Below are 461,373 nucleotides of genomic sequence, written 5' to 3' on the forward strand. Positions count from 1 at the left end.
ATTATTGGCTGTTCCGTGATCGGTGCCGCCACTGGCGTTCTGCGCCACGCGTCTTCCGAATTCAGAAAAGGTCATCAGCATCACATCCTGGAAACGATTGTTCTGCTGCATGTCTTTCACAAAGGCGCTGATGGCTGCATTCATTTCGGTGAAGAGCCTGCGCTGCTGGCCATCCTGTCCTACATGGGTATCGAAGCTTCCGAGAGAGAGGTAATACACTTTCGTATTGATGTCTGAGAAGATCAGCGAAGCAATGGTCTTCAGGCTATTGCCGATATCGGTGGAAGGGTAAACAGTACTGGTAGGATGAATGCGGCTTTGTTTGAAAATATAATCCGCACTGCTCATGGTCTCTGCCATGGTTTTATAGAGATAATCAACTGTTTGTTCTCCATGTTCATCCTGGTGGTTCTTCACTACTTCCCTGAAGAATTTTTCGTTGGACGTGTTGAAGAGTCTGCGGGGATCTTTCATGGCAAGTCCTTTAATATGTTCTCCCTTCATGGCCATGCTGAGCATATCGTCCAGCTCCAGCGCCTGCGTGGGTTTGTCGCAACCCTTGCATTGCGCATCCAGGTAGCGGCCTAACCATCCCGTATATACGTATTTGTCGCTGTCGCTGGCACTATGCCAGATATCCATGCTGCGGAAATGTGAGCGGTCGGGGTTTGGATAGCCAACATTGTTGAGGATGCCGAGATGGCCATTGTCGTACAACTCTTTCATCCCGGTAAGTGCGGGGTGCAGGGCTGCATCGTCTGTGAGACGGAGTGCATTATCGGGGGCAATGCCGAGTTTTGGCCGCACTTTATAATAGATATCGTTCCTTACCGGTATTACTGTATTCAATCCGTCGTTGCCTCCGCTGAGCTGAAGGATCACCAGCACTTTGTTGCCGGGCGGCACCAGGTGCGGGGCTTCAAACGCTTTCATGAATTTGGGCAGCATCATGGATGCTGTGGCGAGACTACCGATCTGCAGGAATTCTTTTCTTTTTAAAAGCATATGATAGCGATTGAACGGATTAACAAAGTTGGTATTCTGGCGTGCTCATCAATTGGATAGTGGCCGAGCGGATATAATTCTCCCTGCTGCTGTTGTCGATGTATTTGTCCAGTGTGCTAACGGTAACGCTGTTGCTGGTTTGCAGTACGGAACTGCTGATAGCGGGGAGCAGTTTTTCCCTGGAAATCTTTTCGAACAGTTTCGTGTATGCATCCCAGTTAACAGTGGCGGCAATTACCTGTCCGCCGCCTCTTTTTTGGGCGAAGGCTTTCATTTTTTGTTTTCGGTCACCCTGGTCCTTCATACCCATCATCTGATCGTCATCGTCTTTGGGTTTGAGGGTAAGCGTATCTTCTGCATAGATCATTTGCGGGATGCGTAGGCGAAGCATGAGGGAAGAGCTATCGATCCAGTTCTTTCCTCCGGGCCAGCCAGCTACATTGGGCGGATAGAAGAGCTGCTGCCCCAGCAGTCTCTGCAGAGTGATCTGTACTTCTTCATTGGAGATCTCCATGGGAATGGCTCTTCTGATACCTGCTATCAGCAGTACAGGGGATTTGATGATGGAGCCCACATTGCGTTGATCGTAGAACCAATCGCTTGTAAAGATATCCTGGAAGAGTGCGCTGATATCGTAGCCACCTTTGTAGAAGCGGTCTGCAAGCCATTTGATCTGTTCTTCATTTTCCGTTTCATTCACGAAATAGCGATATACTTTCCGAGTGATGTATTGAGCCGTTTGCGGATGTTGAATGAGGATATCGAGAATATCATCTCCATTGAAATTTCCGGATTTGCCGAGTACTTTCTTTTTGGCGGTATCATGCTGGTTCTTTCGGAACACAAAATTGCCTGAGGCATTGGAGCCCCAGCCGGTGAAGGCGCGGGCAGCTTCCTTGATATCGTCTTCAGTATAATTGCCGCGGCCCAGGGTAAAGAGCTCCATTACTTCGCGGGCGAAATTCTCATTGGGATGATCTTTCCTGTTCTGGTTATTGTTGAGGAAATTCAGCATGGCGCCGGACTTGCTCACTTCGCGAAGCAGGTCAGGGAATTTCCCAAGGGCATTGCGACGGATCGCATCCAGCAATTGCTGCTGGTGAACGATGTTCACGGTGCGGCAGGCGAAATGGCCATGCCAGAAGAGTGATACTTTTTCGCGCAGTTGTTGCTCACTGTGCACCATCTGGTTGAGCCAGGTGAGATTGAGTGCGCGGATGCCGTCGCGGGACCTGTCGCGGACAAGTTTTCGCTGTTCTTCCGTCAATTGTCTTTTCTGCCGGTACATTTCCTCCATGCCCTGGTAGATCTCTTTAATGGCGGGATCGGCCACATCGATGTAGGCCGGTACTTTTTCGGATGCCTTGAATATTGCCTTGATTAGTTTTTTGTTGGAATCGGAGGAGAGCTCATCCACCGGCACAGTATCCGGTCCGAAGCCTGCACGCCAGAGCAGATGCTGGTTTTTGAGCTGATTGGAAATGCCCATGAGGAAAATGGTTTTGCGTTTGACGGGTTGCCAAAAGGAAAGTTTAACAGAGTCTTTTATTTTCGGATAGAACCGGAAAATGGAATAATGGAATAACTGCAACCTCAGTGCCAAACGCAAAAACAAAAGGCGTATTTTATGGATACGCCTTTTAAAAACAAAACATATATTAATTATTTCTCTAACAAAATCCTTACACCAAGCGAAAAACTAGTGTTGTTGGAGAGGCTTGTGTTTACATCGAATCCTTTTTTATTTCCAGTTGTTGAACCGCCATTCCAGCTTTTGCTGGTTGATTCAATTTTCCTGTACTGGGCAGTGATCAGGGGCATGAGCACTGTTTCCAATTGTACTTTTTTGTTCAGGGAGAAGGCGAACCCTGGTTTGAGCGTTGCATTTATATTGAGCTCTTCCGTTTTTACATTTACCAGTGAAGGCACTGTAAGCCCGGCAACTTCAGACCATCTGACGCCTGTACGCAACTCTGCAAAAACATAGAACCGGTTTCCAAGTGGCCAGTACTTCCTTAGGAAAACGCCTGCACCTTTAGCCGAATTCTCAGGGCTATTGGAAGCATCTGTATCCAGTGAAAGATATTCAAGGTCCAGACCAAATACAAGGTTATCGCGCACAGCCCAACCGAAGGCGGGTGCAATACCTACAGTTTTCAGTTTTACTTCTGCAAAACTGGAAATTTGTGATTTTTGGGAACCATAGCTGAGAGAACCTCCAAAAAGAAGTGAGCCTTTTTTTATCTGCGCCTGAGAGTTGGTTACAGCAAAGATTGCTATAATGAAAAAAAGAAAATATTTTGATTTCATATGATGTAGTGTTCGGGGTTATTTGGAAAGAAGGATCCTTACGCCGATCGTGAAAGCAGTTGCATTATCGAAACTGCTGCTGATCTTGAAGTCGCTGAATTCGCCGGTCATCTTATTGCCGATCTCGAGATCCCCGCCTTTGTATTTCTTCTTACTATATTCCACAGTGAGGAGGTTAAAGAATGTGCTTTCCAGGTGAACTTTGCGGCTAACGGCAAAGGACAGGCCAGGAGAAACAGAAGCAGCCACATTCAAACCTTTCAGGTAACTGTTGATAGAGCTTTCATAAGGTTTGAAGTCTTCCCTGGTAACAGCTACGCCTAACCGGCCTTGTCCGAAAACATAGAGTTTATTGGCTACTCCCCAATACTTTCTAACGAACAAGCCGCCGCCTCTGGAGTAATTCTTATAATCTTCCTTCTTGTTGAAAGGGGCCGGGGAATTGGGTATATCGGCATATTTCTCCTTTGAACCTTCCAGCAAAATGTCTGCACCCACAATCAGGTTGTCTTTGATGGCAATGCCAAATGAAGGAGAGAAAGAAAATGATCTGAATTTAGTTTCTCTGTTCCAGCCTGCGTCCGGAAGTTTGTCTGCCTTGTAAGCGCTGTAACCGGCAGACCCGCCGATCAGCATGGAACCTTTCTTGATCTGCGCATGGGAAATAACGCAGAAGAGCATGCCTGCTATTGCAAGCAAAATGGATTTCCTTTTCATTGTATGATTTTGATTTAGGAGTTGTGTCGATCTGCGGTGGGCTGGAAAAGCAGAGAAAACACGATTAAAAATCAGGAGCGCAAATATAATCAACCCGGGCAGTAACCGAAAAATGATAGAATAAAAAATACCACGCCAGGGATAGCTTCTGGTATCTGCGCCCGGATTAATGTACAGATAAGGCTACCCGTTATTGCAGGGCCGGAATAATAAAAGGGGGTGCGACAAACTTACTTGTCGCACCCCTTTTATTAAATATTAACGAAGGCTGTTAAATAGTTTTAAAACCGAGATACTGGTGCAGCACTTCCGGCAATTCAATTCCATTCTCTGTTTGATTGTTTTCCAGCAAACAGGCGAGGATCCTTGGTAGTGCCAGAGAGCTTCCATTGAGTGAATGCGCCAGGTGGTTCTTTCCATTGCTGTCTTTGAATCTTGCTTTCAACCGGTTGGTCTGATAAGCTTCAAAGTTAGACACAGAGCTAACTTCCAGCCATTTCTCCTGCGCGGCTGAATACACTTCGAAGTCGTAGGTTTGCGCTGATGCAAAGCCCATATCACCGCCGCAGAGATTGAGGATGCGATAGGGCAGTTTGAGCGATTGCAACAACAACTCTACATGCAGCACCATTTCTTCCAGTACTGCATAGCTGTTGTCCGGATGTACGATCTGTACGATCTCCACTTTCTCAAACTGGTGCAGGCGGTTCAGTCCGCGTACATCTTTTCCGTAGCTGCCTGCTTCGCGGCGGAAGCAGGGGGAGTATCCGGTCATTTTGATGGGAAGATCGCTTTCCTTCACCAGTTCATCGCGATATATATTGGTAAGTGGCACTTCGGATGTGGGTATCAGGTAGAACTGGTCTTCGTTCACATAATACATTTGTCCTTCCTTGTCAGGCAACTGGCCGGTGCCGAAAGCAGATGCTTCGTTCACTACAAAGGGCGGGATGATCTCTGTATAACCAGCAGCGGTATTGTAATCCAGAAAGTACTGGATCAGTGCACGCTGCAGGCGGGCGCCCTTACCGGTATACACGGGAAAGCCGCTTCCCGTGATCTTGTTGCCCAGTTCGAAATCGATCAGTTTGTATTTTTTAGCCAGGTCCCAGTGGGGCACAGCATTGTTGACCAGTGTGGGTTTGGAGCCGCCTTCGCGCACCACCACATTGTCTTCGGGTGTTTTTCCCCTGGGAACATTGACGGAAGGAAGGTTGGGAAGTTTCACGATGGTTGCTTCCAGCTGCTTCTCCACGGCTGTCAGTTGCTCCGAGATCGGCTGCAGGCTTTGTTTCAGCGAAGGAACGGATTGCTTGAGGGCTTCCGCTTCTTCTTTCTGACCTTTCGCCATTAATTGTCCGATCTCCTTGGATGCGCTGTTCACCTTTGCCTGGGTTGTATCGAATTCCAGCTGAAGTTTCCTGCGTTCATCATCCAATGCTATGATCTCGTCAACCAGCGACAGCTCCTGGAAATTTTTAACGGCCAATCGCTCTTTTACCTGTTCTGTGTGCTGTCTGATAAATGGAATCTGTAGCATTATTCAAATGATTTGCAACAAAGATAATTCCTGTACCGTAGATTATTGTTGGGTTTTCATCTTCTTGTAAATTCCGGGAACACTGATCTCCATCCATCTTTCCGGCGCCACCAGTTCATTGAAGCCGTACTGCCGGTAAAGCCCATGTGCATCCCTGGTGGCCAGCATGAAACGGCGGAGTCCCTGGAGATCAGGATGGCCCATGATCGCACTCATCAGCCATTTGCTGAGACCCTGGCCGCGATAATCTTCATCTATGAATACATCACAGAGGTAGGCAAAACTGGCCTTGTCTGTGATCATCCTGGCAAACCCGATCTGCTGCGCCCCCACATACACACCAAAACAGAGGGAGTTCTCAATTGACCGCTCCACGATGGAAAGAGGGATATCTTCAGCCCAGTAAGTAGCGGCAAGCTTACCCCGGATATAGGCTGTATCCAGTTTGCTTTTGTCTGTATCGATGGCGAATTTGTCTTTTTGCCAGTTCATGATGCTGTACTTTTTGTAAAGTTAAGTTGCTGGAAAACACCAGCCTTTGTCAGATTCATATCATAAATTATCTAATGCAATCCGTGTAAGGCCCGCTTCGGAATTCCTGCCTATCTTTGCAGCTATGAATGCACAGGACGATCTGATGACACGCTGGTGGACGCTGGAAGCGAAGCTGGTGGAAAGATTTGGGAAGAAGCCCGATATGGAAACCATCCTTTTCCTTATCGGCATCCAGGAATTGGGAGTGAAGCCGAAGTTCACGAAAGAACAGAAGCAGGACCTGATGCATATTGCCGTCTGCTCGCTGATGGCGCAAAGTGGTTATTACGAACTGGAAGGAACTGACAGGGACGGATGGCCGCATTTCAAACAACTCAAGAGCTTACCCGTGATGAATATGATGGAACAGGAGAATTTTCTCAAAGACCATATCCTGTTGTATTTCGACCGGGTTGGATTTTAAATACTGATCCCATTAACACCATGAACCGACTGCTTGCACTCGCAGCCCTGCTGCTTACGTTCGCCGCCTGTAATCCCCGTCTCTCCAACGGCCTCCGTGTACACGATCTTCAAAAAGATGTAGAACTTGTTACCAGCAAGGGGACCATCCTCATCAGGCTCTCCGATTCCACTCCCCTGCACAGGGACAATTTCATCAGGCTTGTTCAGAAAAAATATTTCGACAGCATCCTCTTTCATCGTGTGATCAATCAATTTATGGTACAGGCCGGAGACCCGGACAGTAAACGGGCGAAAGCCGGCGCAGAGCTCGGCAATGGCGGCCCCGGCTACACAGTACCGGCAGAATTCAGAGCTTCCCTCTTTCATAAAAAAGGAGTGATCGCGGCTGCACGTACAGGTGATGATGTGAATCCCATGAAAGCCAGCAGCGGCTCACAGTTCTATCTCGTTCAGGGGAAAGTGTTCACAGAAGCAGGACTGGATTCCGTGGAGAACATGCGCCTGAGGCGCAAACTGCCAGCTGCGCACCGCGAAGTGTACAAAACCCTGGGAGGTACGCCTCACCTGGACCAGAACTACACCGTGTTCGGAGAAGTGATCAGCGGGCTTAATGTAGTAGACAGCATTGCCGTGGTGCCCACCAGCGGCAGAATGGGCAGCGACAGGCCCCTGGCGGATGTCCGCATCATCAGGGCGCGCCTCGTAAAAAGAAAATAAACTCCCGCACGATATGCGACAATACCGGAATCGAATGATGGCCTGTTTGATCACAGGTGGCATCGCCTTATCCCTATGCCATAACGGTATGGCCCAATCGAAAAAAGAAGAAACCCTGCTGCAGCAAACCAGTGAAGTGAACAACCTGATGGTGCAATATCAGGCAGACAGGGGCAGTCTCACCCGTTTCTATGCCGTTCCATTCTCACCGGAGAGAAGGGAACGCCTGGTGAAATTCCAGCAGGATTATCTGCAGCAACTGGGATCGCTTTCCTTCGACCAGCTTTCCACAGGATCAAAAGTGGACTATCTCCTTTTCAAAAGGAATATCGATAACCAGATCAGGTTACTGGATGCGGAAGCAAAGGGATATGAACAGATAAAGAAGTTATTCCCCTTCGCCCCACCAATCTATGAGCTGGAAAAGCAACGCCGGCGCGGACTTTCGATGGATGGCAAAAAACTGGCAGCCGATATGTACGCATGGCAGCAACAGATCCGGCAAAGCATGCTTGCATTGCAGCAAGAACCTGAAATGGATATGCAGCAGGCGGAAATGGCTTCGGCAGTAGTTCGCGGATTGCAGCAGGCGCACAAATCTGTTTTCGATTTTTACTTCGGCTATGACCCCGGATTCAGCTGGTGGGTGGAGAAGCCGTACAGGACCACCGACAGCCTGTTGAATATGTATGCCGGACAATTGAAATCGAAAGGAAAGATCACTACCACACAGAAAGATGATGGAAGTGATATCATCGGTAAGCCCATCGGCCGCGAAGAACTGATCCGCCAGTTACAGTTTGAAATGGTCCCCTATACGCCGGAAGACCTCATCGAAATGGCCAACAGGGAATTCGCCTGGTGTGATAGGGAAATGCTGAAAGCCAGCAGGGAAATGGGTTTTGGCGATAACTGGAAACAGGCGATGGAGAAAGTGAAAAATTCGTATGTGCCTGAAGGTAAGCAACCCGAACTGATCCTGCGCTTGTACAATGAATCGATCGGTTTCCTGAAGAAAAATAACCTGATTACGATCCCGCCGGTTGCGGAAGAAACCTGGCGCATGACCATGATGAGCCCGCAGCAGCAACTGATCAGTCCATTTTTTCTGGGAGGCGAAACTATCCTGATCGCTTATCCCACCAATACGATGGAGGAAGAAGATAAGATGATGAGCATGCGCGGCAATAATCCGCATTTCTCCCGCGCTGTTGTGCATCATGAACTGATTGCCGGCCATCACCTGCAAGGCTTTATGGGCAATCGTTTCAAGGCTTACCGTGATTTTGACACACCATTCTGGACAGAAGGATGGGCGCTCTACCAGGAGTTCATCCTCTGGGATCTGAAATTCCCTCAAAGCCCTGAAGACCGCGTGGGGATGCTGTTCTGGCGCATGCATCGCTGTGCGCGGATCATCTTTTCTCTCAATTATCACCTTGGCAACTGGACGCCGCAGCAATGCATCGATTTCCTGGTAAACCGCGTGAACCATGAGCGCGCCAATGCTGCAGGAGAAGTGAGAAGAAGCTTCACCGGCGGCTATGGCCCATTGTACCAACTGGCCTATATGGTGGGCGGACAGCAGTTTTATGCTCTCAAAAAGGAATTGGTGGATTCAGGAAAGATGAGCTACAGGGAATTCCACGATGCCGTTTTGCGTGAGAACGGAATGCCGGTTGAAATGGTGAGAGCGATACTTACAAAGCAGCAGCTTAAAAAAGATTTTGTTACCGGCTGGAAATTTTATGGGAAATAGATTGCTTTTCTTAATCTTTGCAGCACTAAAACTTACGTCATGAATTTTCCTGATAATCTCCGCTATACCAAAGATCACGAATGGATTCTTCTGGAAGGAAATGTAGCTACCATTGGTATAACTGAATTCGCTCAGCGTGAACTGGGTGACATCGTGTATGTGGACGTTCCCACAGTGGGCAAAGCCCTCAGTGCTGAAGAAGTGTTTGGAACGGTAGAAGCCGTGAAAACAGTATCTGATCTTTTTCTGCCTGTTGCAGGAACTATCAATGAGCTGAATGCCGAGCTGGATGGCAGCCCTGATCTGGTAAACACCGATCCTTATGGTGATGGCTGGATGATCAAAATGACCGTAAGCAATACAGCTGATGTGGATGCCCTGATGGATGCAGCTGCATACGCAAAGCTGGTAGGCGAATAAATCCGGAATTCCATACTTAACGTATATGAAAGAGTGGTTTGCATATCCACTCTTTTTTTATTATATTGGGCCACGCTTGGGTTAAACTAACATTTGGCCACCACACAAACATATACTGAACAACAACTGGTATCCTTGTTAAAACACAGGGATAATAAGGCTTTTGGTTACCTCTATGATAATTACTCCAGTGCTTTGTACAGCATCATAGTTCAGATTCTCAGCGGAGATGTGGAATTGGCCAATGATGTTCTTCAGGAAGTTTTCATCAATATCTGGCGAAAGATTGACAGTTATGATCAAACGAAAGGCAGACTATTCACCTGGATGCTGAATATCGCCAGAAACGCTTCGATCGATACACTACGTTCCAGAACCTATCAAAACGACAGGAAAAACCAGCCGATGCCGGGCTCCGTTGATGAGCAGCTCAACGGGCAGACCGCTCAGCTCAATGTTGATAATATTGGATTCAGAAAAGTGCTGGGTCAGTTAAAGGAAGATCAGCGGGTACTGATCGACCTGGCTTACTATAAAGGTTATACGCACGAAGAAATTGCAGCAATACAAAATATGCCGTTGGGAACGGTAAAAACACGCATCAGGAATGCGTTGATTCAATTACGCGGAATTTTAAAGTGAATATACAGGACTACATATCAAGCGGTATCGTCGAAATGGTGGTACTCGGGCTGGCAGGCCAAAAGGAAAGGGAAGAGTTCGAAGAGCTCTGCACCCGCTATCCTGAGCTGGTGGCGGCCCGTGACGCATTTGAGGCAAAGCTGGAGGACATCTACATGCAACATTCCTCCACTATTGTACTTCCTGTTGGGTTAAGGCAAAGTTTGATGGAAGCAACTCTAACCACTTCTCATAATCAAACCAAACCAACAAATGTAATCACTATGGAAAATGCCAACAGACCCGTACGGCGAACCAATTGGCTGGCTGTAGCATCGGTAATTCTACTGATTGTTGCCGCCTACTTTGCTTACCAGTTTCATTCACAAAATGAATCCCTGAAACAAGCCAATGTTGAATTGCAAAAGAGAGCAGATTCAACTGACGCTATCCTCCAACAGATCATCGCAGAACAAAAGGTTTTCAAAGATTCCAACGTAACCGTTGTGAGCATGGAAGGAACAAAGATCGCTCCTCGTTCTTCCGCCAACGTTTACTGGGACTCCATCAACAGCAGCGTGTACCTGGTGGTGAAGAACATGCCTAAACTGCCAACCGATCAGCAGTACCAGCTCTGGGCACTGATCGATGGCAAACCCAAAGATCTCGGTGTGTTCGATGCCGATCAGGACAAGGTTATCCTGAAGATGACCGATACCAAAAAAGCTGAGGCATTTGCCATCACAATCGAGAAGAAGGGAGGCAATCCGTCTCCAACGCTCGAAAAGATGCAATCACTGGGTAAAACAAAAGCTCCGTTATAGCGGGCTTGCTGAAATCACCACAACGATATTCAGAAAAGATTCCTCCGGGAATCTTTTTTTTATGTTCGGGCATTCAGTAACATTGTTATCCAACCAGGGTTCTCCTGAAGATCAAATCTTTGCAAGTGAAAAGAATGTTTGAATCTGTTCTGACTCCCATCGCCTGGACGTTTACGATCCTGGTTCTGCTTTGTCTTCCCGGCTCTTCCATCCCCGATCTGGACGGGCCAGTAATCCCACATTTCGACAAGCTGGTCCATTTCCTGCTTTTTGCCGTTTTCTCCGGCTTGTGGAATATTTACCAGTCCTGTAAAAAATATTCCACAGAAAGGCTTAAGAAAGCCTTTTGGCTTGTTTTCCTTAGCGCGATATTCTACGGTGCTTTACTGGAAGTGATCCAGTATTACCTGGTGCCCGACAGGAGCTTTGATCTGGGAGATATTGCAGCCGATACAGCGGGAGCCGCCGCCGCTTACGCGTATTCCTATATTAAATTGTTGAGAATCAATTCAGGCAATTAGTACATAAAAAAAATTGGCCCCTGTAGATACAGGGGCCGTAACCAAAACTAACTGCTTATGAGAAAATTGACTGCTTTATTTTTTGAGTCTTACAAAAGAACTACAACCTGTATAACGCAAATCCAATGCCATTAGTATAACCCAACCCGTTAAAGAAGGGTTAACCCTTTTATCTTACTATCACATTCCGGATTTGCAAAGAGCGTTTTCTTTTGACATCACAAAGGAACCAAGAGTACGCCGTATTTCCTCATTTTGAATCTATTTTTTCAAAATGTTAACAATCCATTCATACTAAAAAGACCCGGCAATACAGGTTTTATGTGAACTAAATATAGCGCTACGATTAAAAAGATATTAAACCTGATAACGGTGCTGCATAGCCTGTCAGCTTGTCCCCCGAAAAAGGAAGAATTGCCATGACAGACTGCTGTTTCAGCACCAACTACTACCAGTAAACGAAGTTGAACTTTTCCTGATCTGCTTAGTTCTGTTTTGTAAGCTTTTCGGCGTTCTCTGCAAACTGAAGAGCATCAATGAATTCCTGAATACTTCCGCTTAATACATCATCGAGGTTGTAAACGGTCATGCCTATACGATGATCTGTAACACGTCCCTGCGGATAGTTGTAGGTGCGGATCTTCGCACTGCGGTCACCCGTACTTACAAGGCTTTTACGATGGCGTGCAATTTCATCTTCCTGCTTGCGTACCTGTTCTTCATACAATCTGGTGCGAAGCATTTGCATGGCTTTTTCGCGGTTGCCGAGCTGTGTACGCTCGGTCTGGCACATTACTACAGTGCCGGTGGGAAGGTGTGTGAGGATTACCTTGGTTTCAACCTTGTTAACGTTCTGTCCGCCAGCGCCGCCGCTTCGTGCAGTTTCCATTTTTACATCGCTTTCCTTTACTTCCACGTCTACTTCTTCTGCTTCAGGCATTACTGCCACTGTAGCCGCTGAAGTGTGTACGCGGCCGGAGGCTTCGGTATCAGGAACGCGCTGAACGCGGTGAACGCCGGATTCAAATTTGAGGGTGCCATAAACATCATCGCCTGTTACTTCCACCTGTACTTCCTTGTAGCCACCAACGGTGCCTTCGGTTTCGCTGAGTACGGCAGTTTTGTAACCTCTTTTTTCACAATAGCGGAGATACATGCGGAGGAGATCGCCAGCAAAAAGACTGGCTTCGTCGCCACCCGTACCGGCGCGGATCTCGAGGATCACATTCTTCTCGTCCTGCGGATCTTTCGGGATCAGCAGCTGACGGATATGCGCTTCCATTTTTTCCTTTTGTTCTTCCAGGGCGGGAAGTTCTTCCTTGGCGAGCTCGCGGAGTTCCGCATCGTCGCCATTCAGGGCGCCGCGATAGCTGTCCACGTCATTCAGCAGGCTTACATAATCCTTATGAGCCTGTACGATCTTCTCCAGGCTCCGGTATTCCTTGCTGAGCTCCATGAATTTCCGGTTGTTTCCAACGATCTCAGGATTGGTCAATGCCACTCCCAGGTCTTCAAACCGCGCAGTGATCGCTTCTAATTTGTCTAGCATGTTTACAGTATTTTTACGCCCGGAATTTCTTTCCTCCGGTTGAAAGGATGGCAAAGTTAATCGATTTCACCGTTTCTATGGCTTACAGAAAGTTCAAAGCAGACCAATTATTTACAGGGACCAGCCTGCTTTCAGGCGGCGAGGTACTGATCACCACCCAACAGGGTGTGATAGAAGCCATTGTTCCGGCCGCCGAAGCCGGCGAAGAAGTGCAGGAACTGGCTGGTATTCTCTGTCCCGGATTCGTGAATGCCCATTGCCACCTGGAGCTCAGCCATATGAAGGGCCGCATTCCGCCGGGAAGCGGCATGGTGGATTTTCTACTGGGGGTGATGCAGCAACGGAATTTTCCACAGGAAGAAGTGCAGGCGGCCATCGCGCGGGCTGAGACGGCGATGTGGGATAGCGGCATCGTGGCAGTAGGCGATATCTGCAATACTGCGGATACCATCGCAGCCAAAAGCATGGGCAGGTTGCTGTACAGGAACTTTATCGAAACCATGGGCTTTATCCCTGCCACCGCTCCGCAACGTTTCGCTTTTGCGAAAACTGTTTTCGAACAGTTTGAAGCGGCAATGCCGGGCAGGAATTCCATCGTTCCACATGCGCCCTACTCTGTTTCTCCGGAGCTTCTGCAGCTCATAGCGGATTTTCCGGGTAATCAATATCTATCAATCCACAACCAGGAAAGCATAGCCGAAACGCAGTTCCTGAAAGATGGGACCGGCGGGATGCGCAGGCTCTATGATTTTCTCGGCATCGATCTTTCCTTTTATCGGCCCTCAGGATTGAGCAGCCCTCAACTGATGCTGCCGCCTTTCAGTCAGCAGCAACAAATGGTCCTGGTGCATGATGTACATACGGAAGCGTCCGACCTGCAATGGATGCAGGAGGAAGCCCTGCCTGCATTGTTCTTTTGTCTTTGCCCCAATGCCAATCTGTATATCGGTAATGGTCTGCCTGATATTGAATTGCTGCGAATGCAGGGAGCCAACATTGTTTTAGGGACCGATAGTCTTTCCTCCAACCAACAGTTAAGTATACTCGAAGAAGTAAAAACCATTGCTTCGGAGTTTCCTGATATTCCAACAGCAGAGTTGCTTCAATGGGGCACATTCAATGGCGCCAAGGCGCTGGGTTTTGAAGCGCAGTTCGGAAGTTTTGAAAAAGGAAAACAGCCGGGGATAGTGTTGATTGACAATGCAGGCGATAGCTTTGAAAAATCTTCAGCAAAAAGAATTTTGTAATCAGCCAGGCGACTGGTACCATTAGTAATAGTATCACGACAACACTTCCTGCAATACCGGCAATGTTTTCAATATCCCGAAATCCGGCACATGCAGCGCGTAAAAAGTTTGGTATCCCTGCAATAATATCCTTCTTGTTTCCTGGTTGAGCGGGATCTCGTTAAGCTCCTGAGGTTGCATCACTTTCAGGAGTTGGGAAGTGATATAACTGTAAGGCATACCCAGAAAATGCGGGTGCACGGGATGCTCTGCTGTGAATGCGCCTTCCTGCAAATCCAGGTAGGGCGTGTTTTCCGTGTAATCGTCATTCAGCCTGAATCCGTAGATGGTGGCGAGGTGTAATGCAAAGAACAGTGGGAAGTTGGCGATGGCCTGTCCTCTGGCTTCGTCCAGGTGCAGGAAAGCATCTTCGATAAAATGATAGAGGTCCGGGTTGGATTCCGGTTGCTTCAATGTTTTCTGTAAAAGCTCCACCATGAACAAGGCTGCTGCATTCTTCACCACATCGAAAAAAATATGCTGGTAGATGAAGGCCCATCTGAATTCTTTAATGCGTTGCAGGTTCTTCAGTTCATTGTGATACACCTGCATATCGAGAATGGCTGCGGGCTGGAACATATTCGCTTTACCGCTCCCTTTCTTAGATGAACTGCGAACCCCATTCACGAGATAGGATTGAATACCGAAGAGCTCCGTGTAGATCGTTACGATCACACTGGTTTCTCCGTACTTGACCGTACGCAGCACAATTCCTTTTGTATGGTGAATGGTCATGGTTGATTATTTGATGAATACAATTTTTGCGGCTGTTTGTTCCCTTTTGTTTTCATCGGTAACCAGTACGAGATATATGCCTGAAGAAACTTTACTGCCATTATAATGCCTGCCATTCCAGATGGCTTGTCCACCCAGGGCGCGGGTCTGGTACACCAGCCTGCCGTCCGTTTCCGTGATCTTAACAATGGCGTTGTTGACCAAACCCCTGATTGCAATGGTTCCATTGTAACCAGGTGGTACAGGGTTCGGGAATACCAGCAGGTTCTGATTGGTGGAGCCTCCATCTGTTGCTGTGCTGCGGAAAGAGCAAATGCCTTTGGGGGTGGAAAAGAAGATCTCTCCGGTGAAACCGTTGGCGGCAATCTGTTGCACGTCGTTATCAACTAAAGGACTATTACCCGTATGGAACCGGTACAATGTTTTGCTGCCATCTGCGCTGATCAGCCATACGCCATTTTTTGTACCTACCCATTTGCGGTCGGCTCCATCCACGGCAATGCATTGCACCTGTTCATCGCGAAAAAGATAGCCGGCGAAATTGTCGGATTGCACCACTGGAAGAATGGCTTCGCAGCCTGTATTGCTGTTGGCGTCCTGTGGGCATTGTATAATGCCGATGCCACGGTTGGTACCGATCCAGATAAATCCGCTCTGGTCTTTGGCGATGCAGTTCACATTATTGTCGGGCAGATTGCCATTACCGGTTCCGCTGCGATACCATTTCCATTGATCATCGGATGGATTGTCGATGGAATTGCCGTAGGAGAAAACATAGAGACCATTGCCTTTGGGTGAAACCATCCATACCTGGTTGTAATCATCTGCTATGAGTTGCGCCACTGCATTTTCCGAAACAGGAAAAGGAATGGTGAAGGATTTGAAATTCCCATCAGGCTTTCTTACTACCAGTTCTCCCGGTGATCCGTAGTTGCTGATCCACAGATTGCCGCTTGCGTCGAAGTTGAGGCCGCTTACGCGATAGCTGCCGGTTGAAAAATAGGCAGGTTGAATGGGCGAGTTCTGTTTGAGTACTGACAGTGGCTTGCCTTCCTGTATATGCAGGAGGCCGTCGTCGAAAGAGCCTGCCCAGATGGATTGGTCAGTGGGATCGATAGCAACACTTACAATATCGTTTATGCTATCGGGTAAGTTAGCGGTGGCGGCATTTACATTCGTCCAGTTATCGTCCTGGAAGCGATAAAGCCCGTTGCGGTTGTTGGCAGGTTCCCAGTTGGAAGTTACACTGCCGGAAGCAACCCAGAGTGTATTGTTGAGTACCTGCATTTGTCCGCTTGCAACAGCAGCAGGGGAAGGCGGAACGAAGGGTTCGAAATTACCGGCACCATCGGTGGCGCTTAATCCTTTGCTGTCATCGGCGATCCAGTATTGTTGTTGAAACCAGATAGCCTGTCTGGGAGCAGCAGTGAATACAGGATGTTGAATGATGCTTTCAACGATGCCTGCATTGGTGAGGCTCACCACTCTCGCCTGTGATCCGTTCAGTTCAGTGAGCAGTAGTTTGTTGCCGGAAGCTCTTAATTCCCGGATCTCCCAGCCATCGTTGTAAACAGATGTCCAGTTATTGTTCTGCCAGGCAAACAACTGGTTGTTCCATTGCGCGAATAATTGGCTTCCTGATAAAACAACTGCTTTTATATTGCCGGCCGGTAATCCATCAGTTCCTGAAAGCATTTCCCAGTTGCGATAATCGGAGAGGTTATTGGCGTTTACGGGTGCACGTTTCAATCCTTCTTCAGTTGCTGCGTAATAAAATTGCGCATCAGCAACAGTGTTATATACTTCGATCTTGTTGCCATTGCTGCCGATGATCCAGGTATCACTTACTTCATATTTTTCGAGATTGAGCAGTATGATGCCCAGTCCGGTACTCAGCAGGGCGCGCTGCTGTTGTACGTAGATATGGTTGATGGTCTTGTTGCCGCTGATGGTGGAGTTTTTTATAGCGTCGATATTATGCACGGTGTTCTGGAGCAGTACATCCACGTTACTGTTGGAATAGGCAATCACCAGCTTGTTGCCATCCGGATCTGCACCGATGGCGCCAATGCCCGTTTCCGAAAGTCCGCTGATACGGCTGAAACGCTCGATGGAATTATCTGAGGGATCTACAGAAAAAATGCTGAATGGCGTGGCGCACCAGACAATCGATTGCTGTTGAGTTACAGCAATGGCCTGATGATAAGGGAGGTGGTCCCTCCACTGTCCAACCGGCTGGAGCTGGGCGGAACTAATGGCATGCAGTAGTATGAGAAGTGGGAGTAATAAGGATTTCCGGTTCGGCATAATCAAAAATACAACAGAATACAGAGAGTGCGGCCGGGAGGCGAACTCCTGGCCGCAGCTTGTTAAAAAGCAATCTTTGCCAACTTGCGCAAATTGGCTTTCTTTGCCTCGCCTACAGTTATTTGCTCATTAAAATCTTTTCTATGTGGGGAACCATTGCCAGGATTGTGCTGAAATTCCGGTGGATCTTACTCGTTCTTTTAGTATTGGCTACTGCTCTGATGGCATATCATGCTTCCAAAGTTCAATTGAGCTATGAATTCACCAGGGCCATCCCTACTGATAATCCCAAGTACCAGGAATACCAGGAATTCAGGAAACTGTTTGGAGAAGATGGTAACCTGATGGTGATCGGGATCCAGACAAAAGACCTTTTCCAGGATAAGTTCTACAACGATTATGCTGCCCTCGTTAAAAATATCCGCCAGGTAAAAGCGGTGGAAGATGTACTCAGCATTCCCGGCGCAGCCAATTTGCTGAGAGATTCCGCGTCTGAAAAACTCAATGCCGGCGCAGTGTTCCCGGATCGTGTATTGAGCCAGCATGAACTGGATAGTTGTTCTGCCATTTTTCTCAGTCTTCCTTTCTACCAGGGACTGCTGTACAATCCTGCCACCAGTACCTGGATGATGGCTATCCGCATCAACAAGGATGTACTGAACTCGAAAGCCCGCAATGAAGTGGTGGCGGATATCGTAGCTGCCGGTGAAGCTTTCGGAAAAAAGTATGGCGTTGAAATGCATTACAGCGGACTGCCGTTGATACGCACCAATATGGCCACCAAGGTGGCCAGTGAAATGCAATGGTTCCTGCTGGGGTCCATCGTGCTTTCTGCTATCATACTATTGCTGTTCTTCAGAAGCATCTCCGCTATGACGCTCTCACTGGCCGTGGTGATCATCGGCGTTGTCTGGAGCCTCGGTACACTTGAATGGTTTGGTTACAAGATCTCACTGCTTACTGCATTGATCTCGCCATTGATAGTTGTGATCGGTATTCCCAACTGTATCTACTTCCTCAATAAATACCATACAGCCTATAATGATGCAGACCCTTCATTGGGCGCCAAAGAAAGAAAGTTTGCCGCATTGCATATGATGATCGAACGGATGGGCGTGGTTACGCTCTTCTGTAATATCGCTGCAGCAATTGGATTCGCTGTATTCGGATTGACCAAGAGCGAGATCCTGAAAGAATTCGGCATTGTGGCAGGTATCAATATCATGGCATTGTTCTTCATCTCCATCATCCTGATCCCTGCAGTGCTGAGCTTTCTGCCTTCTCCCAAACCCAGGCATACGAAATACCTCGATAACAAATGGCTGCTCAATGTGCTGGATAAGCTGGAAGTATGGAGCCTGCACTATCAGAAACAGATCTATATCGTTACAGGGATCGTGCTGATCGTAGCAGTGGCTGGTATCTTCAAACTGCGCACAGAAGGCTTCATCGTGGACGATCTGCCGAAGACAGATAAGATCTATACCGACCTGAAATTCTTCGAACATCATTTCAAAGGAGTGATGCCGCTGGAGATAGTGGTTGATACAAAGAAGAAAAACGGATTGAGAATAAATCCACTCTCGCATTTCGAGAAGATCGACAGCCTCAGCCAGTTCATTGCATCGCAGTCTGAAATGGCCAGGCCATTATCGATTGTGGAAGGATTGAAGTTTGCGCGGCAGGCTTACTACAATGGCGACAGCGCCAGCTATGGCCTCCCCAACTCCTTCGATATCGCATTCCTGGCGGAATATCTTGGCAGTAAAGGAAACGACACAAGCGGCAAGCAAAACAATTTCACACGCATCGTTCGCTCATTCATGGACAGTACCAGGCAGCGCGCGCGCATCAGCGTGAATATGGCCGATGTTGGCACCAAGAGATTGCCCGAGATCATCGATTCGCTCAACCAGCGCAGCAAACAGATATTCGACACAGCCAAATACAATATTCAGTTCACCGGCACTTCTGTTACCTTCCTGGAAGGAAGCGCCTTTATCATCAACGGACTGAAAGAAAGTATTCTCTGGGCCTTCGGGTTGATCGCCCTTTGTATGCTTTATCTCTTCCGTTCTTTCCGCATCCTGATCTGTTCCCTTGTACCGAATGTGATACCCCTGATCATTACAGCCGGTGTGATGGGATGGGCAGGTGTTGCTATCAAACCTTCTACAGTACTTGTTTTCAGCGTAGCGCTCGGTATTGCAATCGATATCACCATCCGCTTTCTCGTGAACTATAAACAGGAAACAGAGCTGAGCAAAAAAGCACCACGTGAAATTGTGATCGATACGATCCATAAAACAGGCATCAGCATTATCTACACTTCACTGGTACTGATTGCTGGCTTCATCATTTTCTGTGTAAGCGATTTCGGTGGTACAAAAGCGTTAGGATGGCTGACATCACTCACACTCGTGCTGGCTACATTGACCAATCTTATTTTCTTACCTGCGTTGCTTCTGACACTGGTAAAAAAGAAAAAATAGATCTTTCTGAAAGATGAACGGGGGCCGGCTCTTATAGCCGGCCCTTTTCAATTATCAATGACTCATATATTATCAGGAATATTAACTTATCTAGTTAGTGGTAAGCGTTAGCGTTAGTTTAAATATGTAATTATTTAATTAATAATACTGATTTATACTAACTATTACTACCATTCGAAAAACTACCGTTTTGCGGCAAGTATTTCTTTATAATAATGCTGAATAATCTTATCTTGATATGACCGCTTTTGGGTATTATTCAGCGGTTAGCAAGCCGAAAATACCCAGTTGCGGATTACCAACTGTTCCAACTAAAACTGTCACAAATGAGAAAATTAGTAGCCCTGCTTCTGGCAGTTGTGCTTTGCTATGCACATGCCAGATCACAAACCCGTACAATCACGGGTAAAGTCACGGATGAAACCGGAAGTCCCATCCCCAATGTTTCGGTGATCATCAAAGGAACCAAAACAGGAACCACCACTTCAATGGACGGTACTTACTCCCTCCCGGTGCCGGCAAATGCCAAAACACTTATTTTTTCCGCCGTAGGCCAGGTGCCACAGGAAGTGTCCATCGGCGATCGTACGCTGGTGAATGCATCACTGAAGTCGACCGACAAAGAGCTTCAGGAAGTAGTGGTAGTGGGATATGGCACACAGAAAAGAAAAGATGTAACGGGCAGCATCGTTACGGTGAAAGGTGCTGCAGTTGCTGAAAAGCCTGTTCAGAGTTTCGAGGCCGCACTCGGTGGCCGCGCTGCCGGTGTGCAGATCTCTGTGCCGAACGGAGTAATGAACAATCCGCCTGTATTCAGGATCCGCGGAACAAACTCCATTTCCCTGAGCTCTTATCCGCTGATCGTTGTGGATGGGATCCCGGTGTACACAGGTGATTTCAGTGGCACCAGTTCCGGTGGTAATACGCTTGCCGCCATCAACCCCGCTGATATCGAAACCATCGATATCGCCAAAGATGCAGCGGCAGCATCCATCTACGGAAGCCGCGCTGCCAACGGTGTGGTATTCATCACTACCAAAAAAGGTAAATCAGGAAGAGCCAGAGTGAACTACAACGGATGGGTGGGCTGGACCAAAACACAGCGCCTTCCGGAACTGCTGAATGCACAGCAATACACAGACCTCAAGAATGAAGGATTGAAGAACAACAATTCTTACAACACTGATCCCAACGATGGGATCACCGATACCTACTTTGCACTCACCAATGGCCCGGATGGAAAGCCCATCGATACTCGCTGGTATGATCATGTATATCGCACAGGGATTTCGCATAACCATACTATTAATGTTTCCGGTGCAAACGACAACACCAATTATTATTTCTCTGCCAACTATACGGACCAGCAGGGCGTGATCAAAAGGAACGATTTCAAACGCCAGGGCATTCTCTTCAATATCGATCAGAAGGTAACCAAATGGTTCAATGTTGGTGGAAAGATCAATTATTCCAATGAAAAGAACCTGGCTGCCGCCAGCTCCGGCTCATTGCCTGGTGAAGCATTTGCAACAGGTGGTCTGGGCCGTGTGGTAATGGTGCTGCCGCCCAGCGTATCGCCTTACAATAATGACGGCTCATTCAACGCATCCAGTGGTACTATCGGACCGATGAACAATAAGATCGCTGGCGGTTTCAGTTACTATAACCCGGCCCTGTCGCTCAAATACAACAGGTCGAATACAGAAATGAACCACGTGATGGCCAATGCTTACGGGCAGGTAAAGCCATTCAGCTGGCTGACGCTTCGCAGTGTATTCAGCGTGGATTATATCTATGTAGACAATGAATCTTATTCGCATCAGCTCACAGGCGAAGGCGCCGCCAGCACAGGCAGTGCCACCAGTACATTCAGCAAGAATAAAAGAACAGTCTGGACCAATACTGCATCTTATGATCAGGTTTTCCTGGATAAGCACACCGTACAATTGATGCTGGGTACGGAAGAGCAAAGATCAACTGCAACAGGTTTCGGACTTAACAGGACCAATGTGTCTGATCCTTATTTCGTCAACATACAATCGGCCTGGGCTAATGTGGCCACTTCGGGTTCTTCGCTGGGTGAAAATTATCTCTATTCCCAGTTCGCCAGTGTTCGCTACAATTACGAAAACAAATATTATATCTCCGGAAACGTACGCCAGGATGAATATTCAGGCCTTGGCTACAATAACCGGAAAGGTACTTTCTACGGAGTGTCCGGCGGTTGGGAAATCGCCAATGAGAATTTCTGGACGAAAGCCGGATTCGATAAGATCTTCAACAGCTTCCGGATCAGGGGGAGCTATGGTAAAGTAGGTAATATCGGCGGCATCGGTAACAACGAATCTTATACAACCTATGCAGGAGGTACTTACGGAGGTTCGCCTACACTCAATTACAATAACCTCGGTAATCCGGCGCTGGAATGGGAAACCAGTAAGAAGTTCGATATCGGATTGGCATTCGGAGTGCTGAACGACAGGATCAGCGTTGAATTCAATTATTACAAGAACACTGTGGATGGACTGATCCTGGATGTGCCACAGATCCCTTCTGCCGGTATTCCGGGTAATGCTGTACGCATGAACGTGGGCTCATTATACAATAAAGGCATCGAACTCAGCATCAATGCAACACCGGTGAAAGCAAAAGACTTCAGCTGGAACACATCATTCAATATCGGTATCAACAAGAACGAGGTTACTGCACTGGCGCCTGGTTTGAGTTCCATCATTGTAACAACACCGGCAGGAGCGTCTACCAACGAATCGGTAAGCGCAAGCCTTCCCGGCTATTCAGTAGGTACACTTAAAGTAGTGCGTACAGGTGGCGTTGATCCTGCTACCGGAAGAAGGATCTTTTACAATGCAGCGGGACAGGCAGTGCTCTATTCCCATTACCCGCAAGCCTGGCGTTTTGCCGATGGTGCTACTTCACCAGCCATCACGCTCAACGACGGAATACCTTTGTACAATGCCATTCCGAAACAGATCGGCGGCTGGAACAATACTTTCTCCTACAAGGGATTTGAACTGGATGTATTGCTCACTTATCAGCTGGGCTTTTACATCTACTACGGAACCAATGCAGGCCTGCACGATCAGCGTTTCTGGAACAGCACTACGGATATCCTGGACCACTGGAAAAAAGCAGGTGATGTTGCACAATGGCCCAAGATCGTTTATGGCGATAACGTCAGCAACGGTTCATCCCTGCCGCTCGACATCAATGTTTTCAAAGGCGATTTTGTGAAGCTTCGTAACGTACAGGTTTCCTATAACCTGCCAAAGACCCTGGTTGGCAAAGCAGGCCTGGGCAGTATCAAATTTTATGTGAGTGGCCAGAACCTGGCTATGATCACCGATTACCCCGGCCCCGATCCGGAAGTGTCCACTAACGGTAACAACTCCGCGAATCCAAGTATCGATCGTAACCAGGTTGGTAATGCCCGCACCATCACTGTTGGCGTATCAGTCGGATTTTAATTGAACAATTAAAAAGAATAATTATGAAATATATTCTGATAACTGTTTTACTGGTTGGCATGATAACGGCTCCCTCCTGCAAAAGGGAAGAGCTGCTGAGCCCGCTTCCCCCCACCAGTATCATCGACAGCTTTGCATTCGATACACCTGAAAGGATCATCAATCAGGTGCGTGCATTGTATTCCAATCTCAAGAACGGGCAATTCTATGGTGGCCGTTATCTTATCTACAACGATATCAGGGGCGAAGAATTCCTGAACCAACTCACCAATGGTGTAACAGGATATGGCACCTGGAACTTTGCACTTACCAATACTGCACAGGAAGTGCAGGGGCTATGGTCGCAGGCTTATTATGTGATCAATACCGCCAATGTTTTCCTGGATGGATTGACCACCAAGGGTAAGGGTATTGTGAGCGATAGCCTTGCACTCGACTATGAAGCAGAAGCGAAGTTCATCCGGGCGCTGAGTTATTACAGTTTGTTGCAATTGTATGCCCGTCCCTACTGGGATGGTAATGGCAGCAAACCCGGATTGCCGCTACGTTTGAAAGGGAATAAATCGATCCAGGATTATTCGCTCGAACGCAGCACTGTAACGCAGATCTATGACCAGGTACTGACTGATCTGAATTTTGCAGAGACCAATCTGCCGCTGCAATATGGTACTGCGGCATTGAATACAACAAGGGCACACCGAAATACTGCCATTGCACTGAAAACAAGGGTTTACATGAGTATGCAGCGATATGATAAAGTGATCGAAGAGGCCGGCAAGATTGTTGGCGCCGGTCCTGTTTCATCCGCAGCAACGGGAGTAAAGCATAAACTGGAATCAGATATTACCACAGTATTTGCTTCTCCATATACTTCAGTTGAGTCCATTCTTTCCATGCCCATGTCGGCCGATGAAGTACCCGGAACACAGAACCAGCTGGCTTATTATTATAGCCCAACCAGCGCCAACGGCGGTATCGGTAATGGTGAATATGCACTCAACCCGGACGGCATCATTGCCAATACAGGATGGACAGCTGCAGATAAGCGTCGCAGCTTTATTCACACTACAGCATCCACCGGCAAGAAATGGTTGATCAAGTACAAAGTGCGCAGTCCGTTTACAGACTGGATCCCTGTGATCCGTTATTCTGAAGTGCTGCTGAACTATGCAGAAGCGCTGGTGAGGGAAACAAATAGCGTGGATACGAGAGCGTTAGAAATGCTGAATGAAGTGCGCAAGCGTTCTGATGCAGCTACCACCCTGGCGCCAGCTGATTTTGATGCCATGATAGATGCATTGCTGACTGAACGCAGGATCGAGTTCCTGGGAGAAGGAAGAAGAAGCCCCGATCTGCTCCGGCTTGGATTGACAATTCCCGGCAAAGCGGCCGTGGTGGCCGTTCCTGCTACAGACATCAAATACATCTGGCCAATTTCAGCTGCAGAGTTGTTGCTGAACAGTAAAATGATTGACAATAAATAAATCCGACTGACCCAGACTTCCAACTACAACCGGGCCGTCCGCAGGGGCGGCCCCTTTTCAAAAGATTTGCGGTGAACCGAAGGAGAGGTCGCAAATTTTTTTTTCGAAGCTGGCGATCTGTTGGTCCACTGATTTTCGATTTCATCATTTGCGCCGATGTGCCCACAATTTGAATTTGACCTGAATTTTTTATAAATAGTAATATATTTAAATATGATTTTTCCCGGGTATCCGGATTGATAAGTTTGCCTCATGGTGAATGGGTATAATAACATGATGTATAACCGAAATATTAATTTTTTGCTAAAAAAAATTTGGATTGTTAAGCAGCCAGATCAATACATTTGCTGTCCATAAAGTTGATAACTACTCTGAATAGCAGTTATTGATTTTAGTTTTACATCAAAACATAAACTCACGCACATGAGAAAAATGCTGTTGCTTTTAGCAAGCTTCTTGCTATTATCGTGGCAACTATTCGCCCAAACCCGAACTATCTCCGGGAAAGTGACTGATGACAAGTCAAACCCAATTCCCAACGCATCCATCACAGTTAAAGGAGCATCAGTAGGTACCACTACCAATGCCGATGGAAATTTCTCTCTCACAGTTCCTGATAATGCAAAAATTCTTGTGATCTCTGCTGTAGGAATGGCAGCGCAGGAACATGCGATTGGTTCAAAAACTACATTCAACGTTTCACTGAAAGCAGAAGATAAAGCTTTGGACGAAGTGGTGGTGGTTGGTTATAGCAAAACAACCAAGGAAGCATTTACCGGCTCTGCCAAGGTGGTGACACGAGAGCAGTTGAATAATAAAAATGTTTCAAACATTTCAAGTGCTTTGGCTGGTGAAGTAGCTGGTGTCAGAGCAATTACTTCAAGTGGCCAACCTGGTTCAACTGCCACCATTCGTATTCGTGGTATCGGCTCCGTGAATGGAAACCGCTCTCCATTGTATGTTGTAGATGGTGTGCCTTATACGGGTAATCTCAATGCACTGAACATGGAAGATGTTGCTTCTGCAACTGTGTTGAAAGATGCGGCAGCTACAGCTATTTATGGTTCAAGAGGTGCTAACGGTGTAATTGTAATTACCACAAGGGATGGCAGAAATAAAAAGTCCTTCATTGAAGTGGACGGAAAAATCGGTTCCAATATGAGACTGCTGCCTCGTTATTCTGTTATCACTTCTCCGGAGGAATATATCGAATTGAGCTGGCAGGCGATGCACAATCGGGGATTAGCAGAAGGATTAAGTCCTGAAGATGCAAAGGATTATGCCAGCGACAAACTTTTTTCTGCAGATGGTATAGCCCCTGTATTCAATATGTGGAGTTTGGCTGGTAACGAACTGATTGACCCGGCCACAGGCAAGATCAAGTCGAATGCAACCAGAAAATATACGCCGGAAGATTGGGAAGATTATGCTTTTCAATCCTCCAGCAGAAAAGAAGTGAATCTGAAAATGGGTGGCGGTGATAGCAAAACAAACTATTACACATCCTTTGGCTATTTAGACGATGTTGGTTATTCTATTCAGTCTGATTTCAAAAGGTTGACAGGTCGTTTGAACCTGAACCATGAAGTGAAATCCTGGTTGACAACCAACATGAATATCAACTATGCTAATACCAAAACAAACAATCAGGGTCAGATCAATGACTCCAGAAGCGTTTTTTGGTTTGTAGACAATATGCCTTCCATCTATCCGCTCTTCCTGCGTGACGCATCAGGAGAAAAGATAGAAGACCCTTACTTTGGTGGCTATCAGTTTGATTATGGCAGAAATGGTAGAAAGTTCGGCTCTTCAGCAAATGCCATTGCAGATGCTAAGTACAATACCAGAGTTTCCAATAGAAATGAATTGACAGGAAATGCCTCTATTATTCTGAAACCTATAAAGGATCTGTCTTTCGAGAACAGACTGGGTGTTAGCTATTATAACAACGTAGCTTATCTCCGCGAAAATAAATTCTATGGCGGATCAGCAGAAGGCGGCGGCTATCTCAGTCAGACAAGAACAGAACTGCTGAACCTGAACTTACTGTCAATGCTCCGCTATGCTCGCCGCTTTGGTGGTCACGATCTGGAAGTATTGGCGGCTCATGAAGCTACTGATTATAAACAATCTATTACTACAGCTTCTGCTACAGGCCTGGTTCGAAATGATGGGCTTGAATTCAATAATACAGTCGTATCTCTTCCGAATTCATCTTATGCTAATACTAATACGCTGGAAAGCTATTTTGCTCAGGCGAATTATAACTACGACCAAACATATTATTTGTCCGGTACTATACGAAGAGATGGCTCTTCCCGATTTTTGGACGGCAGAAAATGGGGAACCTTCGGTTCCGTGGGTGCAGGTTGGATTGTGAGCAATATGGGTTTCATGCAGAGCTCAAGTATTTCAAACACCCTGACTTTCCTCAAGTTAAAAGCTAGCTATGGTATTTTAGGTGATCAGTCTGGTTTGGGATATTATCCTGGTTTGGATTTTTATAATATCCTTAATCTGGGCGATCTCCCCTCTCTCCCACCGCCAACACCCGGTAATGCTGATCTGACCTGGGAAACTTCCAAAATGTTCCAGGTAGGTGTTGAGTTCAATGTAGGTTCATTTCTGACAGGTTCAATTGATTACTATCAGAAAAATACTACCAATCTGATCTTTGAAAGAAGGGTAGGGCCTTCAAATGGTTATGCCTTAATAAATGTAAACGATGGCGAATTAAGAAACACTGGTATTGAGTTTGACCTGACCGGACATATCCTGAAAAAGAAAGATTATTATCTTGATCTGAATATCAATGGAGAGCATTTCAATAATAAGATCACAAGAATGCCGCTTGACCCTACATCCGGTAATTTGCCTAAAATAATAGATGTGCAAAGTCCATTTGGATGGGCTAAAGGTCATTCCATATACGACTTCTTTATGAGAGGTTTTGCCGGAGTAGATCCTGCTGACGGCAGAAGTATGTGGACTGTTTATTATGATGATGCTAATGACAATAAACAATTTGATGACGGAGAAGAGGTTAGAGAGCTTGAAACCTTTTATTCAGATAATCCAGATAAGAAGGGTAAGTTGTTGACAGGAACTACCAAGACTTTTGCACAAGCTACCCAACACTATATAGGTAAAAGTGCCATCCCTGCCGTTAGAGGTGGCATTAATCTGCGTGCAGGATGGAGAGGCTTTAGTTTAGCAGTTCAGGTATTATACAGTTTGGGTGGTTATGCTTTTGAAGGTAATTACCAGGACCTCATGAGCAATGACGCTATAGGCGGCAATAACTGGAGCACTGATATAAGGAATGCATGGAAGCAACCTGGCGATATAACCAATGTGCCAAGGATTTCGGATAATGCTGACAAAGACGTGAATGCAACTTCTTCAAGATTTGTTACGAAGGCAAATTACCTGGCGTTGAATAATATTCGGTTAGGATATTCCATACCAGCAAGCATACTGAAAAGAGTTGGAGTTGTTGATAATTTAGATGTTTGGGTTTCTGGTGACAACCTGTGGTTGCATTCTGCCAGGAAAGGATTTAATCCTGCAGCTTCCGAAACTGGTGCCTCTGCCAGGTATACCTATTCTCCATTGTCAACAATCAGTGCGGGAGTAAGGGTTAGGTTTTAACATTAAAAAGTAAAAATTATGAGACCAAAAAAAATATTATTTCTGGCTATTGCCGTTTCTGCAATGGTTTCGGGATGCAAAAAAAGTTTCCTGGAAACGGAACCCTCAGAAAGATTATCTACTCTTCAATACCGAAACGCTGTTAAACAAGATCCCAGCTTAAACGTTGCCACACTCAGAGGGTTATACACCGCAATGTATACAGACGGCATTGGTGGTACTACAGCAGATGATGATTTCGGCCAGAAAGGAATCGATATCTACACGGATATGCTTTGCTCTGACATGGTGCTGGGCGGATTGAACTACGGTTGGTATGCTGACTTAACAGAATATACAGCAACCATAAACTTTACCACAAACGAAAACTATATACCCTGGAGATATTTTTACAGGTTGATTTACGGTGCCAATAATATCATTGACGGTATCGTTGATACAGATCCTTCTTTGGAAAATGAGTTGAACAAGGCAATTATGGGACAGGCTAAGGCCATGCGTGCTTACGCGTATTTTTATTTGTCTCAGTTGTATATTCCGGAATATGGCGACGGCTCCACCAAAGTATTGCCTATTTATTCTACGGCAAAAGGAGAAGGAAATCACCCGAAAAGTACTACCAAAGAAGTTTATGATCTGGTTATAAGTGACCTGACGGAAGCTGTCAACTTGTTGACCGGAGCGGCAGCCAGAACAGGAAAGGAACAAGTAGATGTAAATGTTGCAAAAGGATTACTGTGTTATGCACTTGGAGCAAGAGGTACGCCTGCCGACTGGGCGCAGATTGTAACGCTGACTCAAGATATCATTGATGAATATCCTGCCACTTCACCGGCAGCAACAGTGTTGTTACCGGGGCAAACCGTAGCCGCCAATCCGGCAGCAGGATTTTATGATGTTAATACACCCAGCTGGATGTGGGGCGTTGATGTAACAAAAGCCATGGGTGTAGGCCTTCTTTCATTTTGGGGGCAGGTAGATTACTTTTCCTATAGCTATGCGTCCGCAGGAGATTATAAGAATATTGATAATGGGCTATGGGCTGCCATGCGCCCAGATGATATCCGGAGGTTGCAATTCAGAGCATCAAACCCGCAAATGCCCTGGTACAAATTCTTCGACCCGGGTCGTAAAGCTCAGGGACAGGCACAGCCGTTTACAACCGATCTGTTGTATATGCGTTCGGATGAATTTTATTTGTTAAATGCAGAAGCCAAAGCCAGAACAGGACAGGATCTTGCTGCTGTAGGTGTATTAGAGAATTTCCTGGGAGGCGGCAAAAGGCTTACTGATGTTGGTTACCTCACCGGATTATCCGGCCAGCCCCTCTTGAATGAAATTTATTTTCAAACCCGTGCTGAACTTTGGGGAGAAGGTAAATCATATTTAGCCATGAAGAGAAACAAGGCTACCACCAAGAGAGGTAACAATCACTTGTCGTTTGCCGGCCAAACATTTGCCTATAATGACCCAAAGCTTACTTTCTCAATTCCACAAGCAGAAATACTTAACAATCCTAATTTAGATAAATAGGAATCAGATATTTTTTGCAAGAGCTGTTCCGGGTCTCCGGGACAGCTTTTTGTTTGCGAGGCCGGGCAAACATAAAAATGCAGTACTGTATTCACCTATCCTAAAAATTAGAGTTGATGAAATGTTTTAAGGCATTGATTTCTTTTGTTATAATATTTCTTGTTGTTGGTTGCGCTTCCTTAAGAAGAAGTGTAAAAAACAAAAAGAATACCTTCACTCAAGAAATAATAAAGTTTGATACATCCTTAATAAAAAATAAAGAGAGATCGGCCTTCGACATATTGATTGCTACTTATGCAGATTCAATCAATAATATGAATGAAGGTAAATTACCTTTTTTTCTGACTGATGTGCAATTTGACTATCACCATACAGGTATATTTTCTCCTTTTCATAGCCCTTTACCTTTGCGAAAATTGATTTTCGATAAGGTTGACAATTGTAATTCCTTAATATTAATTATTGACGCCGATGCTGAAGCTTTGAAAAGAAAACCACAAATTGAAAATGATATTTCTGTTGAATTTATCGAATATTCGTATTTCGATTTAGCGAAAAAAAGAATTGATGAACTGAAATGCCTATAAAGGAAGGGATACTTTAACCTAATTTAATTCTCAAAAACTTGAAAATAACTTTAGTTATTGTCACCAGCTTTATTGTAAGTATCTTGTTGTTTAGTGCGTTTTCCTATACTGGTATCGGCCCGGCTTTATTTAAGTGGGTAATGAGTGTTTTTGGTGATGGACCTCCTCATGAAAAGGAAGGTAAGCCGCATGCCTTTATTTTTATTTTCTGTTTTTGGATATTACTTATAGTCATATCTTTTGCAGTTCTCTATTCTTTATTCGGCAGAAAAAAGAAATAATTGTCATTTTGAAATAAATAAAAGACCGCCGGAAAAATATTCCGGCGGTTTTGTTAGTATTTATCCAATAAGAATTTCTCACTTCAACACTTCCGCCAGCTTCGCGCTCAGCGCCTCTCCTCTCAACTCTTCTGCAATCACAATCCCTTTGGGATCCACCAGTACATTATAAGGAATCCCTTCAAACTTATACAACTCAACTGCCTTGCTTTTCCAGAAAGCCAGATCGCTGATCTGTGGCCAGTTCAGGTTGTCTGCTTTAACGGCCTGTACCCAGGCGGCTTTGTCTTTATCGAGCGATACGCCCAGCACAGTAAAGTTTTTGTCTTTGAATTTGTTGAAAGCGTTCACAACATTTGGGTTCTCTGCACGGCAGGGACCGCACCAGCTTGCCCAGAAATCCACCAGCACATATTTGCCTTTGAAAGAAGAGAGGGAAACATTCTTTCCGTTTGGATCGGGCATCACAATATCCGGTGCTGGCTTTCCAATCAGTGAATTGGATTTGCGACGCTCGGCTGCTGCTTCCTGTTGCTTTTGCATTTCTGCAGCCTGCACCTTATAGGCTTCATATTTTTTCTTCAGGTCTGCGAGGTTGCCATCGTTGGGGAATTTCTGTGTGAGTTTACCCAGTTCAGCTTCAAAGTCGCTCTGCTCCAGTGTTTGTGCAGAACGTCCCAGAGCGAAAGCGGCAACAACCGGTTGGTTGATCTCGCTGAGAGATTTCTTCAGGAAGCTATTCAGGCTGGTCATTGCAGCATTCTTTTTGTTGGTAGCGAGAATGATCACAGAGTCCGGAGCGGAAAACCTTTTCAGGCTGTCCATTGCTTTCATGGAATTCTCGATAGCATTCTGATGATCGCTGTAGCCGAAGAGGAAATCGCGCAATTGCGTGGTGGCGCCTGATCCTGATACAGTGTAGAATTTCTCTTTTCCTGCAAAGTCTATATTGAGTGAAATTGGAGAAGCATCATACACGATAGGGGCCATGGGGCCATTCTTGATGATCACATTGAAAAGTCCGCCATTGGCGCCTTTGCCTTTCAGTGTAAATTCTTTCGCGGTTGCGGGAATGGTGGTGGAGTCCAGTTGTACGGGGGGCAGCTCTCCGCCGAAGGGGATTTCGTAAAGGAAGAGGGTGATCTTTCCGTCCTCGATCGCTTTGGGATAAAGTTCGCTTACCTGATCTGCGTTGGCAATGGTGCCTTTTACTTCAAGGGATTGATTGGAACCTCCGGAACAAGCCGCTGCCAATGCCATCACTGCCACTACCAGGATCCGGTTGAATTGTTTTTTCATGTAAATTTTTTTAGTTCAGTTTCTTCAATAAAATATCGTTCGTTAACCGGGGGTCTGCTTTTCCTTTGGATACTTTCTTTACTTCTCCAACAAACAATCCCATCAAACCTTTCTTTCCTTTTTTGTATTCGGCCACTTTCTCCGGCATCTTCTGCAATACTTCTTCCACCCAGGCGGCTACATTACTTTCATCGGAATCCTGCACCAGGTTGAGCGATGCGGCGATATCGAGCGGATTGCGGCCCGGCTCAGCCACTAACGCAGGCAATACCCTGGTGGAGGCGATGGAGAAGTTCAGCTTACCCTCATCAATAAGCGCTATCAGCGCCGCGATGCCGGCAGGTTGTACGGGAAACTCCGTAATGGAAGCGCTCTTATCGTTCAACCATGATTTCACAGGTCCCAGCATCCAGTTGGCTGCAGCCTTGTAATTGGACGTATGCGTGATAACAGCCTCGAAATAATCGGCCGTTTCCTTTTCATCACAGAGTACGCGGGCGTCGTATGCCGGTAGTTGCAGTTGCTGCGTGTAGCGGGCAATACGTTGTTCGGGCAGTTCAGGGATACTTTCTTTGATGGATTGCAGCATGGATTCCGTTACGCGGAAGGGAACGAGATCCGGGTCTGGAAAGTAACGATAATCGTTAGCTTCCTCTTTGCTGCGTAGCGAGAAAGTTATACCGGCCTGGGCATCGAAGCTACGGGTCTCCTGTATGATGGTCTCTTCGTTCTCCAGCATTTCTATCATACGTTTGGCTTCCAGCTCGATGGCGCGCTTAACGTTTCGGATTGAGTTGAGATTCTTTACTTCTACCCGGGTGCCGAGTTTGGTGTCTCCTTTCTTTCTTACAGAAACGTTGGCATCGCAACGCATACTGCCTTCTTCCATATTGCCGTCACAGATCCCTAGATAGCGGAGCATTTTGCGGAGCTCGGTAAGATAGGCGTAAGCTTCCTCTCCACTTCGTATAACCGGATCCGTTACGATCTCCAGCAAGGGAACGCCGGCGCGGTTGTAATCCACACAGGTATTTTCGGGATCAACATCATGCAGGCTCTTGCCGGCATCTTCTTCCATATGGATGCGGTTCAGCTCGATGGGCCTTTCCGTATCACCAATGCGGATGGTCACATAACCACCGATACAGATGGGAGTAGTATGCTGGGAGATCTGGTATCCTTTTGGAAGGTCGGGATAGAAATAGTTCTTGCGCGCGAAATAATTATTGGGGCTGATGGTGCAATTACAGGCCAGTCCCATGCGGATAGCATATTCAACAGCTTTTTTGTTGAGTTTGGGCAGGGTGCCGGGATGGCCGAGGGTAATCGGACTGATATGAGTATTTGGTTCGCCTCCAAAGGCAGCACTGTCGCCACAAAACAGCTTGCTTTCTGTGAGCAGTTGAGCGTGGACTTCCAGTCCTGCCACTAATTCGTATGCATCGTAATTGATCGCCATAAAATGTGTAATGGTCAGAGCATACAAAAATACCTTATTCCATGCGGATTGCAAGCGCGCATAAAAATGCCCGGAATATGGCGCAGATAATACTGTTCACATATTCCGGGCTTGTAAATCGGGCTGTTCCTGATGGCTATTGGCATTCGGGCCAATGCCCCTGAATGCTGATATCTTTTACAAATTGGCTGTTTTCAGTTTTTTGGGGAAGGATACTTCCACATTTACTGTTTTTCCATCGCGAAGTATTTTCACGGGGATCTTCACCTTGTTGTCTTTGGAAGCGGCGGCTGCTTCTTTGGCAAGTTCTTCCGCGCTGTTCACTTTTTTATTGTTGAATTCTGTGATGAGATCCTCTTCTTTGATACCTGCTTTTTCTGCAGCGGATTCATCATCTACATCCAGCACTTTCACGCCAACACCGTTCTCTGTGTCCTGGGCTTTGATACCGAGTCTGGGACCACGATTGGTATTGAACTGTCCATAAGGCGCACTGAATTCAAAGTTCTTCGGGAATAATTCACCCAATTCGTCGAGCTTGAAAGCATTGCCACCTTCCGGTATAGTGAAGCTGTGGGATTGTGATTCGGTTGTTTTGCCCAGTTTCGCATTGATCACTACTTCTTTGCCATCGCGCAGCACAGTGATCTTCACTTCTTCATCAGGTTTGCGGGCGCGGATGAGCCGGCTTACATCATTGGCATCCTGCACTTTTTCTCCGGCGATCTTTGTGATCACATCTTTCTCTTTCAGTCCGGCTTTTGCAGCTGGGCTGCCTTCTGAAACCTGTGTGATGCGGGCTCCGCCGGGCGCTTCCTCTGTTACAACGCCGAGGAATGTTCTGGTAGCTCCGGCTTTGTAAAAATCATTGTTGAAATTGAAAGCCTGGGCGCCGCCATGTTCGCGGAATGGCGAAACAGTGATAACCCGGCCAGCCCTGTTGCGGCGTACACTGATATTGTCATTCTCGAATTCATCCAGTGGTTTGCCATCTACAAATACATCGCCATCCCTGATCTCGATCACAACCTTGCCATCTTTGTCGCCGCTCTTGCGGATAATAAGCTCGTCGTATTGTTTGAGTTTTTCCTTAGGCTCTTTTGCCTCCTTGGGAGCTTTGGGATCTTTCGTGTCCTGGGCCATAGCGGCAGTACCGGCGAGCAAAGCGGTAGTAGCGAAAGCGAAGGCCAGGTGTGAGTATCTTTTCATGTAACGAATGGTTTATGAATTGACTACGGAATGTTTCGTAGATCAAATATAAGGAAATATTTGAAATACGAAATAGTTCGGAAATGAATAGGGGGATTTAACGGATCGTTAAGAGGGCGGGCCCCGGGACGGGTTATTGGCTATTGCGTTCCATAGCGCAGAAGATAAAGTTCTGTGTTGTGTTAAAAGGAGTTAGATGATCTTCTATTTTGCAATTGAGGGTTTTGAATTCAGGCGCAAACAAGCTGGTCAGTGCAGGTTCATCATATCTTTTGATTTCTAATCCGCTGCATTTCAAAGGACCATTAGTAGAGAATGTACCGATGGATAAATATTTTCTTACATGCTTTTTTACCAGTTGCACATAAGTATCGATCTGTTCGGGGGTGGTGAGAAAATGAAAGGCAGCCCTGTCGTGCCAGACATCGAAATCCTGTTGTGGTGCAAAGCTGGTGATATCGCATACGATCCAGTTCACTTTAGCGGACTTTTCTCCCAGTCTTGCCTGCGCGCGTTCCAACGCTTTGGCGGAGATATCCAGCACCGTGATATTGTCATAACCTTCTTCAAGAAGGAAATCCACCAGTTTGCTATCGCCACCACCGATATCGATGATGCGCGCAGATTTATCAAGACCTGACTGGTGAATGAGGTCGAGTGAAGTTTGTGGTTTGTGCTGCGTCCAGCTTACTTCCTGCGGTGTTTTTGTTTCGTACACTTTTTCCCAGTGTCCTTTGAGGTTTTGATCCATCACTACCAATTAAAAGTAAACGGGCAGCATGCTCTGGATAAGTCTGCTGCCCGGTTTGATATTATTGCAAGGGATTGTTCTTACAGCAATCCTTTTACTTTTTCGATAACGGCCTGGAGCTGGCTGGCATCCTGTCCACCTGCCGTAGCCAGGTTTTTCTGTCCGCCGCCGCCGCCTTTGATCAGCGGTGCGATATGTTCCTTGATGATCTTGCCGGCATCCAGTTGTTTGGCGGCTACTACAGTGTCTGAGATACCAACGGCAACAAATGGTTTACCGCCGATATTGGCGCAGAGCACAGCCACATAATCATGCAGGTTATTTTTCAGATCGAAGGCGAGTTTCTTCAAAGCATCGGCATTGCCTACTTCTATGATCTCACCGATATAGGTAACGCCATCGATGATCTGGTCTTTCTGCAGCAACTCGTTCCTAACGCCAACCAATATGCGGTTTTCGAGATGGTCGAGTTTCTTTTTAAGGTCGCTGTTCTCTGACTGTAACTGTTCAACGGCTTTCACCGCGTCTTTGGGATTCTTGAGCGCCAGCTTCACCTGTTTCAGTTCAGCGGATTGTTCATCGATATATTTTTCAGCAGCGTATCCGCTTACGGCTTCCACCCTTCTTACACCGGCGGCTACGGCGGTTTCCTGTTTGATGCGGAAGATGCCGATCTCCCCGGTTGAGCCAACATGCGTTCCACCGCAAAGCTCTACCGAATAATTCGGATCGATGATCACCACGCGTACAACATCGGCATATTTTTCACCGAACAGCGCCATAGCGCCGGATTGCATGGCTTCTTCCTTTGGCATTTCTTTGATCACTACAGGAATATTCTCGCGGATCTTTTGGTTCACGATGGCTTCCACTTTGCTGATCTCTTCGTCGGTCATCTTGGCGAAATGCGAGAAGTCGAAACGCAGATACTCCTCATTCACCAGCGAACCTTTTTGCGCCACATGCGTGCCGAGTACTTTACGCAGTGCAGCGTGCAGCAGGTGAGTAGCGGAGTGATGAACTGCGGTGCATTTGCGGCGTTCTGCATCCACCCTTGCATCTACAGGGGCCGTGATGTTCACGGGTAATTTATCGGTAAAGTGAATGATGAGGTCATTCTCTTTTTTGGTATCGGTAACGGGCACCATTTCGCCATCGAAGCTGAGGAAGCCGGTATCTCCCACCTGGCCACCACTTTCCGCATAGAATGGCGTGGTGTTGAGTACGAGCTGATAGGACTCCTTGCCTTTGGCTTTGATCTTGCGGTACTTCAGCACTTTGGTTTGCAGTTCCAGCATATCATAGCCTGCGAAGTTGGGGCTTTGATTCTCTTTTCCATCTTTCACCAATTGTACCCAGTCTTCCGTGTCGAGTGTGGTAGCGGCGCGGCTGCGGTCTTTCTGCTGCTGCATTTCTTTCTCGAATCCTTTTTCATCTACAGCGAGATTATTCTCACGGGCGATGAGAAGGGTGAGGTCGATAGGAAACCCATAGGTATCGTACAGTTCAAAGGCAACGCTGCCTTCGATGGTTCCGTTGGTAGCGGTTTTGATCACATCGTCGATGCGTTTGAGACCTTTATCGAGTGTACGGAGGAATGCTTCTTCTTCTTCCCTGATCACTTTTTTCACAAAATCCTGCTGTTGCTGCAGTTCGGGGAATACATCCCTGAACTGGTGAGCGATCACCGGCAACAGTTGATGAAGCAGTGGTTGTTTGTAATCGAGATAAGAATAATAGTAACGCACGGCGCGGCGGAGGATCCTGCGGATCACGTAGCCGGCGCCGGTATTGGAGGGCAGTTGTCCATCAGCGATAGTGAAGCTGATGGCGCGGATATGGTCGGCGATCACGCGGAATGCGATGGCCTGACGGCTGTCGCTGCCATCATATTTTTTATGAACGATATTACCGGTAGCTGCGATGGTTTCGCTGAAAACATCGGTATCGTAGTTGGATTGTTTGCCCTGGAGCACGCGCACCAGTCTCTCGAATCCCATACCCGTATCCACATGTTTGGCGGGCAGTGGTTCGAGGGAACCGTCTTTCAGGCGGTTGAACTGGATGAATACGTTGTTCCAGATCTCGATCACCTGGGGGTGGTCGTTGTTCACGAGGGAGGCGCCATTGGATTTGGCTCTTTCTTCATCGGAACGGCAGTCTACATGGATCTCGGTACAGGGGCCGCAGGGGCCGGTATCGCCCATCTCCCAGAAATTGTCTTTTTTCTTTCCGAGCAGGATGCGGTCTTCAGCCACCCATTTTTTCCACTCGTTCATAGCTTCTTCATCTTTAGGGAGGTTCAGTTCCGGATCTCCTTCAAAAACGGTCACGTACAGCCGATCTTTCGGGATCTGGAAAACCACATTGAGCAGTTCCCAGCTCCAGGCGATCGCTTCTGTTTTGAAATAGTCGCCGAAGCTCCAGTTCCCGAGCATTTCGAACATGGTATGGTGATAGGTGTCAACACCTACTTCTTCGAGGTCGTTATGTTTTCCGCTGACGCGAAGACATTTCTGGGTATCCGCCACGCGCTTATGGGGGGCTTGTTTATTGCCCAGGAAGTAATCTTTGAACTGGTTCATACCTGCATTGGTGAAAAGCAGGGTAGGATCATTTTTTAGAACGATGGGAGCGGAAGGAACGATGGTATGGCCCTTCGATTTGAAAAAATCCAGAAAATGCTGGCGTATGGCGGCACTTGTGATCATAAACGGAACAATCTTTGATAATGTGAAAGCCTCACTGCATACATTCATTTCAACAGATAACTACCGGAATTTTAAGAGAATGCAAAAAAATCCGCTTTTTCCTGTAGGTTTGTAGCGTTGGCTCTGAATAACGTGGTGCAAAGGTAATCCAATTCGTGCTGTTTTATAATGAAATCAAATCCTGGTGACCACGGATTCTCATGAAAAAGATTAAGTATTACTATAATACCAATACGCTTCGTTACGAGAAGCTTGAGACCCCTCTGCGGGTGAAACTCCTCCGGGTATTGGGTTTCATTTCTGCTGCCATCGTTACCGCTATTATTATTGTATCCATTGCTTATCGTTATTTCCCTTCGGCCAACGAAAAAAAGCTGATGGAAGAGAACGAAAAGCTGGAAGATCAGTTCGAAAGCCTGGAACAGGCAGCCCGCAAACTATCACAGCGACTGACTGAACTCGAGAGCCGCGACAATGATATTTACCGCACCATCTTTGAAGCCAATCCCATCCCAGACAGTATCAGGGCGCTGGAAATGGCGCAGCAGAAAGAATGGAGACTGGTCAACAGCATGACCAACTCCGAACTGGAGAACTCCATCGTACAAACGCTCAACAACCTGAACAACCGGATGTCCAACCAGGACAAATCATACGGCGAGATCACCAAGTTCATTGCCAACAAAGAAGAGCTTCTTGCCTGTACACCGGCCATTCAACCAGTCAGCAATTCCGATCTCAAACGTGTTGCTTCCGGTTTCGGGAGCCGCATCGATCCAGTATATAAAACCATCAAATTCCACGCTGGTCTTGACTTCTCTGCTCCGCAGGGAACTCCTATCTATGCCACAGCCAACGGCTCCATTCGTACAGCCGGCAATCTCGGCAACGGTTATGGCAATCACGTGATCATCAACCACGGTTACGGGTATGAAACACTTTACGGACATATGTTCAAAGTGAAAGTGAAGTCCGGCCAGAAAGTGAAACGTGGCGAGATCATCGGATGGGTAGGCAGCACCGGAAAATCCACCGGCCCGCACTGTCACTACGAAGTTCACAAGAACGGCAGGCCCATCGATCCCATTTATTTCTTCTATAATGATCTCACGCCTGAACAGTTCGACAGGATGTTGAAAATGGCGGCGAGCAGCAATCAAAGTTTTGATTAACAGGTCATAATCCTTTACGATCAGGTTGAAACCCAATGCAGGCGCGGACCACAGACAGTTTGCCAGACGTCTGACAATCAGGGTATTGCCGTGGAGGTTTGACAATTTCATGACCTGGGGGCGCAACCTTATTGGCAACTTATGCGTTGTTAGCTGTACATTTGCACCGCCGTTTATGCACCATCCGCCCGACATACTAGCAATGGCTTACAAGCAGCCGATCATGCAGGAAGAGATGAATCTGTTGCACGAGAAAGAGCAGCAGATCCCTGGTTCTGTACAGTATATGATCCACCGTTACGAAAAACATTCGCAATGGAGTATCGAGGATACGGGTATGATGGTGTATCATTTCCGCAAGAATGAGCCCAAAGAAAATTACCTGGAGCTTCGCTTCTGTTTGTCTGGTAATGTTTACTGCAAACAAAAATCCACTGAGTGCGATCAGTGCAAATTCGGCAACACCCGTTCCTGCAGTGACCGCGCTGAAACAGTGGATGTATTGAGTTTCCGTTTTGCTCCGGCCCATTTATCCCAGTTTGTCCGTTCAAATGATCCGGTAAATACTTCATCCGACGAGATCCTGCAGTTCCTGCATGCTTCTTCTTTCACCAAAATGCTCAACCTCTGCGGCAGAACACGTATGGTGCTGGAAGCTGTGTTGAATCACAACTACACCGGCAGCATGGAGAATATCTACATCAATGCACAGGTTCAGATGCTGTTGCTCTACAGCCTGGAATGCATGCTGGGTGAAGAGAAAGGCGAAAAAGGGATCGAAGCCTTCCAGTGCAAGTTCCTCGCCAATGAAGCTGACCGCGACAAGATCGTTAGAGCGCGCGAGATCCTCATCCAGCATATCGGTGAGCCAATCACCATCAAGGAGCTGAGCCGTAAAGTAGCGATCAATGAGTGCTATCTCAAGAAAGGTTTCAAAGAACTCTTCGGCACCACCGTCTTCGACTTCTACCAGAACCAGCGTATGGAGCATGCGCGTTACCTCCTTTATGAAAAAGGACTGAGTGTAACCGAAGTGTCCATGATGCTCGGCTATTCCTCCATTTCACATTTCTCTACGGCGTTCAAGCGTCATACCGGCATCAAGCCATGTGAATTGTTGTTACACTAATTTTTTTTGTTGTTGGCAAAAGGATATGAATGATCCGGGCTGATGAAACAAACCAGCGCGGGAGGATATCTTTTTGAGCTGTGGTTTGGTTTGATTGGGCTGTTGTAATCCTTTTGAACTTCTTCGCTTATGTTTCAAAGGCCGGATCATTCATATCCTTTTGCCATGGTCCCTCAGGATGTGCTGCAATTCCATTTCATGATTCAATCAAAAATGCAGCCTTCACACATAAGAAATCCTCAATGTATTTTTCTTCTCATCATTCTCCAGGAATATACCTCACTTTAAGCTTACCTATTATAATGGTATAACCACTTCACGCACCCCTTGTTACTTTTCATCTCGCTGACGCACTTTTCCCCCTCCCTCTCTCCCTGTGAACAGGGACTGGAGCGGGTGAGGGGTGAGTCAGATCCGGCCTTTGAAACATAAGCGATAAAGCCCGGCTTAGCACCACCGCCCAACCCACCCCAACAACAGCTCATCAAACATCCTCCCGCGCCGGTTTGTTTCATCAGCCGGATTGACCCACCCCTCAATCGCTCCCAAACCCCACCCAAAAAACACATATTTCTTTTCGCGTAAACACTCTTTCCCGTTCCGGTAACCTGTTCACCCCCTCCCCGCTCTACTTTTGCTTCTCCACATTATGACAGGCTGGTGCTAACCCTTCTGCCTGTAAAGATTTTCTTTTTGATTCTTATGGATTTTATTGTCTGCTACCTGCATGGATACATCTGCTTATGATGTAACAATTACTTGCGACTAAACACCTGAACATGCGTATAATAATAACAGGATCATTCTTCGGGATCTTCCTTATGATGGCAACCAATAGCAACCTTGCGGCCCAGACGGCTGCAAAGGATAGTGTGCCCTTTCGCGTTAGGTCGTTGCAGGAGGTGGTGGTAACCGGACAATATCAACCTCAGTCACTTCGCAAATCCGTATACCAGGTTCGTACTATTTCGGCTGACCGCATTTCCCGTCAGGGTGCTACCAATTTGACCGGAGTTCTTAACAATGAACTGGGAATACGATTTTCCAATGATAGAACACTCGGAACAACTGATATCGAGCTGATGGGTATGAGCGGAAGGAATGTGAAAATATTGCTGGATGGTGTGCCGATGGTTGATCGCGGTGATACGCGTGAAAGCCTTAACCAGATCGATGTACATACGATCGAGCGAATCGAGATCGTGGAAGGGCCCATGTCGGTTTCTTACGGATCAGATGCGCTGGCAGGCGTGATCAATATCATCACGAAGAAAGGAGGCAAAGGCAAACTGGCTGTTATGGCCGGCGTACAGGAAGAATCGGCCGGTAGTGAATACGATCCCGGTTTGAACAAAGGCGTGCACAATCAATACTTCAATCTCATTTGGAATAAAAAGAACTGGACAATTGCTGCTGGTGGAGCACATAACGATTTCGGCGGCTGGAAAGAAAGCAGGGATACTACACTCGCGAAACTTGAATGGCATCCGAAACAACAATGGCTTGGCAATGCGCGCATCGGTTACAGGAACGATAAGATCAATACCTGGTATCGTTTTGATGCGCTTACAGAAACTATCACCAATAACGGCCCGGTCTTTGAAACAACCAATACTACTCCCGATCAGAATTACTATACGCATCGTTACCTGCATCAGCTGCAGGCGGAATACAATATGAGCGAAAGACTGCAATGGAATGCACTGGCCGCTTATACGGATTATTCGAGAAGAACGCAGACAACTATTTTAGATCTCAATACAGGAAAAGAAACTTTGAGTACAGGAGAAGGAGAGCAGGACAGATCGAGCTTCAACAGTATAGTGGCGAGACTGACTGCTCAATATAAAATTTCAGATAAGGTCTCGCTGCAGCCTGGTCTCGATCTTAACCGGGAGAGTGCAAAAGGCGCGCGGATTCAGGGAACGCCATCCATTACAGACTTCGCTGTTTTTGCATCAGCGGAATGGAAGCCGGCGGCTGGCGTGAATATCCGTCCGGGCCTTCGTTTCATTCATAATTCGGTGTATGATGCACCTCCGGTGGTTCCATCGATCAATACAAAATTCGATCTCGGAAAAGATTTCGATCTGCGTGTGGCCTATGCCCGTGGATTCCGTTCGCCGGCATTGAGGGAATTGTATTTCTGGTTCTTCGATGCCAGTCATTCCATCAAGGGAAATACGAATCTCAAAGCAGAATATTCAAACAGTTTCAACGGATCACTCACCTGGCATCCGCAATCCGGCAAAGAATGGAAGTGGAAAACCACACTGGGCGCCTTTTACAACGATTTCAGAAACCAGATCAATTATGGAATGGATCTTTCTGTGCCAGGTGTTATGACCTATATCAATATCGATAAGTTCAAAACTACAGGCGGCACCATCAGCTCTTCAATCAACTACAAAGCATGGCAGTTGAATGTGGGATTCTCCATGATCGGCAGGTACAATAGTCTCACAGAAGATGATACTTATTCAAAAGATGATCTTCCTGATTTCATGTGGTCGCCGGAAGTGAATGCCAACCTGCTCTATGATTTCCAAAAGATCGGTACCCGGCTTAGCCTGTTCTACAAGTTCACCGGTAAGAGACCCGTATACCAGGCAGTGACAGTGAATGGTCAACCTGCTGCAGCCAGGGCGGAGACTAACAGCTTCTCCTGGGCTGATGCCACAATAAGTAAATCACTCGGCAAATTCATTACACTGAATGGCGGAGTCAAGAATATTTTCAACGTTACCACACTTGCCAGTACTGTCGGAAACACAGGTGCAGCGCACAGTACAGGAGGCGACCTGCCATTGAGCTATGGCCGCTCCTGGTTTTTGGGAATGGTTTTTCAATGGTATCAATAAATACAATTTTCACAATAATACACCCACTCATGTTGAACAGATTTACTGCACTTATGCTGATAGGAACAGCAACAATTTTCTCGGCCTGTGAGAAAGACGATCCACCACTGGCAGAGAATCAGGTACAGTTCGAAGCGTCTGAACAAGGTCTTGCTACCGATGAAACTTCAAAAGAAATTACCGTAAAGCTGTCGCGCAATACAGATGTGGATATTCCGTTGACCATCGGGTTGAAAGAAACAGGAGTTGTTTACGGAACACAATACACCACTGCTCCGGCTGCCAACTCAGGAGTAATTGCACTGACTATTCCTGCAGGCAGCAACAGTGCAAAATTTACCGTCACCAAAAAATCAGAGATACTGCTGAATGGTGATGAGAACATCGAGTTCACCATTAAAACAGCGTCAACACTGGTTGGACAAACAACCAAGATCAAATTGTCATTCTCCTCTATCGTTTCCGGAGGAATCGATATGACCCTGAACGGTGGTTCAGGCGGTGCATCTGCTGTGAATTCTGTATACGTTGATCTCAGCAATAACTCACAGATTTCAATCGATCGAAAGAGCTACGACCTGATGTTCAGTGCAGGCCCTGAATTTCGCGTATTGCTGAACAATACTGCCGGCTGGGCCGTGTTGAAAGTGAACAAGACTGATATCAAAGCTGTAACAGAGGCCGATATCACTGCCGCTCAAATGCAGGTAGGATATGGGTTCGGTAATCTGAATATGATCGATGATGTAGAAGGTGACATTACCAAAAATGCCATGGGTGAAGTTTCCGCTACAGATGCAGACAACAAAGTATTTGTGATCAACACTGCGGGCCCTTCATTCACGCCACCGGCACTCACGGGGTTTAAGAAGATCAGAGTGCTTCGTAACGCCAATGGTGGATATACACTTCAGCACGCAGATCTTAATTCAGAAACTTTTACAACTGTTGAAATTTCAAAGGACAGTAAGTTCAATTATACTTTCTTCTCACTGACCACCAACAGCGTAAAAACTGTGGAACCTCCAAAAGACCGCTGGGATTTTGTTTGGGGCTGGAGCTGGTATAAGACGCTAGACCAGGGAGTATGGATCCCCTATGCATATTCCGATCTCGTGTTCACCAATAGCCGGAATAATGTGCAGATTGCGGAAGTACTTACTACTGCTGTGAGCTATGCCGGTTTCAATGAAACGCATATCGCGGAGCAGACATTCAACAATAAGCGGGATGCCATCGGTTCAAAATGGAGGATCACGCAAACAGGACAGGGGCTTCCACCATTGGGTGTATTGAAAGACCGGTTCTATGTGATCAAAGACGCAGCCGGCAATGTTTACAAACTCAGGTGGAACAGCTTCCACTCTGGCCCTGCTGATGGCGGAACACGCGGCTATCCCACGCTGGAATTCAAACTTATTAAGAAAGCCTAACCCCCACCATACATCTTATGAAGAAGATATTCTTTGTACTGTTACCATTAACCTTACTTATCTCCAGTATGTCCGGTGCACAGCAGCGCATTGTGTCGCTCAACGGAGCGATCAGTGAAATGTTGTGCTCACTGGGGCTGGAGAGCCAGATAGCTGGCGTGGATGTAACCAGCAATTTCCCTGCCTCACTCAGGCAAAAAGCGAGTGTGGGCCACAACCGTAACATTTCTGCCGAAGGCATTCTGGCGCTTCACCCAACACTGATCCTCGGAGTGAAAGATGAACTAAAGCCTGAAGTACTGGAGCAACTCAAGTCTGCTAACGTCAAAGTACAGTTGATACCACAGGCATTCTCTGCTGAAGGAACCAGGACGATGCTCACTGAAATCGCCAAAGTCACCAACACGGTAGAAAAAGGAAAAGAACTGCTCAGCAAATTCGATAAGGAAATGGCCGCATTGAAAATTGCGCCTACCGGCAAGAAAGTGCTTTTCGTGTATGCGCGAGGTGCAGGTTCCATGACCGTTTGCGGAACGGGGCAAAGTCCTGATCATATGATCAAACTGGCCGGAGCATCCAATGCCATGACTGATTTCAAAGATTTCAAGCCTTTATCTGCGGAAGCTGTAGTGGCTGCCAATCCTGATGTGATCCTTCTTTTCGACAGCGGCCTTCAAAGTGTTGGCGGCGTGGATGGATTGCTGAAAGTGCCGGGCGTCAGCAGCACCAATGCAGGAAAGAATAAAAAGATAATATCGATGGATGGCCAGTTCCTCTCTGGTTTTGGACTGAGACTGCCACAGGCTATCCAGCAATTGAATAAAAAGATCATTGGTTAATTGTGATGAAGAAGAAGTGGGTAACGATAGGACTGATCGTATTGCTGCTGGTGATCGTGATACTGGCAGCAGGCATCGGCGCCATGAAGATATCACCGCAGCAAGTGGTAGCCATTCTGATGAACAAGGCTGGCTTCCACCTGCCTGTGGCCTATGAAGATGGAATGGCCAGTGTGCTGCTTCATATCAGGTTGCCGCGCGTGGCGATGGCCGTGCTGATCGGTGCAGGACTGGCAGTGGCCGGTGTAGCAATGCAGGGATTGTTCCGCAATCCCATGGCCGATCCCGGACTCATCGGCATCTCATTCGGAGCTTCGTTGTTTGCAGTGTTGGTGATTGTTGTGATCTCCACACTTCCTTTCCTGGCCATCGATAACCTGATGCCGAGATATTACCTGCTCAGTCTTTTCACTTTCGTGGGAGCCTGCATCACTTCTTTCCTGGTGTTCAGGATCTCGAGATCAGGAGGCAAGACGATGCTGGTAACACTATTACTCGCAGGATTGGCCATCAACGCGCTCTGCCGCGCACTCATCGATCTTATCACTTATACAGCCAACGATCAGCAACTCCGCAATGCTACCATCTGGACAATGGGAAGCCTCGGAGGCGCCAACTGGCAGATCGTACTCATGCTCTTACCATTTATCATGATACCGATACTGTTGTTGCCGCGACTGGCGAAATCACTCAACGCATTTGCATTGGGTGAGAACGAAGCCGCCTATCTCGGCATCAATGTAAAAAGATTGAAAACACTCATCATCGTACTGGCCACACTTGCTGTAGGGGCTTCCGTGGCAGTAGCAGGGATTATCGGTTTTGTTGGATTGATAGTACCGCATATGATGCGCGCCATCTCCGGCAACGACCACCGGTCCCTGCTACTCAACAGTGCGTTGGCAGGAGCATCCTTACTCACACTCGCAGATGTGTGCAGCCGCACCATCATTGCACCGGCAGAATTGCCGATCGGGATCGTTACGGCCGTTCTCGGCACTCCGGTATTTGTAATGTTACTGATCAAACAAAAAAAACAATTGCGCACTGTACCATCATGATCGTATCAGCACGCAACATATCATACTGGATAGCGCAGCGGCCAATTCTGCACAAACTATCGTTCAACATCCAACCAGGTGAGCTCACCGTAGTACTCGGACAGAACGGCGCCGGTAAATCCACTTTCCTGAAAATGCTTTCAGGAGAATCCAAACCTACGATGGGGCAGGTGCTGCTCAACAACAAAGACCTGCACAAGATCCCTGTGAAGCAACTGGCCACCATGCGTGCTGTACTCAGTCAGCATTATGCTTCAGCATTGCCGTTCAATTGCGAAGAGATCGTGATGATGGGCCGCTATCCTTATTTCGGTACAAAACCCGGCATGGATGATCATCGCATCGTGAAGGAATGCATGGACGAAATGCAGGTAGTGCATCTCACAGGAAGAAATTACCAGGCATTGAGCGGAGGGGAACAACAACGCGTACAAATGGCGCGGGTGCTGGCCCAGCTCAGGTCTGCCAAAAACAGCGATGCCCACTGGCGCAATGAAAAACAACAGGGGCTGTTGTTACTGGATGAGCCTACCAGCAGCATGGATGTACTTCATCAGCAAGTCGCGCTCAGCAAAGCAAAAGAATTATCAGTGCTCGGCTATACTGTAGTGGTGATCCTGCATGATCTCAACCTGGCCGCACAATTCGCCGATACCATCCTGTTGCTGAAGCAGGGATGTCTGGTAGCATCAGGTGGTGTGCGTAATGTGCTCACTTCAGAGAACCTCAGCAATGCCTATAATCTCGAACTGGATATCCTGGAATCGGATGAATATGATTTCCCGATACTGGTGCCGGCAAGACATAAGAACAGAACCGTATTACTTCGATCTTAAAAAAATAATAATGGATACAACAATCACTTTGCCACTGAAAGACCAATGGATTGCACTGCACAAGGAGCAACCCCGTGTGCGCATCCGCGATGGTGCAAAGCAACTAGGATCAACTGAAGCAGGTGTACTGGCTGCCTTTGCAGGAAGCCGCGTGATCAGGCTCGATGGCTCCAGGCTCCGTGATCTCTGGAAACGTATGCCGGAACTGGGTTTTGTAATGGCGCTTACACGCAATGAAAGCTGTGTGCACGAAAGAAAAGGCATCTTTGAAGAGATCACCCTGCATGGCCCCAATATGGGTGTGGTGGTTGGAGCAGATATCGATCTGCGTATGTTCTTCCAGCCCTGGACACATGGATTTGCCGTATTCGAGGATGCTGAAGCAGGCTTCAAACAATCCTTCCAGATCTTCGATGCACAGGGCACAGCCATCATCAAAGTATTCCTCACAGATCAGAGCAACCAGGAAGCATATACGAATATTGTCCGTGAGTTTGAAGCCAATATTCAATCCACGGAGTTGATCCCCTTACCTGCGCCCGTTCCTCATCAGCATGCCGATGGCGGAGTGGATGCCACTGCATTCCGCCAGGCCTGGAGCGAACTGAAAGACACCCACGACTTCTTCCCCATGCTGAAGAAATTCAATGTAAGCAGAGTGCATGCACTTCGCATTGCTGGTGATTTTGCACGAAAGCTGAGCAATGATACCGTTAAGCAATTGCTGGAGCATGCTGCTGCAACAGATCTGGAGATCATGGTTTTTGTGGGCAATCATGGCAATATCCAGATCCATACCGGACCCGTGAAGAAGATCCTGGAGATCCCCAACTGGATCAATGTGATGGATCCGCTTTTCAATTTGCATTTACGTCTCGATCATATCGATTCCGTTTGGATGGTGAAGAAGCCAACGGAAGACGGACCGGTGCATTCAGTAGAAGTATTCGATGCATCAGGTGAACTCATTGTACAATTCTTTGGAAAAAGGAAACCCGGTTCTCCTGAACTGTCCGCCTGGTCGGCTTTTGCCGCTGGCCTGCAGTAACCGGTTGCGTCCCGCTAACTTTTTTCCATAATGTGGAAAGGTGCGGCCCTGTTCCCAGGGCTGCACTAAAAACTTTTTTGGACCGGCCACAGGGGCTAATTCTCATGCCTGTGTCAAAATTCAGCACTGTAACCGTTCCGGCGGCCAAAACCTGTGAAAACAACTATTTCTGATTTATTTTCGCGAAATGACCCTCAAAAAAGTTGTTGGCAAGCTGCATTTGTGGCTCGGACTGGCGTCCGGGCTTATTGTTTTCATAATAGCCATCACAGGGTGCATCTATGCTTTCCAGGCCGAGATCAGCGATCTCACCCAGCCTTACCGTTTTGTGGAGAAAAGTGATAAGCCACAGTTGACGCCATCACAATTCAAAGCGATTGCTGATAGCGTACTTCCTGGTAAACACCCGCACAGCATCAATTACGATACCCGTGAAGGCCGTGCTGCCGCCATCATTTTTTATAGTCCCGATCCCGAATACTATTATTCAGTTTATGTAAATCAATACACCGGTGAAGTTTTGAAAGTGAAAGACATGCTCCATGGTGATTTCTTTCGTTTCATCCTCGATGGACATTTTTATCTCTGGCTGCCGGATGCGATCGGGCAATCGGTGGTGGCCTGGAGCACAGTGGTATTTGTTGTAATGATGATTTCCGGGATCTTTCTCTGGTGGCCGCGCAACAGAGCTGCCCGCAAACAAAGGTTCAAAGTGAAATTCAATGCCAGCTGGAAACGCGTGAACTACGATATCCATAATGTACTGGGCTTTTACATGAGCTGGGTGGCCATCGTTCTGGCAGTAACAGGACTGGTCTGGGGATTCCAGTGGTTTGCGAAAACATTGTACGCTGTTACCGGTGGTGAAAAGACCTACGAATTCTATGAACCTCATTCCACGGATAAAAATATCGCTACCTATACTCCAACAGCTGCAGTGGATGTGATCTACGAGAAAATGAAAGCAGAATACCCTGCTGCGGAAATGTTCGAAGTACATTATCCCGAAACAGATTCCTCTTCACTGGGGGTAGCTATCAATCCCGATGTTGATACCTACTGGAAATCCGATTACCGCTATTTCGATCAGTACACGTTGAAAGAAATAGAAGTAACCCATATCTACGGAAAATTCAAAGATGCGAATGCTGCGGATAAACTCGCGCGCATGAACTACGATCTGCATACCGGCGCCGTATGGGGATTGCCCGGAAAGATCCTCATGTTCTGTGCAAGTCTTATTGCAGCCAGCCTGCCTGTGACCGGTTTCCTTCTCTGGCGAGGAAGGCACAGGGCTAAAAAGAAACCAGTCGGCAAACCAACTTCTCCCAAAAATGTCTTGGACCTGCAGCAGGCTTAATTGATGGTTCAGCCCCGTTTACGTCTGCTTTAATACGCTTTTGACAGCATGTTGAGGGTGTATTGTGGACATTATCGTTTTTTGATCAACGTCAATGAATAGTCGATTTTTTATTATTTGCTTTTAAGTGATTGTTTTTTTCATTTCCTTTGCAGCCGCAACATTGGCCAAACTATGAAAAATCGAAACACTGCTCTGAAACCCTGCTGCCGTTACACCCACCACGATAGCTATAAGCCGGATTTATTAATTAATGCAGTAACCAGCATTACCGGATAAGACAGTTTCAATTTTTTCCATCTACAATTAAACGTTCTGAACAGGCATGAGGATGCCTGATAGGAAATTCTATTGTTCAATATTCAATTAACCTAAATTCAAAACTCAATCAAATGAAAAGATCGTTTGTGTTTTTTTGTGCCCTGATGGCCGGTGCACTGTCTTTCTCTTCTTGCAACAAAGACCTGAAGGATGACCTCAATGAATTAAAAAGAGAAATGGGTGTGGATGAACCAATCACCGCTACCACCACTTTCACTGATTTAAAGAATGCAGAGCGCAAAGTGACTGCTACCTTCAAATACAAATGGAGCAACAGCTATTCTGATGCAATGCGCAAGAATTTAAATGGTACTTACGATATTTATATTCGCAGGTATCAGGATAGGTATGACGAGAATGGTATTGAGCTGTATTTTGTTTATGATCCTACCACCAAGAAAATTATTTACAAGGACTTCGAACTCTATTGGGATGACCTGGGGCTTTCAAATGGAGAGATTGACGTTAATGAGGAAGGCGACCCAGAAACCGGCCTTACTTTCAATATCGATCTCAAAAGCATCGATCTGCAGACGGGTGCTATCAATTTGGATGTGAAGATTGAAGGGACCAAAGAGTATGCTAATAATAACCAATACAATGTCCCCAACAAGAATTCCGCATTCTCAACTGCTTTTTCATTCAATGGAAAGCTGAGTGTATATGATATGAGCGAACAACCAAACTAATTTGGTGACACATAAAAAAAGGATGGTCGTTGTAAATCAGCGACCATCCTTTTTTTGCATATCTTAAAGTATCTCTTTCAAACTTTCTTCAGTAGCCTTAATAGTAGTATCCAGGTGTTCCTGTTGCATGGCATTGTTGAGGAACCAGCTTTCAAATGCAGAAGGCGGAAGATATACGCCGCGCTTCAGCATGGCATGGAAATATTTCTTGAACAAATCATTGTTGGCCGCTGCAGCGGAAGCGAAGTTGGTAACCGGTTTATCGCTGAAATGAACGCTGATCATTGATCCCAGCTGATTGATCACGTAAGGTGTACCAGATGCTTTCAATACCTTGTCAAGACCATCTCTCAGATAAACAGTTTTTTCATTCAGCTCTTTCAGCAGTTTCGGTTGCTCATTGAGTATAGATAATAGAGTGTATCCTGCAATCATGGCGATAGGGTTACCGCTGAGCGTGCCTGCCTGGTAAACACTTCCGAGTGGCGCTACCATTTCCATGATCTTACGTTTGCCACCGAATGCGCCTACCGGTAATCCACCACCGATCACTTTACCGTAAGTGACGAGGTCTGCATCGATTTTCAATTTCTCCTGTGCTCCGCCTCGGGCAAGCCTGAAGCCAGTCATCACTTCATCAAAAATAAACACGATCCCTTCCGCATCACAGATCTTACGGATGCCTTCGAGGAAACCAGCTTGTGGAATGATGCATCCCATATTGCCGGCAACAGGCTCCACGATAATAGCAGCCACCTGTGATTTATTTTCTGCTACCAGTTGCTCAACTGCCGCCAGATCATTGTAGGCACAGGTAAGCGTGTCTGCAGCAGTAGAAGCGGTAACACCCGGCACAGCCTGGATATTCAATGTAGCCACGCCGCTTCCCGCTTTCACAAGAAATGAATCAGCATGACCATGATAACAACCTTCAAACTTGATGATCTTATTGCGGCCGGTATAACCACGGGCCACGCGAATGGCGCTCATACAGGCTTCTGTACCGCTGCTCACCATGCGGATCAGGTCTACGTTTGGCGCCATGCTCCTGATCAGTTCGGCCATTTTGATCTCGAGTTCGGTAGGTGCGCCGTATGAGGTGGAGAATACAGCCTGCTCCTGGATGGCTTTCACCAAAGGCGCATAAGCATGACCGAGGATCATCGGCCCCCAGGATGCGATATAATCGATATATCGGTTGCCGTCCACATCGTACAGATATGTGCCTTCAGCCCGCTGGATAAAGAGCGGCGTGCCGCCTACGCTTCTGAATGCACGAACAGGAGAGTTGACGCCTCCCGGAATGCTTTCCTGTGCACGATTGAACAGCTCAATGCTTTTTGTAGTATTCATAGTAAGAATATTAAGTTTAATTCCGCTGTTGCTCATCGCTCGCCGGAGGAGAGCAACTGGATGCCCTCTAATTGATCAGCCTTACTGCATCCTTTGAAAAATAAGTGGCAATCAGATCGGCGCCTGCGCGCTTGATAGCGGTGAGCGTTTCGATAATAGCTTTCTCTTCATCCAGGATGCCGGCTTTCGCAGCCATCTTGATCATGCTGTATTCGCCACTGATATTGTAGGCGCTAACAGGAACGGTTACACTATCTTTCACTTCACGGATGATATCGAGGTACGCGAGCGCAGGTTTCACCATTACGATATCTGCACCTTCTTCCACATCCATCAATGTTTCCTTGATGGCTTCTATGCGGTTGGTGTAGTTCATCTGGTAGGTTTTCTTATCGCCGAAGCCTGGTGCGGAATCCAGTGCATCGCGGAAGGGACCATAGAAGCAGGAAGCGTATTTGGCGCTATAGCTCATGATACCAGTCCGGGTGAAATTATTCTCTTCCAGGGCTTCGCGGATAGCGGCGATGCGGCCATCCATCATATCGCTGGGAGCAACAAAGTCGGCGCCCGCCTGCGCGTGGCTTACGCTCATGGCTGCCAGCACTTCCACGGTGGCATCGTTCACGATCTCCTGTCCTTCCACTATTCCATCATGACCAAAAGAAGAAAACGGATCAAGGGCCACGTCCGTCATGATCAGCATATCCGGGCAGGCATTCTTCGCGGTTTTGATGGCGCGTTGCATCAGTCCGTCGGGATTCACAGCTTCGGTTCCTTTATTATCTTTCAACTCATCAGGGACTTTCACAAAAAGCAGGATGCTTTTCAATCCGAGGCCCCACAATTCTTTCACTTCGCGTGCGAGATTATCCAGGCTCAGCCTGTAATAGCCGGGCATGGTGCTGATCTCTTCCTTTACGTCTTTACCTTCCACAACAAACAACGGCACGATGAAATCTTCCGGTCTGAGAATGGTTTCTGCCACCATCGCGCGGATAGCGGGAGATTGCCGGAGGATCCTGTTTCTTCTTTGTAAATACATGATCGTTTTATTTTAGTGAGATAACAGTTGTCAGTTTTCTATACCCATTCCTTTGGACGAAGACAGGCATCGAGCAATCTTTCTTCTTCACTTCCCGGCGCTGGCTGGTAATTGTATTCGAAACGCACAGTTGGCGGCAGGCTCATCAGGATGCTTTCGATGCGGCCATTGGTCTTTAGTCCGAAGAGTGTGCCGCGATCGTGAACGAGGTTGAACTCTGTATAACGCCCACGGCGGATCTCCTGCCAGTGTTTGTTGGCTGCATTCCATTCCATGTTTTTCCTCTTTTCCACAATGGGTACGTAGGCAGAGATGAAAGCGTTGCCACAGGACTGTCCGAAGCGGAACCAGAAATCAACATCCTTTGTTTCATTGGGACGTTGGTGATCATAGAAAATTCCGCCGATACCCCGGCGCTCATTGTTGCGGTGCGTATTCACGAAATAGTGATCGCATTCGCGTTTGAAATCGGGGTAGAAAGATGGATCGAACTGACCGCATACATTTTTATAGGTGGAATGAAAATGGATGGCATCTTCATCTATCAGATAATAAGGTGTGAGATCTGTGCCTCCGCCGAACCAGCGGTCTGTTACGTTGTGGTTTTTATCGTACAGCTCAAACATACGATAGTTGCAGTGAACAGTGGGCACGAAAGGATTCAGCGGATGGATCACCAGCGAGAGGCCGCAGGCGAACCAGTTATCTCCATCAATTTTCAATTGGCTGCGCATGGCTTCGGTAACAGGGCCGTACACTACAGATGTGTTCACGCCACCTTTCTCGAATACTTTTCCATTGGCGATCACGCGGGTTTTACCACCGCCGCCTTCCGGACGCTCCCATTTGTCCTCGAAAAAACGGGCCTGTCCGTCTGCGGCTTCCAGGGCAGCGCAGATGCGGTTCTGCAAGTCGTGGATGAACGCGATCCAATTGTCCTTGATGGGATTATTCATGTTATCCTTTTTTCGTGTATTCCTTCACGGTATTAACGAACGCTTTGGCATGGTCCACCGGTACGTTCGGCAAAATACCATGACCAAGATTTGCGATATGTTTATGACCACCGAAACCATCCAGCATTTTCTTTACAGACTTTTCGATTTCAGGAATGGGGGCTAACAGTCTGGCAGGATCGAAATTGCCTTGAAGCACCACCCGGTCGCCGGCTTGCTGTCGGGCGAACTCTGGCGTATTACACCAGTCGATGCCCAGGCCATGTGCACCTGTGGCGGCCATACGGTCCAGGCTATGCCATGCGCCTTTGGCGAAGATGATGGTGAGCACTTCGTCTTTCAATGCTTCTACGATCTGGCGGATATAGTATAGGCTGTAAGTTTCGAAATCATCCTGGCTCAGCAGTCCACCCCAGCTGTCGAAGATCTGGATCACGTCAACACCGGCCTGCACCTGTCCTTTCAGGTAAGCGATGGTGGTATCTGTGATCATTTGCAGCAGCTGGTGAGCTGTTTCAGGTTGGGTATAACAAAATGCTTTTGCTTCGTCGAATGTTTTGGAGCCCTTGCCCTGCACCATATAGCAGAGGAGCGTCCAGGGAGCGCCGGCAAAACCGATCAGGGGTACGCGGCCTGCCAGTGTTTTTTTGGTGAGGCGAAGCGCATCATACACATAACCGAGATGCTCGTTCACATCAGGAATACGGAGTTTGGCGAGATCGCTGATCTGTTTGATGGGATCGGGTAAGAGCGGGCCCTTGCTTTCGATCATCTGTACTTCCATTCCCATGGCCTCAGGCACTACCAGTATATCTGAGAAAATAATAGCTGCATCCACACCCACCTGTTCAACGGGCTGAATGGTGATCTCCGTGGCCAGTTCGGGTATGCGGCACCGTTCGAAGAAGGAATATTTTGCCTTCAGTTTCATGTAATCCGGGAGATAACGTCCGGCCTGACGCATCATCCAAACAGGAGTACGTTCAGTGGTTTCTCCTCTCAGTGTTCTTAATAACAGATCGTTTTGCAGCATCTTTATTTTTATTAATTACTTCTTTATAAAATATTCCTGCACCAGGTTCAGCATGCATTGCTGGGTAGGTGTTTGGCAGATGATCACTTTGTTGTTCGTATGAGCTGTGATGGCTTTGGCAGTTGTGTTGCCGATGGCGAAGCATACGGTGGATGCGGGCAGTTTATTGGCTGAGAAGAAACTGCTTACAGCACTTGGACTGAAGAACAGAACGCCATCGATATTTTCTTTCAGTAGTACTGGTGTTTCGATGGTTTCATAGGTGATTACTTCGTTCACTTCAATGTCATGTTCACTAAGGATATTGGGCAGTTCGTCTCTTCGCTGGTTGCTGCAGAAGAAAACCACGCGGTGTATATCGTCTGCGGCGAGGATGGTTTCGGCGAGGAGCGCGCCGGTGAAAACTTCGCCGGTGGGCTCATTGTCGAACAGTTCCAGAACTGCGTCGCGTGTGGTGCCTGCGAGTGAAAAGATCTGCCAGTGTGCGGGTGCGGCATCCAGGTCTTCATTGGCATGAAGTACGGCGGCCACTATTTCCACGGCATTGCGGCTGGTGAAAACTACAGCTGTGCCTGGCTCATAAGTAAGTGGCAGTACGGTTTCCAGGGTTTCGCCGCTGAGTACCGGCTCGATCCGGATCAGTTCTTCTTCTTTGCAGGCGATGCCCTGCTTCACTAAATTTTGAGTGAGTGAAGGGATCAATTTTTTTGTGCTAAGGATACTGTATTGTGTCATTTTCAATCAGGAAGGTCACTTTTTTTGAATACCATCGGCAATTTCCTGTCCGCCATTTGCGAGCAGTTCTGCAGCATAGATTTTTCCGATGCCGGCAGCTTCCGAGATCTGTATCGTTTTATCGATTTCCACTTTATGTTTTCCGTCAACGGAAAGGATATTGCCGCGGAAATACACCTGGTTGTCTGAAACCTGCGCCAGCGCGCTGATAGGAGTTGAACAACCGCCAAGCAGAGCGCGGAGAAAATCCCTTTCTATTTTGGTACATAGATCGGTATTGGTATCGTTGAATGTATTGCAGGTTTGCAGCAGTGATTTGTCGTTTGTTCTGCATGCTACTGTGATGGCGCCCTGAGCGGGTGCGGGCAGCATCCAGTCCAGCTCCACAGAGTTTTCTGGTCGGAGTGCGATGCGTTCCAGTCCGGCAGCGGCGAAGATCGCGCCGTTCCAGTTGCTTTCCTCCAGTTTGCGGAGCCGCGTGTTCACATTGCCACGAAGGTTTTCGATGGAGTGATGGGGATAGCGGTTCAGCCATTGCGCTTTGCGGCGGATGCTGCTGGTAGCGATGATGCAATCAGAGGCAGCGAGCTTGTCGTCGAAAATAAAATGTTCTCCTTTGTGGATCAGCAGGTCTTTCCAGGAGGCGCGTTTGAGAACGGCAGCCTGAGCAATTCCTTCGGGTAATTGTGTGGGCACATCTTTCATGGAGTGCACGGCCAGATCGATTGTATTATTGAGCAGGGCAATATCCAGGCTGCGGGTGAAGATCCCCTGCACGCCCATTTCGTAAAGCGGCGTTTTGAGATCAACATCTCCTTCGCTTTTGATATAAACCAGTTCTGCTTCAACGCCCTGATCGCTGAGCAGGCTTTTCACCTGGTTGGCCTGCCAAACGGCTAGCTGGCTCTCTCTTGTTCCTATTCTGATCATAACATTTATATACCGGTGATGATAGCGCTGTGGAGGCGCGCGGATGGCCGCAAGGTAGTTGATACCCTGTTATCATCACTCAATTGATGGCAAAGTTAATTCGAACCTGTTGTAATAAACTCGTTGATGGCCTCGATGTACTGACAGCCGCGTGTGTTTTGCTGGCGCATCTTGGAAGCCATTCCATTGATTACCCGCTGAATCTTCAGATCGGAATCAACCGGGCGGGTTGTTACTGTTCCCGGACAAAGTTGAATATATGAAGGGAAGGTTTGAATTTCTTTCAGCTTGGTTTTAACCGCTTTGAGAACAGGCACATGCTTGCGCATCTCATGCCAGTCTGTGAATTCAGCGATATGCTCTTCAATGATAGCAAGCGCCAGTGGCACTTCCGCTTCCCTTTTTTGCAGGGTGGCGTCATTGATCCTGGAGAGCTCGTCAACATTTACCAGTTGAACGTTGGGAAGCAGGCGGGAGGATTCTTCCACATTGCAGGGGATCGAAAGATCGATCACCAGCTTATTGCCCTGGTCCTGGAGATGGGAAGTCAGAATGGTGGGAGTGGCAGCATTGGTTGCTACGATGATAATGTCTGCTCTGCGGATATGATCAGAGAGCAGGTCTGCAGGTACATACTGAACACCCAGTTCAAATGCCAGTTCCGCAGCTTTTTCCTGCGTACGGTTGATCAGGGTGATATTGGTAGTGCCTAAATAATCGATGATATTTTTGCAGGTGCTTCTGCCGATCTTTCCCGTGCCGAGCAGCAGGATCTCTTTACCGGCAATGTCTGCTATATTTTCTTTGATGAACTGGATGGCGGCGAAAGAAACGGAAACCGTTCCGCCACTCAGTCCTGTATTGTTCTTGATGGCTTTGGAGGATTGCAGCACGCTGTTCACCAGTCTTTCAGAGAATGTGCCGATAAATCCTTTTTCGCGTGCAAACTTCACAGCTACTTTCAGTTGCCCTACAATCTCGTAATCCCCGAGGATCTGTGAATCAAGACCAGCACCTACAGAGAACATATGTTGAATGGCGCTCATGCCACTTTTCACATACGCGAGTTGTGAAAAAGTATCGGCATTACCTTCAGTTTGATGGCACAGTAATTGGATTAACTGGTCCGGCTGATCGGCGAAACCATAGATCTCTGTTCTGTTACAGGTGGAGAGAATGAATAATTCGTTCAGTCCATAAGAAGGCGCCAGTGAAAGAAGGGAAGCGTATTGGTCATTGCTGATAGCGAATTTTCCCCTGATGGCAGCGTCTGTCTTCTTATAGTTAATTCCGGCAATAAAAAACTTCGATATGTCTTTGCTACTCTGTCCTGGCATGAAAGTAAATTTCTAAATCACAGCGCAAAAATACCTTCGGAAGCGTCAATCACCTAATCTGTCTGTCATTCTACTGTCATTTTACTGTATGATAAAGGTCACATAAAATAGTGATCAACCTCAGTGAACTTTTCATCCAATACAAAGTTACTTTTGCAAATCATTCGAAAATATGGCAATGGTTAAAAAAGGAATTGTATTGATGAATCTCGGCAGCCCGGATTCTACAGAAGTAAAAGATGTTCGCAGGTATCTGGATGAATTTCTGATGGATAAACGGGTGATTGATACTCCCTTACTCTGGAGAGCCTTACTGGTAAAAGGTATCATTGTGCCTTTCCGCGCACCGGGTTCAGCAAAAGCGTACAAAAGTATCTGGACCAAAGAAGGATCTCCGTTGATCGTGATCAGCAAACAACAGCAGCAGGCTTTGCAGGAACAGGTGGAAGAACCTGTGGCCATCGCGATGCGATATGGAAATCCCGCACCCTGGGATGCTTTTGATGAACTGATGCAGAAAGCGCCCGGATTGGAAGAAGTGGTGCTGGTGCCGATGTATCCGCATTATGCAATGAGCAGTTATGAAACCGCTGTGGAATATGCGAAGAAGGTGCATAAGAACAGGAAATATCCTTTTAAATTGTCAATCGTTCCTCCATTCTATAAGGACCCACGTTATATCGATGCATTGTCTGAAAGCATCAGGCCTTACCTGACTGAGGACTATGATCATATTGTATTCAGTTATCATGGAATTCCGGAAAGGCATGTTGAAAAAACTGATCCTACCGGTAAACATTGTCTGAAGAATGCTGAATGTTGTAATGTTGGTAATCCGGCCCATGCTTTCTGCTACCGTCATCAAATTCTGGAAACTACAAAGCTGGTAGCTGAAAAGCTGAACATTCCGAAAGAAAAATACAGTCATTCCTTCCAAAGCCGACTGGGGCGTGACGAATGGCTGAAACCCTATACAGCAGTGCGTTTGGCCGAAATGCCGAAGGAAGGGATCAAAAAATTGCTGGTGGTTTGTCCGGCTTTTGTGGCTGATTGCCTGGAAACCCTGGAAGAGATGGCGGAGGAAGGAAAGGAAATATTTTTACATGCGGGCGGAGAATCCTTTACATTGATCCCCTGTATGAATGAGCAGCCCAAATGGATCGGAGCTTTGAAAGAATTAGTGCAGGACGCGAAATAAATCCTGACCAAACTACTGGCTATGTATCTCTATATCAAAGCGCTTCATATCATTTTTGTGGTCACCTGGTTTGCGGGGCTTTTTTACATGCCCCGGCTGATGGTATATAATGCGGAGGCTGGCGCTCAACCGGAGCCGGCCCGCGATATTTTGCGGAATCAGTATAATATCATGATGAAACGGCTATGGTTCGGGATCACCTGGCCATCGGCGGTGCTGACCCTGATCCTGGGCTTGTCTGCCTGGTACCAGCTAGGGGTTTTTCCGGATTGGTTAAAGATCAAACTATTGTTTGTGATCGGCTTGTTCTTTTATCATGGATCACTGCATGTAATTGCGAAGCAACAATGGAAGGGAAATTTCAAATACAGTGGTCAACAATTGCGCATTTGGAATGAAGTTGCAACAATATTTCTGGTAGCGATTGTGATGCTGGTGGTAGTGAAAGAAAATATGAGTGTTGTGTGGGGGCTGTTGGGATTGATATTATTTGTAGTGTTGCTGATGAGTGCGATAAAAATTTACAAACTGGTGAGGATGAAAAAATAGATTGTGGAAAAACCGGGACAATTCCACAATTGATTTCCCATATCGGGGAAGTATAACCGGAGAAAGGTATTAAAACAAAAAGAGAGTGCAGGTATTTGCACTCTCTCAGCATTTTATAGGGATAGAAAACTGTGGTATAAAAGGAGCCGACTAATTAGCTATAATCGCTTGTTTTCCTTGTGGATATTGAGTTACGGCGATTTCCATCGAGATACAATATTGCCCGGATACCGGAGATTAAAAACGGGAAATGGCGATGATGGAAATGTACTAAAAGAAAAAACCTTTCCTAGTTTTTAGAGTTTTTAAAGGAAAGGGGAGCAGGAATACTCCCCTTTTTAACCCCTAAACCCTAAACCGTAGAAAAGGTTTTTCATATAATGAGTTCAGAATGTCGATTCAAAAAACTGTTGTTGTCTTTTTCGTTTCATCATTGCTGTTTCACTGACAACATTTATACAGTTTCATAAATTGTGCCAAAGCTTTTAAATGTGGAAAAAGCTGAAGCAAAATTCAAAGAACTTGATCGTTTTAATTTTGTTTTAACGTAGCTATTCCTGATCCGAAATAATGTTACAGTATCCCGTTATCATTTGCGGAAAAGCATCAACAAAGCAAGTCAAAACGAACCTGGCCTGCAAGCCGTTTTTTCTTTACAACGATAAAATGAACTATGCTACTTAGTAATCAGATGAGTCCCGAATTAGTGTAACGGTTGTCGTTAGACGTGGTACCGTGTTTCATTGCTACGAATTGACTAATTCAAAAGGAACAGTGGAGCTTTTAACCAGGGTATATCTCAATCCGGAGGATTGAATGCCTTATTTTGGCAGCGTTTCAGAGTTACTTACGAAATGCGGTCGCATTTAGTTTTTCAAATATCAGAAATATTTTGACACGACAGCATTAAATCCTGTAATTTTTTTCTAATATATATTTCGGTATAATCGGCAACGCCTAACCGAAGTTGTAACAGCTCTGAATCGCTACATATCAACAGGCTGAAAATCTGTTTGGTAAAAGGTTTCAGCCGACCGTAAAAACACGGTTTTATCGTAAATTGACTAATGGTAAAAAATTTCAGCCCTGTTTTCGGCCTGCCTGATCCGGGTCTTTTTTGTGACTGATGCAGTGGTTTTTAACCATGGGTTACACACCCGAACATCTCAATTTTATAACAGCCGACTGCCCCTGATACCCTGAAAATTCAGTACCTTTGCACACTTTTAAACCACGGATTTTACCGGTTCCGGCCTGCCCCTCCGGGGAAAACAGTCTGGATATTAGCTCGAATCATTATATGTCAGCCAAATACCAGGAATTTTCTAGATTGAACCTGCCTGAAATTGAGCAGGAAATCCTTGCCAAATGGGATGCTTCCCAGGCTTTTGAACAAAGTATGTCGCTCCGCGAAGGCGCCCCTCATTTTGTTTTCTACGAAGGACCGCCCTCCGCCAACGGTATGCCCGGCATTCACCATGTGATCAGCCGCACCCTCAAAGACCTGGTTTGCCGTTACAAGACCATGCAGGGCTTCCAGGTAAAAAGGAAAGCCGGATGGGATACCCATGGCCTCCCTATCGAACTGGGCGTAGAGAAAGAACTGGGCATCACCAAAGAAGATATCGGTAAGAAAATCACCGTTGAAGAATACAATCTGAAATGCCGCGAAGCAGTAATGCGCTTCAAAGACAAATGGGACGATCTTACCCGCAAAATGGGCTACTGGGTTGATCTCACCGATCCCTATATCACTTTCGATAACAGCTATATCGAAACGCTCTGGTGGATCCTCCAGCAGTTCTATAAGAAAGGCCTGCTTTACGAAAGTGTGAGCATCCAGCCATATTCCCCCGCTGCAGGTACAGGCCTCAGCTCCCATGAACTGAATATGCCCGGCACTTACAAGAACGTGAAAGACACTTCTGCCGTAGTGATGTTCAAAGCCATCGAGAACGACCGTACCGCTTTCCTCTTCGAAAAGGCAAGGGCTAACGGTAATGCAGAGCTGTTTTTCATGGCATGGACCACTACTCCCTGGACGCTTCCTTCCAACCTCGGTCTCACTGTAGGCGCCAATATTGATTATGTGCTGGTGAATACCGTGAATCCTTATACGCATATCCCCGTGAATGTGGTGTTGGCGAAGGAACTGATCGGAAAATATTTCAAACCTGAAGGTGAAAACCTGACTGTTGATACCTATAAGGAAGGAGATAAAATCCTTCCCTGGACCATCCTCACTACTTTCAAAGGATCCCAGATCGAAGAAGCACGATACGAACAGCTCCTGCCTTACGAAGCTAACAGTCCTGCTGTGGCCGGCGGTGATCCATTCCGCGTTTTGCTGGGAGATTTCGTTACCACGGAAGATGGTACCGGTATCGTACACACGGCGCCTGCCTTTGGTGCGGATGACTTCAAGGTAGGTAAGAAATATGGCATCGGCATCCTGATCATGGTTGACAAGCAGGGAAAATTTGTTGATGGCCTCGGAGAATTCAGCAACCGCTATGTAAAAGATTACAAGAACGAGAAGGATTATGTAGATGTGAACGTAGACATCTGTGTGAAATTGAAGAAGGAGAACCGCGCCTTCAAGATCGAAAAATACGAACACAATTATCCGCACTGCTGGCGTACAGATAAGCCCGTGCTCTATTATCCGCTGGAAGCCTGGTTCATCAAAACCACAGCGCTCCGCGAGAAAATGGTGGAGCTGAACAAGACCATCAACTGGAAACCGAAATCAACCGGTGAAGGCCGTTTCGGTAACTGGCTGGAGAATATGGTGGACTGGAACCTCAGCCGCAGCCGCTTCTGGGGAACACCACTGCCCATCTGGAAAACGGAAGGAGAAGAGAATATCGAATTCAAATGTATCGGCTCAATTGAAGAACTGAATAACGAGATCAGGAAGGCCAATGAAGTACTGGGCGGTGATGTGAACAAGCACTATCTCCATGAAGGCATCCTCGATCTGCACAAACCTTATGTGGACGAGATCGTTCTGGTAAGTCCAACAGGCAGAGCAATGAAACGTGTTCCTGATCTGGTGGACGTTTGGTTCGATTCCGGCGCCATGCCTTATGCGCAATGGGGACTGGATTACGATAAACTGAAAGCCGGCGATCCACGTCCGTTCAAAGCTCCGTTCGGAACCAACTATCCCGCTGATTATATCGCGGAAGGTGTTGACCAGACCAGGGGTTGGTTCTATACCCTGCATGCCATTTCAAGCCTGCTCTATGAAAATGTTGCTTACAAAACATGTGTGAGCAATGGCCTTGTGCTTGATAAGGACGGCAATAAAATGAGTAAGCGCCTGGGTAATGTAGTGGACCCTTTCAAAACCATCAATGAATTCGGCGCCGATGCCACGCGCTGGTACCTTGTGACCAATGCGTCTCCCTGGGACAATATGAAATTCGACCTGGAGGGCATCAAAGAAGTTCAGCGTAAATTTTTCGGTACCTTATTTAATACATACCAGTTCTTTGCGCTTTATGCCAATGTGGACGGATTCGCTTTCAAAGAAAAATACATCCCACTGGCAGAACGCCCGGAGATCGACCGCTGGATACTGAGCTCACTGAATACGCTCATCGGCAAAGTGAAAGCGAGTCTGGATGATTATGAGCCAACACCGGCAGGACGTGCAATTGAAGAATTTGTAGGAGAACAGCTCAGCAACTGGTATGTGCGCCTTTGCCGCCGCCGCTTCTGGAAAGGAGAATACGAACACGACAAAATCTGCGCTTACCAGACATTGTACGAGTGCCTGGAAAAGATCAGTTTGCTGATGGCTCCGATCTCTCCGTTCTTCAGCGATCGGCTGTACAATGCGCTGAATGACGTCACCGGGCTCCGCAAAGAAAAATCCGTACACCATGTGCTGTTCCCTGAAGTTGACAACACTGCAGTGGACGCATCGCTGGAAGAGAGGATGCAACTGGCTCAGGATGCATCTTCGCTGATCCTCAGTCTCAGGAAAAAGGTGAACATCAAGGTTAGACAGCCCCTGCAAAAAGTACTGATCCCCGTTCTGAATCCGGATATGAAGGCGCAGATCCAAAAAGTGGAAGACCTCATCAAGAGTGAGGTGAACGTGAAGGAACTGCAATACCTGACCGAAGATGGGTTCATCAAGAAAAAGATCAAACCGAACTATATTGCGCTTGGCAAAAAGCTCGGTCCAAAAATGAAGTTAGTAGCGGCTGCGCTTGGTAGTTTTACACAGGATGATATCAATCGTTTAGAAAAAGAAGGGTCAATTTCATTGTTAATTGATAACGAACCCTTAATATTACAGGCTAATGAAGCAGACATCACCAGTGAGGATATTCCCGGCTGGATGGTGGCGAACAAAGACTCTCTGACAGTAGCGCTCGATATCACCGTAACCCCTGAACTGATCAGCGAAGGCAATGCCCGCGAACTGGTTAACAGAATCCAAAAGATCCGGAAAGACAATGGATATGAACTAACGGACAGGATCATGGTTCAGTTGACCGATCATCAGGAATTGAAAGGTTCAATCGCTCAATTTAATACCTATATTTGCGCGGAAATTTTGGCAGATAAACTGGAATTGGTCCCTGAATTGCCTGATGGCACTGAAATTGAGGTGAATGATATTCCATTAAAAGTGTTTGTCACTAAAAAAGCCTAACAGTATGGCAACCAAGAAGAAAGCAGCTAAGCCAGCAAAGAAGGCCGTCGCTCCGAAAAAAGCGGCGCCGGCCAAGAAGCCTGCTGCCAAACCTGCTGCTGTCAAGAAAACAACTAAGCCTGTTCCGAAGAAGGCAGCAAAACCAGCACCGGCAGCGAAGTCTGCGCCGGCTAAAAAAGCTGCGGCACCCGCAGCTAAGAAGCCTGCTGCAAAACCAGTGGCAAAGCCCGCTCCGGCACCAGTGAAAGCTTCCAAACCGGAACCCAAGAAAGTAGTGACTGCCCCTGTGAAGGCTGCAGAAGTGAAGAAAGTTGCAGAGCCCAAACCAGAAGTCAAGAAAACTGAAGTAAAAAAACAGGAGCCCGTTGCTCCCCCTCCAATTCCGAAGAAAACTGTACCCCCAACTCCCCCGAAACCGGTTAAAGTGGTGATTCCGGAACTGAAGACGAAGTCTGTTCGTAAGTATGAACCGGATTTTACCAAATCTGTATTAGATCAACCTGAAAACATACAAACGGGACCTACCATGAGATACAGCGACAGTGAATTACAAGAATTCAAAGACCTGATTCTGAAGAAGCTCGAACAGGCAAAGAAAGAACTTACTTACCTGCAGGGATTAATCACACGCAAGGATGAAATGGGTGGCGATGAGAATGAGAATCGCTATATGACCATGGAGGATGGAAGCGTGAGCATGGAGCGCGAGCAACTGGCACAAATGGCCAGCCGCCAGATCAATTACATTGATCACCTGGAAAAAGCGCTCATGCGAATTGAGAATAAAACCTACGGTATCTGCCGTGTCACAGGTAAGCTCATCGACAAAGCACGTCTTCGTGCTGTGCCCCATGCCACACTGAGCATCGAGGCCAAACAGATGATGAACAAATAGTAATTAACCACAAAATTTTGATAGATCCCGGTTGCGAAAGCAGCCGGGATTTTTTTTAGTCTATCTGTAGGCGTTATTGTCGGAGTACTGCAGCCGCTCGTTTCCCGGCGAGTGATCTCATAAGAAGTTCGCCTCCGGCAAAACAACCGGGTGCTACACCTGATTGGTTGCCGGAGGCGAAATAATATCAATCAAACGCCGTAAGGAGGGCGATTGGGCAGAGCCTATTTGAATTCAGCCGGAACAGGCTTGTTCAGCAGGTTCACATACCAGAACCGCGCTGCTTCATTCCTGTTATGAATGCGTTTGTTCATGCTGTTGGCGCCGATGCTGTGACGCTCACCGGGATAGATCATCAATTCAAAATGTTTTCCCAGTTCTTCCAGTTTATCAACCAGTACCATGCTGTTCTGCATGTGCACGTTATCGTCTGTAGTGCCATGTACAATGCGCAGGCCACCTTTGTACTTATTGGCGTAGGTCATCACTGAAGTGTTTTTGTAACCTTCTGCATTGTCCTGCGGCGTGTCCATGAAGCGCTCTGTGTAATGTGTATCATAAAATTGCCAGTCGGTAACCGATGCATTGGCTACACCAAATGAATATACGTCTGAGCCATAGGTGAGCGCCATACAGGTCATGTATCCACCAAAGCTGCCACCCGTCATCGCAAGTTTGGCAGGATCAGCCCAGGGCTGGCTTTGCAGCCATTTGCCTGCTGCCATGAAATCTTCAATTTCATGAACGCCAAGTTTGCGATAGATATAGTTCAGTCCATTTTTCCCGAAATGACCACTGGCGCGATTGTCTATAGCCACTTGCACCAGGCCTTCCTGAGCCCACCATTGTGTGAGGCCGCCAACGGGTCTCCAGCGATCGTACACAGTGCCGGCATCGGGGCCACCGTAGATGCTCACGAGGATGGGATATTTTTTAGAAGGGTCGAAGTTGATGGGGTAAGTGATGGTAACCGGCAGTTCGAACAGTCCATCGGCAGACTTCACGCGTACCAGCTCTGTGCGGGGGATTGCGTAGTTGTCGAATTCAGCGCCTTTGGAATCTCCAAGCATCCGCACCAGTTTCCCTTTTCCATCAACAAGCGCCATTGCAGGAGCTGTTGACAGGTTGGAGTAAGTGGTAATGAAATATTTTCCGCTGGGGGAGAGCTGGACCATGTCGTGTGAGAAATCTCCGAAACTCAGGCGGGTAAGGCCTTTGCCGTTGAGGCCAACTTTGTACAGATCGAAGCGGGCAGAGTTTTCTTTCCTGGACCTGATATAAAGCATACCTGCTTTCTCATCGAATTTAAGCAGGGAGGTGCCCCAGAAATTGCCGTTGGTGATCTGGTTGATCAGTTTGCCGGACATATCGTAATGGTAGAGATTCTGCCAGCCATCTTTATCGCTTTTCACGATAAAGCCTTTGTTGTTGGAGAGGAACTCGATACGATCATTATCGTCAAGTGTGATCCAGGTTTTTTGTTCTTCTTCATATACGATATTCTTGCTTCCGTTGGAAGTATTGATGTTATAGATCTTCAGTTGGTTCTGGTCCCTGTTCATCCATTGGATCCAGAGTTGTCCTCCGGGAGTCCAATAAGGAGCGCCAAAGTATTGATCATCTTTCGCATTGAAATCCGCCCAGGTTGTGGCGGCGGTTTCGATGTTCACCACACCCATTTTCACTTCAGGGTTTTTATCGCCTGCCTTGGGGTAGCGAGTGTTTTCGAGATAGCCATGCTGGTCCTGCAGTACATAGATGGGGAATACAGGAACCATGGATTCATCGAAGTGCATGTAGCAGATCTGTTTGCTGTCAGGGCTCCACCAGAAAGCGCAGTAGTTGCTGGCGCGGCCGAGGATCTCTTCAAAATATACCCAGCTCGCATAACCATTGAGGGTAGTAGCAGAGCCATCGTTTGTAAGTTGTTTTTCTTTTCCAGAAACCAGTTCCCTGGTGTAAAGGTTATTGTCCTTTTTTGTATATGCGATCATTTTGCCATCGGGCGAGGCGGTAATATTGCGGGCGCCTTCGATCTTAGGCTGTGGAGGATTGGTGAAATTGTTAATGGCAGGCGCAGTGTACGGACTGGCTTTTCCTGTTTTCGCATTTACGGAAACAGTAATGGATTGTCCATTTTCTCCTTTTTGCATTTCAAGATAATGATCATCATCTGCCCATCCTCTGATATTGGGCAATGGCCTGGTAATGTTGGAGGGGAGGTTGTTCTTCAGCAACTGGTCTGCTGTGAATTGTTTTTTTTGCGCTGCTGCAGGAAGACCAATGGTCACCAGCAGTAAACATGCAGCAACAGAGAGCAATCTCTTCATCATGAAAATTTTAATTAAGGGGTGAATGTACGAAAAGAGAGGCCAAAAACTTACTCCCGGGGCATAATTGGATAACCTGCGTTGCAGAAATGAAAATTTGGGATTCCCCGCAGTAAAATATCAATATCCTTCATTTCCTTTGCACTGGTTTCAATACCCTAATCAAAACTTTATTAATGAAAAAACTAATCTTACCGTTCCTCTCGCTCTCTTTGTTTATTTCCGCTTGCAGCAAAGATGATAACAAAGCTCCCAAAGAAATCATTCAGCTCCAGGAAGTGGAAATGGAAGACAGCAAACTAAGTTTTACTTACAATGAGCAGAGCCAGCCTACAAAAATTCAGTTTAGTATGAAGGTGAATGACGAAGCGTACCTGCCGATGTATTATCTCGATTTTGCTTACAATAATGGTAAGCCGTCAACTGCTGATTTTTTTATCAGGCCACAAATCAATGAAGACTACAAGCGTCAGTCCAGCGCCAAATTTGTACATGAGGGAGGAAATCTGTCTTATACGGCTTTGGTGGGTTACGATGAAAATGGCACACCTGATGAAGACAGGAGAGATACTTTCTTTTACACTTTCAACGCAGCCAAACAATTGACATCATTAAAATCCGGGAGTAATGGTGCCGCGATCTCACTCGGATGGGATGGCCGCAACAATCTTCTGGTACCTACCCATACGCAGGAGATTTCAGATGAGCGTATCACCACAAGTTTTGAACATGGTTACGACAATAACATCAATCCCTATTCATTCAACGGACTGGGCTTTTTGTTGACTACCCTTAATTTGGGTCAGGTGGAAATGCCTGATCAATTGTTGTCGGCCAATAACGTGTTGTCTTATAAACAAACCATCAAAAGAGAAACGCTCGATAATGGCCAGGTAGTGGGTGAACCTGCCTACGAGTATACGACTATTGACCGTTCTATTACGCTGGGTGAAAAAGGTTTGCCGGCAACAATTGAATTGAAGGAGAAGAGGACTAACCCTTCCGGATCCGAAGAGAACCAAACGCGAAACTACAAATTCAAGTACAGCATTATAAAACAGTAGATCAATTACAGGAATACTGTAAAATAAAACGGCTGCTCTTTCCCGAAAGAGCAGCCGTTGCAGTATCATACAATTGTAGCTTATTTCACTTCCTGCATTTTCACCAGTTTGTGGTAGAATCCTTCCAAAGCAATCAGTTGATCGTGTGTGCCGCGCTCAACGATCTGACCGCGCTGCAGTACGATGATCTCATCTGCATGCCGGATTGTACTCAGTCTGTGTGCGATCACGATGCTGGTCCTGTTGGCCATCATTTTATTGATGGCATCCTGCACCAGTCTTTCACTTTCCGTATCCAGGGATGAAGTGGCTTCGTCCAGAATAAGGATGGGCGGGTTTTTCAGCACAGCGCGTGCAATGGTAAGTCTTTGCCTTTCTCCTCCACTGAGTTTGCTTCCGCGGTCGCCGATATTGGTCTCATAGCCTTCTTCTTTTTGGGAAATGAAGTTATGGGCATTGGCGATTGTAGCTGCATTCTCGATATCGGTCAGCGAAGCATCGGGATTACTCAGCGCAATATTGCTGGCGATGGTATCATTGAAGAGGATCGGCTCCTGCGTTACGATACCGATCTGGTCTCTCAAGGATTTCAATGAATAATCTTTGATATTGACGCCATCGATGAGCAATTCACCACTGCTGACATCGTGGAAGCGTGGCACCAGGTCAGCGAGCGTTGACTTGCCTGCGCCGGATGAGCCTACCAATGCAATGGTCTTGCCTTTCTCGATGGAGAGATTGATATTATCCAGGATGGTAACATCCTCGTATTTGAAAGAAACGTTTTTGAATTCGATGCGGTTATTGAAGGACGTGAGTGTTTTGGGGTTGGGCGCTTCTTCCACAACCACCGGCGCTTTCAGGATCTCTTCCACACGGGCGATAGCGGCGCTTCCGCGCTGAGCATTGTAGAAGGCAGTACTTAAAGATTTGGCCGGGTTGATGATCTGCGTGAAGAAAACGATATAGGTGATAAAGGCTTCAGCAGTGAGGCCGCTTGCTATTCCGGTTGCTTCATTTCCCAGTACCATCTTACCTCCGATCCAGAGGATACAGCTCAGTACAAGTACTCCCATGAACTCGGATAACGGTGATGCCAGATCGCGGCGGAATGCCATCTTCACACGAAGTGTATGCAGGCGATGGCTTGTATTGAGGAAACGGTTATTGAGCAGTTTCTCCGCATTGAAGGCTTTCACAACGCGAAGACCGGAAATGGTTTCATCGAGTATCGAAAGGATCAGTCCCTGCTGTTCCTGCGCCTGATTGGATTGCTTTTTAAGTTTGCGGCTGATCCTGCCGATTATGAAACCAGTGGCAGGCAACAATACAAGCAGGAACAAACTTAAAGTGGGGCTGAGGAATACAAGGGTAAAAAGAATGATGAGGATATTGAGCGGATCGCGGATCAAACCTTCCAATGTACTCATGATGCTCCATTCGATCTCATTCATATCGTTACTCATCCGGCTCATGATATCGCCTTTGCGTTGTTCAGTGAAAAAGCCGATGGGAAGTTTGAGGATCTTATTGTACATATCATCACGAAAGGTGGTCATTACCCGGTTGCGAAGCGGGATCATGATCCTGAACGAAAGATACAGGAACAGGTTCTTCATCAGAACCGAAACGATCACTGTGATGCAGATAGCTGCCAGCGCATATGCCTTACCGTAAGTATCGATCAGCAGGGTAAGGTAATACTTTAAACAGGCTATTACATAGGCTGAACTGAAAGAAGCTTCCGGCAGTTCCCGAACAGGTGCATCCTTTCCGAAAAGGAGTTGAAGGAAGGGCGCCAGCATGGCCAGGGACAATAAGGAAAACAGGATGGATAACAGTATAAATACCACATATATCAGGATATTGCCTTTCTGGTTCCGGAGATAAAAGAGAATCGTGGAAAATCGCTTCATGGATTAAAATATAGATAAACAGCGCAAAGTAACTAATTTTACAACGATTAATCCGTTAAAGGAATGCAAGAAGGAAAAAGACAAAAACAGATAGCAGGCCTCCTGAACGAGGAATTGAATGGTATCTTCCAGCGATTGAGCCTGACCATGATAGACGGCGGTATGGTATCCATTTCCGGCGTGAAAATGACCCCGGACCTGCTGGAAGCCCGGATTTACCTGAGTTTCTTCCAGGTTAAAGACGCCGCTGCCGCCCTGAAAAAGATAGAAGACAGGGCCTGGGAAATCAAAAAAGAACTTACCTCCAGGGTGGCCAAACAGCTCAGGCGAATGCCAGAACTGAGGTTTTACACAGATGATACCCTTGACCATGTGTTTAAAATGGAGGACCTGTTCCGCCAGATCAAAAAGGATGAAGAAGGGAAAGAGGAAAAATAAACAGCTGCCCCAATCACACAATAAACCCTTTGAATGAATTTTCTCTTCGCCTGGCGCTATTTCAAAGCAAAGAAATCCACCAATGCCATCAATGTGATTGCCTGGGTGAGCATGATCGCGATCATGTGTATCACCTTCGCATTCATCGTGGTATTAAGTGTGTTCAATGGTTTTGAAGGGCTGGTGAAAAGTTTGTATTCATCTTTCTACACCGATATCCGCATCTCGCCGGCAAAGGGAAAACTGATCACACTCACGAAAGAACAACTACAACAACTCCGCAGCAATCCGCAGGTTCGTCACTATTCATTAATGGCCGAAGAAAAAACTCTGTTGCTGAACGATGATATCCAGGTGATCGCTGATCTCAAAGGGGTTGACAGTAACTACAAATTCGTGGCAGGTGTTCCTGAAAAAATGTTCCGCGGCAGTTTCCTTACAGGCAATGAGGAGTATCCCACACTGGTATTGGGCAATGGCGTGGAGAATGCACTGGGCGTGGAATCCGACAAGAATGTGTTCCCGCTCACCGTGTATCTTTTCAAGCGCGGCGCTACTGTCAATACTACAAACCCCTACGAAAGTTTTGCTGCTTCCAATATCAATACTGCCGGTACTTTCATGATACAGGCCGATATCGATAACAAATTTGCCATCACCAACCTGGCCTTTATGAAGCGCATGATGAACCTGGGGCCCGATGAATACAGCGCAGCAGAAATTGCACTGCTGGATGGCGAAAAGGCCGATGAAGTAAAAAAGCAATTGAGATCGATCTTCGGGGAGCAATACAGGATCGAAACGAAGTACGAACAAAATCAAAGCCTGTACAGCGTAATGACCATGGAAAAATGGGCTACCTACGGTATTCTTACCCTGATGCTGATTGTTGCTGCATTCACCATGATCGGCGGTCTTACCATGCTGGTGCTGGAGAAACAAAAAGATATCCAGGCGCTCAAAGCGATGGGGGCAGACAACAGGCTGGTACAGAAAATATTCCTGAGTGAAGGCATCCTGCTGGCCGGTATCGGTGCCGGAGCCGGCATTGTGCTGGCCCTGATCTTCTGCTGGGCGCAGGTTCGGTTCAAGCTGATCCCGCTGGAAGGAGGAACCTTTCTCATCGATTATTATCCGGTGAAAATATTGCCACAGGATTTTGTATTGATCCTGATCACTGTATTGTTCGTGGCTATACTGGCTTCGTGGTTCCCTTCCCGTAAGGCGGCCTTACAACCGATTGAACTGAAAACCTAGCGAGCCTCCTGACTCTCCCTGTAACCCTATTGCATATGCGCATTAAATCTTTCCTGCCCGGAACTTTTATATTTCAAACCTCCCTCAGGCCGCAAGACATTGAATTCATTGTGCTGGACAAAATGCCGGAACCGGGCTTTTCCCCTGCTTCACGATCCTATGCGGACTATTTTGGAGAAGCCGATGATACATGTTTCGTTATCCGTGGCATTTCACAATCGAACAGACCGCCAAGGCCAGTGGCCAGGGCACAGATGGAGTTGATGCCGCAGGGTGGCACCAGGGTGATTGTTCGCTTTGGGTTTGCCTGGAGAATGAAATTGTTTTGGGTATCGCCGCTTTTATGATTGCACAAATGACCTGCACGTTGATTACTCAAACCATCAACATTGCTGAATACTTATCCCATATTGGGCTCTTGATATTGACTGGCCTGGGCTTTATCGTTTACTTTCTTTACAGGTTCCGGTCGGATTGTGAAAAGATGAAAAAAATGATGCTGGATCTTTTTAATGGTCAGCCATTAAATGATTGAGCACAAAAAAATCCCGGCCGAAGCCGGGATTTTATATTAAGTTTTTGTGAACTGCGTTTAATAATCACCGAGAGTTTCCGGCAACTGGGCCAGTGCTTTGGCCAATTGTTCATCGTTGGGGGCAATACCATGCCATTCGTGTGAGCCTTCCATGAAATCAACGCCGGCGCCCATCTGGGTCTTCATCATGATGGCGATGGGTTTTCCTTTTCCTACGAATGTTTTGGCTTTTTCCAGTGCAGCAACCACTTGATCTACATCATTCCCTTCATCGAGGCGGATCACTTCCCATCCGAAAGCTTCGAATTTGGCGCCAATGTCCCCAAGTTTCATCACTTTATCAGTGGGACCGTCGATCTGTTGTCCATTCCAGTCTACAGTAGCAATGAGGTTGTCCACTTTTTTTGCGCCTGCAAACATGATGGCTTCCCAGTTCTGGCCTTCGTCCAACTCACCATCACCACTAAGTGAAAACACGAGATTGCTTTCTCCGTTGAGTTTTTTGGTGAGGGCTGCTCCGATGGCTACGCTCATACCTTGCCCGAGGGAACCTGAGGCTATACGGATACCCGGAAGGTGCTCATGTGTAGCTGGGTGGCCCTGGAGGCGGGAGTTCAGTTTACGGAAAGTGGCTAGTTCTTTTATGTCAAAATACCCGGCCCTGGCCAGGGTAGAGTAGAAAACCGGGCTAATGTGTCCGTTAGACAAAATGAAGACATCCTCATTGGTGGCATTCATATTGAACTGCGGGTTGTGCTGCATTACCTTGAAATATAATGCTGTAAAATAATCTGTACAACCAAGGGAACCACCGGGGTGGCCGCTTTGTGAGCCGTGTACCATTCTAACAATATCCCTGCGGATCTGTGTGGCGATGTCTTTTAATGCTGGCATAAACAGTCTTTAACGGTCTTTAAATGTGGTGGCAAAACTACAAGAAATTGTAGACCAAGTGATGAACTCTATTAAACTTTTCTTTATTTTTGATCTCCAATTGCCCGCCTTAAACAATAAAGTTGCCTGAATTGAAGTTCATTTATAGCGACAAGTGCTGTAGTTTTGAACCTTGGCATCTATTTTGCCCCAACCGGCCAGATTAGCAGCACGTAGATATTATAAAGACAAATATTTAGGAAACCAAAATCAGGGCTGATGTTTGATGTATTACTTTCGATAGCTATATCCTTTACTGTAACCTTCTTAGCTATCCCTGTAATTATTACAGTGGCCGAAAGAAAAAAACTCTTCGACATTCCGGACGAGCGCAAGATCCATGAAATGCCGATCCCTTCACTGGGCGGTCTTGGCATATTTGCCGGCTTCATCCTGGCCTGTCTGGTAGCCATTCAATTTCAGAAATCGAACGAGATGCAGTATTTTCTGGCTGCAGCCTTCGTGATCTTCTTCCTGGGTCTGAAAGATGATATATTGGTTATTTCCCCCATCAAGAAATTCATTGGACAGGTGCTGGCCGCCTTCCTGATCATTTATAAAGGTGGTGTACAGCTCACCAGCATGCATGGTTTCATGGGCATTCATGAATTGCCTGAATCCTTCAGCCTGCTGCTGACCTACTTCACTGTGATCGTGATCATCAACTCATTCAATCTGATCGACGGTATTGATGGCCTGGCCGGAAGCCTGGGCCTGATGACCTCCATCATTTTCGGATTCTATTTTCTGCAGAATAACATGATCGGGTATGCGATCCTGGCCTTCTCACTGGCCGGCAGTGTTGCAGCTTTCCTGATCTTCAATTTCCAGCCCGCGAAAGTATTCATGGGCGATACGGGTTCCTTATTGATAGGGCTGATTACGTCTATACTTGCCGTTAAGTTCATTGACGCAGCCAATGCTACCGATGTGGCCTATCCGCTGATAGCATCACCGGCCCTGGCCTTTACCATCCTGATGATCCCCCTGCTGGATACATTAAGGGTTTTTGGTATCCGTATCATCAACCGCCGCTCACCTTTCAGCCCCGATAGAAACCATATCCATCACCTGCTGCTAGACAGAGGCCTTTCTCACCGTACCATTACGTTGAGCCTGGTAGCTGTGAACCTGCTGTTTGTGGTGGTTGCTTACAGTATGCGCAATTTCGGTTGCACCTGGATCATCCTTGGGGTGATCGGGTTCTTCTTTACCGGTATTGCCGCCCTGTACTACACACGCCCCCAACCCCGCCTTTTTGTGGCCAGATCTGTGGAAAAAGACATCAAGGAAAAAGGTACCACCAAGATCGTTCCTCTTACCAAGGATACAATCCTCGAACACAAGAATTGAGTCCCTTCACATAAATCTCAAGGGTCTTTTACGTTCTTCTGAATTGTAAAAGACCCTGATTTATTAAATTCTCATCCGTTCTCTGTGCAATTTTTCTGATTTGACGTAGGTTTGCAACGCACTTAATTCATTCAATTATGTCAGACGAGTTAAATATTATCAAAAGCCAGGCTGAAGAAGCCATGGTGAAGGCTATTGACCACCTGGAAGCCGAGCTGATCAAAGTACGTGCAGGAAAGGCCAACCCAAACCTGGTAGACGGCCTTGTTGTTGACTACTATGGAACCCCCACACCTATCAGTCAGGTGGGAAATATAACAGTGGCCGATGCCAGAACGCTGGCCATTCAGCCCTGGGAAAAAAATATGCTGCAACCGATCGAGCGCGCTATCATTGCCGCCAATATCGGTATCACACCCCAGAATGATGGTATGATCATTCGACTCTTTATGCCGCCGCTCACAGAAGAGCGCCGTAAAGAACTGGTGAAACGCGCACAGGGCGAAGGAGAACATTCAAAAGTTGCTATCCGCAATATCCGCAGGGATGCTATCGAAAAGATCAAGAAACTGCAGAAGAACGGCCTCAGTGAAGACGTTTGTAAAGACGGAGAAAAGAATGTGCAGGACCTTACAGATAAATTCATTTCTCTGGTAGATAAACATCTTGCAGCGAAAGAAAAAGAAATCATGACTGTGTAACAACAGCCGCTATATGTTTACGAAGGCTGTCTCGGAGAGACAGCCTTCTTTTTTCAATCCTGCGCATTAAAAAGGTACATCAGCAAATCAGAAAAATGATATACCTTAAATCTTACAATAGCCGCTATGGGAAAAACATTACTATCCTCCATCAGTACCCGCGCTCCTAAAGAGTTTGACAAGCAGGAAACAAAGGCTAAGACCGAAGCCATTATGCAGAAGCTGGACGAACTGCAGAACCTGCTCTACGCAGAATCCAAACACGCCATCCTGATCGTGATCCAGGGAATGGATGCAAGCGGAAAAGATGGCGTGATCCGCAACGTATTCGGTACCCTCAACCCACAGGGCGTTACAGTGAAAAGTTTTAAAGTACCAACGGCAGAAGAATTGTCTCACGATTTCCTCTGGCGTGTACATGCTCACGCTCCTGCAAAAGGCGTGATCCAGATCTTCAACAGATCGCATTATGAAGACATACTGGTTACACGGGTACATCATCTTATAGATGATGATACTGCCAAAAAGCGCATGAAGGCCATCAACGATTTTGAACAACTGCTCACCGAACATAACAGTACGCGCATCCTTAAATTCTACCTGCATGTTTCTCCTGAAGAACAACAGGAAAGACTCAACGAGCGTATACACGACCCCGCTAAACAGTGGAAGTACAACGCGAATGATTTTGAAGAAGCAAAGAAATGGGACGACTACATGAGAGTATATGATGATGCTTTCACACATTGTAACAATGTTCCCTGGACCATTGTACCCGCAGATCAGAACTGGTACAAGGAATACCTGATCGCCAACACCCTGCTGAAAACATTGCAGGATCTCGACATGAAATACCCCGGTCTCAAAAAAGAACAATAGCCTCTTTGCCTAACCGAAATCCACATCGTGGAAATCAATATATGGCTGGCAATTATATATTATATAGTTTTGCCATGGTTGCATTCATTCAATTAAAAATCTATCTATATGGGAATGCTTAAAGACTTCAAAGACTTTGCACTGAAAGGTAATGTTGTTGATCTCGCCGTTGCGGTGATCATCGGTGGCGCTTTTGGAACCATCGTCTCTTCTCTTGTTGATGATGTGATCACGCCATTACTGCTGACTCCCGCATTGAAATTTGCCAATGCAGAGAACATCGATACGTTATCCTGGGGCGCCGTCAAATACGGAAAATTCCTTTCAGCCATCATCAAATTCATCATCATTGCCTGGATACTCTTCCTGTTGGTCCGTGGTATGAAAAAGTTGACAGCTAAGAAAGATGAAGCTCCCGCAGCACCCCCTGCACCAACTGCCACAGAGCAATTGCTCATGGAGATCAGGGATGAGCTGAAGAAAAAGTAATCTAACCATCATTATATTCTACTACTATGCGAAAAATCTTGCTCTTTTGCGCATTCAGTTTGTCATTGTATGCACTGAAGGCACAGGACCCAGGTGTAAAAGAAATCAAATCAACCGCTGAAAAAGCAGTGGCCGTTGATACTTCCCACAAACATGGATGGAGAAAAGGGGGCCTTTTTTCCCTCAACTTCGGACAAGGCAGCAGTAAGAACTGGGCTGCCGGTGCAGAAAAATTCTCTTTTTCCACTTCAGGTCAACTAAGTGTATTTGCCAATTACAGGGAAGGAAGATTCTACTGGAACAATAACCTCGATCTCGGTTATGCGATCGTGAATACCACGTCGCTGGGTAACCGAAAAACAGATGATAAGATCGATTACTTCTCCAAGCTGGGTCATGATCTTACCAAAACGCTCAGCCTCTCCGGCGTGGTGAACTTCCGTTCACAATTCACGAACGGATTCGATTATACCTATCTCGGAAAAGATACCTACAAGCGCAGGACCTCCGCATTCTTTGCACCGGCCTACCTGATCGTTGCGCCGGGTATCGACTGGCACCCTGTACCTTATTTCAGCCTGTTCATTTCTCCAATATCTGCGCGTTCTGTGATTGTGACCGATGCCTGGAGCTATTATTTCCCCGGTGGCATTATTCCGGTTGATGATGGCGGTGGCTTTGAAAAACCACTCTCTACCCTCTACGGAGTGGACCCTCATCAGAAAGTGAGAATGGAGCTCGGTGGATTCGCTTCCGCTAATTTTGCCAAGGAGATCCTCAAGAACGTTACCTACAAGAGCCGTCTCGATCTCTATTCCAACTACCTGAGCACTTACCGCTATACACCCACAGGTTCTTACCAGGTAGAAAGAGAAAAGCACTCGGCCAAGCCGCAAAATGTAGACGTATTCTGGACCAACCTCATTTCTATGAAAGTGAATAAGTTCCTGAACGTTACGTATAATTTCGACCTGATATATGATGATGATGTGCGTCAGTTCGGGCCCGATAACACTTCGGCCGGAACACAGCTCAGGTCCTTGCTCAGTGTGGGTTTTTCAGCTAAATTCTAAGCAGGATATTTCATACATTTGTCGCCTGCTGTTCCCCGCCGGGAGCTGCAGGCGGCTTTGTTTCCGGGCTATCCAGCCGGTGCGTGATCCTGAAAGACAGGCAGGTATCCCGGAGAATATTCCAAATCATCAGCATGGTAAATCAGTCTTCGTACCAGATCAGGCTTCCCCAGTTCGAGGGACCATTCGACCTTCTGCTCTTCTTCATCGAGCGGGACGAACTGGATATCTATAATATTCCCATCACCAATATCATCAAGGATTTCCTTGCATATATCCATGAGCAGGAAAAACTCAATATTGAATTATCGAGTGAATTCATCCTGTTCATCAGCACACTCATGCGCATCAAAGCAAAAATGCTGCTGCCTAGGAAGGAGCTGGATGCCCAGGGTAATGAGATCGATCCCCGTCAGGAACTGGTTGACAAGATCCTCGAATACAAACGCTACAAGGAAGCCGCCGTTCAGATGGCAGAAATGGAAGCGATGCGTATGCTGATGGTGCGCAGAGGTAATCTCGCCAAAGAACTTTCCTCCATCGGAGAAGAATCCGGCGAGGGAACCGAGATACAAACCATCACGCTCTTCAAGCTCATGAAGACTTTCGAGCGCGTGATGAAGCGGATGGAACAGCGTAACAACAAACCCGTTCATACCGTAGTGCGTTACAACTATACCATGGAAGAAAGCCGTGAGTATATGATCTACACACTGAAGAAAAACAAAACAGTTCCCTTCGAAAGGATCTTCAACAGGGCTAACGATCGCATACAAGCGATATTCCTCTTTCTTTCCATGCTGGAGCTGGTTCAGTTGAAATATCTTACCATCATGGTGGGCGAAGGAAGGAACAACTTCATCGTTGAATATAATGAGAACAGGGAGGAAGATGAATTTGGATTGGATGGCCTGCCGAACGGATTGATGTCTGGTGGAAATGAGGAAAAAAGCGGATTGTTTGGAGAAGAGTTTGCAGAGGAGTTGGAAGAGGATGATTTTGAAGAAGAGGAAGGGAATGAGGAAGAAGATGATGAGTTGAAGGATGGAGCGATAGAAAATAAATCAGAAGAAGCTGAAGAAGATGATGACTCTGATGAAGATGACGAAGAAGAAGAGGATGATGACGATGATGACGATGAAAATGATGACGAAGAGGAAAATAATGAAGTGGATAAAAAGTAAGCAAGCATTCAAAATATGTTTAAATGCCCGCCACCGGCGGGCATTTTTTTATCCAGTCTAAGTTTCCTTAAGTAAACTTAAAGAATAGTAAGTTTACTTTTTTGGCAAAAAGTAAACTTGATGAAAAATAAGTATACTTTTGTAGAATGAAAAATTCCAGGCAATCCATAGAAAAATTCAAAGCTGGTCATTTTGAAAAAGGGATGAATTACAAATATTTTGTCCCTTCAAACATTAATCATTTTTGGGTTTGGGAAGATGGAACGATCAATGCTTTGCTGGAAAAGGCGTATGTTAAGCTGGGCGAGCTCAACTCATATGCTCGCCTGGTGCCCAGTACAGATCTTTACATTCAGTTGCATGTTACCAAAGAAGCGGTGGAGTCCAGCAAAATTGAAGGCACCCGTACGCAAATAGATGAAGCTTTATTGCCGGAAGATGAGATTCAACCAGAACGAAGGTCTGACTGGATAGAAGTGAATAATTATGTCAGGGCGCTTTACGGCGCCGTCAGGCAATTGGATAAACTTCCGCTTTCTTCGAGATTACTGTGCCAGGCACATAAGATACTGATGAATGGCGTTCGTGGTAATAATAAACTACCTGGAGAATACAGGACCAGTCAGAACTGGATTGGTGGCGCTACTTTATCTGAAGCCGTTTTCATTCCACCGGCTGCTCATTATGTACATCCGCTCATTGGTGATCTGGAGAATTTTCTGCACAATGATGATGTAGAGGTTCCTGCATTGATCAGGATCGGAATTGCACATTATCAATATGAAACTATCCACCCGTTCTTAGATGGAAATGGAAGGATCGGGCGTTTGCTGATCCCTCTCTTTCTGATCTCTACTGGAATTTTAAAAAAGCCATTATTGTATTTGAGTGTGTATTTCGAGAAGAACCGATCACTTTATTACGAAAATCTCCGGCGCGTAAGTGAAAGGAATGAACTTGTAAACTGGCTGAAATTTTTTCTGACAGGAGTAATAGAAACCGCCACCAATGGAGCAAAAACATTGGATGCGGTATTGGAATTAAAGGTTGGGCTTGAAAAGGAAATCCTGACAGATATTGGCAGGCGCCAGGCCTCCGGCCAAAAATTGCTTGAACATTTATTTCATAACCCGGTAATCAACATAAAAAAAGTTGAAGAGGTTTGCCAGTTAAGTACTAAAGCTGCCAATGATCTGGTGAGGATTTTTGAGGAAAGGAAATGGCTTGTACAGGAGAATAGTTCAGTAAGATTCCGCTGGTTTGTTTTCGAGCCCTATATCAGCTTGTTTAAGTGATCTCCGCAAATTTGCGGAGATCATACCTTCTATTCTGCTCATTCGTAGATGTATAGCAAAATGGGTTTGCTGCTCTTATCAATGATCCCCGCCAGCTTTTTCAGAAAATCAGCAGAAACCGTTGGGCAGCCATCGCTCTGGCAGATTGGGTAAGGAGCTACTTCATTATTGGGTACGCATTCATGGGAATGCAGTACAACATATCTTTTGAAAGCATTGCTGTTGGTGGCGTCAAGGCCATGCAGTTTATAGGCCAGTCCGAACCTGCCATGGTAAGGATTCCCGATCTTGTATTTCCCGAGAGACGTACAGCCGCAGCCTGCTTCGTTGCCGTATTTCCTGCCTTTCAACCAGGTTTCATTGCATCGGCCATGCGTTACCAGGCTGGCATCCAGGACTGAATCTTTTTTCATATCATAAATGAAAAAACGGTTCTTACCGGATTCGATCTTCATATCGATCATAAAGCAAAGCTCAGTGTTGAAATTGTTCGCTTTGGCAAAGGTTTGAAGTATTGTGCCTTTTGATCCCAGTTTTCGCATAAGGGTTGCTGATGGGAGGGGCTTGACCGCAGGCGCTTTGCTGTTCTTCTTATAAAGATACCAGCCGCCGCTGGCCAGCAGGAACACGATCAGTAAAGAAACAATAGTGAGAATGAACCTTTTCATGGAGATGGTTTATCAGGGCAAACGATGCCTTTCCGGCAATGATGCCGAAACTACAAACCCTCCATAAACTTTAAAACAGGGAATTACAATTTAACGTTTACTTGAACTTTCTCACCCACCATTTCACGAACGGCAGCAACTATGCCGGCTGCATCGTAACCACATTCGCGATACAGTTCTTTGGGGGTGCCATGCTCCACGATCCTGTCCGGGATACCGAGCATCTTCACGTCGGCCTTGTAGTTATGTGCCGCCATGAATTCGAGAATAGCGCTGCCGAATCCTCCTACTACTGTACCGTCTTCCACCGTTACGATCTTGTTGTACTTGCTGAATACTTCGTGCAGCAGGTCTTCATCGATAGGCTTCACAAAACGGAGATCATAGTGAGCTGGATCGATGCCATCTGTTCTGAGTTCACGGATGGCAGTAGTAGCAAAATTGCCCGGGTGACCGAAAGAGAGAATAGCGATTTCCTTTCCGTCTTTGATCTTGCGGCCTTTGCCGATGGTGATCTCTTCGAGCGGTGTTCTCCATTCAGGCATCACGCCTTCTCCGCGTGGGTAGCGGATGGAGAAAGGAAAATCGTTCTTTTCCAGTTGGGCGGTATACATGAGGTTGCGCAGCTCCTGTTCATTCATGGGAGAGCTCACCACCATATTGGGGATACATCGGAAGTATGCGATATCGTAGGCTCCGTGGTGTGTGGCGCCATCTTCTCCTACGAGACCGCCTCTGTCCAGACAGAAAACAACAGGCAGGTTCTGGATGGCCACGTCATGGATCACCTGGTCGTATGCGCGTTGCATGAAAGAAGAATAGATATTGCAGAACACGCGCATGCCCTGTGTGGCCATGCCGGCGCTGAGGGTAACGGCATGTTGTTCGCAGATGCCCACATCGAATGCGCGATCAGGCATTTTCTCCATCATGAATTTGAGGGAGGAGCCGGAAGGCATGGCGGGTGTTACACCGATAATGCTTTTGTTCTGTTCGGCCAGTTCGATAATGGTATGACCGAACACATCCTGGTATTTCGGAGGCTGCGGAACTTCGAATGATTTCTTGTAGATCTCGCCGGTGATCTTATCGAACAGACCGGGCGCATGCCAGCGGGTCTGGTCTTTTTCCGCGAGTGAATAACCCTTACCCTTCACCGTTACAATGTGAAGGAGTTTGGGGCCGGGAATATTCTTCAGATCATGGAGCGTGTCTACGAGCTTGGAAATATTGTGTCCGTCGATAGGTCCGAAATAGCGGAGCTTCAGTGCTTCGAACAGATTGCTGTTCTTGTTGATGAAGCCTTTGATGCTGTGCTCGATCTTGCTGGCCATTTCGCGGGTGAAGTTCTTACCAACGGGCAGTTTGCCGAGCGCTTTCCAGATATCGTCCTTGAATTTATTGTAAGTCTGTGAGGTAGAGATATCGGTGAGATATTCCTTGAGCGCGCCCACATTGGGGTCGATGCTCATGCAATTGTCGTTGAGAATGATGAGCACATCGGAGTCTGCAACGCCTGCGTGGTTCATGCCTTCGAATGCAAGACCGGCGGTGAGTGCGCCATCACCGATCACGGCTACGGCTTTGCGGTTCTCTCCTTTGATCTTTGATGCCATTGCCATTCCCAGTGCAGCGGAGATGGAAGTGGAAGAGTGCCCCACACCGAATGTGTCATACTCGCTTTCTTTCCTGTTGGGGAAACCGCTGATACCATTGTATTTCCGGTTGGTAGGGAATGCGTCGCGGCGACCGGTAAGGATCTTATGTCCATAAGCCTGATGGCCTACATCCCAAACCAGTTGGTCATAAGGAGTATTGTAAATATAGTGCAGTGCAACAGACAGCTCTACTACCCCCAGACTTGCAGCAAAATGCCCGCCATGAACACTCACTACATCGATGATGTACTGACGCAATTCATCACAAACCTGATGCAACTGTTCCCGGCTCAATTGTTTAAGATCGGCCGGAGAATTGATCATGCTGAGTAGCGGGCCTGGGGCAATGTTCATTTCCAAATGAATTTAATGGTCAAAAATACGGCTAAATTTTAAAGTTTCAGGCCTAATCCTTCCGGGGGATTTCAGGCGGGAGCCCGTTCCGGAAACTTTAACAAATACGCTCGTTTCTTCCGACAAAAGACATACATTGACATGCCGATAAGCTAATTATACGGCCATATATCCCAAATACGGCATATGGCCTCCTCAAAAACGTAGATTTGTTGGGATCCGATCTTTCGAACATGGCTAAAAAAATATCATATTACTGGCTCTGCCAGATCCTGGGCTGGAGCGCGTTCATTCTGGTCTATATCTTCTTTTATCTGACCCTCCGTAACCGGGAAACACCCTATTTCTATGAGGTACTCTTCCTGGAAGCAGCTATCGGATTCCTGGTGACCCATGTGATGCGTAGTTTCATTCACCGGTTCAAACTGGTGGACAAGCCCATCAATGAACAGGGCTTCTACATTTTTTTCGTTTCATTTGTATTTGCCGTGATCTACGCGGCTTTGGGCACAACGCTGGAACGGGTGCTGAGTTTCGAACCGCCCAAGCAGGCCGAGCTGGCGCTGGTCAATAAGATCCTTCGAGCAGCTTTGGGCTGTTTCCTGTTTGTGCTGATCTGGAACCTGATCTATTTCGCTTATCACTATATCGTCCGCGCGAGAGACACGCAACTGGATCGTGTAAGGCTTCAGTCGCTGGTAAAAGAACTGGAACTGAAGACCATCAAAGCGCATATCAATCCTCATTTCATATTCAATGCCCTCAACAGCATCCGCGCCCTGATAGATGAAAATCCCAATCGCGCCCGCAATGCCATCACGGAGCTCAGCAATATCCTTCGCAGCAGTATGCAGGCAGAAAAGCAGGAGACCGTTCCTTTCGAGAAGGAGCTCAGTATCGTGAAAGACTACCTGGCGCTGGAATACATCCGGTTTGAGGACCGCCTCAAAGTGGAATACCAGATAGATGAAGATACCCTGGACCAGCCCGTTCCACCCATGATGCTGCAAACCCTGGTTGAAAATGCCATCAAGCACGGTATTGGCAAGCAAATCAGCGGAGGCGTGGTGAAGGTGGTGTCTGACTTCAGGAACAATTTCCACGAACTGATCGTGCAGAATACCGGTCACCTCAATGGTTATGTGAATACAGGCGATGGGTTCGGCCTCAGCAGTACCCGAAACCGCCTTCAATTATTGTTTGGCGAAAAAGCTAACTTTGAAATAAGACAGGTAGACAGCGGACTGGTAGAAGCCCGCATACTCATACCTGTTGAAAATATTTAACCAGGTATATGATCAGAGCCATCATTATTGACGACGAACGCCTCGCCCGCAATGAGCTGAAAAAACTGCTCACCGAATTCCCGGAAATCGAAGTGGTGGCAGAAGCCGCCAATGCCGGAGAGGGCATCGAGAAAATCGAAAATATAAATCCCGACCTCATTTTCCTGGATATCTCCATGCCAGGCAAAACAGGTTTCGATATGCTGTCTGAGCTGGACCGCACCCCTCACGTGATCTTCACCACCGCTTACGATGAATTTGCATTGAAAGCTTTTGAAGTGAATGCCCTGGACTATCTCCTTAAACCTGTTGAGCCCAAAAGGCTCGCTGATGCTATCCAGAAGTTACACCAGCATGAGGACCGCGACCAGCTTCCCGTGAACCCTGCTAACGTGAACCACTCCGTACTGAGTGAGAACGACCAGGTGTTTGTGAAAGATGGCGAACGCTGCTGGTTTGTGAAGCTTTCCGAAATTCGTTTGTTCGAGAGCGTTGGGAACTATGCCAAAGTCTATTTCGGGCCCAACAAGCCGCTGATCCTGAAATCTCTCAATGCGCTGGAAGAAAGACTGGATGAAAAAACATTCTTTCGCGCCAACCGCAAACATATTGTGAACCTTCGTCTGATCGACAAAATTGAGCCTTATTTCAACGGTGGCCTGCTGCTGGAACTGAAAGGAGGTGAGAAGATAGAAGTCAGCCGCCGTCAGACTGTGAAGTTCAAGGAAATGATGAGCCTTTAGCCTGTTGCTCAAAACAAAAACACTGAATACATCCCCATGCAGAAAATTCTCTCCATTGTAGCTATGCTCGCTATCGGGCAGGTTACCTACGCACAATCCATTGACCAGATCATCAATGCCACGGAAGTGGAAAGGATCGAAAAGATCCTGTCCGCCGATGATATGCAGGGCCGCCGCACCTTTACTCCCGGCATCGATAAAGCTGCCGATTTCATTGCAGCCGAATTCAAGAAAGCAGGACTGCAGCCTGTAAAAGGTGATTCCTGGTTCCAGGAATTCGCGATGATAAAACCGAAATTCCTGAATGCCAATGGCACGCTCAATGGCAATGCCATCCCTGAAAAGAATATCGTGGCGCTCAGCTCACAGAGCAATATCAAAGTGAATGATAAATCCGGCTGGACAAAAGTGAACATCGGAGAAGCAGACACGCTGTTCCCTGTGGTGATGCGTCTGCTGGATTCCAGAAAAAATTATTTCGTTACCGTGCACGAGAAACATGGCAGGATGTTCAATGGCCTCAAGCGTTTCCGCGAGCAATCATTCGAATCTCCCTCCAATATCGTACTGGTGCTTTCCAACGAAACAGCCAATACATATTCCGTTGAGTTCAACCAGGAGATCACACGAGCACCGCTGAAAAATGTGGTGGGCATTCTGCCCGGGAAGAAAAAGAAAAATGAATATGTGATCTTCTCCGGTCACTATGATCATCTTGGGATCGGTAAGCCCAATGAAGCCGGCGACTCCATCTTCAATGGCGCCAATGATGATGCTTCCGGTGTTACTGCCGTGATCTTGCTGGCGCAATACTATGCCCAACAAAAAGACAATGAGCGTACACTGGTATTTGCAGCCTTCACTGCTGAAGAAGTAGGTGGATTTGGATCGAAACATTTCTCCGAGCAGTTCGATCCTTCCAAAGTTATGGCCATGTTCAATATCGAAATGATCGGCACCGAAAGCAAATGGGGCACCAACTCCGCTTTCATCACCGGTTATGAAAAAACTGATATGGGCGCTATCCTGGAAAAAAATCTTCAGGGCTCTGCTTTCAAATTCTATCCTGACCCCTATCCCGATCAGCAACTGTTCTATCGTTCAGACAATGCAACGTTGGCCAGACAAGGAGTTCCGGCGCATACCATCTCCACGTCAAAAATGGACAGTGAAAAATTCTATCATACACAGGAAGATGAGATCGAAACGCTGGATATGAAGAACATGACGGAGATCATCAAATCCATTGCTGTGAGTGCAAAATCCATTGTTGCAGGAAAGGATACGCCTTCGAGAGTAGATACAAAGCAACTGAGATAAATAATAGAAATAATGAAGATGCCGGCTGGTTGATGTTTATTCAATTAGCCGGCATTTTTATTTGGTTGATGAAATTTGGTTCTTTTCTTAACTTCATCTCATGAATAAGGTATGACTTGCTGAAAACGTTGAGTGATCTCCAGAGTTTGCCGGGCGAAAATGAAGTTGTAGAGTCTAAGGAAGCCAAAAATTCTTTCGACTTCAAATAAACCAGGCAAGTACTTTTCTGCAATCTCAAATGAAGCTAACTTAAGTGGAAAGCGATTTGGTTGGCTGGTTTTTGGTATAGAAAACAAGAATCGAAGTATTATAGGTACTCAATTTCGTCTCAATAGAAAAGACTTAGATAGCCTTAAGTCTGAATAGCTAACAAGACTACAAACCGAATCTCATTCATAGAAATTTATGAATTGCAGACCATGCAAGGTCAGGTTATTATTATGGGAGGGATGATGAAGAGATCAATGCATTTAATGTTGATGAGTTTGAGAGGATTCGCTCACAAGCTTTAGCAGAAGATTGGAGTGCTGTTACCATACCTGATGCAAGAATTGACGATTTGGATCCTATTGCAAGGATCCGGAATCTAAAATACCGTTATTTAAAAGAAGGAACGCTTTTCCCTGAAGAGGTGGATCAGTACGAGCCTTATGCGATACGTGAAGCAATTAATAATTGCATTGCTCATCAAGACTACACAAAGTCCGGACGCATTAACCTGATTGAGTCCGATGATCAATTGATGTTTAGTAATGTTGGGAGTTTTATTCCAGGAACCGTCGAAAGGTTGTCATTGATGATTCTCCTGAGGAACGGTACCGGAATAAATTCCTGGTTACTGCTATGTTTAATCTAAAGATGGTCGATACTGTAGGCGGAGGGATCAGGAAGATATTTAATTTCCAGAGGTCCAGGTTTTTCCCATTGCCTGATTACGATCCAAGAGATGGAAAAGTAAGAGTGAAGCTTACAGGTAAGATATTAAATCAGGAATATACAAGAGGGCTTGCTACTAATACAGATCTTAGATTAGAAGAAATTATTTTGCTGGATAAGGTTCAGAAGAAAATTCCTCTTAATAACGAAGAAGAAAAGCATTTGAAAGGAAAGGGATTGATAGAAGGAAGAAAACCTAACTTTATTATCTCCCAAAATGTGGCAGAAAAAATTGGGAAGAAGGCTGAGTATTCTAAAAATAAGGGTCTGGATGATGCTTATTACTTAGACTTTGTCGAAAAATCCATCCGGGAGCACGGCTATTTAAACAGGAAAGATATTGATGAGTTGCTTTGGAAAAAATTGCAGGAATGGATGAATGATAAGCAAAAGAAGAATAAGATCAATAATCTTCTTTCTAATCTTCGCAATTTTTCTAATAATTTTTCAAGGCCCCTCTAAATAATTAGAAGAATCTGCTAATCACCTTCTCCATCTCCTTCACAATCTCTTCATTGCACAAATTCCCCAGACTACCCTCATGCGTATGATGTAACTGTTTCTTATAATCGAAGCTGAATTTACCTTCTTCAATATCATTACCCACCTGTTTGTAGGCTTCGCGGAAAGGAATGCCTTTGTTCACCAGTTCATTCACGGCTTCCACACTGAAGAGGTATTTGTATTTCTCATCGTCCAGAATTCCATCTTTCACGCTCATATTGGAGAGCATAAGATGCATCATTTCCAGGCATGCTTTCAGCTCTTCTATTGCCGGGAAAAGAATTTCCTTGGTGAGCTGAAGATCGCGATGGTAGCCGCTGGGCAGGTTGTTCACCAGCAGTGTAAGCTCATTGGGAACTGACTGGATGCGGTTGCATTTGGCGCGGATCAGTTCAAATACATCGGGGTTCTTTTTGTGTGGCATGATGCTGCTGCCGGTAGTAAGCTCGGAAGGGAAAGAAATGAATCCGAAATTCTGGTTGATATACAAACAGCAATCCATTGCCAGCCTGCTCAGGGTATTGGCGATGTTTCCGATCCCCTGTCCAACAATGCGTTCTGTTTTGCCGCGGCTCATTTGTGCGTACACAGCATTCCAGTTGAGGGTGCCGAATTGCAGCAATTCGGTTGTGCGTGTGCGGTTGAGCGGGAATGAAGATCCATAACCGGCGCCGCTTCCCAGCGGGTTCTTGTTGGCCACATAGTAAGCGGAGGCTAACACATCCAGGTCGTCCACCAGACTTTCAGCATAGGCGCCTAACCATAAGCCAAATGATGAAGGCATGGCGATTTGAAGATGTGTATAACCTGGTAAGAGAACAGCTTTATGTTTTTCGCTGAGGTTGATCAGCAGGTCGAACAGTTTTTTTGTGGCATCTTTGATTGCCAGCACCTCGGAACGCAGGTAAAGCTTGATGTCTACGGCCACCTGATCGTTCCGGCTACGGCCGCTGTGGATCATTTTACCTGCTTCGCCGATGCGCTCGGTGAGCATCAGCTCCACTTGAGAATGCACATCTTCCACATGTTCTTCAATGCGGAACCTGCCGTCTTTGATCTCCTGCAGGATATTTTCCAGTTCACGTACCGCTTTTGTGGCATCTTCCTTACTCATCAGTCCAACCTCTCCGAGCATGGTCACATGCGCGATGGAGCCCTGCACATCGAAAGGCGCAAGAAGAATATCGAATTCCTTATCACGGCCTACCGTGAAGCGTTCGATCTGTTCAGATGTGGATGTGCTTTCTTTTTGCCACAGTTTCATAATACCTGGTTTAAGAGATCAATGTATAATGCAATTCCTTTTTCTATTTCTTCGATATTGATGAATTCATCGGCAGTATGACTACGTGCTGAATCACCGGGGCCCATCTTCAATGCCTGGAAAGGCATGAGGGCTTTGTCTGAAGTAGTGGGCGAACCATAATAAGTTCTGCCGAGTTTGATGCCTGATTGCACCAGCGGATGTTCCAGTGCGATACTGGTAGAACGGAGGCGCGTACTGCGCGGCGTTACTTCGCTTTGAATATTTTCGCGGACCACGCTCAGGATCTCTTCAAAGGTGTAGAGTTCATTCACGCGAACGTCTACCACAAATCTGCATTGGGCGGGCACCACATTGTGCGCCTTGTTATCGGTTTCAATTACGGTCACAGAAGTTTTTACAGGGCCAAGCAGTTCAGAAACTTTCGGGAACCTGTAAGTACTGAACCATTCGATATCCCTCAACGCTTTGTAGATGGCGTTCTCTCCTTCTTCGCGGGCGGCATGTCCGGCTCGGCCATGAGCAATGCCATCGAGCACCATCAATCCGCGTTCTGCTACGGCCATCTGCATCAGTGTAGGTTCTCCTACAATGGCGCAATCGATGGGCGGCAATTCGGGTAATAATATTTCGATCCCTTCTTTCCCGCTGATCTCTTCTTCTGCAGAAGCGGCAAAGAGCAGGTTGTACTTCAGATCGTTTCGGTCATAAAAATGAAGGAAGGTTGCCAGCAGGCTCACCAGCGGGCCACCAGCATCATTGCTGCCGAGGCCGAAGAGCTTTCCATCCTTTGCGATGGGCGTGAAGGGATCGAGTGTATAACCTTTGTTGGGCTTTACGGTGTCGTGATGGGAATTAAGCAACAGTGTTGGCTTACCCGCATCAAAGTGTTTATTCACGGCCCACACATTGTACTTAAACTGTTTTGCTTCAATGCCGCGTTCTTCGAGGAATATTTTGAGGATACTGGCAGTATCCTGCTCTTCCTTGCTGAAAGAGGGCGTGGCGATGAGTTGCTTCAGCAATTCGATCGCACTGTGCTGCAGATCCTGTAGAGAATGATTATTCATGTACGATGCTTGTGCCGGCTGCTCCGGCTATCAGTGCTGGCAGTTCTTCCGCTTTTCCGATGATAACTTTTCCTACGCCACTGCGGATGGCTGCAAAGGCATTGTCCAGTTTAGGGATCATGCCTGCAAATATTTTTTCAGTTGATTTCAGTTCCTGGTAGTAGCTGGGGTTGATAGAGGGAATGACGGTGCTGTCGTCATTCGCATCCAGCAATACACCGCTCTTCTCGAAAGAGTAGATCAGTTGTACGTTATAATGTGTGCTGAGTCCTTTTGCAGTTTCCTGTGCAATGGTGTCTGCATTGGTGTTCAGCAGCTGTCCTTTACCGTTATGGGTGATTGGAGCCAGTACTACAGCCATGTTCAGGCTGAGGAGTGCGTGCAGCAGTTCTGCATTCACTGCATCCACATCTCCGGCAAATCCGTAGTCAATACCGGCTTTTTCGCGCTTGTGTGCGAGGATGGCGTTGCCGTCTGCGCCGGTGAGGCCGATGGCATTGCATCCGTGAGATTGCAGTGCTGCCACCACGCGTTTGTTGATATCGCCGGCATACACCATCGTAACGATCCTGAGGGTCTCTGCATCGGTAATGCGACGGCCTTCAACCATCTGTTGCGGTACGTTCATTTTCTCAGCAAGCTGTGTAGCGAGTTTGCCGCCACCGTGCACGAGTATCTTCTTCCCGGGCAATGCTGCAAAGGATTGCAGGAAGTCTGCCAGTTTCTCTGAATGGTCGATAATATTACCACCGATCTTGACTACGTACAGTGTTTCCAATATTGCTTATTTAGATTGGAGGATATTCGACAATACTGCCTGCGCTGCCCAAACGCGGTTGGACGCCTGCCGGGTAACGATGCTGTTGGGGCCGTCAAGGATCTCATCACTGAGCTCCACGTTCCTTCTCACAGGAAGACAGTGCATCACCTTTGCATTATTGGTGGTGCTCAGTTTTTCGTTGGTGAGCATCCACGCAGGATCATTGCAATAGATTTTGCCGTATTCGTTATTGAAAGTGCTCCAGTTCTTAACGTACACGAAGTCTGCGTCTTTGAGCGCTTCCTCTTGATTGTGCGTGATGGTGGCGCCATTGGTGAACTTCGTATCCAGTTCGTAATCCTCCGGATGGGTGATCACAAAGTCTGCATTGCCCCATGCATTCACCCATTGGGAGAAACTGTTGGCAACACACTGTGGAAGCGGTTTCACGTGGGGAGCCCAGGTGAGTACGATCTTTGGTTTGCGGCCTGCAGGCAAGGGATTTGCTTTCAGGGTCTCCGTGATAGTGATAATATCGGTAAGGCTCTGCAATGGGTGTAATGTAGCGCTTTCCAGGCTCACTACAGGAATGCCGGCATAGCGAATGAACTGGCGGATGAAGAGCTCGCTGTAATCGTCTTCGCGGTTCTTGAGCGAAGGGAAAGTGCGGATGGCGAGAACATCGAAATATTTTCCCATGATCGGCGCTGCATCCTTCACGTGTTCCACAGTGCTGCCGCTCATGATGGCTTCGTCTTCGAATTCCAGCGCCCATCCTTCACTACCGATATTGAAAACAATGGCTTCCATTCCGAGGTTCTGTGCCGCGATCTGCGTACTCAGCCTGGTGCGCATACTGGGATTCAGAAAGAGCAGGCCAATACGTTTGTTGGCGCCCAGTTGTTTATCCAGCAATGGTTGTTGCTTGTAAGCCAGCGCCTGGTTCACCAGTGCGGGAATGTCTTGTACGTCTTCAGCAGAGATGAATTGTTTCATTGGTGGTGTCAGTGTGCGGGTGAAGAAACCATGGATGCGATAGTGGCTTTGATGGCCATCAGGAACTGGTCTGCGTCTGCTTTGGTCAGCGCCAGTGATGGCAGGAGACGGATCACATTGCCCTTGGCTTCGCCGGTGAATATCTTGTTTTCCCAGAGTAATTTCTTGCGGAGGTCTTTCAGGTGCTCGGGTACATCGAAGCCGATCATCAGTCCTCTTCCGCGAACATTTTGCAGTTCGGGGATTTGTTTAAGTCCCTCCATTAGGTAGTTACCTGTTTCAGCGGCGTTCTCCATTAATTTCTCTTTTTCCATTACCTCCACCACAGCTAACGCTGCTGCACATGCGAGATGGTTGCCTCCGAATGTAGTGCCAAGCATGGAATGCTTTGGCTGGATCTCAGGAGCAATGAGGATACCGCCGATGGGGAAGCCGTTGCCCATACCTTTCGCCATGGAATAGATATCGGCATTCACACCTGCAAAATCATGTGAAAAGAATTTACCGCTTCTTCCGTATCCGCACTGGATGCCGTCTGCGATATACACAGCACCATATTCAGTACAGAGGCTGCGGATCTTTTTCAGGAATTCAGGACTGGCCACATTGATGCCGCCAACGCCCTGGATGCCTTCGATGATCACTGAAGAGATCTCGCTGCCCTGTTCCTTGAAGCAGGCTTCGAGTGCGGCTTCGTCGTTATAAGGTAAAAAGATGATATTCGGGTTCTGGTTAACAGGCGCTACGATAGCGGGATTGTCTGTAGCCGCCACTGCCAGCGATGTTCTTCCGTGGAAACCTTTTTTGAAGGTGATGATCTTCTTACGGCCATTCACAAACGAAGCGAGCTTGAGCGCGTTCTCGTTCGCTTCAGCGCCTGAGTTCACCAGGAAGAGCTGGTAATCTTCTTTACCGGAAAGCTTTCCGAGTTTGGCAGCCAGTTCTTCCTGCAGGGGCATACGTACGGAGTTGGAATAGAATCCTACCTTGTTCAGTTGTTCCGTCAATCGCGCCACGTAATGCGGGTGTGTGTGGCCGATAGAGATCACGGCGTGGCCGCCATACAGGTCGAGATACTGCGTTCCCTGGTCATCCCACACGTTGGAGCCTTTAGCTCTCTCGATAGTGATGTTGTTGATGGGATAAACGTCGAAAAGTTTCATTATGCTGCTTTTTCCTTTGTTCTAAAAATAGTTTGCTTTCAGCCTGAGGCCCGCACATTCATCCAGTCCGGAGATCAGGTTCATGTTCTGAACTGCTTGTCCGGATGCACCTTTCAGGAGATTGTCGATCACGGAGTGTACTACCAGTTTGCTGCCTACCTTCTCCAGCTGGATCACACACTTGTTGTTGTTAACCGCTTGTTTGAGGAAAATAGGCTCCTTGCTGAGGATGGTGAAAGGCGCGTCCTGGTAGAAATCTTCATAGAGTTTGTAGAGCTCGGTTTCGCTGAGATCACAATCAACCTGTGAGCTGATGAAGATGCCGCGGGTGAAATCACCGCGCCAGGGAATGAAGTTGAGATCACTTTCTTTCTTTCCTTTTTCATTGGCAGCTCCGAAACCGGGTTGCAGTTGATCAAGGCTTTGGGAGATCTCCTTCACATGCTGATGTGTGAGCGTTTTGTATGCCCCGATATTGTTCGCCCTCCAGCTGAAATGGCTGGTGGCCGCGAGGCTTTGTCCCGCGCCGGTGGAACCAGTTATACCAGTGGTATTGATCTGTGCCAGCAGGCCGGCTTTGGCCAGTGGTAACAATCCAAGCTGGATGGCCGTGGCAAAACAGCCTGGATTGGCGATATTGGTCGCGTTGCGGATGGCTTCCTTATTGAGTTCGGGAAGACCATATACAAATGTCCTGTTATCGATAGTATGATTGGGCAGCAGGCGGAAATCCTGTGAAAGATCGATGATCTTTACATTAGGAGCGATGGTATTCTCCTGGAGGAATTTCCTGGCTTCGCCATGACCCACGCAAAGAAAGAGTACGTCGATATCCTGGTTTAGATCTGCGGCAAATACCAGCGGTGTTTCGCCTACAAGGTCCTGGTGGATGGAGCTGACGGGTTTTCCTGCGTTACTGCGACTATGGATGAACGATATATCGGCATTAGGGTGGTTGATCAGCAACCTGATCAGTTCACCGCCGGTGTAACCGGCTCCGCCAACGATACCGATGGATATTCTTGACGCCATGATTATTGCTTGTTTTCTTCTGTTACTGCATTCCAGATAGCTGTCTGGTTACCGAAGATCTTGGAGAATCCTCTCACGTCTTCGCCGCTCCAGCCATTGTTCATTTCTCCGTACTTGCCGAATTTGCTGCTCATGAGATCGAATTTGCTTTCGATGCCGATGATCTGGAAACGGTAAGGTGCGAGATGAACATACACATCACCGGTTACATTCTGTTGTGCGTTCTCGAGGAAGGCTTCGATATCACGCATAACGGGATCGAGGATCTGACCTTCATGAAGCCAGTTGCCGTAAAACTGTGCCAGCTGGTCTTTCCAGTTGAGCTGCCATTTGGTGAGCACATGTTTTTCGAGCGCGTGGTGCGCTTTCAGAATAACCATTGGTGCTGCTGCTTCAAAACCTACGCGGCCTTTGATACCGATAATGGTATCGCCTACGTGGATATCACGGCCAACACCGTAAGCGCCGGCAATGCTTTGCAGGTACTGGATGGCTTCGGCAGGATGTGCGAATGCTTTTCCGTCAACCGCTTTCAGCTCACCTTTCTCAAAAGAAAGCTTCACTTCGCGCTCATCTTTGGCAGTAACCTGTGTGGGCCAGGCTTCTTCGGGGAGCATGCCTTTGGAGTTGAGGGTTTCTTTACCGCCAACGCTGGTGCCCCAGAGGCCTTTATTGATAGAGTACATGGCTTTGTTGAAATTCATATCAACGCCTTTACCCTTGAGGTATTCGATCTCTGCTTCGCGGCTCAGTTTGAGATCGCGGATGGGAGTGATGATCTCCACGTTGGGGATCATGATATGGAAGATCATGTCAAAACGGACCTGGTCGTTACCGGCACCGGTAGAACCGTGGGCAACTGCTTCTGCTCCGAGTTTCTGAACATGCTCAGCGATGTGAACTGCCTGTACCAGACGTTCTGCGCTTACACTTAAGGGATAAGTGTTGTTCTTGAGAACGTTTCCGTACACGAGGTATCGGATGATGCGATCATAATATGATTTAACGGCATCCACTGTTGTGTGGGTTTTCACACCAAGCTTGTAAGCGTGCGCTTCGATCTGTTTCAGTTCTTCTTCGCTGAAGCCGCCGGTGTTCACAATAATGGAATGCACTTCATAACCTTTATCTTCTCCGAGATATTTAACACAGTACGACGTGTCAAGGCCGCCGCTGAATCCGAGTACAATTTTCTTTGCCATCGCTTTCTTCCAAATGGTTTAAAAATTAAAGATCTGTTGAAACAGTTTTTTTGATTTGTTGGCAGGTTTGCCGTCTTTGTCTTTACTGTCTTTATTCAGGAAAGGTTGCAGGAATTTCCACTGTTTGAAACGGAGGAGTCTTTCCAGTACACTTTTCTTTTCTTCAAAGAATTCTTTTGTTTCCTGAGGCTGATAGTGATCTTTGGGATCGAAGAGCATTGCCGTACACATGCAGTTCTTTCTCTCTTTGCTCATGAGGATCTCATAGTTCACACAGCTTTTGCAGCCTGCCCAGAAAGCTTCGTCCTGGGTAAGCTCGGAATAGGTAACAGGTTCATAACCCAGCTCACTGTTGATCTTCATCACAGCCAGACCAGTGGTAAGGCCGAAGATCTTGGCTTCAGGATATTTCTGTCTGGAGAGATCGAAGATCTTGCGCTTGATCATCTTGGCCAGTCCGCCCTTTCTGAAGTTGGGGGAAACGATCAGTCCGGAGTTGGCAACATATTCGCCATGGCCCCAGGTTTCGATATAGCAAAAGCCGGCCCATACGCCATCCTGGTTGAAGGCGATGACGGCTTTCCCTTCGCGCATTTTCAGTTGAATATATTCAGGGGATCTTTTAGCGATGCCCGTTCCTCTTGCTTTGGCAGAGGAAGCCATTTCATCACAGATGATCTGAGCAAAGCTCAGATGGGATTCATCGGCTATAAGAACCTGGAATGTTTGTTGAGTTTCCATTTATGGCTCTACAATAAAAAGGGTGAACAATGACGAGACAATTCAGATGATGCAGTGAAGGAACGCAGGACTACCCGCCAGAGGCCGGGCTCACATAGTTCCAATAAATGATCAGGGGGATACTATGGTAATTGAGTATCAACGTCGTACATGGACGGGAACAGGCTGAAAGTAAAAAACTGTACGGAGCTGTACAGGAAAAATCCCACGCACTATAGTGCTGGCGGTGAGCGCCATCACATCAGCGAGTGTATAGTGGAGATTTTTTTGCATTTCTCTATTAGATGTACTTTGAACTCAAATTTTTTTGACAGCACAAATGTAAATACGTTTTTTGGTTTACACGGGTTTTTAAGTGTAAAATTTTCGTTTACAATTTCCTGCCCGCCCTGGGGCGGCGTGGAGGCAACAGCTTCAAAGGCAGCCTTTTATTTGCTGGTAACGGGAATGGAGTGGATTGCGGCGCTCATTTCGCGGATCAGCCCGGCGTCTTTTTCGATGGCATTGCCGATCACGATCACGTCTGCACCGGCCTTGCAATTGCGGTAGGCCTTCTCCGGATCTGTAATGCCGCCACCGATCACGAGGGGCACTTCAATCACCTTTGATACGTGTTCGATCATGCTTTCGGTGATCGGTCTCCTGGCGCCGCTGCCGGCATCCATGTAGATCAGCTTCATGCCCAGCATCTCGCCGGCCATGGCTGTACACATGGCGATTTCATTCTTGTCTGCCGGAATAGGCGTTGCATTGCTGATATAACTCACGGTAGTGGGAGCTCCACCATCGATGACCATATAACCGGTGGAGATGATCTCCAGCCCGCTCTGCTTAACCTGGGGCGCAGAGATGACGTGCTGCCCGATCAGCAGTTCCGGATTACGGCCTGAAATGAGAGAAAGGTATAAGAGTGCGTCCGCATGTCTGGACAACTGGGAGGGGGATCCCGGGAATAATACCACGGGTATATTACATTCTTTCTTTACCTGCATAACCACCTCATCGAGGTGATTGGAAACAACCAGGCTACCGCCGATCAGGAGGTAGTCTACGGATGCGTCCATTGCCAGGGTTGTTAATTCAGTGATCTTTTCTACGGTCACTTTATCCGGATCAATGAGAACGGCAAACGATTTATGTCCTTTCGCTTTCTGTAAGAGTAGTGATTGGTAAATACGATTCGTCATGCCTGTGCTATTGGATCTATGCAAAAATGCGAAAACTTTTCCGTAATAACGAGGGTGAATTTTACTCTCTGTCAGGGACATATGAATTTTTGTTTTTCTCATTTTGTTTTGGTGGCCGGTTGGGGGTGTTGGACGGGCTGACAAAACAAACCACCGCAGGTGGGGTTTTATGGGGATGGGTTGGTAGGATCGGCGGTGGTGCCGGGATGAGCTGTGGAGCTTTTGTTTTGAAGGCCCGGCCCAACATCCCCAACCCGGCCAGGGGCACTATGAGTGGGCAGAAGGGAAAACAAAAATTCAAATGCCCTGCAGAGAGTGGGTGGTGGGAGGATGGTGGTGGAGGTGCAGCAGGGTGGATAGTTTGGGGAGTTGTATTAATTGTGTGGTACTAACATGGTGGGATATGCGGTGGGGAAATGGACAGATGGTGCGGGCTGTATTAAAGCATCATTAAGTTTTGAGGTAATGGGAAAATACCCAATTGCAGTGTATGCATCCGGAGATGCCGGATGAATCCTTACTATGATGAAATTGTTGGGGTTTTATATTTCGTATATAGATAGGCGTTATGGCGGAATCTGGTATCAGATTTGAAGGGAAGAATTTTCTTCGCACAAAAAAATGATGTTGGTGAAGCTGAACAAAATTCAGGTATGGCTGTAATTCAATGGCCATTCCCTATAACCGGCACGGGTATTGAATTAGTACGATATAAATAATACAGAAATTTATAATGAAAAACAAAAAAAACTTTGCCGGTTTGCGGGCCGGTAATGCCGGTAAAATCCAGGAATGCAATGCCAGTAAGCGATAGCTATTTTCCACATCTCTTATCCACAGTTTGTGCATATTTAAGAGGCTGGATTTTGAATACCAAAAGATACTTTCGTTTTCCCTCATTCACTAATCTCTAACGTTTAATTACTAACCTTATGACTAATAAGAAGCAATCTGGCAAGGGTTTGCAGTTCAGCCGTCGCTTTACCCGGGAGGGTACCGATGTGTTTGACCTGTTCGAGTACGATTACCGTACCTCCGTGATCCGCAATCCAAGCGGGGAAGTGGTGTTTGAAATGACCAATGTAGAGGTACCGAAACAGTGGTCGCAGATTGCTACAGATATTCTCGCCCAGAAATATTTCCGCAAGGCAGGAGTGCCGCAGGCCGATGGCTCCACAGGCCGCGAGACCTCCGTAAAGCAGGTTGCTCATCGTATGGCCAACTGCTGGCGGGTATGGGGCGAACGTTATGGTTATTTCGCATCAGCCAAAGATGCACAGGTCTTCTATGAAGAACTGGTGTATTGTATCCTTAACCAGTCCTGCACACCCAACTCTCCGCAATGGTTCAATACCGGCCTCTTCGAGAGCTATGGCATCAAGGGCAAACCACAGGGCCATTATTATGTGGACCCGGTGGATGGTAAACTCAAAAAATCTACTTCTGCATATGAGCGTCCCCAGCCACACGCCTGCTTCATCCTCAGCGTAGAGGATGACCTGGTGAACGATGGCGGTATCATGGACCTCTGGATGCGTGAAGCACGCATCTTCAAATATGGAAGCGGCGTGGGCACCAATTTCTCCCATATCCGCGGAGAAGGCGAAAAGCTCAGCGGCGGCGGAACTTCCAGCGGCCTCATGAGCTTCCTGAAGATCGGCGACCGCGCAGCAGGCGCCATCAAGTCAGGCGGCACCACCAGGCGCGCAGCCAAAATGGTCTGCCTGGACCTCGATCACCCCGAAGTGCTGGACTTCATCAACTGGAAGATGGAGGAAGAAAAGAAAGTGGCTGCCCTCATCGCTGCAGGTTACCCCAGCGATTATGAAGGCGAAGCTTATCGCACGGTGAGTGGACAAAATTCCAATAACTCCGTTCGCATCCCCAACGAGTTCTTCACCAAACTGGAAAATAATGAAGACTGGGAACTGAAGGCACGCACAGATGGCCGCGTGATGAAGAAAGTGCCTGCGCGTGAAGTATGGAACCAGATCGCTTATGCCGCCTGGCGCTGCGCAGACCCCGGCACTCAATACGATACCACCATCAATGAATGGCATACATCTCCGAAAGGTGGCCGTATCAACGCTTCCAATCCCTGCAGCGAGTACATGTTCCTCGACAATACCGCCTGCAACCTTGCTTCCGCCAATCTCCGCAAATTCTACGACGAGAACACCAACACCTTCGATGTTGAAGGTTTTGAATATACCTGCCGCCTCTGGACAGTAGTTCTGGAAGTGTCTGTGCTGATGGCGCAGTTCCCTTCCAAAGAAGTAGCGCAACTCAGCTATGATTACCGAACTCTCGGTCTGGGATATGCGAACCTCGGCTCCATGCTGATGGTGATGGGTATCGCTTATGACAGTGAGGAAGCGCGCGGCATTGCGGGCGCACTCACAGCTATCATGACGGGGATTGCCTACAAAACATCCGCTGAAATGGCCGGTATCCTCGGGCCCTTCGATCGATACAAAGAGAATGCAGAAGATATGATGCGTGTAATGCGCAATCACCGTCTTGCTGCTTATGATGCAGATGAATATGAAGCGCTGAGCGTAAAACCTGTTGGCATCAAAGCGAAATATTGCCCGGATTACCTGCTCAAAGCCGCTACCAAGGCCTGGGATGAAGCTGTTCAACTGGGTGAGCAATATGGCTATCGCAATGCACAGACCACGGTGATCGCACCTACCGGCACTATCGGCCTGGTAATGGATTGCGATACTACCGGTGTTGAACCTGATTTCGCACTGGTGAAATTCAAGAAACTTTCCGGCGGCGGTTATTTCAAGATCATCAACCAGTCTGTTCCCACGGCCCTCAAGAACCTCGGCTATGCACAGAAGGAGATCGAAGCCATTGTGAAATATGCAGTAGGCGCCGGTAACTTTGCAGGCGCTCCGCATATCAACCACCAAACGCTCAGTGAAAAAGGATTCATCGCCGAAGAGATCAAAAAACTGGATGCAGCTGTTGGCTCAGCTTTCGAGATAGGTTTCGTATTCAATGTTTATACGCTTGGAGAAGAATGTCTGCAACGCCTCGGTTTCAAACCCGAGCAGTATTTCAACTTCGAATGGAGCTTGCTGGAAGCACTCGGCTTCACCGATGAACAGATCGAAGCAGCCAATGATTATGTTTGCGGCACCATGACCGTTGAAGGCGCGCCATATCTCAAAGCTGAACACCTTCCTGTTTTCGATTGCGCCAACAAATGCGGCAACAAAGGTCAGCGCTATATCCATGCGCATGGGCATATCCGTATGATGGCCAGCGCACAACCATTCCTCAGCGGCGCCATCTCCAAAACCATCAACCTTCCCAACGAAGCGAAAGTGGAAGAGATTGCCGATGCTTATATGATGAGCTGGCAGCTGGGCCTCAAAGCCTGCGCCCTCTACCGCGATGGCAGCAAACTCAGCCAGCCACTCAGCAACAAGAGCGACAAGAAAAAGAAATCAGAAGAAGATACTGCCGCAGCAGAACAACAACCCGTTGCTGAACAGCAGCAGGAATCCATGATCGTTGACATGAGCAAGCTCACGATCCAGGAACTCCTTGATGAAGTTCAAAAACGTGTACAGGCTTCTCCCGATACAAAACTCAAACGTCAGCTGGCCCGTATCGTAGAGCACAGAACGCTGCCGGCTAAACGAAGAGGCTATACGCAGAAAGCCAAGATAAACGGACAAACCATCTTCCTCCGCACCGGTGAGTATTCCGACGGAACTGTGGGTGAGATCTTCATCGATATGGCAAAAGAAGGCGCCACCATGCGCAGCATGCTGAACTGCTTTGCCATTGCGGTGTCTATCGGCCTTCAATATGGTGTGCCGCTGGAAGAATTCGTGGATAAGTTCGTGTTCACGCGTTTTGATCCTGCGGGAATGGTGGACCATCCGAATATCAAGAGCACTACTTCCATTGTCGACTTCATCTTCCGTGCACTGGCGTACGAGTACCTGAAGCGCTCAGACCTGGTGCATGTGCTGGACAGACCTGAAGTGATGAACACCGGTACAGATGATTGGGATGAAATTCCTACTTCGCTGGAGTATGATAAAACAACGCCCGAACTGAGTGATGTTCGTGTGTTGGCAGCCAAGTCCGGGTACAAAGCGCCGGAACCTGAGCCTGCCAGGAATCGCGCCGTGAAAGCGGAAACCGGAGGCCTCGATGCAATGAACGCAGCAGCCAAGAGCATGCAAAGCGATGCGCCTGCCTGCAATACCTGCGGCCACATCACCATCAGGAGCGGCACCTGCTACAAATGCCTGAACTGCGGCAATAGCATGGGCTGCAGCTAAACTGGAATGAAACCTCTGCAAATACTGACCCGTCAGGAAACTGGCGGGTTTTTTCTGCATATTGCTTACATGGCTGAGCCGATTAGTTGTATTATTCGGCTCAAAAAATGACTAAATTTGAGCCGATTATCAATTTTATTCGGCTCATGCAATACAACTGGCAATTACCCGATTGGCCCGATTTCAGGTTTGATCTTCAACAGGCAGAAGATGCGCTCCTTCAATTCGAAAGGGAAACAGGAGATGTAAGCGGCATGCTCCGGGCGATGCCAGATAATGAGGCGCAGGAGGCCATTACTCAAACATTGATTGCAGAGGCTATTAAAACATCTGCTATAGAAGGGGAATTCTTCAGCAGAAAGGATGTGGTGTCTTCTATTAAAAATCGGTTAGGCCTTAATGTTACACCGGAAAATGTTAAGGATAAGAAAGCGCAGGGAGCGGCAGAATTGGTAGTTGATGTGCGTAACAGTTATGCAGAACCACTCACTGAGGATAAATTATTCGAATGGCATAAGGCTCTCCTGAAGCAGAGCAAGCATATAAATACAGGTGCCTGGAGGAAAGATGATGAGCCGACGCAGGTGATCTCAGGAACGATTGGCCGGGAGACCATTCATTTTGAAGCCCCGCCATCGGCCCGTGTTCCTGAGGAAATGAACCGGTTTATCAATTGGTTCAATGATACAGCTCCTGGTGGAAAAAGAGAAATCAGGAATGCTCCAATACGGTCTGCGATTGCGCATCTGTATTTTGAAAGTATTCACCCCTTTGAAGATGGCAATGGACGAATTGGCAGAGCAATTGCAGAGAAAGCATTATCTCAAACTATAGGGAGACCAGTGCTGTTGAGTCTTTCCGCTACCATTGAGCGGAATAAAAAAGATTACTATGCTGCATTTGCAACTGCACAGAAAAGTAACGATATCACTGATTGGGTCATTTACTTCACCCAGGTGATACTACAAGCTCAACATGAAGCCAAAAGCATGATTGAGCTTACTTTGAGTAAAACGAAGTTTTTTGATAGATATAAAGGCAGCCTAAATGAACGTCAATTAAAAGCCATCAACAAAATGCTGGAAGCATTACCTGAAGGTTTTGAAGGTGGAATGACGGCAAAAAAATACATGAGTATCACGAGGGCCTCCAAAGCAACTGCCACCAGGGACCTGCAGGAGCTTTCTGAAAAAGGAGTATTGTTATCTCAGGGAGGAGGAAGAAGCATACACTATAACCTGAATATTTAACCGAAAACCGATCGGTCATGTCTCCACTACAGGCATTGAAGGAATTGCTGAACGATCAATTCAAATCAGAAGATGGCGAAGTATTCAAAGCTTCACCACACAAAGGACTTGGTATACCGGAGATCGATGCACTGGCGCAGCATCTGCCGGGACAAAGATTGCCGGATGAGATCGCTGAACTACTCAGGTTTGCTTCAGGATTCGATTGTGAATTCTTTGAAGAGATCAGTTTTACCAATGTTGATGGATTTGCGCTTGAACATTTCTTTCCGAATATCGTAGAGCTGACAGGTGACGGACTTGGCAATTTCTGGCTACTGGATATAGATTATCAGGGAAACTGGGGGCCTGTTTATTACACCTGCCATGATCCGGCTGTGATCATGAAGCAGGCAGAGAGTCTCACTGATTTCATTCAGCAGATCCACGGATATCTCCGGACAAATGAGGAGTCAGTATTCGGACAATTGTATGAACACAAAACTTATGAGATCTGGAAACAACCAGACGGAGGATTTATCACAGTAGAAAAAGCGAAAACATCAGGAGATAGAATCCTGAAGGAATTTGCCGATCAGCTGCCTCCGGACTACCTGATCGCCGATTTGCGGAACAAGCCTGTGGGCGCGGGTTTCGCCTGGGGGAAATATTATTCCATCATGGATAAGGAGAGCCGTTGCAAGGATCTTCCGCTCTGGGGCATCCAGCCTAAACGAAAGGGATTCTGGAGCCGGTTGTTTGGAAAATAAATGCACAAAAAAAGCCCGGAAAACCGGGCCTTCTCATTTGTATACTAAACTTTACTTTGCCGACTGTTTTGCAATGTATTCGCCAATGAATTTCTGCGTTGCCAGTTCTGCTCCCCTTTTGTTCAGGTGCCCCTTCGTTCCAAAATATTTGAAATCGTAGTTGAGGTAGTCTCCCAAATAATAGAATTCCATTCCCTCTTTTTGGCAATATGCATTGAAATCGGCGAGATGCTGTTTGGCTTCAGCAGAAGTATCTGCGCGGCCTAACGGTAATGTAAACAACACAGGAGTAATATTGTTGTCTTTACAAACCTGAATGATCTTTTTGAAGTATTTGTAACCAGATCCGGATTCTTTCAACTGGAAGTCCAGGCTCACGGTCATGGTATCTGTATTGTCGTAGTAATTGCCGTAATCGTAGCGGGATCCGCAGGTAGTATCGAAATCCGGTTTCATGTAATGCCCCCAGGTATCAGCGAAAATATGCGGGCCCCAGTAGTAATTGTATTCAGCGTATTTCCACATGGGTACATAGCGATCGAAGTACCACTTGATGCCATAGGGTTTGTAGAAACCGAAAACTTCAGGGTAGTTCATGTAGGGCATCATGCGGCCATCGGCAATATCTGCGAGCACTTCGGTATTGATAGCGCTGGGATTATCGATACAGAAGAAGAGTATTGGTGTTTTGTTCTTGTTCCTGTTGAAGAAGAGATCTGCTAATACGCTCTGTGTGCCGATGAGGCTTCCATCCAGGGAAATATTGATCCCTTTCTTTTGCAGCATACTGTCTGCAACGGCTACATCAAAGCCAACATAAGCGTGGGAAGCGCCCAGCGTCACATAATCGTAGTGCTGCTTTTGCTTCTGCATGATCCATTGGGTTTTGTACAGCATAGTGCTCTGGTATCTTTTCTCCATCCAGAAATGCAGTACAGTGGCGATCACTGCCAGTATAATCAATCCTGTGATAACATATTTGGGTCTCATGATCGCTTAGAATTGAAAGTAAATAAAGCTTTGTGCATTCTTGAAAGAACCGAAAAATACGAACAGGAGGAACATGTATCCGAACACCGCGTAGCGGAGTGTGATATTGCCCTCATATTTTTCTTTCCATTTTTCATTTCTCCAGAATTTCTCCAGGATCAGGAAATTGATCAGCACAAACACGCCTACCAGCAGTGAGTAACGGATGGCGGCGGTGAATGTGGGGAACTGGGCGATGAAATTCTCATAGTTGAAGATCCCTTTGATCACACGGAATGCGGTGGCAAAGGAATCGGCCCTGAAGAAGATCCACACAAACTGCAGGAAAAGGAAAACGAGCAATTGGCTGAGGCCATTGTTGAGCCAGAGCGGCATTTTGCTGAATGTTTTCTTTCTCCATTTCTTGGTCCAGAATTCATAGCTCATGGCGATGCCGTGCAGCAATCCCCAGATGATGAAGGGCCAGCCGGCGCCGTGCCAGAGGCCGCTGATGAAAAAGGTGAAACAGAGCCCGAATACCACGGCCCATTTGCCCCAGTCGCGGCGATTGATCACGATCGGCGTATACAGGTAATCGTTAAACCAGGTAGACAATGATATATGCCACCTGCGCCAGTAGTCGGTAATGCTTTTTGCCTGGAAGGGGTAGTTGAAGTTCTTCATCAGCGTGAAACCCATTACCCTGGCCGACCCCAATGCAATGTCCGAATAACCGGAAAAGTCGCAATAGATCTGATAGGCAAAGAAGAAGGTACCGATGAACACCCAGATGGTATTGTAACCGTAAGCGCCGCCATACATGGCATCCACCACAATGGAGAGCCTGTCTGCGATCACCACTTTCTTGAACAGTCCCCATGCCATGAGGCGAAGGCCGCTCATGACGCGGTCATAATCCCAGGTCATCTTTTGATGCATCTGGTGCAGGATATTCTGGGGCCTTTCGATAGGGCCGGCCACTAACTGCGGGTAGAACATCACGTACAGGGAATAGATACCAAAATGTCTTTCCGCTTTCTGATTGCCGCGGAATACCTCGATGGTATAGCTCATGGCCTGGAAAGTGTGGAAGCTCAAACCGATGGGCAGGATAATGGTGAGATAAGGTATCTGGTTTTCGTATCCGAAAAGATTGCAGAGACCGGTGATGTTATCGTTGATGAAGTTGTAATATTTGAAGATCGCCAGTACGCCGATATTGGCCACGAGACTGAGTACCAGGAACCGTTTCCGTAGCGCCGGCGTTTTGGCGGATTCGATCCAGATGCCTGCGTAGTAGTCGATCACGATGGTGAAGCCCAGGATCAGGATGTACTCCGGTTTAAAGAACATGTAGAATCCACAGCTCGCGATCAGCAGTAAGAGCCAGCGCCACTTATGGGACAGGCCGAAATACAGGGTAGTGACAAAAACAAAAAATATTAAAAACTCAATCGAATTGAATAACATTCATCCGGTTTAAAGGGTTTACAGATACTATGCAGCCAGTTTGCTCTTTACGGCATTGGCCATATCGCCTACATTCTTCCAGCTCTGGATCTCGGAGGCGGTGAATTTTATTTTGAAATGTTTTTCAATTGCTACTACCAGTTGGATATGATACAGACTGTCCCACTCTTCGATATCAGCCGCGGTGGTTGTTTCCGTGAGCCTGATATCCTCATTGTCCAGTACGTCCACAAAGATCTCGTTCAACTTTTCCAGAATCTGTTGCTGTTCCATATTGTGTTATTTTCTTTTGATGTATACTTTTTTATCGTTGGGGTATTGATCAACCTGGAGTGCGTAGTTATTCTCACTGGTGCTTTTGAATCCCAGTTTTGAATAATGTTCTTTCACCAGTTCATTCTTTTTGGTGGGGATGTATTCTCCGGTGATCTCTCTGAAACCTGCGTCCTGCGCCTGTTGCAGGATATTCTGCAAAGTGAATACTTCCATGCCTCTTTTCAGTACGCGGCAGCTCATGATCCAGCTATCTACAAAAAGTGTATTGTTTTCCTTTTTTTCCAGGATCACAAATGCGATCAGGCCATAATCCCCATAAATGTCTTTCAGCGAAAAGCTGAGGGTAAGATGATCCGGGGATTGCGCAATACGTCTGATATCTTCTTCAGTATATCTCACTGTACGGAGATTGAACTGGTTGCTGCGTTGCGATAACTGCGCGATGCGTGGAATAGTGAAATTATCGAAAGGTTTCACTTCACATTCCATGCCCAGGCTGGCGAGGAATTCATCTTCGTTGGCGAAGCTTTTTTGCAGGATGTTGCGATTGGCTTCTTCCTGGTATTGTTTGGTGCGTTGTTCATCCTCTTCCGTGAAACTGGCTGTTTCGAAGAGGTTGAGGGTACGCAGGTAGGGCATGTATTCTGCAGGATCTTCGGGCAGATCGGGAACAGTAATATCAGGGATATTCTGTTTTACCATTTCTCTTTCGAAAGGGTTATCGTCCAGGAAGACCATGGAATCGAAACCGATATTGAGGATGCCCTGGATATGCCGGATATTGTCAACCTTGGTTTCCCAGTTGGCAACAAAAACGGCAATGTCTTCCAGGCGTAGTTTCATATCCGGGTGACTGATGAAAGGCTCTTTGGCGATGCTTTCTGTGTTCTTGCTGCAAACGGCGATGATGATGCCACGTTTCTTGAGCTCTTTTGCCCAGAGCTGCAGATCGGTAAAAGCCTTACCCAGACCGAGGTCTCCGATCTGAATGCCTTCCATGCCGTCATCCCCGATGATGCCGCCCCAGGTGGTATTGTCGAGGTCCAGGATCAGGCATTTCTTGAAGCTGCCCGCGATGGCCTGGATCACTTTATGCAGTTGCTCAGCCAGGTCAGGGAGTATATCGATGCTGAAAACCATGTCTGCACTGATATACATTTTGGCGTCTGTGAGCTGGGCGTATCCTTTCTGCGCAACAAGTGCGGCCAGGTCTACCAGGAACAGGTTTTTGAATTCCTGTGCCAGGTCCATGAGCCCGATATTGAGCCTGCGCAACTGGTATAAGAAAGAGGAAGGTGTTTTTGTGCTGAAGTTTCCGAACACGCCATCATTGAGTTCGGGGAAAGTGTTGAAGATCACACGGGTCTTCAGCTGGCTGTTGATCTGCTGGCAGAGATTTTTCGCATAAGCAGTCTGGTTAGCGCCGAACTGTGATTTTTCTTCGCCTGAAAGGGAATAGAATTTCTTCAGCAGTTTCTCGGAACTGCGGAGGATGATCACGTAATCGGGCTTGCTTTCGTACAGTTCAGAACCCGGGTCAAAAACCTGGAGGTCTATCTGGTTGTAGTCTGCTTCAAAAATATCGTAATGGATACCTTCAGCAATGCCGTATCCTTTGAGCGCCTGGTGAATGAACTGTGAGGCGGAATCTGCCACGATAGCAACACGGATGGTCTTCAATCCATCCAGGGGCTTTTTGAGAAATTTCTTTAATGCAATAAAACTCCGGTTATCAGGTGCCATATGCTATGATTCAAATGTCGGATCACGATTATTTGTAATATCATCAACAGGAAGACCTATAGGAATTTTCTATGCTATAACTCAGGAGGATGCTGAAATATTGCAAGATTAAAGAGGTGTTGCCTGTATTAGCATTTCATGGTATAGGAGATTAATGAAAAGGCTATTCTATAGGCTATCAGCAGGCTGCGAAGATAATATATAAGATCACAAGGAACAAGGGGAGGCTTCAAATAGCAAGGTGATTGGGGTGTTTTGCCCGTATCCGGCCAGTGTTTTGCCCCAAAATGAAATTTTGGCACATTTTCTGGGTATACTGCAACTTATCTGGACAGTGTGTTTTGGTTTAACCTTTACCCTTAATAAACCCAAACCGGACGGTTATGAAAAAACTCCAATTACTGGCGCTATTAGCGCTGGTGCTATTCGCTTCCTCCTGCAATCGCTACATTACCACTTACGAAGCCGCAAATGGAAAGGCCAAATGCGGGAGGTATATTAAGTAGCTCCTTCCATACAGCAAAACCTTGGACATTAATCATTGAACCTTACTGGTACTTGTCGAATGTGGTTGACAGGTATCAATTAAAACGCGCGGCCTGAAATATGGCCACGCGTTTTTTAATGATGATCATTCACATTATTGAATGATAAAAATGCAGGGTTTATAGGTTGATGCTCCGAGGTCTTTGTAATAAAAGGAAGTAAAAAAAAGTTCAGTATTGTAAAGTTTGAAAGGTTTTGCAGGTGCTAAGTGATGATAAGGATCGCTATAGACTCCTGCAATTGTTCTTGTTAAAGTACCGTCTGGTGTAATGTTTACCACATAAGTATTGTTTCCTCGGGGCCACTTGCCTGAAACGTCAACCCATTTTCTTTTTGATTCTTCATGGGTATTGATGTTAGTTTCATTGTCATTATAAAAAATGTAAATACCTTTTGAATTGTGAAATGTGGCAATAGAGCCAGTGTAAATCTGGTAATCGTATTCTATTTGATTTACAGGAATGTGTTTTATCCAATTTATCGAATTATCTGCCGAGATACTTAAGGCATAAACGCTTTTCCCATAAGATCTGTAATAGGTGCGAAAAGAACCACTAAGCTGAGAATTTCCAGAAATCGTATAATACCTTTGCATTACGAGGTATTTAGTTCCATCCGGATTAACAATTGAATTGATTGTATTCGAAAAAGGTAATCCATTCGTTTTTAGAGCCAGCAATACAGGATCAGTAACAGTATTCCAGAAGGAAGCATTTGCCAGTTCAGTTTCTCTGATATTGGTTAGCTTTTTCTGGGTTATATTGAAATCTCCTGAAATGATGTATTTGTATTCTTCATTATTTGTTTTGGACAGAAGTCCTGTAAAGCTGATCCCTTCCTTTGTAACATTCCAGATAGTGCTTCCAATCTGACCTTCAGGAAGGTTATTGAGGTATGCGGTCTCTGCTTTCCCGGATTTTCCAGTTTATATGTAAAGGGGCGAATTGTCTTCATCTCTTTATCAAAAATCACTCCGTCAAATATTTGGTGTTTTTTTCTCGAAACAGTGTATGAAGAAATTGCGAAACCATATGCACTGTCAGCTGAATAACCTTTGTAAAAATAATCGGAGTTACTGTTTACTTTATAAACTCCAATAGGTGGTACTTTAAATTGACCTGTTTCTAAATTCAGGTCTGCAACAAATACCTGATTCTTTTTTTCAAAAAAGACCTGTGCTGAACCTGCTCCTTCAAGTATACCGAGAAAATTATTGTACTTTAATCCCTCCACTATTGCAGAATGCCGGATGTTCAGATTCTCATCATAGATGGTATATTGTGCTTTCGCAGTGTTTCTGTCTGACGAAAATACTCCATGTGGCCCAGCATAATCGAGTACAGCATAAAGGCCCGGCCCAGGCTTGATAAATTCGTGTAGATAATCCTTCCTTGTTTCTGTGAATTCTTTGAACGAAGTCAACTGTGCAGCAGAAGAGATAAAAAGGATTGTCAGAGATAATACGCTAATGATTTTCTTTTTCATATGGTTTAGGTGCTAATTTTTTCAGTTCGGCAAAATAAATAAAAAGTGCCGGCCGAAAAATTTTCAACCGGCATCTAAATACTTTCAGGCTTCTTATTTCACCTTCCTCACAAAATCCTTCAAATAGCTACAGGTGTTCACGGCTTCTTTATAAAAAGCTGTATTGCTGTATTGTTTTGCCAGCGTTGTGAAATGCGGGCTGGACATCATTTTCTTTTCCTGCGCAACTTTGGCCTTTTCGTAATCATCATAGCTGGTATTCCGCCCCCATACTGGTCCCGGGATCTGCTTTTGTTCGCACTTGGCTACCATGAAGAGGCTGCGGGCCTTGAAGTTGGGGTCCTTACTCAGCGTATATGCCTGCTGGTAATGATCCCTCGCTTTGAATACGCCATAGTATTCCTTTTCTCCGGGCTTGAGTGTGGATTGGTCTGAAGGGAAAGAAGCGCCACCGCCCCAGCCATACTGGGTGAGAATCCAGCTATTGCCCCAATAGCTCATGCCGTACATACCTTTGGCCAGTTCATAATGTAATTGCGCTTTCTTTTCAGGATCGCTGGCTTTGGCCAGGTCTCGCTCCAGTTGCATCATCTTTTGTGTGAAGCTGAGCTTGGTATATTTCTTTGTATCCTGCGGAGTAGGCGCATGTGTATCTTCTATCAGGTCTGCAAAAGGATTGGCTGTGAGATAAGTGCTATAAGGTTCCTGCGCGTAATAGGAAGCCGGGATCTTTGCGAACCATTTTTCAGCTTCGGCAAATTTGAATTCGCGGAGCAGGGCTGTGCCGGTAACATCGTTCACATCGTCTTTGTTGAAGGTATTATGGCTCACCATGAACTTTTCCAGGGTGTTTAGTTTGGAGTTGTTCATCAATGCGAACAGTTGCTGGATCTGGTCTGCAGAAAGATCATTGCGCAGCATGCTGGTAGAGCTCAGCCAAAAGCCCCATCCCTCTTTCACATAAGTTTTCTGGACCCATTCTGCTGTGCCCACGCAGAGCAGAAACTTCACCTGGTCGGCATTATTGAGCTGCTGGTAACGCGGCGCGAGGATATCGGAGAAGATCCGGCGATAGAATAACGCATAGTCATTGCTGGCAGCAGCCTTCTTTTCCAGCCATTGTAAAGAAGGGAAGATCTGATCTTCAAAATTTTTATCGATACTGGCCTGGCTGTTGATGGTCAGCAGCAGGTTGGTCATGGCCCATTGGTCCTGCAGGTGCGAAGAAAGGTTAAGCTTCTTTGCTTCATCCAGTTGCTTGCGGGCGCCTGCATAGTCTTTATTGATCAGCAGGGCATGGGCAGCGGCAACGGAGAATAATCCTTTGTTGGAAGTGCTTTTTTGTTTGGCTGCTTCCTGACAGAGAGTAACAAAGGCAGGTATTGTTGCTTTCCAGGAATTGGATGTTTTGTCTCCTTCATCACCATAATACTGACGGATGGCGAGGGGCTCTTTTTTGGCAGCTTCTGTTTCGGGGGTGAAATAATGATCTTCCAGTTTGTTCAGCTCACGGATCAGGAGAACCTCCAGCATTGGCGAGCTGGGAGCCATCTTCCGGATGGACTGAAGGGTTTTTATTTCGCTGCGGTCGCTGCCCATTGCAAAGAGGCCAAGCACATTTGCGCGCTCTTCATCGTTCTTGCAAAGGGCCAGTACTGCCTGGCGGTTCTGCTCATCGAATCTTTTCACAGACCAGTCGAAGCTCATGTAATTGGATACTCGCATCACTTCATTCCTGCTGAAGAGCTGGCTGAAGATATAAGCGCCTTCGTTTTTCTTACCGGTGCGGGAGAGTGCTCCGGCTTTGAGCGAAAGGCTCATATCCTGCAATATGCTGTTGGTAGTATTGGGTTTCACCAGTTGATCGTAGTTGAGGATGGCTTCATCATATCGGTTGGCGTAATGCGCGAGCCTTACTACCTGGTAGGCGTAGCGGAGTTTGATGAATTCATTTTTCGCAACATTGTAAAGTTGCAGCCCGTTCTTCTGGAGTTTGGCCATTTTATCCTTGTCTCTGGCAATGGGCTCCCATGCACTCCAGCTGCCTGTAACATTGGGCTCCACCTGTTTCGCATACATGATATATCCCAGAGCTTCCAGGTCTTTGCTCTTCATGAACCAGCTGGTCATTCCATTTTTTGCGATAGAGTCTGGTATCTGGAGTGGCTGGTTCTTTTCCAGATGATAATAAAGATTGGAAAGATGCTTGCGATCGTATTGCACTACAAATTCGATGGCATCTTTCTTTGAAAAGCTGTTGTTGCCATAGCCTGCCCATTCTGCAGCGGTAACATCCGAGGTGGTAACGGGTTCCTTTTCTTCATAGAGGAACTGCACATCTGTGTAGTAAAATGGCGAATATCCCTGTACGTTACTGTTGTTCCTGGAGAAGAAGCTCACATAATAATCGTAAGGATCTGAATCGCCTCCGGCGCAACCGATGATGTTGTAGGGGAAGCATAAAGCAACAGCATTAATGCAGACTAAGAAAAATAGTTTGTATTTCATGGGTTGAATAATTATCCAGCGTTATTGAATCGAGATGATAAAGTGATAAGGTCAGTTTTTCGTTCCTGATCTTTTTTTTCAGGATCCTGGCCGACCTGAGAATATCGCCAAAGTTACTATCTTCCTGTCTGATCAGGTCATCTTTGTGCAGATCATATCCCAGTAGTACCGTGTCTTTCAGCAATCGGTACGTATTTCCCTCCCTGTTAGTGAGTAGTTTATGGTCAAGGTTTTCCGTGGGCAGATTCTGAATGAGGCCAGCGTATTCATTTTTCCTGAACAGCACTTTCCAGTTGAAAATTGGAAGGGCAACATCGAGGTCAAGCGGATACTCGTGGAGATTGGTTGTATATTTTTCCATTTCTTCCGGATCCAGGATGGAGTTCTTTGTCAATGGATTTTTGAGATTGCCCATATTGTAGCACATGAGCAGTCCGCGGTCTATGGGAGGCACGCCTGTTTTGAGCTTGTATTTGCATTGGTATAGCCGGATGGTGGCTGAAAGGAGCTTTCCCTGGAAACCGGGATGTTCCTTGAGTTTTCGCAACAGCAAAAAATAGCGGTCGCGGGTGGTGGCGGTCCAGTCGCAATCGATCTGGATTTCCTTTACAGGGACCGAAGAGAGCTCTGTGGCCCTGATGGTTTCGATCAGTCCTGCAATCTGTACGGCAGTAGAGACCACGGCCACGGAGTCCAGCATCATCATAGTTTCATTGGTGATGAAAACCGTAGGCACAAGTTCTGTTTTGCCGGATGATAATAATCTGCGGGTACTGTCTCCAAATTGTACTTTGGCTGTAGGGATCGCTGTTTGTTGCGGGGCATTCCAGGCCACATCAAAAAATTTCACATAAAGTTTATCTGCTGTTTGCAGCAATATGTTCTGTTCTTTCGGATTGAGTACGGCCTGCGATTTCCAGAAATAAAATGCAGGCGTAACAATGTGATCCTGCTGTGCTCCGCTGCAACCTGCGGCCACAATGGCCAACAGCCCTGCAAGAGCGGCAATTGGCAGGTATTTACATATGGTGAAATTCATGGTTGCCCAAAAGTAAATTGTTTTTTGGGTATGATTTCCTCTCCTTACATTTACGGCCCTTAAAGTGTGCTAATGACGGTTCAATTTGGTTACGATAAAAAGCAGGTGATACAGGCATTGCGGTATCACTTCCTGATGAGGCCTGAGATCAAGATACTGCTGATCTTCATCAACGTGTTTGCCATTCTTTCCGCGATATTGTTCGCCTATAAGATCATTCAACCGGTTTCTTTTTTGATGTTCTCTGTATTGTGGTTCATCCTGATGCTGGTGATCTGGCGAGTGCTTCCCTCCAGTATCTATAAAAGGTCCAGCACGTTCAAGGACCATTTCATCATGCATTTCAACGAAAATGCGGTAACGCTGGAAACAGAGCGCGGATCTAAAGACTGGAGCTGGGAGTCTTTCAGCAAATTCATCGAGAGCCCCTATTTCTTTCATTTGTATTTCGATGCCCGTTCTTTCTTCATTATTCCCAAAGAAGCTTTTGTGGATATTGCCGATCTGCAAAAGGTAAGGCAGTGGATGAAGACCAAGATCTCCAAATAAAAAACCGGGTTAACCCGGTTTGTATTTACTCTCTTCGAATATTTTTTTGGGATCCGTTTGCAGTATTTGCTGAAGGGTAACGGATTTGTGTTTCTCCACGTATTTCCGGATGATCTGCCGGCCAACCCACATACCAATAAAGCCGGGTGATCCCTGGCCAAGCGCCTGTGTGAAAGGGCCGTCGGTTATATATTCCTTGATGAGATCAGGTTCGTTCTTGTACAGGAGTCCGTTGGTGAGGAAGAAGTTCCAGATATTCCTTCGTTTTCGATACAGCCTTTGAGTTGTTTGGCCGTGTATCCCGTGAGCAGGGAGTCTTCAGTGTAGGGTAACAGTTTTTCCAGGGCATACAATCTTTTCCCTTTTTCCACCATTTGTTCCACCAGGTTGAGGCCGCGGATCCTTTCGGGATGAATATCGTCGATGATATTCTTCATACAGTTGACAGCGATGTATTCCGGAGCGAACCGCCTGGAAACATAGGTCGGATACAATTGCTGTCCCATTTCCGAATGGTAGACCGAGAAATTGCTGCCGAGGTGGAGCTGCAGCCCCACGGCCAGACCATCCTGCGTGATCACATCTCCGTATTTGCCGAGGGAGGCTTCAAAAGCGGCGTCCATCGGGCCGATATAGGTAATGAGTTTTTCAGGAAGATGATAGGCAGGGAAATAGTATTTGACAAACTGCAGTCCTTTTTTCACTTCTTTCTCGTAGGGAGCGAAATTGCGGAACAGTTTATCTGCACTGTCTTTGATTGGTTGGTAATCTTTCAGGAAATGTTTCAATGGGAGTTCAGGACTGACCATGGCTGAATCAGCCATGGGTGCAATACCCAGGATATTCAACACATAATCGCCCAGGAATCCGCCGTACCGGGGGACGAGTTGTTGCATACTTCTTTCGATATTATTGGTATCGATAGCAAAAAAATCCTGTTCAAACCGCTGCACGGTCAGGTTCACTTTGATGTTGGAAACATCGGGCACATTCTTGTTCTTACAGGCGAAAAGCCCGGTGGCCAACAGGAGGGCGAAGGCGGTTTTCTTCATGCCAGTCAAACGTTTGTGGCAAAAATATGTTGTAAAAAGAAATCCAAAATATAAAATCCCCCGGATGGGGCTTAAATTTGAGGTATGAAGATCGCTTTAGCGCAACAGAATTATCATATCGGCAACTTTGAAGACAATACCCGGAAGATCATCGGCGCCATTCAGTACGCCAAATCCAGAGGAGCAGACCTGGTGGTATTTTCAGAATTGAGCGTTTGTGGCTATCCTCCGCGCGACCTGCTTGAGTTCAACGACTTCGTGAATGAATGCTACAAGGCAATCGATATCATCAAGGAGCATACAGACACCATCGGCGTGATCATTGGCGCTCCCCAGCGCAATCCCGAGAAAGAAGGAAAGGACCTCTTCAATGCGGCCTGGTTCCTTTATGAGAAACAGGTATTGGGTGTGGCGCAGAAAACCTGTCTGCCCACCTATGATGTATTTGATGAGAACCGTTATTTCGAGCCGGCCTACCATTGGGAAGTGGTCCGCTTCAAAGGGAAACGCATCGCACTTACCATTTGTGAAGATATCTGGAATTTGGGCGATAATCCCCTGTACCGTATCAATCCGATGGACAAACTGATTGTGCAGCATCCCGATCTCATGATCAATATTTCAGCCTCTCCTTTTGATTATGATCATGATGACGACAGGCTGGAAGTGATCCGGGCCAATGTACTCAAGTACAAATTGCCCATGTTCTATTGCAATACCATCGGCTCGCAAACCGAAGTGGTATTTGATGGAGGCAGCCTGGTGATGGATGCACAAGGCCGGGTGATCAAGGCCATGAAAGTGTTTGAGGAGGATTTCGCCATTGTGGATACAGACCAGGAGCAATCCACTGTTACTACCAAAGCTCCGGCTCCGCTGAAGCGCGCCACCACTGCCTTTGATAAGGAAATGCGCGTTTCGAAGGTGGACGATCCCGATAAGATCATAGATTATCTCACTTCTGAAAAGAATATCGGGGAGATCCACCAGGCGCTGATCCTGGGCATCCGGGATTATTTCAGGAAGATGGGATTCTCCAAAGCGATCCTCGGTTCCTCCGGTGGTATCGATAGCGCTGTGGCTTTGGCGTTAGCCTGCGAAGCGCTGGGGAAAGACAATGTCCGCGCCATCCTGATGCCCTCCGAATTTTCATCTGACCACTCTGTGTCGGATGCGGAACAACTGAGCAGGAACCTCGGCAATCCCTGCGATATCATCCCCATCAAAGATATTTACAACCAGTTCCTGACTACCCTGGAGCCGGTGTTCAAAGGATTGCCTTTTGGACTGGCTGAAGAAAATATACAGAGCCGCACGCGCGGTAACCTGCTGATGGCCATTGCCAATAAATTCGGATATATCCTGCTCAACACTTCCAATAAAAGTGAGCTGGCAACCGGTTATGGTACCCTCTACGGCGATATGGCCGGTGGTCTCAGCGTGCTGGGTGATGTATACAAAATGCAGGTGTATGCGCTGGCAGAATACATCAACCGGAACGGAGTGATCATCCCTGAAAATATCATTCACAAAGCGCCTTCGGCAGAGCTCAGGCCTGATCAGAAAGACAGCGATAGCCTTCCCGAATATCCGGTACTGGACAAAGTGCTGTATCAGTATATCGAAAGAAGACAGGGACCGAAAGAGATCATTGAAATGGGCATCGATGAAGCCCTTGTACGCAGGATCCTGAAACTGGTCAACACGGCGGAGTATAAACGAAATCAGTTCTGCCCTATCATCCGCGTCAGCAGCAAAGCTTTCGGCGTGGGAAGAAGAGTGCCTATTGTAGGAAAATATTTAAGCTAAAAAAACAGGCAGCGCTTTTGGCGCTGCCTGCGATATTTTTTCGGTTATATCAACCGGGGCTCGGTTCGTTGAATATAATATTAGCGCTTAAGGATCACCGTGTAAGTAATGGTATTGCCTCCCTCAGACATTGTCAGTGAAAGAACCAGCTGGCTCTTGGTCAGGCTGACTACTTCGAAGTCTCCGTAGATAAAGAAGGCAGAAGTTTCCAGTGTGATCTTGTTACCGTTGAGACTCCATTCTGTAGTCTCATCATTTTCACATTTTTTTCCTTCGTCAACAACTTTGAACACGTTGTTGGCCAGCAATTGATAAACATCGTCCTTCTCGCATTCTTCGAATTCAGACAATATGGACTCTTCACCAACTCCGCTAACCTTCATTTTCAGGTCAGCCAGCTTGTAGTTGCCGATCAGGTTTTCTGCATTTACAGCAAGTTTGTCGTCGTCTTTGTCTTTCTTACAGGAGGAGAATACGGATAAGGTCACGAAGGCCAGGAGAGTCAGCCTCAGCATGTGTTTTTTCATATTTGGGGTTTTAAATGACTCGGGGTTTCACTACAAACTGTAAATGCCGGTATTTATTGTGTTTCGGCTGAACTATAAATTATCTCATTCCCGGCCTCCGGCCATCAAGTTGGCAAGCATATTGCAACTGCATTTCGCGTAATTTTATATCTTGTTATCATTCATTCATGCTAAACCCGGTTTATGGTATTAACAGCCGATGATATTCGCCAGCTCAATGAGAAGATCCAGTCTCACAGTTCATTTATTGACCGTCTCCGGGACGAAACAGCCCGTGTGATCGTAGGCCAGCACCATATGCTGGACAGGCTGCTGATCGGCCTGCTCTGCAATGGGCATATCCTCCTGGAAGGGGTGCCCGGTCTGGCAAAGACCCTTACCATAAAAAGCCTTTCTCAGGCAGTACAGGCCAAATTCAGCCGGATCCAGTTCACGCCCGATCTGCTGCCGGCAGATGTGATCGGTACCATGATCTATAACCAGCAGCAGCATGAATTCATCGTGAGAAAAGGCCCCATCTTCGCCAATTTCGTTCTCGCGGATGAGATCAACCGCGCACCGGCAAAGGTTCAGAGCGCTCTCCTGGAAGCCATGCAGGAAAAACAGGTGACCATCGGCGATACCACCTACAAACTGGATGAGCCATTCCTTGTACTGGCTACCCAGAATCCACTGGAACAGGAAGGAACTTATCCGCTTCCTGAAGCGCAGCAGGACCGCTTCCTCATGAAAGTGATTGTGGAATATCCTACAAAAGAAGAAGAACAACTCATCATACGTCAGAATGTGCAGGGGCTGAAAGGACCACAGATCTCACCCGTGGTGACCATGCAGGAGATCATGCAGGCACGCGACCTGGTAAGGCAGGTGTACATGGATGAAAAAGTGGAACAATACATTTTAGACATCGTGTTTGCTACCCGTTATCCTGAACAATACAAACTTGACAAACTGAAGCCGCTGATCTCATATGGAGGATCGCCACGCGCCAGCATCAACCTGGCAATGGCAGGCAAAGCACATGCCTTCCTGAACAAACGCGGCTATGTGATACCGGAAGATATCCGTAGTATTTCGAAAGATGTATTGCGTCATCGTATCGGCCTCACGTATGAAGCAGAAGCAGAGAACGTGAACGTAGTGGATGTGGTGGATGATATTCTCCGCGCTATCCAGGTACCTTAATCCCAACTCATGCTCACAACAACCGAGATATTAAAAAAAGTAAGAGAGCTCGAGATCAAAAGCAAAAGGCTCACCCGGCATATTTTCACCGGTGAATACCACAGCGCTTTCAAGGGAAGGGGTATGCATTTCAAGGAAGTGCGCGAATACCAGGCCGGCGATGATCCGCGCTTCATAGACTGGAACGTATCCGCGCGTTTCAATCATCCTTTCAGTAAAATGTTCGAGGAAGAACGTGAGCTTACCGTAATGCTGATAGTTGATGTAAGCGCCAGTTCCCTCTTCGGCACTACACATGCACGTAAGAAAGACCTGATCACGGAAATCGGCGCCGTGCTTGCCTTTTCGGCCATCAGCAATAATGATAAGGTGGGACTGATCTTCTTCAGCGATAAAGTGGAAAAGATGATCCCGCCGAAAAAAGGAAGGGATCATGTACTCTACATGGTTCGTGAATTGCTGTCTATGCAACCCAAACAAAAAGGCACCAACCTGGGAGAAGCGCTCCGCCGCTTCACCAATTCCACCCGCCAGCAATGCATCGCCTTTTTGCTGAGCGATTTCCTGGATACCGGTTTCAACGATGCTCTCAAAGTAGCAGGCCGCAAACACGATCTTATCGGCATCAAGATATACGACAAGATGGAAATGCAATTGCCGGATGCAGGAATGATGCTGGCGGAAGATGCAGAAACCGGACAGCAGTTCTATGTTGATACCAGCGATTTCCTGGTCAGACAAAAACATCAGTCCGGATTTTTCCGTCATACAGAATATTGCAAGCAGGTATTCACTCAGGCCGGCTGCGATCTCCTGCATATACGCACGGATGAGGACTATGTGAAAGTGTTACAAAAATTCTTTATCGGCAGAAATAAATAGGATACATGAAAACAGCTTTGCTGTGGTTTATTGCACTATTCAGTACCCTGGGTTTGAATGCGCAGGTATTGGTAAAAGCTTCAGTAGATAAGGATGCCATCCTCATCGGCGAGCCGGTGAAGTTATTGCTGGATGCAAGGATGCCGCTCGGCGCCCAGATCAGCTGGTTCACGCTGGATTCCATTCCTGCTTTCGAGTTTTTGGAAAAAGGAAAAGTAGACACTATTGAAGGTGTGGATGGTAAAAAGATCCAACAGGTAGTTACCATTACCAGTTACGATAGTGGCTACCGCGTAATACCTCCGCTCACCCTCAAAGTTGGAAATACTATATATGCCACGGACTCCATCGGCATCAATGTGTCTTATACGCCTTACAATCCAGATGCAGATTACAGGGATATCAAAGAGATCATAGAAGTACCGAACCCATCTGCAGGAGCCATCCCCTGGATCATCGGTGTTGTTACCCTCTTGTCTCTGATTGCCATCGTCTGGTTACTGATGGCTAAGAAAAAGAAAGACATTCCCATTGCAGAAAAAGTACCGGAGCTAACTCCCTACGAAGAAGCGCTCAACGCGCTGGATGCCCTGAAACAAAAAGGATGGCCGGCGCCGGCAGAAAGTAAATTCTTCTATACACAATTGAACGATGTATTGCGGGTGTTCGTGATGCGCAAATTACGGATATCCTCACTCGAAAAAACCAATGACGAGCTCACCAGGGCCCTGGTTACTTTAAAGCCGGATGCTGAACAGTTCACCCAATTGGCGCAGGCCCTCCAGATCGCAGACTTTGTGAAGTTTGCAAAATACACACCCGGAGATACAGAAAATGAGCAGAACTTCAACAGCATCCGTTCTGCTATTACAACACTCAATAATCTTACCTGACCTTGCTTTATAACTGGTTCCAAAATATCACATTTGCCCATCCCTGGTTCTTTGCCTTGCTGGCAGTACTGCCGGCAATGATCTGGTGGTACCTGAAGAAGGCCGGCAAATATCAGGCAACGGTGCTGTTGTCAACAACAGACAGTTTCAAACAGGGCTCTTCATGGAAAAATCTTTTCAGGCATTCGCTCTTCATTTGCCGTTGCCTGGCAGTGGTATGCCTCATTATCGCATTGGCGAGACCGCAAACCCGTTTTGATGAAGAACTGAAAACAGGACAGGGCATCGATATCATTCTTTGTATGGATGTAAGTGGCAGCATGTTTGCGCAGGACCTCTTGCCCAACAGGCTGGAATCGGCCAAGCAGGTGGCTGCGGATTTCGTGGACAGCCGCGTTACAGACCGCGTTGGTGTGGTGATCTTCTCGGGCGAAAGCTTTACACTGGTTCCGCTTACTACAGATAAGGAAGTGCTGAAAAACGCTATCTATAATATCCAGCTTGGCGCATTGGAAGATGGTACCGCCATCGGTGATGGATTAGGCATCAGCGTAGCAAGACTGAAAGATTCCAAAACAAAATCGAAAGTGATCATTCTGCTCACAGATGGCGAAGACCAGGGCGGAAGGATCAGCCCGCTCGAAGGCAAAGACCTGGCCCGCACCTACGGCATTCGCGTATACACGATCGGTGTGGGTACTGATGGATATGCACCCGTACCTATCCCCGATGAAACCGGCAGGGTGGTTACACGCCAGCAGAAAGTGAATATCGATGAGAAGCTGCTGAGGCTGATCGCGGAGCAAACCGGGGGCCTGTATTTCCGTGCCCGCGACAATGAAAGTCTGAAGGGTATTTACAGGGAAATTGATCAGCTGGAGAAGTCGAAGATCGAAGTTACTACCTTCCGCAGGTATACTGAGCGTTTTCATCCCTTTGCGATTGCCGCCGCTGCATTACTTTTGCTGGAAATGGCATTGCGGTTTACCCTGTTCAGGAAATTTCCGTAGTGTAATACCAATATGAAAGCAACGGTCTACAAATCAACAGGAAGCTGGTACGTGGTGAAAGCGGAAGATGGCCGTTTTTACAATGCGCGTATCAAGGGAGTTTTCAAGATAGATGATATCACGTCCACCAACCCGATTGCGGTAGGTGATATTGTTGGCATCAGTCCTGAGCCCGGTACCGATAACAGCGCCATGATCGATGAGATCACTCCCCGGAAAAATTATATCAACCGTCAGTCACCTTCCCACCGGAAACAACATCATATCGTAGCAGCCAATCTGGATCAGAGCCTGCTGTTTGCCACGCTCAAAGACCCTAAGACCTCACAGGGATTCATCGACCGCTTCCTGGTCACCTGTGAAGCCTATCATGTTCCCGCTATCATTGTTTTCAATAAAGCCGATCTCTACAGAAAAAAGGAGGAAGAAAGGCTTGAGGAACTATCGGAGATGTACACGCGAATTGGATACAAGGTGGTATCGATGTCCGTTGCGCAGAACAAGGGCGTTGTAGAGGTGAAGGAATTGCTGAAAGATAAGATCACGCTCATGAGCGGGCATTCCGGCGTAGGTAAATCATCTTTCCTGAATTCCATTTTTCCTGAGCTGGGTCTGAAAACCCAGGACGTGAGCGGCTGGAGCGGAAAGGGGATGCACACTACCACATTTGCAGAAATGTTCGATCTGCCTTTTGGTGGTAGCGTGATCGATACGCCCGGTGTACGTGAGTTTGGTCTTGTTGATATTTCAAAACAAGAACTCTCCCATTATTATCCTGAGATGGCAAAGCTGATCACAGAATGTCAGTTCAATAACTGTCTGCACGTAAATGAGCCCGGCTGCGCTGTGAAAACAGCGGTGGAGGAAACGGGCGAAGTAGCGGTAGACAGGTATGTGAGCTATCTGAACATCCTGGGCTCCATCGATGAAAAGAATTACTAGGCTACATATCTTTTGAAATGATGCACCTGTAATTTTTTCTCCAGGAAGGAAGCCACTTCCACTACTGCATCATTTTCTTTCCGCTGCGCTTCACGGAATTTGAATGGATAGATGGTTACGCCCGTATAGATATTGTAATGAAGGGTGAGGGCGAATCCCTTGTAATGGAAATCCCAGTAACTGCTGTCTGGACTATCTGATTTTTGGGAGAACTGAATATCGAGATCATCTGTAAGGATGCCGGCTATTTCATAGAATCGGTTATAGCCACAATCATCATCAATAATAGCTTCGGTGCAGCCGAAGTCGGTACGAAGTGCGAGGCTCATACGGTACGGATTTAGGTGAACAGGGACCCTGTGCTTATGATTTGAACTTCTTGGCCTTTGGCAGTTTTTCTCCGCTAAGGATCCGTTCGGCGCCGGCATTCTTGCTATTGGCAGGGCAACCGTATTTGGGGCCGAACACACTATTCCAGAGCTTACAGGAGGAACTGCCTGAAACTATCAGGAAGCTGGCTGTGATCAATACGATCGAACGGATGGTTTTCATAAGCGATAACTTCTTCCGGTTAAACGATTTCAAACTAAGAATATTATTTCACCGGGTCAATAGTTCTACCCATTTTCACCGGTTACCTGGTCCCTGAACCAGGCTGCATACCGTACGTAATTGTTTGCTATTCTGTCTATTTCGCCGTGAATTTGAGATGCGTCAATATCTTTTACTTTTTTTGCGGGAACGCCTGCCCAAATGGTGCCTGAGGGTACTTCCGTGCCTTCCAGCACAACGGCTCCGGCTGCAATGATACTGTTGCTGCCGATCTTCGCATTGTCCATCACAATAGCTCCCATTCCGATCAGTACATTGTCGTCGATAGTGCAACCATGAACAATGGCATTGTGGCCGATCGAAACATTGTTACCGATGATGGTCTTTGTTTTTTTGTAAGTGCAGTGGATCACGGCACCGTCCTGTATATTCACTTTATTACCCATGCGGATGCTGTTCACATCTCCTCTCACTACGGCATTGAACCAAACACTTCCTTCATCGCCCATCACTACATCTCCTACGATGGTGGCATTGGGGGCTATAAAACAATTTTGTCCGAACTGCGGATAAACTCCGTCTACATGTAAGATTAGTGGCATGCAACAAATATCCTGAATTTTCGCCAGTTGAAGGAATTCTGTTCAAGTGCCGGAATTTGGTTTTATTTGTACTTATAAGTATATCAGTATGAATCAAAGGGAAATGTTCTTAAGGCATGTGGCGCAGACCTCCCCGGCTCCGCTGGCGCTCGAAATTGTGAAGGCTGAAGGAAGCATCCTCACCGATGCCAAAGGCAGGGAGTATATCGATCTGATAGCAGGTATCAGTGTGTGTAATATCGGTCACCGTCACCCGAAAGTGGTGAAGGCCATCAAACAACAGGCAGATGAATACCTGCACCTGCTGGTGTATGGTGAGCTGGTGGAAACTCCGCAGGTGGAATACGCAAAACTGCTCACCGATCATCTTCACAATTCCTTAAACTCAGTATACTTCACCAACTCCGGAGCGGAAGCGGTGGAAGGAGCAATGAAGCTCGCCAAGCGCGCTACCGGCAGAACACAGATCATTGCATTCAACCAGAGCTATCATGGTTCCACCCAGGGCGCGTTGAGTATTATCGGAGACGAATATTTCCGGAATGCATTCCGTCCATTATTGCCGGATGTGTTGCATATGGATTACAATGATTATGATGCTATCGAAGCCATCAGCAACCGCACAGCTTGTGTGATTGCTGAAAGTGTGCAGGCGGAGCGCGGCATTTATGCACCTACCAAAGAATGGATGAAAGCATTGGCGCAAAAATGTAAGGAAACAGGAACATTGCTGATCCTTGATGAGATACAAACCGGTTTCGGAAGAACGGGAACACTCTGGGGATACCAGCAATTCAAGGTGGTGCCGGATATTGTGTTACTGGGAAAAGCCCTTGGCGGCGGGATGCCGTTGGGAGCTTTCGTTGCCAATCGTAAGCTGATGAATCACCTTACAGCAGATCCTGTATTGGGGCATATCACTACTTTCGGCGGACACCCCGTTTGCTGTGCTGCAGGATTGGCGGCCATGAAAGTATTGCTTAAACGCGGTATCATGGAGAAAGTGCAGGAGAAGGAAATGTTATTTCATAACCTGCTCCATCACCCGAAGATCAAAGCTGTAAGAAGTTGTGGTTTGATGATGGCAGTGGAGTTCGATAGTTTCGAGACCAATAAGAAAGTAATTGATGCTTGCATCAACAGAAAGAAAGGCCAGAGACGGGTGCTGACAGATTGGTTCTTGTTTGCTCCGCAGTGTTTACGAATAGTGCCACCACTAACGATCAGCAACAAAGAGATCAGGGAAGCATGTGAGATAATACTCGAAGCCGTAGATAAAATTAAATGAGTTAGGATCCCCGGTTAAGCCGGGGATCTTTGTTTTGAGGAATGTATTAAGTGAAAGTGGAGGAGAATGATTTTGAGGATTTCAAAGAGATAATATTTATTCTCTTACATATTATGATTCAGGTTAAACTAAATTGTTCAGTCACTGACTGAACAATTTTACCTGACCTATCCTCAGATTGCCAGCAAAGTACAAGGTTATTCAAATTTGGTTGATGAAAATTTTGCAGACCGTTTGCCATCAGTTCAAATTGACGGCCTTGATTTAACTTCTCCCGATCAACTGGTTAATCGCCTCTCTTTCACCCATCTCGTTGAGCTCATCAAACAAGATCAACCACTCAAGCGCCTCTTCTATGAAACCATGTCTATCAGCAACAACTGGTCTGTACGTGAATTGCAACGCGCCATCTCCAGCATGCTTTATGAACGTACGGGACTAAGCGAAGACAAGCAAGCTGTTCTCGAAAGCCATCAAAAAGGAAGCGGCACAAGACCCGAAGATTTTCTTCGCAATCCCTACGTTCTGGAATTTCTCAACATCAAAACCAAAGCGATACTGGAAGAATCAGACCTTGAAGGAGAGATCATCAGTCAGCTCCAGAGCTTCCTGCTTGAAATGGGCAAAGGATTCTGCTTTGAAGAAAGACAAAAGCGCATCACTTTCGATAACACACATTACCGGATCGATCTGGTGTTTTATCATCGCATCCTCAAATGCCATGTCAAAAGGTTTTCGTTTCAAAATATCTCACCAGCCTTCCCAGTGAAGAACAACTACAGCAGCTCATTCGCTGCGAGCAGGAAAAAGCGCTGTAATTGCTAACTGACTTCGCCTCACCCTGCTCATATCGCTTCCGGTAAATAATTTGCTACTATTTTCTTAAATGCCTCCAGCTCCTTCTTTATCCAGTTTTCATCTTTTCCTGTCAGGTCTGCTATCAGGGCGGCCACTACAGGAGCTGCTTCCAATGCTGCCTTCGCGTCCAATAAGATTGCCCTCGTTCTCCTGCTGAGAATATCTTCAACAGTAACAGCCCATTCTTCTTTCACTCCCCACACTACCATGGCTTTTGTGTAAGGCAATGCCGGATGGATCAGTTCAGTCAGGGAAGGATCGGATTCCACCAGTTTATCGATGCCGCTGATATCTGTACCATAGTAATAGTCATCAGTGTTGAAGTTAGTGGTGGGTTGTGCACCGTGAATGTTCAGCGATGCGGTTACACATTCACGATAGGGAAGCTGTGCATTCACCGCGGCAGTGTTCACAGTATCTTCTGCCATCTTTCTATAAGTGGTCCACTTACCACCCAGAATACTTACGAGGCCCGATGCAGAAACGGTGACCTGGTGATCGCGGGAGATCTCTGCTGTTTTCTTTGCACTGCTTTTCACAAGCGGGCGTAAACCTGCAAAAACGCTTTTTATGTCCGTACGGGTTGGGTCTTTGGTCAGATAGCGCGCGGCATGATGCAGGATGAAATCAACTTCCTCCTTCAACGCTACGGGTTCCGGAGAGATATGATCAACCGGTGTATCAGTAGTACCCACGATGATCTTGTTATGCCAGGGAACAGCAAAGAGTACGCGGCCATCATCTGTATGCGGTATCATGATGGCGGCTTCGCCTGGAAGAAAAGATTTGTCGAGCACGAGGTGTATTCCCTGGCTGGGCGAAATACTGGCGGGCCTGGAAGGATCATCCATATGCTGAACAGCATCGGAGAAAACGCCGGTAGCATTGATCACTACTTTCGCCTGCACTTCATATTCTTTGCCGCTGAGTTGATCTTTTACCTGCACACCAACAATATGATCATTGGTTTTGAGAAAACCGGTAACGCTGCAATAATTGAGAATGGTAGCGCCTGCTCCTGCGGCTGTCTGCGCAAGGTTTACGGCCAGCCGCGCATCGTCGAACTGACCATCATGATAGAGCACGCCACCGCGTAATCCCTCCGTATCCAGCGTGGGCGCCAGTTTCAGCACTTCTTCGGTACTGAGCCATTCGGAAGTTCCCAGTCCGAGGCTGCCGCTCATCCAGTCGTACACTTTCAAACCGAATCCGTAGTATGGACCTTCCCACCATTTGTAATTGGGAACAATGAAGGACTGATTCTTTACCAGGTGCGGTGCATTCTGTTTGAGTAGTCCTCTTTCGCGAAGCGCATCCATTACCAGTTTGATATTTCCCTGCTGCAGGTAGCGCACACCGCCATGCACCAGTTTCGTGCTGCGGCTGCTGGTGCCCTTGGCAAAATCATACTGTTCGAAAAGAATAGTGGAATATCCTCTGGAGGCTGCATCCACAGCGGCCCCCAGCCCGGAAGCCCCGCCTCCTATGATCACTATGTCCCATACGCCATTGAATTGCTCCAGTTGTTCAAGGTGTATTGTTCTGTTCATTTGCTGATCAATTATTTTGTTTGAAAAAATGCCGTTCATAACAAATCATACAGGGCCCGGAGAATTACTCTTTTTTGGTTGTATATTCCTATACAAATAAAACCAGGATTTGTTATGCGATCTACTATTTTACGCCGTCCCGCCCACGGGGGCCTCTGGCTGGCTGTGCTGTTGACATCCGGAGCAGCACTGGGCGCCGGATTCCCCGGACAGCGGCTAACCGATACTGTTCCTAAAAAAGGTTTCGCATTCACAGAAGTGAAAACACTACCGCTAAAGCCTGAACGAAATATCTCTTTCAATACTGATGAAGGTACCTGGATGTCGGTAGATATCAGTCCAGATGGCAATACCATCGTCTTCGACCTCATGGGCGATCTCTACACCATTCCCGCTACCGGTGGTAAGGCAACCCGCATCACCCGCGGATTCGCTTTCGATACACATCCCCGTTACAGTCCCGACGGAAAAAAGATATTATTCACTTCAGACCGCAGTGGTTCAGAAAATATCTGGTACCTAGATACTGAAAAGAAAGATACCGTGCAGGTGACAAAAGACCGGGATCAGAATTTTCCCAGTGCTGCCTGGACGCCCGATGGCAATTACATCGTAGCCGCCCGTGGCCGCCTGGATGTTAAGCTCTGGCTTCTTCACAAAGATGCAGGCTCCGGCGCCCAGCTCACAGACGCTCCGGGAATCAAAACCATCGATCCGGCTGTGAGCCCGGATGGACGCTATGTCTATTTTTCCCAACGTGCAGGTTTCTGGAATTATAATGCGATGCTGCCGCAATACCAACTGAATGTATTAGACAGGGAGAATGGAAAAACGCAGGGCATCAGCACGCGATACGGGTCTGCATTTACACCGGTATTGTCGAAAGACGGACAATGGCTGGTTTATGGTACGCGATATGAAGACAAGACCGGCCTCGTGATCCGCAACCTGAAGAATGGGGATGAACGGTGGCTTGCTTATCCTGTGCAACGCGATGAACAGGAATCCATCGCAACCATGGGCGTATTGCCGGGAATGACATTCACGCCTGACAGTAAGGCCCTGATCGCTTCCTATGGTGGAAAGATCTATCGCATACCCATTGCCGGTGGTAAACCTGAATTGATTCCCTTCAATGCAGATGTTGACCTGGAACTGGGGCCACGTCTTGAATTCAAGTATCCTGTGTCAGACACGGCTTATGCCCTGGCAACGCAGATCAGGGATGCCGTGCCTTCGCCGGATGGAAAGAAACTGGCTTTCACAGTGCTTAACCGATTGTATGTAATGGATTATCCGGGCGGCACGCCAAAGCGCCTTACCAATAATGATTTTACCGAAGCTGAACCTGTATGGTCTCCCGATGGAAGCCAGATCGTTTTCACTACCTGGTCTGCAAATGGTGGCCATTTATACAAAGTAACTGTGAATGGAAAAGCCCCTGCCCGGCAACTGACAAAGGAGCCGGCGTTATACGCCAATCCAGCCTGGACCTATACCGGCGATAAGATCGCTTTTGTGCGCACAGGAAACCAGCGTTACAAGAATGCGATCAGTCCATTCGGAAATGGTGGAGAAGATGAGCTCTGCTGGATTAGCGCCAATGGAGGGGATGTCAACTATATCGATAAAGCCAATGGCAGAAGCAATCCGCATTTCATCAAAGGCGATGATCGTTTGTACCTGAACCAGGGGGGCAGCCTGATCTCTATCCGCCTGGATGGGACTGATGAAAAAACACTGGCGAAGGTAACGGGCATCACAACATATGGTATCAGCAACCTGAAAGACCACGGGCATGATCATGCGCTGGATGCTACCAACTATTGTATGCTGTCGCAAAGCATGGCGGAAGCGATGGAAGTACAAACACCCGCTTCAGCGGCAGTAGTGTTGTTGTCGCCTGATGGCGACCGTGCCCTCGCGCAGGTGAACAATGATATTTTTGTATTCACGATGGTAAAAACAGGAAAGCCTCTGAGCATCTCCGTTGCAGATGCCGGTTCCGCCATCTACCCTGCCCGCAGGCTCACTGAGCTGGGAGGCGAATTTCCCGCATGGGAAAGTGATGGAAAGAAAATTCACTGGTCCATCGGCAACTCACATATCGTGTACAACCTGGAAGCAGCGGAACAATTCGACGACAGTCTGAAACTGGCGAAGAAAGAAGAAGCAAAGAAAAAAGCCGATCCTACCACCAATAAAGCAGACAGTACCAAAAAAGCGCTGGCAGCCAAAGCACCCAAAGAAGAACCTGCCTACAAGCCTGCCGAAACACAGGTGAAACTGTATTTCGAGAAAGACTTCCCCAAAGGCTCTGTATTGTTCAGGGGCGCCCGCATCATAACGATGAAAGGAAACGAAGTGATAGAGAACGGCGATCTGCTGGTAGTGAACAATCGCATCAAAGCTGTTGGTCCATCAGGAACCCTGCAGGTTCCATCAGGAGCTAATGTGATCGAATGTAACGGCAAGACCATCATTCCAGGCTTCGTGGATACGCATTCGCATATGTGGAATCCCTGGGGTATCCAGAAAACAAATTCCTGGATCTACACTGCTAATCTCGCCTATGGTGTAACCACCACCCGTGATCCGCAAACAGCTACTACCGATGTACTCACCTACAGCGATATGGTGGACGCCGGTAAAATGCCCGGACCCCGCGTGTACTCCACCGGCCCTGGTGTTGGTTTCTGGATGTACAATATCAAAGACTCAGCACATGCCAGCAAGGTGTTGAAACAATACAGCCAGTACTACAATACCAAATACATCAAAATGTATATGCTCGGGCCGCGCCAGGTCCGTCAATGGATCATCAAGGCTGCGAAAGATCAGCAGCTGATGCCTACTACTGAAGGTGGACTGAACTACAAAATGAATATCACCAATCTGCTGGATGGTTATCCCGGTCATGAACACACATTCCCTATATTCCCGCTCTATAAAGACGTGACGGGCGCAGTAGCCGAATCCAAAATGTGTCTGACGCCTACGCTGCTCGTTTCTTATGGAGGTCCCTGGGCGGAGAATTATTATTACGAAACGGAGATGCCATATAATGATAAGAAGCTGGCCTGGTTTACTCCTTACGAAGAATTCGCTGCCAAGACCCGCAGGCGAAGCGCCTGGTTCATGCCAGAAGAGCACGTGTTCAAGAAGCATGCTAAGAGTATGAGATCGATGGTGGAAAAAGGTGCACTGGCCGGTATCGGAAGTCACGGACAGCTCCAGGGGCTGGGATATCATTGGGAACTCTGGTCTATGCAAAGCGGCGGCATGACCAATCACGATGCTTTGAAAACCGCCACCATACTGGGTGCTGAAGGACTGGGCCTGGACCAGGACCTCGGCAGCGTAGAAGCCGGCAAGCTGGCGGACCTGATCATTCTGGATAAGAATCCGCTGGAGAATATCCGTAACAGTAATTCCATTCATTCCGTAATGAAGAATGGAAGGTTGTACGATGGCAATACGATGGATGAGATCTATCCGGTAACCAGGAAGCTCAACCGAAGTGAATGGAATTATCCTGCGCCCGTTAACAATACAGGTGTAAAAGAATAGCCCTAAACGGCTACCTTTGTCCACGCTTGTAATTAATCGTTCACACTCTAAAAAATCGCTATGCGCAAATTTCAATTTGTTCCTGCACTGATGATACTGGGTATGGTAGCCTGCAATGAAGCAACTTCAGAAAAGAAAGCCGATGCTGATACCACCGCTACAGCCAGCCATGATGGTCATGATCACCATGCACCCGCAGCAGGAACTGAGATCGCACCTGTTCCGGAGATCCCCGCAGGCGCAAAAGTGTACTTCAAGAATCTGAAAGACGGGCAAACTGTAACCTCTCCTTTTAAAGTGGAAATGGGTGCAGACAATATCGCAGTGGACACTGCCCGCGATATCCTGCCAGCTTCCGGTCATCACCATATCCTTATCGGATTGGATTCACTGGCTTCCGGAACAGTTGTTCCAAAGGACTCTGTACATCTTCATTTTGGAAATGCACAGAAAGAGGCCGAGCTGAGCCTGCCTCCCGGTAAACATAAGATCTCCCTCCAGTTTGCAGATGGTATCCACCGTTCTTACGGATCCAAACTGAGCACAACCATCACAGTGAATGTGAAATAGTGCTGCGGTTCAAATCATAAAAAAATCCCGGTTGCCATAACAACCGGGATTTTTATTTATTCTTCAAACTGCATCAGCCATTCTTTCAGATCGTCATCAATATTTTCAATGGCATAACCTCTTCCCAAAAACACGCCGGTAGCGGCTGACCCGGTAACAGGAAGTGCAGAAGGCCTTACCGGGAATGGCCCTGCAATACCAAGAAAGGGCTGGGGAAATCCTTCAATATCGAATACCAGTTTATAAAGAATGAACTTTTGTTTCGATCCTTTGAAATCAGTAATTATTTCTTTGAGGAAATTGATACTTGAAAACTCTGAGCTGTGATCAGAAATATAATCGAGCAATTCACTTTCTGAAATAGCAACCTGGTTCAAATATTTTGCCGGGAACAGTGCTGGTTTCTTCAGCTTGGTTAATGTATCGTACAGTATGATCCTGGTGATGCTATCGGCTGCGATCTTCTGCAAAACAGCAGCAGGCACTGGCTGGTTATTCCGGATCAGTGCTGCAGCAGCTCCCAGTTTGATAATTGTTGAAGGTTGAGAAAGGAATTTATTCAGGGATGATATTGCTCCCGGTTCCATCATATAAGTTAACAATTTGACCATCGCCATACAATACCAGTAAGGCGTACTTTCATCAAGTTTGGCAGCAGCTATCCCGGCAGCATGTTTATAAATAAACCCTTTCCATGCGCCAAGTGCTGCAGGCTGCATGAACTTTTCCTCCAGGAGCTGCCCGCATAATTGAATTACGAATGGTCTTGCCAGTGAGTCTTTCAACAAAGGCAACAATTGTTGCGCAAAAGGAGCGGCCAGGGCAGAAGAATCCCTGAATACTTCGAACACATCATAGATCCTGTCATTGGCGGGTATTCCTTTCAAAAGCAGATCGGTCAGGATACGATGAGCCTCAGCAGTTCTCCAACCGGCGAGCGCAAACAGGATCTCCGCTTTCACCATATCGGACCCTGCATTCCTGTACATTTCTTTCAATGTATCTAAAGTAGAAGGATGATGCACCTGCACCAATGCGCCTGCATAATAATTGTTGATAAAAAGATCAGCCCTGCTCCAGTTGCGCTTCAATCCTTCATACAACCAGGGAAGATCCTCCTTTGTGTAAGTAACCAGTTCCGCTATATCGATCACTTCATTCAGCACTGTTGTGTCGGACGACTCAAAATCATTGAAGAGCTGTCCTGACTTGTTGGTGAAAATGGTTGAAGCGGCAGGAGTAGCAGCGGGGCGGTAATTTTCAAACATCTTTTTAATATTCGCGCTTTTCAATGTGCGCATATCCGCAGCGGTTACCATCGCGATCAGGGTATCTCCGTTTACCAGTAAACGGACCCTGCGGTTCATATGTGAATGAGTATAACCAATCCAGCCTTCTGCAGATCTGAAAGGCCCGTTATGCGTAAATTCAAAAGATAGCAGTCTTTCTCCCTCTCCAATGCTTTCGGCAACCCTGGCCCGGAGCAATGCCGTATCGCTGGGATACCAGAACAGCCGGGGAAAGATGAACTTACTGATGGTGAGATTGGTGGAAGTAACACTGTCGTAAGAGAAATGACTTGACTCTTCAAAGATATTGCCGATAGTATCGTTTTCTACTTTTTCAAAAGGTGCGGGAGCCCAAACCGGTAAGGAATTTTGCGGAAGCAGATGATCAGTCCATCCTGTAGTGTCAGGTTCAATAAACTGCAGGGAAGCCAGGAAGCGGTCCTCATGCTTATTTACCATTTTCCTCAACGGGCTGAACAAAGTGAAAAAATAATTCCTGTTTCCCCGGAGGATATTCATTACCGAAAAATGTAAAGCTGTTCCGCTTGAGCTATCGGAGAATTTCAGCAATTGCCCGGGATAACCCTCGAAACTCAATGGTCTGAATTGTAATCCGTTTATACCCGGATTGCCTTTTATCTTTTTCAGATAACCCTTCAGTATAACCGAATCAACCATAACATCTGAACCTTTGGCATTGTTTTCCATCAGGCAGATGTAGTGAACTTCCTGCTCCGTATCAAAAGCCTTCACATAATAGGTGGTAAGATCGTTTGCTACCCTTCTTGTGAGGAATCCGATCTTTCCGGGAATCCTGACACTGATACCCAGGTAATCGTTCGTATACACCGGCGTTTCCAGAGAATCCTGGGATAACAAGTGAAGCGGTAATTGAATTGCCAGCAGAATGATCAATATATGTTTCAAAATCGGGTTAGTCATTGCCTGAAGGTAAAAAGCCCGGTGATGATCTCACCGGGCTTTTGTATATTTTTTGACTTTTTAGAATGCCAGTTTGAAGCTGAAAAATACGCCGAATTTCTTAACGTTCTCTTTCGGCAGCGGAGTGGGAGATACTCTCCACAGGAAATCAAGCCGGAAGAGTTTGAAGATATTGTCTACACCGGTTCCGATCTCCACATAAGGTTTACCATCCAGTGATTCGAAAATATAAGGTGAGCCAACAGGCATGTTATAAGCTTTGTTCTCTTCGCTCAATCCACCCCACAATGCTTTGGCGCTCCAGAACTGACGGAACTTGAATTTGCGCGTCAGCGGAATGAAACGGAAAAGGCCGGGGCCGATATTATGCTCCACATTCACACCGGCATAGCGGTCGTGCAGGTATTCATAGCGATTCATCAGGTTGAACGCATATTTGTTGTAATAGTAGATCTCATTACCAGGCGCTACATCCAGCATCATGTATGGCAGTTTTCCGTAAGTGCGGCCCGCAAACACATTGTAGTAAAGTGTACCAAACGGAGGGATCTTGGCGTAGTCCGAAATGCTTGCATTCAGTTTGTGGTAATCGAAACGGCTGTTGAAGATACCGCTCATACCCCTGGTGTAACGGAACTCAACGATAGGGAAGTCGCTGCCCAGGCTGTAACGGTTGAAAGTGCTTTCCAGGAATTTTTCCAGATATGCGTAACGCAGGCGGATGGAGAACTCTGCCGTTTTGAGGCTGCTGTCTTTCACGCTCGCTGCAAACATGCTCTTGTACGGAAGATTGGCTACAGGGTCGAATTCCTTATGTGAACCTGACACGGCTACTGAGAGACCGATCTTGGAATCCCTGAAGAATTCCAGTTTACGTTCGTCCATCATCAGGAACTTGATGGGCACGCCGCTCTTGCGGATGGCCAGCGCAAAGATATTGTCCTGGCTGATCTCATCATAGTATTGCTGTCCGCGATCGAAGTCGTGACGCACCATCCAGCTCACATAGGTTCTAGGGGTCTTGTCGAAGAACCAGCGGCCGTCGAACTGATATTTGAATTCCTGGTCCTTGAAGCCATAGGCGAGATAACCGTGCAGGAAAAGATTCTTGTTGAAATATTTATTGGTGCCCAGGTCGAAGCGTGTTCTGAAACCTTCCTGCTGGTTATAAGTGATCCAGTTGTACCAGGGGCCGATCTCATAATTGCCTACATTCCTGTAGCCGGTCACCAGGAAATTAACGGTTTTGGCTACACGCCGAAAGGCAGGAAGGCTCAGCAACGTATCGATGGTCTTATACAGCGCTTTCTCGTGTTTGCTCAGGTCCTCATGGCGAGCTTCCACCCAGAAGCTGTCAGGTACTTTCATGGCTTCGGGAGGCATTATGGTTTCTTCCAGGATTCGGTTCTTTGCCAGTTCGTTCAGAACGCTGCTGTCGTTCACTATTACATTTTCGTAGGTGGTGCTTTTGCGACCGATGGCGGAGAGGGCCTTCTCGCCGGTGAGCGACATATCCACCACAAATTTATCACGACTAAGGAACCAGGTGGTATCGTTGATCAGTTTGAATTCCTGGATAAGACTCAGCTTGTCCACGAAATTGATATTCGCATCTTTTGTGAGGCGGAGGTTCATTTTCTGGATAGCCCAGGTGGGATCATGCACCCAGCAATCGCCCTCGAAAGTATTCTCCCCTTTTCGTTTGGGCGTAAAGGTTACGTGGATCAGACGCTGGTTGTTTACGTACTGGGTGTCCAGTACGCGGTAACGGTAGTAGTTGTCTCCATTATCACTGATCGGGCTTACAAACAGTTTGTCGAATACCGGGATGAAATTGGAATAGAAGTTGATGTTCTGGTCCATGCCCCCGAGAAGCTTGCCCACGCTCTCGTTGTTGACGCCGATGGTTTTGATGCCCTTGAATACCTCCCGGCGTTTTTTGGGCGACTTCTGATAATAGTAGTCGGAAATCGCCTCTGTAAGGTACACGGGAAGGAAGGTATTGCCTTCTTCAGTGGTATCGATATTGTTAAGCACGAATTTGAACTGCTTCACGAAGGGCAGCTTTCCGAATTTATCTTTTTTGATATTCTTGAGGTCGATCTCCAGTTTGTTGTAGAGCTCGTAGGAGAAGTTCTGAAAGCGGTAGCGGTCGTTTTTGGGTTTGTGCTTCACGATGCGTTTCCACATGAGGTAGCCGCGATCGATCTTTTGTTTCACTACCACTTCCTCGGTGTATTTGCCCCGCTCCAGCATGATGGTGAGGTCCAGCACTCCATTTTTCTCTTTGCTGACGAGTGCCGAGTCAATTACCAGGAGGAAGTCCTGGAAACCAACATAGGTAACTTTAATGGTATCTGCGGGCCATTGATCGAAGCGGAAGATGAAGGCGCCGGAAGAGTCGCTGACGCCACCATTGCCTCTTTTAAGAAATTGCATGGATGCGAACGGCACGCGTTCGTCGCTATGTGCATCTTTGATGATCCCTCTGAGGACCTTCGTTTGTGCCTGGGGTATACCCTGAAGGCACAGCAATAAAACTATCAGCAGTGTACAGCCTCTCATACTTTGTTTTTCCACGGACTTGATTTGATCTTGTTCAAAAATACGCCAATGCCTTTAATCATATCTTGTTAAATGTGCATGAATGGTGGCGTACCATCTTTTAACATATTCTAAAGAGCCGGGCTGGGGCCATTTTGAACGCTGCCGCCCGGGTTTTAGTATAACAACCGAATGCAGAATTTCCCTCATGCTGAGCGAAAAAAACTTGCAGATATGAAAAACTTATTGCTACTTTGTATTACAAAGTGCTTTTTATGACTTCTCAACACCAATCACTGGATACTTTACAGGACATTAAACGGATGATGGAACGTTCGTCCCGTTTTATTTCACTGAGTGGATGGAGTGGTGTGAGCGCCGGTATCTGCGCGCTGATCGGGGCCTGGTTCGCCAATAACACATTGGAGAATTTCCTGGGGGGCGATATTGAACAGTATTCCAAAACTCCCATCATCATTTCCAGGATCCAGGTATTCCGGGAACTTATCATCATTGCGATCTGTACCTTCGTGGCCGCATTCCTAAGCGCTTTCTTTTTTACCTGGATCCGGTCCAGGAAACAGAAAACACCCTTATGGGATCGCACAGTGCAGCGGCTCATGTGGAATACCATCCTTCCACTGGGCATTGGTGGAATAGTGGTTTGGCGTTGCCTTGAACTCGGATATTTTGAAATGATCGCTCCCGGTTGCCTTATCTTTTACGGACTGGCGCTGGTGAATGCATCCAAGTACACCCTGGGCGAGATCCGCTACCTGGGTTACGGACAGCTGATCCTGGGAGTTATCAATCTTTACAGCCTTGGCCTCGGGCTGTATCTCTGGGCCATCGGATTCGGCGTATTGCACATCGTATACGGATTGGTGATGTGGTGGAAATACGAACGAATCAGTCAATAAGCATTGCATGAAGAACCCAATTGAACATCTCAATAAAATTTTCGATAACCGCGTACGCCTCGGGGTGATGAGCACTCTCATGGTGAACGAAGAGATCAATTTCAATGATCTCAAACAACTAATGGATGTTACCGATGGAAACCTGGCCTCCCATCTTTCCACCCTCGAAGAACATGGCTATATCAAAGTGCATAAAGGATTTATCGGGCGAAAGACCAATACCACCTATTCCATCACCAAGGCGGGCGAGAAAGCTTTCAAAGAACATATCGAAGCGCTCGAAAACATGATCAGGGGCATACGGTAATTTTTTTTGCCCCTACACTTTGTAATACAAAGTACTTTTTAATATGCTTAATAACCTTTCATGAAAAAGCTACGGCAAGATTCGCTCTATCTTTTTGGGTTGATCCTCACCTGCATCGCCGCTATCGTAGGAGCCCTTCCCTTCTTCGGCACAAACTCCAATGAGCAGGGGGTGTTCATGTTCAGTTTCGGAATAACATTCATCTTTTTCCTGACCTTACTGGTCAGTGGAAGACTGAAGAAAGGCCGGAATGGCCTGGCTCCGTTTTTCCTTTTCCTGGTCATGTTCCTGATCAGCGCCTATGCGCTTAACCGTGAGATACAGATCTTCCATGTTTCCACAAACTGGCTGAATGTATTACTGGTGCTGAGCTGCGTCAACTACATCGCAATTTTCTGGTACGATGAAATGCCGTGCTGGCTGAAGCTGGCGCATGTATTCATCATAAGTGTAAGCCTTTTGTTGTTTGTGTACCTGTCTCTTTACCTGGTTCCGCAATACGCGTTCAGCGCCTTTTTCTTCTGGGTATTGTTCCTGCCCATGCACAGTTTTGTACCGCTATTGCTGGTGATCTATTCCATTAAATGGCTGGTGAAAGTATCGGAAAACAACAAGCAGGTGGCCGTCTCCATCTGGAGCGGGATCGGTCTGGTAATGGTTTTCATCATTGCTTATGTTACTGCCTGGAATATCCGGGTGAATGCTATCAACCGGCATTACAGGAATGCAGATGCCGATCCCAGCAAATCGTTGCCGGTATGGGTGCGTACTGCATCGAAGGTTCCCGCCAACTGGCTAACGGAAAGGATATTGAAAACCGATTCAAGGTTCGGTACTTCCGCAATACAGGGAAGTAACCGAAACTGGTTCTGGAATGCGCCAACCATCAGGAGAAGCAATGAATTCAGGCATGATCCGCTGATCACTATTGCCACAGCATTCAATGGTCATCTCATCATGCCGGTGGAAGAACGGCTCAGGATCCTGCTGGCGGTATTCAATGAAAGGCATCAGGCGGAAGAAAGACTATGGTCGGGAGATGATCTGTATACGGAAGAAGTGAATTCCACTATCCAGATCTGGCCGCAGTATCGCATATCCTATACCGATATGGTGATCAAAGTGCGATGTGGTTATGGGGAATCGAGATGGAGGCCTGAAGAGGAAGCCATCTATTCATTCTCACTCCCGGAAGGTTCTGCCGTAACAGCTCTCAGCTTATGGGTTGATGGCAATGAAATGCCGGGCATACTTACCACTAAACAGAAAGCGGACTCAGCCTACAGGACTATTGTTGGCCGTGAAGCACGCGACCCGTCAGTATTGCACTGGCAGGAAGGTAATCGTGTTTCTGTGCGGGTATTTCCGGTTTTCCCGGGTAAATACAGAAGGTTCAGGGTGGGCATTACCACTCCACTTCAAATCAGAAAAGGAAAACTGGAATACAGGAACATCGGTATGGAAGGTCCTTCGCATACACTTGCCCAGAAACCTGTGACGCTGCAATTGATGGGGCCTGTAAACGAACTTGAACTGCCTGGAGGTTTCGCGCCAGCGCAAAAGAATTCCTATGAACGCAAAGGCCGTTCCGGCACAGACTGGAGCATTACCATGTCTGCCAGCAGACCGGTCTCTCCGCAGGCATTCAGCTTTAAAGGACAAGCTTATAACGTAAAAGATTATGTGCATCATCGCGCACATTTTCAACCCGCCCATGTATACTTGGATCTCAACAAAGCCTGGACTTATGATGAGTACTATTGGGCTTTGCAACTCCCCGGCCACCACAAAACATTTGTATGCCGGGATGAACAATTAGAAGAAGTAACAGAAAAGAACAAGGATGTTTTGTTCAAAGAACTGCATCAGCAACAGTTCAGCCTCTTTCCCGTTCACCAGATCGCCAATGTGGATACAGCCCTGCTGATCAGTAAGAGTGCTGGAAGTTCTCCCAATCTGGCTGACCTGAAGGAAACAAAATTCCTCGATTCACTGAAAGCATTCGCTACGCCGCGGCCACGTCTCCGGTTGTTTTGTATCGATGGCGAACTATCGCCCTACCTGCGCAGCCTGAAGGAGTACCGCATCTTTCATTTTGAGCAGGGAAGTATCGATGATTGCAGCCTGCTGATGGCCAGGGAAGAGTTTTCCATGGATGCCGAGGATGAGAACCAGGTGGTGATCGATCACAGCCGTATGATGATCACCCGCAGCAAAGATTCCACTGCCTCCGTTGCGCCGGACCATCTCATGCGTTTGTTTGCCTACAATCATGTGATGCAACAGGCAGGTGCCGGCTTGCTGAATGGTGAAGCGCCCGCGGATTCATTGGTAGCGGAAGCTGCGGAAGCCCATGTGGTAACGCCTGTGAGCAGCCTGGTGGTGCTGGAATCCCAAAAAGATTATGACCGCTTCGATATAAAAGAAACGGACGGCTTGAAGAATGCTGCGAAATCTTCTACCGGCGCAGTTCCTGAGCCGCACGAATGGGCGCTGATCATTCTTGCTGTTTTCCTTTTGTTCACTTTAAAATTCGGTCCGGTATGGAAAAGAAGATGGAGCTAAGATGGCCGCAGCAGTTGCTGACTGCTTCAGGAAAATTACCGTTATGGGTATGGGCTGCTTTCATGGGTTACGCTGTCATCATGATCGTGATCCTGCATGACTATATCGGATGGAAATCAGTGAATGTAGTACTTGGACTGATGAGCCTTCCGCTGGTAACCCGCATCACTGCAAAGAACGGGAACCACTACAGGTATGGCCTGATTGCTATTGCCACCGCCGTGCTGGCCTGCTTTGTGCCCACTAATACTATGTTGTATTTCTCCATCGTGTTTGCCCTGCTGTTTGTAACGGAAGCGGGTATTGGCCGCATCAACCTGATGCCGCTGATCATGGCGATCCTGATGTCGCCGCTGGTGCAATACGCTGCCGATGTATTCAGTTTTCCGGTAAGACTCCAGCTGACGGAGCTGGTTGGAAAAGGAATGCAGCTGGCGGGTATGGAAGTGACGGTAAGGGGCAATATGATCTTATACATGAACAATGAATTTGCTGTTGATCCTGCCTGCATGGGCCTCAATATGCTGGTGACCTCCATGATCACGGGGTTGATGATGATTGCGGTTAACCAGCAACGATATAACAGAACGCTGAGCAACAAATGGCTGCTGCCGGTACTGACAGTGATGATAGTGCTGAATGTTTTTTCCAATTGCGTACGCATGATCTGCCTTGTGCTTTTCAATGTATTGCCGGATCATCCTGCGCATGGATGGATCGGGATCGCCTGTCTTTTTCTCTATGTGATGTTACCTGCCATGTGGTTATCCGGCTGGCTGATCAGAAGATATGGGAAAGATAATATTGCCAGACCGGTGATTGCGGCGAGGCTAACAGGCATGGGTATGCTCACAGCACAATTACTGCTGATCATATCCGTGGCCATTGCAGCATCGGTGATCAAAAAAGAGAAAGCCGCGCTGCAGCTGGATACATCACCTGTGCCAATAGCGGCTGGATGGAGTGTAAGCCGCGTGGATGCTTCCATTCTGAAACTCGATAACCCGCAAAGCCTTGTGTATATCAAATCGATCCCGGGTTTCTACAGCGGGGATCACCATCCGATGATCTGCTGGCGCGGAAGCGGCTTTTCCTTCCGTCAGATAGAAGAACAACGCATCGCTTCCAATACAGTGTACACGGCCATCCTGGACGATGGCGCCCAAAAACTGTACACGGCCTGGTGGTACGATAACGGCTCCAGCCGTACCATCGATCAATTCACCTGGCGATGGGATGTATTCCGCGGCGCTAATAAATATGCACTCATCAATCTTACTGCTTCTTCTGAAACTGAACTGAAAGCCATGACAGCTGAGGTGATGAAGAAGCAACCATTCAACCATATCCTAACGGGCATGTGACTACCCTGACCCACAAAAGGAAAATAAACTGCCGGTGCGGCAAGGCCGGCAGTAATTTCTAAAATTCATTGTATGCAAAATAATTCAACTGCTATCCGCTGGGTATTGGCCGGTGGTGTGCTCTTCAGCCTCGTTTTCTTTCATGAGAAACTGGCATTGAACCTTGTACTGTTCGATCTTTTTATTCTGGCAGCATTATTCCTACAATACGCCGAAGCCAGGCAAAACGCTGCGGTGAGATGGTTTGCACTTGGCCATCTCACCAGCCTGGCTATGCTGGTGCTGCACAATACGGTGCTGAGCGTGTTCGCCTGTGTGATCACACTGGCGCTTACTGTGGCGTATGGACTGTACCTGCACAGAAGTCCCTGGTATGCCGGCGCTTCAGGGATCGCCAATATTTTTGTGAGCCCTTATCTTTTTTTCAGAGACCTGTTCACTAATCAAAAAAGAGAAAAGAAGAAAAGAAAATGGACCAAACTGATCCGCTTCGCCATTCTTCCTGTTTTCCTGCTCGTATTCTTTTTCGGAATCTATTCAATCGGCAACAGTGCACTGAACCAGTTCACTGAAAAACTGATCAACGAAATTTCATGGGCACTCGAAAGATTTATCGAAACTTTCTCCTGGGGCCGCTTCCTGCTCCTGTTACTGGGGCTGATGGTCTCCTCTGCCTTATTGCTGAAAAGACATTCACGCCATCTTTCTGAAAAAGATCTGGCGCATGATGATGACCTGCAAAGAAAGCGTATCACCTGGGCTGAGAGAAGTCATAACCCTTCTACAACCTGGTGGCCACTTTCATGGGAAAACTGGCAACGGGAATGATGGCGCTGAAGAATGAGAATACTACAGGACTGATCAGCCTTTTATCACTGAACGCACTGTTATTGGTTGTAAATATCCTCGACTTGAATAATATCTGGCTCAATTATGATCCCTCCAAAGAACAGGCAATGTCACAACTGGTGCATGAAGGCACTTATGTGCTCATCTTCTCCATTGTGATGGCCATGATGGTGGTGCTGTTCTTCTTCAAAGGCAACCTGAATTTCTACAACAGGAACAAATGGTTGAAGTACGGCGCTTACTGCTGGATCATTCAAAACACTTTCCTGGTGGCTTCTGTTTTTATGCGCGACCTCTATTATATCCAGCGCCACGGGCTTGCCTATAAAAGATTGGGCGTGCTGTTCTTTCTGCTGATGGTATTGATTGGATTGATCTCGGTTGCGCTGAAAGTGAAAAACAGGAAAACGAATTATTACCTGCTCCGGGTGAATGCAACAGCCGCGATCATTGTGCTGGTAATGGCCAGTACGGTACATTGGGATGAACTGATAGCTGGTTATAACCTGAGCAGGAAAGATAAGCTGGACCTGGATGTACCCTTTCTGCTTACTTTATCTGACAAGACCATTCCACTGCTGGAAAAGAATATCGCCTTCCTGCAGCAGCTGGAAGACAAAGCGCCACCCAAAGTGGAGCGTGATTTTTATGACGCGGGATCCTGCAATGCCTGTTTTGTTGAGCAATTGAAATACAAAGAAAAACAGTTTCTGAAAAAACAATCTGCATACTCCTGGCTCAGCTGGAATTATGCAGACAACTACGTGAAACGATATTTGACTTATCTTTCAACATCACATTGAATCATTTCTTCAATTAATGTTGACTCATGAAAAAACACGTATTGCTGTTCACTTTGCTCACGGGCGGAGTATCGGGCATGATGGCACAGGATGGTTTGCAAACTGTTTTTGAATCCATCAATACCGAAGTGTTGTCCAATTCAAAAGCTTATGAAACCCTGAAGGAATCCACAATCAGTATCGGTCATCGTCTTACCGGTTCTGTCAATGGAAAGAAGGCTGAGCAGCAGGTTTTCGATCTCCTTAAATCGTACGGCTACCAGGATGTAAGATTTCAGCCCTTTGAAGTGGAGAGCTGGAGCCGGGGCATGTACATCTGGACCTGCTCAGTACTTCCGGGGAAAAGATCGAAGAGCTGAAAGCGGTTACGCTGGCGCACTCACCGGTACGTGTAAACGAATCTGCTGAAATTGTTGACATGGGCAGCGGACTGGAAGAGGATTATCTCGCCAATCCGGGAAAAGCGAAAGGCAAGATCGTGCTGGCTTCACTCTGGCTCAGCGCCGGCAGCAAGCCCGGTACTCAGAACCTGCACCGTTCTGAGAAAACAGCTCTGGCCATCAAATACGGAGCAAAGGGGATCATGTTGTTCAATGGCGTAAAGAATGGCGTTCTGCTCACCGGCACCGCTTCCGTTACAGGAAAGCTCAATCCGATCCCGGCGGTATGCATTACCAATGAAGACGGACTCCGGTTGAGAGAGATGCTGAAGGAGAAGCAGTATCATGCAAAACTCAGCATGGATAATCACAGCGGGCCTATCAAAGCGCGCAATGTGATTGCCACGTTGCCCGGAACAAAATATCCCAATGAAAAGATCATCGTCTGTGGCCACCTGGACAGCTGGGACCTGGCTACCGGCGCTACTGATAATGGCCTGGGTTCATTTGCTATTGTGGACATGGCGCGTACTTTCAAAAAGCTTAACCTGAAAACAGAGCGAACAATCGAGTTTGTGTTGTTCATGGGAGAAGAGCAGGGGCTGCTGGGATCACGGGCATATGTAGCCGATGCTATCAAAAAGAAAAGCCTCGATCAGGTGAAATACGTTTTCAATTTCGATATGTCTGCCAATGCTATTGGTTTTACGGCGGGAGGAAGAAAAGAAGCGGAAGCATTCTTCAAATCAACCGGAGAAGCGATAAAAGCGATCGATACTGTTTTCCAGAATAAGACAAGTGCAGGCGGTGCGGGATTGCACAGCGATCATCAGCCATTCATGCTGCAGGGCATTCCTACAGCTACATCGGTCACCAATATTCCTTCAGAAGTTTTCCGCTGTTATCATGCGGATTGTGATGATATAAACCTGATCAACCGGAGTTGGATGGTTGATCAGGTCAGATTCAGTACGATGTTCCTCTATGCAATTGGCAATGCGGCGGAGCTGCCTGCCAAACGTATGGATGATGCCACTACCAAACAGTTCCTGATCGATAACAAGCTCAAAGAAGCTTTGCAGATCGCGGGAGACTGGAGATGGAAGGGCGAATAGGATCTTCCTAGAAATCTACTCCCATTGCAAAATGCAGGATGGGTTTGCCTCCGAAAATGCGGCCCATTTCCCATCCTGCATCCAGGCGAAGGAAATAACCCAGCAACATACTGCGCACACCAAATCCGTAAGAACCGGCGAAAGGCCCGATACCACCGGCTTTGCTCTTCAGGTATGTGAAGTCTGGCAGGTTGGGATCGGAAGGATAGGTGAGTGATGGCCTTGCGAGTTTGTTGTACTCTCCATTCCACGCAGTACCCAGGTCAAAGAACTGGATCACCTGGAAATTACGGACGAAGGCATTGTTGATAGGTCTGTTGATCAGCGTGGAGAATACAGGGAAACGAAGCTCACTGTTGATCACAAGCGCATTGTTGCCATTGGCGATATTCTGTTTGAAGCCGCGGAGGTTTACTGCCAGCGACTGATAGGCATAGGCTGGGTCCTGTGGTTGAGGAACAGGATAGTATTTGGGGAATAACCAGCCGTCTGACCCACCGAGATAATAAAGGATCTTTTTATCTCCGAAACTCATATCACCTGCACCACGAACGGCCCAGATAAAGTTCCTGTAGATGGGGAAATAATAACGGGCATCGAAGCCGATATTGGTGGTCATCCTTCCCGTCTTCTGGGTATTGGTAGCCTTTTCTTCGGGCTTGTTCACCTGCGCATTCAGATCAGCATAGATCTTGTAACGAAGGCCATTCCAAATATTCGTTGCTTTCTGAATGGAATTGTCATATACATATTCCAGCCGGGATACAGCAAAGGTCTGGCTGGCGATCTCCGGTGAGTCCAGTGAGATCTCTGCGCCCTGGCGCCAGTCTGTGCGCAGGAACACTTTATCTGTGCGGATACCAGCGGAAAGACGGAGGCTGCGGACCCTGTCGAACGGATATTTGATCACCGCCTGATAGAGGTTGGTGAAGGATTTGGCTTCCAGGTTCAGCAGGTTGCCATTCACCAGCGGCACCTGGCCTATTTCTGTTTTCCTGTAATACAGCAGTGAGAAGTCAAGCCTTTTCTTCAGGTAATCCACACGGGCGAACCATTCGCTTCCTCCATCGAAAAGAGACTGGTTAACGGGAACATACACTCCTGCACCGCCTGTACCGATGGAAGCACCGCCACCTGAACCGATACCACCGATCAGGGGTAAACGAAATGCGCCGGTGAAGCGGATATCTTCAAACAGGTCGAAGATGGAGGCCTTGATCATGCCGTTGAAGGAAGAACCGTTCTGCATGGATACCGGCAGAGATCCGGTATAGATCTGGTAACGGCTGATCAGTACATCATTATTGAAACCTCCGGACACATTGTCTACAGAGAATTTGAGTTTGTAATCGAAGAGCTTGGCCTTTCTGAGGATAGGCTCTTTGCCAACGGGTTCTTCACCGCCGGTATCGAAGATGCTGGCGATACGTTGCGCTGCAACCGCGCTGTCCTGTGCAGTGATGGCCCTTGCCGGTTCTGTAGCAGGCGGATTGGTAGGCGGCGGTTCTTTTTCGAAGCCCGTTTCAAAGGCGTCGTTCTTTGTTGTATCGCGGTTGCCCGGCGTTTTCAATTGAATGGCATGACCTGCTGAAGCCCTGGTCACATCCTGTCCGAGAATGCGTTTACGGTATTCCGTTGGTTTGGGATTCACGTTCCTGCGCCTGAGGGCATTTTCGTCTATGCGAAGACGGTACAGGAACTTGAGATTGCCCTGCTGCCTGGTTTCGCTGATCATGCCTTTGTCGCCCGCGATCTTTGTTTCCAGCAGGTTGCTGGCATAGTTGGTGATAGGGAAAACATAGGCGGAATCATTGGTCATGGAGAAGGAGAACATGCTGTCCGGTTCGTTCTTGCCCCATGCTTTGAGGGTGGAATCCAGCACCAGGGGGTCCGGGTTGCGGAGGATCTCATCGCCCACAATGAAAACCGTGTCTGCACCCGCCCGCACCGTGTGGAAGAAACCGGCAAAGCGGTTAGCGATACCTGTTTGGTCGCTCACGAAAGTGAAGTGCGATGTATTGTATTGCATCGGGTAGCGGGCATTGCCATACTGCATATTGGTGAGCTGGCTGATCTGCCTGAATTCACTCCTGTTCCAGTTGTCGGCCAGGAAAATATTGTATCGGTTATTGGGGACCGTTGTATCGTCTGATTTCAGGTCGAAGCTGCCGCTGGGCCTGTTGGAAGAGAAGATGATACCTGTTTTGCTGGGGAAGGCCACAAATGAAGGATCGAGATCGGAGTACACATCGTCAGTGATCTGTTCGTAACTGTCTGAGTCGATCTTGTAAATGTAGATATCCGTCTGCCCATTCCTTACAGCGCTGAAGAGAAGGGTATTGTCGTCCAGGCCGTATTTGAAGTCGAGTATCTGTTCGAAAGGAGAGATCACCTGTTTGATCCTTTTGAAGCGGACCACGCCATCGTACACAAAGAGATGTGTTTTTCCTTCTTTCCAGTAGATGCAGGCGAGTTTGGTGCCTTTGCCGTTCCAGGCGAGCAGGGGATAGTTGGGGTTCACTTCGTTCTCATTGCTTTTCACACCGCTTTTCAGGAGTACTTTCCTGTCCACCATATTTTCCCAGAGCACTACCTGGTGCTGGCCTTTCACATATTCAACCACGGCGTAGGTCATGCTGCGTGGAGCGGGATTGGCGGTGAAGCGGAAATAGTCCCTGTTGTGCTTTACTTCTTCCACAACGGTAGCGGCGCCTTTGGGGGCGTCGCGTCGGCCTTTGAGATCCGCATAATATTTTTCAGTGGTCTTGTCCATGAAGTCTTTCAGAACATCTTTGAATTTCTTCTTGGCAATCCTTTGTGAGGCGGTATTGAGGTTGCGGTAAACGCGGGCGAGATAGAGGAAGTAGGTAACATTCTCTTTCTTGTATGTTTCCGCAATATAATTCCAGAAAGCGTGGCCTGCGAGCATTGGCTTTTCGAAGGCGAACTGGTAGAAATTCTTGTATTCACCGGAGAGAAGGGCGAGTTTGAGCTCATTGTCGAGATCCGTGCTCCAGGCTTCGCCGGCATATTCAACGTAACCGTCCACCAGCCATTTGGGAAGGTCAAGCAATGCCTGGTTGGCGGCAAATTCGCCGAGATCATCGCCGAAGAGTAGATTGTCTACCAGGATACGGGCAATACCCTGGCGGATCTGTTTGCGGAGATGCTCATGATTGCCGTCGAAATACAGGATCATCTTGTTGTTCACCAGCTTGGTGATGCCGCCTGTGGTCTGCCAGTCCATATTGAGGCCGATATTGGATTGCTGCAGTTCATCGAAAGTATTGTAGATGGCGATATTGGCGCGGCGCTGCAAACCATATTCAACAAATTGCTCCATGGCGGGAAGTTCTTCTTCGGCTACCTGTGCTACAAAGTTGGCAATGGTTTTACCATTGTCGTAGAAGTATGTATTGAAGTTGGTAGACTGATAATACTGCCACTTGAATTTCCTGAACTGAACGCGGTTCTTTCCAAACTCGACAGTATTGACCTGGGCGGTCAAATCAACATATAGCAGCATTGTAGCAAGGAATACGAAAAATACTTTTCTCATTGGCTTAATCTGTTGAAATTCCATAGCCTCTCATTAATCTTTTAAAGTTAAAACAATCCGTATTACCGAAAAAAAATACAATTTGCGCAAAACCGCGCCACCCATGCTTACTATAAAGAAGTTCCCATTCAATCCGCTTCAGGAAAATACCTACGTGGTGTATAATGAGCAATCCGATTGTCTGATAGTTGATCCCGGCTGCTATTTCGAAAACGAGCGCAATGAATTGAAACAATTCATTGAAAAGAATGGTCTCCGGGCTAAATATTTGTTAAATACCCATGGTCATTTCGATCATGTTTTCGGCGATCAGTTCGTGTTCACCACCTGGGGGTTGAAACCGCACCTGCATGAAACCGAAAAGCCCGTGTTCGACATGGCTTTGATGGCTGCGCAACGGTGGGACATGAGCTTTGAGCCTTATTCCGGGGACATTATCTTTTTACGCGAATACGATACCATACGGTTGGGTACAGACCAGTTAACAGTGCTCTTCACTCCCGGCCATTCACCCGGTCATATCAGCTTCTATTGCAAAGAGCAAAACTTTGTACTGAGTGGCGATGTATTGTTCCGCGACAGTATCGGCCGCACGGACCTTCCCGGCGGGGATTTCAACCAGCTGTCCGAAAGTATTAGAACACGTTTGTATGTGTTGCCCGATGAAACTATCGTCTATTCCGGCCACGGCCCTGAAACCAGGATCGGGTACGAAAAGCAGCATAATCCTTTTGTACTGGGATAGACGTTATCTGGTTGCCGGTCTGGCGAAGAATTTTCCTACAAAGGGGAGCCGCGCCAATTCCTTTCTTTCCACTTTCATGATCAGCAAAGTGAAGAGGGCGAAGAATAGCAATCCTGCTCCGTAGTAGGTAATTTTGTAATACGAACTGTGCGGATCCAGATTACGGGCAATCATTTCATGAAGGATATACATCAACGTTACGATCACCAGGTAAGTGATCAGTTTCTTCTTTGGGTAGGGGATGGGGTAATATTTCTGTCCCAGTACATAGCTGATGGCCATCATGAAGAAATAGCAACAGAAAGTGGCCCAGGCCGCTCCGGTATATTTGAATTGCGGGATCCACCAGATATTGAGCAGAATGGTGATCACCGCACCGGCGATGGTGATATAGGCGCCGGTCATATTCTTGTTGGTAAGTTTGTACCAGACGGAGAGGTTGTAATAAATGCCCAGGAAGATACTGGCCATGCTCAGCACCGGCACAATGTGCAGGCCTTCGGCATATTCAGGATGTTTGCCGGCTATCAATACTTTCCAGGCTTCCAGGAAGAGTGCAATGAACAGGAACATGAAACAGCAGGCGATCACGAAGAATTTCATCACCCTGGCGTACATGCGCTGTGCACCTTCTTGCCTGCTCTGGTTGAAGAAGAAGGGCTCCGCCGCCATCCGGAAGATCTGGATGAAGATGGTGATCAGCACTGCCAGCTTATAGTTGGCGCCAAATACACCCAGCTCAAATTCGCGTTGCGTAACAGTTGCTGTTGACACTTTCTGGTATACCAGCCTGCTCAGCATTTCATTGATCATTCCCCCGAAACCCACAATGATCAGCGGGTAACTGTATTTCATCACTTCCTTCCATAATTTCATGTCGAACTCGAAACGGAAAGAAGTGAATTCTTTATATAACAGTAACAAACATGCGGCGCTGGCAATCACATTGGAAATAATGAAATAGCCGATGCCGATCTCCGGCCTGTACAATTGTCCAAGAAAAGTATAGGGGTCCGCTTCGCGGGCAGGTTTGGCTACATAGAAGAAGAACAATACCAGCGCCACATTCAGCAATACCGAGAACATATTGATGAACGCGTACTTGCGCGGTCTTTCCTCCTGCCGCAAACGCGCCATGGGTATGGTATAGAGCGTATCGAAGAAAACGATCCAGATCATCCAGGTCACAAATTCCGGATGTCTTTGCATTCCAATGAAACTGGTCAGCGGCTTCTCGAACAAAAAGAGAAGAGCCGTGAACAGAATGGTGGTAATGATGATGGATACGTTGAGGGTGTTGTATAGTTTCTGACGGTCATGGTCCTGCGCAAACCGGAAATAACTGGTCTCCAGACCGTATGTAAACAAGATGTTAAGGAAGGGAACAACAGCGTAGATCTGCGTGAAAGCATAGGATCCGTTAGGGTCAAACAACTGGAATCCCAGCAGGCTGATGCCAAAGCTGAGGAACCTGCTGAATATCCTTGGAACGCCATACCAGAGGGTTTGGCCGGCTAATTTCTTTATGCTCAAACGCGGATTTTTTATAGATCAGCGTCAAAATTAAGGGTTCGGTTGAGAATACCGGCTGAAATCTGGCTGCGGATATTCTAAACAGTTATGTATTTTTAGCCCGTTAAACCAAGTTGATAAACGTATGAAAAGACGAACCCCCTCCATCAGCCTGTTGGCTGCATCCCTCCTTTTTAGTGCAACTGCATTCTCCCAAACCGCTAACGAAGGTAAAGTGGAACACACGAAAGGCAATAAGGCTGCAGCAGTTATTGAGCTTCCCTATCCTGAAGAGGAAGTAGCTGATATGCTCAGTGATGCCATGGCCGCCAGAGGCGTGAAAGGCGACAAGGCCAAAGGCTTCGTTGTTTACCGTAATGTTCGGCTGAACGACAATGATCAGGACCTGAACGATCTGCATTTCAAAGTGGAGCGCAAGAGCCGCAAAGAAAAAGATATCACCAATGTGTACCTGATCATCGGCAAACCCAGCGAGAACATTGGTCTTCGCTCTGCAGTTGATTATCACAAGATCGAAGAAGCGAAATCTTTCCTGAACACCATGGTGCCTAAAATGGAAGCACACCACCTGGAAGTACAGATCAAAGAACAGGAAACGCTGGTTATTAAGGCCGAGAAGAAATTCCAGTCACTGGTGGAAGATTCTGTTTCTTATGTAGAAAAGATCAGGGGACTGGAGCAGAAGCTGAACACGAACCGTACAGACAGGGCATCCCAGGATGTTGAAGTGAAAAAACAACGCCAGACACTGGAAGCCATGCGTTCCAGGAGAAAGCCAAAATAATTACACTTCGCGTTTTGCTTCCAAAGTAAAACCGATAGTGGTTCCCACATCAGGAGTACTACGCACATGGATACTTTGTCCATGTGCTTCAATGATATGTTTACAGATGGCCAGTCCCAGGCCGGTACCGCCCTTATCTCTGCTGCGTGCAGTATCTGTTCTGTAAAACCTTTCGAAGATGCGGTGCAGGTGCTCTTCTTCGATTCCGATGCCATCGTCGCCGATTTCTATCAGCACATGCGAGTCGTCGGTTTTGTAAACGCTTGCAACAATGGTGCCTCCGTTCTTACCGTATTTGCAGGCGTTTTCCACCAGGTTGGTGAGTACCTGTTTGATCTTCTCTTTATCTGCAAACACTGTTACCGGTGCTTCGCAACCTTTTTTGATGGAGGTCTTGATCTGCTTTGCCTGTGTTTTGATAGAGAGGGAATCGTAAGTCTCGCGGATCAGGTCCTGGATGATGAAATTCTGTTTGTACAGCAATTGTGCACCGCTTTCGAGGCGTGATATTTCGTCCAGGTCATTCACCAGGTTTACCAGGCGGTCTACGTTCTTGGAAGTATTCTGCAGGAATTTCGTTCTAACTTTTTCATCATCTGCTGCACCGTCCAGCAACGTTTCTACAAAGCTCTGGATTGCGAAGATGGGCGTTTTGAATTCGTGGCTCAGGTTCTGCAGGAACTCTTTGCGGAAGGCTTCATTCTGGCGGAGCGATTCAATTTCACGGTTACGCCTTTCGCCCCATTCTTCTACATCTTCCCTTACCTCATCGATACTTTTTTGAGGAAGGATATATTTGAAATACACTTCCTCTTTTTTGGTAGCCTTGGTCTGATAGATCAGTTTATAAATGAGTTTGATCTTCCGGTAGATGAATCTTTCCAGGGTAATGATGATAAGGGAATAACTACCCGCAAACACTACGCCCAGGGAGACCACACCGATCTTCCAGTTCATGGTGAGCACAGCGATACCGATAGCTATTGGGATCGACAGGATGCCAGCTGTATAAGCGGCTAGTTGCCGGGGAGACAGGTTTTTCGTGGAAAGCATACCACAATATTACAGATCAAACTTATAACCTACACCTTTTACAGTTGTGATGCAGTCCACGCCGAGTTTCTGACGGACTTTCCGGATGTGAACATCGATGGTGCGGTCGCCTACAATTACATCGTTGCCCCATACATGATTGAGGATCTCGTTCCGCAGGAACACGCGTCCGGGCCTCGATGCCAGAAGGTACAGGAGCTCGAATTCTTTTTTAGCCAGTACCACGGAGTTGCCATTCACTTTCACTTCAAATTTCACCGGGTCGATCTCCAGGTTGTCTATACGGATCACCTTGTCTTCCGGCTCATCTTTGTTCACTCTTCTGAAGAGGGCGTTTACGCGGCTGACCAGTACTTTGGGGCTGATGGGCTTGCTCACATAGTCGTCGGCGCCGGTTTCCAGGCCTTTGATCTGGGAGCTTTCATCGTTCAGGGCAGTGAGAAAAATAATAAGGGTGTCTTTGAAGGCAGGTTGGGCGCGAAGGATCTCACAAACTTCCACTCCATTCTTCTTAGGCATCATGATGTCCAGTACAATCAACTGGGGCTGGCTCGATTTAGCCTTTACCAGGGCATCGTCACCGTCTTTTGCAGTGATCACATCATACCCTTCCCGGCTCAGATTGTATTGAATGATCTCAAGGATATCCGGTTCATCATCAGCGATTAAGATCTTCTTTCCTTTAGAGTCCATGTTAACAATTAATTTACGCAAAGTTAATTTACCGCTGCAAGCCACAAGTAGTTAATCGATTATGAAATTGTTAACTGATCTAATACGGGAATAATTGATTTTCCGGGCGATACGGCCAATTGGTCGTATTTTTGCAGGGTATCAACGGAGTTATCGCACCGTATGAAACCATCAATACCAATCGTTATCTTATTGATCCTGTTCTGTGGAGACCTCCTTGGTCAGGGGCAGGAAGCGGCCAGTTATCAGATAGCCAGGGAAAGATCCCTGTGGCACGACAATATCGATAAGGCGCAGCTGAAATTACAACTGGAATTCGACCGCCTGCGGATCGATACGTCCACCAAATTGCAGGCGCTGGATGCCATCACCCGCCAGGTGAATGAGATCCAGATGGGGATCGAAACTGATTCCACCCTCAACAGCAATGATAAAGGCCGTTACCTCCGCACGCTGGAATATATGCTCCGCGGCTATGGAGATAAGGTGAACAAGCGTGATTTCGGTCCAACCATGGGGCCCGCCCTCGTGAAAGCCTTTGAAAAAGGGATCGATCTCAACCGGAAAAAAGAAAGCATCAAGCCGCTCGTGGATGAAGTGGATTATGGCATCGGAAAGATCCTCGTGGATTGTTTCGAATTCTATTTTGCCGACAATCCCGGAATGGCAGGCTCCAAAGTGACACTGCTCCGCAAATACATCAACCTTCATCCGGACCAGGCGCTTCCTGTTCTCCGCGATAATCCCAATGTTTATTTTGCCGACAGCCTCATCAGCGTAGTTGCCCAACGAGATACCCGCAGGCTATACGATTATGCCGCAGCGCGCAATAAACTTGGCGACCGTATCCGCAACCACCCCGATACCTTCGTGAATATGGTGGCAAGAATGGCCAACAGCAAGAGCGGACAATTGTATTTCCCTTTTCTCGATAACCTGCTCAAAGGCAGGATCACACTCGCTGAGATCGATAGTGTGAAAGAAGATGATTTCAAATATTTCCGACTGATGGTGAAAACGCGCATCGATTATGCCGCCCGCCTTCTTCCACCACTCCGCGATACTGCCCACGAAATGAAAGCCCTCACCGCCATGATGGCGAGCAAGGCCAAACAATATTTTGTAAGAGAGATCAATGCCCTTCACGATGTAAGCGATTCCCGCGTGCGCTTCAAAAGGCTCGAAGGACTTACGCCACAGGAACTCTACTACATCTCTGTGCTAAGTGAAGACGAGCTCTACACTTCCAGTTATGTGAGCGGCGTTTACCCGCGCATCTTCGAACGGATGGCAAATCCCCGCGGCGACAGTCTCCTGATGAGCGTTCACGGTGACTTCTTCCGCAAATTCATCAAGATGGCAGCCGGTTACAATACACTCAACAATTTCCTCGGCACCATGGGTAAGGAAAATGCTGCTACACTCATGCAGTCGTTTGTGATCGGTCTCGAAAAACCGAAGCCCGGCGATGAACTGGAAGACGCGGTGGACGTGGCCGACTCCTACAGCAGTATCATGGATAAAGACAAGGAAATGGCCGGCTTCGTTCTCAACCAGGTCCGCTGGAGTTATGAGAAGAATGTTCGTGAGAACAACAAGCGTGGTATCGTGATCTACAACCTCCTCAAGATACTTTTCCAGTCCGCAGATACAACTACCAAAACCGATCTCTCCGCACAGCTTGGTATTCCTTCCATCTATGATCAGGATTACAAGGGCCTGGTGGACGATAGCGGACGCGTGGTCCAGCAGGTTTTCTTTTATGGCGATGAAGACAAAGACGGCCAGCTCAGCTTCATCAATTTCATGAACATGTTCCGTGGAAGAGCTGAGTGGAGGATCAATGAAAAGAATCCTGAATGGGTGACCATCACTTCCACCAAAGGAAAGCCCGTTTGGATCTTCGCCAACAGGCCGCTGCTCGGTGATGATGATCCGGATGATAAAGCACAGAACAAACTCATCGCATACCTGGAAGAACGCAATCTTAAACCTTCCGTGGTGATCCATCGCGGACATAGTTACCACCTGGCGTCCACCCTCAAGAAGCTGGCGCCAACCGCTAAAATTGTCGTGCTCGGTTCCTGCGGCGGTTACAATAACCTCAATGAAGTGTTAACTATTTGTAAGGATGCGCATATCATTTCTTCCAAACAGGTGGGAACGAAAGTAGTGAATGAACCTATCCTGCAGGCCATCAACAATAACCTGGTGGCAGGCCGGAATATCGACTGGATCTCGATGTGGCGCGATCTCACCGGCAAATTCAGGAATGATGCCGCCGCCAAGGAAAAATTTGACGACTACATCCCCCCGTATAAGAACCTTGGTGCCATTTTTATCAAGGCTTATCGCAAAGCGATGGGAGAAGAGTAATTATCACACTAACAGTACCTATCTTTGCCCCCTTGTATGTCAGAAGGGAAGGAGAAAAAAATATTCAACTTTGGTTTGCTCAGAAGGGTGTTCCAGTTCGCTGCCCCTTACAAGAGAAGATTCTACATTTCGTTGGGCCTGGCGATACTACTCGCAGTATTATCACCCATCAGGCCGTATCTCATACAACTTACCATCAATGATTATGTGAAGGACGGAGCTGCTGCCGCACTGGTAGACAAGATCCGCTTCATCGATATCGTGATCTGGGTAACTGTTATCCAGATCGGGTTACTGCTGATAGAATCAGCTTTCCGTTTCTGGTTCTCTTTTCTCACAGCCTGGCTGGGACAGAGCGTGGTGAAAGACCTGCGCGTGAAAGTGTACCGGAAGATCCTCGGACTGAATCTTTCGCAGTTCGATAAAACGCCCATCGGCACTCTCACCACCCGCACCATCAACGATATCGAAGCCATCAACGATATTTTTGCAGATGGACTGATCCCCATCATTGCAGACCTGCTATCCATCATCGCCATCCTGATCTTCATGTTCGTGAGCGACTGGAAGCTGACCCTCGTGAGCCTGGCGCCATTCCCGATCCTGATAGCAGCCACTTATGTTTTCAAGGAGAGCGTGAACAAATCGTTTATCCGTGTGCGTAATGCCGTGGCTGCACTGAATGCCTTTGTACAGGAACATATCACGGGAATGCCCGTGGTACAGGCATTCGCCGCAGAAGACCGCGAGTTCAATAAATTCAAAAAGATCAACCGCGAACACCGCAACGCCAATATCAAAGCCATCTTCGCTTATTCTGTTTTCTTTCCCGTAGTGGAAATTGTACTGGCCGTAGGCACCAGTCTCCTTGTCTGGTGGGCAGCCACTCATGCCATGCAGCTCGAAGGCAAGTCAGCAGAAGACCTGATTGGTAAAATGATCTCTTTCTATCTCTGTCTCAACCTGCTCTTCCGCCCGCTCCGCGTGATCGCAGATAAGTTCAACGTATTGCAGATGGGCATGGTGGCCAGTGAGCGCGTGTTCAAGGTGCTGGACAATGATGATTATGTGAAGAAAGACGGCAACTTTGCGCCGGAACAGGTGAAGGGGAAGATCGAATTCGATCATGTGAGCTTTGCATATGTGGATGACCGTTATGTGCTGAAAGATGTGAACTTCAAGGCGCAGCCAGGTGAAACCATCGCCATTGTTGGACATACCGGCAGCGGCAAAACCACCATCATCAGTCTGATCAATCGCCTGTATCATATTCAGAAAGGCGCTATCCGCGTGGATGATGTGAATATCGAAGAATTCCAGCTGGATGCCCTCCGCAAGAATGTAGGTGTGGTGCTGCAGGATGTATTCCTGTTTTCCGGTTCCGTGCTGGACAATATCACATTGCGTAATCCTGCGATCCCACGGGAAAGAGTAGTTGAAGCAGCAATGCTGATCGGTATGCACGATTTCATCATGCAACTGCCCGGAGGTTATGATTACAACGTGATGGAAAGAGGAAGCTCATTGAGCCTGGGCCAGCGTCAGCTATTATCGTTTATCCGCGCATTATTATACAATCCATCCATTCTTATTCTTGATGAAGCCACTTCTTCAGTGGACACAGAAAGCGAATTATTAATCCAGGAAGCAATTGAAAAATTGATTGCAGGCAGAACGAGTATTGTGATTGCACACAGGTTAAGCACCATCCGCAAAGCCACACAGATCATTGTGCTGGATAAAGGAGAAGTGAAGGAATCCGGGAATCATGAGGAGTTGATGAAGCTGCAGGGCTTTTATTACAAGTTGCACCAGATGCAGTTTGAGAAGCAGGTGCAGGGGTAAGAAAAATTCGGGGATCTTCGGTAGGCGGTAAAAAATCGTCACTCTATTTTATTGAAGAAGAAACATTAAGATGATTTCAGTTATTAAGTATCATTTAATTACTGAAAAATCTGCCAAATTCCGCGGCAGTAATTTCCCCAAAAAAATTAGTAAATTGCAATCATGGAAGACTATCCGAAGACTGAACAAAACTCCAATCCACAGCAAGTCAATGAAGCTGATGTTACTTACAAAAGTGAAGCATCAGGTGAACTGGCTCGATTGAGAAAGAACATGAACATGTCCGACATGGATAAGTTACGCGCCTTTACCCGCATGCTGGTTCGTAATGCGATGTACAAGAAGGCAATTATCTCTCATCATAAATAAAGTTCTCTCATGGACATTCTCGATGAAGAATTGATCAATTTCTGGAGCACATTGAACAGGAATGGAGTACGTTATATTATGGTCGGAGGGTTTGCAACTCGCTTGCATGGGCATGATAGAAATACTGATGACTTGGATATGTGGATAGAAGATACGATTGAGAATAGGAGGAACCTTAGAAAGAGCTTTAAAGAATTAGGCCAGGGGGACCTTGTTTCTCTGGAAACAATGCAATTTTTGCCAGGTTGGACAAGCTTTTATGTTGGCGCTGGAATTGAGCTTGATATTATGACCTCAATGAAAGGCCTCGAGCAATATACTTTCTCCGAATGCCTTGAAAAAGCTTCCCATGCTAACTTTGAAGGTATCAATGTTCCATTTTTACACATTAATCATCTAATTGATAATAAGAAAGTTGTAAATAGACTTAAAGATCAGGATGATGTCAGAGAATTAGAAAAGATCAAAAAACTACGTGAGCAGGAAGGTGAGTAACAAATTGCTTTTTCTTGCATACACTACCTGATCTGCCTTTTTCCCACTCTTTTTACCCTCTTTCACTAAAATACTTTCAACACTCGTTCTTTTTCAGCTATCCCCAACGTATCTTTGCGGCAAATTTAACGACAGGTATGAAGGTTAGCAGTCTCAAATCCTTTGCAGTAGCGAGTTTCAGCCTTTTTATGATTCTTTTTTCTAATGTAACTCTTGCACAGCATGACCAGCATGGAGAACAAGGCCATGCAGCTACAGAAGAAAAGAAAGGATTCGATGCCAATAAGGTGATTTTCGACCACGTTCTGGACGGTCATGAATACCATTTCATGGACGTTACCGGCGAAGACGGTCATTTGCATCCCATCTCCCTCCCGCTGCCTGTGATGCTTTACTCTCCCCAGCGCGGTTTCACTGCTTTCCTCAGCTCTAAATTCGAGCACGGTCATGCAGACTATAACGGATACAGACTGGTAGACGGTAAAGTGATTCCCGTAAACGAAGCCGGACAGATCGATGAGTCCGTGAAAGTGTATGATATCTCCCTCACACGTAACGTAGTTCAGATGCTGGTGGCGCTTACCCTCCTGGTAGTGATCATGCTGAGCATCGCTAAAAAATACAAAAAAGGAATTGGTGTAAAACAGGCTCCTTCTGGTTTCCAGAATGCAGTTGAACCTGTGATCACTTTTGTAAGGGATGAAGTGGCAAAGCCAAACCTTGGTCAAAAGAAGTACGCGAAGTATCTTCCGCTCCTGCTGACCATCTTCTTCTTCATCCTGATCAATAACCTCTTTGGCCTGCTCCCCGGATCAGCCAATGTAACCGGTAATATCGCATTCACTGCTGTACTCGGTCTGATCTCTTTTGTAGTGATCCTGTTCAGCGGTAACAAACATTTCTGGGGGCATATCTTCAACCCGCCTGTACCTGGCTTTGTAAAGCCTATCATGGTGCTGGTTGAGTTCCTCAGTATTTTCACCAAGCCATTCGCATTGATCATCCGTCTTTTTGCGAATATGCTGGCTGGTCACATTATCATTATCTGTCTGATCTCTCTGATATTCATCTTCGGAGGTATGAGTGCAGGTATCGGTTGGGGATTCTCACCCATCTCCATCGGTTTCTCTGTATTCATCTTCCTGATTGAAGTGCTGGTAGCATTCATCCAGGCGTTCATCTTCACTAACCTTACAGCCGTGTTCATCGGCCAGGCCATTGAAGAAACACATCACCATGATGATCATGCGCACCACGATCTGCCGGATGATGCAGTGATCATTTAATCAACGTTGTCATTTTTTATCAATTCTAATAAAAACAGAAAAATGGATCTTTTAAACATTATGTTGAGCGAAGTAGCCTGGGCTAATGCCGGAGGCGCTATCGGTGCAGGTATGGCTGCTATCGGTGCTGGTATCGGTATCGGTCAGATTGGTAAAGGTGCAGTAGAAGCTATTGCCCGCCAACCGGAAGCTGCTAACGACATCCGCGCTAACATGATCCTGACTGCTGCGTTTGTTGAGGGTGTTGCCCTGTTCGCAGTTATCGCAGGTATCCTGGCTATGTTCGTTTAAACAAACATTATTACTGCATCCAACGCAAAGGGCCGAGGATGCAGTAATCTTTTCGAATTCTGTTTTTAATTCCTGTTGCTATTATTAAAGCTTATATATGATATTACTTAAATCCGGCATCGACTTACTTGTACCAGAAAATGGATTATTGATCTGGACTGCGCTGGCTTTCCTCATCGTATTCTACATCCTTTCCAAATTTGCCTGGAAGCCCATCCTGAACTCCCTGAAAGAAAGGGAAACAGGTATCGCTGACTCCCTGGCTACTGCAGAAAGAGTAAAGGCTGAAATGGCCCAGATGAAGAGCGACAATGAAAAATTGCTGGCTGAAGCACGTGAAGAAAGAGCAAAGCTGCTGAAAGATGCTGCGGAAACAAGAGACAGGATCATCAATGAAGCGAAAGAAAAAGCCAAGGTTGAAGCCAACAAGCTGATCCTGGATGCAAGATCTGCTATCGAACAGCAGAAAATGGCTGCCCTCACTGATGTGAAAAATCAGGTTGGTAACCTCGTTATCGAAGTAGCTGAAAAAGTACTGCGCCGCGAACTGGCCAATAAAGCTGAGCAGGAGAACTATATCAAATCATTGGCAAGCGAAGTGAAACTGAACTAATTTAATCTTTATTATGCCCAATCCACGTTTAGCTGGAAGATATGCAAAGAGCCTGGTAGACCTGGCGCTCGAAAGAAATGCACTGGAGGAAGTATATAAAGATATGCTCTTCCTGCAGAAGGTTTGCAAGAACAGCCGCGAGTTCGTGAGCCTGCTGAAAAGTCCTGTGGTAAAAGCCGACAAGAAGGCTGCTATCCTGGACGCCGTTACAGGCAGCGAGATCACTGAGCTCACAGCTTCTTTCAACCGCCTGCTGGTAAACAAAGGCCGCGAAGGAAACCTGCCTGAGATCATCGCAGCGTTCATAGACCAGTACAAGCAATACAAAGGAATTCAAACTGTTCGTCTCACCACTGCAGTTCCCGTTAGCGATGGCCTGAAAGACCAGATCATCGCCAAAGTACAGGAGCAGGCAGGAACAAAGAATATCGATCTCACTACAACAGTGGATGAAGCTATTCTCGGTGGTTTCAAACTGGAGATCGGAGATACACTGGTGGATGCCAGCATCTCTTATGATCTGAACAAGATCAAAGCCCAGTTCCTGAACAACGACTTTATTTATAAAATCAGGTAGTGAGTATACTCACACTCTATAAATCAACAATAAACAAGGTTATCATATGGTAGAAATTAAACCCGATGAGATCTCAGCGATATTGCGCCAGCAATTGAGCAATTTCAATGCCGCCGCTGATCTTGAAGAAGTGGGTACTGTATTACAGGTGGGTGACGGTATCGCCCGTGTATACGGATTAAGCAACGTACGCTCCGGTGAGCTCGTTGAATTTGAAAATGGCGTTAAAGCTATTGCCCTCAACCTCGAAGAAGACAACGTGGGTGTGGTATTGATGGGTGAGAGCGGAGACATCAAAGAGGGTTCAAAAGCACGCCGTACCGGTAAGATCGCTTCTATCAACGTAGGAGAAGGAATGCTGGGCCGTGTTGTAAATACCCTGGGCGATCCTATCGACGGTAAAGGTCCTATCAAAGGTGAGCGTTATGAGATGCCCCTCGAGCGTAAAGCTCCTGGCGTTATCTTCCGTGAGCCTGTAAAAGAACCGCTGCAAACCGGTATCAAAGCCATCGACGCGATGATCCCTGTTGGTCGTGGTCAGCGTGAGCTGATCATCGGTGACCGTCAGACTGGTAAAACAGCTATCGCTATCGATACTATCATCAACCAGAAAGAATTCTTCGAAGCTGGTAAACCTGTATATTGTATTTATGTAGCCATTGGTCAGAAGGCTTCTACCATCGCCGGTGTGATGAAAACCCTGGAAGATGCAGGCGCAATGCCCTACACTACCATCGTAGCGGCTTCTGCTTCTGATCCCGCTCCGCTGCAGTTCTACGCTCCATTTGCTGGTGCTGCCATCGGTGAGTTCTTCCGCGATACCGGACGTCCTGCACTCATCGTGTATGATGACCTTTCAAAACAAGCCGTAGCTTACCGTGAGGTATCCCTGCTGCTCCGCCGTCCGCCAGGCCGTGAAGCTTACCCTGGTGACGTATTCTACCTGCACAGCCGTCTGCTCGAGCGCGCCGCCAAGGTGATCAGTGACGATAACGTTGCAAAGAATATGAACGACTGCCCTGATTCTATCAAGCACCTCGTTAAAGGTGGTGGTTCTCTGACCGCTCTGCCGATCATTGAAACACAGGCCGGTGACGTATCTGCATACATCCCAACCAACGTGATCTCCATCACCGATGGTCAGATCTTCCTGGAAGGTAACCTCTTCAACGCCGGTATCCGTCCGGCCATCAACGTAGGTATCTCCGTATCCCGCGTAGGTGGTTCCGCTCAGATCAAATCCATGAAGAAAGTATCCGGTACCCTGAAACTGGACCAGGCCCTCTATCGTGAGATGGAAGCCTTCTCCAAATTCGGTGGTGACCTCGATGCCGCTACCAAAATGGTAATCGACAAAGGTGCACGTAACGTGGAGATCCTGAAACAACCTCAGTACACTCCGTTCAAAGTGGAAAAACAAGTAGCGATCATCTACCTCGGTACTCAAGGTCTGCTCCGCGAAGTTCCGGTTAAACGTGTACGTGAGTTCGAAGACCACTTCCTCCTGGAAATGGACAACAAACTCCCTGATGTACTTGCCGAATTCAAGAAAGGCATCCTTGATGATAACAGCATCAAGAAAATGGTTGATCTCGCAAAGAGCCTCATGCCTCAGTACAAATAAACTGATAAGAATATTCAGATTCATAGTGGAAGTGCTTCCGGTTTATACCCGGAAGCACTTTTTTTATGCACTGGAAATCAACGCTGCACAAGGGTTTTAGCACCTATTGCGGAAAAAACTTTGTAGAGATACTTGCACAAATGGAATTTTGTAATTTACTTTGCTTCATCAACTCAGAACATCCTCCAAATCCCCTCGAATAGCCGTACTCTTTTCTCCATCCAATTTTCATAAGTAATCCAAGTCTGCCAATTTCTACGAAAATGACCTTATAGGTTCCAAATTCCTGTGGGCTACCGCGTTCAAATTCTGTTACCCCTTTAATAGAAATATATGAAAGCGTACCCTACGGTAATCACTATTACCCATGTTTTTCGTATCACCTTTAAATCAACAGTATTAGTTCTGTTATTTATCGCGAATTCTGTTTTCGGTTACTCGCAAGAGTTAGAATTCAGTAATCCCAAACTTGAACCAGGCTCCGCCAAAGCAGGCGCTGATGGCGCTGTGTACAGGTTCCCCTCAGTTACTACGGATGTAGATGCATTGGTCACCATCATCGGCCGCTCTTCATCTGCTGTGAAACTGACTTCCATCGATCTGAATGCATCAGGATTCGACAAAGCATTCCAGCCACAGGTTAGCATGAATAACGGCACAACGCCTTCCGGTTATAACAAATGGTACATGGAATTTGAGATCTCTTTTGTGAAGAAAGGTACCAATATACCTACTCCGGTGGAAACTGTGAATGTGACTGCACTTGATGTAGACGGTAATGGCAAATCCCTTTCGGAATATGTGACTTTCTATAACCTGAGCTCTTATGTGCTGGAATCTGCAACCGAGATTGTGGCCTCCTCTGTGAATGATCAGCTCTTTGGTTATGCAGGCAATATTGCAGGAAAACAATTTACAGGCCCTTCCACCAACTATCAGAATATCGATCCGGAAGCAACCCCTGTAATGGTTACAAGCAAGTATAGCAATATCACCAGGATGCGTTTCCGCGCCGGTGCAATCAGCCAGGAAAAACAAGGTGCAGGTGACAGGATGTATTCTTTCTGGTTCAAATCTTTCACCTACACCGATCCCATAGCAGGATCACTGCCGGTAAAACTCAGCTCTTTCTACGCTACCAAAAAGAATGATACCAAAGTATCGCTCAACTGGAGTACAGCACAGGAGATCAATGCCAGCCACTTTGTTGTGGAGCGCAGCTTCGATGGAAAAGAATATGATGAGGCAGGCCTTGTGTTCGCTATCGGGAACACCAACGCAAACAGTAATTACAAGTTCACAGACGATCTGAAGAGTAAACATTCCAACATCATCTACTACCGCCTCCGGATCGTGGATATGGATGGAAAAACTGAGAAATCTGTGGTTCGCATCATCCGCAGCGCAGAAGAGAAGGAATATGCAAAGATCCTCACGTATCCCAACCCGGTAGTGAATGAATTACGTGTGCAGCTCCCTGTTAGCTGGCAGAACAATGCAGTGAATATCGAAGTATTCAACAATAGCGGACAAATAGTGAAACGCCAGATCGCCAATCGTGCAGGGCAGACTGAAGTAGTGAATGTGAATGATCTTGAAAGCGGCATCTACTTTGTTCGCGCAGGAAACGGAACCGAATCTTCCACTCAACGTATTGCGAAATTGAAATAAACTCTACACTCAACTTTTTATAAGGGTACGATCAACAAACAAGTCATCCTGTGTCTACAGGGTGTGTTTTTAAGAAAGTTCAGCCTTTACGTACCTGCTGATGCTTTCTGTGATCAACAACTCTTCAACTGGTTTTTATTTAAAGGGTACGATCAACAACAGCCGGGCTTTTCCAAGCCTGGCTCTCTTTTTTGTGGCCATGGCTCCTGGAGAGGCCTCCGGGGGTGATGTAAATCCGGCTGGGAAATGAACCGGCGCGGGAGGATTTTTTTGGGCTGTTGTTGGTTGGATTGGGCAATGGGAATGCTGATGAACTGCTTCGCTTACATTTCATAAGGCCGGATTTACATCACCCCCGGAGGCATGGGCACGCTGATGGGGTAAGAGGAATAATGCGATAAATAAAAAGAGGAGTATGCTTAACACTATCGACGCTTAGTTACTTCTTTAAGTGCAGATAGGATTGCAGGTTGTTCACGTATTTCTGAAAGGCTTGTTTGCCGAGGGAAGTGATCCGGCAGATGGTTTGAGGATAGTTGTTGCGGAATTGTTTGTGCACTTCTATGTAGCCTGCTTCACGGAGCTTGTTGATCTGAACGCTGAGGTTGCCGGCTGTGGCATTGGTCTTTTCACGGAGGAACGTGAATTCAGCCTCCGGTTGTTGCATCAACAGGCTGATCACGGCAAGGCGGAGCTGGGAGTGTAAGATCGGATCGAGGTCCTTGAATTCCATTACTGCGTTTTCAACGAATACAGTAACAAATATACAGTCAAAGCAGGGTGATCAATCAGCATGCCGATTAAAAACCCCGCTTTGAATTTTAATATTACTTGCAACCGGCGATCATCTCTTCCAGTTGTTTTTGTCCCCAGTTGGGATGCAGTGTGGATGCGGGTTTGAAGCTGCCGTATTTTTTCAGGGCTTCTTCCATGATGGGTTTGGCAGTTGCACAACCACCACCGAACTGCTCAGGCGTGTAGCGCAGATTTTGTCCCTGTATGAAATATGGACGCGGATTGTTGGGGTCCTGCGTTTTGGCATCGCTCAATGCTTTCTCGATAACAGGACCGTACTGCATATAACGTTCCATCGGATTCACAATCATGCGAACTGTTGCCGAAATGGATTTGATCACGCTGATCTCAGAATTGTCTGGTGCTAGAGCGGCAGCTTTCGCCAGCAGTGTATCGATCTTGTCTGCATACTGATCATTGTTAGGAGCGTCGTTCTTCACAAACGCATAAATGCCGTATGCATAGGCTGCGTAATAATAGGGAAGCCACTGGTTCTTTTCTGCATCGGCGATCCGCTCGAATGCCTGGGAAGAAGCCAGGAAATCATCGGCAGTTTTGTTGGCGCCCAATTCTTCGATCTTGGCGGTCATGGCGCCGGTATACTTTTCACTTTGTGCCATGGCTGTCACTGTCAAAGCGAGTGCAGCAAATACGAACAGGATTTTTCTCATTGTTGATAGATTTATAAGTTACTGTTGATGACGTCTTCTGATCTGTCGATACCAAAACTGATAAAGCATCCCACGAAAAAGAAACGGCGTGCAGTGGGAAGGATCGGATCCTTGCGGCTGCCGTTCCAGGAATAGTTATAACCAAATATCTGGTCGTTGCCCAGCACATTGTTCAGCGAGAATACCCAAACGGTGAACTTCTTCGCGTCTTTCTTCCCGATTGCCGGCAGGTAGTTCACACTCAGGCTTAGATTATTGTAGGCGATGGTTTTGCCCTGGTCTGCGATCACAAATTTACCATCGCCGGCATTGTAACGGAAATTATAATAGGGCCGGCCTGTGGCAAAGGAATAGGAGGCATTGAAACTGGTTTTGAATTTAGTGAAGAATTTCTTCACTACCAGGCTGGCGGTATGATTGGCTGCAAAGGAAGGCTGGATGGCATAGGGATAATTCAGGTAATCCCGCTTCGTATCCAGGTAGGAATAGGAAACCCAGTAGTCCACATCCTTGAATGTTTTCCGGTCGCGCCAGAAGAGCTCGATGCCCTGCGCATTGCCGGAACCGCCGTTGGCAACACTGTCTGGCAGCGTATTTCCTTTGGTGGCATAGGTTTTCACCAGCTCATCGTATTTCTTGTAAAAGGCTTCGATGCGCAGCGTATAGTTGCGGCTCACGCGCTGGTAATTGGCAATGTAGTGCGTGGCTTTGGTATACAGCAGGTCGTCAGTTTGAGCATAGTTGCGGAGAAAGAATTCCTTTTCGGGGCGCTGATAGAAAATGCCATAGGCAAGCGATACCTGCGCCTGGTTGCCCAGCTTATAAGCCAGCGATGCACGCGGCACGATATTGGCCCTGTTCAGCAGCGAAGAATGTTCTACACGCCCACCCAGTTTAGCGGCGATGTCGTTGGTGATGTACACATCGGCTTCTGCAAAGCCTGCTTTGAAATGATCTTCAGCATTTGTTTTTGCATGTTGCACATAACGGTTAGTGAAATCCGTTTTATCGGTGAAGTAGAGATACTCTCCACCGAACCGGATAGCGCTGAGGCCATACAATCTTCTTTCCAATACCATCTTGATCTGCGAAAGGTCCGAATTGTTCTTTATGTTGAATGATTTGCTGTCGTAAGGAGCCTGGGCCAGGAATTGTTCCTTATTGTCCTGGTCTTCCAATACATTCCTGATCTTATCGATATTATTACTGTACGATGCGCCCAGGTTCAGTCTCCAGTGTTTTCCGATCTTTTCCTTCCAGCTCAGATTCGTATATACGTTGAAGTTATAGAGCGTAAAAGCGTTCTTGAGTGAGGTTGAATCGATATCTGCCCTGCGCAGCCCCAATTCGCTGTAGTTGAAATAGCCATAGAATTTGAGGATGCCAGTTTTGGAGGTCTTGATCCTGAAATTGAATTCTCCGTTATGGAATTGGGGAGTGAGGAAATTATCGGGCCTTTGTTTTATGATGGCGAAATATGCTGCCAGGTTGGTATAGGCGTAATTGGCGCCCCAGCTGGATTTTTTGTCTTTGGCAAGCTGGTTGTAGCCGCCGCTCACAAAGATGGGTGAGATGCCCAGGTTGGCGGAGGTCTGATCTGGCAGGTCAGTTGATTCCAGGATCAGTGCGGAAGAGAGTGCGCCGCCATAGAGTGCGGAATAGCCGCCGGTACTGAATACAGTGCCTTTGAAGATGAATGGCGAAAAACGGCCGCGGGATGCGATGTCCGGAATGCTGCTCTGAAAATAATTGTTCACCAGTGTGCCATCGATGAAAACTTTGGCTTCTTCTGAGCTGCCACCGCGGACGAAGAGTCCTTCTTTTTCTCCCACCTGTTGAGCGCCGGGCAATGTTTTGAGAGCGCCGGTAATGTCTCCGTCAGAGCCTGCAGTTGTTACGATATCGAGAGGGCCCAACACCGTAGTGCGTTTGGTATCGCTGGCTTCAAAAGTTCCGGCAGTGATCACTACGGCGGTAAGCTCATTGGGTTCTGCTTTCAGGATGGCGTCCAGTTTTTGATCGCCGCCTTCGAGTGTGATCTTTTGTTCAAATGGTTTGTAACCGATGCAGGTGATCAGCAGGGTTTGTTCTCCTTTTTCTGATGTCCGGAACCGGTAATTGCCGAGTGAGTCGGTAGTGGCGCCGTCGTAGGAATCTTTAATGGCGATGCTGGCGCCGCCAACACCTTTTCCTTTGCCGTCTTTGATCCGTCCCTGGAGAACGGTTTGGGCGCTTCCCAGGAAACTGGTGAGCAGCAGGAGGATGAAGGGGATCACTTTCAGCATAGCGGTTAAGTTTATGAGGCAAAGTAAAGTAGTTTATACAGTAAACTTAAATTCCGGATGCCTGCATTCGGTAAAACCGGGGACAGGGTCGGTAAAACAGGGGATGTTACCGGCATTATTTTGGCCGTTACACCGGATTTTTTATTGTGTTGCTATTGCAGTTTATTTTTTGACCCTTGTAAATGAAGCCGATCCGGATCTAAATATTTTCCGTGCAACAGTACGTATTGATCTATGGTAAATCTCCTATTGCAGGTAAATAAATTATTAATTACTCTTGCAACAGGTGCTCCATAAACAATTAATCCATTTCCGAAAAACCTAGATGCATGAAAAATCTGTACTCTTCCTTCTTCTACACTATTTCCCGTATTTATCGTCATTCCTCCTGGCAGCATTGATCCTGCTAAACATGTGGCATTAATACTTTCAACTAAAGCATTATGAGAACGGGAAATAATTTGCTTTGGGTATTGCTGCTTGCTACTTCCATGCCTTCGGTTGCACAAACCAGGTATAGCAGGGTGAGCATACAAATTCCGCCGCAGGGCCTTACCTGGCTGACTGCGAAAGGCGTTTCCTTTGATCATGGCGAAGTGAACGAAGCCCACAACTCATTCATCACCTCACTCAATACCAAACAGCTTGCTGCGCTCAAAGCAACAGGCTGTTCTTATACCGTTCTGATAGAAGACGAAGAGGCTGCATTCAGACAGCAGTACCGCAAGGGTAATTTCTATCGCAATGCCGGCGCCACCATGGTGAACGGCAAACTGCAATTTCAGCAATCATGCGCTTCCGCTATCGAATCGGTGGATGTGCCGGCCGCTTTCACTGAAGGTTCTTACGGCGGCTATTATACTTTCGATGAAATGCAGGAGAAGATCAATTACATGGTAAACACTTTTCCCAACCTGGTGGATACCCTCATCCTTCCAACAAGAACCTATGGCGGCAATCCTCTCATAGTTGTTAAGATATCAGATAATGCAGATACAGATGAGAACGAACCGGAAGCACTTTATACCGGTCTCCATCATGCGCGCGAAGGCATGAGCATGATGAATCTTTTCTTCTTCATGAACTATCTGCTGGAACATTACAACACGGATACAAGGATCAAAAACCTGGTAGACAGCCGTGAACTGTATTTCCTGCCCTGCGTGAATCCGGATGGATATGTTTATAACGAAACGAATTCGCCCGGTGGCGGAGGTATGTGGAGAAAGAACCGGAGGAACAATGGCTCCGGCAATGGAAGAGGAGTAGATATCAACCGGAATTATGGTGAAGACTGGGGTGAGAACGGCGCCAATGTGTCTATCTCCACAGATCCGGATGATGAAGATTATATAGGGCCGTCTGCGTGGTCAGAGCCTGAAACCCGTGCCCTGCGTGAACTTGGACAAAGCAGGCAATTCACCATTGCGATCGATCATCATGCTTACGGAAATTATTATGTAACGCCTTTCGGCCGTCCTGCGCAGCACAGTTTCACTACGCAGGATGTGAATTTTTATAAATATGCTTCAGCCCTCATGGCCAAATACAATGGTTATTCCGTAGGAGATGGCCTGGCTACCGTAGGTTACTATGCGGTAGGCAATTCAAGGGACTGGCACCTGATTGGAGATATCGGTGCGGGAAGCAAACAGAAAACTTATGGTTATACAGTGGAGATCGGCTCAAGCTCCTATGGCTTCTGGCCGGATAATTCGCTGATCGTTCCCATTGCACGCTCCATGTTCTTTGCCAATATGCAAATGGCTTATATGTCTGGTTCGTATTTTGAATTGCAGGATCTCAATCCGATCGCATTCAATAATACCAGTGGCAATTATCATTTTTCCATTCGCCGTATCGGGCTTACCGATGCGCCGGTGACAGTGTCTCTGCAAGCCCTGGAAAATATCTCCATCACAGGCGGGCCGGTCACCATCAACAGTATGCCCAACTATTTCGACATACTGGAGAGGGATATTGCATATCAGTTGCCCAATGCCATCGCGCCGGGCGCCAGGATACGTTTTGTATGTAGAACAGTGTCTGCCGGTGTTACGCTTACCGATACCATCGTGAAGTTCTATCAGCCGGATCAGCTGTTGAATGATGATATGGAAAGCACAACCAACTGGGATTACACCGGCAACTGGGGAACCACTACTGCAGCGGCTTTCAGCGGCAGCAGATCCTTGACTGAATCCCCATCCGGCAATTATTCCATTAACGAACAAACTTACGCCACTTACAAGAACGCCATCGATCTTTCCGATGCGGAATCCGCTTATCTCGTTTTCCGCACCAGGCATCGTGCACAGAATGGATACGACAAACTGCAGGTGCAGCTATCCAATAACGGCACTTCCAATTTCCAGTCTGTTTGTGCTACAGGCACTATCCGCGAGAACGTTGGCGCTATGAACAATATACCGGGGCTCACAGGGATCCATGAAACCTGGGCACAGGAAGTGGCAGACCTGCGGGACTATCTAGGTAATAACAATGTACATCTCCGTTTCGGTTTCTTTTCCAATGCATCGAGAGTTGACGATGGCTTCAATATAGATAATGTGGAGATCGTGAAGTCCACACATATCGTACTCTCTGTACAATTCATCGATGTGCAGGCGAAGCAGCAGTCGAACGGTGTACTGATCAGCTGGGAAGCAAATACAGAGAACGACCACCATCATTTTGAAGTGCAGCGCTCACTGGATGGTGTGAACTATATTACCATCGGCGCCGTGTATGACGGCCCGCCTTATAAATTCTTGGATGCGGAACCGGGAACAGAGAATCACTACCGCATCAGGGCTGTTGATAAAAAGCAACGCAGCCAGTATAGCAAAACAGTATACCTGAATTACAAGCAAACAACTTTCATCACTGTTACGCCCAATCCCGCTTCCCATGAGCTGATGCTGCGTTTCAGCCTGGATACCGATACGCGCTATTTGCTCAGTATCCGGGACGTTACGGGCAGGCAAATGCTTCGGCAGGAACTGAAACTGGCCAGGGGAGCAGGTTACAGGCAATTCAATATCAGTAACTGGATTCCGCAGCTGTATATTGTTACGCTGAAGGATCTGGCAACCGGCAGGGAAACAGTGAACAAAATTTTAAAAAGATGATAGCACAATACATGTTGTTGAAGAGCAACAGTTGATCCTGAGTTTAAAACCATGTAAATCCAATTTTATGAAAACGGGAAAATACCTTTTGGCTGTTTTGATCACATCAGCATCCATTTTTGGTATGAGCGAGAGAACGATTGCCCAGAGTCTTGACCTAAGTAAAACAGTAACCAATGTAACCATGTCCTCACCAGGTAACCTGGCCAAGGAGGGCGATATATTGGAATACACGATCGTGGTAAGAAGTCTGGCTGCATTGAACCTCACCAACACCACAGTGATAGATCATATTCCTGCCGGTACGGCCTATGTTGCCGGTTCCACACGGCTCAATTCCGCGCCCCTGGCGGATGTGTCGGGCACTACGCCATTCACCGGCTCCGGTGCACTGGTGAATTCCGCTTTGCGGCCTGCCGGAACCATTGCCCCCGGAGGAACGGCAACGATCCAGTTCCGGGTGCGGGTAACTGCCAATGGCGGTAATATCACCAACTACGCGATGGTGGAATGCGAAAATGGCGCCAGTCATATTTACCAGAACACCAATACGGTATTCACCAATCTTACGCCCGATGCTACCTGCTCCGTGATCTACCAGTCAACGGCCAGAACAACCAGCGGCCTTCCGGGAGATGACCAGCCTTACCGCTATTTCAAAACGGTGAGTACATCAAACGGAACAGGTGGCGCTATTCTTTACAATGGAGAAACCGGGCTTTGCCGGAATGCGCTTACCAATGCGCTGCTACCTTCGGGCAGTGTGCTGAAATATGCTTCCGCCATAGCCTATGATAAAAAATCAAACCGTATCTATTTCGTCAATAACTATAGCAACGCCAAACAGGACCTTTGTTATGTAGACCTGAACCAGACCACCAAAACCGCTTACAGGTATGTGAATTATACCATGGAAACCACACTGGAAGATGGATGGAATATCAACCGTATGGCTTTTGCTTCTGACGGTTTCGGATATGCGATCACGCAGAATGGCCAGGACATTATCCGGTTCTCTGTAAATCCTGCTACAAATATTCCTACCATCACACGCCTTGGTGCATTGATCAATGATATGTCCAATGGCAGTTTCGATATCCTCAGTGAAAGCGGCGGTGATATTTTCGGCGACGGCTCCGGTAACCTTTACCTGATCGCCAACTCCAGCCGGATGTACAAGATCAATCCCAATACCAAGATTTCCACTTACCTGGGAGCCGTGAGTCCTTTCCCTGCCAGCTCTTCCAATGCAATTGCTGTGGATGCATCAGGTACGGTATATATCGGCGGTGCTTACCGCAATGTGTACACTGTTAACCTGCTCACCATGGCAGGCACCTCCATCACAGGGGGCAGCACCAGTAATGTTTGGACAACCGGTGACTATACCAGTTGCGCCTTTCCTGTACTGGCTCCGGCACTGGCTGCCAACAAGACTTACAGGAATATCAATGGAAGTCCGTTTGTTGTTGGAGGAGATACTGTAGAATACAGGATTGAAGTGATCAATACAGGTAATATCAACGCGGCAGGCGTAAAACTGCACGATGCGATCCCTAATGCCACGCTCTATATTCCCGGCACCACCAGGTTGAATGGCGTGCTGATACCGGATGATCCAGGGCCTGTTATGCCTTATGCAGTTGCCGGTGGAAGGGAGATCCATTCTCCCGGTGAATTCAATGGTATCATCAGGCCGGGAGCAGCCAACAGTGTGGTGCTCACTTTCCGTGCTAAGGTAGAACCTCTTGCCCTTATTTGTAACCAAAGCCGCATCACGCTGCTGGATGTGAATGGCAATACCATCTTCATCAACTCGAATGATCCTTCATTACCGGGCTCTGGTGGCGGTTCGCAGAATCCAACCTGCTTCTTCTCCGATGGTACACTTCCGGTAAGGAGCATCGACCTTAAAGCCAATATCCAGAACGATCGCTCGCAACTCACATTCACTGTACAGGAAGAACAGGATATAGATTACTACGAAGTACAGTATGCCGCTGATGGCGTCAACTTCAGCGCTATCGGTAAGGTAAAAGCGAAGGGGAATACACTCGGGTCACATGTATACAACTATACAGACGCAGTGAACACCACCGCGGTGAACAGGTACTACCGTATCCGTGTGGTGGGTATTGCCGGTAATGATGTAACACTTTCCAGGATTGTGCGGGTGAGCCTGCAGAACCTGCAGCAGATACAGGTACAGCCCAATCCATTCCAATCGGATATTACTGTGAAGATGGAACTGAGGGCTCCTGAACAGGTACGATTCAGATTGATCGATATTTCAGGTAAAGAAGTGATCCGTCTGAACAAACAACTGGCAAGGGGTGCACACAGTATCACTATCCCTGCGGGAGCTAAATTGTCGCCGGGTGTATATGTGATGGAAATTCTTACAGTTTCTGATAATAACGTACATCGCCAAAAGCTTGTCAAGCGTTAATTGGTTTTGAATAATAGCAAAGGGGCTGCTCAGATTGAATGAGCAGCCCCTTTTGTTTTATCCGCTATCTTCTTATTTAGTTACGGTTGAGGTTTGAGGCACGAATGTTTCAGAAACGAAACTGGTGAGCACTTTCCTGTCGAAATTATCCAGGAATGTATCTGCATTGTTCATGGCAAGCCGCTTGTTTCCGAGTGTTGGGTGCGGTGCGCCGTTCTGATCAACAAATTTCAGAACAAGGGTAACACCATTGATCTTCCATGCATCGAGCGCAAAATTGGGCGTGTAATAAATACTCAGGCGCAAGCCTTGTTGCTGCAGCGATTGTAATGTGAAATCATTGGCATTTTTCGAGTATTTCATCAAACCGATCGGCGTTGTTTTATTGGAAGGGAATTCAACTTTCGAGTTTTCGATGGGCTGATAATAGACCGCAGCATTGGTTGCCTGATTATACAACCAGATGGCCACACCTGAAGGCGCTTCCTTATTATCCGCTCCGGTATTGATCTCCAGCGATGCCTCACTGAGCGTATACGTGAGATTGTCCGGAACGCAGAGACGTTCAGTGTATTCATCTGTGGCGCTCAGTGCAGATACGGTGGCGCCGTTCATATCGCCCATTGTATAGTAAACAGGACGCGCATGTTGGAAATGACAGGTGGCCAGCATATTCCTGATCTCTTCTTCCAGTTTGTCTACGTTGAAAGTAGTGGCAGTATTGGGAGCGCCGATCACGTAGGCATTCACAGTCTTGGTGGTCTTGGAAGTCTTGCTGAGGAAATCGCCGCCCAGGTTGAAATTCATACCGCCTTTGGCGCCATACTCGGCATTGAACTTCAATACATCCTCACGTTTGTCCAGCAACAATTCAATATTGGCCAGGATCCTTGTACCATACGTGATCTCTTTTACATACAGCATATTCGGCGTGGCAGCGATATTGGCATCATTGAAAAATCCATTGGCAGGCTTTTCTGCTTTGATGGTGAACATGGGTTTAACCACATCGATGGTGAGGTAGTAGCGGTTGTTCACACTGTTATGACTGAAGCTGGTGCTGGCTGTAAAGCCACTGTAGCTTCCTCCGGCGGAAACTTTGATGGCCAGTTCTGCTTCGGAGTTGGAAGAGAAAGAACGGTATTTGATATCGGTACCGCCACCACCTTCATTGATGCTGTTCCTGATCACCGGTATTCCTGTAGCTGCATCATTCATTGCTGCGCCACTCGGATTATTGACGGTGATCACGGATGTTCCGCCTGCTTTCACAGGTTGATCTGTGTAAACCCGGATCGGGTTCCTGCCGGTTACGATCTCGTTGTAACCTCCTCCGAAGAAATCATCGAAAGTGTAAATGGCTCCGGGGTAAAGCCTGATCAGGTTGGAATTGTTCCCGTTCATGAAAGTGGTGCTTTCCGCTGTGAACTTCACCTGGTTCACTGTACAGGTCATGCTGCCTGATTTTTCAGTGGGCAGGGTTGCTTTGTTCTCCTTGTTGAAAGCCGGCTCTCCGCCGGTATTCACATTACGCATGAGCTGCACATTTACGGAATTACCATTTCCGATATTGATACGCTTGGAGATGTTGGCGCTGTAAACAGGTCCGGCGGTAATCGGGATGTTCTTTAGAACAGGGATGGTCCTGAGCTTTTCAGAAGCATCGATGGTCTTTACTTTCATATCCTGCTTTCTTGTTGGTTGCGCCATAGTAACAGAACTACAGACACAGAGTAGAGGCAAAAGGTATTTCATGATTCTTTTTTCTCAAAAGTATCATTACCGCTGACTGTTGAACTCCCCTAAAAAGGGGGTTTATTTCGAAAAGAAAATCCCCCCGATCCTGCTGAGCGCGGATGGGGGGATAATGTATTACCTCTGTGAAACCAATAAACTATTACTCTTTCAGCAATTTAACGATCATGCGCTCATTGCTGTTGATGATCACTTCCAGCAGGTACAATCCGGGGCGGAGACCGCTGGTATTGTCGAGCGTGAAAGTGTTGGTGCCTGCACCGGCCTTGGATGTTTTACGCATCACTTCAGTACCTGTGCTGGTGAGCACTTTCATCACTATCATGGAAGACTCATTCACCTGTACGTTCACCACGATATCATTCTTAACAGGGTTTGGTGTAACGCTCACCATTTTGAGGGCGGCTTTGTTGTACACACGAACGATCAGGATCTTGCTCATGAATACGCGTCCGTCTTTATCAACCTGTTTCAGTTGATAGTAGAGGTCTTTCTTCGTAGCATTTCCTGGTTTATCGTTGAACACGTAGTTCACTTTTACATTGGAATTGCCTTGCGCGGCCAGTGTGCCAACAGTCTGCCATTTCTGGCCATCGCTGCTGCGCAATACTTCAAAGCGGTCGCTATTGCTTTCGAAAGTGGTTACCCAGCTAACTTCCACATCGCCGTTCGTTTTGTAAAGGCCCCTGAAATCGATCAGGCTTACAGGCAGTGAACCGCCGGTGGGGAAAGTGATGGTTACGGTAGCTGTAGGAGAGCAGAGTTGTGCATAACCGTTATCACATACTTTGTAAGTGAAGCTGGTGCTGCTTCCGTTGAAGCCTGGTTTTGGAGTGAACTTGAAAGAACCGTCACCAAAGAGCTCAACTGTTCCGTCAGGGGAATCGTCTACCAGTTCAGCAAACAATACTTCGCCATCCGGATCGTAGTCGTTGTTGGTTACTTCGCCGGTAGCAGTGAAAGTGTTGGTGCCGGGCAGTTCATCATCTTCTGCAACAGGAGCAGCGTTACAGCCACTCTCGTATTTTTTGTTCACACTTACCCAGAATTTGTCGATGCCAAGGCTGGTAGTTGAATTGATGCCCTGGAAATTCACAAACACTTTGAAAATGCCACTACCGATCTCGGGATAGTAGAAAGTTCTGTCGTATTCGTATGTAACGTTGGGATCTGCATTGGTGATCTCAACACTGTCAAGGTAGTTACCATAGATATTGTTGTCAACATCTGTAACATACACTTTGAACCATTTGCGGGCTCCATTGGAAGGGCCGCTTACTTTGTAGGAGAACTTCACGTTCAGGTTTCCCCACATATCCAGAGCAGGCGTAAAGAAGCCTGTTTCCTGTGTAGGGGAAGTGGCGGGCCCCATTACGATGCCGCCATCGCCTTCAATGCCCGGAGTGAAGCCGCTGTTCACATCAGCGCTTTTGAAGATCCAGCATTGTCCAACGAGATAAGTTTTTACCTGATTGAGAGGATAGCCATTACGTGAGTTGAAATTTTCATAAGTCTGGGCCGAAGCGGCGAGAGACATGAATGCACATGCAATGATAAGGAGGGTAGAATTCAGTTTCATACTGTCAACAAGATTTCAGAGTTTTTGAATAAGTTTTAGGCACGGCACGGATTGCCTGTGATCGGGGGCATTCAAAGGAAGTTCGACTTGAAATTTGTTGGACAAAGGAGTTCTATGTAGCTCACATAGCTATTGGACATTTGAGGATAACCTTACTCAGGTTGGGCTGTATAGAGAAATTACTACTGCGAAAAAATTGGAGGAAATTGGTACAGGATAATTTTGAAGCCTGTATTGGACGGAATTGTCGTAGGATGATGAGAATTGAAAGCAAATATAGTCAGCCGGATCATAATATGCAAGACTTAATGTAAAAAAATAACAGATTGAACGGGATTTACGCTGTAATTGTATTGTAATTTGCACGAGATAAAACCTGCTATGCCTCCAGTAATCACGGTCAACCACCTCAGTAAGTATTACCAGGATATTAAAGCTGTTGATGATATATCCTTTACAGTAAACAAAGGAGATGTGTATGGATTCCTCGGACAGAACGGTGCAGGCAAATCCACTACCATCCGAATGCTGCTCACGCTGATCCAGCCAACAGCAGGAACCATCGAGATCTTCGGCATGGATATACGAAAACACCGCGAAGAAATTCTCCGGCAGGTAGGGGCAGTGATCGAAAGGCCAGACCTCTACAAGTACCTCAGCGCCCTCGAAAATCTCAGGCTCTTTGCAAAACTCAGTGGACTGAAACTTTCCGATACTCAGTTGATGTTGCAACTTGAAAGAGTGGACTTACACCAACGTGCACACTCCAAAGTGCATACCTTTTCCCAGGGTATGAAACAGCGCTTAGGGATCGCTGTGGCATTGGTGCATGACCCGCAGCTGGTGATCCTGGATGAGCCAACTAACGGGCTGGACCCGCAGGGTATTGCAGATATCCGCCAACTGATCGTGGAGCTGAGCAGGGAACATGGCAAGACTGTACTGGTGAGCTCGCATCTGTTGAATGAGATTGAGCTGACTGCTACCAGGATGATCATCATCAACAAGGGAAAGAAAATGGCGGAAGGCGCACTGAAGGAAATGTTCGATCCCTCAAAGATGCTCATCGAGCTGCGCGTAGCCAATCCCGATCATACCCTGCAGCAATTGCAGCAATCTGTTTGGAAATCTTTGCTGGTGCAGCAGGAAGCCAACCTGTTCACTATCCGCATGAATGAAACAGACATACCCCGGTTGATAGCAGACCTGGTGAGTATGGGTGTGGCCATCAACAGCCTTCAGCCAAGACATTCGCTGGAAGCCTATTTCCTTTCATTAACAACATCCAACCAGCATGTGGACCATCCTGCAAATTGAGCTGTTCAAAATATTCAAGCGTCCGCGAACCTATATCGCTTTTGTTGCGATTGCAGTGATCGTATTCCTGATACAACTGGCATTCTATGTGGATGGCGGGGCGTATATCAGCTTCCTGATGCAAAGCATCGAGTCGGATTTCCATGTAGAAGGAAAGATCCTGAACGGTTACTTCATCTGTTATTTCATACTGCAGACATTATTGATACATGTTCCTCTTTTGATAGCGCTGATCGGCGGTGATATGATCGCCGGTGAAGCCAATATGGGCACATTGAGGCTACTGATCAGCAAGCCAATAAGCAGGGCTTCGCTTATTACCGGCAAGTTTATTGCTACCATGGTTTACACTTTGCTGTTGCTGGTGTGGATGGCCATCCTGTCGCTCGGCCTGAGCATGCTGATATTCGGTACAGATGACCTGCTGCTTTTCAAAGGAGAAGAAGTGGTGTTGCTCCTGAGATCGGATATCCTCTGGCGTTATGTTGCGGCATTCGGATTTGCAGCCATCGCCATGACAACCGTTGCGGCCTTATCTTTCTTTTTATCGCTCTTTGCAGAGAATTCCATCGGCCCCATCGTGAGCACCATGAGCGTGGTGATCGTATTCACCATCCTCACCAGTATCGATCTTCCTTTATTCAACGCCATGAAACCTTATCTTTTTACCTCCCATATGCTGGGATGGAAAGGTTTCTTTGATGATGATATTTTTTACAACAGTATCGCAAGATCAGCTATCTTTCTGCTGGCGCATATCGGAGGACTGCTGGGATTGTCCCTGGTGATCTTCAAAAAGAAAGATGTGCTGAGCTGATCCAACAATCTAAAACTGTACTGATGGAAAGAAGAAAATTCATGCAGCAATCGCTCCTCGCCGGAGCATCCCTGGCAGCAAGCCCCACCCTGATGGCGTCTTGCTCACAGAACACAGCAGAAGCAGGCAAAACATTCACGATGGATTTTGCCTTTCATGATAATATGTTCAAGAATCATGGAGGCAATGATTTTATAGATCAGATAAAATGGGCGCATGATCAGGGATTCAGGTCCATCGAAGACAATGGCATGATGGCCCGCCCTGTGGAGATGCAGGAGAAGATCGGGAATACGCTGGCGAAACTCGGAATGCGCATGGGCGTATTCGTTATTACTACTGATAACTGGCATTGGAAAACCACACTCACCACGGGAAAGGAAGAATGGGTCAGCAAAATGGAGAAGGATTGCAGAACAGCCGTGGAAGTGGCCAAAAGATGCAATGCAAAATGGGTGACCGTTGTTCCCGGCAATTACGAAAGGAGCCTGCCAATAGAAACGCAAACTGCCAATGTGGTCAGTGCGCTGCGCAAGGCTGCTGATATACTGGAGCCTGCGGGATTGATCATGGTGCTGGAACCCCTGAGTGATAACGAAGATCTTTTTCTTCGCCTGTCAGGGCAAACCTTCAATATCTGTAAAGCGGTGAACAGTCCCAGTTGCAAGATCCTGTATGATATCTACCATATGCAGCGCAATGAAGGCAATCTCATGGCCAATATCGATAAGTACTGGGAAGAGATCAGTTATATCCAGATTGGCGACAATCCGGGAAGGAAAGAGCCGGGCACAGGAGAGATCAATTATACAAACGTATTCAAACATATTTACAACAAGGGATACAGGGGTGTGATGGGCATGGAGCATGGAAATGCGATGCCCGGAAAGGAAGGCGAGATCGCTTTGATCAAAGCCTATCGTGAAGTGGATGTAAAAGCCGGAGCCTGATATGCCGTTCTCTAAATTCAATCATTATGCGAAAGCTTCTTGATACCCGTTGGTTGTTTTTGATAGCAATATCAATGTGCAGTATGACAGCGAAGGCGCAGGATGCAGCAGCGCTGGTGAAGCGCGTAAAAGCAAAGCTGGAAACAGTGAACAATTACGAAGCGAATGGCGTAATGAAAACAAATGTGAGCTTCATCAAAGTGCCGGATTCGAAGATCACGGTGTATTACAAAAAGCCCGATAAGTTCCGCATCAAAAAAGAAAATGGCATCTCCATTATGCCGAAAGGCAGTGTGAGCCTGAATCAGGGCACATTGCTGGCCGGAGAGAATTATACAACAGTTGCAGCAGGCACAGGAAAGGTGGGAGATCAGACGGTGGCTATCGTAAAACTATTACCACTCGATGAAAAAAGTGAAGTAGTAGTTTCCACACTGTATATCGATGAAAAAGATGCTGTGATCAGGAAAGCTGTGACCACTACCAGGAACAACGGCACCTATGAGATTGAAATGAGTTATGGAAAATACGCATCATGGGGCTTGCCTGATAAAGTGGCGTTCATTTTCAATACCAGGGATTACAAATTACCGAAAGGACTTGCATTTGATTATGATACGGGGGAGAAGCCCGCTGCAACTACTGACAAAAATCAAAAAGGAAAAGTAGAAATCTCATACTCCTCTTACACTATCAACAAAGGTATTTCAGACAATATCTTCCAGTAGATTTTCGCAGTTGATTTACGTTCCTGTTTTCAACATCGCGTCGTAATTTGCCAGCTGTTATAGATTGATGTTTATCAAAATGATAGACATTTAGTTGACGGCGGTTATGAATTTATGCATCGTGTATACTATTCACATAATATACCCGTTTGCAATCCGTACCTAAACCCTTTGCGAAAACCGATGTTTCCAAATCCTAAGAAAGCGACCGGAGCTTTATGGGCCGTCATGCTCATTAGCGCCTGCAGCTTTTGTCAGACTCTATTTGTTACAACGCCAGTTGTAACTCACCATGTGACTACAGGTTCCGTGACCAGTCCCCGTCTGAAAGGATCAATCCATCTGCGTGCTACGTACCATTCTATAGTTCCACTGTCCATCCCCATTATCAGTAATGTTTCTTCACTCTTTCCTGCAGAAATTTTCTGTGGAAAACACTTCTGTTGCTTTACAGCAATAAAGTCAAAGACACCCTTAACGCCTAAACGATGTGTATGAACGATTTTTTACGAAAACAAATGATGATGTGGATGCTGGCAATGATCCTGGTTGCCGGATTTACGTTGGATGCAATGTCACAAGCTACAGTCAGCCGTCCCTTTGCTGTGGGTACGGGTAATTGTGGAACAGGAACGCAGATGATCCACTTTTACCATTACAATCCGAGCAGTAACCAGCTTACGAGCGATGTAACGTTGAAGTGTACCCCACAACTCAAAGCAGGGAACATTTCAGGTAATAACATGTTCAGCTCTTACAACTCGGGTGTGTCTTTCAATCCTGCGGATCAGAAAATTTACTACCTGCTGACTTCCACCTACCAGGGGCAGCCCCGCACCTATGTCTGGAGCTGGCCTTTAGGCACCTGTCCGGCAAACGGCAGTAGCAGGCTGGATACAATGATCGCTTTCAAGAGTTATATTCTGGCAATGGTATTCGATACCGATGGAAAAGGCTACCTGCTTGAATTCTCCACCGGCTCCGCTCCTTATCAGACATACATACGCTCCATCGATTTTACAACAGGCGTAGTAGGGGGAAGAGATAACCTGGTACTCACCGGGGGAGCTAAGATCTGGGATTCGGGAAGCGGCGATATCACGATCTCTCCGGGTGGTCAGATGTTTTTTGTGGTGGACAATAAATTATTCACGCCCGATTACCGGAATTATGAAGGTACAGGCAAGAACCTCACCACTACCTATATCGATACTGTAAAAACGTCCGGTAATCTTGTAGGACTTACTTATTCTAATGGCGAAATGATCGGGACCTGGACTACTTCCGGTTGTCCGTTCTATATCATCAACCCTCTCACAGGCGCGCGTTCCAATGTAAACAAACCTACAGGTGTATATGCTGCCAATGACCTGGCAACAGTTGTTTCGGGTGTGGGTTCTGCAAAAAGACTGGTTTCGGTTACACCTACAGGTGTGCCGGACCAATATGAAGTGGAGTATGATGTATATGTTCAGAACTATGGCAACGTCCCTATAACGAGTGTAAAGGTGATGGACAATCTTGCCAATATCAATGGAGCAGCAAACGTAACACTTAACCAGGTTTCATTCGTGAACAACCCGGCAGGTTTAACACTCAATCCCGCTTATGATGGCAAAACCAATACCACACTGGTCAATACCGGCACCATCAAAGCATGGCCAGTTGCAGAGAATCACGCTACTATCCGCATCAGGGCTACACTGAGTAATATCCAGGCAGGTGTGATCTACAATAACAGCGCATATGTAACCGCCACTGGATTCAGCAATGCTGCACTGAAAGATTCATCCACCAATGGCCCGGACCCGGATCTCAACTCCAACGACAAACCGGATGATGTGGGTGAGAACCAGCCAACGCCCCTGCTGATCTCTGTGACGGCGCAAACGCCGCCCTGTTCAGCATTACAGAAGATTTTATATACGGAGAACTTTGGTACAGGAAGTAATACAACAACATTGCCGAAATCAAGCTCTTCTACTGAATATACAGGTTCAACCACACAGCCATTACTGATAGACCGCTATATGCTGACCTCCAATGCCAACAACGGTGATAATGGAAGATGGATCAATCTTGCAGATCATACTACCGGCACTGGCAGAATGATGGTTGTGAATGCCGATGCAGATAATAAAGTGTTCTTCAAAGATGCGATAGGCGCACTCTGTCCGGGACAACAATATTCCATGTTCTTCTATGCTGCATTCCTTGGTAACAATAATTACAGCACGGTCTGTGACGCCTTCGGTGGTTTCAGGTATCCCCGTGTGATGATGACCATTCGAGATGCGGTAACGGGCATGGTGATTACACAAATTGCCACGGCAGATATCACCAACACCAGCTGGCAGCAATACGGTTTGAAATGGGTGATGCCTCCGGGTTATACCAATGGCGTTACTTTTGAATTGTCCAACGATGCGCATGGTGGTTGTGGTAACGATATCGCCATCGATGATATTCAATTCGGTTCCTGTGATCCCATGCCAACTGTATCAACGGTAGCCCCCACTGCGGGTTGTATCGGATTTGCCACCAATTTCTGGGCACAACCCAATGATCCTGCTGTGATCCCCGGACCTAAAGAATTCCAGTGGCAGGTTAGTGCAAACGGAACAACCGGATGGTCCAATATCGGTAGTGTAACCACTTCACAGATGTATACTATCAGTTCACTTTCGGCAACTGATATCAATAAATATTATCGTGTGATCATGGCAGCCCAGGGAAATATGTCTTCCACTGCCTGCCGCGATACTTCCGATGCTTTCCTGCTGACAGGTAAAGCCACTTCCTCTGCCCCCTCTTCAGCTTCAAAGAACAAGCTGAGGATCTGCCCCGGAGAATCAGTTACGCTTCGCGTCAATGGCGGGACTCTGGGCACCAATGCAGTGTACAGATGGTATGCAGGTGGCTGTGGAACCGGCACTGCTGTTGGAACAGGCGCTACGATTTCTGTTTCCCCTTCATCCAGTACCACTTATTATGTGAGGATCGAAGGCGATTGTAACGCCACTTCCTGTGTTAGTGTGGCCGTTCCCGTTATCTGCGATATCGATCGCGATGACGATGGGATCCTGGATACAGACGAAAGCGGCGGTGTGGATGTATTTGCCGATGATGATTTCGATGGCATCGAAAACTACAGGGATAACAATACAGCCGGCTTTGTTGATACCAATGGTGATGGGATCGATGACCGCTATGACCGCGACCTGGACGGAGTGATCAATGCACTCGATCTCGATAGCGATAATGATGGTATTCCGGATGTAGTGGAAGCCGGTGGTGTGGATGCCAACGGAGATGGAAGGATCGATAACTTCACCGATGCCGATGGTGATGGCCTCTCCGATAACGTAGATGCGGCAGTGGGTGTAGCAGGCTCTATTGGTCTCGGCCTCGCTGATTTTGACGGAGATGGTATCCCCAATCAATTTGATCTCGACAGTGATAATGATGGCATTACCGATATCCGTGAAGCACTCGGTACTGATGCTAATAATGATGGAAAAGTGGATAATACTGCCGACTCGGATGGCGATGGCTTTGCCAATATCGTAGACCAGGATTCGAATAACGATGGCGTTGCCGATGCAGGCCAGAAAGCATTGCTTCGCACAGGACCGGACAGCAATAACGACGGAAGACCGGATAACTATCCTTATAAGAATTTAGACAGGGACGCACGCCCCAACCCATACGACCTCGACAGTGATGGCGATGGCATCACTGATGTACGTGAAGCAGGATTCCCGGATACAGACAATAATGGTCTGTCAGATGGTCCACGCGGCGCAACCACCGGATGGAGCACTGCCATCGATGCGCTGGCTGGTCCCCTTGCCTTACGCAACAGCGATACCGATCCTGCAGGAGCCAACAATCCTGATTACCTCGACATCGATTCCGATAACGATGGTATCCCGGATAATATCGAAGCGCCACCTACAGGAAATTACCGTATGCCAATGGGCACAGACATTGATGGAGATGGTATCGATGACAGGTATGATAATATTTCCGGTTTCGGCGGTAACGGAATTACGCCCCACGATCTGGATACCGATGGCATCCCTGATTACATCGATACCGATTCAGATGGAGATGGATTGAATGATGTGGTGGAAGGAAATGATTTCAACGGCAACCTCAAAGCAGACGATGATGTTAGCCTTACCAATCAGGATACGGATGGTGATGGTCTCGATAATCGTTTCGATGCAGACAATTCATCACCCAAAGGAACTTCGCAGTTCATCGGTGCACTCGGATCTGTGAATGGCGATCCTTCGCCGGGTACTCGCTCCACTTTGCAGAGCACATATTCTACACAACCGAACCGCGACTGGCGTTATCTGGGTACTGTATTGGATGTGAGCATTCTCAGCTTTACAGGTAATCTCCGGAAGGAAACAGTGAAACTGAGCTGGCGCGTTACTTCGGACAAGCCCGTAACACATTTCATTGTTGAACGCAGTGTGGATGGCGCTAACTTCAGCAAGATCGCGGAAGTTCCTGGCAGCAATAATCTCAACGCTCCTGTAACTTTCAATTACAATGATGATATCAGCAGCCTGAACGTGAAAGCGGTGTATTACCGTGTAACGGCGGTAAGTCCTGAGAATGGTCTGAAATCAACGCAGATACTTACCATAAAACGCCAGGGCCTGACCTACGAATTAAGCATCAATCCTAACCCGGCAAGGAACAATGCAAGCATCAGCATGAGCGTGAAACGCGATGCCAGCATCGATGTGAATGTGATAGATGCTGCCGGTAAGGTTGTGCTTCGTCAGAAACAACAGGTCTATGCCGGTACCAACAGCTTCCCGATTGAAGGAATACACAGGCTCCCGGACGGAATGTACAATGTGATGGTGAAATCCGGAGATGATATTCAGTACAGGAAATTAGTCATTCAGCGATAATTGGATTTTATTCTATGAAAAATTAGGGCCTCAATTTTGAGGCCCTAATTTTTTGCATTATTACCTGTATGATGGGGCAGGTATTTGTACTTCTTCCAATGCACCTGGCTTTGCCGGCTCGAATTTCTTTTTGAACTTAAGGAATTTCAATTCGATGAAGCGGTAAGACAGGTAGGAAATCAAAATGGTAAGGCCGCCTGCAACGAGATAAATAAGCACAGTGGACCACAACGGTGTTAGTTTGGGGAGGATATTCTTCAGGAATATCATTACTACAAACAATACAATGCTATGGTACATGTAAATACCGTAAGAAATATTTCCCAGGAAGTCCAGCACTTTATTATCTGTGTTAATAATTGTTTTGGGATTGGCGGAAATATTCAGAATAAGCCAAATGAACAGGATGCTTGTAATAATTACAGACAAGGAGCTGTTAAACAAGCCGCCATATACAATGCCTACCCAGCCTGTATTCTCCAGTAGGGATCTGTGAAATACGAGGCGTGCAATAATGATTGCCAGAAGTGAGAACTGAGCGGCAATACTGAAAACCTTCGATCTCAAAACCTGTTCTTTATAATTGTAAAGAAGCCAGGCTCCCAGGCCTCCGATACTCATGGCTTCAAACTTCAATGATTTTACAAATGATAAAATAATTGAAGTGGTGGGGTTTGAGGAGTCAAAATAATCATAGCTAACGTAAAAGATCATCCGAATTGTAATAATGAACAGGAAGATAAAAAGGAGGAATCTTTTGAAATATTTTACTACCGGCGCCCAGAAAAGGTAAAATTGCTCTTCAACACCAATTGACCACAACGGAGCAAGGAACGTGGATCCCCAAAGACTAAGCTATTACCGGAAACGGAAATGAATAATCTATGTGCATGAACCTGACTGCTACCGGAATAAGTACAAGGCCAATGATCAGGATAATATAATAAAGCGGCCATATTCTGAGAACACGCCTCATGTAGAAGCTTTTGATATTGATGGTGCCGGTATCTCTGTCTTCTTCCAATAATAAATATGTAATAAGAAAGCCACTTAATACAAAGAAGAATTCTACGGCCAGATGCCCACAGTTGAAAAGACTATAATCTTTCAGATTGAAGAGACCATATTTAACGCGGATCAATTCTGCATGGAGCATCAATACCAAAAAGGCTGCAATAAAACGCAGGCCGTTCAGACCTTTGAAATAGGTCTTGGGTTGGTGAATGTTTTTCACTGGTTGGGGTTAGGGGTAAATAACTATGGCGTAAAATACAAATTTTAAATACATCTGCATATATGTCTGAAATTTGCCCGATTACCAGTTGAAATAAAGTGTAATATTTCCAACCTCGTGGCTCTTAACTCCTTTCACATAAGCAGAAAGTATCTTTTGTGTAAATGATATACCAAAGTTCCCATGGGATAGTACCAGGCCATAATCCAGCGATGCAGTGAATCTTTTTATATCGGGCGTCACCACTTTGTATTTGTCCAGCACGATGCCTCCCTGCAAAAGTGCATTGTAGGCAATGAACCTGGCAGCAGGTTTTGCAAAAGCGTATACCTGCCAGCGCCCGTTCTTGCTGGATTGGGGAGGAGTGCCGGTGTGGGCCATCAATCCTCGGAAATAAGGTTTCATTTTTCCGGTGCGCACAATGGCATAGGCTTCCACGCCATCCGTCATAGTACCTGCATACGCACGCGCCCCACCGATCAGCTCTGCGAAATTGTTCCCGATCACCTGTTTTTCCGCTGCTAACTCCAGGTTCAGGAGAATATCGTTTGGCAATTGATTTTCCCAGCCCATCGGTTGTTGGGTTCCGGTAAGCCGGTGTACGAATTCCTGGATCTCCCGTGCTCCTGAAGCCGGGCCGATCATACCGCCCATGATCCTGGCCTGGAAACTATACTTCTTTTGCTCGTTGTAAGAGTAAGAGGAGAAATGTCCCAATACAGCCCCTGCATAAGGATAATCATTGTGAATGGGCGCTTCGGCTTTGGTATTGTTGGGCGTGAACATCAGGTGCATGAGCCCGGTGCCATATATGTTGATGGCATCAGCGCCGGCTTTGGGCGCCCATCTTTCCAGGAAGAATGTGTGGGTTTTCCTGGTGTAGAAATAATCGATGAAAGTTCCCGCTGTATAGGCTTTATCGGTCCCCTGCCCGCGGATATTGATGAAGTCTTCATCCACTGAGATCCTGAGCTGACGACGGTATTCTCCTTTCGTTTGTGCATGCAGGATATTGAAGAAACCTGCGATCAGTAATACAATGGTACAATATGGCCAGAGTTTTTTCATCCTTTGTTCCGTTTTAGGAGCAATGGACTGAAAAATTATGCCAGGGGGGCGAACAAAAAATGGAATTATCCTTCGCTGTCTTCCGATAATTCGATCTTTTCATCCACTGCATTGGCGAGAAGCTGGTTGGTCATTTTCTTCAGTGGGTTCTTGTGGTTCTCCACGTATTCGCTTCTTTGCTGGATGATATCGATACACTCGTAAATAGCAGTGAGGAAAGAGGAGTGATCCGCTTTGTTCTTACCGGCAATATCGAAGGCTGTACCATGATCGGGAGATGTTCTTACAGCAGGCAGGCCGGCAGTATAGTTCACGCCTTCGCCGATGGCGAGGGATTTGAAAGGGATCAGGCCCTGGTCGTGATACATAGCCAGAACAGCATCGAATTTCTCGAACTGTCTGCGTGCGAAGAAAGCATCGGGACTGAATGGTCCGATCACCATCATATTGCGTTTGGCTTCCTTGATGGCTGGTTTGATGATCTCATCCTCTTCTTTTCCGATCAGTCCTTCATCACCTGCATGGGGATTGAGTCCCAGTACTGCAATCTTCGGTTTATCGATACCGAAATCGCGGATCAGTGAATTGTTGAGGATATTCAGTTTGGAGAGTATGTTCTCACGTGTAACATATTTGGCGGCTTCGGCCAGTGGCACATGCTCGCTGAGCAGCGCTACCCGGAAATTGCCGGAGGTCATCAGCATCAGTACATCCTGCATGCCGAAAGCATTTTTCAGGAAAGGTGTATGACCTGTATAATTGAACTCTGATGATTGTACGTTCTTCTTGTGGATAGGCGCCGTTACCAGCCCCTGGATCTTTTGTTCCTTCAAAGCCTGCACTGCAGCCATGAGGGATTTTACTGCGTATTTGCCGGCCACATCGGTGAGCTGGCCCGGCTGAATGTTCACATCTTCCTCCCAGCAGTTGAAGATATTGATCTGCTTGTGGTTGATCCGTGTGAAGTCTTTGATGTTCTGATAATTGAAATTGGTATCGGGGATGCCTTTGCGATAGAAGTTGATCACCTTGTTGGAGGTGAAGATAATGGGGGTGCACATTTCCAGTATCCGGTGGTCGGCAAAGGTCTTGATCACTAATTCCGGTCCGATGCCATTCAGGTCGCCGATGGAAATGCCGATTACTGGTTTGTGTTGTTGTGCACTCATATTGAATAATTCAGGGGCCTAAATTACGTATTTTTGCTGCTCATGTATACACTTAAAAAATCCCTGGGGCAGCATTTTCTGAAGGATGAGAGTATCTGCCAGCGTATTGTGCAGTCTTTGGAGGAATATCCTTTTGAAAAATTGCTGGAAGTGGGGCCCGGCGGGGGCGCGCTTACGAAGTACCTGGTCAGGCTGCCGGGTATCGATTTCCGCTGTGTGGAGCTGGACGATGAGAAAGTGGCCTGGCTGCTGAAAAATTACCCTGCACTGGAGGGAAAGATCATCCATAAAAGTGTCCTGGACATCGATCCGCCCTTTGAAGGCACTTTTACCGTGGTGGGCAATTTCCCCTACAATATCTCTACCGAGATCCTTTTCAAGGTACAGGAATGGCGTGCGCAGATAGGATCGATGGTAGGCATGTTCCAGAAAGAAGTGGCGCAGCGCGTGGCCGCCAGAGAGGGTAACAAGGTTTATGGAGTTACCAGCGTGCTGATGCAGGCTTACTTCAAAGTGGATTATCTTTTCGAAGTGGATGAGGAGGCTTTCAATCCTCCTCCCAAAGTGAAAAGCGCGGTGATCCGCATGACGCCGCTCAAAGAACCCGTTAACATCCGTAGCGATAAACATCTTTCCCTGTTGGTGAAAACTGCGTTCAATCAAAGACGTAAGACACTCCGGAATGCCGTGAAAGGGTTGTTCGAACCGGATAAATTGCAGGACGGAATTTTCAACAAAAGAGCAGAACAATTGTCCGTTGCTGATTTTGCAGCACTGACATTTACAATGAGATAAAATGAAGAAAGTCATTATCACCGCCAGGGTGCACCCATTCCTCATAGAACAGTTGACGGCCAGAGGATTTGAACCGGAATATCTTCCCTCCATTACTTACGAAGAGCTCAGTGAAAAGATCGGCGGTGTTACCGGGCTGATCATTACCACCCGGTTGAAGATCGACAGGCCCATGCTGGAAAAGGCAGGCCAGCTGAAATGGATCGGCCGGCTGGGCAGTGGCATGGAACTGATTGATGTGTCGTATGCAGAGAGCAAAGGCATCCTCTGTGTGAGCAGTCCTGAAGGCAATCGCAATGCTGTTGCCGAACATGTTCTCGGCATGTTGCTCAACCTCATGAATAAGATCACACTGAGCCAGCGCGAGGTACAGGAATTCAAGTGGGTACGTGATGCCAATCGTGGCACCGAGCTGAGTGGAAAAACAGTTGGGATTATCGGATACGGAAATACAGGAAGCGCTTTTGCCAGGCTGCTGGAACCATTTGGTGTTACAGTACTGGCTTACGATAAATACAACCAGGGATTTGCAAAAGGATTTGTGCACGAAGCCAACCCCGAACAGATCGCCCGCTATGCCGATGTGATCAGCATGCATTTGCCGCTGACCGACGAAACTTTCCATTATGCCAACGATGCGTTTTTCAATTCATTGAAGAACAAGCCGTATTTCCTGAATGCCAGCAGGGGCAAGGTGCATGATACGGCAGCGGTGATCACGGCCCTGAAAAATGGGGTTATTGCAGGTGCAGGGCTTGATGTGCTTGAAAATGAAAAGCTTGATCTTTATACTGAAAAAGAGAAGGAGCAATTGCAATGGCTCACTGCACAACCCAATGTGATAGTGACCCCGCACATAGCCGGATACAGCCATGAAGCCTTCTATAAAATGGCGGCCGTAACGTTGGAAAAATTGAAATTGTAGAAAGGTTTATAAGGAGAAATCCATTATATTTGCTTTGAACATAATCGTGCAACGCTTCAGCACCCACTGAGGCGTTGTTCTTTTTTTCTATTTTCGGAAGCAATAAAAAAAAACGCTTCCTGCAAAAAGAAGGAGGTTACAATGAGTGTTTTGTATGTAAGCAAAGAAACACTGGAGCAAATGAAACAAGAGCTGCACACTATGCGTACTACGGACAGACCTGCAGCTGCCAGGGCCATCGCGGAAGCACGCGAAAAAGGCGACCTGAAAGAAAATGCCGAATACGATGCTGCCAAAGAGGCCCAGGGAATCCTGGAAGCCAAGATCAAAAAATTGGAAAGCGATGTTGCCAGCGCCCGTGTGCTGGAAGCTGATAATGTGGATACCAGTAAAGTGTCTATCCTTACAAAAGTTACACTTACCAATCTCAATACCAAGAAACAGCATACCTATCATATCGTTTCTGAAAAGGAAGCCGATCTGAAGCAAGGTAAGATATCTGTTACTTCTCCTATCGGTAAAGGATTGCTGGGCAAAATTGTAGGCGATGTTGCCGAGGTGCAGGTGCCGGCAGGATTGGTCAAGTTTAAGATATTAGATATTACTGCTTAGATAACAGCCCCGGTAACGGGGCTTTTTTATTGGCGGTTCTTCCTTAGTTTTGTTACATGACAATATTTTCAAAGATCATAGCCGGGGAAATTCCCTCCTACAAAATTGCCGAGAACGACAAGTTCTATGCATTCCTGGATATCTTCCCATTAACCGAAGGTCATGTTCTGGTAGTGCCGAAGATTGAAACGGATAAATTCTTTGAAGTGCCTGATACCTATCTGGCGGAGATCCTGGTATTTGCGAAACCCATCGCAAAAGCCATTGAGCTGAGCTTTCCCTGTAACCGGGTAGGCATGGCCGTGGTAGGGCTGGAAGTGCCGCATGCCCACCTGCACCTTGTGCCCATCAACAATATAGATGATCTGAACTTTACGAAAGGAAAGATCAAAGTGAGCCCTGAACAATTGAAGATGGCTCAGGATAAGATCCTGTCTAACCTGAATATGTAATCGAAAGTTTATCTGGCCGGACGGATGCGTGAAGGATTTTTTTTGATGAAGTCTTCCCATCCTTTCAGTACTTTGCCCTGGTTGCCAAGCAAAGGTTTGTCCTGGAAATGATGACAGACCGCTACGGCCAATGCATCAGACATATCGTGCGTATGGATCCAGGCATCCTGGAGGTGGAGCATTTGTTGCAGCATTTTCCAGACCTGTTCTTTATCAGCGTTGCCATTGCCGGTGATCGATTGCTTGATCTTTTTGGGAGAGTATTCGTGAACCTCCAGCCCGGCCTGCATTGCAGCTGCTATTGCCACACCCTGAGCCCTGCCCAGTTTCAACATACTCTGTACGTTCTTGCCAAAGAAGGGTGCTTCGATGGCGCAGTACTTTGGTTTGAATTCCAGTATCAGTGAACAAACGCGCTGGTGAATGAGTTGCAGTCTTTCGTAATGTTCTTTTTTGCTGCTCAGCCTCAGTACATCCATTTCAATCACTTTTACTGATGAAGGAGACGCGGAGATAACGCTGTAACCCATGAGCAGTGTACCGGGATCGATACCAAGAATTATTTTAGAATTGTTTTGCAAGGGAGTGCCGGGGATTCAATTAATATTGTAAATCTGTTGATACCACTGAACAAAAATATCAAATTAATCCTCAACTATGTGATCGGGCCGCTGGTGTTTTGCCTGCTGGCCTGGAGCATCTACAGGCAGTTGAACAGGCAACCCAACTGGGAAGAGTCTTTCCACCAGATCAAACTGGCTTTTGAAGGGATACAGGTTTGGAAATTTGTACTGGTATGTATGCTGATGCTGATCAACTGGACCATCGAGGCGCGCAAGTGGCAGGTGGCCGTCACCAGGCTGCAGCCGATCAATCTGCTTCAGTGTCTCAAAGCCATCTTCACTGGTACCACCATGGCTTTCTTTACACCCAATCGTATTGGCGAGTACCTGGGGAGAATTCTTTATATCGAGGAAGGGAAACGCATCCAGGCCATCTCCGTCACCATCGTTTGCAGTATGGCGCAATTGCTGGTTACCCTGATGGCGGGCATTGCAGGATTGCTATACCTGCGCAATGTGATTTCGCATACTGCACCGTTAGATGATTCATTATTGTTCTGGACCAATACTGTTTTATGGATTACGATCCTGGGCTGCATCGTTTTAACGTTGCTTTTCTTCAAACTGGCATGGTTGGTGAAACTAATGGAGATGATCCCGAAGCTGGGGAAACTGGTGCAGTATATCAGGGTTTTAGATTCTTTTAACGCAACTATCCTCTGGAGGATCTTGTCTTTGAGTATAACGCGCTATTTTGTTTTCATAGCCCAGTATTACCTGCTCTTTGATGTATTTGACGTGGATCTGAGTTTTGCGGAAACATTCGCGTCCATGTCTGTTGTGTTCCTGGTGCTGGCAATAGTGCCTTCCATAGCGATGATAACCGAACTGGGGGTGAGATGGAAGGCAAGTATCGAGCTGGTACAATTTTTTAGTACCAATATGATAGGGGTGTTGGCAACTTCGTTGTCTATATGGGTTATCAATCTGGTAATACCAGCTTTGATAGGAAGTTTATTAATTTTAAGTATCCGCATATTCAGGAACAGATAGGAGATATACGAAATATTATTTATATATTTAATCAGACGAGCAATACATGAAACTCTATAGAACTGGTTTATTGGCAATACTGATCATGGCCAGCTTTCCCCTGGAGGCCGGCAATGGTTTCTGCAACCTGCGTAATTCTTCATTTGCGGCAGGCGAACAAATCACCTTCAAGGTTTTCTATACAGTAGTGGGCGCTTATTTCGGCGCCGGCGAAGCTACATTCAATACCACGCTGGAGCGGCTTAACAATAAGCCGGTCTACCATATAGTAGGCGATGGCAAAACCTATAGTTTCTACGATAAGTTCTTCAAGGTTCGGGACAAGTATGAGACCTATGTTGATACTGCCACACTGCAGCCTTATCGTTTTATCCGTAATATCGACGAAGGTGGTTACAAGAAATACGAGCATGTCACTTTCAATAAAACCACCAATACAGCTGTTACCAACAATGGCGTTTTCAAAACACCGGAATGTGTACAGGATGTATTGAGTGCGATCTTCTATGCGCGGAATATCGACTTCAATTCGCTCAAGCCTAATGATAAGATCACTTTCAGTTTGTTCCTCGATAATGAAGTGTACGAAATGTATATCCGTTACCTCGGTAAGGAAACAGTGAAAACCAAGTACGGTAAATTCCGCGCTATCAAATTCAAACCGTTACTGATCAAGGGAACCATTTTTGAAGGAGGTGAAAAGATGACGGTATGGGTGAGCGATGATGCCAATCGTATTCCTGTGCGCATTGAAAGCCCGATCTCTGTGGGTAGTGTGAAAGTGGATATGATCAGCTACAGGAATCTGAGACATAAGCTGAGCTCGCTGGTGAGTCTGTGAAGGACAGAGGGGCCGCCCGGACGGAAGTCAGATGAAGCAGTGGCTAAGGCTGATTGATTTTTGTAATTTTGTGTTTCCAATTGATTATTATGCCTGCAAAAAAGAAGACCAATAATTCACAAGCATTTTCTGCCACGGAGATGGAAACCCGGCTTCGCGCCACGTTGGAAGCCGTGCTGGAATTGCAGGCAAAAAGAAATATCCCCCTGGTCTTCAGGAATGAACTTTGTGTAAAAGACAACATGTTCATTCATAAATATCCGGATGGAAAAATGTTCCTTATAGAACAAGACCAGACGGATTCATCTGAAACTATTCTTCTTCAACTTTAATGATAAAGAAAGAAGGACTCAATCTTTTTATTATTGCTGGTCCTAACGGGGCTGGGAAAAGTGTTTTTTCATCATCGATTGTTAAAATAGATGATGAAATCTTCGATGGCGATAAGTTTGTAAGTGAGTTAAAGGAAAAGTATCCTGAAATTGGGAGTGACCTGCTGCAAGATCGCGTTGACGAATATGAGTTCAGGCAGGCAAAGGAAAATGCAATAAATGGAAAGACCAGTTTTGCTTTTGAAACCAATTTCAGTTCCTCTGATCCTACAAAGTCATTACGGGAATTCAGAAATGCAGGGTATAAAGTTAATTTGATTTTTATGGGAATGAACTCTATTGCCGAATGTATTCAACGCGTAAGGATCCGGGTGAGATCAGGTGGTCACAGAGTGTTGGAAGAGTCTATTGTTTATAACCTATGAGCATGGGTATACAAATCTTTATAAATTCTACAAAGAATTTGACACTGTTTCGCTTTTAGATAATTCCATATCCACCAAAGACTATATAGAAATTCCCAGGATCATACTGTACAGGGAAAAAGAAATTATCAAATTGTATGCAGATTGGGTAGCACCTGACCGGGTGAAAAAATTTGTTCAACTAATAAATGAAAAAGGTGCCTGATCAGGCACCTTTTCAAATTATATCTCATCCAATCTGAATATTTCTTTCTGTCGTATGCCCTTCTCCGTCATACCCAATGTGCAGCACTCATTCAAGGGGTCATGTTCAAAGAACAGGATGAATTCTTTATCCACCGCTTCCTGCAGGAAAAGTTTTTTCTCATTTAATGTAGTCAGCGGGAACATATCATACGCCATCACATAAGGCAGAGGAATATGCCCGATGCTCGGTAGCAGGTCGGCCATGAAAAGGATGGTCTTGCCTTTGTAGCTGATCTGGGGCAACATCATGGCGTCTGTATGTCCGTGTACATAACGAACAGTAATGCCTTCACCAAAAGGAACGCCATCAACTGGTTCGATGAATTTCAGTTGTCCGCTTTCCTGGATCGGCATGATATTATCTTTGAGGAAAGATGCTTTCTCGCGGTCGTTGGGTTGTGTGGCCCATTCCCAGTGACGAAGATTGCTCCAGTAGGTTGCATTTTTAAAAGCAGGTACTAATTTGTCGCCTTCGCGGATGATACTGCCGCCGCAGTGATCAAAATGCAGGTGCGATAAAAAAACATCTGTGATATCGTCTCTGTGAAAGCCGTGCTGCGCAAGGGATTTATCGAGGGTTTGATCTCCGTTCAAATGATAATGCCCGAAGAATTTGGCGTCCTGTTTGTCGCCGATGCCATTGTCTACCAGGATCAGTCTTTTTCCATCTTCGATCAGGAGGCAACGCATGGCCCAGTTGCAAAGATTGAGCTCATCTGCAGGGTTGAGTTTGTTCCAGATTGTTTTGGGAACAACGCCGAACATAGCGCCTCCGTCGAGTTTGAAATTACCGGTATGGATCGTGTAGAGTTTCATGGCAATGATTAGATTATTGAATGGCTTTATTTAATTGTTTCTGTTTCATGAGCGCGGAGATCAGCCAGATAAAGCCGATAAAGAAAAAGACGATCAAAGACAATACCGAATTCTTCATACCGCCGTGGTCTTTGGTGAGTTCTTCGATAAAACCGAAGGAGAACATACCCACCACTATCGCGATCTTTTCTGTAAGGTCATAGTAGCTGAAGTAAGAAGCTGTGTCCTTTGTTTCGGGCATCAGTTTGGAATAGGTGCTTCTGCTGAGCGACTGAATACCGCCCATCACCAGTCCTACACAAACCGCGAGGCCATAGAAAAGGAATTCAGGATCGCCGCCATTCTCTTTCACTTCAGCAGTGAAGAAGGCGCCGATACAGATCAGGATCCAGAAAGCCACAACGCCCATGAGCACCTGGATATTTCCAAGTCGTGCTGAAAGCCGTGCCATTCCCCAGGCTCCGAGGATGGCTACCAATTGAATGATCACGGCAGTGAGGATCAGTTTGGTTTGATCCAGCTGCAGCAGTTTTGCTCCGAAGAGCGTAGCGGCCAGCATCACGGTTTGGACGCCCATGCTGTAGAAGAAGAAGCCGCGGAGGAAGCGTTTGAGCACAGGCAGTTTTGTTACCTGCGCATATACTTTCTTCATTTCATGAAAGCCTTCTGTGAGGAAGCTCTTTTCATGAACCTGGTTGCTCGGTATGGATTTTGGTAATCTTTTGAAAGTGATCTGTGCAAAAGCGAACCACCAGATACCCACAAGCAGGAAGGTATAACGGGATGCCTCACCTGCATCTGCCATCAGTATGATCAGTACAAAACCGATGAGCTGGCAGATCACACTACCTACATATCCGAAAGAGAAACCTCGTGCACTGATACGGTCCATATCTTTTGGCGCTGCGATCTCGGGCAGATAGGAATTGTAGAATACCAGGCTTCCCGCCCATCCGATAGCTGCTAGCATGAAGAAGAAAACTCCAAATCCTACAGATACATTCTTGATATCGAAAAAGAAAAGTGCTGAACAGCCTGCTGCGCCTAAATAACAAAAGAATCGCATGAACTGCTTTTTGTTACCTCTTGTATCAGCAATGGAGGTAAGGATGGGATACATCAATGCGATGATCAGGTAAGCTACTGAAATGGAATAATCGTACAGAGAGGTGTTCACGTATTCCCTGCCAAGGAAGGGAACGGAATTGGCGCCATATTTATCAGCCGTTACAGCCGCAAAATAGATCGGGAAAAAAGTGGTGGTAATAACCAGGTTATACACCGAATTGGCCCAATCATACATGGCCCAGCCATTAATGACTTTTTTTGATGCAGTTGTTTGCATGAGCAGAGGTTGAACGGTTACAGGGAAAAGGGTGGCCCCGTACTAACTGTGGATCACACCTGTGTAGATCAGGATCAGCAACAGGATACCTGCAATAATGCGGTACCATCCAAACAGGCGGAAGCCATAGCGTTGCAGGAAGCCGATGAAAAATTTGATAGCGAGCATCGCTACCACAAATGCCACAATATTGCCAACGATGAACGCCGTGATATTATCAGAGGAAGCAAGGATCAACTCATACCCCTTTTGCGAAACGCCGCCTGTTTCAACATCTTTCAGGAAAAGGGTATACCCGGTTGCTGCACACATAGTAGGCACTGCCAGGAAGAAAGAGAACTCAGCCGCCAGTCTGCGCGATAATTTTTGCTGCATACCTCCGATAATGGAAGAAGCGCTGCGGCTCATTCCCGGGATCATGGCCAGGCATTGCCAGAGGCCAATGATGAACGCTCTTTTGAAAGAGATCCTTTCTTCTGTATCGATATCATTCTTTGTGAACAAACGGTCGATGAAAAGCAGCACCACACCTCCAAGCAACAAAGTGATCGCCACAGTGGTGGGACTTTCCAGCATAGCATCGATCTTATCGGAAAAAAGTTTTCCCAGCACCAGGGCGGGTATAACGGCAATGATCAGTTTAGCGTAGAACTGCCAGCGTGTGAAATCGAAGAATTTCCTCCAGTACAATGCCACAACCGCCAGGATGGCGCCGAGTTGTATGGCCACTTCAAACAGTTTGGTGAACTCCTCTTTATGGATACCCATCAGGCTGCTGGCGATGATCATATGCCCGGTGGACGAAACAGGTAAATATTCAGTAATGCCTTCTACTATGGCAATGATGATTGCCTCGAGTAAACTCATTGTACGGATTTTACATTATGCTTTCGGCTTGCGGAAGATCGCAAATACTTCAATGCCCAGGCCCAGCAGGATGAGGATAGGCGCAACAGTGATACGGGTTGTGCTATACACATCGGAATCGAGGAATACATTGGGGTCCTTGCTTTTGCCACCGGCCATCAGGATGATGCCGAGTACCATCACTGCCAGTCCGATCAGGATCCACATATAATTTTCTTTTCCGAACAGGTTGCTGCTGGTTGCGGGAGTATTGCTTTTTGCTTTAATATCAGCCATTGTACAATGATTGAGTGTGCAATATAGGGGTTTTAATACAGTTCGTCCAGTTTCATCTTCAGGTATTTTACCACGCTGCGCCAGGTGCTGAACAGGCTGATGCTGATGCCCAGGATCAACAGGAATCCGAAGAGGAGGAACAGTTTGCCGTTATCGCGGAGGTCTTTGAGGTAAGGAAGGAATGATTCGGAAAGGATCATCAGTCCATAGATCACAGCAATGGCGATCATCGCGGAAATAGTTCCATTCACAACGGCGCGTACATTCATGGGACGCGAGATGAATCCCCTGGTAGCGCCCACCATCTGCATCGTTTTGATCAGGAAGCGGTTACTGTACATCGCGAGGCGAATGGTATTATCAATCAAAACAATACTAAGAATGCAGAAGATGCCGGCCAAAATGGCAAAAACGATCAGTCCTACCCGAACGGTGGAACCCATCTTTTCCACGATGAATGCCGGGTATTTCACGCTTTCCACTACCAGGGCCTGCTTTTCCAGGTCGGCCTTGATACTGGCGATCGTGTCTTTCTGAACGTATTCTGCTTTGAGATTGAGGTCGAATGAGGCTGGAAGCGGGTTTTCGTCAAGCAATGCAGAGAAATCCTGACCTTCATCGGTCATCCATTTCTTCTTGGCGGCTTCCTTATCGATGTACTCCACGCTCTTGGTATAGGGCTGTGCAGCCAGGTAAGTCTTTAATCCTTCAATATCGGTGGGCGTTACATTGTTCCGGAGATAGATCTGTACTTTCACTCCTTCCCGCAGTTCTTCTGTATACCGTTTGGCATTCAGCAGAAGCCATCCGAAGATGCCAACTAAAAAAAGTACAATGGTTACCCCGAGGATCGCCATAAAATATGACGGCTTGGAACGCTTGGCCGAAGCCTTACCGATTTGAGCCATGAAATAAAATTTTTGATGGGTTAGTAGTGGAGCAAAAATAGCAGATTTGGGCCGTTTAAACAGGATTATCCGTATTTTTGATGCCCCTCTAACGATTGAAAAGCCGGAAAAATTCTGAGGGTAAAGGCTTTTAACGTTTCCTCAACTTTTGTATAAAACATAAAAATTTCCGTTCTGTAACGGACAAGGCATGGAATACAATTTCAGAGATATTGAAAAGAAATGGCAGGCGCAGTGGATCGCTTCCGGCGCATACAAGACCAGTAACAACAGTACAAAACCCAAAGCCTATGTGCTGGACATGTTCCCTTATCCAAGCGGAGCAGGCCTTCACGTAGGGCACCCGCTCGGTTATGTGGCCAGCGATATCTATGCCCGCTACAAAAGACTGAAAGGTTTTAATGTACTCCACCCAATGGGCTACGACGCCTTTGGTCTGCCTGCCGAACAATATGCCATCGAACGCGGCATCCATCCCGCCGTGAGCACCGGGGCCAATATCGAAACATTCCGCCGCCAGCTCGACAATATCGGGTTCGGCTACGACTGGAGCCGTGAAGTCCGCACCTGCGACCCGTCCTACTACAAGTGGACGCAGTGGATCTTCCTCCAGTTGTTCGAAAGCTTCTACAACCGCCGATCCAATAAAGCGGAAAAGCTGGAAGTACTCATCGCTTCTTTTGAAAAAGAAGGGAATGCCATCCATTCATTTCCCAATAACAAATATGAGGCCCCCAACGGCAGCAAGACCTTCACCGCTGAAGAGTGGAAGAAATGGGACGAACTGGCGCAGCGTGAGATCCTCATGCAGTACCGCCTCGCCTACCTCGCATATACGGATGTGAACTGGTGCGAAGCACTCGGTACCGTACTCGCCAACGATGAAGTGATCAATGGTGTCAGCTATCGTGGTGGCTTCCCCGTTATCAAGAAGAAAATGCGCCAGTGGAACCTGCGCATCACAGAATATGCAGAAAGATTGTTGCAGGGGCTTGAAGTGGTAGATTTCTCTGACTCCATGAAAGAGATCCAGCGCAACTGGATCGGTAAGAGCTATGGCGCTGAGATCAATTTCAAACTGAAGAGCGAAAAGAATACAGTCACCGATATGACGGTGTTCACTACAAGACCTGATACCATCTTTGGTGTGGACTTCATGGTAGTGGCTCCCGAGCATGAAATGGTGAAAGAGATCACTGCTGCAGACCGCCAGCAGGCAGTGGACGAATATCTTCAGTATGTGCAAAGCCGCTCAGAAGTGGAGCGCATGGCCGAAGTGAAAAAGATCACCGGCTGCTTCACCGGCGCTTATGCCATCAATCCTTTCAATGGCCGCGAGATCCCTGTCTGGATCTCCGAGTATGTGCTCGCCGGATACGGAACGGGAGCCATCATGGCCGTTCCCTGCGGCGACGAGCGCGATCATAAATTTGCCGTTCATTTCGATATCCCCATTACCAATATCATCGGCGATGCCTATGATGGCAAAGAAGCCAATCCTACCAAGGATGCCATTCTCGGAAATTCCGATTTCCTGAACGGAATGGTTATGCGCGATGCCATTGAAGTGGTATTGAAAAAAGTGGAAGAGCTCGGTATTGGTAAAAGCCAGGTGAATTTCAAAATGCGCGATGCCGGCTGGAGCCGTCAGCGTTACTGGGGCGAACCCTTCCCCATCGTTTTCAAGAACGACATTCCCTACGCAATGGATCCGAAGGATCTTCCCCTGGAACTCCCGCCCAGTGATGATTTCAAGCCTTCCGGAACCGGAGAGGGCCCCCTGGCCAATATCCCATCCTGGGTGAATATCTCCGATTCTGAAAAACACGATACCAACACCATGCCTACCCACGCAGGTGCGGCCTGGTATTTCCTTCGCTATACAGATCCTCACAATACTGAAGTATTTGCTGATCGCAAAGCGCTGGATTACTGGGGACAGGTAGACGTGTACGTTGGTGGCTCAGAGCACGCAGTGGCGCATTTGCTTTACTCCCGCCTCTGGGTGAAAGTGTTGCATGATCTCGGGTACCTCGGTTTTGATGAGCCATTCAAAAAGCTGATCAACCAGGGCAAGATCACGGCTGAATCCAAATTCGTTTACCGCGTTCGCAATACCAATCAATTTGTTTCTGCTGGTTTGAAAGATCAGTATGAAGCAGATCCGCTGCACGTAGATATCAATATCGTTGATGGATTGGAGTTAGATATCGAAGCATTCAAAAAATGGACGCCGGATTTTGCTGATGCCAGTTTCATTCTCGAAGATGGCAAATACATCTGTGGCGCTGCCATCGAGAAGATGAGCAAATCATACTTCAACGTAAGCAATCCCGATCAGGTAGTTGCCAAATACGGCGCCGATACATTCCGCATGTACGAAATGTTCCTCGGACCATTGGAAGCATCCAAACCCTGGGACGTAAAGGGCATTGAAGGTGTTCACCGTTTCCTCAAAAAATTCTGGCGCCTGTTCTATGATGAAACAAAAGGACAGGTTTGGACGAACGATAAAGCCACCGACGCAGAATGGAAAGTGATCCACAAAGCCATTAAGAAGATCGAAGAAGATACGGAACGCTGGAGCTTCAACACCGCAGTAAGCGCCTTCATGGTTTGCGTGAATGAGCTCAATGATCTCAAATGCACCAAAAAGGAAGCGCTGGAAAAACTGATCATTCTTCTCACTCCATATGCACCGCACGTGAGCGAAGAGCTCTGGCACCTGCTCGGCAATGCCGGCTCTGTGCTGGATGCAGCTTATCCTGTTGCTGAAGAGAAATACCTTGTTGAAACCAGCAAGGAATATCCGATCTCTATCAACGGAAAACTGAGGACCACCCTCGTGCTCAGCCTGGAAGCTTCCCAACAGGAAGTAGAGCAGGTAGTGCTCGCCAATGATATTGTTCAGAAATGGCTGGAAGGCAAGCCCCACAAGAAGATCATCTTCGTAAAAGGAAAGATGGTGAATGTGGTGATATAGCGTTATCTTTCAGTACCATGGATTCCCCTTTCAGCAATATTATCCGGAAATACCAATCCACTTTCCACCCTGTGGTGAAGATGGAACCCGGAGAAAAGCTGCTGACCCTTGACCTGAGTGAGCAAAACCGCTCACTCTCCGATGAGGTATTGGCAGATACCAACCGTTTCGCAGGCTGGATCAACCAGCAGCTGGAGCAGGCGGGTTGCCGATTTGCGATCGGAGGATACAGGGAAAACAGGAAAGTATATCAAACCCCGCTTTTTGCAGCGGAAAAGCCCGGGGATGAGCCGCGAACTGTTCACCTGGGCATCGATATCTGGGGACCAGCCGGTACTCCCGTATATGCATTCATGGGAGGAATGGTCCATAGTTACGCGTATAACAAAGCGGATGGAGATTACGGCGCCACACTCGTTCTGTTACATCAGCTGGATGGAATGGCCTTCTACACTTTATACGGCCACCTCAGTTTGAAAGATATACAGACGCTTTCAGCCGGACAATACATTATCTTTGGACAACCAATGGCTCATTTCGGCCCCCCTCTGAAAACGGAAACTGGCCACCGCACCTGCATTTTCAAGTGATCCTGGATATGGAACTTAAAGAAGGTGATTATCCCGGAGTCTGTAGATGGTCTGAGCGCGATAAATACTTTTCCAATTGTCCTGATCCAAACCTGATCCTGCAGTTATTGCCCACCTGAAGTCTCCCCCTTCATCCCAATCATTGTTTGTAAACGTGAACGTTTACTCTCTGCCTGAACTGTGGAACAGAAGTCCCATGCGTGTGCTTTATTTATTTCTATTTGATAACCTATAAACTTTCTCTTATGTCATTCAATCTTCTCGATTCGGTGAAAGGATTATTTACCAGCGACCTCATCAGTAAGATGGCATCATCTTTTGGTGAAAGCGAGGGTGGAATACAAAAGGCAGTTGGTGGCGCTATTCCCGCAGTGCTTACAGGTTTACTCAATAAGGCCAGTTCAGCCGATGGCGCAGCCAGCCTTCTGAACCTTTCCAAGGATGCATCCGGCAGCGGCATGCTGGGGAATCTCAGCGGCCTCCTGGGAGGTGGCAATCTCCTCGGTAAAGGCATGGATATGCTGAAAGGATTATTCGGCGACAAAACAAGTTCCATTACAAGTATGATCGCCAATTTCGGTGGCATACGCGAATCATCGGCATCATCACTGCTTAGTGTAGCCGCACCAGCAGCGCTGGGAGCAGTTGGAAAACAGGTTACACAAAACAATATGGGCGTCAGCGGTCTTACCGGCTGGCTGGCTGAACAGAAAGACAGTATCCTGAGCGCAGTGCCTTCAGGTCTGAATATCGCAGGTGCATTGGGACTTGGAAGTCTCAGCGACCTGGGCAATAAATTGTCCGGCCTTCTCGGAGGCGCTACCGGATCAGTGAAGCATGTGGCGGGTACCGCTTCCGCCTATACGCACGACACCGTTGAAAAAGCGAAAGGGGGCGCTAAATGGCTCTGGCCCCTGCTGCTGGCCCTGCTGGTAATACTCGCCCTGGTTTATTTCCTCCGAGGAAGGGGCAAAAAAGATGAAATGGCTGTTACTCCGCCCACCGAACAAACAACACCGGCGCCGGACACCGCTGCTTCTATCACTGCTGCGCCTGCACTTGAATCCATCAAGGTAAGGTTGCCCGATGGATCCGAACTGGATGCTTACAGAGGTGGTATTGAAGACAGACTCGTGACCTTCCTGAATGATCCCAACTCAAAAGGAGGTAAAGATGTTTGGTTCGATTTCGATAACCTCAATTTTAAAACAGGTAGTGCAGAGATCACACCGGAAAGCATGGTGCAGGTGAACAATATCTCCGCTATCCTCAAGGCATATCCGAAATTAAAGATCAAGATCGGTGGATACACTGATAAGAGTGGCGATGAAAAAGTGAACATGAAACTGTCGCAGGATCGTGCAAACGCAGTGAGCGCTGCATTGAAAGGAAAAGGTGAAGGCAAACAGATCGAAGGAGCTGAAGGATACGGATCACAATTTGCGAAGGCCGCTGCGGATGCGCCTGATGAAGAAAGGAAAAAAGACAGAAGGATTGCTGTTGGTGTAAGAGAAAAATAGTTTCCCCTTAAGTTTTGTTCTATAGTGGCGGAGCCCGGTACGCCGGGTTCCGGATTGAATTGAACGGGGCTGTCTCAGGTGAGGCGGCCCCGTTGTTTATGATGACTGTAATATCATAAACCCGGATTCCGTCTATGAAAGGCGGCTTCTATCGACTTTCCATTTTGCATTTTTTCATTTGTACCATTTTTGTGTGCCCCACTCCAAAAAAAATTTTACAAATGAAAACACTTGGTTTATCCCTGATCCTTTTGTCTGCTTTTATAGGAACCAATGCCCAGAACAGGATAATGGTGTCACTGCAAAATGATCTGAAAGGACCGTATACCGGCAGACTGTTCGTGTATACGCTGAAAGACACTTCCAAACATTTCAGCATGAACTTCGCAGAGGATGAAGCAGCTTTCTCTGCAGAAGTGTTCAATTGGAAAAATGGACAAACCATCGAGCTGCCGCAATATGCAATTGCATTGAATCAACGGCTACCGCAACTTTCTTCGGGATATTACAAGCTGATCGCAATCCTGGATACCAATACCCGCGATCGCGGAATAGCTGCACCGGGCAACCTCTTTACAAGACAGGAAGCAATACTGAAAGTATCTGAAGGAAAGGAGAATACTGTTGAGCTGATGCTCAGTCATGTATTCCCTGCGAAGACTTTTCCCGAAAATGATTCCATCCGTGAAGTCAATTTTATTTCTGACCTTCTTTCCAGGTTCAAAGGTTATCCTGTTACAATAAAAGCAGCTGTGATACTTCCGCCGGGATATGAGAGAGAAGCAAACAATACCTATCCTGTTGTGTATGTTATTCCCGGCTGGGGTGGAACACATTATCAGGCATTATCGGCCGGTGCAAGAAAAATATATGGAGTGGGTACAGGTAAGAACAAGATCTATGTTTTTCTCAACCCTGAATTACAAAACGCATATGGGCCGCATGCCTTTGTGGACTCGAGAGTGAATGGCCCATGTGGGAAGGCGCTCGTAGAAGAATTGATGCCTTATATTCAAAAGACTTTCAGAGCATCACCCGATCCCAGACTGAATTTTCTGACAGGCCAGAGTACCGGAGGTTACGGCGCTGTATGGCTTGCTCTGGGTTATCCTGAAAAGTTCGGTGGAGCCTGGGTTACAGCGCCTGATCCGCTTGACTTCAGCAGCTTTACAGGGGTTGATATTTATAATGATGAAAACTACTATACAGACAGCAAGGGCAGGGAGCGTGGCATCAATAAAGTGAATGGCGTATTTACCAGTACGCTGCGAAAGACTTTTGCTCTGGAAATTTTTGAAGCGAATGGCGGCCAGCAACAAGCATTTGACGCCGAATTCGGTCCCGCAGATATCAATGGCCGGCCGCTTAAACTCTTCGATGAGATAACCGGTAAAATTAATAAGACAGTAGCCAACTCCTGGAGATTGTACGACATGGCGTTTTATGCGGAATCATATGCAGAAACCTTAAAAAAGATAAAGTTTCCTGTGCGTATCTATGTTGGCTCGAATGATAATTTCCTGCTGAATGAATCAGCACTCTCATTCGCCAGGAAAATAAAGCATCTAAATCTGCCCATTTATGTGGAAGAGATCCCCGGTGCTGATCATTTCCAGGTCCGGAATGTAAGCGTGACCAGGAATATTCAAACGGAAATCGATCAGTTGATTTCAATGGTAAAAGAGTAAAAGCAAAAATAGAAAGAGGGAGCTCTAAGACTGGAAGCTCCCTCTTTCCAATTAGATGAATACTCGAAATCAGGAACGATTGCAGAAGATCCTGAGGGTGATTTTCACTCCGGGAAGAATATATAATGTCTCTTCTGGGTTGTTGTATTTATCCATCCCGTATTGAAGCCGGTTCAGTTCAAATTTACCATTGACAGAAATTCCTTCTGGTGTTATATTGATTTCAGCAGGAAAGCTAATGTTATTTGTTCGCCCGATCATTGTAAAGTTCCCTGTTACTTTCGCATTCAAATTGGTTCCTTCTTCCTTGTAGTCTTCAACCTTTGTTATTTTGAAAGTAGCATTGGGATGGAGGACCACATTGAAGAAATCGGAAGATTTCAAATGATCCAGCAGTTCATGTTTTCTGTTTTCCGGGAGATCGAAATTGGTGATACTGGAAATGGGGATCTTAAAATTTCCAGCTACGATCCTGTTTTTGTCGTTAATTTCCAATGTGCCGGATGCTTTGAATCCTCCTTCGTGAAAATGTGTTGATGCGATCCCTTTCCATTCTATGGCAGATTTGTTTTCATCTACACTGAATATAGTGTTGTCTGCGCCTTTTCGTGAGCAAGACGCTACAATTGCCAGTGACATTGCCATTAAATAAACTTTCATTTTCATGTGCTTACTTTTGTTTTGATTTTAAAATGGGTGCAAGGATCATCATTATCTAAAATCCAAACAAAAAGCAGCGACGAATACCAGCTTATGACGTCGTAAGAATATGATTGTCTATCAATGCAAAGCGGAGTTCAATCGAACTCCGCTTTGCATTGATAGACACAAGCTTATTTTTTGCTGATATGTAAGTTGAGAACTGTATTAAGATTCTATCAGTCTTTTCAATATCTCTTTCTGTGTGTGTACAGTTTTGTCCTTTGCATACCATGCGTGCAATTCCTGCGCAATGGCTGTATAATCCATTCCTTCGGTCCTCATCTTTTTGTATATTTCCTGTAGCGGTGCAGGCCTTGGGCCCCAGTTGAATTTTTCTTCCAGTGTTTCTGTATCCAGTACTACCAGTTTGGGGATACTGCGGCTGGTGCCGTCCGTAAGGTATTGATCAATCAGCTCCGTGTTTTCGTCGCGCAATACCAGCCTGAGTTGGATCAGCGGATTCTCGCCGGCCATGGCATTGAGTGCAGGCAATATCTGCGCAGCATCGCCGCACCAGCCTTCTGTGATCACCAGCCAGGTTTGAGGTTTGCTGATGGCGCGCAATGCCACGGAAACTTCAGGCAGGAGCTGAACAGTTTTATCGATACGCTGCATGCGTTGCACGTTCAGCTTCGTGTAATGCGCCAGGGATTCGGATTGTTGCGGTCCTGTCACTTTTCCTTCCAGCAACAGATCATCAACCAGTTTTCGGTAGCCGGGATAATCCATTGAATTGTTCAGGTATTTCCTGTCGAGTGTTTTCCTATTTGTTGTGATCATATTATCTGGATTAAAAGGTGAAAGTAATTTATTTCCTTAAGCAGGAGTGGTTGCGTTGTATACTGCCGCAAACTCCTGTGCAAAATCAGCCAGCTTCACTTTTCCAATGGGGCCATTGCCATTTTGAAAATAATCTTCAGACATCACACCGGAATCGATGGCATTGCCCATTTCAACATAGTTGTTGGAAATATCTTCGCCTAAGCCTGCCTGTTGCATGCCCTGCAATGCCTGATCATCTGTGAACTTCACCCAGGGAAGCCCGGGTTTACCAATCGCCTTACCGATGGTAGCTGCAATTTGATCTGTTCCTGCTTCATCACTCACCACATATTTCACGGAATGTCCTTTGAAATCCAGTTTCAGCAAAGCTTCCGCAGCTGCAGCAGCGATATCCGATGTATGCACCAGCGGGAACTGGCCGGCGCCTGCACTGAAATTGCTGCCAATAATATTTTGATGCCTTATCAGTTCCAGGTTAGAAAAAAGATTATAATAGAAATAGGCCGGACGGAGATAAAGGATATTTACGTTTTCCAGCTTGTTCAGTTCCTGCTCCAGCCGATGGATGCCGTCAACAGGTCCAACACCGGACGAAAGGTGCGCTCCGATACTGCTGAGCACAACTGCATATTGAACGCCTGAGGCTTTGAGGGCTGTTGAATAGTTCTTTCCTACAGATGCAATATAATCCTTGATGCTTTGTGAATTGTAATTGGGAGGAGTCATCAGGTAAACTGCATCGGCACCTTTGAAAGTCTCAGTTAAGAATGCAGCATCATCCAAAGAGCCGATGGCTGCTTTCGCGCCTTTGCCGGTCAGCTCCTGCAGGTTACCGGCAGAGCGGCCGATCACAGTCACATCATGGCCTTCACTCAATAATTGCAGTACGATAGGTTTGGAAATATGGCCTGAAGCGCCGGTAATAACGTATTTCATTTCTTCTGATTTAAGCGGTTGATAAATGATTGTGTATTAATAATTGTATATACAAATAACAAGGTAAAAAAATTTATTTGTCGAGTTGATCGGCCATTTTAGTAATGGAATCGATGAGTGTATCGCATTCTTCCTTACCCAGGATCTTGTAATAATGCTGACTGAATTCTTCAGCACAGGCGATCAGTTGAGGTTGCAATTCTTTTGCTTTAGGAGTGGGATACACATTGGTCAGCTTACCTTCTGAAGTACGCACCACCAGTTTCTTGCTTTCCAGTTTTTCCAGCAAACGCGTGATGGTAGAGGGTGTCAGGTGGAGCTGACCTGCGATGGCCCCTGGCTGCATACCTGGTTCATCCAGCACCAGCAGCAGCACATAAGCATGGCTGGGGCTCAGGTCTACCTTCTTCCAAACGTCGCTGGCCATCTTCTCAACGATGCGGGCCAGTGCGCCGGAGGCAAAGTAAAAACACTGTCTGAATTTGCTTTCTGAGGTTTTCATACCAGGTGCCAAACTAATTATTCAGATCGACTATGCAAAGATAATTCTTTTATTTGTATATGCAAATATTAAATTCTTAAAGTGGACAATGAATTGCCAGTCAATCTTAAACTTTATTTTTGTTCAAAGATTGATAATGGATAAGCGGACTCTTTGTCTTTTTATAATCAACATATTATTAATAATAATACTGGTTGCCATTAAGCGGAGGAAAAAGCTGAAGAATATCGTTTTGCTCCTTACTACAGTCGTTCTTATGCTTTCAGTTACAGAATTTGTGTATCGTATCTTCTTTAAGAAGCAGGAATATTTTGCAGGGGATCTGAATAAAGACTTCTTTAAACATGACAGTTTGCTGGGGATATACCATCAACAAAACCGGCAGCTCCTATTTTGTGAAAATGAACAGGGACGATACTTTATTTGCCAGTACATACAGTATCATATCGGATTCAACTCAATCTTACACAGATCTTGTTCATAGAGTTGGTTTTCAAAATCCTGATACCGCCAGGGAGATCGTTTTCCTGGGATGTAGTGTAACCTTTGGCGTTGGTCTGGATGATTCCGCCTCTTTGGCTTATAAGACAGGAATAACAACAAAGCTCAATACTTATAATTTAGGTGTTGAGGGTTACGGAACGCATCAGGCTTACCAATTGTTTCTTAATAAGTATGCAGGTGTATCCAACGTCAACAGGGTATTTGTTTACTCTTTTATTTACGACCATATTTTACGTGCCAACGGAATTCATATCTGGAGTCTTAGTGGTCCGTTCTTTAAAGTAAATGATGATTCGCTTGTTTATGCTGGTCCTGTACACATGAATGTTGAGAAGCACGATAGAAAATATATTCTCTATCTGTCCGGCCTCGGTACTTTTGGTTTTTTAAGGCAAATGCTTTCCAATATCGCTACCCGAAGCCGGATAAATAAGTTGAAGCATGAAGATTTTGACCGTTGTTTCCTGATGATAAAAACAATGGCGGGTATCATAGAAAAGACCGGCGGCCAGTTTGTCTTAATAGACTGGGGAGATAGCCACTGGAATGACCACTTGATCAATGATGAATTGATTGCTGCGTTTAAAAAGAAACTGGAAGCGCTTACAAACCTGCGTATTATTCAAGTATCGGCGGTCATGGACCTGAATGATGCCCGGCATTTTATTCCGGATGACGGGCATCCCTCGGCATTGGCAAATGAAAAGCTTGCTGCTGAACTGTCTTCAATAAAATTATGGCCCTCTGAGTAGATCAGAGTTTTGCAAATGCTTCCAGGAATCTGCTCAACAGCAGTTGCGTGTCAGGCACCATACTTAGTGTATTCAGAAAGATGCTGGTCTCTTCCTGGATAAAAGGTGCTTCTGTCAGTTCTGATTTTCCGTGCTGCATCATCTGTGCAACCAGTGATTCATTCACTTCCATATGGAATTGCAGTGCGGCGATCCTGGTGCCCACCAGGTAGCCCTGGTTTTTGCAGGCTTCAGTAGAGAAGAGCAGGGTTGCACCGGGAGGTAAATCGAATGTATCTCCATGCCAGTGGAACACGTTGAACTGTGAGGGGAAATTTTTCGTGAGCGGATGTTTGGTATCGATGGTTTGGAGTGGCCACCAACCGATCTCTTTCTGATCATTTTTGTACACGCGAGCGCCCAGCACATCGGCGATGAGCTGTGAGCCCAGGCAAATACCCAGCAGTTTTTTACCTGCATCGATGGCGCTGCGGGTATATCTTTTTTCTCCGGCCAGCCAGGGATATTCCGCTTCATCATGAACGCCCATCGGTCCGCCCATCACCACCAGCCAGTCGATCGAAGCAACGGGAGGGAATGGATCGTTCTCATACATTCTGCTGAAGCTGGTGTTGAAACCCTTGTCCTGCGCCCATTCCAGGATATATCCGGGAGATTCGAAAGGAACGTGTTGTATAAAGTGGATATGCATGGTATTACTGCCTTACTTTTGTGTAGATTTACAAAGTTGCATAAAGAAATGTCCAATCCAAACTTAAATACTGATAAGAATTCGCAGAGCGCTGCTGACAAGGAGTTTGAGAACAATATCCGGCCCCGGGAGATCATCGATTTTGCCGGGCAGGGCCAGATCATCGAGAACCTGAAGATCTTTATCAAGGCAGCGAAGATGCGTGATGAGGCATTGGACCATATTCTTTTTCATGGTCCTCCCGGTCTTGGTAAGACCACACTGAGCCGCATTGTGGCCAATGAGCTGGGAGTGCAGATCAAGGAAACATCCGGACCGGTGATCGAGAAACCGGGGGACCTTGCGGGATTGCTCACCAACCTGGAGCCGCACGATGTGTTGTTCATCGATGAGATCCACCGACTGAGCACAGTGGTGGAAGAATATCTCTATGCCGCAATGGAAGATTACAGGCTGGACATTATGATCGACAGTGGCCCCAATGCCCGCAGTATCCAGATCAACCTGAATCCTTTCACATTGATCGGCGCTACCACCCGCAGCGGATTGCTCACAGCGCCACTGCTGAGCAGGTTCGGTATCAAATCAAGACTTGAATATTATCATGCAGACACATTGAAGCAGATAGTGCTGCGTTCTTCTGGTATTCTCAATACAAAGATCACTTCAGACGCCGCTGCCGAAATAGCGCGGAGAAGCCGTGGCACTCCACGTATCGCCAACGGATTGCTTCGCCGCGTGCGCGACTTTGCCCAGGTGCTCGGCAATGGCGTTATAGATCTCGGCATCACGCAGCATGCGCTCAAAGCATTGAATGTGGATGAACATGGCCTGGATGAAATGGACAACCGCATCCTCAATACCATCATCGAAAAATTCAAGGGGGGACCGGTAGGCATCACAACCATTGCCACTGCAGTAGGTGAAGAAACAGGCACTTTGGAAGAAGTGTACGAGCCATTCCTCATCCAGGAAGGTTTTATCAAACGCACGCCCCGTGGTCGCGAAGCAACGCAAAAAGCGTATGAGCATCTAGGTAAGGATCTCAGAACGGGAGGTGCACAATCCTTATTTTAACTGAATTGCACAACAATAAAAAAGCCGCTCCGGGAGAGCGGCTTTTGCTTTATGCGGAATGCCGTTTATGCAACAGGCACTACCAGTCTGAATCCGTTACCGTGGATATTCACGATCTCGATGGTTTCATCTTCCTTCAGGTATTTCCTCAGTTTGGCGATGTACACGTCCATACTGCGGCCGTTGAAGTAAGTATCGCTGCCCCATATTTTTTTGAGCGCCTGTTCGCGGGGGAGCAGGTCGTTCATATGCTCTGCCAGCATTTTGAGCAACTCATTCTCCTTGGGAGAAAGGGTTTGTGTTTTGCCGGCATGGCTGAGCTCACGAAGTTTGGGATTGAAATGATAACTGGCGAGATCATATTCTTTGTTCTCCTGTTCTTTGGTCACTTCCTCGTTTCGTTTGAGGATGGCCTTTATTTTCAGGAGCAGCACTTCGCTGTCGAATGGTTTGGTGATATAATCATCCGCGCCGAGTTTGTATCCCTGGATGATATCTTCTTTCATCGTTTTGGCGCTGATGAAGAAAAGTGGAATATCGGGGTCTACATCACGGATCTCTTCTGCCAGTGTGAAGCCATCCATATGCGGCATCATGATATCCAGCAGGCAGAGATCGAACTTTTCACGCTGGAAGGCAGCCAGCCCGAGGCGCCCGTCCCTTTCAAGGGTTACATCGAAATCGTTCAGTTCAAGATAGTTCTTCAACACACTTCCCAGGTTCGTATCGTCTTCACATAACAAGATTTTCGGTTTCTTTCCTTCCATTGTTGGTAGATTTAGTTTCGTAGATGTAAATAAAATTAAATCATTTACCAGTTCCGGCAAGTGCCGTGTAATATTTTGTTAATTATTAATGTTTCTCCATTTCCTAATTTTGCCCTTTAATCAAGGGTTATGAGACTTACAACAGAGAATACGTTCAAAAAACTGATAGTGATCGGAGACCGGGTACTGATCCGCCCGGCCAAGCCGGATGAGCGCACTGCCAGTGGATTGTACCTGCCTCCGGGTGTTCAGGAAAAAGAAAAAGTGCAACAGGGTTATGTGATCAAAACAGGTCCGGGATATGCCATTCCCATGCCTGTGGAAGATGAGGCCTGGAAGGGTACGGAAGACCAGGTCCGTTATGTGCCCCTGCAGGCAAAGGAAGGTGATCTGGCCATATTTTTACTGAGTGGGGCAACCGAAGTGTTGTACGAAAATGAAAAGTACTATATCGTTCCCCAAAGCGCCATCCTGATGCTGGAAAGGGAAGAGGATCTTTAGGAAAATTGGAATAAACGAAAACAGGGCTGCTCCGAAAGAATAGCCCTGTTTGCATTTATGGGAATATTGTTGTTACTCACGGCTGATCTTGAAACTGCCGGCATCGTTGTGCTCATCGCTGCTGACCTTGAACCTGCCATTATCCATTTTTGTATTATTCTCTGTGAGTGTGGCAGTGGAAGTAACTGTTTCCAGCCCTTTCTCGAATTTGAATTCCAGTTCGTCCGAATCATCGGCCTTGCCCCAGGTGCCATGGAATGTGAACTTATCGCCAGGCGCATCCACCGGAACAAAGATCAATTCCACCTCGTGGTTCTCTTTGAACAGTACAGTCAGGGGTTTGAAATCCCTTTCATGCATCCTTGCCTCTCCACGCCATTCGGTATTGGCCAGGTTAAAAGGCTCTTTATCTTCACTGCTCTTTTTACAGCTGCCCAGGGTTATCACAAGGGCCATGATTGCCAGTAACACACGCGGTTTCATGGGAATGAGTTGATATGGTTTGTACTGTTTAAGGGCTGACTCCTCTAACGGAATAATCGCTGCATCCGTATGGAAATAAACGGGATCCATCGATGTTCCTTCATAAAGTTACAATAAACGGACCGTATCTGATTCCGCTCATTTTCAGTACCTTCCCCACTTCAAAATTTGATTATGGCTGACCAGACTGCTTTCCTTCAGTTGATAAAAGACGGTTATACTTTCAAAGGTGAATCCTTCCGTATCGGCGCTGCCATTCTGGATGGCAATGTACTCACGGGTTCGGATATCTTCCTGCCGCTCAAGACGATGAACCGCCACGGTCTCATTGCCGGGGCTACCGGTACCGGTAAAACGAAAACACTCCAGGTGCTGGCCGAAGGCCTCTCGGATGCCAGTGTACCTGTGTTGCTGATGGATATCAAGGGTGATCTCAGCGGCATTGCGCAGCCGGGCGTGGAAAACGACAAGATCAAAGAACGGATGGTGAAGATTGGTGGAACCTACACGCCATCCGGGTATCCGGTGGAGCTGATGACACTTAGTAACGAGAAAGGTGTCCGCCTCCGCGCTACCGTTACCGAATTCGGTCCCATCCTCCTCAGCAAGATCCTCGATCTCAACGATACGCAACAGGGCCTCGTGGCCATGATCTTCAAATATTGCGACGATAATAAAATGCCTTTGCTGGACCTGAAGGACTTTACTAAAGTTCTGCAGTACGTCAGCAATGAAGGCAAGGCCGATATCGAAAAGGATTATGGTAAGATCGCTACCACCAGCACAGGCACTATCCTGCGTAAAGTGATCGAGCTGCAGCAACAGGGCGCCGACGTATTCTTCGGAGAACCTTCCTTTGAAGTGGACGATCTCATGCGCATCAGCGACGATGGCCGCGGCATGATCAGCATCCTCCGTGTAACGGATATGCAGAACCGCCCAAAGCTGTTCAGCACCTTCATGCTGCAGATGCTGGCCGAACTTTATGCCACGCTCCCGGAAGCCGGTGACCTGGACAAACCCAAAATGGTGATGTTCATAGATGAGGCCCACCTGGTATTCCAGGAAGCCACAGAAGCATTGCTGCAACAGATCGAGACGGTGATCAAACTCATCCGCTCCAAGGGCGTGGGTATTTTCTTCTGTACACAAAATCCGCAGGACGTACCTGCCAGCGTGCTGAGCCAGCTCGGTCTGAAAGTACAACACGCCCTGCGCGCCTTCACCGCTGCCGATCGCAAGACCATCAGGCAGGCAGCACAGAACTATCCCGAAACAGAATTCTATAAAACGGAAGACCTGCTCACGCAGCTTGGTATCGGCGAAGCGCTGGTAACGATGTTGAACGAAAAAGGAATTCCCACTCCGTTGGTGCATGCCATGCTGGTTTCTCCCCGCAGCCGCATGGATGTGCTGAGCGATACCGAAATAGACAGTATCATTTCAAAATCCAAACTCGTAAAGAAATACGCAGAAACGGAGGATACGGAGAGCGCTTACGAGATCCTCAATGCCAAGATCGAAGAAGCTACAAAGAAATCCGAAGCAGAATCCGAAGAGAAAGCTTCAAAGAAGAAAACTGTAAAAGAGGAAAAATCTACTTTGGAAAAAATGATGGATAGCTCTGTTGGCCGCCAGGTAGGCAGAACTGTTGCCAATACATTAACAAGAACCTTGCTGGGCGCACTCGGCCTGGGAGGCAGAAGTACCAAAAAGAAAAGCAGTGGCTGGTTCTAACACCGGTCACTGATCTCCCCCTTCGCATTCACATTTATCTTTTCTTCCGACTGGAGAAAGGCGATGGCTTCACGGAGCTTATGCTTCTGGATGCCCGGCAGCGCCGCCATAAGTTGTTCCGGAGTGCTGGAACGCTGCCTGATCACTACGCGGATCTGCTGGTGGATCTGTGATAGCTCCTCTGCAGTCAGCGGTTGTTTTTGTTTATCGAGACAAATATCGCAAACACCACAAACGTCTGCTTCCCTGTCTCCGAAGTATTGAGCGATCTGCTGACTGCGGCATTGTTTTCTTTCTTCTATGTAATGGAGTAAAGTATCGAGGCGGGCTTCGAAAAGCTGTTTCCTTTTATTGAATTGTACCATATCGATGCGCAGCTCTTCCGTTCTCACGCGATTGAGGCGGAGATAGAGTTGTGGCGTATCTTTCTGTGGCATGTATTCAATGATCGCATAACCATGCAGTTTGCGTAATTGCAGTTTTACCGTTTCCACATCACTGCGCATGAGGTATGCGATGTTCTTTTCCGAGATGGGAACAGGCTGATCAAAAATGCCTTCGTATGTGCGTAACAGTGTTTTGATCAGTGGTTCCAGGTCTGCATGCATCTCCTCGAAATCATAGAGCCAGTCTTTATTGGTGATGAATCCAACCGAAGCGGGAATGAACACCTGTTCATTGTAATTCATCCATCCTTCCTGTTCCATTGCTTTCAACGCATAAGTGGCGAGCCTTGGCTCCGGATGGAATTTGGCGATGAGGTCGTTCAATTCAAAATCATAATAGGCGCCACCTCCAAGGCCGGTGGGCACCTGGATATAATTCATCACATCGGTATAGATCTTTTTGATGTCTTCCGACCTGGGAAAGCGGATGCCCGGCAGTGCGCGCAGCTCTTCCGGATCGGTATGATCATACAGCAGTACGGCATAGGATTTTTTTCCGTCGCGGCCTGCACGGCCTGCTTCCTGGTAATAATTCTCCATGCAGTCGGGAGGATCTGCGTGTACTACGAGACGTACATCGGGCTTATCGATCCCCATGCCGAAGGCATTGGTGCAAACGATAGTGCGGATATCGTTGCGGATCCAGGCTTCCTGCCGGCGGTTACGTTCTTCGCGGGTAAGGCCCGCGTGATAACAATCGGCCTGAATGCCGTATACATTTAGCTGGTCGCTGATCTGTTTGGTGCGTTTGCGGCTGCGGCAATACACGATGCTGCTGCCAGGCACTTTTTCCAGGATATCGCGGAGCTTGCTGAGTTTGCTGTCTACATTGAAAACACTGTAACTCAGGTTGGGGCGGGCAAAGGAAGTCCTGAAAATATTTCTGCCGATGAAATCGAGCCTGGCACAGATATCTTCCTGTACTTCCGGAGTAGCCGACGCCGTTAGTGCGAGTATGGGCACATCGCCCACTTCATCGCGCAGCGCAGCGATCTTCAGGTAAGATGGACGAAAATCATAACCCCATTGGGAGATACAGTGTGCTTCATCCACTGCAATGAGACAAAGATTGAGACCGGGCAGGTATTCGCGGAAGAGCGTTGTTTCCAGCCGTTCCGGCGATACGTATAAGAATTTGCAATTGCTTTCGGTGGCTACCTTCAGGATATTGATCACGTCTTTGCGCGTCATGCCTGAATCGATGGCATAAGCCGTGATCCCTTTCTTGCGAAGGTTCTCCACCTGGTCCTTCATCAATGCGATGAGGGGGCTGATCACAAGGCATAATCCATCCTGCGCGAGTGCGGGGATCTGAAAGCACAATGATTTTCCGCCGCCGGTGGGGAGGATGGCCAGTGTGTCTTCACGATCGAGCACGGCATTGATGATGTCTTCCTGCATGGGGCGGAAGGCATCGTGCTTAAAATATTCTTTCAGTAATGAATGGATATAGGCCATAATGATTACACCACCTTCTTTACGAAAAGGCGACCGGAGTTGATAGCGAGCACTACATCGCTCAATCCCATCACCAATGCTCCAAAGGTAGGGGTGAGCAGGCCAAAAGCGGCCACGGGTATCGCAACAATATTGTAAGCGAAGGCCCAGAACAGGTTCTGGCGGATAGTCATGTAGGTATGCCTTCCCAGTCCGAGTGATAGGGGCAGGTTTTTGATGCCATTGTCCATCAGCACCACGTCGGCGGTTTGCATGGCCACCTGGGATGCATCGCTGAGTGAAATACCTACTGTGGCTTTCGCGAGCGCCGGTGCATCGTTGATGCCATCGCCCACCATGGCTGTGGGCCCTTTGAGGGTGAGGTCTTCCACCACACCGAGTTTTTCCTGCGGGGTTTGTTCTGCAATCACTTCATCGATGCCGAGGAAATCCGCCAGCTGCCTGCATTTATCGTAGCGGTCGCCACTGAGCAGGATGGTACGGATATTCTTATGACGAAGGTATTGCACTACTGTCATGGCTTCCGGGCGTACTTCATCCTTCACATCGATCCATCCCACCAGTACATCGTTCTTAACGATGTACACATTGTGAGCAGCATCGCTGGTGAGGCCCTGTGCAATTTTGTAAGAACCGGCCTGCCAGGTATCACCCTCTTTGGTGCGGCCTTTCATGCCGAGACCTTTCACTTCTTCAATTTTCTCCCAGCGGATCACCTGGCTTTGTTTCCATTCCCTGGCGATACATTGTGCGATGGGGTGATTGGAATATTTTTCGAGGGAGAAGACGATCTGTTTGAACTCCTCATCGCTGATGGCATTGCTTGTTTTTTCGAACGCTGCAATCACGAAATCACCGGTGGTAAGCGTTCCTGTTTTATCGAAAACCACTTGTTGGATATTTCTGAATAGTTCCAGGCTTTTGGCATTACGGAAGAGAACGCCGCTGCGCGCCGCACGTCCGAGTCCAACTGCAATAGCGGCTGGCGTTGCCAGTCCCATAGCGCATGGGCAGGCGATCACCAGTACTGCGATACTTCGCATGAGCGAGGCCGTGAAATCCTGCAGGATGATCCAGTTGGCAATGAGCGTCACCGCTGCGATGCCGAGTACGATGGGAACGAAGATGGCGCTGATCTTATCGGCCATTTGTTGTACAGGCGGTTTCTCTCCCTGAGCACGTTTCACCAGGTCTATGATATTGGAGAGAACAGAATTTTTGGCTTCGGCGGTCACATAGGCTTTCACTGTTCCGTCTACCAGCAGGCTGCCGCCAATGAGATGCTCTTTTGGTTTTTTGACGATGGGCATGCTTTCTCCGGTGATGATGCTTTCATTCACGGTAGCATCGCCCCAGAGGATCTTGCAGTCGGCAGGCACTTGTTCTCCATTTTTGATCAGGAGGATATCGCCTACTCGGAGGGTTGTGTTCTCCACGGGGAAAACATGTTCCTGGTGCTGATCATCGTAAGCGATCATATTGGCCATCACTTTCTGTGAGCGGGCCAGTTTGTTGAGGGATTTTTGTGTGCTCTGAATGCTGGCATCTTCCATCCAGTTGCCAAGGAACACAAGTGTGATCACCGATGCGGCGGTTTCAAAGAAGAGGTATCCTTCTCCCAGTCCGAGCAATGCTCCGGCAAGACTGTACACATATGCAGCTGTAGCGCCGATGGCAATGAGTACATTCATATTGGGCATTCCATTGCGGATGCTTTTGATGGCGCTCTTTCCAAAGAAGTCCATACCCACGATGTATACGGGAGTGGCCAGTGCCATTTGGATCCAGGGATTCATCAGCCAGTGGATATGTATCCACCGGTCAAACATATGCAGCAGGAGGGGGAGTGTAAAGATGATACAGAAAAGAAAGCGTTCTTGATGGTTTTTGAGGAACCTCTTCTTATTTGTATTGAGTTGCGCATCGCCTGCGTCTACGGTGTAGCCGAGTGATTCGATGCCTTTGAGGATCTCATCTTTTTTATTTTGTCCATTGATGATGAAGCTGACATCTCCACCTGCCAGGTTCACTTTTACATCCTGTAATCCTTTTTTTTCGAGAAACTGGCGGATCGTCAATACGCAGTTCGAGCAGTCCATCCCATCTACTTTCCAATTCACTGTTTCCATTGCTTAGAGGTTTAAATTGATCAAGCGGTATGCAAATTTACCGAAGAGAGCCGGGAAGGGCCTTATATGATAACCAATAATATCGCTGCACGGTTGCAAATTCAAGGTATATTTGCGTTTTATGCAAGTATCATTTACCCTGGATACCATTCATGAAGCGGCCCGCAAACTTTGGGAAGCAGCTGGCGACCGCAAGGTTTTCGCCTTTCATGGCCCGATGGGAGCCGGGAAAACTACATTTGTTCATGCCCTGTGCGATGTGAAGGAAGTGACCAGTACGGTGGGAAGCCCTACGTTTTCCATCATCAACGAGTATGCCTACCCCGGTGGTCAGCTCTATCATATCGACCTGTACAGGCTGAAGGACGAAGAAGAGGCTATCAGGGCCGGCGTGGAAGATTGCCTTTATTCCGGCAATATCTGCCTGGTGGAGTGGCCGGAAAGGGCGGAAGGGATCTTTCCCGAAAATACCCTGTCCGTACATATTTCCGTAACTGATCCCAGTACCCGCTTCCTTCAGATAAATGAGAAATAAGTATATTTGATATAGCTGCCAATCAGAAAACAATCTTCATGTCTCAGCAACGACCGATCATCAGCACCTCTTTCAGTTACGAAACACTTGAAGAAAAGCTAGATATAAAACCCAAAGGGGCTCAATTGCATATTGGTATTCCTAAGGAGACCGCTTTCCAGGAAAACCGGATTGCACTCACCCCCGATGCGGTAGGCGTACTGATCAGTAATGGTCATGATGTAGTGATCGAGCACAATGCCGGTGAAGCGGCGCATTTCCGTGACCGTGACTATACCGAAGCCGGCGCCCGCATCGTGTACGACAAGGCGGAAGTTTTCAAAGCGCCCATCCTCGTGAAGAGTGCGCCGGTAGTGGAAGAAGATATCCCCTACCTCCAGTTCAACCAGGTGATCATCTCTCCCATCCATCTTTCCGCTATGAAAGCGGAGCTGCTTCAAAAGATGATGGACAAGCGTATCACCGCCATCTCTTTCGAGAATCTGAAAGATGATAGCGATAGTCTTCCCATTGTCCGAAGTATGAGTGAGATTGCAGGAAGTGCCGTGATGCTGATCGCCGGTCAGTACCTCAGTTCCGCCAATCACGGGAAAGGCGTTTTGCTTGGAGGCATCTCCGGTATTCCGCCCACCAAGGTGATCATCCTCGGAGCCGGTATCGTAGGCGAATTTGCCGCCCGCGCGGCCCTCGCACTCGGCGCCTCCGTGAAAGTGTTCGACAGTAGTGTATACCGTCTAAAAAGATTGCAGAACAATATCGGACAGCGTATGTGGACTTCCGTTATAGAGCCACGTATCCTGGCCAAGCAGCTCAAAACCTGCGAAGTGGCTGTAGGTGCGCTCGCTTCCACCACCGGCCGCACACCCGTTGTTGTCACCGAAGAAATGGTCAGCAATATGCGTCCGGGCAGTGTGATCATCGACGTTAGTATCGACCGTGGCGGCTGCTTCGAAACCTCCGAGATCACCAGTCATGAGCATCCCATCTTCATGAAATACGGCGTGATCCATTATTGCGTACCAAACATTCCATCCGGCTTTGCCCGTACCGCCTCACAGGCCATCAGCAATGTACTGATGCCGCTGCTCCTCGAAGCAGGAGAAGAAGGTGGCTTCGAAAATCTTGTATGGCACAAAGTGCATCTTCGTAGCGGCATCTACATCTTCAAAGGCGCACTTACCAATTTCCATCTTAGTCAACGCTTTGATCTGAAGTACACGGACCTGAATTTGCTGATCGCTTCTCAACGTTAAGTTGCTGCGAAGGTTCTGAAAAACGCGTGCTGGAAAACAAACCGGCGCGGGAGAATATTATTTGAGCTGTGGATAGGAGAGATTGGGCTGTGGTGCTAAGCCGGGCTACTTCGCTTATGTTTTCAAGGCCCTCGTTTTTAGAACCTTCGCAGCTATGTCTCCGCATGTGCAGCAGTCTGTGTTTTGCATCCGGCAATTTCAATCGCCACACACTTCTGCGTCTCATATATGAATTTTTGAGTTGCTATTGTCTGCCATTGTTTGGCTTGCTTTTCGGGGAGCTATCTTCGTGTGTGCAGCTTCGGTAGGTTAGCCTTGTTCAGTTACAGCTTTTTAATGCCACGCTCAATCATACTCTTAAGGCAAAAGCAATATCTGTTGCATTTTCTCGGGGGCTTCGAAGTTTTTCCCATTTTCCCCTTTCGCTCATCATTGTAGTTTGAATGATCCGCAATACAACATAGTGTGTGCAGTTCAGGAATTGAATTTTGGTTGCAGCACGTTCCGGTACATGGAGCAAAGGTGGTATGAAAAGTCCGGCCTTGAAAACAAAAGCTCATCGGCCCAATAGCATTACCACCGCCCAATCCATCCAACCCAAAGCCCAAAGAAATCCAACTGCGCTGGTTTGTTTTCCGGCCGGCGTTCATACCCCTTTGCGACAACAAAAAACTAAGACTTATAATCCAAAATACTGATCCTGCTCTCACAAAAGCTGTATTCCTGCGGATCATTGGAACTAACGATGATGAGCCTCCCCCCGCCGTAGGCGCTGATGAGGCGCTGGTAGAGTGCGATGCCTTCGGCATCAAGATTGGTGCAGGGTTCATCCAGCAGCAGGCAGGAAACATTGGAGAAGATGGCCTGGGCCAGTTTCACGCGTTGTTTCATGCCGGAGCTGTAGAAGCGGATCTGTTTGTGAGCGGCTTTGGTGAGACCGACAGTCTCGATGATCTGTGGAATGGTGAGTTGAGAAAGGAAAGGTTTGAATTGCTGGTGGAAATGCAGGAATTCGGTAACGCTCATTTCTTCGATGAGCTCCAGGTAAGGGGCTGCAATAGCGATCTGGCGGAAAGCGTGATCAGTTTCTACCTGATGAGATTTTTTGGTGGGATTGGTTTGTGTTGACTGAATGGCGGGGGCTTCAATGCTATAAGTAGCTTCTCCTTCGGAGAGTGCGATGGCGCCGCCAATGGCTTGCAGCAAAGTGCTTTTGCCTGAACCGTTTGGTCCGGTGATAGCATATGAGTTACCTTCAATAAACTGGTAATCTACTTTACGGAAGATCCATTCGCGGTTGAAGCGCTTGCCTGCATTAGTCAGCGATATCTTCATCAACGCTATTTTTTGACCAGCGTTTAATGATACCGCGTCCGCTCTCGCGAATAAAGGTTACGATCTCATCGCGCTCGTCGGTGGCAGGGAATTCTTCTTCCAGGAATTCGAGGGCCTGGGAAGTGTTCATGCCTTTGTTGTAGATGATGCGATAGATATCGAGCAGGTGATTGATCTTGTCAACGGTGAAGCCTCTGCGCTTGAGACCAACGGAGTTAACGCCGGAATAGCTGAGGGGTTGACGGCCTGCCTTGATGAAGGGAGGGATGTCTTTACCTACCAGTGAACCGCCGCTCACGAAGGAGTGGGCGCCGATCTTTACGAACTGGTGAACTGCGCACATGCCACCGAGGATGGCCCAATCGCCCATTTCAACGTGACCCGCAATCTGGGTGTTGTTGCTCATGATGCAGTTGTTGCCGATCATACAGTCGTGTGCAATATGGCTGTAGGCCATGATCAGGCAATTGCTGCCGACCTTGGTCTTACCTCTGTCATTAGTGCCGCGGTTGATGGTGACGAACTCGCGGATAGTGGTATTGTCGCCGATCTCAACGAGTGTATCTTCGCCGCCAAATTTCAGATCCTGGGGTATTGCCGCGATTACGGCGCCGGGGAAGATCCGGCAATTCTTTCCAATGCGGGCGCCTTCCATGATAGTTACATTACTGCCTATCCAGGTCCCTTCACCAATCTCAACGTTCTGATGGATAACAGTGAAAGGATCAACTTTCACGTTAGTGGCCAGCTTTGCATTGGGATGAATGTACGTATGCGGATGGATCATTTGATTTACGTTCTTAAGTGTAGTTACAGGAAGAGGGTTCATGGTATTGAATTCAGCCCCATCCCCATTGGGGTTTTGGTTTTGCAAACCACTAACAGGGTCTTGCTTTAAAGTTTGGCGTTTGATACTCAATTGATCAGCTAAAAGAGTTAAAGTCGGATTTCAAGCCGACCCGCAAAAATATAACTTATATACAAACGAACTTTTTTATTCTTAGTATACGTGCGGGTTATGTTTTTAACCGCGTTTTACCAATTGCGCCATCAAATCACCTTCGGTGGCGACCTTATTACCTACATATACCGTGCCTCTCATTTCACAGATGCCGCGGCGGATGGGCGACAATAGTTCCATTTTCAGGATCATTGTATCACCCGGAACCACTTTCTGCTTGAATTTCACGCTGTCGATCTTGATAAAATAAGTATCGTATTCGCCGGGAGGCATGGCATTGATAGCAAGGATACCACCGCACTGTGCAAGGGCTTCCACCTGCAATACGCCAGGCATTACCGGGTTATTGGGAAAATGTCCTTTGAAGAACCATTCGTCGAAAGTCACATTCTTCACGCCAACGATCTGCTTGTCAGACAGTTCAATGATCTTGTCCACCAGCAGGAACGGGTGGCGGTGAGGAAGTGTTTTTTCTATTTGTTGCAATGAATAAACCGGGGGTTGATTGGGATCGTACACCGGAATATTCTTCAGTTGCTTGTTCTTCTTAATGTATTGTTTGATCACCCTGGCAAAGTCCACATTGGTGCTGTGTCCCGGCCTGTTGGCAATGATATGCGCCTTGATGGGATAACCGATCAGTGCCAGGTCGCCCACAACATCCAGCAGTTTATGACGGGCAGGCTCATTCGGAAAACGGAGCTCGAGGTTGTTGAGGTAACCTTCGCTCTTCACTTCCATCTTCTTTCTGCCGAAAGCTTTTGCCAGTCTTTCCATCTCATCTTCGGTAACAGGCTTATCCACTACCACGATGGCATTGTTGATGTCGCCGCCTTTGATGAGATTATGTTCCAGCAGCATTTCCAGCTCGTGCAGGAATACGAAAGTGCGGCAGGATGATATCTCGGATTTGAATTCACTCATATGCTTCAGGCCGGCATGCTGGGTTCCCAGTACGGGGCTGTTGAAGTCGATGAGGGTGGTGATCTTATAATCTGTAGCAGGAAGAGCAGTCATTTCCACTCTCTTCTTTTCGTCGTAATGAGAGATGTTCTGGTCGATGAAATACCATTGTTTTGCGGCATCCTGTTCCAGTACACCTGCTTTTTCGATGATCTCCACAAAAGGAGCGGAGCTTCCGTCCATGATGGGGATCTCAGGACCGTTCAGTTCAATCAGGCAGTTGTCTACTCCCATACCTACAAGCGCAGCCAGGATATGCTCTACTGTGCTCACTTTGGCGCCATTGTCTTCCAGGGTGGTACCTCTTGAAGTATCGGTCACCAGGTCGCAGTCGGCTTTGATCACCGGTTGGCCGGGCATATCTACACGTTGAAACTGGAAACCGAAGCCCGGATTAGCGGGTTTCAGGGTCATGTCAACTTTAGAGCCGGTATGCAGGCCCGTGCCTGAAATACTGATCGCCGATCCGAGAGTATGCTGCTTGTCAGGATTGAAGTTCGCGTCCATTCAATTTTTTTAGATGCGCAAAGATACATATCAACGTCTTACTACCTCCCTAAGTTGCATTGATATTTTACGGGTTGGCATCAGGAAAGGGCTGATTGGTGGTGAATCCCGCTATAGCAGTGAGTTTCATACGATTAGAAAAATGTTTAAAAAGTATGAATGGAACTTCGAACGCGATTAGCGGTATGAAATAAAAACTAATATGAACACCACAGGGCAAATCTGGCCGTTTTCAACAAAAAAAGCATGGCTGAATGAACTGCCATGCTCTAAAGAATTTTATGCTAAGCCCGGAACTTTTACACTTTTTCGGCCAGTAATTGTTGTACGAGTTTTTCCAGTTCCTTGATCCTTTTCTCCAGCTCGGGGAGATTGCGGCTCACTGCCTGGGAACGTAAAGCGCTTGTATAATCAAAAGCCGGAGATCCTGTAACGGCTGCATTATTTGTTTTGATGGATTTGCTGACGCCGCTTTGCGCATTGATTCGGGCGCCATCGGCAATGGTGATATGTCCAACTATGCCGGCCTGTCCACCGATCATTACATTGTTGCCGAGCTTGGTGCTTCCACTCACGCCGGCCTGCGCGGCAATCACGGTATTGTTACCTACTTCTACATTGTGCGCGATCTGGATCAGATTGTCGAGTTTAGCGCCAGACCTGATCACAGTAGAACCTATGGTAGCGCGGTCGATAGTGGCATTGGCGCCGATCTCTACAAAATCTTCCACAATCACATTGCCGATCTGCGGCACTTTCTTGAAACTGCCATCAGGTTGCGGAGCAAAGCCGAAACCATCGCTGCCGAGAACAGTACCTGCATGGATGGTTACATTCTTTCCGATCACACAATCGTGATAGATCTTCACGCCGGGATGAACAATGCTATTGTCACCGATAGTGACTTTATTGCCAATATAAGCGTTGGGAAAAATCTTTACGTTATTACCGAGCACCACACCTTCTCCGATATAACAAAAAGCGCCGAGGAAAATATTCTCGCCGAGTTTGGCGGAAGACGCCACGTACACCGGGTCCTGGGTGCCCACCATTTGTTGCGTCATCACTTCCTGGTACTTGGTAAGTAAGGTGGCGAATGCGGTATAAGCATCTTCCACGCGGATCAGTGTACCCTTCACCGGTTCTTTCAGTTCCTGGGATGCGCTGATGATGATGATGGATGCTTCAGTAGAATACAGGAAGTCTTCATATTTAGGGTTGGCAAGAAAGGCAAGCTGACCGGCTTTGGCTTCTTCGATCTTTCCGAAAGAACCAACAGCGGCATTGGGATCGCCTTCCACTTTCCCATTGATGATCATGGCTATTTGTGCTGCGGTGAATTGCATGGTTGTTGAGCTTTTATAAGGGATTTTGCAAGGTACTGGTAATGTTGCTTTACTTCAGATAACAAATGTAATATTTTTTCACAGGGCTCGATAGTGTCTGGCTGATCAGGGCATTGTCTACCTGCGAGATATCCTTCACCGTTCCGTCTTTGAAAAGGATATTGATCTTTTCTTCAACCGGGTTATAGGTGGTATTGACGGCCTCGCCGGTGAAAAGAAGATAATGACAATCTTCTTCCTGTATGCCTTTCAACTGGCAAATCCTGTTCCGCTGTTCTGTAACCCATTGCTGATCGAAAGGTTCAGCCTGCAATTTAACTTTTAATAAACGACGATCGATCAGGCCTTCGCAAAGCGTAGACAACACCGGATCGGGATGGAACATCCAATTCTTGATACTGGCCATCACATCGAAGTCGTCCAGCAAACAAAATTCTGTCAGGTATTTATCGATCGGGGTTTCTTCTTCCTTTGATTGCAAAAACAGGTCAAGCGCTGCAGATGCACCGGGTACAGTTTCTCCTCTTAAGATAAGTTCCCGGGCGCGTTCCAGCACTTTCACCAACATCTTTTCCGCACTCAGTACGGCTTTGTGCAAATAAACCTGCCAATACATGAGCCGGCGGGCTACCAGGAATTTTTCGATGGAGAAGATGCCTTTCTCTTCCACCATCAATTCCCCTTCATGCACCGTGAGCATTTTGAGGATTCGATCATATCCGATCACTCCTTCAGATACGCCGGTAAAGAAACTGTCGCGGCTCAAATAATCCATTCTGTCAACATCCAGTTGTCCGGAAATGAGCTGGTACAGGAATGGCTTATGATATTGATTGGTGAAGATTGAAATAGCGAGATCGAGCTGTCCGTTCATCTCTTTGTTGAGGATGCGGATGATCCGGAGCGAAATGTCTTCATGCTTCACACCCTTTATCAGTACATTTTCCAGGGCATGGGAGAATGGTCCGTGACCCACATCGTGTAATAATATGGCCACTTTGGCTCCCAGTTCTTCTTCGGCACTGATTTCGATACCCTTGTTGCGGAGTTCCTGGAGGGCATTGCACATGAGGTGATAAGCTCCCAGTGAATGATGCAATCTGGTATGCACCGCCCCGGGATATACCAGGTGTGCAAATGCCATCTGGTGGATGCGCCGCAGGCGCTGATAATAAGGATGTGCTATCACCTGGAAAATTACAGGATGATCGATGGTGATGAAGCCATACACGGGATCATTGATGATCTTTCTGACTGGTTGCGCCATTCGCTGCTTGCTATTTTGTTAAAATTGCCCCATAAGACAGTCGGCAAAACTACGGATTAATGATTATCAGTGATAATATGGTATTTTGCTGGAATCAAACCATTAAATCTTTTACATGGCAATTGGAAAAATACTCTGGGTAGATGATGAAATAGAAAGTTTACAATCGCAAATCCTCTTTTTGCAAGGAAAAGGATACGAAGTAAGCGCACTCACCAACGGTTTTGATGCAGTTGACTTTGTAAAAGACAACTACGTGGATGTTGTTTTGCTGGACGAGACCATGCCCGGTATCACCGGCCTGGAAACGCTTGCCAAGATCAAGGAAGTGAATCAGCAGATCCCTGTGGTGATGATCACCAAGAATGAAACAGAAGGCCTGATGGACGATGCCATCGGCAGTCAGATCACAGATTACCTGATCAAGCCCGTGAACCCCAACCAGGTATTGCTCAGTCTGAAAAAGATCATCGACAATAAAAGACTGGTAGCAGAGAAAACAACTTTCGCTTACCAGCAACAGTTCCGCAATCTCTTCATGGCCCTCAACAGCAATCCCGATTACAACGAATGGATGGAGATCTACCGCAAACTTGTTTACTGGGAGCTGGAAATGGAAAAAAGCGATAGCCCCGAGATGCAGGAAGTATTGCAATCACAGAAGAGTGAAGCCAATACCGAGTTCTTCAAATTCGTTTCGAGGAATTATGCCAAATGGGTGAGCCCGCGCAGTGAAGAAGGACCTGTGATGAGCCATACGCTTATGAAATGGAAGGTGCTGCCACACGTGGAAAAAGGCGTACCTACTTTTTTTATCCTGCTGGATAACCTGCGCTTCGACCAGTGGAAAGCCATTCAGCCCATTTTTGCAGAGAGCTTCAGGATACTGGAGGAAGACAGTTTCTACAGTATTCTACCGACTGCCACACAATACGCACGCAACGCCATTTTCAGCGGATTGCTGCCTATCGATATAGAAAAGAATTATCCCCAGCAATGGAAGAATGATGATGATGATGGAGGAAAGAACCTGCATGAAGAAGATTTTATAAGAGGATTTCTGAAAAGGGCGAAAAGAGAAGATATCAAATTCTCTTACACCAAGATCCTGAACAATTCAGCGGGACAGGACCTCGTGAACAATATGCACAACCTGCTGGGGAACGACCTCAATATCATCGTATACAATTTCGTGGATATGCTCAGCCATGCCCGTACGGAAATGGAAGTGCTGAAAGAGCTGGCTGGTGATGAGATCAGCTATCGTTCTGTTACCAAAAGCTGGTTCGAGCATTCACCCCTGCACCAGGCATTGAAGAAGATCGCAGACAAAAAGATCAACCTGGTGCTGGCAACAGATCACGGCAGCGTACAAGTGAAAACGCCTGCCAAAGTGATCGGCGACAAACAAACTACCACCAACCTGCGCTATAAGCACGGCCGCAATCTGCATTATGAGCAAAAAGAAGTATTGGCCTTCCGGGATCCGAAAGAAGCCGGACTGCCAGTGCCTACAGTGAATTCATCGTACATTTTTGCGAAGGAAGACCTGTACCTCTGTTATCCGAACAATTATAATTATTACGTGAACTACTACCGCAATACTTTTCAGCATGGCGGGGTAAGCCTCGAGGAGATGATCGTACCTGTTATCAAAATGACCAGCAAATAAGAATCTCTCCACTGTCTGTGGATAACCTTATCCGGCTGTAATCGGCATCACCGTCACATTTGGCTACCTTTGTAGTGTTCATTTTTGTTGTACAACTATGAAATACACACAAACCTCTTTAGATAAGCTGGAAAACCTGCTGGATGAGCTGGAATACGTGGTCCGGTATGAACGTGGCACATTCCAGAGCGGTTACTGTATCCTGGAACAGAAGAAGGTGGTTGTGCTGAATAAGTTCCTTCAGATGGAAGGCCGTATCAACACCTTAATGGATATTATCCCACAATTGAACGTGAATATAGAGTTCCTTACTCCTGAATCACGGAAAGTGTATGACGATGTGATCCAACGCCAGGAAGCTGCAGACGCAGACAGTAACAGTAAATAAGCCATCCCCTTGAGTTATCCTGCACTTACAATAACATTTCTGGGAACGGGTACCAGTAGTGGTGTGCCGATGATTGCCTGTGATTGCCCGGTTTGTACCTCCAACTACAAAAAAGATAACAGGCTTCGGTCCAGTATTATGGTGCAGTCCGCAACCACTACACTGGTAGTGGATGCAGGTCCGGATTTCCGTTACCAGATGCTCCGCGCCAAAGTGAAACACCTGGATGCAATTTTACTGACGCATTCACATAAAGACCATCTCGGCGGATTGGATGATGTGCGTGCTTTCAATTTCTTTTCCCACCAGCCGATGCAGGTCTACGCTACAGAATTCACACAGGAGGCCATCGTGAGGGAAATCCCTTATGCATTTTATGAGGCCAGGTATCCAGGCCTGCCTGAAGTAAAACTGAATACTATGAATTCCGCCTTCCCCTTCATGGTAGGCGATATTCCCGTAACTCCCATACAAGTCTGGCATTTGAAAATGCCGGTGCTCGGATTCCGCTTCGGAGCTTTCACCTACATCACAGATGCCAATCGCATCGATGAGGAAGAAAAAGAAAAGATAAAAGGAAGCGATGTGCTGGTGCTGAATGCTCTTCGAAAAGAGCAGCATATTTCGCATTTCAGTTTGTCTGAAGCCATTGCCGTATCGCAGGAATTGAGTATCCCTGAAGTTTATCTCACACATCTCAGCCACCAGATGGGCAAACACGAAGATGTAAGTAAAGAACTTCCTGCAGGTGTGATGCTTTCCTATGATGGATTACAATTGCAACTCCCCGGAAAAGAAGATTGATCTAGTACTTTGTTAATGATGTTTCCTGCGCTAACGGTGTGCTTCAACCGCATTATTTCCTTTTGCTTCCGCTAGATTTGATGGCCGAATAAAAGCCCTGCCTATGAAAGAAGATTGGAAAGAATATGTAAGCTTCACCAGGAAAGAGCGCAATGGAGTGATCGTATTGCTGGTGTTGATCGTATTACTCAGTGTATTGCCGTATTTCATTCCTGCGCCTGATGTAGTAGTTGATGAAGCCACTACAAAAGAATGGCGATCGAAACTGGCTGCATGGAAAAACGGAAAGAAAGGGCAGGCAAATCAGGTAAAAGAAAGGAATGAAGAGGTGGTAGCCGCCGAAACCCGCTCTGATAGCGGATCTTATGCTGCCCGGGCAACAGAAGATCATATCGGTCTTTTCCCCTTCGATCCCAATCATCTCACTGAAAGCGGCTGGAAACGCCTGGGCATTCCCGATAAAGTGATCCGCACTATTTTCAATTACATCAATAAAGGCGGGCAATTCAGAAAACCGGAAGATATTGCGCGGATCTACGGTATGCGTACTCCGGATGTGAAAAGGTTAATGCCCTGGGTGAAGATCGCTGAGAAATCCGGATTTACCGAAAAAAGCAGAAAGATGGATCGCAATGCTACCGGTACATTTACGAGGCCAACCGTTGCAGATAGTGGAAATTTTACCCGGGTAACGCTATCGCCTGTACGAAGAAAGAAATACATCCACATCGATATCAATACAGCGGATACCAGTGCCTGGATGAATTTCCCCGGCATCGGTAGCCGCCTCGCATTCCGTATTGTTCAGTATCGTGAAAAACTCGGAGGATTCCATAGTCCCGATCAGGTGGGAGAAACCTGGGCGCTGCCTGATTCCACCTTTCAAAAAATCAGGCCCTGGCTGCAATGCAATACCGGAGTTTTCCGGAAGCTGTCAATCAACACAGCGGGCATTGAAGAATTGAAACAACATCCATATCTGCGCTGGCAACTGGCCAATGCGATTGTGCAATACCGTCAGCAACATGGCCCATTCCGGTCGGCAGCAGATTTGCAGCAGATCATACTGATCACACCGCTTCTGATCACGAGAATTGCGCCGTATATTGAGTACTGACATCCCTCTTAAATTACAAATACCCGGCAATCGCTATCTGGCAAGGGAAATGAGCTTTAGAAAAATATTGCTAACGAATGTTAGTTATATTCACCCGGATCCCATATCTTGCACTTGCCTTTAACGATTGTTGTCAATAGATTACGTATGAATTTTCAAAAAGCTGAACTGACAGAACAAGTAGCCCAGACCGCCGCAGAGTTTGCTAAGCAACACATCAAACCCCATGTAATGGAGTGGGATGAAAGCCAGGAATTTCCACTGAATACTTTCAGGGAAATGGGCAAGCTCGGACTGATGGGCGTTCTTGTACCTGAGGAATACGGAGGAGCTGGTCTCAGTTACTTTGAATATGTTGCCATTATTCAGGAGATCGCCAAAGTATGTGGTTCAGTTGGTTTGAGCCTTGCTGCTCACAATTCCCTCTGTACTGGTCATATCATGACCTTTGGAAATGCGGAGCAAAAGAAAAAGTATTTACCCAGGCTGGCCACGGCAGAGTGGCTGGGCGCCTGGGGGCTTACCGAGCCCAATACAGGCAGTGATGCCGGTAATATGCAAACCACCGCGGTGCGGGATGGGGACCACTGGGTCCTCAACGGCACCAAGTGCTGGATCACGCATGGGATCAGCGGAGATGTAGCCGTGGTGATCGCCAGGACCGGCGAACCCAGAAGCAGCGGTAACGCAACTGCGTTTATTGTTGAACGTGGTACTCCAGGATTCAGCGGTGGTAAGAAAGAGAATAAACTCGGTATGCGCGCCAGTGAAACGGCAGAGATGATCTTCGATAATTGCCGGATCCCCGATGCCAACCGATTGGGTGAAGTGGGAGATGGTTTCAGGCAATCGCTTAAGATCCTCGATGGCGGAAGGATTTCCATCGCGGCCCTCTCCCTCGGAATTGCGAAGGGTGCATATGAGGCCGCATTGAAATACTCGAAAGAGCGTTACCAGTTTGATCAGCCGATCGCTAATTTCCAGGGTATCTCTTTCAAGCTGGCTGATATGGCCACCGAGATCGCTGCTGCTGAAATGCTGACGATGCAAGCCTGTTCATTGAAAATTGCCGGGGAAAAAATGACCAAGGAATCCGCCATGGCAAAATATTATGCCAGTGAAGTTGCTGTGAAAGTGAGCAACGAAGCGGTGCAGATCTTCGGCGGTTATGGTTATACGAAAGATTTCCCTGCTGAAAAATATTATCGCGATAGCAAGCTCTGCACTATCGGCGAAGGCACTTCCGAAATTCAGAAACTGGTTATTGCCAGGGAAGTGCTGGGAAAGTAGTTTTGTCTGTCATGTCTTGTTCGGCCCCCGAATGGTTGCGGGGGCTTTTTTATTTCGGGGCGATGATACGGACAGGCATAAAAAAACCGGCATCGCTGCCGGCCTTCCATTCATTGATCAGGGCATGAAATCATCATCCTGTTTTGGGCCATACTTGGCAAACATCTTATCGATAGCGCCACCGAACATCGGGATCTTCTCCTTCGCATAATTCTTGATCACTTCAATGGCTTTGAGCGCCTGGGCTTCTGTAAGCCCTTCCGCCATCAGCTTTTCAATGAGTTCTTTCATGATACTTTTTTTTTGAAAAACAATGCCGGGTTTCCCCGGCACTGCTATATTGAATGAATTGAAATTCTGTTTATGCAACTTTCAGCATGCTCATTTTGCTCTTGTCGAATTTCTTCTGTGCGTACTCAAGTGTAAGGTTGAATACAGTTTGTTTGGAAGATGGCATTTCGAACATTGCATCAGTTAAGATGCTTTCGCAGATGCTGCGCAGACCGCGGGCGCCGAGCTTGTACTCGATGGCTTTTTCCACCATGAAGTCCAGCACATCGTTCTCCACATTGAGTTGGATGCCTTCCAGCTCGAACAATTTCTTGTATTGTTTGATGAGGGCATTCTTAGGCTCGGTAAGGATGGAGCGGAGTGTTTCTGCGTCCAGCGGATTGAGGTGTGTAACCACCGGCAGACGTCCCAGCAATTCAGGGATCAGGCCAAATGATTTCAGATCTGTTGCAGTGATGTACTGCAGCAGGTTCTTCTTCATTGTTTCCTGCAATTCTTTATTCACGTTGAATCCGATGGCATTGGTGTTCACACGGCGTGCGATCACCCTGTCGATACCATCAAATGCGCCACCGCAAATGAAGAGGATATTCTGCGTGTTGATCTTGATCAGTTTTTGCTCAGGGTGTTTGCGGCCTCCCTGTGGAGGAACCAGTACGTCGGTGCCTTCCAGCAGTTTGAGCAGCCCCTGTTGAACGCCTTCACCGCTTACATCGCGGGTGATGGAAGGATTGTCGCCTTTACGTGCGATCTTATCGATCTCATCGATATAAACAATTCCTCTTTCGGCAGCAGGCACATCGTAATTACAAACCTGGAGCAACCTGGTGAGGATGCTTTCCACGTCTTCACCCACATAACCTGCTTCCGTAAATACAGTAGCATCTACGATTGCGAAAGGAACGTTCAGTAATTTTGCGATGGTTTTAGCCAGCAGGGTTTTACCGGTTCCGGTTTCACCCACCATTACGATATTGCTTTTCTCAATATCGATCTCACTATCGCTTGTTTTTTGCTGAAGACGTTTATAGTGGTTATAAACGGCAACGGACAATACCTTTTTGGCATCATCCTGACCGATCACATATTCGTCGAGGAACTTTTTCACTTCCATCGGCTTCTTCACGTTCAGCTTGAAGGAAGAGGGAGCGGGAGTGGTTTCGCTGCGGATCATGAGCTCCTGCTCGATGATTTCCTGTGCGTGCTCCACGCAGTTTTCGCATATATGTCCTTCCTGACCGGCAATGAGGATCTTCACTTCATCGCGGCTGCGGCCACAAAAGGAACAATGCAGGGTTGTCTTTGCCATAATAATACTTACTCTCCGGTTACAAAGGTATCTAAATGAATTCCCAAATCCCAATTAAATAGGTCATAGGGTTGTTAATGCCCTGTTTTTCACGAAATTGGGATTTGGGAATCTGATTATGAGTGCCTTATAACTTGTCTGTTATTTGATCAACGATGCCGTAATCGATAGATTCCTTGGCATCCATCCAGTAATCGCGATCGAAATCTTTCATCACCTGTTCGAATTTTTTGCCGGTGTTTTCGGCCAGGATTCGGGCGCTCACTTCTTTCACACGTTTGGTTTGTTTGGCCTGGATTTCCAGATCAGCGCTTACACCCTGAATATGGCCACCGAGACTGGGCTGGTGGATCATCACTTCTCCGTGAGGATAGATGAAACGTCTGCCTTTGGCGCCACCGCTGAGGAGGATGGAACCCATGCTGGCTGCAAGGCCCATACAGATTGTGCTCACCGGGCTCTTGATCAGTTTCATGGTATCATAGATCACCATTCCACTGGTAACGATGCCACCGGGACTGTTGATAAAGAACTTGATCTCCTGACCGGGCTTGTCTGCATCCAGCAGGAGGAGTTTGGTGGTAACGTCGCGGGCGGATTTGTCGTCCACCACGCCCCAGAGATAAACGGCGCGTGTATCGAAGAAATATTTTTCCAGCTTTTTGCTGAACATCATCAGGTCAGATTTCGGCGCTTCTTCTTTTTCTTCATCCTCATCGTCCATACGATAAGGGGTCGTCAAATATTGTGAATACTTGCTCATGCTATTCAGTTAATGTTTTTAGTAAGGTTAGTCTTTCTTTTCCTTGCGTGGGTTGATCAGCAATACTTCATCCACCAGTCCGTATTCTTTGGCTTCATCAGATGTAAGCCAGTAGTCACGGTCGCTGTCTTTCTCGATCGTCTTCACCGGTTTGCCGGTATGGTAGGCAATGATATCATACAGGTTCTTCTTGATCTTGCGGATCTCGTTCACTGTGATATCGATATCGCTGGCCTGGCCTCCGATAGCTCCGCTGGGTTGGTGCATCATCACACGGCTATGCCTGAGCGCAGTACGTTTTCCGTTGGTACCTGCGCAGAGCAGTACGGCTGCCATACTTGCTGCCATACCGATACAGATGGTGCTTACATCGGGAGTGATGTATTGCATGGTATCGTACACGCCGAGGCCGGAGTAAACGGATCCGCCGGGTGAGTTGATGTACATCTGAATATCGCGGTGACGGTCTGTACTTTCCAGGAACAGCATTTGTGCTGTGACGATGTTGGCCACTTCATCGTTGATGGGATAGCCGAGGAAGATGATACGGTCCATCATTAAACGGCTGTATACGTCCATAACAGCAATATTCATTGGACGTTCTTCGATGATATTGGGAGTGAGGTTAGTGACCTGGTATTTTTGATAAGAGTCCAGGGTATTGCTCGAAATGCCCCTGTGTTTCACTGCATATTTTTCAAATTCTTTTCCAAGGTTCATAACGTATTCCTATTGATTTAGTTAGCAATATAAGTCATTTGGGAAATCAAAGACCGTGCTACTTCAAAAATCCGACATTTTGCCACAAAATCAAGGCTGGAGAGGGAAATTACAGGATTTTATTATCAAGAATTGTCAGAGGCGGGCAGGTTGGGGTGACGGAAAGGGGAATCTTGATTCCAGACAAGAAAACAAGAAAATGTTAAGACTGGAGAGACTATGTAAGCTACTATGTAATAAATTTGTATTGCTTCTTACATTTGTTTGAGGCTGCTTTTGACTACGGTTCGAAGCCACGCGGCACGGCAATTACGTTATTTGTGATTGCCGTGTTTGTTTTTTAGGTATTCTATAATTTAAGATACCTGTGGTCTTCTTGATACTTCTATTGCGGTTTGGTTGAAATGCGCCAATAATTCCCTTCTTAACATCCTGGATTGTATACTCCCGGCTACAAAGATTTATGATTACAATGGCAGCTTTTTGTTTGGCTGCACTTTCAATGAATCTACTGATAGTTGCTTTTCTGACTGGTATATTTCTTTCTGGTTTCTTGAAATCGGCAATCCACCTGCCGTTAATTCTGTCGTCAGGATCCTTACTGCCAGTTACATCCGAAAGAAATTTGAATCTTAATTTCGTGTCGTCTGGAAAAAGTACAGGTAACAATTGCACATGGAAACCATTATCAGCAAGTACAATTGCTGCTTCAATATTATCTACACTATCGTGGCCGCTTGTATACGTATGTTCATCAACACATCCCCCGCGGGAAGATGTGTAAATTCTTACGTAAAAACTATGTCCTGACCGGATGCCTGGCTTTATCAATTGACAGAGGTTTAGTTTCGGGCAGGGTGTAGGGGCTTATGAATCCACTGCATACATGTTTGTGCGCGAATATTCATCGCCGTTAATTAGGTAATTGATGATCTGAATCAAGTTTCGATAAGTTGAATTCATAAAAAGCAATCTTCTTTTTATTACAACATTTGATAAATGAATAAAAGTGAGTAATTGATTCCAGGCAAGAAATCTAATAGTCATTACCTGGTTATTCTTAACGAGACAAAAGATATATTACATTCTAATGCTTTTGACTTCGGTTCGAAGCCTACGCAGAACGGCAATCGCTTGGATGAAGTGATTGCCGTCCCTGTTTATGTTTATTCCAGACTCTTAGATCCCAATTGATTGCAAGTAAATGACTGGAATCAAGTTCGAAAATATCCCACAAAAAAAAGAGTGTGCCTTCCGACACACTCTCTCACTATTCTAAACCATCTCTACTAATGATGATGGTGTTGGTGTTTTTCCAGTTCTTTCGTGAACTCGTCAACAGAAACTGGTTTATCAGTTGCGTTCACTTGTGTTTCTGCCCATCCGAAAACTTTCTCAGTTTGCACGCGATGGTAAGCATCCTCAACAAACTTCCTGTCCTGCATCATACGGTTCACGTAGTCTGTGATCCATGGTTGCTCAGGATCTCCCATGTTCATGCCCATGTATCCGAACAGTTGTTGCTTGGCGAAGTTCTGAATGTCTTCAGGTTTCACTTCCACGCCATGCTCACGAACGATCTTGTCGATGATCACAGTCCATTTCAGTTGGTTGGCAAAAGTGGGGAACTCCTGCTCAGCCTGTTCTGCTGTTTTAGGTTGTTCGCCGCCTTGCTGGATCCAGCGTTTCAGGAATGTTTCAGGGAACTCGATCTTGGTATGGTCCAGTAACACGTGGTAAACCTCGTGTTGAAGGTGGTTGCTGGCTTGTTTATCCCAGTATGACTGGATCTCTTCTTTCACTGCATTGCGGAAACCGGCTTCGTCCTTGATCTCTTTGCCGGGGAATGCTGCGTTGAAGAATTCTTCATTCAGTTCAGCTTTCTCAACCAGTCCAACTTTGGTGATCATCATTTTGAAGAACTTGTTGGCAGCTTCTGCATCGTGCTTATCGAAACCGAGGTCTCCGAGGATCCACTCTCTTTCTTTTTCATCGAATGCTGCGCTGATCTGGAGAACAACGGAATCATCTTTCTTCTTGCCATTGAGGCCTGGGCGGAAAGATGCGTTGAAATATTTAACGAGGAGGCTATTGTCTTTCTTTACACCGCCTTCCACTTCGTTACCATTGGCGTCGGTTTCAACGAAAGAAACGTTCAACACGTTATCGTCGCCGGTTACGGATTCAGGTTCGGTCATTTTTCCGTGACGCATACGAAGACGATCTTCTTCTTCATTGATCATTTCTTCGGTTACGTTCACTTTGTAGCGGGTCATTTTTTCCTTGCCGAGGTCAGCCACTTTGAAATCGGGTTTCAGGCCAATTTCGAATGCGAAAGCGTATTCAGCAGGCTCGTTCATGTTGATCTGACGGGCATCATTCTCAGACATGGGAAGAGGCTGGGCGAAGATCTCCAGGTTCTCTTTCGTCATGTAGTCAGTCAGTTCTTTTTCCACCGTGCGGAGCACCTCATCAGTGAAAACCGACTGGCCATGCATCTTCTTGATCATGCCGGTAGGTACCATACCCTTGCGGAAACCGGGGATATTGGCGGTTTTACTATATTGTTTCAAAGCCTTTTCAAATGAAGGCAGGTAATCGTCCTTTGCTACTTTTACTGTGATCTTGTCGTTCAGCAGCCCTATATTCTCTCTGGTAACGGTTGCCATATTACAATTTTTAATTGGGGTGCAAAGGTATGGAAACTCGCGCTGAATTAGGCAAATAACCCAAAAAGATGGGCTAAGCATCAGAATTTTATGGCTTTTTTGGAGAATCCTGGGGCTTCAGAATGGGGTTGACTATTCCTTGTCGTGCAAAATCAGCAGTGGGATACTGGTTTCATAGGCCATGGCGGTGGTATGGCTTTTGGAAAATACCCGCTCGAAAAAATTATGTCTGTGCGCGATCATCGCCAGCAGTTCCGCCGGATGTTGCAATAAATATTCGCTGATCCCGCGGGTTACACTGGAGTCTTCGGTTGTTACCCAGGTCACTTGCCTGCCATTGAAAATGGCTTCGAGCGCGGTTTTGCCAGCCCCGGAATTTTCCTTGGCCTCGGAAGGGCTCTGCACATGGAGAAGCGAGAACCGGCTCTGGTAGCTTGCGGCCAGGTCGAGCAGTGGTTGAAAGAGAGCCGGACCGGAAGGGTCATTGAGGTCGTAGGCGTATGTAATATGTTGTATGGGCTGGTATGTAGCTTTGTCCGGGATCACCAGTACAGGCACTTTCACTTTGCGGATCACATTGGTAGTGGTGGAGCCGATGATTTTGTCGAGCCCGCCGGCTCCCTTCATACCCATTACTATTATATCGGAGTTCTTGTCTTTGGCCAGCTGTTTGATCTCGTCTGAAGCGATACCGATCTGCACCAGCCATTCCACTTCTATCTTATAGGTATCATGCAACTGGTCTGCTTCCTTTTTGATCAGCGCTTCATTCTCTTTCTGCATCTCGTCTGCCGTAACCATTACATAAGGTACTTCGCTCACCGGAGTGGGTAACATATAAGCATGGAACAATACCAGTTTTGCATTGAATTGTTTTGCCAGTTCAGCTGCGTAGATGGCGGCATTCCGTGAAACAGGAGAGAAGTCAACAGGAACAAGGATATTTTGCATAGTATCGAGTTTGTATAAAGTTACGCGCAACCGGCGACATATTTATTGCAAACTCTTCTAATAATGGGCCTTCTTCATTGCTTCCTGACCGGTTGCATGCTTTGTTTCATCCATTCTGCAAAATCAAAGTACCGAAGTAACTGTTGTTCATATTTATCGTTTTGCAGTAGTTCTATTTTTGACAATTGTTTTTTGAGAGCGGCTGGTATTACAAAACGTTTCCCTCTTGCTGGCATAGAAGGTAGCAGTTTGAGCAACAGCAATTCTGTTTGTAATCTGGGCGATTGCGGCCGGTGAAAGAAGCGGCTATAGCTGCGGATCTCATAATCAATATACTCTGTATCTCCCTGCTCAAAGTGAATGATGAGGTTGAGGAGCCGGGCTGCTTTGCAGATCAGCAGCGTGGGTTGTGGCTTATGAAGTTGAATTACTTCGCCAAGCCATTTGTGTGCTTTCTTCAGATCGCCACTACCGAAATGCGCAAGTGCTGCGTAGAAATGAAGCTCCCATTGCTTTTCTTCATTTACCATTGCATAGGCAGTAACCAGGTCTTTACCGCTGTCCTGCAATAATTGCCTGGCATTTTCATATTGCCCACGGGCGGTGAGTATGGCCAGCCTGGCCGCCAGCATGGATTTTCGGAGCTGGTATTTGAAGTATTCAGGATAAGGCTGCTGGAACAATTGCTCCAGCCTGGTGGAATAATAATCGATCTCATCATAATTCTTCAGCATACAGAGGCTGGTGATGATGCCATCCAGCGCAGAGAGATAATCCAGGGGAGGATGATCCAGCAATGAAAGATTGTCTTCAAACAATTTATTGAGCTCACGGTATGTCTTAAGCGCAGAAGGGAAGTCGCCCACATTGGTAAGAAAATAGGATTGGAATAACAGGTGCAGTTTTTGCGCGGCGAAATTATTCTTCATCTTGCCTGTCATCAGGATCATTTCGCTCAGCATAAGATCATTGAGCTTTTTGCGATGCTCATCGGAAAGTATCTGACCGGCGTGGAGCAGCCTGTACTTCATCAATTCAAAAAGTGAATGATGGTCCTGCACATGGTTCACATGTTTCAGCAGCTCTTTGGCCTTCATCTGCGTTTGAACCAGCTGGTTATCGCTGACGCCCGAAAAGCCGCTACCGGACAGGTGATCCAGCTCATACCTGTACGTAAGGTATTCGATAAAATATTGTTGGTGCTGGCTTGCATTTTCGCGTATGCGTTTCAGTTCCTTGTAGCCTTCTTCCGGCAATGCCCGTTCCTGCAGCACTTTTACGCGCATGATGCCCTGGAACAATTGAAAGAATCCATCTTTCTGTACGCGCGACTGAATAAGACAATCCGTGAGTATGCGTAGTAGGTACCGTGCAGTATTATCGATATTGCTTTTGGGAAAAGCAGTCTTGAAAGATTGGATGATGGTTTCCGGTTGCGGGCCATCGTTACAAATAATATCGAAGAGCTCCTGGTAATCCCGCGGACCGGATTGCTGACGGGTATTGAGCTTGAAAAATCGTTTCTCCGGACCCGATAGTGATTGTACCAGGCGGATGGCAGGCAGCAGGGACATACGTGTGTATTTTCATCTTAAAAATAAGGAATTGTAGCAAAATGGTATTCAATAATATTCTATTTTTCAAATAGTTAGAAAGTATAATAATGAAATAACAGGATTTCAGGATTCCCAATTGATCGTTTTTTTGGTGCGTTCTTCCACATAAACAACCAATACATTTGGTTCCTAACGATTCGATTTTTCTACTAATCAGCTCTATATGAAATCAGGCAAAATTGTAGTGGTAGGCAGCTCCAATATGGATATGGTGGTGAAGACAGACCATATTCCCGTACCCGGTGAAACTGTTCTTTCCGGATCCTTCTTCATGAATGCCGGTGGCAAAGGGGCCAACCAGGCAGTAGCAGTAGCCCGTCTCGGTGGCGAAGTTGTTTTTATCTCCAAACTCGGTAATGATCTTTTCGGCAAACAGTTCTCACAACTGTTCAGCAGTGAAGGCATCGATACATCCCATCTCAGGTTTGATGATGAGCGTCCGTCCGGCGTTGCATTGATCACGGTTGACAAAGCAGGCGAGAACAGTATTGTAGTGGCTTCAGGCGCCAATGCTTATCTCGGCGATGAAGATATTGTTTCCGCCCTGCGCGAAATTGAATCTGCAGGTATCGTATTGCTGCAATTGGAAATTCCGCTCACTACGGTACAGCATGTAATTGCTTATGCAGCTGAGAGGAATGTGAAAGTGATCCTCAATCCCGCACCTGCAGCGAGTCTGCCAAAAGAGATGCTGGCGCAGATCGATATCCTCACACCCAACAAAACGGAAGCAGGTATGCTGGCAGGAATGGAAGTAACCGATATCGATTCCGCAGGCCGTGCAGCAAAAGCCATCTGCAATATGGGCGTGAAGAATGTGGTGGTAACGATGGGCCCGCTCGGCGCTGTGATCTGCGACGGCACAAATATCAACCTGGTGAAGACACGCGAAGTGGAAACAGTGGATACCACCGCAGCAGGCGACGTGTTCAACGGCGCACTGGCTGTTGCGCTGGCAGAAGGTCGTGAGCTGGAAGCCGCTGTAGGCTTCGCTTGTGAAGCAGCGGCCATCTCTGTGACCAGGCTGGGTGCACAGTCATCCATTCCGCATCGCAATGAACTGGTGGCTGTGCAACTCAATTTCACCAGTCCCAATTCCGTGAACTAATCGCTCACCCTACTAATTGCTGTCATATGTTTTTTGTTGAAAGTTATCCCCTGGCCATTGTGTTCTGCGTCATCACCATGTTGTGTTGGGGCTCCTGGGCCAATACCCAAAAACTCGCTGCCGGAAAATGGCGCTATGAATTGTTTTACTGGGATTATGTGATCGGTATCTTTTTGTTTTCCCTGCTCGCAGCTCTCACTATGGGCAGTACCGGGGAGCAGGGCCGTTCCTTCCTGCCTGATCTGCAACAGGCTTCCGGCGCCAATATCGGAAGCGCCTTGCTGGGAGGAATTATTTTCAATCTCGCTAACATATTGCTGAGCTCTGCTATCGCCATTGCAGGAATGTCTGTTGCATTTCCGGTAGGTATCGGCCTGGCGTTGGTGGTGGGTGTGATCATCAATTATGCGAACCATCAGAAAGGTGATCCGTTATTACTTTTTGCCGGAGTGGCATTGGTATCGCTGGCCATCATTCTCAATGCGATCGCTTACAGGAAAAAATCGGCCACAGTTTCCAAAGCAGGAGCGAAAGGAATTGTTTTGTCGATCGTTGCCGGATTGCTGATGTCTTTCTTCTATCCATTTGTTGCGGGAAGTATGGACCTGGATAATTTCGTAAATCCTGAAGCCAGCAAAATGACGCCCTACACGGCTTCCGTGATCTTCGCCGCAGGCATCCTGCTCAGTAATTTTTTGTTCAATACTATCATGATGAAGCGCCCGCTGGAAGGAGCGTCCATCAGTTACACCGAATATTTCAAAGGCCGTTTATCCTTACACTTTATCGGCATACTGGGCGGTTCCATCTGGGCCCTCGGAAATCTTTTCAATCTGATCGCGGCAGGGAAAGCCGGTCCGGCTATTTCATACGGACTGGGACAGGGGGCAACGTTAGTGGCCGCTGTATGGGGCGTATTGATCTGGAAAGAATTTGCCGGAAGTTCCAAACAAGTGAAAAACCTGATCGCTGCCATGTTCCTCCTCTTTGTAATAGGACTGGGACTGGTGATTGCAGCAGGTCTCTGATAGTTTAAACTCCTGAATCAAATAAACGATTGCTATATGAAAAAGATAACGATTTGCCTGATCGGCGTCTTGCTGGCAGCTGTTTTCAGCTCCTGTGAAAAAGACGATGATCCCGCTCCTGTTCCCATCGCCCCGATCCTCAAGAAAGTGATCTTCCCCGGCGAGAACGATGTAATGCCCGGCCGACCTGCTACTATCAGGGGACTGGGATTCGACCCTTCCGATAAAGTGTTCATCGAAGATGAGCAAAAAATGACCGAAGTACAACTGTTAAGTGTAACCGATGAAGCCATGGTGATCATGGTGCCGGCAGATGCAGGCGGTGTGTACACGGTAACCATCGAGCGCGCCGGTAAACAAACCACACTCGACGGAGAATTGAAGGTTCCATTCGTGATCGTACTGGAAGATCTTGTAATGCCCGCCATGCCATTTGCTGCAGGCGCCACTGTAAGTATCGGAGCTGAAGGATTCGAAGCAGGCGATATGATCCAGCTCACAGCGCCTTTCTATCCCGCCAATAAAGTGATCTCCATTCCCACCTCTGTTACACCTGAAGGGATCAGCTTTCAATTACCTGCAGATGCTTATGGTGCGAATACCGTAATCGCAACCCGAGGTACACAACGCAAAACCATCCTGGGAACTATCGGAATTCAGGTGAGCGTTGGCGATGAAGTCGGCGGAGGTGTAGTGTATTATACGGACAACAATAAGCTTCACGGTTATATCGTCAACAAATCCAATACAGGAACTCCCACGCAGCAGTTCGGTCCATCTGCCGCTATCGCTTATGCAGCGGGCACCAGCAAGGACCTGGGCGCCGGGAAGACCAATACCTCCAAACTGGTTGCGAAGATGATCAGCTTCCGTCAGAATTTTTCCAACTGGAATGGAAAGAAAACAGCCGCCGAGCTCTGCGATGAACTGAGCGTAACTGTCAACGGCGATGTGTACGACGACTGGTTCCTTCCCAGCCAGCAGGAGCTGATCGAAATGTTCAGAGTGAAGAGCATGCTGGGAACCCATGGTGCATCTGTACCTGCCAACAATTACTGGAGCTCCAGTGAGGGCGATGGCGATGCCGCCGGCTGGTCTGCCTTCTATGTGAACTTCTATGAAGCCACCCAGATCGTTTCGGGCAATTCCGATAAAGAAGGCTGGCAGATCGGTATTCGCGCCATCCGCGCATTCTGATCTTTCGAGTAACTGACTTCCATTCATCTCCAACATACAGCGTATGTACAAGAAAATTTTCTTTATAGCCATTTGTTTGTGCATTACCGTTATGGTGCATGCACAGGAAAAGATCAGCGGGCTGGTCACCGATGAAAGTAACCTCCCGTTGTCCGGTGTTTCTGTAACCATCAAGAATTCCAATCGTGGCGCCAGTACCGATGCTTCGGGCAGGTACAACCTGCAGGCATCGAAAGGTGAGACCCTCGAGTTTTCCCACACGGGCATGGTCACGAAATCAATTGTGATCGGAGCAAACAATACCATCAATGTACAACTGATCCGTGCAGCCGTTGACCTCAACGATGTAGTGGTTATCGGTTATGGTTCCACGAAGAAGAGCGATCTCACCGGCTCCGTAGCTACTATCAAACCGGATGGACTCAAGAACGCAAGGGTAGGAACCGCCACCAGCGCGCTTCAGGGCCTGGCGGCAGGTGTATTTGTTACAACAGGATCAGTGAAGCCCGGCGGCGATGCTTCCGTGGTGATCCGCGGTTCCGGCTCACTCCGAGCAGGCAACGGTCCGCTCTATATCGTGGATGGGATGCCGGTAGAAGGCGGATTGCAGGATCTTTCTCCCGGAGATATCGAGTCCATCGAAGTATTGAAAGATGCGAGCTCTGCCGCCATCTACGGCTCTCGCGGATCCAATGGTGTGATCCTCGTTACCACAAGAAAAGGACTCAAAGGCCGCGGACGTGTTACCCTCAATATCAACGGTGGTACACAGCGCATGCTCAATAAACAGGACATGATGAATGCACAGCAATACTATGAGCTGGCATCGAAAGCCATCCCTGATTATAGCTGGACCTCCGAAGAACTTCGACAGCTCAGTCGCGGTGAAAGTACAGACTGGCAGGATGCTATCACCCAGAACGGCCGATTCAACAACTATAATCTTGGCATCTCCGGTGGTAACGAAAAAGTAACGCATTTCTTCGGCGCTGATTTTTATGATCAGATCGGAACCATCAAGAATTCTTCTTTCCGGAAAGTGACGCTCCGCTATAACATGGACGCACAAACCACCGACTGGCTGAAATCCGGGATCCGCTTCAACGTGATCGAATCCAAACTCAGGAATATCAATGAAGAAGATGATTCTGGCTATGGCACCATGTTCAGCGCCATCAGCTCCCAGCCTACTGCTCCTATCTATACAGCTAACGGAGAATATTTCGACGGTTTCCTCAATACAAAAGCCAATCCTGTTGCGATTGTTGACCTGATGGATAAGAACACTGCCAAAACACGCGCGGTGGGTTCTGTGTATTTTGAAATAGAGCCCATCAAAAACTTAAAGATCCGTTCAGAGAATGGCGGCGAACTGGAGTTCTTCAATGTGAATTCTTATGAAGATGGAAGGATGGGACAGCATTATCCCGATGGTGGCCACGCCGTAAAATTCAATGGCAAGAAAAGATATGTGCAAACGGAAAATACCGCTACCTACCTTTTTGATCTCGGTAAGCAGCACAGGTTCACCGTGATGGGCGGATTTGCTGCATCGAAATATGATTACGAAAGCACAACAGCCGATTCAAAGAATCTTTCTCCTATTCTCGGTTACAATAATCTCGGTGGCGCGCAGAACCACGGACCCAACGGCTCTTACGCTTCTGCCTCCACGCTCACTTCATACTTTGGCCGTGTCAACTATAATTTCGACAGTCGTTACCTGCTAACGGTGACCATGAGACGAGATGGTTCCAGCCGCTTTGCGCCGGGTATGCAATGGGGCGTATTCCCTTCTGCGGCCCTGGCCTGGAGGATCTCACAGGAGTCCTTCATGAAGGATATCGATGTGGTGAGTGAGCTGAAACTCAGGCTGAGTGCCGGTAAGCTCGGTAACCAGAATATTGGTGATTACGCATATGCAGCTACTATCAGCCAGGGCGGCGAATGGTCTGATTATGTTTTCGGTGGCAACCTCGCTACGGGATCAGTGCAGAATACCATCTCCAATCCCAACCTCACCTGGGAAAAAGCCAATCAGTTTGATATCGGTCTTGATTTCGGTTTCTTCCAGAACCGTATTGCCGGTACCATCGATGCCTATTATAAGAAAACAACGGACCTGCTCTGGCTGGTGCCACTGCCCATCGAATCAGGATTCGATAATTCACTCACCAATATCGGGCAGATCGATAACAAGGGAATTGAATTCTCCATCAGCACCGTGAACATCAACACAAAGGATTTCACCTGGACTACCGCCGGTAATATCTCTTACAACCAGAACAAGATCGCTGCGCTCTATGCAGGCAAACAGGATGTGAACAAATCACTCTTTGTAGGTCAGCCGATCAATGTGTTCTACATGCTGAAGTCCGATGGCATCTGGCAGACGAAAGATGCGGCAGAGGCAGCGAAATACAATGCACAACCCGGCGACCGGAAGATCGTTGATCTGAAGAATGATGGCGTGATCAATGGAGACGACAGAACTTTTGCCGGCGTAGCTGTTCCTAAATATTATGGCAGCTTCACCAATACCTTCAAGTACAAAGGCATCGAGTTGTCTGCCTTCTTCACCTATGCAGGCGGACATATGATCAACAATTCGCTCAACCGCTACCTGAACTCTTTCAATACCTGGGGAAATATGAGTGTTGATTATTACAATAGTTACTGGACGCCCACCCGCCCCAGCATGCGTTATCCTGCTCCCCGCGTGGGAAGCGCTTATGCCAATGGCGATGGCACCGATGCCAACCTGCAAAAAGGAGATTACCTGCGACTGCGCAATATAGAGCTGGCATATAATTTCTCAGCCGACAGTTTCCTGCGCCGCATCAAAGCCACCGGTATGCGTGTGTACGCTTCCGTTCAGAATGCTTATACCTGGACGCGCTTCACCGGTTTTGATGTGGAGTCCGGAGATAACACCAATCCATACCCGAATGCCAGAACATTCATGGCTGGCCTTTCCATCAACTTTTAATCAATTGCGATATGAAAAAGAATTATTTCATCATTATAGTTGCCTTGCTGGCACTGGGCAGTTGCAAAAAGTTCCTGACCGAAGATCCGCGCAGTATCCAGACGCCGGAGAATGCTTACAATACGCCGGAAGACTGGCAGAAGACCCTGAATGCCGCCTATGGCGCCATGCAGCGCCTGTTTGTGGGAAAGTATACCATTACGCTCGGTGAATTCGGTACCGATGAAGTGGAGCCCTACGATCTCGGCTGGGCCGCCTACTCGGAATTGAAAATGTACACTTTCAATGCAGGCCATCCTTTCTTCCAGGACCATTATCGTGTCTGCTATGAAGGGGTGAAGAGAAGCAATGCCGTGATCGATATGCCATCAGGAGTGGTGGATGCCGGTACCCGCGACCTGATGATTGCACAGGCGAAATTCCTACGCGCTGTCTATTATTTCGATCTTGTAAAAATGTACGGCGGCGTTCCCCTCTGGGTGAAATCTTCCATCGATGGCGAGATCATGAAGCCCCGTGCCACTGCCGATGAAGTGTACCAGTTGATAGTACAGGATATGAAAGATGCGGAAGCTGTTTTGCCTCCCACCTGGAGCAATGCTGCTGATAAAGGACGCGCTACAACTTATGCTGCATCTGCCTTCCTGGCTCGTATCTACCTGCAATGGGGTAAGCCGGCAGAAGCGCTCCCTTATTGCAATAAGCTCAACGGGAAATTCCATTTGTACAATAATCTGAAAGATATTTTCGATCCGAAGAACAAGAACGCAGAGTACGAGAATATATTCGAAGTGCAGTTCCGCCACTCCGGATCCTGGGGACTGGAAGGCAGCATCCAGCACAGCTACTGGGGCCACGCGGTGTGGGCGGTCCCACCAATTTCGGTGGCTGGGGCGGATTCGGTCCAACCAATTATGTATACAACAGCTATGCTGCCAATGATAAGCGTAAAGCTGCTTTCTTCCTCACTACCTATAACGGTGTTACTCAATCGCCTGCTACCAATAACAAATTCTGGGATCCTGAATTCGGAAATGTGATCGAAGATGATAACCTCAACTTCATCCTGATCCGTTATGCCGATGTATTGCTGATGAAGGCGGAAGCATTGAATGCTATCAAGGATGCGTCCTCTGCCAAATACGATGCACTCAATGAAGTGCGTCGCCGTGCAAATATCAATGAGATCACAGCTGCGGATAACCTCACTGAAGCGCAGTTTGCAGAGGTGGTTTTGCAGGAACGCCTGCATGAGCTTTGCTTCGAGCACCTGCGCCGATTTGACCTGATCCGCTTTGGTAAACTGAAGTCTTACCTGAAAGACCGGATGGATATCGAGATCCAGGACTATCATGTGCTGTATCCCATTCCACAGGCAGCGATGGATGCCAATGAAGCGATCAAAGACAATAATCCAGGTTATTAATCCCTGTCAAAAACTAAGCAATGAAATCAATTTCGATCATAAAGAATAGCCTGGCAGTGGCCTCCTTTGCTTTGCTGGCTACCGGTTGCAAGAAACCCGGGGCTGAAACATTTCCTGACGTGGAAGTGCAGCCGAAAGTGGAAGTAGCCAACGGTATCGTTACTGTGCATCCATCTGAATATACCGGCGCCATTCGCAACCCTATGAAAGGTTTCCGCGAATTCATCGGGGCCGGCATTGATCCCAAACGTGCTGATTATCCCTATCCATATGGCACCCTCATCAAAGAGTACATGCAATGGAATATGTTGGAGAACAATGCAGCTGACGGGGTGGATAAGATCATTGCGTATAGTAATCACCGTTGGGAAGGCGTGGAGGATATCAATATGAAAGTGATCCCCCGCATTTACATCGTATGGATGGAGCCCTGGCACGGAGGTGTAGCCAAGAATACTTATACCAATCACCCTGATGATCTCAATGGCTGGCACTGGCCCGCCGATATACCCGGACAAACTCGTCCGGCCGATCCCACACAACCGATCTCCGGAGGATATTACTATCCAACATTCCAGGACCGCGTAAAAGCGCTGGTGGCCAAAGCAGGCGAAGCCTGGGACAATGATCCGCGCGTGGCTTACGTGGAAATGGGCATCATCGGCGAATGGGGCGAACAACACGATCCCAATATCAGCACTTACTGGGCGCCGCATGATGAGCCCGCACATGTTGCCAACCGGACATGGGTACCTGGTATCGAAAAAACATTAGGCGATGCATTCACATCTGCTTTCAAGAATAAGAAAGTGATGGTGCGTTATGCCTATGATTTCAAAGATTATGAATTCGGCATCTATTGGGACAGCTGGAGTCAGCCCGAAGAACAGGTTCGTGGTTATGATGAAATGAAAAAACTCGGCGACCGATGGAAAACCCAACCCATCGGCGGAGAGATCACCTGGAACTGGGGTGGCCTTTCCAAATTCCATACATTCGAGGAAGTGGTGGCCGATGCCGCCACCAGAACAACTGTGATTGAGCAGATCCGCAACCTTCACAATAATCACCTTGGCGGCATTACCTGGGCGGATTTCAACAATACGCAATTCAAGGTAAATGCGGAATTGCTGCAGAAATCGATGGGTTACAATTATGTGTTATCTGATTTCGCCTATCCTGGAAAAATAGAAAAGAATAAACCGTTCAAAGTCTCTTTCAAAGTGGTGAACAACGGCTCCTCTCCTTTCTATTACAACTGGCCCGTGGAAATCTCACTGCTGAACAAGCGTACCAAAAAGAAAGTATGGAGCCAGACGCTCGATGGCGTGAACATTTCAGAATGGATGCCGGGAGACGACTGGGATAAATCCACGAACAAGTACAGGATCGCGCCGCCTGTTCATAATATCGAAAAAGAGATCACCCTGGATACCGACCTGCCGGAGCAAGAATATGTGATCGCCGTTTCCGTACTGGATCCTGCAGGCATGGAGCCTTCTTTACGTTTTGCGGTACAGAATTATTTTATCGGTGGCCGTCATCCGATGGGCTATATCGGCATCAATAAGGAATTGGAGAACTATGAAATTCCGGAAACCGATTTTCGCGATATGAAAGATGACCGTACCCTGAAATACAAAAAACAATAACAGGCATGCTATTTACAATAAAGAATATCTCTGCCGCGCTGGGCCTGTCTGTTTTGTTCCAGCAAGCCATTGCACAGCCCAATACGGCTATGCTGAATAACGGTATGGTACAAGTGCAATTGAGCGAGTACCAGCCCGCCTTCCGAAATCCCATGAAAGGATTCCGGGAGTTTTTCCAGCCTGGAGTAGATAAGATACGTGCTTCCTATCCGTACCCTTATGGAAGCATCATCAAGGAATACATGCAGTGGAATATGATCGAGAACGATGCCGATGATGGCATCGATAAAATAATTGCATACAGCAATCATCGCTGGAAAGGAATGGAGGCGATGAACATGAAAGTAATTCCGAGAGTCTATCTCGTTTGGGTAGAGCCCTGGCATGGTGGGCGCCCCAAGGATCCCAACAATCCGGATGATCTTACAGGAACTCATTGGCCAAATGGTATACCCGAAGAAAGCAGTCCGTATAAGCAGAATGTTGGGAACTGGGGCGCCCACGTTGACCCGGCCGACAAGACCAAACCCATAACCGGCGGCTATTTCGATCCTGCGTTCCCTGAACGCGTGAAGAAGCTGGTGGAGAAGATCGGCAAAGCCTGGGACAATGATCCCCGTGTGGCTTACGTGGAGATGGGCATCATCGGCGAATGGGGTGAACATCATGATCCTGATCTGTCTACCTACTGGGCTCCCCACGATGAACCTGATCATGTAGTTAACAGAACCTGGATACCTGGCATGGAAAAAGTGCTGGGCGATGCATTCACCAAAGCTTTCAAAAATAAAAAAGTGATGGTGCGCTATGCCTACGAATTCAAGAATTATGAATTCGGCATCTACTGGGACTCCTGGAGCCAGCCCGATGAGGATGTACGTGGCTATGCAGAAATGCGCAAGCTCGGCGATCGCTGGAAAACACAGCCTATTGGCGGGGAGATCACCTGGAACTGGGGAACACTCGGCAAATTCAAAAGCTTTGAACAGGTGGTACTGGACCCTGAGTTCTTCAAACTAACGATGAAGCAGATACGTAATTTGCATTGTAATCATCTGGGTGGCATCACCTGGGCCAATTTCGATGAACCAAAATTCATGGCCACTGCCGGCGTGCTTCAAAAAGCAATGGGTTATCGCTTTGTATTGAATAAAGCCCAATATTCACCAAGGGTGGATAATGGAAAAATGCTCAACCTGCGCTTCGATCTTACCAATACCGGCTCTTCACCTTTCTATTACAAATGGCCGGTGCAAGTAGTATTGCTGGAGCCGCGCACACTACAGCCCGTTTGGAGCAGTACCTTGAAAAAAGTGGACATCAGTAAATGGATGCCCGGCGATGAATGGGACGAAGCCAAACAGCAATATAGTATCGCTGCTCCTGTATATGTTATAGATCAGCAGATAAAACTGAATGGCGTATCGAAGGGGAAATATATTTTGGCACTGAGCGTGAATGATCCTGCCGGTAACAAGCCATCACTTCGCTTTGCGAATGGCGGTTATCTGGCGGGTGGTTACACTGCGCTGGGCATGATTGGTGTTGGGCAGGATGTACAGGATTTTGCTGTGCCCAATTCCAACATCAGCGATATTCAATCAGATACGAGTTTAAGTTATTAGCAAGCTGTGGCCAGTCGCTCGCCGGGAGGCGAGCGACTGGCCACACTTCGATTAAACAAAAAATGGCTTTATGAAAATATTCTCAAGTTTCGCATTTGCAGCATTCCTGTTTGTTAGTTGTAATAACAACCCCAAAGAAGAAAAGCCTGCCCCCGTATCCGTGATCTTCGATACCGATATCGGTAATGATATCGATGATGTGCTTGCCTTGCAGATGTTGTTCGATTACGAGAAAAAACAAAAAGTGAAATTGCTTGGCATCACCATCAGCAAGTCTTATCCCCGGGTGATCGACTATATCGATGGTTACTGCCGCTTGCACGGCCATGCAGATATCCCTCTCGGATACGCGTACAATGGCGTGAATCCCGAGCCGCGCCGGTATGTACCTGCCACGCTGGATACTACTATCGATGGTAAGAAATTGCTGTTCCCACAGCGAAGCATAGCCGATAGCCTGCCGGAAGGTTACAAGCTGATCCGCCAGCTGCTGGCAAAAGCTCCTGATCAATCTGTGGTACTGGTGGTGGTAGGACCTGAAACCAATATAGCGCGACTGCTGGAATCCGGCGCCGATGAGCACAGCCAGCTGAATGGGATAGACCTCGTAAAACAAAAAGTGAAACTGGTATCCGTAATGGGAGGTGTGTACACCAACGAATTCAATTTCCCTGAATGGAATATTGTACAAGACCTGGAAGCTTCGAAAGTATTATTTGCGCAATGTCCGGTACCAGTAGTGGCCAGTGGCTTCGAGATCGGGGATAAGTTCCGTTACCCGGCAAAAAGCATCGGGAACGATTTCGAAGGCGGTCATGCCAATCCCCTGGTGATGTCTTACATTACTTATGATTCAATGCCCTATGAGCGTCAGACCTGGGACCTGACATCCGTACTGTATGCTGTTGAACCTGAAAAAGCCTGGTTCGATCTTTCGCCGAAAGGAATGATCACAATCGAGGCTGATGGCAAATCCAGTTTTGCAGAAGGAAAAGGAGAGCAGCAATATCTCATATACAAGAACAATCAGCAACCCGTGCTGAACAGACTGGTGGAACTGGTAACAGGAAAGTCAACTGAAAATAAAGATCAGCATTAGATAATATAGTGCCAGCCTGGTAACACTGCAGCCATTATTTTTATCGGATAGAATCAAACAACGATTGCTCCGATGACAAAAATAATGGCTGCATTTTTTTTGCTGTTCATTTCCTGCTCTGCTGATGCACAACTCAAATGGCATAGCGCTGCTGATCCGAATCTGCATTATATTGGCCGTATCGATTTCTCCAATCCTCAGCTTCCCCGCTTCTGGGCGCCGGGTGTGTATTGCACCGGTAAATTCAAAGGCGACTCTGCCTTGCTACTGGTGAAAGATGAAATGCTCTGGGGCTCCAATCATAATTATATTACGATCGTGATGGATGATGAGCCGCCAGTCCGGTTGCAACTCAAATCAGGCTCAGATACTATTTTATTGAAAACAAAAAAGAAAAAAAGTACACACCGTTTCCTGTTTTGCAAAGCCACGGAGTCCAATATCGGTTACTGCGAAATTGCAGGCATCGCCTGTGAAGCCTTGCTGGCCCCGGACCCGCTTCCGATCCGGAAGATAGAATTCATCGGCAATTCCATTACCTGCAGTGCCGGCAGCGATGCATCTGTGATCCCCTGTGGTAAAGGTAAATGGGAAGACCAGCACAATGCCTACCTGGGTTATGCATCCATAACAGCAAGAACATTACAATCACAATGGCAACTGACTGCCGTTTCAGGTATTGGCCTCATGCACAGTTGTTGCGGAATGAAAATTACCATGCCACAGGTATTCGATAAGATCAGTCTGCACAAGGATACCATTCAATGGGATCTCAACCGATACCAACCTGATGTGGTAACTATCTGCCTGGGACAGAATGATGGTGTACAGGATTCAACGGAGTTCTGCTCACGCTACATCGAATTCCTTCAAACGTTGCGGAGACATTATCCTGCGGCTGAACTGATCTGTTTGACCAGTCCGATGGCTGATATGAAACTCAATAAAGTGCAACGCAATTATCTTCAGTCGATCACTGCTTCCATGCAAGTGCAGGGAGATCGAAAGGTTTCCCATTATTTCTTTTCGAAAATATATAATAGTGGTTGCGACTGGCATCCTGATCTGAAAGAGCACGCGCTGATTGCAGCTGAATTGACGAAGTATATCCGTAAGCGGATGAAATGGTGAGCTTATGCTAATCCCTTCAATACTTTTTTCATATCGATCCCTTTTCCGAGGACCGGTTTGAAAATATCTCCTTCCGATCTTATTCTTGCAATGGCATTGCCGATATGCCAGTCAGTGATTGTCAACCCTTTTTTCACTTCTTCCCAGAACAAAGGCATGCTAACCGGTGCGCCGGGTTTGGGTCGAAGGCTGTAAGGAGCTGCCAGCGTGGCTTTGGGGCGGTTCTGCAAATAATCGATGTACAGTTTTCCCTTCCTGTTTTTGGTGAGCCGCTCGATACTGGTAAAATCCGGAAGGATCTCATGCACCCTCGTTGCGATCAGTTTACCGAAGAGCTGGCATTCATCATAGGTATATTTTGCATTGAGCGGAATATAGATATGGATGCCGGTTGAGCCGGAGCTTTTGGGATACCCCGGTACTTTCAGTTCATCCAGAACCTGTTTGGTGACCTGCGCAGTTTGTATCACCTGCTCGAAGCTATTCTTTGAACTGGGATCCAGATCGATCAGGCACCAATCGGGATGATCAGGTTTTTGAATTGTACTGTTCCAGGGGTTCATCTCGATAGCGCCGGCATTTGCCATGAAGAGTAATGCGCGTTCATCCTCCGGCACCATGAAATTCTTATGTTCGCCTTCACTGGTGGTATAGGGAAATAGCTTCATCCATTCCGGAGCATGTGCAGTGAGGTCTTTCTGATAAAAACTTTTTCCTTTGATACCATTCGGAAAACGGTTCAGCGATTGCGGCCTGTTTTTCAGATAAGGTAAAATATAGGGAGCCACCTGATAGTAGTAATTGAGCATATCCCTTTTTGTATACCCTTCAACAGGCCAGAAAACTTTATGAAGATTATTGAAGGTAAAGGATGATCCGTTGATGATGCGCACCTGAGTGGCATCCGTTGGATTGAGCAGGGTTTTCCGGACAACTTTAGCTGTTTTATCCTTTTCTTTTTGTTTAGTTTTTTTGTACAGTTTTTCTGGTTTCACTGCGTGTTCTGTTTTGGCTTCAGAAGCTTTTTTGTCGGTCCGGAGTGCTTTGAAAGATGGATGCCTGAGTATGCCGCCGGGCGCAACAGTCTGGTAACTTACTTCTGCTACCAGGGCGGGTTTTAGCCAGGTGACCGATGCTTTGGGCGGATTGGGCCGGAAGCGGCTGGGTTTGTTGTATTCCGGAATCTCTTTGAAGGGACAGCGTTTGCTTCGAAGTGGCTTGAAAGCCAGCATCAACTCCTCCTGTGTTTTCTTATTGAAGCCGGTGCCCACCGGGCCAATATATTGCAGCTCTCCATTTTCGTATATACCCAACAGTAAGGAGCTGAATAATTTATTGCTGCCTTCATTCAGCGTATAGCCTGCAATGATAGCTTCCAGCGTTCTTTCGGTTTTGATCTTCAGCCAGTTCCTGGTGCGCTTTCCGGGCTCATAGATGCTATCTTTTTTCTTGGCCAGGATGCCTTCCAGTCCTGTTTTCTGTGCTTGCTTGAAGAAGGTGGTGCCGGTGGTGTCAAAGTCCGGGGAATAGAGAATGATCTCATCGTTCAGGGGAATGATCTCTTTCAATACTTCCCTTCTTTCAGTAAGCGGCAGTGCAGTCATATCCATGCCCTCCAACCAAAGCAGATCGAAGAGATAGTAGCGTAGTTCTCCGTCGGCTTCACTTCGCCATTCCTGCAATGCGGCAAAGTCTGCTTTCCCTTTCGCGTTGATTACGATGATCTCACCATCCAGTACAGCATTTACCTTCCATTGTTTGAAACCTTCATTGATGGGGTAGTATGTTTCATGGAAGGATTTGTTGTTGCGGGAAACAATTTCCACTTTTCCATTTTGTAAAAATGTAATAGCCCTGTAACCATCCCATTTGATTTCATACAACCAATCCGGATCGTTAAATGGTTTGGATGCAAGGGATGCCAGCATCGGACTGATACTTTCAGGGAATGGTTTTTTCTTTTGTACAGACAGATGTTGCAGCAATTCCTGAGGTGAACTGCTGAACGGCGCTTTGTTTTCGGATATACTCCGGCGTTGTCCGGTCTTCTTTTCCGGGGCGGCAGTCTTTTTTCGCGCAGTGCTTTTTTTCCTGCTTATCCACATAATTTAATCTTCTGATTCAGGAGGAGTGTTCTTACCCGATTGGTTTTTGGGATTGCCATAATCCTGCCGGCCGATCGGTCCTGCATCATCATCTTTCTTTTTGTCCTTCTCCTTTTTTGGAGGTTGAGATGTTGCACCCGGCAATTCTATTTTGCCTTTTTGATTGGGTTGGCCGGGAGCTTCCTTTTTCTTATCGGGTCCATTGTTCATGATTCTTGTATTTGGTTCCGGATTTGCGGCACAAAACCGGAACCAGGCGGGTAAGCAGGGACTTTAAACAGATCGGCCCAATGGGCGGGGAAATAATTACGCAATTTCATCAAGCGTTCCATTGAGATGGCCCTTCTGAATATCTGTATTAAAAGTGTAAAAAACACCTGTAAATCCTATCTTAGCAATCTAAACTAGTCCATATGGGTGCTTTGGCTCTACAAAGGGATATAATGCTGGCAGAAGATGATGCAGATGATGTTGAGATCTTTGATCTCGGTTTAAAAGGACTGGAATTCCCTTATTTACTCAGGCACGCTGAGAATGGGGATGTGTTGTTCATCATGCTGAAAGACAAACTACCTTATATTCTTTTCCTGGATATTCATATGCCCTGTAAGGACGGGATTGCCTGCATTGTAGAGATCCGCAAGAACCGCGAGTATGATAAGATGCCGGTGATCATGTACACGTCGGAAATTTCCAAAAAAATAATAGAGGAAGCCTATCGCAGCGGCGCCAATCTTTATCTCGCCAAAACCAATACCATCGCCGATCTCACCGATAAGTTGAGGAAGATATTTTCCATAGATTGGGACAATTACCTGCATTTCCCGCCTCATAGCCAGTTTATAGTGGATTGACGGAAACAAAATCAGTGCTTTTGCTGTATTTTGGCCCGGCAAATCATCATGTATGAAAACAATGAGAAAACTATTGCTGGCAGCGATACTGTTCTATATCCCCCTGCATTCCATGGCCTGGGGCGTACTGGGGCACAGGATTGTAGCAGAGATCGCAAATTCTTACCTGACCAATAAAGCACGCAAACAGATCCAGCGTATACTTGGCAACGAATCCATGGCCATCACCAGTAACTGGCCAGACTTCATCAAATCCGACACCAGTTTCAATTACCTCAGCCCATGGCATTATATCAATCTTCGTGAAGGGCTTACCGAAGCTGCCATCGAACTTCACCTGAAACAGGATACTACCGTAAACGCCTATACTAAGATCGGATGGCTTACCGAACAGTTAAGGGTGAAAGAATTGTCCGCAGATAAGAAACTCATGTACCTCCGCCTCCTGGTCCATCTCGTGGGTGATGTACATCAGCCCATGCATGTGGGAAGATTTGAAGACCTGGGTGGCAACCGCATCCGTGTGCAATGGTTCAATAGCCCCACCAACCTGCATGTAATATGGGATGAGAAGCTGATCGATTTTCAGCAACTCAGCTATACCGAATATGTAAAGGCCATCAATCATACAACGAGAGAACAACGCAAAGCCTGGCAGGCAGAACCCACCAGCCGCTGGATCATCGATTCCTATAATATTGCACAAAAGCTCTATGCCGGGATCACTACGCCGGATCAGAAACTTTCCTATCGCTACAATTTCGATCATGTGCAAACCCTCAATGATCAGTTGCTTAAAGGAGGCGTACACCTTGCCGGGTTGCTCAATCAGATCTTCGGTTAAGAAATAATCTATCAAATAATAGAAAAGGCCACTTCAGTTTTCTGAAGTGGCCTTTTCATAAAAAGAGAAATCTGTTTTTTACAATTTCAGTTTTTGTGCAATGCCTTTTGGTACCGCATTCTTGTGTACCATGATGGCAGTTGATTTGTACTGAACGTAGTTTTTGGTTACATAGAGGAATCCTTTGTAATCGTTAGACAAACCCCAGGAGTTCTTCACCACATAATATTCCCTGCCATTCTGATCTTTGGAAATGCCAACGATCTGCATGCCGTGATCGTCCTGTGTTTCGTAGTTGTCAAACGCTTTCTGGCGGAGCTCGGCAGTGATGGCCATCTCGTTTTTAGGGCCATTGAAGAGATCAGCCTGTTCGGCCGGCGTCATTTTTTCGAAAGGTTTTTCGGGAACAAACGCTACGCCGTTCTTCCAGCTGAAATATTTTTCGCTCACGTCTGTGGCCCAGCCTACAGAGTACCCTGCTTTCAGGGCATTGTCGATAATATCAGTGAGGTCAGTATGTGTTACATTGTACACGTAGCTGAAGCTCCAGTTATCGGGAACGGGGAGGAATGTTTGTGTATAGAAGGGAGCAGTAGTGAGAGAAGACAGCTCGATATAATCATTGGCATTGAGGCCGATCACTTCTTTGGCAAAGGATTGCGGCGTATAGTTTTTGCCTTTGTAGTTGAAAGTTTCAGGAACTTTTCCGAGATAAGTGTCAAGCACGGCAGTGAAAGCAGGGAGCCAGTTGGGCGTGAGCTGTCCATTGCTGTTCTTGATAACGCCGTCCAGCATGCCTTTCAGCAGGTCCTGCATTTCAGCGAATTTGTTTTTGTCGGTACCATAGTTCAGGCCGGTGTACAGTTCCTGTGGGAGTGCGCCATAAGTTGCATAGATATTGGTAACGTCGTGGAGCGCGCCACCATCGCCCCAGCTAACTGCGCCGTGCATGCGAACATAGTTCTTTGCTTTTTCGATATAAACGCAGCGTGCAGTATAGATCTCAGCGATGTCTACCGGTTGACGGCCGATGCGGATCATTTCAGATTCCAGGAAGGAGTTTCCAGAATAGCTCCAGCAGGTACCGCTGCTGCCCTGGTTCTTCACGTCTGTGCAGTTGAGGGAGATCACGGGAGTGAATTCAAATTTTTCTTTGGCTTTTGCACTGGCATTCGCATTGAGCGAGTTCACCAGATTGTCCTGGGCATAGGAGGCAATCGCAACAAAGCCTGTGAGAGCGATGAGAGAGGCTTTCTTCAAGTTCATGTATTTTTCATTTTTGAGGGGCCAAAGATAGGGGCAATGAAAAAAACAGGCATTACCGTACCTGTATCTTTTTTCAGATTTTAATGTGGAAAAATGAAAAATTATGCTTGATCAGAAGCGTTTGGTGGGAATGGTCACTATAAAGGAGGAGCCTTTTCCTTCTTCACCACTGGCACTTATAATGCCATTATGTCTCTCCACAATCTTCTTGCAGAGGGCCAGTCCCAGGCCTGTTCCTTCATACTGGTCCCGTGTATTGAGGCGTGTGAATGTATTGAAGATCCTGTCTGCATGTTGTTGTGAAAAACCGATACCATTGTCTGTAAGTGTGATCTCCAGTTGTGGCTTTTCAGTTTCCTGATACAGGCGGCTGCTGATGATTATTTCTGGCGAAACTTCCTTTTGGGCAAATTTCAGGGAGTTATTGATCAGGTTATAAAACAATTGATAGATCAGCACTGGCGCCCCTTCAAATCCGGGGAAGGCTGAATACCGGATGCTGGCTCCTTTCTGCTGGATCAATACTTCCAGGTCTGTTTCGATATTGAGCAGGATCTCATTCAGATTCACTTCGCTGTAGGCCTGTTCCAGATTGGTGACGGTGGAGTAATTCAGAACTCCCTCGATCATATTGTTCATCCTGTCTGTAGCTCCATAGATCTTATTAAGGTACATTGAAGCCGTTTCAGGGATTTGTTGTCCGAATTCTTTCTCCAGGCGATTGGTAAAGATCTTTACCTTTCTCACCGGTTCTTTAAGGTCGTGTGAAGCAACATGGGCGAACTGGAGCAGGTCGTCATTGGAGCGTTGGAGCTCATGGGTTCTTTCTTTCACCAGTTGTTCAAGGTTTTCTTCCACTAATTTTCTTTCTTCAATATTGGTGAGGGCGCCAACCCATTTATGAATAGTGCCGGATTCATCCTTGATGGGATTACCTACAACATAGAACCAGTTGAAGCTACCGTCTCTGGCCCTGAGCTGGAATTCTATTTTTACAGATTGCCCGGTTTGGATCGCTTCCTGCCATTTTTCAAATACAGGCTTTACATGTGAGGGATGGATGTATTTCGTCCATCCATCACCGGCAGAATCAAGAGCTGAACTGCCGGTATATTCATACCATTGGAGATTGAAAAAATCGCAGAAGCCGTCTGACCTGGCTGTCCAGATCAGTTGTGGCAAGGATTGTGTAAGGCTGCGGAACTTATCTTCACTTTGTTTCAGGGCGTCTTCGGCCAGCTTGAGATCGGAAATATCACGCGTAGTGCCGGCCACTGCTTTCACTTCGCCTTGTTCATCCAGTACTGGTGCAAAAATGTAATCATAAATCCGTCTGCCGAGTATGGCATGTGGGAAGGATACTTCTCCGCGGACAGGCCGTTTGGTTGCTTTCACCTCGTCAATTTCCCGTTCATGCATTTCTGCATGCCAGGGCTCATAACCCAGCTCTATCAGGTATTTGCCCATGGATTCTTCCCAGGTTTTGCCCCACATATCCAGCAGGGCTTTATTGGCATAGATGAAACGGTAATCGAGATCGAAAACATAGATAAGGTCTGGTGTGCTGCCGGCAATGGCTTCATGCAATCTTTTACTGGCCATGAGTTCCTCTCTTGTTAGTCTCAGTTCTTCTTCCACTTCTTTCCGGGTAGTGATGTCTGATACTGTGCCAAACCATTCGATGATCTCGCCCTGATCATTGAAAACGGGAGCGGCTCTGGTTAGAGTCCAACCCGAAGTTCCATCAGGTCTTACTATACGGTGTTCCAACTGGAAAACTTTCTTGTGGCAGATAGCATTGTCGATGGCGGATTGTATCAGATGCTGGTCTTCCGGATGAATATACCGTATGAGCCAGTCGCTGATCGGCTGGCCGCTATCGGAAAGAAAGCCTCTTCCATCCAGTTCATGCATGATGGTCCAGTCAGGGTTCATCCGGTATATTACGTCAGAAGTGGCGTTCACCAGCGCCCGAAACCTTCGTTCGCTATCTTCCATCAACTGTATGGAATTGTCCATATCCTGAACAGTCTTATTCATTCCGGGCGTTATTGGTTGGCAATTTGTGTGTGCCGATCTGTTTCAAAGGGCAAAAGAATAGCTTAAAAATTTGTGCCAGCAGGTTCAGAGGGAAAGCAGCTTACCTGCCAAAGCATGAAGCTCTTCCATTTTGTCTGGCTTCTTGAAAAAGTGGGTAGCTCCGTTCTCTTTGCAGATCTTTTCGTAATGCGTGGCGTTGGAAGTGCTCCAGATTACTTTGAGAGTATGGTTAAACCTTTCCACATTACGCAGGGCGCCAAGAACTTCCGCTCCGGTCATGTCCGGCATATTGTAATCAAGGATAATGATATCAGGGAGTGGATCTGCCGGCCTGTTCATCAGCATATCCAGCGCCTGCCGGCCTGATTGGGCCGTAATAATTTCAGGTGCAGGCTGGTAGAATGAGAAGGCCTCATCCAACAGTTCTATATCATCGGGGTCGTCATCCACCAATAGAATCAACCTTTTCCCAACAGGCATAAAGGGCAGTTATGAGCTAAAAATAGTTCATTTTACATTTTCCGTAAAATAGTTAGGAGGATAAAACTTTATGCAATGCTGCTAAAACTGCATTTACATACGTCAGTTGAACATCGGCCACTGAATCGGTTTTCTTCCGGTGATGCAGTATTTTTTCTGCCAGTACCTTTTTCCTGAATGCAATAGCGAAATAAGCAAATAGCCGGTTTCCGGATTCCGGAACAGGAGATGCATATCCGGTAATACCGATGCCCCAGTGACTACCAAATAAAGCAGAAACTCCCAGGGCCATTTGTGATGCTACTGCCCCGGAAACAGCATTGCATTTCTCCGCAGCAATGGGCTCTACGCCCAGGTGACGGAACTTCTGCGGAATATTGTAAGTAGTGATACCTCCCTGGTAGAACTGCATCGCATCTTTGATTGAGCCCATGGCTTGCTGGATCATTCCGGTGGTAACGCTTTCGGCCACGGCAATGGTCTGTTCATTTTTCAACAGCTCCTTCCCGATTTCCGACAATAATTTTTGATCGAATGGTAACATCGTACAGATGTTTGTAAATGCAGGCATAATATTTATGCCAACAGCACTATCTGAAACAGGAGCCTATGAAAAAGAAAACAGTTGTGTGGAAGGGTTGTTACAGTAACACCACGGAATATATGGAGCTGGTCCGGGGCGAAAGCATCATTGTGCGTGGACATATCACGGGTGAAGAAGAAGGAAAACCATACTATGCTTCTTATATCCTGCATCTGAACCTGCAGTGGGAGGTGCAATCCGTTTCTGTAATGATGAAGAGTGATGAATCTGTTGAACTGTTCTTTGAAAAGAAACCGGATGGCTGGTTCGATAAGGATGGAAAGGCACTGGTCACACTGAAAGATTGTACAGATATCGATATATCACTGACTCCCTTCACCAATACATTACCTGTCAGGAGGCTGGAGATGCCCAGGGGAGCAACAAGGGAAATAACAGTTCTGTATTTCAAACTCCCGGAAGGAGAATTCTACCCTATGCAACAGAGTTATACCAATATCGACGATCGTTTCTATAAATATGAAAATATAGACGGCGGGTATGCCGCTGTACTGGAGCTCGACAAAGATGGGATTGTGGTGTATTATCCCGGCAGATGGCAGCGGGTATTTCCTTAATTCTTCTTTATCTTTTTATCATATGAATCCTGCAGCTCTTTCAATGCTGCATCATAACCTTTACGGTCTTCAAAGGCAGTGGGGTTGTATGGCTGGCCAGGCTTGTGTTTGGTGTGAAGATCGAATTGACTCGCATGTGCAGCCACCCAGATATCGAAATTCAGTTGTTTCATTTTTTTAAGTGTATAGGCAAAGTCTGAAGCGATGCGCGGATAGCTGTGTATTTCACTGAACTTCCTGTCGGAAATGATGGTGGGTAAGTTTGCGATCAGTACCCGGTATGTTCTGTTTTCGTCTTTTACATCCAATAAATAACTGGCAGATCCTTTTGTATGACCGGGATGATGCAGCATTACCAGTTTGGTTTCTCCAAGGCGGATAGTGTCCCTGTCTTGCAGCACACTGTCCGGAACAACAGGAGCAAAGCTGGTTCCGAGTTTGCCCAGTTCATAATCTGAACGTCCTCCGTCAGTCATCACGCCTGAATCTTTTGCATTCACCATCAATTTTGCGCCTGTGAGTTTTTTGATGGCAGCCATGGCGCCTGTGTGATCATAGTGTGCCTGATTGGTGAGCAGTATGCGGATATCCTTCATCTTGAATCCCAGTTTTTCAACACCCGAGCTGATCAGCGGCAGTGAGGCGGCAGATCCTGTATTGATGAGGATATGTCCGTTACTGGTGGTGATCAGGTAACAGGCGAGATCATAAGTGCCCACATAGTATAGATTACCTGCGATGCGAAAGGCTGGATAAGGTTTGGTCCACTCTGTATTGGTGATGGCCGGCTCTTTCACCTGTGCAATAGCAGCAAACTGAAAAAGCAGCAATGCACTGATCAAAAAAATATTGCGGGGCATAGAATAAGTTGATTTATGATAAAGGATTACCGAAAATACAGCATGTGACACGCTGTTGAAAAGTTAAATTCCGAAATCCGACAGATTTTATCTACAAAATAAATCTTTCTTCTTCTGTGAGGCGTATATGAAGCGCAAATGTTATCAACCTACGATTGAAAGAGGCATATACATATTCCGAGCAGGAGCTCGTGGATGCACTCAAAATGCGTATTGGTAAGGCTTTTGGTTATTTATACGATCATTATTCGGCAGCGCTGAACGGCGTTATCATGGATATTTTACAGGATGAAGAAGCAGCAGGCGATGTTCTGCAGGAAGTTTTTATCAAGATCTGGAAACAGATAGAACAGTATGACGCAACCAAAGGAAGGTTGTTCACCTGGATGTTCAATATTGCCCGGAATGCTGCTATTGATGCTACAAGAAGAAAAGAATGGCAAACCAAAAAGCAGCGTTATTCCGTAAATGAATATACATTCCTGCCGGACAAGTCGCCACATCCTTCTGAAGACGCAGGTTTGCGAAGGCTGATACAATCGCTGAAAGCGGAGTACAAAGTGCTGATCGAGTTATCATATTTCCAGGGTTATACCCAGGAAGAGATTGCTGAAATATTGAAATTGCCATTGGGCACAGTCAAAACCAGGATGCGCACTGCTATCCTGTTATTAAAAAAACAGATCAGGTAAAAGAGTGGACATACATGCATACATACAAAGCGGCATCATTGAAAGCTACCTGCTAGGCATCGCTGGTGATGAAGAAAAACAGGAACTTGACCGGTTACGCCGCATTTACCCCGAAGTAGAAAATGCCATCCATCATGCAGAAGAATGGTTGCATGGTGTATCAACGCCTGCTGCAACACCCGTTCCTGCAAAAGTGAAAGAACAGATATTTGCCACTATTCAAGAAGAGCTTGGAATGAATAACGGCATATCGGGAATCATTACTGGCGGCCGGTTGTACAAATATCTGGTGGCGGCCTCATTGATCCTGCTGACTTCCAGTGTAATACTTAACATGGTCCTTTATAGGAAGTATCGGACAGAAAAGAAAAATGTACTGGTATTGCAGGAAGAGCAGCAAAGTCTGCTTGTGCAAAACAACCTGGTCCAGGCAAAGCTGATCAGCTTTGGTGATGATCTGAATAAAGCAACAAGCTCCGGCTCATCCAGAATTGTAATGGATGCTGTTGCGGGCAAAGGAAAATTTCAATCTACTTTACTGATGGATAATGCCGGCAAACAGTTGTTGCTGGTGAGTAATTCTCTCCCCGCTGCACCCGCAGGGAAACAATATCAACTCTGGGCTATCGTGAATGGAAAGCCCGTGAATGCAGGCTTGTTGAATGATTGCATGCCTTACTGCAAGTTCCCTTCCATTGCTCGTGCGCAGGCCTATGCTGTAACGCTTGAGCCTTCGGGTGGAAGCATCGATCCCACGCTTGATCAGATGTTCGTTTTTGGAAAAGTGAACAGCTGAAAAATAATTATCGAAAAATATCCTGAGACTAAAACTTTATTCTTTTACCACGCGTACCTATTTTAGTTACCAATTATTCCAATCTGCCTTCAAAGGGTTTACCACAGTTCTATTGTTAACCTGCTAAAATGTAATCATGCAAAAAGAAAAATGGCAACTGCCTGAAAATGGCAGTGAGGGGTTCATATTGCCCCAACAGGTAGGCAGAAGGAAATTCCTTACTTATATGGGTTTCGCGGCTTCTGTTGCAGGAGCTTCTGCTCTATTGACATCCTGTGATAAAGATGATGACGATAACACAGGAGTGAATCTCGGTGGTGGCGATATTGGAATTCTCAACTATGCATATGCGTTAGAGCAACTGGAAGCCGCATTCTACACTCAGGTGATTGCATCGCAGTATACCGGTATTTCAGCTTCGGAGCTGGCGCTGCTGACGGATATCCGCGATCATGAAGTGGCACACCGGGAGTTCTTCAGGGCCGCACTCGCCGGCAATGCCATCGGATCACTGCAGGTTGATTTTTCAAAAGTGGATTTTTCCAGCCGAACCAGCGTGCTGAATACAGCCAAAGCTTTTGAAGACCTTGGAGTAGCTGCCTACAATGGCGCGGGAAAGCTCATCACTACAAAAGCTTATCTCGAACTGGCCGGTAAGATCGTTTCAGTAGAAGCGCGTCATGCAGGATATATCCGGGACCTGTTGAGCAATGGCAGTTTTGCTGACAACACCGTGGTGGATGCGCAGGGCCTGGACCTTGCCAAATCTCCTGCGGAAGTTTTAAGAACTGCTTCAGCATTCCTCAAAACAAAGATCAATGCATCCAATCTACCCACCTCTTAAATTCAATACCATGAACTTCTTTGATATGATCAGAAATATAGAAAAAGTGGACCCTGAAATATATGAAAGAATGGATACCAGGAGGAAGACCATGCAACAGTTTGCCCGGACGGGCCGCGCACTGGCGCTTACAGCCCTGCCGCTGGCCCTGGGCAGTCTGTTCAAAAAAGCTTATGGTCGTGATACGGCCAGCGTTGTAGGGGTTCTTCAATTTGCACTCACGCTGGAATACCTGGAAGCCGAATTTTATACCAAAGGGGTAGCAACTGCTCCAATCCCTGCAGGTCCGCCATTAGCAGCCATCACAACCATTCGCGATCACGAAAACGCGCATGTGACATTACTGAAGACTGTGATCACACAACTGGGCTCAACACCTGTAGCCAAACCAACCTTCGACTTCTCTGCCGGCAATGGTAGTAACAACGGGCCTTTCAAAGATGTCTTCACCAATTATGCACTCTTCCTGGCAGTAGCTCAAACATTTGAAGATACCGGAGTGCGCGCATATAAAGGACAGGCAGGTGAACTAATGGAGAATAATGATATCCTCACCGCCGCTTTACAAATACATTCTGCAGAGGCGCGTCATGCTTCACATATCCGAAGTATGCGGAGGGCGCTGCTGAACAATACCACCATCAAGCCCTGGATCACAGGAAAGGATACCGGTGGTATCGGTGCAGCAGTACAGGCCAGTTACAATGGTGAAGATCTAACTACACAGGCGGGCGCCAACATTGTGAACATTGGCAATACAGGCATTTCAGTGGCTGCTGCATCTGAGGCATTCGACGAACCTCTCACAAAGGATGCAGTACTCGCCATTGTTGATCCTTTCATCGCTTAAATGATAACAAACTTTAAATACTGGAAAAATGAAAAAGTCAATTTTGATACTGGCGCTCTGCCTGCCAGTTGTGCTGATCAGCAGCAGCTATTCAAACATGCCAACCACTATCGATTCCAAAACTGATTGGATGAAATCCAAAACAGGAACCTGGCCCGGAATGAAGGATGGTAAAACTTATTGGTACAAACTGGATAAAAAAGCAGGTCTCTGGTGGAGTATCGATGGTAAGAAATGGGAAGCAGTAAGCGATGGCGCCTGGGCCGATAAAGATGGTAAATGGCTGAAGATACATGAGGGTAAACTTGTATGGAGCACAGATGGCAATACATGGAGTGAAGTACCGGAATGGAAATGGGAAGGCTCAGATGGAAAATGGTACAAGTTCGATAATAACTGGAATCTCTGGGTGAAATAAGTGGTAACCTTTGATGCAGATAAAAAGGCCTGTGGAGCAATCCACGGGCTTTTTGTTCTTAAACCAATTCTGAAAGTTTTCTTAACAAAGGAGGATCTGAAAAAATGCGGTAAACCTTTTTTTCGTGCAGAAGTCAGAATATAAAATTGATTTTATGAATAAGCAATACTTCCTCTCCGCGCTGACCGTGATAATGATATTTGTTGCAGGATGTTCCTCTTCCAAAACGGCTTCTGCAGAGCCACCGGCAAAATGGGAAGTGCTGGGTGAAAAAAGAGTGAACTACAGAATGGAACGTGATGTAATGAACATTTCAGGACGCGATGTATACAAACAGATCCGAATTGCAGTAAATGGTGGCTCACTCAATATGTACCGCGCTACCATCTACTTTGAAAATGGAGGTACGCAGGAGGTTGACCTTCGCAAGAATTTCCGTAGTGGCAGCTCTTCCAGAGTGATCGATCTTACTGGTAGCCGTCGCCGGATCGATAAGATCACATTCTGGTACGATACCAAAAATCAGTCCCGCCGGAAAGCAGTGCTGACGGTCTGGGGTAAATAATCAGCAATGATGTATCAATACTGAACAGGGATTCCATGATTGGAATCCCTGTTCCATTTTTACACTTTTCTTCCAATTCAGGGATTTTTGCAACTCTTGCTGTAATTCTTGTATGTTCGTTTATCCGGTAATAGCTCAACTTTGTGCTATCAAATCAAACAAATAATATGAGTACTCTGAATAACAAAGTGATCCTGGTAACCGGCGCATCCCGCGGAATAGGCGCATCAGTTGCAAAGGAACTGGCAAAAGGCGGAGCAAAACTGATCGTTAATTATGCCGGCGGAAAAGCAGAGGCAGAAAAGACTGTGGAAGAGATCAAAGCTGCCGGTGGCGATGCCATCGCATTGCAGGCAGACGTGAGCAAGTCTGCTGATGTAAGCAGGCTCTTCGATGAAGCGATTGCACATTATGGAAGGATCGATGTGCTGGTGAATAATGCTGGCATCATGATCACCAAACTGCTGAAAGATACTACTGATGAAGAGTTCACACAACAGTTCGATGTGAATGTTCGCGGCACTTTCAATACTCTCCGGGAAGCCGCCACCAAACTGGCCGATAAAGGCACCATCATCAATTTCTCCAGCAGTACCACCCGCCTGATGTTGCCAGGCTATGGAACTTATGTGGCTACCAAAGGAGCTGTTGAACAAATGACCCGTGTGTTTGCTAAAGAAATGGGAGCACGTGGCATTACGGTGAATGCTGTTCTGCCCGGACCAGTGAATACTGAGCTGTTCACACAAGGGAAGTCCGCAGAACTGATCAGTCGCCTCGCTTCACTCAACGCTTTCAACCGCATCGGTGAGCCGGATGATATTGCCAAAGTGGTGGTATTCCTGGCAGGTGATGAAGCAAAATGGATAAGTGGACAAACCATCGGCATCAATGGCGCCATGGCTTAGATGATACCTGAGGAAAGTGATGGCTGCCTGTACCCCGGGCAGCCATTCTTCTTTTACAGTAATTGCCTAATTTAGTCTCATGTCTTCCAATACGCTTGTAGTAAAAGATCTGAATGAATTATATGATCTCATGGGATTGAGCCATGAGCAAATCGATTCCCGTGACGGCTTCTCGATCCTTTACCTGCAGGAGATCATGAAGAACCTTCCGCTTACTTCTGTACGTTATCGTCCTGATTTCTTCAGCTTTCTTTTCATCAGGGAAGCCTTCGGAAAATATACCATCGATGATCTGCAATTCAATATGCAGCCCCGTACCGTTTACTTCACCAATCCGGGGAACCTGCGTAGTTTTGAATGGCATCAGCTCAACGATACCTGCCTGATCGTTTTCACCGAAGCATTTCTCAAAGAACAGGTACACTCTGATATATACAACGATTTCTCTTTTCTCCTTACAGAAACTGTAGAGCCGCGTGTATTGATGCCTGAACAGTTCAGGGCAATCGAAGAACTTTACCAGATCATTCACCGGGAATATTCTTCCAACTCACCTTACAGGAACAAGCTTATCGGCAGCATGCTGGTGTCTCTTCTTTTTAAGATCAGGGAATATTTCTTCCAGGATTACAATCCTATTTATGAAGGTAATCGAAGCTCACAGATCGTAAGGACTTTCAAACAGAACCTGGAACAGCATTTCAGGGATCTGGCGGGAGGAAAGACTGATACACAGTTGAGGGTGCAGGACTATGCCGATAAACAGTTCCTGCATGTGAACTACCTCAGCAGCGTTATCAGCAGCAAAACGGGAAAGACTGTCAGCGCATGGATTGCAGACAAGACCATTACAGAAGCTAAAGTGATGTTGCAAAACAAACAGGTCAGCATCAAAGAAGTTGCCAGCCGCCTCGGTTTCCTGGAAGCCTCTCATTTCAGTAATTACTTCAGGAAACACACCCATCAAAGCCCGGCGGAATATCGTAAACAATCAGTGCAATAGAAATTTGTAATTATTGCGATCATCCTTGTACGTGTTACCTCCATCTCCTGGTTCAACTTTGTGTTATCAATTCAAACAAAAAAAAGTTGTATGAACTCCTTAAAGAACAAAGTTGCTCTCATAACCGGGTCAGTACGCGGATTGGGTAAAGCCATAGCAGAGCGATATGCCGCGTTGGGCGCATCAATTGTTTTGAATTATTCCAAAGATGCTGCGGCGGCGGAAGAAGTGGAAAAGAATATCAAAGCGATGGGCGCCCGCGTAATTGCTGTGCAGGCCGATGTCAGCAAGGTGGCTGATATCAAAAGACTGTTTGATGAAGTGAAACAGGCATTTGGAAAGATCGATATCGTAGTGGCCAATGCCGGTATCGAGATGGTGGAAACACCGGTAACCACCTTCACGGAAGAGCAATTCGACAGGTTGTTTTCCATCAATACCAAAGGAGCTTATTTTACCATGCAACAAGCCGCTTTGCAGGTGGAAGACAAAGGAAGGATCATTTACATCGCCAGCAGTACTACTTCTTTTCCTGTTCCTGGTATGGCAGTGTATGGCGGCAGCAAAACCACACCGAGGTACATAGTGGATGTATTGGCGAAGGAGATCGGTCATCGTGGGGTAACGGTCAATTCCATTATTCCATTTGCAGTGGATCATTCCGGTATCTTTACAGAAGCGGACAGTTATCCTGAACTTAGAAGATCCCTGACCGATAGTTGCCCAATGGGAAGATTGGCAGAAGTGGAAGATGTGGCAAATATTGCCGAGTTCTTTGCAAGCGATCTGTCTTCATTCGTGAATGGGCAGCACTTACTGGTGAATGGAGGGGCCAATCAGTAAAAGGTTCCTTGCCGCCGGTCACCATTTTTATTTAATATTGTAGCTGATACAGGTAAACAGGTTTTCTTTCATTGACTACTGACCAGCTATACCAGGACCGGGAATTGTTCAGGCGCATTGCGCTTGGAGATGAAGATGCATTCCGCGTATTATTTCATGCCTATAACAAAATGCTACTGCCTTTCGTGGTGAAACTGGTATCCGGTTTACATGATCCGGCAGAGATCCTCCAGGAAGTATTTCTCCGACTCTGGAAACACCGCGGGAAACTGGCAGATGTAGAAAATCCCAAAGCATATATTGTAAGGATCGTTTCCAATGAAGCCACTACTTACATGCAGAAGCTGGCGAGGCAGAACCGGTTGATGGAAAAAGCCATCAGACAGCGGAGCCAGGATCCGCTGACTCCGGAGGAGCAGATCGCACTCAAGGAAACAGCACGCCTGGTCACGAATGCTGTTGAGCTGCTCAGTCCTGCATGTCGCCAGGTCTACATACTCAGCAGGGAAGAACAGCTCAGTCTTCCGCAGATCGCTGAAAAACTACAGCTCAGTGAAAGTACCGTCAAGAACCAGCTGGTAAAGGCTTTGAAAGATATCCGCCTGTATATTCGTAAGAACGGATTGTCCACTTTTCTATCCTTTCCTATTATTTTCTAAAAAAGTTCCGGGTGCTTTAGTCCTGAATTCAAAAAGCCCGGTCTTGAAATAGTAGAACCTTACCTGTCGCCCATCATCAACAAAGCTTTGCCAGAAAAAAACATCAATGGAGAATTCAAGGATTGTCTATTTAGTCACCGGCTATCTCAATGATACATTGTTGCAGCCGGAAACCGACGAGTTGCAGGAATTATTGCTGCATGAAGAAGAAAGTGAAGCGGTGGCCGCAGCTTTTAACAGGATAGTGCTGAACAGTCCTCCTGCAGCTGATTACAAACCAGAACAATGGGAGTTCCTGGCGAGCCGGGTTCTTTCCCAAACTCAGTCTGGTATTGATGTGCAGCCTGCAGTAAATAAAAAAACGGGACGTATCCGTCGCCTGCTTTGGACTGCTGCAGCTTCTGTGCTGGTACTGGCGGGAATAGGAACTTATTTCCTGTTAGGTAATAAAAAAGTGGAAAAACCGGTGGTTGTTTCGCAATCGGAAGAAGTGCTCCCCGGCAGGCAGGGTGCATTGCTTACCCTGGCAGACGGCTCGCAGGTGCTGCTGGATACCATTAAAAATGGCGTGGTGGCTTTGCAGGGAGGCGCAATGGCTAAAGTAGTGAATGGAACCCTGCTCTATGAAGGGAATGGAAAAGATGTAGTGTTCAATACCATGTCAACCCCCAGAGGAAGACAGTTCCAGTTGCGATTGCCTGACGGCACGCAGGTTTGGTTGAATGCTGCAAGCTCTATCCGCTATCCTACCAGTTTCACCGGAAAGGAAAGACGCGTGGAAGTAACCGGCGAAACCTATTTTGAAGTAGCCCGCAATTCCAAATTGCCATTCCGTGTGAGTGTGAACAATCAAACCGAAGTGGAAGTGCTGGGAACGCATTTCAATATCAATTCCTACAACAATGAGAACAGCATGAACACCACCTTGCTGGAAGGATCGATACGTGTGAGGAAAGGAGCGGAATCGGTGATCATCAAACCAGGTGAACAGGCACAGGTGAATAGCGGTATCAGGGTTGCAAAGGAAGTAGACCTGGAAAAAGTGATGGCATGGAAAAATGGTTTTTTCAATTTCGAAGGATTGAAACTGGAAGAGATCTTACGCCAGATAGAAAGATGGTATGAGATTGAAGTGATTTATGAAAAAGGCATTCCTGATATTCCTGTGACCGGAGAGATGTCCAAAGATATTCCGTTGAACAAATTGATGTTCATTTTGGAAAAGCTGGATGTCCATTATAGATTGGAAGGAAGAAAACTGATCATACTGCCTTAACCGCCATTGAACCTAAACAAGAAAACAGCAATCAACAACTAAAACAAAAATAGAAAAACGCTGGGCAGCCTGAAACGAAAAACCGGAAGTGGGCGAACACTTCCGGCGAATGTTATGGCTGATCCAAATGGTGTGAGTACCAATTCTAAACAACCAAAACTGTTCACAATTTATGCAAAAAACTGCTATGGGTGGCTGGAATGCCCGGGGCTCCGCATTCCTGCTATCGGCTCAAATGCTGAGAATTATGCGTATGGTTACTTTTTTACTCTTCGCTGCTTTCCTTTCAGTGCATGCTGAAAGTCCCGCGCAGAGTATTACAATGTCTGCAAAAAACATCCCGCTGAAACAAATCTTCACCGTTATCAAAAAACAAACCGGATTTGTAGTGCTGTACAATGAGCAGGTCATTTCTTCAGCCAGGCCGGTTTCTATCAATGCGCAGGACATGCCTTTGCAGGATTTCCTTGGCGCCATTCTGAAAAATCAACCTATTGAATATAATATCCAGGGAAAGACCATCGTGCTGTCCCGCAAGCCTGTACCAGCTTCCAAAGGATACACGCCTGTCATGATCAGTCAGGATGAAGCAATGCAGGCTCCGATAAAGATCCGCATCACTGATTCTGCCGGTAATCCATTAGCCGGCGCTACTGTTTCCGTCAGGAACAGCAAACTGTCTGGCGTTACGGATGCAGAAGGTGCGGTGAGCCTGAATGTAAAATCGGGAGATGTATTGAATATCTCTTTTATCGGTCATGATTCCAGGACGGTAATTGTAACACCTGCTCAATACGTTGCAGGCAGGATGACGATCAGCCTGTCAAGAACAGACAGTCAATTATCTGTTGTGGAAGTGTCGCTGAGCACAGGGTATCAGAAGATCCCTACCTACCAGATGACAGGTGCGGCTTCTGTGATGTCTGAGAAAGAGTATCAGCAACGCACGGCTGTAACAGGTAATTTCCTGGAAAGCCTGGAAGGTAAAGTGCCGGGCCTGGTGTATAACGGACAGACCGGTGAACTCACCATCAGGGGCGTTTCCACTTTCGATGCGGTGAAAAAACCATTGATCGTGCTGGATGGCTTTCCTACAGAAATCGATCTGCGTACTATCAATCCGCTGGATATTGTATCGGTTAGCGTGCTGCGCGATGCTGCCGCTGCCTCCATTTACGGTGTTCGTGCATCCAATGGCGTTATTGTGGTGGAAACACGCCGGGGAAAATCCGGAAAGCCGGTCTTCAATGTGCGTGCCACTCAGGCGTTTCAGCCGAAACCGGATTTCAGTTACCTGAAATATGCTCCTGCCAGTGAATTCGTCCAACTGCAAAAAGAGAATTTCAATATTGCACAAACCTCTTTCCTGCTCTACGACTGGGGCTATTACAAAATGAATCCGGTGGAAGAGATCATGTTCGGAAAAACACAACTGTCTGTTTCCAATCCACTTCTCACAGATGAGCAGGTGAATCAGAAACTGGCCGCACTCGGTTCTTATGATAATCTCAAAGATTATGAGCGACTTTACTATCAGAATCGTCAGACCACCAATCTCAACGTGGATGTAAGCGGTGGCACAGACAGGAGCACGTACATGATGGGTGTGAATTATATTGCCGAAACGCCGGTGAATCGCAGGTCTGAAAACAAACAGATCATCCTCAACCTGGCCAATACTTTCAAATTCACGGATTGGCTGAAATTCGATTTCAGGGGAACTTATCTGCATCTCAAAGATGTTAGCGGAAAAACACCGGCTTATTCCGATTTCTTCCCTTATGAACGCCTCACGGATGAAAATGGAAAAGCATTGGCAGTTTCTCTGGATCCGGGCCGCGACTATATTTCCCGCGCCATCACCAAAGACAAGAACGATGCACTGTTAGCCGCAGGCCTGTACGACCAATGGTATTATCCTTACAAGGAACTGTATGGAAATACGAACACGAACAAAGGCTCCGCAGCCCGCTTCCAGGGAAGGTTCAATGTGAAGTTCACCAACTGGTTGAATATGGACCTGGGCGGCAATTATGAGAACCAGAGCACCATCCTGGACCAACTGCAAACGGAAGACGCTTACAATACCCGCACACTGGTGTCTGCCATGGCGCAGAAAGATCCCGTGACGGGCAGGGCACTCTTCACCAATATGCCCAAAGGGAATATCCTGATGAAGACCAATCAGCGTGTAACCAATTACACAGCACGGGTGCAGCTCAACCTGAACCAGAGGTTCGGTGATCACGATATCTCCGGTATCCTTGGTCTTGAAAGGAAACAAACCCTTACGGAATCTTATAAAACTTCCTTCTTCGGTTACGATGGACAAACGCTTATCAGCAAGCCTATCAATATGTCTGCGCTGAATGCAACAACCACTTCTCCATATGAAGAACTGGGCTTTTCCATCCCCCGGTTCAGAAGTACAGATTATTTCAATGAAAAGGAAATCGACAACAGGTTTATGTCGTACTACGGACAGGGAACTTATATCTATCGCGGCAAATATGTATTGACCGGTAGTTTCCGTATCGATCAGTCGAACCTTTTTGGCGTGGATCCGAAATACAAATACAAACCTCTTTGGTCTGCCGGTGTTAACTGGCGATTGAGCGAAGAGGAATTCGCGAAAGACTGGAACTGGGCAAAGAATCTGCAGGTCCGTGCAGCTACTGGTTTCAACGGGAATGTGCCCAGCAGCAATAACGGTGCTTTCCTGATCCTCTCCACAGGTCTGAATACGGTGCTGAATACACCGCTTGCATTCAATGACGTGCTCACTCCCGAAAATCAGTCCCTCCGATGGGAAACCACACAGAACTACAATTTCGGTATCGACTATACTTTGTGGAGCAACAGGATCTCCGGCTCTGTGGATTATTACATAAAGAGAAGTACAGATGTTTTCGGTAATCTCGATGCAGATCCTACTACCGGGTTCAATCAGTACAATGCCAATACTGCGTCTATCCGTAACAGTGGTCTGGAATTCCTGATCAGCAGCCAGCTGGTTAAGAAAAGAGGATTTGAATGGCGTTTGCAGGTGACCAGCTCTTTCAATAATAACAAAGTGCTGGCCGTAAAAGCCACTGAGTACAACAACTCGCAACTGATCACCAGCGGGGCTCTATTTGTTCAGGGACTTCCCATGAACGCGCTGTACAGCTACAATTACGGTGGACTGAACTCAATGGGCCAACCATTCGTATACGATAAAAAAGGCAATCAGAAGATCCTTGCATTTTATGGAAATGCACAAGTGGACGTAACCAAGGATGACCTGATCTATAACGGTACCACCACACCGAAATATGTACTGGGCCTCAATAACCAGTTCAGCATCGGCGCTTTCGATGTTTCCTTCCTGTTCATGTATTATGGTGGTCACGTAATGAGGGTGGAGCAACCCAATCCCAACAATATCGGTTTCTACGCCAATAACCCACTGGCAGGGTCTTCCAATTTCTGGCGAAAAACAGGAGATGAGAAATTCACCAATATCCCCGGTTATGTAAGGGCCAGCAGCGCTGCTCCCGGCTATTATCAATCCTATGCTTTGTATGGTTACGAATATGCATCACAGTTTGTCCGTAAAGCGGATTATATCAGGTTGAGAGACCTCATTGTTACTTACAATGCCAGAGGAGAATTCTTTAAAAAACTGGGATTGAACAATCCGCAGGTACGTCTCCAGGCGCAGAATCTTTTCCGGTATACATTCAGCGGAAATGATATCGATCCTGATGCTATTGACCGCGTATCCGGCGCACGCACACTGGAAACCCAGCCTTTTTACAGCATTACCATTTCCACTGCCTTCTAAAATGAATTACATGAAGAACAATCTTTTCATATTTATACTTTTTATGGCGGTATCTTTTACTGCCTGCGACAAATACCTGGATGTAAAGCCCAAGGGACTGGTGATCCCGGAGAAACTGACAGACTATGAAGGAATGCTGAATTCACCCACCATGGTGCAGACCTTCCCCATCAACCTGCTCGATTTTGCAGATGATGTTTTCAATAAGATCGATGCAGTGAATCAATCTCCCACGGCTAACGGCTATTATTGGAGACCGATGCTTACTATCAATGAGAAGGCAAGTCCCGATATCTGGGGACCGATCTATCGTTGCATCTACGATGCCAATGTGATCATCAAAGGAGTTCCCTCTGCTTCAGATGGAACAAAAGAAGAAAAAGATAAAATAATTGCCGAAGCGAAAGTGATCCGTGCAAACAATTACCTGGAACTATTGACAGTGTTCGCCAAATCCTACGATCCTGCTGCTGCAGGCACAGATCCCGGTATGCCGATGGTCACAAGCATTGACGTAACGGACAATATTCCTGCACGCTCCAGCCTGAAAGCCACATTGGACGCCATCATTGCCGATGTGAAGGCAGCAATTGAAGTATTGCCCACTTCCAATGTGAACAGGTATCGTGTTACGAAATATTCCGCTGCCGGACTACTCAGTCGTATCTATCTGTATATGGGCGATTTCCCCAACGCCGCCACATACACGGATAAAGCACTGGAAGCACCTCACGCCCTGTTGGATTATAATTCTTATGCAGATGATGCACAGATGCCGGTTTATGATCTCAATCCTGAAGTTCTATGGCAGCGTGCCGCCGTTTCCGGTTCTCCCATATTCATGATCTATTCCGATGATCTCAAAAGCTATTTCAATAGCTCCGATATCCGGTATAGTTTCCTTACCGTTACCAATAATGATGGGCTTGGCCGCGCTTCCTTGCCAGGAAGGTACAGTTTCGGTATCGGTTTTCCTGAAATGTACCTGACCAAGGCAGAACTGCTGGCGAGGAACAATCATCCCAACGAAGCGATGGACATCGTGAACATGCTCAGGAAGAAGCGTATCAAAACTGCTGATTATACAGATCAGACTGCTGCTTCCGGTGAGGATGCGTTGGTCAAGGTTTTTGCGGAACGCAGGAGGGAACTGGCTTTTAGCGGTCTCAGGTGGTTCGATATGAAAAGGCTCGATCGTGAAGGGCGGATGCCTGAGGTAAAAAGGATCAATAAAGAAAATAGCCAGGTGGAAGCCACACTGGCTCCCCATAGTCCTAATTATACATTCGAGATCCCTGTGCGGGTGCAAATGTTCAACCCCACCATGGAATTGAATCATAAGTAAAAAAGTATAACATGAAACAATCACTGATCGCCCTGCTGCTCCTGGCGAATGGCAGCCTCTTTGCGCAAAAGAATCCTTATGGACTTACCAATGATCTTCTGAATAACAAGGAAGAAACGCTGGCGAAGTATATTCCCATGAATGGCAAAGAATATTTGTTTGCTGCCTATGTAATTGAACCGGATGAATTCCTGGGAAAACTGGATGCTTTTAAGAAGGATATCCAAACTGCCATCGATGCAGAACAGGATGCAGCCGTAAAAGAACTGAAAGCAAAAGACCTGGATTATTATTCCCGCAATGTGCTCAAACATTATATCCTGTATTATGGGATGGACTCAATTGGCATGGCGAATGTAGAAAAGGTGCTGGTAGCCAAAAAAGGCGCACCTGATTTCGGAAAAGCCATCGATTCTGCATTCAAAAAGGTGTACCTGAAAAAACTGTCGCCTGAAGAAAGAACAAAACTGGATGATAAAGTAATGGAAGGAGGCAACTCAAATGAGGTTGCTTTATTCAAACGTTCCGGTTCCTATCGCAAGTGGATGGAAGAGCTGATCACCAGGTTGCGTACAACCAAATACAAGGCAGATACAACCCTGGGTTATGAAGGTCAAAATCTGGTGAAGCTTCGAGTGGTTCAACAGGAGATAACAGAGCCCTTCATCAAAGAATATCTTAGCTATAATCTGACCTCTCTGGTGATGAAACTGGTGAAGAGTGAAACTGCCCGTGATGAAGCCTATCAAACTTTCATGGCTTTAGTAACCAATGGCAATGCGAAAAATGAATTGAAGCAAATCCATGAGAACAATAAGATGATGGCTTCCAATGCCACCGCCCCGGATTTCAATTATGTAAATGTAGACAACAGGAAAGTGGCACTGAAAGACCTTCGTGGTAAATACGTGTACATCGATGTTTGGGCAACCTGGTGCGGCCCCTGCAAAGCAGAGATCCCCTTCCTTCAGAAAATTGAAAAAGATTATCACGATAAAAATATCCAGTTCGTAAGTCTTTCAGTGGACAGGCAAGCTGATAAAGGAAAATGGGAAAAATATGTTCGGGAGAACAACCTGGGAGGAATTCAGGTAATCGCCGATAAAGATTTTGAATCGGAATTCATAAAGAAGTTCAATATCGCCGCTATTCCCCGTTTTATCCTGATTGATCCGAAAGGGAAAATTGTTTCCGGTAATGAATTGCGGCCTTCAGACCCTGAATTGAAGGTTCTGCTGGATAAGCTTTTGTAAGAAATTAAAAAGTGCAAAAAAAATACCTGCTCCTATTGAAGCAGGTATTTTTTTTGAGGATCTATTTCACCTGTAGGTCTTTGAGGAATTCTTTGTAACTATCGAAAGTTTCGGGGCCGGGAAAATTGAATTGCAGCACCAGGTAGTGATTGCTGATCCTTTTGACGCCAATAAAGTGCCCCATCTTATTTCCTTTCTTATCTGTAACGCCTGTGATGTATCCATCGAATATAGTGTTCCCGATCTTTACTTCGCCGGTATAGATCTCTTTGAAGCTTTCGTCTGTGCATCTTAGACAGGTATAACGCAGGAATGCATAAGTGCTGGTATCTGTTGCGGTGGTGATGCCGAATGAAAATGTTTTGTCTGCATTATAATCAAGCGGTTTCCTGATCACAATTCCCGAGTCCGGCAATTGTGAAAAAGCGAACAAAATTGCGATAGAATTATTGTGGATCCTGTTGAAATCAGCAATGGGTACACGCATTGGTTTGTTGTAGCCCATGATATGAACGAGTTTGGAACCAACTTTCACATAGGATGGAGGGTTGGTGGCTCCGTTCATGAAGTACCATCCTTTCGGGATCGGGAATTTCACACCGAGGCCTGCGCTCTTGAAAGTCCAGGAGGAGTCAACATAGCCGAAGTCTACATGTGTTTGTGTGGAAACTGTTTGTCCGTTTGTATTAGTGGAAAGAACAACCAGTAATAATAATGCCGCAAATGCTTTCATGCTACCAAATATAGCTACAATCACTGGTTAGTGTCCGTTAAAAGAAAACGGGATTTCAGTACAGAAACCCCGCTTCATTCTCCGTATGTTGTAGTGTTCAGAGCTCGATGGCAAATTCTTCTTTCGGATTCCTGACCTTTTTCATGCTCAGCAGCCAGTCGCCTTCCGTGTCCCTATGTCCTAAGGGTAGCATGAGTACACTTTTCAATCCTTTTTCTTTAAGGTTGAGTAGTTTGTCCAGTTCTTCATTGTTGAAGCCTTCCATGGGAGTGCTGTCAATCTTCAATTCCGCGGCGGCGGCAATGGCAAGGCCGAGACCGATATAAGCCTGTCTTGCAGTGTGCTCGAAGTTCTTGTCGGGTGATTGCTGCAGGTAAAGGTTTTTCAGCTTATCTGTATAAGAGTTGAACCTGCCTCTGGGCAGTCCTCTTTCATCTGTAGTGTAATCGTAAATGGTATCGATCCTTTCTGCGGTGTATTGATCCCAGGCAGCAAACACCAGCAGGTGTGAAGCGTCTGCAACAATTTGTTGTCCATATGCAATAGGAACGATCTTCTCTTTCAATTCCTGGTTGCTGATCACGATAATCCTGAACTGTTGAAGGCCGGAAGAAGTAGGCGCAAGCCTCGCTGCTTCAACGATATTGTTGATGTCAGCTTGTGCTATTTTCTTATTCGGGTCGTATTTTTTAGTAGCATAACGCCACTGGAGATTTTCAAGTAATGCCATAATGTATGCTTGTTTAAGTTGATAAACTTGTATGCGGGATAAGGCGCAGTAAGCAATGGTTTGTTGTTCCGGCCCCTTCCGGAATAGCATTTGATAGAAAGGATAATTCAGGTATAGCGCATCCTGATGCGCGTTGATCCAGGTTCTGAAGCCGGATAGAATTTTACAGGAAGGTTAGTTGCAGTTGCTGGCGGTTATTTTTCGCGGTCGCTTATTTTGTTCAGGATCTTACTGGTGATCCTTTTGAGCTGGTTCATTTCTTCTTCTGAGATACCGAGGCTGCTGATCATTTTGGCCGGTATTTTGGAAGCCTCTTTTTTAAGTGCTTTCCCTGATATGGTAAGCGCTATCTCTACTGATCTTTCGTCGTCGGCTTTTCTTTTTCGGGTGATCAGTTTCTTGGATTCCATCCTCTTAAGGAGTGGCGTGAGTGTGCCACTGTCCAACTTCAGTTTCTCACCGATCTCGTTCACGGCCTGGGCCTCGTTTTCCCAGAGCACCATCAATACGAGGTATTGAGGATAGGTCAGGTCAAGGTCATCCAGCAATGGCCTGTATATATTGGTGATTTCCCTTGATAATGCATACAGGGGAAAACATGCCTGGTGGCCGAGTGTGAGTGTGTCCTTGTTTTTCATGATTGATGATACAAAGATCGTGTAAAATTAGATTGTGCACAATTAAAATCAGGTTAATGAAAATTATGCATCAGGCAGGGTACATTCCAGTGAGTTTGCGATCGTAAGCTACCGGTATTGTCAAAAGATAACCCTGCACTAAAAAGAACAAGGGAAAAGTTGCGTTCAATAATTGAACTGTATGAGCAGAAAGTCTGGAGCCTTGGTAAAAACTGTCTCCTCAAAGCAGCTCAGTGAAAGCGAGCAGGCAGAGAGGATTGCTGAGGCTGAAAGGGTTTATTGAAAAACGTAAAAACTTGATCCGGAAAAAGCTGAAAGCCTTTGATCTGACCCAGGAAAATCTGGCACATATTCTTGGGCATAAGAGCAAAACTCATATGTTTGAACTTATGAATGGTATAAAGCCATTTACGCTTGGAGACCCGGTAGCCAGTAATTGTTTATTGGGTATAAAAATGAATGAGTTGGTGCCGGCGTTTCTGTCGTTTGAGAGGGTAATTAAGATGAAAACAGCAATATCAGAATTAAATAAAAAGCATTTATTTAAGAAACTATCGATGGCTGCTTGTATTTAGATCACTTATCCTTTTCTTTTTTCGCTTATCCAGCACGATATAAACAACGAGCAAAACAATGGATACCGCTGCAATCAAGATCAGTGCTTTTTCTATTTTCCCATTTCTTCCATAAAGCGCCAGCAACACGATAAGCGGTGTGATGCCGCCAAGTGTAGCCAGTATGTATTTCACATAGCTCATCCTCAACATACCGGTTACAAAGCTGAGAGAGTCATTGGATAAAGATGAAAGTCTTGTAATGGCGATTGCTGGTACCCCATAGTCTTTGATGAAGTTGCTGATCCGCTCCTGGGTTTTTACTCCAATGAACCGGTTGACTGTTGCCCGCCCCAGATATCTGCCGATCATATACCCGAAGGAGGATGATGCAAAAACGCCAACAAGTGAGATCACCGATCCCCAGAAAGGGCCATAACAAGTGATGGCCACCATCATTACCAGTATATTCGGGATCACGAAGAGGAACATTTGCACTACCATCATTACCACAAGCATCAATGGGCCTGAGAATCCGAACTGTTTAACCCATTCGCGTATACGCTCAGGATTCTCACTGGTCAATACTTTGTAAGCATCATGGATGGCATTTTGAAAAGGTGGAATGAGAAAATAACAACCAGAAAGGATTGCCAGTAACAGTATTGAGATAAAGAGAGGCGCTTTGCTGATCTTTTGCCTGTCTGCATCAAGGGGTAGAGATTTGTTTCCCATCGTAACCAGGTTTGCCTGTGAGCTTTCGCATTTGTTCAATAAAAATCTTATGCCAGGTTACATAAATGTAAAAGGAGCTCACAAGCTCCTTTTACTAATCTGTATGATTTTTACCAGATGCTTCGATGGCCAGTCCTGCGCTGCGGGATAACTCGCTTTCCCGTCCGGTATCGCAGTGGACCCATATATTTTCTTTTTCTCCTTTTATCTCTTTGATCCTTAATTCGCGGATAAAGATCTCGCCTTTTGGCTTGTCCTGTTTTACAGGAATGATCTCAATTGATCTTAACAGGTAGTATGGCTCCGAGTGATGTAATTCGGCAATAGCTGTCATCGGAACAACAATATCAGATCCCCTGATAGGCATTTGGAAATTGATTCTGAATTCTTTCTTTTTCATATCCTGTCTTTTTAGTTGCTGAATATTATCCCGGTCTTGATTAGTTTTATTCAAAAGCTTTGCCAATAGGAGCTGGAAATGTTAAAAAAATGTTGGAGGAGTAGTGGCAACAGCATGCTGGCGACACATATTAATGGTTATAGACCATAAAGTTGTTGAACATGAAGTATTACAAATTCAGATCGAAATTTTTGTCATCGCTTGGTCTTCTTGCGTTACTGACAAGTGGGCAGGGAGCTTTTCCCCAAAAAGTGGATTATGCCGCAAAAGTGAATACCCTGATTGGCAACAAGGGAAAAGGTGTGAGTGAAACAGAATTGCAGTTTGAGGCGGGTTTTACTGTTCCCGGTGCCACTTATCCGTTTGGCATGGTGCAGTTCACGCCTACATTCTTTGCTCCGGAGAAAGGCTTTGTGGTGAATCAACTGAGCGGAGCCGGATGTCCTAACATGGGTAATTTCCCTTCTTTGCCCCGAACCGGTGAACTCCGGCAATCGCCCAACGACATGAAAGGCTTCAAGCCAAAAATGGACAATATCAGTGCTGCAGCTGGATACTATCATGTAAAAGTAGACAATATAGATTGCCGGTTGACGGTTACCAAACGAACTGGCATGGCGCAATTCAGTTTTCCGGAAAAGGAAAACCGCGGTACCATCATCATTGGTTCAGGCATCAATGCCAATGCCATAACGGATGCCAATATCCGAATAACCAGTGCAACCACTTGTGAAGGTTATGCAGATGGAGGAACTTTCTGCGGTATATCCACTCCCTACAAAATCTATTTCGTTGCTCAGTTCGACAGACCTGTGGTCAGTTCGGGCACCTGGTCTGGCAATCAGCTGATGGCTTCATCCACTTCAGCCAGTGGCGCAAATTCCGGCGCATATTTCACTTTCAATACCGGCAAGGAAAAAAGAGTACAATACAAATTCAGTATTTCCTATGTGTCTCTCGACAATGCACGTGAGAACCTCGCAAAAGAAAATCCCGGATTCAGTTTCAAACAGGTGGCGGCGGCAACAAACAAGGCATGGAACAATTACCTGGGAAGGATCGAAGTGTCAGGAGCAGGTGAAGATCGTACCATACAGTTCTATACGCATCTCTATCATTCCCTCATCCATCCCAGCATCTTCAATGATGTGAATGGCGATTATCTGGGATCAGACAAAAAAGTGTACAAAGCGAAAGATTTTGAATATTACACCGCCTTCAGCAACTGGGACACTTACCGTACACAGGCGCAATTGCTCAGTATCATTACGCCGAAACAAATGAAGGATATCGTTACTTCTCATCTGTTGTTCGCAGAGCGCTCCGGAGGCAGCTTTCCCCGTTGGGTGATGGCTAATTTCGAGACTGGTATCATGCAGGGTGATCCCACGTCGATACTGGTGGCAAACGCCTATGCATTTGGCGTGAAAGATTTCGATACACGAAAAGCCCTGGCCATTATGCGTAAAGGTGCGGAGCAACCCGGTGCAAAAAGCCAGGACATTGAAACGAGACCGCATCTGCAACAATACCTGGAAAAGGGATACATGCATGCATCCATGCAACTGGAATATACTTCCGCAGATTTTGCCATCGGTCAGTTTGCCTTGCAGGCATTCAATGACAAGAAACTGTACCAGCGTTACATGAAGCAGGCCCAATCCTGGAAGAACCTGTACAATCCAGCCACAACCTGGCTCAATTCCCGGAATAATGACGGAAGCTGGAAGAATTTCAATGATGATTGGCGCGAAGCTACCTACAACAGTTATTTCTGGATGATCCCCTACAACCTCAAATCACTCATCGATACCATCGGAGGAAAGTACGTTGCAGAAAAACGCCTGGACTCCCTCTTTACCAAACTGAATGCAACCTATTACCAGGACTGGTTTGCCGCCGGCAATGAGCCCGACTTCCAGGCGCCATGGACGTATAACTGGACCGGACAACCGCACAAGACGCAGTGGCTCATCCGCCGCATCATTACAGAACAATACAGCAACCGGGACAATGGCCTTCCGGGTAATGACGACCTCGGCGCCATGGGCGCCTGGTATGTGTTTGCCAATATGGGCGTATTCCCGATGATTCCTGGTTACGGCGGATTTTCGCTGAACAGTCCATCTTTCTCCAATATCATTGTTCATTTAAGCGGAGGAAAAAATGGACAATTACCGGCGGCTCGGAAAAAGATCCTTTTGTACACAAACTCCTTGTGAATGGAAAAAAGTGGAATTCAACATGGGTTCCCTGGACGGACCTCTGCAAGGGCGGTACTATGCAATTCACCCTTTCCGGTAAACCGGATATTTCCTGGGGCGTATTACAGGAGCCACCTTCATTTGATAAATAATAATATTGTTTCTTCCTGTTTCCGCCGGTTTCTTTTTTTAAAGTTACCGGCGGAGACCTGTAACTTAGCTACTCACGTGGACAGACCAAACCTGTGAAAATAACTTTTGAAGGAGTCAGTAAAAAAAACCTGAAATGATCATCATATGAAAAATACCCGTCGTCAGTTCCTGAAAAATACTACTGCTGCTGCAACCGGTTTTGCAGTGATGCCTTCATTTGCCGGCTTATTGCCGGGAAAACCTTTCTTCGAGATCTCTCTGGCACAATGGTCGCTCCACAAAGAGTTCTTCAGTAAGAAATATGATGCGCTTGATTTCCCTGTACTGGCCCGAAAGAATTTCAACATCGGCATCGTTGAATATGTGAACTCATTTTTCAAAGACAAAGCAACCGATAAAACCTTTCTGGCAGCACTGCTGCAACGTTGCAGGGACAATAATGTAATGAACCACCTCATCATGATCGATGGAGAAGGTGATCTGGGCAATACCAATGACGCTGAACGTACCAAAGCCATCGAAAACCATTACAAATGGGTGGATGCTGCCAAATATCTCGGATGCAAAACCATCCGCGTAAATGCTTATGGCAAGGGAAGCCGTGATGAAGTGAAGAAAGCCGCTATCGATGGCTTGAGCAGGTTAGGTGAGTTTGCTGCCAAATCAAATATGAATGTGATAGTGGAGAACCATGGAAGTTATTCGTCAGATGGCGATTGGCTCCTCTCGGTAATGCAGGGCGTGAACAGGAAGAATGTTGGTATCCTGCCCGACTTTGGAAATTTCTGCATCCGTCATGAGAATAATCAATGTGCTGAAGAGTACGATAAATACAAGGGTACGGAAATGTGGATGCCTTATGCCAAAGGAGTAAGCGCTAAAACATTCGACTTCGATGCAGCAGGAAATTGTATTGAAACCGATTATCCGCGGATGATGAAAATCATTAAGGATTCCGGCTTCAAAGGAATAATCGGTATCGAGTATGAAGGAAATCGATTGTCTGCCGAAGATGGCATCAAAGCAACGAAAGAACTGCTGATCAAAACAGCAAAAGCGATAAAATAAATAACGTAAAAAAATCAACAGGCCGGTCTGCTCATAGCGGACCGGCCTGTTGATTTGAGAGCATCAATATCTTACTTTATAATATTTCGCTGCAAAAAGGAAAATAAAGAAATAGCAAACAATAGGAAGATAATACGCAGTAGCTACATCTTTATCTGCTATCATGCCCATGAAGTATGGCATAACGGCTCCGCCAACAACTCCCATGGAAATAAAGCTGGAAGCCTGTTGTGTGCGTTTGCCCAGGTTCTTCAGTCCAAGACTGAAAATAGTGGGGAACATGATACTGAAGAAAAAGTTGATGGAGAACAGCGCTGCATAAGACACCCATCCCCATTTCTGTGCAACCAGTATACAGGCGATAATGCTGCCCATCGTGAATGCTGCCAGTAATTTATTGGGAGCAATGAATTTCATCAGGTAGGTGCCAATGAATCTTCCCAATGCCATCATCACCATGAACACGGCGAGATAGCTGCCGGCTTTTTCATCACTATACCCCATCACATCATGACCGTAGTTGATGAAATATCCCCAGGTGCCAGCCTGTGCCGCTACATTGAAGAATTGCGCGATGGCGGCCCACACAAAATGACGGTGTTTGATCAATGGCTTATCGGGGGCCGTATCTGTATTGGCGCTTTCGCTGCCGGCTGGCGCTTCGTGCGGATTGGCGAGCGAAGGCACTTTTACCAGCAGGAATGCCACTGCTACCAGGAGGATGAAGATACCCAGGCCAACGTATAACCATTTTACCGGGTCCAGGTTTCCATCATGGTTGCTGCTGGTTGCCCTGAGCAGGAAAAAAGTGCCGATGATCGGACCAATGATGGCGCCTACTGCATTGAAGGATTGTGCAAAGTTCACGCGCCTGTCGCTGGAGCGTTGATCGCCCAGTGCCGCTGCAAAAGGGTGGGCCACTGTTTCGAGTGTGGCCATGCCGCAACCCAGGATGAAGAGCGCTATGCGAAAAAAACCGAATGAACCTGCATTGGCGGCAGGTACAAAAAGAAAGGTCCCACCTGCAAAGAGGATCAATCCCAGTAATACGCCAGGCTTATATCCGAAGCGTTTCATGAAAAGTCCTGCAGGTATGCTCATCACGAAGTAAGCACCAAATACAGACATCTGGATCAAACCCGATTCTGCTTTTGAAACATCCAGCACATTCTGGAAATGCTTGTTCAAAACATCACTGATCGAATGTGCAATGCCCCAAAGCATGAAAAGTGAGGTAACGAAAATGAAGATGACGATGTACTGTCGTTCTGTAAACCGGACCTTGTTCATAGATAAGCGCTAGTTTAGAAATTATGGCATGCGTTTGTTCGGATCGTACACGGCTACGGCAACACGACTATCTGCGCATCCGTAATATAAGAACCATTTTTTCTTAAAGAAAACCAATCCTTCCACAAAAACCGTCCCGGCGGGATATTGTCCACTTTTTTCGAAAGGCTCGGTGGGTACGAAGAAAGGTTTATCCAGGCGGCCGATCAGTTTGGACGGATCTTTCAGGTGGAACAGCGCCTGTCCGGCAGCATAGGTATTGGCCGTATAATTGGTGTCGCCGCCGGCGCCGGGAAGGTTCTTGCCATTGTACATGACAAGGATACCTTTATCTGTGATGATGGCGGGAGGACCGCATTCGGTGAGCTCACTGTCGAAATAATGAAGGCGTGGTGTGAGCACCAGTTTCAGTTCTCCTTTTTCATCCAGCGTAGGTGACCAGTTCAACAGATCGTCTGATGTGGCGATGTTCATGAATTTCTCTCCCCAGTACATCATGTATTTCCCATTCACTTTAGCAATCACCTGTTTTCCATTCACAAGCCTGGTAACGATACTGGCTGACTTGCTGAACATATCGGCAAACTTTCCATCAAAGGCTTTGCAGAAAGCCGGACCATGTTTTTTCCAGTTGATCAAATCCCTGGAAGTGGCGACGGCAAGCCTGGGCACTTTCTTATTCCACTGCGTGTACATCATTACAAAAATCCCATCTTCTGTTACTGCCACGCGCGGATCTTCACAACCTCCGGGCCATTCAAATTCCTGTTGATCATCGTTGGCGGGAAAAAGAACAGGCGCGGGACGGCGTTTCATCCGGATGCCATCGGCGCTTTCCGCCAGTCCGATCCTGGAAGTACGCTGACCAATGCCCTCACCTGATCTGTCTTCAGAACGATAGAGCACATAGATTTTATTCCCCTTCACTACTGCTGCGGGATTGAAAACATCACTCGCTTCCCAGGCAACAGGTTTGTTGCTCATGGGGTCAGGAAAGAATGTTTTTGCATCGGGAGATAAAACGGGATTCACTGTAGCCGGCCTGATGAAAGGTCCATAAGCCCATCCGGGAAATTTCGTTTGCGCGTTTGTATAAATGGAAATGCCAAGAAGCATTACCGATGAAAGAAACCTGATACTACCTGTAATCATCCTTAAAATTTTTGTTATACTCTCTGGACGTACTTCATTATGTAACGCAACCGGCAAACTACTTCTATCAGTTTGGGATTTTTAATTTTCCGGAATGGTGGTATGGCCTCCCACAGGTGACATACAATAGTAAAGACTAAAACCATTCTGCTATGCGATTGCTCTTACCTGTCCTCCTATGCGCCCTGATTTTTTCCGGTTGCAAAAAAGATGATCTGGAAAAACAGGAATTCGAAAAAGCCATCCTTTTCTTCAATGTGGAAGGTCAACTCGGAAAAACAGAGATCACGCGTACGGTGGATACCAGCCGGGTAAGACTGGCTATGCCTACGGGAACGGACATGTCTGCTATCGCTCCCAGTATCATGGTTTCCGATGGAGCCAGCATCCTGCCTGCTTCGGGAGAGATCATCAACTTCGCTGCCAACAATAACAAATACACTTACAAGGTCACTGCAAAGAATGGTACAGTCCGTAACTGGCTGGTGGAGATCAGTGTGATCGATAATATCTACGACAGTCTGGTGCTCATCCCCAATACCGGCGAATGGGGCGAGCAGTTGATGGTATTCCATGATACAGTCTACAACAAATACCTCACCCGCTATTCCGGATGGAATGGTGGCGATGGTTGCGTGTCTATTCCGCTTCCCAACGGAAATGTGGTATGGTCTTTTCAGGACAGTTTCTTTGGAGAAGTAAGACCAGACAGGGCTCGTATAGACAATGTGTTTGTGCGCAACGCAGGATTCATTCAACTGGGCCGTTCCACAGCACCCACCAGTTATGTGCAGCTCAATCCCACCGGGCCCAATGGCAAAGCGGCTACCTGGGTCACTGTTCCCGGTGCAACCAATGGAGATGAAAAGCTGTACTGGGGCGGGCCTGCACAGGTGTTGGGCAATGAAGTACAGATGGTGATGGGACAATTGCACCTGATCAATGGTGTACTGGAACATCAATCCACCGATGTTGCGGTATTCACTCTTCCAGACATGCAACAAAAAGAGATCATCCAGCAAAAATATATCGGCGCACTGCCTTTCGATGCCAGTCTGTTCAAAGCAAGTGATGGCTATACTTATATGTACACCACGCAGGCTTTCGGCATTTGCGCTTCGCATGTGTATGTAGCGAGGGCTGCCAACAATGATATCACCGGCCAATGGGAATTCTATACGAAGAATGGCTGGTCTGCATCGCAGCCGGCAACAGAAGATCTCGTAAGTCTGCTGGAGGACAATGCCACGCAGCCCAATGTATTCGAGAAAAATGGAAAATATTATCTCGTTTCGCAGACAACCTGCTATGGCCGCGATATCAAGATCTGGGAGAGCGGAAGCCCAACAGGGCCTTTCACCAACGGAAGAACATTGTACAGGATACCTGCTCAATATTCCCTGCCTGAATTCATCACTTACAATGCAGTGGTGCATCATGCCATCTCCCGGTATGGCGAGCTCGTGATCTCCTACAATATCAATCCCACTGATTTCTGGAGCAATTTCAACAATCCGGGCAGTGCAGACAGATACCGCCCTTACTTTGTGAGAGTGTTCAATTGGGAGTAATCGAAATGATGTAAATTGGGCGGTTGGTACCCGTGTTGTAAACCATTTGCAAGAATGAAGGATAAACTAACTGCCCCATATGATCCTCCCTGCACTTTCAGACAGATGCTGGCTTGCATAAGCATGCTGATCACAAGCTGTCTGATTGCCTGTATGGCAATTGCCCAGGAAGCGCCACGGCTGCAGCAGGTGCTCATCGATCTCACTGCACGCAACAGACCACTTGACAAAATATTGCAGGATATTGAAGCCCAAACGCAATTCCGTTTCGTTTATAACAGCGCTGAGCTCAGAGCTGCAGGTTCAGTTACCATCAACCGGAAACGGATCAATGTTGAGCAGGCATTGCATGAACTCCTGCCTGCAGGGTTGGAGTTCCGGCAACGGGGCTACAATATTTTGGTGCTGATAAAAGAAGAAACTGCCGGATCTGCGCCCAATAAGGATTTCCTCGTTAGCGGAAGAGTGGTGGATGCGGCCGGGCAGCCATTGAGCGGTGTAACAGTGTCTGCCGGGAATTCCCGCCGCGCCACAGTTACCAATGAACAGGGCAGTTTTGTGATCAATGCTTCAAAGAATGAAAGTCTCGAAATCACTTCTGTGGGATTTGAAGATATCACTGTTGCCGTCACTGGTCAGCCGTTACAGATAGTGCTCAGTCCAAACCGTCGCCAGGCATTGAATGATGTGATTGTGATCGGTTATGGAAATCTGCAAAGGAAAAGATTATCTACTGCCATCGCCACTGTTTCCGGAACTCAACTCAATGAGCGCGCCGCTTCAATGAACATTGTTGAAGCGATGGCCGGCAAAGTGCCCGGGGCCAGCATCATGCTCAATTCAGGAAAGCCTGGCAGCAATCCCTCTATCAAGATCAGAGGCACTGGTTCCATCAATGCATCCAACACTCCCTTGTTTGTGCTGGATGGAATTGTTGGACTCGACCCGATGATCATCGATCCCAGTATCATACAGTCTGTAGACATCCTGAAAGATGCCGCCTCTGCCGCCATCTATGGATCGAGAGGCAGCAATGGTGTAATATTGATGACATCCAAACAGGGAGTGAAGAACAAATCGAATATCATCTTCTCCAACCGCGTAAGCATCGCAACGCTCGCCCGTGAGATCGATCTGCTGGATGCAAAGGGCGCATTGGAAATGATAGAAAGGCAATATGCCTATATGCCAGGCAGGCTGGCGCCGCATAAAGATCCCTCCAATGATTTTGCACGTAAGGATGAATTGTTCTATCCGGATGGCACACCGCGTTACAATATCAACTGGCAGAAAGAAGCCACCAGGACTGCCCTCTCCACCAACAGTTCCCTGACCTTTACCGGAGGTAAAGACAATATGACCAGCCTGGTGAATCTGTCTTACAAAAAACAGGAAGGCATCATGCTGAACAGTTCTTTGCAGCAGATCAATCTTTTTGCCAATCTCGGCTGGGAAGTGAAGCCCTGGCTGCATCTCAAGACCATCCTGAACGGAGGTGGATTGCAATCCCGCAATGTAGACCTCAATTCACTTGGGTTCAATGCCATCCGCGAAATGTATGAGTACCTTCCATTCATTCCTGTAAAATACAGCGATGGCTCCTGGAGCCGCAAAGGCGATTATCCCGGTGCGGAAAATTCCGAGAATCCGATCCGCTTGCTGAATGAAGTAAGATCCGTAACCGGTCAGACCTATGTAATGGGTAATATCACAGGAACCATTCACCTGAATAAGAAAATCGATCTCGTTACCATCTTCAGCGGTCAGCTGGGTGGCGCTTACAACAATTATTACTCAGGAAAAGATGTGTTTGGTTTTTCCGACCTGGAAAATGGAATTGCACAACGGATAAATGGCAATGCAGGCGCCTGGACCAATGAAGATTATATCATGTACAACGATCGTATCGGCAAACATAAGTTCAATGCGCTGGCCGGTGCGAGCTGGTATTTCAATGTAGGTACTTCCACATTTGCAGGTGCTGAAAATTTCTTCGACGATTTTTTCAGTTACAATAATCTCGGAGCAGGTACTGTGCGTCAAACGCCGGGATCGGACAGACAGCAAAACCAGATGAATTCTTTTTTCACCCGCGTGCAATACGATTATGATAACCGTTACCTGGCTGGAGCCTCCTTCAGAGTGGATGGCTCTTCCCGCTTTGGAGCGAATAACAAATACGGTTATTTCCCTGCCCTGTGGACAAGCTGGTTGGTTTCCGCAGAACCTTTCTTTCAACGCTGGTTGCCAGCAGTGAGTTACCTGAAACTGCGCGCCAGCCTGGGCGTAACGGGAAATGCCGAGATCGGCAATTACGCAACTTTGTCGAGGCTCAATCCAACGCAGGTAATATTTGGCGGACAGCAGCAACCCGCTGTGGTATTGTCGAATCCCGGCAACAGGAATTTGAAATGGGAGCGGGGGGAACAGTTGAATATCGGTATCGATGCCAGTCTGCTGAACGATCGCATCGCCTTCACTGCAGAAGTATACCGCCGCCGCACAACCGATTTGTTGTACATCAAGCAATTGCCAGCCACCACCGGTTATGGTGGCATCTACGATAATATCGGTTCCATCCGCAACCAGGGACTGGAGCTCAGTATCCGCACCAGGAATATTTCCGGCCGGAACCTCACCTGGACCAGTGGCATCAACTTTTTCCTGAACCGTTCCAATGTACTTCACCTCAACGGAGATATCATTTATAACTGGGCCGGGCGTATCATGGAAGGGCAGCCTACCGATCAATATTTCGGATACTACCGGACCGGTACCTGGAGCACTGCTGAAGCTGCGGATGCCGCCGTGTTCGGCAGAAAACCCGGAGATGTGAAATGGCTAGACCGGAATAAGAACCAGGCAAAAGATGCAGGTGACCGGGTGCCGCTCGGCAGCAAGATGCCACGTTATCAGATCGATTTCACCAATACTTTCAGCAGCGGCCCATTTAGTGTGTTCATAGATGTTAGCAGCATGCTGGGGCATAAGCTGGCCAACTTTTCACGGTTCATCATGGAAAGCCATACTACCAGCGTGAACAGCTACTCCGCTATCCTTAATGCCTGGACGTCTGATGCACAGCATACAAGCCTGGCACAGCTCAGGCTGCAATCCGATGGTGGTGAAAATGAAATGGACAATTATTATATCGAAGATGGCTCCTTTGTGCGTGTGCGTAATATCGCTGTTCACTATGAACTGCAACCCGCCATCCTGAAAAAATTGAAAATGGAAAAATGTACCATCGGCATCAATGCGGAAAACTATTTCCTGTTCACGAAATACAAGGGATTTGATCCTGAAGCCACTTCCTTCGATGGCGATCTTAACCAGGGAGTGGACGTGTATCAATATCCAAAACCTAAAACATTATCCCTGGTGCTACAGGTTACTTTTTAACGGGAAGGATATGAAGCAACTGGTAAAAATATTGATTTGTTTGGCAGTGCTGCAGAACGCTTCCTGCAGCAAGTTCCTGGAAGAAGATCCTGCCGGCTTCATCAGTCCTGAAAAATATTACACTACGGAACTCCAGGTGCAGGCCGCCGTAAATGGAACCTATACCGGACTTGATGATATTTTCTCCACAGATATCGGTGTTGCCGTAAGTCCGTCTTTCTCGCTGGAATACCTCACCGGTTACAGTTATCGTTTGCGTCCGGCAGCTAATGCCGATAACCAGTTCCTCCGCCTGGATCCCATCGATCCGGCCAATGGCTATTTGGAAAATTGGTGGAAGGCCGTGTATTATCCAATGGAAAACTGCAATAGTGTAATCGATAATTTAGGACGAACTACCTTTCTGCCGGAATCAGATAAAAAGAAATACCTGGGCGAAGTATATTTTCTCCGCGCCTGGTATTATTTCATGGGTGTTCGACTTTTCGGTGACATCCCTTTGAAAACAACACCCACTACGGATTTTAACAATGTACATATTCCCAAAGCGAAACAGGCGGAACTGTATAACCAGATCGTGGCCGATCTGAAAATGGCCGAACAATCGGGTCTGCCCTGGACTGATGCTTCAGGTCATGTATCGCTGGGGGCCGTGAAATCCCTGCTGGCAAAAGTGTACATCACTATGGCCGGTTACCCGCTGAGGAAAGGAAATACTTATTATCAACTGGCATATGATAAAGCCCGTGAAGTGATCAGCAGCCAGCAATTTTCCCTGTTTGCCAGTTATGGCGACCTAAGGAAGAATTCCCTGAAGAATACCGGCGAACATATTTTCATGTTGCAGCGCGACCTGGCAAATGCCGGTAATATGCTGCATTTTGCACTCATGCCTTTCCCCGATCTGCCGATCACCATTCAGCCCGCTTATGGCGGGGCGCTGGCGCCCAGGCTGGAATTCTATCAATCTTTCAACGCAGCTGATCATCGGAAAGGAGAACAGGTTTTCTTTTTTACAGAATATCCCGGATTCAACAATCCCACCCATATTATCCCGTTGCCCGTGCCGCTGATCTTCAAATACTGGGATGAGCAGGCAGAGCAGATCGGGAAAACAGGACAGAATTTTCCTTACCTGCGATATGCCGATGTATTGTTGCTTTGCGCCGAAGCACGCGCCAGCCTGGATGGAGGAAGTACTACCAATACCTTCGCTATCGATGCATGGCACCAGGTGCACCGGCGCGCTTTTCCCGGCAGTGTAAAACCTGCACAGCTCCACGTGAATGATGTGCTGAAAGAAAGATTCTGGGAACTATGCTTTGAATGGCATACCTGGTACGATATGCTGCGGACGCGCAAGGCATTGAACACTACTACGGGACAAATAGTGGATCTTCTCGGTTATCAGGCGCCGAATCATGTACATCCGTTTTCAGAAAAAGACCTTCTGCTGCCTGTTCCGCTGAGCGAGGTCCAGAAAAACCCTTTGCTCAAGTAGACTGCTTCAGATACTTTTGCAGTGGAACCGATAATCATCATCCCGCATGGAACAAGAAAGATTACAGAAGTTGATAGATAAGGTACTTAGCGGCCAGGCAACCCCGTTGGAACAACAGGAGCTTGATCAATGGTATGCAGCACAGGATGAGGCGCAGGGATTGACAGAAGGAATGGATACACAGGAAAAATCTGCGGTAGGTTCACAATTGTTCCGCTCGATCGAGCAGCGGATCCAATCCGGCGAAGCGCAGGAAGCAATGGCGGCTCCCGTGTATGCAATGCCATCCCGTAATAACCGCAAATGGTGGATAGCCGCCGCTGTGGTGGCGCTGTTGGGATTTGGAGGCATTTACTTTTTCAATACCAGGCCCGCCGGATCCGCACTGGCGGCTGTTTGGCAGGAAGTAAGAACAACCACTGATGTACAGGTAGTCCGACTGCCCGATGGTTCGAAAATTTGGCTGAATGCCGGCTCCGGGATACGTTACGATACAGCTTTCTCCAATGGTAAACGCGAGATCTGGTTGCAGGGCGAAGCTTATTTCGATGTGGCGCAGCGGCCGGATAAACCATTTGAAGTACATACCGGTCATGTTACCACGCAGGTGCTGGGCACTGCTTTCAATATCGATGCTTACAACTCAACTGATAAGATCATTGTTACTGTGAACAGCGGAAAAGTAGCTTTGCGTGATGCCGGCAGGCTCATAAGCCAGGTATTGCCAAACCAACGCATCGTTTGCAAGGCCGATGGCAGCTTCAGCAAAGACAGTGCAACGGTCAACGATATGATGGCCTGGACCAGCGGTCAGCTGGTTTTCCGCAACATGAAATTCAGTGAAGTAGCCAAACGCCTGGAAAGAAAATTCCGCGCTGAACTGATCTTCCGCGATGCCAGTATCGGCAACTGTTCCATTACTGCCAGTTTCACTCCCTCCACTACACTGGAAGAGATCCTGGACATGCTCGCCCTGATCAATGGCAGTGAGATCACCTCCGGAAAAGCCTACAATCAATTTTATATCTCCGGCAAGAAGCAATGTAAATAGCAGCAACCCCTGTTGATTGCCTTCAACTGCCGTATAGCGGTGGAGCCTTTCTGATGTGACATATATTCGTATGAATAAACTATCTCACATCAGGAAGCTTTGTTATTGCTTCCTGATCAGTTGCCTTGCCAAAAGCGCCGCTGCGCAGAAAGAAGGATTGGTACAATATGTAAACACTTTACAGGGTACTGATTCAAAATTCGAGCTGAGCTGGGGCAATACCTACCCCACTACTGCATTGCCCTACGGCATGCATACCTGGGCTGCGCAGACCGGCAAGAATGGCGAAGGCTGGAAATACCAATACTCCGTAAATACCATCCGCGGTTTTCAGCAGGCGCATCAGTGCAGCCCCTGGGTAAGCGATTACGGCGTGTTCTCACTCATGCCGGAAGCCGGAGAACTGATAGTGGACCAGGACAAGCGCGCAGCTGCCTTCTCTCACGCCAATGAAACAGCGAAACCACATTACTACAAAGTGAAATTCGATAACGGTATCAGCACCGAAATGTCGCCCACGGAAAGGGGCGCACACCTGCGTTTCAGTTTCCCAAAAGGAAAGGACGCTTACATTGTTTTGGATGGTTATACCAAACAAAGCAAGATCACCATCATTCCGGGCGAGCGAAAGATCACCGGCTATGTGAACAACCAGCGTTTTGCTCCGGAATCTTTCAGGAACTATTTCGTGATCATATTCGATCAGCCCTTCGAAGCTTATGGCACATGGGAAAATAAGAACAATAGCATCCAGCCGGATGCAGCTGATGCAGAAGGGGATGGGAAAGGCGCTTATATCAGATTCAGGAAAGGAGTGAAGGTGCAGGCTCGTGTTGCCAGCTCCTATATCAGTGCGGAACAGGCACAGGTGACCTGGGAGCGGGAATTAGGTGAACACAAAACACTGGAGCAAACAAAGAGCAAAGCTGCTTCCATCTGGAACAAACTGCTTGGGCGTGTATTGGTTGAAGGCGGAACCGAAGAGCAAAAAGCAACTTTCTACAGCTGTTTATTCCGCGCCAATCTTTTCAGCCGTCAGTTTTTTGAATACGATAAAAATGGAAATCCATACTACTGGAGCCCTTACGATGCTAAAGTGCATAGCGGCTATATGTATACAGACAATGGCTTCTGGGATACATTCCGTTCACAATTCCCGCTCACCAATATTCTGCATCCGGCTATGCAGGGCCGTTATATGCAGGCTTTGCTGGACGCACAAAAGCAGTGCGGCTGGTTACCGAGCTGGTCGTTTCCCGGAGAAACCGGCGGTATGGTGGGTAATCATTCCATTTCCCTGCTCACCGATGCATGGGTGAAAGGTATCCGCAGCTTCAATCCGGATTCTGCATTGAAAGCCTATGCACATGAAGCTATGAACAAAGGACCCTGGGGCGGCGCCAACGGAAGGGCCGGATGGAAAGAATACTGGCAACTGGGTTTCGTTCCTTATCCTGAATCAGAAGGCTCCACTGCACAAACACTCGAATATGCATATGATGATTTCTGCGCCTGGCAACTGGCCCGCATGACTGGCAACAAATTCTATGAGGAAATATTCGGTCGTGTGATGTTCAACTACAGGAACGTATTTGATTCCACCATCGGTTTCATGCGTGGCCGCAGGAACGATGGAAGCTGGAAACCTGATTTCGATCCCTACGTATGGGGCGGACCTTATACTGAAGGCAATGCCTGGCATTACAACTGGTCTGTTTTCCACGACGTGCAGGGACTGATCAATCTCACGGGTGGCGACAAAAGATTTACCAGCAAGATCGATTCTGTTTTCACTGCTCCGAATACGGTGAAATACGGCACATATGGAACCATGATCCACGAGATGAAAGAAATGGTGCTGTCGGGCATGGGACAGTATGCGCACGGAAATCAGCCGATCCAGCATATGATCTATCTCTACAGCTATGCAGGGCAACCCTGGAAAACACAGTACCACGTACGGCAGGTAATGGAAAAACTGTACAACAGTTCCGAGAAAGGATTTCCGGGCGATGAGGACCAGGGCGGCATGTCTTCCTGGTATGTACTGAGCGCGCTGGGCATTTACAGTGTTTGTCCGGGTACCGATCAATATGTACTGGGCAGTCCTGTTTTTCCTAAAGCGACCATCACCATGGAAAATGGAAAACAGTTCATCATCGAAGCGGTCAACAATAACAAAGAGAATGTGTATATCCAGTCTGCTACCTTGAATGGAGTACAGCATACAAAGAATTACATCACTTACAGCGACCTGGCAAATGGCGGCCATCTCAAATTTGAAATGGACAGCCTGCCGAACCAACAGCGAGGTATAAACGAAAACGACCGGCCTTTTTCTCTTTCTGCTCCTAAACGATAAACAGAATCATGTTCAGATCAATATTCACATCGATCATTGTAGCGCTTACATCCGTAACCCTCCAGGCGCAAACCCGTCAATCCCTCAACAGCAACAAGGTGCAGTGGAAACTTACACCGCAGTCGGCCATTGGCAAAGACAGTGTACAGCTCTATGCCCCAGGTTTCAATACAGGCAACTGGGTGAATGCCGTAGTGCCGGGCGCCGTGTTCACTTCCTACGTGGAAGCCGGACTGGAAAAGGACCCCAACTTCGGCGACAATATCTACCAGGTAGACAAATCCAAATACAACCGGAATTTCTGGTACCGAACAGAACTGGATATTGCCAAACAGCCTGGTGAAACCATCTGGCTGAATTTTGAAGGTATCAATCGCAGGGGCGAAGTATTCTTCAATGGGGTGCGCCTCGGATTGCTGGATGGATTCATGCACCGCGGTAAGTTCGATATCACTGAGCTGGTGCAAACAGGAAAAAAGAATGTGCTGGCTGTACTCGTATACTGGCCAACATTACCTGTGCCCAATCTTGCCAGTCCAACCTATATTTCAAGCGATGGCTGGGACTGGATGCCATCTGTTCCCGGTTTATTGCAGGGGATCACAGATGATGTGTACCTCACCACTACAGGCCGCGTAACGCTGGTGGATCCCTGGGTGCGCACCGATCTGACCAGGGAGAAAGATGGCCTTGTGAGCCTCACCGTTGGCTTGATGAACAGCGGTGAAAAAGAATTGAAAGGCGTGATCTCCGGCACCATCCAGCCCGGTAATATCAGCTTCAGCCGTAATCTGAACATCGGCGCAGGCAAAACCATTCAGCAATCATTCGATACAGCCATCTTCAGGCAATTGCTCATCAGGGACCCGAAACTCTGGTGGCCTAACGGTTATGGTGAGCCGCATCTCTATACCATGGATCTTTCATTTTCCGTGGATGGAAAACCGTCTGACAGCAGGCAGATCAGATTCGGTATCCGTAAATACACCTACGATACGCTAGGCAGTGTGCTGCATATCAGCGTGAACGGCGAAAGGATCTTCATCAAAGGCGGCAACTGGGGGATGAGCGAATACCTCCTCCGCTGCCGCGGCGATGAATACGATCTGAAAATGCAGTTGCACCGTGAAATGAATTACAATATGGTGCGTAACTGGATCGGTTCCGTTACTGATGAGGAATTCTATGATGCATGCGATAAATATGGCATCATGGTATGGGATGATTTCTGGCTCAACTCGCATCCTAATCTTCCAACTGATGTATTTGCCTTCAATCAAAATGCTGTGGAAAAGATCAGGCGGCTGCGTAATCACGCCAGTATTGCGCTATGGTGTGGCGATAATGAAGGTTACCCGCTTCCGCCGCTCAATGGCTGGCTTCGTGAGAATGTGCGTGCTTTTGATGGTGATGATCGCTGGTATCATGCCAACTCACATTCAGATGCCCTTACCGGCAGCGGACCCTGGGTGAACTTCCATCCCAAATGGTATTTCACCAAATATCCAGGAGGCTTTGGCGGTAATCCGGGATGGGGTTTACGTACAGAGATCGGCACAGCCGTGTTCACCAACTTCGAAAGCTTTAAGAAATTCATGCCGCAGGATAAATGGTGGCCCCGCAACGAAATGTGGGATAAACATTTCTTCGGCAAATCCGCTTTCAATGCAGGTCCTGATAATTATGTGAGCACCATCAACAAAAGTTATGGAGAAGCTGCCGGCATCGAAGATTTCTGCCGCAAGGCGCAACTGGTGAACCTGGAAACCAACAAAGCCATGTACGAGGGCTGGCTGCATCATATGTGGAACGATGCTTCCGGCATCATGACCTGGATGAGCCAGAGCGCTTATCCATCGATGGTTTGGCAGACCTATGATTATTACTACGATCTCACCGGAGCTTACTTTGGTGTAAAGAAAGCCAATGAGCCCATCCATATCCAATGGAGCTATGCCGATAATTCCGTGAAGCTGATCAATACTACCCTGAACAAACTCAGTAATGTGAAAGCTAAAGCCACCGTGTATACGCTGGATGGGAAAGAAGCCACGCAATTTGGAAAAGAGATCAGCCTGGATGCTGCAGCCAATGCTGCCACTACCTGCTTCGATATCAATTTCAGTATCGACAATATCGCTTATAAAACAAAGGCCGTAGCGAGTTCTTTCTCTCCTGAAGCGGGCGACGCCAATGCTGTGTCTGATGGCAGCAGTGGCAGTAGATGGAGCAGTAACTATACAGATAACGAGTGGGTGTATATCGATCTTGGTGATAAGAAAGAGATAGCAGCCGTTACACTGAACTGGGAATCCGCCTACGCGAAAGCCTACAAGATCCAGGTATCTGATGATGCTGTGAACTGGACCGATGTTTATCAAACAGACAATGGCAAAGGCGGGGTGGATCAGATCAATTTCAAACCGGTACACACCCGTTATGTGAAAATGCAGGGCATCAAACGGGCTTCCGAATGGGGTTACTCCCTCTATGACTTTGAAGTGTATGGCCGGAACCGCAGCAGTGCATTGCAGGATATGCAATTCATCAAGCTGCAGCTCACAGACCGGCAGGGCAAACTTCTTTCCGATAATTTCTATTGGAGAAGTAATAAGTCGTCTGATTATACTGCGCTCAACAAGCTGCCGAAAGCATCATTGAAAACAAGCGCTACGCTTAAGAAGGAAGGAACCCAATCAGTGATCACTGCGAGTATCGTCAATAAAGGCAGGGGTGTTGCATTTGCCATACGTGTGCAGGTTATCAATTCCGAAACAGGCAAACAAATATTGCCGGCGATCATGAACGACAATTATTTCACATTACTGAAAGGAGAGTCCAAAACTATCCGGATCAGTTTCGATACAGCTTTGCTGCCGGATGGTAAATACAAATTACTCGCAGAGGCTTATAACAAATAGGAGAGTGTGGTCCAAAAATGCCGGGTGCCGGCAATCGCTCGCCTCCCGGCTTCTTTTTTTTACCGATGGCGGTATCGCTTCGCACAGGTGACATATAAATACGAATCATAGCTTGCTTATGACAAAATTGAAAATTACTGCCTGCGTTGCTGTGCTTGCCATGGCCGTTGCCTGCAATAAAGGTGATTTCCTTGACAAAACAGCCACTTCAGATCTAACGGAAAGATCTGTATTCTCCGACAGTGCCCGCACCATGGAGTTCCTCACGGGCATCTATGCTGATATTGCTTATAGCTTCAATCCATTCCGCTTCGGCGGCGCGGGCCTGGAATCCGCTTCCGATGAGGCTGAAGGCCCTGGCTCCAACAGTTCCAGCGCTTATATCCAGTGGGCTGCAGGCAGCATCAATTCCAATGCCTGGGTGGTGGGCGATGCCTGGAACACATCCTACGCCAATATCCGCCGTGTGAATGTATTCTTCAAATATCTTCCTGTCTCCCCCTTTGCAAATGCACTGAAGACTAACGCCAAAGCAGAAGCGCGTTTTCTCCGGGCCTGGTATTATTTCAACCTGGTGAAACATTATGGCGGTGTGCCGCTTGTTGGTGATACTATCTATACAGGGGATTCCCCTATCCGGGTTGAACGCAGGAGTTTTGAAGACTGTATCAATTATATCGTTTCTGAGTTGAACACGGCCATGCCTGATCTGTTGCCAACCCAGTTCAGCAACAATTATGGAAGGATCACTTCCGGCGCGGCACGTGCATTGAAGGCCCGCGTGTTGTTGTACGCAGCCAGTCCACTTTTCAATGGCGCACAAATCGCCACCGAAGAACCACTGCGTTCCATCACCGGTTATCCCACAGCAGACCCTGAACGCTGGAGGCTGGCTGCTGCTGCCGCCAAAGAAGTGATGGACCTGAATCTGTATAAACTCAATGAAGATAATTCCACTGCGCCCGGTTATGGCTTCTACAAACTCTTCACGCTTCGAAAGAATGATGAACATATCCTGCAGGGCATGCGCAACAAGAACCGTGAGCTGGAAGGTATGTGGCTGCCACCCAGCCGTAGTGCAGGCGATGGCGCCAATCCTACCAAAGAAATGGCCGATGCCTTCCCGATGCGCAATGGTAAAGCCATTACCGAAGCCGGTTCCGGATATGATCCCACGCATCCCTACGATAACCGTGATCCACGATTCAATTATTCCATTATTCATAATGAATCACTGGTGTGGATCAACAATGGACCCAAACAACCAGTATATACATACGTAGGAATGCCGCAGGACGCGATCTATATCGGCACCAATACCGGTTTCTACATCAATAAGATGTTGCAGGAAGATGTGGTGCCCAACAACTTCACCGAAACCGAACGATGCTTTCCGCTGATCCGATATGCAGAGATCCTGCTCAATTACGCAGAAGCACTGAATGAAGCCGATGGAGCCGTTCCGGAAGTGTATGCAGCTGTAGAAGCCATCCGCAAACGCGCAGGGCTGGATCCTTACCAGTTGCCTGCTGGGCTTACGAAAGACCAGATGCGCACAGCCATTCAGGCAGAACGCAGGATCGAACTGGCTTTTGAAGAACACAGATTCTGGGATGTGCGTCGCTGGAAGATCGCGCCGCAAACAGACAACAAAACCATGCACGGTACGGAGATCACGAAGAATGGCGGATCCTATTCTTACCAGACCATCAATGTACGCCCGCATGTTTTCCGCGATGCCATGTACCTCTGGCCGTTGCCGCAGGGAGAGCTTTCCAAATCACCTGAACTTTTACAAAACCCCGGTTGGTAAAACATCAAATCAATTTTCCCATGAAAAAATGGATAAGCATACTGATGGCAGTGATGACGGTGATAACGCTGTTGACCGTTGCCTGTCAGAAAGAAAAAGAAATGCACTTCACGGAATCCAATAAACCGCTCACCGGCGCCTGGAAGATCGTGAAAGTGATCCGCAATGGTGAAGACATGACGAACCGTTTCAACTTCACATCCTTCCGGATCAACTTCACACAGGACGCTTATACGATCGATAATCCCGTACCATTTCTGATAAATAAAAATGGCAAATGGCAATTCGACGATCCGCAGTACCCTATGGAACTTTCCTTCACACCCGATGGCGGGAATGCACTGAAGCCCGGGTTCCGCTATCCCGTTGTAAAAGGAAAACGGAACCTGGTGCTGATTTTCAGTCCCGGCTGCCAGCAAAATAAATACGAATACACTCTTGAACCACTGCAATAGCATAAACCCTGCAACATGAAACGATTGCTCCGGAAAAAGAATTTCAAGCAGCTCTTCTACCTTACGCTGGTAGTAGCCATTGTGGTGGCCAGTTGTATCGAGATCCGCGGCGTAACACATCCCAATACAGTAAAGGCAGGCGATACACTCACCATTGAGGTGAAGGCCTGGATGGATCCCTACTGGACCCAGCCGCAGAGCCGTCTCATTATCGGGTTCATGGCCCCGAAAAGCTGGAACGCGCGCGAGAACATGCGCATGTATTACACCAGCTCATTCGCCAATGGCACCATGAGCCCTGTACCCGCCAATGCAACCCCTTTAAGTTCCAGTCAGAAATGGCCGGAAGCCATCATGGAGCGTGTAGGCATCGGCGGTAATTATATCAATGATGTGGAGTGGGTGGTATTTCAATCAGACATTGCCTATGATATGAGCGATATTGCCGAGATCAATGCCACCGTTACCATCAAAGTGAAAGCCGGACCGGAGAACCTTCGCGTGAAACTCGGCTACTTTAGCGCCAGCAGCGGACAGGAACTGAGTGAACCTAAATTCTATGGAAAATGGTTCACCGATTGTCTCGAAGTAACCGATGGACTTGGCGAACTGATCGATTTCTGCAGTCCGCAGATCAGCGCTGTGCAGCCTTCTTCCGCCACCGACAATGATATCATCACACTCAAGTATGATGAAGATGCCATTGCCACTGATCTCAGCGGCGCCGACAAGGTTTTCCTCTGTGCCAAAGCATATACCACCAATAATGAAATGATTGAGGTATGCAGCCAGCAACCTGTATCCGCACTCACGCAATTGGGAGGAAAGAAATGGAGGATCGATCTGTGGCCGCGCAGTTACTTCAACCTGCGGGAAGATCAGACGCTCGATAGAATGGAATACTACTACACAGACGTAACCGGCACTATCAAAGTATTGAAGCAAGGAAATACCGGCGATCCATTTGTTTTCAGATTCAATTGCCAGTAATCCCAGAGGTCTTAACCAAACTACCATCGCTAAATCAAATAATATGTCTGCCAGGTATTGTAAAAATATCTTCACGGTTTGCTGCTTCCTGCTCCTGTTGCTGCCTGCAGCAGTGAGAGCGCAATCGGCCGCTGCTGCCATCAAAGGCAAAGTGCTGGACAATTACGGTCATCCGCTGGCAGGCGCCCGCATTACCGTGAGCCAGTCAGGCGCTTATGTATTCTCCAATTCAGAAGGTTTGTATGAGATCGATGCCCGTCCGGGTAACCTGCTCCTGGTCACGCATCCATCCTTCCTGATAGCGGAAACAATAGTAGAAGAGGGAGCTGATCAGATTGTGAGATTAACGCTCAGGCCATTGCCTTTGTCAGCTTCAGCTGCCGGTTCCATAACAGATACCCTGGTGCAGATTGGAAGAACGCCCGGCAATAGAATACGCGTGTTGTACGGTGAGAAGAACAGCATCACTGCATTGGGCGCTACAGCTACTGTATATAATGATCAGTTGACCACTACGCCTTCATCACTTTACGCATATGCATTACCGGGAAGACTGGCCGGTCTCTTCACCAAACAGGGGAATGGCTGGGGAGGATTGTCTTCTTCTCCCATTACCCAGGGTGAACTGCTCTTCAATATTCCCAATCAATCCCTGATCGGAGCTACCAGCTCAACCGATAATAATGAAATGTTCCTCTCATTGCGCGGTCAAAATCCCGTGACGGTGATCGATGGTATTCAGCGGGACATTTTTGCGCTTGACCCTGAAACCATCGAGTCCATCTCTGTTCAGAAAGATGCGCTTTCCAGCATCCTGCTCGGGCAAAAAAGTTCTCGCGGCGTATTGCTGGTTACAACAAAGAAACCCCTGCAGGGTGCGCCACATATCTCTTTCACGGCACAAACAGGCGTGCAATCGCCAATTGGCCTGCCGGAACCCTTACCCTCTTACCAGTATGCCTACCTGCTGAACGAGGCCCTTGTGAACAGTGGTCAGGCGCCCGTATATACCAAAGAAGATATCGAAGCATACCGCAATGGCAGCGATCCTTATCGCTATCCCAATGTGAAATGGCAGGATGAAATGCTGAACAAACATTCCATGCTCAGCCGCTATTCGCTCAATATCTCTGGCGGATCAAATGTAGCGCGTTATCTCGTGGGACTGAACTATACAGATCAACAGGGTATGTTCAGGGAAGGAGGCAATAACAGTTACAATACATTACTTCAATTAAAGCGCTACCTCATCAATACGAAAGTGGATGTTGATCTCAACAAGAACCTCAATGTGGCCCTGCAGATCTTTGGACGGATCCAGGATGGTAACCAGCCCGGGGCCGGCTACCAGAACATCTATCAGAACATGCTGCTCCTGCCCAACAATGCCTACCCGGTATTGAATCCCAATGGCAGTTTCGGCGGCACCACAAAATACCAGACCAATCTCTATGCACAACTGGCCAATTCCGGATATATCCTTAACAACGATAAAGAATTACTGTCAACCGTTGATGTTACCTACAAGCTCGATAACTGGGTGCCCGGTCTCTGGTTCAAGGGAAAGGCCAATGTTTCTGTGCTCACATCGTCTATGATCAACCGGAGCAAGCAAAGCCCGGTTTTCCAGATGAACGTGAACGGATCGGATACCAGCTATTCGCGTTATGGAAATATCACCAACCAGGTGAATAATTTCGATATCACTTCCAGCGGGCAGTCGTGGTTCTACCAGGCATCTCTGGGTTATTCAAAGCAGATTGGGGCGCACAATATCGAAGCGATGACCCTCTTCGATCAGTTGCAGACCACTTACAATTTCGACCTCCCTTCCAAATACACCAATATCGCAGCAAAAGTGGCCTACACCTTTGAGGAGAAATATATGGCGGAAGCAGCAGGTACTTACAGTGGGTACGACCGCTACAGGCCCGGCAACCGTTTCTTCTTTTTCTATGCTGCCGGACTGGGATGGAATATGGCGAAAGAATCTTTCATAAAAGATCATCTTCCCTGGCTCAATACTTTCAAGTGGCGCTTGAACTACGGGCTCACCGGAAATGCCAATATGGGCTACTTCACCTGGAGGCCCGCATTCCAGGACGAGTTCCAGAGCTATGGCTGGGGCACTACCAATGTGCCGCTCAATGGCGTACTGGAAAGACCATTGGTGAATGTGAATGCAGAACCGGAAAAAGCGCATAAGCTGAATCTGGGCGTAGACATTGCTGTGCTGCACAACCGACTGCAATTGTCGGCTGAGTATTACCGTGATGAGTATTTCGGTCTCATGCAGGTGCGTGGCCGCAATATTGCGCTGATCGGTAACAGTTATCCTGCAGAGAATATCGGCCGTAACCGGTTCTCCGGAACGGAGCTCACAGTAACCTGGCAGGACCATCTCCGCGACTTCAATTATTTCCTTACCGCCAATGCCAGCATTGCGCATTCAAAATCATTGTTCATGGATGAGATCGGTCGCCGCTATCCCTGGAATGTAAGAACCGGCAATATGCCGGGCGCCAATTTCGGGTATATCGCTGACGGGTTCATCCAAACCCAGGAAGAGGCAGAGAATTCGGCTACTGTTGCCGGTTATACCCTGCAGCCCGGTGATATCAAATACAGGGATCTTAATGGCGATAAGCTCATCGACCAGTTTGATGAAACCAATATCGACGGCAACAAGCCCATCGTGTTCTATGGCATCACCGGCGGCTTCCAGTACAAGGGTTTCAACTTCAGCATACTCTTCCAGGGCGTGCAAAACAGGAAGATGTACCTCAACTCCTGGGAAACCGAATTCGAGTTCGGCGCCATGAACCGTAATGGTACGCTCTACAATCACCATCTCGGCCGCTGGACGCCCGAAACAGCCAATACCGCCACCTATCCCCGCCTGACCTATGGCGCCAATGCGAATAACCATATCATGAACACTACTTTCTGGCAACATTCTGCAGATTATATCAGGCTGAAGAATATCGAGATCGGCTATACATTACCGTATCAATTGACCAGAAGGCTGAAACTGGGCGCTGTACGGGTTTTCGTGAATGCGCAGAACCTGGTCACCTGGGCAGAGTTCGAAAGGGTAGATCCCGAAGTGAGCGGTAAGGAGTATCCGATCCAGAGAGTGATCAATACAGGTATCAATATCAAATTATAAGCACACAGACTATGGTTTGTCAAGATAGAAAATATACCATCATTGCACTGGCAGCCGGCCTGCTGCTGATCACTGCCGCCAGTTGCAAAAAGACCTGGGAAGATGTTCCGCTGGAACAATTCACCGAAGAATATGTATGGGATGTGGAAGATTCACTGGGTGTGAAAGCCCGGGGATTTCTGGGAGCATTGTACAAATTCCTGCCGGAAGGATACAACAGGCTGGGCAATGATCTGCTGGACGCAGGCTCCGATGATGCCATTTCATCCGCCACCGGAGCAACCGATGTACAAAGGCTGTCCACAGGCAGTTTCAATTCCATCAACAATCCCGATGATCAGTGGAATACCTGTTACAGCAATATCCGCAAAGCCAGTTTATTCCTCAACAACTTTCATAAAGTACCGCTCAATATCAAAATGGCCGATGGCAGTTCTGCAAAAAAAGCCTGGAGGGCCGAAGCGCGTTTCATCAGGGCCTACTCATATTTTGAATTGCTGAAACGCTATGGCGGTGTACCGTTGATGGGAGATGAGGTGAGACAGGTGAACGATGACCTGGCCCTGCCCAGGAATAGTTTTGAAGAAGTAGTGAACTATATCGTGTCTGAATGTGATAAGGCGGTTGACAGTAGCTGGCAGGACCCCATCGAGGATTCACGTTACGGCTATGTAACCAAAGGCGCAGTGATGGCCCTCAAAGCCAGAACGCTGTTGTATGCTGCCAGTCCGCTTTTCAACGGGGGTAATATCGAAGCAGGCAATCCGCTCACCGGTTACACCAATTACGATGCAGAAAGATGGAAGCTGGCAGCCGAAGCCAGCAAGGACCTTATCGATTATAACAAATTCAGTTTGCAAACTGAATTCAAAAAGATCTTCATTACGCCCGGCAACCGGGAAGTGATCTTTGCCAAACTAAGCGGCAACAACAAGAATGTGGAAACCAACAATGCACCTATCGGTTATGCATCGGCGGTATCACAGGGACGCACCAGCCCCACCCAGGAACTGGTGGATGCCTTCCCTATGGGCAATGGCCTGCCCATCACCGATCCTGCCTCCGGCTATGATCCCAATTTCCCTTATGCCAACCGGGATCCCCGGCTCACCTATACGATATTCTACAACGGGGCGCAGTGGCTCAACAGGAGCGTGCAAACTTATGAAGGCGGGCTCGACAAACCGAATACCAACGTACAACAAACACGCAGTGGTTATTACATGCGCAAGTTCATGGGAGCTTATGAATCACAAACAGGTTACAGCGATATCCCGCATCCTGTGATGTTGTTCCGGTATGCAGAAGTGCTGCTGAATTTTGCGGAAGCGCAAAACGAGTATGCAGGCCCCGGCCAGGATGTGTACAATGCTGTGCAGGCGATCCGAGAACGTGCCGGCCTCAATCCCTTCCAATTGCCGGCAGGCCTCACAAAAGAAGCAATGCGCCAATTGATCCGCAATGAGCGCCGGGTGGAACTGGCTTTTGAAGAACACCGTTTCTGGGATATCCGTCGCTGGAAGATCGCTGAACAGGTAATGAACAGCCCGCTCCATGGGATGCGCATAGACGTGAGCAGCAGCGGCGCAAGAACCTATACCATCACGCAGGTACTGGCTGCAAAATTCCGTGCGCCTGCGATGTACCTCTTTCCTGTGCGCTATGATGAAGTGGCGAAGAACCCTCAAATGAAACAAAATCCCGGCTGGGAATAATCTAACCATTGCTAATTCATGTTTATGAACAAGATCTCCATAGGGCTTATATTGGGCATCCTGCTGATACCAATGCTCACGCTGGCGCAACGCACTGTTACAGGTGTTGTGAAAGACGACAATGGCCCGGTGACCAGTGCGAGCATCACTGAAAAAGGCGTTGCAGCCAATGGCGTATCCGCCAACTCCAATGGCCGGTTCAGCATCACGCTGCGCGGGAAGTCAAATACTATCATCGTCTCCAATGTTGGCTATGTGCAGCAGGAAGTGAATGTACGCGGCCTCAGCGATGTGGAAGTGGTATTGCAGGCAAGCCGGAACGCCATGGAAGATGTAATTGTGGTAGGCTTCGGAAAAAAACAACGTATCACCAACACCGGTTCAGTAAGCACCATCAAAGCAGAAGAGATCAGACTGGTACCTACAGCCAATGTACAGAATGCCCTCTCCGGAAGACTGCCCGGTTTCTTTTCACAACAAAGATCAGGACAGCCAGGCCGTGATGCCGCCGATTATTTTATCCGTGGAGTGAGCTCGCTCAATGCAGAAGGGAACAAACCACTCATCATTGTGGATGATATCGAATACACATATGTGCAGCTGGCTCAGATCAACGTGAATGAGATCGAAAGTATTTCCATCCTCAAAGATGCCAGCACAACAGCCATCTATGGTATCAAAGGCGCCAATGGTGTACTGGTGGTGACCACGCGCCGCGGACAATCAGGCAAGCCCCGTATCAACGTGCGTACAGAGGCAGGTGGGCAGGTGCCAACCGTGAAACCGGAGTTCCTCAATGCTTATCAGACAACACTGCTCGTGAATGAAGCGCGCAATAATGACGGACTGCAGCCACTCTTCACAAAGAATGATATCGAATTGTTCAAGAGCGGGGAAGATCCCTATGGTCATCCCGATGTGAACTGGTACGATGCCATCTTCAGGGATTTTTCGCTCCAGGCCAATACCAACGTGGATATTTCAGGTGGTAACAATACCGTGAAATATTTCACTTCTTTCGGCGCGCTCACACAAAACGGATCCATCAGGGATTTTTCAAAAGCAGGAGGAGAGCATTTGAATACCAACTATTTTTTCCGTCGCTTCAATTTCCGCACCAACCTCGATATCCAGGCCACAAAAACACTGAGTCTTCGACTGGATGTGACCGGTAGATTCGGCATGATCAATACGCCCAACACCAGCAATATCATGGAAGAGATCTACAATTTCGATAAGATCACTCCCTATGCCGCTCCCTTCATAAATCCCAATGGCAGTTACGCCTACGCCTACAATACCAAAGAGAGCCTGCCCACACTCAATGCAAGGCTGGCCCTTTCAGGATATACACGCACCAAACAGAACGACCTGAACATCCTGCTGGGAGGTACGCAAAAACTGGATGCAGTATTGCGTGGACTGTCTTTGACCGGCCGGGTGGCTTATGCAAGCACCTGGGATGTATGGCGCAAACTCCTGCGCGACCTGCCGCCCAGCTATCATTACGATGCTGCTACCGGGCAGTATAATATCGATCCCCGTGGCCGTTACAGCATGCCCACTTACGCAGTGAGCGCCGGCAGCGATATATCAGATAAACGCGTCAACCTCCAGGCCATCCTGAATTACGATCGCATTTTTGGTGATCACCAGGTGCGCGGTATGGTATTGTTCAATCAAAACAGTTACACATTCAAGGAAAGAGTGGCGGAAAACTTCAGGGGGTATAGTCTTTCTGCAGGCTACAACTTCCAGCGGAAATATTTGCTGGATGTGAACCTGGGATATAATGGCTCCGACCGGTTTGCAGGCAGCAAGCGTTATGGATTGTTCCCCGCAGTGTCCGCAGGCTGGAACATAGCAGCAGAGCCGTTCTTCGAGAAACTGTTCCCCGGCATTAAATTGTTCAAGGTCCGTGCCGGCTACGGTATGGTAGGATCTGATGCGGTTGATGGTAATCGTTATATCTATGAGCAGGTATATATTCCCGGAGGCAATTATTCTTTCGGTGAAACACCCGGCATCAGCAATGGCATCCGCGAAGGCATGCTCGGTAACAGCAATGTGACATGGGAGAAGAAGAAATCGCAGAACTATGCACTGGATGTGAATATGTGGAATGATAAGCTGTCGTTCACCCTGGAGTATTTCCGCGATCTCCGCATCGATCAGCTGGTTTACCGCGGCTCTGTGCCCAATGTACTTGGCATCGGTACAGCGCCAGTGAATATCGGCCGCGTCCAGAACAAGGGATGGGAGCTGATTGCCACTTACCAGGACAAGATCGGAGAAGTGCAATTCAATATCACACCCACTTTCTCATTTGCAAAGAACAAAGTATTGTACCGCGATGAAGCCGCGCAGCGTTATCCCTGGCTGGCCGCAACCGGTCATCCCATCAACCAGCCCTTTGGTTATAAATTCATCGGCTTTTATCAGAATGATGCAGATATCGAGAAAAGTGCAAAGCCCATCACCGGGGCTGTCAAACCCGGCGACCTCAAATATGCCGACCTCAATGGCGATATGCTCATCGATCAAAATGATATGACGGCCATCGGTAAGCCCAACCTGCATACCACCAACGTAGGGCTCACGCTGGGCGCCCGTTACAAGGGATTCAGCATGAATATCCTTTTCCAGGGCGCATACGATTACAGTTTCAGCATCATCGGCAGTGGCATCGAACCATTCAAAAGCCAGTTCCAGCCCATTCACTTACAGCGATGGACACCCGATAATCCAAACGATCCCCTGTTTCCGCGCCTCACTACCGATGCAGGCAGCGTGAATAGCGGCAGCAATTACATGTCAGATTTCTGGCTCATCGATGCACATTATATCCGTTTGAAAACAGTTGAGCTCAGTTACCAGTTACCTGATAAATGGTTGCCACTGCGCCTGAACAATGCGAGGTTCTACCTGAGCGGTTATAATCTTTTTACCTGGACCAACTACAAGAAATACCAACAGGATCCTGAAGTGGCCAGTGGTTCCATGGGAGATTCCTATCTTAACCAGCGTGTAGTGAACCTTGGTATCCAGATCGGATTGTAGAAAAATAATTTTTAGGCACATGAACAACATCCTTAAAAAAGCATTCGTACTTCTGGCATCGCTTGGCGGCATTGCCGCACAGGCCCAGGTGGCGCCTTTCAGGAAAGGCGACCGCGTGGTATTTGCAGGGAACAGTATTACAGATGGTGGCCATTATCATTCCTATATCTGGCTCTATTACATGACGAGATTCCCCGATCAGCGCATCGATATTTTCAATGCCGGGATCGGTGGAGATGTAGCGGCGCAGATCCTGGGCCGCTTCGATGGCGATATACTGCCTAAGAAGCCCACTGCTATTGCACTCACTTTCGGGATGAACGATACCAGGTACATGGAATACCTGCAACCAGGCGCCGATGAAATGGCCGCCAAAGCTGTTCAGACATCTTTCGAAAGCTATCAGCAGATAGAAAAGAAACTGAAGGCCTTGCCCTCCGTTCGTAAAATACTCATGAGCTCTTCTCCCTATGATGAAACCACTAAGGGGAAAGGCAATTATTATCCCGGGAAAAGCAAAGCGATGCTGAAAGTGGCGGAGTTCCAGGAAGCAGCCGCCAAAAAGAACAACTGGGCATTTGTAGATTTCAACCGCCCAATGACTGCTATCAACCAGCAGTTCCAGCAAAACGATTCCACTTTTACCATTTGTGGCGGAGACCGTGTTCATCCGGGTCAGGATGGGCATATGGTGATGGCATATATTTTCCTGAAAGCCCAGGGCTTCGCCAATAAGGAAGTGGCAGATGTTGTGGTGGATGCAAATCAGAAAAAGATCCAACGCGCCACCAATAGTGCTGTTACCAATCTTGCAGTTACCAATGGCAGGATTCAATTCGATTACCTGGCAAAAGCATTGCCTTATCCGCTGGACACAGTGCCGCGCGGCTGGGGCGCTACCACCAGGCAGTCTGAAGTAGTGAACCTCGTGGATTTCACCAAAGAGTTCAACCATGAAATGTTTACAGTAAAAGGATTGCAGGCCGATAAAAAATATTTATTGCTGATCGATAAGGATACGGTTGGAAGTTTCACCGGCGCTCAATGGGCTGAAGGTATCAACCTGGCCGGGATCAGTCGTACTCCCCAATACCAGCAGGCCACTGCCGTGATGTTGTTGAATGAAGAACGCTGGGAGCTGGAGCGCAAATTCCGTCAGCATGCCTGGGTTGAATTCAATATCCTCAAAGAGCATGGGCGCTTGAATAAAGACGATGTGAATTCGATGGCATTGCTGCAGGAGCTGGGGAAAGAGAATGGATGGATCAGGGGCAATCTCGATAACTACTCGAAGAGTCGCATGCCTGCTATCCGCGAAGCCTGGCAAAAACAGATAGAAGTATTGGTGAGCACCATCTATACCATCAATCAACCGAAGAACAGGCATTGTGAGATCAGGATGTTGAACTGATCCTTTGATCTTTAAGTAACATTAATGGGTATACGTAAAATTATTTCGGGGCTACTCCTGGCATGTTTGATCACCGGGAGTAGCCTTTCGGTGCAGGCGCAGCAATCATGGTTCATCGATGGCTATCATGGTGGCATCTGGGGTCATTACCCCAAAGGGTATACGAATTTCATTATCGGCCAGCTTCAGCAGCATCCTGCCTGGAAGATCAACCTGGAAATTGAACCCGTCACCTGGGATGCAGTGAGAGCTGATGATACAGCTGCCTACCGGAAATTGAGATCGATGATCGCAGCCGGTGATCGCATTGAATACGTGAACCCGGGATTTGGGCAAAGCTATTTGTTCATGGGTTCCGGCGAAAGCATGATCAGGCAATTCAGTTATGGCATAAAAAAACTAAGGGAACATTTTCCCGGCATCGGCTTTACTACCTACTCAACTGAAGAGCCCTGTTTTACCAGCGCCCTGCCGCAGGTGCTGAAGTCGTTCGGTTTTAAATATGCTTCACTGAAGAATCCGAACACCTGTTGGGGTGGCTATACCCGTGCACATGGCGGAGAGCTCGTAAACTGGATCGGGCCGGATGGCAGCAGCATCCTTACCGTTCCGAGATATGCCACAGAGGAACTGGTGAAAGGATCAACCTGGCAAACCACTGCCTGGAACAGTGGCAGGGATTATGTTCAATCAGCCCTGCAATATGGTGTGAAGCATCCTGTAGGAATGTGTTTGCAGGATGCAGGCTGGAAGAATGGACCCTGGATCGGCAATAAAAATGGAATTCAGTACACCACCTGGAAAGAATATTTTGAAAAGATTGCCGACCATTCGCTGGCAACCAACTGGAAGGTATCGCAGGAAGATATCCTGGTGAGCCTTGTTTGGGGATCGCAGGTATTGCAACGCATCGCGCAACAGGTGCGGAGCGCGGAAGACAAGCTGGTGGCCACTGAGAAGCTGGCAAGTATGGCGGCGGTCAGGTCAGGTTTCGCATGGCCGCAGTCAGCTTTCGATCAGGCATGGGAAAATCTCTTGTTGGCGCAGCACCACGATTGCTGGATCGTTCCTTACAATGGCGATCACGGGGATACATGGGCAGACAAAGTACGTAACTGGACAATGGTAACTGAAAATATCTGCGACAGCATCAGCACAGCAGCCAGGAAAGCGCTCACCAGCGCTGCTTCCAACAGTATCGCTGTTTTCAATACAACTGCCATCCACCGGCAGGAACTGATCAGTGTTTCTGCTGAGGAAGATTCGAAGGCCCTTGCTGTTCAGTCAGGCAAACAATTACTGCCCGTGCAATGGGCCACCAACGAAAAAAATGGAAAGAAGGAATTGCTGTTCAAAGCCTCGGTGCCTGCGGCTGGTGCACAGACCTGGCAATTCTCAAACAGAAAACCTGATCATCTAAAAGGAGCATCGGCTGAACAACGTGATGGGGTAATAGTACTGGAGACTGATCTCTATCGCCTGACCATCGATCCCAAAGCCGGAGGCGCTATCAGCAGCCTGATCAGCAAACAATGGCAGCAGAAAGAATGGATCGCTGAGGGTTCACCATCTTTCAATACCCTGCAAGGGAATTTTTATGATGATGGAGGCCAGCTCAGTACTGCATCGCGGCCAGCAACAGTGACCATCATCGAGAATGGCCCGCTGCGCGTGAAGGTAAAGATCAGTGGAACTATTGCAGGACAGGCTTTTCATCAAACCATCACTCTCATGCAGGGCGAACCACGCATCGATTGCGCCTTGAAGATCCTCTGGCAAAAAAATATTGCAATAGGCAGCAATTACAAACAGCAGGATTATAAAGCAGAAGAATACCGGAAAGCATTTTATGACGATAGTCAGAAACTATTGTTGTCATTCCCTGTGAACCTTTCCTCACAAACCATTCACAAGAATGCGCCCTTTGATGTTACAGCCAGCCGGCTCGATCATACATACTTCAACAGGTGGGACAGTATCAGGAATAATGTAATACTGCACTGGATTGATATCGCAGACGAAAAAGAGAAATATGGAATAGCGCTCTTCACGGATCATACCGGCGCTTATGTACATGGCAACAATCATCCACCCGGACTTGTGGTGCAATATTCCGGCAGGGGATTATGGGGTAGGGATTATACCGTAAACGGTCCAACTAGTATCAACTATTCATTGTTGCCGCATAAAGGTTTATGGGAGCAGGCACAGCTTGAAGCGGAAAGAGTGAAGCTGGCCGAACCATTGCTGGCAAGTGCCGGCTCTGCTGAGTTGAAACATTTTCTGCATGTAAGCAAACCCGGATGGGAGCTCAGTTCCATGACCATACACGGAAAGGACCTGTTGATGCGCTTCTACAATGCTGCAGCTTCAGATTCCACGGCAACAGTATATTTATCTGTACCTGTAAAACATGTAACATTGGAAAACCTGGATGGATCGATCCTCAAAACAATTCAAACAAAAAATGCAAAAAATGGAACCATTTTTACAGTGTCCGCTCCACGTTTTGGCATTCGCACCATAAGGTTGCATAACCTGGTTAAATAGATCAGATATGAAAAAGCATGTATTCCTCACTGCAAATATCCTGGCCATGTTCATGGCATCCGCTCAGCAACAACCCGCCGATTATGTGAATCCATTTATCGGCGCCAGCACCAGTACCGGTAAGGCTGGCACTTACCATGGACTGGGAAAAACATTTCCCGGCGCTGCCACACCATTCGGAATGGTGCAGCTCAGTCCGAATACCATCACCGGTGGCGATAACGGATCTGGTTACAGCTATGAACATACTACCATTGAAGGCTTCGCTTTCACACAAATGAGTGGTGTGGGTTGGTATGGCGACCTCGGTAATTTTTTGGTGATGCCGGCAACCGGACCGCTGGAAACAGCAGCAGGTAAAGAAGATACGCCTCATAAAGGCGGCTATCGGTCTGTCTACGATAAAGCAAGTGAAAAAGCATCCGCCGGTTATTACAGTGTACAACTCACAAAACACAATATCAAAGCTGAACTGACAGCCGCTCCGCACAGCGGCATCCTGCGTTTTACTTTTCCTGCCCACCAGCAATCCCGCATCCAGATCGATCTGGCCCGCAGAGTAGGAGGCACGTCCACTCTGCAATATGTAAAAGTAGTGGATGATCATACCATTGAAGGCTGGATGCAATGTACGCCCGATGGTGGAGGCTGGGGTAACGGTGACGGCAAAGCGAATTACACAATTCATTTCTATGCGCAGTTCAGTAAGCCATTGAAGAAAGTGGGTATATGGAGCGCCAATATTCCTGACGGGTTGCCTCGCAAACGCGAGAACATTGAAAGTGATGATTACCAGCAAAGGATTGCGAACGCTGATGTCTTCACCGGATTGAAAGAAAAAAAAGGAAAACATCTCGGCTTCTACACCGAGTTTGCCACCAGTGAAGGAGAGCAGGTGCTGATGAAGGCCGGCATTTCGCTGGTGAGTATTGCAGGTGCAAAAAAGAACCTGCAGGCAGAGATAAAAGACTGGAACTTCGATCAGGTACGAAAAGCAGCCAATGAATTATGGAATGATGCGCTTGGTAAACTAATTGTGGAAGGAGGGGATGAAGAAAAAAAGACAGTCTTCTATACTGCTCTTTATCATACCATGATCGATCCCCGCGCCATGGCCGATGTAGATGGGCAATATCCGGGCGGCGATCACCGGGCACATACTACCAAACAATTCACCAAGCGCACCGTGTTCAGCGGCTGGGATGTATTCAGGAGCCAGATGCCGTTGCAAACCATCATCAATCCCGTTGTGGTGAATGATATGGTGAACTCTTTGGTGGAGCTGGCGGATCAGACCAATAACAAATATTTCGAGCGTTGGGAATTCTTCAACGCTTACAGTGGTTGCATGCTGGGTAATCCTGCCATATCAATGATCACAGATGCTTATGCAAAGGGCATCCGGAATTTCAATGTGCCCAAAGCACTCACCTACGCCATCAACTCCTCCGAGAAATTCGGTAATGGAGAAAAAGGATATACGCCCGGCGGTTTGTCTGTTTCCCACACTTTGGAATACGCCTATACTGAATGGGCAACCGCAAAACTGGCCGGATTCCTGGGTAACAGGGAAGCTGAAAAAAAATACAGGCTGCGTAGTCAGTCTTACCGGAATATTTTCGACAGCAGCAAACAATGGTTCCGTCCAAGGAAGGAAGATGGCAGCTGGGAGCCCTGGCCGGAAGAAGGCAGGCTGAAAGAATGGTATGGCTGTATGGAAGCCAATCTTTATCAACAGGGATGGTTCGTTCCTCATGATGTCCCCGGCATGATTGCCTTGATGGGAGGGAAAGACAAAGTGCTGGCAGACCTTGATAATTTCTTTGAGAATGTGCCGGAGAATATGATGTGGAACAACTGTTACAATCATGCAAATGAACCAGTGCATCATGTACCCTTTCTCTACAACAGGCTCGGTGCGCCATGGCTCACACAAAAATGGACACGTGCGATCTGTAGCAGGGCCTATAAGAATTCTGTGGAAGGATTGGTGGGTAATGAAGATGTGGGACAGATGTCTGCCTGGTACGTGCTGGCCGCCAGTGGCCTGCATCCCGTTTGTCCGGGCGATACCAGGTATGAGATCACCAGTCCTGTTTTCAATACCATTCGTTTCAAACTCGATCCCCGATATGCCAGTGGTAAAACCTTTACCATCATCGCTAAAAACAATTCACCGGAGAACCTGTACATCCAGCGTGCCAGCCTTAACGGAAATCCCTATACGAAATCTTATATCGATCATAAGGATCTTACCGCCGGAGGCACGCTTCAGTTGGAAATGGGGCCTGCTCCCAATCCCGCATGGGGCAAATAGTTATACGGTATGCGGGTAAGGGAATAGCGGCTTCAACAGGTAGAAGTGACATTAAGGATATGAACAATTCACTCATGGCCGGTGTGGACATCGGAGGATCGCATATCACGGCGGCCCTGTTGGATACGGCAACCGGCGCTATCGTTCCTGAAACCTGGCAAAGGAACTCCGTACCTGCTGCCGGCACTGTTGAAGAGATCATCGATGCCTGGAGCGCTGTGATCAGGGCAAGCTATGCAAGGCAATCAACTCCTGTCCGCATAGGTATTGCAATGCCCGGTCCTTTCGATTATGAAGAAGGTATTTGTTATATCCGCGGCCAGCAGAAGTACGAAGCGCTCTATGGTCTCAACATCAAAGAATTGCTGGCAGAACGTTTAGGTTGTTCAAAAGATAAGATCCGGCTAACCAATGATGCTGCTTGTTTTTTGCAGGGCGAAGTTTTTGCCGGCGCAGCAAAGGGCCATGCAGCAGTGATTGGGCTTACGCTGGGCACAGGACTTGGCTCAGCTACTTTCTTTCAACATCATGTTGAGGATGCTGCCTGGTGGAATGCTCCATTCAAAGAGAGTATTGCAGAAGATTATTTATCGTCCCGCTGGTTCGTACACCGATATCAGCTACTCACTTCGCATTCCGTTCCGAATGTACAGCAGTTGCTGAACACTGGCGATGAAAAGAATATCCGGTATGTTTTTGATGAATTTGGTGTTAACCTGGGTACATTTCTTCAGCAAAGGTTGCGGGAGCAGCCGGCTGAACTGATCATAATCGGTGGCAATATTGCCCAGGCATTTTCGCTGTTTGAGAAAACCCTGCATGATACTTTACGGATCTCTGGTATTCAAACGCCCGTAAAGCAGGCGATACTCGGAGAACAGGCAGCGCTCATTGGCGCGGCTACTGCCGGCCTGGAAGGAAAGTTCAACCCACATGAAAAATATCACTATTAAAGATATCGCCCTCAAAGCCGGTGTAGCTCCTTCCACCGTTTCTGCTGTGCTCAACGGGAAGACCCGGGAGAGCCGCATCAGTGAGCAACTGGCCAGCAGGGTGCGCGGCATCGCGGCCGATATGGGCTATCAACCCAATCAAACCGCGGTTGCCCTTCGTACAGGTAAGACACGTGTGCTGGGATTGATCGTGGAAGATATTTCGAATGTGTTCTTTGCATCACTCGCCAAGATCATAGAAGAGGAAGCTGATTCCATCGGATACAAAGTGCTTTATTGCAGTACTGAGAATAATGAAGAAAAAGCCCGCGAACGAATACGCATGCTCAGCCAGCGACAGGTAGACGGATTTCTCATTACACCAACGCCAGGCATGCGTGCTGAGATTGATAGACTCGCCAGCCAGCATAAACCACTCGTGCTGATGGACCGCTACTTTCCCGGTCTGTCTGTTCCGCATGTGGTAGTAGACAATTACGACGGTACGCAAATGGCCATGCAACACCTGCTGGAAAAAAGATATCGCCGCATCGCTTTCGTTACTATACTGCTGGACCAGGTGCAGATGCACCAACGCAGACAGGCGTATGAGGATAGTCTCCGCGTGGCAGGGATTCCTGTGGAAGAAAACCTTGTGCTGCAACTTCCCTATCACTGCAAACCCGAAGAATCCGTTCAGCAGATCCGTGAATTCATCAGCGAGAATCAGGGGCTGGACGCAATTTTTTTTGCCACCAACTATGTAGGCGTGTATGGGCTGGAAGCCATCAAAGACCTGGGACTTTCCATTCCAGGTCAACTGGCTGTTATCTGTTTCGACGATCACGATATTTTCCGCCTTTATTCACCCGCCATTACCATTGTGAAACAACCGGTGGCCCTGATTGCACAAACCGCTATGCAGTTACTGATCAGGCAGTTTGAGAAAGGCGCCGGAACGCCCCGGTCTTCGGGCAGCTTCCAGGTTTTGCAGCCTGCTCAACTGGTGATCAGGGCATCGACATAAAAAAAGAAAAAATATTTTTCACAGGGATAGCGGTGGCCGCCGTTCCAGGTGACATTAAACATAATGAGCTATTATGGAAGCGAAAACGCTAAGTCAGGTAACTGATGTTACACAGCCAGATTGGCTCACAGGCGAGGAATACCTGTTGTTTGAAGAGTGGTACCATGGGTGCGAAAGCAATTCCGGATTGTTACAGCAATTGAGCGGAGCTGAGTTGCTGGCCATGAAGCAACAACAGTTTCAGTTTATCACAGAAAGACTGAATCCGAAGAAAAATAAACTTGTCCTGGTCGTTGTTTGATATTAATTTAGTTCATACCTATAATACGATTTGCATGTCTTGCTTGCCCCAGCACTATGCTAACCTTGATGACTCCCAGCTATTCAGGCTGGTGAAACAGGATGATATTAAAGCGTTCGAAGCGCTTTATAGTCGTTACTGGAGTGATCTGATCGATGCAGCTTACCGCCGGCTGCAATCCCGCGAGAAAGCTGAAGACATCATACAGGATATTTTCGTTAGCCTCTATCAGAAGAGACATACACTCGACATAACCGTTTCCCTCGAAGGATACCTCTACCAGTCCCTCCGATACAAAGTCCTGAACATGATCAGGGACGAATTGACCCGCACCGCCTGCAAGAAGAAGATTTTTTTTAAGGAGCAATGCAAAAACGATTCGGCTGAATATTGCGATGCAAAAGAATTGAACAACAGGATAGGGCGTGTGCTGAGCTCATTGCCCGATAAATGCCGTGAAGCATTCCTGCTGAGCAGGGAACAGAACCTCTCCAATAAAGACATCTCCCTTGGGATGAATATCTCCGTTAGCACCGTGGAAAAACATATCGGCAAAGCCTTGCGTATCCTGCGGAATAACCTGCGGGATTATTCATTTAATGTTTAATGGAAGTAAGGAAGACCGATTTGTCTTTCAGATAAACAGCAATCCACAATAGAGTAAATAGCGCTGCTACTACCGGAAAACGTCCCCACACTACTAAAGCCCATAATTTTATACCTGATAGGGTATAAAATTACTTAATTCCCTGTTTTTATACCCCATCAGGTATAAAATTTAAAATTTCTAATATTTTATACCTAATTAGGTATAAATAACTTCAAATTCGCTATCTTTATACCTAAATAGGTATAAAATGACAGCGCTTGCAAAACTGATCAAGGAAAAACGCAAGGCACTTCACCTCACACAATTTGACCTGTCTCAAAAATCAGGTTTAGGCCTGCGTCTGATCAGGGAAATAGAGCAAGGGAAAACTTCTATGCGTATGGATAAGGTAAACCAGTTACTGGATTTGTTTGGCATGGAATTGATCGCTGCTCCTAAACAAAGAGTGTATGAGTAAAACAGCTCAAATATTTTATCAGGAAAAATTAGCGGGCTTATTGACGGAATCTGACAGTGGATACGAGTTCGCTTATGACAGGGAATATCTCGCAGACGCTGCTGCCAGGCCGGTAAGCCTGACATTGCCATTGAGAACTGCTCCTTATCGAAGCAATACTTTATTTGCTTTTTTTGACGGACTTATTCCTGAAGGATGGTTGCTCGATATTGCCAAAGATCATTGGAAGGTGAACCGCAATGATCGCTTTGAATTATTACTACTCACATGCCGGGATGCTATTGGTGCAGTAAGCGTCATTCCCGTTGAAGAAAACGTTGTATAATGCCAAACTGTTTGATTTGTTACCAGGATGCAGCCGGCGATCATTTCCACGACAAATGCGCCAAAAAACTCTTTGGTACCACGGCAATGCCTACCCTGGAACTCGATAAACAATTATTGAAAGAGTTGGCGGAACAGACCATCAACCAGCGTATTGCAGTAACGGGCGTACAACCCAAGTTATCGGTTACCCTGGAAAAACATCAGGGCAATGGCCGGTTGACGATTGTTGGATTATGGGGTGAATTCATTCTTAAGCCGCAGCACGAAACATTACACTCGATGCCGGAGACGGAAGACCTGACTATGCATCTGGCAGGTATTTTTGATATAGAGGTTTGTGAGCATGCCCTAATGAGAGCCACTGACGGCTCACTTGTGTACCTGGCTAAACGATTCGACAGGGAAAAAGGACGAAAAATACATATCGAAGATTTCTGCCAACTGTCTGAGTTCCTGACAGAGAATAAATACAAAGGATCTTACGATAAAGCAGGGAAGCTCATTCTTACCTGGTGCACCAATACGGGTTTCGATAAGCTCCGCTATTTTGAATTATTGTTATTTAGTTACCTGAGCGGTAACAATGATATGCACCTGAAAAACTTTTCACTGATTCACCGGGATGGGAATATAGCGCTCAGTCCTGCTTATGACCTGTTGAATGTAAACCTCATTTTCCCCAAAGACCAGGAGGAGATGGCCTTACTGTTGAACGGAAGAAAGAAAAAAATTCAGCTAAGGGATTTTGAAGCGTTGGGAATTGTGTTGGGCATCCCTGATAAAGTAAGAGTCAACAGCTATAAAAAATTCAGTGGTAAGAACAAGGAGGTAGAGCAGATGATCAGAGCTTCGTTTCTACCTCCGGACCTGCAGGAACAGTATTGGCTGATCTGGAGCAAAAAGCAACAGATTTTTTCATAACCTGGAAAAGCAGGAAGCTCCTGGCCCGCAGATAACAGCGTCTGCGGGCCAGGCCATTTTTACCCAGCCATTACGTTTATTTCAAATGTGTTTCGGGCTAATTCAGGCGTTCATTGAACTGTCAAACTCTCCGGAACTTTTATTCACAGCCTGTTGATTTCTTTATCCTCCGTCAATTAAATTTATTGTGAACTTTATTCAACTGCATTACGCAATATTTCCTTTTATATAGGGTCATACGTTAGGGATCAAATCAGACAAAATGTTTGGTCCCAGGGGATTGTATCACGATTAAAGAAATTGATTTATGGGATTATTTGACAAGAGGGTTCAGTACAAACCATTTGAATATCCGGAGGTACTCCAGTACACATCGGCCATCAACAAATCCTTCTGGGTTCACTCGGAAGTTGACTTTACGGCCGATATCCAGGATTTTCATGCACACCTGACCCCTGCGGAACAGAATGCTGTGAAGAACAGCCTGCTTTCCATTGCCCAGGTGGAAGTGGCAGTAAAATCTTTCTGGGGCAACCTTTACCATCATTTTCCCAAGCCCGAGATCAATGGGCTGGGTTCTACCTTCGCCGAGTGCGAATTCCGTCACTCCGAAGCGTATTCACGCCTGCTGGAAGTGCTTGGTTACAACAATGAATTCGAAAACCTCCTGAAAGTTCCGGTGATCCAGGAGCGTATCAACTATCTGTCAGCCGCGCTGGCCAATACCAAATCCACCGACAAAAAAGAATATACTGTTTCGCTCATCCTCTTCAGTCTCCTGATCGAGAACGTGAGCCTCTTCAGTCAGTTTGCCATCATCCTGGCCTTTACCAGGTTCAAAGGACTGATGAAGAACGTGAGCAATATCATCGCCTGGACTTCAGTGGACGAGCAGATCCACGCCAATGCCGGTATTTTCCTCATCAATAAACTGAAGGAAGAATATCCGGAGATTTTCACGCCTGATACCATCAGCCATGTGCATGATATCGTTAAGCAATCCATCGAAACGGAAAGCCGTATGCTGGACTGGATCTTCAATGCAGGTAATATCGAGATCGTGAACAAACAAGATCTCACCAACTTCATGAAGAGAAGGGCTGATGACAGCCTGCAACAGATCGGAATGCCAGCCATCTTCAACGTTACTGCCAAAGAAGCCGGGGCCATGTTGTGGTTTGAAGAGGAAGTATTCTCCAATAGTCTGGACGACTTCTTTGCCAAGAGGCCCGTTGAATATACCAAGTTCGACAAGAGCATTTCTGCTCACGATTTGTTTTAATTGATTGAGATTAGTGTTTATCCAAACCCATTAAATCTTTTGTGTATGACAACATTATTTGAAACTGCCGCACCAGCTGCGGACCAATTACCAGATATAGCCGGCAAATATGAGCAGGAAAAATTGTGGTGGAAGAATGAAGAAAGTGAACAGATCCTGAACAGGGGCTATCTGCTGAAAGGGGAGACTGTTGAAGGTGCTATCGAACGTATCTGCAGCGCTGCAGCGCAACGTTTGTACAAGCCGGAGCTGAAAGATGCTTTCAAAGAAATGGTGGAAAGAGGATGGATGAGCCTCAGCTCTCCCATCTGGGCCAATATGGGTACGGAAAGAGGATTGCCTATCTCCTGCTTCAACGTACACGTTCCCGATCATATCGAAGGCATCACCCACAAACTGGGTGAAGTGATCATGCAAACCAAGCTCGGCGGCGGAACCTCCGCTTACTTCGGCGCCCTCCGCGAACGCGGAAGCGCAGTGACCGACAATGGTAAGAGCAGTGGAGCCGTTAGTTTCATGCGCCTTTTCGATACAGCCATGGACACCATCTCACAAGGTGGCGTTAGACGCGGCGCCTTTGCTGCCTACATGGATATCGATCACGGTGATATCGAAGAATTCCTCTCTATCAAAGATATCGGTCACCCCATCCAGAATCTTTTCTACGGTGTTTGTGTGCCCGACTATTGGATGCAGGATATGATCGATGGAGATATGAAGAAAAGGGAGATCTGGGCCAAAGTGCTTGAAAGCCGCCAGCAGAAAGGACTTCCATATATCTTCTTCTCCGATAACGTGAACAGGAACAAACCACAGGTATACAAAGACCAGAACCTGACCATTCACGCCAGCAATCTCTGTTCCGAGATCATGCTGCCCTCTTCCATCGACGAGTCATTCATCTGCTGCCTCTCCTCCATGAACCTGGAGCTGTACGATGAATGGAAAGATACCAATGCAGTGAAGCTGGCAGTATTCTTCCTCGATGCAGTATTGCAGGAATTCATCGCCAAAACTGAAGGCAATCACTATCTCGAAGCAGCCAACAAGTTTGCCAAAAGACACCGCGCGCTCGGATTAGGCGTACTGGGATGGCATTCTTACCTGCAAAAGAATATGATACCGTTTGAAGGACTGCGCGCCAAGCAACTGACCGCCGCCATTTTCAAAGACATCCAGGAGAAAGCCAACAAGGCCAGCAAAGACCTGGCATGGATCTATGGCGAACCCGATCTGTTGAAAGGATACGGCAAGAGGAACACCACTTTGCTGGCCATCGCTCCAACAACTTCTTCCAGCGCGATCCTCGGACAAACATCACCCGGCATCGAGCCATTCAGCAGCAACTATTACAAAGCAGGTCTTTCCAAAGGCAACTTCATGCGCAAGAACAAATACCTGAAAGAACTGCTGGTGAAGAAAGGCATCGATAATGAAGATACATGGCGCGGCATTATGCTGAACCATGGTAGCGTACAGCACCTGAAAGAGCTGACACAGGATGAAAAAGATGTGTTCAAAACATTCAAGGAGATCAGTCAGCTGGAAATCATCCAACAGGCTTCCATCCGTCAGCAATATGTTGACCAGAGCCAGAGCCTGAACCTGAACATCCCTTCGGATCTTCCCGTAAGAGAAGTGAACAAACTGCTGATCGAAGCCTGGAAACTGGGTGTTAAGACCCTGTACTACCAGCGCAGCCAAAGCGTTTCAAAAGAAATGGTCACCAACCTGGTGAGCTGCAAAAGCTGCGAAGCATAGACTTATCTTTCTATAGTATATCGAAGGCGCACCTCTTGCAGGTGCGCTTTTGCTTTTCAGATCAACCTCTTCATTTCCTGCAAATGCACTAATTTGCATCCTCAAGTTCTTTTCTATACATCTTATCAAACAGTATAGGTTCCCATGTAAGATGGGATTAATAGGGAATTGTGTGCGAATCACAAGCTGTCCCGCAACTGTAAGTAACATACCTGAGTTTTTACCCTCGTTGTCCACTGTTCCGCAAACACGGAATGGGAAGGACGGTAGAAACGTTACAAGCCAGGAGACCTGCCTTTATTGAATTTGACAGTGCTTTCGTGGAAAGAAGCGATTGTTGAATTGATATGCTCCAACACATACCGCTTTAGCTTCAGCTGGTAATGTGATCGCATGCGCATATCCATCTCTTCCGTCTTTCTTCTTTTTCATTATTGCATTCCTGTTTAGCAAAGAGCTTTTAACTGATTCATCATCTTTAAAAGCGAGAACATGCAAACACAAAACCTCGGCTACCCGCGGATTGGCAGCCAAAGAGAACTCAAGAAAGCATCAGAGCAGTACTGGGCCGGAAAACTGAGTGCACAGCAACTGATGCAAACCGGTAGCGCCATCAGGCTGCACAACTGGAAACTGCAAAAAGATGCCGGTATCGATCTCATTCCCTGCAATGATTTTTCTTTTTATGACCAGGTGCTGGACACCAGTTTGATGGTTGGGGCTATCCCTGCCCGTTACCACGACCTTGTGCAGGAGAAACAGCTGCCGCATATCGATCTGCTCTTCGCCATGGCCAGGGGCTATCAGAAAGATGGCTATGATATCACTGCCATGGAAATGACCAAATGGTTCGATACCAATTATCATTACATCGTTCCGGAATTCACAGCCAATCAGCAGTTCACTTTGTTCAGCAACAAAGCGCTGAATGAATTCAGTGAAGCAAGGCAGCATGGCATCCCGGCAAAGCCGGTGCTGCTCGGACCTGTTTCTTATCTCCTGCTGGGTAAAGAAAAGGAGCCAGGATTCCATCGCCTCGAACTGATCAAGAACCTGTTACCAGTGTACCTGGAAATGTTGAGCAAGCTTGAAGAGGCAGGCGCTTACTATATTCAGTTGGATGAGCCCTGTCTGTCACTTGACCTTACAGATGCCGAAAGGAAGGTGTTCACCAAAACCTACCAGGAGATCAGGAATAAATTCCCGCAACTGCAGCTCATACTTGCCAGTTATTTCGAATGTTATGGAGAGAATCTGGCAACAGTTCTGAGCCTCCCGGTACAGGTGCTGCACCTGGACCTCGTACGATGCCCTTCTCAACTGGATGATATTCTCGCCACGGAAATTGTACGTACCCGAACGGTCCTCTCTCTTGGTGTGGTGGATGGAAGGAATATCTGGAAAAATAATTTTGAGCATACCCTTGCACTGATCAATAAAGCTGTAGCCAAACTGGGTGCAGACAGGGTTTGGCTTGCGCCATCCTGTTCATTATTGCATGTTCCCTGTGACCTGGAATTGGAGAAAAATGAAAAAACACTCGCGCCGGAGATCAGGCAGTGGCTGGCATTCGCCAAACAGAAGATCGAAGAACTGGTTACACTCAAACAACTGGCGGCAGGAGAGAACAATGAAATAGCCAATGCCAGATTGAAAGAGAATATAACGGCTAATAATAACCGTAAAACATCTGCCCTGATCCATAATTCAACGGTGAAAGACCGGGTAGCGGCAATAACTCCAAAGGACGCATCCCGCAACAGTGTATTTGCTGATCGTAAAAAACTTCAGCATGAAGCATTGAAGCTGCCTTTGTTCCCTACCACTACTATCGGTTCTTTTCCGCAAACAGCTGAAGTGAGAAGCTGGCGGGCTAAATGGAAAAAGGGAGAGCTCACACAGGAACAATACGATGAACTGATCGAAAAGGAAACTGAAGCGAGTATCCGCTGGCAGGAAGAGATGGGGATCGATGTACTGGTCCATGGCGAATTCGAGCGCAATGATATGGTGGAGTATTTCGGCGAGCAGCTCAGTGGTTTCGTATTCTCTCAGAATGGCTGGGTGCAGAGCTATGGCAGCCGCTGCGTGAAGCCGCCCATCATTTATGGAGACGTGAGCCGCCCTGCTCCCATGACCATACGCTGGACATCCTATGCGCAATCACTCACGGGCAAACCCGTGAAAGGAATGCTCACCGGACCGGTCACGATACTGCAATGGAGCTTCGTGCGCAATGACCAGCCTCGCAGTGAAACCTGTACCCAGATTGCGCTTGCGATCAGGGATGAAGTAATTGGTTTGGAACAGTCCGGCATTGGCCTGATCCAAATTGATGAACCTGCCATTCGCGAAGGGCTTCCCTTGCGCAGGGAGCATTGGTCAGATTATCTCAACTGGGCTGTGCGTGCTTTCAGGATCTCAGCAAGTGGTGTGAAGGATGCCACGCAGATCCATACGCATATGTGTTATTCCGAGTTCAATGATATCATTTCACAGATCGCGGATATGGATGCCGATGTGATCACCATCGAGTGCAGCCGTTCACAAATGGAATTGCTGGATGCATTTGCTGAATTCAAATACCCCAATGAGATCGGACCGGGTGTGTATGATATTCACTCCCCGCGCGTGCCATCGAAAGAGGAAATGATTCGGCTCATGGAAAAAGCGAGGGCTGTCATACCTTCGGAACAACTCTGGGTGAACCCCGACTGCGGCCTGAAAACCCGCGGCTGGAGCGAAACCAAAGCAGCTTTGCAGGAAATGGTGGAAGCCGCCAGGGAACTGAGAAAGAACATGGCCGTTCAGGCATGATATATTTTTCCAACAGGCTGAATAGCCTCAGCCTGTTGGTTTCATTCATTAACAATAACTGATGAACCAGGAAAGAAGAGACCAATCCATTACAAGGATCTTTAAAGCAGTATTTCCAGACAGCACCAATCATTATGACACATTATTCGGAGGCACCGCCATGGCGCTGATGGACGAGGTTGCATTCATAACTGCTACGCGCTACAGCCGGCAACGCATGGTAACGGTGAGCAGCGACCGAATCGATTTCAAGATGCCGATCCCCGCAGGCACCATCATCGAGCTGGTGGGCATGGTATCCTATGTTGGCAATACCAGCCTGAAGGTAAAAGTGGAAGTGTTCATAGAACAGATGTACTCCAACGACAGGGACAGGGCCATCAGCGGCGAGTTTACATTTGTAGCCATAGATGAGAACAAGAAAGCAGCCAAAATATCATGATCTGAAAAGCTTCTTTTTTTCATTGACCGTCTGTCAATTTGAATAATTCTTTGCGATACTGGCCCCGCTATTTATGGCATTTACATAGTATATACCCGTTTTTGTCAAAGATTCGCATACTTTCATGGCACTTAAAAATTCGAACTATAGATGCGTAAAACAATTTTGCTGATGAGTGCCGGCCTTATGCTTGCTACGGCATCCATCGCTCAGCGGAAGAAAGGGCCAGCCCCCCAACCTGCTGATACTTCCAAGAAACCGGTGATGGCTCCTCCCGCACCTGGTATGATGGGTCGCCCCGGTGGCGCCCCCAAAGCTGGTCCTAAACCCTACGGTGAAGTGATCACTTCAAAAGCGACAACAAGAAAAGGAATGTTCATCGTGCACAAGCAGGATGACCGCTACCTTTTCGAGATCCCTGATTCCCTGATTGGCCGCGACGTTCTTGTTGTGAGCCGCATCTCCAAATCCGCTACCGGCGGACGCGCCCAGATGATGGGTTATGGTGGTGACCAGATCAATGAAACTGTGATCCGCTTTGAGAAAGGTCCGGACGATAAGATCTTCCTGAAGACCATTTCCTACACTGAACTGAGCACCGACTCTTCCGAGAACGGTATGTACAGATCAGTGATCAACTCTAACCTGCAACCAATTGCTGCAGTATTTGATGTAAAAGCATACAACAAAGGCGCTGTGATCGATCTTACCGATTATATTGCCGGCGACAATGATATCTTTTTCTTTGAAGCCAATGCTAAACGCGCTCTCGGCCTTAGTGCCATGACTCCTCCGGCCTCCTACATTACCGAGGTGAAATCTTTCCCTGGTAACGTGGAGATCAAAACTGTAAAAACCTACACCAAATCAAGTGGTGGCGGTATGTTGCCCGGCATGATGGGCGGTGGCGGAAGCACAGGACCTGCTACTTTCGAACTGAACACTTCTCTGGTACTGCTTCCTGCTGTTCCTATGAAGGCGCGTCATTACGATGACCGTGTTGGTTATTTCGCTACAGGTTATACTGACTTCGATGCCAACCCACAAGGTGTAAAGAAGATCAGCATGATCACACGCTGGAAACTCGAACCCAAACCTGAAGATGTAGAAAAATACAAAAGAGGTGAGCTGGTTGAACCACAAAATCCCATCGTTTACTATATCGATCCCGCTACTCCCAAAAAATGGGTTCCATTCCTGATCGCTGGTGTGAACGACTGGCAGGTTGCTTTCGAGAAAGCCGGTTTCAAAAATGCGATCTACGCCCTCGAAGCTCCAAAGAATGATTCTACCTGGAGTGTGGAAGATGCCCGTCACAATGTGATCGTGTACAAACCTTCCGATATTCCAAACGCCAGTGGCCCTCACGTTCATGATCCCCGCAGTGGTGAGATCATGGAAACACACGTGAACTGGTACCACAATGTGATGAACCTGCTGCGCAACTGGTACATGATCCAGGCTGCCGCTGTAGATCCCAAAGCACGCAAAATGCAATTCGATGATGAACTGATGGGTCAACTGATCCGTTTCGTATCATCTCATGAAGTAGGACATACCCTCGGTCTGCGCCACAACTTCGGCTCTTCTTCTACTGTTCCTGTTGAGAACCTGCGCAACAAAGCATGGGTTGAAGCCAATGGCCATACGCCTTCTATCATGGACTATGCACGTTTCAACTACGTAGCACAGCCGGAAGATGGTATTTCTGAAAAAGGAATTTTCCCACGTATCGGTGATTACGATATCTGGGCTATTGAATGGGGTTACAAATGGAAACCTGAATTCAAGACCGCTGCTGAAGAAACAACATGGTCCAATAAATGGATCATCGAAAGACTGAAGGCCAACAACCGTCTGTTCTTCGGTACTGAAATGGACCGTGACGATCCACGTTGTCAGAATGAAGACCTGGGCGATAATGCCATGAAAGCAAGCGCTTACGGTATCAAGAACCTGAAACGTGTACTGGCCGGTATTCCTGAGTGGTCCAAAGAACCCAATGAAGGTTATGACAACCTGGCTACACTTTACAAAGAAGTAGTAGGTCAGTATAGCCGCTACATGGGCCATGTTACAAAGAATATCGGTGGAATCGAAACTACACCCAAAAGCATCGAGCAGCCGGGTGCTGTTTATGAATTCACTTCCAAAGCCCGTCAGAAAGAAGCGATGGCATTCCTGCAGGAGCAACTGTTCACTACACCTTCCTGGTTACTGGATTACAAACTGATGCCCATCATTGGTGTAAATCCCGGTACACAACTGGCAGGTCTCCAGGCACAGGTAGCTGCCCGTTTGATGAATCCTTCCACTCTGGGTAAGCTGGATCTCTTTGAACAAACAAAAGGAAGCGCTGCCTACACTTCCACTGAAATGCTCAGTGATCTGAAGAAAGGAATCTGGAGTGAACTGGCTACCCGCAAAGCCATCGATCCTCAGCGCCGTATGCTGCAGAAAGGATATGTAGATGCACTGATCGCTATCGTTGCACCTGCTCCTGCACCTGCACAGAATATTGGCGGAATGCAGGTACAAATGAGCGGCGGCGGATCCAAGATCTCTGACGCAACTTCACTGCTGAAAGGCCACGCACGCAGCCTCATGGCTGAGATCAAAGCCGCAGCAGCTGCTGCTCCCAACCAGGCTACACGTCTGCACCTGCAGGATGTTGCCGGAAGGTTGAGCGATGCGCTGGATAAGAAATAAGCTTTTCTCTTTATACATGTGTTTAAGCAAAAGGGGTGATAGTTATCTATCGCCCCTTTCGCTTTTTATTTTTTTCCTGTATTGCATAGTTGCCGGACATAACCTACCCATCTCAATTGTTGACGCAGACTATCCATATCGCAGACCAGCTCTTTCCGGCTTGCTTCACTGAAAGGCTTTAGTATAGCCACTTCCCGTAACTGCTGCAAACTCATCCAGCCCATCGCATTGAGTGCATGCGTTCTGATCAGGAAATTTTTCCGGTTGTTTACCGGATAAGGCAACCGTGCTGTTTGCGTGTTGATGGACCTGACCTCATTCAGAAAGACGGCTTCCAGTTTTTCATAATTCCAGTAAAGATTGGGAATGGTATGAACCCCTTTCTGGAGGTCTTTCCATACATCGAATACATCATTGGTCAGTTGCATCAGTCCGGATACCGGATAGAGCAATGCTTCCATTGCTGCTCCGGGCCAGGATTCCAGCACCGAACAAAAAAGTAGAATACTGTAATAGCTTTTGTTGTAAGTGATCTGCGTAAGCTCCTCTTCGGATATTTCACTGTTGAATTGCTTCAATGATTGCAGTTCCCAATAAGCTCCTTCCTTCAGGTATTGAATGAAGCGGTCCCGTGCCGGTATTTCACGGAGAAGCTGTACGTACAAGGCATGTACAATGGAGTCGATCTTATTGGAAGGGGTATATTTTTCCGGTTCGGTGATCAATGCTTCAATCTGCGGATAGTCCAGTAATCGATCATCGAAAAGATCATCAAAGAGGGGCATGAAGATGCTAAGCTGAAGGATATTCCTGTGTTCGGAGGCATTGAGTTTTTTTTCCGGGATAAGGTAAATGTTTTCGCAGACCAGGTTAAGCGCAAGCTGATAATATTTTGTGATCCGCAGGATGTCTTTGGAAGAGAAACTGAATTGATCGGGAGGAACGATAGCAGCGATCAATGCAGGAATTTCTTCTTTACACTTTTTCTCCTGCAGCTTCATTTGCCTGTGCAGGCTGAACATATGCCGGGCAACAGTCAGCAGGCTGGTATTTGGCAAGCTAACTGTATCGGATAAACGACCGGTATTCTGTCGGAGTATCTCCATGGTCCTGAATTAATATGGCTAAAATACTTATTCGGGTTCAATTATCGCCAACGCTGACGCAGCAAGTTCAATAGCAGATCATTGAAGGTCCAGCCAATGCTGCGGGCAGCCATGGTGGTAAGACTGTCCTGGTCCCCACGATGCGGCCTGGAAGCACCTGTCATATTGGGCTTCATGTTGAGGTCGAAAAGGAAATATTTTCCTGCTGCATCGGCCCTGCAGTCTATGCGGATCGCAGCTTTGGCTCCTACCAGGCTGGCGGCTTTTTCACATGCATGGCAAAGCTGGGCAATATCCGGATTGAGCAATTCGAGCGGCGTCAATACCGCACTGTTGTTCACAACGGCCACCGTTCCATTATACGGCGCGATCCCTTCCTGGTGATTGAATCGTTTTACAGGAGGCAAACTCCAATAGTTGTCTTTTATTACAGCATGGTTGTTAATGCTGTATTCACCGGGTGGCATAACGGTGATGGTTAGTTCTTCTCCGGAAAGGAATTCTTCAACGTAAACTGCTGCACCGTAATCATTGGAAGAAAGCATTTCAGCAAGCGTCTTCGATAATTCAGTTTCATTTTTCACAACAGTAACTCCCTGGCTTCCCCGTCCGCGGATGGGTTTTGCTACTACCGGAAAGGGGAAGCCTGGTTTATATCCTGCAGCATTCCTGCTGTCTATTGTTACTGATCTTGGAATAGGAAGCTCATGATCTCTTAGCAGTTCATTGGTCACCAGTTTATCGTCGAAACGGTCAACGTTGGCGGGGATCTGTCCTACTACATAGATCCCTTTTTTGATGAACGCTTCTATAGGGTGACCGGTATACAATACTGTATTCAGCCAAATGGTATCGGCGCCTTTGTTGATGGCTTCCTGTATGCCATCTTTTGTATCAGGGAATACCCAGCCGGGATCATTTTCGATTGAAGGGTCGCTCAACGGCAATACAATGGAAACGCCGCAGCGCTGCAAGGTATACGCGATATCCGCTCCGCTGTCTGAATAGCCGCCTGGTTTCATTGGTTTGATGATCCCATTCCGTACTGGTGGTGATGCGGCCTGATAAACAACGGCAACTTTAGCTTCCATGATATTGCATTTTTCCTATTAAAGGTATGGTAATAGACAGGAAATGAGTTGGATATGTACCGGCTTCAATAATTCTTAATGTAGATTAATTCAAATTCTTAATGTATGTCATTGGTGAGAAGTTCGTAAGAGCTGAATTTTGTGTTATAAAATTGAATGACAATGAACGAACAAATACTTGGACTGCACCATATAACAGCAATAGCATCAAATGCACAAAGGAATCTCGATTTCTATACAAAAGTGCTTGGGCTGAGACTGGTCAAAAAGACTGTCAACTTCGATGATCCGGGTACTTACCATTTTTACTACGGAAATGAAGAAGGCACTCCCGGCACCATATTGACCTTCTTCCCCTGGCAACATATTGGTCAGGGCCGCAACGGAGTTGGCATGGCAACAGAGATCACATATGCTGTTCCTGAAAACAGTCTGAATGCATGGAAGGAACGTTTAACGAAGTTCGATGTTCCTTTTACTGAGGGAACAAGATTTGGTGAGCCTTATGTTTCTTTCAGTGATCCTGATGGGCTCAACCTGAGCCTGGTCGTTCCTGCCAAAGCAGACACAAGAACGCCCTGGCAAACTGAAGATGTAAAAGAAGACATCGCAACAAAAGGATTCCACAGTCTCACCTTGTCCTTGAGAAGGACTGATGGAACAGCTTCTGTGCTGACCGGTATATTCGGTTATCGTTTGCTGGCCCGGGAAGGGAACCGCTATCGTTACGTCACCGATGCTGTGGAGCATGCAGGCATCATCGATCTGCTGGAACTGCCTGATGGCAAGCCCGGTTACAATGCAGCAGGCACCAATCACCACGTTGCATTCAGGGTGGCCGATGATACCATCCTGATGAAATTCCGGGATAAAGTGGTAAGCAAGGGATTGCAGATCACTCCGAAGATAGACAGGGATTATTTCTTCTCCCTGTACTTCAGGGAACCCGGCGGTGTATTGTTCGAGATCGCAACAGACAATCCAGGATTTACAGTGGATGAACCATTGGATCAACTGGGAACAAACCTGAAACTGCCCAAACAGTATGAGCCTGTCAGGGCGGATATCGAAAAAGAATTACCTGAATTGGTTGGTTAATATAGGTTGTATATAAGCGGTTGTTTTAATTTTCATGGCTGAAATGAAGGCGTCTCAAATGCAGATTTGAGGCGCCCTCTACATTTGTTTAGCCTTCTTCTTCCGCGTTCATCAATTTCATCAGCAATGAAAAAGCGTTCTTCAGCACCAGCTTGGTGTCTGTGGTGATGTTCTTGCTTTCGATCTGTTGCCTGGCGCCATTCAGAACACCCGGAATAACTTCCGTCATGGTGAAATCGCCATTTTCTTTTTCCACAAATACATAATGTTTATTGGCCCAGCGAACAACAGCTTCTTCAGGTACTACAAGGCTTTTCACATCCTGAACAGCAACATCTCCATTCATGAACATTCCGGGAACCAATTCTGCTGCGTATTTATCAAAATGACAATGGATCTCTGTACTCCGGTTCTCATCAAATGTCCTGTTGATCAGGAATACTTTCGCGGCATATTTCTTTTCGGGGTTGTTATTGCTCCAGGCATACACTTTTTCGCCAACGGCGATTTTGGGAAGATCCTTTTCAAACACTTTTAAAGACAGGTGCAGGTCCGAAGGATCTATCAGCTCGAACAGAATATCCGTGGGCGATGTATACTTCCCGATGCTGATATTGATCTTAGAAACGAATCCGTTGATGGGCGACAAAACCGGAACCTCCTTTCGTATATTGCCCGGTGTTAGATTATTGGGATCGATTCCCAGCAGCTTGAGTTTTTCGGCCAGCGAACTGATCAGGATGTTCTCTTTGTCCATATCCGCTTTTGCCTGTTGGAACACTTTGTCGCTGCTGGCTTTGCTGCTGTTCAGGTAGCGTTGTCTTTCATATTCTTTTTCATAGAATGCGAAATTGGTCTTTGCGGTAAGATAATCCTGCTGCAGCTGAATGAATTGCATATCCTCTATGTATGCCAGCACCTGTCCTTTCTTTACGGACTTGCCCGGCAAGAGATTGGTAGACCTGATATAGCCGCCCAATGGAAAGCTGAGCTTCACCGTGTTTTGAGGAGGTGCATCCACCATACCCTGCAGGGCGATGGTGTTGCTGATGTTTTCATATTGGGGAAGTCCCACTTCAATTCCTGCACTGGATCGTTGTTGTACGCTCAGGGAAACTGTTTGCGAGATTTCAGAGAAATCTGTTTTGGGAACATTTTCTTTTTCTTCTTTCTTTCCGCCGCAGGCAGTCAGCAGAAATGCCACTACGCAGCTTAATATAGATTGTTTCATTTTTCCTTATTTATTGCTGAGTTTGTGTAATTGGATAAGAGCCTGGTTATAGTTGTTGAGTTGATCGATATATTGGTTCTGAATACCGATGGATTGATTCACGATCAACACCCATTGCAGATAATCGATCTCCCCTGCCAGGAACTGCTGGTCGGCTGTACTGATCAGCAGCGAAGCATTTTTGAGCCCGCTGGTTTCAAAATAATGGAGCGCTTCGCGGAATTTGTCCACTTCCTGTTTTGCGATCAGCAAATTGGTGCGGAGCTGCATTTCCACTTGCGTGGTTTCTTTTTGTTTGCTTTCCCAGGATAATTTAGCGGACTGCGCACGCGCTGCCTGTGCACCGTAGAACAGCGGTATGCTGATGCCTGCGCTGAAATAGCTGAAGCGATGTCCGCTATTGTAGAATTTCTCGTGACCATCGATATTCTGTACACCCTGAAGGCTCTGGTTATTGTAACCAATGGTAAGATCCGGTAATTGTTTTGCCTTTTCGAGTTTGAAGCGGTTGTACTCGTTGGCGGCAACCAATTGAGATCTTATATATACTGGTGACTCCTGGATCGAAGCAGACGGATCGTTCTGAAATGCTGTTGTTTCGAATTTGGGATCAACTGTTTCAGGAGCACGTGAAACTGAATCCTGGATCAGTAAATTGAAGCGGTTCAATACAATTGCAAGATCTGTTTCCAGTTGCCGCAATTGAATGCCGATCTGTTGGCGCTGTGTTTCCGCGGCTGTTTTTTCAAGGATATTGGCAGCGCCACTCTCAAACCTTTTGTTGGACGTAGATTCAAACAGGCGATACAAACTATCGGCATATTGCAGCAGCGTCTGTCGCTTTACCATCGATACATATTCAAAGAATGTAGCCCGCACCTGTGCATTCAATTCCAGCTCAGACAAGCGTGTGTCCTGTTGGGCAACCATGAAATCGGTCTTTAGTATCTTGGAACGATGCGCATATACTGATGGGAAATTGATAGTTTGGCTGATACCGATACGCGAATCATTGTAGGCGCTGTTTACTTTTCCATAATCTCCGGTGAGCTCCGTTTTGGCAGGATCAAACCCTGACCTGGTGAGCTTTTCAACGGACTGCTGGTTCAGCCTAGCGCTTTTCATTTGCAGGTTGTTGCGGGTGGCCAGTTGCAATGACTCCTGCAGGCTCACAGGAGTTTGTGCCGATGCAACGGCAGTAATCGACAGGAAAAGAACCATTGTGGCTACTGTTTTTTTCATACGGGTAATGGTTGCACGGTTAAACAATAAGTACAAAGCAGGCAATACAAATAGTGTGAGGAAAGTGGCAGAGATCAGTCCGCCAATCACCACTGTTGCCAGGGGACGCTGCACTTCTGCGCCTGCACCGTTGCTGGCAGCCATGGGAAGGAAACCAAGACTGGCCACAGCGGCAGTCATCAATACGGGCCGCAGGCGGTTACGCGTTCCTGTTAATACCAGTTCAAGTGTATCAGTGATATGACCATCCTTTTTGATGCGGTTGAATTCAGAGATGAGTACGATGCCATTCAGTACTGCCACGCCGAACAATGCAATGAAACCTACGCCTGCGGAGATACTGAAGGGCATATCCCGCATGGCCAGTGCAAATACGCCACCGATGGCCGAAAGCGGAATGGCTGTATAGATCAGTATGCTTTCTTTCAATGAGGAAAATGCAAAATACAGCATACCGAAAATGAGCAGGAGCGCTACCGGAACGGCGATGCTTAACCGCTTCCTGGCCTGTTGCAGGTTTTCGAATGCGCCTCCGAAACTGACGGTATAGCCGGCATCCATCTTCAAACTTTTTTCCACTTTTTGCTGCAACTCTTCAACAATGGATTGCACATCGCGCCCGCGTACATTGAATCCTACGATGATTCGTCTTCTCGTATTCTCTCGCTGGATCTGGTTGGGGCCTTCGATCTCATCGATGGAGGCCACCTGGTGCAATGGGATTTGCAGTCCGCCCGGAGTGGAGATCTGAAGGTTCCTTACATCTTCGATATTCCTTCTTCCTTCATCTCCCACTCTGATAGTAAGATCAAAACTTTTCTCGCCTTCATATACTTTCCCGGCAACAGCACCTGCAAATGCAGCGTGGATGGTGGTATTGATGTTCTCGATATCCAGTCCGTATTTCGCAATCTCATCCCTGTTGAAATCGACAACTATCTGCGGCATTCCCGTAACCGTTTCGATATACCAGTCCGCTGTTCCGTCTACAGTTTTCGCGATATTGCCCAGTTCGCCTGCATACGAAGCAAGTTTGTCGAGATCTTCACCGAAGATCTTGCAAACCACATCCTGCTTGGCGCCAGTCATCAATTCATTGAATCGCATTTGTACGGGATACTGGAAACCGGTAGTAACGCCGGGCACCACTTCCTGCGCAGTGGCCGACATCTTATCCGCCAGCTCTGCAAAGCTTTTTGCATTTGTCCATTTTTCTTTCTCTTTCAACACGATGATCATATCGCCACCCTCGATGGGCATCGGATCTGTAGGGATTTCTGCGCTCCCGATCCGGGATACGATCTTTTCCACTTCAGGATATTTTGCTTTCAGTGTATCCGAGATCCGATTGATAGCAGTGATGGTGGTGGAAAGATTGGCGCCTACCAGTAACCTTGTCTCCACCGCAAAATCACCTTCTTCCAGCTGCGGAATGAATTCTCCTCCCATACGATTGAAGATGATGATCGCAAAGGCGAACAGCAGGAAAGTGGCGGCCACTACCAGTTTGCGCACCATCAGCACTTTTCTCAGCGCCCGCTGATAGAGCAGTCCTGCCTTCTCCATGATCCTTTCAGAAATATTGAGTTTGTGCGGGATCTTCTTACTGATGAGCAGCGAGCTGATCATCGGAACATAAGTAAGGGAAAGGATGAATGCTCCTAGTATTGCGAAGGCCACTGTCTGTGCCATCGGCTTGAACATTTTGCCTTCGATGCCTGTAAGGGAAAGGATGGGCAGGTAAACGATCAGGATAATGATCTGTCCGAACACTGCGGCATTCATCATACGTGATGCAGAGGAAGAAACCGCTTCATTCATTTCGATCTGCGAGATCCTGTTGGTGTGCGAGAATTTTTGGAAGAATGGATATAATGCAGGATAGCTTCCACAATGATCACCGCTCCATCTACGATCAATCCGAAATCCAGCGCACCGAGGCTCATCAGGTTACCGCTCACACCGAAGAGATTCATCATTGCCACGGCGAATAGCATGGACAATGGGATCACGGAAGCCACAATCAGCCCTGCACGCAGGTTGCCGAGGAACAGCACCAGTACCAGCACAACAATCAACGCGCCTTCCAGTAAATTTTTTTCAACTGTTCCTATCGCATTGTTCACCATTTTGGTGCGGTCGAGGAATGGCTCTATCGCTATTCCTTCCGGTAATGATTTTTGAATGTCCATGATCCGGGCTTTCACCGTCCCGATCACCTGCGATGAATTGCCGCCTTTGATCATCATCACGATACCCCCGCATACTTCACCTTCACCGGCCATGGTGAGTGCCCCATAACGGACGGCAGAGCCGGGCCTCACTTCGGCAACATGACTGATCAGTACTGGTGTGCCGTTGTTCACTTTTACAACGATCTTATTGATGTCTTCAATCGTCTTTGTTAATCCCACGCTGCGAATGAACAATACAGCCGGTCCTTTCTCGATATAAGCGCCACCGGTGTTCTGATTATTCTTCTTCAGTGCGGTGAATACATCGGAGATGGTGATGTTCATTGCTTTCAGCCTGGCAGGGTTGACGGCTACTTCATATTGTTTCAGCATCCCTCCGAAAGTGGACACATCGGCTACGCCGGGAGTGCCGAGTAATTGTCTTTTCACCAACCAGTCCTGGATGGTCCTCAGGTCTGCGAGTGAATACTTCGATTCGTATCCTTTTTTTGTTCTGAGCACGTACTGGTAGATCTCTCCCAGCCCGGTGGTTACGGGAGCGAGAGAAGGTGTATTCGCGTTTTCGTTTATTTCAACCTGCGAAAGACGTTCGGTAACCTGTTGCCTGGCCCAGTAAACGTCCACATCATCGTCGAATACGATGGAGATCAGGGAGAGCCCGAAGCGCGACAGGCTCCGGCTTTCTTTCACTCCCGGCACATTGCTTACTGCCAGTTCAATGGGAAATGTAATGAGTCTTTCTACGTCTTCCGCCCCCAGAGAAGGGGCTGTGGTGATCACCTGCACCTGGTTATTGGTGATGTCCGGAACTGCGTCGATAGGCAATTGCGTCAGTTGCCAGGATCCGTAAACGATCCATACCAATGTAAATAGTGTAATGGCCAGTTTGTTCTTAACTGAAAATCTGATTATCCTGTTTAGCATACGGTCTGAGTATAAATGCACGAACGATTAACCACTTACCGGAATGGCAGTGGCATTACAAACAGCCTGAAAAGCTGTACGATGGCGTTGTGATCTATGCTCTGGGAGGACGGAAAAGCGATTGGCCCGCAGGGTTATAATAGAAATCCGGCTGTTCGATACCGAAATCTTTTTCGATGATCCAGTTATGCGGCGTGAGCGCGGGAAGTTTATGATTGGAGACGAAAAGAGTAGCCAGAATATTGATATCGTATTTCTTGAAGGGGAGCTGCATGTCCTTCTCGTCATCATCATCATTGAAATCCTCTCCCCAGTAGTGCATGGAAAGGTATTTCAGCATGCCCACTTCAGGATTGAGCGCCCTGTGCTCTTTGAAGTGCTCGAATAGCTTGGGCAATTTCACCAACTGTACCATATTGGTGGATTGACCGATCAGGACTAACAGTAATATGTGCAAAAAGCACTTTTTCACGGGACAAAGGTAATGGGGTGAGGGTACTTATGCAAAAGGAAACGGGATGGGTGGGATGAAATTTTGATTAAATAGGGTATGCATCATTGGAGAGAATGCGGATTTCTTATGGGGAGTGGCTGGGCTGATATCTTATTTCATAGCCAAAACAACTGTGCCCAAAACGATGAGACCGGCTCCAACAGCAGTTTTGAAAGATAATGATTCACCCAAAAATATTACTGCCAAAACAATGGCAATTGCTACGCTGAGTTTATCTACTGCCGCCACCTGCGCAACTTTTCCTGTTTGCAGGGCTTTAAAATAAAATAACCAGGAAAGCCCCGTGGCGATCCCGGAAATAGTAAGAAAAATAATATTCCGTTTCGATAGATCGTTGATTCCTTTGAACTCTCCTTTAGCGAGAATGATACTCCAGATCATGAGCAGGATTACGATCGTTCTGATACCGGTAGCAAGATTAGAATTGATATTGGTAATCCCTGCTTTGGCAAATATGGCGGTCAGCGCAGCAAACAAGGCTGATAAGAGCGAATAAAGTAGCCACATATAAAGTAGTTCATTTTTTGTTTTTAGAACTGATACACTAAACTTACACCAACAGCTCCGCCGGAATAAAAAGGAACCGCCACTACCGGTTTGTTTTTTTTCTTTTCGAAAATCCTTTTAACAGATGGGTACAGGTAGTAGGCCAGATCTGTGGATAGAATGCCTACGCCAGCTCCGGCAACCACATCGCTCAGCCAATGTTTGTTGTTGTACATACGGAGATACCCGGTAGTAGCCGCAACGGCATAACCTGCAACACCATACCAAACCGATACATCTTTATATTCCCTTCGCAGGAACTCTGCAGCGGCAAAGGCATTGGCTGTATGACCAGAAGGAAATGAATAACTGTTGGAGCCATCAGGGCGCCATTCCTTGCTGATGCTTTTGCCGGTAAAAACTATGGAAGACATGATTGCGGTACTCAGTCCATAAATTATCGTACGGTCGCGGAAATTATGCGCACCCTTAATGCCCATCGCATTAAGGCCATACACTGCAACAGCAGGAGCCCATTGCAGGTAATTGTCTATGGATAATTGTTTGTGTGAGCGCTCAGTCCAGAGCTCTTCCTTCATGTTTGAATTGACTTCCTTTAATTCCTCGTTTTTGATGGAGACGATACCGTAAGTGATCATGGTTGCGGGAATCAGGATCTGATATTTTGGAAAAGGCTTTTTGACAGCAAGACTATCCTGCCTCATTGTTCCGGGAGATTGGGCTCTGCAAACCTGCACTGACAGGGACAGTACTAACAGAATGGGAAAAGGGAGTTTCATGAGTGTATGATTGATATTTTGAACAGAACCTGATCTCAGTATTTGAGCCCGCCATGTTTGTAGAGGTAGTAAGCCGACTGGTAAAATGAGATCGCCTCATGCACTGCATTGCCATTGAATTTGGTGGGCAATTGCTCATTATTTGCGAACAGGTATTTATAGGTTTCCACTTTTTGTTGTGGTGAAAGGATAACCAGGCTGTCTTGTTTCAGATAAACCAGTTTTTGGTAAGTACCCAGGAAAGCTCTGGGCTGATACTTTTCTTCCAATACATTCATGCCATATAGATTGGAAACATAATTCCAGTTCAGGATACCAAAAAGAGTAGGGAACAGATCGATCTGGGAGCAAAGCTTTGTAATGGAGCCTGATGGATTGCCGGGAAGGTTGCAAATGATAGCGGGTATATGATATTTGGAAACATCGATCTCATTCTTTCCGGCGCTGCTGGCGCAATGGTCTGCAATAAAAATGATCACGGTGTTCCTGAACCAGGGTTGCTTCGATGCTGTTGCAAGGAATTTGCCGATAGCATAATCTGTGTATCTGACAGCTCCTTCACGTCCTGATCCTGAAGGAATATTGATCCTGCCTTCGGGATAAGTAAAAGGGCGATGATTGGAAGTGGTCATTACAAAATCAAAGAAGGGTTTTCCTGCAAGATGTTTTTGGTTAGCATCCCGGATCACAACATCATATACATCTTCATCACAGATACCCCAGGCGTTCCGGAACTCTATGGTTGAATCAGGGATCTGGTGGCGGATGGCTTTGAAGTGGTCTCCCATCATCAGTTTGCGGCCCTTGTCGGTAATGTCATATCCATTGCTGCCAAAGAACTGGTTCATATTATCGAAGTAGCCATCACCCCCATAGAAGAAGGCCGTTGCATATTGTTTGGAGCGGAATATGGCGCCAACAGAGAAAAGGTTGTCGTTATCAGGCCGGCGGACGATACTGCTTCCAGGGGTTGGTGGGATAGCCAGTGTTAACGCTTCCATACCCCTTACTGTGCGTGTGCCCGTTGCATACATATTTTCGAATACGATGTTCTGTTTAGCCAGAGAGTCCAGTACAGGTGTGAGGTGCTGCTGATTGCCAAAATGGTCCATAAAGTCAGCACTGAGACTTTCGATAGTAACGAGGATCACATTGGGGCGCATTTCTTTGCCGGAATCAATAATTTTTCTGCGTATGCTAAGCTGATCACTGAGAAACTGACTCCTGGAATCCTGCAGGCATTTTCTTGTGATGCTAAAGGCAGTATCATCATTGATCCTCCGGTAAAACTGATCGTAATTGAGCTCGTTGTTCCTGAAGGCAGAGAAGAATGAATATATTCCTGATTTTGCCAATTCATTCTGATAACGGTTACGGCCGGTATCTGCCAGCTGATTACTGATAAGAAAAGCATACAGTATGCACAAACCCAATAACATGCCCCATACAGCAATCCTTATTCGAAAAGGGGAATGACTGTTGAATGAAATGCGAAAGATCCCTTGCTTCGTGAATAGCCAGGTGATCAGCAATGCAGCCAGAACCATGCAGGAAATAAGAACAGGCAACGGATAGGATTCATTGATATTTTGCACCACTTCATAGGTGTAGACCAGATAGTCAACAGCAATGAAATTGAAACGGCTTTCAAATTCCAGCCAGAACGTAAGCTCTGCAAAGAAGGAGAACATCAGTATCAGTGTTCCCAGGAAGAATCCCGCGTAGGTGATCACTTTATTGATGATGCTGTTACTGAATTTCGGAGGGAATAGCAGTAAATAGGTTGCATAAGGGAATAGAAAAAATACAGCCACTCCTATATCGAACATTAATCCAACACCGAAAATTCGGACCAGGGCAGGGAATGTTGGTGCTGCATTGCTGATGGAAACCAATAACAATATTACGCGCATCAGGAGCGATAATGAAAGATACATGGCTGCAAAACCTGTCAGCAGGCTGTACTGGTTGATTCGGGATCTGTGTTTCATAGTTTAGAATTTGTAAGCATATCCCAGGCGGAAGACCTGTGTTTCATAATAGTCTGTGCTGGTGTACCTGAATCCATTGCCTTTTATTTCTCTTTTCAATTGCAGTGTATTGGCTATGTCCGTTGCGTTGAGGAAGAGCTCTCCTTTCCCTTGCTGGATTTGTTTTTTTACACCTGCGTCAATGGAAAACCGTTCGAATGTTTTGCCTTGTGGCACGAGGTCCGGAGCCTGGTAGATAGCTGTCAACTGTGCTTCTGCCTGATAAGGCAGGTGGAAATTTATATTGAGCTTGATGTTCCCGGAAAATATGTCCTCTCTTGCAGCATCGTAAATACTTTCAACCGGATATTTGTTGACGATGCTGAAGGCATCGATAATATTCTTATAGCCATTGAGGTTGAGATTGATGGTAGCCCATTTAGCGGCTTCCTGTGAGATCATGAATTCCAGCCCATATGAATAACTGTTTCCTGCATTCTGGAACACATTGTAGATGATGGTGCTACCCGGTACAACAGTGCCGATGCGTGTGATGGTGGCGTTTGTGTGCTTATAATAGGCAGCTGCAAAGAAATTACCGGATTGCCAGGATGTTTTGTATCCCAGTTCGAAATTGCTGGTGAATTGCGGACGCAGGGCAGGGTTGCCTACCTTGATGATCTCTGCATCATCGTATTTCGGAAATATCCGGATATCCACTTCATTGGGCCGGTCTACACGGCGGTTATAGCTAAGGGATATTTTATTGTTTTCATCGATCTTATAACCCAGGCGAAGATTGACAAAGGGCTGCAGATAATGGTACCTGTCACTTTTATAAACAGGATGGTCCGGGTTCACATCGTATTCCACATGTACATATTCTGCGCGCATACCTGCTTCCAGTTCATACCGATTACTCTCCAGAACATAATTGGCATAGATGGCAGGGATGGTCTCGCTGTAGTCTGCCCTTCCGCCGGCTTTTGTATCAAGTGGAGAATTGAGGCCGGGTTTGAATTGCATATTCACCGGGATAAAGCGTCTTCTGAACTTCAGTCCTGTTTCAAAACGTCCGTATTTCAAGGGATGTATATAGTCGAGGTTGAGATCGGCAACATGTTCATCGGAAAGCAGGGCAAAGGAATCGAGGCCGGTAAAGGAAGGCATTATATTTGTAAAGAAATATTTTTCATCTTCCCGGTGAAAAGTGTAGTTGAAATTGATATTCAGCAAACGGCCTGGCTGAGCGAATTTATGCTGCCAGATTGCGGTGGCCGTGGCAGTTGTTTTTACTTCATCCTCGAGGAACTGCCAGAGACGCTGTTGTTCCTTAAGACTTGCATTGAAGAAGGGCTCATCGCCACGGTCGATTATACTTTCACTGCTGAATAAACCGGAAACAGTGAATGTGTTTGATGCGTCTTTGAACCAGTCCACTCCTGTTCGAACAGTTACGATATTGGTGGTGCGGTTTCTTTTGGTTTGTTGGCGAATGGTATCTCCATTATCATAAAAACGATCGGCAAACTCGTTCTTATTGAGAGTTTTGGTGTACATATTATCAGCCTGCAGGAAAATATTCGTTTTGTTCTTCCTGTAATTGAGTGAGAGGGAGGGATTGATCTTTGGTGTTGCCTGGTATTGGGGGCGGATACCGGGATAGTTTTCTTTTTTGATCCATAAGGCTCCTGCTCCTGCGCTAATTCCAAGTTTACCGTTAAAGCCTTCTTTCTTTTCTTTTTTGAAGATGATATTGATGATGCCGGCATTCCCGTTGGCATCGTACCTGGCAGAAGGGTTATTGATGATCTCGATCTTCTCGATGGCGGAAGCCGGAATGTTCTCCAGGCTTGCTTGCCCTCCAAATCCTGTGAGGGCAGTTTGTTTTCCATCGATCAATACCATTACCTTGTCGCTTCCCCTTAATTGCAATTTGCCGTCCTGGGAAGTGATGCCGGGCAGGTTCCTCATGGCATCCAGTACAGAACCGCCGGCCTGACTGATATTGCCGGCCAGGCTGAATGTTTTCTTATCCATTGCGGCTGATACGGCAGATCGTTTAGCTGTTACCGTTACTTCATTCAATGCAGCTGCTACAGGATTGAGCGTAAGGATGCCAAGGTCCAGGAAATTACTGAGCCTTCCTATGAGAACAGCCTGTTCTGTAGTTTGGAATCCGGTGTAGGAGCATCGCAGGATGTACTTGCCGGGCGTAATATCCCGATGGAGAACATTCCTTTTTCATTGGTGATGGTTCCTGCCACTAAACTGCTGTCTTTTACTGCCAGCAGGGTAACATTCACAAAAGGAAGCGCTGATTGTGTGGCATCCCGCACAGTTCCGGATAAGGTTGTTTTGGATGATTGTGCTTTGGAACTGAGCTGCCATAAAACACTTAGGAGTAACAGGGAATATTTCATGGTCGCAGATTACGACCAGATTTGAAAGGAATTTTAAATCAGAATTGTATGGAGAAAATATGATTGTTGTTTTGAAATTGATAATCAATCTTCCAGCGATAACGGTCGGCTATTTGTTTAACAATTGCTAAACCTAATCCTGTGCCCGGAGCATGCGATCCGGTAGTGGCGAATCGCATGAACAGACGGCCGGCATCGAGCGGACTGGTGCCGGCATTGGTAAGCTGAAGCAGGTGTTTGTTGAGGGAAATAGAAATAGAGCTCCCTTCGGGACTATGCCGGATGATATTGTTGATCAGGTTTTGTACCAGTATTTCCACCAGGATCCGGTTCCCCTGCACTTCGATATTCTCCTGGACAGAGGTGGTAAGCCGGAGGTTTTTCTCTTCCAGGAAATTTTCCAGCATTTGTAAGATGTCTGTAACCAGGGCAGAGAGTTTTATTGTTTCCAGATCTGCGTATTGGTTGTTCTCGATCTTGGTGAGTAATAAAAGGTTCTTGTTGATCCTGCTTACCCTTGATAGGGCATTGAGGGCTTCTTCTATCTGTTCGAACTGATCATCATTAAGGGGCTGGCTTTGCAGTAATACTTCCAGCTTCGATTGGGCAATGGCGATAGGTGTTTGTAATTCGTGGGAGGCATTATCTGCAAACTCCTTCTGTCTGTGATAAGTAGCCATGTTGGCTGATAACAGTTTGTCGAGTGCTTCATTCAATCTGGAAAATTCTGCAATATCTGTAGGGGTGAATTCTACTGGTTGTTGCCTGTTCAGGTCGAATTGTCTTATGCGTTCCAGGGTATTGTAGAATGGTTGCCAGAGTTGACGGGAGATCCTCCGGTTGATGAGGATGAAGCCTCCGAGGAGGAGTGCAAAGAAGATAACGGTGAGAATGGTTACGGCGCCAATGATGAGGAGGCTGTCTTCGCGGCGGGCTTCCGGCGTAAGTATGATCTGATGCTCATCCAATTCATATTGCCATAGCCTGCTGAGAGCAAGATAATAGATCGGTATTCCGGCTATCAGGATGAGCCCGGAATACAGCAGGAATCTTTTGAGGGATCGGTTGAGAAGATTATTCATATATCCCATTTATATCCGGTTCCGTATAATGTTTTCAGGTAATTGGCACTGCCGGCATCGCTGAGTTTTTTCTTCAGGTTCCTGATATGGACATAAATAACATGATGATTGTCGAACAGATCAGCCATATCACCGGTCAGGTGTTCGGCAAGCGCATTCCTGGAAATCACGCGATTCTTATTACTGATGAAATAAAGAAGGAGATCGAATTCTTTTTTAGTGAGCGGCACTTCTTTATTATTGACCATTACTTTCCGGGCCAGGAGATCTACACTGATCTCGTTTTGTTCAATGATATTGGAGTGACCGAAATTTTTCCGCCGGATCACAGAATGGATACGAGCTGCCAGTTCGGGTAGATGAAAAGGTTTGGCGAGATAGTCGTCTGCGCCGATCTGGAGCCCTGTTATTTTATCGTCCAGTGAATCTTTTGCAGAGATGATGATCACGCCATCCTGTTTGTTTTCTTCTTTGAGATGCCTGAGAATTTTCATGCCATCGCCGCCTGGCAGCATCAGATCAAGTAAGATGCAATCATAAGAGTACAGATCTGTTTTTTCCAGGGCTTCTGCATAGTTATATGCCACTTCACAGAGATATTGTTCAGTGGTCAGGTATTGTTTGATGCTTTTGGCCAGCTCCGGTTCATCCTCTACAATGAGAATTTTCATGCTGCAAGGTATTTCTGCATTTTGAAGAAATTCTAAATTTATGGCAGGGATAAGGTAAGAACTTTTGGAGAATTTGAAGGTAATAATGCACTGAGCTTTTGCCGGATGTTCCAAAAAGATTTTGGATGCCCTTTTCGTTTATGATACTTTTGATTTCAAGTACCATTCCTGCCTTTCCTCCATTAATTAACCCCTTAATCAATTCCCGTCAAAATAATTTGCCTGCCGGTCAAACACATAATGAAAAGGAACTCCTGCAACTGTCGGCCGGCGGCGATGAGTCTGCCTTTGCACAGCTCTTCCTGCAGAACAGACACAAATTGTTCAGTTTTCTGATGCGGCTTACACAATCACCCGAGGCTACGGAAGATGTAATTCAGGACATTTTCATGAAGCTTTGGCGGAACCGGTCTTCCCTAACGGAGATCGAAAGTTTCAGCAGTTACCTATTCAGGATGGCGCAGAACCAGTGCATCACGCATTTCAAGAGAATGGCCAAAGAGACGCTGATATTATCGCGGATGGCAAGCGGCGCCAGTCCCTCCCGATCCACCACTGATGAGCATCTGGCGCTTAAAGAAGTGCAGGAGCAGCTACAACAGGCAGTTTCCAAACTCACTCCCCAGCAAAAACTCGTATTCACCCTGAGCCGTGAAAAAGGATTGAAGTACGAGGAGATCGCTGCCGAATTGAATATCTCCGCCTCAACGGTAAAGAACCATATGATCGATGCGCTCCGCATCATCCGCCAGCATTTTCATTCTTCTTCCAATGCTTTGCTAATCGGCGGATTATATATACTGCTGGATACCCTTCAAAAAATAAAATAAAAAAATCCTGTTTTTGACCAGGCCTGTTTTGTTTCCCGGTAGTCGTCTGTACAGGAAACCCAACTAACATGCCTACAGAAAGGATACAATACCTGGTTCAGCGGTTCTTCAACAATAGCTGTACTCCTGAAGAAAAGGAGGAACTGGCCGCCTGGATCATTATGCCGGGCAACAACGAACCCCTGAAAGAATTGCTACGCAATGCCTGGGAAGATCATACGCCCCACACGGAAATGCCGGAGGATATGTCGCAAAGACTATTGACGGCAATGTTCAGAGAAGCAAAAAGGCCTGCGCGGATCCGGTATATACGGTGGGCAGCTGCAGCTGCAGTAGTTTTCATTGCACTTGCCGCCGGTTGGTGGTTAATGCAAAAGGAGAAAACTGTACCGCAGATAGTTGAAAACAAAATCATCGGGCCCGGGTCAAATGGCGCTGTCCTCACACTGTCTGATGGTCGTACGCTGGTGCTCGACAGTATCAGGAACGGCGTTATCGCCACGCAGGGAAACACTTCTGTTTCCATCAACAACGGCCAACTGGTATATGATGCTGCAACCGGAGAGGGTACTGCAAGCTATAATACCATGACAACACCCAAAGGCAGACAGTTTCAGCTGGTGCTGCCCGATGGCACTAACGTATGGTTGAATGCAGCCTCCTCAATCACTTATCCCACCTCGTTTTCAGGGAATGAAAGAAAAGTGTCCGTTACTGGCGAAGCTTATTTTGAAGTGGCGAAGAATGCAACGCAGCCTTTCAAAGTGAGTATTCAAAATAGTAACACCATTGAAGTTCTCGGAACTCATTTCAATGTGAATGCCTATAATGATGATGGCCTTACCAGAACTACACTCCTGGAAGGAAAGATCAAAGTAGGGCAGGTGATACTTCTACCAGGTGAGCAGGTTGTTGCTGAAGGCAATGCAACGGTAAGCATCGATCGCTCTGTGCAAACGGCGCAGGTGGTGGCATGGAAAAATGGACTATTCCATTTCAGTAAAACCAGTCTGCAGCTGGTAATGAAACAACTGGAAAGATGGTACAATGTAGATGTTCAATATACTGGCACGCCACCGGTGCTCGAGATCAATGGTAAGATGGACCGGGGGCTCAGTCTGCAGGATATTCTTTTCTGGCTATGGAAGAATGATGTGCGAACAGAGATGAGGGGTAAGACAATTATCGTACAGGGGCAATAAAAACTCCATCACAAGCCTGCCATAAAAAACAAATGCCGGAAGTGTTGGTACCACTGCCGGCGGATGTTTGGCAATTATAAACAAGGTCTCGACAAAGACTACTTATTCATTTTGATCACCAAAACGCTACGAAAGTATGCAAAAAACTGCTATTGGCAGTGGCCTTGCCCGTGGGGGCGGCCACACCATCACCAAAACCTGCTTGCCGGGAAGGCAGGCGCTGTTAGTAATGAAACTAATGGTTGTGTTATTGACTGCGGCCTTTGTGAATGTGAGCGCCGAAGGCCTTTCGCAAAAAGTAAGTTATTCAGGAAAGAGTGCAGATATCAAATCTGTTTTCCTGGAAGTGGAAAAGCAAACCGGTTATCTCTTCGTTTACAACGAACCGGTATTGCAAAGTGTGAAGCCCGTTTCTATCCGGGCCAGCAATCTTCCATTACAACAGTTCCTCAGCTTGTTGTTCAATGATCAACCCCTGGATTACATCATCAAGAGCAAGACCATTCTCCTGTTCCGCAAAACTGTTGAGGTTACCAGGGAAGAGCCTGTAAGGCTTATCATTGGCGCGCTACCTCCGCCTGTAACGGGTTTGGTCACCGATGAAAATGGTAAACCCATGCAGGGTGCCACCGTAACGGTGAAGAACACCAAACTGGCTGTTGTAACCGGCCCCGACGGCCGCTTTTCCATAACTGCCAAAACAGGCGATGTGCTGGTGGTTTCTTTCGTGAACTATGAATCGCAGGAAGTGAAAGTGACGGACAAGCCACTTCGGGTTTCCCTGAAGCCATTGGTAGTAAAACTGGAAGATGCTGTTGTGAATGGTATCTACAAAAGACCTGTGGAGAATTATACCGGTGCTGCACAATCCTACACCGTTGAGGAATTGAGAAAAGTGAACAACACGAATGTGCTTGCTGCCATCCGCTCACTGGATGCATCCATTCAAATGCCTTCCAATATCAATACGGGTTCCGATCCCAACCAGCTACCGCAGATCCAGGTGCGCGGTTCCAACAGTATCGCCAACACAGACCTGACCAGTCAGTATGGCTATATCAGCAACCCGCCACTCCTGATCCTTGATGGTTTTGAAGTACCACTGCAACGGATATACGATCTGGACATGAACCGTGTTGCCCGTGTAACCATCCTCAAAGATGCAGCCGCCACTTCTATCTATGGCTCAAAAGCTGCCAATGGGGTACTGGTGATTGAAACCCTGCAACCGAAAAAAGGCAAATTGCAATTCGGTTATAACAATAATCTTTCACTGAACGCTCCTGATCTTACCAGTTATCATTTGCTGAATGCAGAACGGAAGCTTCAACTGGAACTGGCTGCCGGTATTTACAATATCAATCCTTCAATGAAACTTGAAGAGAAGGAAGAACGGGAGCGTTTGTATAACCAGCGTCTGGCAGAAGCCAGGAGAGGCGTCAACACATACTGGTTATCGAAACCCCTGCAAACATCTTTCGGGCAGCGTCATAGCATTTTTCTCGGAGGGGGCGATGATTACATGCGATATGGTGTAGACCTCGCCTACAACAATGCACCCGGCGTGATGAAAGGATCGAAGCGTGAGAATATTTCCGGTGGTGTGAACCTGATGTACCACAAGAACAACCTGCAATTCACCAACTACCTTTCAGTTACCCATAACAATTCAGTCAATTCTCCTTATGGAAACTTCTCCCAGTATGCAAAAATGAATCCTTACTGGCGCCCGGCAGACAGCGTTTCAGGAAAAGTGAACAAAATTTTACAGGGGCCGGATGATCCGGCGAATTGGTACTTCATCGCCTACAATCCACTCTATAACTCCACTTTGAAAACGCATAATTATACGAAGTACCTGAATGTTACCAATAACTTCCAGGCCGACTGGAATATTTTACCCGCTTTAAAATTCAGCACCCGCTTCAGCATGTACACGCAGAAGAATGAAGGTGTGGTATTCTTGCCAGCCGATGCCGTGGAATTTGTAAGAACGCCGGACAGTTTAATTTCCACACGCGGTTACTTCCAGCAAATGAACGGCAACAACACCAGCTACCAGGGGGATGTGTTCCTGAACTATGGAAAGAACTTCGGCAAGCATACTGTATTTGCAACAGGCGGTTATCATATTCAGCAAGACAGGACTTATACCAGCACAATTACAGTGCAGGGCTTTCCCAATTCAGAAATGGATGATCTGCTCTTTGGTTTGCAATACCCTGCGAATGATAAGCCGACGGGATCAGAAGCCATCTTACGTCTGGTTAGTTATTACGGGAACCTCAGCTATGCCTATGATTATCGTTACCTGCTGGATGTATCTTTCCGTCGCGATGGCTCTTCCCTTTTCGGTTCCAATCAACACTTCGCACCTTTCTGGTCGGTGGGAATCGGATGGAACCTCCATAAAGAAAAATTCATTCAACTGCCTGAACTGATCAACCGTTTCAAACTGCGCGCATCTTACGGATCTACCGGTTCGCAAAACTTTCCTTCTTTCGCTTCAGCGCAAACTTATTCCTATCTCACTTCCACGAGATACCTTGATCATATCGGCGCAACCATGCTTAGTCTCGGCAATCCTGATTTGCGCTGGCAGCAAACCAATAAGCTGAACGCAGGCGCAGACCTCGAGTTTTTCAAAGGGCGTATCCAGGCAACCGTCAACTACTATCAGGAAAGAACAGAGGATCTTTTCACTTCCATCAATACCACACCTTCTTCCGGCTTCAACAGTTATTTCGCTAACCTGGGCGTTGTACAGAATAAAGGCATCGAGCTTTACCTCACAGCTTTTGTGATAAAGAATGAAAGAAGAAATCTGTACTGGAGTTTTTATGGCAACCTGCTTCATAACAAGAACAAACTGCTGAAGATCTCCGATGCCCTGAAAGCACAAAACGATAAGGCGCTGGGCGAACAAACAAAGCCCACCAATCCCATCACGGCGCCGGTGTTGCAATACCAGGAAGGCCAAAGCGTGAGCACCATCTATGCAGTCCGCTCACTGGGCATCGATCCCAGTACCGGCAATGAGATCTTCCTTACACGTGATGGGCAGCAAACCTACCTGTGGAACCCGCTAGATGAAGTGCCCGTGGGCGATAACCAACCCAAATTGAATGGCAACCTCGGCACCAATTTTATGTATAAGGGTATAAGCATCAACGTTAGTATGCGCACAGAATTGGGGGGACAGGTTTACAACCGTACCCTGGCAGACCGGGTAGAGAATGCCGATCCCATTTACAATGTTGATGAACGCGTACTCACAGACCGCTGGCAGAAACCCGGTGACCAGGCACGTTTCAAAGGTATTGCCACTATCGGCGGCAGCCCCCGCACCGATGTTACCAAAGCAAGCTCCCGCTTCATACAGGACAACAATGCGCTGTACTGCGATGCCATCACGCTCGGTTACCTGTTCCCGAAAAAACTGACCAGCAAATGGCATATGAGCCGCTTCCAGTGCTATTTCTATATCAATAACCCGTTTGTGATTTCTTCAGTTAGGCAGGAGAGAGGATTGGATTATCCTTTCGCCAGGAACTATGCCTTGTCGCTGCAACTCGGTTTCTAATATGTAAAAAAGATTTGTATGAGACTTTTACTGATTTTCATTTCGCTGCTCACTATAGCCTCCGGCTGCAATAAATGGCTGGACGCAAAACCAAAGACCCTGATCGAATCAGAGCAATTGTTCAAATCTGAAAAAGGATTTGAAGATGCCATGTACGGTGTGTATACAACCATGTCGCGGTCTTCATTGTATGGAGAACAACTCACGATGAGCTTCCTGGATGTGCTGGCCCAGCAATACAACTGCCAGTCAAAACCCAGTCATATTTTTTACCAGGTTGCCAATTACAATTACCTCGATGGTGGCGTGAAAACAAGGATCGACAGTATCTGGAGCCTGATGTATTTTTCCATCACCAACCTGAACAATGTGCTGCTCAACATCGAAGGAAAGAAAAGTATGTTCCAGCCGCAGAACTATGACCTGATCAAAGGGGAGGCCATCGGCCTGCGCGCCTTCCTGCATTTCGACCTGCTGCGTTTGTTCGGCGCTCCCTGTCTGACAGGTGCAGCAAAACCTGCCATCCCCTATATTAAAACTGTATCCGGCGGCGTTACACCCTTATCTACCGTGAGTGCTGCGCTCGACTCGGTGATCTCTGAACTCAAAACTGCTTCGGCATTGCTGAGTGGCTACAAGACCATCAACTATAATTATTACGAACCGGAAAACCAGTTGCAGAACGATTGGCTGAACCATCGCCAGAGCCATTTCAATTACTGGGCCGCAGAAGCAACACTGGCAAGGGCTTACCTCTATAAAGGAGATAAGCAACAGGCGCTGGTTCATGCGCAGAATGTAATCGATGCAGGCTTCTTCGATTTCCAGACCCCGAAGAGGATCTCCGATCTCAATGACCGGACCTTCATTCCCGAACATGTATTTGCGCTCAGTAAGTTCGATATACGACCACTGGAGAATAAGTATTTCAGGGTCACAGGAGGAGTGAATGTTGGCACAGACATACAGCTTACCAATTCCTATGGTAATGGTGGAGTTGTGGACCAGATCTATGAGATCAACGCCGGCGGTGTGAGCGATATCCGTTACGGACGCCTTTGGGAGCTGAGTGGCAGCGTATACTTCTGCTCCAAATGGTGGCAGGAATCTTCCAATCCCATTTTCAATAACTGGGTGCCGCTGGTCCGTCTTCCTGAAATGTATTATATCGCAGCCGAATGTTCCGATCCTGCAACGGCCACCACTTACCTCAACACTGTTCGTGAATACAGAGGTGTCCCCGATCTGCCAACAGGACTGGATGCTGCAGCTGTTCAACAGGAACTGTTGAAGGAATACCAGAAGGAATTCTATGCTGAAGGACAATTATTCTACTATTACAAAAGATTGAATAGTCCCGTAATCAGGTTCTCCGTTATTGCTCCATCTGAAAGGGCATACACATTGCCACTGCCTGATTCCGAACTACAGTATAGAAACTAATCATTCAATTGTCAATCATGAAACAAACGATCATCTATATAGTATTACTTGGATGGCTGACTGCCTGTAAGAAGGATGAGATCAGCGATTCATCCAATGCAGCGCCCGCCGTGTATTTTATTTATGATATGCTCCGCTCCTTCAATATCGACAGCGTCAGTTACACTTTTGTTGAAAAAAGCAGCACTGTTGAAACAGATACCATTTGGCTGAACGTACGCGCTTCGGGAAGTACAGCTGACAAGGACAGGAACATCAACCTGGTAGCAGACAATGAAGGCACTACTGCCATTAAAGACAAACATTATAAATTCCTGAACAATATCATGCCCAAAGGAGATTTCGATACCCGGCTGGGAGTGGTATTGCTGCGCGATGCTTCCCTGCTCAACAGTTCTGTTGTGCTGAGCCTGCGTCTGCAACCATCTGAAGATTTCCCGGTGCTGATGAAAGATACCATCATGGGAGATGGCCGATATTACGGCAGGAACAAGGTGAAGATCATTTTCACAGACAGATTATTGAAGCCGGACAACTGGGATTCTTACCTGATCACCTTCTTTGGCGCCTACAGTAACGTGAAGTTCAGGTTCATTACCGGTGTGCTGGGTGTATCATCTTTCTCTACGACCGGACCTAATCCGGTGAATTTCCCGAAAATGCAGTTCTATCAAAACACAGTGAGGAATGCTTTACTGGAATACACCACCGCTAATGGCCCGCTGATAGACGAAAACAACAATGTTGTAGTAATCCCCTAAAACATTTGATCTATGAAACGACTTCTTTATATACTCATCATGGCAACTGTACTGAACAGTTGCTACAAAGACAAAGGCAACTACAACTATAATGCGATCAATGATATTGTAGCAAGTTTCATTGCCGATACATTTCGCGTCAACAGGCTCGATACCCTGCACATCATACCTAAGCTATCCGGCCCCGATACCAACCGGCTAAAATTTGAATGGCGCGTGGTTGGTGTTGAAGATCCCGCCGAGCCATTGAGCAGCGGCAAGATCGTAACCATCTCCACTGACCGCAGTATCCGCGAACAGATCACCCTGCAGGCCGGCACTTATTATCATCCATTCGATTTTGTAGCGATCGATACGGTTACCGATGTGAAATATTTCAAACGATTGTATCTCCAGATCACTACTGAACTGCAATCCGGCTGGATGCTGCTGGAGCATACCGGCATCAATGCAGATCTGAGCTTTATTACACCCGGAGATAAAGTGATACGGAATGTATATTCAGCAGGCAATCCCGAAAAACCATTGCCGGCTACTGCCCGCGATGTGATCAGCGTAGCTACGGGAAGTCTCCTGGGAACATTGAACCTCGTGTACTTCGATGGCGGTGGTTATGTACTGGACAATACTTCTTTACAGGTGGCAGGAGATTATGAAGATATGTTCTATGCAAGGCCGCCGGTGGTGGATCCATACAATATGCACAAGCCAAGCCTTTTCCAGTATGGCCCTTTCACTTTCAATAATGGAAAAGTGTACGCGCTGAATGGAACTTTCACATCACTGCTTTTTGGAACAGCTTATACCCAGCCCGATAATAAAGGCTATTCAGTGGCACCTTTTGTGGCAGGTGGGCTGGGATATGGCGCCATCTTCTTCGATCAGGCCAATTACCGTTTCCTCTACGATGGCGGCGGCACTTCTACATCCCTCAAAGTATTCCCTGCTAATACCAACATGGCATTCGATCTGAACAATGTTCATAAGAAGATGCTGACGATGAAACCAGGCATGGGCTGGGATCTCTGGCCGGATAACTGGTATGCCATTTTCAAAAATGAGAATGATGATAATTGCTTCCTGTACACCATCAATGCAAACGGAAACATGACCACTACGCCCGTAGCAGCGGCCATGCAGCCTATGCTGAACAGTCCTGATATACATCGCAGCCCTGAATATCTTTTCCCCAACACAGTCAGGCAAATGTATTATGCGGCAGACAATAAGTTGTATCTCCATGATATGGCTGCCAACCAGAGCCGCGTGATCTACCAGTTTGAAGCAGGCGAGCATATCACTGCGATGAAATTAAAAGATAATACCATCACATTAGCCACTTATAATGGAAGCGCAGGCGGTGGCAGCGTATACTTCCTCCCGTTGGCCACTACCGGTGAGATCAGTGGCAACACTTACTCAAAAAAATTCAACGGATTCGAAAAAATTGTTCAACTGGCATTTAAAGTAGGATAACCATGAAAAAAATAACGTTCATCGCATTCGCTTTGCTACCCTTGATAAGCAATGCGCAGCAAGCTCTTTGTGTAGTAAATCTGGAAATCGATACTGTAAAAGCAAAGAAAGCTTACCTCGTTTATAAGATAGGAGAAAAATCTTTTGTGGATTCGCCCAGTATTCAAAATGGCAAAGCCAGCTTCCGAATGAATATTCCTTATCCCCTGAATGCCCAGCTCAGCCTGGATGCTAAAGGGTATGGATATTCGAACGGACAACGGCCAGACCTGCTGAGGTTCTACCTGGAGAAAGGAACGATCCATATCAAGGCAAAGGATTTTGTCAGGAATGCCGTGATCACTGGTTCCAAAATGAACAGGGAACTGATGGAATACAACCAGTTCATCTCAGGCCCCATCAACATGCTGGAAGATGCCAATTATGTTTGGATGACCGGAGGCGATCTGCATCGTGCAGACACCAATAAACAGAAAGAATTCAATGCTGCTATGCGCAAAGGTGTAACCTGGCTGAAAGACCTGCAGGAACAATGGATCAAAACCCATCCCGGCTATTATTGTAGTCTGGAAGCGTTGCAATCCGTGGCGGGATCAAACATAGATGTAGTCAGGGTGGAATCTTTGTACAAGATGCTTGCCGCGGGCACCCGGAATTCAGTGGAAGGAAAAGAATTGGGTATGCGGATAATCGCCGCCAGCCGCACTGGCATTGGTGCGGAAGCTCCTGATTTTACTCAGAATGATCCCAGTGATCAACCCGTTAAGCTCTCTGATTTCCGCGGTAAATATGTGCTGCTTGATTTCTGGGCAAGCTGGTGCGGCCCCTGCCGTGCAGAAAACCCCAACTATGTAAGGGCCTATAACCAATATAAGGATAAGAACTTCACCATACTGGGAGTTTCTCTCGATGCGCCGGGTAAAAAGGATGCATGGCTGACTGCTATCAAAAAAGATGGACTGGAATGGCCGCAGGTATCTGATCTCAAATACTGGAATAATGAAGTGGCAATGATGTATGATGTAAAAGCAGTGCCTTCCAATTTCCTGATCGATCCCAATGGAAAGATCATCGCTAAGAACTTACGTGGTGAGGATTTGCAGAAGAAGCTGTCAGAATTATTGGGCAGGGCTGCTGCCCCATTTACCATCAAAGGTTTTCTGGCGGGAGAAAAGGAATCCAAAAAGATCTACCTGCGATCTGGACAGCATTCAGATTCAACTGTGATGAAGGATGGTCGTTTTGAATTCAAGGGATTTGTTGGTGAACCACGCCGGGCTATGATCTGGTCTGACAGGAACAATAGCATCGACTTCTACCTTGAGCCAGCCAGTATTCAATTGACCAGTATGAATTCACTCTCCGGCGCCATTGTGTACGGAGGCCCTACTGAGCTGGAACACCAACTGTACACGAAATCGATGGAGTCCCTGGATAATAAGCGTGATCAGCTGATGCGGAGGAAATATAACAACCGGGAAAATGAAGATTCTGTTCTGTCGATCACCAAGGAGATTGCAGCTTTGAACAGAGAGAGTAACAGTAAGCAGGTGGAATTTGTTTCCCGTTTTCCTGAATCCCATTTCAGTTATGAACTTATGGAAGCGAATTCATTCATCATCAACCCTGATGTGCTGGAGCCTATGCTGAATGCATTGAGCCCTGCATTCACAAGCTCCGATGCTGTGGCGGATATCAGGAGAAGACTGGCTATTGCAAAGAATACCTGGATCGGAAAACCAGCGCTGGATTTTAAACAGGCTGATCCAAATGGTAAACAGGTTTCATTGGAGTCTTTCCGCGGTAAATATGTGATGATCGATTTCTGGGCGAGCTGGTGCGGCTGGTGCAGATTAGAGCATCCGATGCTGATCAAAGCATTTAACAAGTATAAGGATAAAGGCTTCACCTTATTGAGCGTTTCCCTGGATGATGAGAAAGGAAAAGAGAAATGGCTCGAAGCTATAAAGAAAGATGGACTGCCCTGGCAGCAGGTATGTGATCTGAAAGGCAGGGATAATGAAGTGGCGAAACTATACGGTATCAAAGGCATTCCGCAAAGTGTTTTGGTTGGCCCTGATGGTGTGATCCTGGCAAAGAATTTAAGGGGAGATGATCTGCTGGTGAAATTGAACGAGTTGTTTGGCGAGTAAGAACTTGTTTAAAATAATAGACAGTTCCGGAATAATTATGCATTTAGAAATAGATCCAGAAAGGCCCGCGTTGCAGCGGGCCTTTCTATTAAAGATGATTTACAACAAAGTCCCTGCAATATTCTTTGATCAGCTCCCGTACCCGCGCAAACTCCTTCATTATTTCTTCTTCCGTTCCTGTTGCCTTTGCCGGATCAGGAAAATTATGATGAAACTTCTGAGCATTGCCCGGGAAGAACGGACACCTTTCTTTAGCATTATCACAAACGGTGATCACATAATCGAAGTTGATGCCTGCATACTCGGTGACATTGTTGGAGGTATGATCTGAAATATCGATACCGTCTTCTGCCATCACTGCAGTGGCCCTGGGATTTACGCCATGTGTTTCCACGCCGGCGCTGTAGATGGCTGCCTTATTCCCTGCAAAATGTTTCAGGTATCCTTCGGCTATCTGACTGCGACAGCTATTTCCTGTGCAGAGCACCAAAACTTTTTTCATGAGTGATTGAATTGTTATGTTGTAATTGTGTTTTTATTGGCATACCATCTTTTGCGGAACCAGAACGCAACATTCACCAGCGCTATCAGTGCCGGTACTTCCACCAGTGGTCCGATCACACCAACAAAGGCCTGTCCGCTGTTGATCCCGAAAACTCCGATCGCTACTGCGATCGCCAGTTCAAAATTGTTGCCTGCCGCAGTGAAAGAGATGGCAGCATTTTGCGAGTAATCGGCTCCCATATATTTTCCTGCAAAGAAGCTGACGATGAACATGATGATGAAATAGACCAGGAGCGGAACCGCGATCCTTAATACATCCCCGGGGATCTGTACAATCAGTTGTCCTTTCAGACTGAACATGACAATGATGGTGAAAAGAAGAGCGATCAGCGTAATGGGAGAGATGGCAGGAAGAAACTTGTTTTGGTACCAGGCTTCTCCTTTCAGTCTTACCAAAAAATATCTCGACAAAAAACCGGCAACAAACGGAATGCCCAGGTAAATCACAACGCTTTCAGCGATCTGGCCCATGCTTACCTGCAACACTGTTCCTTTCAAACCAAATAAAGGCGGAAGAACGGTCAGGAACAAGTATGCATAAACACTGTACAGGAGAACCTGGAAAATACTGTTGAGTGCAACGAGGCCGGCAGCATATTCCCTGTTACCTTCAGCGAGCTCATTCCAAACGATCACCATCGCAATACAACGCGCCAGCCCGATCATGATCAGGCCGGTCATGTATTCAGGATAACCTTTCAGGAAAAGGATGGCCAGCAGGAACATCAACACAGGCCCGATGATCCAGTTCAGGACCAGCGAAGCGGTCAGTACCCGGGTATTCCTGAATACTTCCCTCATATTCCCGTATTTCACTTTTGCCAGTGGCGGATACATCATAAGGACCAATCCAACTGCCAAAGGAATATTGGTTGTACCGGCGGAAAACGATTGAATAAGATCCGTTGAGCCCGGGAAAAAGTAGCCCAGCACTATACCTGCTGCCATTGCCAGGAATATCCAGAGGGTCAGATATCTGTCGGTGAACGAAAGTCGTTTCCTGTCTGCAGGATTGCAGTTGTTTGATAACATAGTTGATAGAATATTGGATTAGCAGCAACCACTGCCTGGTTCGCAGCAGCCTCTTTCGTCCTTTGCTGGTTTTTTTGCAAATACTGTGATACTGACGATCTTGTTCTGGCTGGCTTTGAAAGCAGCAATATCATCTTCAGTGAGATATTGTTTCAGGATATCATCAGGAAGCAGTATCTCTTTTTCTTTTTGGATAATGATATCAGAGAACCCGGCTTCTTTTATAATGCCCATGTACTCTTCCTGCTGAATAGCGCCGCTTACACAGCCGGCGTACAGCTCTGCCACTTGTTTCCAGGATGGTGCCAGTTCTCCTTTCAATACAATATCTGAAATGGAAAAATGGCCATTGGGTTTGAGTGCGCGATATACTTCGCTGAATACTTTATGTTTGTTCGGTACCAGATTCAACACACAGTTGCTGACAATAACATCGGCCATATTGGAGGTAACCGGCAAATCCTCTATATCACCCTGCCTGAACTCTACATTGTGAAATTGCAGCTTCTCTGCATTTTCCCTTGCTTTCGCAATCATTGCCGGCGTGAAGTCTACGCCAATCACTTTTCCGGAAGGACCAACTATTTTCCGGGCGATGAAACAATCATTTCCTGCGCCGCTTCCCAGGTCTATTACCGTATCGCCTTCCTTCATGTGTGCATATTCGGTAGGCAGGCCGCAGCCCAGACCCAGGTCCGCATCTGCATTGTAGCCTTCCAGTTGGGTATAGTCTTCCGACATGATATTGTAAACCTCATCGCCACAACAGGAGCTGGTAGCGCCGCAACAGCTTGAGCTGTTCTGCGATTTCGATTGTCCGGCAATCTCTGCATATTTCTGTTTTACCAGGTCTTTCAATTGTTCAGGAGTTTGCATCTCTGAATATTTTAATCGTTTTATTGCAATATTGCGATATATAAAAGCAAAAAAAAGGTCAGCAACAACCTTTCTTGTTATCATATGCTACAAAGAAAGTATCGAATGCGGCCCTGTACTGGTTCCAGACTTTTGGATCGATACAATAGCAAACGCTGGTGCCTTCGATGGTTCCCTGGATCAGTCCCGCATTTTTAAGCTCTTTCAAATGTTGTGAGATGGTTGCCTGCGCCAGTCCCAATTCTTCCACCAGGTCTCCGCAGATGCAGGCCTGCGCCTTCACCAGGTACTGGATGATGGCGATCCGGGCCGGGTGAGCAAGGGCTTTCATCATGGAAGCCAGCTTGTTCTGCTTTTCTGTGAATATTTCTGATTTTGTAAGTCCCATATATGATCGCAATATTACGATTAATATTTTATCCGCAAAATAAAAAAAGGGGAACCTGTCCCCTTTTTGATAATTATGCGATGGTATATCTACTTCTGCGGTTGGAACAACCTTACCACTCTCAGATCTACAGTTCCAGGGGTTACGAAGTAAGAACATACCCGCCCTTTTTGTCCTTGCTGAGGCAGGAACATAGCGTCTTCAGAGCTCTGGCTCATATATTCATTGTCGTTGAAGGCCCATGCATCTGTAGTACCTGCTTTGGTGAAATTCAAAGTATAGTTCGTATTTGGATTCTCAAAACCGGCCTGGGTAAGATAGTCTGAATATACCCAGGTAGACGGCTGCACGTTCTGCGCTAAATATACCATTTGCCCTTCAGTGTTTTTCATGATAATGTCGATAGGATCGCTGCTCTGCGGATAATGGATATAGAAACCTATTTTGTTGGTAGCGGGATCGGCGGCCGGGGCCTGCAATTCCAACTGGTTTCCATCGATGAGCACAAATTGAAAGAATCGCTCCATATCGGGATTGTTCAACTTCAGTTGTTGCGTGTATAGTTCTTTCCCTGATGTAAGATCTTTTATTTTCAGCGCTACTTCATTTGTTGAGGAAGGGTAGGTGAAGACCTTTCCGAAATTCAGTTCCTGGTTGGGCGCTACCTGGAAGTTGCGATAGACCAATGTGTCTACCGAGATCTGCAGTTCAGCATTGCCGATATTAAAACCTTTGATCTCGATACTTACGGCCTTTGTTACATCTGTTTCTTTGTTGCAGGCGGTAAGCCCGGTCAGCAAAAGAACAAACAGTTCCCATTTTTTTATGACTGATACTATCTGTTTCATGTGTTGATATTATTGTTCAAATCTGGTAAAGAATCTCATGGCATTTCCGACAGGTTGCTCTGAGAAAATATATAGTTTGGAAGATGCGTTGGAGGACGCCGGCTTTGGAGCGGTTGAGTTCAGTGCATTCCAGGTGTATTCTGTACCATCGATATAGGGTATATTGGTACCGGTCTTGTATATGCGCACAGAGAATAGAGCGGAAGTCATCACGCCATTATACTCCTGCCTGGCAACGGAGAATGTTGGGATTGTGGCAGGTTCGCTGAATTCATAAGGCTTGAGATTGTTGAGCCTTGCCTTCTCCTCAAATACCTGGGGGGTAACATAATACTTTCCGAAAACAATATCTACGGGTTCACTGTATTGAGTCACCGAAGGGATGAACATATAGATGATCCTGATCTTTTCTGCTTCTATTGCGGCTTTCTCCGGCATGTCGCCAATTCTGCCATCCAGGTAAAAGAAACTAAATATAGCTTGCCCGTCCTCTTTTTTCAGTTCCTTTTCCAGTACCGATTTACCTGTATTTTCTTCGGTAACGCTCAGTTTTACCGTTTTCTGGTTTCCGTAAAATGAAAAGGAAGTGCTGCTGTTGAAGGAAGTATTGGCGGATAACATTAGCGGAGAAGTGAAAGTGTCCAGCTTAATGATCAGCCGCTCATTGCTGCCGTTGTAACCCTTGAAGGCAACAGGAAATAATTCTTCTTTGTAGAAGAAATTGTTTTCACCTTTATTGCAGGCTGCCAGCAATAGGATTGCTATCCACAAGCCGGTGATCTGGGTTGTATGTTTTTTCATTATTTTTTTGTTTATCAAATACCGTATTAGAGATGCCAGGTTACAGTCAGGCTGAAGGAGCTGCCTACCTTGCGGGTGAGTGTATTGATGTCGCCGATCCGTCTTTTCGTTTTTCCGTCAGGATCGGTTTCATAATAACCTTCTTCATATTTATCGGAGAATCCGAACTTCCACTCATATACATCGGACCACTCTTTCATAGTCATGCTGTTTGATCCCGGTTTTACTTTATAGGTCTCCTGTGAGTTGATGAAAAAGCGGAATGGGCTGTTGAGCAGATTGCTCATGTTGAGCTTAGCTTCTATTTTTTTGCTTTTTGTGAACTTGTAGCTGAGTTGTGCATCCAGTTGATTGCGGGGGCGTTCGTATTCTGAATATTGGGGAAGCATGCCAACAGTAAGTGTCTTATAACCTGCATGGTTGAACGCAATATTAGCGCCCACCCTTTCCCCGGTATATTGCAGACCGATATTGTACAGTACGGGTACCTGTCCATACAGGGGGCGCTTTTCTTTCAGCAGGGTTTTATGACGAAAGGAATATTTTACGCCGTTATGATCTTCTCCGGCGCCTATGCTTGAGTAGCGAAAGCCGCTGGCCTGTACTTCCGAACGTTGCAGCGTGAGGTTACTGCTGAGCCAGAAATCTTCCAGGAACTTCACCCTTTTGCTGATAAAGGCGAGGTTCTTGCGGAGGTCGAATTCCAGTCCATCAACATCTGCATAGTCCGAGTTGGCGGTAAGCAGTTCAATCTGCCCATTGGTAGTGGTAATATCCATATACATTTCTACCGGGTTCTTAAAATGCTTCCTGAAATAACCGGCGGAGATCACTTCACCGGCGCCAGGGTACCATTCCATTCTGAAGTCGTAATGGGTGATGATGGTAGATACCACGCCTGTATTGCGTTGCAGACGACCATACAGATAGTTGAAACGAGCAAAGCTGGAGTTCTCGATCAACGAGGGCCTGATAGCGGATTGTGCATATGATGCGCGGATATTGAAATTTTTCAGCGGGGTGATGGTAAGACTGGCTGAAGGCAGGTGCTGCCATTTTTTTTCTTCTGCACTGGCATCGATGGTCCTGTGTACCAGTTTGCCGGTTTCCGGGTCTACATATTTTTGCTTGTCGAGATCCGCTATTACATTGAGCGCGGCTCTTTCTGCTGCTGCGTCTTTTATTTTTTCGTACTTGTAATATTCTGCCCTGAAGCCCCATACCAGGCGCAGCCAACTGGTGAAGCGGTTATCCATCATGGCAAACATTGCCTGGTTATTGTTCCTTCCTTCGTAATTGTTGTTGCTGAAATCGGCAGGATAATAATAAGGATCGTTCAAAGGATCCCTGAAGTCCATGCTCCATTGCTGGATCGGTCGGTGGATCACGGTTGAGCCGATTCCCTGTGTAACTCCAATGGGTAAAATGTTCCAGTGATAATTCCCCTTTTTTTCAAGAAACTGATAGCCGGCTTTGATTATCTGGTCCAGTTTTCCGATCCTGATCTTATAACTCAAAGCAGCATCAGCCATCCAGTTGCTCTCTTCATATTTGTATTCAGACCTGTTCAGTGAACCAACGCCAGGGTTGGTGGTGCCACCGGGGGCATAGTTGTACAATTTTCCATTTACGGTTTCCTGAGGCGACAACCAGGCTTCTGTAGCATCCTGTTCCAGGTTGGTTACTTTGTTGCGTGCCACGCTCCAGTCGATTTTGAATTTACCTGCTGTATGTTCCGCGCTGATCCTGTTTTGCAAAAGGTCAATGAATTTCGGGCGATCATATTCGCGTATGGCTGGATCCTCTCCAAAGCCAAGGTCCTGGCCCCATCCTACTGTACGGAAGAACTGGTTGGCAAATACCCTCGAGTAGAAATTACGGGCAACGATCTTATGGTTCTTATTGCTCCATCCGAAATTGAGGAGTGCGCCCCAGGTGGTGGTGAAGTTGTATTGCTTTGCCTGGTTTGGTTTTATTTCCTCGCCGGTTGCTGCATCATACTTATTCGAATTCATCTTATTGAATTCGCCCCGTTCAAATTGAATGAAGTCATCGATGCTCTGCTCGTTACGATAACTCAGTGAACCCACAAAACCGATACGATTCTTAGCAAAGTCATAGCTGCGGCCGAGACTGAACTGATAGTTCTGACCGGGGGCTGCACTGTAAATGCGTGTGCCCAATCTTTCCAGTCCACCAATTCTTTTGTTCTGCGCAGCGATCATTTCCACTGTGGTTTTTTCAACTCCCGCAGGCGGCTGGTAATTGTAAGGATCAGTGGGTTTATAATTCAATCCTGTGAAAATGATCACATCTTTTGGAAAATGGTCCCTGCCTCCATCATCAAATCCCAGATAGTCGTGTTTCCCACGGCCGTATCCCAGGAAATCTTTTCCCGTGCTGCCTTGTACATATTTGGTACCAGCGCTGAAGGTGGTGAAATTTTTGTTGGGAATGCCCATGGTATTGATCTGCACCAGGCCGCCGCCAAAACCGAAGCTCATATCCGGTGTTGCTGTTTTTGAAACGATCACATTGTCCACCATATTACTGGGAATGATGTCAAATTCAAAGTCGCGAACCTGTACATCTGTACTTGGGAGCGTAGCGCCATCCATCATGGCCAGGTTGTAGCGCTCGGCAATTCCGCGTACCACAACACGCCTGTTGTCTGTAGTGCTTACGCCTGAGATCCGTTTCAGGGTTTCGCCGATATTCTTGTCGGGAAGCGCGGAGATCTGTTCACGGCTGATACCGTTGGAAATGCCTGCTTCATTTTTCTGGCGGGTATAGAGTGCAGCGATGCTTTCGCGGCGGACAGTAGATCTTACCGTAACACCTTCCAGTGTATTCTTTTCTCTTTTCAAAGTGATGTTCAGTTCCAGTTGTCCATTTTCTTTCAGCTCGATATCCGATATGATCTTCTTTCCATAACCTATGGAAGAGATCTCGGCTTCATATTTTCCGGGAGCGAGGGTGATGCTGAAGCTGCCATCTGCAAGGCTGGTAGTGCCTTTGTTGCCGATACGGATAGTTACATCCGAAATTGGCAATCCGGTTTCTTCATCCAACAATTTACCACTGACACGGCCTGGTTCTTTCCTGGGATTTGAAGTTGCAGCAGGTTTATCATTTCCTTTTTTTACAAACCAGGCAACACCTCTTTTCTCGATCATAAAACCGGAACGGGTAACAAGGTGATTCAGGATCTGCTCTACGGTTTTATTGTTGTGCGTTGATGCCGGAATGGAAATGCCTTGTACCTCTTCCTGAGTAAAGGCAATACTGGAGCCTGTAGCTTTTCTTAATTTGATGAGCGCCTGTTCCAGGCTGCCTGCTTCAAACCGGATGCTATACCGGGCATCCGGCGACTGTGCTATGCCAGGGAGCAGGGTAAGAATCAGTAGGGTCAGGGTAAATAATCGCCTGAGTTGTTGCTTCAACCGTTTAGGTAACATAAATTTGCTTTTGCTTTTTTGTTGTTTTTTACAATGAAAAAAATAGCAGGGGCCCTGTTCGTAGCAGGGCTTTTGCTTTTATGGGATGTCAATGGAGCTCGATTGAGTTGGGGCTGGTCTCGCGGAAACTGCATCCTGCGAATGAACAGAATACACCCAGAATATCTTTCGCAGATTGTTTCCTGTTGAAGTTGACGCTCACTCCGGTTTGCAGGAGGTCCGTATTCAGCCTGCTGCTCAGTATAATGCCAAAATGATTTTGCAGTAAGATAGCCAGGTCATTGAACCGGAGATTCTCATAATCCCATTCACCTTTGATCCAGCCTGTTGCACTTTCTGTATTCACATCATGCGAGATGGTAAATGACTTTGCTGTTCTTTGATAACGGATAGCCTGGGATCGTGTAAGTGTATCCAGCGACTGCCTCCCCCGGTTCACCGCTACAATTCCCGATACAACTGTGATGCGGGTTTCCTGGCTTTTATCATAGCTCTGGATATTGAACCTGGTGCCAAGTACGGTGGTGGCAAGACTATCACTTGTACTTATGCTGAAAGGATGGGCTTTATCGTGCGCAACTGAAAAGAGCGCTTCTCCGTGAAGCCGGATCTGGCGGTGTTGCGGGAAATCGGGGTGGTACTCAAGCCTGGAGTTGGCGTTCAGTGTGATTTCCGAACCGTCTGGTAACAGGAAATGTTTCACTTCTCCTTTTCCTGTCTGAATGAGCCGGTAGGCGATCTGCAATTCATTGCTGGTGAGCAAGGGTTTGAGAATGCCGGATTTCCAGGTGACAATGCCGGCGGAGATAAGAATTGCAGACCATACGGCTGCGGCTCTCCAACCGGTGAGCATTATGCGCAGTTTGCTTTTTCCTGTCTTGTTTTCCAGAAACGCCTGCCCGTCCTGTACGCCATGGATGCGGTCAAGTAGCCCGGCGCGCTGTTCATGATCCAGCTTCAGGTCAGTTTTGCCTGTATTTCCACCTTTCCCGAACCATTCCTCTATGATTGCTTTTTCCTGCGGGCTGCAGGTGCCGGAGAGATATTTATCCAGCAATTCCCTGAAATGTTGTTCTGTTTGCATACAATAGAATAGAGTACTATTTGCAAACATCAACTACCGGAAAAATCCGGGTTAATGATTTGGTAACACAGCGAACAGGAAAAGTGAAATAATACACAATGAAAACAGGAGGGATGCGAGCCTGGACACTACATCGTACAAACGTTTACGCACTTTCGAAAGATGGTTCCGTACTGTTTGCGGAGCAATTTGAAGGTGATCGGCGATGGCTGTAACGCTCATGCCTTCTTCAGTATTCAGCAGGTAAACTTTTTTCATTTGTTCAGGAAGTCCTGTAATGGCAGAGCTTACAAAACTATCGATGGAGCGAAGTTTGGCATCACTGTGTTCTTCCGGAATCGAGTATTGCTGGAGTAATTCCTGGAATAAGCAGAGGCTTTCCGGACGTGTGTTGTTTGCTTTTATAAAGCGAAGGACCTTGTAGCGTGTAGAACTGTAGAGGTAATTGAAAAGAGAAGAATGAATGATGATCTCGTTTCTTTTTTCCCATATATCGATGAAAACTTCCTGAACAATGTCTTCGGCATCGGTGCGGTTGGGAATATGCTTATAAGCCAGGGCAAACAACTGGGAAACATATTGATGGTATATACTGTCAAAGGCATTACGGTCGCCCTGCCTGATCAATTCCCATAATGTAATACCGCTTTGGATGCTCTTTGTCATATAACGGCCGCTAAAGTAAGCAGGTAGTATTATGTAAAAGTTAAGAGGGCTGAATGATCTTGATGATCAGCCCGGCCAAAGCAGCGGCCAGTATGATGATCTGCTCAGTTATCTTTTTACTGAGAACAAGAATTGCAATAGTGATTGCGCAGATAAGGATGGTAGGTAAATCGCTGATGCTTCGTTTGCCCAGAACGATCACGGCTCCGGCAATGGCCCCGATGGCTGCGGCCGTGATCCCATCCACAAAAGCTTTGATGCCCGGACGCTTTCCATACTTTTTGAAATAGGGAGCAGGTATCACAGTGAAAAGATAACAGGGGAAGAAAGTTGCAAAGGCTGCAACAGATGCACCGGAGAAGCCTGCGGTCAGGTAACCGATAAAACCAACAGTGATCACTACAGGACCCGGAGTGATCATGGCTACGGCTACCGCGTCCATGAATTCCTGTTCGTTCAACCAGCCATATTCTTTTACCACGCCGCCATACAGGAATGGAACGATTGCCAGGCCACTGCCAAAAACAAAGGCTCCTGCTTTGATGAAGAACAGGAAGATGTCTTGTAGTTTTCCTGCCTGTGTTGTGCCAGTATCGATTTGCAGTAATACAGGAATGAAAAACTGAGCAGAAGCGCCTGCCTTTTTTTTCAGGCTGCCTGCGGATTTCACCAACCAATAAAAAATACCTGCGGCAATGAAAAGTAACACATTTTCATTTTCTGTGATAATGGTGGTGATGGCTGCCACCAGGTAAATGAACCAGCGGTATGGATCTTTACCAGTTGACTTTTTGGTGAGCTTCCAGGCGCTTACAGCAATGATGCCGATCACAGCAGCGCCGACCCCATAGAATACAGCCTGCATCCAGCTGATGCCCTGATAATATTTGTATGCGATGCCGAGTGCAAGTACAATGATAAAAGAAGGAAGCACAAATGCTAGTCCTGCTAATGTTGCTCCTAATAAGCGATAATGAACAAAACCAATATAAATACCGAGTTGAGCAGCGAGTGGCCCTGGCGCCAGCTGCGCCAGGGCAAGTCCTTCCCGGTAATCATCTTCCGAGATCCATTTCCTTTTGTCGACCAGGTCCCGGTGCATATAGCCTACCAGGGCCACCGGACCTCCAAAGCCTGTGGCGCCCAGTTTCAGAAAATACAATACAAGGCTCTTGAGTGAATATGGTATGATTGCTTTATCGCTCATGGGAAAATAAAGTTTAAAAACTGATGCCAAACTGAAATCCGATGGAAACCGAGGATGGCAGATCATTACCGAATCTGATAGGAATGGGAACGGCAATAAAGTAACTACTGCCTTTGTTCTTCTTAACGATCTTGTTGAGTACGGGAGTAAGGCCATATCTACCTGAAGTCTCGAAAGCCGCCCTGGTAGCGAGTGTAAAGCCATTTCCCAGTCCAAATAGCGCACCGGGGTGAAACAGGAAATTGTTCATCTTACTGGTTCCGTTGGCTGCCCGGATAAGTGGAACGAACTCCATGGAAAAACCAATCTTTGCAGATTTCCAGATATTGATACCCGTTGGGATTCCAATTACATAAGCTCCGTCGAAATTGTAATGCGGCTTCTCTTCCCGGGAGAAAGTCACCAGCGGATGGAGGATGCCGGCATAACCGGTGATCTTTGGAAAGGCAGGTTGTTGACCGCTTGTTCTTACAGTAGTAAGCGATACAAGCAGCAATAATAGAATATGAGTTGCTGTTTTCGTTTTGTGTTTACCAGTCTCTGAAAATGTCATTGGCTCCTGTTTGCAGTTTGTTCAATTGAGTTGAACTGCAATACTATACTGAATCGGTAGACTGGAATAGAACAGGGATTACTTTCTTGTACGGCCTTTACCTTTTTGATCATTTTTTTTCCTGAATTCAGAGGGACTGTTGCCGGTATACTTTTTAAAGATGCGGGTAAAATGACTTTGGTCGGAAAAACCAGTCAGGTAAGCGATTTGTGTGAGAGAGAGTGCAGGATCATTCATCAATTCTTTCGCTTTTTCTATTCTTTGCGTACGGATATAATCTCCGAAACTGAGGTTGTCAAAATGCCGGGAGAATTCTCTGGACAAATAGGAAGGGTTGATATCGAGATCCCTTGAAAGCTCTTTCAGGTTCAGGCTGGTGTCTATATGGTCCTGGATCATCTCCTTCAGTTCTTTTGCCCATGCCGGCGTTTTTTTGCCGCTGCGTATTTTCAGGAATTTATCAAACACTTCCAGCAAGAGATTCTCCTGAGGATGTTGTGTATGTTTTTCTTTTTGTAAATATTTGGCCCAGTTGTAGAGAGCATCGTAGAGCAGCATTCCTTTTTCCAGCAGCTCATGATCATCTGTGTGCATGTGAGCCATACCTGCGGAGATGGCCCAAAGACCCGATGCCTGGCTGGCGAGGTCATGCCGGTCTGTATCTGCGCCGCGGACAATGGGCGCCATCGTTAATATGGCCGGGTCAGTAATATTATGTTTTCTGATGATAAAATCGAAAGTGCATTCTTCTCCGTGATGGGAATATTCCACCGATGGCACATCAAATGGAATGGCATCGAGGGCTTTTGCTTGCTCAATCACCTGGTCAAACGGAACGTAGATGAATTCCGCATCTTTGTCGATGAAACGGCGGATCAGCCAGGGACAGGCGATGCGGTCGATTTTTGGTCGTTCACGTGTGATCCATTTCATCTTGCCAAGTTAATTACCACAAGCCATAATTCCTTAGAATTTCCTATTATTGTTATTAAGAAAACTCCGGCTCAAATTCAAACACTTATCCTTGTATAAAATATTTTACCACTTATCAGTGTTTATTTAGCCATTTGAATACCTACGATCTTCATAGTGATAAAGAACTGTTCTCGCAGATCGCAGAAGGCGATGAATCTGCCTTTGCTACTGTTTTTCACAAATACAATATTCAATTATTCCCTGGTGTATTGAAAGTGCTCAAGTCCCAGGCTGAGGCAGAAGAAATTGTACAAAACACTTTCCTGAAATTATGGTTGAACAGGCTGCAACTACCGGAAATAGAAAATCCGGGAGCCTGGCTTTTTCGCATTGCGTCCAATCTGGCGCTGAATGCATTGAGAGATAAAGCCACTTATCGCCATTATACTGCTGCTGCCGGGAATTCCAGCCCGGAAGGAGAGCCTGATGCATTGAATGAGATCTCCACAAAAGAGCTGAAGTCAATTATTGCAGAGGCGGTAGAACTAATGCCCACTGCACGTCAGGAAGTATTCCGGCTGAGCCGGTATGAAGGGTTGAGTCGCCAGGAGATTGCGCAGAAACTGGGCATTGCTGAAAGTACTGTCAAGAATCAACTGACATCCTCATTGAAATTCATACAGGAATTCATCGGTAAGAAATACGGTATCCACCTGCCTGTAATTATTTTTCTTCTTTTCAAATAAAAATATCCTTTGGAATAGGACCAGTCTTTCCGGGCCGTGTCTGATAGATGGACCGGATCTCAAAATCCCTTTGTATGGAAAAGAAAGCATTCTGTCAATTCCTGCTGGAGCGATATGCGAATGGAATTGCCTCTGAAGAAGAGGTGCAGGAATTGTTTGCAGAACTGGAAAAGAGAACAGATGAACAGGAGTGGGAGGAAATGATCAACCAGGTATTTCTCCAAACCGGGCAGGACCTGAGCTATGACAAATCTTACTGGCATCCTGTGATAGAAAGTATCCTGGCAGTCAGGGAAATTGGAACCCCGGTAAGAAATATACGCTTGAAACGATGGCTGGTAGCGGCGTCTGTGATCGCAGTAATGGGAGTTAGCGCTTACCTCTGGTGGCAAAGCAATAACAAAGAGCAGCAGCAAAAAGCAACAATAGCCCGGCAGGAAATAAAAGCCGGAAGTAATGGAGCTGTGCTCACGCTGGCGGATGGCTCAACCATTGTGTTGGATAGTTTAGGCAACGGCGTGATTGCAGAAGAGCAGGGCGCAGCCGCTGCGGTGCTACAGGATGGTAAACTTTCATACAAGCCTTCCGGCGAACACGCACATGAAATAGTGTACAATACCATGACAACCCCCAGGGGTAGGCAATTTCGTATGTCCCTGCCCGATGGAACGCAAGTGTGGCTGAACTCTGCTAGTTCCATCCGTTATCCAACTGCTTTCATCGGGAAAGAAAGAAAAGTGGAAATCTCTGGTGAAGCCTTTTTTGAAGTAAAACAAAAAGCTAACCAGCCTTTCATTGTACAGGCAGGAAGCAAAGCGGAAATACAGGTACTGGGCACAGATTTCAACGTGAATGCCTACAACAATGAACCTTCTCTCAACACTACATTACTGGATGGAGCCGTGAAAGTAAATGGAAGGCTGCTCAAACCTGGTCAGCAGGCGAAGATTTCCACTGACCAGTCAGATTATGTTCAGTTGATAGAGGGGATAGATATCAATAAAGTGATGGCCTGGAAGAACGGTCGCTTCAGCTTTGAAGGAGCAACCATTGAAGAGATAATGAGACAAATAGAAAGATGGTATGATGTAGATGTTGTATTTGAAGGGAAGAGACCCCGTGTAGAGTTTGAAGGCCAGATGACCAGGAATGTTTCGCTGAACGGATTGATAGCAGTGATGAAAAGGTCGGGTGTGAATATGCGTCTCGAAGGCAGAACGCTCATTGTACTTCCTTAAGGAATCAATCATACACCTGTCATATGAAAAAAGCAGGGCCGGGCAAATGCCGGCCAGGGAGTTTTATTGCATAGATAATTACTCCGCAGACCTTATCCATTGATGAGCGGGTTCTATCCTGCCAAACAGATCGCTGAAAAGAAAACCGCCACGGTTGCACCCGCGGCGGTAAGAAGTTCAGCTGATCTTAAATGGTCTTGCAACACATCTTTAACTAACCGAACAAGTACGAAAGTATGCAAAAAACTGCTTTTGGCTCCGGAACGGCTCTGGCATTTTCTCACTGCCCGCCAAAGCGATTCCGGGGTCTTACCAAAACCCTGCTGGTCATGAAACTGACTATCTTTTTTACTGCTATTGTTTTTTTTCAGGTGCAGGCAGCTAACAGTCTTGCACAGACGGTAACCATTTCCGGAAAAGATCTCACGTTAAAACAGGTATTTGCCGCCATCGAAAAGCAAACGGATTATGTTTTGCTGAATACGAAAGGAACATTGGAGGGCACAAAGACAGTATCCCTTACTGTACACAAAATGCCTTTGAAGGAATTCCTGGATTTTGTATTGAAAGAACAGGAGCTGGAATATGAGATACACGGGAATACGATCCTGTTATCGAAAATGCAAGCTGTGGTTGATAAAACTGTGCCCGGAATAATTCAGATTTTTCCTCAAAATAATTTGGTCTATGGGCAGGTGGTCAATGAAGAAGGTTATCCATTATCCGGTGTAAGCATTTTTGTGAGAAAAGCTAATAGGGGTACCTATACAGATGCGCTGGGGAAATTCTCCATACAGGCCAATCCTGGCGATTCGCTTGTTTTTTCTTTTATTGGATATGCCGGGCAACAGTTGAAAATTACTTCCAATCAATTACTTGTGAGAATGAAGGTAACGCATTCAGTGATGGATGAAATGAAAGTTACTGCCTATGGAAAGACAAGCAAGCGGACCGCAACAGGAAATATCACCACCATTAAAGCGGAAGAGATTACAAAGCAGCCGATATTCAATCCTCTGCAGGCGCTTGTTGGGCGTGTGCCGGGAGTAGCTGTTCTGCAGACTTCAGGCAATCTGGCTGCGCCGATCGAGCTGGTGATCAGAGGTAGGAATAATATTTCACCTACTGCTATCATTGACCCTCTGTATGTAATAGACGGACTACCTCTTTCAAATAACAATATTCATCCTTCTTCGGGTGGGACCAATATCAGTATGGGACCTGTGCAGGGGGGCAATTCAAATACAGGAGGGGAGAGCCCGTTGAACATGATCAATCCAAATGATATTGAAAGTATAACCATACTGAAAGATGCCGACGCTACCGCTATTTACGGTTCCAGAGGAGCGAACGGAGTTGTTTTGATCACCACTAAAAAAGGAAAATCCGGTCCGCCGGTTTTCAATCTGAGAATAGCTAACGGTATCAATTCGATCCAGAAATACCCTAAAGTATTAAGCACAAAAGATTACCTGGCGGTTAGAAGGGAAGCTTTGAGGAATGATGGTATTGTACCCAACATCGTAGAGGCGCCTGATCTAGTTCTATGGGATAGTACCAGAAACAAAGACTGGCAAAGGGAACTCATAGGAACAGGTGTGGAAACTAATATCAACCTGAGTGTCAGTGGCGGGGCCGGCAATTCAACTTACCGGCTTAGTGGTGGATACATGTCAAGCACCACCTTACTGAACCAGGGAGGTAAGAACGAGCGTATTTCTTTCAATTCAACCTTCAATTATGTCAGCACTAATCAAAAATTCCGTTTTGCGCTGATCAACTCCCTGGCCACAACGAATGTAAAGGCTATAAAAGCCAATGATCCAAGTTCTCTTCCACCCAATGCCCCTGAGATCTACAATAATAAAGGGGAGTTCAATTTTGAACCGTACAGAACAACAGGCACGGCCATTTTTCCCTTTAGTGATCTTAAGAGGCCAAGTGTAAGTAAAACCTTCAGTAACCAAACTTCAGTGAACCTGGACTATAATATACTGAAAGGACTGAGTATGGGGCTTAGTGGCAATTATGCGTTCTCCCACAATGATATCATACAAAAAAGTCCGGAAGCCTCCTTTGATACGAAGTTACCCAATACTCCGATTGCCATCTATGGCAATACGAAGGCCAGGAACTGGCAGATCCAGCAGAAAGTTGAATACCAGACTTTCATTGGGAAAGGAAGCCTTTCCATTAAGCATGTTGCCGAATATGCTGCTGCAGCTACAGGAAGTCAAACAATTTTTGCCATGTTTTTTCCTAACGATGAGATGATGAAAAGCTACAACAATGCCGGTTTCGTTCAAGCCAGTGAAGCATCTGTTGAAACCAGGATCCTTAAGTTTACAGGAATGGTGAACTACAACTGGAGTAACAAATACATCTTTAGCCTGTCGGCCACCAGGGATGGTTCTTCCAGTTTTGGAAAAGGAAAACGATTTGGAAATTTCGGATCAGTTGCCCTTGCCTGGAATGCCAATGAAGAAAAATGGATAAAGCAAATCCTGCCTTCCTGGTTCACCTTCCTGAAGTTCAGAGGTAGTTACGGACTTACCGGTGCAAGTTCGCTTACACCGTATGAGTTCCTGTCCAGATGGTCCAAAAACGTCTCTGATGGCATGGCCTCCAGCTTGCTGCCTTATGATGGGATCATGGCATTCCATGTGATCAAGCCATTGAACCAGGAGTTCCGTTGGGTTTCCACCAGGAAAGCAGAATTAACAATTGAAATGGGATTCCTGCAAGACAGGATCAACCTGGAAGCTTCAGTATATCATCATAGTTCCACAGATCAACTTGGTTCAGTACCAATCCCAAAATATACAGGATTTAGTCAGGCTTTTACCAACACCCAGGCCAACCTTCGTAATACTGGCTTTGAGTTTTCTATGAGTGCCAAACTATTGAGTTCTAAAGACTGGGCACTAACAACTTCCTTTGTACTTGGTCTGAACCGTAATAAGCTGGTAGATTTTCCCAACCTGGAATATTCTTCGCATAAAGGAAACCTTAAAGTAGGATATTCCAACACTACAAAATACGTTCTCAGATATACAGGGATCAACCCTTTAACCGGCGAGTATAGCTTCGAAGATCATAACAAAGACGGTCGCATAACTGTTAAAGAAAACATTTTTCCAAGTTCGTACAATGATGATCGTTATATTGCCATTGAGACCGCAGAAAAATATAGTGGAGGATTCACTTTCGAACTTTCCTGGAAAGAATTAAGCTTTTATACACAATTTGACTTTAAGAACCGGCTAAGGAGGGATCCTTATATCATGGCTGTGGTAGGTGAAAGGAAAAATATTGCATTGCCGGGCGAAATCCTGAATAATCATTGGAGGCAGCCTGGTGACATAGTAAGTTATCCGAAATTCACCACCAGGTCTGCCGGTCTCGGCCGGATTGAATCTTCCGATGCTGCTTATGTGAACGGATCATATATCCGCCTGAATGTTATCAATATAAGTTGGAATATCCCCAACACACTCACAAAAAAAATTGGGATAAAAAATGCAAGTATTGGAGTAAGTACCAACAACTTGTTCACTTTTTCTTCTTACAGAGGACTTGACCCCCAAATAGATAATATTTTCTCTGCTGCCCCAATTCCCAGAGTGATCTCCTCCAACCTGAACATTAATTTCTAAACTGGAAGACTATGCGAAACAAGATATTACCGGCTCTCCTTTTTCTGACCTCCGGTCTGATCATTTCCGGTTGCGAAAAACTACTGGATGTGCCGCCTCCAATCAACTCCATCACAACTGAAGAACTGTTTGTAAATAATAAACAAGCCGAATGGGCAATGGCAGGGATCTATACGAAAATGATCAATGGCATTGCCACCAATGCGGCTGATCTTGCAAATGTGCCAAATAATATTTTTTCGGGCGGTTTGTCAACCCTGCAGGGCGGGTTATCAGCTGATGAAATAATCGCCACATCTGTCAGCGGCGCAGATTATTATAGCCAGAGGAATAAACTCACAGTAGAAGTTAGTGCAGATAAACCAGATCATCTCTGGTATTCAACTTACCGGACCATATCCGATGCCAATGCATTGATAGATGGTATTGCATTATCAACTTCCCCATCCCTGATTGATAGCGTAAAGAAGCAGCTTACGGGGGAGGCCCTTGCCCTCCGGGCCTTCAGCTATTTTTACCTGGTCAACTATTATGGCGAACTGCCTCTGGTGATAACCTCCGATTTCAAGAAGACAGTATCCCTGTCCCGATCACCCGTTTCAAAAGTATACGACCAGATCAAAGCTGACCTGATCAAGGCCAAAGCCTTGCTGGGCAGTGACTATTCTGTTGGTGGGAACAAAAGGAGCAGGGTGAACAAATGGTTTGTGGAAGCATTGCTTGCAAGGGTATATCTGTATACAGGGGAATACCAGTTAGCCATCAATAGTGCTACAGCAGTGATCGATCAATCTGATCTTTTTAAGTTGGAACAGGATATCAGCAATACTTTCTTACCTAATTCCCCTGAAACGATTTTTCAGCTGATACCAACCACTGGATTGTTGAATAATGCAACTCCTGAAGGGCATGTATTTCATCTGCTCTTTAGGCCATATGCAATAAGCAATGAATTGCTGGATGCCTTTGAAGTGAACGACAAAAGAAAGCTGACCTGGATTAAACTGGACGGAGCAACTTTTATTCCCGCCAAGTATTCAAAAGGCAATCCCGTCCAATATTATAAAGTAATGCGACTGGCTGAACAGATTCTCATCAGAGCGGAAGCAACTGTCCTGTACAATCCATCGGCAAAAAACAATGCAATTGATGACATCAATCAGCTAAGGAGAAGGGCAGGACTTACAGAACTTGACTATTCCCTGACTGCAGATGAAGTACTACATGCTATTGCCCATGAACGAAGAGTAGAGCTGTTCCTGGAATGGGGACACAGGTGGTTCGACCTGAAAAGGACTGCGAAAGCGCACGATGTGCTCAGCATTATTTCCTATAAGGTTCCCTGGGAAGGAGACCACCAGTTATTGTATCCGGTTCCAAAAGAAGAAATCCGGGTAAACGGACGTCTTGTACAAAACCCGGGTTATAACAACTGAGCATGAACAATCAACTGCATTCATCATCAAAAATGCTACAATGAAATTTATATATAGTGTACAATTCACTTCTGTTTTCAAGAAAGAAAGGAGAGGAATCGTTCTTGCATTCCTGCTACTGGCAATAATGTCGGTCTCCTGCAAAAAGAACAAATTCGAGGATTTTCCAGCAGTCTGCCAGGTCTTCAACGCCATTGATAATAACGTGCATCTGTACACGAATCTGTCATTGTCAAGGCCGATAATTTTCAATAGCGCGCGTGAACTTAAGAACAAAGATTCAGTGTTGAAAAATACCATGCTGATCATGCATGAATTTCCGCAAACATTGCAACTTTTCACAACCACAGACACACTACCAGAGAATGGACCTGTCCTGAACACAGTATTGGACGTGAAGGAAAGAGAGATCTATTCATTATTTGTGTATGGACAAAAGTCAGCTGTATCACATACACTAGTACACGAAATGATTCCACATAGCAATTTTCAGGACAGCAGTTGTAATATCCGTTTTGCCAACTTTAGTTCAACAGCGGTCATCAGTATAAATCTCAAAGGAGAGCCCCCTGGTTCCTTTATTCAAAGTCTGGCTGCGAAAACGCTTTCTGCCTTCACTCCGCTGCTCTTCAATCTTACAACCGATAAGAGCTATGATTTCGAAATCAGGGATCATGCAACGGGGGACCTGATCACAACCTACAATATGAGCAGTGATAAAAATAAGCTGGAGTTTTCCAGGCACTGGCTTTGGGGACCAACTACCCTTGTATTGACCGGACATCCGGGTGAGCCGTCACCCAACCACCAGAGAATTAGCCCCATGTTCCATCAGGTCTACAGAGATTAATCCTCATCCATCATTAATAGCAGGTGTTCCTCTGCATTTCATGTAAACATTAACCATACATATGAGCATAGTATTAAAAGTGGAGAACCTCTCCCACAGGTATTCCAGTGCCTGGGCTATCCGTGATATCAACTTCGAGATAAGCCAAAACGGAGTCATAGGATTACTAGGTTCCAATGGAGCCGGAAAATCTACCACCATGAATATCATTTGTGGTGTACTCAATCAGACAGAAGGAGATGTATACATAAACGGTGTGAACAAAAGACAAGATCCGCGGCTCGCCAAAAAGCAACTGGGGTTCCTTCCGCAAACGCCTCCGGTGTATATGGACTTCACTGTGAATGAATACCTCACCTATGCAGCTGACCTTCGTTTCATTGAAAAAACAAAAGTAAAAAAGGCTGTAGCGGAAGTAATGGATAGAACAGGGATCGCGCATTTCAGTGCAAGGTTGATCAAGAACCTTTCAGGTGGTTACCGTCAACGCGTAGGAATTGCGCAGGCCATCATTCACAAGCCCAGTATTGTAATTCTCGATGAGCCCACCAACGGTCTCGATCCCAACCAGATCATCGAAGCAAGAAAGCTGATCAAAGAAATAGCGCAGGACCATACGATCTTATTATCATCCCATGTGCTTTCCGAGATCAACCTGCTTTGCCGCGATATCATCATGATTGAAGGCGGAAGAATGGTATTCTCAGATTCCATGGATTCATTCAACAACTATATTCAGCCAACTACTGTGTTGGTCAGAATGGACAATCCTCCGGCAGAGTCAGAACTCCTCAATATCAGTGGTGTAAACAAAGTGCAATTCCTTACAGAGAAGCAATGCAGGATATGGTTCGCCGGAAACAGCAATATCTCCCAATCCATCATCATTGCCAGTGTTCAACATAACTGGCAATTGCAGGAGATCAACCTTGAGAAATCTGTGCTGGATGATGTTTTCAAACAATTATCACAACAACAATCTTAAACCTGCCCTGATGAAAATAATTCTCAAAATAGCCAGGGCTGAACTTAAGTACCTGTTCTATTCACCTATCGCCTGGTTTGTGGTATTCATTTTCTATCTCACCAGCGCAGCCATTTATTGCATCGGTACAGAGCAATTCTCTACGGTGCAGGAAGTGTTTAAAGAACTACAGCCTGGCTGGGATGGTTTTGAAGGAGTGGGCAAGGAACTTTCGGCCTATATCATGATAAGGCTGAAAAAATACATTTATCTGTTCATTCCATTGCTGACGATGGGCATCATCAACAGGGAGATCAGCAATGGCACTATCAAGCTATTGTATTCATCGCCGGTGACCACGCGGGAAATTGTGCTTGGGAAATACCTCGGTATGGTGATCTTCAATTTTATCCTGCTTTTCATTTTTGCCGTGATGCTGGCATCATTGGTGATGACCGTTGAAAATGCCGAGTATATCTGGTTCCTGTCGATATTACTGGGGATGTTTTTCCTGATCAATACCTATGCCGCCATTGGTTTGTTCATTTCCTGTTTGACCAGTTACCAGATAGTTGCTGCGATCATTACTTTTACTGTATTGTTTTTCCTTTCGGTGATTTCAAGTTACGGCCAACAGTATGATATCATCCGCGATCTCACCTGGTTCCTTTCCATTGCCGGAAAAGCAGAACTGATGATCTATGGGCTGATCACCAGCAGGGATGTGATCTATTTCATACTGGTGATAATATTGTTTATCGGATTTGCATTGATCAGAATGAAGAGTACGCAGGAATCGAAAAAATGGACAGTTCCTGCTTCCAAATATTTATTGCTTACTGTAGTAGTGGTCATCCTTGGTTATTTTAGCTCAAGACCTCACGCTGTACTGTATGCTGACATCACAAAAGACAAGCTCAATACCATCCATCCGAATGTTCAGGAAACCCTGAAAAAAATGGATGGCTCTATGCTTACAGTAACCTTGTACACCAATCTGCTGGACCGGAATGCCATCAATGGCCTCCCCATTATGAGGAACGATTATGTTTGGAATATCTGGGAAAAATACCGTCGCTTCTATCCAAACCTGCAAATGAAATATGAGTATTACTATGATGTAAGAGATAAAGACAGTGCTTATTTCCGGATGTATCCGGGTAAGTCGCTGGAAGAGATTGCAGCAATAGAGGCAAAGATCAATCGGACCCCATTGTCGTTGTTTAAGAAACCTGATGAGATCAGGAAGGAGATCGATCTGCAACCTGAAGGGAAATTCCTGATCATGCAACTGGAATATAAAGGTAAGAAGGAATTCCTGAGAACATACCGGGAGCAACCAATCTGGCCAACTCAGTCTCACTTCGCGGCAGTGTTCAAAAAACTTGCAAGTAACGAAGATATGAAGATCGGTTTTGTAACGGGACATTATGAAAGAAGTGCCTTTGATTATGCACCCCGGCATTTTGGAGAATTCATGGCCGCTAAATGGAGCAGGCAATCGATGATCAATTTTGGTGCTGAAATAGATAGTGTTCAACTGAACAGTGGCCCTGTTCCTGAAGATATCAACCTGCTGGTAGTTGCGGACCCGAGGAGTGCATATACTGATCTGGAACAGGAACGGGTTATCGATTATATCAGAAAAGGGAGAAATGCAATCATATATGTTGAGCCGGATAAGCAGTTCATCCTTGAACCAATATTAAGATCCATTGGAGTAAGTGCAGATAAAGGCATGATCGTTCGTCCTGACCCGCATGAAATGCCGCATATTTTCGAAAATCATTTAACCTCCGCAGGTAATTACCTCGCTGATGAACAATACATGTATAATTTTCAAAAATACAGGAAGAATGGAGGTAAAGTGCAGAATGAAGGAGCATCGAGCCTGAATTATCAGGAAACTGAGGGATTCAGGATCGAACCAATACTAACAATGCCTGGTTCTGAAAATACCTGGGTCGAAAATGGTAAGCTGGCGCTTGATTCTGCCGCTCCAGACTTCAATGCTTCTGAAGGAGATCTTCGCAAAAGCGAATATGTACTGGCGTTGAAACTTAGCAGGAAGATCGGTCAACGCGAACAAAGGATCATCGTATGCGGGGATGCGGATGCACTTTCGGGTAGAAGAAAATCTCTTTCCACAACAGGCGTTTCATTCTACAGCTGGGGACTGGCTAACGAATACCCTGTGTACGCTAATTATCCAAGGCCGTCAGACAGGTATGTAAAACTTACTTCCAAACAAGCGAAACTGTTGAGTACTGTTTATCTGTACCTGGCATCTGCTGCATTGTTGCTTGTTGCCATAGTACTGCTGGTGCGAAGGAAAAGGAAATAATCATCCCATATTATAGTCATTCACAAATAACTCATCATGTTCCTGATAACGGATGATCAAACTATTGAAGATCTGAGGCTCTTTTCCAAAAGAGAGCGAAATGGTATTTACGATATTTACAACAATACATCAACGCGCGGCGGAGAACTCCTGCTTGAGAATATGTTCAGAAATCCGCTGGCCAACCTGGATGCTATTGCCAAAAGAGCCGGCGCCATCAAGGCTTTTGCCGAACTGCAGACAGCTTTCCCATTTTCATCTGCTATCCTGGATTGCGTGGAGAAATATATCAATCAGGGAGAAGAAAACCAGGATGGACAAAAATCCACTTTTGGTGACAAGGAGATCGGACAAGGCGTTACAGCTTTAATTGAACTGCTGCATGCAGTTAAATCTTTCCTGGAAACGGGCGCCATTGCCCAGGTAAAGATGCTGAAAGAAGAAAGGCGGCAAGTGTTGCAATTGTTACAGGGAACAGGTCTGGAGCCGGTCTTTAAGGAAAGGCCCGGTAATAAGCTGAGTTTCGGAGCACTTACTGCATTCGATATTTTGCTTCGCACAAAAGAGCGGGAGAAAACAACTGCTGTATTGAATTTCATTTACCTGATAGATGTATATGTATCTGTGGCGCAGGTGTCGGGAAAAAGGAATTTTGTTTTCCCGGTACCACATCCCCGGGGCAGCAATATCCTGAAAGTGGAAGGAGTGTATCATCCTGAGTTGAAGAACCCGGTTGCCAACAACCTGCATATGCATCCAGGAAAATCACTAGTATTCCTGACCGGGGCCAATATGGCGGGGAAATCAACTTTTCTTCGTGCATTCAGCACTGCTGTTTACATCGCGCATATGGGATTTCCGGTTGCAGCAAAGCGGCTCGAATTCTCAGTAATGGATGGCATACTCACTACCATCAATCTTCCTGATAATCTCGGAATCGGAGCCAGTCATTTCTATGCAGAAGTATTGCGTGTAAAGAAAGTAGCAGCAGAACTGGGAGCAGGCAGATCGCTTTTCGTACTCTTCGATGAATTGTTCAGGGGAACCAATGTGAAAGATGCGCATGAAGGCACAGTGGCGGTAACGTTAGCATTTGCCGGTAAAAAGAACAGTCTTTTCCTCATATCCTCGCATATCGTGGAGGCAGGCGATGAGCTGAAGAAAAAACAGAATATCGGCTTCCATTATTTGCCCACCAGGATGAAAGGTACAGTTCCCGAATATACCTATACGCTAGAGGAGGGTATTACCGATGACAGGCATGGTATGATCATTATTCGCAATGAAGGTATCCTGGAATCACTTGCTACAGGAAAGAAGAAAGGATAAAAAATAATACACTATGAGTTTCACAATAGACAGACAATCCCAGGACGAGCTGAACCTGATGGGGAAATTCAGACAAGGCTCTGTGTACGCTGTTTTCAACCAGGTGAAAACCAGAAGCGGGGAACAATTGCTGGACCAGCTGTTCAGGAATCCAATGACGGATGCTGCTGCAATCAATCAGCGAACGGCTGTTTTCCGGTTCTTTGTTGAGGCCGGGCTGCAGTTCCCTTTTGATCCACGGCAGGTAACGTTGATGCAGGAATACATAGACGGGGCAACTTCCCAAAGCCGGATGGGTACACTTGGAACTGTGTTATTGAAGAAAAGTTTGTCTACCCTTACGCGCGACGAACGTTACAAAACCCTGATCCAGGGTTTGCAGGCTACTATCATGACCCTGAAAAAATGTGTAGGAATCGTTGAGTTGTTACATACGATGCAGGGCCCTATCAGCAACGAACAGCCGAAATCCGGTCAATTTTGCACCAGGCGCAATTATCTGCTCTGATTGAAACGGATATCTATTCCAGTATTTCCGTTACGAAGATCTCGGAATTCGATCACCTGCTGAAAAGTAAATACAATCAGCAAGTCATGGAAATTCTTCACTTTGTTGCCGAACTGGATGTGAATATGGCCGTAGCTGCTGTTGCTGTTTCAAAAGAATATACCTGGGCAAAAGCCTTGCCGAAGGAGGACAATGTTTTCCGGGCCATCGATCTCAGGCATCCTTGTATCGATAAGGCTGTGGGCAACAATATTGCCATGCAGGCCAGCAGCAATGTGATCTTTCTTACGGGAGCCAACATGGCTGGTAAATCCACCTGGATGAAGACCATCGGTATTTCCATGTACCTGGCGCATATCGGGTTTCCGATAGCGGCGGATTCAATGGATTTTTCTGTGAGGGAAGGGATCTATTCCAGTATCAATGTTGCTGATAATATAGCACTGGGCTATAGTCATTTCTATGCGGAAGTGGTCCGGGTAAAGAATGCGGCTGATGCTACACGTACAGGTAAACATCTGCTGCTGATGTTTGATGAGCTTTTCAAGGGAACGAATGTGAAAGATGCTTTTGATGGTACACTGGCAGTTACCGAAGCATTTTCCGAATACGTGAATTGCCTGTTCATAGTAAGCACACATATTATTGAAGTGGGCGAACAACTCAAAAGCCGCAATAATGTGCAATTCAATTTTATGCCTACTGTTTTGGATGGAAATGTTCCCCGATATCCATACAGACTGAAAGAAGGTATCACTGAAGACAGGCAAGGAATGATGATCATCAGGAATGAGGGCATCATTGAATTGATCGGTGATTAACAGTCGCGCAATCAAACAAATATTCCATTTATCAGTATCAAAAGTTAAGAATGAAAATAATATTCAAAATAGCCAGGGCAGAGCTGAGGACACTATTCTACTCGCCAATTGCATGGATCACGCTGGTGGTGTTTTTTGTGATCAGCGCTTCACAATTTGTAGATCCGTTGGTAAGTCATGCCAATATACAGGACCAGAAACTTCTCAATAGTCCGGGCTGGCTTGGTTTTAAGGGGCCGCTGACTTTGAAAATGTTCATGCAAACGATTGGTTCCTTTTCCAGTTATCTCTATATGTTTATTCCACTGCTGACGATGGGAGTCATCAACAGGGAGGAAACTACCGGCACCATGAAGCTCCTGACTTCTTCCCCTATAAGGATCAGAGAGATCGTACTGGGCAAGTTTGCAGGTTTGATGGTGTTCAACCTCGTATTGTCATTGCTGATAGCATTGTTGTTGTACACAGGTTTTTTCAGTATTGAACATGCAGAATTCAAATGGTATTTTTCTATGGTGCTGGGTTATTTTCTGCTGACCGGCGCATATATGGCTATCGGCCTTTTTATTTCCTGTTTGACCAGTTACCAGATAGTGGCTGGTATCGGAACATTCATTGCGTTTTATATTCTGGGTATGATAGGTAAGCTATGGCAGGAGTATGATTTTATAAGGGACCTGACCTGGTTCCTCTCGATGAAAGGCAGGATCGAACCATTTATATATGGCCTTATCACCACAAGGGAGATTTTTTATTTCAGTTTGATCATTGTCCTGTTCCTGGGACTTTCCATTATCAAATTGAAAAGCAGGCAGGAGTCGAAAAAATGGACAATTTCTTTTTTCAGATATAGTGCTTTGATCGTGATCATAGTATTGGCAGGCTACTTCAGCGCGAGGCCTGGATATGTAGGTTATCTGGATGTAACGAGGGATAAATTACGCACCATCGATACAGCCACACAGGCCGTACTCAGAGAGTTGGATGGGTCTCCGATTACGGTTACTTTATATGGGAACCTGCTGGGGCTAAATGCAGCTTCTGCCATGCCGGCACTCAGGAATGAATACATCTGGGACTTCTGGGAACAGTATATCCGGTTTTATCCCAATATCAGGTTCAGGTATGTCAACTATTATGGAGTTGCAAAGAAAGACAGTTCTCTGATAAAAAATTTTCCAGGAAAATCTGTTGACGAAGTGGCCATTCAATTTGCAAAATTCTTCAAAAAGGATACATCCTATTTTCTGAAGCAGAAGGAGATCGGCAAATATGTGGATCTTTCCGGTGAAGATGAGATGAAAGCGTTGATGGAGCTGGAGTATAAGGGTAAAAAAGCTTTTTTACGAACCTATCAGATGCCTACCTGGCCACTGGATCCGAATGTGTCGGCAAGCATACGAAAATTAACCAGACCTTCCCTTCCCAAAATAATGTTCACTACTGGTCACTATGAACGAAGCCCATGGCGTAATGGCGAAAGAGAGTTTGGCGGGCATACAAATAAACAAAATGAGAGTCGCGCCATGGTAAATATGGGAATGGATGCTGATACTATTTCGTTGTTGACAAAAGACATTCCTGAAAATACAGATATCCTCGTTGTTGCAGATCCCAGGTCGGAACTGGCGCCCGTTGAGATTGAAAAGATCAATGGATATATAGCCGCTGGAGGGAATGCTATTTTTTATGGAGAACCTGGCAAGCAACAAATGTTGAATCCGGTATTGAATCCAATAGGCATCAACCTGGATAATGGAACAATTGTCCAACCCAGGAAGCATGTTCCTTCAGATTACCAGGGTGTGGCATTGAATATGACAGGCAATAAGATGGCCAGGGAGGATGATATGCAGCTTGCCCAGAGAGGATGGAATGTAAGTGCGGGTGGCATGATTAATGGAGGTTGTAATATCAGCTTCAGCGATATGGCGGGCTTTAAAGCTGAAAGCATCATGCCTTTGAAGGCAGACAGCGGATTGTGGATCGAAAAGGGAGTGTATAAAGAAGACTCGGCAAAACCCACTTTTTCTGAAAGCGATGGCGATTACCGCTTGCCGGAATATACAATAGGAGTAAGGCTTTCCAGAAAAGCAGCTAATAAGGAACAAAGAATCGTGGTTTTCAGTGATGCGGATTTAATGGCTGTCAAAAATTCAGATGGATCTGGTATTGGTCTGGGCATGTATAGCTGGCTCAACTATAATGAGTACCCGGTATACAAAACAAAAGTTGTTCCTCTGGATATCCGGTTAAGTATCAACAAAAGTACGGCAACTACCATCTGGTATTTATATGTTTATATATTACCTGCCATGTTACTGATTACCGGAGCTGTGATCCTCATCAGAAGAAAGAGAAAGTAATAATCTGGAAAACAAAAATGCCTCAGTTGTTCAACATAATCTAAATCTCAAATTAGTATTGCTATGAAATTATTTCTAAGTGCAGGCTTCACGGCCTTGCTGGCAGCTTTTTGCCTTAACGGAACAGCACAGAGCAAAGAAGCTGGGGCTTTGAAAAAGGAAGACCTTGTTTCAGACTATAAGCTCGCTATGGATATTCTCAAAAAACAGCATCCGAATCCCTTCAAGTTCATCGACTCTGCTGATTATGACAGAAAAGTAGATTCTCTCCTGACGCTGGCGGAGAAAGCAAATGACGCCTATGCTGTAATGCAGTATTTGCCGGTTCAACTGGTGAGGGATGTACATACGAGCTTATCATTATCCGGCGAAAACTATCAGCAGGTGATCAAGGATCTCCGTTATTTCCCTTTTCCTGTTTTAATTGATAAGGAAAAAATTTTCGTGAATATTAAAGGCGTGGAGATACCATATGCATCGGAACTGCTAAGCATCAATAAGCAGCCAGCCAGTGATCTTGTGCGCTCCCTTAGCGCTTTTTCTTATTGCGATGGTTTTATCATCACAGGTACTGACAGGATGTATGGTAATTTTCAGACTTCCTTCAGTCTGCGGGATCATGATGCGAAATCTTATGATATCGAATACATGGAACCCAAAGGCAAGACCGTTAATAAGATCACTGTAGCCAGCGTATCTCCTTCAACAGGAATACATGCCAGCGCCCTGGCTGTAATGCCCATGCCCAGGCTGGCCCGGTCTTACTATGTGTATGGTATTTACGATGATGAGAGCAAAACAGGTACCCTCACAGTGAACACCTTCAATATGAAGGAACCCTATGCCTATAAAGAGTTCAGCAGTTTCTTCAAAGAGGTGAACAACCGGGGATACAAGAGCGTGATCATCGATATCCGGAATAATGGTGGTGGTAATCCTGCTATCTCAGCCTTGCTTTATTCGTTCTTGTCGCCAACCGCCTTCCGGAATGAATACGATTACAGAACGAAACATATCGATATAGCATATCCGGAATATGCTACCAGCCAGGGAAGAAAAATGAGCGAGGATGACATTCGCCAGACAAGCCAGTTCCTGTACCAGCGATTCAATAAAGACAGTGCGACAGATTTTTACCTGGGTAACGCACGTTTAAAGGAAGGACAACTGGAAAATTTTCCCAGGGATAAAGATGCATTCAGTGGGAATGTATACATACTTACCAGTGGCGCCACTATTTCTGCCGCTACATACTTTGCATCACTGGTACAGAAAAATAAACGCGGACTAATCATCGGGAAAGAAACCGGCAGCGGTGAGAACGCCACTACTGCAGCCTGGTTCCTGACCTATCAGCTTCCCAAAACAAAATCAGTGTTGACCGTCCCCATGTCTGAATTGTATTTTTTTAATGCAAAGAACGATAATGGTCGTGGCATCATTCCCGACAAGGAACTGCCTCTGGAAAAATTCATTTCCTATATGCAACAAACACAGGATCCGGAAATCAGTTATGCCATGGAGTTGATCAGGCAATCAAAATAATAGCAGGTTTCTCCTGTTGCGTTTTTGAATGTTTGAAAATGCAAAGGGCGGCTCTGCTGCCCTTTTGCTTTTTCTACTTTTTCGCAACTCAAAAAAAAATTTGATATTTATCCCGCGAATTGCACCAAAACTGATTGCCAATGCCTGAAGTATCGGATGAACTGCTGCTGACCTGGCAACACCGGATTGCCGCTGGTGACGAAACGGCTTTCAACCAGTTGTTCCGCTGCTTTTATATCAGGCTGGTAGACTTTGCAGCCAATATTCTCAAGGCCCGGCCACCTGCTGAAGAGATCGTGAACGATGTATTTGTGAAGCTCTGGCAACGCAGGCAGCATCTCCCCGAAGTTCAAAAGATCAAAGTATTCCTCTATGTGGCCGCCAGGAATGGCTGCTACAATTATCTTCGCTCCAATTCCCTCTGGAGCGTTACGGTGGGCATCGACCAGGTATCTTCTATCACCAATCTCCAGGATCCCGAATCAGATCTGGCATTCCGGGAACTGCAACATCGGCTCAATATCATCATCTCCATTTTGCCTGAACAATGCCGACAGGTTTTCAGAATGGTGAGGGAAGATGGGCTCAAATACAAGGAAGTAGCTGAGATCCTTCAGATCTCCCCGCGCACTGTTGAAACACAATTGTTCAGGGCCATCAAAAAGATCCGGCAGGAGCTGGAACGCACATACGCTTCTTCTTCAACAAATTCCAACCACAATCAGGGCCAGATGCTGCAGGCTTTGTTGTTGCTGGTCCTCTTCCAGTAAAAAATTTTTCCGGCTTGTAAGTAATTCGCGGGAATTCTGTGTCCTTCTTATATGGACAGGGATAATTTCCTTTTACTGGTTACTCGTGTACTCTCCGGGAATGATGAAGCCGGAGAAAAAGAAATGCTTCATCAGATGGTATCGGAGCAGAAGGATTTGTCTTTGCTGTACGAACAATACCGGCGCTATTGGGAATCCGGAAAAAGCAATGCTGGAACGGATGTGGAAGCAGCGCTGGCACGTACCTGGAACAGGATCGAAACCGAAGAGGAAACAGAAGAAATAGTATCCATGCCGCGTCGTTCGCGGCGCATATGGTGGGCTGCAGCAGCGGCAGTGCTGGTGTTATTCCTCGCTGGCTGGTGGTTGTTCAGTCCTCAACGGGATGCTGGCATTCAGATGGTGGAAGCGTATAACCCGAAAGGCGTTCGTTCCCATATCGTATTGCCCGATGGCAGTAAAGTGTGGCTGAGTGCAGACAGCAGGTTGCGTTACCCTGCTGTATTTGCAGAAGGTAAACGCGATATCCATCTGCAGGGCGAAGCTTTTTTTGATGTAGCCCCCAATCCTTCCCGTCCATTTGAAGTGCATCTGCAAAGCGGATCTGTGCGTGTACTGGGCACTTCTTTCAATATCAAATCATACGATGAAGATGCGCTGGTCACCACTTCAGTGGCTACAGGAAAAGTGGCATTCGTTGGTGATGATGCAACAGTGAGCAATGAACTGACCACCGGACGAAAATCTGTATACAACAAGGAAACAAAAAAACTGGAATTACTGAACACCGATCCTTTACTTGACAAGGGGTGGATCGATGGCACCCTGGTGTTCCGTTCCGAGAACCTGGAGTCCGTTGCACTCACACTGGAAAGATATTTTGGCAAGAAGATCGTGTTCCTCGATAATAAGCCCAGGACATTCAGATTCACCGGCACATTCCTGAACAGATCGCAAACGGATATACTTCATTATTTAAGTAAAACGAAACCTTTTTCATTCACTGTTTCTGATTCTGCCATTCTGATCGGCAGATGAACTGATTGCTGTTAACAATATTATTTAACCAAAGGCTTGCTATATGAGCATGAAACTGCGCCTATTCCTATTGATGGCAGCATGGCTGCTGTCTGCTGCACTCCCGGGGCAGGCGAATCCGCCAAATGAACCCAATCCGGTCGGTTTTCAAAACACAAGGATCAGTCTTGTTTGCAAGGATAAAGACCTGAAGTGGATCATTGCTTCGCTTGAAAAAAAGACCGGTCTGCTTTTTGTTTACTCGAACGATGAGCTCAATCTAAGTGCAAAAGCATCCTGCAAAGTAAAAGACGCTGCACTGCAGGATGCGCTTCAACAGATCTTTGACCCATTGCATATCCGCTTCGAGATGGCAGGTAAAAATGTGCTGCTTCGAAAAGCACCTGCCACAACATTGAGAGGCGAAACCATTGCCGCCGGCAATCCGATGCAGGAGATCCGTGGAAGAGTAGTGGACGAAGCAGGCAATCCTGTGCAGGGAGCTACTGTACAGGTAAAGGGTTCGCAACTGGTTACCACCACCAATGCAACTGGTGAATTTTTGATCAGCACAGCTGATGAAAAACTGGTGCTGGTGATCAGCTTTGTGGGCTACCTGTCTGAAGAGATATCGGTCACAGACAATAAGCCTGTACTGGTGCGCCTTAAGCCATCCAATCAACAACTCGGTGAAGTGGTAGTGGTGGGTTACGGCACACAACGCAAGGTAAGTGTGACTGGCGCTGTAGACCAGGTGAAAGTGACAGAGATGGCGGGAAGACCCGTTACCAATCTTTCGCAATCATTACAGGGTATGTCGCCCAACCTCATTATCCAACAACCCAATGCAGAGCCTGGTGCACGCATCAACATGAATATTCGCGGTATCGGCACGCTGGGTGATAATTCGCCCCTTGTGGTGATCGATGGTTTGGTAGGCGGCGATATCAATCTGCTGAACCCATCCGATATCGAAAGCATCTCGGTACTCAAAGATGCAGGCAGCGCCGCCATCTACGGAAGCCGCTCTTCCAACGGTGTTGTACTGATCACTACCAAAAAAGGAAAAAAGAACGAGAAGGCAAGCGTTACCTACAACGGAATGGTGGGCATTCAAAAACCACATGTCTGGTACAAGCCCGTAGAAAGTTTTGAGAACGCCATCCTGCGCAACCAGGCCATGGTGAACTCCGATCTGCAACCCATCTACTCCCCTGAACAGATCCGTCAGTTCCAGCGAGAAGGCAGCAAAGAGTGGTTCCTGGATGAGATCCTCCGGGATGCTTTACAACAGAACCACAATATCAGCGTGTCTGGCGGAAATGATAAAACCACTTATCTCCTCTCCGGTGGCTATGTGAACCAGGAGAACAATCTTGTAGGACCCGGACTCGGATTGAAACGATACAATTTCCGCATGAACCTCAGTACTGAAGCAGGCCGGCTGAAACTCACAGGTGTATTGGCCTATGCAAGGAATGAAACGAAAGATCATTCGTACAATACTTCCACGCTGATCGTTGATGCAGGCAGAACACCCACTTACTACAGCCAGAAGGATGAACAGGGAAGATACCTCACCAATGAAGTGCTGGGCGAATTCAACCCACTCGGCATCCTGGAAAAAGGTGGTTACAGGAAATACGACGATGATAATGTTTTCGCAAACCTGACAGCTGAACTGAGCATCATGCGTGGCCTGAAGATCAGAGGCGTGGTAGGAGGTACACTTGCAGCCAATCATGTGTTCGAAAGAGTGAAGCAGGTGAACTTCTTTCCCAAAGGCATCTATGGCGCAGACAGGAATACCAATGACCGCTACGACAAAAATCTTTTCCTCAATACGCAATTATTGCTGGAATACATGCGGGGCTTTGGTGATCACAATGTAAATGCGCTGATCGGATTTGCCAATGAGTCTTCCACCAACCAGCAATCGAAGATCTATATGAAGAATACCGATCCCGATCTGGGCACGCCCATTACGGAGACAATCATCGATCCTTCTCAAACTCAAAACTCAAATAAAGGAAATGTGGAAAGCAGTCTGAACTCCGTTTTCGGAAGGGCCGGCTATTCCTATAACGATAAATATTTTGCTGAATTCAATTTTCGTTTTGATGGTTCTTCTAAATTCAGAAAAGATCTTCGCTGGGGTTTCTTTCCGGCTGTGGCCATCGGTTATCGTATCACGGAAGAAGCTTTCATGGATAGCTATCGCGATAAATTCGGTAACCTGAAGCTTCGTGCATCTTATGGAATCCTCGGTAATCAGAACGTGAACAATTACCAGTTCCAGACTACATATGATGTTTTCAACAATGCTTATGGGTTCAACAACCAGGGAGTGTCAGGAACGCGATTCACATTCGCCAACCCCGATCTTAAATGGGAAAGGGCCGCTACCTTCAATGCCGGTGTGGACGCCACTTTCCTGAAGAATACCTTGCAGGTATCTTTCGATTATTTCAATAAACTCACTTCAGATATCCTCATTCAACCGGCTGTTACAGGTGTATACGGTGGAAAGGTGGCAGACTACAATGCAGGTAAAGTGAGGAACCAGGGATGGGAGCTCAGTGTCAGCTATCGTCTTGCAGGAAGGGATCTGGAGCAGACCTTCGGTTTCAATATTGCCGATACCAGGAATGAAGTAGTATACTTCGATGGCAACGAACGTATCACCAGCGCCGATGAAATGCAGATGATCCTGAAAGAAGGTCTTCCCTTCAATTCTTATATCGGTCTCAAACGCGATGGCTATTTCCAGAACCTGGACGAGATCCTGAATGGCGCCGTTCCCACTGGCCTCAATGTAAGGCCAGGCGATATCCGTTATGTGAACCGCAATAAGGATGGCGTGATCGATGACCAGGACAAATTTGTACTTGGCAATCCATTCCCCCGCTACACTTTCGGGTTCAACTACAATGTGCGCTATAAGAATTTCGACCTGGCGCTTTTTGTGCAGGGCGTTGGCAAACGCGATATGTTCCTGAGAGGTGAGCTGGTGGAGCCTTTCCACTTCAACTATTCCCAGGTAATGTATCAGCACCAGCTCGATTTCTGGACGCCGGTAAATCCCAATGCCAAATTCCCCAGGCTGGCCGCAGCAGGCAGCGAGTCCAATACCAACAATTTCCGCAGAGGCTCCGATCTCTATCTCTTTGATGCGGCTTATGCACGCCTGAAGAATGTGCAGATCGGTTATTCTATTCCTGCGCATTTGCTGCAAAAGGCAGGACTACGGAAAGCGAGGGTCTATCTCACCGGCCAGAACCTGCTGACTTTTTCAGGACTTGATTTTGTTGATCCGGAATTGTCCGAGTTCGATAATAGTCTGAAGAATTCCGGCGCCAACAGCGGACGCGCATATCCCACACCGATATATTTCGGCGTTGGGCTTGACATCACTTTCTAATAATGCTGCTTATGAAAAAGATAACCATCATCATACAGGGTTTGTCCCTGGCCTTTATCATCTCGCTGGCAGCCTGTAAGAAGCTGGACCTGGTGCCTACGGATAAATTCACCGAGGCCAATTACTGGTCGTCTCCCGAAAAAGCTGCGATCGTACTGAATACGGCCTATTCACAAATGTTCAATAATGACCGATTCTTCTATAACGAAGGATTGTCTGACAATGCCTACGCAGGAAGAGGCGATCAGCAGGGGGTAACTTCCATCGCATCAGGCGTGGCCGATGCATCGCTCGCCAGGTTCAGGGAAGAATGGGGCGACAGGTATGCCGGTATCAAAACCTGTCATATCTTTTTGGAGAATGTAGACAAGGTTCCCGGATTTGATGAGAACCTAAAGAATAGAATGAAGGCTGAAGCCCGTTTCCTGCGCGCTTTCCAGTACTTCCAATTATACACATGGTATGGCGATGTGCCCCTGTTTGAAAAGGACCTCAGTGTAACCGAAGCCAAAAGTATCAGCCGCACTCCGCGGGCGCAGGTGCTGCAATTTGTATTGAACGAACTGGATGCCGTTGCATCCATCTTGCCTGCCAATGCTCAGTATCCCGCTGCGGACAGGGGCAGGATCACCAAAGGGGCAGCCATCGCACTCAAAGCGCGCGTGCTGCTTTTCGAGAACCGCTGGCAGGATGTGATCGATGTTACGGAACAACTGATCAACTCCAATACCAACGGTAACTACGGCCTCTTCACCAGTTATGAAGGTCTGTTCCTTCCACAGAATGAGTTCAACCAGGAAGTGATATTCGATCTGCAATATGTTCCCGATCTGAAATACCATGAGAACTTCTTCGACCTTGCCCCGCTTTCTGTTGGCGCCCGCGTGAATTCCATGGCGCCCACGCAGGAACTGGTGGATGATTATATCATGCTCAATGGGAAATCCATCCGTGAAGCCGGTTCCGGATACAATGAGAACGACCCCTATAATAATCGTGATCCACGTCTCACCGCTACTGTAGTGTATCATAACTACAAATGGAAGAAGCCTGATGGCAGCACACAGACCATCTACATACAACCCGGTACTGATCCGGACCAGGACAAGAAGCCGGATGAATATGCACCAGGCGCTGCCAGCTCTCCAACAGGGTACTATATGCGTAAATACTATGATCCCACCTCTACCGTCAATTTCAGGAGCGGTCTCAATCTCATCCTGATACGCTATGCAGATATTCTCTTAATGTATGCGGAAGCAAAGAATGAGCTGGACCAGATGACTGCTGATGTCTGGAACAAAACCATCCGCCCCATCCGCGTTCGCGCAGGGTTCTCGGAGAGCGCTGCACTGGACTTCAATGCAGCCCTGACGCAGGAACAATTGCAACAGATCATCAGGAGAGAACGCAGGTCAGAGCTGGCAATGGAAGGACTAAGGATCTTCGATATCCGCAGATGGAAAACTGCCGAAGACGTGTTGAACGGATGGGCGCATGGCGCCAGGTACGGAGAGCCAACTATCGATAACGGCTATATCAGAGCCAATCAACGCAGCTTCGATAAGAATAAACATTATCTCTGGGCCGTTCCGCGCGATGAACGCAATCTCAATCCCAACCTGAGTCAGAACGACAACTGGTAAACAATTGCTAACCATTTAACTCATTTCAATATGCCACGTTTTTCAATCACCTCCATCATACTTTGCCTGTTCATGCTGGCCATCGGAGCTTGCAGCAAAGACAAAAAACTGGACCATACTGCCGTTTCACAGGTGTCTGTAATTTTTGCACCTGATGATAACCGTTTCGTCAAACTGCAACCCGCCACCAGCGCAACGGTGTTGTTCGAATGGGAACAGGCCCGCGCGGAAGACGGAGGACTGGTAATGTATGAGATCGCTTTCGATAAGGAAGGCGGCGATTTCTCAAAACCCGTGTACAAGATGGCAACCGATAATGGCGGCATCTTCAACAAAGCCACTTTGAGCCATAAGCTGCTGAACACGATCGCCAACCTCGCCGGCATTCCATCATTGAGCACCGGAAAACTGAAATGGACTGTCTTTTCTTCCAAAGGCATCAACGAAGTGAAATCCTCACAGGCACGCACCATCGAAGTTGAAAGGCCGGCAGGTTTCGCCAGCATCCCCACAGATGTTTATCTCACCGGTACCGCTACTGAAGCAGGTGCCAATATTGGCGATGCCATCAAACTGAAGCAAACCAGCAGCGGCGTATTTGAAGTGTATACTTCCCTGAAGGCAGGAAGCTATCAGCTGGCTGACAGGAACAGCGGCACTCCCGTTACCTATTCCGTAACCGGCACCACACTGAAAGAAGGTGGCAGTACCGATGTGGCAGGAAGTACAAAAGTGTACAGGATCGTTTTCGATTTCAACAATACCAGCGCCACTTTCACGGAAGTGAAAGGAATGGGGCTCTGGTTCGCACCCAACAATACCATTCAGTTCAGTATTCCCTATGCAGGAAATGGACAATGGAAAGCCGAAAACCAGAATATCGAATTCAAACAAGAGGGCTGGGGAAGAGATGAACGTTACAAATTCCGGATGCAGGTGAACGATGGCAGTGCAGACAGCTATGAATGGTATGGCAGCATCAACAACGATAACCAGCGCCCTACCGCCGGTTCTGCACCTGCTTACTTCTACCTGATCAAGATCGCTAACAATGATCAGTGGAATTACTGCTTCAAATTCCAGACAGAAGCGGATATGAAACCCTGCGATATCATCATCGATTTTTCCACTACGCAACCCTATACCCACAAAGTGGTGATCAAATAGGTTGTGATCAAAATGAAAACATTTATGAGATCATATCTTATACTGGCCGCAGGCTGTTTCATAGTACAAAGCTGCACAAAAAACTATGATCATGTGGTCATAGCAGGAGACCAGTCGGGGATCGTGAAATATCCCGTCAACTGGGAAGCGGCGGCAGACAGCAGTGTGCATGCGCTCACAACGGGCTTCTGGAACAGCGGCGGATCCTATTTCAATAAAGACAATGGCGGTGATGCCAGCTTCCACTACTGGCCCCAGGCCCATGCCCTGGATGTGCTGGTAGATGCTTACGAGCGCACACAGAACAATTCATTAAAAGCGCTTATGGATAGCTGGTATACCGGGGTTCGGCAAAAAAATGGCAATACCTTCCTCAACGAGTTCTACGATGATATGGAATGGAATGCGTTGGCCATGCTCAGGGCCTTCAATGCCACCGGTGATGAGAAATTCAAAACTGCCGTGAACCAGCTATGGACAGATATCAAAGGCGGCTGGAACAGCAATATGGGAGGAGGCATCAGCTGGAGAAAAGCAATGCCTGCCTACAAGAATACACCTGCCAATGCGCCTGCCTGCATTCTGGCAGCGAGGCTCTACCGGCAGTTCAAAACTGCTTCAGACCTGGAATGGGCGGAAAAGATCTATACCTGGATGAAAGACAGTCTCTATGAATCAGGCACAGGCTGGGTGATAGACGGTATCAATAACAAAGGAGATGGCGCCCGCGATCTCTGGAAATTCACTTACAACCAGGGTACTTTCATCGGCGCCGCACTGGAATTGTTCGAGATCACCGGCAATCCAGTGTATTTGAATGATGCCATCAAAACAGCCGGCTATACATTATCGGATAATACACTTACCAATTCCGGAGATCGTCTCTTACGCGATGAAGGTGGTGGTGATGGCGGGCTCTTCAAAGGCATCTTTGTCCGATATTTCAGTTTGCTGATCCAGCATCCGCAGTTACCTGAAAGCTATCGTACACGCTATGTGTCTTATCTCAAACATAATTTCGAAACACTCTGGTATGCCGGAACTACAAAGCCTGCCGTTCTTTTCGGAACTTACTGGAAGAGAAAGCCCGGCAATACCACAGATCTCACCACGCAACTCAGTGGCGCCATGCTGATAGAAGTGGCGGCCACACTGAAAAAGAAAGAACTATTCTGATCAATCCATAACTGATGTACCTGATGAATGCTGTAAAGACGATACTTGTTTTGAGCTGCTCACTTGTATGGAGTGTAACTACAGGACAGTTGCGTTTCACCAATGAAATGCATTCCCTGCACAAGGCCATCGAACAAAAATTCCTGATCAGCGGAAAAAACTACTACAGGGAACATGTGGAAAAAGAGAAAAATGAAAGACCTGTTTCCTTTCTCTGGCCGCTCTGCGGGCTGATCCAGTCTGCGAATGAAATGGAGCTTGTATCAGGTGTAAAAGGAGAATTCAATCGGGTACTGGAAATTATCGGACAGTATTATGATGACCGTCCACCAGCCCCTGGCTATGCATCCTATCCGCCACCCTATGGTGGCGGCGACAGGTTCTATGATGATAACCAGTGGATCGGTATTGCCCTGTTGGATGCCTGGAGCAGAACCAGCGATTCTCAATATCTCAGCAAGGGAAAAATGATCTACCGGTTCATGATGACTGCCTGGGATACTGCAACCGGCGGCGGACTGTATTGGGAAGAAGGTAATTTGAAAACGAAGAATACATGCTCCAACGGACCAGGTATTTTACTTGCGATGCAATTGCATAAAGCTACTGGTGATAAGATTTACCTGGATACTGCCATTCTTCTGTATGATTGGGTGAACCGCCACCTTCAGGCGCCTGATGCACTTTATTTCGATAATATTGGAATAGCAAATCACAGGATCGATCACAGGAAGTTCAGCTATAACACCGGCACCATGTTGCAATCCGCACTCTGGCTCTATGAGGCAACGGGCAAGGCTGAATATTTAAAAAATGCACAACGCATTGCAGATGCTTCGTTGCATTATTTTTACAGTACCGGAAAATTCAGGGACAACTATTGGTTCAATGCCGTAATGCTCCGGGCTTACCAGCATCTTTTGAAACATTCGAAAGACCTGAAATACCTGCAGGCATTTGCTGCCTGTACCAGGCATGCACTTGGGAAAGAAAAAAGAGCAGATGGTTTGATGGGGAAAGAAAAAGCGGCAGCAGACCTGGTGAGCCAGTCGGGTATGCTGGAAATACTGGCCAGGCTGGCTTTCCTGGAGAAACAATTTAAATTCTAAGCGATGATGAAAAGAAGGGATTTTATTCAGCAATCAGCCTTTGCAGCAGCAGGGTTTGCTATATCAGTCAAAGGCTTCGGATCATTCCATTCAAATGAATTTCCTGTTGTAAGGATCCCGGAAAGCCAGCGCAGGTTCAAAAGCAAGGCAGTGGAAAAGATCATCGCCGATCTGCAGAAGAACACGGCAAATAAAGAACTGGCCTGGCTTTTCGGAAACTGCTTTCCCAATACGCTCGATACTACAGTGGATTTCGAGATCATCGATGGGCAGCCCGATACCTATGTGATCACAGGAGATATCGATGCCATGTGGCTCCGCGACAGCTCCGCGCAGGTGTGGCCGTATATTCCTCTTTGTCATGAAGACAAAGAATTGCAGCAGCTGTTGAAAGGCGTGATCAACCGCCAGGTGAAATGCATTTTGAAAGATCCATACGCCAATGCATTCTATAAAGATGAGAGTAAGGTGAGCGAATGGAAAGAAACCGATATCACGGATATGAAACCGGGGATCCATGAAAGAAAATGGGAGATCGACAGTCTCTGTTATCCAATCCGCCTCGCACATGGATACTGGAAAGAAACCCGGGACATATCTGTTTTTGGTGAACAATTTGTTGCTGCCATGCAACTGGTGATACGCACTTTCCGCGAGCAGCAGCGTAAGGATGGCAAAGGCCCCTACAGCTTCCAGCGCAAAACAGCCTGGGCCACAGATGGCGTTCCCATGGCGGGTTATGGCTATCCGGCAAAGCCGAATGGACTGATCTGCTCCATGTTCCGCCCGAGTGATGATGCTACCGTGTATCCTTACCTGATCCCGTCAAATTTCTTTGCACTCGAAAGTTTAAAGCAGTTGCAGGAAATGGGTACTGCGATCCCTTCCATGAAATCGCTGGTAGCACCCGCAGGAGAACTGGCAGTTGAGCTGGAAAGGGCACTGAAACAATATGCCGGTTTCACTCATCCAAAATTCGGAAAGATCTATGCTTTTGAAGTAAATGGATTCGATAGTTACAATTTGATGGATGATGCCAATATCCCATCACTGTTAGCCCTTCCTTATCTCGGTGGTGTAAAACAGAACGATCCTGTTTACCAGAATACAAGACGTTTTGTTTGGTCTGGGAACAATCCTTTTTTCTTTAAAGGAAAAGTTGCAGAGGGTATCGGCGGGCCGCATATCGGACTGGATATGGTCTGGCCGATGAGCATCGTCATGAAAGGGCTTACCAGCAATAATGATCAGGAGATCAAATGGTGCCTTGATACCTTGCAGCGTACCCATGGTAAAACAGGTTTCATGCATGAGTCTTTTCACAAGGATAACCCTGAGCAATATACGCGGAAATGGTTTGCATGGGCCAATACCATTTTCGGAGAATTTGTCTGGAAGGTATACAGGGAAAAGCCGCAGTTGCTGAAATAGAAGTATTGTTGAATTACAATAAAATGGCTGGCCCGGAAAAAGGGCCAGCCATTTTTTTAGTTCATAACCGGGCAACCACTTTGATTAATTAGAGTTTCAGACTGATGGACAGGCCGCTGGCTGAAGCGGCGTAGTAGGGAGTCACTGATATTCTTTTTTCCGTTTTGCAACGGTGGAATTCAGGAACGAGGATCCCGCTGCCTGCTCCAACCAGCAGGCCAGTGATCACATCCGTTCGAAAATGCCTTCCCCCCTGGATCCGGTAATGACCTGCCAGTGCGGGAGGCACAGCAGCTGCACCATACAGCATGATCCTTTTCCAGCCTTTGATCTGGTGATAATCGGTAAACACTTTTACGATAAAGAAAGTAGAGGCCGCTGAATTGGAAACATGACCACTGTAAAAGGAGTTGGTCCTGTTCTTTCCGGTTCGCTCTTCGATGGGCAGACTGGTATTGTATACGAGCGGTCTGGCCCTGTGCACCAAGCCAACGGTGGCCACAAAAACAGTATTGTTCACAGCATGCGTCATCATATACATGCTGATTATATCCAGCCAGTCTTTGCGGATCTTTTTGTCCAATGCCAGCAAAGCAGGGCTGAGAATGGAAGCGTTGAGGAGAAAATCGGAACGGCTGATGGCATTGGCATATCGTTGCGCGTTATCGGTGATCACGGAGCGATCGAATCTATTTACGTGTTGAGGAGATAGTTTGCTCAATTCCTCTTTTGTAATACTTGCGTTTTTCACTACTGCAGGATTGGCTACAGAGCCAAATAGAATAAGCCCGGTAATGGCCGCGGGCATCTCGTATTTCACATGCACTTTGTATACCGGTGATTGTTTCCTGGCACTATCAGTTTGCGCATTAACATTTAAACTAATCAATAAAGCCATGAGCAATACAATCCTGCATTTCATCGTAGTTCTGTTTATTCCTTTCTCGCGGGTGGAAACTGTATCATAACAATTATCGATCTCACAAGTTCACGTCTGGCCTGGGTTTGCGTAAAGATTTTTTTATTCAAAGGAAACTGTTGCTGTTTATTTTGTTCCCTGTCTTTTAACCCAGAGATCTTTTTACTGCCGTTCAACCCAATCTGTTTTGCAGGAACGGTATTAACTGTTATTTTGCTATACAAATCATCCATATGAAATTCCTTGTTTTGGCCCTGGGTTTATTTCTTTCAATACTTACAGCTGATGCGCAGGAGCATCCTGCATTTCCCGGCGCCTTCGTTGGACATTGGTCAGGTACACTTAACTGGTACACAAACGGCGCTTCTGAACCCAGGAAAGTAAATATGGAACTTCATATCCAGCCATCTAAAGACAGTCTTCATCAATATACCTGGCATATCATCTACGGCAAGCCATCTGAAGATAGCCGGCCTTACATTCTAAAAGCAGCGGACACAACAAAAGGTCATTGGGTGATCGATGAAAAGAATGGCATCATACTGGACCAATACTGGAAGGGCGGAAAGTTTTCCGGAGCCTTTTCGGTGGGAGGCACAACGATACTGAACAGTTATTGGCTGGAGAATGGTGCTCTTCATATGGAATTTTACTCCTATCCCGCGAAAGCGATCACCACAACTGGTAACGGAACGGAAGAATCCCCCAAAGTGGATAGTTATCATATTAAATCATACCAGCAGGCAGTGCTCCGCAGGAAATGATCCCTGATATTCTTTTATAACCAACAGGTTCGCTTATGCCTTCCTGGGATTTCTATATCAGTTATGCATGTGAACGGCCTTGTATAAACGAATTTATTACTGACTTTATAGCTTCAAAATTGCAGCTGTCTCGTCCCTTAGCCGGAGGCAAAGGTCCGTTTGTTGTTGCAGCGATATCCCGTAAGAAGGAATAATCTCCTGCAGTTTTTGTTTCCATCCCTCGTTTTGTAATTGATCAGGGAAGCAGGTCTCCAAAACATCCAGCATAATGGCCACGGCAGTACTGGCGCCGGGTGAAGCGCCCAGCAGGGCTGCGATGGAACGATCTGCAGAACTGATGATCTCTGTGCCGAATTTCAAAACGCCTCCATGTTCCGGATCCTTCTTGATGATCTGTACCCGCTGGCCTGCCTGCTCCAGTCGCCAATCAGTTTCCTTTGCGAGCGGAAAAAATTCCTGTAAGGCATCGAAACGTTTTTCGTCTGATTCCAGCAGCTGGCCGAGCAGGTATTTTTCCAGCGTCCAGTTATCGAGACCAACACGGAGCATGGGAATGATATTGTGAATATCGATGGAACTGAACAGGTCCAGGTAGGATCCGTGTTTCAGGAATTTGGTGGAAAATCCTGCATATGGTCCGAAGAGAAGGGAGACTTTTCCGTCTACATTCCTGGTATCGAGATGGGGAACAGACATAGGAGGAGAACCTTCACCAGCTTTACCGTAAACTTTTGCATGATGCCTGGCTGTAATGGCAGGGTTGTCTGTTCGAAGCCAGATGCCGCTTACGGGGAATCCTGCATAGCCATTACCCTCAGGTATATCCGATTTTTGCAGGAGATGCAGGGCGCCGCCGCCGGCTCCGATGAATACAAACCTGGCGTGTACATAAAATTCTTCTTCGGTGGTTTCATCCTCTATTTCTATCTCCCAACCATTATCTGCGCGGCGAAGATCTTTCACACGGCTGTTGTAACTGATAGCGAATCCATCTGTTTTTTGCAGGTGTTCGATATAGAGGTTGGTCAGGCGGCCATAGTCTACATCTGTACCCGTATCCATTTTTGTTGCGGCAACTTTCTCACCGGGATCGCGGCCTTCCATCACCAGTGGCATCCAGTTGGCAAGAACATTCTTATCTTCTGTGAATTCCATCGTTCTGTATAAGGGATGTGCGCTGAGGGCTGCATATCTTTTTTTCAGGAATTCGATATCTTTTTCACCCCGTACAAAACTATGATGTGGAACAGCATGGATAAATGCCCGGGGATCGCTGATGGATCCTTTCCGCACAAGGTAGGCCCAGTACTGGCGCGAGAGGTCGAATGCTGTATTCACTTCGAGGGCTTTGCTGATATCGATGCTGCCATCCGATTCTTCCGGAGTATAATTAAGCTCACAAAGGGCTGCATGGCCTGTGCCTGCATTATTCCATGCGTTGGAGCTTTCGAAAGCAGGTCCGGCCAGCGCCTCGTGTATATGGATACTAAGTTTGGGATCGAGTTCTTTCAACAACATCGCGAGTGTGGTACTCATGATGCCGGCTCCGATGAGCAGCACATCTGTTGAATATTTGTATTGCCGGGTACTACGCATATATATCAGATTAAGTATGAAAAGATAATTAAAAAATGCTATCAGCCTCCCTGCGGATTTTGTTCCCGCTCAGTGAATGCTGCTTCATATTATATTTGCTGCATGAAAATAACATTTTACGGTCATGCCTGTTTTTCGGTAGAAGTGGGAGGAAAGCATATCCTCTTCGATCCATTTATTACCGGTAATGAACTGGCGAAGCATATCAATATTGAAGAGATCAAAGCAGATTATATTTTTGTTTCCCATGGTCATTTCGATCATATGCTGGATGCAGTGGCCATCGCCAACCGCACCGGCGCCACTGTGATCGGAGGGTGGGAACTCTACAGTTACTTCGGCAGGCAGGGAGTAAAGAATACGCTGCCACTGAATATCGGAGGGAAAGCGAAATTTGATTTCGGCGTGGTGAAAGCTGTGGTAGCACAGCATTCCAGCAGTTTCCAGGATGGAAGTTATGCAGGCGTTGCTGCCGGTTTTGTTGTGAAATCAGAGGAAGGTAGTTTCTATTATAGTGGCGATACCGGTCTTACACTGGATATGCAGCTTGTTGCCAGGTTCGCGACGATCGATTTTGCAGTTTTCCCGATCGGCGACTGGCTGACCATGGGTATTGATGATGCCATTGAGGCTGCCCGCCTGGTAGGTACATCAACGGTTGTTGGCGTGCACTATGATACTTTTGGTTTTATCAGGATCGAAAAGGAAGCGGCTGTAAAGCAATTTGAAGAGGCCGGGATCAGGTTGTTATTGCCTGGAATCGGAGAGACCCTTTCTGTATAAATATTCAGGATAACGGCTGCTCATTCAGGCAGCCGTTGTTTTATCAATTTAAGATTTGTTTTCCCTTAGCGTTATCGTAAAAACAGCTCCTTTTCCCTGCTCTGAATTCACTTGTAATGCTCCATCAATTTTATCAAGCATTTCCAGAATAATAACGCTTCCCATCCGGCCGTTCTTTACGGCTTTATCCCTGTTCAGGAAATTTTCAATCTGAAAAGCATTCAGCCCCTTTCCTGTATCCGATACCTGGATCTGCAAACCTTCCGGTTTGAAAGCTGCCTGTATGCTGATGATCCCGTTTTCAGTATTCTTATTGGCATTGTCTACCAGGTTCCTCAGGATCAACACCAGTATTTCCTTGTCAGTAAAACATTGGATATCTGTTTCAGGTATAGAGAATCTATTGTTGTTAACCTGCAGGATCTCTTTGAACAATGCCTCGATATCCCCGAAAATTTGTTGCAGGGAGAACTTTGTCTTTGTTACTTTAAAGTGCTCCTGCTGACTTGCGGCCCAGGAGAAGAACTGATCGGTGAAACGGCTTAGTTCTCCAATCAACTGATTAAGGCCTATCACCTGATCTAAATTCTCGTCATTACTTTTATTCCAGTTCTTAACCAGTGATTTTCCTGCCATTCTCATGGAAAATAACGGCGACTTGATATCGTGCAATACCGTTGCTACGATCTGTTCCTTTACATGATTGCTTTGTTTTAAGGCTATTTCTGAATTTTCCAGTTGTACAATGGCGGCATTCAACTCTTCTGTTCTGAGTTCTACTATTTTTTCGATTTTGAGTTTCTCCTTTTCCAGTTTGGCCAAACGTCTTCTTGAATACAAATAACCCAGGGAAGCCATTAACAACACTATGCCTGCAAGGAACCAGCCGGTTTGATAGAAGAAGGGGCTAACTATGATATTGATTGCAATACTTGCATTGGGGGTATCCTTATTACTGCCAGCTTTACGAAACATCAGTTTGTAATCACCGGCGGGTAATGTATTGATTGAAATGATCCCGGAAGAAGGCACCGGAATCCACTGATCAATATCATTACCGATATTGTATTCAAGCTTTAGATTTTCTTTATTACCGAAAAAAGGACAGGCGATCCTGATATTCAGCGCCTGGAATGTTGGCTTAAGTTCAATTGATTCATTGATCTTGCTTAAGACTACAGGTTGTCCGTCTATCGATATTTCATCTATATAGATCTTTTCCTGAGGAAAATCCGCCGTAAGCCTGTTTGGGTAGAATTTTATCAAACCGTTAATGGAAGGCAACAGTAAAGCACTATCCTTTAGCCATTGAAAATTAGGATGAGCGCCTCCGTTAAATTCATTCGTTCTTAATCCGTTTGTATTATTGAAAGCAGAGCTGAAAAACGACTTTGATTTACCTGTTGCGAAATCAGCTAATTCATTCACTGCTACTTTATATAATCCATTATTGGTAGGTAACCAGAAATTGCCGTTTTTGTCTTCTATAAAAGAGTGAATTGAACTAAACGCTCCTCTCGGACCTGAGGACAGAGAATATACTTTATTGTTTGAAAATAAATAGGAGCCTTTACCATCTGTACCGATCCACAATCTGTTTTGATTGTCCTGGTAAACATTTCGAATATTAAATGAATCCAGAATTGACCGCGTGATCTTTTGATCTTTCAGATCATACCATTTTACTCCTTCAGAAGTTGCCAACAGGTATTCTTCGTTTCTTAAAGGCAATAATGCTGTTGCAGTGGTGCCTTCCGGCAATTTCTTTTGCCAAATGATTTTTCCCTCTAAAGTTGTTTTATATAAAGTGGAATGTGTGCACAACAATAAGGTATTATCTTCAACAACTGGTATGATTGCCATTGCACGGTTATCAAGCTGAAGGATATTTTTATCCAGGGTGCGGGTTTTGGAATTATAGCGGAATAATTGAAATTCACTTTCATAATAAACCCTGTCTTCACTGTCTGTATACATGGCCCGGCTATGGTTGTTCAACAGCGGTACATGGAATGATGTGTTATCGGGATGCACTATTGCATTGATCACAATAATATCATCATTGGATGTTTTTCCGACAGTATAATAGTTTTCCGGGCCTGATTCGGGGGGGATGTTGGAATAAATGAAATCTGATATTTTGATGGTGAATAGGCCTTGAGTGCCAGTGCCAATATAATATGTGTTGAGATCCGGCCGGTATGCGATGCAAAGAGGCATTTCAAGGTTTAGATTGCTTATCACCAGCCTGCTGCTCACTTTTCCATTTTTGTAAGAAAGTTCATAGACGTTTCCACCGGCATAAATGAATGAACCTTGCTCGCACCATAATGCCTTGAACTCACCTCTGAGAAAATTTTTATTACCGGCTAATTCTCCATCAATTTGTCCTGCCTGACCAATTCCGTTATTCCAGCATGTAATCTTGTTGCCTGGCCATATTTGCAGGAAATAATTATCATTGATTACCATACTGCCAGTAGGCTCTGAGGCAAATGGCTTCAGTTTCATTGGCCCTGATTTTCGGATAAACCAGGCGTCCTCTCCCAGGAAAAGGTAAATATCTCCGTTTTTCAATCCTCCCGGCTCTTTTACAGCAGGAATGGTTTTAGTATCATAAATAGATTGCCATAGGCTATCCAAAGCAAGGCTTTGGGTGAGGTATCCTGTAGTAACAAAACTAATGTTGGTATCAGTTAATACAGGTAAAAAAGAATACTGGGAGGAGGATGAGCCAATTTTGATGTTTTGAAAATCGAGGCCCTGTGCCAGGATGGTTCCTGCCGTATCAGTCATCATTGCCACGATCCTTTCACTTTTGAGCCCCTTTACGATATCGCTTCCATAAGGTTTGAAATTATTGTTGTCGAATCTGACAATGCCTGATTCTGTAGCCAGCCAGCAGAATCCGCTTTTGTCGAATTTGATGGCCTTCACACTGTTTTGGGGTAATCCGTTCTCTGAAGTGTACTGTTTTATCACATAATTACCTTTCTGTGAATATGCCAGGGTCTGAAGAAAAAGAAAGCATAGGAAAAGCAGCCTGCTTTTTTGCATTCTTCTTAAATAGGAATGGAGATGGTGGTTTAGCATTGAAAATGGTAAAAAGCAAATAAATATAGAATTTTCGACATAACGTGTAGAAAGGAAGTGGAGAGTCTGTTATGACCTTACAGATGTGCTGAAAGTACACAGTGGGTTGTATTGCTCTCTTTGCCCTCAAAATGGCCTTTTTAAGGGATTCCGGGTGCCTTAAAATGAGCCTAGTTTTATATTCTGTAGGAACTGTTCCTGCTAAAAATCATTCAGATGAAACAATTTTTTTCTTTCTCAATAATCCTGCTGGCCTGCATCACATCCTTTGCTCAAAGGCAAACTTATGATGTATTGACGTACGATCTGCCCAAAGGCTGGCAACAAAAGGAAGTAAATGGCGGGAAACAATTGATGGTGGCAGATAAGAGCACTGGCGGGTATGCCATAGCGTTACTCATCAAATCAACAGCAACCAGGGGGCCTGTGAATGATAATTTTGGTTATTACTGGAATAAAATGGTAAAAGCTACTGTAAATGTTTCCGGAGAACCAACTATGCAGGATACAGTGAATGATAATGGGTGGGAGATCGTTTCCGGTAATGCAGATTATACAGATGGCGCCAATGCCGGGAATGCTACCTTGTTATCTGCTTCCGGTGGTGGACAAACCACGGCCGTGGTGCTGATGACCAATACAAATAAATTTCAGAAAGATCTGGTAGCCCTGATTCATTCACTCTCACTTTCAAAAGCAGGAAAGAACGAAACCGGCAATACAAATGGCGGCACAGCAAATACTGCCAATAACAATTCAGTGGCGGCTTTGACAGGCCTATGGGTAGATTATGGCCTGGAAAAAAATGCCTGGCAGCAGTATACAGCCGGATACCTGAGAAAGGAATACAGCTTTAATGCGGATGGTACATACAGTTTTCGCAAAAAGAATTTTCTAACAAGTGCAACAGAGATATATTTTGTTTATGAAACCGGCACTTATGCTGTTATTGGAAATCAGCTTATCATCACGCCGAAGAAAGGTCGTACTGAATTTTGGAGCAAACCAAAAAGCTTAAAAAATAATGAGTGGGGAAGTTTTAAGAGATCGGAAAATCATAAACTGGAAAAGGTTATTTATGATTTTGAAATATTGGAAGATCCCAATTACAGCAACAGTATCTTACTCAGACCAGGTAAGGCAACTGTCAGGGATGGAGGGCAATTCAATGCATCGGATGATCCGTATAATTTTCATTATTCTTTTCGCAAGTTGGAATCTCTTATCGACAATCCGCCTGGATTTAGAAAATGATCAGCCTTATATGCTCTGACCAAAAGTCAGCAGGTTGTTATCCGGGGGCTTAATCTGTCAAAGAACAGAATATCAGATTGCAATAATTATCTGTAAATTGATTGGATGGAAAACACTCCGTCAGATCAGGGGCTTTCACCAGCTCAGGTGAAGCAGAGCAGGCTTCAGCATGGCAGTAATATTACTCAAAGCGAGAAACGATCAGTTTTTGGGGATGTGCTTTGGGGTATCGTGAAAGAACCGATGTTCCTGTTATTGCTGATAACCTGTATCATTTATTTTGCTTTGGGGCAATACCAGGATGGAATTATTATGCTCGCCGCTATTTGCCTGGTGAGTGGAATTTCCATCTTCCAGGATTACCGCAGTGCCAATGCTGTAAAGGCATTGAACAAGCTGGCGTCTCCCCGTGCAAAATTAATCCGGGAAGGAAAGTTGACTCAGGTTCCTTCAGAGGAAATTGTGGTAGGAGATATATTGCTGCTGGAAGAGGGGATCATTATCCAGGCAGACGGAGAATTGATTGTATCGAATGATCTTTCCATCAATGAATCCGTGCTCACAGGTGAAGCTTTTTCCATTGCCAAATCGCCTGAAAACGATAGGCTGGTGTACAAAGGTTCCCTGGTCACATCAGGGGCAGGTAAGGTGCTTGTAACTGCGGTAGGGCCGGCTACGCGCTTTGGTAAGATAGGTGCATCCTTACAGGAAGTGGCAGTTGAGAAAACTCCGCTTCAACAACAGATCAGACGCTTCGTTAAGTTGATGGTGATGGCTGGTATTGTTGCTTTTGTTATCGTAATAGGATTCAATTATAGTTTGTCAGGGGATCTCAATGCTGCTTTTTTGCAGGGCCTTACTTTGGCAATGAGCATCCTGCCCGAAGAAATACCTGTTGCCTTCACAACTTTCCTGGCGCTGGGTGCATACCGTTTGTTAAAAAGGAAGGTGATTGTAAAACAGCCGCAGTATGTTGAAACCCTGGGCACGGCAACTGTGATCTGTGTGGATAAAACTGGCACCCTTACACAGAATAAGATGAAGATAGTTGCCTTGTATGATGCAAAGGCAGACAATGAAGTTTCGGTAAATGATAAAGAATTGCCGCCTGCAGAATTATTGGAATACGCCATGTGGTCCAGCGAAACCACTCCTTTCGATCCCATGGAAAAAGCCATTCATGCCTTGTATGAAGCAACAACAAAAACAGACCTGCGCCCGGTTTTCACCCAGGTGCACGAATATCCACTGGGTGGTGTTCCTCCCATGATGACGCATGTATTCAGGAATGATGCGGGAAGCAGGACGGTGATTGCTGTGAAAGGAGCGCCCGAAGCTGTTTTGAAATGCAGTGATCTCGATGAAAAGAAAAGAAAATTCTTTCTGGAAAAAAACCAGGAATATGCCAGTAAAGGTTTCAGGGTACTGGGAGTAGGAAAGGCAGATGGTAATTATGAATCCTGGCCGGCAAAACAGGAGGATTTTACTTTTCAATTTCTCGGCCTGCTTGTTTTTGAAGATCCCATCAAACCTGGAATTGCACAAACTATACAGTCGTTCAGGAAGGCAGGTATTCAGGTGAAAATGATAACAGGAGATTATTCAGGTACGGCATTGGCAATTGCCGGGCAGGCAGGTTTGGATACCGGCGGAGACATTCTTACCGGTGAAGAAGTAAAGAGCATGCCAACGGAAACACTGCAGCAAAAGGTAAAAACAACTTCCATTTTTGTAAGAATGTTCCCGGAAGCCAAATTGAAAATCGTGAATGCGTTGAAGGCAAACGGTGAAATAGTGGCGATGACGGGCGATGGTGTAAACGATGCTCCTGCACTCAAGGCAGCTCATATCGGTATTGCCATGGGAAACCGGGGCAGCGAAGTGGCAAAGAATGCAGCTTCTTTAATTCTGGCGAATGATGAACTGGATGGCATGACCGATGCCATCGCTCTTGGAAGAAAAATCTATGATAATCTGAAGAAGGCCATCAGGTATATCATTTCGATCCATATCCCAATCATATCGATTGTAACAATTCCTTTGTTACTGCATTGGTCATTCACTGATATTTTCTTTCCCGTTCATGTCATTTTTCTTGAGCTCATTATGGGGCCAACCTGTTCCATCATCTATGAGAATGAACCAGTGGAAAAGGGGATAATGGACCAGCCGCCAAGAAAGATCAGTTATAGTTTCCTCAATTTCCGGCAATTGTTCCTTAGCATACTGCAGGGACTTGCCATTACCATAGGATGCCTTGGTCTTGGATATCATTATCTGCAGGCTGGGGAGGCGCCGGAGACGGTAAGGACAGTGATCTTCATTACACTTCTTTTCTGCAATATCTTTCTTACACAATTGAACAGGTCGTTCATTTATTCCGTATTTCAAACCATTCGCTACAGGAATATACTGGTTCCACTGGTGGCCCTGGTTACCTTATTGTTTATCGTGTGCCTGTTATATGTTCCTGCTGTAAGGGAGCTTTTTTCATTGAATAAGATATCGTCTGCAATGGCAGGTGTCTGTGCAATGGTTGCGTTGGCTTCAACGTTCTGGGTGGAAATTGTAAAATTTTTTTACAGGAAAACGAGGCGGAGCGTTATATAGCAGTTAGTGACTATTATCACCAACAACCTCAGTAAGGGCAACGACCTTTGCTAAAAATAAATGATACATTTGTTCGGCTATATCGCTTCTCTGTTGATCGGCATATCTCTGGGGGTGATTGGTGGCGGGGGCTCTATACTTACGATGCCGGTGGCAGAGGTGCGGATCTGGAAGAGGTTCTGCGTATGGGCGTTGCCTGCGGAACGGCCGCTATTATGAATCCAGGGACCACACTCTGTAAACCGGAGGATGTAGCGAGTATCCATAATGATATACAGTTATTACCACTGGGGTCCTTTTAGAATCCGGTTGATCCTTACGCAATTGCTGCGGGAAGTTTTCTGTTTGACTTCGGGGGTAGCCCCTTTTATTTCTAAGCGCGATCCCAAAAATCAATTTTTTTATTATAGTTTGCGTCTTTCCGAAATTGCATTGATTGTCGATTGACCAGACATATACGGATAAGGCCTTGCTGCAACAGATAGCTGATGGAGATGAGCAGGCATTTGCTCAACTCTACCGTCATTATGTTCCCCGCCTTGAGCCATTTATCAGAAGTATCACTAAAAACGAGTCCCTGGTAACCGAAGTGATCCAGGAAACCTTCACCCGCCTTTGGATCAGCCGGGAAAAGCTGACTGATGTTGAATTCCCTCAAACTTATATTTATCGAACCGCCTCCTATGTAACTTTCCATTATCTCCGCAGGCAAACAAAAGGACAACAGATAATAGCACAATTGGAACAAACTGCTCCGGGCTCGCAGAATGAAATTCAAGAGCTTCTTACCCTCAGGGACCTGGAGAAGACAATTCAGGAAGCTATCGGACGGCTTACGCCAGCGCAACAGAAAATATTCCGGATGAGCAGAGTAGACGGCTTGAAGATCCCGGAGATCGCTGCACAATTGAATATTTCCCCAAATACAGTGAAGAATACGCTTGTAGCCAGCCTGAAATCCATCCGGGAATCTGCAGAAAAAGCAGGCTTTACTATCAGTATCCTGTTATGCTGGATCTTTTTGTAAATTTTTTTCCGGTTCCATAGTCCTAATGCCACGCTCAATACACAATTAGTAACCTGTATGACAAAAAACGAGATCATAGCGATCCTTCAAAAGCACCGCAAGGGAGAAAAACTGACTGCTGAAGAAAGTGTGCGGTTCAATGAACTGGTCACCAACCAGGAGTTGACTCCTGATGCGCTGTATGAATTGCTGCTCGTGGAAGATCAGGTGCAGACTTATGATGCAGATAGATGGGAACCTGTGCTCACAAAGGTTTTTAACGTGGATAAGTTTGAGGAAAGGATTGAGTCGGCTCCTGTTGTTCACCGTGTACATTTCCTTCGTAAATGGTGGGCTGCTGCGAGCATCATTGTGTTGTTGAGCGCTGTTGTTTATTTCTACCTGAAGCCCTCGAAACTCAATCAGGATAAGGGTATTGCTAACACGGACAGCATCGAGATACAACCAGGCAAAACCGGAGCCATTCTCACACTTGCCGATGGATCCAGGGTTTCACTTGACTCCATTCAAAACGGTGAGATTGCGCTGCAGGGTGGTGTGAGAGCCAAAGTGGTGAACGGCGCTTTGATGTATGAAGGGCAGGGACAGGAGATGTTGTACAACACGATGTCCACTCCCAAGGGAAGACAGTTCCAGGTTACCCTTCCGGACGGAACAGGAGTGTGGTTGAATGCGGCAAGCTCTATCCGCTACCCCACTTCATTTACAGGAGCTGAAAGAAAAGTGGAGATCACAGGTGAAGTATACTTTGAAGTCAAGAAAGATATCAGGCCCTTTATTGTTTCCGCAGATAACAGGGCTGAAGTAACAGTATTGGGAACAAGCTTCAATGTGAATAGCTACAGTAATGAAACTGAGATCAGGGCTACACTTCTCGAAGGCGCAGTTCAGGTGAGCAAAGGCGCACAAAGTGTGATAATCAAACCCGGTGAACAGGCTGTTGTACAACAAACCATCAGCATTACCAAAGGAGTGGCCCTTGAAAAAGTAATGGCCTGGAAGGCTGGATTGTTCAACTTTGAAGATGTATCACTCGGAGAAGCTATGCGTCAGTTGGAGCGCTGGTACGATATCGAGGTTATTTACGAAAAAGACATACCGAATATAGAATTGGAAGGAGAGATGTCGAAAGACATTACGCTGAATGGATTGATGAATGTATTGAAAGAGCTTGGCGTCCGTTACAAACTCGAAGGAAGAAAACTTACAATACTTCCCTGAGAGTAGAAAACTTATCCCACCTTATCATTTCAAATCAAATTGCAGGACGCGTGAAACACGCTGCTACAGGATTGTATTGTCTGAAAAATAATATCGTCTGGCAAAGTGAAGAATTTCAGCTGATATCCCGGATCGATGATCCGTATACATAAAGAAGATAAAGCCATAAAAAACCGGAAGTGTTGGAACCACTCCCGGCAGATAGTTTGGCCGATTCAAATGACGTCTAACCATTTTTTCAACCAAAACTCACCCAAAGGTATGCGAAATTCTCCTTTTGGGTTCTGCCAGGCTATGGAACTGAAAAAGCATGCCTGGAAAAGAACAATTACCAAAACCCTGCTGGTTATGAAATTGACCATTTTATTGATGACCGTTGCCTTGCTCACGGTGCATGCCGAAACAGGCCGGGCGCAGTCGGTTACTTTATCGGGTAAAGAAATTCCCCTTAAGCAAGTGTTTGCTGTGATCAAAAAGCAAACCGGTTATGTAACCTTACATAACAAAGAACTGCTGGCAAAGGCAAAGGATGTATCCCTTTCTGTGAAGAACATGCCATTGCAGGATCTGCTGGACATTGTGTTCAAAGATCAGCCGCTCAAATATGTGATCGAAGGCAAAACCATTGTAGTTTCTTCAAAGTCTTATCTCAGCACTTCCCCTTCCATCCTGGTAGATCCAATACCGCCCGTTGCGGATACCATTATTATTGTGAGAGGCAGGGTAGTGGATGCGAACAATGACCCTGTTACCGGCGCCAATGTAACGGTTCTGAGAACAAAACAAGGATCTGCTACAGACAAGAATGGTATGTTTACCGTGAAGGCCCGAATGGATGATCTGCTGGAAATTACATTCATCGGTTTTGAAAAGTTCCAGCACCGTGTAAGGTCAAACAATGCCCCCCTGATCTCCCTGAAGAAATCGGAGACTTCCATTAAAGAAGTGATTATAACAGGGATGGTAGACCGAAAACAAACAAGTTTCACCGGGGCTGCTGTTACCTATACGCAGAAGGAACTATTGCAGGCCGGTAACAAGAATGTACTGCAGAGTTTAAAAAATATGGACCCTTCATTCAGGGTGATGGAGAATCTCAGCCTGGGCTCCGATCCCAACCGTCTGCCTGAGATCCAGATGCGTGGCCAGAGCTCCCTACCCAATCTTCAGGGCGATTTCAGCGGTAATCCCAATCAGCCGCTCTTCATCCTCGATGGATTTGAAACAACCTTGCAAAGGGTATTCGATCTTAACATGAACCGTATTGCCAGTGTAACCCTGCTGAAAGATGCTGCTGCCAAAGCCATCTATGGTTCCAGGGCGGCCAATGGTGTGGTGGTGATCGAAACTATCAGGCCTGCCAAAGGCAAGCTGCGTATTTCCTACTCCGGCGATGCGGCCATTGAAGCTCCCGATCTCTCTGGCTACAACCTGATGGAAGCAGCAGATAAGCTGGCGTTTGAAAAGGAACGCGGCATGTACAGTCGCTTCACCTTCAGTGCTGCCGATGTACAGGAAAGGGATGCTATTTATAAAACCAATTATGAAAATGTACTGCGCGGGGTGAACACATACTGGCTGAGTCAGCCATTGCAAACCGGCCTCTCTACCAAACATGCGCTCAACCTGGAAGGTGGCGACAATAATATGCGCTACCAGGCAGGCATCACCTACAATAAAATCGACGGTGTGATGAAAGGCTCAGGAAGGAATACCATGGCGCTTTTTACAACACTTTCCTATACTTATCGTAACCTGATCTTCAGGAATCAGCTGGAGTTCAACAGGAATGTTTCCACCAATTCGCCCTACGGATCATTTTCGGAGTATGCCAAACTCAACCAGTATTATAAGCCTACTGATGACAATGGAAACCTGGTGAAAGTGATGGGGCTGTATCCTTTCTACAACGGCCCGGACCGTAATGTGTACAATCCGCTTTACAATGCAGGCCTCAATGTGAAATCGGAAAGTGGTTATTCCCAGCTGATCAACAACTTTTATATCGATTGGCGGATCAGTCCTGCAATACGCGCTACCGGTAGTATTTCCTATTCACGGAATGAAAGCAGCTCTGATGTGTTCCTGCCTCCCAGCCATACCAGTTTCATCAACTACGATGCCAATGGAATGTCTGACCGGAAAGGGACATATACGAAAGGTGACGGCTATAATCAGAACATTATTTCCAATATCGGCATCAATTACAATAAGATGATCGGCGGCCATCAGATCCTGGCCAATGCCACCTGGAACCTCAACACGAGAAGAGATGTATCTACTACGGTGATTGCGGAAGGGTTCGGAAATGATAATGTGGACAATATTACTTTCGCCACCAAATATGCGCTGAACACAAAACCAACGGGTTCGGATAGCCGTGTACGTGAAATAGGGGTGGTTGGTATCCTTGGTTATTCCTATGAGGACCGTTATCTCTTTGATGCCAGCATCCGTTCAAATGGTTCATCCATGTTTGGAGTTGATAACCGCTGGGGCGCATTCTGGTCGCTGGGCGTTGGATGGAACCTGCACAAGGAACCATTCATGAATAATATTACCTGGATCAACCAGCTGAGGTTACGTTCATCCTATGGCTATACCGGTGCACAGAACTTCAATCCTTTCCAGGGAAGGGCCCGTTACACTTTTGGCAGCATCGTTTACAATAATAGCCTGGGTGCTGAATTGCAGGGGCTGCCTAATAATTCATTGAAATGGCAGAAGAAGATGGACTTCAATGCTGGTTTCGATATGATGGTGAAGCGCTTCCTTACACTCCGTTTCGATTATTCACGAGGCGTTACTACAGACCTTTTGGTGGATATGACCATCCCACCATCTATGGGATTCAATACTTACAAAGAGAATGTGGGAGAGATCCTGAATAAAGGATATGAATTTTCAGTGGGGGTAACGCCCTGGCGTGATGATCGCAAAAGAGCCTGGGTGACTTTCAATTTCACCGGCGCTCATTTCGAGAATAAGTTGCAGAAAGTATATGACATTTTCACTACCTGGAACCAGAAGCAGGATGCGGATAAGAACATTAATCCCGGCGGAACCGGATTCAACAGGGATACTTACCGCCGCCCCGCTGTGTACCTGATCGAGGGGCAATCGATGGATGCTATCTGGGGTGTACGTTCCCTGGGCATCGATCCGCTTACCGGCGAAGAAATGTTTGTGGACAAAGATGGTAATAATACATTCTTATGGAGTACAGCCAACCAGACGATCATTGGAGACAAGAATCCAACACTCAACGGAACACTGGGGCTGAATGCAGGTTACAAGGGATTCTCACTTTCGGTTGCCTGTACATACCGCTATGGAGGAGATCTCTACAACTCCACCCTAGTTGAAAGGGTTGAGAATGTAACGGGAATGGATAACCTGGACAAACGTATCCTGGAATCATGGCGCAAGCCCGGTGATATTGCACAATACAGGGTGCTTACGCTTACCGGAGGAACTTCTGATGTCAATACCCGGCCTACTTCCCGATTTGTGCAGCGCGATAATGAGCTCTATGTTTCTTCTCTCAATCTTGCTTACGATTTTATACAGCAGCGCTGGTTGAAGAAAGCGGGAATGGACAACCTGAGATTGACTTTTTATATGAATGAACTGGTGCGTCTCTCCAGCATTCAGATCGAGCGTGGTACAGACTATCCGTTTGCGCGCAACTTTTCATTCCAGGTTCAGGCTTCTTTTTAGTCATATTCAAATTGTACAGAACAATGAAATCATCTAAATATTTTCTGATAGCATTCCTGGTGATCACGGCAGTTTCCTGCAAGAAATGGCTGGATGTGAAACCCACTTCTGAGCTCGACCGTTCGGAGATCTTCTCTTCTGAGCGTGGGTACAGGGAGGCGCTCACCGGCGTGTATGCCAATCTCACCAAACCCGAATTGTACGGCCGGGAAACTACCTGGGGAATTGTGGAATGTATGGCAGGCACATACGGAGCAGGTATGGCTGGTAACTACAGGACCTTTGCCACTTATGGTTACAAGAAGACCAATCCTAATTACTGGACCGGGATCGTTACGTTTTTCAATCCGATCTGGACTGGTGTGTACAAACAGATCGCCAACCTGAACTCCCTGCTGGAAACCATCGATGGCAATAAAGGCATATTCAGTGGCGACAATTACAATATCGTCAAAGGTGAGGCGCTTGGCCTGAGAGCTTACCTGCATTTTGAATTGTTATGTTTATATGGTCCATCCTATGCTTCCGGTGGCGCCAATACGCCCGCCATTCCCTATATTGATAAGCTCACTACCATGATCAGCCCGATGTTAACGGTTGACAGCGCAATGGGGCTGATCATCAGGGATCTTGAAGCATCCAAAAAGTTGTTGGTGAACGACCCTATGCACATGGGAACAACACCTCCGGAGGTGCTGGCACCACTGCCTGGTTCTTCCTATTCCAGCTTTGGTGTGGCGTCTTATCATAACCGCCGCTTCAATTTCAATTATTATGCAGCCATTGCTACATTGGCCCGCGCTTACATGTGGAAGGGCGATAAGGTGAACGCATTACTACAGGCCAAAGAGATCATGGCTGATCAGTCTGCCCGGTTCCCCTGGGTGAAAAGCACCAGGGTAGTGCCGCCGACTGCTGCCACTTCAGAGCAGGACAAGACCTATGCAACCGAAACGATCTTTGCACTCAATATCAAACTGATAAATGATTACCAGGATGGGCTTATTTACCAGGGAACCAAACGCCTGAGTTCATTTGCCCTCTGCCCTCACGCATACAGTACTTCCGGAACAATATTCGAAGGAAGTACCGATCTGAGAAAGAATAACCTTGCAACTTCCTACAGTGGCAGCATTGCGGTCAGCAATAAATTCCACCAGGTAACCGGCATCACATCTGTGTATAGTTTCTTCCAGGAGCGTGTACCATTGATACGCACTGCTGAAATTTATTACATAGCTGCTGAGTGTGAATCAGATCCTTCAGTAGCGAGATTGTATGTGGATTCTGTGCGCTCCAAACGTGGTCTCGCCAATATGCCGCTCAGTCCAGCCATTACGCGTACAGATCTGGATATCGAGATCAGGAAGGAGTATCAGAAAGAGTTCATCGGTGAAGGCAGGCTATGGTTCTTCCAGAAAAGAAAGGACCTGGACCTCGCATCTGCGGCTAACCAGGCGATCTATAAAACTTCTGCCATGTTCCTGAAGAACGCTTACGTTTTGGATCGCCCGGATGATGAAGACGGTAACCGGTAATTAATCAACTTAAGAAATGATGTTATGAAATATATCAAGTATATACTGATCATCACTTTGAGCGCCTGCCTGGCAGGATGCAGCAAGGAAACGCTTGACCTGTGGAATACTTCCAATAAATTATGGTTCGCCAATGTGGATACCCTGGTGATGGCATCCTTTAAGAAACTGCCGGCAAATGAGAACGAGTTCAATGTGAAGGTGCCTGTGCAAATGGCCGGAAAAACAGCTGATCATGACCGTAAGTTCACTGTTGAAGTGCTGAAAGACAAACGAAATCCTGAAACATCCTACAAGATAGATGATCCTGTTGTGCCTGCCGATTCTATCAGGGGCGCTTTCAAACTGAAGATCACAAAAACGCCCAACCTGGTTACTGAAACAGATACTGTCACCTTTATCCTGCGTTCCGCGGGAGAATTCGAGACCGGCCTTGCCACCAACCTGAGGTGCACTGTGATCATCACCAATAAATACACCAAACCTGCCTGGTGGTACGATAACCAGTGTGGTGCTTATTCCGAAGCCAAACATGAAGTGCTGTTTACCGTGTTCGGTAATGACGATGATATCAGGGGAGGCGGAGCAACTACGTATTCAAACAGCTACAACTGGGGACATGTAGACGCATTGTACAACCTCTGGAAACTGAATACCTATTGTGAACAGAATGGCCTGCCATTCCGGTTTGCCAACGGAAAGTAACCCCAAACTCTAACCTGAAAAAGCGTACAAACTATTATGAGAACTATATATTATCTTTTTGCAGTGCTGCTGCTGGTTGGATGCTACAAAGACAAAGGCAATTATGAATATTCTGACCTGGAAGAAATGGATATCTCCCTCCCTTTCACCAGTTATGAAGTGGGAGCAGGAAAGCAATTGACCATCGAGCCTATAATAGAAACAGCAATACCCGAGTCGGACATTCAATGGCAATGGGATGTGAACTTCACACCATCCAACAGTTATATCGGCTTTTACAAGTTTGCTGAAGGTAAGAAGCTCGATCATGTATTTTCTTTGAACGGGCTGATGCCATCAACAGGTACCTACAGTATTCGCCTTCATGCCAAGCAAATATCCAGTGGCAGGGAATTTTATTCGCCGGTTACCGCTCTCAGGATCACATCTGAGTATACAGGACTGATGGTGCTTCACGGAGACGACACTCAAAGTGATATCGGTCTGCTCCAGGCAACGGATTTCCGGGTCACCGAAGGAACGATGCCAACCGTTTCGATCCCCCATCTTTATTCATCCCTCAATAACAATCAGAAGATACCAGGCAAGGGTATTACCGTTGTGCAAACAGTTACTGCTTACCTCTACGATATCAACAGGGCCAGGGTGGTGGCTCTTACCGATGCAGGAGCAGCCTGGATCAGCTATGCTGATTTTTCAAAACTTGGTACCTGGAATGATATGTTCATGCCGGGTGTGAATGCGGGACAACCGCAGAGTATCCAGCCGCAGGGACAGGTTGTATATGCTGTAGATGGTGGTCAGCTATTCGGACGAGTGAACGGTAGCTATGAAGTATTCCCTGTTCCGCTGCCTGCAGCGCAAGGATATTATGCTGCAACTCCTTTCTTTGAAGTAGGCACCAATGCCCGTGTGCAGGGTTTCTTTTTCGATAAGAATACACGGGGGTTTGTAACATGCACCAACACGAATAATTTCGTCCAGTTTACAGATAAGGTTACCAGCGGTATCAGCCAGGTTGTTACAGCGAAGTATTTCAACATGGCTGCCATGAATGCGGACCTTGTGTATGTAGACAGGGGAGCCAGGCAGGCTCATTACCTGGCAGTGATGAAAGAAGCGAATGGCAATAAATACCTGGCGGAGCTCGATTGGTCTGCCAGCAATGACGTGGACATCCCATTTGCAAAATATGATATGCAGGTATTGCCCAATATCAATGATGCAATATTCCATGCCTTCGGAAATAACCAGGTTGCGATGTGCTATTATGCTACCCCAACAAAAGTATATCGCTACACGGCCAACAACAATGAAACACTCGCCGGAAAATCCAATGAACTGAGATTGCAGAATGGGAATCCCATTGTGTTCGATGGCGATATCACTATGATGAAGATCCTGAAGCCGAATCAGAATCCTTCAGGTTCACTGATGGTGAATTATTACAATCACAATAAGATCATGCTGGTGGCTGTGTACAAGAACAACCAGGGTACGCTGTACAGCCTGAAACTTGATGAACCAACAGGCGATGTGATCTCTTATACTACATACACTGGTTTCAATAAGATCTATGATGCAGATATCAAAGGGCTATAGTTGATGTAGCTGACTTTTCAAGTTGTTTTACTCTCATGTGTTTTATACCGGAGCCGGGGCTTGGCCCCGGCTTACGCTCCCTATTGCCATGAACAACTAAAAATATGATCCCTTTACAGTTAAATGAAGTTTCAAAAATGAGGAAGACAATTTGTTTGTTGGCCATTGCGCTGCTCTTGATAACAGAAGCTGGTGCGCAGCAGCCTGCAAAAAAAGAAGTGAAGATGGATAACGAACTTGTTATTGCAGGCAATGCGGAAGGACCTGTGAAATATTCCATCAAAGCACCACGATCCATGGGGCTCAATGATTCCGGCCGCATCACCATCTCTTTCAGTTTTGAAGAAGGATGGTATGGATACGCTGAAACCGATGGCAATATGGCTGCTGGTTGGTTACCTACCAAAGTTGAATTTGAATTCTCTGATGGCTTTGAAAAGAACGGAGGGCTTATCACGCCACCAATAGTATTCAAAGAAGGTACTGATGTATACATAGGTAATGAAGTGAAGTTTGTGCAGCCGGTGAAATACACGGGCAAGGGAAAGGATGGGAAGCTGGCTTACCAGAAAGAAAGGATCATCCATGTAACAGTCCATTACCAGACATGTGATGAAGAGAAATGCCTTCCTCCCGTAACTGATACAGTGGCCGTAAAAATAAATATGCGTAATTATTAAACCAATCAATTTATCAGGATGCAGGACCCCATTGTTAAAATAGAAAAATTATCGCACCGCTACACCAATAGCTGGGCGATCCGCGACATCAATATGGAAATCGGACGTAGTGGAATTGTGGGATTGCTTGGCTCCAACGGGGCAGGCAAATCCACCACCATGAATATTCTCTGTGGCGCGCTTAATCAGACTGAAGGCAATGTGTTCATCAATGGTATCAATATGCGTGAACATCCTGAGCGTGCGAAACAGGAGATTGGCTTCCTGCCGCAGAACCCTCCATTGTACATGGACCTTACGGTGGATGAATACCTCTACTATTGTGCGGGCCTTCGCAGGATGCCTGATCAAAAAGTGGACGAAGCTGTGAAAGATGCGAAACTCCGTTGTGGTATCGATCATTTCGGTCATCGCCTGCTCCGGAATCTCTCCGGCGGTTACCGCCAGCGTGTAGGCATTGCGCAGGCCATCGTTCATAAACCCAAACTGGTGGTGCTGGACGAGCCTACCAATGGCCTCGATCCCAATCAGATCATCGAAGTGCGTGCACTGATCAAGGATATTGCCCGTGATCGCGCAGTTATCTTTTCTTCTCATATCCTTTCGGAAATCCAACTGCTTTGCAAAGAGATCAAGATGATCGAAAGCGGGCGAATTGTATTTGCCGATACGATGGATGCCTTCAATAATTATGTGGAACCGCACAGTGTGCTCATTCATTTCGAAAATCCTCCCTCCGCATCAGAGCTGCAGCAGGTGCAGGGTGTAACAAAAGTGGATTATCTCACAGAACGACAGGTGCGTGTGTATTTCAGCGGAGACCAGGAGATCACGGAAAGACTGGTAACCGCCAGTGTGCAGTATGGCTGGCGCCTGCGCGAGATCAGTCTCGATAAAACTGCGCTTGATGAGATCTTCAAACAACTATCCACTCAAAAAAAATAGTCCGGTTCTTCCTATAATTATTAAACCATGAAAGTCATTCTTAAAATAGCGAAAACAGAGTTGCGTACTTTGTTTTATTCTCCGATCGCCTGGTTCCTGATGATCGTATTCCTGATCCAGTGTGGCATCGTTTATCTGGGACAGCTGGATATGGTAACCCGCAATATCGAAATGTCAGGCAACGTGGGTGAATTCTTTACCAGTGTTACCAACTGGATCTTCCTGAGTCAGCAGGGCTTGTTCGGCAACATCATGCAAAACCTTTATCTCTACATGCCCCTTTTGACGATGAGCCTGATCAGCCGCGAACTGAACAGCGGAACCATCAAGCTGCTCTATTCATCGCCCATCAAGGTATATGAGATCGTATTTGGGAAATACATTGCCATGATGGCGTATAGCCTGATACTGGTGGTTATTGTTGGTTTTTTTATGGTGGCTGGAATGTTTCATATCCAGCATCCTGAAACCGGCATGCTGCTATCTGCGATGTTCGGTTTCTTCCTGTTGCTGCTGGCTTATTCAGCTATCGGCCTTTTCATGAGTTGTTTAACCAGCTATCAGGTGGTGGCTGCCATCAGCACTTTCGTAATGATCGGCATTCTCAGTTATATCGGCAGGCTGTGGCAGGATATTGATTTTGTAAGAGAGCTCACGTATTATCTCGCAATCAATGGACGCACCCAAAAAATGCTGGGCGGCCTCATCACTACAAAGGATGTTCTTTATTTCATTATCATCATATACATCTTTTTAGGACTGAGTATCTTCAGGATCAGATCAGGAATGGAATCCAAGCCGGTATCGGTTAAGGTTATGCGTTATCTGGCTGTGGTTGCATCGGCATTATTCATTGGATATGTTTCTTCCATTCCCGGATTTGTTGGTTATTGGGACACTACCCTGGATAAATCCAATACACTCACACCCCGGGTACAGAAAATTGTGAAAGACCTGGGTGATGAACCGCTGGAGGTAACTGCTTATGCCAACCTGCTGGATAATTTCTTTTACCTGGGAAGTCCTACCGCATACAATAACAATGAGTCCCGCTGGGAATCTTATCGCAGGTTCAAGCACAATATTGATCTGAAGATCATTCGCTACTACGATACTGTGCCTGGTCCCATGATGAAACGTTATCCCGGTAAAAGCCTGAAAGAAGTAGCAGAGCAATTTGCCAAAAGCCGGGATGTGGATATGAAGGGGCTTCTGACGCCACAGGAAATCCGTAAACAGATCGATCTCCGTGGTGAGAGCAACCGGTTTGTGATGCAGCTTAAATGGAAAGGACGTACCACCGCGCTGCGTGTATTTGATGATATGTATGTATGGCCTTCGGAAACAGAAGTGGCGGCTGCCTTGCTGCGCCTTCAAAAGGCAAGCCTGCCGAAGATCGCCTTCATTACAGGCGAGCTGGAACGCGAGATCGATAAGAGTGGCGACCGCGATTATAAAACGCTGACCAATACGCCAACCTTCCGTTACTCACTGATCAACCAGGGCTTTGATGTGATGAACGTGTCTCTGGAAACACAGGATATTCCAAAGGATATTTCTTCGGTAGTGCTGGCTGACCCGAAAATTGAACTGTCTGCTTCAGCGCTCGCGAAATTGAAAACCTATATCAGTAATGGAGGCAATCTCATGATTGCAGGAGAGCCGGGAAAACAAGCTGTGCTCAACCCATTATTGCAGGAGTTGGGTGTTCAGTTGAATGAAGGAACCATTATTCAATCCAGCCGAAATGATGCGCCGAATTTCGTTTCGGCCTTCGTTCAAAAGGAGGCAAAGCCTTTTTACAAGCTGCTCGAATCCACTATTGAAGATAGTCTCAGGCTTACCATGCCAGGTGCTGCCAGTCTGAGCTATGCGGATAATGGGCCGTTTGTTGTAACAGCGCTGGTAAAGACCAATCCCAAAAACACCTGGAGCCGAACGCGGCCGATAGATCTCGAAACGATGATCAACGCCAGGGTTTCATTTGATGAAAAAGATGAGGAACAGGATAACAGGAGAGGCGGTATGATCTATTACACAGTGAATGAAGCTGAAGGTCAACAAAAGCGTACCCGTCGTGATAGCCTGGGGACTGTAATCTATGAGCCTGCTGCCGGGGATGTGAAAGGTCCTTTCACAATGGTAGTTGGTCTGAGCCGTAAGATCAATGGCAAAGAGCAGCGCATTGTAGTGTCCGGTGATGCAGACTTTCTGAGCAATAAAGAAATGGGGCGTCAGCGTACCGCAAATTTCGTTTTCAGTACTTCTTTGTTTCGGTGGATGAGTAATGGCGACTTCCCGATCGATACCAGTCGTCCTGAAGCGAAGGATAAGAAAGTGAACACAAGCATCGAAAAAGTAAAGTTCTTGCGCATACTTTATCTCTGGGTGCTTCCTGCGATCTTATTAGCAGCAGGTGCTGTATTGCTGATCAGACGTAAAAGGAAATAATCATGGCATTCAGTACTGATAAACAAACACTGGAAGATCTGAAGATTTTCGACAGGTATGGTGATGATTCGATCTTCCAGTTGTTCAACCGTTGCGCCACCAGGGGTGGTGCAATGGTTTTGGAAGATATGTTCAGTCATCCGCTTTCAGATGCAGCAGCCATCAATAAGAGAAGTGGTATTATCCGTTACTTCTCAGAGCAGCGGATTGAGTTTCCTTTGACAAGTGGACATTTTGAAGCTATCGATCCCTATCTCAGTAATACTGATGAACGCACCAGGCTTTCTGCACATGAGCAATCCGTTACCAGGAAGCTGAGTAATATGATTGCGGCGGATGCAGAAACAGCCACCATCCATAAAGGCATTGCCGCCACGGCTGCCATGCTGAAGGAACTGTCGGGTTTCATTGCGTCGTCGCAAATGATGAATGCTGAATTGTATTGTTCCGATAAGGAATCGATACAGGCGCTGCTCAATATGCCTGCCTTGAAACAGGTTTGGGAACTGCAGGGAAAAGTGAAGCTCACGCAGGCTGTGATGGCGGAATATGATGGAGTGTTCCGTTTTAAATTTCGTGACGAAATACAAAAACTTCTCCGGCATATCTATTTGCTGGATGTATATCTTTCTGTTGCCCGTGTGGCACGGGAAAACGGATATGTGTTCCCGGTAGCGCTACCGGCTGGCAATAGTGAATTGCAGCTGGAGGGTGTGTATCATCCTGCCATTAAGAATGCCATTCCCAATGATATCCATATCACGAAGGAGAACAATGTGATCTTTTTGACCGGCGCCAATATGGCTGGTAAATCAACATTCATGAAATCCCTGAGTATAGCGATTTTCCTGGCCCATATGGGATTTCCTGTTGCGGCAGGAAGCATGCGTTTTCACGTGTTGGATGGGATCTATACAACCATCAATCTTCCTGATAATCTTGGAATGGGGGCCAGTCATTTTTATGCAGAAGTGTTGCGCCTCAAAAAAGTTGCGCATGAACTGGGGCAGGGGAAGAGAATTTACGTGGTGTTTGACGAGCTCTTCCGGGGCACGAATGTTAAAGATGCTTATGACGCCACGATTGCTGTTACTACTGCATTTGCAGAGAGGAAGGATAGCATTTTTGTGATCTCTACCCATATCATCGAGGCGGGTGATGTATTGAAAGAGCGCTGCAATAATATCGCTTACCTCTACCTGCCTACCAGGATGAATGGTACCCGCCCTGTATACACTTATACCCTGGAGCAGGGCATTACCAACGATCGGCATGGTATGGTGATCATCAATAATGAAAAGATATTGGAGATACTGGAAGCCGGCCTGGAAAAACTGGAAGGAAAGAAAACCATTCATTCTTTAACAGCTCTTAAAACCTGAACAGTGTATGAGTTTTGTTGCAGACAAACAAACGACGGATGATCTGAACCTGTTGGGGAAGTATAAGCCGAATTCCATTTACGGGTTGTTCAGTAAAGTGAGAACACCCGGAGGCGAAAGACTGCTGGATGCTATGTTTCAGCAGCCTTTGACTGATCCGGTTGCTATCAACAGAAGGAGCAGCCTGTTCAGGTATTTTCAGGAAAAGGAGCTGGTGTTCCCGTTTCAGCCGGCAGCATTCAGGTTGGCAGAGGAATATTTGAGCGGAGGCGTTGCACCAGGCCTGGTTCGATCTGGCTTCTCCGTTATGCGAAAAAAAGCGATGGGCATATTCCTGCGCGATGAGCAGTTTATGGTTCTGTCTGCTGGCATGCAGGCTGCTATTGAAATGCTCAGGCAATTGTCTGGGTTGATTGCATTGATAGACGGCGAAAAAAATCCCTGGAAACAGGAGCTGGAAAGTGTAAGCCTTGTGCTTGCGGATACCAGACTGGAGTGGGTCAGGCAACATGAGGGTGAACCGGTTACCACCCTGCAATTGATCAGGTACGATCATTTGCTGAGGCATACGCTCCGTCAAGAAATGCAACTGGTGCTGAATGCTGTTTATGAAATTGACGTATACATTGCCGTTAGTGCAACGGCACAGGAAAGTAAGCTGGATTATGCCATGGCTTTTCCTCATACAAGGTCTGTGTTGCAGGCCGATGCTTTATGGCACCCGGCACTGGATAAGGCGGTTGCCAATCCGGTACATCTTAATAGTGCCGGCAATGTTCTTTTTCTTACCGGCGCCAATATGGCCGGTAAATCCACTTTCATGAAATCCCTGGGTATTGCGGTGTATCTCGCTCATATGGGTTTTCCCGTGGCAGCCCGCGGCATGCAGTTTTCTGTTCGCGATGGCCTTTATTCGAGTATCAATGTTTCAGATAACCTGAATATGGGATACAGTCATTTTTATGCAGAAGTGCTGCGGGTTAAAAAGGCGGCTGAAGAAGTAAGCAGTGGCAGGAATATGGTGGTGATCTTTGATGAGCTGTTCAAGGGAACGAATGTGAAGGACGCTTATGATGCCACGCTCTCTGTGACGGCTTCTTTTTCCAGATACCATAATTGCATTTTCGTGATCTCGACGCATATCATCGAGGTAGGTGAAGCGCTGGCCTCTTATCACAACCTGCAGTTTGCTTATATGCCTACGGTAATGAGCGGAAATATCCCTGTATATCCGTATACACTGAAACAAGGGATCACCAGTGATCGTCATGGTATGATGATCGTAATGAATGAAGGGATACTTGAAATGATCAAAGGAAACTGATTTTAAAAAAGTTAAAAATGTAAAAGATGAAAAATATATTCAGGATATTATCACTTTCAATGCTGCCAGCTTCCTTACTGGCGCAGTCTGCGGATGACAGGATCAGATCTTCCGGGTTTCCTGTGATTGGAAAAATCATAAATACGAATATTCCCGGTGCGCCTGTGCTGGATCAGCCTGAGTTGCTCAAAGGAACTGAGCAGGAGATCAGAACTGAAAAGCACGGGCTTGCCTATCCTGCTTTTTTCGACTGGAACAAAGATGGAAAAATGGATTTGCTGTTGGGTGAATTTGAAACCGGAAAAACAGGATCCGATATCAAAGTGTACCTCAATGAAGGGTCAAACAAAAAACCAAAGTTCTCCGGTAAATATTTCTACGCTAAAGATGCAAAAGGAGACACTATGACTTCTTATCAGTGGTGTTGCATTGGTACGCATCCGCGTTTTGCCGATCTGGATAATGATGGATATATGGATATGTTGTCTGGTCAGTATAATCCCGGTCAGATCAACTGGTGGAGAGGTGGAAAAGATGGATTCCAGGCGAGGCAGTTCGTAGACCAGGAAGGATATACTGAAGGTAATCTTGGTTTCTCAGGCGTTTCATCAGAGCTCGATCCCAGGAGCAATAATTACTGGAACTATACTTCTGCAGGCTTTGCGGATTTTAACGGTGATGGCCTGACGGATCTTTTTGTAGGTGGCTTCGGTGAAATGAAAGTGGCTTTGAATGTGGGAACGAAAGAAGTTCCAAAGTTTGGACTGCGCAAATACCTGCTGGGACTGGACGGGCTGCCTGTTTCTGTGATGAGGCCATCGGAAGAGGAAATTCAAAAAGCTAAATCCCAACGCGGTTCATATTTCACTTATTCAGGAGTGATCAAAAGTTTTGTAACACCGGTAGACTGGGATGTGGATGGTGTGCTTGACCTGCTGGTGACCCACTTGTACGGAGAGAGAAAAACAAAAGATCCGGTTGTGTTCTTCCGGGGTGTGCAAACTGATAAAGGCCTGCGTTTCGAAGAAGCGAAATCTTTGTTCACGGTGCCGGACGTATACAAAACCTTTCCGGGATGCCAGCCGAATATTGCTGTTACCGATTACAATGATGATGGTGTGAAAGACCTGGTGATAGGTCTGTCACTCCCTGCTTTGAATGGGTATGAGATCGATTCCCTGGCTTCATGGGGTTATCTGAAAGATTTTGGACTGCAGGCTCCCGGAAAGGATCCCGGTCGTATGCTGGAATGGGAAGGCGGTATTGAAAAATTAAGAAAGAGAATTGCCGATAACCCTTCCATGAAAAACTATTTCTATGGCAAATTCACGGAAGAGAAATATTTGACACTACGTCATCGCGGGTTTGTGTATGTAATGCTGGGAAAGAAGAATCCTGTAGAGGCAGTTGCTGTAAAGGGAGTAGTTGCCAAAGACGAAGTGAATCTTTTGACTTCTGTTGAATATTAGATTATCCATCTGAGAAAGAATGCAGTGGATGGCCTGCGGAAATTTTAGAAAAAGCGGGAGCTGAAAGGCTTCCGTTTTTTCTTGAGTTTCGGTTCATATAATCCGATCCTTTGATGCTAATTGGATGATCTGAACTCATTTGGTGTAACGCCCACCTTTTGCTTAAATAGTCTTGTAAAGTGTGCAGGATGTTTAAACCCTAATTCATACGATAGCTGGCTGACAGTCTTACTCAGATCAAAGATCCTTTCTTTTGCAAGGTCTATGATTTTTGCGTGTATAAGTTCCTGTGCTGATCTTCCGGTTTCTTTCTTCACCAGGTCTCCAAAGTAATTGGCAGATAGATTCAGTTCTTTCGCGCACCAGGCAACAGAAGGTAGTCCGATAGTCTGTGTTTGCTCAGATTTGAAATAGTTATTAAGCAGTTCATCAAATCTTCCTAATATTCCTTTATGGGCAACTTCGCGTGTGATGAATTGGCGGTCATAAAACCTTTGACAGTAATTCAGGAATAATTCAATGTTGGAAGCGATCAACTTCCTGCCATGCTTGTCGATGGAGTGCTCAAGCTCATATTTTATTTTCTCAAAGCAATCCAAAACAATTTGTCGTTCCCGGTCTGACAAGTGCAACGCTTCACGTGTTTCATATGTGAAGAAAGAATATTCACGCATATGCTTGCCAAGTGCAGTGCCATGAATCAGATCCTCATGAAAAACCAATGCGTATCCTTTTGGCTGATATAGTTCACTGTTTGTTACGCCTGCAAATTGGCCGGGGGCAAGAAATACCAGTGTGCCTTCCTGGTAGTCATAGGTATTGCGGCCATAGGTCAGGTCCCCACATTTAACTTCTTTCAGAAATACTGTATAAAATCCAAAATACATGCGTGATCCTCTTCTTGGATCTGCTTTCGAGAGATCCACTACACTTACCAACGGGTGGAGCGTTTCATTTTTATTGAAAGCGTTATTTTCGCTTATTGTATTGAATCTTAATACATTTTCCATTTCTTCCCTGATTTCATTGCCTGATAAGTAATATTGATAACATACCAGTAATTGGTATAAGGCTCCCTGAGATAAAGTATAACATCTTTGTAAGGCTCCTCTCTAACGCTCTTCGTACTTAAAAAATGTTAATCAGTAATCTGGATAAGCATACCAGTGATCTGTCTGCCATTTTAGCGAAGGAAACCAATGACCTTTGTACAATAAAAAGGAACAATATGCAAAAGATCAAATTGAACAATGGAGTAGAAATGCCCATCCTGGGTTTCGGAGTTTTCCAGGCGAATGATCTTGATGAATGTGAAAGAAGTGTATTGGATGCATTACAAGTGGGCTATAGATTGATAGATACTGCTGCTTCCTATGAGAATGAAGGGGCGGTTGGCTGAAATTCTATCAGTCCAGTCTATTAAATCCAATCATTATGAACTTTAATAACGTAGCTATAATACTTCTTCTGAGCGTGGTTTCATTTTCCTGTAATCAGCAAAATGAACCGTTACAGAAAACTTCTTCAGAACTGGCGGAAGCACCTGTTTTTTCAAAGGGCAAACAAATAACCAATGATAATCTTACCGGCATGGTATGGTTGAATAAGCTGGTAGAGGCCGACAGTCTCAATCAAACTGCGGTGGGTAGCGTAACATTTGCTGCAGGAGCCAGAACCAAATGGCATTCGCATCCGGCCGGACAAATTATATTGGCACTGGGTGGCATAGGTTATTACCAGGAGAAAGGAAGTCCGAAAGTTATTGTGAAAAAGGGGGATGTGGTGAAATGCCCGCCTGGTATTCCACATTGGCATGGAGCCAGTACAGAAACTGAATTTGTGCAGGTTGCTATTACCGGCAGGGAAAAAGGAGAGACTATCTGGCTGGAGTCTGTATCTGAAGAGGAATACAGGAGGTAGGGCGACAGTTCTGAATCTTGCCATCTTGCTCACATTTTTTGCACTCGCATCAATACTTGACATTACATAATGATCAAAGGGACTTTGAATAAAAGCCCCTTTGATCATCTGAAGAGTCCGGAGGGAGGGGCCTCAATCGAGCAGGTATATAGTTACATCTTTCCAGGCTATATATTATTGATCAGTTCTATGATCCCTTCGTTCTTAATGATCATCATACCCTGACGGTCTTCGGTAATGCCCTTCTGCAACGTGTAGGTGTATCTGGGGATGTTCCCTTCCAGCACAGTAGGCATGAAATGGAACTGAACATTAGGAAGATCTTTCAGGGCCTCTCCAATTTCTATAATATGCGTTGATACAATAAACAGGCAATTGTTATAGCCGGAAAAACCCTGTGTAACTGCCAGGGTGCCATCATAAGCATCTTTGACATTGGTTCCTTTGAATAACTCATCGAACATCAGCAGCAGGTGTTCGCCGGTAGCAGCAGCCAGGGCAGCATGTTTCACCCTTATCACTTCTGCGTAGAAATGACTGTAGCCCATTGTTATGTTGTCGGCTACATTAATGCTGGAAAAAATGCCTTCGCGTATCGAAAAACGCATTTCATCTGCAGCCACGGGAAAGCCAATATGCGCCATATAGATACAGATGCCAATCGATTTCATCCAGGTAGACTTACCGGCCATATTGGCTCCTGTAAGGAATAATACATTGCTCCCTTCCTTCATATGAATATCGTTGCCTATAGCTTTTGACATACAGGGATGGTGAAGGTTTTTCGCATAAAAAACGTTTTCGTCTTTTTCCAATGCCTCCGCATAACAAAAACTGTGTTCACGCGCTACATCGCTAACGGTGATATACACATCGGTTTCCGCAATGAACTGCAGCACCTCCTTCATGGACTGGTTGTGTTTGTTGCTTAACAGGAAATCGTATTCAGCTACCGTTGCAACAGACATAGACTTGTAGATGTCGCTTTCGAGGATCTTACGGATATCCTTATGGGTCATTACGGCCAGCAGTGCTTCCACTCGATCCTGCAAAGGACCATTTTCAGATTGCAGAAGTTGCAGAAAACCAATACATTTCTTCAATGTTACCATCGTTGCCTGTAGCCGCAGGAGCTTGTTTTTATAACGACTGTCTTCAATAAAACCAGCAAGAATCTTCACCATATAGATGTTTGCGGTTGTTGAGAGTTGGGACTTCCTGCCTGCAGTTTCGATATATTCCCGCATCAGGGCAACCTGACCGGCTTCGAATGGGAAAGGCATATGCTGCTGCTGAAAGAATCGAAACACCGATACCCGCCGGTTAATGGACGATGAATCAGTTAATGGATGAGAAAACATGTCGTCCATCAGCTTCTCTCCAATGCGCGTTCTGACTTTATTGAATAAGTAATACACAGAACCCTGGCGGAACTTGCCCATAAGGTTCAGCTCCCCCACCGATTGCCGGTCTATTTTAAAACTCATACTTTCTTATTTATGCTTTTACCGCCTTTATTCCCCTGTTTCAGAATGTCTAATATGCCTTCGTTATTAATGATAAGCATACCATGTTTGTCGTTCGTTACTCCTTCCTGAAGCGTATATGTATATTCAGGTACAGTCCCTTTCATAACTGTAGGAAGAAAGTAAAACGCCGCGCTTTCTTTTTTTCTTAGCTCATCTGCAGCTTCTGTAATATGGGAGGAAATAATGAACTTGCTGTCTTTACGGTTGGTGAACGCATTACATACAACCAGGGTGCCTTCCAGGGCATCTTTTACATTTGTGCCCCGGAATAGTTCGTCGAATAATATAAAAAGCGACTTTCCATTACTGAGCTCCTGTGCCATTTTCTTTACCCGTAAAACTTCTGCATAAAAATGGCTGGCGCCAATATCTAAATTGTCCGGAAGGTTGATTGTAGTATAAACGCCATCCATCACTGAAAACGCCATAGCTGAAGCGGCAATTGGAAAGCCCATATGCGCAATATATAAGGCAGTGCTGAAAGAGCGCAGGAAGGTAGATTTTCCCGCCATATTGGCCCCCGTAAGGAAAACCATATTGCATGAAGGACCCATTTGAAGGCTATTGGGGACTGCGTTTTTCAGAAGCGGATGATATACGCCCTCCACTTTCAGAATGCTACTTCCTTTGGGGTACACCTCCGGGAATACCATGCGATGCTTTATCGCCACCTGCGCCACGGAAATATAAACATCGATATGATAAATAAATTTCAGCAGGCAGAGTAGTTTCTGTTTTTCGTTAATACGAATTAAAACATCGTAAGCAGTAGCGGCAGCATAAGTTATTCTGGCATTCTTTTTTTCATTAAAAACCGGTACAAAAGCACGATCTGTCAACAGGGCGATTACTTCCTGCCGTTCTTCCTCCAACTCCTTCACCTGCTTCAGACCCTCCGACTCTGCATATTGCATGAGTGTATGGAAAAGATTGATAACAGCAACAATTCCATTCTGTATTTCTTTTTCGCTGAGAGAGATCTTTGACCCGCCATCCTGGTTATCATCAAAAGAAATGTACTTCTCTACGTTGTCAAGTGTAGCACCATCGAAAGGAAATGCAGCCTGCTGTTTTTGAAAACCGGAAATAATACTGATGCGTTTGATGATAGCGTCCCTGTCGCTTAGCGGTTTTCTGAACATGGATTCCATGATGGATTGTCCGCCCCGGGTAAAGGAATGATTGTATATATCATATATACCCTGTGTGTCTGCTTTGGAAAATAAGCGCAGGTCCTCTATGGTCTGTGTGTCTGTCTGTAAATACATACGCTGCATATTAATAAAAAATGATCGACTGCTATTTACGCTTTCTCCTCACTAAAATCACAATACCTGCAACAAGCAATAAAGCTGGCAGACCATATTGCAGTAATGTTTTCAGCGTTTGAGCCGGCACTTTCTTTATAGTAAGCCAGATATCCGTAGGTACTTTAAAATTATGATAGACCGGGTATCTGTTATCTACCGTATAACTATAGAACGCGTTGCCGTAGTCCATCCCATTCCCTTTGCCAAAAGACATCATATCAGCGTCACTGGAGATGATGATCTTCTGTTCTTTGTTGTTTATTTTGCGGGTAAGCTGCAGGCCGACGGGGTAAGGAGTATCTAATCTGTAGTCACCTTCTGATGCATTAAACAAAGGGGCTGCAGAATCTACTACCAATACGCCTCTCTCTACCCAGGTATTCTTCTCATTTTTTAACGTTGTAATCGGCTCTGTCTTGAATCCGGTTGAATCGGAATAGCTTAATGGACTGGCTCCCGTTATAGCGGTATAGCAAGCCTTTATGATGCCATTCCGAAATAAGAAGAATTTTCCTTCATCCGCCATTTCAGTTCCTTTTTTTGTGATCAGTCCGCCGAACTTATGCGGCATATCGTGAGGATTCACCTTCACCATGGTACCCGGATCTGCATTTACACCCACATGATTCAGGATCGGATTCATGATGAACTGCTTGCCTGGCTCTGTATAAAACATGGCATTGCCTCCTCCGTCGATATACTTATTGACGCTATCTATAATAGCCTTATCCAACAACGTTTTTGGATCGGATATAACCAATACTTCATCCTGTGTAAATCCACTGAAATCAGGTTCTGAGATGGTATCGAAATTCAAGCCCATATTGATCAATGCCCCTCTGGAACCTTTATTAACGGTATGCCCCCCGTACTCCCGCTCGCCGAATTTCATAGGCGAACGCTCATAGTGGCCCGTAAGAAACTTATAAGTAGGAGTTGTATCATTCATTAACCTCAACAAACTACCAGAAACGTGCATCTCGTTAGGAAAAACAGAAGGGTCCTGGTACGTTCTCAAGAAAGTCTTTTTGCCCTTATATTCCACCTGCATTAACAATCCCTTCGTTTCCGACCTGAGGTCTATTATGCTACTGATCTCTTCCGGTTTCTTATAAATAGAAAGATCGGTGTTATATATTTCGGCATATTTCTCGGCTATTTCCTTAAGCGTTTTTCCGGGATACATTTTGTAAATGGAACTATCCCCATTGTCCACATCATAATAATACACGTAGTTGAACTCCATATTATTATAAAAACGACGATACTTGGACCAGAAACCCCATAGGTACGCATTGCGCGCTTCAGGCGCGCCATTACTATAATTGTATCCCAACAGATTCGTGTACAAGGTTACCTTAAGCGGAGATCCATCCAACTTATTAATAACCGCCTGTGTATTTGGATGAAGCGTATTGAGCTTGCTTCTGGTAACATCCCAGTATCCAATGAATCCGTGAATCGATGTAACAGTAAGTATAACTACCGTTACAGCTAATGCCATCAAATATCTACCCGCTGATATGCGCCAGGACTTCGACTCTGTTACAGACTTCATTTTAATGATGGTGAATATCAGGAAGAGCGAAATAATAGAAAAGAAGTAGATAAGGTCCTTAGTAGTGATTAACCCACCCAACATTACCTCAGCCCTGCCTGAACTGGATAGAAAATAAGTGATATCCCTGATATAATCATAACCCTGAAAAATACCCCCAAAAGCTGTAAACAAAGTCAGTACCGTAAATGTACCAATGGCTGCTACTATTGGATAGGCCGTAAGGCTCGAAATAAACACCCCAACGGCAACATACATGGCAGCCAATAAGAAAAACCCCAGTAGCATAGATAATATATGCGGTGTTTCTACATTCTTAACAGAGAAAGTTAAAACAAACAAAATCACCGCAAGCAATAAAATCATCATGCATACAAAAGCATACACACCTATAAATTTACCTATTACAACCTGGCGCATTCTAACCGGAGAAGAATGCAGCAACCTGATTGTTCCACCCGCATACTCCCGGTTAATAACGCCCATCGTTAATAGCGGAATAAACGTGAAGAATATCGTCATTACTGTACCTAAACTGGAACCGATGATGGCTGTAGTGAGCGGAGAATTCATAAACCCCTCAAACTTATCACCCTGCAATTCAATAAGACTCTCTTGCTGAGTAACCATGTTCACTAAATTCCCTAATACAATACCTGAACCAGACATTAAAAACAAAATCAAAATGAACCAGGCGACCGGAGAATAGAAAAAATACCGTAATTCGGCCCTTGCTATATTTAGTATTACTCGCATTACTGTACTATTGAGAAAAATTTGAAGATAATTGTTTGAAAACATCGTCCATAACGGTAATTTCTGCATGGATAGCCGTTAGTCTCCAATTGAGGTCTGCACTCTTCTTTACAATCCGTTCAGACAAATCATCATTTGATGTGAAATGCAATCTGCACTTATTATCAGGTAACATTTCAACTTTCACTACATTGTCTATTGCCAACAAGTCATTTACACCCGGCATGTTTAGCATTCTGACCATTAATGTATTTGGCTGTAGAACATTGTTGAAGGCATCCAACGTGTCTGAGAACACTACACGCCCGGCTTCTATCATAATAATTTCTCTTGCCAGTAAATTGATCTCCGACAGTACATGTGACGATAACAACACAGCATGCTCCTGTGCAATGTTTTTTATCAGCTTACGGGCTTCAATAATCTGATTGGGGTCCAACCCATTCGTAGGTTCATCCAGAATAACTAAACGGGGTTTGTTAATAATAGCCTGTGCTATACCTACCCTTTGACGAAAACCACCAGACAGATTCTTAATTAACCTCGAACGCATTTGCGTAATGGCGGTTTTCTCCAATACCTCCTCTACAGCAGCTTTGATAGACCGCTTCTCCATTAAGCGCAACTGCGCAGAATATTCCAGGTATTCCTGCACCGTAAAATCCAAATACAGAGGAGCTTGTTGCGGTAAAAAACCGATCTGTTTTTTATAGGCGATCGGATCATCCTGGATGTTAATTCCATTTACCCTTACATCTCCTTCCGTCTGTAACAAAGCGCCGCAGATGATGTTCATGGTGGTAGACTTTCCAGCTCCGTTAGAACCGAGTAAGCCAACCACACCGTTACTATTTATCTCAAAATTAATGTCCCGTATGGCCCAGGAACTGGCATACTTATGCGATAGGTTTTCCACCTTTAAAATTGGGTTCATACGCTGTGGCTTGTTATTGTAAAAATTAAAAATGACCTATAGTAGTAACTTTAGCAGACGAATTTCCCGTACCGGTCCATTTCCCGTTCACCACCATCGTGCGTGCCTTAAATAACCAATTAGAATTAAGAGCCCCGTCCCAATTCATGTTTACGTCTATTAATATGGCAAGAGTACTTCCGGTTTCGTGGTCTTTTATTTGAAAACGGAATTCCTGAAAATTCCGATCAATGGGAACCCTAATGAATGCAGACAATTGCTCATACTTCAAATCTGAAACAATTGTTCCTCCGGCTGGTTCTAATTGAACCACATCGATAGCTCTGCTTTCATACAGGTTAATAATCCGCAATTGAGCAGAACTGTCTTGCTGGCTGCGTCGTGGAAGATCATCCTTAGTTGTTTTCTCTTTTACCTGCGTTGGACTTCCATATATAAAATGCGTGTAAATGCCAGCAGATTCCAGACTTAAGCGGGTTTTTATTAGTGGTTCATCTTTATTCAGCGTATCATTGTTTAGAAATACCGTCAACGGTTGATCTGTTTTATTAGTAGCATAATCCCAGGATTTTCCATTATCTATAGAAGGAAGCCTATCATAGATTTTCGGGTTAGTTTCTCCAAAATACGCCCTTATAAAAGAAGTATTGTCATTAATAGCATTCACCACTGTAAGGGATGCCGGAAATATTTCTTCTTTTAAAACTTTTTTGCATGCTGAGAAAGTCAATAGCACAGATCCGGTTAGCAAAAGTGATTTAAGAAACCCGATGGTAAAATATTTTTTATTTTTTAATTGTAACATCTTTCCTGATTTAACTGTTAGCAGTTTTATTAATAGCCATTATTTTGAGAAAGGTTATTGTCCCACTGGATTTCCCTGACAGGAATCGGGTATAACAATTGATTGGGGTCCCAAGGCTGTTTGTAAAAGATGGAAGAAAGTACCTGATTAGCTTTATTTGTTCTTTTCAGATCGAGCCAGCGGTGTCCCCACTCAGTAAACAATTCAACACGTTTTTCGTGGGCAATAGTGTCTATTACCTGCTGATCGGTGAGTGTATATAGCAGCTTACCCAATCCGGCACGATGCCTTATTTCATTCAGGTCGTCGATTGCACTATTTTTATTACCAGAGCTTCGCAACATATTTGCCTCTGCTCTGATAAAATACATTTCAGCAAGGCGTGCTACTACATAATATTGGGATCTAAAGCCTTCATAAGTCATATTCAGTGCATTTATCTTGTATTTCGCGGGAGTAAAGCCGGCAGGAAAATTAATAGTTCCTCCGATTGCTGATGTCCAGGCTGTTTTTCTATTGTCTCCTGTTTCAAAACTATTGATGAGCGACGGAGTCAAATACAGTCCTGTAATAGCATATCCTTCAGGAGTTGCATTTCCTGTTGGGTATATATCATTCGTTTGCTTCAACCGAAAAATGACTTCTTCACTATTATAGGCAAATACGTTATTTAAGGGTTCCAGTTTAAACAGCGCGGTTTGGTTAATTACATCATTGGCATGCTCGTATGCTTTTGCATAATTTTTAGTGAATAAGTATACGCGGGCCAGCAGTGCTTTCGCATACCACTTGTTGATTCTGATTCGCTCAGCATTGTTGCCATCGTATTTTTCAGAAAGATATCCTACTGCTGCTTCCAGATCATCGGTAATTTGTTTATACACAGCAGCCGGATCAGAAGAATGAAGCCCTTTTGTATTATTAAAATCAATGGACAATGCCAATGGGATTTTCTCAAAAAAGTTAACCAGATAAAAATAACTCATTGCCCGCACGGCTAATGCTTCACCCTTTACACGATTTCTGGCAGCTTCTGTAAATTCTTTTGATGAAGAAGCATTGGTGCCCTCTATCAAAGCGTTGGCGTTAAAAACACCCTTATAAGCAGTACTCCATATTTTGGAGGAAAAGCCGGCATTCTGGAGTGTAATTTTTGCAGCAGTTTCCACATAATAAGGGTATTGCCCACTGAACGTTGGACTATACATTTCGTCTGCTAAATGAGCAGCAGCTATAGTCACCCCTCCAGCGCTGTACAAATCTGTTCCCAGTGTACCCCGTGAATTAATTTCTTTATCCCCGCCACTAATTAAATACGAGTACAAACCATTTAGTGCAACACCAGCCTGCTCATCGTTCTGAAAAACCTGGCTGGATGTAATTGAATTCACGGGAGGTTTAATATCCAGCATTTTATTGCAACCCATTGCCAGCAAACCCAGCAAGGAAGCCACCATTGTAGTTATATAAAAAGAATTTTTTTTCATGAAATTTATTTTAGAAACTTAATCTTATGTTAGCCGCAATTCTTCTGATCTGCGGTGTAGTACCCAGTTCAGCATCAGTCAGTCTGTACTGGCTGATTTTAAAAATTTTGGAAGAGTTGATGGAAATTTGCCCTTGTTTCATTCTCAGTTTTTGCATCCATGCGGCAGGCAATGTGTAAGACAAACTCAAATTATCCAGGCTTATATAAGCGCCTTTAGTATAGAATGCGTCTACGCCCGTCAAAGAGCCCCCGGTTCTGGCGGAGTATTTTGGGTAAAGGGCTTTGTCACCTGGTTGTTGCCAATGCCTTCTTTCAATTTCGTTATACAACACCATGTTCTTGCCCATTCCATAAACCTGGTTACTAAGGATATCCGGCACTAATGAATTTTCAAAACTAAACTGGGCATCTAACGATAATACCCGTTTGAAATCTACCCGAAAGCCAAATCCTCCGAAGTATTTTGGATTTATATCTATTTCTTTATAGCGATCGTCTAACTCCAGATCCGGGAAATTACCTGAACCCATTCCAAGTGTAGTGTTACCATCACCGTTATAGTCTTCAACCGCGGGTGTTCCTTTCATTGGATTGATACCAATAAAGTGTGTATATGATTTGGCAGTAACGGATGATCCAATTCTATACGTATCTTTATAGGGAGAATTTTCCAGCCCCTCAAATGCCACTAGTTTATTGCTGTTCTTGCTTATCTGAAAGCGACCGGATAAGCCCCAGGTAGAAGTATTAAGGAGCGTTGCATCTATCATCAATTCTATCCCTCTATTCTCAATTACAGCAGGCCAGTTCCCTACAACAGAAGAGAATCCGGTGAAGTCGGGCGTAGTAATATTGGTTAATTGCTTACCATCTCTGTTAATGTAATAGTTGCTTTCTATGTTGAGCTTACCCTTGAATAATCCTACTCTGGCCCCACCTCAAACTTGCTTGCACTCGACCAGCTATATTTCTGATTCACTGGTTGAATCAGTGTGTAGATTGTCTGACCATCATAGTTTGCCAGGCTTAACGAGATGCTGGTAGCAACATTCGACCAGCGGGACAGGTACTGGTAGTCGGCAAGATTAGCATTTCCCGTTACACCATAGGTAGATCTGATTTTTGCGAACGAAAGCCAATTCAGATCAGCCTTCTTAAACCATTCTTCATTAGATATGATCCATGACAGTCCGGCGGAGCCAAAGTTTCCGAAACGTGTTCCATCTCCAAACCGTGATGAACCATCTCTTCTTCCGTTTAAGCTGACTATATATTTATTCTCCCAGTCAACATTTATGGATGCTAATAAGGAAGTCACTTTTACTTCTGCATAATTGTTGGCCGAAGAGACCATCTGCGCATTGGAATAGCTTTTGATCAGGTTATCGTTTGAAAACATCATTGCCGATACTGCCGCAGCATCCTGATCGGTATAGCTATAGTCGCCTGCCACTGAAACAGCGATCCTTGCCCCACCCAGCAATTTTACGTAATTGATATTTGGCTGTATTAAAAAATTCTTACCGGAGCCGTTCATGAAAAATGCCGAACTTATCGGGGAAAATAATGGATCTTTCCCGGCTTTCGGAATATAAGCACCAGACTTATTAGTGAAAAATTCACCGGATATGCGTACGCCTGCCGTCAGATCTTTGACAACTTCGTAACTAAAGCTGACATTGGTCTGACTTCTTAAGGTCTGATTTTCACTCCAGTTTTTAATACTGGAAAATGGATAACCCGATGAATACTGTCCTCTATACGGTTCAAAATTATACCCTCCGTTTTCGTTATAAATACCGGGCGCATTCGGTGGTAATGAAAAAAGGTCCATTACACCAGCCGTTTCGTTATTTGAATAGGCGCTACTGGATGAAAGATTAACCTGTAATTTACCGTTTGGGCTGCGGTGATCAAATGACAACCCCACTGTTAAACGATCATTTCCCCTCCCCTGGTTATACATTTCAGTAGTGGAAGAATAGCCTACACTAACGCGGTAGGTATTCTGCAACAAACCCCCTTCCATACTTAGCTGTACATCATCTGACTTTTCATTTTTGAAGAAAGTCCGCTGCCAATCGGTATAAGCATTCGGATCCCATATGGTCAAATCCGGGTCACTTTCGCTGGAAGGTGAAGCAGCATCATTCAGAAAAGCCTCTCTTCTCACTGCCAGATACTGCTCCGTATTCATCATATTCATATAACGCTGCACTCCGGAGAATACTTTTGAGTAACTAACATTGAATCGGGTGGGGCCAGGTTTACCTCTTTTGGTTGTAATCATGATCACACCATTGGCTCCTCTGGATCCATAGAGTGCAGTAGCATCTGCATCTTTTAAAACATCGACACTTTCGATATCCAGTGGGTTAATCATATACAACGGACTTTCGCCGGGTGAATATCCTCCGCTGCCCGGAGTCGCTACGCCGAATGGACTCACCGATAAAGTAGCAATGGGTAAACCATCAATAACATAAAGTGGATTCGTAAACAGGTTTTCATCCAATACATTTCTTCCCCGCAGCTCAACTTTTCTGTCACTTGCCGTATTGGCTGAAGGGCTGATCCTCAGGCCCGGTATGCGGCCTACTAAAGCGTCTAATACGTTAACGACAGGTTGTCTTTCAATATCTCTGGCTTTTACAGTTGCAATATTGGCTGTGCCCAGTCTTTTATTGGTGGTTCCCAAAACCGTAACCTGTACCTCATCCAGTTTGTTTTCTGAAAGAGCGAGCTCTATGCTATGCGTTTTGGTGGTCATTATTTCTTCTGTAGCAGTAAATTCCTGATCAACATATCCGATATAACTGACCTTAATCTTATCACCTGTTTTCATCGGCACCTGTGCAGATCCATTTGCTGCTGTTAAATAGTTCTTTTTATCCGTTACATTGCTGATGGTAGCACTGCCCAGAGGTTTGTAACCCGCGGAAACAACATAAACAGTTATTTTTTCTGCAGGACTTAAGAACAATTCAATGGAGGGACTGGCTATAGCTGGTTTGACTTCCTTTTCGGCTACCAGGATGTTCTTATCAATGATCCGGTATGTGAGTGATTGATTTTGGAACACCATGTTGAGGAATGCTTCCAAACTAACTCCATTAGAGATGATGGTGACCGGTTTTGCAAACGATAATGAAGTGGCTTTGTAAATAAATACATAATCTGTCTGCGATTCTACAGCAGCAAAAACTTTTTCCAGCTTTACATTTTTGCCGCTAAAACTGATGTTCTGTGAAACGCCTTTGGCAGACACCTGTAAGAGAACCACTGTAAGGAGAAAGAAGGTTAGTTTCATGACTAACAGGGTTTTGGTTAGGTAGTGCTTGCGGCCATAGGGGACCCGCATGCAATTAATATTTTGCATAGATTTGCTTTTTAGCCGCCCTTTAACCGGGGCGAAATGTTTAAGTGAAAAAATAAGCAGTCATTAACCTGATGTGGTTATTACATTACTTGAACAATACCGGAAGTGTCGTAACCACTTCCGGTTTGTTTTAGCAAGGTCCTTTGTAGTCCGTTATCTTACATATAGTGTGTTATCTTTCAATTCAAAATTAATTCCCATCATTTCCAGTAGCTTCAATACATTAGACAGGTTGGTATTGCGATGTATTTTTCCTTTGAAGATTATATTGTCTGGCTTGCCTGTGTATCGGACTTCTATATTATACCATCTTTCCAGTTGACGCATTACACTATACAGGTCAGCATCGTCAAAATTGAATAAGCCATTTTTCCAGGCAGTTATTTTATCGGGATTCTGCGTGTCAGTTATCGTCAAAGCATATCCGGCCTGGTCATTGGGTTTGTTTAAAATAGCAGTCTGTCCGGGAGTAAGTACTTTCGATTCAGCTTTACCTTCCCTGGTAATTCCCTGTTTACTGCTTAAGCGTGGTGTTACTTTAACGGCTCCTGTCAAAAGCGTTGTTTGAACCGTTTTTTCATCTGCATAACAGTTAATATTAAACGAAGTTCCCAGCACGTCAACCTGCTGGTTATCCGTTTCAACAATAAAAGGCTGTTTGCTTTTGGGAGCTACCTCAAAATAAAGTTCTCCGCTTACTTTAACCCTTCGCTCATTCCCGTTGAAAACAGTAGGATAAGTGATTGAACTGGCCGCGTTCAGGTATACTACTGTTCCATCTGGCAGTGTAACATGAAACTGTCTGCCTTTTGGCGTTGACATGGTATTGTATACGATTTCTCCGCTTGTATTCCCGTTGAAGTCATAGGTTAGCTGGCCATCTTTCAATATGAGTTTTGAACCGCTTTGTGATGCAATCAGGCCATTTTTTAAGCTGTCAAGTAATAGTTGCTGACCATCGGCCAATGTAAGAATAGCACCATCTTTACCGGGTGCCATATCCACATTTATAGCTGCTACAGTAGCGGGTCCTGTATTTTTTTTATGGGAGTTCCAGAGGTAAGCGCCTACGCTCAACAATAAAATAACCGAGGCCGCGGCCCAGCCCCATCTGCGCAGGAAATGAATGCGGGGGAGAGATGGTTGTATAAGGTCTGCCTTATCTGCCTGAAACACTGCTTTCAATAAGGCATCCGATTCATCTGCTCCAATCCTTTGATTCTCTTCCTGGCTTTCAATAAAACTATCGAGTAGCTTCCGGGAAAGCTCCTGGCAGGCAGGGTCAGCCAATAAATCTATCAGTTCTGATTCTTCCTCCTGCGTAATTTGCTTACGCACATACAATTCAAATAAATATCTCAATCTGTCTTGGTGCATCCGATAGAATTGCTGTGTTATTAATGAAGACCTTTTGAAAGGAGCAGAAGGGTGACAGGCCAGAAAAAAATATTTTGCGCCATATACCAGGCTCTTAAACTCTTTAGTGCCCTCGATAGGTGAGTTTTGACAGTGTTGGGGTCAATTTTTAGAATGCCCGCCACTTCTTCCCGGCTTATTCCTTGTTGTCGTACCATGCGGAAAACGGCTTGTTGTTGGGGAGGGAGCCGCAGGATACCCTTCTCGAGAAGGTCAGTCGTATCACTTTTTACTAAGAAATCTTCGGAGAGATCGATGGGGAATTGACTGGCAACAATGCCTGCCTTTAGCATTTTCCGGCGCCGAGACTCACGGGTAAACCAGTCGTAGACTTCATTACGCAGCATGATAAACAAGTAATTGCTCAAAGACTGGATCTGCGTTAGTTCTCCCCGTTTCAACCAAAGTTTGAGAAATACATCCTGCACCAACTCACCCGCTAATTCCTCTGACCGGGTGAGCACTATTGCAGCGGAATACAATTTTCCCTGATGGAAGTTATAAACTATCTCAAACGCTCCTTCGTCGCCATTAGTTATGCGGAGAAGCAGTTCTTTCTCGTTATATGGTGGAACGTCAGCCAATTAGGTTCTGTTTCCGGTTATTTTCGCAAACTATGGTAAAATTTGAAGCGAAAATAATAAACGCGTTAATTAAAAGGCAGCTGCATAAGAATTCAGCCTGATTTGACCTGATGAGAAGAGGTGCTGGCAAATGTTTGCCGGGCCTCATTGAATGCTAACGTAGATAAATTGCAAATAGCAACTGCAAATTAATGCCAGACGTTTCTAAAAACGAATCCTAATAACGGACTCGGACTAACGAAGTTCAACCTCAATTCTCACCTGGTAAGAAGGGGGACTTTTATCAAAGTTCCTTCGTGTCAGGATGGAAAGATTTCAATAGAACTCTCGTTTTCGATACAGTTTCCCAGTCAATTTTACTATCACGATGGATTTGTTTGAAAAAAAAACCTAGTTTGCAATTCTGTACAAACCGCGTGATTGCATCCGCCCCTGCCAAATATTAACCATCATCTTCTTCAGCGCATCATAGCGGGCGATGAAACTGCCTTTAAAGAACTCATACTTCAATATACCCCCTCCATAGCTTCAGTTGTATTCAGTATCACAAGGTCCAAAGAACAAACTGAGGAAGTGGTACAGGATATCTTTATTCAGTTATGGACCATAAGGGACAACCTTACTGCTATCGAAAACCTGAATGGTTTTCTATTCGTGCTAACCAAACGGTATGCGATCTCTGCGATCAGGAAAATGATCAGGGAACGTAACCGGGTACAGGCATTTGCTGAAATACAGTATCAGCAGGAAAAAACGGAAGAGCGCGATGGATATATCAGCCTGATCGATGAGGCAGTGAATCAACTACCTCCCCAGCAGCAGCGGGCCTGGCGTTTAAGTCGTCAGGAGGGGAGAAAATATGAGGAGATTGCCACTGAAATGAATATCTCGCGGGAAACTGTCAAATCTTATATCCAACTCGCCAATACGGCTATCGTCAAATATGTGAAACCCCGTATTCATCTTATTCTCTTGTCCCTTTTTTCTCATCTATAAACCTTCCTGGAATTTTTTTTTACTTCGATACCCCCTTTTTTCAGTGGGCCAGCGACATTATCATACAGTTATGAGCAACACCACAAACCATATCCAGACACTTTTAGATAAGTGTGCAAAGAATACTGCCACAGAATCTGAATGGCAGGAACTTCAGTCATTACTCGACGACCCGGGTGAACCAGGTGTCACAACTTTATTAAAGGAATACTGGAATGAAAGATCGCCAGTATTCTCCGAAGCAGAAACAGAAGGGCTGGCGAATGCTGTAATGACTGAGATCCGGCATAGATTTCCGCAGCCTGCAGGCAAAAGGGTGCTGTTGATGAAATTCTGGTGGGCTGCGGCTTCTGTGATATTGCTCCTGGGGCTGGGAACCTGGTATTTTGTTTATCAGCAGGAATTGACTTCAAAAACTACGGTGGCTTCCGTACCTGAGCTGCTGCCGGCAAATGATGGACCAGTGCTGACGCTGGCAAATGGCAAACAGTTCGTACTAGACAGTATGAGCAATGGTATGATAGCGAGAGAGCAGGGGGCAGTTATCAACTGGGTAGATGGAAAAGTTGTGTACGAATCAGCATCCACCTCTAAGGGAGAACTTATCTATAATACAATGAGTACGCCGAAAGGCAGGCAATTTCAAATAGTACTGCCTGATGGCACAGTTGCCTGGTTGAATGCTGAAAGCTCCATAGAATTTCCAACTGCGTTTTCAGGCAGGTATCGTGATGTTTCCATCACAGGAGAAGTATTTTTTGAAGTAGCTAAAAAATCAACCACTCCTTTCCGGGTGAATATTGGGAAGCAGGCGCAGATCCAGGTTTTAGGCACCAGTTTCAACGTGAATGCTTATGCGAATGAATCGCAGATACTGACCACGCTGTTGAGCGGATCGATCAAGCTGGTTACAGCAACCAACAAAACCGGTGTAGTGCTAACACCTGGTGAGCAGGCACAGTTGACTGTTGCGCAAGGAATATCAACACTGAAGCTGGAAAAAAATGCAGATATCGAGCGGGTGATGGCATGGAAGAAAGGGGTCTTTAATTTTGAAGGACTGCGTTTACAGGAGATCCTCCGTCAAATGGAACGCTGGTATGAATTTAAGGTAGTATACAAGAAATCGCCTTCTGACATGGTGTATCGTGGAGGCATAGACCGTAATGTGAAATTTTCGGAGATACTGGAAGTTTTCAAAGAGATGGGAGTATCATTTGAGTGGGATGGAAAAACACTTGTTGTGAATTGAGCAATTAAAAAAGATAAAAAGTATGTAGCATTTTAGAGCAACTTATAATAATGTAACTGACAAAAAAAGCGCTTCCGGGTGGCTCCGGAAGCGCAACGATTTAGTTCAGTTAAAATGGTCTCAGCAACCAATTCTAAAAACCAAATCATTTGCAATCTATGCAAAAAAACTGCTATTGCCTATTCGGTATTCCCAGGGGGAAGCGATGGTTTACCCAAATTTCAAGGGTTATGAGATTAATTGTTTTTCTTATCACTGCCAGTTTTCTTCAGGTGCATGCTACTGGCAATGCACAAAATGTGACGATGCATGCAAATTCCATCTCACTGAAAGAAGTGTTTGCTTCCATCAAAGAACAAACAGGATACCAGATCTTCTATTCCGATCCCATCCTCAAACTGGCCAGGCCGGTAACGATAGCAGCTGAGGAACTGCCTCTAGGTACTTTTTTAGACCAGGTATTTGATGCACAGCCTGCGCTTAGATACAGTATAAAAGGGAAGACAATTTTCGTGTTGGAAAAGAAGGTCCATTCACCTGAGTTGACAGTACTGTCTCAAACTGTATTATTGATCAGGGTAATAGACCTGGAGGGAAAACCACTCGCTGGTGCTACTGTTTACAATAAGAAGAACAAGGTGTCAAAAGTTGCTGAGGCGGATGGGAGATGCGCAATCGAAGCATCGGTAGGTGAGGTGATCGAAGTCAGCTATGTAGGTTTTGAGTCCCGGTCTTTCACCGTAAAAGCAAATAACACGGCCATTACCATTGCCCTCAAACCAAATTCGATATTGGAAGAAGCCGTCGTCAACAATGGTTATCAGCGGATCAAACAGAAATACCTCACCGGGTCTGTTAGCTCTCTGAAGATGGATTCTATATTTCAGCCTGGCCTGAATACGGTTGATAAAATGTTGGAAGGTCGTGTGCCGGGACTCACGTTCATGCAAAATTCCGGGCAGGCTGGCGCTGCTCCAAAGCTGCGCATTCGTGGTACCAATACTTACCTGGGTTCAAGAGAACCATTATGGGTGGTAGATGGGATCGTACGAACCAGTCCATTCCCCATTCCGGCTGAGCGGATCAATGATCCGGATTTTGTAAACCTGCTGGGCAATGCAGTGTCTGGCTTAAATCCTTACGACATTGATCAGATCGATGTATTGAAAGATGCTACAGCAGCAGCGCTCTATGGTGTTCGCGCTGCCAACGGTGTAATCGTTATTACCACAAAAAGAGGAAAGCCCGGGCCTCCCACAGTAAACTATAATGTAACTACTTCCCTTACACGAAGACCCAGATACACAGACAGGTCTGTTTATATGATGAATTCCAGAGAGCGGGTAGATGTGTCCCGCGAAATGATAGAAAAAAATTTACAACTCCGCGGAACTGCTATTGAAGCCTATGAGAAAGCGATCATAGAATATTATAATGGTCTGATAGACTACAATACATTCAAAGAAAGGGTTGGTTATGCTGAAACAGTGAACACAGACTGGCTGGGCAATACCATGCGCGATGTGTTTGCCAGCAACCATACACTAAGTGTAACTGGTGGTAATAGTACCACTTCCTATCGCGCATCTGTGGGATACCGTAATGAGCCCGGCGTGATAAAGAAAGAATCAAATGATCTTTATACAGGCTTGCTGAATATGCAAATGAATTACAGGAAATTCAAAGTTGATTTCAATATTCAGCTAAGCAAAGACAAGAGAAGGTATACTCCTGTTGAAGTAGGTGTAATGAACTATTCTTATGGGACCAGTAGGGCCATATCTGCCTACAAAGAAGATGGCTCATATTACTTTTATCCAACGATCTCTTCTTCTGTATCGAAGCTCTATATCGCCAATTTCAATACCATGAACATTTTAAATGAGATGGATAATAGCGGTGAAATGCTGGAGAATAATGAATATACTGCGAGTGTGGATGCCAGTTATGAAATTGTGAAAGGATTACAGTTCAATGCGAGATTGGCCTATACCGGTGGTAATTCAAATCGCGAGATCTGGTTTACCGAAAATACGGAATGGGCTACACAGCTCAGAATAAATGCGTATAACACCCTGGGGGATTATTACCCGGCCATGGATATGCTGCCTTTTGGAGGTGAGCTTCGCCAGACTGTTGTAAGAAGGGAGAACTACATGATCAATGGAAGGTTGAATTACAGCAGCTTTCTCGATCAGCGAAAAAAGCATCAGTTGACCGCAGAAGTGGCAATGGACTTGTTATCTAACAAATCCGTGTCCGTAGAATCTATCGATCGGGGCTATTATCCTGATCGTGGCAGAAGTTTTGCCCAGATTGACTTAGGTAAATATACCAGCTATGCCGAATGGCTTTCGCGAAGCAGTGATGTGATCACCGAAATCCTGCAAAATTCCATACGTCCGTATATTACCGGAACCTATATTTTCAATGATCGATATGTATTGACGGCCACTACCAGTCAGGAATTTTCCAATTCATTTGGTAACAGGAGCAATGAGAAATTTCTTCCTACCTGGGCTTTGTCTGGCCGCTGGAATATTCATGAAGATCTGTTGCGAAATGTGTCATGGATAGACAGGGCTGCATTGCTTATGTCTTTTGGTACCCGTGGCAATATGCTTGCCGGACAAACACCCTATGTAGTGATCAGAAAGGGCGGATTTGATACTTATTTAGATGAATATTCCTCATTGATCCAGTCCTTCCCTAATCCAGACCTGGCCTGGGAAAAAACACAGGATTACAATGGTACATTCCAGTTTTCCATCCTGAATGGAAGGATCAATGGTTCGCTCGGGTATTTCTTTGCCAGGACCACCAATGCATTCCTGAGCAAGAAGGTATCGGCGGTTAATGGTGCGCCGGAGAATAATTATGTTGTGAACGGCGGTATTCTTGAAAACCAGGGTGTAGAGATAAGTATGAATTTCAAAGTGATCGACAATTTAGGGGCCGGTAAAAAAGGATTCATGTGGCGTTTCGATCCGCAACTTGGCCAGGTATTCAACAGGTTGATCAATGCAAACCTGAATAGCCGCAATGTGATGGTAGATGTAGCCAGCATGAATTTTCAAAACTACCTGGATGGTAGTGTGCCGGTCAATGGCAAATCTGTCAACACATTTTATTCTTATCGTTTCAAAACACTCGATCCGAAAAAAGGGTTTCCTGTATTTTATGGCGCAGAACCTGCCAGCAAAGAGACATTATTTGCCAAATACAATGCGATGCTGAAGGATGATGTATACAATGCTGTAATGATAGAATCAGGTAGGAGAGAACCTGTATTACAGGGTTCAGTGAACAACTCTTTCACTTTCAGGAATTGGACGCTCAATGTAACCTTCTCCTATAGTGTAGGTAATAAGATCAGAATGCTGCAGATAGCTTCTGGTAATTACGGAACATTCAGGCCTTCCTCACAACAGAATCTTCGTAAAGAATTCACGCAAAGATGGCGTTATCCGGGTGATGAGAAGTTTACGAATATCCCCGCCATTCAGGGTGAACCTGTTTCCGTTAATACTGATGAAACAGCCTGGTGGACCGGGAGCGGATCAACCCTCATTTACAACTTTGCTACCGATTATTATCAGATGTATGATTTTTCCGATTTGCGCGTGGTGAAAGGTGATTATCTCAAGTTGCAATACATTTCACTCAGCTACAGACTGGCTGATGTGCTCTGCAGAAAACTGAATTGTAAAGCTGCTTTTGTGCAACTAAGTGGAAACAATCTATTCACTATTGCGAACAAGGCGCTTCGCGGTCAGGACCCTACCCAGTCTGGAACTTCTGCCAATATCAACCTTTCAGTCAGGCCGGTATATGCAATTAATCTCAATATCAGTTTCTAAAACTATTGCTATGCATTCACCTCTCAATAAAATATGTATTCTTCTTTTCAGTGCCTGCTCACTGACTTTTATTTCCTGCAAAAAATTTCTGTCTGCCTATTCTCAGAACAGCAGCTTTGTAGAATCAGCGGCAGACCTGGATGAAGTACTGGTTGGAGATGGTTACTTCACCATACACACTACTCCCATTACTCCTGCACTGTACACGATGGATGACGATCTAAAGGATGGTGTTCCGGGTGGTAATTATAAACTCACTACTTATAGGGGATTTCATAATTGGCAGTCAGAGCCCAGACGGAATTCAGATGGGGTACTGTTAAGTACAGACGACCTGTTCAACAAGCTATATAGTAAGCTGGCACGTTTAAATTCAGTACTATCATCAATTCCGGCTTTAAGGGAAAAAGGTGAACCTGAGGGACAGCTTAAAAGGATCGCAGGGGAAGCACATTTTCTCAGGGCCTATTATTATTTTATACTTACCAATCTTTTTGGAAAACCGTATAGAGCTACAACAGCTGCTGATGATTTCAGTGTTCCTTTGAAAACAGAAGCTGCTATCACCTCCCAATTCGCCGTGCGAAGCTCCAATCAAAGGGTGTTCAACCAGATCGTTGCCGACCTTCAGGAAGCTGTTAAAAACCTGGCTGGCGTAGAACAGAAGTCGGCCCTGCGCGCCAATCAATCTGTAGCGCAAGCACTCCTGAGCAGGGTGTACCTGTTTATGGAAAATTATGAGCAGGCAAATTATTATGCTGATCAGGTAATCGCCAATAAAAAGTATAGTGTTACGGATTTAAATTCCTGGCAGGCAGGAAAGAATGTTTTTACGAGTTATTCATCGGAAGTGATATTCAACATGGGAGGAAATAGTTTGTATAATGAAATGGCATTAGGAGCGGAAGTGCCCGATCAGCCTTACTATCTTCCTTCTGACGAACTGGTATTACTGTATAGCGCCGAAGACTTGCGCACCAATGCTTTTTTCGTGAAAAGTGGAAGTGGACAATGGAAAATCGCGAAAATGCGTGATCCTTTTGGTCCTGATCATGACATGGCATCCGATTTTTACCTGATCCGTCTTTCGGAAGTTTATTTGAACAAAGCTGAGGCGCTTGCTGCTATGGATCGATTTGGTGAAGCCAGAACTACATTGCAGGCATTTAGAAAATACAGGTTCAAACCCAATGAACTGCCTTCGCTTACTGATGAAGGCGCCGCACTGATGAGTTTTATCCGTGACGAACGTCGCAGGGAGCTTTGCCTGGAAGCGCATCGCTGGTTTGATCTGCGCCGTTATGCTGTGAATAGTAAATATCCTTTCAACAAAAAAATCCGGCATAGAAATATTGAATATACCGGAACCGGATACCAGGAAAACGGATATTATGAATTGGGCACCTACCAGGATGATCCCGGAGCTTATATTGTACCCATCGCCAATGATGAAATCGATTTCAATCAGGGCGCCATTACCAATGAGCCGCGACCCGTACGTCCGGTTAAGTATTAATGCAATCACTAATCACTCCAAAATTGAATTCATGATGAAACTATATACTTGCTCAACGCCATCAAGGCTATCGGGTTTCGTTATCCTGTTGGCAGCTGTTTCATTATCCCTGAGCTGCCGGAAAGAAAAGCCGCTCGAAATCAGCGATGAGGACACCAATTTCTTTGTTATAAGGGATAATCCCAGTGATCCTGTTGATCATGCTATGTATAAATTTTACGAACGTACCGGCGTTGCGAGTTATTATACTGATACAATTCATAAGAAACTGGTAAGTAAACCTGGAGAATTTCCTGAACGTTATGCATATGTAACAATTTCTCTGACATATCATCCAATGGGCGAGAACACTTTTAATTTTGCCAGGTTATCGTCCAGGGAACCAATACCTGCAATTCTTGATTTGATTGAAGATCAGGTGCTGCCCGGGCTTCCATCAACAGGCAGTATGCCGAGTATTTTATTCATCGATCATTTTGAGTTTTTCTGGCAATATGTAAACACGCAGCTTGCAGATGGATTAACAGCCATACGGGGATTCAAAACTGTGGGCGTAGTTGTAAAGGATGTAGAAGCGATGAGTAGTGAGGAGAAGAGAATGTATGCAGCCTCTTTGCTGGCAGGAATTGCAGAAAATGCGCTTACCTCTGCTTATAAGGCTAATTTAACAAGCGATTTTTTTGATGTTACCAACAAGGCCTGGCCTGGTCCTCTTTCATCCCCGCTCTATATCGGATTACCCTTAATGTTTATGACTGATCCCGCATCAGTTCCCGCTGCAGAGAGCATTGGAGTATTGCGATACCCTACTGTAGACTTTTCAGGTATGATATTGGAAAGCATGCATATTGAAGCTACTGATCTGCGATCCTTTCTCACGGCCCTTTTTTATTATACAGAACAGGAGTTTACTGATTTACACGCTGGCCATCCATTAGTGCTGAAGAAATATAGTGTAGTGAAGGACCTTGCTCAAAGATCAGGATTCAAAATGCCTGGTTAGTAAATAATACAGAACAAACGAAGGTGTAATAATTGAAAAATGGGCACTAACCCTGAATACTATTCGCATTCCATTCATTCAAAGGATTATCCTCATATGGATATTCCAGTGAATGGAATCGACTTTCAATTCAATGCTATTGTTGAGAGCTGGACCGGACATCTTCAGTATGTATCCTCACAGATAACTAAGAATAAGCAAGCCGCGGAAGATATTGTACAGGAGGCGTACTTGTTGCTTTGGCAACGAAGGAGAAAAATAATTCCTGAGAATCCGGTTGGATGGCTTGTTAAAGTAGTTACCAATCTGTCACTGCTACATTTACGAGATAAGCATATTCGTACGCGCATACATAGAAATTTGAGCGAATCATTAGCAAGTTCTTATTCGGAAGTTGAAGAACAGGTGTTGAACAAGGAACAAATCCGTATTATTTCCAGAGTCATCGACCAACTGCCTTGCCAGCAAAAAATAGTATTTCAACTTAGTAAAGAGAATGGTTTGAGTCGTTCTCAGATCGCCAGTTTCCTACAGCTCTCCCCCAATACAGTCAAAGTACATTTATCCCGTGCCAGGCAATTTGTTAGGGATAATCTTAGTGGCATTTCGGTTTATACAATGCTCTTCGTTTTTTTTAATATTTTTTTTATTAAGAGTAATACAAATTCCGGATTGATGCATTTGTTTAATGAAGCAGACAAAAACAATACCCGGATTACTAAGAAAAATGAAATGAGTAAATTATCAAGCCCCGTGCTTTTGTCACATGTTTTTCTGCTGTTCCCAAATCAATCAATGAAATAACAGGTCCGGATGGCCCTGGCATCTGATAAGAAGAAGTTGATACAGCCTTGCTGCATCGGCCAGGTAATTTTATGTGCCTATTAAGATATTACTAAATATACATTGCATGATTTTAAAAACAGAGAATCTCTCTCATCGATATGGTGCCAGCTGGGCTATCCGGGATATCAATATAGAGATTGCAGAGCATGGGATCATTGGTTTGCTTGGCTCCAATGGAGCTGGTAAATCAACTACGATGAATATCATTTGTGGAGTTCTCAACCAAACCGAAGGCAAGGTTAGCATCAATGGTGCTGACATCCGGAAAGAACCGGAGCTGGCTAAACAGCATATAGGATTTCTGCCGCAGACGCCACCTGTATACCTCGATCTTACCGTTGATGAATACCTGACCTACACGGCCGAACTACGTTTAATTCCTGGGAACAGGATCAAAGAGGCAGTAGCTGAGGCTAAAGAAAGGACTGGTATAGCGCACTTCAGTAAGCGCCTGATCAAAAACCTGTCTGGTGGTTATCGCCAGCGTGTAGGCATTTCTCAAGCCATCATTCATAAACCTAAATTGGTAGTAATGGATGAACCTACCAACGGACTAGACCCCAATCAGTTGATCGAAGCAAGGAAACTGATCCGGGAAATTGCACAGGATAGAACCGTATTGCTATCATCCCATATCCTGTCTGAAATTCATCTTTTATGTAAGGAAGTGATCATGATAGAATCGGGCAGGATCATATTCTCAGATTCAATGGATGCTTTCAATAACTATATGCAGCCGCAATCTGTATTGGTCAGTTTTGTGAATCCACCTTCTGTAAATGAATTGAAACAGATTGATGGTGTGAATCAGGTTGAATACATCACAGAGAAGCAGGCCCGTCTGTTCTTCGACGGTGCAGAAGATCTTACTGAAAGGATTATTGCAGCAGGCATGCAGCAAAACTGGCGCATTCGTGAGGTTGGTCTGGAGAAAGGTATGCTCGATGATATTTTCAAACAGTTATCCACCCAATCCAATAAAAACATATAAAAGTAATTCGGATGAAATTGATTCTTAAAATAGCACGTACGGAAATCAGGAACCTTTTCTTTTCTCCGGTAGCCTGGTTTCTTGCCCTCATCTTTATGGTGATATGTGCAATTTATTATGGTGAGACGATTGCCATGATGGCCAATTACCAGGACTCGCTACAGAAAACAAATCCCAATTTCAAGGGGTTTCCTTTTGCCATAACAGGAGGATTGTTTATGAATGTGTCGGAGAATGGATTTATCGGGAATATTTTCTCCAATCTATACCTCTTCATTCCTTTGCTTACCATGGGACTGATCAACCGGGAGTTCAATAGTGGAACGGTAAAGCTATTGTACTCTTCACCTGTGCAACTTAATCAGATTGTGTGGGGGAAATACCTGGCAATCATGGCCTACAATATGTTCTTGCTTACTATCATGCTGATGTTTATGATAGTAGGTGCTTTCAGTATTAAGGACATCGATTATGGACATTTATTGGCCGGGCTGCTGGCATTCTACCTGGTAGTATGTGCGTATACTGCTATTGGCATGTTCATGAGTAGTATCACCAACTACCAGATAGTATCAGCCATCGCTACATTCATACTTTTGTATGCCTTACAAAGAATTGGTGGCCTCTGGCAGAACTATGATTTCGTTCGTGATCTGACCTATTTTATGTCGATCAGTGGCAGAGCGGAAAGAATGGTTGCGGGTTTGGTTACTACACGTGACGTGATGTATTATGTTTTGATCGCTTACATGTTTGTTGCTTTTAGTTATCTCAGTTTGAGGCATGGAAGAGAACTCGTATCAAAATCTGTAAAAGTAGCGAGGTATCTGTTTGTATTTATCACTGTGATGGTGGTAGGCTACCTCAGCTCCAGGCCTGGATATATAGGATATTGGGATGCTACAAGAATTAAAATAAACACGATTAACGAGGTTACGCAGGATATCATCAGGAATATGCAGGAAGAGCCACTCGAGGTAACCCTGTATACCAACCTGTTTGACCCTGGTATGGGTTTTCATAATACAAAGCCGGCTAACCGGAATAAATATATCTGGGGATTCTGGGATCCATACATGCGGTTCAAGCCGAACATGGATTTTAAGTATGTGTTGTATTATGATGTAAAGGATGGAGATAGCGCTGTGTATAGGCAGATGCCCAATATGACACTCGATTCTATTGCTAAGGAATATGCTAAAATGTATGAAGTTAATCTAAACAGATTCCTTCCTCCGGCAGCAATCAGGAAGCAAATCGATTTGAATGCGGAGAATATGCGGGCAGTAATGAAACTTACCTATAAAGGGAAGAGCATTTACCTGAGGACGTATGAAGATGCGAAGTACTGGCCTGACGAGGATCATGTAGCTGCAGCATTGAAAAGGTTGGCTACCGATTCCATTCCTAAAGTGTATGCTTCTGTTGGTAATCTTGAGCGCTCTATCCACAAAAAAGGAGAACGGGAATATAATTTGTTCACTATTGAAAAACTAAGCCGCTCGGCACTGATCAATAATGGCTTTGAAATAGACACCATCAACCTGAACGAAAAGGATGTTCCTGCGGATGCCAACGTGTTGTTACTGGCGGATCCAAAAACAGAACTGAACCAGGCTGTACGGAGTCGTGTGCAGCAATACATGGACAAAGGTGGCAATATGCTGATCAGTGGAGAGCCTGGTAAGCAACATGTTTTAAACCCATTGATCCGGTCTACCGGAACAAGCCTGATGCCAGGCACGCTTGTTCAGATCTCTAAAGATGAAACGCCGGACAAAGTGATGCCCTATATGACTTATGATTATACCTGGCTGATAACTCCTTTTTCAACCAGGATGCAGCAAATCAGGAAAAGTATTGGAAAGGGAGATTCTCTCTATTCACTTAACCCCGGAGCTGCGGGTGTAAGTTATGCAGACAGCGGCTTCAGGATGCACAGGATGTGGGTAACTGCTCCTGAAAGAAAAGTATGGGCAAAAGCAGGTCAGCTTGTAACAGACTCTACAGCGCCCGTATTTACAGCCAGTGAAGGGGATTACCGGCTTGATTCATTCAATGTTGCAGTTGCCCTGGAGAGAAAAGTGGGTGATAAGTCTCAAAGAATTGTACTGACAGGCGATGCGGATTATTTGTCTGCTGT

General features: G+C 46.5%; 364 protein-coding genes, 2 pseudogenes and 1 riboswitch (2 of these 367 cut by a window edge). Of the genes and pseudogenes, 220 read left to right on the forward strand and 146 right to left on the reverse strand.

Features of this window, described 5'->3' with window-relative positions; genetic code table 11:
- The 6 genes from FSB84_RS09015 to FSB84_RS09040 form a co-directional block, all read right to left on the reverse strand.
- Positions 1-1,005 carry the 5' portion of a DUF1501 domain-containing protein gene (locus tag FSB84_RS09015; RefSeq protein ID WP_130541877.1) on the reverse strand. Its footprint begins 195 nt before the window's first position, so the window shows 1,005 of its 1,200 coding nt (coding positions 1-1,005); the start codon lies at positions 1,003-1,005; the stop codon falls past the left edge of the window.
- Positions 1,006-1,024: 19 nt separating this feature from the next.
- Entirely contained in the window at positions 1,025-2,494 is a 1,470-nt protein-coding gene (locus FSB84_RS09020) for a DUF1800 domain-containing protein (protein ID WP_130541876.1), read from the reverse strand.
- Positions 2,495-2,667: 173 nt separating this feature from the next.
- Positions 2,668-3,315, reverse strand: coding sequence for a hypothetical protein (locus FSB84_RS09025; RefSeq protein WP_130541875.1), 648 nt, complete (start codon positions 3,313-3,315; stop codon positions 2,668-2,670).
- Between the two features lie 18 nt (positions 3,316-3,333).
- Complete coding sequence (locus FSB84_RS09030) at positions 3,334-4,032, reverse strand: hypothetical protein (RefSeq protein ID WP_130541874.1); 699 nt, start codon at positions 4,030-4,032, stop codon at positions 3,334-3,336.
- Between the two features lie 271 nt (positions 4,033-4,303).
- Positions 4,304-5,572 carry a serine--tRNA ligase gene (gene serS / locus FSB84_RS09035; RefSeq protein ID WP_130541873.1) on the reverse strand — a complete coding sequence of 423 codons (1,269 nt, stop codon included), beginning with the start codon at positions 5,570-5,572 and terminating at the stop codon, positions 4,304-4,306.
- Positions 5,573-5,614: 42 nt separating this feature from the next.
- Positions 5,615-6,064 carry a GNAT family N-acetyltransferase gene (locus tag FSB84_RS09040; RefSeq protein WP_130541872.1) on the reverse strand — a complete coding sequence of 150 codons (450 nt, stop codon included), beginning with the start codon at positions 6,062-6,064 and terminating at the stop codon, positions 5,615-5,617.
- 46 nt (positions 6,065-6,110) lie between these two features.
- On the opposite strand from FSB84_RS09040, the gene FSB84_RS09045 reads away from it, so the two are divergent.
- From FSB84_RS09045 to FSB84_RS09075, 7 genes are all read left to right on the forward strand, one after another.
- On the forward strand, positions 6,111-6,530 hold the full coding sequence (locus FSB84_RS09045) for a hypothetical protein (protein ID WP_225980022.1): 420 nt from the start codon (positions 6,111-6,113) through the stop codon (positions 6,528-6,530).
- A 20-nt stretch (positions 6,531-6,550) separates the two neighbouring features.
- A complete protein-coding gene (locus FSB84_RS09050) occupies positions 6,551-7,249 on the forward strand; it encodes a peptidylprolyl isomerase (RefSeq protein WP_130541871.1) in 699 nt (232 codons plus the stop codon).
- A 13-nt stretch (positions 7,250-7,262) separates the two neighbouring features.
- Positions 7,263-9,008: a DUF885 family protein gene (locus FSB84_RS09055; RefSeq protein WP_225980023.1), complete on the forward strand. Its 1,746-nt coding sequence runs from the start codon at positions 7,263-7,265 to the stop codon at positions 9,006-9,008.
- Between the two features lie 39 nt (positions 9,009-9,047).
- Positions 9,048-9,428: a glycine cleavage system protein GcvH gene (gcvH, locus tag FSB84_RS09060; protein WP_127129135.1), complete on the forward strand. Its 381-nt coding sequence runs from the start codon at positions 9,048-9,050 to the stop codon at positions 9,426-9,428.
- Between the two features lie 135 nt (positions 9,429-9,563).
- The gene (locus tag FSB84_RS09065) at positions 9,564-10,070 is read left to right on the forward strand and encodes an RNA polymerase sigma factor (RefSeq protein WP_225980024.1); all 507 of its coding nucleotides are present in this window, start codon (positions 9,564-9,566) and stop codon (positions 10,068-10,070) included.
- The gene (locus tag FSB84_RS09070; RefSeq protein WP_147122115.1) at positions 10,067-10,873 is read left to right on the forward strand and encodes an anti-sigma factor; all 807 of its coding nucleotides are present in this window, start codon (positions 10,067-10,069) and stop codon (positions 10,871-10,873) included. The genes FSB84_RS09065 and FSB84_RS09070 overlap by 4 nt, the downstream gene beginning before the upstream one ends.
- 134 nt (positions 10,874-11,007) lie before the next feature.
- Positions 11,008-11,394 (forward strand): VanZ family protein, encoded by a 387-nt coding sequence (locus FSB84_RS09075; RefSeq protein ID WP_225980092.1) that lies wholly within the window; start codon positions 11,008-11,010, stop codon positions 11,392-11,394.
- A gap of 484 nt (positions 11,395-11,878) precedes the next feature.
- Here FSB84_RS09075 and prfA read toward each other — a convergent pair whose 3' ends face one another.
- Positions 11,879-12,943, reverse strand: coding sequence for a peptide chain release factor 1 (prfA, locus tag FSB84_RS09080; RefSeq protein ID WP_130541867.1), 1,065 nt, complete (start codon positions 12,941-12,943; stop codon positions 11,879-11,881).
- A 77-nt stretch (positions 12,944-13,020) separates the two neighbouring features.
- Between prfA and FSB84_RS09085 the strand changes: the two genes are divergently transcribed.
- On the forward strand, positions 13,021-14,190 hold the full coding sequence (locus tag FSB84_RS09085) for an amidohydrolase family protein (RefSeq protein WP_158643824.1): 1,170 nt from the start codon (positions 13,021-13,023) through the stop codon (positions 14,188-14,190).
- A 33-nt stretch (positions 14,191-14,223) separates the two neighbouring features.
- Here the strand turns inward: FSB84_RS09085 and recO are convergent, their stop codons facing one another.
- Positions 14,224-14,964 (reverse strand): DNA repair protein RecO, encoded by a 741-nt coding sequence (gene recO / locus FSB84_RS09090; RefSeq protein ID WP_130541865.1) that lies wholly within the window; start codon positions 14,962-14,964, stop codon positions 14,224-14,226.
- A 6-nt stretch (positions 14,965-14,970) separates the two neighbouring features.
- Positions 14,971-17,271, reverse strand: coding sequence for a type IX secretion system anionic LPS delivery protein PorZ (porZ, locus tag FSB84_RS09095; RefSeq protein WP_130541864.1), 2,301 nt, complete (start codon positions 17,269-17,271; stop codon positions 14,971-14,973).
- Between the two features lie 143 nt (positions 17,272-17,414).
- On the opposite strand from porZ, the gene FSB84_RS09100 reads away from it, so the two are divergent.
- From FSB84_RS09100 to FSB84_RS09130, 7 genes are all read left to right on the forward strand, one after another.
- Positions 17,415-19,763: an efflux RND transporter permease subunit gene (locus FSB84_RS09100; protein WP_130541863.1), complete on the forward strand. Its 2,349-nt coding sequence runs from the start codon at positions 17,415-17,417 to the stop codon at positions 19,761-19,763.
- 326 nt (positions 19,764-20,089) lie between these two features.
- The gene (locus FSB84_RS09105) at positions 20,090-23,248 is read left to right on the forward strand and encodes a SusC/RagA family TonB-linked outer membrane protein (RefSeq protein WP_130541862.1); all 3,159 of its coding nucleotides are present in this window, start codon (positions 20,090-20,092) and stop codon (positions 23,246-23,248) included.
- 23 nt (positions 23,249-23,271) lie between these two features.
- Positions 23,272-24,732: a RagB/SusD family nutrient uptake outer membrane protein gene (locus FSB84_RS09110; RefSeq protein ID WP_130541861.1), complete on the forward strand. Its 1,461-nt coding sequence runs from the start codon at positions 23,272-23,274 to the stop codon at positions 24,730-24,732.
- A 423-nt stretch (positions 24,733-25,155) separates the two neighbouring features.
- Positions 25,156-28,383: a SusC/RagA family TonB-linked outer membrane protein gene (locus FSB84_RS09115; RefSeq protein ID WP_130541860.1), complete on the forward strand. Its 3,228-nt coding sequence runs from the start codon at positions 25,156-25,158 to the stop codon at positions 28,381-28,383.
- A gap of 18 nt (positions 28,384-28,401) precedes the next feature.
- Positions 28,402-29,916 carry a RagB/SusD family nutrient uptake outer membrane protein gene (locus FSB84_RS09120; RefSeq protein ID WP_130541859.1) on the forward strand — a complete coding sequence of 505 codons (1,515 nt, stop codon included), beginning with the start codon at positions 28,402-28,404 and terminating at the stop codon, positions 29,914-29,916.
- 116 nt (positions 29,917-30,032) lie between these two features.
- Positions 30,033-30,503, forward strand: coding sequence for a hypothetical protein (locus tag FSB84_RS09125; protein ID WP_130541858.1), 471 nt, complete (start codon positions 30,033-30,035; stop codon positions 30,501-30,503).
- Between the two features lie 38 nt (positions 30,504-30,541).
- Entirely contained in the window at positions 30,542-30,784 is a 243-nt protein-coding gene (locus FSB84_RS09130; RefSeq protein WP_130541857.1) for a hypothetical protein, read from the forward strand.
- Positions 30,785-30,862: 78 nt separating this feature from the next.
- Here the strand turns inward: FSB84_RS09130 and FSB84_RS09135 are convergent, their stop codons facing one another.
- The 5 genes from FSB84_RS09135 to alaS form a co-directional block, all read right to left on the reverse strand.
- Positions 30,863-32,083, reverse strand: a complete 1,221-nt coding sequence (locus FSB84_RS09135; protein ID WP_130541856.1) for a TlpA disulfide reductase family protein — start codon at positions 32,081-32,083, stop codon at positions 30,863-30,865.
- 10 nt (positions 32,084-32,093) lie between these two features.
- Positions 32,094-33,542, reverse strand: coding sequence for an Asp-tRNA(Asn)/Glu-tRNA(Gln) amidotransferase subunit GatB (gene gatB, locus FSB84_RS09140; RefSeq protein ID WP_130541855.1), 1,449 nt, complete (start codon positions 33,540-33,542; stop codon positions 32,094-32,096).
- Between the two features lie 177 nt (positions 33,543-33,719).
- Entirely contained in the window at positions 33,720-34,751 is a 1,032-nt protein-coding gene (locus FSB84_RS09145; RefSeq protein WP_130541854.1) for a PDZ domain-containing protein, read from the reverse strand.
- 133 nt (positions 34,752-34,884) lie between these two features.
- Positions 34,885-35,502 carry a class I SAM-dependent methyltransferase gene (locus FSB84_RS09150; protein WP_130541853.1) on the reverse strand — a complete coding sequence of 206 codons (618 nt, stop codon included), beginning with the start codon at positions 35,500-35,502 and terminating at the stop codon, positions 34,885-34,887.
- Between the two features lie 80 nt (positions 35,503-35,582).
- A complete protein-coding gene (gene alaS / locus FSB84_RS09155; protein WP_130541852.1) occupies positions 35,583-38,213 on the reverse strand; it encodes an alanine--tRNA ligase in 2,631 nt (876 codons plus the stop codon).
- 200 nt (positions 38,214-38,413) lie between these two features.
- Here alaS and FSB84_RS09160 point away from each other — a divergent pair, with 200 nt between their 5' ends.
- The 10 genes from FSB84_RS09160 to FSB84_RS09205 all read left to right on the forward strand — a co-directional run bounded on the left by FSB84_RS09160 (position 38,414) and on the right by FSB84_RS09205 (position 50,962).
- Positions 38,414-39,385, forward strand: a complete 972-nt coding sequence (locus tag FSB84_RS09160) for a M23 family metallopeptidase (protein ID WP_130541851.1) — start codon at positions 38,414-38,416, stop codon at positions 39,383-39,385.
- A gap of 202 nt (positions 39,386-39,587) precedes the next feature.
- The gene (locus FSB84_RS09165) at positions 39,588-40,514 is read left to right on the forward strand and encodes a helix-turn-helix domain-containing protein (protein ID WP_225980025.1); all 927 of its coding nucleotides are present in this window, start codon (positions 39,588-39,590) and stop codon (positions 40,512-40,514) included.
- A 779-nt stretch (positions 40,515-41,293) separates the two neighbouring features.
- On the forward strand, positions 41,294-43,375 hold the full coding sequence (locus FSB84_RS09170; protein WP_130541849.1) for a TonB-dependent receptor plug domain-containing protein: 2,082 nt from the start codon (positions 41,294-41,296) through the stop codon (positions 43,373-43,375).
- 29 nt (positions 43,376-43,404) lie between these two features.
- Entirely contained in the window at positions 43,405-44,808 is a 1,404-nt protein-coding gene (locus FSB84_RS09175; protein ID WP_130541848.1) for an HmuY family protein, read from the forward strand.
- A gap of 17 nt (positions 44,809-44,825) precedes the next feature.
- Positions 44,826-45,647 (forward strand): heme/hemin ABC transporter substrate-binding protein, encoded by an 822-nt coding sequence (locus FSB84_RS09180; protein WP_130541847.1) that lies wholly within the window; start codon positions 44,826-44,828, stop codon positions 45,645-45,647.
- Positions 45,648-45,652: 5 nt separating this feature from the next.
- A complete protein-coding gene (locus tag FSB84_RS09185) occupies positions 45,653-46,708 on the forward strand; it encodes a FecCD family ABC transporter permease (RefSeq protein WP_130543178.1) in 1,056 nt (351 codons plus the stop codon).
- Positions 46,705-47,544 (forward strand): heme ABC transporter ATP-binding protein, encoded by an 840-nt coding sequence (locus tag FSB84_RS09190; RefSeq protein WP_130541846.1) that lies wholly within the window; start codon positions 46,705-46,707, stop codon positions 47,542-47,544. The genes FSB84_RS09185 and FSB84_RS09190 overlap by 4 nt, the downstream gene beginning before the upstream one ends.
- 10 nt (positions 47,545-47,554) lie before the next feature.
- A complete protein-coding gene (locus FSB84_RS09195; protein WP_130541845.1) occupies positions 47,555-48,592 on the forward strand; it encodes a hemin-degrading factor in 1,038 nt (345 codons plus the stop codon).
- A gap of 187 nt (positions 48,593-48,779) precedes the next feature.
- On the forward strand, positions 48,780-49,952 hold the full coding sequence (locus FSB84_RS09200; RefSeq protein ID WP_130541844.1) for a PepSY-associated TM helix domain-containing protein: 1,173 nt from the start codon (positions 48,780-48,782) through the stop codon (positions 49,950-49,952).
- A gap of 392 nt (positions 49,953-50,344) precedes the next feature.
- Positions 50,345-50,962, forward strand: coding sequence for a hypothetical protein (locus FSB84_RS09205; RefSeq protein WP_130541843.1), 618 nt, complete (start codon positions 50,345-50,347; stop codon positions 50,960-50,962).
- A gap of 63 nt (positions 50,963-51,025) precedes the next feature.
- Here FSB84_RS09205 and hemL read toward each other — a convergent pair whose 3' ends face one another.
- From hemL to hemA, 7 genes are all read right to left on the reverse strand, one after another.
- Entirely contained in the window at positions 51,026-52,315 is a 1,290-nt protein-coding gene (hemL, locus tag FSB84_RS09210) for a glutamate-1-semialdehyde 2,1-aminomutase (protein WP_192909906.1), read from the reverse strand.
- 67 nt (positions 52,316-52,382) lie between these two features.
- The gene (hemB, locus tag FSB84_RS09215) at positions 52,383-53,357 is read right to left on the reverse strand and encodes a porphobilinogen synthase (RefSeq protein WP_130541842.1); all 975 of its coding nucleotides are present in this window, start codon (positions 53,355-53,357) and stop codon (positions 52,383-52,385) included.
- 38 nt (positions 53,358-53,395) lie between these two features.
- Positions 53,396-54,313 (reverse strand): oxygen-dependent coproporphyrinogen oxidase, encoded by a 918-nt coding sequence (hemF, locus tag FSB84_RS09220; RefSeq protein WP_130541841.1) that lies wholly within the window; start codon positions 54,311-54,313, stop codon positions 53,396-53,398.
- Position 54,314: 1 nt separating this feature from the next.
- Positions 54,315-55,346 (reverse strand): uroporphyrinogen decarboxylase, encoded by a 1,032-nt coding sequence (gene hemE / locus FSB84_RS09225; protein ID WP_130541840.1) that lies wholly within the window; start codon positions 55,344-55,346, stop codon positions 54,315-54,317.
- Positions 55,347-55,361: 15 nt separating this feature from the next.
- Positions 55,362-56,081 (reverse strand): uroporphyrinogen-III synthase, encoded by a 720-nt coding sequence (locus FSB84_RS09230; protein WP_225980093.1) that lies wholly within the window; start codon positions 56,079-56,081, stop codon positions 55,362-55,364.
- Positions 56,082-56,096: 15 nt separating this feature from the next.
- Entirely contained in the window at positions 56,097-57,011 is a 915-nt protein-coding gene (hemC, locus tag FSB84_RS09235; protein WP_130541838.1) for a hydroxymethylbilane synthase, read from the reverse strand.
- A gap of 95 nt (positions 57,012-57,106) precedes the next feature.
- The gene (gene hemA, locus FSB84_RS09240; RefSeq protein WP_130541837.1) at positions 57,107-58,348 is read right to left on the reverse strand and encodes a glutamyl-tRNA reductase; all 1,242 of its coding nucleotides are present in this window, start codon (positions 58,346-58,348) and stop codon (positions 57,107-57,109) included.
- Between the two features lie 172 nt (positions 58,349-58,520).
- Here hemA and hemH point away from each other — a divergent pair, with 172 nt between their 5' ends.
- From hemH to FSB84_RS09260, 4 genes are all read left to right on the forward strand, one after another.
- A complete protein-coding gene (gene hemH, locus FSB84_RS09245; RefSeq protein WP_207234267.1) occupies positions 58,521-59,546 on the forward strand; it encodes a ferrochelatase in 1,026 nt (341 codons plus the stop codon).
- Between the two features lie 21 nt (positions 59,547-59,567).
- Entirely contained in the window at positions 59,568-60,095 is a 528-nt protein-coding gene (locus tag FSB84_RS09250; RefSeq protein ID WP_130541836.1) for a CopD family protein, read from the forward strand.
- 1,300 nt (positions 60,096-61,395) lie between these two features.
- The gene (gene ileS, locus FSB84_RS09255; protein WP_130541835.1) at positions 61,396-64,767 is read left to right on the forward strand and encodes an isoleucine--tRNA ligase; all 3,372 of its coding nucleotides are present in this window, start codon (positions 61,396-61,398) and stop codon (positions 64,765-64,767) included.
- 4 nt (positions 64,768-64,771) lie between these two features.
- Positions 64,772-65,662 (forward strand): TraR/DksA family transcriptional regulator, encoded by an 891-nt coding sequence (locus tag FSB84_RS09260; RefSeq protein WP_130541834.1) that lies wholly within the window; start codon positions 64,772-64,774, stop codon positions 65,660-65,662.
- Between the two features lie 224 nt (positions 65,663-65,886).
- Here the strand turns inward: FSB84_RS09260 and FSB84_RS09265 are convergent, their stop codons facing one another.
- Entirely contained in the window at positions 65,887-67,995 is a 2,109-nt protein-coding gene (locus FSB84_RS09265) for a S9 family peptidase (protein ID WP_130541833.1), read from the reverse strand.
- Positions 67,996-68,168: 173 nt separating this feature from the next.
- Between FSB84_RS09265 and FSB84_RS09270 the strand changes: the two genes are divergently transcribed.
- Positions 68,169-69,056 (forward strand): hypothetical protein, encoded by an 888-nt coding sequence (locus tag FSB84_RS09270; RefSeq protein ID WP_130541832.1) that lies wholly within the window; start codon positions 68,169-68,171, stop codon positions 69,054-69,056.
- A gap of 80 nt (positions 69,057-69,136) precedes the next feature.
- On the opposite strand, the gene FSB84_RS09275 is transcribed toward FSB84_RS09270, so the two are convergent.
- Entirely contained in the window at positions 69,137-70,972 is a 1,836-nt protein-coding gene (locus FSB84_RS09275) for an ABC transporter ATP-binding protein (protein WP_130541831.1), read from the reverse strand.
- 63 nt (positions 70,973-71,035) lie between these two features.
- Here FSB84_RS09275 and rbfA point away from each other — a divergent pair, with 63 nt between their 5' ends.
- From rbfA to FSB84_RS09290, 3 genes are read left to right on the forward strand one after another with little or no spacing between them, the layout of a single operon-like run.
- The gene (gene rbfA, locus FSB84_RS09280) at positions 71,036-71,410 is read left to right on the forward strand and encodes a 30S ribosome-binding factor RbfA (RefSeq protein WP_130541830.1); all 375 of its coding nucleotides are present in this window, start codon (positions 71,036-71,038) and stop codon (positions 71,408-71,410) included.
- Between the two features lie 33 nt (positions 71,411-71,443).
- Positions 71,444-72,667, forward strand: a complete 1,224-nt coding sequence (locus FSB84_RS09285) for an FtsX-like permease family protein (RefSeq protein ID WP_130541829.1) — start codon at positions 71,444-71,446, stop codon at positions 72,665-72,667.
- Between the two features lie 35 nt (positions 72,668-72,702).
- Positions 72,703-73,014 (forward strand): hypothetical protein, encoded by a 312-nt coding sequence (locus FSB84_RS09290; RefSeq protein WP_130541828.1) that lies wholly within the window; start codon positions 72,703-72,705, stop codon positions 73,012-73,014.
- A 245-nt stretch (positions 73,015-73,259) separates the two neighbouring features.
- Here FSB84_RS09290 and FSB84_RS09295 read toward each other — a convergent pair whose 3' ends face one another.
- A complete protein-coding gene (locus tag FSB84_RS09295; protein WP_130541827.1) occupies positions 73,260-74,096 on the reverse strand; it encodes a transketolase in 837 nt (278 codons plus the stop codon).
- 258 nt (positions 74,097-74,354) lie between these two features.
- On the opposite strand from FSB84_RS09295, the gene FSB84_RS09300 reads away from it, so the two are divergent.
- From FSB84_RS09300 to FSB84_RS09335, 7 genes are all read left to right on the forward strand, one after another.
- Positions 74,355-75,488 carry an MraY family glycosyltransferase gene (locus FSB84_RS09300; RefSeq protein ID WP_130541826.1) on the forward strand — a complete coding sequence of 378 codons (1,134 nt, stop codon included), beginning with the start codon at positions 74,355-74,357 and terminating at the stop codon, positions 75,486-75,488.
- A gap of 137 nt (positions 75,489-75,625) precedes the next feature.
- Positions 75,626-76,189, forward strand: coding sequence for a ribosome recycling factor (gene frr, locus FSB84_RS09305; protein ID WP_130541825.1), 564 nt, complete (start codon positions 75,626-75,628; stop codon positions 76,187-76,189).
- Between the two features lie 126 nt (positions 76,190-76,315).
- On the forward strand, positions 76,316-77,068 hold the full coding sequence (locus tag FSB84_RS09310; RefSeq protein ID WP_130541824.1) for a PPK2 family polyphosphate kinase: 753 nt from the start codon (positions 76,316-76,318) through the stop codon (positions 77,066-77,068).
- A gap of 108 nt (positions 77,069-77,176) precedes the next feature.
- Positions 77,177-77,557 carry a large conductance mechanosensitive channel protein MscL gene (mscL, locus tag FSB84_RS09315; protein ID WP_130541823.1) on the forward strand — a complete coding sequence of 127 codons (381 nt, stop codon included), beginning with the start codon at positions 77,177-77,179 and terminating at the stop codon, positions 77,555-77,557.
- A gap of 26 nt (positions 77,558-77,583) precedes the next feature.
- Positions 77,584-78,630, forward strand: coding sequence for a DUF3078 domain-containing protein (locus tag FSB84_RS09320; protein WP_147122117.1), 1,047 nt, complete (start codon positions 77,584-77,586; stop codon positions 78,628-78,630).
- Between the two features lie 134 nt (positions 78,631-78,764).
- Positions 78,765-79,814, forward strand: a complete 1,050-nt coding sequence (locus FSB84_RS09325; RefSeq protein WP_225980026.1) for a segregation and condensation protein A — start codon at positions 78,765-78,767, stop codon at positions 79,812-79,814.
- Positions 79,815-79,960: 146 nt separating this feature from the next.
- Positions 79,961-81,109 (forward strand): Fic family protein, encoded by a 1,149-nt coding sequence (locus FSB84_RS09335; RefSeq protein ID WP_130541821.1) that lies wholly within the window; start codon positions 79,961-79,963, stop codon positions 81,107-81,109.
- A gap of 38 nt (positions 81,110-81,147) precedes the next feature.
- Here the strand turns inward: FSB84_RS09335 and FSB84_RS09340 are convergent, their stop codons facing one another.
- Together FSB84_RS09340 and dxs are read right to left on the reverse strand one after the other, a co-directional pair.
- Complete coding sequence (locus FSB84_RS09340) at positions 81,148-81,777, reverse strand: murein L,D-transpeptidase catalytic domain-containing protein (protein ID WP_130541820.1); 630 nt, start codon at positions 81,775-81,777, stop codon at positions 81,148-81,150.
- A gap of 83 nt (positions 81,778-81,860) precedes the next feature.
- Positions 81,861-83,789: a 1-deoxy-D-xylulose-5-phosphate synthase gene (gene dxs / locus FSB84_RS09345; RefSeq protein WP_130541819.1), complete on the reverse strand. Its 1,929-nt coding sequence runs from the start codon at positions 83,787-83,789 to the stop codon at positions 81,861-81,863.
- A gap of 233 nt (positions 83,790-84,022) precedes the next feature.
- On the opposite strand from dxs, the gene FSB84_RS09350 reads away from it, so the two are divergent.
- The 4 genes from FSB84_RS09350 (at position 84,023) to FSB84_RS30980 (ending at position 88,536) form a co-directional block, all read left to right on the forward strand.
- Positions 84,023-85,075, forward strand: a complete 1,053-nt coding sequence (locus tag FSB84_RS09350; RefSeq protein ID WP_130541818.1) for a sensor histidine kinase — start codon at positions 84,023-84,025, stop codon at positions 85,073-85,075.
- 8 nt (positions 85,076-85,083) lie between these two features.
- Complete coding sequence (locus FSB84_RS09355; RefSeq protein ID WP_192909907.1) at positions 85,084-85,818, forward strand: LytR/AlgR family response regulator transcription factor; 735 nt, start codon at positions 85,084-85,086, stop codon at positions 85,816-85,818.
- Between the two features lie 36 nt (positions 85,819-85,854).
- Positions 85,855-87,138: a M20/M25/M40 family metallo-hydrolase gene (locus FSB84_RS09360; protein ID WP_130541817.1), complete on the forward strand. Its 1,284-nt coding sequence runs from the start codon at positions 85,855-85,857 to the stop codon at positions 87,136-87,138.
- A gap of 792 nt (positions 87,139-87,930) precedes the next feature.
- The gene (locus FSB84_RS30980; protein WP_341273667.1) at positions 87,931-88,536 is read left to right on the forward strand and encodes an ATP-binding protein; all 606 of its coding nucleotides are present in this window, start codon (positions 87,931-87,933) and stop codon (positions 88,534-88,536) included.
- 4 nt (positions 88,537-88,540) lie between these two features.
- Here the strand turns inward: FSB84_RS30980 and argH are convergent, their stop codons facing one another.
- The 9 genes from argH to FSB84_RS09410 form a co-directional block, all read right to left on the reverse strand.
- Complete coding sequence (gene argH, locus FSB84_RS09370) at positions 88,541-89,842, reverse strand: argininosuccinate lyase (protein ID WP_130541816.1); 1,302 nt, start codon at positions 89,840-89,842, stop codon at positions 88,541-88,543.
- A complete protein-coding gene (locus FSB84_RS09375; RefSeq protein WP_130541815.1) occupies positions 89,839-90,912 on the reverse strand; it encodes a M20 family metallo-hydrolase in 1,074 nt (357 codons plus the stop codon). The genes argH and FSB84_RS09375 overlap by 4 nt, the downstream gene beginning before the upstream one ends.
- Positions 90,905-91,690 carry an acetylglutamate kinase gene (gene argB, locus FSB84_RS09380; protein WP_192909908.1) on the reverse strand — a complete coding sequence of 262 codons (786 nt, stop codon included), beginning with the start codon at positions 91,688-91,690 and terminating at the stop codon, positions 90,905-90,907. The genes FSB84_RS09375 and argB overlap by 8 nt, the downstream gene beginning before the upstream one ends.
- 6 nt (positions 91,691-91,696) lie before the next feature.
- Positions 91,697-92,668 (reverse strand): Rossmann-fold NAD(P)-binding domain-containing protein, encoded by a 972-nt coding sequence (locus tag FSB84_RS09385; protein WP_130541813.1) that lies wholly within the window; start codon positions 92,666-92,668, stop codon positions 91,697-91,699.
- 8 nt (positions 92,669-92,676) lie between these two features.
- Positions 92,677-93,831: an aspartate aminotransferase family protein gene (locus tag FSB84_RS09390; RefSeq protein WP_130541812.1), complete on the reverse strand. Its 1,155-nt coding sequence runs from the start codon at positions 93,829-93,831 to the stop codon at positions 92,677-92,679.
- Positions 93,832-93,852: 21 nt separating this feature from the next.
- Entirely contained in the window at positions 93,853-94,863 is a 1,011-nt protein-coding gene (gene argC, locus FSB84_RS09395) for an N-acetyl-gamma-glutamyl-phosphate reductase (RefSeq protein ID WP_130541811.1), read from the reverse strand.
- A gap of 2 nt (positions 94,864-94,865) precedes the next feature.
- Positions 94,866-96,065, reverse strand: coding sequence for an argininosuccinate synthase (argG, locus tag FSB84_RS09400; RefSeq protein ID WP_130541810.1), 1,200 nt, complete (start codon positions 96,063-96,065; stop codon positions 94,866-94,868).
- 18 nt (positions 96,066-96,083) lie between these two features.
- Positions 96,084-96,806, reverse strand: a complete 723-nt coding sequence (locus tag FSB84_RS09405; RefSeq protein ID WP_225980027.1) for a GNAT family N-acetyltransferase — start codon at positions 96,804-96,806, stop codon at positions 96,084-96,086.
- 428 nt (positions 96,807-97,234) lie between these two features.
- Positions 97,235-97,993: a phosphoglycerol geranylgeranyltransferase gene (locus tag FSB84_RS09410; protein WP_130541809.1), complete on the reverse strand. Its 759-nt coding sequence runs from the start codon at positions 97,991-97,993 to the stop codon at positions 97,235-97,237.
- 932 nt (positions 97,994-98,925) lie between these two features.
- On the opposite strand from FSB84_RS09410, the gene FSB84_RS09415 reads away from it, so the two are divergent.
- From FSB84_RS09415 to FSB84_RS09425, 3 genes are all read left to right on the forward strand, one after another.
- Complete coding sequence (locus tag FSB84_RS09415) at positions 98,926-102,303, forward strand: vitamin B12-dependent ribonucleotide reductase (RefSeq protein ID WP_130541808.1); 3,378 nt, start codon at positions 98,926-98,928, stop codon at positions 102,301-102,303.
- Positions 102,304-102,449: 146 nt separating this feature from the next.
- The gene (locus tag FSB84_RS09420) at positions 102,450-103,553 is read left to right on the forward strand and encodes a Fic family protein (RefSeq protein ID WP_130541807.1); all 1,104 of its coding nucleotides are present in this window, start codon (positions 102,450-102,452) and stop codon (positions 103,551-103,553) included.
- A gap of 17 nt (positions 103,554-103,570) precedes the next feature.
- Positions 103,571-104,302 (forward strand): SMI1/KNR4 family protein, encoded by a 732-nt coding sequence (locus tag FSB84_RS09425; protein WP_130541806.1) that lies wholly within the window; start codon positions 103,571-103,573, stop codon positions 104,300-104,302.
- 51 nt (positions 104,303-104,353) lie between these two features.
- On the opposite strand, the gene FSB84_RS09430 is transcribed toward FSB84_RS09425, so the two are convergent.
- The 4 genes from FSB84_RS09430 to FSB84_RS09445 are packed head-to-tail and all read right to left on the reverse strand — an operon-like array spanning position 104,354 to position 108,760.
- On the reverse strand, positions 104,354-105,292 hold the full coding sequence (locus FSB84_RS09430) for a hypothetical protein (protein ID WP_130541805.1): 939 nt from the start codon (positions 105,290-105,292) through the stop codon (positions 104,354-104,356).
- A gap of 6 nt (positions 105,293-105,298) precedes the next feature.
- Positions 105,299-106,741 carry an MBOAT family O-acyltransferase gene (locus FSB84_RS09435; protein ID WP_130541804.1) on the reverse strand — a complete coding sequence of 481 codons (1,443 nt, stop codon included), beginning with the start codon at positions 106,739-106,741 and terminating at the stop codon, positions 105,299-105,301.
- 27 nt (positions 106,742-106,768) lie between these two features.
- Positions 106,769-107,014, reverse strand: coding sequence for an acyl carrier protein (locus tag FSB84_RS09440; RefSeq protein WP_130541803.1), 246 nt, complete (start codon positions 107,012-107,014; stop codon positions 106,769-106,771).
- A gap of 6 nt (positions 107,015-107,020) precedes the next feature.
- Positions 107,021-108,760 carry an HAD-IIIC family phosphatase gene (locus FSB84_RS09445; protein WP_130541802.1) on the reverse strand — a complete coding sequence of 580 codons (1,740 nt, stop codon included), beginning with the start codon at positions 108,758-108,760 and terminating at the stop codon, positions 107,021-107,023.
- A 383-nt stretch (positions 108,761-109,143) separates the two neighbouring features.
- Between FSB84_RS09445 and FSB84_RS31395 the strand changes: the two genes are divergently transcribed.
- Positions 109,144-109,266, forward strand: a complete 123-nt coding sequence (locus tag FSB84_RS31395) for a hypothetical protein (protein ID WP_262713800.1) — start codon at positions 109,144-109,146, stop codon at positions 109,264-109,266.
- 134 nt (positions 109,267-109,400) lie between these two features.
- On the opposite strand, the gene FSB84_RS09450 is transcribed toward FSB84_RS31395, so the two are convergent.
- From FSB84_RS09450 to FSB84_RS09465, 4 genes are all read right to left on the reverse strand, one after another.
- The gene (locus FSB84_RS09450; protein ID WP_130541801.1) at positions 109,401-109,901 is read right to left on the reverse strand and encodes a hypothetical protein; all 501 of its coding nucleotides are present in this window, start codon (positions 109,899-109,901) and stop codon (positions 109,401-109,403) included.
- 161 nt (positions 109,902-110,062) lie between these two features.
- Entirely contained in the window at positions 110,063-110,791 is a 729-nt protein-coding gene (locus tag FSB84_RS09455) for a hypothetical protein (RefSeq protein ID WP_130541800.1), read from the reverse strand.
- Positions 110,792-110,884: 93 nt separating this feature from the next.
- Entirely contained in the window at positions 110,885-113,299 is a 2,415-nt protein-coding gene (locus FSB84_RS09460) for a hypothetical protein (RefSeq protein ID WP_130541799.1), read from the reverse strand.
- Positions 113,265-114,338: a hypothetical protein gene (locus tag FSB84_RS09465; protein ID WP_130541798.1), complete on the reverse strand. Its 1,074-nt coding sequence runs from the start codon at positions 114,336-114,338 to the stop codon at positions 113,265-113,267. The genes FSB84_RS09460 and FSB84_RS09465 overlap by 35 nt, the downstream gene beginning before the upstream one ends.
- 72 nt (positions 114,339-114,410) lie before the next feature.
- Here FSB84_RS09465 and FSB84_RS09470 point away from each other — a divergent pair, with 72 nt between their 5' ends.
- Complete coding sequence (locus FSB84_RS09470; protein ID WP_130541797.1) at positions 114,411-114,887, forward strand: YcxB family protein; 477 nt, start codon at positions 114,411-114,413, stop codon at positions 114,885-114,887.
- Between the two features lie 9 nt (positions 114,888-114,896).
- Here the strand turns inward: FSB84_RS09470 and gldB are convergent.
- A pseudogene (gene gldB / locus FSB84_RS09475) lies at positions 114,897-115,939 on the reverse strand (gliding motility lipoprotein GldB).
- A gap of 84 nt (positions 115,940-116,023) precedes the next feature.
- Between gldB and FSB84_RS09480 the strand changes: the two are divergent.
- On the forward strand, positions 116,024-117,748 hold the full coding sequence (locus tag FSB84_RS09480; RefSeq protein ID WP_130541795.1) for an NAD+ synthase: 1,725 nt from the start codon (positions 116,024-116,026) through the stop codon (positions 117,746-117,748).
- An 80-nt stretch (positions 117,749-117,828) separates the two neighbouring features.
- Here FSB84_RS09480 and FSB84_RS09485 read toward each other — a convergent pair whose 3' ends face one another.
- On the reverse strand, positions 117,829-118,275 hold the full coding sequence (locus tag FSB84_RS09485) for a lipocalin family protein (RefSeq protein ID WP_130541794.1): 447 nt from the start codon (positions 118,273-118,275) through the stop codon (positions 117,829-117,831).
- A gap of 183 nt (positions 118,276-118,458) precedes the next feature.
- Here FSB84_RS09485 and FSB84_RS09490 point away from each other — a divergent pair, with 183 nt between their 5' ends.
- The 5 genes from FSB84_RS09490 to rsgA are packed head-to-tail and all read left to right on the forward strand — an operon-like array spanning position 118,459 to position 123,187.
- Positions 118,459-119,460: an AAA family ATPase gene (locus FSB84_RS09490; protein WP_130541793.1), complete on the forward strand. Its 1,002-nt coding sequence runs from the start codon at positions 118,459-118,461 to the stop codon at positions 119,458-119,460.
- Between the two features lie 9 nt (positions 119,461-119,469).
- The gene (locus FSB84_RS09495) at positions 119,470-120,342 is read left to right on the forward strand and encodes a DUF58 domain-containing protein (protein WP_130541792.1); all 873 of its coding nucleotides are present in this window, start codon (positions 119,470-119,472) and stop codon (positions 120,340-120,342) included.
- A gap of 5 nt (positions 120,343-120,347) precedes the next feature.
- Positions 120,348-121,235, forward strand: a complete 888-nt coding sequence (locus FSB84_RS09500) for a BatD family protein (protein ID WP_130541791.1) — start codon at positions 120,348-120,350, stop codon at positions 121,233-121,235.
- Between the two features lie 2 nt (positions 121,236-121,237).
- A complete protein-coding gene (locus tag FSB84_RS09505; protein ID WP_130541790.1) occupies positions 121,238-122,245 on the forward strand; it encodes a vWA domain-containing protein in 1,008 nt (335 codons plus the stop codon).
- Positions 122,246-122,257: 12 nt separating this feature from the next.
- Positions 122,258-123,187 carry a ribosome small subunit-dependent GTPase A gene (gene rsgA / locus FSB84_RS09510; RefSeq protein ID WP_130541789.1) on the forward strand — a complete coding sequence of 310 codons (930 nt, stop codon included), beginning with the start codon at positions 122,258-122,260 and terminating at the stop codon, positions 123,185-123,187.
- Here rsgA and FSB84_RS09515 read toward each other — a convergent pair.
- From FSB84_RS09515 to FSB84_RS09525, 3 genes are all read right to left on the reverse strand, one after another.
- Complete coding sequence (locus FSB84_RS09515; protein WP_130541788.1) at positions 123,184-123,516, reverse strand: hypothetical protein; 333 nt, start codon at positions 123,514-123,516, stop codon at positions 123,184-123,186. The two genes, rsgA and FSB84_RS09515, sit on opposite strands and share 4 nt — an antisense overlap.
- A 34-nt stretch (positions 123,517-123,550) precedes the next feature.
- Positions 123,551-123,739, reverse strand: coding sequence for a hypothetical protein (locus FSB84_RS09520; RefSeq protein WP_127129300.1), 189 nt, complete (start codon positions 123,737-123,739; stop codon positions 123,551-123,553).
- A 65-nt stretch (positions 123,740-123,804) separates the two neighbouring features.
- Positions 123,805-124,341, reverse strand: coding sequence for a gamma carbonic anhydrase family protein (locus tag FSB84_RS09525; protein ID WP_130541787.1), 537 nt, complete (start codon positions 124,339-124,341; stop codon positions 123,805-123,807).
- A gap of 103 nt (positions 124,342-124,444) precedes the next feature.
- Here FSB84_RS09525 and FSB84_RS09530 point away from each other — a divergent pair, with 103 nt between their 5' ends.
- Together FSB84_RS09530 and FSB84_RS09535 are read left to right on the forward strand one after the other, a co-directional pair.
- A complete protein-coding gene (locus FSB84_RS09530; protein ID WP_225980029.1) occupies positions 124,445-125,629 on the forward strand; it encodes an aspartate aminotransferase family protein in 1,185 nt (394 codons plus the stop codon).
- 234 nt (positions 125,630-125,863) lie between these two features.
- Positions 125,864-126,454: a PDDEXK nuclease domain-containing protein gene (locus FSB84_RS09535; protein ID WP_158643825.1), complete on the forward strand. Its 591-nt coding sequence runs from the start codon at positions 125,864-125,866 to the stop codon at positions 126,452-126,454.
- Between the two features lie 20 nt (positions 126,455-126,474).
- Here the strand turns inward: FSB84_RS09535 and FSB84_RS09540 are convergent, their stop codons facing one another.
- Positions 126,475-128,037 (reverse strand): glycerol-3-phosphate dehydrogenase/oxidase, encoded by a 1,563-nt coding sequence (locus FSB84_RS09540; protein WP_130541784.1) that lies wholly within the window; start codon positions 128,035-128,037, stop codon positions 126,475-126,477.
- 114 nt (positions 128,038-128,151) lie between these two features.
- On the opposite strand from FSB84_RS09540, the gene FSB84_RS09545 reads away from it, so the two are divergent.
- Positions 128,152-131,607 carry an amidohydrolase family protein gene (locus FSB84_RS09545; protein WP_130541783.1) on the forward strand — a complete coding sequence of 1,152 codons (3,456 nt, stop codon included), beginning with the start codon at positions 128,152-128,154 and terminating at the stop codon, positions 131,605-131,607.
- A 60-nt stretch (positions 131,608-131,667) separates the two neighbouring features.
- Positions 131,668-132,177 (forward strand): DUF4399 domain-containing protein, encoded by a 510-nt coding sequence (locus FSB84_RS09550; protein ID WP_130541782.1) that lies wholly within the window; start codon positions 131,668-131,670, stop codon positions 132,175-132,177.
- Positions 132,178-132,233: 56 nt separating this feature from the next.
- Here FSB84_RS09550 and FSB84_RS09555 read toward each other — a convergent pair whose 3' ends face one another.
- Together FSB84_RS09555 and FSB84_RS09560 are read right to left on the reverse strand one after the other, a co-directional pair.
- The gene (locus tag FSB84_RS09555) at positions 132,234-134,393 is read right to left on the reverse strand and encodes a hypothetical protein (RefSeq protein ID WP_130541781.1); all 2,160 of its coding nucleotides are present in this window, start codon (positions 134,391-134,393) and stop codon (positions 132,234-132,236) included.
- 75 nt (positions 134,394-134,468) lie between these two features.
- Positions 134,469-136,973, reverse strand: a complete 2,505-nt coding sequence (locus tag FSB84_RS09560; protein ID WP_130541780.1) for a DUF5686 family protein — start codon at positions 136,971-136,973, stop codon at positions 134,469-134,471.
- A 254-nt stretch (positions 136,974-137,227) separates the two neighbouring features.
- Between FSB84_RS09560 and FSB84_RS09565 the strand changes: the two genes are divergently transcribed.
- The 8 genes from FSB84_RS09565 (at position 137,228) to FSB84_RS09595 (ending at position 145,255) form a co-directional block, all read left to right on the forward strand.
- Positions 137,228-137,872, forward strand: coding sequence for a hypothetical protein (locus tag FSB84_RS09565; protein ID WP_207234266.1), 645 nt, complete (start codon positions 137,228-137,230; stop codon positions 137,870-137,872).
- Positions 137,873-137,879: 7 nt separating this feature from the next.
- Entirely contained in the window at positions 137,880-138,179 is a 300-nt protein-coding gene (locus FSB84_RS09570; protein ID WP_130541778.1) for a winged helix-turn-helix domain-containing protein, read from the forward strand.
- A gap of 60 nt (positions 138,180-138,239) precedes the next feature.
- Positions 138,240-140,744 carry an XrtN system VIT domain-containing protein gene (locus FSB84_RS09575; RefSeq protein ID WP_130541777.1) on the forward strand — a complete coding sequence of 835 codons (2,505 nt, stop codon included), beginning with the start codon at positions 138,240-138,242 and terminating at the stop codon, positions 140,742-140,744.
- The gene (gene xrtN / locus FSB84_RS09580) at positions 140,723-142,108 is read left to right on the forward strand and encodes an exosortase N (RefSeq protein WP_158643826.1); all 1,386 of its coding nucleotides are present in this window, start codon (positions 140,723-140,725) and stop codon (positions 142,106-142,108) included. Before FSB84_RS09575 ends, xrtN begins: the two co-directional genes overlap by 22 nt.
- Before the next feature lie 72 nt (positions 142,109-142,180).
- Positions 142,181-142,936, forward strand: coding sequence for a DUF4153 domain-containing protein (locus FSB84_RS09585; RefSeq protein WP_147122119.1), 756 nt, complete (start codon positions 142,181-142,183; stop codon positions 142,934-142,936).
- A complete protein-coding gene (locus FSB84_RS09590; protein WP_147122121.1) occupies positions 142,912-143,760 on the forward strand; it encodes a DUF4153 domain-containing protein in 849 nt (282 codons plus the stop codon). The genes FSB84_RS09585 and FSB84_RS09590 overlap by 25 nt, the downstream gene beginning before the upstream one ends.
- Positions 143,761-143,786: 26 nt before the next feature.
- Entirely contained in the window at positions 143,787-144,119 is a 333-nt protein-coding gene (locus FSB84_RS30985; protein ID WP_225980030.1) for a hypothetical protein, read from the forward strand.
- A gap of 59 nt (positions 144,120-144,178) precedes the next feature.
- The gene (locus FSB84_RS09595; protein WP_225980031.1) at positions 144,179-145,255 is read left to right on the forward strand and encodes a M20/M25/M40 family metallo-hydrolase; all 1,077 of its coding nucleotides are present in this window, start codon (positions 144,179-144,181) and stop codon (positions 145,253-145,255) included.
- A gap of 7 nt (positions 145,256-145,262) precedes the next feature.
- On the opposite strand, the gene FSB84_RS09600 is transcribed toward FSB84_RS09595, so the two are convergent.
- Positions 145,263-148,814 (reverse strand): hypothetical protein, encoded by a 3,552-nt coding sequence (locus FSB84_RS09600; RefSeq protein WP_225980032.1) that lies wholly within the window; start codon positions 148,812-148,814, stop codon positions 145,263-145,265.
- Between the two features lie 103 nt (positions 148,815-148,917).
- On the opposite strand from FSB84_RS09600, the gene FSB84_RS09605 reads away from it, so the two are divergent.
- Positions 148,918-149,559 (forward strand): MBL fold metallo-hydrolase, encoded by a 642-nt coding sequence (locus tag FSB84_RS09605; protein ID WP_130541772.1) that lies wholly within the window; start codon positions 148,918-148,920, stop codon positions 149,557-149,559.
- A 3-nt stretch (positions 149,560-149,562) separates the two neighbouring features.
- Here the strand turns inward: FSB84_RS09605 and FSB84_RS09610 are convergent, their stop codons facing one another.
- Positions 149,563-151,092, reverse strand: coding sequence for a lipopolysaccharide biosynthesis protein (locus tag FSB84_RS09610; protein ID WP_130541771.1), 1,530 nt, complete (start codon positions 151,090-151,092; stop codon positions 149,563-149,565).
- A 124-nt stretch (positions 151,093-151,216) separates the two neighbouring features.
- Here FSB84_RS09610 and FSB84_RS09615 point away from each other — a divergent pair, with 124 nt between their 5' ends.
- On the forward strand, positions 151,217-151,876 hold the full coding sequence (locus FSB84_RS09615) for a hypothetical protein (RefSeq protein ID WP_130541770.1): 660 nt from the start codon (positions 151,217-151,219) through the stop codon (positions 151,874-151,876).
- On the opposite strand, the gene FSB84_RS09620 is transcribed toward FSB84_RS09615, so the two are convergent.
- Together FSB84_RS09620 and FSB84_RS09625 are read right to left on the reverse strand one after the other, a co-directional pair.
- A complete protein-coding gene (locus FSB84_RS09620; RefSeq protein ID WP_130541769.1) occupies positions 151,877-152,929 on the reverse strand; it encodes a sensor histidine kinase in 1,053 nt (350 codons plus the stop codon).
- A gap of 9 nt (positions 152,930-152,938) precedes the next feature.
- The gene (locus tag FSB84_RS09625; RefSeq protein ID WP_130541768.1) at positions 152,939-153,622 is read right to left on the reverse strand and encodes a response regulator; all 684 of its coding nucleotides are present in this window, start codon (positions 153,620-153,622) and stop codon (positions 152,939-152,941) included.
- Positions 153,623-153,784: 162 nt separating this feature from the next.
- Here FSB84_RS09625 and FSB84_RS09630 point away from each other — a divergent pair, with 162 nt between their 5' ends.
- From FSB84_RS09630 to FSB84_RS09675, 10 genes are all read left to right on the forward strand, one after another.
- A complete protein-coding gene (locus FSB84_RS09630; RefSeq protein WP_130541767.1) occupies positions 153,785-155,998 on the forward strand; it encodes a hypothetical protein in 2,214 nt (737 codons plus the stop codon).
- 36 nt (positions 155,999-156,034) lie between these two features.
- Positions 156,035-157,843, forward strand: coding sequence for an ABC transporter ATP-binding protein (locus FSB84_RS09635; RefSeq protein ID WP_130541766.1), 1,809 nt, complete (start codon positions 156,035-156,037; stop codon positions 157,841-157,843).
- Positions 157,844-158,005: 162 nt separating this feature from the next.
- The gene (locus FSB84_RS09640) at positions 158,006-158,212 is read left to right on the forward strand and encodes a hypothetical protein (RefSeq protein ID WP_130541765.1); all 207 of its coding nucleotides are present in this window, start codon (positions 158,006-158,008) and stop codon (positions 158,210-158,212) included.
- A gap of 9 nt (positions 158,213-158,221) precedes the next feature.
- Complete coding sequence (locus FSB84_RS09645; RefSeq protein WP_130541764.1) at positions 158,222-158,707, forward strand: nucleotidyltransferase; 486 nt, start codon at positions 158,222-158,224, stop codon at positions 158,705-158,707.
- Positions 158,708-158,844: 137 nt separating this feature from the next.
- Positions 158,845-159,993 carry a F0F1 ATP synthase subunit A gene (gene atpB / locus FSB84_RS09650; RefSeq protein WP_130541763.1) on the forward strand — a complete coding sequence of 383 codons (1,149 nt, stop codon included), beginning with the start codon at positions 158,845-158,847 and terminating at the stop codon, positions 159,991-159,993.
- 42 nt (positions 159,994-160,035) lie between these two features.
- Positions 160,036-160,284 (forward strand): ATP synthase F0 subunit C, encoded by a 249-nt coding sequence (gene atpE, locus FSB84_RS09655; protein ID WP_127129343.1) that lies wholly within the window; start codon positions 160,036-160,038, stop codon positions 160,282-160,284.
- 97 nt (positions 160,285-160,381) lie between these two features.
- Positions 160,382-160,897 carry a F0F1 ATP synthase subunit B gene (gene atpF / locus FSB84_RS09660; RefSeq protein ID WP_225980033.1) on the forward strand — a complete coding sequence of 172 codons (516 nt, stop codon included), beginning with the start codon at positions 160,382-160,384 and terminating at the stop codon, positions 160,895-160,897.
- Between the two features lie 13 nt (positions 160,898-160,910).
- Positions 160,911-161,474 (forward strand): ATP synthase F1 subunit delta, encoded by a 564-nt coding sequence (gene atpH, locus FSB84_RS09665; RefSeq protein WP_130541762.1) that lies wholly within the window; start codon positions 160,911-160,913, stop codon positions 161,472-161,474.
- A 46-nt stretch (positions 161,475-161,520) separates the two neighbouring features.
- Positions 161,521-163,098, forward strand: a complete 1,578-nt coding sequence (gene atpA / locus FSB84_RS09670; protein WP_130541761.1) for a F0F1 ATP synthase subunit alpha — start codon at positions 161,521-161,523, stop codon at positions 163,096-163,098.
- A gap of 333 nt (positions 163,099-163,431) precedes the next feature.
- Entirely contained in the window at positions 163,432-164,769 is a 1,338-nt protein-coding gene (locus FSB84_RS09675; RefSeq protein ID WP_130541760.1) for a T9SS type A sorting domain-containing protein, read from the forward strand.
- 439 nt (positions 164,770-165,208) lie between these two features.
- Here FSB84_RS09675 and FSB84_RS09680 read toward each other — a convergent pair whose 3' ends face one another.
- The 3 genes from FSB84_RS09680 to FSB84_RS09690 all read right to left on the reverse strand — a co-directional run bounded on the left by FSB84_RS09680 (position 165,209) and on the right by FSB84_RS09690 (position 168,520).
- Positions 165,209-165,502 carry a winged helix-turn-helix domain-containing protein gene (locus tag FSB84_RS09680; protein WP_130541759.1) on the reverse strand — a complete coding sequence of 98 codons (294 nt, stop codon included), beginning with the start codon at positions 165,500-165,502 and terminating at the stop codon, positions 165,209-165,211.
- 94 nt (positions 165,503-165,596) lie between these two features.
- Positions 165,597-166,235: a hypothetical protein gene (locus FSB84_RS09685; RefSeq protein WP_130541758.1), complete on the reverse strand. Its 639-nt coding sequence runs from the start codon at positions 166,233-166,235 to the stop codon at positions 165,597-165,599.
- An 11-nt stretch (positions 166,236-166,246) separates the two neighbouring features.
- The gene (locus FSB84_RS09690) at positions 166,247-168,520 is read right to left on the reverse strand and encodes a TonB-dependent receptor (protein WP_130541757.1); all 2,274 of its coding nucleotides are present in this window, start codon (positions 168,518-168,520) and stop codon (positions 166,247-166,249) included.
- A 443-nt stretch (positions 168,521-168,963) separates the two neighbouring features.
- Here FSB84_RS09690 and FSB84_RS09695 point away from each other — a divergent pair, with 443 nt between their 5' ends.
- On the forward strand, positions 168,964-171,651 hold the full coding sequence (locus FSB84_RS09695) for a M14 family zinc carboxypeptidase (protein WP_130541756.1): 2,688 nt from the start codon (positions 168,964-168,966) through the stop codon (positions 171,649-171,651).
- A gap of 67 nt (positions 171,652-171,718) precedes the next feature.
- Positions 171,719-174,100 (forward strand): T9SS type A sorting domain-containing protein, encoded by a 2,382-nt coding sequence (locus tag FSB84_RS09700; RefSeq protein WP_130541755.1) that lies wholly within the window; start codon positions 171,719-171,721, stop codon positions 174,098-174,100.
- Positions 174,101-174,172: 72 nt separating this feature from the next.
- Here the strand turns inward: FSB84_RS09700 and FSB84_RS09705 are convergent, their stop codons facing one another.
- Positions 174,173-175,855: a thiol-activated cytolysin family protein gene (locus tag FSB84_RS09705; RefSeq protein ID WP_130541754.1), complete on the reverse strand. Its 1,683-nt coding sequence runs from the start codon at positions 175,853-175,855 to the stop codon at positions 174,173-174,175.
- Between the two features lie 142 nt (positions 175,856-175,997).
- Complete coding sequence (locus tag FSB84_RS09710) at positions 175,998-177,434, reverse strand: Ig-like domain-containing protein (RefSeq protein ID WP_130541753.1); 1,437 nt, start codon at positions 177,432-177,434, stop codon at positions 175,998-176,000.
- A gap of 381 nt (positions 177,435-177,815) precedes the next feature.
- Here FSB84_RS09710 and FSB84_RS09715 point away from each other — a divergent pair, with 381 nt between their 5' ends.
- The 5 genes from FSB84_RS09715 to FSB84_RS09735 all read left to right on the forward strand — a co-directional run bounded on the left by FSB84_RS09715 (position 177,816) and on the right by FSB84_RS09735 (position 186,183).
- Positions 177,816-178,751: an ABC transporter ATP-binding protein gene (locus FSB84_RS09715; RefSeq protein ID WP_130541752.1), complete on the forward strand. Its 936-nt coding sequence runs from the start codon at positions 177,816-177,818 to the stop codon at positions 178,749-178,751.
- A complete protein-coding gene (locus FSB84_RS09720; protein ID WP_130541751.1) occupies positions 178,729-179,568 on the forward strand; it encodes an ABC transporter permease in 840 nt (279 codons plus the stop codon). Before FSB84_RS09715 ends, FSB84_RS09720 begins: the two co-directional genes overlap by 23 nt.
- A 23-nt stretch (positions 179,569-179,591) precedes the next feature.
- Positions 179,592-180,518 carry a hydroxypyruvate isomerase family protein gene (locus FSB84_RS09725; RefSeq protein ID WP_130541750.1) on the forward strand — a complete coding sequence of 309 codons (927 nt, stop codon included), beginning with the start codon at positions 179,592-179,594 and terminating at the stop codon, positions 180,516-180,518.
- Between the two features lie 26 nt (positions 180,519-180,544).
- Positions 180,545-181,246 (forward strand): LolA family protein, encoded by a 702-nt coding sequence (locus FSB84_RS09730; protein WP_130541749.1) that lies wholly within the window; start codon positions 180,545-180,547, stop codon positions 181,244-181,246.
- Positions 181,247-181,740: 494 nt separating this feature from the next.
- Positions 181,741-186,183, forward strand: coding sequence for an Ig-like domain-containing protein (locus FSB84_RS09735; RefSeq protein WP_158643827.1), 4,443 nt, complete (start codon positions 181,741-181,743; stop codon positions 186,181-186,183).
- 60 nt (positions 186,184-186,243) lie between these two features.
- Here the strand turns inward: FSB84_RS09735 and FSB84_RS30990 are convergent.
- From FSB84_RS30990 to pdxA, 4 genes and pseudogenes are all read right to left on the reverse strand, one after another.
- A pseudogene (locus FSB84_RS30990) lies at positions 186,244-187,017 on the reverse strand (acyltransferase family protein); the annotation flags it as partial.
- A 16-nt stretch (positions 187,018-187,033) separates the two neighbouring features.
- The gene (locus tag FSB84_RS31400; protein ID WP_130541746.1) at positions 187,034-187,417 is read right to left on the reverse strand and encodes an acyltransferase family protein; all 384 of its coding nucleotides are present in this window, start codon (positions 187,415-187,417) and stop codon (positions 187,034-187,036) included.
- Positions 187,418-187,498: 81 nt separating this feature from the next.
- A complete protein-coding gene (locus FSB84_RS09750; RefSeq protein WP_130541745.1) occupies positions 187,499-188,485 on the reverse strand; it encodes a lipid A deacylase LpxR family protein in 987 nt (328 codons plus the stop codon).
- A 65-nt stretch (positions 188,486-188,550) separates the two neighbouring features.
- Positions 188,551-189,654, reverse strand: a complete 1,104-nt coding sequence (pdxA, locus tag FSB84_RS09755; protein ID WP_130541744.1) for a 4-hydroxythreonine-4-phosphate dehydrogenase PdxA — start codon at positions 189,652-189,654, stop codon at positions 188,551-188,553.
- Positions 189,655-189,696: 42 nt separating this feature from the next.
- On the opposite strand from pdxA, the gene rsmA reads away from it, so the two are divergent.
- From rsmA to FSB84_RS09775, 4 genes are all read left to right on the forward strand, one after another.
- Positions 189,697-190,449 (forward strand): 16S rRNA (adenine(1518)-N(6)/adenine(1519)-N(6))-dimethyltransferase RsmA, encoded by a 753-nt coding sequence (gene rsmA, locus FSB84_RS09760; RefSeq protein ID WP_130541743.1) that lies wholly within the window; start codon positions 189,697-189,699, stop codon positions 190,447-190,449.
- A gap of 1 nt (position 190,450) precedes the next feature.
- Positions 190,451-191,374 (forward strand): NAD(P)-dependent oxidoreductase, encoded by a 924-nt coding sequence (locus FSB84_RS09765; protein WP_130541742.1) that lies wholly within the window; start codon positions 190,451-190,453, stop codon positions 191,372-191,374.
- 141 nt (positions 191,375-191,515) lie between these two features.
- Positions 191,516-191,986 (forward strand): transcription elongation factor GreA, encoded by a 471-nt coding sequence (gene greA, locus FSB84_RS09770; protein WP_130541741.1) that lies wholly within the window; start codon positions 191,516-191,518, stop codon positions 191,984-191,986.
- A gap of 56 nt (positions 191,987-192,042) precedes the next feature.
- Positions 192,043-192,438 (forward strand): HIT family protein, encoded by a 396-nt coding sequence (locus FSB84_RS09775; protein ID WP_130541740.1) that lies wholly within the window; start codon positions 192,043-192,045, stop codon positions 192,436-192,438.
- 8 nt (positions 192,439-192,446) lie between these two features.
- Here FSB84_RS09775 and ruvC read toward each other — a convergent pair whose 3' ends face one another.
- Complete coding sequence (gene ruvC / locus FSB84_RS09780; protein WP_130541739.1) at positions 192,447-193,019, reverse strand: crossover junction endodeoxyribonuclease RuvC; 573 nt, start codon at positions 193,017-193,019, stop codon at positions 192,447-192,449.
- Between the two features lie 36 nt (positions 193,020-193,055).
- On the opposite strand from ruvC, the gene FSB84_RS09785 reads away from it, so the two are divergent.
- The 4 genes from FSB84_RS09785 to FSB84_RS09800 all read left to right on the forward strand — a co-directional run bounded on the left by FSB84_RS09785 (position 193,056) and on the right by FSB84_RS09800 (position 195,652).
- The gene (locus FSB84_RS09785) at positions 193,056-194,054 is read left to right on the forward strand and encodes a lysylphosphatidylglycerol synthase domain-containing protein (protein ID WP_158643828.1); all 999 of its coding nucleotides are present in this window, start codon (positions 193,056-193,058) and stop codon (positions 194,052-194,054) included.
- Between the two features lie 46 nt (positions 194,055-194,100).
- Positions 194,101-194,895, forward strand: coding sequence for a DUF3108 domain-containing protein (locus tag FSB84_RS09790; protein ID WP_130541737.1), 795 nt, complete (start codon positions 194,101-194,103; stop codon positions 194,893-194,895).
- Between the two features lie 89 nt (positions 194,896-194,984).
- Positions 194,985-195,227, forward strand: a complete 243-nt coding sequence (locus FSB84_RS09795; RefSeq protein ID WP_130541736.1) for a hypothetical protein — start codon at positions 194,985-194,987, stop codon at positions 195,225-195,227.
- Positions 195,227-195,652: a zeta toxin family protein gene (locus FSB84_RS09800; RefSeq protein ID WP_130541735.1), complete on the forward strand. Its 426-nt coding sequence runs from the start codon at positions 195,227-195,229 to the stop codon at positions 195,650-195,652. Before FSB84_RS09795 ends, FSB84_RS09800 begins: the two co-directional genes overlap by 1 nt.
- 222 nt (positions 195,653-195,874) lie before the next feature.
- Here the strand turns inward: FSB84_RS09800 and FSB84_RS09805 are convergent, their stop codons facing one another.
- Genes FSB84_RS09805 through FSB84_RS09825 form a run of 5 tightly spaced genes read right to left on the reverse strand, consistent with a single transcriptional unit; the run spans position 195,875 to position 200,110 of the window.
- Entirely contained in the window at positions 195,875-196,714 is an 840-nt protein-coding gene (locus tag FSB84_RS09805) for an MBL fold metallo-hydrolase (protein WP_130541734.1), read from the reverse strand.
- Between the two features lie 13 nt (positions 196,715-196,727).
- Positions 196,728-198,059, reverse strand: a complete 1,332-nt coding sequence (locus FSB84_RS09810) for an MFS transporter (protein ID WP_130541733.1) — start codon at positions 198,057-198,059, stop codon at positions 196,728-196,730.
- A gap of 42 nt (positions 198,060-198,101) precedes the next feature.
- Positions 198,102-198,926 (reverse strand): undecaprenyl-diphosphate phosphatase, encoded by an 825-nt coding sequence (locus tag FSB84_RS09815; protein WP_130541732.1) that lies wholly within the window; start codon positions 198,924-198,926, stop codon positions 198,102-198,104.
- Positions 198,927-198,941: 15 nt separating this feature from the next.
- Positions 198,942-199,202, reverse strand: a complete 261-nt coding sequence (locus tag FSB84_RS09820) for a DUF3098 domain-containing protein (RefSeq protein ID WP_130541731.1) — start codon at positions 199,200-199,202, stop codon at positions 198,942-198,944.
- A gap of 32 nt (positions 199,203-199,234) precedes the next feature.
- Entirely contained in the window at positions 199,235-200,110 is an 876-nt protein-coding gene (locus FSB84_RS09825; RefSeq protein ID WP_130541730.1) for a cell division protein FtsX, read from the reverse strand.
- Between the two features lie 190 nt (positions 200,111-200,300).
- Between FSB84_RS09825 and leuS the strand changes: the two genes are divergently transcribed.
- The 4 genes from leuS to FSB84_RS09845 all read left to right on the forward strand — a co-directional run bounded on the left by leuS (position 200,301) and on the right by FSB84_RS09845 (position 206,891).
- A complete protein-coding gene (gene leuS / locus FSB84_RS09830; RefSeq protein WP_130541729.1) occupies positions 200,301-203,093 on the forward strand; it encodes a leucine--tRNA ligase in 2,793 nt (930 codons plus the stop codon).
- A 17-nt stretch (positions 203,094-203,110) separates the two neighbouring features.
- Complete coding sequence (locus FSB84_RS09835; protein ID WP_225980034.1) at positions 203,111-203,683, forward strand: peptidoglycan DD-metalloendopeptidase family protein; 573 nt, start codon at positions 203,111-203,113, stop codon at positions 203,681-203,683.
- A 245-nt stretch (positions 203,684-203,928) separates the two neighbouring features.
- Positions 203,929-205,203 (forward strand): OmpA family protein, encoded by a 1,275-nt coding sequence (locus FSB84_RS09840; RefSeq protein ID WP_130541727.1) that lies wholly within the window; start codon positions 203,929-203,931, stop codon positions 205,201-205,203.
- A 221-nt stretch (positions 205,204-205,424) separates the two neighbouring features.
- Positions 205,425-206,891 carry an alpha/beta hydrolase gene (locus FSB84_RS09845; protein ID WP_158643829.1) on the forward strand — a complete coding sequence of 489 codons (1,467 nt, stop codon included), beginning with the start codon at positions 205,425-205,427 and terminating at the stop codon, positions 206,889-206,891.
- Between the two features lie 69 nt (positions 206,892-206,960).
- Here the strand turns inward: FSB84_RS09845 and FSB84_RS09850 are convergent, their stop codons facing one another.
- The 4 genes from FSB84_RS09850 to FSB84_RS09865 form a co-directional block, all read right to left on the reverse strand.
- A complete protein-coding gene (locus FSB84_RS09850; RefSeq protein ID WP_130541725.1) occupies positions 206,961-207,557 on the reverse strand; it encodes a YceI family protein in 597 nt (198 codons plus the stop codon).
- Between the two features lie 201 nt (positions 207,558-207,758).
- Positions 207,759-208,373 (reverse strand): thioredoxin family protein, encoded by a 615-nt coding sequence (locus FSB84_RS09855; protein ID WP_130541724.1) that lies wholly within the window; start codon positions 208,371-208,373, stop codon positions 207,759-207,761.
- Between the two features lie 36 nt (positions 208,374-208,409).
- A complete protein-coding gene (locus FSB84_RS09860; protein ID WP_130541723.1) occupies positions 208,410-209,312 on the reverse strand; it encodes an NAD(P)H-binding protein in 903 nt (300 codons plus the stop codon).
- 73 nt (positions 209,313-209,385) lie between these two features.
- On the reverse strand, positions 209,386-209,814 hold the full coding sequence (locus FSB84_RS09865; RefSeq protein WP_130541722.1) for a MarR family winged helix-turn-helix transcriptional regulator: 429 nt from the start codon (positions 209,812-209,814) through the stop codon (positions 209,386-209,388).
- A gap of 344 nt (positions 209,815-210,158) precedes the next feature.
- Between FSB84_RS09865 and FSB84_RS09870 the strand changes: the two genes are divergently transcribed.
- Positions 210,159-211,070 (forward strand): hypothetical protein, encoded by a 912-nt coding sequence (locus FSB84_RS09870; protein WP_130541721.1) that lies wholly within the window; start codon positions 210,159-210,161, stop codon positions 211,068-211,070.
- 1 nt (position 211,071) lies between these two features.
- Here the strand turns inward: FSB84_RS09870 and FSB84_RS09875 are convergent, their stop codons facing one another.
- Positions 211,072-211,761, reverse strand: a complete 690-nt coding sequence (locus FSB84_RS09875) for a type 1 glutamine amidotransferase (RefSeq protein ID WP_130541720.1) — start codon at positions 211,759-211,761, stop codon at positions 211,072-211,074.
- Between the two features lie 48 nt (positions 211,762-211,809).
- Between FSB84_RS09875 and ruvB the strand changes: the two genes are divergently transcribed.
- A complete protein-coding gene (gene ruvB, locus FSB84_RS09880) occupies positions 211,810-212,838 on the forward strand; it encodes a Holliday junction branch migration DNA helicase RuvB (RefSeq protein ID WP_130541719.1) in 1,029 nt (342 codons plus the stop codon).
- Positions 212,839-212,903: 65 nt separating this feature from the next.
- On the opposite strand, the gene FSB84_RS09885 is transcribed toward ruvB, so the two are convergent.
- The gene (locus FSB84_RS09885; protein WP_130541718.1) at positions 212,904-213,605 is read right to left on the reverse strand and encodes a response regulator transcription factor; all 702 of its coding nucleotides are present in this window, start codon (positions 213,603-213,605) and stop codon (positions 212,904-212,906) included.
- 129 nt (positions 213,606-213,734) lie between these two features.
- Between FSB84_RS09885 and FSB84_RS09890 the strand changes: the two genes are divergently transcribed.
- A complete protein-coding gene (locus FSB84_RS09890) occupies positions 213,735-214,106 on the forward strand; it encodes a co-chaperone GroES (RefSeq protein WP_130541717.1) in 372 nt (123 codons plus the stop codon).
- Between the two features lie 72 nt (positions 214,107-214,178).
- Here FSB84_RS09890 and FSB84_RS09895 read toward each other — a convergent pair whose 3' ends face one another.
- The gene (locus FSB84_RS09895) at positions 214,179-214,589 is read right to left on the reverse strand and encodes a hypothetical protein (protein ID WP_130541716.1); all 411 of its coding nucleotides are present in this window, start codon (positions 214,587-214,589) and stop codon (positions 214,179-214,181) included.
- A 174-nt stretch (positions 214,590-214,763) separates the two neighbouring features.
- Between FSB84_RS09895 and FSB84_RS09900 the strand changes: the two genes are divergently transcribed.
- Positions 214,764-216,326: a helicase HerA-like domain-containing protein gene (locus FSB84_RS09900; RefSeq protein ID WP_130541715.1), complete on the forward strand. Its 1,563-nt coding sequence runs from the start codon at positions 214,764-214,766 to the stop codon at positions 216,324-216,326.
- Here the strand turns inward: FSB84_RS09900 and FSB84_RS09905 are convergent.
- Positions 216,323-218,230, reverse strand: coding sequence for a RecQ family ATP-dependent DNA helicase (locus tag FSB84_RS09905; RefSeq protein WP_130541714.1), 1,908 nt, complete (start codon positions 218,228-218,230; stop codon positions 216,323-216,325). The two genes, FSB84_RS09900 and FSB84_RS09905, sit on opposite strands and share 4 nt — an antisense overlap.
- Before the next feature lie 5 nt (positions 218,231-218,235).
- Complete coding sequence (locus tag FSB84_RS09910) at positions 218,236-220,359, reverse strand: heavy metal translocating P-type ATPase (RefSeq protein ID WP_130541713.1); 2,124 nt, start codon at positions 220,357-220,359, stop codon at positions 218,236-218,238.
- A gap of 121 nt (positions 220,360-220,480) precedes the next feature.
- On the opposite strand from FSB84_RS09910, the gene tsaE reads away from it, so the two are divergent.
- Together tsaE and FSB84_RS09920 are read left to right on the forward strand one after the other, a co-directional pair.
- Positions 220,481-220,894: a tRNA (adenosine(37)-N6)-threonylcarbamoyltransferase complex ATPase subunit type 1 TsaE gene (gene tsaE, locus FSB84_RS09915; protein WP_130541712.1), complete on the forward strand. Its 414-nt coding sequence runs from the start codon at positions 220,481-220,483 to the stop codon at positions 220,892-220,894.
- A 38-nt stretch (positions 220,895-220,932) separates the two neighbouring features.
- A complete protein-coding gene (locus tag FSB84_RS09920; RefSeq protein WP_127133192.1) occupies positions 220,933-222,147 on the forward strand; it encodes an alanine dehydrogenase in 1,215 nt (404 codons plus the stop codon).
- A gap of 672 nt (positions 222,148-222,819) precedes the next feature.
- Here FSB84_RS09920 and FSB84_RS09925 read toward each other — a convergent pair.
- The 5 genes from FSB84_RS09925 to FSB84_RS09945 all read right to left on the reverse strand — a co-directional run bounded on the left by FSB84_RS09925 (position 222,820) and on the right by FSB84_RS09945 (position 228,526).
- Complete coding sequence (locus FSB84_RS09925) at positions 222,820-223,482, reverse strand: ABC transporter ATP-binding protein (RefSeq protein ID WP_130541711.1); 663 nt, start codon at positions 223,480-223,482, stop codon at positions 222,820-222,822.
- On the reverse strand, positions 223,463-224,356 hold the full coding sequence (gene lpxA, locus FSB84_RS09930) for an acyl-ACP--UDP-N-acetylglucosamine O-acyltransferase (protein WP_225980035.1): 894 nt from the start codon (positions 224,354-224,356) through the stop codon (positions 223,463-223,465). Before lpxA ends, FSB84_RS09925 begins: the two co-directional genes overlap by 20 nt.
- A 150-nt stretch (positions 224,357-224,506) precedes the next feature.
- Positions 224,507-225,913 carry a bifunctional UDP-3-O-[3-hydroxymyristoyl] N-acetylglucosamine deacetylase/3-hydroxyacyl-ACP dehydratase gene (locus FSB84_RS09935; protein ID WP_130541710.1) on the reverse strand — a complete coding sequence of 469 codons (1,407 nt, stop codon included), beginning with the start codon at positions 225,911-225,913 and terminating at the stop codon, positions 224,507-224,509.
- Between the two features lie 299 nt (positions 225,914-226,212).
- Positions 226,213-227,259, reverse strand: a complete 1,047-nt coding sequence (gene lpxD, locus FSB84_RS09940) for a UDP-3-O-(3-hydroxymyristoyl)glucosamine N-acyltransferase (RefSeq protein WP_130541709.1) — start codon at positions 227,257-227,259, stop codon at positions 226,213-226,215.
- A 49-nt stretch (positions 227,260-227,308) separates the two neighbouring features.
- Positions 227,309-228,526 carry an HD domain-containing protein gene (locus tag FSB84_RS09945; RefSeq protein WP_130541708.1) on the reverse strand — a complete coding sequence of 406 codons (1,218 nt, stop codon included), beginning with the start codon at positions 228,524-228,526 and terminating at the stop codon, positions 227,309-227,311.
- Between the two features lie 115 nt (positions 228,527-228,641).
- On the opposite strand from FSB84_RS09945, the gene porX reads away from it, so the two are divergent.
- The 5 genes from porX (at position 228,642) to FSB84_RS09970 (ending at position 233,797) form a co-directional block, all read left to right on the forward strand.
- Positions 228,642-230,198, forward strand: coding sequence for a T9SS response regulator signal transducer PorX (gene porX, locus FSB84_RS09950; protein WP_130541707.1), 1,557 nt, complete (start codon positions 228,642-228,644; stop codon positions 230,196-230,198).
- Between the two features lie 97 nt (positions 230,199-230,295).
- On the forward strand, positions 230,296-230,586 hold the full coding sequence (locus tag FSB84_RS09955; RefSeq protein WP_130541706.1) for a hypothetical protein: 291 nt from the start codon (positions 230,296-230,298) through the stop codon (positions 230,584-230,586).
- Positions 230,587-230,595: 9 nt separating this feature from the next.
- Complete coding sequence (locus tag FSB84_RS09960; protein ID WP_130541705.1) at positions 230,596-231,390, forward strand: MBL fold metallo-hydrolase; 795 nt, start codon at positions 230,596-230,598, stop codon at positions 231,388-231,390.
- A 103-nt stretch (positions 231,391-231,493) separates the two neighbouring features.
- Positions 231,494-232,507 (forward strand): helix-hairpin-helix domain-containing protein, encoded by a 1,014-nt coding sequence (locus tag FSB84_RS09965; RefSeq protein ID WP_130541704.1) that lies wholly within the window; start codon positions 231,494-231,496, stop codon positions 232,505-232,507.
- A 147-nt stretch (positions 232,508-232,654) separates the two neighbouring features.
- Positions 232,655-233,797 carry an acyl-CoA dehydrogenase family protein gene (locus FSB84_RS09970; RefSeq protein WP_130541703.1) on the forward strand — a complete coding sequence of 381 codons (1,143 nt, stop codon included), beginning with the start codon at positions 232,655-232,657 and terminating at the stop codon, positions 233,795-233,797.
- 117 nt (positions 233,798-233,914) lie between these two features.
- Here the strand turns inward: FSB84_RS09970 and FSB84_RS30795 are convergent, their stop codons facing one another.
- From FSB84_RS30795 to FSB84_RS10005, 8 genes are all read right to left on the reverse strand, one after another.
- A complete protein-coding gene (locus FSB84_RS30795; RefSeq protein WP_164735559.1) occupies positions 233,915-234,088 on the reverse strand; it encodes a hypothetical protein in 174 nt (57 codons plus the stop codon).
- Between the two features lie 70 nt (positions 234,089-234,158).
- Entirely contained in the window at positions 234,159-235,397 is a 1,239-nt protein-coding gene (clpX, locus tag FSB84_RS09975; RefSeq protein WP_130541702.1) for an ATP-dependent Clp protease ATP-binding subunit ClpX, read from the reverse strand.
- A 127-nt stretch (positions 235,398-235,524) separates the two neighbouring features.
- On the reverse strand, positions 235,525-236,160 hold the full coding sequence (locus FSB84_RS09980) for a ClpP family protease (RefSeq protein WP_130541701.1): 636 nt from the start codon (positions 236,158-236,160) through the stop codon (positions 235,525-235,527).
- 27 nt (positions 236,161-236,187) lie between these two features.
- Entirely contained in the window at positions 236,188-236,880 is a 693-nt protein-coding gene (locus FSB84_RS09985; protein ID WP_130541700.1) for a ClpP family protease, read from the reverse strand.
- A 309-nt stretch (positions 236,881-237,189) separates the two neighbouring features.
- Entirely contained in the window at positions 237,190-237,711 is a 522-nt protein-coding gene (locus FSB84_RS09990; RefSeq protein WP_130541699.1) for a CdiA C-terminal domain-containing protein, read from the reverse strand.
- A 458-nt stretch (positions 237,712-238,169) separates the two neighbouring features.
- Positions 238,170-239,549, reverse strand: coding sequence for a trigger factor (tig, locus tag FSB84_RS09995; protein WP_130541698.1), 1,380 nt, complete (start codon positions 239,547-239,549; stop codon positions 238,170-238,172).
- Between the two features lie 132 nt (positions 239,550-239,681).
- Positions 239,682-240,500, reverse strand: a complete 819-nt coding sequence (locus FSB84_RS10000; RefSeq protein ID WP_130541697.1) for a universal stress protein — start codon at positions 240,498-240,500, stop codon at positions 239,682-239,684.
- Positions 240,501-240,574: 74 nt separating this feature from the next.
- Positions 240,575-242,074 (reverse strand): hypothetical protein, encoded by a 1,500-nt coding sequence (locus tag FSB84_RS10005; RefSeq protein WP_130541696.1) that lies wholly within the window; start codon positions 242,072-242,074, stop codon positions 240,575-240,577.
- Positions 242,075-242,279: 205 nt separating this feature from the next.
- Between FSB84_RS10005 and rbsK the strand changes: the two genes are divergently transcribed.
- The 10 genes from rbsK (at position 242,280) to FSB84_RS10050 (ending at position 255,371) form a co-directional block, all read left to right on the forward strand.
- Positions 242,280-243,224, forward strand: coding sequence for a ribokinase (rbsK, locus tag FSB84_RS10010; protein WP_130541695.1), 945 nt, complete (start codon positions 242,280-242,282; stop codon positions 243,222-243,224).
- 26 nt (positions 243,225-243,250) lie between these two features.
- On the forward strand, positions 243,251-244,252 hold the full coding sequence (locus FSB84_RS10015) for a GRP family sugar transporter (RefSeq protein WP_130541694.1): 1,002 nt from the start codon (positions 243,251-243,253) through the stop codon (positions 244,250-244,252).
- Between the two features lie 36 nt (positions 244,253-244,288).
- On the forward strand, positions 244,289-245,449 hold the full coding sequence (locus FSB84_RS10020) for an IPT/TIG domain-containing protein (protein WP_130541693.1): 1,161 nt from the start codon (positions 244,289-244,291) through the stop codon (positions 245,447-245,449).
- Between the two features lie 43 nt (positions 245,450-245,492).
- Entirely contained in the window at positions 245,493-248,438 is a 2,946-nt protein-coding gene (locus FSB84_RS10025; protein ID WP_207234265.1) for a SusC/RagA family TonB-linked outer membrane protein, read from the forward strand.
- An 11-nt stretch (positions 248,439-248,449) separates the two neighbouring features.
- Positions 248,450-249,478, forward strand: coding sequence for a RagB/SusD family nutrient uptake outer membrane protein (locus FSB84_RS10030; RefSeq protein WP_225980036.1), 1,029 nt, complete (start codon positions 248,450-248,452; stop codon positions 249,476-249,478).
- The gene (locus FSB84_RS30995) at positions 249,475-249,864 is read left to right on the forward strand and encodes a RagB/SusD family nutrient uptake outer membrane protein (RefSeq protein WP_225980037.1); all 390 of its coding nucleotides are present in this window, start codon (positions 249,475-249,477) and stop codon (positions 249,862-249,864) included. Before FSB84_RS10030 ends, FSB84_RS30995 begins: the two co-directional genes overlap by 4 nt.
- A 20-nt stretch (positions 249,865-249,884) precedes the next feature.
- Positions 249,885-251,516, forward strand: coding sequence for a DUF4832 domain-containing protein (locus tag FSB84_RS10035; RefSeq protein ID WP_130541691.1), 1,632 nt, complete (start codon positions 249,885-249,887; stop codon positions 251,514-251,516).
- A gap of 5 nt (positions 251,517-251,521) precedes the next feature.
- Entirely contained in the window at positions 251,522-253,141 is a 1,620-nt protein-coding gene (locus FSB84_RS10040) for a DUF4832 domain-containing protein (RefSeq protein ID WP_130541690.1), read from the forward strand.
- Between the two features lie 70 nt (positions 253,142-253,211).
- Positions 253,212-254,240 carry a nucleoside hydrolase gene (locus FSB84_RS10045; RefSeq protein WP_130541689.1) on the forward strand — a complete coding sequence of 343 codons (1,029 nt, stop codon included), beginning with the start codon at positions 253,212-253,214 and terminating at the stop codon, positions 254,238-254,240.
- 84 nt (positions 254,241-254,324) lie between these two features.
- Positions 254,325-255,371, forward strand: coding sequence for an SGNH/GDSL hydrolase family protein (locus tag FSB84_RS10050; protein WP_158643830.1), 1,047 nt, complete (start codon positions 254,325-254,327; stop codon positions 255,369-255,371).
- A 2-nt stretch (positions 255,372-255,373) separates the two neighbouring features.
- Here the strand turns inward: FSB84_RS10050 and ligD are convergent, their stop codons facing one another.
- Together ligD and FSB84_RS10060 are read right to left on the reverse strand one after the other, a co-directional pair.
- Positions 255,374-257,476: a DNA ligase D gene (gene ligD, locus FSB84_RS10055; protein ID WP_225980038.1), complete on the reverse strand. Its 2,103-nt coding sequence runs from the start codon at positions 257,474-257,476 to the stop codon at positions 255,374-255,376.
- A 3-nt stretch (positions 257,477-257,479) separates the two neighbouring features.
- Positions 257,480-257,686: a hypothetical protein gene (locus FSB84_RS10060; protein ID WP_130541687.1), complete on the reverse strand. Its 207-nt coding sequence runs from the start codon at positions 257,684-257,686 to the stop codon at positions 257,480-257,482.
- A 203-nt stretch (positions 257,687-257,889) separates the two neighbouring features.
- Between FSB84_RS10060 and FSB84_RS10065 the strand changes: the two genes are divergently transcribed.
- Together FSB84_RS10065 and FSB84_RS10070 are read left to right on the forward strand one after the other, a co-directional pair.
- Positions 257,890-258,330 carry a response regulator gene (locus FSB84_RS10065; RefSeq protein WP_130541686.1) on the forward strand — a complete coding sequence of 147 codons (441 nt, stop codon included), beginning with the start codon at positions 257,890-257,892 and terminating at the stop codon, positions 258,328-258,330.
- Between the two features lie 52 nt (positions 258,331-258,382).
- Positions 258,383-259,174 carry a S1/P1 nuclease gene (locus FSB84_RS10070; protein WP_130541685.1) on the forward strand — a complete coding sequence of 264 codons (792 nt, stop codon included), beginning with the start codon at positions 258,383-258,385 and terminating at the stop codon, positions 259,172-259,174.
- Positions 259,175-259,252: 78 nt separating this feature from the next.
- Here the strand turns inward: FSB84_RS10070 and FSB84_RS10075 are convergent, their stop codons facing one another.
- The 4 genes from FSB84_RS10075 to FSB84_RS10090 all read right to left on the reverse strand — a co-directional run bounded on the left by FSB84_RS10075 (position 259,253) and on the right by FSB84_RS10090 (position 263,504).
- Entirely contained in the window at positions 259,253-260,440 is a 1,188-nt protein-coding gene (locus tag FSB84_RS10075; RefSeq protein ID WP_130541684.1) for a C1 family peptidase, read from the reverse strand.
- 111 nt (positions 260,441-260,551) lie between these two features.
- On the reverse strand, positions 260,552-262,480 hold the full coding sequence (locus FSB84_RS10080; protein ID WP_130541683.1) for a PAS domain-containing sensor histidine kinase: 1,929 nt from the start codon (positions 262,478-262,480) through the stop codon (positions 260,552-260,554).
- Positions 262,481-262,564: 84 nt separating this feature from the next.
- Complete coding sequence (locus FSB84_RS10085; RefSeq protein WP_130541682.1) at positions 262,565-262,960, reverse strand: response regulator; 396 nt, start codon at positions 262,958-262,960, stop codon at positions 262,565-262,567.
- A 52-nt stretch (positions 262,961-263,012) separates the two neighbouring features.
- Positions 263,013-263,504 carry a CinA family protein gene (locus FSB84_RS10090; protein WP_158643831.1) on the reverse strand — a complete coding sequence of 164 codons (492 nt, stop codon included), beginning with the start codon at positions 263,502-263,504 and terminating at the stop codon, positions 263,013-263,015.
- A gap of 65 nt (positions 263,505-263,569) precedes the next feature.
- Between FSB84_RS10090 and FSB84_RS10095 the strand changes: the two genes are divergently transcribed.
- A complete protein-coding gene (locus FSB84_RS10095) occupies positions 263,570-264,121 on the forward strand; it encodes a putative glycolipid-binding domain-containing protein (RefSeq protein WP_130541680.1) in 552 nt (183 codons plus the stop codon).
- On the opposite strand, the gene bla is transcribed toward FSB84_RS10095, so the two are convergent.
- On the reverse strand, positions 264,118-264,981 hold the full coding sequence (gene bla / locus FSB84_RS10100; RefSeq protein WP_130541679.1) for a subclass B3 metallo-beta-lactamase: 864 nt from the start codon (positions 264,979-264,981) through the stop codon (positions 264,118-264,120). The genes FSB84_RS10095 and bla overlap by 4 nt on opposite strands.
- Positions 264,982-265,136: 155 nt before the next feature.
- Between bla and FSB84_RS10105 the strand changes: the two genes are divergently transcribed.
- The 14 genes from FSB84_RS10105 to FSB84_RS10170 all read left to right on the forward strand — a co-directional run bounded on the left by FSB84_RS10105 (position 265,137) and on the right by FSB84_RS10170 (position 280,259).
- A complete protein-coding gene (locus FSB84_RS10105; protein ID WP_225980039.1) occupies positions 265,137-265,673 on the forward strand; it encodes an RNA polymerase sigma factor in 537 nt (178 codons plus the stop codon).
- Positions 265,674-265,677: 4 nt separating this feature from the next.
- The gene (locus FSB84_RS10110; protein ID WP_130541678.1) at positions 265,678-266,469 is read left to right on the forward strand and encodes an anti-sigma factor; all 792 of its coding nucleotides are present in this window, start codon (positions 265,678-265,680) and stop codon (positions 266,467-266,469) included.
- 136 nt (positions 266,470-266,605) lie between these two features.
- Positions 266,606-267,313 (forward strand): ferritin-like domain-containing protein, encoded by a 708-nt coding sequence (locus tag FSB84_RS10115; RefSeq protein WP_130541677.1) that lies wholly within the window; start codon positions 266,606-266,608, stop codon positions 267,311-267,313.
- Complete coding sequence (locus FSB84_RS10120) at positions 267,288-268,163, forward strand: ferritin-like domain-containing protein (RefSeq protein ID WP_225980040.1); 876 nt, start codon at positions 267,288-267,290, stop codon at positions 268,161-268,163. The genes FSB84_RS10115 and FSB84_RS10120 overlap by 26 nt, the downstream gene beginning before the upstream one ends.
- Before the next feature lie 28 nt (positions 268,164-268,191).
- On the forward strand, positions 268,192-268,581 hold the full coding sequence (locus tag FSB84_RS10125) for a hypothetical protein (protein WP_130541676.1): 390 nt from the start codon (positions 268,192-268,194) through the stop codon (positions 268,579-268,581).
- 154 nt (positions 268,582-268,735) lie between these two features.
- Positions 268,736-269,146 carry a DUF2541 family protein gene (locus FSB84_RS10130; RefSeq protein ID WP_130541675.1) on the forward strand — a complete coding sequence of 137 codons (411 nt, stop codon included), beginning with the start codon at positions 268,736-268,738 and terminating at the stop codon, positions 269,144-269,146.
- A gap of 167 nt (positions 269,147-269,313) precedes the next feature.
- Positions 269,314-270,054, forward strand: coding sequence for an SDR family oxidoreductase (locus FSB84_RS10135; RefSeq protein ID WP_130541674.1), 741 nt, complete (start codon positions 269,314-269,316; stop codon positions 270,052-270,054).
- Positions 270,055-270,133: 79 nt separating this feature from the next.
- Positions 270,134-271,057: a helix-turn-helix domain-containing protein gene (locus FSB84_RS10140; RefSeq protein WP_130541673.1), complete on the forward strand. Its 924-nt coding sequence runs from the start codon at positions 270,134-270,136 to the stop codon at positions 271,055-271,057.
- Positions 271,058-271,147: 90 nt separating this feature from the next.
- Positions 271,148-271,900, forward strand: a complete 753-nt coding sequence (locus FSB84_RS10145; protein ID WP_130541672.1) for an SDR family oxidoreductase — start codon at positions 271,148-271,150, stop codon at positions 271,898-271,900.
- A 71-nt stretch (positions 271,901-271,971) separates the two neighbouring features.
- Entirely contained in the window at positions 271,972-272,559 is a 588-nt protein-coding gene (locus FSB84_RS10150) for an RNA polymerase sigma factor (protein WP_130541671.1), read from the forward strand.
- Positions 272,560-272,665: 106 nt separating this feature from the next.
- Complete coding sequence (locus tag FSB84_RS10155; protein ID WP_130541670.1) at positions 272,666-273,835, forward strand: FecR family protein; 1,170 nt, start codon at positions 272,666-272,668, stop codon at positions 273,833-273,835.
- Between the two features lie 172 nt (positions 273,836-274,007).
- Positions 274,008-277,661: a SusC/RagA family TonB-linked outer membrane protein gene (locus tag FSB84_RS10160; protein ID WP_130541669.1), complete on the forward strand. Its 3,654-nt coding sequence runs from the start codon at positions 274,008-274,010 to the stop codon at positions 277,659-277,661.
- Between the two features lie 10 nt (positions 277,662-277,671).
- Complete coding sequence (locus FSB84_RS10165) at positions 277,672-279,006, forward strand: RagB/SusD family nutrient uptake outer membrane protein (RefSeq protein WP_158643832.1); 1,335 nt, start codon at positions 277,672-277,674, stop codon at positions 279,004-279,006.
- Between the two features lie 11 nt (positions 279,007-279,017).
- Complete coding sequence (locus FSB84_RS10170; protein WP_207234264.1) at positions 279,018-280,259, forward strand: TlpA family protein disulfide reductase; 1,242 nt, start codon at positions 279,018-279,020, stop codon at positions 280,257-280,259.
- A gap of 61 nt (positions 280,260-280,320) precedes the next feature.
- Here FSB84_RS10170 and FSB84_RS10175 read toward each other — a convergent pair whose 3' ends face one another.
- The 3 genes from FSB84_RS10175 to FSB84_RS10185 all read right to left on the reverse strand — a co-directional run bounded on the left by FSB84_RS10175 (position 280,321) and on the right by FSB84_RS10185 (position 282,360).
- A complete protein-coding gene (locus FSB84_RS10175; protein ID WP_130541667.1) occupies positions 280,321-280,992 on the reverse strand; it encodes a hypothetical protein in 672 nt (223 codons plus the stop codon).
- Positions 280,993-281,089: 97 nt separating this feature from the next.
- Complete coding sequence (locus FSB84_RS10180; RefSeq protein WP_130541666.1) at positions 281,090-281,722, reverse strand: NAD(P)H-dependent oxidoreductase; 633 nt, start codon at positions 281,720-281,722, stop codon at positions 281,090-281,092.
- A 194-nt stretch (positions 281,723-281,916) separates the two neighbouring features.
- Positions 281,917-282,360: a MarR family winged helix-turn-helix transcriptional regulator gene (locus tag FSB84_RS10185; protein WP_130541665.1), complete on the reverse strand. Its 444-nt coding sequence runs from the start codon at positions 282,358-282,360 to the stop codon at positions 281,917-281,919.
- 233 nt (positions 282,361-282,593) lie between these two features.
- On the opposite strand from FSB84_RS10185, the gene FSB84_RS10190 reads away from it, so the two are divergent.
- Entirely contained in the window at positions 282,594-282,935 is a 342-nt protein-coding gene (locus FSB84_RS10190; protein WP_130541664.1) for a hypothetical protein, read from the forward strand.
- Here the strand turns inward: FSB84_RS10190 and FSB84_RS10195 are convergent.
- Both FSB84_RS10195 and FSB84_RS10200 read right to left on the reverse strand, forming a co-directional pair.
- Positions 282,912-283,649, reverse strand: a complete 738-nt coding sequence (locus FSB84_RS10195; protein ID WP_130541663.1) for a TVP38/TMEM64 family protein — start codon at positions 283,647-283,649, stop codon at positions 282,912-282,914. The two genes, FSB84_RS10190 and FSB84_RS10195, sit on opposite strands and share 24 nt — an antisense overlap.
- Before the next feature lie 94 nt (positions 283,650-283,743).
- Positions 283,744-284,049, reverse strand: a complete 306-nt coding sequence (locus FSB84_RS10200) for a hypothetical protein (RefSeq protein ID WP_130541662.1) — start codon at positions 284,047-284,049, stop codon at positions 283,744-283,746.
- 161 nt (positions 284,050-284,210) lie between these two features.
- Between FSB84_RS10200 and FSB84_RS10205 the strand changes: the two genes are divergently transcribed.
- Both FSB84_RS10205 and FSB84_RS10210 read left to right on the forward strand, forming a co-directional pair.
- On the forward strand, positions 284,211-286,271 hold the full coding sequence (locus FSB84_RS10205) for a GH92 family glycosyl hydrolase (RefSeq protein ID WP_262713801.1): 2,061 nt from the start codon (positions 284,211-284,213) through the stop codon (positions 286,269-286,271).
- A 279-nt stretch (positions 286,272-286,550) separates the two neighbouring features.
- On the forward strand, positions 286,551-287,474 hold the full coding sequence (locus FSB84_RS10210) for a sugar phosphate isomerase/epimerase family protein (protein WP_130541660.1): 924 nt from the start codon (positions 286,551-286,553) through the stop codon (positions 287,472-287,474).
- A gap of 63 nt (positions 287,475-287,537) precedes the next feature.
- Here the strand turns inward: FSB84_RS10210 and fucP are convergent, their stop codons facing one another.
- Positions 287,538-288,764 (reverse strand): L-fucose:H+ symporter permease, encoded by a 1,227-nt coding sequence (gene fucP, locus FSB84_RS10215; protein WP_130541659.1) that lies wholly within the window; start codon positions 288,762-288,764, stop codon positions 287,538-287,540.
- A 21-nt stretch (positions 288,765-288,785) separates the two neighbouring features.
- The gene (locus FSB84_RS10220; RefSeq protein WP_130541658.1) at positions 288,786-289,916 is read right to left on the reverse strand and encodes a glycoside hydrolase family 130 protein; all 1,131 of its coding nucleotides are present in this window, start codon (positions 289,914-289,916) and stop codon (positions 288,786-288,788) included.
- 152 nt (positions 289,917-290,068) lie between these two features.
- Here FSB84_RS10220 and FSB84_RS10225 point away from each other — a divergent pair, with 152 nt between their 5' ends.
- From FSB84_RS10225 to FSB84_RS10355, 27 genes are all read left to right on the forward strand, one after another.
- Entirely contained in the window at positions 290,069-291,487 is a 1,419-nt protein-coding gene (locus FSB84_RS10225; RefSeq protein WP_130541657.1) for a DUF5005 domain-containing protein, read from the forward strand.
- Between the two features lie 54 nt (positions 291,488-291,541).
- Positions 291,542-294,889, forward strand: coding sequence for a SusC/RagA family TonB-linked outer membrane protein (locus FSB84_RS10230; protein ID WP_130541656.1), 3,348 nt, complete (start codon positions 291,542-291,544; stop codon positions 294,887-294,889).
- Positions 294,890-294,899: 10 nt separating this feature from the next.
- Entirely contained in the window at positions 294,900-296,390 is a 1,491-nt protein-coding gene (locus FSB84_RS10235) for a RagB/SusD family nutrient uptake outer membrane protein (RefSeq protein WP_130541655.1), read from the forward strand.
- A gap of 46 nt (positions 296,391-296,436) precedes the next feature.
- The gene (locus FSB84_RS10240; RefSeq protein ID WP_130541654.1) at positions 296,437-297,441 is read left to right on the forward strand and encodes a FecR family protein; all 1,005 of its coding nucleotides are present in this window, start codon (positions 296,437-296,439) and stop codon (positions 297,439-297,441) included.
- 70 nt (positions 297,442-297,511) lie between these two features.
- A complete protein-coding gene (locus FSB84_RS10245; protein WP_130541653.1) occupies positions 297,512-299,803 on the forward strand; it encodes a GH92 family glycosyl hydrolase in 2,292 nt (763 codons plus the stop codon).
- A gap of 8 nt (positions 299,804-299,811) precedes the next feature.
- Positions 299,812-302,724 carry a discoidin domain-containing protein gene (locus FSB84_RS10250; protein ID WP_130541652.1) on the forward strand — a complete coding sequence of 971 codons (2,913 nt, stop codon included), beginning with the start codon at positions 299,812-299,814 and terminating at the stop codon, positions 302,722-302,724.
- Between the two features lie 118 nt (positions 302,725-302,842).
- A complete protein-coding gene (locus FSB84_RS10255; protein WP_130541651.1) occupies positions 302,843-304,537 on the forward strand; it encodes a RagB/SusD family nutrient uptake outer membrane protein in 1,695 nt (564 codons plus the stop codon).
- A 20-nt stretch (positions 304,538-304,557) separates the two neighbouring features.
- Positions 304,558-304,992 (forward strand): DUF5004 domain-containing protein, encoded by a 435-nt coding sequence (locus tag FSB84_RS10260; RefSeq protein ID WP_130541650.1) that lies wholly within the window; start codon positions 304,558-304,560, stop codon positions 304,990-304,992.
- Positions 304,993-305,007: 15 nt separating this feature from the next.
- Entirely contained in the window at positions 305,008-305,982 is a 975-nt protein-coding gene (locus tag FSB84_RS10265; protein WP_130541649.1) for a DUF4961 domain-containing protein, read from the forward strand.
- Between the two features lie 43 nt (positions 305,983-306,025).
- Positions 306,026-309,151 carry a SusC/RagA family TonB-linked outer membrane protein gene (locus FSB84_RS10270; protein ID WP_130541648.1) on the forward strand — a complete coding sequence of 1,042 codons (3,126 nt, stop codon included), beginning with the start codon at positions 306,026-306,028 and terminating at the stop codon, positions 309,149-309,151.
- Between the two features lie 11 nt (positions 309,152-309,162).
- Positions 309,163-310,866, forward strand: coding sequence for a RagB/SusD family nutrient uptake outer membrane protein (locus FSB84_RS10275; RefSeq protein ID WP_130541647.1), 1,704 nt, complete (start codon positions 309,163-309,165; stop codon positions 310,864-310,866).
- A 24-nt stretch (positions 310,867-310,890) separates the two neighbouring features.
- Positions 310,891-313,926 (forward strand): SusC/RagA family TonB-linked outer membrane protein, encoded by a 3,036-nt coding sequence (locus FSB84_RS10280; RefSeq protein WP_130541646.1) that lies wholly within the window; start codon positions 310,891-310,893, stop codon positions 313,924-313,926.
- 19 nt (positions 313,927-313,945) lie between these two features.
- Positions 313,946-315,337 (forward strand): SGNH/GDSL hydrolase family protein, encoded by a 1,392-nt coding sequence (locus tag FSB84_RS10285; RefSeq protein WP_130541645.1) that lies wholly within the window; start codon positions 313,946-313,948, stop codon positions 315,335-315,337.
- A 66-nt stretch (positions 315,338-315,403) separates the two neighbouring features.
- Entirely contained in the window at positions 315,404-317,887 is a 2,484-nt protein-coding gene (locus tag FSB84_RS10290; RefSeq protein WP_225980041.1) for a glycoside hydrolase family 38 C-terminal domain-containing protein, read from the forward strand.
- Between the two features lie 7 nt (positions 317,888-317,894).
- Positions 317,895-320,204 carry a GH92 family glycosyl hydrolase gene (locus tag FSB84_RS10295; protein ID WP_130541643.1) on the forward strand — a complete coding sequence of 770 codons (2,310 nt, stop codon included), beginning with the start codon at positions 317,895-317,897 and terminating at the stop codon, positions 320,202-320,204.
- A gap of 59 nt (positions 320,205-320,263) precedes the next feature.
- Entirely contained in the window at positions 320,264-321,157 is an 894-nt protein-coding gene (locus tag FSB84_RS10300) for an ROK family protein (protein ID WP_158643833.1), read from the forward strand.
- Entirely contained in the window at positions 321,138-322,163 is a 1,026-nt protein-coding gene (locus tag FSB84_RS10305) for a LacI family DNA-binding transcriptional regulator (RefSeq protein ID WP_130541641.1), read from the forward strand. Before FSB84_RS10300 ends, FSB84_RS10305 begins: the two co-directional genes overlap by 20 nt.
- Positions 322,164-322,236: 73 nt before the next feature.
- Positions 322,237-322,464: a hypothetical protein gene (locus tag FSB84_RS10310; RefSeq protein WP_130541640.1), complete on the forward strand. Its 228-nt coding sequence runs from the start codon at positions 322,237-322,239 to the stop codon at positions 322,462-322,464.
- 34 nt (positions 322,465-322,498) lie between these two features.
- On the forward strand, positions 322,499-323,071 hold the full coding sequence (locus FSB84_RS10315) for an RNA polymerase sigma-70 factor (protein ID WP_130541639.1): 573 nt from the start codon (positions 322,499-322,501) through the stop codon (positions 323,069-323,071).
- 250 nt (positions 323,072-323,321) lie between these two features.
- Positions 323,322-323,531, forward strand: coding sequence for a type II toxin-antitoxin system Y4mF family antitoxin (locus tag FSB84_RS10320; RefSeq protein WP_130541638.1), 210 nt, complete (start codon positions 323,322-323,324; stop codon positions 323,529-323,531).
- Positions 323,524-323,856, forward strand: coding sequence for a HipA N-terminal domain-containing protein (locus FSB84_RS10325; protein WP_130541637.1), 333 nt, complete (start codon positions 323,524-323,526; stop codon positions 323,854-323,856). Before FSB84_RS10320 ends, FSB84_RS10325 begins: the two co-directional genes overlap by 8 nt.
- Positions 323,856-324,779 carry a HipA domain-containing protein gene (locus FSB84_RS10330; protein ID WP_130541636.1) on the forward strand — a complete coding sequence of 308 codons (924 nt, stop codon included), beginning with the start codon at positions 323,856-323,858 and terminating at the stop codon, positions 324,777-324,779. Before FSB84_RS10325 ends, FSB84_RS10330 begins: the two co-directional genes overlap by 1 nt.
- A gap of 307 nt (positions 324,780-325,086) precedes the next feature.
- Positions 325,087-326,061, forward strand: coding sequence for a ribonucleotide-diphosphate reductase subunit beta (locus FSB84_RS10335; RefSeq protein WP_130541635.1), 975 nt, complete (start codon positions 325,087-325,089; stop codon positions 326,059-326,061).
- Positions 326,062-326,106: 45 nt separating this feature from the next.
- Positions 326,107-327,822, forward strand: coding sequence for a ribonucleoside-diphosphate reductase subunit alpha (locus FSB84_RS10340; RefSeq protein ID WP_130541634.1), 1,716 nt, complete (start codon positions 326,107-326,109; stop codon positions 327,820-327,822).
- Between the two features lie 119 nt (positions 327,823-327,941).
- Positions 327,942-328,135, forward strand: a riboswitch (cobalamin riboswitch).
- A 179-nt stretch (positions 328,136-328,314) separates the two neighbouring features.
- Positions 328,315-330,639 (forward strand): 5-methyltetrahydropteroyltriglutamate--homocysteine S-methyltransferase, encoded by a 2,325-nt coding sequence (metE, locus tag FSB84_RS10345; RefSeq protein ID WP_130541633.1) that lies wholly within the window; start codon positions 328,315-328,317, stop codon positions 330,637-330,639.
- A gap of 61 nt (positions 330,640-330,700) precedes the next feature.
- Positions 330,701-331,081: an acyl-CoA thioesterase gene (locus tag FSB84_RS10350; RefSeq protein WP_165434912.1), complete on the forward strand. Its 381-nt coding sequence runs from the start codon at positions 330,701-330,703 to the stop codon at positions 331,079-331,081.
- A gap of 150 nt (positions 331,082-331,231) precedes the next feature.
- Entirely contained in the window at positions 331,232-333,790 is a 2,559-nt protein-coding gene (locus tag FSB84_RS10355) for a zinc-dependent metalloprotease (protein WP_130541631.1), read from the forward strand.
- 65 nt (positions 333,791-333,855) lie between these two features.
- Here the strand turns inward: FSB84_RS10355 and FSB84_RS10360 are convergent, their stop codons facing one another.
- On the reverse strand, positions 333,856-334,896 hold the full coding sequence (locus tag FSB84_RS10360) for a class 1 isoprenoid biosynthesis enzyme (protein WP_130541630.1): 1,041 nt from the start codon (positions 334,894-334,896) through the stop codon (positions 333,856-333,858).
- Positions 334,897-334,937: 41 nt separating this feature from the next.
- On the reverse strand, positions 334,938-335,987 hold the full coding sequence (locus tag FSB84_RS10365) for an ATP-grasp domain-containing protein (RefSeq protein WP_130541629.1): 1,050 nt from the start codon (positions 335,985-335,987) through the stop codon (positions 334,938-334,940).
- Positions 335,988-336,149: 162 nt separating this feature from the next.
- Here FSB84_RS10365 and FSB84_RS10370 point away from each other — a divergent pair, with 162 nt between their 5' ends.
- Positions 336,150-337,085 (forward strand): ring-cleaving dioxygenase, encoded by a 936-nt coding sequence (locus FSB84_RS10370; protein ID WP_130541628.1) that lies wholly within the window; start codon positions 336,150-336,152, stop codon positions 337,083-337,085.
- An 88-nt stretch (positions 337,086-337,173) separates the two neighbouring features.
- On the opposite strand, the gene FSB84_RS10375 is transcribed toward FSB84_RS10370, so the two are convergent.
- The 11 genes from FSB84_RS10375 to FSB84_RS10415 all read right to left on the reverse strand — a co-directional run bounded on the left by FSB84_RS10375 (position 337,174) and on the right by FSB84_RS10415 (position 350,623).
- A complete protein-coding gene (locus tag FSB84_RS10375; protein ID WP_130541627.1) occupies positions 337,174-338,316 on the reverse strand; it encodes an efflux RND transporter periplasmic adaptor subunit in 1,143 nt (380 codons plus the stop codon).
- Between the two features lie 6 nt (positions 338,317-338,322).
- Positions 338,323-341,379 (reverse strand): CusA/CzcA family heavy metal efflux RND transporter, encoded by a 3,057-nt coding sequence (locus FSB84_RS31405; RefSeq protein ID WP_262713802.1) that lies wholly within the window; start codon positions 341,377-341,379, stop codon positions 338,323-338,325.
- Positions 341,376-342,677 (reverse strand): efflux RND transporter permease subunit, encoded by a 1,302-nt coding sequence (locus FSB84_RS31410; protein WP_262713803.1) that lies wholly within the window; start codon positions 342,675-342,677, stop codon positions 341,376-341,378. The genes FSB84_RS31405 and FSB84_RS31410 overlap by 4 nt, the downstream gene beginning before the upstream one ends.
- A gap of 94 nt (positions 342,678-342,771) precedes the next feature.
- Positions 342,772-343,134, reverse strand: a complete 363-nt coding sequence (locus FSB84_RS10385) for a hypothetical protein (RefSeq protein WP_130541625.1) — start codon at positions 343,132-343,134, stop codon at positions 342,772-342,774.
- Between the two features lie 147 nt (positions 343,135-343,281).
- On the reverse strand, positions 343,282-343,698 hold the full coding sequence (locus FSB84_RS10390; protein WP_130541624.1) for an EamA family transporter: 417 nt from the start codon (positions 343,696-343,698) through the stop codon (positions 343,282-343,284).
- Between the two features lie 23 nt (positions 343,699-343,721).
- Positions 343,722-344,477 carry a phosphatase PAP2 family protein gene (locus FSB84_RS10395; RefSeq protein WP_130541623.1) on the reverse strand — a complete coding sequence of 252 codons (756 nt, stop codon included), beginning with the start codon at positions 344,475-344,477 and terminating at the stop codon, positions 343,722-343,724.
- A 35-nt stretch (positions 344,478-344,512) separates the two neighbouring features.
- Positions 344,513-346,468 (reverse strand): LTA synthase family protein, encoded by a 1,956-nt coding sequence (locus FSB84_RS10400; protein ID WP_130541622.1) that lies wholly within the window; start codon positions 346,466-346,468, stop codon positions 344,513-344,515.
- 3 nt (positions 346,469-346,471) lie between these two features.
- Entirely contained in the window at positions 346,472-348,487 is a 2,016-nt protein-coding gene (locus tag FSB84_RS10405; RefSeq protein ID WP_225980042.1) for an outer membrane beta-barrel family protein, read from the reverse strand.
- Positions 348,488-348,594: 107 nt separating this feature from the next.
- Positions 348,595-348,870 (reverse strand): carboxypeptidase-like regulatory domain-containing protein, encoded by a 276-nt coding sequence (locus FSB84_RS31005; RefSeq protein ID WP_225980043.1) that lies wholly within the window; start codon positions 348,868-348,870, stop codon positions 348,595-348,597.
- Between the two features lie 38 nt (positions 348,871-348,908).
- Positions 348,909-349,952, reverse strand: coding sequence for a sensor histidine kinase (locus FSB84_RS10410; RefSeq protein ID WP_130541620.1), 1,044 nt, complete (start codon positions 349,950-349,952; stop codon positions 348,909-348,911).
- A complete protein-coding gene (locus FSB84_RS10415) occupies positions 349,949-350,623 on the reverse strand; it encodes a response regulator transcription factor (protein ID WP_130541619.1) in 675 nt (224 codons plus the stop codon). The genes FSB84_RS10410 and FSB84_RS10415 overlap by 4 nt, the downstream gene beginning before the upstream one ends.
- Before the next feature lie 218 nt (positions 350,624-350,841).
- Between FSB84_RS10415 and FSB84_RS10420 the strand changes: the two genes are divergently transcribed.
- The 7 genes from FSB84_RS10420 (at position 350,842) to FSB84_RS10450 (ending at position 362,071) form a co-directional block, all read left to right on the forward strand.
- Positions 350,842-351,453, forward strand: a complete 612-nt coding sequence (locus tag FSB84_RS10420; RefSeq protein WP_158643834.1) for an RNA polymerase sigma factor — start codon at positions 350,842-350,844, stop codon at positions 351,451-351,453.
- 68 nt (positions 351,454-351,521) lie between these two features.
- Positions 351,522-352,655, forward strand: coding sequence for a FecR family protein (locus FSB84_RS10425; protein WP_130541617.1), 1,134 nt, complete (start codon positions 351,522-351,524; stop codon positions 352,653-352,655).
- Positions 352,656-352,791: 136 nt separating this feature from the next.
- A complete protein-coding gene (locus tag FSB84_RS10430) occupies positions 352,792-356,238 on the forward strand; it encodes a SusC/RagA family TonB-linked outer membrane protein (RefSeq protein ID WP_130541616.1) in 3,447 nt (1,148 codons plus the stop codon).
- A gap of 18 nt (positions 356,239-356,256) precedes the next feature.
- Entirely contained in the window at positions 356,257-357,681 is a 1,425-nt protein-coding gene (locus FSB84_RS10435) for a RagB/SusD family nutrient uptake outer membrane protein (protein ID WP_130541615.1), read from the forward strand.
- Positions 357,682-357,698: 17 nt separating this feature from the next.
- Positions 357,699-358,442, forward strand: coding sequence for a DUF4843 domain-containing protein (locus tag FSB84_RS10440; RefSeq protein WP_130541614.1), 744 nt, complete (start codon positions 357,699-357,701; stop codon positions 358,440-358,442).
- A 12-nt stretch (positions 358,443-358,454) separates the two neighbouring features.
- The gene (locus FSB84_RS10445; protein ID WP_130541613.1) at positions 358,455-359,918 is read left to right on the forward strand and encodes a PKD-like family lipoprotein; all 1,464 of its coding nucleotides are present in this window, start codon (positions 358,455-358,457) and stop codon (positions 359,916-359,918) included.
- Positions 359,919-359,920: 2 nt separating this feature from the next.
- Positions 359,921-362,071: a redoxin domain-containing protein gene (locus FSB84_RS10450; RefSeq protein WP_130541612.1), complete on the forward strand. Its 2,151-nt coding sequence runs from the start codon at positions 359,921-359,923 to the stop codon at positions 362,069-362,071.
- Positions 362,072-362,159: 88 nt separating this feature from the next.
- On the opposite strand, the gene FSB84_RS10455 is transcribed toward FSB84_RS10450, so the two are convergent.
- The 12 genes from FSB84_RS10455 to FSB84_RS10510 form a co-directional block, all read right to left on the reverse strand.
- Entirely contained in the window at positions 362,160-362,573 is a 414-nt protein-coding gene (locus FSB84_RS10455; RefSeq protein WP_130541611.1) for an arsenate reductase ArsC, read from the reverse strand.
- Positions 362,574-362,587: 14 nt separating this feature from the next.
- Positions 362,588-363,667, reverse strand: coding sequence for an ACR3 family arsenite efflux transporter (gene arsB / locus FSB84_RS10460; protein ID WP_130541610.1), 1,080 nt, complete (start codon positions 363,665-363,667; stop codon positions 362,588-362,590).
- A gap of 18 nt (positions 363,668-363,685) precedes the next feature.
- On the reverse strand, positions 363,686-364,543 hold the full coding sequence (locus FSB84_RS10465; protein ID WP_130541609.1) for an arsenite methyltransferase: 858 nt from the start codon (positions 364,541-364,543) through the stop codon (positions 363,686-363,688).
- A 58-nt stretch (positions 364,544-364,601) separates the two neighbouring features.
- Positions 364,602-364,931, reverse strand: a complete 330-nt coding sequence (locus tag FSB84_RS10470) for an ArsR/SmtB family transcription factor (protein WP_130541608.1) — start codon at positions 364,929-364,931, stop codon at positions 364,602-364,604.
- A gap of 89 nt (positions 364,932-365,020) precedes the next feature.
- A complete protein-coding gene (locus FSB84_RS10475; RefSeq protein WP_130541607.1) occupies positions 365,021-365,779 on the reverse strand; it encodes a hypothetical protein in 759 nt (252 codons plus the stop codon).
- A 9-nt stretch (positions 365,780-365,788) separates the two neighbouring features.
- Complete coding sequence (locus FSB84_RS10480) at positions 365,789-366,580, reverse strand: hypothetical protein (RefSeq protein ID WP_130541606.1); 792 nt, start codon at positions 366,578-366,580, stop codon at positions 365,789-365,791.
- Positions 366,581-366,606: 26 nt separating this feature from the next.
- Entirely contained in the window at positions 366,607-370,038 is a 3,432-nt protein-coding gene (locus FSB84_RS10485; RefSeq protein WP_130541605.1) for a TonB-dependent receptor, read from the reverse strand.
- Positions 370,039-370,126: 88 nt separating this feature from the next.
- Positions 370,127-371,122, reverse strand: coding sequence for a FecR family protein (locus tag FSB84_RS10490; protein ID WP_158643835.1), 996 nt, complete (start codon positions 371,120-371,122; stop codon positions 370,127-370,129).
- Positions 371,123-371,173: 51 nt separating this feature from the next.
- A complete protein-coding gene (locus tag FSB84_RS10495; protein WP_130541603.1) occupies positions 371,174-371,788 on the reverse strand; it encodes an RNA polymerase sigma factor in 615 nt (204 codons plus the stop codon).
- A gap of 40 nt (positions 371,789-371,828) precedes the next feature.
- Positions 371,829-372,995, reverse strand: coding sequence for a chromate transporter (locus tag FSB84_RS10500; protein ID WP_130541602.1), 1,167 nt, complete (start codon positions 372,993-372,995; stop codon positions 371,829-371,831).
- A 13-nt stretch (positions 372,996-373,008) separates the two neighbouring features.
- Positions 373,009-373,548, reverse strand: a complete 540-nt coding sequence (locus FSB84_RS10505; RefSeq protein ID WP_130541601.1) for a hypothetical protein — start codon at positions 373,546-373,548, stop codon at positions 373,009-373,011.
- A 78-nt stretch (positions 373,549-373,626) separates the two neighbouring features.
- Positions 373,627-374,481 carry a chromate resistance protein ChrB domain-containing protein gene (locus tag FSB84_RS10510; RefSeq protein ID WP_130541600.1) on the reverse strand — a complete coding sequence of 285 codons (855 nt, stop codon included), beginning with the start codon at positions 374,479-374,481 and terminating at the stop codon, positions 373,627-373,629.
- Between the two features lie 134 nt (positions 374,482-374,615).
- Here FSB84_RS10510 and FSB84_RS10515 point away from each other — a divergent pair, with 134 nt between their 5' ends.
- From FSB84_RS10515 to FSB84_RS10610, 20 genes are all read left to right on the forward strand, one after another.
- Positions 374,616-375,209, forward strand: coding sequence for an RNA polymerase sigma factor (locus FSB84_RS10515; RefSeq protein WP_158643836.1), 594 nt, complete (start codon positions 374,616-374,618; stop codon positions 375,207-375,209).
- A gap of 74 nt (positions 375,210-375,283) precedes the next feature.
- A complete protein-coding gene (locus tag FSB84_RS10520) occupies positions 375,284-376,447 on the forward strand; it encodes a FecR family protein (protein ID WP_158643837.1) in 1,164 nt (387 codons plus the stop codon).
- A gap of 329 nt (positions 376,448-376,776) precedes the next feature.
- Positions 376,777-380,103, forward strand: a complete 3,327-nt coding sequence (locus FSB84_RS10525) for a SusC/RagA family TonB-linked outer membrane protein (protein ID WP_158643838.1) — start codon at positions 376,777-376,779, stop codon at positions 380,101-380,103.
- A gap of 11 nt (positions 380,104-380,114) precedes the next feature.
- On the forward strand, positions 380,115-381,539 hold the full coding sequence (locus FSB84_RS10530; RefSeq protein WP_130541596.1) for a RagB/SusD family nutrient uptake outer membrane protein: 1,425 nt from the start codon (positions 380,115-380,117) through the stop codon (positions 381,537-381,539).
- A gap of 40 nt (positions 381,540-381,579) precedes the next feature.
- On the forward strand, positions 381,580-382,389 hold the full coding sequence (locus FSB84_RS10535) for a hypothetical protein (RefSeq protein WP_130541595.1): 810 nt from the start codon (positions 381,580-381,582) through the stop codon (positions 382,387-382,389).
- 61 nt (positions 382,390-382,450) lie between these two features.
- Complete coding sequence (locus tag FSB84_RS10540) at positions 382,451-383,374, forward strand: ABC transporter ATP-binding protein (protein ID WP_130541594.1); 924 nt, start codon at positions 382,451-382,453, stop codon at positions 383,372-383,374.
- A 10-nt stretch (positions 383,375-383,384) separates the two neighbouring features.
- Positions 383,385-385,697: a Gldg family protein gene (locus FSB84_RS10545; protein ID WP_158643839.1), complete on the forward strand. Its 2,313-nt coding sequence runs from the start codon at positions 383,385-383,387 to the stop codon at positions 385,695-385,697.
- A gap of 36 nt (positions 385,698-385,733) precedes the next feature.
- Positions 385,734-387,026 (forward strand): MutS-related protein, encoded by a 1,293-nt coding sequence (locus tag FSB84_RS10550; RefSeq protein ID WP_130541592.1) that lies wholly within the window; start codon positions 385,734-385,736, stop codon positions 387,024-387,026.
- A gap of 13 nt (positions 387,027-387,039) precedes the next feature.
- Complete coding sequence (locus FSB84_RS10555; protein ID WP_147122124.1) at positions 387,040-387,534, forward strand: hypothetical protein; 495 nt, start codon at positions 387,040-387,042, stop codon at positions 387,532-387,534.
- Entirely contained in the window at positions 387,507-388,355 is an 849-nt protein-coding gene (locus tag FSB84_RS10560; RefSeq protein ID WP_147122125.1) for a MutS-related protein, read from the forward strand. Before FSB84_RS10555 ends, FSB84_RS10560 begins: the two co-directional genes overlap by 28 nt.
- A gap of 50 nt (positions 388,356-388,405) precedes the next feature.
- The gene (locus FSB84_RS10565; protein ID WP_130541590.1) at positions 388,406-390,721 is read left to right on the forward strand and encodes an ABC transporter permease subunit; all 2,316 of its coding nucleotides are present in this window, start codon (positions 388,406-388,408) and stop codon (positions 390,719-390,721) included.
- Between the two features lie 63 nt (positions 390,722-390,784).
- Positions 390,785-392,266: a S41 family peptidase gene (locus FSB84_RS10570; protein ID WP_130541589.1), complete on the forward strand. Its 1,482-nt coding sequence runs from the start codon at positions 390,785-390,787 to the stop codon at positions 392,264-392,266.
- A gap of 140 nt (positions 392,267-392,406) precedes the next feature.
- Entirely contained in the window at positions 392,407-393,036 is a 630-nt protein-coding gene (locus FSB84_RS10575; RefSeq protein WP_130541588.1) for an RNA polymerase sigma-70 factor, read from the forward strand.
- Between the two features lie 51 nt (positions 393,037-393,087).
- The gene (locus FSB84_RS10580; RefSeq protein WP_130541587.1) at positions 393,088-394,074 is read left to right on the forward strand and encodes a FecR family protein; all 987 of its coding nucleotides are present in this window, start codon (positions 393,088-393,090) and stop codon (positions 394,072-394,074) included.
- 49 nt (positions 394,075-394,123) lie between these two features.
- Positions 394,124-397,474 carry a TonB-dependent receptor gene (locus tag FSB84_RS10585; RefSeq protein ID WP_158643840.1) on the forward strand — a complete coding sequence of 1,117 codons (3,351 nt, stop codon included), beginning with the start codon at positions 394,124-394,126 and terminating at the stop codon, positions 397,472-397,474.
- Positions 397,475-397,485: 11 nt separating this feature from the next.
- Positions 397,486-399,120, forward strand: coding sequence for a RagB/SusD family nutrient uptake outer membrane protein (locus FSB84_RS10590; RefSeq protein ID WP_130541585.1), 1,635 nt, complete (start codon positions 397,486-397,488; stop codon positions 399,118-399,120).
- A gap of 30 nt (positions 399,121-399,150) precedes the next feature.
- Positions 399,151-400,287, forward strand: a complete 1,137-nt coding sequence (locus tag FSB84_RS10595; protein ID WP_130541584.1) for a SusE domain-containing protein — start codon at positions 399,151-399,153, stop codon at positions 400,285-400,287.
- A gap of 24 nt (positions 400,288-400,311) precedes the next feature.
- Positions 400,312-401,463: a glycoside hydrolase family 76 protein gene (locus tag FSB84_RS10600; protein ID WP_158643841.1), complete on the forward strand. Its 1,152-nt coding sequence runs from the start codon at positions 400,312-400,314 to the stop codon at positions 401,461-401,463.
- A 14-nt stretch (positions 401,464-401,477) separates the two neighbouring features.
- Positions 401,478-402,572, forward strand: a complete 1,095-nt coding sequence (locus FSB84_RS10605; RefSeq protein WP_130541582.1) for a glycoside hydrolase family 76 protein — start codon at positions 401,478-401,480, stop codon at positions 402,570-402,572.
- A 3-nt stretch (positions 402,573-402,575) separates the two neighbouring features.
- Positions 402,576-404,003, forward strand: a complete 1,428-nt coding sequence (locus tag FSB84_RS10610) for a glycoside hydrolase family 125 protein (RefSeq protein ID WP_130541581.1) — start codon at positions 402,576-402,578, stop codon at positions 404,001-404,003.
- Between the two features lie 88 nt (positions 404,004-404,091).
- Here FSB84_RS10610 and FSB84_RS10615 read toward each other — a convergent pair whose 3' ends face one another.
- Complete coding sequence (locus FSB84_RS10615; protein ID WP_130541580.1) at positions 404,092-404,925, reverse strand: phosphatase PAP2 family protein; 834 nt, start codon at positions 404,923-404,925, stop codon at positions 404,092-404,094.
- Between the two features lie 230 nt (positions 404,926-405,155).
- Here FSB84_RS10615 and FSB84_RS10620 point away from each other — a divergent pair, with 230 nt between their 5' ends.
- Positions 405,156-405,686 carry a hypothetical protein gene (locus FSB84_RS10620; protein WP_130541579.1) on the forward strand — a complete coding sequence of 177 codons (531 nt, stop codon included), beginning with the start codon at positions 405,156-405,158 and terminating at the stop codon, positions 405,684-405,686.
- Between the two features lie 105 nt (positions 405,687-405,791).
- Here the strand turns inward: FSB84_RS10620 and mqo are convergent, their stop codons facing one another.
- A complete protein-coding gene (gene mqo / locus FSB84_RS10625) occupies positions 405,792-407,282 on the reverse strand; it encodes a malate dehydrogenase (quinone) (protein ID WP_130541578.1) in 1,491 nt (496 codons plus the stop codon).
- Positions 407,283-407,384: 102 nt separating this feature from the next.
- Between mqo and FSB84_RS10630 the strand changes: the two genes are divergently transcribed.
- Complete coding sequence (locus tag FSB84_RS10630; RefSeq protein ID WP_130541577.1) at positions 407,385-408,065, forward strand: metal-dependent hydrolase; 681 nt, start codon at positions 407,385-407,387, stop codon at positions 408,063-408,065.
- Between the two features lie 48 nt (positions 408,066-408,113).
- On the opposite strand, the gene FSB84_RS10635 is transcribed toward FSB84_RS10630, so the two are convergent.
- Entirely contained in the window at positions 408,114-411,122 is a 3,009-nt protein-coding gene (locus tag FSB84_RS10635; protein WP_158643842.1) for a sensor histidine kinase, read from the reverse strand.
- A gap of 252 nt (positions 411,123-411,374) precedes the next feature.
- Between FSB84_RS10635 and FSB84_RS10640 the strand changes: the two genes are divergently transcribed.
- Together FSB84_RS10640 and FSB84_RS10645 are read left to right on the forward strand one after the other, a co-directional pair.
- Positions 411,375-412,412, forward strand: coding sequence for a hypothetical protein (locus FSB84_RS10640; protein ID WP_130541575.1), 1,038 nt, complete (start codon positions 411,375-411,377; stop codon positions 412,410-412,412).
- A gap of 105 nt (positions 412,413-412,517) precedes the next feature.
- Positions 412,518-415,022, forward strand: coding sequence for a cation-translocating P-type ATPase (locus FSB84_RS10645; protein WP_130541574.1), 2,505 nt, complete (start codon positions 412,518-412,520; stop codon positions 415,020-415,022).
- A gap of 77 nt (positions 415,023-415,099) precedes the next feature.
- Here FSB84_RS10645 and FSB84_RS31010 read toward each other — a convergent pair whose 3' ends face one another.
- Positions 415,100-415,288: a hypothetical protein gene (locus FSB84_RS31010; protein ID WP_165434911.1), complete on the reverse strand. Its 189-nt coding sequence runs from the start codon at positions 415,286-415,288 to the stop codon at positions 415,100-415,102.
- A 170-nt stretch (positions 415,289-415,458) separates the two neighbouring features.
- Between FSB84_RS31010 and FSB84_RS10655 the strand changes: the two genes are divergently transcribed.
- The 12 genes from FSB84_RS10655 (at position 415,459) to FSB84_RS10710 (ending at position 433,086) form a co-directional block, all read left to right on the forward strand.
- A complete protein-coding gene (locus FSB84_RS10655; protein ID WP_130541573.1) occupies positions 415,459-416,049 on the forward strand; it encodes an RNA polymerase sigma factor in 591 nt (196 codons plus the stop codon).
- Between the two features lie 57 nt (positions 416,050-416,106).
- Entirely contained in the window at positions 416,107-417,270 is a 1,164-nt protein-coding gene (locus FSB84_RS10660) for a FecR family protein (RefSeq protein WP_130541572.1), read from the forward strand.
- A 348-nt stretch (positions 417,271-417,618) separates the two neighbouring features.
- On the forward strand, positions 417,619-420,990 hold the full coding sequence (locus FSB84_RS10665) for a SusC/RagA family TonB-linked outer membrane protein (RefSeq protein ID WP_158643843.1): 3,372 nt from the start codon (positions 417,619-417,621) through the stop codon (positions 420,988-420,990).
- Between the two features lie 23 nt (positions 420,991-421,013).
- Positions 421,014-422,528, forward strand: a complete 1,515-nt coding sequence (locus FSB84_RS10670; protein ID WP_130541570.1) for a RagB/SusD family nutrient uptake outer membrane protein — start codon at positions 421,014-421,016, stop codon at positions 422,526-422,528.
- A gap of 24 nt (positions 422,529-422,552) precedes the next feature.
- On the forward strand, positions 422,553-423,233 hold the full coding sequence (locus FSB84_RS10675) for a DUF4843 domain-containing protein (RefSeq protein WP_130541569.1): 681 nt from the start codon (positions 422,553-422,555) through the stop codon (positions 423,231-423,233).
- 36 nt (positions 423,234-423,269) lie between these two features.
- Entirely contained in the window at positions 423,270-424,835 is a 1,566-nt protein-coding gene (locus tag FSB84_RS10680; RefSeq protein WP_130541568.1) for a PKD-like family lipoprotein, read from the forward strand.
- A 137-nt stretch (positions 424,836-424,972) separates the two neighbouring features.
- Entirely contained in the window at positions 424,973-425,515 is a 543-nt protein-coding gene (locus FSB84_RS10685; RefSeq protein WP_158643844.1) for a protein-disulfide reductase DsbD domain-containing protein, read from the forward strand.
- Positions 425,516-425,533: 18 nt separating this feature from the next.
- The gene (locus FSB84_RS10690) at positions 425,534-426,460 is read left to right on the forward strand and encodes an ABC transporter ATP-binding protein (RefSeq protein ID WP_130541566.1); all 927 of its coding nucleotides are present in this window, start codon (positions 425,534-425,536) and stop codon (positions 426,458-426,460) included.
- Between the two features lie 27 nt (positions 426,461-426,487).
- A complete protein-coding gene (locus FSB84_RS10695; protein ID WP_130541565.1) occupies positions 426,488-428,911 on the forward strand; it encodes a Gldg family protein in 2,424 nt (807 codons plus the stop codon).
- Positions 428,912-428,913: 2 nt separating this feature from the next.
- A complete protein-coding gene (locus tag FSB84_RS10700; protein ID WP_130541564.1) occupies positions 428,914-430,293 on the forward strand; it encodes a MutS-related protein in 1,380 nt (459 codons plus the stop codon).
- Positions 430,294-430,300: 7 nt separating this feature from the next.
- Positions 430,301-431,617, forward strand: a complete 1,317-nt coding sequence (locus tag FSB84_RS10705; protein WP_130541563.1) for a MutS-related protein — start codon at positions 430,301-430,303, stop codon at positions 431,615-431,617.
- 26 nt (positions 431,618-431,643) lie between these two features.
- Positions 431,644-433,086 carry an FG-GAP repeat domain-containing protein gene (locus FSB84_RS10710; RefSeq protein WP_130541562.1) on the forward strand — a complete coding sequence of 481 codons (1,443 nt, stop codon included), beginning with the start codon at positions 431,644-431,646 and terminating at the stop codon, positions 433,084-433,086.
- Between the two features lie 116 nt (positions 433,087-433,202).
- Here the strand turns inward: FSB84_RS10710 and FSB84_RS10715 are convergent, their stop codons facing one another.
- Positions 433,203-434,096 (reverse strand): helix-turn-helix domain-containing protein, encoded by an 894-nt coding sequence (locus FSB84_RS10715; RefSeq protein WP_130541561.1) that lies wholly within the window; start codon positions 434,094-434,096, stop codon positions 433,203-433,205.
- Positions 434,097-434,314: 218 nt separating this feature from the next.
- Here FSB84_RS10715 and FSB84_RS10720 point away from each other — a divergent pair, with 218 nt between their 5' ends.
- Complete coding sequence (locus FSB84_RS10720) at positions 434,315-434,485, forward strand: aldo-keto reductase family protein (RefSeq protein WP_207234263.1); 171 nt, start codon at positions 434,315-434,317, stop codon at positions 434,483-434,485.
- Positions 434,486-434,520: 35 nt separating this feature from the next.
- The gene (locus FSB84_RS10725; protein ID WP_130541560.1) at positions 434,521-435,006 is read left to right on the forward strand and encodes a cupin domain-containing protein; all 486 of its coding nucleotides are present in this window, start codon (positions 434,521-434,523) and stop codon (positions 435,004-435,006) included.
- Between the two features lie 167 nt (positions 435,007-435,173).
- Here FSB84_RS10725 and FSB84_RS10730 read toward each other — a convergent pair whose 3' ends face one another.
- The 10 genes from FSB84_RS10730 to FSB84_RS10775 all read right to left on the reverse strand — a co-directional run bounded on the left by FSB84_RS10730 (position 435,174) and on the right by FSB84_RS10775 (position 448,766).
- Positions 435,174-436,493 (reverse strand): MutS-related protein, encoded by a 1,320-nt coding sequence (locus FSB84_RS10730; RefSeq protein WP_130541559.1) that lies wholly within the window; start codon positions 436,491-436,493, stop codon positions 435,174-435,176.
- The gene (locus FSB84_RS10735; protein ID WP_158643845.1) at positions 436,490-437,803 is read right to left on the reverse strand and encodes a MutS-related protein; all 1,314 of its coding nucleotides are present in this window, start codon (positions 437,801-437,803) and stop codon (positions 436,490-436,492) included. The genes FSB84_RS10730 and FSB84_RS10735 overlap by 4 nt, the downstream gene beginning before the upstream one ends.
- 31 nt (positions 437,804-437,834) lie before the next feature.
- Entirely contained in the window at positions 437,835-440,228 is a 2,394-nt protein-coding gene (locus FSB84_RS10740) for an ABC transporter permease subunit (RefSeq protein ID WP_130541557.1), read from the reverse strand.
- Positions 440,167-441,093: an ABC transporter ATP-binding protein gene (locus FSB84_RS10745; RefSeq protein ID WP_130541556.1), complete on the reverse strand. Its 927-nt coding sequence runs from the start codon at positions 441,091-441,093 to the stop codon at positions 440,167-440,169. Before FSB84_RS10745 ends, FSB84_RS10740 begins: the two co-directional genes overlap by 62 nt.
- A 25-nt stretch (positions 441,094-441,118) precedes the next feature.
- Entirely contained in the window at positions 441,119-441,898 is a 780-nt protein-coding gene (locus FSB84_RS10750; RefSeq protein WP_130541555.1) for a hypothetical protein, read from the reverse strand.
- Positions 441,899-441,927: 29 nt separating this feature from the next.
- Positions 441,928-443,385: a RagB/SusD family nutrient uptake outer membrane protein gene (locus FSB84_RS10755; RefSeq protein WP_130541554.1), complete on the reverse strand. Its 1,458-nt coding sequence runs from the start codon at positions 443,383-443,385 to the stop codon at positions 441,928-441,930.
- Positions 443,386-443,395: 10 nt separating this feature from the next.
- On the reverse strand, positions 443,396-444,157 hold the full coding sequence (locus tag FSB84_RS10760) for a SusC/RagA family TonB-linked outer membrane protein (RefSeq protein WP_147122127.1): 762 nt from the start codon (positions 444,155-444,157) through the stop codon (positions 443,396-443,398).
- Between the two features lie 152 nt (positions 444,158-444,309).
- Positions 444,310-446,697: a SusC/RagA family TonB-linked outer membrane protein gene (locus FSB84_RS10765; RefSeq protein WP_158643847.1), complete on the reverse strand. Its 2,388-nt coding sequence runs from the start codon at positions 446,695-446,697 to the stop codon at positions 444,310-444,312.
- 222 nt (positions 446,698-446,919) lie between these two features.
- On the reverse strand, positions 446,920-448,104 hold the full coding sequence (locus tag FSB84_RS10770; RefSeq protein ID WP_225980044.1) for a FecR family protein: 1,185 nt from the start codon (positions 448,102-448,104) through the stop codon (positions 446,920-446,922).
- Between the two features lie 59 nt (positions 448,105-448,163).
- Complete coding sequence (locus tag FSB84_RS10775) at positions 448,164-448,766, reverse strand: RNA polymerase sigma factor (protein ID WP_130541551.1); 603 nt, start codon at positions 448,764-448,766, stop codon at positions 448,164-448,166.
- Positions 448,767-449,186: 420 nt separating this feature from the next.
- Here FSB84_RS10775 and FSB84_RS10780 point away from each other — a divergent pair, with 420 nt between their 5' ends.
- From FSB84_RS10780 to FSB84_RS10815, 8 genes are all read left to right on the forward strand, one after another.
- Positions 449,187-449,762 carry an RNA polymerase sigma factor gene (locus FSB84_RS10780; protein ID WP_130541550.1) on the forward strand — a complete coding sequence of 192 codons (576 nt, stop codon included), beginning with the start codon at positions 449,187-449,189 and terminating at the stop codon, positions 449,760-449,762.
- 70 nt (positions 449,763-449,832) lie between these two features.
- On the forward strand, positions 449,833-451,014 hold the full coding sequence (locus FSB84_RS10785) for a FecR family protein (RefSeq protein WP_130541549.1): 1,182 nt from the start codon (positions 449,833-449,835) through the stop codon (positions 451,012-451,014).
- A 230-nt stretch (positions 451,015-451,244) separates the two neighbouring features.
- The gene (locus FSB84_RS10790; protein ID WP_158643848.1) at positions 451,245-454,874 is read left to right on the forward strand and encodes a SusC/RagA family TonB-linked outer membrane protein; all 3,630 of its coding nucleotides are present in this window, start codon (positions 451,245-451,247) and stop codon (positions 454,872-454,874) included.
- Positions 454,875-454,884: 10 nt separating this feature from the next.
- Entirely contained in the window at positions 454,885-456,390 is a 1,506-nt protein-coding gene (locus tag FSB84_RS10795; protein WP_158643849.1) for a RagB/SusD family nutrient uptake outer membrane protein, read from the forward strand.
- A gap of 31 nt (positions 456,391-456,421) precedes the next feature.
- Positions 456,422-457,393, forward strand: coding sequence for a hypothetical protein (locus FSB84_RS10800; RefSeq protein WP_130541546.1), 972 nt, complete (start codon positions 456,422-456,424; stop codon positions 457,391-457,393).
- A gap of 39 nt (positions 457,394-457,432) precedes the next feature.
- On the forward strand, positions 457,433-458,197 hold the full coding sequence (locus tag FSB84_RS10805) for an RNA polymerase sigma factor (protein WP_130541545.1): 765 nt from the start codon (positions 457,433-457,435) through the stop codon (positions 458,195-458,197).
- A gap of 106 nt (positions 458,198-458,303) precedes the next feature.
- Positions 458,304-459,230: an ABC transporter ATP-binding protein gene (locus tag FSB84_RS10810; RefSeq protein ID WP_225980045.1), complete on the forward strand. Its 927-nt coding sequence runs from the start codon at positions 458,304-458,306 to the stop codon at positions 459,228-459,230.
- Between the two features lie 11 nt (positions 459,231-459,241).
- Positions 459,242-461,373 carry the 5' portion of a Gldg family protein gene (locus tag FSB84_RS10815; protein ID WP_130541544.1) on the forward strand. The gene runs 214 nt beyond the window's last position, so only the first 2,132 of its 2,346 coding nucleotides appear in the window; the start codon lies at positions 459,242-459,244; its stop codon lies beyond the right edge, outside the window.

This window comes from Pseudobacter ginsenosidimutans (genome assembly GCF_007970185.1).
GTDB lineage: Bacteria > Bacteroidota > Bacteroidia > Chitinophagales > Chitinophagaceae > Pseudobacter > Pseudobacter ginsenosidimutans.

What these genes read in the sequence shown, in the direction of transcription:
- FSB84_RS09020 (WP_130541876.1), bottom strand. Translation starts at nt 2,494, where the DNA reads ATGGGCATTTCCAATCAGCTCAAAAACCAGCATCTGCTCTGGCGTGCA.
- FSB84_RS09025 (WP_130541875.1), bottom strand. Translation starts at nt 3,315, where the DNA reads ATGAAATCAAAATATTTTCTTTTTTTCATTATAGCAATCTTTGCTGTA.
- FSB84_RS09030 (WP_130541874.1), bottom strand. Translation starts at nt 4,032, where the DNA reads ATGAAAAGGAAATCCATTTTGCTTGCAATAGCAGGCATGCTCTTCTGC.
- serS (WP_130541873.1), bottom strand. Translation starts at nt 5,572, where the DNA reads ATGCTACAGATTCCATTTATCAGACAGCACACAGAACAGGTAAAAGAG.
- FSB84_RS09040 (WP_130541872.1), bottom strand. Translation starts at nt 6,064, where the DNA reads ATGAACTGGCAAAAAGACAAATTCGCCATCGATACAGACAAAAGCAAA.
- FSB84_RS09050 (WP_130541871.1), top strand. Translation starts at nt 6,551, where the DNA reads ATGAACCGACTGCTTGCACTCGCAGCCCTGCTGCTTACGTTCGCCGCC.
- FSB84_RS09055 (WP_225980023.1), top strand. Translation starts at nt 7,263, where the DNA reads ATGCGACAATACCGGAATCGAATGATGGCCTGTTTGATCACAGGTGGC.
- gcvH (WP_127129135.1), top strand. Translation starts at nt 9,048, where the DNA reads ATGAATTTTCCTGATAATCTCCGCTATACCAAAGATCACGAATGGATT.
- FSB84_RS09075 (WP_225980092.1), top strand. Translation starts at nt 11,008, where the DNA reads ATGTTTGAATCTGTTCTGACTCCCATCGCCTGGACGTTTACGATCCTG.
- prfA (WP_130541867.1), bottom strand. Translation starts at nt 12,943, where the DNA reads ATGCTAGACAAATTAGAAGCGATCACTGCGCGGTTTGAAGACCTGGGA.
- FSB84_RS09085 (WP_158643824.1), top strand. Translation starts at nt 13,021, where the DNA reads ATGGCTTACAGAAAGTTCAAAGCAGACCAATTATTTACAGGGACCAGC.
- recO (WP_130541865.1), bottom strand. Translation starts at nt 14,964, where the DNA reads ATGACCATTCACCATACAAAAGGAATTGTGCTGCGTACGGTCAAGTAC.
- porZ (WP_130541864.1), bottom strand. Translation starts at nt 17,271, where the DNA reads ATGCCGAACCGGAAATCCTTATTACTCCCACTTCTCATACTACTGCAT.
- FSB84_RS09100 (WP_130541863.1), top strand. Translation starts at nt 17,415, where the DNA reads ATGTGGGGAACCATTGCCAGGATTGTGCTGAAATTCCGGTGGATCTTA.
- FSB84_RS09105 (WP_130541862.1), top strand. Translation starts at nt 20,090, where the DNA reads ATGAGAAAATTAGTAGCCCTGCTTCTGGCAGTTGTGCTTTGCTATGCA.
- FSB84_RS09110 (WP_130541861.1), top strand. Translation starts at nt 23,272, where the DNA reads ATGAAATATATTCTGATAACTGTTTTACTGGTTGGCATGATAACGGCT.
- FSB84_RS09115 (WP_130541860.1), top strand. Translation starts at nt 25,156, where the DNA reads ATGAGAAAAATGCTGTTGCTTTTAGCAAGCTTCTTGCTATTATCGTGG.
- FSB84_RS09120 (WP_130541859.1), top strand. Translation starts at nt 28,402, where the DNA reads ATGAGACCAAAAAAAATATTATTTCTGGCTATTGCCGTTTCTGCAATG.
- FSB84_RS09125 (WP_130541858.1), top strand. Translation starts at nt 30,033, where the DNA reads ATGAAATGTTTTAAGGCATTGATTTCTTTTGTTATAATATTTCTTGTT.
- FSB84_RS09135 (WP_130541856.1), bottom strand. Translation starts at nt 32,083, where the DNA reads ATGAAAAAACAATTCAACCGGATCCTGGTAGTGGCAGTGATGGCATTG.
- gatB (WP_130541855.1), bottom strand. Translation starts at nt 33,542, where the DNA reads ATGGCGATCAATTACGATGCATACGAATTAGTGGCAGGACTGGAAGTC.
- FSB84_RS09145 (WP_130541854.1), bottom strand. Translation starts at nt 34,751, where the DNA reads ATGAAAAGATACTCACACCTGGCCTTCGCTTTCGCTACTACCGCTTTG.
- FSB84_RS09150 (WP_130541853.1), bottom strand. Translation starts at nt 35,502, where the DNA reads ATGGATCAAAACCTCAAAGGACACTGGGAAAAAGTGTACGAAACAAAA.
- alaS (WP_130541852.1), bottom strand. Translation starts at nt 38,213, where the DNA reads ATGATCACAAGTGCCGCCATACGCCAGCATTTTCTGGATTTTTTCAAA.
- FSB84_RS09160 (WP_130541851.1), top strand. Translation starts at nt 38,414, where the DNA reads ATGAAAAAGATTAAGTATTACTATAATACCAATACGCTTCGTTACGAG.
- FSB84_RS09165 (WP_225980025.1), top strand. Translation starts at nt 39,588, where the DNA reads ATGGCTTACAAGCAGCCGATCATGCAGGAAGAGATGAATCTGTTGCAC.
- FSB84_RS09170 (WP_130541849.1), top strand. Translation starts at nt 41,294, where the DNA reads ATGCGTATAATAATAACAGGATCATTCTTCGGGATCTTCCTTATGATG.
- FSB84_RS09175 (WP_130541848.1), top strand. Translation starts at nt 43,405, where the DNA reads ATGTTGAACAGATTTACTGCACTTATGCTGATAGGAACAGCAACAATT.
- FSB84_RS09180 (WP_130541847.1), top strand. Translation starts at nt 44,826, where the DNA reads ATGAAGAAGATATTCTTTGTACTGTTACCATTAACCTTACTTATCTCC.
- FSB84_RS09185 (WP_130543178.1), top strand. Translation starts at nt 45,653, where the DNA reads ATGAAGAAGAAGTGGGTAACGATAGGACTGATCGTATTGCTGCTGGTG.
- FSB84_RS09190 (WP_130541846.1), top strand. Translation starts at nt 46,705, where the DNA reads ATGATCGTATCAGCACGCAACATATCATACTGGATAGCGCAGCGGCCA.
- FSB84_RS09195 (WP_130541845.1), top strand. Translation starts at nt 47,555, where the DNA reads ATGGATACAACAATCACTTTGCCACTGAAAGACCAATGGATTGCACTG.
- FSB84_RS09200 (WP_130541844.1), top strand. Translation starts at nt 48,780, where the DNA reads ATGACCCTCAAAAAAGTTGTTGGCAAGCTGCATTTGTGGCTCGGACTG.
- FSB84_RS09205 (WP_130541843.1), top strand. Translation starts at nt 50,345, where the DNA reads ATGAAAAGATCGTTTGTGTTTTTTTGTGCCCTGATGGCCGGTGCACTG.
- hemL (WP_192909906.1), bottom strand. Translation starts at nt 52,315, where the DNA reads ATGAATACTACAAAAAGCATTGAGCTGTTCAATCGTGCACAGGAAAGC.
- hemB (WP_130541842.1), bottom strand. Translation starts at nt 53,357, where the DNA reads ATGTATTTACAAAGAAGAAACAGGATCCTCCGGCAATCTCCCGCTATC.
- hemF (WP_130541841.1), bottom strand. Translation starts at nt 54,313, where the DNA reads ATGAATAATCCCATCAAGGACAATTGGATCGCGTTCATCCACGACTTG.
- hemE (WP_130541840.1), bottom strand. Translation starts at nt 55,346, where the DNA reads ATGCTGCAAAACGATCTGTTATTAAGAACACTGAGAGGAGAAACCACT.
- FSB84_RS09230 (WP_225980093.1), bottom strand. Translation starts at nt 56,081, where the DNA reads ATGACACAATACAGTATCCTTAGCACAAAAAAATTGATCCCTTCACTC.
- hemC (WP_130541838.1), bottom strand. Translation starts at nt 57,011, where the DNA reads ATGATCAGAATAGGAACAAGAGAGAGCCAGCTAGCCGTTTGGCAGGCC.
- hemA (WP_130541837.1), bottom strand. Translation starts at nt 58,348, where the DNA reads ATGCCAGGACAGAGTAGCAAAGACATATCGAAGTTTTTTATTGCCGGA.
- hemH (WP_207234267.1), top strand. Translation starts at nt 58,521, where the DNA reads ATGGCAATGGTTAAAAAAGGAATTGTATTGATGAATCTCGGCAGCCCG.
- FSB84_RS09250 (WP_130541836.1), top strand. Translation starts at nt 59,568, where the DNA reads ATGTATCTCTATATCAAAGCGCTTCATATCATTTTTGTGGTCACCTGG.
- ileS (WP_130541835.1), top strand. Translation starts at nt 61,396, where the DNA reads ATGTCAGCCAAATACCAGGAATTTTCTAGATTGAACCTGCCTGAAATT.
- FSB84_RS09260 (WP_130541834.1), top strand. Translation starts at nt 64,772, where the DNA reads ATGGCAACCAAGAAGAAAGCAGCTAAGCCAGCAAAGAAGGCCGTCGCT.
- FSB84_RS09265 (WP_130541833.1), bottom strand. Translation starts at nt 67,995, where the DNA reads ATGATGAAGAGATTGCTCTCTGTTGCTGCATGTTTACTGCTGGTGACC.
- FSB84_RS09270 (WP_130541832.1), top strand. Translation starts at nt 68,169, where the DNA reads ATGAAAAAACTAATCTTACCGTTCCTCTCGCTCTCTTTGTTTATTTCC.
- FSB84_RS09275 (WP_130541831.1), bottom strand. Translation starts at nt 70,972, where the DNA reads ATGAAGCGATTTTCCACGATTCTCTTTTATCTCCGGAACCAGAAAGGC.
- rbfA (WP_130541830.1), top strand. Translation starts at nt 71,036, where the DNA reads ATGCAAGAAGGAAAAAGACAAAAACAGATAGCAGGCCTCCTGAACGAG.
- FSB84_RS09285 (WP_130541829.1), top strand. Translation starts at nt 71,444, where the DNA reads ATGAATTTTCTCTTCGCCTGGCGCTATTTCAAAGCAAAGAAATCCACC.
- FSB84_RS09290 (WP_130541828.1), top strand. Translation starts at nt 72,703, where the DNA reads ATGCGCATTAAATCTTTCCTGCCCGGAACTTTTATATTTCAAACCTCC.
- FSB84_RS09295 (WP_130541827.1), bottom strand. Translation starts at nt 74,096, where the DNA reads ATGCCAGCATTAAAAGACATCGCCACACAGATCCGCAGGGATATTGTT.
- FSB84_RS09300 (WP_130541826.1), top strand. Translation starts at nt 74,355, where the DNA reads ATGTTTGATGTATTACTTTCGATAGCTATATCCTTTACTGTAACCTTC.
- frr (WP_130541825.1), top strand. Translation starts at nt 75,626, where the DNA reads ATGTCAGACGAGTTAAATATTATCAAAAGCCAGGCTGAAGAAGCCATG.
- FSB84_RS09310 (WP_130541824.1), top strand. Translation starts at nt 76,316, where the DNA reads ATGGGAAAAACATTACTATCCTCCATCAGTACCCGCGCTCCTAAAGAG.
- mscL (WP_130541823.1), top strand. Translation starts at nt 77,177, where the DNA reads ATGGGAATGCTTAAAGACTTCAAAGACTTTGCACTGAAAGGTAATGTT.
- FSB84_RS09320 (WP_147122117.1), top strand. Translation starts at nt 77,584, where the DNA reads ATGCGAAAAATCTTGCTCTTTTGCGCATTCAGTTTGTCATTGTATGCA.
- FSB84_RS09325 (WP_225980026.1), top strand. Translation starts at nt 78,765, where the DNA reads ATGGTAAATCAGTCTTCGTACCAGATCAGGCTTCCCCAGTTCGAGGGA.
- FSB84_RS09335 (WP_130541821.1), top strand. Translation starts at nt 79,961, where the DNA reads ATGAAAAATTCCAGGCAATCCATAGAAAAATTCAAAGCTGGTCATTTT.
- FSB84_RS09340 (WP_130541820.1), bottom strand. Translation starts at nt 81,777, where the DNA reads ATGAAAAGGTTCATTCTCACTATTGTTTCTTTACTGATCGTGTTCCTG.
- dxs (WP_130541819.1), bottom strand. Translation starts at nt 83,789, where the DNA reads ATGAACATTGCCCCAGGCCCGCTACTCAGCATGATCAATTCTCCGGCC.
- FSB84_RS09350 (WP_130541818.1), top strand. Translation starts at nt 84,023, where the DNA reads ATGGCTAAAAAAATATCATATTACTGGCTCTGCCAGATCCTGGGCTGG.
- FSB84_RS09355 (WP_192909907.1), top strand. Translation starts at nt 85,084, where the DNA reads ATGATCAGAGCCATCATTATTGACGACGAACGCCTCGCCCGCAATGAG.
- FSB84_RS09360 (WP_130541817.1), top strand. Translation starts at nt 85,855, where the DNA reads ATGCAGAAAATTCTCTCCATTGTAGCTATGCTCGCTATCGGGCAGGTT.
- argH (WP_130541816.1), bottom strand. Translation starts at nt 89,842, where the DNA reads ATGAAACTGTGGCAAAAAGAAAGCACATCCACATCTGAACAGATCGAA.
- FSB84_RS09375 (WP_130541815.1), bottom strand. Translation starts at nt 90,912, where the DNA reads ATGAATAATCATTCTCTACAGGATCTGCAGCACAGTGCGATCGAATTG.
- FSB84_RS09385 (WP_130541813.1), bottom strand. Translation starts at nt 92,668, where the DNA reads ATGAAACAATTCATCTCTGCTGAAGACGTACAAGACATTCCCGCACTG.
- FSB84_RS09390 (WP_130541812.1), bottom strand. Translation starts at nt 93,831, where the DNA reads ATGAAACTTTTCGACGTTTATCCCATCAACAACATCACTATCGAGAGA.
- argC (WP_130541811.1), bottom strand. Translation starts at nt 94,863, where the DNA reads ATGGCGTCAAGAATATCCATCGGTATCGTTGGCGGAGCCGGTTACACC.
- argG (WP_130541810.1), bottom strand. Translation starts at nt 96,065, where the DNA reads ATGGCAAAGAAAATTGTACTCGGATTCAGCGGCGGCCTTGACACGTCG.
- FSB84_RS09405 (WP_225980027.1), bottom strand. Translation starts at nt 96,806, where the DNA reads ATGGAAACTCAACAAACATTCCAGGTTCTTATAGCCGATGAATCCCAT.
- FSB84_RS09410 (WP_130541809.1), bottom strand. Translation starts at nt 97,993, where the DNA reads ATGACGAATCGTATTTACCAATCACTACTCTTACAGAAAGCGAAAGGA.
- FSB84_RS09415 (WP_130541808.1), top strand. Translation starts at nt 98,926, where the DNA reads ATGACTAATAAGAAGCAATCTGGCAAGGGTTTGCAGTTCAGCCGTCGC.
- FSB84_RS09420 (WP_130541807.1), top strand. Translation starts at nt 102,450, where the DNA reads ATGCAATACAACTGGCAATTACCCGATTGGCCCGATTTCAGGTTTGAT.
- FSB84_RS09425 (WP_130541806.1), top strand. Translation starts at nt 103,571, where the DNA reads ATGTCTCCACTACAGGCATTGAAGGAATTGCTGAACGATCAATTCAAA.
- FSB84_RS09430 (WP_130541805.1), bottom strand. Translation starts at nt 105,292, where the DNA reads ATGAGACCCAAATATGTTATCACAGGATTGATTATACTGGCAGTGATC.
- FSB84_RS09435 (WP_130541804.1), bottom strand. Translation starts at nt 106,741, where the DNA reads ATGTTATTCAATTCGATTGAGTTTTTAATATTTTTTGTTTTTGTCACT.
- FSB84_RS09440 (WP_130541803.1), bottom strand. Translation starts at nt 107,014, where the DNA reads ATGGAACAGCAACAGATTCTGGAAAAGTTGAACGAGATCTTTGTGGAC.
- FSB84_RS09445 (WP_130541802.1), bottom strand. Translation starts at nt 108,760, where the DNA reads ATGGCACCTGATAACCGGAGTTTTATTGCATTAAAGAAATTTCTCAAA.
- FSB84_RS31395 (WP_262713800.1), top strand. Translation starts at nt 109,144, where the DNA reads ATGAAAAAACTCCAATTACTGGCGCTATTAGCGCTGGTGCTATTCGCT.
- FSB84_RS09450 (WP_130541801.1), bottom strand. Translation starts at nt 109,901, where the DNA reads ATGCAAAGGTATTATACGATTTCTGGAAATTCTCAGCTTAGTGGTTCT.
- FSB84_RS09455 (WP_130541800.1), bottom strand. Translation starts at nt 110,791, where the DNA reads ATGAAAAAGAAAATCATTAGCGTATTATCTCTGACAATCCTTTTTATC.
- FSB84_RS09460 (WP_130541799.1), bottom strand. Translation starts at nt 113,299, where the DNA reads ATGAAATACAAACTATTTTTCTTAGTCTGCATTAATGCTGTTGCTTTA.
- FSB84_RS09465 (WP_130541798.1), bottom strand. Translation starts at nt 114,338, where the DNA reads ATGAATTTCACCATATGTAAATACCTGCCAATTGCCGCTCTTGCAGGG.
- FSB84_RS09470 (WP_130541797.1), top strand. Translation starts at nt 114,411, where the DNA reads ATGACGGTTCAATTTGGTTACGATAAAAAGCAGGTGATACAGGCATTG.
- FSB84_RS09480 (WP_130541795.1), top strand. Translation starts at nt 116,024, where the DNA reads ATGAAGATCGCTTTAGCGCAACAGAATTATCATATCGGCAACTTTGAA.
- FSB84_RS09485 (WP_130541794.1), bottom strand. Translation starts at nt 118,275, where the DNA reads ATGAAAAAACACATGCTGAGGCTGACTCTCCTGGCCTTCGTGACCTTA.
- FSB84_RS09490 (WP_130541793.1), top strand. Translation starts at nt 118,459, where the DNA reads ATGGTATTAACAGCCGATGATATTCGCCAGCTCAATGAGAAGATCCAG.
- FSB84_RS09495 (WP_130541792.1), top strand. Translation starts at nt 119,470, where the DNA reads ATGCTCACAACAACCGAGATATTAAAAAAAGTAAGAGAGCTCGAGATC.
- FSB84_RS09500 (WP_130541791.1), top strand. Translation starts at nt 120,348, where the DNA reads ATGAAAACAGCTTTGCTGTGGTTTATTGCACTATTCAGTACCCTGGGT.
- rsgA (WP_130541789.1), top strand. Translation starts at nt 122,258, where the DNA reads ATGAAAGCAACGGTCTACAAATCAACAGGAAGCTGGTACGTGGTGAAA.
- FSB84_RS09515 (WP_130541788.1), bottom strand. Translation starts at nt 123,516, where the DNA reads ATGAGCCTCGCACTTCGTACCGACTTCGGCTGCACCGAAGCTATTATT.
- FSB84_RS09520 (WP_127129300.1), bottom strand. Translation starts at nt 123,739, where the DNA reads ATGAAAACCATCCGTTCGATCGTATTGATCACAGCCAGCTTCCTGATA.
- FSB84_RS09525 (WP_130541787.1), bottom strand. Translation starts at nt 124,341, where the DNA reads ATGCCACTAATCTTACATGTAGACGGAGTTTATCCGCAGTTCGGACAA.
- FSB84_RS09530 (WP_225980029.1), top strand. Translation starts at nt 124,445, where the DNA reads ATGTTCTTAAGGCATGTGGCGCAGACCTCCCCGGCTCCGCTGGCGCTC.
- FSB84_RS09540 (WP_130541784.1), bottom strand. Translation starts at nt 128,037, where the DNA reads ATGAACAGAACAATACACCTTGAACAACTGGAGCAATTCAATGGCGTA.
- FSB84_RS09545 (WP_130541783.1), top strand. Translation starts at nt 128,152, where the DNA reads ATGCGATCTACTATTTTACGCCGTCCCGCCCACGGGGGCCTCTGGCTG.
- FSB84_RS09550 (WP_130541782.1), top strand. Translation starts at nt 131,668, where the DNA reads ATGCGCAAATTTCAATTTGTTCCTGCACTGATGATACTGGGTATGGTA.
- FSB84_RS09560 (WP_130541780.1), bottom strand. Translation starts at nt 136,973, where the DNA reads ATGAGAGGCTGTACACTGCTGATAGTTTTATTGCTGTGCCTTCAGGGT.
- FSB84_RS09565 (WP_207234266.1), top strand. Translation starts at nt 137,228, where the DNA reads ATGACTTCTCAACACCAATCACTGGATACTTTACAGGACATTAAACGG.
- FSB84_RS09570 (WP_130541778.1), top strand. Translation starts at nt 137,880, where the DNA reads ATGAAGAACCCAATTGAACATCTCAATAAAATTTTCGATAACCGCGTA.
- FSB84_RS09575 (WP_130541777.1), top strand. Translation starts at nt 138,240, where the DNA reads ATGAAAAAGCTACGGCAAGATTCGCTCTATCTTTTTGGGTTGATCCTC.
- xrtN (WP_158643826.1), top strand. Translation starts at nt 140,723, where the DNA reads ATGGAAAAGAAGATGGAGCTAAGATGGCCGCAGCAGTTGCTGACTGCT.
- FSB84_RS09585 (WP_147122119.1), top strand. Translation starts at nt 142,181, where the DNA reads ATGCAAAATAATTCAACTGCTATCCGCTGGGTATTGGCCGGTGGTGTG.
- FSB84_RS09590 (WP_147122121.1), top strand. Translation starts at nt 142,912, where the DNA reads ATGGGAAAACTGGCAACGGGAATGATGGCGCTGAAGAATGAGAATACT.
- FSB84_RS30985 (WP_225980030.1), top strand. Translation starts at nt 143,787, where the DNA reads ATGAAAAAACACGTATTGCTGTTCACTTTGCTCACGGGCGGAGTATCG.
- FSB84_RS09595 (WP_225980031.1), top strand. Translation starts at nt 144,179, where the DNA reads ATGGGCAGCGGACTGGAAGAGGATTATCTCGCCAATCCGGGAAAAGCG.
- FSB84_RS09600 (WP_225980032.1), bottom strand. Translation starts at nt 148,814, where the DNA reads ATGAGAAAAGTATTTTTCGTATTCCTTGCTACAATGCTGCTATATGTT.
- FSB84_RS09605 (WP_130541772.1), top strand. Translation starts at nt 148,918, where the DNA reads ATGCTTACTATAAAGAAGTTCCCATTCAATCCGCTTCAGGAAAATACC.
- FSB84_RS09615 (WP_130541770.1), top strand. Translation starts at nt 151,217, where the DNA reads ATGAAAAGACGAACCCCCTCCATCAGCCTGTTGGCTGCATCCCTCCTT.
- FSB84_RS09620 (WP_130541769.1), bottom strand. Translation starts at nt 152,929, where the DNA reads ATGCTTTCCACGAAAAACCTGTCTCCCCGGCAACTAGCCGCTTATACA.
- FSB84_RS09625 (WP_130541768.1), bottom strand. Translation starts at nt 153,622, where the DNA reads ATGGACTCTAAAGGAAAGAAGATCTTAATCGCTGATGATGAACCGGAT.
- FSB84_RS09630 (WP_130541767.1), top strand. Translation starts at nt 153,785, where the DNA reads ATGAAACCATCAATACCAATCGTTATCTTATTGATCCTGTTCTGTGGA.
- FSB84_RS09635 (WP_130541766.1), top strand. Translation starts at nt 156,035, where the DNA reads ATGTCAGAAGGGAAGGAGAAAAAAATATTCAACTTTGGTTTGCTCAGA.
- FSB84_RS09640 (WP_130541765.1), top strand. Translation starts at nt 158,006, where the DNA reads ATGGAAGACTATCCGAAGACTGAACAAAACTCCAATCCACAGCAAGTC.
- FSB84_RS09645 (WP_130541764.1), top strand. Translation starts at nt 158,222, where the DNA reads ATGGACATTCTCGATGAAGAATTGATCAATTTCTGGAGCACATTGAAC.
- atpB (WP_130541763.1), top strand. Translation starts at nt 158,845, where the DNA reads ATGAAGGTTAGCAGTCTCAAATCCTTTGCAGTAGCGAGTTTCAGCCTT.
- atpE (WP_127129343.1), top strand. Translation starts at nt 160,036, where the DNA reads ATGGATCTTTTAAACATTATGTTGAGCGAAGTAGCCTGGGCTAATGCC.
- atpF (WP_225980033.1), top strand. Translation starts at nt 160,382, where the DNA reads ATGATATTACTTAAATCCGGCATCGACTTACTTGTACCAGAAAATGGA.
- atpH (WP_130541762.1), top strand. Translation starts at nt 160,911, where the DNA reads ATGCCCAATCCACGTTTAGCTGGAAGATATGCAAAGAGCCTGGTAGAC.
- atpA (WP_130541761.1), top strand. Translation starts at nt 161,521, where the DNA reads ATGGTAGAAATTAAACCCGATGAGATCTCAGCGATATTGCGCCAGCAA.
- FSB84_RS09675 (WP_130541760.1), top strand. Translation starts at nt 163,432, where the DNA reads ATGAAAGCGTACCCTACGGTAATCACTATTACCCATGTTTTTCGTATC.
- FSB84_RS09680 (WP_130541759.1), bottom strand. Translation starts at nt 165,502, where the DNA reads ATGGAATTCAAGGACCTCGATCCGATCTTACACTCCCAGCTCCGCCTT.
- FSB84_RS09685 (WP_130541758.1), bottom strand. Translation starts at nt 166,235, where the DNA reads ATGAGAAAAATCCTGTTCGTATTTGCTGCACTCGCTTTGACAGTGACA.
- FSB84_RS09690 (WP_130541757.1), bottom strand. Translation starts at nt 168,520, where the DNA reads ATGCTGAAAGTGATCCCCTTCATCCTCCTGCTGCTCACCAGTTTCCTG.
- FSB84_RS09695 (WP_130541756.1), top strand. Translation starts at nt 168,964, where the DNA reads ATGAGAACGGGAAATAATTTGCTTTGGGTATTGCTGCTTGCTACTTCC.
- FSB84_RS09700 (WP_130541755.1), top strand. Translation starts at nt 171,719, where the DNA reads ATGAAAACGGGAAAATACCTTTTGGCTGTTTTGATCACATCAGCATCC.
- FSB84_RS09705 (WP_130541754.1), bottom strand. Translation starts at nt 175,855, where the DNA reads ATGAAATACCTTTTGCCTCTACTCTGTGTCTGTAGTTCTGTTACTATG.
- FSB84_RS09710 (WP_130541753.1), bottom strand. Translation starts at nt 177,434, where the DNA reads ATGAAACTGAATTCTACCCTCCTTATCATTGCATGTGCATTCATGTCT.
- FSB84_RS09715 (WP_130541752.1), top strand. Translation starts at nt 177,816, where the DNA reads ATGCCTCCAGTAATCACGGTCAACCACCTCAGTAAGTATTACCAGGAT.
- FSB84_RS09720 (WP_130541751.1), top strand. Translation starts at nt 178,729, where the DNA reads ATGTGGACCATCCTGCAAATTGAGCTGTTCAAAATATTCAAGCGTCCG.
- FSB84_RS09725 (WP_130541750.1), top strand. Translation starts at nt 179,592, where the DNA reads ATGGAAAGAAGAAAATTCATGCAGCAATCGCTCCTCGCCGGAGCATCC.
- FSB84_RS09730 (WP_130541749.1), top strand. Translation starts at nt 180,545, where the DNA reads ATGCGAAAGCTTCTTGATACCCGTTGGTTGTTTTTGATAGCAATATCA.
- FSB84_RS09735 (WP_158643827.1), top strand. Translation starts at nt 181,741, where the DNA reads ATGAACGATTTTTTACGAAAACAAATGATGATGTGGATGCTGGCAATG.
- FSB84_RS09750 (WP_130541745.1), bottom strand. Translation starts at nt 188,485, where the DNA reads ATGAAAAAACTCTGGCCATATTGTACCATTGTATTACTGATCGCAGGT.
- pdxA (WP_130541744.1), bottom strand. Translation starts at nt 189,654, where the DNA reads ATGAGTGCACAACAACACAAACCAGTAATCGGCATTTCCATCGGCGAC.
- rsmA (WP_130541743.1), top strand. Translation starts at nt 189,697, where the DNA reads ATGTATACACTTAAAAAATCCCTGGGGCAGCATTTTCTGAAGGATGAG.
- FSB84_RS09765 (WP_130541742.1), top strand. Translation starts at nt 190,451, where the DNA reads ATGAAGAAAGTCATTATCACCGCCAGGGTGCACCCATTCCTCATAGAA.
- greA (WP_130541741.1), top strand. Translation starts at nt 191,516, where the DNA reads ATGAGTGTTTTGTATGTAAGCAAAGAAACACTGGAGCAAATGAAACAA.
- FSB84_RS09775 (WP_130541740.1), top strand. Translation starts at nt 192,043, where the DNA reads ATGACAATATTTTCAAAGATCATAGCCGGGGAAATTCCCTCCTACAAA.
- FSB84_RS09790 (WP_130541737.1), top strand. Translation starts at nt 194,101, where the DNA reads ATGAAACTCTATAGAACTGGTTTATTGGCAATACTGATCATGGCCAGC.
- FSB84_RS09795 (WP_130541736.1), top strand. Translation starts at nt 194,985, where the DNA reads ATGCCTGCAAAAAAGAAGACCAATAATTCACAAGCATTTTCTGCCACG.
- FSB84_RS09800 (WP_130541735.1), top strand. Translation starts at nt 195,227, where the DNA reads ATGATAAAGAAAGAAGGACTCAATCTTTTTATTATTGCTGGTCCTAAC.
- FSB84_RS09805 (WP_130541734.1), bottom strand. Translation starts at nt 196,714, where the DNA reads ATGAAACTCTACACGATCCATACCGGTAATTTCAAACTCGACGGAGGC.
- FSB84_RS09810 (WP_130541733.1), bottom strand. Translation starts at nt 198,059, where the DNA reads ATGCAAACAACTGCATCAAAAAAAGTCATTAATGGCTGGGCCATGTAT.
- FSB84_RS09815 (WP_130541732.1), bottom strand. Translation starts at nt 198,926, where the DNA reads ATGAGTTTACTCGAGGCAATCATCATTGCCATAGTAGAAGGCATTACT.
- FSB84_RS09820 (WP_130541731.1), bottom strand. Translation starts at nt 199,202, where the DNA reads ATGGCTGATATTAAAGCAAAAAGCAATACTCCCGCAACCAGCAGCAAC.
- FSB84_RS09825 (WP_130541730.1), bottom strand. Translation starts at nt 200,110, where the DNA reads ATGGCTCAAATCGGTAAGGCTTCGGCCAAGCGTTCCAAGCCGTCATAT.
- leuS (WP_130541729.1), top strand. Translation starts at nt 200,301, where the DNA reads ATGGAATACAATTTCAGAGATATTGAAAAGAAATGGCAGGCGCAGTGG.
- FSB84_RS09835 (WP_225980034.1), top strand. Translation starts at nt 203,111, where the DNA reads ATGGATTCCCCTTTCAGCAATATTATCCGGAAATACCAATCCACTTTC.
- FSB84_RS09840 (WP_130541727.1), top strand. Translation starts at nt 203,929, where the DNA reads ATGTCATTCAATCTTCTCGATTCGGTGAAAGGATTATTTACCAGCGAC.
- FSB84_RS09845 (WP_158643829.1), top strand. Translation starts at nt 205,425, where the DNA reads ATGAAAACACTTGGTTTATCCCTGATCCTTTTGTCTGCTTTTATAGGA.
- FSB84_RS09850 (WP_130541725.1), bottom strand. Translation starts at nt 207,557, where the DNA reads ATGAAAATGAAAGTTTATTTAATGGCAATGTCACTGGCAATTGTAGCG.
- FSB84_RS09855 (WP_130541724.1), bottom strand. Translation starts at nt 208,373, where the DNA reads ATGATCACAACAAATAGGAAAACACTCGACAGGAAATACCTGAACAAT.
- FSB84_RS09860 (WP_130541723.1), bottom strand. Translation starts at nt 209,312, where the DNA reads ATGAAATACGTTATTACCGGCGCTTCAGGCCATATTTCCAAACCTATC.
- FSB84_RS09865 (WP_130541722.1), bottom strand. Translation starts at nt 209,814, where the DNA reads ATGAAAACCTCAGAAAGCAAATTCAGACAGTGTTTTTACTTTGCCTCC.
- FSB84_RS09870 (WP_130541721.1), top strand. Translation starts at nt 210,159, where the DNA reads ATGACAGTTTGCTGGGGATATACCATCAACAAAACCGGCAGCTCCTAT.
- FSB84_RS09875 (WP_130541720.1), bottom strand. Translation starts at nt 211,761, where the DNA reads ATGCATATCCACTTTATACAACACGTTCCTTTCGAATCTCCCGGATAT.
- ruvB (WP_130541719.1), top strand. Translation starts at nt 211,810, where the DNA reads ATGTCCAATCCAAACTTAAATACTGATAAGAATTCGCAGAGCGCTGCT.
- FSB84_RS09885 (WP_130541718.1), bottom strand. Translation starts at nt 213,605, where the DNA reads ATGGAAGGAAAGAAACCGAAAATCTTGTTATGTGAAGACGATACGAAC.
- FSB84_RS09890 (WP_130541717.1), top strand. Translation starts at nt 213,735, where the DNA reads ATGAGACTTACAACAGAGAATACGTTCAAAAAACTGATAGTGATCGGA.
- FSB84_RS09895 (WP_130541716.1), bottom strand. Translation starts at nt 214,589, where the DNA reads ATGAAACCGCGTGTGTTACTGGCAATCATGGCCCTTGTGATAACCCTG.
- FSB84_RS09900 (WP_130541715.1), top strand. Translation starts at nt 214,764, where the DNA reads ATGGCTGACCAGACTGCTTTCCTTCAGTTGATAAAAGACGGTTATACT.
- FSB84_RS09905 (WP_130541714.1), bottom strand. Translation starts at nt 218,230, where the DNA reads ATGGCCTATATCCATTCATTACTGAAAGAATATTTTAAGCACGATGCC.
- FSB84_RS09910 (WP_130541713.1), bottom strand. Translation starts at nt 220,359, where the DNA reads ATGGAAACAGTGAATTGGAAAGTAGATGGGATGGACTGCTCGAACTGC.
- tsaE (WP_130541712.1), top strand. Translation starts at nt 220,481, where the DNA reads ATGCAAGTATCATTTACCCTGGATACCATTCATGAAGCGGCCCGCAAA.
- FSB84_RS09920 (WP_127133192.1), top strand. Translation starts at nt 220,933, where the DNA reads ATGTCTCAGCAACGACCGATCATCAGCACCTCTTTCAGTTACGAAACA.
- FSB84_RS09925 (WP_130541711.1), bottom strand. Translation starts at nt 223,482, where the DNA reads ATGAAGATATCGCTGACTAATGCAGGCAAGCGCTTCAACCGCGAATGG.
- FSB84_RS09935 (WP_130541710.1), bottom strand. Translation starts at nt 225,913, where the DNA reads ATGGACGCGAACTTCAATCCTGACAAGCAGCATACTCTCGGATCGGCG.
- lpxD (WP_130541709.1), bottom strand. Translation starts at nt 227,259, where the DNA reads ATGCAATTCACCGCAGCACAAATAGCCATGATCATCAATGGGAAAGTG.
- FSB84_RS09945 (WP_130541708.1), bottom strand. Translation starts at nt 228,526, where the DNA reads ATGGCGCAACCAGTCAGAAAGATCATCAATGATCCCGTGTATGGCTTC.
- porX (WP_130541707.1), top strand. Translation starts at nt 228,642, where the DNA reads ATGGCAATTGGAAAAATACTCTGGGTAGATGATGAAATAGAAAGTTTA.
- FSB84_RS09955 (WP_130541706.1), top strand. Translation starts at nt 230,296, where the DNA reads ATGAAATACACACAAACCTCTTTAGATAAGCTGGAAAACCTGCTGGAT.
- FSB84_RS09965 (WP_130541704.1), top strand. Translation starts at nt 231,494, where the DNA reads ATGAAAGAAGATTGGAAAGAATATGTAAGCTTCACCAGGAAAGAGCGC.
- FSB84_RS09970 (WP_130541703.1), top strand. Translation starts at nt 232,655, where the DNA reads ATGAATTTTCAAAAAGCTGAACTGACAGAACAAGTAGCCCAGACCGCC.
- FSB84_RS30795 (WP_164735559.1), bottom strand. Translation starts at nt 234,088, where the DNA reads ATGAAAGAACTCATTGAAAAGCTGATGGCGGAAGGGCTTACAGAAGCC.
- clpX (WP_130541702.1), bottom strand. Translation starts at nt 235,397, where the DNA reads ATGGCAAAGACAACCCTGCATTGTTCCTTTTGTGGCCGCAGCCGCGAT.
- FSB84_RS09980 (WP_130541701.1), bottom strand. Translation starts at nt 236,160, where the DNA reads ATGAGCAAGTATTCACAATATTTGACGACCCCTTATCGTATGGACGAT.
- FSB84_RS09985 (WP_130541700.1), bottom strand. Translation starts at nt 236,880, where the DNA reads ATGAACCTTGGAAAAGAATTTGAAAAATATGCAGTGAAACACAGGGGC.
- tig (WP_130541698.1), bottom strand. Translation starts at nt 239,549, where the DNA reads ATGGCAACCGTTACCAGAGAGAATATAGGGCTGCTGAACGACAAGATC.
- FSB84_RS10000 (WP_130541697.1), bottom strand. Translation starts at nt 240,500, where the DNA reads ATGCAAAATATCCTTGTTCCTGTTGACTTCTCTCCTGTTTCACGGAAT.
- FSB84_RS10005 (WP_130541696.1), bottom strand. Translation starts at nt 242,074, where the DNA reads ATGTCCCTGCTGCCTGCCATCCGCCTGGTACAATCACTATCGGGTCCG.
- rbsK (WP_130541695.1), top strand. Translation starts at nt 242,280, where the DNA reads ATGAAATCAGGCAAAATTGTAGTGGTAGGCAGCTCCAATATGGATATG.
- FSB84_RS10015 (WP_130541694.1), top strand. Translation starts at nt 243,251, where the DNA reads ATGTTTTTTGTTGAAAGTTATCCCCTGGCCATTGTGTTCTGCGTCATC.
- FSB84_RS10020 (WP_130541693.1), top strand. Translation starts at nt 244,289, where the DNA reads ATGAAAAAGATAACGATTTGCCTGATCGGCGTCTTGCTGGCAGCTGTT.
- FSB84_RS10025 (WP_207234265.1), top strand. Translation starts at nt 245,493, where the DNA reads ATGTACAAGAAAATTTTCTTTATAGCCATTTGTTTGTGCATTACCGTT.
- FSB84_RS10030 (WP_225980036.1), top strand. Translation starts at nt 248,450, where the DNA reads ATGAAAAAGAATTATTTCATCATTATAGTTGCCTTGCTGGCACTGGGC.
- FSB84_RS10035 (WP_130541691.1), top strand. Translation starts at nt 249,885, where the DNA reads ATGAAATCAATTTCGATCATAAAGAATAGCCTGGCAGTGGCCTCCTTT.
- FSB84_RS10040 (WP_130541690.1), top strand. Translation starts at nt 251,522, where the DNA reads ATGCTATTTACAATAAAGAATATCTCTGCCGCGCTGGGCCTGTCTGTT.
- FSB84_RS10045 (WP_130541689.1), top strand. Translation starts at nt 253,212, where the DNA reads ATGAAAATATTCTCAAGTTTCGCATTTGCAGCATTCCTGTTTGTTAGT.
- FSB84_RS10050 (WP_158643830.1), top strand. Translation starts at nt 254,325, where the DNA reads ATGGCTGCATTTTTTTTGCTGTTCATTTCCTGCTCTGCTGATGCACAA.
- ligD (WP_225980038.1), bottom strand. Translation starts at nt 257,476, where the DNA reads ATGTGGATAAGCAGGAAAAAAAGCACTGCGCGAAAAAAGACTGCCGCC.
- FSB84_RS10060 (WP_130541687.1), bottom strand. Translation starts at nt 257,686, where the DNA reads ATGAACAATGGACCCGATAAGAAAAAGGAAGCTCCCGGCCAACCCAAT.
- FSB84_RS10065 (WP_130541686.1), top strand. Translation starts at nt 257,890, where the DNA reads ATGGGTGCTTTGGCTCTACAAAGGGATATAATGCTGGCAGAAGATGAT.
- FSB84_RS10070 (WP_130541685.1), top strand. Translation starts at nt 258,383, where the DNA reads ATGAAAACAATGAGAAAACTATTGCTGGCAGCGATACTGTTCTATATC.
- FSB84_RS10075 (WP_130541684.1), bottom strand. Translation starts at nt 260,440, where the DNA reads ATGAACTTGAAGAAAGCCTCTCTCATCGCTCTCACAGGCTTTGTTGCG.
- FSB84_RS10080 (WP_130541683.1), bottom strand. Translation starts at nt 262,480, where the DNA reads ATGAATAAGACTGTTCAGGATATGGACAATTCCATACAGTTGATGGAA.
- FSB84_RS10085 (WP_130541682.1), bottom strand. Translation starts at nt 262,960, where the DNA reads ATGCCTGTTGGGAAAAGGTTGATTCTATTGGTGGATGACGACCCCGAT.
- FSB84_RS10090 (WP_158643831.1), bottom strand. Translation starts at nt 263,504, where the DNA reads ATGTTACCATTCGATCAAAAATTATTGTCGGAAATCGGGAAGGAGCTG.
- FSB84_RS10095 (WP_130541680.1), top strand. Translation starts at nt 263,570, where the DNA reads ATGAAAAAGAAAACAGTTGTGTGGAAGGGTTGTTACAGTAACACCACG.
- bla (WP_130541679.1), bottom strand. Translation starts at nt 264,981, where the DNA reads ATGCCCCGCAATATTTTTTTGATCAGTGCATTGCTGCTTTTTCAGTTT.
- FSB84_RS10115 (WP_130541677.1), top strand. Translation starts at nt 266,606, where the DNA reads ATGCAAAAAGAAAAATGGCAACTGCCTGAAAATGGCAGTGAGGGGTTC.
- FSB84_RS10120 (WP_225980040.1), top strand. Translation starts at nt 267,288, where the DNA reads ATGCATCCAATCTACCCACCTCTTAAATTCAATACCATGAACTTCTTT.
- FSB84_RS10125 (WP_130541676.1), top strand. Translation starts at nt 268,192, where the DNA reads ATGAAAAAGTCAATTTTGATACTGGCGCTCTGCCTGCCAGTTGTGCTG.
- FSB84_RS10130 (WP_130541675.1), top strand. Translation starts at nt 268,736, where the DNA reads ATGAATAAGCAATACTTCCTCTCCGCGCTGACCGTGATAATGATATTT.
- FSB84_RS10135 (WP_130541674.1), top strand. Translation starts at nt 269,314, where the DNA reads ATGAGTACTCTGAATAACAAAGTGATCCTGGTAACCGGCGCATCCCGC.
- FSB84_RS10140 (WP_130541673.1), top strand. Translation starts at nt 270,134, where the DNA reads ATGTCTTCCAATACGCTTGTAGTAAAAGATCTGAATGAATTATATGAT.
- FSB84_RS10145 (WP_130541672.1), top strand. Translation starts at nt 271,148, where the DNA reads ATGAACTCCTTAAAGAACAAAGTTGCTCTCATAACCGGGTCAGTACGC.
- FSB84_RS10155 (WP_130541670.1), top strand. Translation starts at nt 272,666, where the DNA reads ATGGAGAATTCAAGGATTGTCTATTTAGTCACCGGCTATCTCAATGAT.
- FSB84_RS10160 (WP_130541669.1), top strand. Translation starts at nt 274,008, where the DNA reads ATGCAAAAAACTGCTATGGGTGGCTGGAATGCCCGGGGCTCCGCATTC.
- FSB84_RS10165 (WP_158643832.1), top strand. Translation starts at nt 277,672, where the DNA reads ATGAAGAACAATCTTTTCATATTTATACTTTTTATGGCGGTATCTTTT.
- FSB84_RS10170 (WP_207234264.1), top strand. Translation starts at nt 279,018, where the DNA reads ATGAAACAATCACTGATCGCCCTGCTGCTCCTGGCGAATGGCAGCCTC.
- FSB84_RS10175 (WP_130541667.1), bottom strand. Translation starts at nt 280,992, where the DNA reads ATGAAAGCATTTGCGGCATTATTATTACTGGTTGTTCTTTCCACTAAT.
- FSB84_RS10180 (WP_130541666.1), bottom strand. Translation starts at nt 281,722, where the DNA reads ATGGCATTACTTGAAAATCTCCAGTGGCGTTATGCTACTAAAAAATAC.
- FSB84_RS10185 (WP_130541665.1), bottom strand. Translation starts at nt 282,360, where the DNA reads ATGAAAAACAAGGACACACTCACACTCGGCCACCAGGCATGTTTTCCC.
- FSB84_RS10195 (WP_130541663.1), bottom strand. Translation starts at nt 283,649, where the DNA reads ATGGGAAACAAATCTCTACCCCTTGATGCAGACAGGCAAAAGATCAGC.
- FSB84_RS10200 (WP_130541662.1), bottom strand. Translation starts at nt 284,049, where the DNA reads ATGAAAAAGAAAGAATTCAGAATCAATTTCCAAATGCCTATCAGGGGA.
- FSB84_RS10205 (WP_262713801.1), top strand. Translation starts at nt 284,211, where the DNA reads ATGAAGTATTACAAATTCAGATCGAAATTTTTGTCATCGCTTGGTCTT.
- FSB84_RS10210 (WP_130541660.1), top strand. Translation starts at nt 286,551, where the DNA reads ATGAAAAATACCCGTCGTCAGTTCCTGAAAAATACTACTGCTGCTGCA.
- fucP (WP_130541659.1), bottom strand. Translation starts at nt 288,764, where the DNA reads ATGAACAAGGTCCGGTTTACAGAACGACAGTACATCGTCATCTTCATT.
- FSB84_RS10220 (WP_130541658.1), bottom strand. Translation starts at nt 289,916, where the DNA reads ATGATTACAGGTAGTATCAGGTTTCTTTCATCGGTAATGCTTCTTGGC.
- FSB84_RS10225 (WP_130541657.1), top strand. Translation starts at nt 290,069, where the DNA reads ATGCGATTGCTCTTACCTGTCCTCCTATGCGCCCTGATTTTTTCCGGT.
- FSB84_RS10230 (WP_130541656.1), top strand. Translation starts at nt 291,542, where the DNA reads ATGAAGGATAAACTAACTGCCCCATATGATCCTCCCTGCACTTTCAGA.
- FSB84_RS10235 (WP_130541655.1), top strand. Translation starts at nt 294,900, where the DNA reads ATGAAGCAACTGGTAAAAATATTGATTTGTTTGGCAGTGCTGCAGAAC.
- FSB84_RS10240 (WP_130541654.1), top strand. Translation starts at nt 296,437, where the DNA reads ATGGAACAAGAAAGATTACAGAAGTTGATAGATAAGGTACTTAGCGGC.
- FSB84_RS10245 (WP_130541653.1), top strand. Translation starts at nt 297,512, where the DNA reads ATGAATAAACTATCTCACATCAGGAAGCTTTGTTATTGCTTCCTGATC.
- FSB84_RS10250 (WP_130541652.1), top strand. Translation starts at nt 299,812, where the DNA reads ATGTTCAGATCAATATTCACATCGATCATTGTAGCGCTTACATCCGTA.
- FSB84_RS10255 (WP_130541651.1), top strand. Translation starts at nt 302,843, where the DNA reads ATGACAAAATTGAAAATTACTGCCTGCGTTGCTGTGCTTGCCATGGCC.
- FSB84_RS10260 (WP_130541650.1), top strand. Translation starts at nt 304,558, where the DNA reads ATGAAAAAATGGATAAGCATACTGATGGCAGTGATGACGGTGATAACG.
- FSB84_RS10265 (WP_130541649.1), top strand. Translation starts at nt 305,008, where the DNA reads ATGAAACGATTGCTCCGGAAAAAGAATTTCAAGCAGCTCTTCTACCTT.
- FSB84_RS10270 (WP_130541648.1), top strand. Translation starts at nt 306,026, where the DNA reads ATGTCTGCCAGGTATTGTAAAAATATCTTCACGGTTTGCTGCTTCCTG.
- FSB84_RS10275 (WP_130541647.1), top strand. Translation starts at nt 309,163, where the DNA reads ATGGTTTGTCAAGATAGAAAATATACCATCATTGCACTGGCAGCCGGC.
- FSB84_RS10280 (WP_130541646.1), top strand. Translation starts at nt 310,891, where the DNA reads ATGAACAAGATCTCCATAGGGCTTATATTGGGCATCCTGCTGATACCA.
- FSB84_RS10285 (WP_130541645.1), top strand. Translation starts at nt 313,946, where the DNA reads ATGAACAACATCCTTAAAAAAGCATTCGTACTTCTGGCATCGCTTGGC.
- FSB84_RS10295 (WP_130541643.1), top strand. Translation starts at nt 317,895, where the DNA reads ATGAAAAAGCATGTATTCCTCACTGCAAATATCCTGGCCATGTTCATG.
- FSB84_RS10300 (WP_158643833.1), top strand. Translation starts at nt 320,264, where the DNA reads ATGAACAATTCACTCATGGCCGGTGTGGACATCGGAGGATCGCATATC.
- FSB84_RS10305 (WP_130541641.1), top strand. Translation starts at nt 321,138, where the DNA reads ATGAAAAATATCACTATTAAAGATATCGCCCTCAAAGCCGGTGTAGCT.
- FSB84_RS10310 (WP_130541640.1), top strand. Translation starts at nt 322,237, where the DNA reads ATGGAAGCGAAAACGCTAAGTCAGGTAACTGATGTTACACAGCCAGAT.
- FSB84_RS10315 (WP_130541639.1), top strand. Translation starts at nt 322,499, where the DNA reads ATGTCTTGCTTGCCCCAGCACTATGCTAACCTTGATGACTCCCAGCTA.
- FSB84_RS10320 (WP_130541638.1), top strand. Translation starts at nt 323,322, where the DNA reads ATGACAGCGCTTGCAAAACTGATCAAGGAAAAACGCAAGGCACTTCAC.
- FSB84_RS10325 (WP_130541637.1), top strand. Translation starts at nt 323,524, where the DNA reads ATGAGTAAAACAGCTCAAATATTTTATCAGGAAAAATTAGCGGGCTTA.
- FSB84_RS10330 (WP_130541636.1), top strand. Translation starts at nt 323,856, where the DNA reads ATGCCAAACTGTTTGATTTGTTACCAGGATGCAGCCGGCGATCATTTC.
- FSB84_RS10335 (WP_130541635.1), top strand. Translation starts at nt 325,087, where the DNA reads ATGGGATTATTTGACAAGAGGGTTCAGTACAAACCATTTGAATATCCG.
- FSB84_RS10340 (WP_130541634.1), top strand. Translation starts at nt 326,107, where the DNA reads ATGACAACATTATTTGAAACTGCCGCACCAGCTGCGGACCAATTACCA.
- metE (WP_130541633.1), top strand. Translation starts at nt 328,315, where the DNA reads ATGCAAACACAAAACCTCGGCTACCCGCGGATTGGCAGCCAAAGAGAA.
- FSB84_RS10350 (WP_165434912.1), top strand. Translation starts at nt 330,701, where the DNA reads ATGAACCAGGAAAGAAGAGACCAATCCATTACAAGGATCTTTAAAGCA.
- FSB84_RS10355 (WP_130541631.1), top strand. Translation starts at nt 331,232, where the DNA reads ATGCGTAAAACAATTTTGCTGATGAGTGCCGGCCTTATGCTTGCTACG.
- FSB84_RS10360 (WP_130541630.1), bottom strand. Translation starts at nt 334,896, where the DNA reads ATGGAGATACTCCGACAGAATACCGGTCGTTTATCCGATACAGTTAGC.
- FSB84_RS10365 (WP_130541629.1), bottom strand. Translation starts at nt 335,987, where the DNA reads ATGGAAGCTAAAGTTGCCGTTGTTTATCAGGCCGCATCACCACCAGTA.
- FSB84_RS10370 (WP_130541628.1), top strand. Translation starts at nt 336,150, where the DNA reads ATGAACGAACAAATACTTGGACTGCACCATATAACAGCAATAGCATCA.
- FSB84_RS10375 (WP_130541627.1), bottom strand. Translation starts at nt 338,316, where the DNA reads ATGAAACAATCTATATTAAGCTGCGTAGTGGCATTTCTGCTGACTGCC.
- FSB84_RS31405 (WP_262713802.1), bottom strand. Translation starts at nt 341,379, where the DNA reads ATGAATGAAGCGGTTTCTTCCTCTGCATCACGTATGATGAATGCCGCA.
- FSB84_RS31410 (WP_262713803.1), bottom strand. Translation starts at nt 342,677, where the DNA reads ATGCTAAACAGGATAATCAGATTTTCAGTTAAGAACAAACTGGCCATT.
- FSB84_RS10390 (WP_130541624.1), bottom strand. Translation starts at nt 343,698, where the DNA reads ATGTGGCTACTTTATTCGCTCTTATCAGCCTTGTTTGCTGCGCTGACC.
- FSB84_RS10395 (WP_130541623.1), bottom strand. Translation starts at nt 344,477, where the DNA reads ATGAAACTCCCTTTTCCCATTCTGTTAGTACTGTCCCTGTCAGTGCAG.
- FSB84_RS10400 (WP_130541622.1), bottom strand. Translation starts at nt 346,468, where the DNA reads ATGAAACACAGATCCCGAATCAACCAGTACAGCCTGCTGACAGGTTTT.
- FSB84_RS10405 (WP_225980042.1), bottom strand. Translation starts at nt 348,487, where the DNA reads ATGGATAAGAAAACATTCAGCCTGGCCGGCAATATCAGTCAGGCCGGC.
- FSB84_RS31005 (WP_225980043.1), bottom strand. Translation starts at nt 348,870, where the DNA reads ATGAAATATTCCCTGTTACTCCTAAGTGTTTTATGGCAGCTCAGTTCC.
- FSB84_RS10410 (WP_130541620.1), bottom strand. Translation starts at nt 349,952, where the DNA reads ATGAATAATCTTCTCAACCGATCCCTCAAAAGATTCCTGCTGTATTCC.
- FSB84_RS10415 (WP_130541619.1), bottom strand. Translation starts at nt 350,623, where the DNA reads ATGAAAATTCTCATTGTAGAGGATGAACCGGAGCTGGCCAAAAGCATC.
- FSB84_RS10425 (WP_130541617.1), top strand. Translation starts at nt 351,522, where the DNA reads ATGCCTACAGAAAGGATACAATACCTGGTTCAGCGGTTCTTCAACAAT.
- FSB84_RS10430 (WP_130541616.1), top strand. Translation starts at nt 352,792, where the DNA reads ATGCAAAAAACTGCTATTGGCAGTGGCCTTGCCCGTGGGGGCGGCCAC.
- FSB84_RS10435 (WP_130541615.1), top strand. Translation starts at nt 356,257, where the DNA reads ATGAGACTTTTACTGATTTTCATTTCGCTGCTCACTATAGCCTCCGGC.
- FSB84_RS10440 (WP_130541614.1), top strand. Translation starts at nt 357,699, where the DNA reads ATGAAACAAACGATCATCTATATAGTATTACTTGGATGGCTGACTGCC.
- FSB84_RS10445 (WP_130541613.1), top strand. Translation starts at nt 358,455, where the DNA reads ATGAAACGACTTCTTTATATACTCATCATGGCAACTGTACTGAACAGT.
- FSB84_RS10450 (WP_130541612.1), top strand. Translation starts at nt 359,921, where the DNA reads ATGAAAAAAATAACGTTCATCGCATTCGCTTTGCTACCCTTGATAAGC.
- FSB84_RS10455 (WP_130541611.1), bottom strand. Translation starts at nt 362,573, where the DNA reads ATGAAAAAAGTTTTGGTGCTCTGCACAGGAAATAGCTGTCGCAGTCAG.
- arsB (WP_130541610.1), bottom strand. Translation starts at nt 363,667, where the DNA reads ATGTTATCAAACAACTGCAATCCTGCAGACAGGAAACGACTTTCGTTC.
- FSB84_RS10465 (WP_130541609.1), bottom strand. Translation starts at nt 364,543, where the DNA reads ATGCAAACTCCTGAACAATTGAAAGACCTGGTAAAACAGAAATATGCA.
- FSB84_RS10470 (WP_130541608.1), bottom strand. Translation starts at nt 364,931, where the DNA reads ATGGGACTTACAAAATCAGAAATATTCACAGAAAAGCAGAACAAGCTG.
- FSB84_RS10475 (WP_130541607.1), bottom strand. Translation starts at nt 365,779, where the DNA reads ATGAAACAGATAGTATCAGTCATAAAAAAATGGGAACTGTTTGTTCTT.
- FSB84_RS10480 (WP_130541606.1), bottom strand. Translation starts at nt 366,580, where the DNA reads ATGAAAAAACATACAACCCAGATCACCGGCTTGTGGATAGCAATCCTA.
- FSB84_RS10485 (WP_130541605.1), bottom strand. Translation starts at nt 370,038, where the DNA reads ATGTTACCTAAACGGTTGAAGCAACAACTCAGGCGATTATTTACCCTG.
- FSB84_RS10490 (WP_158643835.1), bottom strand. Translation starts at nt 371,122, where the DNA reads ATGCAAACAGAACAACATTTCAGGGAATTGCTGGATAAATATCTCTCC.
- FSB84_RS10495 (WP_130541603.1), bottom strand. Translation starts at nt 371,788, where the DNA reads ATGACAAAGAGCATCCAAAGCGGTATTACATTATGGGAATTGATCAGG.
- FSB84_RS10500 (WP_130541602.1), bottom strand. Translation starts at nt 372,995, where the DNA reads ATGAGCGATAAAGCAATCATACCATATTCACTCAAGAGCCTTGTATTG.
- FSB84_RS10505 (WP_130541601.1), bottom strand. Translation starts at nt 373,548, where the DNA reads ATGACATTTTCAGAGACTGGTAAACACAAAACGAAAACAGCAACTCAT.
- FSB84_RS10510 (WP_130541600.1), bottom strand. Translation starts at nt 374,481, where the DNA reads ATGAAATGGATCACACGTGAACGACCAAAAATCGACCGCATCGCCTGT.
- FSB84_RS10520 (WP_158643837.1), top strand. Translation starts at nt 375,284, where the DNA reads ATGGAAAAGAAAGCATTCTGTCAATTCCTGCTGGAGCGATATGCGAAT.
- FSB84_RS10525 (WP_158643838.1), top strand. Translation starts at nt 376,777, where the DNA reads ATGAAACTGACTATCTTTTTTACTGCTATTGTTTTTTTTCAGGTGCAG.
- FSB84_RS10530 (WP_130541596.1), top strand. Translation starts at nt 380,115, where the DNA reads ATGCGAAACAAGATATTACCGGCTCTCCTTTTTCTGACCTCCGGTCTG.
- FSB84_RS10535 (WP_130541595.1), top strand. Translation starts at nt 381,580, where the DNA reads ATGAAATTTATATATAGTGTACAATTCACTTCTGTTTTCAAGAAAGAA.
- FSB84_RS10540 (WP_130541594.1), top strand. Translation starts at nt 382,451, where the DNA reads ATGAGCATAGTATTAAAAGTGGAGAACCTCTCCCACAGGTATTCCAGT.
- FSB84_RS10545 (WP_158643839.1), top strand. Translation starts at nt 383,385, where the DNA reads ATGAAAATAATTCTCAAAATAGCCAGGGCTGAACTTAAGTACCTGTTC.
- FSB84_RS10550 (WP_130541592.1), top strand. Translation starts at nt 385,734, where the DNA reads ATGTTCCTGATAACGGATGATCAAACTATTGAAGATCTGAGGCTCTTT.
- FSB84_RS10555 (WP_147122124.1), top strand. Translation starts at nt 387,040, where the DNA reads ATGAGTTTCACAATAGACAGACAATCCCAGGACGAGCTGAACCTGATG.
- FSB84_RS10565 (WP_130541590.1), top strand. Translation starts at nt 388,406, where the DNA reads ATGAAAATAATATTCAAAATAGCCAGGGCAGAGCTGAGGACACTATTC.
- FSB84_RS10570 (WP_130541589.1), top strand. Translation starts at nt 390,785, where the DNA reads ATGAAATTATTTCTAAGTGCAGGCTTCACGGCCTTGCTGGCAGCTTTT.
- FSB84_RS10575 (WP_130541588.1), top strand. Translation starts at nt 392,407, where the DNA reads ATGCCTGAAGTATCGGATGAACTGCTGCTGACCTGGCAACACCGGATT.
- FSB84_RS10580 (WP_130541587.1), top strand. Translation starts at nt 393,088, where the DNA reads ATGGACAGGGATAATTTCCTTTTACTGGTTACTCGTGTACTCTCCGGG.
- FSB84_RS10585 (WP_158643840.1), top strand. Translation starts at nt 394,124, where the DNA reads ATGAAACTGCGCCTATTCCTATTGATGGCAGCATGGCTGCTGTCTGCT.
- FSB84_RS10590 (WP_130541585.1), top strand. Translation starts at nt 397,486, where the DNA reads ATGAAAAAGATAACCATCATCATACAGGGTTTGTCCCTGGCCTTTATC.
- FSB84_RS10595 (WP_130541584.1), top strand. Translation starts at nt 399,151, where the DNA reads ATGCCACGTTTTTCAATCACCTCCATCATACTTTGCCTGTTCATGCTG.
- FSB84_RS10600 (WP_158643841.1), top strand. Translation starts at nt 400,312, where the DNA reads ATGAGATCATATCTTATACTGGCCGCAGGCTGTTTCATAGTACAAAGC.
- FSB84_RS10605 (WP_130541582.1), top strand. Translation starts at nt 401,478, where the DNA reads ATGTACCTGATGAATGCTGTAAAGACGATACTTGTTTTGAGCTGCTCA.
- FSB84_RS10610 (WP_130541581.1), top strand. Translation starts at nt 402,576, where the DNA reads ATGATGAAAAGAAGGGATTTTATTCAGCAATCAGCCTTTGCAGCAGCA.
- FSB84_RS10615 (WP_130541580.1), bottom strand. Translation starts at nt 404,925, where the DNA reads ATGAAATGCAGGATTGTATTGCTCATGGCTTTATTGATTAGTTTAAAT.
- FSB84_RS10620 (WP_130541579.1), top strand. Translation starts at nt 405,156, where the DNA reads ATGAAATTCCTTGTTTTGGCCCTGGGTTTATTTCTTTCAATACTTACA.
- mqo (WP_130541578.1), bottom strand. Translation starts at nt 407,282, where the DNA reads ATGCGTAGTACCCGGCAATACAAATATTCAACAGATGTGCTGCTCATC.
- FSB84_RS10630 (WP_130541577.1), top strand. Translation starts at nt 407,385, where the DNA reads ATGAAAATAACATTTTACGGTCATGCCTGTTTTTCGGTAGAAGTGGGA.
- FSB84_RS10635 (WP_158643842.1), bottom strand. Translation starts at nt 411,122, where the DNA reads ATGCAAAAAAGCAGGCTGCTTTTCCTATGCTTTCTTTTTCTTCAGACC.
- FSB84_RS10640 (WP_130541575.1), top strand. Translation starts at nt 411,375, where the DNA reads ATGAAACAATTTTTTTCTTTCTCAATAATCCTGCTGGCCTGCATCACA.
- FSB84_RS10645 (WP_130541574.1), top strand. Translation starts at nt 412,518, where the DNA reads ATGGAAAACACTCCGTCAGATCAGGGGCTTTCACCAGCTCAGGTGAAG.
- FSB84_RS31010 (WP_165434911.1), bottom strand. Translation starts at nt 415,288, where the DNA reads ATGGATACTCGCTACATCCTCCGGTTTACAGAGTGTGGTCCCTGGATT.
- FSB84_RS10660 (WP_130541572.1), top strand. Translation starts at nt 416,107, where the DNA reads ATGACAAAAAACGAGATCATAGCGATCCTTCAAAAGCACCGCAAGGGA.
- FSB84_RS10665 (WP_158643843.1), top strand. Translation starts at nt 417,619, where the DNA reads ATGAAATTGACCATTTTATTGATGACCGTTGCCTTGCTCACGGTGCAT.
- FSB84_RS10670 (WP_130541570.1), top strand. Translation starts at nt 421,014, where the DNA reads ATGAAATCATCTAAATATTTTCTGATAGCATTCCTGGTGATCACGGCA.
- FSB84_RS10675 (WP_130541569.1), top strand. Translation starts at nt 422,553, where the DNA reads ATGAAATATATCAAGTATATACTGATCATCACTTTGAGCGCCTGCCTG.
- FSB84_RS10680 (WP_130541568.1), top strand. Translation starts at nt 423,270, where the DNA reads ATGAGAACTATATATTATCTTTTTGCAGTGCTGCTGCTGGTTGGATGC.
- FSB84_RS10685 (WP_158643844.1), top strand. Translation starts at nt 424,973, where the DNA reads ATGAGGAAGACAATTTGTTTGTTGGCCATTGCGCTGCTCTTGATAACA.
- FSB84_RS10690 (WP_130541566.1), top strand. Translation starts at nt 425,534, where the DNA reads ATGCAGGACCCCATTGTTAAAATAGAAAAATTATCGCACCGCTACACC.
- FSB84_RS10695 (WP_130541565.1), top strand. Translation starts at nt 426,488, where the DNA reads ATGAAAGTCATTCTTAAAATAGCGAAAACAGAGTTGCGTACTTTGTTT.
- FSB84_RS10700 (WP_130541564.1), top strand. Translation starts at nt 428,914, where the DNA reads ATGGCATTCAGTACTGATAAACAAACACTGGAAGATCTGAAGATTTTC.
- FSB84_RS10705 (WP_130541563.1), top strand. Translation starts at nt 430,301, where the DNA reads ATGAGTTTTGTTGCAGACAAACAAACGACGGATGATCTGAACCTGTTG.
- FSB84_RS10710 (WP_130541562.1), top strand. Translation starts at nt 431,644, where the DNA reads ATGAAAAATATATTCAGGATATTATCACTTTCAATGCTGCCAGCTTCC.
- FSB84_RS10715 (WP_130541561.1), bottom strand. Translation starts at nt 434,096, where the DNA reads ATGGAAAATGTATTAAGATTCAATACAATAAGCGAAAATAACGCTTTC.
- FSB84_RS10720 (WP_207234263.1), top strand. Translation starts at nt 434,315, where the DNA reads ATGCAAAAGATCAAATTGAACAATGGAGTAGAAATGCCCATCCTGGGT.
- FSB84_RS10725 (WP_130541560.1), top strand. Translation starts at nt 434,521, where the DNA reads ATGAACTTTAATAACGTAGCTATAATACTTCTTCTGAGCGTGGTTTCA.
- FSB84_RS10730 (WP_130541559.1), bottom strand. Translation starts at nt 436,493, where the DNA reads ATGAGTTTTAAAATAGACCGGCAATCGGTGGGGGAGCTGAACCTTATG.
- FSB84_RS10735 (WP_158643845.1), bottom strand. Translation starts at nt 437,803, where the DNA reads ATGTATTTACAGACAGACACACAGACCATAGAGGACCTGCGCTTATTT.
- FSB84_RS10740 (WP_130541557.1), bottom strand. Translation starts at nt 440,228, where the DNA reads ATGCAGAAATTACCGTTATGGACGATGTTTTCAAACAATTATCTTCAA.
- FSB84_RS10745 (WP_130541556.1), bottom strand. Translation starts at nt 441,093, where the DNA reads ATGAACCCAATTTTAAAGGTGGAAAACCTATCGCATAAGTATGCCAGT.
- FSB84_RS10750 (WP_130541555.1), bottom strand. Translation starts at nt 441,898, where the DNA reads ATGTTACAATTAAAAAATAAAAAATATTTTACCATCGGGTTTCTTAAA.
- FSB84_RS10755 (WP_130541554.1), bottom strand. Translation starts at nt 443,385, where the DNA reads ATGAAAAAAAATTCTTTTTATATAACTACAATGGTGGCTTCCTTGCTG.
- FSB84_RS10760 (WP_147122127.1), bottom strand. Translation starts at nt 444,157, where the DNA reads ATGATAGATGCAACGCTCCTTAATACTTCTACCTGGGGCTTATCCGGT.
- FSB84_RS10765 (WP_158643847.1), bottom strand. Translation starts at nt 446,697, where the DNA reads ATGAAACTAACCTTCTTTCTCCTTACAGTGGTTCTCTTACAGGTGTCT.
- FSB84_RS10785 (WP_130541549.1), top strand. Translation starts at nt 449,833, where the DNA reads ATGAGCAACACCACAAACCATATCCAGACACTTTTAGATAAGTGTGCA.
- FSB84_RS10790 (WP_158643848.1), top strand. Translation starts at nt 451,245, where the DNA reads ATGAGATTAATTGTTTTTCTTATCACTGCCAGTTTTCTTCAGGTGCAT.
- FSB84_RS10795 (WP_158643849.1), top strand. Translation starts at nt 454,885, where the DNA reads ATGCATTCACCTCTCAATAAAATATGTATTCTTCTTTTCAGTGCCTGC.
- FSB84_RS10800 (WP_130541546.1), top strand. Translation starts at nt 456,422, where the DNA reads ATGATGAAACTATATACTTGCTCAACGCCATCAAGGCTATCGGGTTTC.
- FSB84_RS10805 (WP_130541545.1), top strand. Translation starts at nt 457,433, where the DNA reads ATGGGCACTAACCCTGAATACTATTCGCATTCCATTCATTCAAAGGAT.
- FSB84_RS10810 (WP_225980045.1), top strand. Translation starts at nt 458,304, where the DNA reads ATGATTTTAAAAACAGAGAATCTCTCTCATCGATATGGTGCCAGCTGG.